We start from the raw sequence: 374,521 nt of genomic DNA on the forward strand, positions 1-374,521 counted from the left end.
AGCACCTTGTGGAGTTTCATGCTCATGATTTGCTGCCCAGCCAGTCATCCACCTTTTTCAACGTGGCCTCAAAGCCCGTCATCTCCTGCGGCTTGCCACTGTCACCACCGCCCTGGCCATCGCCACCGACCGCCTGCCCGGGGGCGGATTGCGACGTGGTGCCGTTGCTCTTGCGTCGGCCCTCCACCCGCTCGGGGTTCGACAGTTTCTCGGACAGGGTGAACTGGACGACCCATTGAGCCAGCGTATCGTCCTCCCGTGCGCTCACCCCTTCCGCGAACTGCACCTGCCTGATCCCGAAGGCTGCGGCGGTGTCATTCACGACGCGGTAGGTTTTCAACTGCCCGCCGCCGGCGGTGCCCTCGGCCAGGCGCATCAGGTCGCGCAAGTTGGCCGCGTCCTTGTACGGGATCATGAGCGAGACGGTCAGGGTCTTGGGCTTGAAGCCTTTGTGCGCCTTCTCTGTGCCGCTGGTCTGGCCTGACATGTCATCGGCCTCGATGCGCAGGTTCGCGGTGACCTTCAAGCGCTTGCCCACAACCTGCTGGCCATCAAGCATCAGTGTCATAGGCCCACCAGTTCGCGGACGAAACTCAGGCCCGGGAGCGAGCCCACCAGGACGACGCCGGCGGACAACACCCATTCATGCCCCGGGGCTTCGCCCTGGAGCAGATCGCGGCGCAGGTCCTGGGCCACACCAGGGCCGATCAGGCGCGCGCGCATGCTGACCTCAGCCTGACCACCGGCGAGACTCGCCTGCAGGTCGGCCAGCTTCTGGTCGCGGGCTTGCTGCAGGGCTGATTTACGCGCCGCCAGGCCGGCGAGATCGCCCAGCGGCGAGCTGTCGGCGTAGCTCTCCAGCATGGCGATCTGGCTGGCCATCGATTGCTTGGCAGCCTTCACCACCGTGCAACGCTCCAGGGGCAGGCCACCCCAGCGCGGTAGTGCCCCCGCGCCGGGGATCACCCACTTCTCCTGCTCGAGCACCGACAAGTGCCGCGAACGGCGTTCCGTGCGCACCAGGTCAGGGATCGGCAGCAGGGCGTTGAAGCGTCCCAAGGTCTCCGCGAACTGGTCGTACCGCGTGCCCAGGAACAGCACCACCAGGGCGTACTGCTCACCGGTGGGGCGCCCGGTATCGGTGACATCGGTCAGCTTGTTGGCCAGCTGCTGCAGGAGGTTCGGCGCCGACAGGTACTTCTGGTGGCCACGTCCCTGGCCGATGCCGCTCTGGAACGGCGTCACCGCCAAGCAAGCCGGGGCCTGCCCCATCTGGCTGGCCAATGCGGCGCGCCCGGCGGCAACGGCCTGCTCAGCGATGGCCCCGACCGGCCCCGGGGCTGTGGTGGCCAGTCCGTCGAGGCCTTGCAACCGCGTGGCGGTGCTGGTCAGCTCGGCACCGGCCACGTTTTTGGCCTCGGCCAGGTCTGCCATCCACTTGGTGGCTTCCCTCGGCCACTGCATTTTCACTGGCGACCAGGTCATGGCTGTGCGCTCTCCCAGGTCACCGCCTCCAATGCATTCCAATCGGTCGCGGCCAATGCTTGATCGAGTTGTTGTTTGAGCATGTTGGCGCGCTGCAGGTGCTGCAGTTTAAAGACCGTGAAATCATCACCGACCCGGAACAACTGTTCGGCCGAGTGCAGCCTGAACTCCTTGACACCTTGCTCATCGCGACAGGCATAGAGGCTCGGCTGAGCGCGAAGCACAACGCCAGTCAGGTTCACCTGATCCTCCAGTTGGCTGCTGTAGAAGTACGCGAGGCCGAGAGCAGCAGACCAGAACCCAGCCGTAATGGCAGCTTCACAGTGCTGATTGACTTCATTGACTTTGACCGCGTACCTCTCCTCCAGGCTCACGACAGCGAGGCCTACGAAGCTCTGACCATCGTAGGTCCAGCCGGACTGGACCTCTTCGCCACAGGCGAACCATTGCAGCGAAGGGTGATAACGACCCGCCGGATCAATATCGGTTGTCTCCTGGACTTTTCCGTTTATTACCAATGCCCACATGCGCTCGCCCTCTCAGTACTCAATCCGCACCATGCCCGGAGCTCCATTGGCCCCGTTGCCATTTTCGTTACCGCCACCGCCTCCACCGCCGGGAAGCAACGCGTTGCTACCTGCGTTGGCTATAACGCCCGAGCCGGAACCGGAGCCGCCGGGGCCTCCACCATGCCCGCCGCCATAGGCGGAACCCGGAGACGTGGCGTTATCGTGACGCGTGCCGTGCGCACCGGGACCAAGGGACGTGTTGAGATCACCACCAATACCGGTGCCACCTGGGCCGCCCCACCACTTGCTCGCGCCTATACCACCAGTCGCTGAGAAGATCGCTCCGAACGAGGTGGTGACACCGTTATTCCCCTCACCAGTTGACCCTGTGCGACCGAGACCGCCGGCGCCGACGGTAATCGTGACCTCAGATATCCCGGTCAAATCGATGATTTTTTCCGCCACGCCGCCACCGCCGCCGCCACCTCCACACTTTTCGTGCCGCCCACCACCACCGCCGCCACCGATGATCGTGACCTTCGCGTACTTCACACCCTTTTTCAGGATGTCAGGCACCTGCCAGACAGAAACGCCAGGAGCAGCAAACAGCACTTGATGAGACTTCGCTGCCTGGCCGACCGCCTTGGTCGTTGCCAGGATTTCGGAGCTGTAATCAGTAACAGGATCGTCTGACTTCGCGTTAGGTAGGTTGCCCAGGTCCACGTCATCTTTGGTCGTCGCACGGGCGCGCAAGTCGGGGTAGTCGCCAACACGGGCAGCAAAATGTTGCACCAACGGGCCGCCGATCGACTCGACCGGGCGGCGATCGACCAACGAGACAGAGCTGACCAGGTCAGCGATCGGCACCAGGTAGTGCCGCACACCGGCGCTGTCAGTGTGGTCGGCCAGGCCGGCGCCGAATACCACGCTCCAGCTGGCCACCACGTCGCTCAGTTCCCGCTGCAGGGCGACATCGAGCCAGGCGGTAGTCGGCAGTGCCGGCGGCGCGATCGGCAGCGGCGCATCACGTTGTACGCGGATCCCTTCGACGTAGGCAGTGCCTGGCTTGATCTGGTACTGGCTGCCGACCTTTTCCACCTGCAGCGCGCTGCCGAAGAAACACGCCCGTCCGTAGACATCGCGGTTGCTCAGGCGCTCGCGCTCGTCAATGCCAGCCAGGCGCACGGTGAAATCGTGCTGCCAGGTGCTGGCGTCGATCGTGATGCCGGTGAGCGCCTGGGCGCCGTCGTAGGCCACCAGGAAGTTGCGGGTGATGTTGTTGCCCAGCTGCAGCGGCGGGATGTTGCGGCGCTTTTGCTGCAGCGGCACATAGGCCACGGCGAACAGCACGCCTTCGGCAGTCTCCAGGCCGATCCAGTTGAAGTCCCAGTCGCCCACATCGGACCCGACCTGCAGGCTGTACACGACCTGGTTCGGGTTCACAAACCCGGCGTTGCTGTCGGGGATGTCGGCGGTGTAGACGATACGGTCAGGCGCAGGCTTGCCGGCGGCACGGTCCACCGGCCCGGAAGAATCCAGCCCGGGCACGTTGGCGAAAATGAAGCGCTGGACGTCCAATGCCTCCCGGTTGACTTGCTTTTGTGCGATCAGGCTTTCGCCTGCAAGGGTAATGGCGGCTCCCACGGGAACTCCTACAGGCTGGCGACCAGCGTCTGCTGGTCGTCGTTGAAATCGACCAGGGCAACGCCCAGGTCCACGGGGGTGAGGGTCACGAAGTCATAGCGGCGGCAGGTGCGTCCGTACTGCTGGATCAGCACACGCAGCAACTCGGGATTCTTGGCCAGTTGGGTGTTGCTGAGCTGCAGCAGCACCACGTCCCAGTCACGGTCGGGGTGGCGCTCCTCGATCTCGACGTAACCCACGCCCAGCCGCACCAGGATCCGCTTCATACCGGCAGTGCTGCCGGCGTCCTTGGCGTTGATGAATGCGTACTTCACGCGCAGTCGATACAGATCCTCGGGCTCGCCCTTGAAACGGGTGATGTCCCGCTGCCAGGCAAGCAGATCCAGGATCGTCAGGTGGCACGTCTCGGCGTCCAGCTGCAGCAAGGGCCAGCGCAGCCAGCCCTCCACCTTCTCCCACCACGCCTGGGCGGCCTCTTTGAGCTTGGTCAGCTCGGTACCGGCCAACCAGAACTTGAGGTCGAGCTTAATCATGCGGCACCACCTGCAGGCTCTGGATCCGGGGGATGCTCAGCTCCGACACGATGTCGGCGTTCTCGAAGTGCAGCGACTCGATGCCGGGGAACTGCTGGTGCAGCTCCTCACCCAGGCGGCTGAACGAGAACCGGGACTGGGGATAGGTCAGCGTGGCGGTGTAGTCGCTGTTCTCGCGGAACGCGGCACGGATGAACTGATCCATGTCCGCCTCGAGCTTCTGGCGCTGCTCGGCGGTGAGCGTCGATCGGGGCCACAGTTGCACAACCAGGTCGTGGAAGGTTTCAGGCATGACCATGACCAGGAGGTCGTCACCATGACCGTGGTTGCCCTGGTCACGAATGTAGGCGTTGATCTCTTCCAGGAAGGCCTCGGCCGGCACTCCGATGTCGAACAACACGAAGGCATTCGCGCTGCCTGGGCCACGCGGGGCGCCGTGTTCAAAGTAAATACCGTCCGGGCGCACACCCGGGAAGGCCGCGATCATGGCGCGGTACACCGCGTCGGTGTGGTACTGGTTCACGGCGCTGAACTGGTTGCGGGTGCGCAGGCGCAGCTCGTCGTCTGGCTCGGGATCCGCGCCCGGGGTGGACAACCAGTTTTCGGCGTTGACCACCTGGGCAATACCCGGGACAGGCACCGGCAGGATCGCGTAATAGCCCGGCGCCAAGTTGAACCCGGCACCTGCCTCGACGGCCTCCACTGGGATATCCAACTGCATCAGACCGTCGCTGAACTGGCCTTCCGCCCTGGTCACCAGTTGGTAGACGCGGCCATTGATCGCCGGCGACTGGACTACCGTGCCCGCCGGTACCACCAGCGCGCCGCCCGGGGCGGTGCGGGTGAACTGGATGACGCCGATCGCCTTGGTGGAGCCCTTACGGGTCACGTCCACGGCCCAGGCCAGCATGTCCAGCCAGCTGTCGGTCGCCGTCTTGACGAAGAAATTCGGCAGCACGGTGGTGACCAGGAACTGCAGGATCCACAGCACGGGCTTGGTCACCAGGGCGGTGACGACCCGCCAGAACGGCGAGTAGGCGCTGGTGTTGCTCAGTTTGCTGCCCTGGGCGGCCACCTCGACCTCCCAAGCCTGGCGCAGGCCCGCCTCGGTGGTCGGGATGCCGGCGTCGGCCAACGCCTGCTGGAAATCGACGTCGCTCATGCCGTCACCCCGCTGACTTCAATTTGGCCGAACGCCAGGGTGGTCGCCGTGACCAGGTACACGCCGGGCTTCTGCTCGATGATCTGCGCAGTGCCCGGTACCAGGCGCTCGTCGTCTTCAACCAGGAGCTCCAGCTGCTGGATGCAGTCGCGCTGCTTGAGGCGGTCACGCTCGGCGACCAGGGTCACCAGTAGGCCGCTGTCGCGGATCATGTGGGCGATGTCCTGGGCGATGCTGGCCCGGTCCTGGATTGGCAACGGCTGGCGGGAAAGGTCCAGCACCAGGTCGTTGTCCTGGATCAGCAGGTCGATGTACTGGCCGTCCATCAGCCCACCGCCATATCGAGCATGCCTTCCAGCTCCGTAGAGGTCATAGGCTTGCTGTTGTAGATGTTCACGTTCTCGACCCTTTTGGTTGAGGTGGACTGGTTACTGGTGTTCTGGATGCTGCTCAGCAACCCGCCCTTGGGCACGGCATCAGGGCGCGACGGCGCCAGGCTTGGCACCGATGGGCGGGCGGCCTGCTGAGCGTCTGGCAAGGCACTGGCGGCATCGGCCACCGCCACGGCCTGCTGGGCGCCGGGGATGTTCGGCATGTCGCCCAGGGTCGTCTCGATGTTCACGCCGGGGATCTTGTTGACCATCTCGATCAGGCTGCTGATCGCGCCCTGGAACACGGCGACAATGCCGTCCCAGGCTGCTTTGGCCATCCCCGACCAGCCGCCCATGGTGTTGAACCACTCGGACAGGGCCTGCAGCTGCTCGCTGACCCACTGGAACGCGGCGGTGTCCATCAGGGCGGCTTTCAGGTCGTCCCAGTACACGATCACCACCGCCACGATGGCGATAAAGGCGACGATGCCGGCGATCACGGCGCCGATCGGGTTGGCGTACATGGCCGCGTTGACAAGCCAGATCGCGCCTTGCCAGAGCAGCATGGCGCCCTTGGCCAGGGCCAGCACGGCGATCATTCCCAGGATGCGCGCGACCAGGAGCACGCACTGGATAGAGTGGGCGACGAACATGGCGATGCTGCGCCACCCGGTCCAGGTGAGGACGTTCCAGATCGTGACCAGGGACAACCAGGTCGAACGGGCCAGGCCTACCGAGAAGGTGAGCAGCCCCATGGCGGCGCCCATCCCGAGGATGGCCAGCACCGCGAAACCAATCACCCGGGTGATGTTCGGGAACAGCTGGGTCCAGCGGGTCAGCGTGCGGGCGATGCCCACCAGGCGCTCCATCAGCGGGGTGAGGGTCGGAATCAGCGCCTGGCCGAAGGCCACACGCAGCGCCTGGACGGCGGCGCCGAACTGTTGCCACGGATCGACCATGGCCTGGGCCATCTGCTCGGCCTGCTCGAGGCCATGGACTTTGCCCAGCTGCTCGATGCCGTTGCGCAGGCGTCCCGTGTCCTGGGCCAGGGCGCCAATCACCTGCGCGCCCTCGCCGCCGAAGGCCTCCACCAGCTTGCCGTTCGCCGCGGCGTTACGCAGATCGCCATACTTGCCCTCGAGCTTGCCCAGGATGTCGAGCATCGGCAGAGCCTTGCCGCTGGCGTCTGTGAAGTTGATCCCGAGTTTTTCCGAGGCGTTGCCCAGGTTCTCGAAGAACGCCTTGTAGCGCCCGCCGGCGTCGCCGCCTTCCATGGTCGACGACAGGGTGCCGATCACCGCCATCTGCTCGGCCAGGTCCACACCGGATGCCGTGGCGATCGCCCCGGCCTCCTTGAAGGCATCCTTCATTGCCGCGCCATTGGTGCGGAACAGCTGCACCGCCAACGCGGTCTGGCCGCCCAGCTTCTCGACCCACTCGCTCTTGCCCATGGCGTCGGCCTGCTGTTTCTGCAGGTTGTAGAGCGTGCCGACGTACTCGCTCATGACGTCCTTGTCGGACTTGGTGGCCTTGGCCAGCACGGCGCTGGTGTTGGTAAAGGTGGCCAGCTGCTCGCCGGCCAGCCCCTTGATGGCGCCCTCGATCTGGTACGCCGACGCGACGAACTCCTGGGCGTTCTCCCCATAGGCAACGGAAAAGTCCAGAGCCTTGGCATTCAGGGCGTCCAGGGCATCCTCGGCCACCCCCAGCGATCGAACGTCGCCCAGGGAGCGGTTCATCTCCAGCGCGGGCTCGAGCGAGGCGTTGATCGCCATGAAGCCACCCGTGACCCCGGCCAGGCCCAGGCCCATCGTCTTGATGTTCTCCTGGCTCTTTTCCGCCAGTTCGGCAAAGCCCATCTTCACCTTGCCCAGGGGCGCGGTGACTTTGTCGGTCAGGGCCAGGATGAAATCCAGGCGAGAGGCGCGGTCGGCAGCCATCGGATTACCCTTTCAGCGCATAGGCGATGCCGTTGGCCACGGCGATCTCCATGCGTCTCCAGTGTTCGTCATCCAGCCACTTGGCCAGGCCCATGTTCTCGATCGAGGGCTCTGCACCAGGTAGCCAGCGTTGCGTCATGGCCAGCAGCTGGCCAAGCCCGTCTTCCTTCAGGCGGTCAGCGTGCTCGAGGACTTTTTTACGATCACGTCAACGTCCGGGCCGTACTCCTCGAGGAGGGCACCGCACAGCTGCATGGTCATGATCGGGTTGGCCAGGCGCTCCTTAAGGGCAGCGCGCTGCTCCTGGTTCACGGTGTTGACCAACAGGTTGTGCGACGGGGCGACCTTGTTGTTCTGGGTCATACCGTTGAAGTACTTGGTCACGTCGGCAGGGGTCAGGGTGAAGGTGAATTCCTGTTGACCCAGCTCCAGGGTGATTTCGCGGCGTTCGGTGGTCATGGTCTTGCTCCAGTGGTAGTGGGTTGGGTGGTGCAAAAGCTGCGGACGTGGTCCTGCAGCCCGAGGATCATTTGCTTGCTGAGGGCGAGCTGGTCACGGAGGGTGAAATAATCCGGTCGAGCGTCTGCTGCGAGTTCGGCGGTGCCTGCATCAGCCAGGCCGGCGCCGGCGGAATCGGTGCGCACTGCGGGGCAATTGGCCCGGATGAGCAGCCGCTTATCGCGATCGGCAACAGCGCGGCGCAGATCCTGGTTGTCATTGAGGGCATGGCTCAGCTCCTGGGTGTGTTTCATGTCATTGCCCGCTGCCGTAGCCAGGTTCCTAGCGGTGGTGTTCGCAATCTGGATGACCGCGTCACGATCTTTCAGCGCCTGGTCGCGCTCTTCCTGAACGGTGTCCAGCCGCTGCAGCAGCAGATTGATGACCAGCGCCATCACGACGATCGGCAAAACGCTCAGCAGGAGAATGCGAAGTGGTGACGGGGTCATGAGGCGCACAACCTCGCTTCAGCCAGCCGGCGGCGGTGCAGCCCGGGCACGAACACCTTGTTGCCCTTGGCGTCGGTGGTGTATGCCCAGACCGGGCGGCCATCGCTGCCCCAGGCGAGCGCCTTGCAGCCTTCCGCGATCTTGCCGGCGTTGATGAGGGCCACCGCGCGGCTCGCGCAGGTGGACGGCACACCGACGTTGTGGCCGTGGCTGTACAACGCATCGAACGTGTTCTGGCGAATGTTCGGGTTGGTCAGGCAGTCGGCCAGGGCCAGCTGGCCTTTCTCCACCACCAGCTGTTCCACTTCGGCGCAGCGAGCCGGCGACCAGTAGTCACCGACAATCACGGGGTACGGGCTGGTGTGGCGAGTGATGCCGGCGCAGACGGTGGGCAGGCCCCGGGCCAGCTTGTCGGCATAGACCACGTTCTGGCCCTTGCCTTCCCAGTCGCCCAGGAACGCCATCAACGTGCCGCTGCCCAGCACCAGGACACCGGCGATAATCTTCGGGCGCAGGCTCATCCCTTGACCCTCCAGTCGCGCAGCATCTGACGGTACTTGGGGACCAGCAGCAGGATCTGCAGCACCATGTAGAGCGCGGTCAGCATGTAGGCGACCGCCGACCAATCGACGGTACCCGTCACACCCGTCGCCGCCACGCCGATCGCGGGCGCCGCCTTGGCCACAGCAATCGCGGTGTCCTGGGCGGCCTGATTCGCGCTCATCGCTGAACCCCTTTCTCGACAATGGACTGGCACGGGACGCAACGGGTGATGCCGCCAAAGGCGCGGCGCGCCTCGGGGATCTCGTCGTCGCAGTCTTCGCAGTGGGTCAGGCTTGGCGCGTTCGAGCGTGCCCGGGCACGGGCAAGCGCAGCGGTCAGGGCCTGGTCACGCTGGCGTTGCTCCAGGGCTTGGGCACGATCGAACGGGCAAACCATCAGCTCAGGCCCTCGATCTCGGCGTCCGCCAGGTACGGCACGCCGTTGATGCGGATGAAGTCCGGGCTGGTGACGTCGAACGGCACCTTGTGCTTGGTCTTCTCGCCGCCCTTGGGGTCGATGCTCAGCAGGCTGGATACCTTGAGCTTGCAGCCGAAGGCCTCCACCTTCAGCTCTTCGTCGCCGGCCTGGGCAAAGAACAAGGCGTCGAAAGGGGCCAACTGGCGGAAGCTGCCAGCACTGCGGGCAGCCTCGATCATCAGGTTGAAGTTGTTGGTATCGAACTCGAATTCGCCACTGGCCGCCACGTCGCCATCGACGTGGCCATCAGGTACACCCCGGGTTTGCGCCACCGCGCTGTTGTCGGTGATGTCCAAGGTGCAGGACTCCACATGTACCTGCAGGTCGCCCAGACTGATATCGAAGTTTTTGCCGCCAATGCGGGACATAGGGCCTCCTGATTACTCGTTGGAAAGGTCGAGGGCGATGTTGGCGGTCAGGTCTTTCGGGCAGTTCAGCGGCCTGATCTTGATGTACACCTCCACCCGCTTTTTGGTGATCCACACCACCTGGATGTCACCGTCCTTGGGCGATTCGATCTCGCCCGGGAACTGCTCGCGGGCGAAGGTGGTGGACTTGGCCATCACGCGCAGCGGCTTCATGAAGGCCGTGCGGGCGGCCTCCATGCTCTTGGGGCTGTTGTTCAGGCGGCGATCGCCCACCCGGCGGATCAGCAGCGGGCGGACCTGGCGGGCGGCCTTGTCTGCCAGGCGCAGGTACTCGACCACCTGGAAATCGCTGGCAGGCGCGTCGAGCATGTTGCCGTCGCCCCAGTACACGCCCGGGTAGTCGGGGTAGGTCTGCGACACGGAGAAGCGATCGGCGTCCAGGGCGGCGCGGATGGCCGAGGGCAGCGGGACGCCGTCCTTGTCCTTGGGCACCGGTCCCAGGCCCAGCACCGGGCCAGTGGCCACGCGCATGGGGGTATCCGCGACGGTGACGGCGGCGTTGGCCAGGCGACCGGCGAGCACGCCCAGGTCATTGCCGTGCAACTGGGGCACGACCAGGACGCGGGGCGCCAACAGATCCTTGGTGATCGCCTTCTGTTCGGCGGCATATTCCGACCATGTCTGTACTGCAGCGATGCCGGCGCTGGCGGCCATGACGAACAGGCGGCGGCCATAGGTGTTGATGACCTGGACAGCGGCTTCGTGCATGTCCTCGAGCTCGCCACCAGCGGTCACCGGCGTGGTGATAACAGCCGCTTCGACGGAGTAGCCCTGTTGCTGCGCCATCTCCAGAGCGTCCTGCCAGGTGCTTTCGCCGCTGATCGGGGCCGCCAGGCAGGCCCAGCGATCACCGCCGTTCAGGCGGGCAGCGGCAATCTGGGTTTTCAGGTCGCTCGCGGCCACGCCCAGCATGGTGTCCAGGTCACTGTCGGTGTTCAGGGGCAGAAGCTGGCCCACGTTCTTGCTCGCGGGGCCAATGAAAAGGAAGTAGCGCTCGATCTCGGTCACGTCGCCCTGACTGAGGTTGAGATTGTTCACGCTGACTTTGCCGAGTGCCATGCGGTGTGTGCCTCGTTATCGGGGTGAGTTGATGATTTGGTGGAACACCTGGTTGAGCAGCAGGCTGGTATCGCGCTCGGTGCTCGCACCCAGGAACTGCCGTTTCGGCAGGGTGATTTCCCAGCTCTGGGCACCGGTCGGCTCGCCGCGCTGTTCGTCCAGGACGCGGATCAGGAGGCCGGCCTGCATGTAGCTGACGTGCTCGAGGATCCAGGCAACCGAGGGACGGCCCAGGCGCTTCTTGCCTTCCTGGCGGACACGGAAACCCAGCCGGCGCAGGCGCTTGGCCTGCTTTTCGGTGGCCTTGGCGCCTTCTTCCACGCGATTCCAGCGGCGCATCTGCTGCGCCGTGCGGCGCTCCGAGGCGCCGTGGTGCTGCTGGGAGGCCACCCAACTGGTGAGGTTGTTCCGCCAGCCCAGCACGGCCTGGTCAGGGCTCACACGGGTCACCTGCAGGAGCTTGCCCAGGCCGGCCTCCATCTTTTTCTTGCCACCCTCGGGATCCTTGCGGGGGGCAAAGGGCGAGCCGTCCACGTTCTGCTGGGCGCGGATCCGCTGACGGCTCATGCTGCGCACGCGCTTGCCCATGTTGTTGAGCAGGCGACGGCGCAGGGCCGGCGGCAATGACAAAAGGGCCAGTTGCTCCTGGACACCCAGCATGCCGCGCACGTCGAGGTCGAAAGTGCTACGCGCCATGGGCGACCTCGCCTTCCTCAGCCACCCACAGCTCGCCCTGGCCCAGTCCATAGCGCTTGCCGCCGACCATGATCAGGCCGTCAGGATCCTCGACCAGGTGCTGCTCCTCGGTGAATTCCAGGGTCAGCTCGACATCGAACAGCCCATGGTCAGGATCAATCGCTTCCACCACGAAGTTGGGCTTAGGCAGATCGTCGTCCCGATCGGGGTCGTTCGACTCCAACCAGGAGCCGACCAACGCCATCAGCAACACCGGGTCGCCGTTGAAGTTTTCCAGGGTGATGAGGGCGCGATAGCGCATGTCGCCCATGTGCATGCCGCCGTTACCGGTCGGCTTCCACAGCAGTTCCAGGTTCACCTGGTCGGTGAAGCTCTCCAGCTTTTCGGGCTGGACCAGGTTCTGTTCCAGGAGGAACGCCGTCAGAGCGCGCAGCTTGTTCATGCCTGGAACTCTCCAAGCATGCAAAGACGAAAACACTCAGCGGACATAAACCGCCGGTTTTCACTGACGAAATCGTCCACGTCAAAAGGCCAGAAATGGCGCACATGCTGTTGACCGTTGGCCTCCAGCAACTGCATGAGGACGTCGCCCTCCGCCGGCGGCTCACCGGCCACACGCAAACGCGCAGCCGTGGTCGCGTAGTAGGCCCCTTCGCGGACAACCACGGACTTCAACCAGTCAAATTCGTCGTAGAACCAGACCGCTTGGTCTGGGTCGATCCAACGTGGCAGGGGCTGGCCATCAGCGATCACCAGCAGTTCCGGGTGTCGTTGTCCCCACTCCTTGGCAGCCCGAGGGCTGTGCACAACGAACACCACCTGCTTGCCTTGGGCAACCAGCTCGCAGGCCATTTTGGCCAGGCGAGTGGTTTTACCCGTCTGGCGCGGCGAGATTTCGAGGTAGGCAATCCTGGTCATACGAGCGCCACCGTGATGCGGCTGCGGCCCTGCAGGGCGCGCACGGCTTGTTGGCTGAACGCCAGGTAGGTGTCGGCGCGCTCGGGGGCTTCCAGGCCGGTGTTCTCGGCCACGTCGCGACGGGTCACTGTGGCGTAGTCGGTCAGGGCGGTGGCTTTGGCGCGGCAGTAGACGGCGCGCTTGTACAGCTTCACCTTGTAGGCCCGCTCCTCAAGGAGCAGCGGATCGGCGGTGGCCACCTCGGTGATGCCGATGCCCTGCCAACTGAGCATCAGCTTGCGCAGGTCCTGGTTCACCTCGCCCATGGCAAGTTCAAGTTGAGTGACCAGCACGTCGCCCAGGTACTCGCCTGGCAGGCGGTAAGCCTTCTGGTATTCAGCCAGCGAGAGGTCCGGCCAGAAGCCGTTGTTCTCGATGGTCTGCTCTACGACCGTGGTGGGTTTGCCTGAAAAGCTCATTGCTGGCCACTCGAAAAGGGCGGGAGACACCGTTGCCACGGGCCGGGCCATAAATGGCTGACTCGTTTCACGGGTTCCCGCTGGGGGGGTAGTCGGTTAGGGGTTTTCGGGCGGCGGCGCCAACGGTGCCGCCTGCTGTTTACGCAAGGCCTTGCGGGCGTTCTCGATGCGGGTGCCGACACCGACCTTCGGGTACAGCTCGGTCGCACGCTCCAGGTGCTCGATCGCCTTGGCCCACTCCTTGGCCTCCAGGGCACGAATGCCGATCAACTTGTGGTACTTGGCCGGGATCTGCTCCGGCAGGTTCCACTCACCCACACGCGGCAGCAGATAGGACAGGTACGGCTCGGGGCTGCGACCGGCCTGGTGCTCGTCATAAGCCCATTCGCACACGGCATCGGCGACAAAAGTCGGGATGTCGCGCTTGAAACGCTCGGGCATTTGCTGGCCCTGTTCGATGGCGATGTCCGCCAGCTCCAGGGCATCGTCCAACTGTGCGGTGTCGAACAGCCAGACCATGACCTGGACCAGGACGCGGTTCTGGAACACCAGGCCGGACGCCAGGTAGCGTTGGACGTAGTCCTGGTACTTGGGCAGCAGCTCGTTGCGCTTGAGGTCCTGGCGGGTAGCCAAGCCCTTGATGTCGCTGAGGCGGGCCAGATCCTCGTCCAGGCTGGCCTCCATCAGCGCCAAATGCTTGCGGGCGTTCGCTGGGCTGCTCAGGGCTTCCGCCGGCGAGTACGCCAGCGCGGCAGCTTCTGCAGCGGCGTTCACCGCTGCAGCGCCATTGGCCAAGATCCGGCGCTTGTGCTGCAGCGCGTAACTCACGGCAGCACCTCGACGTTCTCGGTCAGGCCGATCTTCTCCAACTGCTCGATCACGTAGCCTTCGTTGCGGCTGTTGTAGTCCTCGACGCGGGAACGCTTCGGGTTGTCCACGCTCTGCTTACGCCAGGAGCTGTCCTGGTAGTAGATCGACAGGTTGTCGAAGCTTGTGACCAGCACCGCATTCACCGGGAAGTAGGGCACGCTGTATGCCGGCAGGCCGCCATAGGTAGCGATCACCTGGGAAAGCTCGATGCGCTCTTTCTCGGTTGGGGTATCGCCTTGCTTGCTGTACAGCTTGGCCTTGTCGGAGGCCAGCAGGTCGGAACCGATGATCGCGACCAGGTCGCCACCTTCGCGTAGACGCTCGTCCACCAACTGCTTGGTGTCATGCACCAGGGCGTCGAGGTTGGCATAGTCGCCAGCAACGCCCAGGGTCACCTTGCCGGAGGCTGGGACGATTTCCTTGAGCACCTGCTGCGGAGCCTGCTCGCGCAGTTGCTGCAGCCAGCCCTTGTTCACGTCCTGGAGCAGCGGGTACTGGGTGATGTCGGTTTGCACGGCCACGTGGGTACCGTGGAAACCGATCATGATGCGGTCCAGAGCGATTTGCTTCTGAACGGCGGCAGTGTAGCGCTGATGGAAGTCTGGGAATTTGGCCCAGGCGTCGATCTTGGCGTACGGCAGACCCACATCGGACTGGGTGTCGTACAGCTCGTACATGTTGTGATCGAGGCCCGAAGCGTCCTTGGCTTCGCGATCGGTGGTCTTGGTGTTGGTGCGACCAGTGACCGGCCCGTTGGTGCCAATGAAGACCTTCTCGCCCTTGATCTCGGACACCGGAACGACGTTGATTCGCTCCAGGAAGTCGGCCTTGGCAGTGATCGCGTCGTTCAGCTCCTGGGCGATCGACGGTTCGACACTGAACTGCTTGGTGACCAGGTCAACGCCATAGCTTTCAGCCAGGGCAAGCTGAAGCTGGGCGAACATTTTCGCGCCGTAGGCGCTCAGGTTACGGGCCATGTCAGAGCACCCGATGTTTCGGCTGCTGCACCGGCGCGGAAGTGCGCGGCAGCTGGCGACCGGTCGGGGTGTTCTGCAGCGCGCTGAATTGCTGCTGAATGCCTTGCAGGGCTTTCAGCACAGCCTTATGGCTGGCACCGCCATTGCGGGCGAACTCGCGCTGCTCCTCGGCAGTAGAGACGATTTCGTCTACTGCCGCGCTGACGTCATCGATCGGGGCCTGTTCAGGTTCGGGTGCCTCCTCGGCGACAGGCTCGATAACAGCCTGGATGCCAGCGGCGACAACCAGCAGTTGAGCCAGCAGGGCCTTGAGGGCCGTTGCGGTAGCTTCATCCATTGGGGGTTTGCTCTCGGTGGTTGGGGTGGGGGTTTCGGCGGGCTTGTCGTCCGAGGAAAAGCGCTTGAACAACCCTGTGAGCACAGCAATGAGCTTGCCCACCTCGCTTTTGGGCTCGTCGTCGGAAAAGGAGCCAAGCTCCTGGGAGGCGGCGAAGTAGGAGTCCTTGCTGGACCTGGCGGAGAAGTACAGCTCCTGGGTACCGACGCTTGCCGGCTCGTCGGTGACGGCGATGCCGGTCATGTACGCTTTGCCGGTCCCTCGGAAGTTCGGCCTGATTTCAATGCTGGTGAACAGCTTTTCGCCCATATCGTTGAGGCGGAGCAGCTTGTCGTTCGGCTTCAACTGAGCCTCCAGCGCAACCTGGCCAGGCTCCAGATCGTCCGCATCTTCGATCAGTCGAACGGCATATACAGTGCCGAAGCTCCCCCAGCAGCGTTCGTGCTCACACCAGATGACAGCGGTGTACAGCGAAGGCTTGTAGGTCTCCGCGATGTCGCGCAGTTCCTGCGGCAGGATGTCCCGACCATCGACGGTTGGGCCGCTGGTGGCTACACGTTTCCAGAAGGAGACAAGGGAACGGGGCATGGTCGATGAAGCGCTCGGTGGGGGTCGTTGAGCGCCACGATAGGCAGCCGATCGGCGCCGGCCAAACGCTTTACTTGCGCACTTCTCCTATTTTCAAAATCTAGGAGAAACGCGGAATTTTTCCGGAAGTTCAGTCACTTATCGCCGCATAGACTGCGGCCCATGAACTACTCCATCGAAGTCAAAGAGGCCGCCAAACGCCTCTACCTGCGCCGCTGCTCGGTGAAGGAAATCCAGGCTCAGTTGAAGCTGCCCAACGTGCGGATCATCTACTACTGGATCCGCCAGGGGTCGTGGGACGAGATGCTGACCGATGAGGAACCGGTGACCGCTGTCAGCCGGCGGATCACGCTCATCCTGGAAAAGCAGGACACGTTGACCGAGGGAGAGCTGAAGGAGCTGGAGCGCCTGACCTCGATCCGTGAGCGGCTGATAAAGCAATCGAGCCGTCCGCCGGCAACACCAGCGAATGACGCAGCCGCGGATCTCGACCAGGACGAGCAACGTGGTCAGCGCCGGGAGCGTCGCGATCGAGGCGACAAGGGCGAGCGCGGCGGCAAGCGCAAGGAGAAAAAGGCCAAGAACGACATCAGCGGCCTGACCGAGGTGGACTTCCTAGATAAGTTCATCTCCAAAATGTACGGCTATCAGAAGGAACTGTTCGCCGCCAAGCAGAACCCCCTCACCTGCAGGATTCGCAACATCCTGAAGAGCCGGCAGGTCGGCCTGACCTACTACTTCGCCGGCGAGGCCTTCATGGACGCCGTGCTCACCGGTGACAACCAGGTGTTCCTGTCGGCCAGCCGCGCCCAGTCGGAGATCTTCCGCAGCTACATTGTGTCGTTCGCCCAGGAGTGGTTCGGCATCGAGCTGACCGGCAACCCTATCGTCCTGAGCAACGGCGCCGAACTGCGCTTCCTGTCCACCAACAGCAGCACCGCCCAGGGCTACCACGGCCATGTGTACGTGGACGAATACTTCTGGATCCGTGACTTCGAGAAGCTGAGCAAGGTGGCCAGCGCCATGGGCACGCACAAGAAGTGGCGCAAGACCTACTTCTCGACCCCCAGCGCCGTATCGCACCAGGCATACCCGTTCTGGACCGGCGAGGCCTTCCGCAACAGCAAGCGCGGCAAGCCCACGGCCAGCGAATGGCCGGGCGAGGCCGCGTATACCCAGGGCGCGCTCTGCCCGGACGGTCAGTGGCGCAAGACCATCACCCTGGACGACGCGATCGCCGGCGGATGCGATTTGTTCGACGTCGAGCAGCTGCAGCTGGAGTACGACGAAGACAGCTTCCAGCAACTGTTCTACTGCAAATTCATCGACAGCACGCAAAGCGCATTCGGCCTGAAAGACCTGGAGAAGTGCTACTCCGACCTCACCCTGTGGGCGAACTTCAATCCAGACGCGCCGCGCCCCTTCGGCAATGCCCCCGTCTGGCTGGGCTACGACCCGAGCCGTACCCGGGACGATGCAACGTGCGTGGTCGTCGCGCCACCTGCAGAACCCGGCGGCAACTTCAGGATCCTGGAAAAGCACAGCTGGCGGGGGCAGTCGTTCACCCACCAGGCCGCCCAGGTCAAGAAGATCACCGAACGCTACAACGTCCAGCACATCGGCATCGATACCACCGGTGTCGGCATCGGCGTATACGACCTGGTGCGCGACTTCTTCCCGAAGGCCAAGTCGATCCACTACAGCCTGGAGACAAAAACCACCCTGGTGCTCAAGGCCCAGGACGTCATCCAGGCGGGCCGCATCGAGTGGGACGCCGGCTGGACCGACATCGCCCAGGCCTTCCTGACCATCAAGCGCGGCACCACCAACGGCGGCCAGATCACCTACAGCGCATCGAGAACCGAGGCCACCGGCCACGCCGACATCGCTTGGGCGGTCATGCACGCCCTGCACAACGAACCCCTGAACACCAACAAGCGGCGCCGCAGCCGCTACCTCATGAGCGGAGCCCATGCCCAACCCACGCAGAAAGCAGCACACCCTGGCGCAACCACGACAGCCCGCGCGCATGTTCACGTTCGGGGAGCCCGAGCAGGTGTTGTCCAAGAACATCGGCGAGCACCTGGGCGTGTTTCCCAGCGACGACGGCGAGATCTTCAAGCCGCCAGTGTCCCGCGTTGGCCTGGCCAAGCTATTGCGCGCCAACGCGCATCATGGCGCCATCCCGAAGTTCAAGCGCAACCTGCTGTTGCGTGAGTTCATCCCCTCGGCGGGCTGCAGTGCCAAGACCATGGGCCAGGCCGGCCTGGACTACATGGTGTTCGGGGAGGCTTACTTCTATCGGCGCCCCAATGCATTCGGCCAGGTCCTGGAGCTGGACCACATGCCCGCGATCAATATGCGCGTGAAGGTAGACGGCGGATACCGGCAGTTGCTGCCAGACAATAAGTACATCGACTACGACCAGGAGGAGATCGAGCACGTCCTGGACTACGACGTAGAACAGGACATTTACGGTGTGCCGGACTACCTGGGCGGCCTGCAGGCGCTGCTGCTCAACGAGGCCGCCACTCTCTTCCGCCGGCGCTACTACAGCAACGGCGCCCATGCGGGCTACATCTTCTACACCAACGACCCGGACTTGACCCAGGAAGACGAGGATGAGCTGCGCGCCCAGATCAGCGCGAGCAAGGGCGTGGGCAACTTCCGCTCGATGTTCGTCAACATCCCGGGCGGCAACGAAAACGCCATCAAGATCATCCCCGTGGGCGACTTCCAGGCCAAGGACGAGCTGGAAAAGGTCAAGAACATCACCCGGAACGACATTATCGCGGCATGGCGCATGAACCCCGCGCTGGCGGGGATCATCCCGGAGAACACCGGCGGGTTCGGCGACATCGAGAAGATCGATCGCGTGTACACCAGCAACGAAATCCGCCCCATCTGCCAACTGTTCGATCAGGTCAACAACACCCTACGGGAGGACCGTCGCATAGGCTGGATTGACCCTAAACAGACAGGAATGAACACCGATTAACAGGCTATTTGCCGCGAACATCATTGAACATGACGGCATAATGATGGCGCATAAACCCTGGGGAGGGACACATGCGGATCTACTGCACAACCTGCGGCCACAAGGGGCGCATCAATTCAAGGGAAGAAGTCACTCGCACCTACGTCAAGCTGTACTGCCAGTGCCTGGACTCCACATGCGGGCATACCTGGGTATCGACCCTGGCGTTCTCTCACACTCTGCGACCGTCCGCACAGCACCTGGACACCTTGATCGTCGATCGTTTCAGGAGCATGCCGGCAGACCAACAGCAAGAGCTGGTGAAGTTCTTGAAAGCACAGGCCGTAGCCTGATTCGGAAAAATCGCCGGCCCTGTAGGTCGGCGATTTGTTTGACGGAATCAGCTACTGAGGCTGTCCGGGTGCTTGGCCAACTGCTCAATCAGTCGTCGCACCTGGTGTCGATCTTGATCCGTCATCTGGCGAAAACGCCGAATCAATCGACGTTCATTTTCACTCAGATTCAACCACTGAGATTCGACTTGATGGTGCCGCTCCTGCCCAGCTACTGCCAAATCCAACATGCGCTAACTCCTTGAAATGCAATGCGGAACAAGGGTTATCGGGTGGCCAGCAAGCTTTTCGCTAGGAACATGACGAATGGATAAGTGCTACGGGCTCACGTCATCGAGCATGGCTTTCAAGAAGCGGCGAAGGGCGCGCTGGTCTTCCTCTGGGATCCGGCGATATTGATCAAGGATTTGCGCTTCCTCACTGCTCAACCCGTCGCCCAGTGAGCGATCGCCGGTCACAACATAGGTGGAATCAATGCCCGCAGCTTCTAGGGCAGCTAGGTACTTGAGGTCGATCGAACCGGAGGCGGTCCCTAATTCGTAGTTTTTCTGGGTTCCTCGACTCACTCCTACCAGCGTGCCGAAGTCACCTTGCGAAAGGCCGAATCGCTCGCGCTCTTCCCTTAGCCGGTTGCCCACACCGTCGGCAACCAGCGCTTTATCTGGAAGCGTCATCGAACATGGCTTGCAGGAAGCGGCGCAAGGCGCGCTGGTCCTGTTCCGGGATATGCCGATACTGCTCGATTATTTGGGTTTCTTCAGGGTCGAGCCCACTGTCCAGAGAGCGCTTGCCAAAGAGAACAAAATCGACCTCAACACCAAGCTCCGCCACGGCGAGCAGGTAGGCGGTATCAGGGTTCCGCACCCCTCGTTCGTAGCTTCCCTGGGTGTTCCGATTTACGCCGCCCGCTTGGGCCAAATCCTCTTGGCTGAGGTTCAACCGGACTCTTTCTTCGCGCAGCCGATCCCCGACCGATCCCTCTGGCGCTGATCCAGACGCACAACTTTTCAAGCATTCATCCTTTACAAGACCAATTTCGCGTGCATAATCACCACCAACGAACACAAAAAAACTCGTTGCAACAGGAGGCAACACACTATGCCCGCGCCAGTTACGCCGGAGCAAGCCCGCGCAGCGCTTGATCGAAAGGGGATGAGCATTGCGGAATTTAGTCGGATTCATGACCTGAACAAAAATTTGGTCAGCGACCTTCTCAACGGGCGTCGAAAAGGCCGCCGGGGGGAGGCACACCGTGCAGCCGTACTGCTCGGCATCAAAGACGGCGTGATCGAAGAGTAAGGCCATTGGCCAGTAGGGAAGAATCAGAACATGAATCGCTCAGTTCTCAAGACAAGGAAGGACGTGGTCAGCGCAATCATTCGCGCATATGCAGGTGGTCGGGCCCAGGCGGCTTCAGACCTGGACCTCGAGCTCAAGAAGTTCGACAACCACGCCTATGAAAACAACAACGCCCGCCCGCTCAACGAGGTTCAGTTGCGTCAGCTCGAAGGCACCGCCGGCACGACCTTCCTGCCGGAGTACATCGCGTCGCTGTATGGCGGCATCTTCGTCAAGGTCGTGGACGCCGACGCCCTGGACAATGTGGAGCTCTACGCCATGTCGATGGTGACCTCTACCAAGCGTGGCGCTGTGGATCTGGAGATTGCCAAGGCCCTGGCGGACGGGTCGATCTCTCAGGCAGAGGCCGACGAGATCATGCGTGCTCACGAGGCCCATATGTCAGCACGTCACACCGAGGTTCTGTCAGCGATCGCGCTGCACCGCGCACGCTCGGGGGTCGCAGCATGAGCACCCAGCCGACCGACTACCAAGACGTGCTCAAATCGTCCGCACTCCATTACCTGCAGCGTCACCAGGCCGAACATCTGAGCGGCGACAGCCAGCTATTCACCCGCGCCGTTTGCCATCTGGTGGCAGACCACAACGTTTCCGATCCGACGGCTGAGAAAGCCGTGTATCTGGCCATGACTGATCTTGGCCTTGGCGTAGCTGATCGCTCGCCACCCCGCGCAGCGCGCACCTAACCCTACCCCATCGCCCTGTCCCGCTCTCAGTGGGTTTGGGTGAGTTGCGTCCTGAATCGAGGTTTTCATGGAGAACAAGGTGGTGATCAAGGCGGAAATGAGCTCCGAACAGGCCTCCGCCCTGCTGGCTTCCCTCAAGTCGGAATACAGCGCCGCGCTCAACGAGCACTGGTACGCGGACACGTATCGCTACGTTCCTGAACAGGACCGGCACACCGCAATCGTCCTGAAAAACCCCGCCATGGGCGCACAACGCCGGCTGATCGGCGCGCTGACCTACAGCCTCAAAACTGCGAAGTAATTCTGATGATGAACGAAGACATCCGCTCCCAAGTGCTGCAACGGCTCGAAAGCGATTTCGGCCTCAAGCTGCGTGCCGGCACGAACTACATGCGAGGCGGCACCTGCCCTGCGTGCAGCAAGAAAGAGCTGTACGCCCGCCACGACAACCCATGGCAGATCCGTTGCGGGCGCCCTGAGCGCTGCGGCCACATCGAGCACGTCAAGGACCTGTACGAAGACCTGTTCGAGGACTGGAGCAAGCGTGCCCCGGCCACCGAGAGCGACCCGAACGCCACCGTTCGCTCGTACCTGGAGTTCGCCCGTGGGCTCGATAGCTGGAAGATGACCGGCTGGTTCACCCAGGAAAGCTACGTCAACCAGGAAACCGGCGAGTCCAGCGCCACGATCCGCTTCCCCCTGCCCAACGACGGCTGGTGGGAACGCCTGATCGACCGCCCTGCGCGCTTCGGCAAGATGAAAGCGCGGTTCAAGTTCAAGTACAGCGCCCAAGGGCAGTGGTGGTGCCCTCCCAGCCTCGATCTCAGCAAGGTCAGCGAACTGTGGATCGTGGAAGGCATCTTCGACGCCGTGGCGCTGCTGCAGAACGGTATCGACGCGGTGTCGGCCATGTCCAGCGTGAACTTCCCCATCGAAGCCTTGAAGGATCTGGCCGAGCAGCGCCGGGGCGACCTTCCCACCCTGATCTGGGCCTTGGACAATGAGCCGATCGCCCGCGGCTACCTGCAGCGCTGGGCGAAGCAGGCCACCGAACTGGGCTTTGAGTGCAAGGCGGCGCTGATTCCCCAGCGGGACCGCAAGGTCGACTGGAATGACCTACACCAGCGCTGGCAGTTCGAAGACGAAGGCCACGCCCGCAACCACAAGCGCAAGCGTGACCTGGACGCCGCACGCCACGAGGGTGACTTGCTGCTGGCCAGCTCAGCCCGAGAGAAGGCCTTGCTGATGTACATGTGGGACGAGGGGTTCACCGAGTTCGCCTTTGAATACGGCAACCAGACCTATTGGGCCAAGTTCGACCTGTCCAAGCTCGAGGAGGAGCAGAAGAAGCTGGCAGTCAGCAAGGACAGCGACGACGACGAGGATCGCCAGGACGTCCTGAAAACCGTCTGCTCGTTGAAGCTGCTGGCCAACTGCAGTTTCCAGGCGCTTTACAAGCAGGTGAGCGACGTCACCAACGAGGCCTGGTTCTATTTCCAGGTGACCGGCACCCGCGACGACAACGGCGCGAACTACACCTTCACGCCCAAGCAGATCGCCTCGAGCAGCGAGTTCAAGACCCGCCTGATGTATTCGGGCGCCACCTGGTTGGGCACGCAGAAGCACCTGGACCAGATCATCCTGCGGCAGACCGAGGGCCTCAAGACCGTCGAAACCATCGACTTCCTGGGCTACAGCCGTGAGCACCAGGCGTACATCTTCAACGACATCGCCATTCACAACGGCTCCATCTACAAGGCCAACGACGAAGATTACTTCGAATTCGGCAAACACAAGGTCAAATGCCTCATGAAATCCGTGAAGATCAAGAACGCCCTGGACGCCAAGGGCTACAGCGAAGCCTGGCTGAAAAACCTGTGGATGTGCTTCGGTGAGAACGGGATCCTCGCCCTCACCTACTGGTTCGGCTCCCTGTACGCCGAGCAGATCCGCGCCGAACACGAGAGCTTCCCGTTCCTGGAAATGTCGGGGGAACCAGATTCGGGCAAGACCACGCTGATCAAATTCCTGTGGAAGCTGTTCGGTCGGCTGTACGAGGGCTTCGACCCTGCCAAGAGTTCGTTCTCCGGCCTGAGTCGCGCCATGGGCCAGGTGGCCAACCTTCCGCTGGTACTGCTCGAGGCCGATCGCAACACCAACGAAGACAACGCCAAGGCCTTCGAGTGGGACCAGTTCAAGGACTTCTACGGTGGCGGCACGCTGCGTACCCGGGGCGTCAAGTCGAACAGCAACGACACCTACGAACCGCCGTTCCGCTCCTCGATCGTGATCGCGCAGAACGCCATCGTCACCGGCCACGAGGCCATCATCAGCCGGATCTTCCGCCTGCCGTTCCTCAAGCCCACGATCACCGACGACAGCCGCCGGGCCGCTGACGCGATCGTCCAGACCGAGCTCGAGGACGTCAACCACTTCATGGTCAAGGCCATGCGCGCCGAACAGCAGGTGCTCAAGCGCTTTGCTGAGCTGTACCCCAAGTACCGCGCTGAGCTGTGGGCCAGCCGCAAGCTGACCTCCGATCGGGTTATCAAGAACCACGCCATGATGCTGGCCCTGGTGGACTGTCTGCAGCTGGTGATCGAAGTGCCCGACCACATGGTCCAGGCCTGCCGCAAGTACGTGGTCAAAGCCGCCAGCGAGCGCCAGGCGGCGATCACCACCGACCCGAAAGAGGTGAACGAATTCTGGCAGGTCTACGACTTCCTTGAATCGCTGCCCGAGGCGCCGCTGGTCAACCACAGCAAGAAGCCCGGCGAAATCGCCATCAACCTAAACCAGTTTCAACAGGTGGCCACCGAGTACCGCCAGCGCATTCCCGAACTGGGCACCCTGCGCCGCCTGCTCAAGGACTGCCGCGCCCACCCCTGCCTGGCTGATCAGAAGCGGGTGGAAAGCGCCATTCGGGCACGCGATCAGCTCGCCAGGCCCCTGGCCAACATCCCATCGACCGTTCGCTGCTTCATCTTCCGGGAGTAACTGCGATGGACGTGCAAGTTATCAACGGCCCACGACCGGGTTCGGCAGCAGATCGTCGGCTGCCGATCGTCCAGGCCGACGCCTACGCCGTGGAAGGCCTGTTGGACATCTTGGAAGTACGTGCTGGCCGTGGTGAGCGGGAGATTCTGGTGTTGGCCTGTTCGCCGGCGCAGGCCCAGGCGGTTCTGGAGTGGAGCTGTCTTCACGACGACGGCGAGCTGCAGGGCTTGGAGATTTACCTGGTACGGCGTGGAAGCGCCGACAGGTGAACCGGCGTAGGCCGGTAGAAGAACGGCGCCGAGGAGATTGCAGCTCCTCGACGCCAAACCACCACAGAGGAACGATCTATGAACCATAACCAACGCAGCGGCACCGCAGATCCTACCACAGCTGGGCCGTCCCACAGCCCGCGCCTGCTGGCCATCGGCGTTGTCGGCGCCGCCCTGATCGACCACCAGGTGCACCGCACCGCCGACAGCCGTGCCCGCCTCGAGGGCGCCGCCGACATGGCCCGCCGCCTGGGCGTGCTCGACGGCGCAGAAGCCCAGCTCGTTGCCAATTTGATTGCCCGCTACGACGTGGGCCAACCACACAACGCTTTCGCTCCAGGAGCACACGCATGACCACGCCAACCAACATCAAGCGCTACAAGGTGAAGGACACCTGGAAAGACTACGAGGTAACCCTGGAGGTTGATCTAGATCGGCTGACCACTGAGCGCGCCGAAATGATCAACAGCTTCTGGAGTGACGACCAGTACCGCTTGCGCCACGAAAACGGCGATGCGGTGAAAGCAGTCATCCGCCTGGCCGGCCAAACGTTGATCAACGCAATGCTCTCCCAAGGCGGTACCGAGTTCTATGAGAAAACGAAGGGGATATTCGGCGATGACCCAGGCGCCATTTGGTCGAAGGATGACCTGCACAACGAGGAAGGCTGGGGTGGTCCGGTTGAGGATGATGGCTTCGGATGGTGTGGCATTCGTGTGGTAGCTGCTGAAGTTTCGATGCCCGGTTATGACGATGTGGCCCTGTCGGAGATCGCATCGTGAGCGCACAGCGCATCAGTTGCGGGAACATCTCAACGGACGACAACGATGACGATTGATCAGCTCAGACGTAAGTTGAGGTTGCCCTTCAACCATAACCCTACGTTCAAGCAGATGCGTGAGCATGGCATCGAGCCTCCTCAGATGCCTGATTCGCCCCCAAGGGCTCCGCCTCCAGCACAACGCCAAGCTCCAGCGTCCAATGGAGCAGGCAAGCCCAGATAACGTCCGGCCATTCCGACGTAACCGCAGTAGAAAATCTGCTCATAACTTCTAATAACCACCCCGCCGACGTTGAACCACAATGTCGGCGGGTGCTTTTGCGAGACACAGCATGGGGCATGCAACCACCGACGTTCTCAGCTTCGAGGACCTACAACGGATCACCGGCTACCAGCGCCGATCGGACGTAGAGCGAACCCTGGTCGAACAGGGCATTCGCATGTTCCGAGGCAAAGCCGGCCCCTGGACTACCATTGACTTGATCAACCGTGCAGCCGGGGTAGGGCCTGGCCAACTGGAGCGATACGACGCCGACATCCTATGAAGAAGGCCCGCAAGCGGAAGCACAACCCGCACATCCCAAACCATATCGACCAAGCCGCGCTCCCCGCGGCTATTTACTTTGACCACCGGGGCTCCGGGGTCTGGTACACCTCCCACCGCGACGAACATGGCAAGCAGTGCCGGCGCAACGTAGCGCCGGCCGACGCCACACTGGTCGAGCTGCATCGCATCATGGGCGAGGTCAGTAACTCTGACCGCGAGACCCTGCGCTACCTGTGCGACCAGTTCCACTTGAGCCCACAGTACAAAGACGATCTAACGCCCCGTACCAAAGCCGACTATGTCTACTGCCGTGACGTCCTGGTGAACCAGCCGACCAGGATGGGCAAGCCTCTTGGCGATCTGGCAGTCCGGCGCTTCTCTCCCGCTCTGGTGCAGCGCCTGGTCGACAAAATCTCAGGCGAGGGCACCCCGTCAAAAGCTGCCCATGTGCTGCGATACCTGCGCCGCGTGATGATGTGGGGGCGCAATCGCGGCTACCTGGACAGCAACCCCGCTCAGGGCATTGAAGCGCCCAAGGAGCGCCGGCAGCGACGGCTGCCTTCTGTTGCAGTAATGGAAGAAATGATCGATCGGGCCAAGGCCCTTGGTCGCCTGCATCGCAACGAGCCCAGCAGCTGCCCGGTCTACCTGAGTATCGCGATGGAGCTGGCGTACCTGTGCCGGCTGCGCGGCATTGAAGTCGTCACGCTGACCGACGCCAACGAGCTCGAGGAGGGCGTTCAGACTAACCGCAGGAAGGGCAGCAGGGACAACATCGTCCGCTGGACCCCGCGCCTGCGTGCTGTATGGGACGAGGCTAAGGCCTACCGACTTAGGATCTGGACCGCTCGCAGCTTCCCCACTCCCCTACGCCCGGAGCGCCGGCCTTTGATCGTGAGCAGCCAAGGAACAGCCCTGAGCAAGTCAGGGTTGGACACCGCCTGGCAGCGCTTCATGACGAAGTCGGTCGAAGCGGGCGTGCTCCTCGAGGAGGAGCGCTACGGCCTGCACGACCTCAAGCGACGCGGCATCACCGACACACCAGGTAATCGAGCAGACAAGCAGGAGGCCAGCGGCCACCGTGACGAAGCGATGCTCGATATCTATGACATGAGCCTTCCCCTGGTAGACCCCTCCGATACAACAAAGCCCCCCCGCCCCCTTGCGTAACAAGCCCTTGCAACCCCCTGAAAACACTGAGTTTTCGGGCGTTGGCACGTAACAAGAAAGTGACGTAAGTCGTTGATTTCATTGTTGTGTGCAGGTGACTTGTAATCAGTAGGTCCCGGGTTCGATTCCTGGTGCCGGCACCATACGCAGTACCAAAAAAGGCTCACCGAAAGGTGGGCCTTTTTTGTTTCCGGTGAGAACTGGGTTCGCAAGCGCGCCGCGTCCTCTGTAGGAGCGGCCTTGTGCCGCGATGGGCCGCAAAGCGGCCCCGGCAATCGCGGATCATAACAGCGAAACCTCAAGCCCCGCCGGCAGGACGCCCTATCAGGCGGCTTTCTGCTCCAAGCTTTCCCACCCCAGGCAAGCCAACGCCAATGTACGCGGAACCGCTTCACGACCACTGCTGTAGCGGCTGACGCTACGGGCGCTGACGCCCAGCGCTTCGGCAGCCTGGTCGAGCGTCATCCGGTGCCGCAAACGCCAGCGAATGAAAATGCGGGTATTTTCATCAGGGGCATTCTGGGCAAGCGCGTCCAGCAGCAGGGTATCCGCACCAATCTGAATATCCAGCGCCGGCCACTCCACCGACCATCCCCCGTCGCCCAATACGACCCCTTCAAACGCTTTGCGCTTGGATAATGGCGCCAATCCAGGATACGTCTTGAGCGCATCGCTCATATCAAGGGTGAAATGCTGACCATTGGTAAAGGTAAGCTCAAGGCTGGTGCCCGATCGAGGCTGCACACTCTTCAGACGGGGACGTTTCATCGATGCCATTTCATCCACTCCTTCAACAAATCGGCCTGATTGGCCGCGACCCAGGCCAAGGCCTCCTGCACCACTTTGGCAGGTGCCCTACCTTGGGAAACAGTCACAGATTCCAGACTGATCACCACGTCCACCTGTAGTGGTCAGATACCCGCTACTTCGCAGCTTGATCTTGTAGCAATCTGGCAACCCATGCAGCCGCTTCGCCTCGACTCTCGGATTCAGCAAAACCGAAACGAGCTTTTTCTTGAGTTGCTGGCGGACCGTATCCCCCAGCTTTTGCCATTCTTTTAGCGCCCGCGCATCGAACTCAAGGCTCTAGGTCATCCAGAGAAACCTTCACTCGCTGAGGGTCGGCAAGGCGCTCGCGAACAGTCGCCAGCAGCGCTTCATCCTCATCGGTCATCAGTACAGGTTTAAAGGGTAGTTGCCCGCGCTCGGCGACATATTGCAGCGTTTGGCGCATAAGCTCGGAGGGCGTGACACCCAAACGCTCAAGCTCACGATAGGCCCGGTTTTTGAGGTCGTCGTCGATACGGACATTGATTGAGGCCATGATGGCGCGCTCACTGTAATGACATTTGTCTTTACAGTGACGTGATTCTGAGGATCAGACAAGCACCTGGGTGGCACAAGCCGACGAAGGCTCACCTTTACGGTGGGCCTTTTTTGTTTCCGCTGACGCCCATCAACCTCTCCCCCCGCATCTCCCTTAGCCTGAAATCCCAGGCCAAAACGGAGCATGCGTCATGGCCAAGAAATTCCCGCATAACCCCAGTCATCCCGAGCGTATCTGCTGGGGCTGCGACCTGTATTGCCCGGCAAAATCGCTGGCCTGCGGCAATGGCTCGGAACGGACACAGCATCCGGCAGAACTGTTCGGCGAGGACTGGGACGAGCAGCCCTAGGAGAACCAAGCGTCACTCTCGCGTGCCGATGACAAACCTTGAAATGCTTTCCCTCGATGCGTTATAGCTAAAAAGGCACCCATAAAGAAAAGAGGCACTACAAGCCCCCATGCACGAGATCACACGTATCCATCGGTCCCATGGCCCGCTTGCCGCTCTGCTTGGCAAGGCCACCGGGCCCTACCCTGCCGTTGTCCGCTCCACCCTCGGCTGCTCCCCTCTCTCGACGCTGTTCCATACCCTGTCGATCCCCCCTCGGGACATGCTGCTGGCGCACAAGCGCAAGCGCCCTGTGCCTCCACCTGCCTGCTGACACCTGAAGTCTTCACCCATCCACGACCCTAGGCCTGCCGCCGTTCGGGGTTGGGGAGGTTTTGCCTTTTTTCCGTGTTCACAGGACATCCTCATGACTATTCGCGTTGCCATCATCGGCGCCGGCCCGTCGGGTCTGGCGCAACTGCGTGCTTTCCAATCCGCCCATGCCAAGGGCGCGCCCATGCCGGAGGTGGTCTGTTTCGAGAAACAAGCCGACTGGGGCGGCATGTGGAACTACACCTGGCGCACCGGCCTGGACCAGCACGGCGAACCGGTCCACGGCAGCATGTATCGCTACCTTTGGTCGAACGGCCCGAAGGAATGCCTGGAGTTCGCCGACTACAGCTTCGATGAGCATTTCGGCCGGCCGATTTCTTCCTACCCACCTCGCGAGGTGCTGTGGGACTACATCCAGGGCCGTGTGAAGAAGGCCGATGTGCGCCAGTACATTCGCTTCAACACCGTGGTCAAGGCGGTGCGTTTCGATGACCAAAGCCGTACCTTCACCGTGACGGCCCATGACTATGCCCACGGCCAGGGCATCGAGCAGGTATTCGACTACGTGGTGGTGGCCAGCGGGCATTTCTCCACCCCCAACGTGCCGTCCTTCCCGGGGTTCGAGCGTTTTTCCGGGCGCATCCTGCATGCCCATGATTTTCGCGATGCGCTGGAGTTCGCCGGCAAGGACGTGCTGATCGTCGGCAGCAGCTATTCGGCCGAGGACATCGGCTCGCAGTGCTACAAGTACGGCGCGCGCTCGATCACCAGCGCCTATCGCACCCAACCGATGGGCTATCAGTGGCCGAAGGGCTGGGAGGAGCGGCCGCAACTGCAGCGGGTCGAGGGTGACGTGGCGCACTTTGCCGACGGCTCCAGCAAACGGGTCGATGCGATCATCCTGTGCACCGGTTATCAGCACCACTTCCCGTTCCTGCCCGATGAGCTGGCCCTGCGTACCGACAACCGCCTGTGGCCACTGGGCCTCTATCAAGGTGTGGTCTTCGAGGCCAACCCGCAGCTGCTGTACCTGGGCATGCAAGACCTCTGGTACAGCTTCAACTTGTTCGACGCGCAAGCCTGGTTCGCCCGCGACCTGATGCTCGGCCGCATCCAACTGCCAGACCAAGCGACTATGCAGGCCGACAGCGCGCGCTGGCGTGCCGATGAGGAAGCCTTGGAAACCACTGCCTCGATGTACGAATTCCAGGGTCGCTACATCCAGCACTTGATCGCCAAGACCGACTACCCCAGCTTCGACATCGATGCCGTCAACCGCATCTTCCTCAAATGGAAGCAAGACAAGAAGCACGACATCATGGGCTATCGAGACCGCTCCTACCGATCGGTCATGACCGGCACCGCCGCCGTGCCGCACCACACGCGCTGGCTGCAAGCGCTGGACGACTCGCTGGAGGAATACCTGCGCGAAACCGCCGAGCCCGGTGACGTCCAGATCCTGAGGCAAGACAAGCGCTGATGCGCATCTGACATTGGGTACAAGCCGCGCGCAGGTAATAGTCTTTTACCGAAACCCCTGGTTTTCCGCGCGCGGCCTTTGCCTATCCTAGTGCGGGTCATCCTGTCAGCGATGGACCCATGAAAGACGCGCTCCCCACCCGCTACGCCTGCCTGGCGACCTGCCTGTTGTTCACCTTCGCCAGCCTCCCGTTTCTTGCCCAACACGCGTGGCTCTGGCCGCTCACGCTGCTCACCGCCCTGCTCAGCCTGGTCGGCCTCAATGACCTACGCCAGAGCCATCATGCGGTGCGGCGCAACTACCCGATCCTGGGCAACATCCGTTACCTGATCGAGACCATTCGCCCGGAGATCCGCCAGTACCTGATCGAGGGCGACGACGACAAGCTGCCGTTCTCCCGCTCGCAACGCTCTTTGGTCTATGCCCGCGCCAAGAACGAGAGCGCCGAGAAGGCCTTCGGCACACTCAACGATGCCTACAAGCCTGGGTTCGAATTCATCAGCCATTCGATGGTGCCGGTGCCGGCGCCCGACCCGGCATCGTTTCGCATCAGCATCGGCGGCCCGCACTGCCAGCAGCCGTATTCCGCCTCTATTTTCAATATTTCGGCGATGAGCTTCGGTGCGCTCAGCGCCAACGCCATCGGCGCCCTGAACAAGGGCGCGCGTCTGGGGCGCTTCGCCCACGACACAGGAGAAGGCAGCATCAGCCCCTACCACCGCGAACACGGTGGGGACCTGATCTGGGAAATCGGCAGCGGCTACTTTGGCTGCCGTACCGAAGACGGCCGCTTCGACCCGGCGCGCTTTGCCGAACAGGCGCGCGATCCGCAGGTGAAGATGATCGAGCTCAAGCTCAGCCAAGGCGCCAAGCCTGGTCATGGCGGCATCCTGCCAGGGCACAAGGTCAGCGCCGAGATCGCCGCCACCCGTGGTGTGCGAGTCGGCGAAGACTGCATTTCGCCGGCAGCCCACAGCGCCTTCCACACGCCATTGGAGCTGCTGCACTTCATTGCCCGTCTGCGTGAGTTGTCTGGCGGCAAGCCGGTGGGCTTCAAGTTCTGCCTGGGCCATCCCTGGGAGTTCATGGCCATCGCCAAGGCCATGCTGGCCACCGGCATCACGCCCGACTTCATCGTCGTCGACGGCAAGGAAGGCGGCACCGGCGCCGCGCCTCGGGAATTCAGCGACAACATGGGCGTGCCCATGCGGGAAGGGCTGATGTTCGTGCACAACACACTGGTCGGCCTGAACCTGCGCGAGCGGGTGCGCATCGGCGCAGCGGGCAAGATCGTCAGTGCGTTCGATATCGCCAGTACGCTGGCCATCGGTGCTGACTGGGTCAACTCGGCACGTGGCTTCATGTTCGCCATTGGCTGCATTCAGTCGCAAAGCTGCCATACCAACAAATGCCCCACCGGTGTGGCCACCCAGGATCCGCTGCGCCAACGCGCCCTGGTGGTACCGGAAAAGGCCGAGCGGGTGGCGAGCTTTCATCGCAATACGCTGCATGCCCTGGCCGAGATGCTTGCAGCGGCGGGCCTGGAACATCCGTCGCAGCTCAAGCCCAAGCACCTGGCACGGCGCATCAGCCCGAGCGAGATCAGCCTGTTTTCACAGTTGCATCAGTTCCTCAAGCCCGGCGAATTGCTCGGCGGGTCGATCGAGAGCGAGTTCTATGGGCGGATGTGGCAAATGGCTCGCAGCGACAGCTTCGCGCCACAAACCGCAGACAGCGTCGCGCCAGTGACAGCGGTACGCCGAAAAGAAACAGCCCCGGCATAAGCCGGGGCTGTTCGGGACGCGAGTGCGGGATCAGAAGACGTTGATCGGGTACTCGACGAAGACGCGAACTTCGTTACCGCCGATGTTGTACTCGCTGGACTTCTGCGAGACACGCAGGACGGAGCTGCGCAGCTTGACGCTCAGGTCCTTGGCAGCGCCGCTCTGTACCACGTACTTGAGCTGGTTGAAGATTTCACGCTCGGTACCGCCAGTGCTGGTCGAGGTGGTGATGTTATCGCCACGAACGTACGCAACGTTGTAGGTCAGGCCTGGGACACCAAAGGCGGTGAAATCAAGGCCGTAGCCCAGCTGCCAGCTGCGCTCGTCTTCAGCGTTGAAGTCGGACCAGTAGGAGTTGGCCAGGAAGATGGTGCTGCCACCATCGCCAAATCGATCTTGGCCTTTCTGGTAGCCGCCGTAGGCGTAACCCAGGTTGCTGTCGCCGGTAGAACGCTGGTGGGCCAGGGTGAACGAGTGCGGACCGGTGGCGAAGGTAGCCGCCAAGCTCCAGATCTTGTTGTCGTCGCCAGTCACGTTGTGTTCGCGGACATAGGAGTTGTCCAGCTTGGTACGGTACCCGTTGAAGTCCAGGGTCAGGGACTGGTCCTTGCTGATCGGGAACACGTAGTTGGCGCCTACGTATTGCTTCTTCAGCACGTCTTCAACGTCGGAGGCATACAGCGCGGCGGTGAACTGGTCGGTGAACTTGTAGCTACCGCCCAACACGTTGATCGACTTCAGGCCACCGCTGTCACGGCCCTCGGCGCTCTTGCGCGATTCGGCGGTGAAGCGACCGGCGTTCAGCTCGAGGCCTTTGATCTCCTTGGAGGTGATCAAGGTACCGGTGTAGCTTTCCGGCAGCAGACGCGCGTTGTCGTAGTTCAGAACAGGCAGCGAAGGCATCTGGTCACCGTACTTCAGTACAGTGTTGGAGACGCGGAACTTGACCGCTGCGCCGCCTTTGGAGAGATCGTCCGCAGCGTTGCCGCTATCGCCTTGCTTGAAGAAGTCGATGCCTCCCGCGCCACTACGACCTTTACCACCATCCAGGCGCACGGCGTACAGGCCGAATGCGTCGACACCGACCCCAACGGTCCCTTGGGTGAAGCCGGACGAGAACGTACCGATGACCCCTTGGCCCCATTCGGCTTTGTCTTTGTTACCGTCTTTGTAGTCGCGGTTTATGTAGGCATTGCGCAGCAAGACATTCAGCTGGCTGTCTTCGACGAAGCCCTTGCTTTCGGCTTGGTCGTTGGCCTGGGCCTGGGTCGCGGCGATCATCGCCAAAGCGACCAGACTGATCCTGGTTTTCAACATCTTGTTTTCCTTATCTCTGAATTTTTAAACGCTCTGCAACCCGACGCCAGGAACCAACGCCCCTTCGTAGGTTCGACGCTATGCGGATCCAAAAACTGAAAAGCCCGTCATGTTCATGCAACGGGCCTTGTGCAACAGCATGGCCAAGTCATGGCCAGCAGGCGTTGGCCGAATCCTAGCCCTGCCTGCTTGGGGATGTCAAAAAATCGTGAAATGCAGGTGCTTATAACCAGAATCACGACCACAACACGGGTATTTCCGGACAATTCCCTGCGACATCAGGGTTTTCCCCTATTGCTGAAAGCGCGCCTGCCTTGCCAACCTGCGCACCCAGTGCAGCGGATAGCCCCAAAGGTGGGTTGAATATTTTTTACAAACTGACACACATGTAAAGACAAGAGTTTACAAATTATTTGAGCGACCACTAATAGCACTCGTTATCATCCGCACTAAATTTTCATTTATTGCTTTGCGGATTCTCAATGTCTGTACCCTCCCACCTCTCCCCCTTGTCCCTTGGGCTGTCGCTGCTGCTCGGAGCCAGCCTGGCCAATGCCGCTACCACCACACTGCCAGAACTCTCGGTCACCGCCGATCGCGAGCGTGAAGACGACAACCCCAGGGTCCATGAAGTCAGCACGGCAACCCGTACCTCGACCCCGGTGCGCTACGTGCCGCAGGCCATCGACACCGTGAAGACCCGCAACGTCCTCGACTACGGCAGCTTCAGCCTGGGCAAGGCCCTGGAGGGCATTCCCAATGTCAGCAGCGGTGCCGATACCCGGTTCGACAGCTTGCGCATCCGCGGCTTCGATGCCAGCAACGACTTCTATCTGGACGGTGTGCGCGATGACAGCCAATACGTGCGCGACCTGCACAACATCGAGCGGGTCGAAGTGCTCAAGGGGCCGGCGGCGGTGCTCTATGGCCGTGGCAGCCAGGGCGGTATCGTCAACCGGGTGAGCAAGGCCCCGGAGCATGGCCGCCGCTCGAGCATCGAGGCCCAGGGCGGCAGCGAAGACCTGCGAAGCCTATATGCCGACCTCAGCGCCGACCCCAGCGATACCCTCAGCCTGCGCCTGAACCTCGGCAACCAGGACAACAACAGTTTCCGCGACGGCATCGACGGCAGCCGACAGCTGTTCGCCCCCTCCATGAGCTGGCAGCTGACCCCCGAGCTGAACTGGCTGGTGCAATACGAATACAGCCGCTACAACCGCACGCCCGATCGCGGCATCCCAGGCGACCCACAGACCGGGCGACCCGTCGATGTCAGTCGTCACACCACCTACGGTGACACCCAGCGCGACTTCATCGATGACCGTGCCCAGTCGCTGCGCTCGCGCCTGAACTACGAGCTAGGCGAGCACTGGCAACTGCGCCACACGCTCAGCCTGTTCAACCTGGAGAGCGACTTCGACAACACCTATCTCACCGGCTACTCCCCTTCTACCGGCCAGGTGAGCCGACAGCGCTGGCAGCAAGACCTGAGCACTCGCAACCTGTTCAACACCCTGGAGGCCGAAGGCCATCTGCAAACCTTCGGCCTCGAGCACACCCTGCTGGTCGGCCTGGAGCTGGGCCAGCAGCGCCGCAATTCGTTGCTGCACCAAGGGGTCGGCGTGCCTTCCGTGCCCCTGGGGGGTTCCAGTCGACAACAGCAGCACACGGGGGCGCTGAAGGTGTCCAGCAACAACCACACCCGTGTGGAAAGCGCTGGCCTGTATGTGCAGGATCAGATCCGCCTGAACGACCAATGGCAATTGCTGGCAGGCGTGCGCTTCGATCGCTTCGAGGTGCAGACCACCAGCAAAGTGAAGAACCTCACCGAAACCCAGGAAAGCACCAGCACCAGCCCGCGCGTAGGCGTGGTCTATTCCCCGTGGCGCGAACACTCGTTCTATGCGTCCTGGAGCAAGACCTTTTCGCCGGTCGGCGGTGGCCTGATCGGCATCACGCCTGGCGCACCAGGCAATGGCAATGAGGCAGGCCCGGAACTCACCCGGCAGAAGGAGATCGGCGTCAAGAGCGATTGGCTCGATGAGCGCCTGAGCACCACGCTCGCCCTCTATGAGCTGGAGCTGTACAACCGCCGTACCCGCGACCCGAACAACCCCGAGCTTGTCCAGCTCAGCGGCGAGCAGCGCTCACGCGGCATCGAGCTGACGGTCATGGGCAATGTCACCGGCAATTGGTATGTGCGCGGGGGTGTGGGCTTGCAGGATGCAACCATCGTCAAGGACAACAACGGTCAGCAAGGCAACCGCATCAATGATGTGGCCAAGCGCAACGGCAGCCTGTTCGTCACCTGGAAACCAGAACTCGGCTGGTACGCCGAAACCGGCCTGACCCTGGTAGGCGACCGATATGCCGACAATCAGAACACCATCAAGCTGCCCGGCTATGGCCGCTGGGACGCCCTGGCGGGCTACCGCACCCACGACTGGGATGTGCGTGCGGCCTTGAGCAACCTCACCGACAAGACCTACTACAGCTCGGCCACCAGCGCCAACCAGATCCAGTTCGGTGATCCGCGCAGCCTGGTCGTGACCGGCACCTACAGCTTCTGATCCGCTCGGGCGCTCGTGCCTTGCCAGTCATGACCCAAACAAAAACGCCACCGCGATACTCACGGTGGCGTTTTTGTTTGACCCCGCCTGTGCCGGGTCAATGCCAGACGGCCATCAACGCTTCCAGCTCAGCCTCGCTGATCAGGCCTTGCGGGTATCGCCCATCGAGTAGACGCCGTGGATCGTCCGTCTCGAAGCGATAGCCACCATGGCTTTTCAACCACTGGGCCAGAATCTTGAGCGATTCGTGGTCCATCACCGAGGAAGGCATAGCCGACTCACTTGTTGCATTCATGTCCACACGTACTCCAGGTGCCGTGAGCGGCTAACTTACGTTGGTTTTATTACAGAAAGGCAAAGCGCTATCTGACTGAAACACCTGAAAAACAATACAAGACGTATGCCATCGTCCCCTCCGGTGATCGGCGGCCACAAAAAAGCCCGTCGAAAGACGGGCCTTTTTGCAATCAGTGGCTTAGCGCTTGACCGGCGCCGGCTGCTGCTGGGTCAGGCAGTGGATATTGCCACCGCCCAGCAGCAGTTCGCGGCCCGGGATCATGACCACTTCATGGTCCGGGAAGACCTTGGCCAGGATCGCTCTGGCTTGGGCATCAGCGGGGTCATCGAAGCTTGGGGCGATGATGCCGCCATTGACGATCAGGAAGTTGACATAGGAGCCGGCCAGGCGCACGGACGGATCGCGCTCTTGGCTGCCGGCCACATGGTCGACGCCTGCACACTCTTGTTCGGTGGCGTACAGAGGGCCCGGAATCGGCATCTTGTGCACGACGAATTCACGGCCTTTGGCATCGCGGCTGTTTTTCAGCACCTCATAGGCGGCGTGGCAGCGCGCATAGTTGGGGTCGTTGGAATCATCGGTCCAGGCCAGTAACACTTCGCCTGGGCTGACGTAACAGCAGAAGTTGTCGACGTGGCCGTCGGTCTCGTCGTTGTACAGACCATCCGGCAGCCAGATGATGGTCTCAACGGCCAGGTGCTCACGCAGAACGTCTTCGATCTGCTCACGATTGAGGTGCGGGTTGCGGTTGCGATTGAGCAGGCACTCTTCGGTGGTGATCAGCGTCCCTTCGCCGTCCACATGGATCGAACCGCCTTCGAGCACGAAGCCTTCGGTGTGGTAACGCTGGCAGCGCTCCATCTCCAGGACCTTGGCCGCCAGTTCCTCGTCGCGGTTCCAAGGCGCGTACAGGCCACCGTCGAAGCCGCCCCAGGCATTGAAGCCCCAGTCCACACCGCGCACTTCGCCGTGGTCGTTGATGACGAAGGTCGGGCCCGTGTCACGCACCCAGGCGTCGTCGTTGCTGATTTCCACCACGCGGATGTTAGGGACGTCCAGTTGGCGACGGGCGTTCTCGTACTGGCCAGCAGAAGCGGCGACGGTAACCGGCTCGAAGCGGGCGATGGCCTTGGCCAGGGTCACATGCGCAGCTTGCGCCGGCTTGCCGCCCAGACGCCAGTTGTCCGGGCGCTCCGGCCAGACCATCCAGACCTGGGTTTGCGGTGCCCACTCGGCGGGCATGTGGAAACCGTCGGCACGCGGGGTCGAGTTGAGGGTTTTCATCGGTAACCTCTGCGAGGGCCCGGCGCCGACTGCGCCAGGTCATTGATCAAAGAGGGCAGCTTGCTGTGAAGCGCCTGTGTTGTTACAACATTATATACTCGATAAAAATCGAACTTAAAAGCCGACTCACAAATTATTTGGTCATAAAAAAGCCACCTAAGCCGATAACAATCGACTCAGATGGCTCACACACGCGACTTAAAGCGCTTCGGACAGGATCCGGTCCACGCTGTCGACGAAGTAGTCCACGCTCGCCCGGGTGGTGCACATGGGCGGTTTGATCTTGAGGATGTTCAGGTAGTCCCCGGTCGGCTGCATGAAGATGCCCAGATCGCGCAGGCGATTGCACAAGGTCATCGTCTCTTCGGTGGCAGGCTCCAGCGTCTGGCGGTCGCGCACCAACTCGAGACCCAGATAGAACCCAGAGCCGTGGGCTGCCCCGGCAAGCGGATGTTTATCGACCAATGCTTCCAGGCGCGCCTTGAAGTAACGGCCTACATCGCGGGTGTTCTCCCAAAGACCTTCTTCCTGCATCACATCCAGCACCGCCATGCCAATGCGGCAACTGACCGGGCTGCCACCGGCCGAGGAGAAGAAGTAACCCTCAGCCTCCAGGGCCTCGGCAATCTCACGCCGGGTGATCACCGCGCCCAGTGGCTGGCCGTTGCCCATGCCCTTGGCCATGGTGATGATGTCCGGCACCACGCCCTGCTCCTCGAAACCCCAGAAGTACTCACCGAGGCGACCGTAGCCGACCTGCACTTCGTCGGCGATGCACACCCCGCCCCGGGCCCGAACCTTGGCGTAGGCCTCGCGCAGGTAGCCCGCCGGCAGCGAGATACCACCGGCATTGCCGTACACCGGCTCGCAGATGAATCCGGCCAGCTGTCGGCCTCGGGCATCGAGATCGGCCAGTTTCGCGTCAACGTCCTGCAGATAGCCAAGGGCACTGTCCGGCCCACGGAAGCGCCCCCGGAAGGTATTCGGCGCCTCCACCGGGTGCACCCAGTCCGGCCGCGTTTCCAAGGCTTGCGGGTTGTCGGCAATGGACGTGGAGATGGCGTCGGTAGCCACCGACCAGCCGTGGTAGGCCTCCAGCACGCTGAGTAAATCGCGCCCACCGCTGTAGGCCCAGGCCAAGCGGATGGCCAGGTCGTTGGCCTCGGTGCCGCTGTTGACCAGAAACACCCGGTCGAAGCCTTCCGGCGCCAACGCCAGCAACCGCTCGGAGAACTCGGCGATCGCCGCGTAGTGGAAGCGTGAGTTGGTATTGACCAGCGACCACTGGCGCGCCGACTCGGCAGCCATGCGTGGATGCCCATGGCCCAGCACGGCCACATTGTTGAGCATGTCCAGGTAGGAGCGGCCCTGCATGTCGATCAGGTAGTTGCGCCAGCCCCGTTCGATGTGCGGTGGCTGCGCGTAGTAGTGCTTCTGCGAGCGGGCGAAACTGGCGTCACGGCGCGCCAGCAGGGCCTGGGCGTCGACCAGGGGTTCGGCATCGCAATCAAAGCCCAGTAAGGCGCGGGGGGACGGGCATACAGCCAACCAGGCATGAGCATGGGATGGCTTGGCGAAGAATGGCGGCTGATGATGCTCATCCCGGCTCAACTGGACGCTCAGGAAGCCGCAGGTCAGGCCCAGGGCTCGCCCCTTGGCCAACGCCTGGCCATCCTGCGGCGCCTCTTCCAACCCTGCCAGCCACAGGCTCCAGTCGGCTGTGCGCAGCCGACCGCGGCCCTCGCCGGTGCGCTCCCAGACGCCTGCTTGCGGTGCCTGCAACGCGGTGCCAGCCGGCACGTTCAGTTCCACGCCCAGGGCACAGGTGGACGGTTCCTCGGGGCGATCGATGTGCGTCTGCGACAGGCGGTACTGCCCGTACAAGGTACAGGCTGGCCCTGCCTGTGCGGTCAGCAATCGCTGATCGAAGCCGGGCTGTTCCCAGTTACCGGCTTCGCATTGCGGGCTGAGCACGCCCAGGTCGACGCGCGTGACCGCCTCGCCGGCCAAGGCCGGAATCAACGGCGCGCAGCCCGACAGGGCCAGCGGCGTCAGGGTATGGCCTGCGGCTTGGAGAATCGCGGCCTCCATCAGAGCGGAAGGCACGGCGCTGGCGGTGTCGAAGATTTCCCACTCATGGGCGATGTTGTCGAGGATGTATTGGTTGCCGGGCTCTACCTGCAATTGTTGTTCGCTGCTGAGCACGAGCACGGCCGCACGCATCAACACCAGCGGCCACAAGGCACGCAGCTCGGCGTCCTGCAGCGGATTGATGGCCTGGTACGCCTGGATGGCCGGCAGGATGCGCAGGGGGTCGCCTTCGGCGTGGTGCAGCAGGGCCGCGCAGGTTACCGACAGATCGGCGATGCGCCAGGTACGCACCAGATCGCCGAAATCGATGACGCCCTGCAGTTGCCACTGGCGTTCGGCATCACGTGCCCAGACCGCATTGTCGTCGGTGATGTCCAAGTGCACGGCCTGGGTCGGCAGGTCCGCTGTCAATGGTTGCAAGCGTTCGACGGCAAGGCCGGTGAGTTGCTGTACATGGGCCCGACGGGACGGGTCCTGCAGGACCGGCAGCAAGTGCTCGATCAATGCCTGGGCGTGACGCGGGTCCCATTGCAGGGTGCGCTCGAGCCCAGGATGGTCGAAACCGGCCAACGCCTGGTCGACACGCGCGCACAGCGCGCCCAGTTCAGCGATCAGGCGCGGCTCCATGTGCTTGAGGCGCGTCAGTGGCTGACCCTCGATATAGTCGAGCAGGCGCACCCGCAATGCCTGGCCGTCAATGTCCACGGCCAGCAGGTCCTGGCCATCGCGAGCCTGGCGCACGGCCGGCACCGGCAGCCCTTGTTCCTTGAGGTAGGCGAGCGCCGCATGTTGCGCCTCGAGCTCCACCTGGGCGTAGCTGGCGTGGCAGGCCTTGAGCACGAAGCGGCCCTGGTCGCTGTCCAGCAGCAAATTCAGGTCCTGTTGACTGCCCAAAGGCTGCAGGGGCCCCTCCAGGTCGTAATGCGCGCGCAGCAGGGCATGGGCCTGGGCTTCGCTGAGCGAAGGGTTGGGCTGGCGGGAACGCTGGATCAGGGTGCTCAAGAGCATGGAAAGGAACCTCGGTTTTTTTTTGTCGCTTATATCGCCACTGCTGCTGCCGATATACAAGAGGCTGGCGATAAAAGCCTTGGCACGCAAAGGCTGTACCACACTGTCCGACTTTACCGGACAATGCCGCCGCACAAGCCGGATCTGACCGCAGCGACCCGGCCGACACGCTAAGCTCCACTGGAGCTTCCTTCAGACCCAGAGGTCCCTTCAGATGCGAATTCTCGTCACCGGTGGTGCCGGTTTCATCGGTTCCGCCCTGATCCGCCACCTGATCGACAATACCGAGCACGAGGTCCTGAACCTCGACAAACTGACCTACGCCGGCAACCTGGAGTCGCTGCAACGCATCGCCAGCAATACCCGCTACGAACTCGTCCAGGCCGATATCTGCGATGCGGCCACAGTCAGCACCGTGCTGGAGCGTTTCCAGCCCGACGCGATCATGCACCTGGCCGCCGAATCCCACGTGGACCGCTCCATCGATGGCCCGGCGGAGTTCATCCAGACCAACATCGTCGGCACCTACACCCTGCTCGAAGCCACCCGGGCCTGGTGGGGCCGCCTGCCATCACAGGCACGCGAGGCATTTCGCTTCCACCATATTTCCACGGACGAGGTCTACGGCGACCTGCACGGTGCCGATGAGCTGTTCACCGAGACCACGCCCTACGCGCCAAGCTCGCCCTATTCGGCGAGCAAGGCAGCGTCCGACCACCTGGTACGCGCCTGGCAGCGCACCTATGGCCTGCCGGTGCTGGTCACCAACTGCTCGAACAACTATGGCCCGTTCCACTTCCCCGAGAAGCTCATCCCGCTGATGATCCTCAACGCCCTGGCCGGCAATCCACTGCCGGTATACGGCGACGGCCAGCAGGTGCGCGACTGGCTGTTCGTCGACGACCACGCCCGTGCCCTGCTCAAAGTGGTGACCGAAGGTCAGGTCGGTGAGACCTACAACATCGGCGGGCACAACGAGCAGAAGAATATCGACGTCGTGCGCGCCATCTGCGCGCTGCTCGAAGAGCTGGCACCTGAGCACCCCACCGGCGTGGCCCGCTACACTGACCTCATCACCTTCGTCCACGACCGCCCCGGTCATGACCTGCGCTACGCCATCGACGCCAGCAAGATCGAGCGGAAGCTGGGTTGGGTGCCCGAGGAGACGTTCGAGAGCGGCCTGCGCAAGACCGTGCAGTGGTATCTGGACAACCTCCAGTGGTGCCGCCATGTCCAGGATGGCAGCTACCAGGGTGAACGCCTGGGACACTCCAACTTCAAGGATCTGATCGCATGAGCAAAGGTATTGTCCTGGCGGGGGGCTCCGGCACCCGCCTGCACCCCATCACGCTTGGCGTTTCCAAACAGCTGCTGCCTATCTATGACAAGCCGATGATCTACTACCCGGTCTCGGTACTGATGCTGGCCGGCATTCGAGACATCCTGTTGATCTCCACCCCCCGCGACCTGCCGCAGTATCGCCAGCTGTTCGGCGACGGCAGTCAGTTCGGCCTGCGGATCAGCTACGCCGAACAACCCTCCCCGGACGGACTGGCCCAGGCGTTCCTGATTGGCGAGCAATTCATCGGCAACGACCCGGTGTGCCTGATCCTGGGCGATAACATCTTCCACGGTCAAAGCTTCACCGAACAGCTGACCCGCGCGGCCAGCCACCCCTCGGGCGCGACGGTGTTCGGCTACTGGGTCAAAGACCCGGAGCGCTTTGGCGTGGTCGACTTCGACGATAAGGGCCAGGCATTGTCGATCGAGGAAAAACCTACCGCGCCCAAGTCCAGCTATGCCGTCACGGGCTTGTATTTCTACGACAACGACGTCATCGAGATCGCCAAGAGCCTGCGTCCGTCCCCCCGGGGCGAGCTGGAAATCACCGACGTCAACAATGCCTACCTCGATCGCGGCGACCTGCGCGTGGAGCGGTTCGGGCGTGGCTTCGCCTGGCTGGACACCGGCACCCACGAGAGCCTGCTGGAAGCCTCGCAGTACGTGCAGACCATCGAGAACCGCCAAGGCCTGAAAGTCGCCTGCCTGGAAGAAATCGCCTACCAAAAAGGCTGGATCACCCGTGACCAGTTGTTGGCCAAGGCGAACGAACTGAAGAAGACTGGTTACGGTCAGTACCTGAGCAAGATTGCCGAAGAGCCCACATGAACATCATCCCCACCGACATCCCCGACGTGCTGATCATCGAACCCAAGGTGTTCGGCGACAGTCGGGGGTTTTTCCTTGAAAGCTTCAACGCCCGGGATTTCGCCGCACACACCGGCCTGGACATCACCTTCGTCCAGGACAGCCACTCCTATTCGCGCAAAGGCGTGCTGCGGGGCCTGCACTACCAGGCCGAGAACACCCAGGGCAAACTCGTGCGCGTAGTGCGCGGCGAGGTGCTGGACGTGGCCGTCGACGTGCGTCGCAGTTCCCCGACCTGCGGCCGCTGGGTGAGCGCGCGCCTGTCGGCCGAGAACTTCCGCCAGCTGTGGGTACCACCAGGGTTCGCCCACGGTTTCGTGGTGCTGAGCGAGGAAACCGAGTTCCTCTACAAGACCACCGACTACTACAACCCCGCCGCCGAGCGCTGCATCCGCTGGGACGACCCGACCCTGACCATCGACTGGCAACTGCAGGCACCGCCGCAGCTGTCCGCCAAGGACCAGCTTGGCAAACTGTTCAGCGAGCTCGACCTGCTGCCATGAAACCACTGAAGATTCTCGTCTGCGGGCATAACGGCCAACTGGCCCAGGCCTTGGGGCCACAACTGGCCGAGCTGGGCGAAGTACTGCTGCTCGGACGCGATCGGCTCGACCTGGCCAACCCCGAGGGCCTGCGCGAGTCGGTGCGACAACTGGCCCCCGACCTGATCATCAACGCCGCCGCCCACACCGCAGTGGACCAAGCCGAGAGCGAGCCGGAGCTGGCCTTCGCCATCAACGCCGAAGGCCCGCGGGTATTGGCCGAGCAAGCGGCGCAACTGGGCGTGCCCTTGGTCCACTACTCCACCGATTATGTCTTCGACGGCGACAAAGCCAGCCCCTACACCGAAGCGGACACACCCAATCCGCTGGGCGTCTATGGGCGCAGCAAGCTGGCCGGCGAACAGGCCATCAGCGCGGTGGGCGGCGAGCACTTGATCCTGCGCACCAGCTGGATCTACTCGCGGTACGGGCGCAACTTCCTGCTCACCATGCAACGCCTGCTGCAGGAGCGCCCGCAGCTGCGCGTGGTCGACGACCAGATCGGCGCGCCGACCTGGGCCGGCACCCTCGCCGCCAGCACCCGTGCCCTCATCGAGCGTTGGCAGACCGGTCAGGCCGGCGCCTGGGGCATCTATCACCTGACAGCCCAAGGCGAGACGTCCTGGTTCGGCTTTGCCCAGGCCATTGCCGAGCAACTGCGCGCCCAAGGTCTGCCCTGCGCCGAGCTGCTGCCGATTCCGTCCAGCGAATACCCGACACCTGCGCGCCGACCGCTGAACTCACGCCTGGACTGTTCGCGCCTGGCCCGTGAGTGGCAGGTCCAACAGCCGCACTGGCACCAAGCGCTGATCGACTGCCTCAAGTAGCGCATAATTGCGCCAGATCCTTCTGGCGCATCCCTTGATGATTTCGACTTCCACGCCTCAACGCCGTCCACGCTGGCGCAGCCTTGCGCTGCTGGCTCTGTGCCTGGCTCCGTTGCTCTGGCCACTGCACCACCTGGCCGAGCGTTACTACCAGGAAGAACTGGCCTCCCAGAACCGCCAGACTCTCGACCTGTATGTCGCCAACCTCCTGGGTACCCTGCACCGCTACGAGACCTTGCCGCAGATCCTCGGCGACCTGCCGGCCCTGCGCGGTGCGCTCGACGACCCGTTCAAGACCGAAGCGGTGACCAATGCCAATCGCCTGCTCAAGGAAATCGTCGAGCAGACCGGAGCCGAAGTCATGTACCTGATGGACGTCAGCGGCAATACCCTGGCCGCCTCCAACTGGGACAAGCACGACAGCTTCGTGGGCCGCAACTTCGCCTTCCGACCGTACTTCCTCGAAGCCATGGAAGGGCGTTTAGGGCGGTTCTTCGGCCAAGGCACCACCTCGGCCAAGCGTGGCTACTTCTTCGCCGCAGCCGTGCATGACCGGGACAAGATCGTGGGCGTGCTGGTGGTCAAGGTCGACCTGGACCACACCGAAACCCTGTGGGGCCGTACCCCCGAGCAACTGCTGCTCACCGACCAGAATGGCGTGGTGGTGCTGACCTCACGGCCCGACTGGCGTTTTCGCGCCACCCGGACGCTGAGCGCCGCCGAGCGCGAGGCGATCGTCGCCATACAGCCCTACCCGACCCAGGCCCCGCAACCGCTCAACCTCAATCCGGCGGCCTGGCTGATCCAGACCCGCAGCATCAAGGAGACCGGCTGGCAAGTCAGCATCCTCGCCCCGCGCACGCTGGTCGACCGCTCCGTGCAGACGGTCATGGCCATCGGTGCCGGCGCCTTGCTGGTGCTGATGCTGCTGGCAGGCCTGGTGATGCAGCGCCGGCGCCACTACATCGATCGCATCGACTTCGAAGCACGCGGGCGCCAGGAACTGGAAAAGCGCGTGATGGAGCGAACCGCCGACCTCGAAGGCCTGAACACACGCCTGAAAAAAGAAGTGCTCGAACGCGAGCAGGCCCAGCAGGAGCTGGTCCGCGCGCAGGACGAGCTGGTCCAGGCCGGCAAACTGTCGGTGCTCGGCACCATGTCCGCCAGCATCAGCCATGAACTCAACCAGCCCTTGGCCGCCATCCGCAGCTATGCCGAAAATGCCGAGATCCTGCTCGACCACCAACGCACCGAGGATGCCCGTGGCAACCTCAAGCTGATCGGCGAGCTGACCGGGCGCATGGCCTCGATCATCACCCACCTGCGCGCCTTCGCCCGTCGCGATCGGCACGCCCCGGAAAGCGTCGCCCTGCAACCGGCGCTGGACGACGCCCTGGCGTTACTGGCCAAGCGCCGCCGGGCCATGGCCGTGGAGCTGATCCGTGACCTGCCCGATGCCACGCTGTGGGTCCAGGCCGGCGAGACCCGCCTGCGCCAGGTGCTCGGCAACCTGCTGGCCAATGCCCTCGACGCCCTGACCGAGAAAGCCAACCCCCGCAAGCTGTGGCTCAGTGCCGAAACCCGCGACGGCTACGTCTACCTGTACATCCGCGACAACGGGCCGGGCTTCAGCAGCCAGGCCTTGGCACACGCCAAGGAGCCCTTCTTCACCACCAAGACCCGCACCCAGGGCCTGGGACTGGGACTGGCGATCTGCGAAAGCCTGATGCGCGCCCTGGGTGGCGAACTGCTGCTGGGCAACCACCCAGAAGGAGGCGCCTTGCTCACCCTGCAGCTGCGCGTGGCCACACCCGGCGCCAACCTGCAACCTTCGGAGGACCCCTCGGCATGACGACCGAGACACTGATCGACAGCCGTACCCAGGTCATCCTGGTGGACGATGACCCGCACCTGCGCCAGGCCCTGAGCCAGACCCTGGACCTGGCTGGCCTGAAGGTCACGACGCTGGCCGATGCCCAGGGCCTGGCCGAGCGCATCGAACCGGATTGGCCTGGCGTGGTGGTCAGTGACATCCGCATGCCCGGCATCGACGGCCTGCAATTGCTGGAACAACTGCATGGACGCGACAACGACCTCCCTGTGCTGCTGATCACCGGCCACGGCGACGTGCCGCTGGCCGTGCAGGCCATGCGCGCCGGGGCCTATGATTTTCTCGAAAAGCCCTTTGCCAGCGATGCCCTGCTCGACAGTGTGCGCCGCGCCCTGGCCTTGCGCCGCCTGGTGCTGGACAACCGCAGCCTGCGCCTGGCCCTGAGCGATCGTCAGGAACTGGCCACACGCCTGGTCGGCCAGTCACCGGCCATGCAACGCCTGCGCGAGCAGATCGGCGCCCTGGCCGCGACCCGCGCCGATGTGCTGATCCTCGGCGAGACCGGTGCCGGTAAGGAGGTGGTAGCCCGCGCGCTGCACGATTTGTCGGGCCGTCGCGACGGGCCTTTCGTGGCGATCAATGCCGGTGCCCTGGCCGAGTCGGTGGTCGAGAGCGAGCTGTTCGGCCACGAGTCCGGCGCCTTTACCGGCGCGCAGAAGCGCCGCATCGGCAAGTTCGAGTTCGCCAATGGCGGGACGTTGTTCCTCGATGAAATCGAAAGCATGAGCCTGGATGTGCAGGTCAAGCTGCTGCGCCTGTTGCAGGAGCGGGTGGTGGAGCGCTTGGGTGGCAATCAGTTGATCCCGCTGGACATCCGCATCATCGCCGCCACCAAGGAAGACTTGCGCCAGGCCGCCGATCAGGGGCGTTTTCGCGCCGACCTGTATTACCGCCTGAACGTGGCACCGCTGCGCATACCGCCGCTACGCGAACGCGGCGACGATATCCTGGTGCTGTTCCAGCATTTCGCCGACGCCGCCAGCGAGCGCCACGGCCTGCCGGCCCATAGTCTGCAACCGGCCCAGCGCGCCCTGCTGCTGCGCCACGACTGGCCGGGGAACGTACGCGAGCTGCAGAACGCTGCCGAACGCTTCGCCCTGGGCCTCGAGCTGGCCCTAGATGGCCAACTGCCGAATACTCCTTCCACGATGGAGCCTGAGCGCATCGGCACGCTCAGCGAACAGGTCGAACAGTTCGAGCGGTCGTTGATCGCCACCGAGTTGGCCCAACCCCACAATTCCCTGCGCAGCCTTGCCGAAGCCCTCGGTATCCCGCGCAAGACGCTGCACGACAAACTGCGCAAGCACGGCCTGAACTTCGAAGGCGGCGCCAGCGGACACGACGATCAGGAGGAGAACCGCCCATGACCACCGACAGCCAGTACTTGCAGTCCGTGCTGCACAGCGACATCCCCCTGACACGGGAAATGGGCATGACAGTCATCGGCTGGGAGGAGCACCGCCTGCGCCTGCAACTGCCGCTGGCGCCCAACGTCAATCACAAGAGCACCATGTTCGGTGGCAGCCTGTACTGCGGCGCAGTGCTGGTGGGCTGGGGCTGGCTGCACTTGCGCTTGCGTGAGCTGGGTATCGATGACGGGCACATCGTCATCCAGGAAGGCCAGATCAGCTACCCGCTACCAGTCACCGGCACCGCCGTGGCGCATTGCGAAGCACCGGACGACAAGACCTGGGAACGTTTCGTGGCGATGTACCAGCGCCGCGGTCGGGCGCGCCTGACACTCGATACCGTGGTCTGCAACGCGGGCAGCGACGAACCCGCCGTGAGGTTCAGCGGGCAGTACGTGCTGCATCGATAAGCCCCGTTGCCAGGGGACTCAGCGGCCGATCGCCGCTGCCAACTGCAACAAAGCCGGTCGCCATGGGGCCGCGCCGGGCAGGGCCAGGAAGAAATCATTGAGCAAGGATTCGCGCGCCGGGTAGCGGAAGGGCTGGCCATCCAGCCCAATCACCTCGCCCCCGGCCCCTTCCAGCACGCCTTGGGCGGCAGCGGTATCCCATTGGGACGTCGGCGCCAGTCGCGGATAGCAATCTGCGGCACCTTCGGCCAAAAGACAGAACTTCAGCGAACTGCCGACATTGGCCAGCTCCAGCTCACCGACGGCGCTGCCCAGCCCGCCCAACAGGGCTTCCTGCTGGGGGCTGGAATGGCGTTTGCTCGCGACCACCGTGAAACGCCCACCCGCCGGGGGTTGCTGACGCACCCGGATCGGATCGGCGGCAGTATTTGCTTCGACGCGCCATGCGCCCAGCCCCCGGCCGCCGAAGTAGCAGCGGCCATTGGTCGGCATCGACACCACGCCAAACACCACTTCGCCCGCTTCGATCAAGGCGATGTTGACCGTGAATTCCTCGCTGCCGGCAATGAACTCCTTGGTACCATCGAGCGGATCGACCAACCACCAACGATGCCAAGCCTGGCGCTCGACCAGTGCAATGTCGCAATCCTCTTCCGAGAGCACCGGGATGTGCGGGGCCAGCGCCTGCAAGCCGTCCACGATGACCTGGTGAGCGGCGAGGTCGGCGGCAGTCACCGGCGAGTCGTCAGCCTTGGCGGTCACCGCCACATCGGCGCGCCAGAACGGCAGAATCGCCTCGCCCGCCAGGCGGGCCAGCTTCACCACGTCGTTCATCAGTTGTTGATCGTTCATACGCTGAGCAGCCCCCGCTGAATCATCAGGTCCCGGGCCAGGTACAGCGCCGCCAGCGCCCGGCCTTCGGAGAACTGCGGGTGCATGGCCAGCGCCGACAATTCACGCAAATTGACCTTGTCCACGCGCATCGGCTCGGGCTCATCGCCCTCCAATCGTTCTTCGTACAGGTCGGTAGCGAGTACCACCTGGATCTTCTGGCTCATGTAACCGGGCGACAGGGACAGTTCGGTGAGGTGTTCCAGTTGGTGCGCGCCGAAACCCGCCTCCTCCTTGAGCTCACGGTTGGCGGCTGCCAGCACGTCCTCGCCAGGTTCGATCAGGCCCTTGGGCAGGGACAATTCGTATTCGTCGGTGCCACCGCAGTATTCCTCCACCAGCACGGCATGCTCGGTGTCGAGCATGGCCACCACCATCACCGCGCCATAACCATTGCCGCGACCGACCAGGCGCTCGTAGGTCCGCTCGGTACCGTTGGAAAAACGCAACTGCACGGCTTCGACGCGGAACAGGCGACTGCTGGCGACGATCTCGCGGGCGAGGACGGTGGGTTTCTGGCGCATGGGGCGGCTCCTTGGCGTGAACGGGTTACTATACCGTGGCTTGCCAACCGAACGAGAGTTTCCCATGCCTGTTCTTCCCTGGTCCGCCATCGATACCGTCTTGCTGGACATGGATGGCACCCTGCTGGACCTGCACTACGACAACCAGTTCTGGCTGGAGCACCTGCCCCAGCGCTACGCCGAGCTCCACGGTGTCAGCCGGGCCATGGCCGAACTCGAGCTACAGCCGCTGTTCGAGCAACATGCGGGAACGCTCAACTGGTACTGCCTGGATTTCTGGAGCCGTGAGCTGAACCTGCCGATCCACGCGCTCAAACAGGAAATCGCCGACCTGATTGCCCTGCGCCCGGACGCCGACACCTTCCTCGCCGCGATCCGTCAGGCCGGCAAGCGCGTGATACTGATCACCAATGCCCATCGCGGCTCGCTGTCGCTGAAGTTGGAGCGGGTGGAACTTGCGCCCTATTTCGAGCGGCTGATCAGTTCCCACGACTACGGATTCCCCAAAGAGAGCCCACAGTTCTGGGACGCATTGCAAGCGGACATCGGCTTCGAGCCGGCGCGCAGCCTGTTCATCGACGACACCCTGGCGATCCTGCGCAGTGCGCGGCGCTTTGGCGTGGAGCATTTGCTGGCGGTGCGCCAACCCGACAGCAAGGGCGGGCCGCGCGATACCCAAGAGTTCGCGGCGGTGGAGGATTACCGCCAACTGCTGGAAGGTCTTTGAGAACGCATTCGCGGCTAAACCCGTTTCCACAGGGATCGCACGAAACCTGTGAAAACGGGTTTAGCCGCGAATAGGGCGAGAGGCAATCAGTCAGGAATGCGCAAAACCTGCCCCGGATAGATTTTGTCCGGATGCTTGAGCATTGGCTTGTTGGCTTCGAAGATCTTGTTGTACTTGTTGGCATCGCCATACTCGGCCTTGGCAATGGCGCTCAAGGTGTCGCCTTTCTTGACCGTGACGAAGCGCGCCGCTTGGGCCACGGGCCCTGTGACGGTGATCTGGTCGTCCACCGACGCCACGCCATCGATGTTGCCCGCCGCCAGGATGATCTTCTCCTTCTCTTCCTGGCTCGCCACCTCGCCCTTGAGCACGATCGTATCGCCTTGCACGGTGGCGGAAATGTTCGGGTTGCCCAGGCCGACGGATTCGACGTGCTTCTTGAGCTGCGCCTCGGCATTGGCGTTTCCGGGCGTCAGCAGGTCGATCAGTTTTTCACCGGCTTCCTTCACGAAACTGAACAGGCTCATGTCGCTCTCCTTGATGATCAAACATGGAAGCAGGAGTCTAGGACAGACTTGGCCAACCCGCCTCGCCAAGCCAATCGACGCGCTCTATCAGGGGATAGAACCTAGCGACTAGACGTCGTCCGCCCGCAAGCCTAGGCTTGTGCAGGTAACAAGCCGCCGGTAATCCGCTCCGATGAACAGCAAACCCCCAGTCTGCGCGGCGTCCATGCCCCTTATCTTGCCCGCCGCCAGTAATACCTACGATTACGTACAACTCACCGACGACGTGCGCGACACGACGCCGCTCGCCGAAGAAGTGGCCCTGGCCATCGTCTACAACGGCCTGAACCAGGCGGTGATGCTGGTCAGCCCTACCGATCTGGAAGACTTCGCCGTCGGGTTCAGCGTCGGCAGCGGCATCGTCGACAGCACTGACGACATCTATGATGTGAAGCTCTCTGGCAGCGGCTCGGCGCTATACGCCGACCTGGAAATCTCCAGCCGCGCCTTCTGGAACCTGAAGAACCAACGCCGGCAACTGGCCGGCACCAGCGGTTGCGGCCTGTGTGGCGTCGAGGCCCTGGAACAGGCGCTGCCGGAGCTGGCCACCCTTCCCGGCGCGCCCCTGCCCCCGGCGCAATGGCTGGCCGGACTGCGTCAACGCATCGATGCCTTCCAGCCCTTGGGCCAGCATTGCGGCGCGGTGCACGCGGCGCTGTTCATGGACCGTGAAGGCGAGCTGCTGCTGGGCCGTGAAGACATCGGGCGCCACAACGCCCTGGACAAGCTGATCGGTGCCCTGCTGCGCCAGCGCATCGATACCGACGGCGGCCTTGCCATCGTGACCAGCCGTTGCAGCCTGGAGCTGATCCAGAAGGTCCTGCGCGCCGGTATCCAGACCCTGGTCAGCCTCTCGGCACCGACCGGCCTGGCCCTGCAATGGGCCCGCAAGCACAACCTCAACCTGATCCACCTGCCCAAACACAGCGCACCGCGGGTGTACAGCCCGGTGGCGGAATAGCCGTAGCGGTGACTCGAACACGCCCACGACAACGGTCAAATCATCTGCTCGGCTGATGGCTAACAGCCATAAAAAAAGCCCTGTCCGCAGGGGCAGGGCTTGGTCTCAAGTAGCCTCAGACAAGCGAATTTCAATAAAGTTTCACCTAAAAAACAATAAGTTAGAGAATTGTGTACAAGTCGTGCAACTCGTCGGATTTCAATTGCCAGCCGCCTCGCCGAGCCTCACATTCGCCTCGTCATCCCTATGAGGCTCTCTTGATGAAGAAGTACTCCTCGATTCTGTTGTTGTCTTTCAGCTTGCTCAGCGGCGTTGCCATGGCCGGTGGCAATACCGAGGCCGGCATTGGCGGCGCATTGGGTGGGGTACTCGGCTCCGTAGTAGGCAACTCCATCGGTGGTAGCACCGGCGGCGCCATTGGTGCCGGCCTGGGCGGTGCGGCCGGTGGTGCCCTTGGTGCCGACAAGCGTCAGCGTGGTGAAGCGGCCATCGGTGGTGCTCTGGGCGCTGCCGGCGGCAACGTAGTCGGTCGCTCGATGGGCGGCACCACCGGTAGCTACATCGGTGCAGCCGCAGGCGGCGGTGCCGGTGGCGCCCTGGGTAACTACATGGGCAACAAGGCCGACGATGACGAGCGTCACGAGCGCCGCTACCGTCGTGATTATGACGACCGCCGTCATTGGGACCGAGGCCATCACTATGGCCACCGCAAGCACAAACGCCATTGGCGTTATGACGACTGATCCTTCAGTCAAGCAAAGGCCCTGCCCTGATCGGCAGGGCCTTTTCGTTTGTGTCGCTCTTGAGATTCAGTCGTTGAGCTGCAAGCCCATCAGGGACACCTGCAACGCATCAGGGAAGGTCACCGGGCTGCCGGAGGCACGTTCCACGAACACCTGCACCACTGTCCCCGCCGCGCAGGCTTGCGGCTCTCCGGGACGGAACAGCGCCAGGCGGTACTCCACCGTGCTGCCTGCCAGGCGCGTCACGCCCAGCCCCACCTCGAGCACATCGGGAAAGCCCGGCAAGGCATAGAACTGCGCCGCTGAACTGATCACCACACCCGCCAGCTCGCCGTCACGTAGGTCCAGCTCGGCCTGCTCGACGAGAAACGCCTGGATGGCCGTCTCGAAGTAGCCATGCACCGTCGCGCCGGCAATATGACCATTGACGTCGTTGTCCTGGGGGCGGGTGAGGATGGGATGGAAGTGGTTGAAGTGGCTGCGCTGAGGGGATTCGTTCATAAGTTACCCAGGCTTGGTTACACGAGTGGAGGTTGCGGCCGTCATTCAGGAGCATCTGGACTGCCCCGCAGCCCAATCGCCGGACAAGCCCACGATTGCTTCAGCGACCATACCATCGGCTCAGGACCTGAAACAAAAAAGCCGCCCCGAGGGGCGGCTTTTTCATCCGTGCTGGCGAGCTTACAGCTGCGGGCCAGCGGCCTTGATGGCCTCGGAGACTTCGAACTTCTTGAAGTTCTCGATGAACAGATTGGCCAGGCCTTTAGCGGCCTCGTCGTAGGCAGCCGAATCAGCCCAGGTATTGCGTGGGTTGAGCAGGACAGTCTCGACGCCCGGAACGGCCTTCGGCACGTCCAGGTTGATGATGTCCAAGTGCTCGGTCTCGGCACCGATCAAGGCACCGCTCTGGATCGCAGCGATCACGGCACGGGTGGTCGGAATGCTGAAGCGCTTGCCAACGCCGTAGCCACCGCCGGTCCAGCCGGTGTTGACCAGGTAGACCTTGGAGCCGAAGCCCTTGATGCGCTTGATCAGCAGTTCAGCGTACTCGCCAGCCGGACGCGGGAAGAACGGAGCGCCGAAGCAGGTGGAGAAGGTCGACTTGATGCCGCCGCCCGAACCCATTTCGGTGGAACCGACCAGCGCGGTGTAGCCGGACAGGAAGTGATAGGCCGCCTGCTCGTTGTTCAGGATCGAAACCGGAGGCAGAACGCCAGTCAGGTCGCAGGTCAGGAAGATGACCGCGTTCGGCTCGCCGCCCAGGTTCTTCTCGGAACGCTTCTCGACGTGCTCCAGCGGGTAGGCGGCGCGGCTGTTCTGGGTCAGGCTGCCATCGGCGTAGTCGGCGTGCTTGGCATCGTCGAGTACGACGTTTTCCAGCACAGCGCCATGCTTGATGGCTTTCCAGATGACCGGCTCGTTCTTCTCGGACAGGTCGATGCACTTGGCGTAGCAGCCGCCTTCGATGTTGAAGACAACGCCTTCGCCCCAGCCGTGCTCATCGTCACCGATCAGGTAACGGCTCTCGTCAGCCGACAGGGTGGTCTTGCCGGTGCCGGACAGGCCGAAGAACAGGGTCACATCGCCTGCTTCGCCGATGTTGGCAGCGCAGTGCATCGGCAGCACGTCGGCAGCCGGCAGCAGGAAGTTCTGCACAGAGAACATGGCTTTTTTCATTTCGCCGGCGTAACGCATGCCAGCGATCAGCACTTTCTTCTGGGCGAAATTGATGATGACGCAACCATCGGAGTTGGTGCCGTCGCGCTCTGGAACGCACTCGAAATTGGCGACGTTGAGCACTTGCCACTCTTCACGACCAGCCGGGTTGTACTGGGCCGGGTTGATGAACAGGCAACGACCGAACAGGTTCTGCCAGGCAGTCTGGGTGGTCATCTTGACCGCCAGGTAGTGCTCGGCGGCAGCGCCTACGTGGACGTGGGAAACGAAGTGCTCTTGGGCGTTGTTGAACGCCTCGACGCGAGCCCACAGAGCATCGAACTTGTCAGCCGGGAACTTGCGGTTGATCGGACCCCAGGCAATCGCACCGGAGGTGCTGGGCTCGTCGACGATGAAACGGTCAGCCGGCGAACGGCCGGTACGATGACCGGTTTTCACAACCAGTGCGCCAGTATCGGCCAGCTCGCCTTCACCGCGGGACAGCGCTTCTTTTACCAGCTCATCGACGGTCAGGTCGGTGTACACGGTGTTGTTGGCTTGCGTCATGAGATACCCCATCCGGCCCAAGGCCGAGTGCTCCAAACGTTTTGTAGTTGTCTATTTCAAACTACTACAGCGAAAAAAGTGGCCGGATTATGCCAGAAAAGCCCAAAAAAAGTAGGCCCCTCCTGTCAGAACTGCGCTTTTGCGCAATTCGACAGGAGTTTCTCCTGTAGTGAAGCGTTTCAGTGCTGAGTATCTGACGGCGCGTCGGTGCCACCACCTGCAAACAATTGCGCTACATCGCTCGCATCGAAGAAATAGCGCTCGTTGCAGAACTGGCAATCGATCTCAACCTTGCCACCACACTCCTCCACCAGCGCCTTGGCATCCTCCTCGCCGAGGCTGACCAACGCATTGCCGGAACGCTCGCGCGAGCAGCTGCAATGGAAGCGCAGAGGCTCGATGTCGAACAGGCGCACGGCGTCCTCATGGTAGAGGCGGTGCAGCAGGGTTTCGTTGTCCAGCGCCCACTCCTCGGGCTTGAGGGTGCCTGCCAGGGCCACGACATGCTGCCAGCTGCCTTCGCGCTCCTCTTCGTCGCGCTCACGATCGACCGGCAATTGCTGCAGCAGCAGGCCACGGGCCTTGCCACCGTTGGCGTCGAGCCAGAAACGTGTGTTGAGCTGCTGCGACTGGACAAAGTAGTTGGTGAAGCATTCCGACAGATTGGCACCATCGAGGTCCACGGTGCCCTGGTAGCGCTGGCCCTTGATCGGATCGATGGTCAAGGTCAGGTGTCCGTCGGGCATCAGCTGCGCCAGGGTGGCGTCAGCGGGAATCTGGTCCGCCTCATAACGCGCCATGCCGCGGATATCCCGGTCGCTGGAGCACTCGACCATCAACAGAGGGATCGGCCCCTGAGAGCGCGCCTGAAGCACCAGCAGGCCGTCGAACTTGAGTGCCCCCACCAGCAATGCGGTGGCTGCCATCAGCTCGCCGAGCAGCGCGGCGACAGGCTGAGGGTAAGGATGACGGGCCAGCACTTCGGCATAGCTCTGATCGAGCGCCACCCACTCGCCGCGGATATCGCGGTCGTCGAAGATGAAGCGTTGGGTGAAGTCGGTATCCGGCAAATCGCTCATAGGTTTTGGCTATCTGAAAATGATGACAAAATGGTTACAGGGAATTACGACTCCCGTGGCAGAGCGTCCACGAGACGCTCTTAACCCCGCTGGTAATAGAGGTATTTTATGGACAATCGACCACTGTTCCAAGCAAGGTGGTCCTGGGGACCCCTGGTAGCCTGTACCCTGCTGCCTGTTGCTCTACTGTGTTTCTGGTTATGGCCTTTTGGCCAGATCCTGTGCCTGACTTTAGACGAGTGGCTGTTCCACAGCCTCAATGCGCCTTTGGCCGACAATACCGCCTGGCGATACGTCTGGACTGTAGGCAGCCTGCGTCCCTTCGACATTGTCGTCGGTCTGATCCTGTTGGCCCTGTTGATCCGGGGCAATTGGGTATTCAAGGCAACTCAGGTGCGCGAAGCCTTCTTTGGTTTTCTGGTCACGCTTTTCCTCTTAGTGGTGGTTCGCGTGCTGTTTTCCAAGTGGGTGGCGCTCATGGGCTGGCAACACAACAGCCCATCGATGGTCCTCGACAACGTGGTCCATCTGAGCGACTACTATCCGAACCTGGAAGCCAAGTGGGAACTCAAGGACCGCTCCAGCCAGAGTTTTCCGGGCGATCACGCCTCGGTGCTGTTGATCTGGGCGCTGTTCATGAGCCTGTTCAGTCGAAGCGTGGTACAGCGGCTGGTGATCTGGGGCCTGGCCGTGCTGTTCATGCTGCCGCGCCTGGTGGCGGGCGCCCATTGGGGCCAAGACGACTATATCGGCGGATTGCTGATGGCCGTGCTGGCCCTGGGCTGGAGCTGCCACACGCCGCTGGCGGCCAAGGCCAGCGCGACGTTACTGCGCTGGACGGCCCCCCTGTTCGGGAGGCTGGCGCAACTGCCGCTGGTGGGCAGGATGAGCGTCGTTCGGATGGCCTGAATGGCCTTGGGGGCCGTTGCACGGCCCCTCATTCATAGCTGCCGTGCAACTGGTGAATCTGACGCCGCTGCTTCTTGGTCGGTCGCCCATCGGTGGTCACACCGATCGCGCCGGCCTTGCGCATCTCGGCCACCTGCTCACGGCGCCGAACGCTTTCTTCGGTCTCTTCGTACAGGGTCTGCGCCTGCGGGGCGCCGCGGCGCACATCCGACAATGCCTTGACCACAACGGTGCGTTCATCGAATCCCGTACGCAGCACGAATTCATCACCCACCCGAGGCTCCTTCCCCGGCTTGCAGCGCTCACCCCGGCAATGCACTTTGCCACTTTCGATGGCCGCCTTGGCCAAGGCGCGCGTCTTGTAGAACCGCGCCGCCCAAAGCCATTTGTCCAGGCGCACCTTGTCGTCTTCTTCCGCTTTATGGGTCATCCCGCTACCTCGAATTCTGTCTTTCACGGAACTGTACTACCGTAACTTGCGGATGCAAAAAGTCCGTGCCGTGCTTACAGTTCACCACCTCATTCGCAGGGTGTGTTTCGTGAAGACATTTGACCATCTGACTGTAATCGGTTTGCGCGAGTGGGTCGCTCTGCCCGACCTCGGTCTGGCGGGCCTGCGCGCCAAGATCGATACCGGCGCCAGCACCTCAAGCCTGCATGCCACGGACGTCGAGCCTTTCGAGCGCGACGGCCAGCCGTGGGTGCGTTTCACCGCTCATCTGGGCTCGGTGGTGCAATTGCGCCACCGCCGCTGCGAGGCACCCCTGGTCACGATGAAAACCATCAAGAGCTCCAACGGCCAGGCCCAGGTCCGCTATGTGATCCGCACGCCACTGGCGCTGGGCGACCGCGTCTGGGAAGTGGAATTCACCCTGGCCTGTCGCAAGAACATGCGCTATCGCCTGTTGCTCGGCTCCAAGGCACTGATCCACGGCCAGCTGGTGGTCAACCCTGGCCTGAAATATGTTCAGGACAAACCGGCTTTTCCAGTCACCCTTTCCCCTGTCACAGGTGCTGCATGAAGATCGCTGTGCTGTCGCGCAATCCGCGTCTGTATTCCACCCGCCGCCTGGTCGAAGCCGGTACCCAGCGTGGCCACGAGATGGTGGTGATCGATACCCTGCGCGCATACATGAACATCGCCAGCCACAAGCCACAGATCCATTATCGCGGCAAGCCGCTGGAAGGTTTCGATGCGGTCATCCCGCGCATCGGAGCGTCCGTCACCTTCTATGGCTGCGCGGTACTGCGCCAGTTCGAGATGATGGGCGTCTATCCACTCAACGAATCGGTAGCCATCGCCCGTTCGCGCGACAAACTGCGCTCCCTGCAGCTGCTGTCGCGTCGTGGCATCGGCCTGCCCATCACAGGTTTCGCCCACTCGCCGGACGACATCCCCGACCTGATCCAGATGGTCAATGGTGCCCCCTTGGTGATCAAGGTGCTTGAAGGTACCCAGGGCATCGGCGTGGTGCTGTGCGAAACCACCAAAGCTGCCGAATCGGTGATCGAGGCGTTCATGGGCCTGAAGCAGAACATCATGGTCCAGGAGTACATCAAGGAGGCAGGCGGTGCCGACATCCGCTGCTTCGTCGTCGGCGACAAGGTCATCGCATCGATGAAGCGCCAGGCCAAGCCTGGCGAGTTTCGCTCCAATCTGCATCGCGGCGGCGTGGCCAGCCTGATCAAGATCACCCCCGAAGAACGCATGACCGCCATTCGCGCGGCCAAGGTCATGGGCTTGAGCGTGGCGGGGGTGGATATCCTGCGCTCCAATCACGGGCCGTTGGTGATGGAGGTGAACTCCTCGCCGGGGCTGGAGGGAATCGAAGTCACGACCGGCAAAGACGTGGCCGGGATGATCATCGAACATCTGGAGAAGAACGGCGGGCCGAACCAGACCCGGACCAAAGGCAAGGGCTGAACGGCTTCGCAGGTAGATCGGGCCGGCGGTCAGGCGCCCCGATCTACCGCCGAACAGGCCAATCCAGCCCGTAAACTCAGACGGCGTTACGTGGCAACAGCAGCCCCAACGGCAGCCTTACCCGCGCTTCGATGCCGCCCCCGGAGCGATTGCGCAACTCGACATTGCCTCCGTGCTGGGCCGCAATCCGCTTGACGATCGCGAGCCCCAGCCCGGTGCCTTTGCCCCCTCGGGCACGATCTCCACGAATGAACGGGTTGAAGATGGTCTCCAGCTCCGACTCGTCGATACCTGCCCCTCGGTCCAGCACGCTAAGCACTACATAGGGCGCACTCTGGTCACCCGAAACGTAGGCCGCCACTTCGACCCCCTTGCCAGCATGATGCAAGGCATTGCCGATCAGGTTGCCCAGCATGCGCTTGAGCGACACCCGACGCAGCGGGAACGGCGGAATCGGCTCCAGGCACAGGCGCACCCGCTCCTCTGGCTGGTTGTAGGGCGCCACCACTTCACGCACCAGCGCGCCCAGGTCCACCTCTTCCACCGGCTCGTCCCGACCATCGCGGATGAACGCCAGGAACTGGTCGAGAATCGCGTCCATGTCCTCGATGTCACGGACCATGTCATCGGTCAGCTCGCTGTCGTTGGCCATCAACGACAGCGACAGGCGCAGACGAGTCAGCGGGGTGCGCAAGTCATGGGAAACCCCCGCCAGCATCAATTCACGCTCACGCCCGGCCTGCTCGACGTCCTCGGCCATCTGGTTGAAGGCTCTGTACACCTCGGTCATCTCGCTCGGCGTGTCGCTGATCGGCAGACGCACACTGCGCCCCTGACCCAGTTGCCGGGCGGCGAACACCAGTCGCTTGAGCGGCTGGTTGAGCTGACGCACGAAGATCCACGCCGAAGCAGTGGACAACAAGCCGATAGCCAGGAACCAACCCAGCACGTTCCAGATCTTTTGCCCCCGCAGCGGGTGGGGGTACAACGGTACCTTCAGCCAACCCGGGCCCAGGCTCGGTGCGTTGACCCACAAGGCGGGCGGCGCATGAATGCGCAGCCGCACCTCGGTGTCATCGCCCAGTTCGGCCTGCATCTGGCGCTGGTAGATCTCGCTGTACGGCCAATGTTGCTCTCCCTCTGGGACACCGGAGCCGGTGACCCGGATCAACCCCGCCGCCTGCGCGATCTTGTCGCGGTTTTCTTCGTCGGCGGCCCAATAGGCGCGTAGCGTGAGCGCAACACCATGGCTGTACTGGCGATCGACCAGCACGTCCTCGTTCATCAGCAGGTACACCAGCGTCAGGGCCTTGGAGAACAGGACGACGATCAACACCAGCCACAAGGTGCGGGCGAAGAAGCTTTGCGGGAACCAAAGAGGCGTTTTCATCTGGACAACTACTGCGCTGCGTTCACGGGCGGGGCTCGACAGGGTGCAGGCCTGATCCAGACGCAAACAGGGCGACCCCATCGGGTCGCCCTGGTGCGTGATGGCAAGCCTGCAGGCTCATGTTCATTTACTGGCGTTTCCGTCCGGCACGAAGACGTAGCCGACACCCCATACGGTCTGGATATAGCGCGGCTTGGAAGGGTCCGGCTCGATCATACGACGCAGGCGCGAAATCTGGACGTCGATGGAGCGCTCCAGGGCATCCCACTCACGGCCACGGGCCAGGTTCATCAGTTTGTCGCGGGTCAGTGGCTCGCGGGCATGCATCACCAAGGCCTTGAGCACGGCGAACTCACCGGTGGTCAGCATGTGCACTTCATCGCCACGCTTGAGCTCGCGCGTGGCCAGCGACAGTTCGTAGTCGCCGAAGGTGACGGTCTCGTCCTCGCTGCCAGGAGCGCCGGGTACGCTCGGGGTCTGGCGACGCAGCACGGCCTTGACCCGCGCCATCAGCTCGTCCGGGTTGAACGGTTTGCCCAGGTAGTCGTCGGCGCCCAGTTCCAGGCCCTTGATACGGCTGAGCTCGTCACCCTTGGCCGTCAGCATGATGATCGGGATCTGGTTGTTGGCCTTGCGCAGGCGGTTGCAGGCGGAGAGGCCATCCTCACCGGGCAGCATCAGGTCGAGCACCACGAGGTTGAAGACCTCACGGGCCAGCAGGCGGTCCATCTGTTCGGTATTGGGCACCGCGCGGGCGCGATAGCCCTTGCTGGTGAAGAAACGCTCCAGCAGGCTGCTCAGCCCCGGATCGTCATCGACGATGAGAATCTTCTCGCCTTCAGCGGTATTTGCGGTGCTGGTCATGAATAACTCCTTTGATATCGCCGCGCATTATGGCGTAGCCATGACAACGCGTGCCGTGTGCATTGTTAGCAGATTTTTCCCCTGACGCCAGTTCCTGCCGGGACATGGCTGGCCCGGCGCCATCACCCCAAGCCCGGCACGATGGGTATAATGCGCCGCTTTCACCCAGCGCCGCCGGGCCTGAATGCCCCCTCGCGGCCTCCAGCATTCACTATTTGTCAGGTGGTTCTCATGGACAGCATCAACAGCCGTATCGCCGAGGAACTGGGCGTTCGCCCGCAGCAGGTCGAGGCGGCCGTGGCCCTGTTGGACGAAGGCTCGACGGTGCCCTTCATCGCCCGTTACCGAAAGGAAGTGACCGGTAGCCTGGATGACACCCAACTGCGCCACCTGGAGGAGCGCCTGCGCTACCTGCGAGAGCTCGACGAGCGGCGCGCCAGCATCCTGGCCAGCATCGAGGAACAGGGCAAACTGACCCCAGAGCTGGCCCGCGAGATCAAGCTGGCCGACACCAAGACCCGCCTGGAAGACCTCTACCTGCCCTACAAGCAAAAGCGCCGAACCAAGGGGCAGATCGCCCTGGAAGCCGGTCTGGGCGAACTGGCCGACGGCCTGCTCAATGACCCGCAACTGACCCCGGAAACCGAAGCGGCGCGCTTCATCGATGCCGACAAAGGCGTGGCCGACGTCAAGGCAGCCCTGGAAGGCGCCAAGTACATCCTCATGGAGCGCTTCGCCGAAGACGCCGCCCTGCTCGACAAGCTGCGGGGGTTCCTCAAGCAGGAATCGGTGCTCAGCGCCCGCGTGGTGGCCGGCAAGGAAGAGGAAGGCGCCAAGTTCCGCGACTACTTCGCCCATGACGAACTGCTGCGCAGCGTGCCGTCGCACCGCGCCCTGGCGATCTTCCGGGGCCGCAACGAAGGTGTGCTGAGCGCATCGCTTAAGGTCGGCGAGGAGCTGCCAGGCACCCTGCACCCGTGCGAGCTTATGATCGGCAGCCATTTCGGCCTGGAAAACCGCAATCGCCCAGCCGACAAATGGCTGGCTGAAGTGGTGCGCTGGACCTGGAAGGTCAAGCTCTACACCCACCTTGAAACCGACCTGTTCGGCGAGCTGCGCGATAACGCCGAGAGCGAGGCGATCAACGTCTTCGCCCATAACCTGCACGACCTGCTGCTCGCCGCGCCCGCTGGCCCTCGCGCCACCCTGGGCTTCGATCCGGGCCTGCGTACCGGCTGCAAGGTCGCGGTGGTCGATGCCACCGGCAAGTTGCTGGACCACACCACGGTGTACCCGCATGCACCGAAGAACGACTGGGACCGCACCATTTCCATTCTCGCCGCCCTGTGCGCCAAACACTCGGTGGAGCTGATCGCCATCGGCAACGGCACCGCCAGCCGCGAGAGCGACAAGCTGATCATCGAACTGGTGAAGAAATACCCAGCCTTGAAGATCACCAAGATCATGGTTTCCGAAGCCGGCGCATCGGTATATTCAGCCTCGGAACTGGCTGCCCGCGAATTCCCGGACCTGGACGTCTCGATCCGCGGCGCGGTCTCCATCGCCCGTCGCCTGCAGGATCCGCTGGCCGAACTGGTGAAGATCGACCCCAAATCCATCGGTGTCGGCCAGTACCAGCATGACGTGTCGCAGGTGAAGCTGGCGCGTGGCCTGGACGCGGTGGTCGAGGACTGCGTGAACGCCGTGGGCGTCGACGTCAACACCGCTTCCGTGGCGCTGCTGACCCGCATTTCCGGCCTGAACGCCACCCTGGCCCAGAACATCGTCGCCCACCGCGACGCCAACGGCCCGTTCGCCACCCGTGCGGCGCTGAAAAAGGTCAGCCGGCTGGGCGAAAAGACCTTCGAGCAGGCCGCAGGCTTCCTGCGCGTGATGAACGGTGACAACCCGCTGGACGCCTCGGCGGTGCACCCTGAGGCCTACCCGCTGGTACAACGCATCGCCGCCGACACCGACCGCGACATCCGTTCGCTGATTGGCGACAGCGGCTTCCTCAAGCGCCTGGACCCGAAGAAATTCACCGATGAGACATTCGGCCTGCCGACCGTCACCGACATCCTCCAGGAGCTGGACAAGCCAGGTCGCGACCCGCGTCCTGAGTTCAAGACCGCCACCTTCCAGGAAGGTGTCGAAGACCTCAAGGACCTGGAGCCGGGCATGATCCTCGAAGGCGTGGTGACCAACGTCACCAACTTCGGCGCTTTCGTCGACATCGGCGTGCATCAGGATGGCCTGGTCCACATCTCGGCGCTGTCGGAGAAATTCGTCAAAGACCCACGTGAGGCAGTCAAGGCCGGCGACGTGGTCAAGGTCAAGGTCATGGAAGTGGACATCCCGCGCAAGCGGGTCGGCCTGTCCATGCGCATGAGCGACACACCGGGCGAGAAGGTCGAAGGCAACCGGGGTGGTAACCGCGGCAATGGCGGCAACCGCCAGCAGCAGGCGCCGCGCCCGCGTGAAACCGCAGCCGCACCGGCCAACAATGCCATGGCCGCGCTGTTCGCCAACGCCAAGCAGTTGAAGAAGAAGTGATGGACATCCCGGCCGAATACGTCGAAAGCGCCTTCAGCCAGCTCCTGGGCTGCCGCCTGCAACGCCTGGAAACAGGCCTTGCAGAGGTGGCCCTGGCCCTAGAGCCGCACTTGCGCAACCGCGGCCAGAAGCTGCACGGCGGGGCGATCTTCAGCCTGGTGGACATCGCCATGGGCCTGGCCTGCTCGGCCAGCCATGGCTTCGATCAGCAGAGCGTGACGATCGAATGCAAGATCAACTACATGCGCGCAGTCAGTGACGGCGAAGTCGTGTGCACCGCCCGCGTGCTGCACGCTGGGCGCCGCACGTTGGTGGTCGACGCCGACGTATTCCAGGGGGACAAGCTCGTGGCCAAGGCGCAGGGAACCTTCGCCGTTCTCTAGCTCACCAAGGCTTATCTGCGGTATTTTCGGCGTTATCGAATATCGGCGCCGCTACGCGCCCCTTGTAGGTTTGTCAGCCCCATAGGCCGGACATCACGTCCGCCGGGCGCTGGCAAACCTGCGAGAAGCTGCGAAGCGGCCCCAGCCGGCACTGGCACTGCTGAAAACCCAGACAAACCAGGCGACAACGCCAGTTCCTTTTCCAACTACCCTTGTAGACCGTCATCCCTACCCCCATATTGGGGCGACTGACGCGTGAAGGAATACATCTTGAGCGAACTCCTCAACCGCCGCCTGAGCCTGCTCGGCGCCAATCTCCCCCTGCTCAAGCAGTGCCTGCACGGTATTGAGCGCGAATGCCTGCGCGTGACCGACCAAGGTCGCCTGGCCCAGACGCCACACCCCGAGGCCCTGGGTTCAGCGCTGACCAACGAGCAGATCACCACCGACTATTCCGAATCACTGCTGGAGTTCATCACGCCAGCCCTGGCGGATCCGGCCAAGGTGCTCGAGAGCCTTGATGAGATCCACCGCTTCGTCTACACCAAGCTCGGCGACGAATACCTGTGGAGCCCGTCGATGCCGTGCACGCTCCCGGCCGAGCAAGACATTCCGATCGCCGAGTACGGCACCTCCAACATCGGCAAGCTCAAGCACGTCTACCGCAAGGGCCTGGCCCTGCGCTACGGCCGCACCATGCAGTGCATCGCCGGCATTCATTACAACTTCTCCCTGCCCGAGGCGCTGTGGCCGCTGCTGCGCGAGGCCGAAGGCAGCGAGGAAAACGACCGCGACTACCAGTCGGCGGCGTACATCGCCCTGATCCGCAACTTCCGCCGCTACAGCTGGCTGCTGATGTACCTGTTCGGCGCATCGCCCGCCCTGGACAAGGGCTTCCTGCGCGGCCACCCGCATCAGCTCGAAGAGCTGGACGCCGAAACCCTGTACCTGCCCTACGCCACCAGCCTGCGCATGAGCGACCTGGGCTACCAGAGCAATGCCCAGGCCGGCCTGACGCCCTGCTACAACAACCTGGCCAGCTATACCGACAGCCTGCGCAAGGCGGTGGGCACGCCCTACCCGCCCTATGTCGAGATCGGCACGCACAAGGATGGCGAGTGGGTCCAGCTGAACACCAACATCCTGCAGATCGAGAACGAGTACTACTCGAACATTCGCCCCAAGCGCGTTACGTACACCGGCGAACGCCCGATTCAGGCCCTGACATCGCGCGGCGTGCAGTACGTGGAAGTACGCTGCCTGGACATCAACCCGTTCCTGCCGGTGGGCATCGACCTGCCGCAGGCGCGTTTCCTCGATGCCTTCCTGCTGTTCTGCGCCCTGGACGACAGCCCACTGCTGGAAAGCGGCGAGTGCGGGCAGTGCACCAACAACTTCCTCACCGTGGTCAAGGAAGGCCGTCGTCCAGGTCTTGAGCTTCGCCGTAACGGCCAGCCCATCGGGCTGAAAGACTGGGCCAGCGAACTGATCGCCCGCATCGCGCCCCTGGCCGAACTGCTCGACCGCGCCCAAGGTGGCGAAGCGCATGCCAAGGCATTGGCGGCGCAGCAGGCCAAGGTCGATGATGCCTCGCTGACCCCGTCGGCCCAGGTGTTGGCGCGCATGGCCGAGCACGACGAAACCTTTGTCCAGTTCTCGCTGCGCCAGAGCCGCCTCCACGCCGAAACCTTCCGCGAACAGCCACTGAGCGTCGAGCGTCAGCAGGCCTTCGAGACCCTGGCCAGGGACTCGCTGGCCGAGCAGTCGCGCCTGGAGCAGCAGGAGGTCGGTGATTTCGACCTGTTCGTCGGCGCCTACCAGGCCAGCATTCTGGCCATCAGCAACTGATGAGCCGCGCCAGCACCCCGCGTAAGCCGCGCGCCAGCAGCCAGGCGAGGATCGACACGATCCTGGCTGCGGCGCGCGAGCTGCTGGCCGACCAGGGCGTGGCGGGCCTGTCGATCTACAGCGTGGCCGAACGGGCGCAGATCCCACCGTCGTCGGTATACCACTTCTTCGCCAGCGTCCCGGCGCTGCTCGAGGCCTTGACCGCTGACGTGCACCTGGCGTTTCGCGAAGCCCTGTGCGCACCGATCGACAGCAGCGCATTCGCCACCTGGCACGATCTCTCGCGCCTGATCGAGCAGCGCATGCTAGACATCTACAACGAGGACGCGGCAGCGCGCCAATTGATCCTCGCCCAGCATGGCCTGAGCGAAGTGGTCCAGGCCGACCGCCAGCACGACATGGAACTGGGCGAGCTGATGCACAAGCTGTTCGACCAGCACTTCCAACTGCCGGCGATGCCCAGGGACGTGGATGTGTTCGCCCTGGCCATGGAGCTGAGCGACCGGGTCTATGCGCGATCGATGCAGTTGCACGAGCAGATCACCCCACGCATGGCCGAGGAAGGCAAGCGGGTGTTCGAGGCGTACCTGGGGCTGTATTTACCGCCGTTCCTGCCCAAGCGCTGATCGGTGCATATGTAACACCTGTCGATCCCTGCACTCGCTGAAATAGTGGCTCCACCTGCCACGATTTCGGAGAGATGCACGCATGTCCCAAACCACCCCGCCCGACAACTTGTCGTCTGACTCCACCGCTACGCTCACCCCACCGGTACCGGCAATCAGCGCGGGTCGAGGCGAAGCGCTACGCGTCGCCAGGCAACGTCGCCAGGACGCAGCCAAGGCGCTGCATTCCCTGGAGGCGCAAGCCCCTCGGCTCAAGGACACCTTGCAGGACCAACTCAAGCGTCAGTTTCAAGTCGATCCCTACGCCTGCGGCCTGAAACATGACACCGGCCAAGTCACCTTGTTGACCCTCGCCGCCCGCGTACTTGCCAGCCCCACATTCGCCACGCCCTTCGCCAGTTGGCAACCCTGGGGTTTTCCTGAGCACTCTCCTTATGCCACCTGGACAGCCGATGACTGGCAATCCGGGCTTGTGCCCATCTGGGCCGGCACCGGCATTTCCGCCTGGACCGGCTATTGGTCCGGCCGCATGCCAGGCAAGGCTGTCTCCCGCAAAACCCACGCGGCTCAGTTACTGCGCGAGCATTTCGCCGCGAGCCTGGATCTAGCGCTCGGGCTCGATCATATCGAACCTGCGGCCTGGCTCCAGGGCCAGCCAGACCCAACCCCTCAATACGCTCTAATTCGTTGGGTCCAACCCAACGGCAAGGCCGAGACCTGCACCAGCGCCTTGCTCATCAAGCCTCGGTCTGAAAAAGACCACTGGCTGCTATACAGGCCCGATGCGGACACCACGATCCACACATTCGCCGACCAGGCCAAACTGCGCGCGGGACTCCACGCCGATCGCTACATGCTCTGGCCAGACCCCGCCGCCCCCCTGGTCCCAGGCGGCAACGACAGCGCCATCGACTGGGTCGACACCACGGGCGATGGGTTCGGCGCATGGGTCGATGAAGTCCTGGCCCACAAGCAACGCATCACCTCGAACCATCTGACCGAGGCCGCCCAGGAGAGCAAGACCGATCCGCTGGATTGGACGACGCTTGAGGCCTGGGAAGAGAAACGAGCACTCGATCCACGTCCGGCCCTGCCTCGAACACTTGAACAGAAGATCGACTCGCTCATCACCTATGACCTGCAGTTGGTCGCGGATGAGCTGCACTTCGACGCCCTGCCTCACCAACTGCCCCTGGGCTGGCGCAAGCAGCGTGTCGCCCGGCAGGAGCAGTTTCTTGCAGCCTACCTGGGTGACGACACCGCCCCGACCTCGAACAAGATGGCCACGCTCAGAGAACACCAGGCTGAACTTGAGGCCGTTGCGACTCAGCACGAGCAGTTGTTTTCCCAGTTGCCGGCGAACATTGCCTCGACAACGTGGAGCGAGCAGCACGCAGAGGCCAGCCGATTCGATCACCTGAGCCAGCTTCTGGCGCGCGCACTCAAAGGCGAGGCCCGTTTCCAGCACCTGCTGGGCGAGTTGCAAGACGAGCACCTCGCCTGGGTGGAGCAGCTCGTGGAGCGTCCTGAACCCAGCCTTCAGCGCAAGGTGCAACCCTATGCCGTACATATCAAGATAGGTTCGAGCTCATGGCAGTTGACCGGCCTGCTCGCATTGCAGGGCGTGCCAGAGGCCGACACGCTGGAGCCAGATCGTTCGTGGCTGCTGTTCCTGGCCGGGCGTGATGGCGGGCTGATGCACCTTGCCAGCCAGGCGCAATTGGCCGAGCGCGTGCAGGCCACACTATGTGGCGCCTGGCCCGAATCCCTAATGCGGGGTGCCTGGCCGCAAGGTACCGAGGCGTTGCTCGATGCCCTGTACGATCATCCCCAATCTCTGGAGCTCGTCTGCCAGCCGATCACCACCCATGCATTCGACTATTGCATCCAAACCATCCAGGCCAGCCTGCCGCAGGATCCCTCGCTGGAAACGGTCGAGACACGCCTGGGGCTGGGCATCAATCGGGCGCGTAACCAGGCCTTTGCCCGTCAGGCCGAGCGAAACCGGACTGACTTGATAGGCAGCAAGCTGACGTCGCTGCGCGGCCTGGACTCAGCCTCACACGCCAAACTGGCCGCCGAAGTGCAGGCGCTGCGCGGCGCCATGCTGGCATCCAGCCAATTGCTCGAACGTGATCTCCCTGAACGCGGACAGTTCGCCCGTAACGCACTGGAACAGCGACTGCGCACCGACTTCGAAGCCAAGACGGTTCCGGTCATCAAGCTGGATATCGCCGACAGCATCAGCCATCAACGCATCCCTGCGGGAGAGTCCGGCATTGGCCACGCCATCAAGCAAGTCGTCAAGTTCAGCACGTCGCGCAGCACCATCGAGCTGCCGAATTTTCTGCTGTGGGCGCTCGACGATGACCTGAAACTGCGCCTGACCAATGCCAACGTTCTGTTCTCCGACGGCCCGGTCGAGCCGAAAGTTCGCGCGGGCGTCAACCTGACCTACATCGCCAACCTGGTGAAAACGCTTGATCTGCCCGACGCCTACGAGAAGCGCATCACCGACACCTTCAAAGGGTTGTCAGGCGAGACCATGTTCGAAAGCGAGCAGCGCCAGGAAGCCTTGCGCGCGCCCTTCGTGCACCAACTCAGGATCATCGCCCTGAGCCGGCCGGATGCCCTGGACGAAGCGGGTCAGCGCATGCTCGAACTGTTTTGCCAAGAGCAGGAGCATCCCGATCAGCCCCGCACCATCGACTTCCACTCGGTGATCCTGCGTCCTGGCACAGCAGTCGATGGCACCAGCACAGCGGTGACCCTCTCGGGTGTTTTCCTGCTGCAAGCGGCGACGGGCCCGACCTTGCTGCTGCTGCCCGATGCGCCCGACGGCAAGACGATCAGCCAACATGCGACCCCAGCGCTGGCCTGCCATGCGCTCGAGCGCATGGCGCTGGCCGAGAGCATGCGTAACTACCTGGCCAAGCTACCGCTCGATGACGCCCAGACCAAACACCTGGCCTACATCAACACGGCCCTTAGCAACGGCTTTTCAGGGTTCATCGCACCTGGCATCGCGCTGCCCGGCCTGCTCGCCACCTACCAGGCGAATTTGCTCATGGGCCGCCTGATCCATGAGAACCGGGCCACATCCCGTAGCCAAGTCGACCTGTACCTGGAGTCCGAAGCGATCCGCCATGGTCGGGTATACGACTACATCAAGATGGCCTTGGGCTTCGTGCCCCTGGTGGGCTCAGCCATCGCCTTGTATGACGGCTGGCATGCGGCCAACGACAGCGTCGAGGCGTTTCTTCGTGGCGACTCGGCAAACGGTATCGAGCATTTGAACAGTGTATTTCTGTCGCTGTTCGACGCCTTGATGGATCTGACGCCAGGCACGGCACTTTCCGCCAAGACAGGCCAGCCGGCACGCGTGCGAACCCAACAAAGGCAACTGGCAAGTACCACCCTCAGGGCTGCCCACGCCACACGCTCGACGTCCTTCAGCGGCTATGAGACCGACGTGCCGACAGGACGCTGGGCCGCCCACCCGAACGCCAACGGCGTGGGTGTTCACCGCCATGTGAAGTCCAAGACTGACTATATCGTTCGCAACGGTCGCTACTACCAGGTCGAATGGGACGAAACCGACCTCACCTGGCGCCTGACAGCCACGTCCACTCGCACCTACAAGCAGCCGGTACGTCTCGGCGACACAGGCATCTGGGAAACCCACGGCAGCTTGAGCGGTCATCTGGTCGACAGCGGCCTGGCGGGCGGAGGTGCGTACATCAGCGCCCTGTACGATCGCGGCCTGACAACTTTGCGTGGCGTCCTCGGCCTGCGACCAAGACCATTGACACCCATGGATATCCTGATCGAGATCCACGCTACCAGACAGACCCACAGGGCCCAGCTCTTGGCCAAGACCCATGCCCTTAACCACGCGCAGGGCATGGGCCCCCACGGCCCCGTGGGGCAGCCAGCCTCAATCGCGGTGATCAACAACGCCCGAGACGAGCTGGTGGTCCAGTTGCGTAACTACATCCACTTTAATGAACAGGCTCTGGAGCGCCTAAGGTCCGTGCGTGCCGATATAGGCCGAGCCAATGCCGGAAATATCATCCACGAAATCGCGTTCGACATGGGACGACAGCATCCCAAGCTGATCGAACAGCTGCACCTGAGGCTGTCCGCCAGGTTCAGGGAGGTCACGCCCTTCAACGACGTCACCCTTGACGCCCTCACTCCTCCCGCTCAAGTACGTGCCCACGTAATCGGCATGCAGCGCGCGTACAACGAACTGTCCACAACACTGGGTGAGATCGAACGGGAAATGCGGCGCTGCGCAACGCTACGCAACCAATTGCAAGGCGAGAACCTGACGCGTTACGACCTTGACCTTGACAAACTAGGCATCCCGCTGCATCCGAACGGTTATCGGGCGGTACGCCTCTCCGTCCAGGCCGCGACATTGATGACCCCGGATGCAGTCTTCGACATCGTGTTCTTACGTCAATTTAACGACGAACTCACAGCCCTGCGTAGCGCCCTGTACAGCCATGGTGACCTGTGGTTGATCAACCTCAGCCGTCGAGAGGAACACCGCCTCCTGAACCAGTTGAACGAGCGCTATCGACGCTTCGATACACGCATGCGCATCTGGGAAGACAACTACCCGGAGCATGTCCAGGCCGATGCGATCGGCAGGATGCGCACAGAGCTGTCGCTGCTGAACACCGAAACGGAACAGGCGCTCGCCGCGACCGCTCCCCGCCCGTCCCCCAAAACCCACAAAGGCGCTAGCAAGCCGCGCCTGTTCGAAACCGAGGACCAGCAACTGTACATTGGCCACCAGGCCACGGTGGACGGCGAGCGACGGATGCAGATCGCCAACGCTGCCACGAACGAAGCCCATGCGACATTCAGCAGAACGCCACAAGGCACATGGCGGAGCAACCAACCCGCCCGCCCGGACTACAACGCCACGTTGCAGCAGTTGGAAACTGCGGCAAAGGCCCGCTTGGACAAGGTCCCGGAAACAGAAGCCTCCCTGCAGCGCTACAAAACGCTGAACATGCTTCCCCAAGACCTGGAAGACTACGCACAGGGTTGCGCCAATCCCCTGCGTGAACTCGCCACGTCGATCACGAACCAAGCGGGTGGAGACATCACCGATGTCCTGCGCGATGTGGCGAGGCGATTGGAACAGGCAGCCAGTCAGTTGGATGCGCTGGGACGACGCTTGAGGATCGAGCAGACCAAAGCCACGCAAAATCCCAAAGCCGCTCACCTGGAATACCTCAAAACCGAAGGGGAAGTGACCCTCCAGTGGTCGCGAGTGCTTGAGCCGACCAAGAACAGACAGGGCAACCCCATCGAATACCTGGAGGAATACCAAGTCACTGACAGCACCACGGGCAATGCCCTCTGGTATGCGCACTTTCACTTCAAGAAGCGGCCACGCCAGCAGTTCGGCGGGCTGGAGGCCGGCCACCTGAAGCTGGCCCGTGAGCGAAACCAGAAAGCAGGCGCCTGGCGCGGCCCGCTGACCGAAGCCCAGGCCAATACCCTGTTCGGCGGTCTGCGCCCGAACCAGGCCTGAGCCGACTGACGCCCGGACCGGCAATCGGCCCGGGCGTCACGCCTCACAGCTTGGCAATCGACACCTCGGTGGATTTGACGAAGGCGATCACCTCGCTGCCCACCTGCAGTTCCAGCTCCCGCACAGAGCGGGTGGTGATCACCGAGGTGACGATGCCAGAGGCCGTCTGCACGTCGATTTCCGACAGCACCGGACCTTCGAGGATTTCCTTCACAGTGCCTTTGAACTGGTTGCGTACGTTGATGGCTTTGATGGTCATGGTGTGATTCCTTCTCTCAGGGCTTGTGGGGTTCAGTGCGCCCAACGCAGTTGCGTGGGCAAATGGGCTACAGGTTCCGGCTCGGGCGGCGTGCCCGGGACGGCAAGAACACGGTGGAGGACTTCGCTTTCCAGCGCCGCCAGACGGTGCGAGCCCCGTACCCGCGGACGCGGCAGGTCGACGACCAGATCCAGGCCCACGGCGCCGTCTTCGATCAGGATCACCCGGTCGGCCACGGCGACGGCTTCGTTGACGTCATGGGTGACCAGCAACACGGTGAAACCATGCTGGTGCCACAGGCGTTCGATCAGTTGCTGCATCTCGATCCGGGTCAGGGCATCCAGCGCACCCAGCGGCTCGTCCAGCAGCAGCAGGCGCGGCTTGTGGATCAGCGCCCGGGCCAAGGCCACCCGCTGTTTCTGGCCACCCGACAACGCGGCCGGCCAGTCGTTGGCGCGTTCGGCCAGGCCGACCGCCTCCAAGGCTTGCAACGCATCGGCGCGCCAATGGCCGGACAGCCCCAGGCCCACGTTGTCGATCACCTTCTTCCAAGGCAGCAGGCGTGCATCCTGAAACATCAGTCGGGTCTCTTCGCGGGCATGGGCCAACGGCGCGGCACCGGCCAGCAACTGGCCGCCGCTGGGCTGATCGAGACCCGCCAGCAGACGCAGCAAGGTGCTCTTGCCGCAGCCACTGCGCCCCACGATGGCGACGAACTGACCGGCCGGGATGTGCAGGTCGATGCCTCGCAGCACCTCGCGCTGACCGAAGGTCTTGCGCACACCCTGGACCGCCAGGGGGATGCCACGCAGCAGGCGCGGCGGTTGTTCCTTGAGCACGGTCATGCGCCCTCCTTCTTCGCCGGTTGATAGGCCGGGTGCCAACGCAGCCAGACACGCTCCAGGCCACGGGCGGCGAGGTCGGCAAGCTTGCCGAGCACCGCGTACAGGACGATGGCCAGGACCACCACATCGGTTTGCAGGAACTCACGGGCATTCATCGCCAGGTAGCCGATACCGGCATTGGCCGAGATGGTCTCGGCGACGATCAGCGTCAGCCACATGAAGCCCAGGGCGAAGCGCACGCCCACCAGGATCGAGGGCAGGGCACCCGGCAGGATCACCTGGCGGAACAGGCCGAAGCCCGACAGGCCATAGCTGCGTGCCATCTCCACCAGCGCCGGGTCGACGTTGCGGATGCCGTGGTAGGTGTTGAGGTAGAGGGGGAATAGCGTCCCCAGCGCCACCAGGAAGATCTTGGCCGACTCATCGATGCCGAACCACAGGATCACCAGTGGGATCAGTGCCAGGTGCGGCACGTTGCGGATCATCTGCACCGAGCTGTCGAGCAGGCGCTCGCCCCAGTTCGACAGGCCCGTGATGAAGCCCAGCACCAGGCCGATGCTGCCGCCGATCAAAAAGCCCAGGGCCGCGCGCCAACCGCTGATGGCCAGGTGCGTCCAGATCTCGCCGCTGCGCACCAGCTCGACGCCGGCGCTGACCACCGCGCTCGGCGCCGGCAGGATGCGGGTCGACAGCCAGCCGCTGGCGACCGCCAGTTGCCACACCGCCAACAACAGCAGTGGCAGGACCCAGGGTGCCAGGCGCTTCGACCAGGAAGTAGTTGCACGACTCATGACCAAGCCCTCAGCTCTGCGCCACGGACTTGGGCAGGATGTCATTGGCGACCATCTCCCCGAACGGGCTCACGTAACCGCCGCTCCTGGGTTGCTCTGGGCGCTGCACATCCAGGTGCGGGAACAGCAGTTCGGCGACCCGATACGACTCTTCCAGGTGTGGGTAACCAGAGAAGATGAAGGTGTCGATGCCCAGCGCCGCATACTCCTTGACCCGCGCCGCCACGGTCGGGCCATCGCCCACCAGCGCAGTGCCGGCGCCGCCGCGTACCAGACCGACGCCTGCCCACAGGTTGGGGCTGACCTCCAGCCTGTCGCGCTTGCCGCCGTGCAGGGCGGCCATGCGCTGCTGGCCCACCGAGTCGAAGCGCGCCAGAGACGCCTGGGCACGGGCGATGGTGTCATCGTCCAGGTGCGAGATGAGTTTGTCGGCGGCCGCCCACGCCTCTTCGTTGGTCTCACGAACGATCACGTGCAGGCGGATACCAAAGCGCACTTCGCGACCTTGCGCAGCCGCTTTTTCACGCACCTGGGCAATCTTTTCCGCCACCGCAGCCGGCGGCTCGCCCCAGGTCAGATACAGCTCGACCTGCTCGGCAGCCAGGTCCTGGGCAGCGTCGGACGACCCCCCGAAGTACAGCGGCGGACGCGGTTGCTGGATCGGCGGGTAGAGCAGCTTGGCGCCTTTGACCTGGATGTGCTTGCCGTCGTAATCGACCACCTCGCCTTCGAGCACCTTGCGCCAGATGCGGGTGAACTCCACGGACGCTTCGTAGCGCTCCTGGTGGTTCAGGTGCAGGCCATCACCGGCCAGCTCCTCCGGGTCGCCACCGGTCACCAGGTTGAACAGCGCGCGACCGTTGGACAGGCGATCGAGCGTCGCAGCCTGGCGCGCGGCCACCGTCGGGGAAATGATCCCTGGGCGCAGCGCCACGAGGAACTTCAGATGTTGGGTCACCGGAATCAGCGAGGCGGCCACCAGCCAGGAGTCCTCGCAGGAGCGCCCGGTGGGGATCAGCACGCCGCCAAAGCCCAGGCGATCGGCGGCCTGGGCGATCTGCTGCAGGTAGCCATGGTCGACCGCGCGGGCGCCGTCGTTGGTGCCCAGGTACTTGCCGTCACCATGGGTCGGGAGGAACCAGAAAATGTTAAGGCTCATTGGAGTTGTCTCCTCAGGTGTGGCTCAAGCCGGGGCCCAGCCCCGACCGCAGCGAATCGATCAAGGCGCGGTGGCGACCTTGGCGGGGGGTGTCCAGATCACGTCCTTGATGCTCAAGGGCTTGGGAATCAGCTTCAGGGCCTGGAAGGTATCGGCGATCTTCTGCTGTGCGGCGACCACCTCTGGCGTGAGCGGCGTGGCACCGAAGCCCTGGCGCTTGACCGAGGTAAGGGTGATATCGGCAGGCAGCCCCAGCAGCGGGGCGACCTGATCGGTGACCTCCTGTGGGTTGGCCTGAGACCACTGGCCAATGGCACGCACTTCATCGACCAAGGTCTGGATCACCGCCGGATGCGACGTGGCGTACTTGCGGGAGGCCAGGTAAAACTGGTGGTTGTCGACCAGCCCTTTGCCGTCGCGCAGGGTGCGGGCTTGTAGTTGCTGCTCGGCAGCGGCCTGGTACGGATCCCAGATGACCCAGGCATCGACGCTGCCACGCTCGAAGGCCGCGCGGGCGTCGGCGGGTGGCAGGTACACCGGCTGGATGTCGCTGTACTTCAGGCCTGCGTCTTCCAGAGCGCGGACCAGCAGGTAATGGACGTTGGAGCCTTTGTTGAAGGCGACCTTCTTGCCTTTGAGGTCCTTCACCGACTGCACGGGCGAACCCTTGGGCACCAGGATCGCCTCGCTGTGCGGCGCAGGCGGCTCATAGGCCACATAGAGCAGGTCGGCACCGGCAGCCTGGGCGAACACTGGTGGGGTTTCGCCAGTGACGCCGAAATCGATGGAGCCGACGTTCAGCCCTTCGAGCAGTTGAGGACCGCCGGGGAATTCGGTCCATTGCACCTGGATGCCCTGCTCGGCCAGGCGCTTTTCCAGCGAGCCCTTGGCCTTGAGCAGCACCAGGGTGCCGTATTTCTGATAACCAATACGCAGGCTTTCTGCCTGGGCCTGGGTGATGGCGCCGAAGGACACAGCCGCCGCAAACAGGGCGACCAGACCACGACGCAAGAAGACTGTGCGCATGGCGCTCTCCTGTGCGAGTTGGGTTCGGGTTGCACCTGCTTGCCCGTTGACGGGCGAGTAAGGTGGGAAAAACGGTGAAGCGATGAGGCCGGCTCAGATGCTCCAGCGGGCAGTGAGCAGGCGTTCGTTGAGCACGCCCGGGGCCACGGGTTTGGGGCGTCGGGCCAGGGCGCTGTGGAACAACTCCAATGAGTCCTCGAGCCGGGCCTCGAGGGCGGCGGCCAGTTGCGCGGGCTTGCCGTGCTCGCCGTAGGCGATCTGGCTGTCGTCGGCGAAGATCCCTTGCAGGGTCTCCTGCGCCTTGAGTGCCGAGAGCACCGGTTTGAGTGCGTAGTCCACCGCCAGCATGTGAGCGATGCTGCCACCGGTGGCGATCGGCAAGACCACCTTATGCTCCAGGGCACGCTCAGGCAGCAGGTCGAGCAGGGTTTTCAGCGCACCGGCGAATGACGCCTTGTACACCGGGGTGGCGACCACCAGGCCATCGGCCTGGGCCACCAGCTGCTGGAAGTGCTGAACCTGCGGGCTGTCGAAGCGGGCGTGGAGCAAGTCCTCGGCCGGGAATTCGCGCACCTGGAAGGTCACCACCTCCACCCCCCGATCCTGCAGCCACTGGCGCGAGCGCTCAAGCAGCACGCCGGAGCGTGAACGGGTACTGGGGCTACCACCGAGAGAAACAACCAGCATGAAAACGCTTCCTTCGATTCGATTGCAGGGCCGCGAGGAGTTGGCCCCGCTGGAATGGAATCGACATTAACAGGCGGTCACATATATCTAGAAATCATATTTTTTCATTTATTTATTCCATTTTTGCGAAACCGTGATTTCGGCGGATGCTCCTGTGGATGCGGTAGCGAATGTACTGGCGCATTCGCGGATGAACCCGCTCCCACAGGGCGGGCGGTGATCCTTGTGGGAGCGGGTTTACCCGCGGAAAAGGCGCCTCGGAGCCACTAATCACAGCCCCGATTCATCCCAACTTCCATATCGTCGATCAATGCCTTGGCCATGGCACTGAGGATCCGGGCGGCGCTGCCTGACATCTGGTCGCCTTCCATCTCCGCCTCGCAGGTCAGATGGCGGATGCACCCGAGCAACACGGAGAGTTCGTCGAAGGCTTGTTGGAAGGGGATGTCGGGTTGGATGCGGTACAGGTCCAGGCAGGTCTGGACGCCTGCGGTTTTCCATGTACTTGAGTTGTCGGTCATCGCTCAAAAATTCCTCATGTGGTGTTGGAACCACCACCCAGGTTCTTTCTCACGAGATCAAGGTGGCAGCCGTGCACAGGGTGAGAAACCGGGACACAAGGAAAACCCGGCCAGACCGAGGTCTGCCCGTACACGGCTGCCATAACGGAAATGCCGAAACCTTAGCTGTCTTCGGGTTCTCACACCCGGTCGCCAAACAGGACGACCCGGCGACGTTATCCCTGGGGTGTGACCCCAACAATGCAGCAGCTTCCGGCAGGTGCGTAGGATAGGTCGTTACTTGCAAAAGGCTGAAGCGCTTGGCTTGAGGTTCGGAAATATCCGACACATTGGAGGTCGGCACGCTCCTACAGGAGACACCGCCAATCTCCGCGCATAAAAAAGGGCCGTCGAAACGGCCCAAAGATCCCTGCTATGGCTAAGAGCAATGCAACGAGGATTCCTTAACGATTCGGTTGCGGGGTCAGGCGCAGATAGGGTTTGACCGCCCGATACCCTTTGGGGAAGCGCTGCTTGATTTCATCTTCGTCTTTCAATGAAGGCACGATCACCACCTCGTCGCCATCCTGCCAGTTCGCCGGCGTGGCCACCTTGTGGTTGTCGGTCAGTTGCAGCGAGTCGATCACCCGCAGAATTTCGTTGAAGTTGCGCCCAGTGCTGGCCGGGTAGGTGATGGTCAGGCGCACCTTCTTGTTGGGGTCGATGACGAACAGCGAGCGCACCGTCAGGGTGTCGCTGGCGTTGGGGTGGATTAGGTCGTACAGGTCGGAGACCTTGCGATCGGCATCGGCGAGGATCGGGAAGTTGACCACGGTGTTCTGGGTCTCGTTGATGTCATCGATCCAGCGGGTGTGGGAGTCGACCGGGTCCACCGACAAGGCGATGGCCTTGACGCCGCGCTTGGCGAATTCGTCCTTGAGCTTGGCGGTCAACCCCAGCTCGGTGGTGCACACTGGGGTGAAGTCGGCCGGGTGGGAGAACAGCACACCCCAGCTATTGCCCAACCATTCGTGGAAACGGATCTTGCCGGCGCTGGATTCCTGTTCGAAATCGGGGGCGATGTCACCGAGTTTGAGGCTCATGGGAGGGGGCTCCTGTGCTGTGTCTGGTCTGTGGGTTCAATGTGCCTGCATTCGATTAAAAACAAAAAGAATAAATATTGATTTATTTATAACCTGCAAACATAACGAATCGCAGACATAAAAAAGCCTCGCGCTAGGCGAGGCTTTTTGTGCAGCTACGACTTACATGAAGGCGTAAGTGTAGTTGACGATGAAGCGAGTCTGGTCCTGATCGTTCGCGGAGCTTGCACCCGTACCGCGATATACACCCTGGCGCAGGCTGAAGCCCAGGCCTTTGAGAGTACCTTCCTGCAGCACGTAGTCGATACGCGCATCACGTTCCCATTCGCTGAAGGTGCCATGGCCGTCGGCGTTGCGGCCATCGCGACCACGCAGGTATGCGACCGAAGCCTTCAGGCCAGGCACGCCCAGGCCTGCGAAGTCATAGGAATACTGGCCGAAAGTGGTGTTTTCACCGGCCTTGGCGAACTGGTTGATCATGCTGTCGGAGAACAGGTAGAAGCTGGAGCCACCAGCACCTTCGCTATCCCCATTACTGTCGACCACACTGCCTTGGTTCAACCATACGAAACCACCGTCATCGCTGATTTGTTGGTGACCGAGCATGAGCGCGTGGCTGCCCAAGGTGTAGGTGAACATGGCAGACCAGGTCTTGTTGTCCACTTCGCCCTTGTTCTTGGCATAACCTTTGTTGTTGTCGAAGGCGTAGCCAGCCTCACCGTTCTTGCCGTCCTTGCTGCTATCGAAGTAGCGCAGGTCAGTCTTGAAGGACTGGTCGGGAGCGATCTGGTAGAGGTGAGTCAGACCCAGGAAGTGCTGTTTGTAGAAATCTTCCAGGTTCGAGTAGTAGTACTGCAGGGTGAGGTCTTTGGTCAGCTTGTAGTCCAAGCCGCCGTAACGGAACTTGTTGCTGTCCTGCGAAGCGCCAGCGACCGACAGACCGGTACGGTTGCTCGAGGCACGACCCATGGCGTGGGTCAGCTGACCGGCGTTGATGGTCAGGTTGTCGATTTCCTTCGAGGTGATGGTGCCCCCTTCGAAGGTTTGCGGCAGCAGACGACCGTCGTTGGAAACCAGGATCGGCAAGTTTGGCGCCAGGGCGCTACCGAAGTGCGCTTCGGTCTTCGAGAAGCGGGCCTTGGCGTTGGCACCAAAACGCGCCCACTGATTGGCGGACTTATCGCCATCGTTCGGGAAGAAGCCACTGCCGTGGTAGCCCCCACCGCCATCGAGGTGGATACCCCACAGCGCTTGGGCATCGACACCGAAACCGACGGTGCCTTCAGTAAAGCCCGAGATGTAATCAACTTTGAAACCCTGGCCAGACTCGCGCTGGTCGGCGCGTGGCTTATCCTTGTGAGCTTCACGGTTGTCGTTATTGAAATACATGGTGCGCGAGCTGACGGACAGCTTGCTGTCCTCAACGAAACCGGCAGCACCTGCTTGCTGGGCGAGAACCCCCAATGCCACGGCCAGGGCCAGGCTGGACTTGTACATGTTTTGCTCCTCTACGTTCTAATTTTTGTACATCTCAAGCGGCAGGATCTGTTGCCCCGCTCGCCTTGGATTGGGCGATTTAGCACCAAACAGTGTCTGCGAAGTCAATCGTTACCAATCGTTTCGCGACTTTGGTCTAAGACGCCGCTTGCGCCACAGGATAATGACAATCCTATAAATCCAAAATGACCGTTTTATGACTTTTTAAGATTTTTAAGGAATATATTTGGAACCTTTGCTCCCATTAGCTGTATAGAACATATTTTCTTATTCCTATTGGTTATGTGCAAACGTTTGCCAATAACCGACTTCACATCCCCGCAAAACCGAAAAAGCGTAGCTGCCATTCCAGGCTTCGCCAGCGAAGCTGACTCCTCGCTCAAAAACCCTGACGATTGACACCTAAGCTAATGCCAATAAGTTATTTATTTTTGATTTCTTAGATCAATTAGTCTCTTCGTCAACCCACCCTGATTTGCCTGACGAGGAGCTTATCCATGATCCCGCACACTCCGTTGCGCCTGTTCGCCGCCCTGACCCTCGCCAGCGCCAGCTGGCTCGCTCAAGCGGCCGACCTGACCGTCGCGTACCAGACCACCGTCGACCCAGCCAAGGTCGCCCAGGTCGATGGCACCTATGAAAAAGCCAGCAAGGCCAGCATCGACTGGCGCAAGTTCGACAACGGCGCCGACGTGATTACCGCCGTGGCCTCCGGCGACGTACAGATCGGCTACCTGGGCTCCAGCCCTCTGGCCGCCGCGGCCACCCGCAAGCTGCCGGTGGAAACCTTCCTGATCGCCACACAGATTGGCGCAGGCGAAGCGCTGGTGGCCCGCGACAGCATCAAGACCCCGCAGGATCTGGTCGGCAAGAAAGTCGCCGTGCCGTTCGTTTCCACCGGTCACTACAGCCTGTTGGCCGCGCTCAAGGCCTGGAATATCGACCCAGCCAAGGTGCAGATCCTCAACCTCGCGCCGCCGGCGATCATCGCCGCCTGGAAACGGGGTGACATCGATGCCACCTACGTCTGGGACCCGGCCCTGGGCGTGGCCAAGGAAAACGGCAAAGTACTGATCACCTCCGGCGAGCTGGCCAGCAAAGGCGCCCCGACCTTCGATGCGTGGATCGTGCGCAAGGACTTCGCCGCCAAGCACCCGGACATCGTCAAGTCGTTCGCCAAGGTCACCCTCGACGCCTACGCCGACTACCGCAAGGACCCGAAAGCCTGGCTGGCCAACCCCGACAACGTCGGCAAACTGGCCAAACTGTCCGGTGCCAAGCCCGCCGACATCCCGGTACTGCTGCAAGGCAACGTCTACCCGCTGGCCACCGACCAGGCCAACGCTTTGGGCGCACCGACCACCCAGGCATTGACCGACACGGCCACCTTCCTCAAGCAACAAGGCAAGGTCGAAGCGGTACTGCCGGACTATTCCCCCTACGTCAGCGCCCAGTACCTGCCCAACTGACCCAGCTCTCCCACAGGTACAGCGGTGTTATCGAGAGCAGCGCAGAACATGTGGGAACGGGTTTACCCGCGAATGCGTCGGTGAATTCAAAACAGCATTCGCGGGTAAACCCGCTCCCACAGAACCGCACAGCCTCCCACCCTCGCACGACACGACGGAGCCCACCATGGCCTTGCTCGAACTGGAGCGCATCAGCGCACAGTACCCCGGCACCGATGCCCCGGTGCTGACCGACATCAACCTGAGTCTGGGACCCCGCCAGTTGCTGGTGGCCCTGGGCCCTTCCGGCAGCGGCAAGACCTCGCTGCTCAACCTCATCGCCGGCTTCGTCGCCCCCAGCGCCGGGCGCATCACCCTCGACGGCAAGCCGGTCGAAGGCCCGGGGGCCGAGCGCGGCGTGGTGTTCCAGGATGACGCGCTGCTGCCCTGGCAGGATGTTCTGGCCAATGTGGCCTTTGGCCTGGAGCTGGCCGGTATCCCCCGCGCCGAGCGCGAAGCCAAGGCCCGTGAGCTGCTGGCGCTGGTCGATCTGGCTGGGCTTGGCGAACGCCGCATCTGGCAACTCTCTGGTGGCCAGAAACAACGTGTGGGCCTGGCCCGGGCGCTGGCCGCCAACCCGCGCGTGCTGCTGATGGACGAGCCCTTCGGCGCCCTCGACGCCTTCACCCGCGAGCAGATGCAGGAATTGCTGCTGCAGGTCTGGCAGCGCACCGCCAAGCCGGTGTTCCTGATCACCCACGACATCGAGGAGGCTGTGTTCCTGGCCAGCGAGCTGGTGCTGCTGGCGCCCAACCCGGGGCGCGTGGTCGAACGCCTGCACCTGGATTTCGGCCTGCGCTACGCCGCCGGCGAGTCGGCCCGGGCGATCAAGTCCGATCCTCGTTTCATCAAGACCCGCGAGCACGTGCTGGCGCGAGTGTTCTCCCAACGCGAAGCCGACCACCGGCAGGAGTCCGCATGAGCAGCCTGGACCTGACGGCCGCCGACAAACCAGTCGCCCGGCCAACCCGCACCGCTAAGGTACGCCGCCCGTTGGCCACCCGCTGGATCAGTGCCCTGACCCTGGCCAGCCTGCTGCTGGCCTGGTGGCTGGTGACCGCCGCCGGCTGGATCGAGCCGCTGTTCCTGCCCTCGCCCGCCGACATCCTGGCCAAGGCCTGGACCCTGCTCACCCAAGGCTACATGGACGCCAGCCTCTGGCAGCACCTGGGCGCAAGCCTGGGGCGAATCGGCCTGGCCCTGCTCGCCGCGACCCTGACCGCCATCCCGATCGGCTTGGCCATCGGCCACAACCGCGTCGCCCGCGGCATCCTCGACCCACTGATCGAGTTCTACCGGCCGATCCCGCCGCTGGCCTACCTGCCGCTGATCGTGATCTGGTGCGGCATCGGCGAATTGTCGAAGGTGCTGTTGATCTATCTGGCCATCTTCGCCCCGATCGCCATCGCCACCGCCACCGGCGTGCGTACCGTCGACCCGGCCAAGCTGCGCGCCGCCCAGTCCCTGGGCGCGACCAAGGCGCAGTTGATCCGCCATGTGATCCTGCCCAGCGCTCTACCCGACATCCTCACCGGCATTCGCATCGGCCTTGGGGTCGGCTGGTCGACCCTGGTGGCCGCCGAACTGATCGCCGCCACCAGCGGCCTGGGCTTCATGGTGCAGTCGGCGGCGCAGTTCTTGGTCACCGACGTGGTGGTGCTGGGGATCTTGCTGATCGCCCTGATCGCCTTCGCCCTGGAGATGGGCCTGCGCGTCCTCCAGCGCAAGCTGGTGCCCTGGCACGGGCAAAGCCACTGACCCTACAACGCCTTTCGCGGGTAAACCCGCCCTCACAGATTGGGTGAACGCCTTGTGGGAGATTCTATGGTTGAGGGCAAAGCTTTTTTGCCCCTTTGCTGACGTATTCGCCTTGGGTCTTCATCAAGGCGAATGCAACTCTGGCGAGCTTGCGTGACAAGATAACCAGGGCCTGAGTCGTTGCCTTACCTGCCCGGCGATAGTGCTCGTAGACGTCTTTCCAGGCCGCAGACCTACTGGCCGCCATGGCGGCGTTATGCAGTAATCGACGGATCTCTGAACAACCCCGCTTGGTCAACCGTCGACGTCCGGCCTTTTGGCCGGAATCTGCAACTTTCAGGTCCATGCCTAGAAAAGCGATGTATGAATCACTGTTCTTGAATTCGCCCCGAATAAATGCGGTGACGAGGGCAACAGCGGTCAGGAAGCCAATCCCTTCAACTTTCTGACAGCGGGCGACTTGTTCGGCTAGGCCAGCCTCTTTTACCAAGACCTTCAGGCGTTTCTGGATCAGAAGATCAAGCGACTCGAAGTGCTTGGCAAAGCTGTTGAACGCCTCTTTGAGCGACATTTCATTGCCCCAGCTCTGAGTCAGACTTGTCCGCGCCGAAACCAGCGCTGCTCTGCGCCGGAGCAGGCTCTGGAGCTTGCCGTAGACAGCTGGAGGGGGCGACCAAGGACGAAGAGCACTGCCCTCGCGATCCAGGAAGCGAGCCAGCAGGCAGGCATCGGACGCATCGGTTTTAACGCGTCCGCCAACGCCCTTGCGGTAGTTGCTGAGTTGAAACCCGTCGACGACATAGACGGCGAAGCCCTTTTCGTATGCCATCTCAACCAGGTCCAGATGGTAAACATTGGTAGCTTCAACGCAGATAGCGGTATTGGCCGGCTGAAGTGCCAGCCACTTTTGGATTTCAGGCTTGGTGTTTCTAACGGTCTGCTGTTGGGCGGAGTCTTCGTAATAACAGACCAGCTCAGCCTTGGCGACATCGATGCCGATGATGAAATTGTCTACTCGCATTGCCATCGCCTGAACTCCCACGGTATGGTTTTTGAACTCGGAGGGGTTTCACCAAGAGGCGCTGGCTTGCTTCTATCGTCGTTTGCAAACGATGCATTCTTTATCGGCGCTTTGGTGAAGGGGTGGGGCGATGTCTCCCACGGTCTGTACTGCGCCTAACAGTCAGAATCGGTTTGTTCGTCCCACCACCCCTTCGAGTATCACCATACAAGCGGGTTTACCCGCGAAGACGCCACCGCCCTAGCTTACCGACTGGTACACCGTTCAAGCGAGACCGACATGAGCCTGACCATTACCCCCCTGAGCCCAGCGCTCGGCGCCCAGATCAGTGGCGTGGACCTCTCCCGCGACATCAGCGTCGAGCAATGCGATGCCATCGAGCAGGCGCTGCTCAAGCACCAGGTGCTGTTCTTCCGAGACCAGCCCATCACCCCTGAGCAACAGGCCCGCTTCGCCGCACGCTTCGGCGACCTGCACATCCACCCGATCTACCCCAATGTGCCGGATACCCCGCAAGTGCTGGTCCTCGACACGGCGGTCACCGACGTGCGCGACAATGCGGTCTGGCACACCGACGTGACCTTCCTGCCCACGCCCGCCCTGGGTGCGGTGCTCAGTGCCAAGCAGTTGCCGGCCTTTGGCGGCGACACCCTGTGGGCCAGCGGCATTGCCGCCTTCGAGGCCCTGTCGGCACCGCTGCGGGAGATGCTCGATGGCTTGAGCGCCACCCACGATTTCACCAAGTCCTTTCCGCTTGAGCGCTTCGGCACCACACCCGAAGACCTGGCCCGCTGGGAGGCCACCCGACGCAACAACCCGCCACTGTCGCACCCGGTGGTACGTACCCACCCGGTGAGCGGGCGCAAGGCGCTGTTCGTCAACGAAGGGTTCACCACGCGGATCAACGAGCTGAATGAGCAAGAAAGCGAGGCCCTGCTCAAGCTGCTGTTCGCCCATGCGACCCGCCCCGAATTCACGATTCGCTGGCGGTGGCAGGAGAACGACGTGGCGTTCTGGGACAACCGGGTGACCCAGCACTATGCAGTGGATGACTACCGGCCGAGCCGGCGGGTGATGCATCGGGCGACCATCCTGGGAGATGCGCCGTTCTGATGGACCTCGGGAAGGCCTTTGGCCTCCCTTCGCGGCACAAGGTTGCTCCTCCTTGTGCCGCGAAAGAGCCCCAATGGGCTACCGGACCAGATGCAGGAACTGCATGTGCCGCTGATACTGGTCGAGGATGTCGTTGATGATCTGCTCCTTGTTGTAGCCCACCAGGTCGTAGTTCTGGCTACCTTCGGACAGATGCACCTCGGCGCGGTAGTAACGGCGGTTCTTCAACTCCTGGGTGCCCAACCCGGCCAAGGCGAACGACGGGGTGAAGTACCCGCGCATCTGCACTTGGTAGATGAACGGCTGCTCTTCGCCCAGGCCGATCTTCAGGCTGACGTTGTCGTGGCTCGGGTCGTCCTGGGTGATCACGTTCAAACCCTTCTGCACGAACACCTCGGTGACCTCGCCAATGGCCGGGCGCACCACGTCGTCCATGAAGCGGTACACCTCGTCGCGTGACGGGAAATGCACCGCCTGGCTCAGGCGCTGGCGCCAGCCACCTCGGCCACGGCGCGACACGGCGAACGGCGCCAGCGAGTGCATCTGCGCGATCTGGCGCTGGGACTCCAGGTAGAACGCCTTGTGCAGCCCCCACATCATGCACAGCAGGATCAGCGAGAACGGCAATGACGTCAGCACCACCGCTGACTTGAGCGAGTCGATGCTCCCGGCGAACAGCAGGCTGCTGGTGATCAGCGCGGTCATGGCGCCCCAGAAGATGCGCAGCCAGTTCGGGCCATCTTCATCCGCGTCGCCGCCCTTGGCCGACAGCGTGGAGAGCACCACGGTGCCCGAGTCCGCCGACGTGACGAAGAACACGAAGCTGATGAACACCGTCACCGCGATCACGGTCTTGCTCCACGGGTAGGTTTCCAGCAGCAGGTACAGGCTCATGGACGGGTTTTCCAGGGCCGACTGGCCCAGGGCGGTCATGCCATGGTCGAGCACCTGGGTCATGGCGCTGTTGCCGAAAATCGACATCCACGCCAGGGTGAAGCCCAGCGGGATCAACAGCACGCCGAAGACGAACTCGCGGATGGTCCGACCACGGGAGATACGCGCGATGAACAGCCCCACGAACGGCGCCCAGGCAATCCACCAGGCCCAATAGAACACGGTCCAGCCGCCCAGCCAGTCGCGGTTCTCGCCGTAGGCATAGACATCGAAGCTCTTGCGCGGCAAGGCGCCGAGGTAGTCGCCCAGGTTCTGGATCAAGGTGTTGAACAGGTGCTGGGTGGGCCCGGCGAACAGCACGAACAGCAGCAGCGCGCAGGCCAGGAACAGGTTGATGTCGCTCATCACCCGCACGCCTTTTTCCACCCCGGCGACCGCCACGGCCACCGCCGCGCCCATCATCAGGACAATGAGCAGCACCTGTATCCACTGGCTGTGGCTGATACCGAACAGGTAATCCAGGCCGGCATTCAGGTGCAGCACGCCAAAGCCCATGTCGGCCCCCAGGCCAAACACCGTGGCGATGATGCCGAAGCCATCGACCGCGTAGCCGATCGGCCCGTTGATGCGCTTGCCGATCAAGGGATACAGCGCCGAGCGCAGCGCCAATGGCAAGTTGTGGCGGTAGGCAAAGTACGCCAGCGCCATGCCGACGAAGGCGAACACACCCCAGCCATGCAGGCCCCAGTGCAGGAACAGCAGTTCCATCGCCTGACGCCCGGCCTCCACCGTGCCACCCTCGCCCTGGGGCGGTTGCAGCATGTGGGTGAGCGGTTCGGAAACGCAGAAGAAGAACAAGGTGATGCTGATGCCGGCGGCGAACAGCATGCCGGCCCAGGACAGGTAACTGAATTCGGGTTCGTCGTGGTCGGCACCGAGCTTGATCTTGCCGTAGCCCGACAAGGCGGTGACCACCACGAAGACCAGGTACAGGGTCATGGCCAGCATGTAGTACCAGCCGACCGTGTTGGCCGCCCAGTTCTGCGCCGCCAGCAACCAATCGCCCGCCGCTTTGGGATTGGCGATGACCATCAGGCCGAAGATGAGGATAAAGCTTGCCGCGAAGTAGAACACCGGAGGGTTCATGCGGATCTTGCCATTGGCAAGGGAGGGGGTCGGTGCACTCATTGGGCGCGCACCTCATGCAGCGGTGAAAGACTCGGATTGAACGGGTTCAGCAAAGGGGATCCTCCTGTTGAACACCGGCAATGGACCAGCGTTTTTACTTTGAACAAGCGTTCAAGTTAAACACGGATCGGCTTTCAACGCGACCTTGCCCGACCGCTGAACCCATTATTTGCAGTGAATTCCGACACGTTCGCGGGTAAACCGCGCCTACAAGTCCAGCACGATCTTGGCATCAGCGCCGAACCTGTAGGCGCGGTTTACCCGCGAACCGGGCGAGATAGAAGGCGTCTGATCCTGACTATTTCTGCCCTTCACACTCCAACTGCAGATTCGCCTGGGTGATGTTGCTCTCGGCCGGCACGCTGCGGGTCAGCCAGACATTGCCGCCGATGGTCGAGCCCTTACCGATGGTGATCCGCCCGAGGATGGTGGCCCCGGCATAGATGACCACATCGTCCTCGACGATCGGGTGGCGCGGCTCGCCCTTGTGCAGCATGCCGGTTTCGTCCGCCGGGAAGCGCTTGGCGCCCAGGGTCACGGCCTGATAGATGCGCACTCGCTCGCCGATGATCGCGGTCTCGCCGATCACCACGCCCGTGCCATGGTCGATGAAGAAGCTCGGGCCGATCTGGGCGCCGGGGTGGATGTCGATGCCGGTGGCCGAATGCGCCAGCTCCGAGCTGATCCGCGCCAGCAACGGCAGGCCGGCGCGGTACAGGTGGTGGGCCAGGCGGTGGTGGATGATCGCCAGGATCCCCGGGTAGCACAGCAGCACCTCATCGACGCTGCGCGCCGCCGGGTCGCCGTGATAGGCGGCCAGCACGTCGGTATCGAGCAGCACGCGCAGGTTCGGCAGCGCGGCGGCAAAGCCCTGGATCAACTGCAAGGCGTGGGCGTCGACGTCCTTCACCTCGGCCTTGCCGTGGCGCGAGGCGTAACGCAGCTCCAGGCGCGCCTGGGCCAGTAGCGCGGTAAGCGCGGCATCCAGGGTATGCCCGACATAGAAGTCTTCGCTCTCTTCGCGCAGGTCCACCGGCCCCAGGCGCATGGGGAACAACGCCCCACACAGTTGCTCGAGAATCTGGCGCATCGCTTCGCGCGAAGGCAGTTCGCGCCCGCCCTGCTCGCCGCTGCTGCGGCCATTGCGGGTTCGCCATTGCTCACGGGCGCTGCGCAGGTCGCTAACGATGCTCTGCAATTGCCAGTGTCCGGTGGATGGATGTTCGCTCACGGTGGTCTCCTGGATCGAGGCTGTGCGGGCCTTCATGAACGCGGCCGCGCTATGGAATTCACTGTACGGCAAATCCAGTGCTTGGAAAAAACAACGCTTTATTCCATCCTGCGCTAAGTCGGGTATAAGCAGCACTGACAGAGTGTGTATTCCTCGCCTACCCTCAATGCTGCTAAATCTGACAAACATCAGAAAAAGAAATAACAAAAGAAGTTTTTATTATTTCCAGGCCTATAAAGGCCACCTCTATAGTCGCCACCCACTACTTCCACAACAAGCGCGGGGCCCTACATGACCATCTTCGCCAAACCTCTTCTCAACGCCAGCCTGGCCCTCCTGCTGGGTACCGGCCTGTTCAGCCAAGCCTTTGCTGGCGAGCAGCTCAAGACCATCCAGGAAAAAGGCAGCATCAGCGTCGGCCTGGAAGGCACCTACCCCCCGTTCAGCTTCGTTGACGAGAACGGCAAGCTCGCCGGCTTCGAGGTGGAACTGTCCGAACTGCTGGCCAAGGAGCTGGGCGTCAAGGTCAAGCTCCAGCCGACCAAGTGGGATGGCATCCTCGCCGCGCTGGAGTCCAAGCGCCTGGACGTGGTCATCAACCAGGTGACCATCTCCGACGAGCGCAAGAAGAAGTATGACTTCTCCGAGCCCTACACCATCTCTGGCATCCAGGCCCTGATCCTGAAGAAAAAAGCCGAGCAGCTGAACATTCACAAGGCCGCAGACCTGGCTGGCAAGAAAGTCGGCGTAGGCCTGGGCACCAACTACGAGCAGTGGGTGAAGAAGGACGTCCCGCAAGCCGACGTGCGCACCTATGAAGACGACCCGAGCAAGTTCGCCGACCTGCGCAACGGGCGCATCGACGCGATCCTGATCGACCGCCTGGCCGCCCTGGAATACGCCCAGAAAGCCAAGGACACCGAACTTGCCGGCGAAGCCTTCTCGCGCCTGGAGTCGGGCGTTGCCCTGCGCAAGGGCGAGCCTGAGCTGCTCGCGGCGATCAACAAGGCGCTGGACAAGCTCAAGGCCGATGGCAGCCTGGCCAAGCTGTCCGAGAAATACTTCGGTGCCGACGTCACTAAATGATTTCCGAAAGCCTGCAACTTGTCATCGACTCCGCGCCCTTCTTGCTCAAGGGCGCGGGTTACACGGTGCTGCTCAGTGTCGGCGGCATGTTCTTCGGCCTGGTCCTGGGCTTCGCCCTGGCCCTGATGCGCCGCTCCAAGATCCTGCCGCTTGACTGGCTGGCCCGGGTGTATGTCTCGTTCTTCCGGGGCACGCCGCTGCTGGTGCAGTTGTTCGTGATCTACTTCGGCATGCCGCAGATCGGTATCGAGCTCGACCCGATCCCGGCCTCGCTGATCGGCCTTTCGCTGAACATGGCCGCGTACATCTGCGAAATCCTGCGCGCGGCGATCTCCTCGATCGACCGTGGCCAGTGGGAAGCGGCCGCCAGCATCGGCATGACCCGCACCCAGGCCATGCGCCGGGCGATCCTGCCACAGGCCATGCGCACCGCCTTGCCGCCGCTGGGCAACAGCTTCATTTCCCTGGTCAAGGACACCGCCCTGGCGGCGACCATCCAGGTGCCTGAGCTGTTCCGCCAGGCGCAGCTGATCACCGCCCGGACCTTCGAAGTCTTCACCATGTACCTGGCTGTGGCAGTGATCTACTGGATCCTGTGCACCATCCTTGCGCACTTCCAGAACCGCATGGAAGCGCGGGTCAACCAGCACGACCAGGAGCACTGAAGATGATCGTAGTAGAAGGCCTGACCAAGCAGTTCAAGGGCCAGACCGTGCTCAACGGCATCGACCTGACCGTCCAGCCCGGCGAAGTGGTGGCCATCATCGGCCCCAGCGGCTCGGGCAAGACCACCTTCCTGCGCTGCCTCAACCTGCTGGAAACGCCCGACGCCGGACGCATCCAGATCGGCGACATCAGCATCGACGCCAACCGCTCGCTGGGCAGCCAGCAAGGCGCGATCCGCCGCCTGCGCCAGCAGGCCGGTTTCGTGTTCCAGAACTTCAACCTGTTCCCTCACCGCACCGCCCTGGAGAACGTCATCGAAGGGCCGGTGATCGTCAAGAAGACGCCCCGGGACAAAGCCGTCGAACTGGGCCGGCGCCTGCTGGCCAAGGTCGGCCTGGCCGGCAAGGAAGACGCCTACCCACGGCGCCTGTCCGGCGGCCAGCAGCAACGGGTGGCCATCGCCCGGGCCCTGGCCATGGAGCCTGAGGTGATCCTCTTCGACGAACCGACCTCCGCGCTCGACCCCGAGCTGGTCGGCGAGGTACTGGCGACCATCCGCGGCCTGGCCGAGGAGAAGCGCACCATGATCATCGTCACCCACGAGATGAGTTTTGCCCGGGACGTGGCCAACCGGGTGATCTTCTTCGACAAGGGTGTGATCGTGGAGCAGGGCGAGGCCAAGGCGCTGTTCGCCAATCCCAAGGAAGAACGGACGCGGCAGTTCCTGCGTAAGTTTCTGGGCACTGCGGCGGGCTGATTTTCTCGCTGTCACCACTGACGCATTCACGGGTAAACCCGCTCCCACAGAGTTCGACGCAAGCTCTGTTGGAGCGGGTTTACCCGCGAATGCGTGCGCGTGGGCGATACCAAAACCTGACCTTCTATAGATAGTCCAAAAAGTTAGTTCATAAAGTTTTTATAAACCAATAGGGTATATAGACCGGACCACCGGACCAGCAAATGTCTGTCGCTGCCAGCGACGCTTTCAACTATTGTGAGGTAAGGAATGGTCTGGTCCACAAGCGATCTCGACAGCTCACCCCCGCTACTGCCGGCCAAGGTATTGCGCAACGACGCCGAGGCCCTCCAGGCCGCCCGGGAATTGGCCGACGCGGCCCGCCAACAGGCTTCGCGCCGTGACCAGCAGCGCAAGCTGCCCTGGGCCGAGATCGAACAGTTCACCCGCAGCGGCCTGGGCAGCATCAGCATCCCCAAGGCCCATGGCGGCCCCGAGGTCTCGTTCCAGACCATCGCCGAAGTCTTCCGCGTGATCAGCGCCGCCGACCCGGCCCTGGGGCAGATTCCGCAGAACCAGTTCGGCATGATCCAGCTGCTGCGCCTGACCGCCACCGAGGATCAGCAGGCCGCGCTGTTCCGCTCCGTGCTGGACGGCTGGCGTATCGGCAATGCCGGGCCTGAGCGCGGCACCAAGGACACCCTCACCCTCAAGGCGCGGATCACCCGCGACGGCGAGCGCTATCGCATCAGCGGCGAGAAGTTCTACTCCACCGGCGCCCTGTTCGCCCATTGGGTAGCGGTCAAGGCCCTGGATGAAGAGGGTCGCCAGCGCCTGGCCTTCGTGCGCCGGGGTAGCCCGGGCCTGCGCATCGTCGATGACTGGTCCGGCTTCGGCCAACGCACCACCGCCAGTGGCACCGTGCTGCTGGACCAGGTCCCGGTTGACGCCGAGCTCGTGGTGGACAACTGGCGCCAGCGCGACGTGCCCAATACCCAGGGCGCGGCCTCACAGTTGATCCAGGCCGCCATCGATGCCGGTATCGCCGAAGCGGCCATCGAAGATGCCATCACCTTCGTGCGCGAGAAGTCCCGCCCATGGATCGAGGCCAAGGTCGACCGGGCCAGCGACGACCCCTATGTGATCGCCGACATCGGCCGCCTCAAGCTGGAGCTGCACGCTGCCGAGGCGCTGCTGCGCAAGGCCGCCCAGGTGCTCGACGAGGTCAATGCCGGCCCGGTGGACGAGGTGTCGGCAGCCCGCGCCTCGATCGCCGTGGCCGAGGCCAAGGTGCTGACCACCGAAGTGGCCTTGCAGGCCAGCGAGAAGCTCTTCGAGCTGGCCGGCAGCCGCGCCACCCTCGCCGAGTTCAACCTCGACCGCCACTGGCGCAATGCCCGCGTGCACACCCTGCACGACCCGGTGCGCTGGAAGTACCACGCCGTCGGCGCCTGGCACCTCAACGGCACCCGCCCTGCCCGTCATTCCTGGATTTGAGCGAGCCTGCGCCTGCACCTGCGCTGAACCCTGTGGGCGCCACGAGGGAACCAGCGGGCGCTGGCGACAGCCTGCGATGGGGCGCAAAGCGGCCCCCTGCGATCCGCACTGGAGAAACACATGAACGCACTGACCCACCCCACCCCCAAGGCGGCGGTCATCACCAGCGATGCCCAAGCCCTGGCCGTCGCCGAAGACCTCGCCCAGCAATTACAGCGTGACAGCGCCCTGCGCGACCGCGAACGCCTCCTGCCTCACGCCGAACTCGAACTGTTCACCCGCTCCGGCCTGTGGGGTATCAGCGTGCCCAAGGCCTTTGGCGGCGCCGGCGTGTCCAACGTCACCCTGGCCAAGGTCATCGCCCGCATCGCCCAGGCCGATGCCGCCCTGGGACAGATCCCGCAAAACCACTTCTATGCCCTGGAAGTGCTTCGGGTGAACGGCTCGCCCGAGCAGCAGCGGCGCCTCTACGCCGAGGTCCTGGCAGGCCGGCGCTTGGGCAATGCCCTGGCCGAACTGGGCACCAAGACCGCCCATGACCGCACCACCCGCCTGAGCCGTGACCGCGATGGCCTGCGCATCAATGGCCGCAAGTTCTACGCCACTGGCGCCCTATACGCCCAGCGCATCCCCACGTCGGTAGTCGATGATGCCGGCGTTCAGCAGTTGGTGTTCGTGCCTGCGGACAGCCCCGGCCTGCAGGTGATCGATGACTGGAGCGGCTTCGGCCAGCGCACCACCGGCAGTGGTTCCGTGGTGTTCGACAACGTGCAGGTTCACGACGAGGACGTGGTGCCCTTCCAGAGCGCCTTCGACCGCCCAACGCCCGTCGGCCCCTTGGCGCAGATCCTCCATGCCGCGATCGACACCGGCATCGCACGCGCCGCCCTTGAGGACGCCCTGCACTTTGTGCGCACCCGCAGCCGACCGTGGGTCGACTCGGGTATCGACAAGGCCAGTGATGACCCACTCACGCTCAGAAGCTTCGGTCATCTGACCATCCGCCTGCACGCTGCCGAGGCCTTGCTGGAGCGGGCCGGGGCGTTCCTTGACCGGGCTCGCGACGACAGCAGCGCCGACAACGTCGCCGCCGCGTCCATCGCCGTCGCCGAAGCCCGGGCGATCAGCACCGAGGTGTCCCTCGCCGCCGGCACCACCCTGTTCGAACTGGCCGGCAGCCAGGCCACCCTGGCCGAGCACAACCTCGACCGGCACTGGCGCAACGCCCGCGTGCACACCTTGCACGACCCGGTGCGCTGGAAGTACCACGCCATCGGCAACTACTACCTCAACGGGGAAAACCCGCCCCGCCGGGGGACCATCTGATGGCCAGAGAGATCCTGCTCAACGCTTTCAACATGAATTGCATCGGGCATATCAACCATGGCCTGTGGACCCATCCACGGGACACCTCGACCCAGTACAAGACCCTGGCCTACTGGACCGACCTGGCACGTCTGCTGGAACGCGGACTGTTCGATGGGCTGTTCATCGCCGACATCGTCGGCACCTACGACGTGTATGGGCAGTCACTGGATGTGACGCTCAAGGAGTCGATCCAACTGCCGGTCAACGACCCGCTGCTGCTGGTCTCGGCCATGGCTGCAGTCACCCGCCACCTGGGCTTCGGCCTGACCGCCAACCTCACCTACGAGGCGCCCTACCTGTTCGCCCGGCGCCTCTCCACCCTTGACCACCTGAGCAACGGTCGGGTCGGCTGGAACATCGTCACCGGCTACCTGGACAGCGCCGCCCGGGCCATGGGCCTGGCCCAGCAACCCGAGCACGACCGGCGCTACGACCAGGCCGACGAATACCTGCAGGTGCTGTACAAGCTGCTCGAAGGCAGCTGGGATGACGACGCCGTGATCGCCGACCGTGAGCGGCGGGTCTACGCCGAGCCGGGCAAAGTGCGCAAAGTCCAGCATCACGGCGAGTTCTACAAGGTCGAGGGCTACCACCTGTGCGAGCCTTCGCCGCAACGCACACCGGTCTTGTTCCAGGCAGGCAGTTCGCCCCGGGGCCTGGCATTCGCAGGCCAACACGCCGAGTGCGTGTTCATCAGCGGCCAGGACCAAGCCGCCACCCGCGCACAGGTCGACAAGGTCCGTGCTGCCGCCCGCGCCGCTGGCCGCGACCCACGAGCGATCAAGGTGTTCATGGGCATCACCGTGATCGTCGCGCCGACCGAGGCCCAGGCCCGCGCCAAGCATGCCGAATACCTACGCCATGCCAGCCCCGAAGCGGGCGTGGCGCATTTTGCCAGTTCCACGGGTATCGATTTTGCCGCCTATGGGCTGGACGAACCGATTGGCTTTGCCAAAAGCAACGCGATCCAATCGGCCACCCGCCAGTTGCAGGACAACGCCTGGACCCGCCGCCGCCTGCTTCAGCAGCACGCTCTGGGAGGCCGCTACGTAACGCTGGTCGGCGCCCCCGAGCAGGTTGCCGAACAACTGATCGAGTGGATCGATCAGACCGGCCTGGATGGCTTCAACCTGACCCGCACCGTGACCCCGGAAAGCTTCGAAGACTTCATCGACCTGGTCGTCCCCGAGCTGCAACGGCGTGACCGCTACAAGATCGCCTACGCCGAAGGCGCCCTGCGCGAAAAACTGTTTGGCGCACCTCATCCCTACCTGCCTGCTGGCCACCCCGGCGCCGCCTACCGCAACCCAACCCCTGCCCCGACTGGAGCCCTGCACCATGCTTGAGAAACTGTTCCGGCCCGTCGCGGCCGCTGTCTTGTCCCTGAGCCTGGCCGGCGCCGCGACCGCCGCCGAGCCGCTGAAGATCGGCACCACCGCCGCCTTCGCCATCCCGCTGGAAGCCGCGGTGGAAGAAGCCCACAAACAAGGCCTGGAGGTGAAGCTGATCGAGTTCAGCGACTGGATCGCACCCAACGTTAGCCTCAACAGCGGCGACATCGACGTGAACTACTTCCAGCACATCCCCTTCCTGGAAAACGCCAAGGCCGCTGCCGGCTTCAACCTGGTGCCCTACGCCCCCGGCATCATCAACAACGTCGGGCTCTACTCCAAACGCTACAAAAGTTTCGCCGAGCTGCCCGAGGGCGCCAGCGTGGCCATCGCCAACGACCCGATCAACAGCGGGCGCGGCCTGCAACTGCTGGCCAAGGCCGGGCTGATCACCCTCAAGCCGGGCGTAGGCTACAAGGCCACCGAGGACGACATCGTCACCAACCCCAAGAAACTGAAGATCCTGCAAGTCGAGGCCGTGCAATTGGTGCGCGCCTATGATGACGCCGACCTGGTCCAGGGCTACCCGGCCTACATCCGCCTGGCCAACAGCTTCGATGCCACCTCGGCGCTGCTGTTCGACGGCCTGGAGAACAAGGAGTACGTGATCCAGTTCGTGATTCGCCCACAAAGCAAGGCAGACCCACGCCTGGCGAAATTCGTCGATATCTACCAGCACTCACCGGCCGTGCGCGCTGCCCTGAACAAAGCCCATGGCAGCCTGTACCAGGCCGGCTGGGAGGGCTGAGATGAGCAGCGCCAGCGCCCTCAAGGCGCCCATCCCGCAAGGCTCCCCGACGCCCGCCAGCGAGCAGGTCCTGCGCCCGGAGGTCAACGAAGCCCATGTGCGCTTCATCGGCCTGGGCAAGACCTAGTCCGGCCAGGCGCAACCCGCCCTGCACGGCATCGACCTGAACATCCGTCGGGGCGAAATCTTCGGCATCATTGGCCGTAGCGGTGCCGGCAAGTCATCCCTGCTGCGCACCATCAATCGCCTGGAGCAGCCCAGCCAGGGTCGGGTGCTGATCGACCAGACCGACATCGCGCCCTTCGATGAAGACCGGCTCGTTACCCTGCGCCGACGCATCGGCATGATTTTCCAGCACTTCAACCTGATGTCGGCCAAGACCGTATGGCAGAACGTCGAGCTGCCCTTGAAGGTCGCCGGCGTACCCAAGGCCGAGCGCCAGCGCAAGGTCAGCGAGCTGCTGGAACTGGTGGGCCTGGCACACAAGCACCCGGTGTACCCGGCGCAACTCTCCGGGGGGCAGAAACAGCGCGTCGGCATCGCCCGGGCGCTGGTACATGACCCTGAGATCTTGCTATGCGACGAGGCCACCTCAGCGCTGGACCCCGAAACCACCGCCTCGATTCTCGAGCTGCTGCGCGACATCAACCAGCGCCTTGGACTGACCGTGGTGCTGATCACCCACGAGATGTCGGTGATACGCGATATCTGCCACCGGGTGGTGGTGCTCGAACGCGGCGAGATCGTCGAGCAGGGCGAGGTCTGGCGGGTGTTCGGCTCACCGCGCCACGAGGTGACCCGCACGCTGCTCGCGCCCTTGCAGGCCAGGTTGCCCGCCGCCCTGCAGGCCAACCTGCGCGCCAACCCGACGGGCCCCGGTGATGCCATGGTGCTGCGCCTGAACCTGCTGGGCGAGCCGCAGTTGTCGGACCTGTTCAACGACCTGGGCGGGCGGATACGTCTGCTTCAAGGCGGCATCGAGACCATCGGCACCCATGCCCTGGGGCAACTGGTGCTGTCCGTGCAGGGCTCGCCCCATGCATCGCACCAGTTGCTCGAACGCGCCAGGCGCTGGGCCGAGGATGTGGAGGTACTGGGTTATGTGGCTTGATCGTCTGCTCGAAGGCTTGCTCGATACGCTGTTGATGGTGGGCGTGTCGTCGCTCATCGCGTTGGTGGTCGGCGTGCCGATGGCGGTACTGCTGGTCACCAGCGACAAGGGTGGGATCTTCGAAGCACCGGTGCTGAATCGGGCGCTGGGCGCGATCGTCAACCTGTTCCGCTCGATCCCGTTCCTGATCCTGATGGTCGCGCTGATCCCCTTTACCCGCCTGGTAGTGGGCACCACCTACGGGGTATGGGCCGCCGTGGTTCCCCTGACCATCGCCGCCACGCCGTTCTTCGCACGGATCGCCGAGGTCAGCCTGCGCGAGGTCGACCATGGCCTGGTCGAAGCCGCCCAGGCCATGGGGTGCCGGCGCTGGCACATCGTTTGGCATGTGTTGCTGCCCGAGGCACTGCCTGGGATCGTCGGCGGCTTCACCATCACCCTGGTGACCTTGATCAATTCCTCGGCCATGGCGGGCGCCATCGGCGCGGGAGGATTGGGCGATATCGCCTATCGCTATGGCTACCAGCGCTTCGACAGCCAGATCATGCTGACCGTGATCGCCATGCTGGTGGCCTTGGTGGCGGTGATCCAGCTGGGTGGGGATCGCTTGGCCAAGGGGCTGAACAAGCGTTAGCCTTTGGGGCCGCTGCGCGGCCCTTTCGCGGCACAAGGCCGCTCCTACACGGGTACAGCGCAATCTGCGATGGGCTGCAAAGCAGCCCTAAGCATCTCAGCGCCAGCGTAAATCCGCCGCCGGCATCGGCCGCCCGTACCAGTATCCCTGCCCCAGGTCGCACTGCTGCTCCAGCAGGAAGCGCGCCTGTTCGGCCTGTTCGATCCCTTCGGCATGCACCTGCATGCCCATGCTGCGGGCCAGGGCGATGATCACCCGCACGATGGCAATGTCGTCTTCATCGCTGGGCAGGCCTGCCACGAAGCCCTGGTCGATCTTGAGCTTCTGGACCGGCAGGCGCTTGAGTCGCAGCAACGACGAGTACCCCGTGCCGAAATCATCGATGGCCAGGCTCAGCCCCAGCTCGCGCAGCCGGTGCAATTGCTCCAGCGCCACTTCCGGGTCCTCCATCACCGCGCTCTCGGTGACCTCCAGCTCCAGCAACGCAGGGTCCAGGCCGGTATCATGCAGCACCTCGGCCACCTGGCGGTACAGCTCGCGCTGGCCGAACAGGCGGCTTGAGATGTTCACGGCGACGAACTGCAGCTCACGCCCTTCGACCTGCCATTGCATCATCTGCCGGCACGACTGACGCAGCACCCAGGCGTCGATCTCGGCAATCAACCCGGTGCGCTCGGCAATGGGGATGAACTCGCCCGGCGAAACCATCCCACGGGTGGGGTGCTCCCAGCGCACCAGTGCCTCGACGCCGACCAACTTGTTGTTCAACAGGTCATGCACAGGCTGGTAGAACACCCGCAACTCCTGATGCTCCAGCGCCCGACGCAACTCGCCGGCGGTCTCCACGCGCTGCTGGGCATGGGCGGTCAACTCCTCGGTGTACAGGGCATAGCAGGCACGGCCGTTGTTCTTGGCCTTGAACAGCGCCGCATCGGCGTTGCGCAGCAGCTGCGCGGCACTTTGCGCATCACTTGGGAACAGACTGATACCGACACTCACACTGATGAACAGGCGATGCCCTTCGAAGACGAACGGCTCGCGCATGCGTTCGATGATGGCCTGGGCCAGGGTGGCAGCCTGGCCGACCTGCGGGCAGTTCTCGGCCAGCACGCCGAATTCATCCCCGCCCAGGCGCGCCAGGGTCACGCCACTGCCCAGCAGGTCACGCAAGCGCTCGCCCACCAGCTTGAGCAACTGGTCGCCCAAGGTATGCCCCAGGCCATCGTTGATGCTCTGGAAATGGTCGAGGTCCAGCAGCAACAGCGCGCATCCGCGCTTGTTGGTCTGGGCCATCGCCAACGCCTGCTCGGCACGGTCGTTGAACAACAGGCGGTTGGGCAGGCCGGTCAGCGGGTCGTGGTGCGCCAGGTAGGCCAGCTCCTGCTCGGTGTGCTTGATCGCACTGATATCGCTGAACACCGCCACATAATGGGTGAGCGCGCCTGCATCGTCGCGAATCGCGCAGATCGTCTGCCACTGCGGGTAGATTTCGCCGCTCTTGCGGCGGTTCCAGATCTCTCCGCTCCACTCGCCTCCCTCGGCCAACGAAGCATAGATCTGCTGATAGAACGGCGGGCCATGGCGACCGGATTTGAACTTGCTCGGGCGCTGGCCGAGCACTTCATCCTGGGCATAGCCGGTGATGCGCATGAAGGCACGGTTGACATGCACGATCAGGCCACTGCTGTCGGTCACCAGTACCCCTTCGAGGGTGCTGTCGAACACCGCCGCAGCCATGCGCAGACGTTCGCGATCCTCACTGCGCAGCCGCGCACCGATACCGATGAAATTGAGCAGACGGGCACGGGAGACGAAGATCAATCCGGCAGTGAGCAGCATCCAGACGAATGCATTGAGCTGCCGCCCGACCGCCAGCACCTCGGGATCCTCGAAAAGACCCTCCAAAACCTGCTCTGACATCACCAGCCAAAGCAACGAGAACACCAGGTACAGCGCAGCCATGCGCAAGGCGTCGCGAACGGAAACAGACATGTCGGGTGGATAAGCCCATGAAAAATAATGGGGCATTATAAAGGCTGAAACATGCCGTGACTTCCTATCGGAAAGGGCGACTGGTTTTATTTCCTCACCCGGTGATAATGCCCGCGCTGTTCCCCTGTTTTTTCGAGGGTCTCTACACCTATGTGGTACTACGGTTTTCTCGATCTGTCGGCCTGGCAACTGGTCGGCGTCACCCTGCTGATGACCCATGTGACCATCATCAGCGTCACTATCTATCTACACCGCTACTCCGCCCACCGTGCCTTGGAGCTCAACGCCGGGCTCAAGCATTTCTTCCGTTTCTGGTTGTGGCTGACCACCGCCCAGAACACCCGCGAATGGACCGCTGTGCATCGCAAGCACCACGCCAAGTGCGAAACCGCCGACGATCCCCACAGCCCGCTCTACAAGGGCCTGGGTACCGTGCTGCGCAAGGGCGCCGAGCTCTACCGCGAAGAAGCACGCAACCCCGAGACCCTGCGCATCTATGGCAAGAACTGCCCGGACGACTGGATCGAGCGCAACCTCTATTCGCGCTACAAGCTCGGCGGCATTGCCCTGATGGCAGTGATCGACCTGCTGCTGTTCGGCACCATCGGCATCACCATCTGGGCGGTGCAGATGATGTGGATCCCCTTCTGGGCCGCGGGCGTGGTCAATGGCCTGGGTCATGCGTTGGGCTATCGCAACTTCGAATGCCGGGATGCGGCCACCAACCTGGTGCCCTGGGGCATCGTGATCGGCGGCGAGGAGCTGCACAACAACCACCACACCTACCCCAACTCGGCCAAGCTTTCGGTCAAGCGCTGGGAGTTCGACATGGGCTGGATGTGGATTCGCCTGCTGTGCCTGCTGCGCCTGGCCAAAGTCCAGCGCGTGGCGCCCATCGCCCATCGGGTCGAGGGCAAGGCGCACCTGGACATGGACACCGCCATGGCCATCCTCAACAACCGCTTCCAGATCATGGCCCAGTACCGCAAGCTGGTCATCGCGCCGCTGGTCAAGCAGGAGCTGGCCCGAGTCGATACCTCGGTGCGCCACCACTTCCGTCGTGCCAAACGCCTGCTGTCGCGTGAAACGAGCCTGCTAGAGGACCGCCATCACGTGCGCATCGAGTCCATGCTCGCCCACAGCCAGTCGCTCAAGACCATCTACGAAAAGCGCCTGGCCCTGCAGCAGATCTGGGCTCGCACCAGCGCCAACGGCCATGACATGCTGGCCGCCATGAAAGACTGGATCCACGAAGCGGAAGCCAGCGGCATCCAGGCCCTACGCGACTTTGCCGACCAGCTGAAAACCTACTCCCTGCGCCCTTCCGGGGCCTGAGCACCGTTGATCGGCGCGCCTCGTCATGGGGCGTGCCGACCGGAACTTCACCCCCCTCCTCGACTCAAATCCGGCATATCGCCCGCGTGGCGGGCCGGATCGTGGCCGCACGCTTTCACGCCGAGAACCGCTCCGTGCTCATGGCCAAAGACCTCACCTCGACCCTCTTCGGCAATCCACCGCCGGAACTTGCACAGACCCTGCTCGCCCTGCTCCATGCCCAGGGCGAAGTCGCCCGACTGAGCGAACGCGAGCAGCTCTACAGTTCACTGCTCGACAGCGTCAACGCCGTGCTGTGGGCATTCGACTGGGAAACCCGCCGGGTGCTCTATGCCAGCCCCGCCTATGAGCGCATCTTCGGTCGCCCGGCCAGCCTGGTACTGGCCGACTACAACGCCTGGCGCGACAGCATCTACCCGGACGACCTGGAATACGCCGAGCGCAGCCTGGCGCAAGTGCTGGACACCGGCTCAGTGGAAGACCGCGAGTACCGCATCATCAATGCCGCAGGCCAGGTGCGCTGGCTGAGCGACAAGTGCTACGTCAACCAGCAGCGCGACACCGACCAACGCGTAATCATCGTCGGCATCGCCGAGGACATCACCGAGAAGAAACAGCTCGAAGGCGAGCTGCAGCGCCTGGCCACCACCGATGTGCTGACCCAGAGCAGCAATCGCCGCCACTTCTTCGAGTGCGCCCGCCAGGCCCTGGAAACCGCCCGGGAAGAAGGCAAGCCTCTGGCCTTCCTGCTGCTGGACATCGATGACTTCAAGCAGATCAACGACACCTATGGCCACCAGGAAGGTGACCAGGTACTGCAACGCATCGCCGACAGCGGACGCGCCGTGCTACGCCGGGGCGATCTGTTCGGGCGAATCGGCGGCGAGGAGTTCGCCGCCGTGTTCCCCGGCTGCACCGCCCAGATCGCCGAACAGATCGCCGGACGGCTGCAACGGGAGATCCAGCACTTGAGCTTCAGCCATGGGCAGCAGGTGTATGGCGTCACGGTCAGCCAAGGCGTAACCGAACTCACCGACCAGGACGACCTCATCGATGCCCTCTTCGCCCGTGCCGACGCCGCCATGTACCAGGCCAAGCGTCAGGGCAAGAACCAGATCGTGCGGGGCTGACACGCTCGGTAGCACCCCTCCCTTGAAGAGTTGGGGCCGCTGCGTGCCCCATCACAGCCTACGCGCAGTTTTTCTCCGCTAGCGTTAGACCTGCCTGCGTAACCGGCTCAGCTCCGCCATCCCCAGCTTGAGCAGGCGGGCTGTCTTGCTGCTAGCGACTTTCTCGAGGCCCTGCTCCACCGGCAGACGCGACAGTTGCCCGGCCAGGTTCATGGCCAGGATCTCCCGGGAATAGACACCACCGCCGAGCTGGTAGATCGCGGCGATCAGCTCGCGCAGGCTCAGCGGCAGGCGCCAGCGGGTGCGCAGCGCCGAGCCAAAGGCGGCGCCAAACTCATTGAGCGCCAGCTGTACCTGGTCCTCGTCCAGCTCACCGCCGGCCAGGCACCACTCCTGCAAGCAACGCAGCACGGCCAGATCGCCCAGGCAATGCAGCAAGCCCGCGCAGTAACAGCGTTCTTCATCGAGTTCGAGCAGGCGCGCCAGGCTGCGGGCATACTCAGCGGTGTGCAGCGAAAGGTCCCAGAAATGCGCCGCGTGCCGCGCCAGCAATGGGTCACTCAGGCGCGCACTGCGCTTGAGGGCCAGCCCCAGGATAAGGTTCATGCTCTGGGTACTGCCGAGCTTGTTCAAGGCCTGCAACAGCGTCTGCACTGGTACTTCGCTATGCAGCGCGGCACTGTTGGCAGCGGCAATCAGCACCGCCGTGATCTGTGGATCGTTGCGCACCTCTTCTTCCAGCGCCTTCAGGTTCAGCCCCTGGGGATTGAGCGCGCGCTTGATCGCCGCCTGCACATCGGCCAGCAGCGGCCCGCCATCGGCGCTGGCGCGGCGCTGCTCCAGATAGGCCGGCAGCTTGATGCCCGGCTGCAAGGCCGGCACCGGGCAGGCGACCTGCTCGCCCACCTCCAGCAAGAGTTTTTCCAGGCGTTTGCGCAGGTTCTCCAGGTCCAGGGGTTTGCTCAAGTAGGCCGTCGGGTGCAGCGGCAATACCTCATGCACGCTGGCGCTGTCGTTGCGCTCGCTCATGAGGATGAATGGCAAGCTAGAGGTTTGTTGCTTAGCACGCACGTTGCGCAGCAAGTCCAGGCCGTCGCCGCCGACCAGCTCACGGGCAGCGATGATCAGATCAGGCTTGCTCGCCAGCGCGGCCAATGCTTCCGGCCCATTGGCACAGACCTGCAAACGGGCATCGCAGCGGACGCTGAGCAACATTTCGCGGAGCATATCGCGCACCCACGGATCGCCTTCGGCAATCAGTACGCAAGGCGGGATGGGGTTGGCAGCGCTCATTGGCGGGCTCCTGGTAATCCTTGACACGCAATCCGTTGCAGCATCCTGGGCAAATCCTCGGACAACGATAGCGTTCCACGCTTGGCTTGGGCATAAAAAAAACCCGCCGAAGCGGGTTTTTTTCTGAAGCGTGTCACATTCAGGCCAGCTCAGCGAAGCACTCTTCGATGATTGCCAGGCCCTTGTCCAGCAGTGCGTCTTCGGCGGTCAGCGGAACCAGAATACGCAGGACGTTGCCGTAGGTGCCGCAAGACAGCAGGATCAGGCCCTTGTCACGCGCCTTGGCCACAACCTGGGCGACGGCGGCAGCGTTCGGGGTGTGGGTGCCTTTTTCGAAGACTTCCACAGCGATCATGGAGCCCAGACCACGCACGTCACCGATGATCGGGTGCTTTTCCTGGATCTTGCGCAGGCCAGCGGTCAGGCGCTCGCCGACAGCCTTGCTGCGATCCAGCAGTTTCTCTTCCTCGAACACCTGGATGACGGCCAGGGCCGCGGCGCAGGCGATCGGGGAGCCGGCGTAGGTACCGCCCAGGCCACCTGGGGCGATGGCGTCCATGTATTCGGCTTTGCCGCACACACCGGCCAGCGGGAAGCCGCCAGCGATGGACTTGGCGAAGGTAGTCAGGTCAGGCGCGACGCCCATCTGCTCCATGGCGAAGAAGGTACCGGTACGGCCAGCACCGGTCTGTACTTCGTCGGCGATCAGCAGGATGCCGTGCTGGTCGCACAGGGCGCGCAGACGCTTCATCAGCTCTTTCGGCGCTGGCAGGAAGCCGCCTTCACCTTGTACCGGCTCGAGGATGATGGCAGCGATGTCGCGTGGCTCGGCGTCGTTCTTGAAGATGCGCTCGACCGAGGCGATGGCGTCGTCAACGCTGATGCCGTGCAGTTCGCTCGGGAACAGGGCGCGGAAGATGCCGCCTGGCATCAGGCCCATGCCAGCGGAGTAAGGTACGACTTTACCGGTCAGACCCAGGGTCATCATGGTGCGGCCGTGGTAGCCGCCGGTGAAGGCGATCACGCCAGCACGGCCGGTGGCGGCACGGGCGATCTTGACGGCGTTCTCGACGGCTTCGGAACCGGTGGAGACCAGCAGGGTCTTCTTGGCGAAGTCGCCTGGGACCATGGCGTTGATCTTTTCGCACAGCTCTACATAGGGCTCGTACGCCAGAACCTGGAAGCAGGTGTGGCTGACTTTGGTCAGCTGCTCTTGAACGGCGGCAACCACTTTCGGGTGCAGGTGGCCGGTGTTCAGTACGGCGATGCCGCCAGCGAAGTCGATCAGTTCGCGGCCTTCAACGTCGATCACGGTCGAGTTCTTCGCGGTGTCGACGAAGATCGGGTGGATCTGGCCAACGCCACGTGGGACGGCGTTGACACGGCGTTGCATCAAGGATTCGTTGGTCTTGCTCATAATGCCCTCATTCGCGCCGACGAAATGGCGCTGTTATTCGGGGGTGGCTGGGGTCGTTCACGATCAGCATGCGTTGATCGACTGTCGCGAACACCCTGGTCACCAGGTACTACGGTGTCAAAAAGGCCAGCGAGACGTCGCTCTCGCGCCCCGCTGGCAGAGGGAAATTCAGTACGTGATCAGATGCTGATGCACAGGTACTTGATCTCGAGGTAGTCCTCGATGCCGTACTTGGAACCTTCGCGGCCCAGGCCCGAGGCCTTGATGCCACCGAACGGCGCCACTTCGTTGGAGATCAGGCCGGTGTTGATACCCACCATGCCGTATTCCAGGGCCTCGGCGACACGGAACACACGGCTCATGTCACGGGCATAGAAGTACGACGCCAGGCCGAACTCGGTGTCGTTGGACATGGCGATGACTTCGGCTTCGTCTTTGAAGCGGAACAGCGGAGCCAGCGGGCCGAAGGTTTCTTCCTTGGCCACGGCAGCGCTCTTCGGTACGTCGACCAGGATGGTCGGCTCGAAGAAGTTGCCTTCGATCAGCTTGCCGCCGGACAGCACCTTGGCGCCCTTGGAGACTGCGTCTTCGATGTGCTCCTGGACCTTGGCGACAGCCTTGCCGTCGATCAGCGGGCCAGTGGTGGTGCCTTCTTCCAGGCCGTTACCGATCTTGAGCTTGGCGACAGCGGCCTTGAGCTTCTCAGCGAACGCGTCGTAGACACCGTCCTGCACGTAGATACGGTTGGCGCAGACGCAGGTCTGGCCGTTGTTGCGGTACTTGGAGATGATCGCGCCCTCGACCGCCTTGTCCAGGTCGGCGTCGTCGAACACGATGAACGGTGCGTTACCGCCCAGCTCCAGGGAAACCTTCTTGATGTCCTTGGCGCATTCTTCCATCAGCTGGCGACCGATTTCGGTCGAGCCAGTGAAGGACAGCTTGCGAACCAGGGAGTTGCCGGTCAGCTCGCCACCGACTTCGCCAGCGCTGCCGGTGACCACGCTCAGCACACCAGCCGGGATGCCAGCACGGTTGGCCAGCTCGATCAGGGCCAGGGCGGAGTACGGGGTCTGGGAAGCAGGCTTGAGGACCATGGTGCAGCCAGCGGCCAGGGCCGGGCCGGCTTTACGGGTGATCATCGCGGCCGGGAAGTTCCACGGGGTGATCGCGGCGGTGACACCGATCGGCTGCTTGATGACGATCAGGCGCTTGTCAGGCTGATGACCTGGGATGACGTCGCCGTAGACGCGCTTGCCTTCTTCGGCGAACCACTCGATGAACGAGGCGGCGTAGGCGATCTCGCCCTTGGCTTCGGCCAGCGGCTTGCCTTGCTCGGTGGTCATCAGGCGGGCCAGGTCGTCCTGGTTCTCGATCATCAGTTCGAACCAGCGACGCAGCTTGCCAGCACGCTCTTTGGCGGTCAGTGCGCGCCAGGCCGGCAGGGCCTTGTCGGCGGCCTCGATGGCGCGACGGGTTTCGGCGGCGCCCATCTTCGGCACGGTACCGATGACTTCACCGGTAGCCGGGTTGGTCACCTTGATGGTCTGACCGTTGTCCGCGTCCAGCCACTCACCGTTGATGAAGGCTTGCTGGCGGAACAACTGAGCGTCTTTGAGCTGCATGTCGGATTCCCTTGAGAGCACCGTGCACGGACGGAGCGAATTATTGATTGTTGAACGGCGCCTGAGGGGCGCCATCAGGAATTCTTGCACCAGGGGTGTTCAACACCTGGGCATCGAGCGTTTGAAATCTCAAACGGAATGCTAAGCGGCTGCTGGGGTGTTGGACAATAGGCTGTTCGAAAAAAAGAACGAATGGTTGAACACCGAGCCGGATTTCCGGATCGGTGGTGGGCTCTGCAGCCCTTCGCGGGTGGCCCATCGCAGGCTTCGCCAGCCCCCAGAGGCTCGATCAGGTTAGCCCATAGGTCCGCTGGCGAGCGGATGGGAGGACCGACGGCCCTTCCCGGCAGGATTCACAACACGTTCTGAAGAACCATCAGCGAACGCCAACGCTGCCCGGCTGGCGGCTTTCTCCGTTGAAGGTGCAAGGGCTCGATCATCCCAATGCGCGCAAATAGGCCCACGGGTAGATGCCCCGCTCATGCCCATCGCTGAACACCAACTGCACCCCATAGCCCTGCACCTCGATCCGCTCCAACCGCACATCCTCGCGCACCACGGCGATGCCACCGCGCAGCTGCGCCGCGCGGCATTGCGAGCAGGGGCAGGCGCCGCGCAGGCGGGCATGGCTGATTGCCTGCAATCCATCGGGCCACTGCACGGCCAGTTCTCCTTGCCCATGCAGGTTGCGCAGTGCCTGGGGCGCGCTCATCAGGCCACTCCCTGCAGTTGTGCCAGGGCAATGCGCACGGCCTTGCGCACCTCAGGGTCGCCATCGGCCTCGGCGGCCCGTAGCGCTGGCAACGCCCGGGCCTGACCCAGCTCACCCAGGGCCAGCGCCGCCTCCTTGCGCAGGTTGGCGATGGCATGGCCGAGCAAGTGGGCCAGGGCCTCCAACGCCTCGCCATGGCGCAGGCGACCCAACGCCCGCGCCGCGCGCAAGCGCACCTGCCAGTAGCTGTCATCCAGGGCGGCAATCAATGCAGGCCCGGCATCGTCCAGCCCTACCTTGCCCAACGTGGTAGCGGCCTCCTCGCGTACTTGCCAGGCCTCGTCAGCCAGAGCGGCGACCAATGCGGGCAGCACACTGGCATCGCGGGCCAGGCCCAGGGCACCGATAGCGGCTCGGCGAACCTCAGTGTCCGTTTCCTCCCCAGCCAAGCGCGCCAGGGCCGCCAAGGCAGGGGCATGCTTGAGCCAGCCCAGAATGCCCACGGCCTCTCGGCGTACCGAGGCGTCGCGGTCATCGAGGGCCAGCAGCGCAGGCCCGGCGGCTTCATCCAGACGCAGTTCACGCAATGCCCGCAAGGCACTGGCGCGAACGAACGCGTCGGCATGGCTGGCCCACGGCAGGATGAGCGCGCCCGCCTCAAGGGACTTGAGCTCGCTCAGGCTCTGAGCCGCGGCCAGGCGCACCGGCTCGGCGGCATCGGCCAGAGCCGCGCACAATGCCTGTACGACTTCAGGCTCTTCCCAGGCCTCCAAGAGGCGCGCGGCTTCGGCACGGACGTCAGCATGGGGATCGACCAACACGGCATCGGTCAGCCAGGGCAGGCCGTCTGGATCTTCCAGGTCGGCCAGTTCGATCAGTGCGATGCGCCGCACGCCAGCATCGGCATCAGCCAGGCGTGGCAGCAACGCAAGGATGTCGGGGTTATCGGTGATTCGGTCGTTCATAGGGCAATCCGCAGCGGTGGAAGATCGGAGTCAGGCAGGCCCAGCGGGGTCAGCGCAGCAGATAGGGGATGTCCACCTTCACCGCGCCGGTCGGGCAGTCTTTCTCGCACGGCATGCAGTACCAGCATTCGTCGAAGGCCATGTAGGCCTTCTGGGTGGCCGGGTTGATGGCCAGCAAGTCCATGGGGCAGACCTCGACGCAGACGGTGCAGCCTTTCTCGGCGATGCATTTGTCTTCATCGATGGTGACCGGGGCGTTGCTGCGAAAGAAGATCTCTTGAGGTTGATAGGCCATTTCACGGCGTCCTTGGGGTTCGTTGAGCCTCTGCATGGTCCTGTGGGAGCAATTGTTTTGCTCTGCGGTGCCTTTTTCGCGGGTAAACCCGCTCCCTCGAACACCGCGGACCAGATGGGAACGGGTTCGGCGGTGCCTAGGCAGCGTCGGCTTTCACCCGCAGCCGGTCATAGGCGGTCTGCTCCTGGGCGTCCAGGGCAATCAGGTAGGGCTCGATCGGTTTCTTGAAACTGGTCATCTGGCCGTCCTCGCCTTTTTTCAGATGGCAATGGCAGAACCACTCGCCATCGTTGCGCTCAGGAAAGTCCACCCGGTGGTGATACAGCCCCCAACGGCTCTCCTCGCGAAACAGCGACGCCCGTGCAGCCATTTCGGCGCAGTCACGGATCACGCTCACTTCCATGGCGCGCATCAGCTCATGAGGGTTGCTGGCCTTCATCTGCGCCAGGTCCCGCTCGATCTCGGCAAAGCGCGCCAGGCCGATCTCCATCTTCTTGGTCACCTTCGGCGGCTGCAGGTAGTCGTTGACCATGCGCCGCAGTTTGTACTCGACCTGGGCCGGTGGCAGGCCGTGCTCCCGGTGCAGGGGGGCGAACACCCGTTCGCGCTCGCGCTCGACCTGGGCCAGATCCACCTCGGCGAAGGGGCGCCCCACCACGTAGCGGGCAGCGTTGACCCCGGCGAACCAGCCATAGGTGAAGGCGCCGAGCATGTAGTTGTGCGGCACCGCGGCCATGTCACCGGCGGCATACAGGCCGCGCACGCTGGTCTCGGCCTTCTCGTTGACCCACACACCGGAGGCCGAATGCCCGGAGCAGAAGCCGATCTCGGAGATGTGCATCTCGACCATGTGCTGGCGGTAGTCGGTGCCGCGATTGGCGTGGAACTGCCCACGGCTGGGGCGCTCGTTGCTGTGCAGGATCTCTTCGATGTTCTGGATGGTTTCCTCGGCCAGGTGATCGAGCTTGAGGAACACCGGGCCGTTGCCGCCTTCGAGTTCCTGGTGGAACTCCCACATCATCTGCCCGCTCCAGTAGTCGCACTCGATGAAGCGCTCGCCCTTGCTGTTGGCGGTATAGCCGCCCAGGGGGCCGGTGACGTAGGCGCAGGCCGGGCCGTTGTAATCCTTGATCAGCGGATTGATCTGGAAGCACTCCAGATTCGCCAGCTCCGCCCCGGCGTGGTAGGCCATGGCGTAGCCATCGCCGGCATTGGTCGGGTTTTCGTAAGTGCCCATCAGGTAGCCCGACGAAGGCAGACCGAGCCGCCCGGCCGCACCACAGGCGAGGATCACCGCCTTGGCGCGGATCACCAGGAACTCTCCGCTGCGGCAATCGAAGCCCATGACCCCGGCAGCGGCCCCTTCGCCATCGAGCAGCACGCGGGTGCAGACCATGCGATTGGTGATCTCGACCCGCGCACGTTTGAGCTGGCGGTAAAGCACCTTCTTGATGTCGTGGCCCTCGGGCATGGGCAACACGTAGGCGCCCATGTGGTGGACCTTCTTCACCGCGTAGTCGCCGGTCTCGTCCTTTTCGAACTTCACGCCCCAGCGGTCCAACTGTTCAAGGGTCTCGAAGCTGTGGGTGGCGTAGGCATACACCGCGGCCTGGTTGACGATGCCGTCGTTGGCGACGGTGATTTCCTTGGTGTACTGCTCGGGCGTGGCGTGGCCCGGAATGATCGCGTTGTTCAGGCCGTCCATGCCCATGCTGATGGCACCGCTGCGTTTGACGTGGGCCTTGTCCAGCAGCAGCACGCGCAAGGACTTGTCCTGCTCCTTGGCCTTGATCGCGGCCATGGGCCCTGCGGTGCCGCCGCCGATGACGATGATGTCGTAGTCGCGGGTGTCGATGCTCATGCCTTGGCTCCCTTCTGGCGGTCGATACGCAGGCGGTACTGGAAGGCATCGCCACGGTAATAAAGATGCTCGAAGTCCAGCGGCGTGCCGTCGGCGGCGTGGGTCAGACGTTCGATGCGCATGATCGGCGAGCCCTCCTCCACCTCCAGCGCCTGGGTCAGGTCGGCATCGGCCAGCATTGCGTCGATGGCCAGGTCCGCGTGCCCCAGCGCGATGCCACAGTCGTTCTCCAGCAGCAGGAAGATGTCGCGGGTGACCAGGTCGGCCTTCTCGAGCTTTTCGCCAATGGCCTTGGGTAGCCAGGTCAACTCCAGCGACACCGGCTCGCGGTTGATCAACCGCACCCGACGGATCTCGGTGACCAGGCTGCCCTCCTCCACCTGCAGACGCTCGGCCACCAGCGCACTGGCCGGCACATGACGGAAGCTGCGCAGGCGGTTGAGCACCTCGTAACCCATCTGGCTCATGGATTCGCCCAGGCCTTGCAGGGTGGTGACGTTCTGGAACGCCTTGGGCTTGGCGACGAAGGTGCCCTTGCCGTGGATCTTGAAGATCAGCCCTTCTTTCTGCAGGTCGCCCAGGGCCTGGCGCACGGTGATGCGGCTGACATCGAAGGCCTTGCCCAGTTCGGCTTCGGAGGGCATGCGGCTGTGGGGCGGATAGGTACCATCGAGGATGCGCTCGCGCAGCAGCTCCTTGAGCTGGCTGTACAGCGGCACCGGGGATAGGGGGAGCAGTTCGGCCATGGTTCTCTTCACTCTGACGTGACTTGTTATAACAAGTTGTGACCAGAGAATAGCGCATAAGCCTCACATGACAAATATCGATATCGAATATGGATATTTCGCCGCCCGGCGACTGGACTTGTGGCAAAAACGGCTACAGATCAAGGCGATGGACGTCACCCTGCGAGATGGGTATCATGCGCCCCGTTGCACTCGTAGCTCAGCTGGATAGAGTACTGCCCTCCGAAGGCAGGGGTCGTGGGTTCGAATCCCGCCGAGTGCGCCATATTGAACAAGGGCTCAGGTGCAAACCTGGGCCCTTTTTGCTTGGCGGCTGGGCAGCCCCCTGACAGAAATCGAGGCACGTGGCTGACAATGGCAAGTAGCGATCTAATTCTCTACAGCACGGACGACGGCCTGGCACAGTTCACCCTGCGTGAAATGGGTGGCCAGGTGTGGCTGACGCAACTGGAAATAGCTGAGCTGTATCAAACCAGCAAGCAGAATATTGGCAAACATATTCAGGGCATCATCGCTGATGGTGAGCTGGCCACAGAGGCAGTTGTAAACCAAAAATTTACTACTGCCGCTGACGGCAAAGACTACCTGACCCATCTTTACGCCCTGCCGATGATCATCGCCATTGGCTACCGCGTACGCTCGACCCGTGGCACACAATTTCGCCAATGGGCCACCCGCACCTTGAGCGAATACATGATCAAGGGTTTCGTCCTGGACGATATCCGCCTGAAGGAGCCCCGCTGGGACTACTTCGATGAACTGCTCAAGCGCATCCGTGATATTCGCTCCTCGGAAAAGCGCTTTTACCAGAAGGTGCGGGACCTGTTCACCTTGGCGGAGGACTACCGCGCCAATGAGCAGGACACCACCCGGCTATTTGCCGAAGTCCAGAATAAGCTGTTCTTTGCTGTCACAGGCCATACGGCTGCCGAGCTGATCGTGCTGCGTGCCGATGCCAACGCGCCAAACATGAATCTGCTCAGTTTCAAAGGCGACCGCGTGCGCAAAGCTGACGTCGTCGTAGCCAAGAATTACCTAAATGCAGAGGAGCTAGACCAACTCAATCGTTTGGTCAGCATGTTCCTGGATTTTGCCGAGCTCCGCGCCGAGCAGCGCCAGCATCTGCAACTCGCTGACTGGCGCCTGTACATCGACAGTTTCATGGCCTTCAACGAACAACCCCTGCTGCACACCACCGGCACTGTCAGCCACGACCAGATGAAGCAGGTAGCGCATGAGCGCTATGAACAGTTCAACCATCAGCGCCGCAGCGCCGAAGCCTCAGCGACCGACGCACAGGAGTTAGCAGAGCTGGAGCAACTGGAAAAACGCCTGAGCACCAAGAAACGCGCCGAGTAATCGCTAAAGAAAGGCCCCACCAGATCACTGGCGGGGCCTTTTCGTTACGGCCTTACCACGCATCCTGCTCAGCACTTTCCCCGACGTCTTCAGCGCCGTTCTGGGCAAACCACTCCACCGACTGGGCTCGCTGAGCCGTCATGCTCAGCTCGCACCCCATCCCTTCCAGAATGTCCATCGTGCCGCCGGTGAGCGAGTAATACATGCCGCAATCGGCCTCGCGGAATTTCACCCAGAGGGCTTGCGAGGCTTGCAGGCTCTGCTTCTTCTCGGCTGGCAAAACGCTCATTGCCATCCTGTATGCCTGATCGAGTCGGGCATTCTGCCTGGCCAGTTCCTCATGACCACAGTCACTGAGGTTCGAAGTAATACCGCCAGAGCGCGACGTGCACGCGGCGTACTCAGGCGAATAGGGCTCTTGCGCCAGCGCGCAGGATGACAACGTCACAAGGAGCGCGACGCCAGCGTAACGATGCATTGATGGAACTCCATTTTCTTTCGACATGAAATCAGGCCCGAAACCTCGCAGGCGTCATACCGCTTGCGGTTCTGCGCTGAACGCCAGGCACTCGGACAGCGAGGTGAATTCAGCCCGGCGGCACAGCCAGGCGGTGAAGAACGTATAGCCCGCCGAAGTGGTGGCGATCTGAGCCCTGGTTTGCCTGGCCTCTCGACGTTGTCGTGCTTCTGCTTGCGCGCGGGATTCACCCTTGCGCCTGGCGCCACCGAACAACGAAAGAATCAACAAGCCCATGACCAGGTAAAAGACGGACACGAAGGTCAACTTGGCGATCAAGGTCAGCGTGATGTTCAACGCCCCGTCATTGGTCATGGCCGCCGCGTAGACGGCAAACGCCACAGCGGACAGTATCCCGGTGATCACAGCCACTTGATAAACCTGATGGGGCAGGCCCAGCCAACCACACAGCAGGCCTATGATCAGCCCCGTGACCGGCAACAGGTTGGTGATCGCGGCATCGGTGTAGTCGTTGTAGATCGTGGCTTGCCCTTTATGGTGCAGCCAGAGCGCCCAGCAGGAGGCGATAACGGCCACGATCAGCGCAAGCTTCCACAGCACGCTGAAGACGTCCTGCCAGACGCTGTTTGCCTGCACCGCCGGGCTCACAGGGCTCTGCTGCCCCAGGGTCGGCTGGACGGTGGCGGCCGGATAGCTCGGCGCCACCTGCGTGGAAACGGCCGGGCGCTGGGCCAGTGCCGCCTGCTGCGCGGCCTGCGCCCTCAGTTGACGCTCCTGCTCCTGACGGGCGAACGCCGCCTCTTGCTGGCGAGTGCGCTCTGCCTCTTGCGCGCGCAGTTCAGCGATCCGTTGCTCGTGCGCCCGCTCGTAGGCCTTTTTCTTTTCCGCCGAAATGAATGCTTCGAGTGACTGGATACGACCACCGAGCGCCTTGTCCAGGCACTTCTGCGTGGTGCATTGATTGCGAGTCGTCAACCACTCGCGCTGGGATTGGCGCAACGCCTCCGGCTGATCCGTCGCCGCCATGGCCTCCTTGTAGGTTCTGGCCAGCACGCCATCGACTGTCGAAAGATAGCCGTCGCGGCATATTTCCTTTTCGGCAAAGTTGCTGGCCTTGGTGCAATCGAAACTTGCCGCCATCGAATGACTCGACAACGCAACCAACAGCAACCCCGCAGCAAAACGAACGAACATCCCAAAGATCTCCTATCAAGCCCTATACGCCGTGCATCCTTTCTCGAACGGGGAATGCTCAACCGCGCCGCATATCAAAATGCTATCACCAGCGATTAAAGCACAGCCTCATCGCGCAGGGGCTGTCCAAGGTGTGCTTTTCTTTCTGGGATTGAGCGTGCACGCTAGTGCCATTGTGCCTCTCCCTACAGCCCGGCCATTGGTGTTAGCGTGAGTGTCATCCCGCTCTTACAAGGCGGGGCCATTCATCAACGATCCGCGAAGGACTGCGCTGACTCATGACTCTGAAAAAACTCACGACCGCCACTTTGCTGCTGGCCAGCCTAGGGCTGTTCGCCAACCAGGCCCAGGCCAACCTCACACCGCAGCAATCGGCCGCGATCCTCAAGACCTACAACGGCAGCGATCCGGCTGATTTCCGTCACTTTCTCCGCAAGCTGGCCGGCAGCGACCTGGCCAAGGCCGATGACCTTAGGGCCACGCTAAAGGCTTTTCTGGCCGACAAGCCCCTGAGCGCCGAACAGCAGAATGAAATCAACCGCCTACTCGGCCTGTACACTCGCATCAAGTACGGCAAGGCAGCCACCGAAACCCTGCGCGAGCTGGTGGCCATTCCGACCTTCCAGGTCGAGGGCGTTCCGCAGCACGAGAATCCACAGTTCCTGAAGATCGCCGACAAGATCAAAGCCCTGGCCGAGGGTTTCGGCCTGAGCTTCCGAAACATCGACAATCGGGTCTATGAAATCTCCCTGGGTGACAACGACAAGGAAGTCGTCGGTATCCACGCCCACGCCGATGTCGTGCCGGTGAACCCGGACAACTGGAAACTCGACGACGGCACGCGCCTGGATCCGTTCAAGGTCACCCTGGTGGGAGACCGCATGTACGGGCGCGGCACCGAGGACGACAAGAATGGCATCGTCGTGGCGCTGTACGCGCTCAAAGTCGCCAAGGATGAAAAACTGCCGCTGGCCCGCCAGTTCAAGCTGCTGGTGGACACCACCGAAGAAACAACCGGTGACGCCATCCCCTACTACTTCGCCCGCAACCCCGTGCCCAACTACAACCTGGCGCTCGATGGCGGCTACCCGGTGGTGATCGCCGAAAAAGGCTACGGCACCGTGATGGCCAGCTTCCACCGTCGCCCGGCCACCGGCACAGGTGCGGAAGTCACCACGCTCACCGGCGGCCTGGCCACCAACCAGATCCCCACCACCTCGGTGGCGACCCTGCTGGGCGACAACCCCGCCGCCCTGGCCGATGCCCTGAACAAAGCTGGCGCCGAGTACGTCAAGCGCAACGGTGGCGACTTCACCATCGACGCCAAGGTGGCCGGCAAGGAAGTGATCCTCACAGTGACCGGTGTCTCAGCCCACTCTTCGGAGCCTGAATCGGGCGTCAACCCGGTTTCGCGGATGCTCGTCTTCCTCAATGGCCTGGGCAACCAGGTGCCTCTCAAGCAAAACCACATCACCGATGCGGCGCGCTATGCGGCGGACAACTGGGGGCTGGACTATCTGGGCAAACAGCTGGGCGTGAACTTCGAAGACAAGTTCATGGGCCCGCTGACCGCCTCGCTGACCTACGTCGGGCTCGACCAGAAAGCCCTCAAGCTTGCAGTGAACCTTCGCATCCCCAAAGGCAAGCCGCTGGCCACCCTCAAGGATGAGCTGGCCGACAAGCTGGGCACCTGGGCACGCGGCAGCCACACCTCGGTGGCCTTCGAGTACAGCCTCGACGAGCCGATGTACCGCAACCCCGAGGGTGAGTGGGTCAAGGCCCTGCTCGATGTCGCCAGCCAGAACCTGGGCCTACCGCACGAGTTCGGCACCTCCGCCGGCGCCACCTCGGTCCACGACCTGCCCAACGGCGTGCAGTTCGGCCTGGCGATGCCCAAGGTGAAATACACCGGGCACAACGACAACGAGTTCAAGACCGTGGAGCAGTTCATGCTGGACCTGCAGATCGTCAGCGAGATGATCGCGCGGATCGGGCAGATGCCGAAGTTGTAAGCATTTCGGGGTCGCATTGCGGCCCCTTCGCCCCCTCTGAACACGACCCGAACCGGAAAGTGCCTACCGGCTGTGGCGCTTAAATATCAAAAAGCCATCCCACTGAATTGACGACGAAATCATTTTGCCATTAGTGTTGCCGGGATTTTCGGTATCAAGACAGGGATACCGCATGGATTCGGAACAGAGACTAGGTAGGGTCGTCAGGGATGCGCGGAGTATTGCTACGCAGCGGTAAAAGTGAAGATTTCACCGCTTTGGGAGAGACCGGCCAACCGGTCTACCGTGCCGCGTTGCAGATCCGCGAAGCGATCCGCCGCAAGCACCCTTCCCACCCCGACCTGGTCGAACACCTGGCCATCCCGCAAACCGATGAGCTGGGCAGCACCATCGACTGGTACAGCGATCGCCCTGGGGATGTCATCCCATGGAGCAGCGCTACCGAGGAAGAACGCGCCCCGGCCCGCGCGCAATTGGAAATCCTCCAGGCCAGAATCAACGATCTGAGCAATGAGTTACTGGGTGTGGACGCCCAGGGTCAACCGTTGTCCGGCGCCAAAGCCGGTGCCCAGGGCGATCGCACAGTGTTCGGCAAACTGCTGACGTGCGTGGTCCCCTTCCCTGACGAGAACTTCGTGTACCTGGTCGATGGCCGCCCGGTCCTGACCTTCTGGGGCTTCATCCACGCTGGCGCCGAACGTGGCCGCCAGCCTCTGCACTGCCTCTACCCCCGCACACCCAAGGCTGCCGAACCGCTGGTGCCACCCCCGGCGATCGAGCCGCCCCCTTTGGCCCCGGCTGCGCCCGTACCGCCGCTGGCCGTACCACCGGCACGGCCATCCTGGTGGCGCCGCTGGTGGTGGCTGCCGTTGCTGTTGCTGTTGTTGCTCCTGCTGCTGTTCGGCCTGCGTAGCTGCGGCGTTCCAGCGCTGGGCATCCCACCCCTGAACGTCCCTGGGTTGCCACACCTGAACGCTGGCCAACCTCTCGACCCGGTGTACACGACCGCAGGCGCGAACGGGGGCATCGTGCCGTCGAGCGGCGTTGGTGCCGGCGGCGTACCGGGGGTGCCAGTCGCGCCGGGCAGCGCTGACGCAGGCCAAGCGCCAACGATCATGCCACCCGCCAGCAATGCCGGAACGCCTGCCACAGAAGCCCCTGCGCCCGCCGCCGAGGCTGGCCACGCGGCGCCCAGCGAGCCAGCTGCGAGCAACATCATGGCGCCCGCACCGCCTGGGCTGCCCGAAGAAACACCGCCAGCCACTGCCCAACCGAACCTGCTGAGCATTCCGCCGGACGCTGGCAACGGCACCGCGGACTTCCTCAATGGCGACTGGGCCGGTGCCGGTATCCAGGAGGTGGGCACCGGCAAGCCGCTGCGCCTGAAGTACGACTTCCAGAACGGCAAGGGCCAGGCCACGGTCAGCCGCTCCGACGGCGTGCGCTGCGAGGCGCCTGTCGACGCCGCCATGAACGGCGGCCTGCTGTCGATCAACAGTTCAGGCCAGGCCACCTGTGCCGACGGCAGCAGCTATGACCTTCCCCAGGTGAACTGCAAGCCAGGCGCCCAGGGCGTCGCTGATTGCAGCGGCAACTATGGCTCGCAAGCCTTCCCGATGCTGATGAAACAAGCCGGCCAATAACACGGAAAACGCAGAAGATGTTGCCCGAAATCACCCAGTTCGAAGAAACGGTCACGCTGGTCAGCGATACCGGCATTCAATTCATGGATTTCGCCCTGCGTCTCGGCCCCGATGGCGAGCAAGCCGGCAAGTTCGTGCAACTGAACAACGGCATGGTTCCCACCCGGCTGCTGTGGTCCAAGGAGTACAAGGACTTCTACGAGCCCGAGCCGGACAAAGTGGTGCAGGTGGAGTTCGACACCACCGAGGACAACCACTTCCGCGTGCCCATGGAAGAAAGCCTGAAGCTGTTCAATGGCACCTGGCTGCCGATCCCGTTCCTGCGTTTCATGCCGCCCTATCGCTTCGACGAAGGCCCCAACAACTGGGCGCGCATGCGCCTGGTCAAACTGGCCGAGCCCGACGTCGACGGCAACACCCATCGCCTGACCCTGGCCTTCGACAGCCGCATCATGCCGACCATCAACGGCGCGGCCTACCTGGCACCCAACGAAGAAGACGTGCGCGCCGGCGTTGCCTTCAAATTGGCCTGCAGTGCCCGTGAATACGGCTGGTTCCTGACGCATGGCTGGATCCGCGAATGGCTCGCCGAACTCTATGGCGAGGCCCGCGCCGACTGGACTCGCGAGCGCCTGGACCGTGACCTGCAGGGCAACCGCCACCTGGCCCACTACCTGAACGTGCTGAGCCTGCTGCGCCGACCGACGCCTGCCGAACAGAGCACCGAAAAGCCCAAGGTCGAGATCCCGGAAATCAAGGTGATCGCCAACGAGACCCAAGGCGTGGTCAAGCCGATTCCGGTGGACCTGGTGTTGGATGTGGGCAATTCGCGCACCTGCGGCATCATCATCGAAGATCACGGCCAGTCCGGCTCTGGCATGAAGCACAACTACGTGCTCGAACTGCGCGACCTGAGCGAGCCGGAGAAGGTCTACAACCAGGCCTTCGAGAGCCGTGTCGAGTTCACCCAGGCCTATTTCGGCAAGGACCACTACTCGGTCAAGAGCGGCCGCCACAACGCCTTCCAGTGGGCCACCATCGCCCGGGTCGGTGGTGAAGCCGGCCGTCTGGCCAGCCGCCGTCGCGGCACGGAGGGCTCCACCGGCCTGTCCAGCCCCAAACGCTACCTGTGGGATGAGAAGGCCTACGGCCACGGCTGGCGCTTCAACACCTCCTACGTCAAGACCGACAAGGAGCCGCTGGCCACCGCCGCGCCCTTCGCCCACCTGATCAACGACCTGGGCCAGGCCCTGTACCTGCCGCCCAAGAACGACATGCCGGTGTTCACGCCGCGTTATTCGCGCAGCAACCTGATGACCTTCATGCTCGCCGAAGTGGTCACCCAGGCCCTGTCGCAGATCAACAGCCCGGCCCAGCGCTCGCGCCAGGGTCACGCCCGCGTGCCGCGCCAGCTCAACAGCATCACGCTCACCGTGCCGCCAGGCATGCCGCAGGCCGAACGCAGCATCCTCAGCAACCGCCTGTACGAGGCCGTGGGCCTGGTGTGGAAGAGCCTGGGATGGCATGCCGGCGAGAGCAACCCGTTCAAGGACAAGAGCGTGGTGCCGCGCACGCCATTGCCAAGCATTCGCGTGGAGTGGGATGAAGCCAGCTGCGGTCAGCTGGTGTACCTGTACAACGAGGTCAGCGAGAACTTCGCCGGTCACCCGGAGGAGTTCTTCGCCACCCTGGCCCGCCCGGACCGCCAGGAGACCGAGCAGATTACCCTGGCCACGATCGACATCGGCGGCGGCACCACGGACCTTGTGATCACCGACTATCGCCTGGACCGTGGCAACAACGGTGGCACCGGCGCCAACGTGCACATCATCCCTAGCCAGCGCTTTCGTGACGGTTTCAAGGTCGCCGGCGACGATATCCTGCTGGACGTCATCCAGGAATTCATCCTGCCGTCGTTCCGCAAGGCCTTGCACAACGCCGGGGTACAAGCCCCTGACGAGCTGATGTCGCGCCTGTGCGGCAACGGCGATGCCACTGCCCAGGAGCGCATCCTGCGCCAGCAGCTGAACCTGCAGGTGTTCGTGCCCCTGGGCCTGGCACTGCTCAAGGCCTACGAACACTACGACCCGGCGCAGCCGCAGGAGACGATCGAGCAGACCTGGCAACAGGTGCTGGGAACCGACGCGGTCAACGACAGCGTGGTGGAATTCGTCAATGCCGCGGTGCGCCGCGAAGTGGGTCGCGAAGGCACCCTCGACCTGCTGGGCACGCCCATCACCTTCGACCTGGAGCAGGTGCACGCGGCCTTCATCGGCGGCCAGATCAACATCACCCGGGTCCTGGTCGAGCTGTGTGAAGTGGTTGCCCACTACCCGTGCGACATGCTGCTGCTCACTGGCCGACCGTCGCGCTTGCCAGGCATCCAGGCGTTCATCCGTCGGTGCCTGCCACTGCCACCGGGGCGCATCCTGCCGCTGCAGAACTACCGCACCGGCGGCTGGTACCCGTTCCACCGCAACGGCCTGATCGACGACCCGAAGAGCACCGCCTCGGTGGGCGCGATGATCTGCCTGCTGTGCTCCAAGCACAGCGTGCCGAACTTCTACTTCCGCACCGCCGAGCTCAAGCCTTACTCGATCATCAAGCACTTCGGCCAGATCGATAACGCCAACACCATCAAGCACGGCGATGTGCTGTATCACGACCTCAAGTCGGCCAAGGGCCGCATCGAGCTGCCCATCGTCGGCGAAGGCGAACAGCGCGGCACGCCCTGGCTGGAAATGCGCGGCGACATGCACTTGGGCTATCGCCAGCTGGCCGCCGAGCGCTGGTCCGCCTCGCCGCTCTACACCCTTCGCTTCACCCCGCGCGGCAGCGCTGCTTTCTCGCGCGCGCTGGGCAAGGGCGGCGAAGCCCCGGTGCTGCGCATCCGCCTGGCAGTCGAAGAGCCTTCGGACCTGCTGCTCGAACAGGGGCTGGTCAGCGACAAGCTGGTGATCTGCGACTTGCAATCGAACATCCAGGATGCCGACTTCGATTACGACCGGGATCTGGAGCTCTCACTCAACACCATGCCAACCACGAGCTTGAGTGACAGCGACTATTGGCTCGACAGCGGGAATGTCAAAGGAAAATGAGCGACCTTACGCCAAAGCAACAGCAGTTGATGAATGCCTGGGGCGCCATTCACAAGGGCGCCGGCGAGGCACTGGAATGGATCGAGCAGGTGCGCGGCAACGCCGCCAGCGTCGAGGCCGAGGCCGATGGCCTGAGCCTGCGCCTGCGCCGTGCGCGCAACCGAGCCAAGAGCCTGCAATACGCCGCGTCCACGCCCATGGGTGTCGGCTTCTTCGGTGGCTCCCAGGCGGGCAAGTCCTACCTGATCTCGTCCCTGGCCGCCGCCACCGATGGCAAACTGCTGAGCGATTTCGGCCCGCACACCCTCGACTTCATCCGCCATGTGAACCCGCCAGGCCTGGGCAAGGAAGCCACGGGGGTGATCACCCGCTTCAGCCGCCGCGCCAAACCCAGCCCAGACCCTAACTATCCGGTGGAGCTGAAGCTGTTCTGCGAAGTCGAGCTGGCGATGATGCTGAGCAACAGCTGGTTCGAGGACTTCGACCAGGAGCGGCTCAACAACGAGATCACCGACAAGACCATCGAGGCGGTGCTGCGTGAGTTCGAAGGCCAGACCGCCGATAACCGCCACGCTGGCGTCGATGGCGACGATGTGGTCCGGCTCTGGGATTACCTGGCAAAGAACTACGAAAAATCCGTGCGCTGCCTGGAAGGCACCTACTGGCCACGCGCGATCGAGCTGGCACCGCACCTGTCGATCCCACAGCGCGCTCGCCTGTTCTCGATCCTCTGGGGCGGGCAGAAGCCGCTCACCGACCTGTACATCCTGCTCGCCGGCGCCCTGCAGAAACTCGGTTTCCCGGAAAAAGTCTTCGCCCCGCTGAGCGTCCTGGCGGAGGAAAAGGACGGTGACTACGTGCGCACCGTCAACCTCATGTCGGTGGACATGCTCAAGCGCCTGGACACCCGCCTCGACCAGCCTGTGAGTGTGCTGCCGGAATGTGCCGGGACACTGCGCGGCGCGGTTGGCGTGACCATCGCCCAACTCACCGCCCTGACCGTCGAAATGACCTTCCGCCTGGTCCATCAGCCCAGCAACGCGGTGCTTGAGCAGGTGGACTTGATCGACTTCCCCGGCTACCGGACCCGCTATCAACTGCTCGACATCAACGAGCTGGCGGGCGTGGAGCCTGCCGACGAGGTCAACCCGATCTGGAGCATGCTGCTGCGCGGCAAGGTCGCCTACCTGTTCGAGCGCTACAGCGAGGCTCAGGAAATGCACGGGCTGGTCCTGTGCACCAACGCCAACAAACAGGTCGATGTGGTCACCATCGCTCCGGTACTGACCCGCTGGATCCACAACACCCAGGGCGCGACCCCCGCAGCGCGGAAGAACCGCGCGCCAGGCCTGATCTGGGCCTTGACCATGATGGACATGTGGATCGACAGCACCCTCAGCCAGGATGACGGCGGCCTGGCCACCGTCTGCGAGAACATGTTCTTCCAGGCGATGCTGGAGCGCTTCGGCAACCTGGAATGGATGAAGGAGTGGTCCGGCAAGCCGTTCAACAACACCTATCTGGTACGCAAGCCACGCCTGGAGTCGTCCTTCCTCGTGCGTAACGACAGCAGCGAGGAACTGGAGCTGGCGCCCCGGCATGCCGATCACATGCGGCGTCTGCAGGGCAAGTTCGAACTCTGCCATACCGCCATCCGCCACCTGAGCGAACCCAAGGCGGCCTGGGAAGCGATGCTGGCATTCAACGACGGCGGCATCACCCGCTTCTGCGCCAGCCTGAAAGCCTTCGAGAACGTTGACTTCAAGCTCTCGCGCATCGAGGAACAGCTTCAGGAATGCCGCACCGACCTGCTCGAACATGGCCTCTACACCTGGCGCGAGGAAGACTTCGAGTCGCTGTTGGAGCGCAAGCGGGAAAAGGTCAAATACCTGCTCAGAACCCTGGGCGCCGACCCTGACGTCATCAGCGAGCTGATCCACACCCTGCAACTGCCGACCGAGCAATTGCGCGAGCTGTACCTGGGCGGCGTCTATGAGATCGACGGCGACGACGATGCGACTGGCGACACCGAGTCGGCGTTCAAGGCGCCAGCCAACAAGGCCCCGGCGATCGACTTCGGCAACCTGTTCGACAACACCCCGACGCCGTCCGCGGCGTCTGCCGCCAAGCCCGTGGCCAAGCGCCTGACTTCCGAGCAGCGCTTCGCTCGGGCCGCGCTGAAAGCGTGGATCAAGCACATGCGCGACCTCGGCACCCAGCCGCAGCGCCTGCTCAGCCTGCGTATGAGCCGTGAACTGATGGACGCCCTGACCGAGGAACTGGTCAGCGCGGTACGCCGCCCGGCCCTGCTCGAACAGCTGGACGAAGCAGTGACCCGGCGCATCCTCGGCGGCGCCCGTCGCGACCAGTTGGTGCAGCGCCAGGTCATGGCGGTGCAACTGGTGATGCGTGACTTCCTGTCCTGGTTCGGCCTGCTGACCAAGCCGGTCGACGAGCGCCCGCCTCGCCTGGCGGGCAACAAGGGTCCACTGTTCGACTTCTATCAAAAGGTCGCTGTCGGCGAGCTGCCGATCCTGCCGGAAAAGCCGTCGCACCAGGAGCAGCACTTCCAGGTGGACTGGCTATCGGGCCTGGCCTGGCTCACCCAGGAAAACGCCAAGAGCGGCGCCGATCCGGAAATTACCACCGAGCAACGGCGCCAGTTGGCCGTGCTGCTCAACACCTTCGAAGCGAGTTGATTGCAATGGGTATCAGAGTTGATGTGCTGCCGCTGGACGTGAACACGCCGGGCCATGGCATGCTGCGGATCGCCGGCTGGGAGGGCTCCAGCGAGGGCCTGCAATGCTCCCTGCAAAGCAACCAGACCCAGGACTTCCTGCATGAGGGCGGGCGTTGGAGCAATGTCGCCCACTGGTTCCGTCTGGAGGGCATGACAGCCGTCGAAGGCGGCAGCGCGATCGAGACCCGTATCGGCCCCAACCTGGTCAACCCGCTGCTGCAGGCCAGCGGCACGTCGGCGTTCCGCATCGAGGTGAGCAACCCCGCCACCGGTGAAAGCGCCATGCACATGGTCCGCCTGAGCCCGACGCTGGTCGCCTCGGCGGACCTCGGCCCAGCCATGCCCGCAGCGCCGGAGCCAGAGGCATCCATGCCCGTCGCGCCGCCCGCCCCTGAACCGGCCGTGGCGCCGGAACCCGAGCCCGTCGTCTCAGCCGACATTGAACCGCAGGCCCAGCCTGAGCCCGTCGCACCCGCGCCATCGGCTCCACCCGCGCCGGCCAGATCGGGAAACCGCTGGCTGCTGCCGCTGATCCTGTTGGTCCTGATCGCCGCGGCGGCTGCCGCAGCCTGGTGGTGGTTCACCCAGCGCCCGCAGCCGACCGCCGTCGAGCCGCCTGCGGCCGAGCAACCGGCGGCACCGGTTGCCGAACCGGCCATCGCCGCTGCCGCCCCGTGCACCCTGGAAAGCATGCAGGGCCAGGCCGAGCTGGCCTTCGTGCAGAGCTGCATCCAGCAAGCGCCGGACAGCGCCAAGCTGCTTGACGTGATCAACACCGCCAAGGCCAACAACCACTGCGGCGTGGCCCAGCGACTGTATGCCAATCGCGCCCAGGGCGGCGATGTGCAGATCGCCATGGCCTATGCCCATGAGTACGACCCCAAGTACCACCAGGCCAGCGAGTGCTTCAAGGCACCGGACAACGCCACCGCCGCCTACTGGTACGAAACCATCCTCGGCTTCGATGAGAACAACGCCGAAGCCAAGGCGCGCTTCGAGGAGCTCAAGCCATGAGCCTGCGCGGCCTCGGCGCCGCACTGCTGGCCCTGAGCCTGAGCCCGGCCCTTCAGGCGGCGGACAAACCGCTGCTGCAGGAGGGCAAGAAGACCCTGTTCCAGCGCGTGCTGACCACGCCGGGCTGCAAGCTCAGCGACGCCGCCGGGGCGGCGCCTGGGGCTGCGCAGCCGGCCTTCAGCCGCTTCTACGTCTACGAGCGCGCCCAAGCCGATGGCCATGATTGGCTGCGGGTCGGCCCCGACACTCAAGGCAAGAGCATCGGCTGGCTGCCAGGCGACTGCACCGTCGCCTGGAAGATGCAGCTGACCCTGGCCTTCACCAACCCGGCCAACCGCGACCGTCTGCTGTTCTTCAAGGAGCGCAACCAGCTCGAAGGCATCCTCGATGCCCCGGACCCGGTCAGCCAGGTCGCCCCGATACGCGCCAAGCTCAAGCACAACACCGAAGCCCCCGGTGTGCTGGCCCAGGAGCCAGAGTTCTTCGTCGACATGCAGAAGAACTTCTACCTGCTGCCCGTGCTCAGTGGCGAAGAGGTGATGACCGAGGAAGGCTTCCGTACCCGCATCCTCAACGTGGCCTCGGTGAGCAAGGCTCAGGGCCAGGGCACGCAGGCCCCGGGGGCTGCGGCCAGCCCGGCGACCAAGACCCAGCTCAAGGCCTTCAGCGCTGCTGTGGTCTTCGTCATCGACTCAACCATCTCCATGGACCCGTACATCGACCGCACCCGCGAGGCGATCAAACGTGTCTACGCGCAGATCGAAAAGGAAAACCTCGGTCAGCAGGTCAAGTTCGGCCTGGTCGCCTACCGCTCCAGTACCAAGGCGGTGCCAGGCCTTGAGTACGTCAGCAAGATGTACGCCGACCCCAACACCGTGAAGGATGGCGCCGACTTCCTGTCCAAGGTCGCTGACCTCAAGCAGGCGAAGGTCTCCAGCAGCGCCTTCGACGAAGACGCCTATGCCGGTGTCATGCATGCCGTGGACAAAGTCGACTGGAGCCAGTTCGGTGCCCGCTACGTGGTACTGATCACCGACGCAGGCGCCATCGATGGCGGCGACAAGCTGTCGAGCACCGGCCTGGGGGCCGAGCAGGTGAAGATCGAGGCGAGCAACCCTGGCGTCGCCCTCTACACCCTGCACCTGAAGACCCCGAGCGGCGCCAAGAACCACAGTGCCGCCGAAGCCCAGTACCGCACCCTGTCGAACTACCCCGGCACCAACACCTCGTTGTACTACCCGGTCAATGCCGGCGACGTGGAGCCCTTCGGCCGCAAGGTCGACAGCCTGGCCGCGGCCATCACCCAGCAGGTCAAGTCGGCCTACCTGGGCGAGGACGCCATCGGCAGCGCGACCAACGCCAAGGCCGATCCGGCCGACAAGAAGATGCTCGAAGACGCCGCGCTGATCGGCCATGCCATGCAACTGGCCTACCTGGGCAAGACCACCGGGACCCAGGCCCCGCCCGTGTTCCAGGCCTGGATCAGCGACCGCGACCTGATCAAGCAGAACGTGCCGACCACCGATGTGCGGGTGCTGCTGACCAAGGCCCAGCTCAGCGACCTGAGCGATGTGCTCAAGCAGATCCTGGACGCCGCCAACGAAGGCATGATTTCGCCCAGCGACATGTTCGCCCGGCTGCGCTCGGTGGCCGCGACCATGGGTGCCGACCCGAACCAGCTCAAGCAAGGCTCGACCACCCGCGTGGCCGATCTGGGCGTACTCGGCGAGTACCTGCAGGACCTGCCCTACCAGAGCGAAGTGCTCAACCTGGATGAAGAAACCTGGAAAGGCTGGGACGGCCTGGCCCAGGAAAAATTCATCCGTAACCTGAGCACCAAGCTGCGCCACTACCAGCGCTACAACGCCGACGTGGACCGCTGGGTGGCCCTGGCGCCAGGCGCCGACAGCCGCGACAACGTCTACCCGGTACCACTGGAAATGATGCCCTGACCGCCCATGCTCGACATCAAGGGACTGAGCGTGGTCCGTGGCGACGGACCACAAGCGCACCGGGTGCGCCTGGACGAACTGCATCTGCGCCCCGGCGAAGTGCGCGCGATCACCGGCGAGAGCGGCTGCGGCAAGAGCACCCTGCTCGAAGCCATCGGCCTGCTGCTCAAGCCTGAGCGACTGGCGCACTACCAGCTGGGGCCACAACGCCAGGACGTCGCCCGCCTGCTGGCCGAAGGCCGGGAGCCGGCGCTGGCCGCGCTGCGCTCACGGGCGCTGGGTTTCGTCCTACAGAACGGCGGCCTGCTGCCGTTTCTGAGCGTGCGCGAGAACATCCTCCTGCCCCGCCGCCTGCTGGGTCTTACCGCCCACAGCGCTGCAGTGGATAAAGCCATCGCCGCCCTGCGCCTTGAACCCTTGCTGGGCAAACTGCCCCAGGCCTTGTCCATCGGCGAGCGCCAGCGGGTGGCCTGTGTCCGGGCGATTGCCCATGAGCCACGTGTACTGCTGGCCGACGAGCCCACCGCGGCGCTCGACCCACACAACGCCCAGCGCCTGTTCGAGCTGTTGCTGAACCTGGTGGCCGAGCTGGGCATCGCCGCCTTGGTGGTGTCCCACGACTGGGCACTGGTCGAGCGCTTTGGCCTGCAACGCCTGGGCGCGATCAATGGCGAAGGGGAGACGCGCTTTGAACCCATGGCATAAGCGCCTTGGTCTGCTGCTGCGCTTGACCCTGGCCGACCTCTGGCACGACCGCAACGTCTCACTGTGCATGGCCGCCTCGCTGGTGGCGGTGATCGCCCCGCTGTTGCTGCTGTTCGGCCTCAAGCACGGGGTGGTCAGCCAGTTGCAGGACGAATTGCTGCGCGACCCGCGCAACCTCGAAGTGAAGATGCTCAGCAGCGGCCACTACGACCAGGCCTGGCTCGCGCGCCTGCAGCAGCGCCCCGACGTGGGCTTCGCCATCGGCCAGACCCGCTCGCTCAACACCCAAGCCGACCTGCTCGGCGAACATGGCCGCTTCGCCGACAACGTCGAGGTCATCCCTACCGCAGCCGGCGACCCGCTGCTGGCCACCGCCCTGAGCGCCTTGCAGGGCGATCAGGTGATCCTCAGCGAGCGTGCCGCGCAACGCCTGGACGCCAAGGTCGGCGGCACGGTCCGTCTGCGGGTGGCCCGGCGCCTGGACGAGGTCAACGAACGCGGCGAGCGCACCCTGCAGGTGCAGGCCATCGTCGACAACGTGCGCTTCGCCCGCCCGGCGGCATTCGTCAGCCCACAGATCCTGCTGGAGCTGGAGCACTACCGCGATGGCTACCAGGTAGCGACGCTGGGCGCCTTGACCGGGCAAGCGCTGGACGGCGTCAAGGTTGGATACGCCCGCGCCCGGGTCTATGCCAGGGACATCGACAGTGTCGCCCCGCTGGAGCGCTGGTTGAACGAGCAACGCATCGAAACCGCCAGCCGTCTGGCGGAGATCGAAAGCGTGCGGGCCATCAACCATGTGCTGGGGCTGATTTTCGGCGTCATCGCTGGCGCGGCGCTGGTCGGCTGCATCGCCTCGCTGGTCGGCGCCTTCCTGGCCAACATCGACCGCAAGCGCCGCCACCTGGCGGTGCTGCGGCTGCTGGGCTTCGGCAGCACCGCCGTGGCCGGTTATGTCGTGCTGCAAGCGCTGGTGTTGAGCCTGGTCGGCTACCTGGGCGGGCTGGGCTGCTACTACCTGGGCAGCCTGCTGTTCGACCAGTTGCTGCGCACCAGCCAGGCGACTGGCGCCTTCATTTGTCACATCACTGTCTGGCACGGCCTGGTGGCCTTGCTGCTCGCCTTCCTGGTCGCCGGCCTGGTCGCCTTGATCGGCGCTTTGCGGGCGATACGGATTCAACCTGCGGAGAGTCTGCGTGAACTCTAAAGCCTGCCGCCTGCTCCTGGCGCCACTGGGTCTCGGCTTCCTGCTGCAAGCGTCTGCGGCAAGCTGGGACGAGAAGTTCTACAACCCCATGGCCGAGGCCGACGACGTGGTCCTGCCCATGCCCTGCGATGGCGCCATGGTGTTTCGCAAGGTGCTGATCCCGGTGGCCGGGCCGCTGGACGACTACCCGATCAACATCGGCCAGGACAGCGCCGAATGGGGTTACGTGGAACAGACCCGCCCTGCGTTCATCGCCGGCAGCTTTACCAGCGCCAAGGGCGAGAAGTCGCGCTACTACCTGCTGGCCAAGTACGAGATGACCCAGCTGCAGTACCGCGCCCTGATGGACGAGACCTGCCCGACGCCTTCGAACAAGCAGCGCCTGCCGATCGTTTCGGTCAGTTGGCTCGATGCCCTGCAAGCCGCCGACAAGTACAACCGCTGGCTGCGAGCCAATGCCGCCGACAAGCTGCCTCGCGAAGACGGCGCGCTGGGCTTCCTGCGCCTGCCCACCGAGGTCGAATGGGAGTTCGCCGCCCGGGGTGGACTGCAGGTCAGCACTGCCGAGTTTCGCGACAGCCGCTACCCCATGGCCGAAGGCCTGAACGCCTACGAATGGTTCGCCGGGGCACAATCGGCCAACGGCCAGCTGCAACTGAGCGGCCTGCTCAAGCCCAACCCTCTGGGCCTGCACGACATGCTCGGCAATGCCAGCGAGATGATGTTCGAGCCCTTCCGCCTGAACAAGCTCGACCGCCAGCATGGCCAGGCCGGTGGTTTCGTGGTCCGCGGTGGCAATTACCTGACCAGCGAGGGTGAACTGCGCACCGCCCTGCGCCAGGAAGAGCCCTACTACAACGCCGAAGGCCCGGTGGCCAAGAAGACCAACGGCCTGCGTCTGGCCCTGGTCTCTCCCACCCTGACCTCGCGTGACCGGGTCAAGAACATCGAAAAAAGCTGGGCGTCCCTGGGCAACGATCAACCAGCGCCCCAGAGCAAAGACAAAGGCACAGTCAAGGCCCTCGAGGAGCTGGCCTCCGGCGTCGAGGACCAGGCGCTCAAGAACCAGCTCAAAAGCGTCGAGAACCAGCTGCGGGCCAGCAACCAGCAGCAACAGGAAGCCCGCGACCAGGCGATCCGCGCCAGCCTCAACCTGGGCGCCTTCCTCTGCACCAAGATGCTCGACGATGGCCAATACCTGGACTTCCTGCAGAAGAACTACGCCAGCAACTGCAAGACCGGCGAGGAAGACCCCACCTGCGGCATGCGCAAGACCAAGCTCGACGAACAGAGCGCGCGCCTGCACAAGCTCAGCCGCTACTACGCCAGCTCGCTGGTCGAGTCCGGCTCGCTGTATGGCCAGGACTTGCTGCAGGCGCAGGTCCCGGTGCTCGAAGGGGTGTTGACGGCCAACAAGAACCTCAAGGAACTGACCCCCTACCTGCGTACCCATTGGGCCAACCAGCAGTCGTTCCTCAAGACCCAGAAAATCGACACCACGGCATGGCTCGACAGCTGCAAAGCCGTGGCGCACTGACAACAACACCGCAAGGAATCGAAACCGTGAAGCACAGCAAACCTGGAAGAATCAGCCAGTGGATCAGCCTGGTGATGGCCGCCACCCTTGTCCTGACCGGTTGCGCCAGCACCGGCAGCTCCATGCTCGGCGGTAATGGCGGCACCACAGACCCACGCCTGACCGCAGGCAACGACGCCAAGTTCTTCAGCACCTCCGGCTACCAGGCCTGCGCCGTGGCTGCCGGTGCCGGTGTGCTGGCCTGCGCCCTGTCCAACTCCGGCAACAAGGCCGCTTGCGCCGTGGTCGCGGGCCTTGCCGCGTGCGGCGTGGCCATGGGCGCCAACTACTACCTGGACCAACGCCGCAGCCAGTACGCCGACACCACCCAGCGCCTGAACGTCATGACCACCGACGTACAGAACAAGACCGCCCAGGTCGCCGAGCGCACCAACACGCTGCAACGGGTTATCGCCGATGACAAAGAACAGATCGCGGCCATCCAGAAGGACATCCAGAGCAAGACCGTCAACAAGGCCAAGGCCCAGCAGGACATCGCCAACATCGACCAGAACATCACCCGGATGCGCAAGGACGTGACCAACATGAAGGCGACCGTCAGCGAGTTCGAAAAAGTGGCCCAACTCGAACGCCAGAGCGGCGCCAACCCCGAGGAAGTGCAGAAGGTCGAGGCAGAGATCGCCAAGATGAACGCCAAGGTCGCCTCGCTGCAGCAGGAGGTCGATGGCCTCTACAACCAGCGTTCGGCCATCACCCTGGGTTGAGGATCGGCACATGTTCGTACGTCACTGTCTGTGCCTGCTGTTGCTCGCCGGCCTGACCGGCTGCGCCACCACCGCGTCCCAATGCAAAGCCTCCGACAGCAGCGCCAGCCTGATCGGCAAGCTCAACTGCGACTACGGTGGCGGCTACGCCGACGAGGTGCGCAGCAGCGAGCAGGACCTGCGCGCGGCCCAGGAGCAGAACCGTCAGTTCAACCAGGTGTATGACGAGCTCAGCGCCCTCCAGGCCTCCACTCGCCAGGACCTGCAAACCCAGCGCCGCCAACAGGCGAGCCTCGAGCAGTCGCTCAACGGTCTGCTCGCCACGCTCAAGAAGCGCCACGCCAACAAGGCCGACGTGCAACAACAGATCGCCGGGCTCGAGCAACGCCTCAAGGCCAGCCAAGTGGCACCTGCGAGCAATGCCAGCAGTGCCCAGGTCGAAGCCCGCAAGCAGGAACTCAAGGCGCTACAGCAGCAGGTCAGCCGCCTGCAACTGAGCCTGGGTTACGAGTGAGTCCCTCTCCGGCAGCTTCGGCTGCCGGCTCTTTTTTTCAGGATACCGACATGCAACGGGTCACCCGTGACACCAGCCCGGCCCAGGATGACCCGAAGCCGTTGGAACAGGCCATGGCGATCATCGTCAGGCATTTCCCCCCGAGCATCGCGCACCTGTTCGCGACACCGCGCACCGGTCAGGACGGCGTGCGTGAATGGTGGTCGGAGCTCGAAGGTCAGCCGCGCCGCTTCCATGAGCTCGGTGCCGAGCAGCAAAGCGCCTTGCTGGCGCTGTACGAACAGCGCCAGGTCGCCGTGCGCCAGTTGATCGGCGAACTGCAGGGGCGCGGCCAGCAGGAAGAGGCCAAGGTCCTGCAGCGTCTGATCGGCCCCCCGAACCTGGACAACCTCTACAGCATCAATGGCTACCCGCTGGTGGTCCGTTGGGGCCAACCGGTACCCCCTCCCGCCGCTGCGCCCGTCCCCCCGCCGCCGCCACCGACGCCAGTGCCGGTGCGCCGCCGCTGGATCTGGCTGCCGTGGTTCCTGCTGCCGCTGCTCGGCTTGCTGCTCCTGGCCTTGGCCCTGTGGTTCGGCTGGCCCTACCTGCAACGCTGGCTGGACACCCGCCCCACGCAACCCTATGCCTGTGTCAAGGACGCCCAGGTGCAGCCGCCGGAATTCGCCGTGGTACTCGATACCTCAGGCTCGATGCGCCTGAGCGTCGAGGCCACGGCCGAAGACGAACAGTGGTTCTTCCAGTACATCAATGATCAGGCCACCGACCCGCAGCGATTGGCGCAAATCACTCGCGCGCCGGTGCGCATGGACGTCGCCAAGGCCAGCCTGACACACCTGATCGAAGACCTGCATCCGGCCATCGACATGCGCGTGGTGACCTTCGATGGCTGTCGCGCGCCCCTGGACCATGGTGTGTTCACCCCTGCCCAGCGTCCGGCGCTGATCCAGGGCATCCAGGCCCTGGAGCCCAACGATGGCACTGCGCTCAGCGCCAGCCTCGATGTGGCGGCCCGGGCCATGGATGGACGCAACCGCGACGGCATGATCGTGATGTTCGTCGATGGCCCGGACGGCTGCGGGCAGAACGCCTGCGCGGTGGCCGAACGGATCGCCCGCGAGCAACCCCGGCTGCGGGTCAACCTGATCAACATCAGTAACAACAGCCAAGCCAACTGCATCGCCGAGAGCACCGGCGGCCGGGTCTATTCGGCCGACAACGCCTCGCAGATGGCGGCCGCGCTCAAGCAGGCCAGCCAGGAGGTCTCCAGCTCGGCCAATTGTGATTAGGACGCGCCATGCAACGGGTACTACGCGACACCCGCATGGACCTGGCGAAAACCTCGCTGACCTCGGTGATCGATAACCTGGACGATGGGGTGGCCATGCGTCTGGTGACCTTCGAGGGTTGTGGCCACTGCGCGGCCAGCAACACCGGCGGGCGCGTCTACACCGCCAATGACGCCGCTGCAGTGGCCGAGGCGCTCAAGCAGGCCAGCCAGGAGGTGAGCGCGGGAGGCTGTTCCTGACACCCATGACGTTTTTCAATCGGCTCGATGCCGCTTCCTGCATTGTCGTGCAGGCTGGCGTGCCGGATGCTTTATTTACACCGACACATCGGTTTGTCCACCCAGCAGAGGCCTGTATGAAAAACGTCGAACAACTGCTCAAGACCAAGTCCCAACCTCAGACCGTCTACACCATCGGCCCTGACGACTCGGTGCTCGACGCCCTGAAGCTGCTGGCGGAAAAAAACATCGGCGCCCTGCCAGTGGTCGAGGACAACCAGGTGGTGGGCATCGTCAGCGAACGCGACTACGCCCGCAAGCTGGTGCTCAAGGGGCGCTCTTCGGCGGCAACGCCGGTGCGCGAGATCATGAGTGCGCCGGTCGTCACGGTCGAGCCCAAGCAGAACCTGGAGTACTGCATGAACCTGATGACCAACCGCCATCTTCGCCACCTGCCGGTGGTCAGCAACGGCGAACTGCTCGGCCTGCTGTCGATCGGTGACCTGGTAAAAGAAACCATTGCCGAACAGGCCAACCTGATCGCGCAGCTGGAGCAGTACATCCGCGGAGATTGATACCCGGTCCATCGCAGGCTTCGCCAACGCCCACCAGGATTGCGCCGCGCTCAAGACCTGCGCAATCCCTGTGGGAGATTCTATGGTTGAGGGCAAAGCTTTTTTGCCCCTTTGCTGACGTATTCGCCTTGGGTCTTCATCAAGGCGAATGCAACTCTGGCGAGCTTGCGTGACAAGATAACCAGGGCCTGAGTCGTTGCCTTACCTGCCCGGCGATAGTGCTCGTAGACGTCTTTCCAGGCCGCAGACCTACTGGCCGCCATGGCGGCGTTATGCAGTAATCGACGGATCTCTGAACAACCCCGCTTGGTCAACCGTCGACGTCCGGCCTTTTGGCCGGAATCTGCAACTTTCAGGTCCATGCCTAGAAAAGCGATGTATGAATCACTGTTCTTGAATTCGCCCCGAATAAATGCGGTGACGAGGGCAACAGCGGTCAGGAAGCCAATCCCTTCAACTTTCTGACAGCGGGCGACTTGTTCGGCTAGGCCAGCCTCTTTTACCAAGACCTTCAGGCGTTTCTGGATCAGAAGATCAAGCGACTCGAAGTGCTTGGCAAAGCTGTTGAACGCCTCTTTGAGCGACATTTCGTTGCCCCAGCTCTGGGTCAGGCTTGTCCGCGCCGAAACCAGCGCTGCTCTGCGCCGGAGCAGGCTCTGGAGCTTGCCGTAGACAGCTGGAGGGGGCGACCAAGGACGAAGAGCACTGCCCTCGCGATCCAGGAAGCGAGCCAGCAGGCAGGCATCGGACGCATCGGTTTTAACGCGTCCGCCAACGCCCTTGCGGTAGTTGCTGAGTTGAAACCCGTCGACGACATAGACGGCGAAGCCCTTTTCGTATGCCATCTCAACCAGGTCCAGATGGTAAACATTGGTAGCTTCAACGCAGATAGCGGTATTGGCCGGCTGAAGTGCCAGCCACTTTTGGATTTCAGGCTTGGTGTTTCTAACGGTCTGCTGTTGGGCGGAGTCTTCGTAATAACAGACCAGCTCAGCCTTGGCGACATCGATGCCGATGATGAAATTGTCTACTCGCATTGCCATCGCCTGAACTCCCACGGTATGGTTTTTGAACTCGGAGGGGTTTCACCAAGAGGCGCTGGCTTGCTTCTATCGTCGTTTGCAAACGATGCATTCTTTATCGGCGCTTTGGTGAAGGGGTGGGGCGATGTCTCCCACGGTCTGTACTGCGCCTAACAGTCAGAATCGGTTTGTTCGTCCCACCACCCCTTCGAGTATCACCATACAAGCGGCTTCACCCGCGAATTGGCCGCGCAGCGGCCCCATGCACCTAGTGGTAAGCGCGCTCCAGCTCATCCAACTGGTGGTCGAAGCTGCGCAGGCGCGCTGACCAGGTGTACACCAGCACCTCAAGGTCGCGATTGAGCACCGCAGTGTTGCCGCCATCGCGGCCCTGGGGGTCGCACAGGTCCAGCTGATAGCGCTCGCGAGCCATGGCCGTGGCCACGCTGGAAAGGTCACGGGCGTTGGCCAGCCAGCGGTGTTGATGGTCACGGATCTCGCGGTCCAGCTCCCGGCACTGACGCTTTAGCGCGTCCAGGCTCTGCTCCAGTGGCGTGCCCTTGAGCTCACCCATGACCTCCTCGAAGGTCCGCCCGGAATGCCAGTAGCTTCCCCAGAAATAGCGATCAAATACCGTCTCTACCCGACGCAAGGCGACCTTGGTGTTCCAGATGGTCACCAGCGTATGACCCTGGATCACCTCGCGCTTGTTCAGGCGCAACTGCTGCCAGGCGATCCAGGCCAGCGCGCAGAGCGCCACCGCCGCCGTGATGGCGGCTGCGGCATACATGAACTGCAGCGCATGGTCCATGGAGTGGACATGACGGATGCCGTAGAAATAACCGGCCGTCAGCGTGCCCAGGATCGTCACGGAGCACCAGAAACCTGATGCGTAGGGATCTTTCATCGCGCTATCCCCTGTTGTTTTACCTGAGCATAGCAACGGCCAATTCACCCATCAGGTGCCACTCGGCGCTTTATTTGCGGGGGCGGCGCAAGGCCTCGTTGAGTTGATCGAACGGCACGGCCCAATCGGCGTCCTCTATCACGCTCTCTTTGAGAAAGGCCCGCTGGGCCTCGCTCCAGAACGGCGCATCCACCAGCTTGATCTCGTTCTTGAGCGGTGAATGGGTGGTGATGAACTTGTCGATGCTCTCGGCATCGTCCGCCAGCCCCAACTGCTTGAACAGTTCGGCGAACGGATGGTTCGGTGCTTCCATGGTGCCTCCTCGAGCCGGGCGGCCGTCCACGACGCCAGCCCGGCAGTGGGTTGATGGTCATCAGCACAGTTCGCGCACTTCGGCACGCGGAACCAGCTTCAGGTATTGCTCCATGCTCATGTGGATCAGGTGATCGTGATCCCCCGCCTCCAGGTAGACATCGCCCTGGCGGGTTAGGCTCGGGTCGAGCAGCATTTTTATGTCATAGGCATCGCCCAGTGCCGGCACGGCGCCGCGCTCGCAGTCGCCGAACAGGCTCGGCAGGCCGCTTTCACGGGTCAGTTGCCAGGCGCCGGACATGCGCACTTTGCTCATGTCCAGATGGCGGTTGGCCGGTAGCACGGCCATGATGTAGTTGCCATGCCGGTCATCGAGCATCACCGACTTGGCGACCCGCTCGGCGGGTACGCCGGCCGTGCGCGCCGACTCCAGGCTCGTGGCCGAGTGAGGATGGGGAATGATGTCGTAGTCGCAGTTCGCCTTGTCCAGGCGCTGCTGCAGGGTTTTAGCCATACGCATGATGCACCTCCGGTTTACCCCCATCTGGAAGTTTAGGCCGAGGTCCGGCTAGCACGACTAAACTTCAGTGACAGGCCCGGACAAGGTGACGACAGGTGATCGCTCGTGGCTGGTGCTGGCTGCTGCTGACGCTCGTGCTCGGCATGGTTCCGAGCGGCTTGGCGGTGCCCGGTAGCAGCGTCTGGCTGCTGGACATCGATGACGCCATCGGCCCAGCCAGCGCCGATTACCTGATACGCGGCCTGGAACAGGCGCAGGCGCAGAACGCGCAACTGGTGGTGATCCGCCTGGACACGCCCGGCGGGCTGGACAGCGCCATGCGCCAGATCATCAAGGCGATTCTCGCAAGCCCCGTGCCCGTGGCCAGCTTCGTCGCCCCCAGCGGCGCCCGGGCGGCCAGCGCCGGCACCTATATCCTCTATGCAAGCCACGTGGCGGCCATGGCGCCAGGAACCAACCTGGGTGCCGCGACGCCAGTGCAGATCGGTGCGACCCCACCGGGCAAGCCCGACGCCGACAAACCCTCACCGGACGACCCTCTGGCGCGCAAGCAGGTGAACGATGCCGCGGCCTACATCCGCGGCCTGGCTCAACTGCGCGGGCGCAACGCCGACTGGGCGCAGAAGGCCGTGCGCGAAGCCGTGAGCCTGTCGGCCAGCGAGGCGCTGCACCTTAACGTCATCGACCAGATGGCCAATGACCTGCCACAACTGCTGAACCAGCTCGACGGCAAGACCCTCGTCGCCGCCGGCCAGCCGCGCCAGTTGCAAACGGCCGACGCCGTGATCATTGAGCACCTGCCCGATTGGCGCACCCGCCTGCTGGCGGTGATCACCAACCCCAGCGTGGCGCTGATCTTGATCATGATCGGTATCTACGGCCTGTTATTCGAATTCATGAGCCCTGGCTCAGGGGTTGGCGGGGTGATCGGCGGCATCTGCCTGCTGCTGGCCTTGTACGCCATGCAGTTGCTGCCGGTGAGCTATGCAGGCATGGCGCTGATCCTGCTGGGCGTGGCGTTCATGATCGCCGAGGCATTCCTGCCGAGCTTCGGTGTGGTCGGTTTTGGCGGCATCGTCGCGTTCGTGGTCGGTGCGGTCATCCTCATAGACACCGACGCGCCCGGTTTCGGCATCCCCCTGGCGCTGATCGTCGCCTTGGCGGCGGTCTCGGCGCTGCTGCTCGGCGGGGTGCTGGGCATGGCCCTGAAGGCCCGACGACGGGCCTTGGTCAGCGGCGACGCGGGGCTGGTAGGCAGTCTGGTCACGGTGACCCAGGTGATGGCAGGCAACCCGTTCTGCGGCTCGGTACAGGCCCAGGGCGAACAATGGCAAGTCCAGTGCGCGACCCCGTTGCAGCCTGGGCAACAGGTGCGCGTGACGGCCCGCCATGGCGTGATGCTGGAGGTCAGTGCCACCGCGCCCGCCGCGCAAGGAGAGTGATGATGTTCGTTCAATTCGGTTTTGGCGCCTTGCTGGCGGTGGTCGGCCTGTTATTGCTGTCGGCCCTGCGTATCCTGCGCGAGTACGAGCGGGGCGTGGTGTTCCAGCTGGGCCGCTTCTGGCAGGTCAAAGGGCCGGGCTTGATCATTCTGATCCCGGGAATCCAGCAGATGGTGCGGGTGGACCTGCGCACCGTGGTACTCGACGTACCGCCCCAGGACGTGATCACCCGCGACAACGTCTCGGTCAAGGTCAACGCCGTGCTGTACTTTCGTGTGCTCGATCCGCAGAAGGCGATCATCCAGGTCGAGGATTTTCTCGGTGCCACCAGCCAACTGGCCCAGACGACGCTGCGTGCGGTGCTCGGCAAACATGAGCTGGACGAACTGCTGGCCGAGCGCGAACAGCTCAACTCGGACATCCGCCAAGTGCTCGACGCCCAGACCGATGCCTGGGGCATCAAGGTCGCCAACGTCGAGATCAAGCATGTCGACCTCAACGAGTCGATGGTGCGTGCCATCGCCCGCCAGGCCGAGGCCGAGCGCGAACGGCGGGCCAAGGTGATCCATGCCGAGGGTGAGCTGCAGGCTTCGGAAAAACTGATGCAGGCGGCGCAGATGCTGGGCAAGGAGCCGGGGGCGATGCAACTGCGCTACATGCAGACTCTGGGGACGATTGCCGGGGACAGGAGCTCGACCATCGTGTTCCCGCTGCCGGTGGACTTGCTCAAGGGGTTGGTCGATAAACCGCGTTGACCTCTGCCGCAGGCGCCCACACGCTCAGCGACGAGCCTGTGGGGCCGGCGAAAGGTTCAGACCGGCGCACGGCGCAGGGTGGCCAGAAACGCCGCCGCGCCGATGAACAAGCCGGCAAACGTGCGGTTCATGCGCTTTTGCTGCTTGGGCGTGCGCAGCAGCCGCAGCACGCGGGCCGCAAGGCCCGTGTAGCCTGCCATGACCAGCATGTCCACGGTGATCATGGTGGCGGTGATAGCCAGGTACTGAGGCACCAGCGGGGCATGAGGGTTGATGAACTGCGGCAGCACCGCAAGCATGAACACCAGCGCCTTGGGGTTGCTGACGTTGACCAGGAAGCCGCGGAACACCAGGCTCATCGGCTTGCCGATCGGCCGCACGCCCGAGGGGTCGCTCATGTCCATGGGCAAGGCGCGCCACTGTTTGTACGCCAGGTACACCAGGTAGGCGACACCGAACCATTTGATGAGCTGGAAGGCGGTGGCCGAGGCGGCGAGAATGGCGCCCACGCCAGCGGCGATGACGGCGATCTGAACGATCAGCCCCAGTTGCAGGCCCAGGGCGTTCCAGTACCCACGCCAGAACCCGTACTGCAGCCCGCTGGACATCGAGGCGATGGCCCCGGCACCCGGCGACAGGCTGATCACCCAGCACGCGGCAAAGAAGGCCAACCAGGTTTCCATCGACATCGCACACCTCGCTCGAACATTTGTTGCAAAACGTTAAGCTAAGGGGTTGGTGAAAAAATCACCAGCGATTTTTTGTGGTTTATTTCAGGGCTGGCGCTGGCTGCTTCGCGGGTAAACCCGCTCCTACCGAGCTCATCCTGGGGCCTAATCGCAGGTACATCGGCATTGTTGGAGCACCGGTAAACCTTGTGGGAGCGGGTTTACCCGCGAAGAAATCAACACCGTCAGCGGCTCAATCCGCCTCGACCGACTCGCCTTTGGACACGGCCACCACCTCGGTCCCCCGCCAACGGCGCACCGCTTTCTGGAAGAACTGACTGTTCGGCACCTGCACCAGCGCCCCGCCCGCCTCGGGCGTTTCCATCAGGGTCGTGTAGAGCAGGTTGATGGCGATCACCCGGCCTTTGACCCCCGGCTTGTCGAGGGTGTCCACCAGCTCCACCACATCACCGATGCGAAACGGCCCAACGGTGAAAATCAGCACCGCACACAGCAGGTTGGAGAGCACGCTCCAGATAGCGAAAAACGCGACTGCTGCCACCGCGACGAAGCCTGACAGCGCCGTCCACAGCACCGTGGCCGAAACGCCCATGCGCTCCAGCACGAACAACAGTGCACTGCCCATGATCAGCCAGCGCAGACCACCGCGCACCGGTACCAGCAGCTCTGCCGGCAGCGGGTAGCGGTTGCCCAGCCGACTCAGCCCCCGCGCGATTACACGCTGCAGGATGAACGCAGCGATCAGGATCAGCAGGATCTGCAGCCCGAGCCAGAACGCGTCCATCCATTGCCCTGGCAGCAGCGAACGCAGCTGCTCCATCAGGACAACGCCTCCAGCTCGGCCTGCATGGCCTCGAGGGTTTCCAGCGCTTCCATCCAGGCTTCTTCAAGCTCGCCCTCGCGCTGCTTGAGCTTGGTCTGGCGGGCCAACAGGTCACGCAGTTCGTCCTTGCGGGACGCTTCGTACAGGCCGCCGTCGCCCAATGCCGTCTCGATCTCGGCCAGTTGCCCATGCACCTGGTTCAGCTCGGTTTCGAGCTTTTCGGCGGCGCGCTTGTGAGGCGCCAATTGCTGGCGCAAGGCCGCGGCGGCCTGGCGTTGGGCCTTCTTGTCAGTCTTGTCCGGGTTGGCCGGGGCGTTGCTGACCGGAGCACTGCGTTGGCGATAATCGATCAGCCAGCGGCTGTAGTCGTCCAGATCACCGTCGAAGGCCTCGACCTTGCCATCGGCCACCAGCAGGAAGTCGTTGGTGGTGCTCTTGAGCAAGTGACGGTCGTGGGAAACCACCACCACCGCGCCACTGAACTCTTGCAGGGCCATGGTCAGTGCCAGGCGCATCTCCAGGTCCAAGTGGTTGGTCGGCTCGTCGAGCAGCAGCAGATTCGGGCGTTCCCAGGCAATCAACGCCAGGGCCAGGCGCGCCTTTTCACCGCCGGAGAAGTTCACCACCGGCTCGTCGACACGGTTGCCATGGAAATCGAACCCACCGAGGAAATCGCGCAGGGTTTGTTCGCGCTCAGCCGGTGCGATGCGCTGCAGGTGCAGCAAGGGGCTGGCCTTGTCGTCCAGGGAGTCGAGCTGGTGCTGGGCGAAGTAGCCCACCGCCAGGTTCTCACCCCGCACCAGGCGCCCGCCAATGGGTTCGAGCTCACCGGCGAGGTTCTTGATCAGGGTCGACTTACCGGCGCCGTTGGGGCCCAGCAGACCGATGCGCGCACCGGGCGCCAGTTGCAGCTTGACCTTCTCCAGGATCGCTTTGTCGCCATAGCCCAGACGGCCTTCGGCAAGGTCCAGCAGCGGGCTGGAAATTTTCTCCGACTCGCGGAAGACGAAGTCGAACGGCGAGTCCACATGGGCGGCGGACAGCTCCTCCATGCGCTCCAGGGCCTTGATCCGGCTCTGCGCCTGACGGGCCTTGGTGGCCTGGGCGCGGAAACGGGCGATGTACTTCTCCATGTGCGCACGGCGGGCCTGCTGCTTCTCATAGGCCTGTTGCTGCTGCGCCAGACGCTCGGCACGGGTGCGTTCGAAGGCGCTGTAGCCGCCTTTGTAGAGGTTGAGCTTGCGCTGCTCGACATGCAGCACGTGGTCGACTACGGCATCGAGGAAGTCGCGGTCGTGGGAAATCAGCAGCAGCGTGCCCGGATAGCCCTTGAGCCAATCTTCCAGCCAGAGGATCGCGTCCAGGTCCAAGTGGTTGGTGGGCTCGTCGAGCAGCAAGAGGTCGGACGGGCACATCAGGGCCTGGGCCAGGTTCAGGCGCATCCGCCAACCGCCGGAGAAGTCGCCAACGCGCCGGTCCATCTGCTCGGTGGTGAAGCCCAGACCTGCCAGCAGCTTGCGCGCGCGGGCATCGGCGGTATAGCCGTCGGCGCTGTCGAGCTCACTGTGCAGGCGCGCCACGGCAGTGCCGTCGTGGGCCGCCTCGGCAATGGCCAGGTCAGCCTGGATCTTGCGCAGGCGCACATCGCCGTCGAGCACATAGTCCACCGCCAGGCGATCGAGGGTATCGACCTCCTGACGCATGTGGGCGATGCGCCAGTCGCCAGGCAGTTGGCAATCGCCAGCATCGGGCGACAGCTCACCACGCAGCAAGGCGAACAGGCTGGATTTTCCGGCGCCGTTGGCGCCGATCAGGCCGGCTTTGTGACCGGCGTGCAGGGTCATCTCGGCGCCTTCTAGCAAGCGCTGCGGACCACGCTGTAAAGTGAGATTCGATAGTCTGATCATGATGGTCGCGGAGTCTATCAGCTTCCCTTCAGGGCACACAGGCCACCTTGACCACTGGCGAGTCCGAACATGCAAAACGAATTGTGGAACCACGCCCTGGCCCTGTATCGACGGCCCGGGGTCGAAGCGGCCTGCCTCGCGCTGCAAGGGCTGGGGGCTGATGTCTGTCTGCTGCTTTGCGGGACCTGGCTGCAAGCCCGCCATGTCGCACCCGATGCCACGCGCGCGGCCGCGCTACGGGCCATTGCCGGCCCATGGCAGCAGCAGGTCGTGGTTCCGCTGAGGGTGTTGCGTCAACAATGGCGCGAAGCGGCGCAAGGCGATGCGCGACTGGCGTCGCTACGTGAGCAGGTCAAGGGATTGGAGCTGGAAGCCGAGCGCACCGTGCTGGCGCGCCTGCAGGCGTGTGCGGGGAGCTGGCCGGCGGACTCGAACGGCCCGCCAGGTGACTGGCTGCAGTGGCTGGTTCCCGAGCAAGCCCGCGACCACGACGCGCTGCGAGAGCTGCGCGTCGCGGCCGATGGGCTTCAGGAGGCCGAAGGAGCCGACTGAGCCGGCGTGCTGGCCGGGGCCGGCGATGCGGCGGCGGGCGCTGCCGAGTTGGTCGCTGGCGCTGGGCTGCTGGTCACCGGTGCGGCGGGCTTGGTTTGCGCAGGCTTGCTGACGGCAGGCTTGGCAGCCGTTGGTTTGGCCGGGGCCTTGCGAGCAGCTGGCTTGGCAGCAGTGGCCTTGGTTGCCGCTGGCTTGGCGGTAGTGGCCTTGGCTGCGGCCTGTTTGGCTGCGGGCTTGGTGGCTGCAGGCTTGGCGGCTGCAGGCTTGGCCGCTGCGCCTTTGGCAGCAGGCTTGGCGGCGGCCGTCTTGGTCGCAGCCGGCTTGGCAGCGGCCTTGGCAGCAGCAGGTTTTGCGGCCGGTTTGGCTGCGGCAGTACGGGCAGCAGTCGGTTTGGCTGCGGCCTTGGCCGGGGCCTTGGCTGCAGGCTTGGCAGCGACTTTGACCGGCGCTTTGGCCGCAGGCTTGGCAGCCGCTTTCACGGGTGCCTTAGCAGCGGATCTGGCAGCGCCAGCCTTGGCAGCAGCGGGTTTAGCGGCGGGTTTTGCAGTCGCCTTGGCAGCCGGACGGGCAGCGGCCTTGGTCGCAGCCGGCTTGGCCGGGGTCTTGGCAGCGGTCGTGCGCTGAGCGAGCGCCTTGCTGGCGGCCTCGCGCACTTTGCCCACGCCCTGGGCCAGTTTCAGGCTTTCCTGGGCATCGCGTTTTAGTTGCTGAATATAAGTGCGGGTCTGCGTTTGACGGTCTTTGAGCGAATCAAGCAGCTCTTCAAGTTCGCCAGAGACTTTTTGCGCTTTGCTCTGAGCCTTGGCTTTACCGGCCTTGGCGGCGTCCTGCAACTTCAGACGTGCGTTGTGCAGTTTTTCCTGGGCTTTGCCACGCTGTTTTTCCAACTTGGCCAGCAGTTTCTCGGCATCCGCCAGCGCTTGCGAGCAGGCATCTTCCAAATGTTCGAGCAGACTACCCGAAAGTTGCTGGAGCAGGTGCAACGGCGTACTGACTGGCTTCTTCTTGGCCGACATGGTTTACCTCCTGGCTGACGAGATTGCGGCTCATACTATGCTTCTGCTGCTACCGCCGCTAGGGCATGTGGACAGTATTGTTGGCGCCGCGTTTCATGCCTGGGCAAAGTTGTAGTCTTGCAGCTCGGTGCAAGTGTAGTTGCCCAATAAAGTGTTGCTGATATTTACACATCTTCGACCCACAAGGCTGGCATACTTTGCGCTCACCGCAGCGGGAGTTGACCGTGCCTCGTTACCTTATTCTCGCCCTGTGTCTGGCAACGCCTATGGCCTGGGCCAATCCTGAAGCGACCCCCTCCAAGCACGACCTGGCCTACAGCCTCGGCGCCAGCCTGGGTGAGCGCCTGCGTGACGAAGTGCCCGGCCTAGAGCTCGATGCCTTGGTCGAAGGCCTGCGCCAGGCCTATCAAGGCCAGCCCCTCAAGCTCGACAAGCCGCGCATGCAAGCCATCCTCCAGCAGCACGAGGAACAGGCCAGTGCGGCCGCGGAACAAGCCCAGGTCGACAAGAGCCTGGCCGCGGAAAAACGCTTCCTGGCCAACGAGCGCGCACGTACCGGCGTCCATGAGCTGCCCGAAGGCATTCTCTACACCGAGCTGGCAAACGGCACGGGTAGCTCACCCAAAGCCGGTGGCAAGGTACAGGTGCGCTACACAGGAAAGCTGCCAGACGGCTCGGTGTTCGATCAAAACCAGCAGCCCCAATGGTTCAACCTGGACTCGGTGATCGAAGGCTGGCGAGTGGCATTGCCGCACATGAAGGCCGGGGCGAAGTGGCGGCTGGTGATCCCATCGGCACAAGCCTATGGAGCCGAAGGTGCGGGCGACCTGATTGCGCCCTACACCCCCCTGGTCTTCGAAATCGAACTGCTGGCGGTGGCCGACTGACGCCTGCCCTCAGGCTTGCACCGCGCCCTCTTCCTTGTGCGCGTTGTGCAGCACCTCGATCAGGCAGTCCTCAAGCTCGAAGCGCTCATGCAGTAGGCTGCCGAGCTCGCCCAGTTTCTTGGAGAACCGCTCGGGGTCCTTGCACTCGCCCTTTTCGCAATGGTCATTGAAGGCCAATGCAATCTGGGTGATGTCGTTGATCCGTGGATTGATCTGTTCGGCGAGCTGCAGGGCACCTTCGTCACCGAACGCCTTGGCTTCCGTGACCAGTTGCTCGCTCACTTCGAAATGCCACGCCGAAACATAGTCGACCAGCACCGCGCAGAAATCGCGGTTCTTGTCCTTGTCGGCGAAGGCCGGTTTGGCGTCACGCAAGGCGCGGAAGGCCTGGACCAGCTCCGCCCGCTCCTGGAGCCAACGGTCGATCAGCTTGTGAACCCCACCCCAGCGTTCCTGAGCGTTCTGACAACTATCGAGCATGGCGATCTCTTCCCTTCTGGGTAGATGCCGCTGCACCTCGTGCGCTAATACCGCGGCACAAAGGTGACATCAGCAGGACGGCATCGAGCAGTTGTGTTTTCGGTATGCGTGCTGCGAGATTATTCCCGCACGTGCTGGGCTTCAAGGTACGCAGTGGACAAAGTTCATACAAGTGTTTAATACCCGGGTAGGGCACCGCTGGTCGTGCGATCCCGAGACGATTTGCCGTGGATCAAGCTTTGCCGAGTTGGCGCATGCGGTAGCCCAGCAACCAGCTCAGTGGGAGGGCCGATAGCGACAGGAACGCCAGCAGGCTCCACTCGGGCAAGGTCAGGTCGATGAAGCTCCAGGTCAGCGAGGTGCAGTCGGGGCCGCCCAGCACCAGCATCCTCAACGCTTGGTCCCACGACTGCTCCAGCATCCACCTGAACGGCATCTGGCAGGCGTCGGCTGTAAGACCCGCACCTTGTAGCCAGACATGCCTGGATGCCAGCAGCGCTCCACTCACCGAGCAACCCAATGCCAGCGCCGCGTAGTTGCGCTTGCCGACCATGCCCGGCGAGTGCAGCACAGCGCATACGCTCACCCCTGCGTACAGCCCGAGCAGCAAGCGCTGACTGAAGCACAGGGAGCAAGGCACCAGGCCAAGGGTGTTTTCAAGACAGAACGAGGCAAGCAGGACCGCCGCCGAGGCGAAACCGCCAATGAGAAAAAAGGTGCGCAAGCGGGCCGGCAGCATGAGCGAGTAGGTCCCGGGTCAAATGAAGTAGCCCGGAACGGTAGTGGAAAGAGGCGCTTTGTTTCAAGGCGCTACAGGAGAGACAACTCCCTGATTGAAAAAGGAAAGTCTGCAACTTTGAGTAGGAGATTTCCGAAGAGCGCTAGCGTAAATCCCGTCAACCTAACAAGAGAAGTTACAGCGCCAGGTACCCACGGCTCGGCGTGGGTACCTGGTTCGGTCAGGCTCGCACGCCCTCGGGCAACGGCAAGGCCAACAGGCGCTCATCCAGCAGGCCCAGGCCCTCCTGGAACAACTGGTTGCTGCGCTCGGTCTCACCCAGCCCAGCCAGCAGGCGGGCAAGCTCCGCACAGGCCTCCGGATTGCGCTCCATGCGCAGGCTGCTTTCGAGGTAATCCCGCGCTTTGCCCCACAAGCGGTTCTGCAGGCTCAGGCGACCCAGGGTGAGCAGCAGGCTCGGATCCTGCGGATGATCCTTGAGCCAGCCTTCGGCGGTTTGCAACTGACGGGCCGGATCATCGCCGCGCACCAGACCATACAGACGAGCCAGATGGCTTTCGTATTGACGCTTGAGCGCCGTGCGCAGCACCTGTTCGGCTTCCCCCTGGGCTCCGAGCTGGCGCAGCTGTTCGGCGTAGGCCGAGACCAATTGCGCTTCTTGGCGTTGGGCGGCGGTGAGCTGTTGCCAGGCCCGCTCCAAGGCTTGGCGGGCAGCCTGGGCATCTTCCCCGCGGGTCGCCGCCAGGCCAAGGTTCTGACCCCAGGCGCGTTGTTCCAGATCGGCGAGCTCCTTGGCTGGCAGCACCTTGCCCTTGCGCAGCTCCGGCAGCAGGCGGATCAGGGCCGACCAGTCGCCTTGCTCCACATGCAGGCGATACAGCAAGCGCAGCACCTGGTTGTTGTGAGGGTGACGCTCCTGCATCGCCAGCAGGGTTTCATGGGCACCGCCGATGTCGCCGCGGTCCATCTGCAATTGCGCATGGGTCAGGGCGATGGCCAGCTCGGCCTGAGGCTGTCGCTCCAGGGCGCGCTCGAGCAGATTGTCGCTGTCTTCGGCACGACCCAATTCATTGGCGGCGCGGGCAGCGCCAAGGTAGTAGAGCAACGGCTGGCGCTCAGCCTCGGCGGCGCGATGCAGATGACGCTGGGCACTGGCCCAGCGGCCCTCCGCCAGGTCCAACTGCCCTTGCTCGATGGCGATGCGGGTACGACGGCTACGATTGCGCCGCGACCACGGGTTGACCACGCCGCTCGACGTCAGCACCAGGCCGATCAGGTAACGCACCAACCAGAGCACCACGACAATGGCGACCAGCGCCGCCAATGCCGCCCACAGCCCGGACTGATAACGGAAGCCACCATAGGCGACCAGCACATAGCCGCTGTGCTTGGCGACCGCGATGCCCAGTGCCGCGGCTACCACGATGGCCAGCACCGCCAGCAGGTAGACACGCTTCATGGCTTGCCCCCTTCGGCTTCGGCCGGCAGGTGGCGACGCTGGATGTACGCCTGCACGGCGGCCAGGCTCTCGGACAGGTCAGGCGTGACCACCGAGACCGGTTGCTCGGCCAGTTCGTTGAGGCTGGCGAGCATGGCCTTGCTCTGCGGGTTGTCGGCATTGAAATTGGCCAGCAGCACGCTACGGGCATCGTCCAGGGCCTGGGTATAGACCTTGGCTTCGCCATTGAGTGCTGCCCACTGTGCCTGCTCGATGGTCAGGCTCAGCGCAAGGCGCAACTGGTTGAGCGATTGCCCGGATAGCAGCGGCCGTACGTTGTCGTCGGCGTTGAACTCGATCTGGAAGTACTTGGAGATCTCCGCCCACCACTGGGACAGCCGGCTGGCACCATCGCCATCGGCGGTCAGGGCGCCCAGGGCATCGGCCTTGGTTTCGAATTCAGGCGATTGAGCGCTGAGCTGCTGGACCAACTCGCGCTGGGCAGCAAGCTTGAGGAACAGGCCAGTGCGGTCCGGCTGCTCGGTGCTGTTGAGGGTCGCGAGGCTACGCGCCAGCTGTTCGCGGGCAGCGAAGGCCCCTGGATCGCTTTGTTCGCGAAGAATCTCGTCCGCCCCCTCGACCAAGGCCTTGGCGCTGGCGATGTCCTGTAGCGCAGAAAGGCGCAGGGTCGCCAGGCGCAGCAGGTGCTCAGCCTCGGCCAGGCGCCACTCCTTGCGGCTCTCGCCCAGTATGGTTTCCAGGCGCTGGCTGAGGCGTTGCTGGTCGCCCTGCAGTTGCGCCACCAGGCGACGGCGATCTTCGAGCTCGCTGGCCGCCGGCAGGGTGGCCAGTTGCGCGCTGATCTGCTGCTCGCGTTGCTGCAACGTCTCGGTGCGCTCGTTCAGGGCCTGCAGGTGCTGGCCCTGGCCTTGCTCGCTGCCTTGCAGCTGACGGACCTGCCAGACTCCCCACCCGCCGACAGCGACCCCAGCCGCACCGAGCAGCAGGGCCAACAATGCCAGGCCGTTGCCAGAGCGCTTGGCAGGCGTGACGGAGGTGGATTCCGGCGCCTCGGACGCCGTGGGTTGTTCGTTATTGGACAAGACAGTTTCGCTCACGTATCCATCCTTTGCATGGGGGCGCGTCGCATTGAGCTTAGCGCCTTAGTCGGCAGGTGCAGCACTTCGCTGCACAGCTGCCATCAAGGCCGCGGCACTGGCGCCACGGCAATCCACAATCTGTTGGGCGCCCAACGCCCTGGCCTGCTCCGCCACCCGAGGGCTTGGCACGAACAACGGCAGGTGCGCCAGGCGTGGCCAGTCGGCACCCGCCAGCCGCAACAGGTGCTCCAGCCCCTGCCCACTGCTGACCACCAGGCCGTTCAGGCGTTCCGATTCGACGCGGCGCAGTAGGGTGCCGGCCGGATACACCGGCAGGTTGCGTCGATACAGTTCCAGATAATCGACACTAGCACCTTGCTCTCCAAGACGCCCGGCCAGCAGTTCGCGACCTCCAACGCCTCGCACGATCAAAACGCGGGGGGTGGCGACACGGGCCATAGCCTCGCGCAGGACCGGCAGCGCGAGCAAGGCCTCGCTGTCATCGCCGTGCGCCGAAAAGTCTACTTTCAAGCCCTGCGCCTGGAGCACCTGCGCGGTTGCCGCCCCCACGGTGAACCAGCCTTGTCGCGGCGGCTGCAGGCCAGCCTGGCCCAGACGATCGAGCAGCAGACGCGCGGCGGGCTTGCTGACCACAATGATCACTTGGTAACGGTGCAACTCCGCCAGGAGCTGGTGCTGCCCTGCTGGCAGCGCCACCGGCTCGATGGCCAGCAACGGCAGGCTGCTGCTGGCGATCCCGGCCTGCGCGAGGCTTTGCGCCAGCGCCTGGCACTCCTCTTCAGGACGGGTCAGCAGCAGGCGCCAAGGGCTCACGGGTGGCCAGCCTCGCCATAGACTTCCTTGAGGATGGCCTCGGCGCCCTGCCCGAGCAGGTCTTCGGCGACCTGCACGCCCAGTGCCTCGGCCTGGGTGCGCGGGGCGCGGGCCTCGGCCACCAGCAAGGTACCGCCGCTGGGCTGGCCCACCAGGCCGCGCAGCCACAGCTGCTCGCCTTCGAGCACCGCGTAGCAGGCGATTGGCACTTGGCAGCCGCCGTTCAGGCGCTTGTTCAGCGCCCGCTCAGCCAACACCCGGTCGGCGGTGTCGGCGTGGTGCAGCGGCGCCAGCAAGGCATGAATCGCTTGGTCGGCGCTGCGGCATTCGATGCCCACCGCGCCCTGGCCACCGGCGGGCAGGCTCTCGTCAACACTGATGGTGGAACTGATACGGTCCTCGAAACCAAGGCGGATCAGGCCAGCCGCGGCGAGGATGATGGCGTCGTACTCACCGGCATCGAGCTTGGCCAGGCGAGTGTTGACGTTGCCGCGCAGGAAGCGGATCTGCAGGTCCGGGCGGCGTGCCAGCAACTGGGCTTGGCGACGCAGGCTGGAGGTGCCGACGATACTGCCAGCCGGCAGTGCATCGAGGCTGGCAAAATTATTGGAAACGAACGCATCGCGCGGGTCTTCGCGCTCGCAGATGCAGTACAGGCCCAGGCCTTCAGGGAAGTCCATGGGCACGTCCTTCATCGAATGCACGGCGATGTCGGCTTCGTGCTCGAGCAGGGCGGTTTCCAGCTCCTTGACGAACAGACCCTTGCCGCCAATCTTCGACAACGGCGAGTCGAGCAGCTTGTCGCCACGGCTGACCATGGGCACCAGGGTCACGACCAGGCCGGGATGGGCCTCTTCCAGTCGGGCTTTGACATATTCGGCCTGCCACAGGGCCAGGGCACTTTTACGGGTGGCAATGCGGATTTCACGAGTGGACATGGAACGCCCCGATCCAGGAGAAATGCCGCCGATGATAACAGCTCCGCCAGCGCACCTAGCAGATTCAGGTCATCACCCGGCCTTCCCTGGCCGACATCCGCCGGTTCAGAGCGTCTGCATCATCTTGCGCACGCCCGCCACATGCCGGCGGCTGACCGTCAGCGCATCGCCATCGAGCCCCTTGAGGAACAGCTGGAAGTGCCCAAGCGGCGTGCGCTGCAGGCGCTCGATACGCTCCCGGGCGACCAGGGCATTGCGGTGAATACGCACGAAGCGCTCGCCGAACTCGTCCTCGAGGGCTTTCAAGGGCTCGTCCAGCAATACCTCCCCTGACTCATGGCGCAAGGTCACGTACTTGTGGTCGGCAATGAAGTAGATCACCTGAGGCAAGGGGATCAGCTCGATGCCCTTGCGGGTTCGCGCACTGATATGGCTGCGTGGGCCGCCGCCTTCATTGGCCGGGCGGGTGAGCGCGGCGAGCTGGGCGCGGTTGGGCTTGTCGGCCTTGCGCAAGGCTTCGCGCAGGGCCTGGAGCTGGATGGGCTTGGTCACATGGCTCAGGGTGCTTTCCCGGAAGGCCTGGCTCCCGTACTCATCGTCACCGGTGCAGAACACCACCGCCGGCGGCGCTTCGCGTTCGCAGAGCCGGGCGGCGACCTGAAGGCCATCCAGGCCAGGCATGCCGATATCCAACAGCACCACGTCGGGCTTGAGGCTGTCGATCAGGGCCAGGGCCTCCTCGCCGTTGGTGGCGCTGGGCTCCAGCACGGTGTAGCCCTCCAGCTCGCCAAGCATCCGGGTCAGGCGTTCACGGGCCAGGGGTTCGTCATCAACGATCAGGACATTCATAATTACGCTGGATTCCTGAGTGAGTCTCGCATGGGTAGAGCGTAGACAAAGTGTAGGGCGACCGACACGCGGTCACGCTCTAGACCGATGCGACGGCCAAAGATTCACTGGCCCGGCAGATTCGCCGCCAGTCCTCTGTCCAACTGTAGACGGTCCATGGAACACTGCCGTTCAATCGTTGAATATCCCCACATACCGTTTCACCCTGCGTTTTGCGAGATTTCTCTCGACCAGCGCCCTGCGGCGCGCACTCCAACCCTGCTATGATCGGCGCCACTTTTTCGTTCACGCCTTCAACGAGTGAATCCATGAGCACCGACAAGACCAATCAGTCCTGGGGCGGCCGCTTCAGTGAGCCCGTCGACGCCTTCGTCGCCCGTTTCACCGCCTCGGTCGATTTCGACAAGCGCCTCTACCGCCACGACATCATGGGTTCGATCGCCCACGCCACCATGCTGGCGCAGGTCGGCGTACTCACCGACGCCGAGCGCGATGCCATCATCGACGGTCTGAAGACCATCCAGGGCGAGATCGAGGCGGGCAGCTTCGACTGGCGTGTCGACCTGGAAGACGTGCACATGAACATCGAGGCACGCCTGACCGACCGCATCGGCATCACCGGCAAGAAGCTGCACACCGGCCGTAGCCGCAACGACCAGGTGGCCACCGACATCCGTCTGTGGCTGCGCGACGAAATCGACCTGATCCTGGCCGAGATCACTCGCCTGCAACAGGGCCTGCTGGAGCAGGCCGAGCGTGAAGCCGAGACCATCATGCCCGGCTTCACCCACCTGCAGACCGCCCAGCCGGTGACCTTCGGTCATCACCTGCTGGCCTGGTTCGAGATGCTCAGCCGCGACTACGAGCGCCTGGTCGACTGCCGCAAGCGCACCAACCGCATGCCGCTGGGCAGCGCCGCGCTGGCCGGCACCACCTACCCGATCGACCGTGAGCTGACCTGCAAGCTGCTGGGCTTCGAGGCCGTGGCCGGCAACTCGCTGGATGGCGTCTCGGACCGCGACTTCGCCATCGAATTCTGCGCCGCGGCGAGCTTGGCGATGATGCACCTGTCGCGCTTCTCCGAAGAGCTGGTGCTCTGGACCAGCGCACAGTTCCAGTTCATCGACCTGCCCGACCGCTTCTGCACCGGCAGCTCGATCATGCCGCAAAAGAAGAACCCGGACGTCCCGGAGCTGGTACGTGGCAAGAGCGGCCGCGTGTTCGGCGCGCTGACCGGCCTGCTGACCCTGATGAAAGGCCAGCCGCTGGCCTACAACAAGGACAACCAGGAAGACAAAGAGCCGCTGTTCGATGCCGCCGACACCCTGCGCGACTCCCTGCGCGCGTTCGCCGACATGATTCCGGCAATCAAGCCCAAGCACGCCATCATGCGTGAGGCGGCCCTGCGTGGTTTCTCCACCGCCACGGACCTGGCCGACTACCTGGTCCGTCGCGGCCTGCCGTTCCGTGACTGCCACGAGATCGTCGGCCACGCAGTGAAGTACGGCGTCGATAGCGGCAAGGACCTGGCCGAAATGAGCCTGGACGAACTGCGCCAGTTCAGCGACCAGATCGAGCAGGACGTGTTCGCCGTGCTGACCCTGGAAGGCTCGGTCAACGCGCGCAACCACATCGGCGGCACCGCTCCTGCCCAGGTGCGCGCTGCGGTGGCGCGCGGCAAGGCGCTGCTGGCTTCGCGCTAACCCACCTCGCGAGGGCTTTGCCGGGGACACCGGCAAAGCCGGCGCCAGACACCGCGCCGTCTGTTTCGCGGCTAAAGCCGCTCCTACAGGTCCAGCGGCGGCAGTCAGAGCAGCGCAAAACCTGTGAGAGCGGGTTCATCGAGGCGTCGAACCGCCGCGAACACCGGCGCAGCCGGCGCCAGGCAAGGCGAAGCCGCTCCTCATGGCCGCATATGGCCGCTTCTTCTCTTAGCGTTTGCTGCGAATCATCTCCTGGAACGCTGGCATCGCCGCGTCCTTGTCCGCCACGATCCGCGCCATGTGCGGGTTCGCCCCCAGTTTCTCCAGCAAGGCCTTGGCCTGCGGGAACTCCGCCAGGAAATCGACGTTAAGCACCTTCTTGCCCACCGCACAGGCCAGGTCCACCGAGAAGCAGAACATCAAGTCGGCCAGCGTCAGCATCTCGCCCGCCACGTACGGGGCAAACTTGCCGTTGCGCTTGAGCGTTGCAAAGCCGGCCAGCAGCTCTGTGCGAGCGCGCTCCTTGAGCAGTGGCTCGACCGCCATGCCGAAGAAAGCCTCGGAATAACAGGTCCGCGCGGGCAACTCGATGTACAGCTCGATTTCCTTGAGCAGCTCGCGCACTTTGGCTTGGGCGAAGGCATCTGCCGGCAGCAGCGGCTTGCCACCCTGGGTCTGCTCGATGTAGTCGAGGATCACGGTGGTTTCGCTGAGAAAGCCGTGCTCGGTCTCGAGCACCGGCACCTTGCCACGTGGGCTTATGGCCAACGCTTGAGGGGTCTGGTTGGGAACGAACAGCACCTCTTCGAATGGCAGGCCTTTTTCCAGCAAGGCCAGTTTGACCATGTTGTAGTAGTTGCTGACCGCAAATCCATGAAGCTTGAGCATTGTTACAGCCTCCAGGCCGTGTGGGGATGGCCCGGCTTTTATAGACCCATCCCCAGGCGCTGACCAGCATCATCGGCCCGGTCGATGACCAGGCATCGCCTGCCCAGGCATGGCACACTGTGCATCCCACCCCAGGAGCACTGCCATGAGCGAGCCCAGCGACATCGACAACAACGAAGAGGAAGCCTTCGTCGAGGCAACCTTGACCCAGGCCATCGAAAACCAGATCGAAAGCGGCGAGCCGCCGGCGGCCAAGGCCACGTTCAACAAGCTGACGCTGGTCGGCTACGAGCGAGAGGACATTCTCAACCTCATGGCCCATGTCCTGGCCATCGAAATCGATGCCATGCTCGACGAAGACCGCCCCTTCAACGGTGAGTGGTACGAGAACGCCCTGCGCGCCCTGCCCGAGCTGCCACCTGAAGCAGATCAAGGCGACGACGACGAAGCCTGACTACACTCCAGGATCAGGCACCGACCACGGTGCCTCCGTCCTTGTCTGGAAGTCAGGAGTCGCCATGTCCTTTACCCCCGAACTGATCGCCGAACTGGAAGTCCTCGCCCTGTTCAACCTGGATTCCCACCAGGAAGGCATCAAGGTCCACAGCAACGCTGCCCCTGCCCTGGTGGCCGCCGCCCGCCGCCTGTACGACAAACAACTCACCGACCAGCCCGATGGTGGCTACCTGACCAGCCTGGGGCTGGATGCCGCCCAGAGCGTCCAGCAAGTGCTGACCATCCTCAAGGCCGCACAGCCAGCCTGAGCCTTTCTGCGCCCCTTTACAGCCAAGCCCGTCCCGGTACACAGCTGTGCCGGGACGGGCTTGGCTGTGAACAGACCATGTAATGACGGGTAAATGACGTCAAAAAACCAGTTTTTTCTTATCCGACTCCATCGCTCAGGCTAAACTCGCCGATGCTTCCCTGGCCCTGTCCTGAGTGCGCAATGAACAGCCCCCACGAAATCCGTCCCGACCTCGAGCAAGGCATCGACCGCAAGGAACTGGCGAAGCTGCGTGCGCGCTTTCTGCACCTGAACCAGGGCCGCCTGGCGCGCGCACTGGAGGGGCTGTCCACCCGTCAACAGCAAGTGCTCACCGCATTGCCACTGCTGTTTCACGTCAACCATCCCGTGCTCCCAGGCTATGTCTCGGGTACGACGCCGGCGGGGGTCTCGGGCTTCGAGCCAGGCCCTGATCTACTGGCCGAAGCCCAGCGCCTGGCCCGCTCCTTCACCTACAAACCCCGCCATGGCACTTCGCCCCAGTCGATTCATGGGTTGTTCCTGATGGGCAGCCTGGGCACGCTGGCTCAGGCTGAGCAAAGCGACATGGACCTGTGGGTGTGTCACGCCCCAGGGCTCGAGGAGGACGAACTGGCCGAACTGCGGCGAAAATGTCAGCTTCTGGAAGCCTGGGCCGCCAGCCAGGGCGCCGAGGCGCACTTCTTCCTCATCGAACCCCAGGGCTTCGTCCAGGGCGAACGCGAGGGCGAACTCAGCTCCGACGACTGCGGAACCACCCAGCACTACCTGCTGCTGGATGAGTTCTACCGCACCGCGATCTGGCTGGCAGGGCGCACGCCCTTGTGGTGGCTGGTGCCCGTATACGAGGAGCACAACTACCAGACCTACACCCAGACCCTGCTGTCCAAGCGTTTCATCCGCGCCGAGGATGACCTGGACCTCGGTCACCTGGCGCACATTCCGCCCGGAGAGTTCGTCGGTGCCGGCTTGTGGCAGTTGTTCAAAGGTATCGACTCACCCTACAAGTCACTGCTCAAGTTGCTGCTCACCGAGGTCTACGCCAGCGAACACCCCGATGTGCGTTGCCTGAGCCTGGAGTACAAGCAGGCGGTGTTCGCCAACCAGCTGGACCTCGACGCACTCGACCCCTACGTGATGGTCTACCGGCGCATCGAGCAGTACCTGCAACAACGGGGTGAGACCACCCGCCTGGAGCTGGTGCGGCGCAGCCTGTACCTGAAAGTGAACAAGAAGCTCAGCGAGTTCGGCCGCTCCCGCGCCGACGGCTGGCAGCGCCAGTTACTCGCACGCCTGGCCGATGAATGGGGCTGGGACGATCGCCAACTGGCCATGCTCGACACCCGCGCCCAATGGAAAGTCCGCCAGGTGGCCGCCGAACGCCGTGAGCTGGTGGCCGAGCTCAACCACAGCTATCGCTTCCTCACCCAGTTCGCCCGCGACCAGAGCGCCAGCAGTCGTGCCGACCAACGCGACCTCAATGTACTGGGCCGTCGCTTGTACGCAGCCTTCGAGCGCCGGGCGGGCAAGATAGAAGTGATAAACCCCGGGATCGCGCCAGACCTGGCCGAAGACACCCTGACCCTGGTCCAGTCACCCAACCGCAAGGAACCGGGCACAACCCACTGGGGCCTATACAACGGCAATCTGGGTGTCCACGAATGGGAGCATTTCAGCCCCATCAAACGTTGCCGAGAACTGCTCGAACTGCTCACCTGGGCCCATCGCAATGGCGTGATCGACAACACCACCCGCCTGGCCCTGCACCCCGGCGACAGCGACCTGACCGACTTCGAGCTGTTCAACTTGCTGGGTAGCCTGCAACAGAGCATCCCGCTGCCATTGGAGACGGTCAGCGAGGTCCGCCTGCTGCAACCGAGCGTGGCCGACGAGATTCTGCTGCTGGTCAATGTCGGCGTCGACCCGCTGCGCCATCACCGTGACCTGAACATCCTGATGACCACCGAACGCACGGACTCGCTGAGCTACGCCGGCGTACGCGAGAACCTGGTGCTGACGCTCGATCAGATCACCCTCAACAGCTGGAACGAGGTGCTGGTCCAGCGCTATGACGGCGAGCACGCGCTGGTGCGCTGCCTGCGAGACCTCCTCAACGGCCTCGGCCAGCGCAATCAACGCCCTCGGCTACGGGTGCGCTGTTTCTGCCGCAATCGCGCCCAGGCCATCGCCCAGCGGGTCGAGGAAATTTTCGACACAGCGCAATTGCTGCTGGAGCAGAACCTCAACCACCGCTACCTGCTGCAAGTAGCGCAACACACCCATGTATTTGAGCTGCAACCAGGGCAAGTGACCCTGACCACCCTGTCCGATCATGACGCAGTCATGGGCTGTCTGGGCGAGGAGCGCGGTCAGTACAGCCCTCTGCACCTGGACGCCAATGCCTTGCAGGACCATGACCTGCCGCTGGTACTGGAACAGGGCCGCCGCGATTGCCTGCAGGTGTTCTATCGCTTGCTGGAGGGGTGGGCCGACCTGTACGTGCTGGATGAATACAATGCACTGTGGCACCAGCGCCTGCCGTTGCAGGACGAGGCACACCTGTTGCTGCCACTGCAACGCTTCCTGCGCTCGGTGCTGGTACGACACGATGCACAACTACCACTGGACAGCCTGCAGCAGACATCGCTGGAGATCCTGTATTACCAGTTGCTCCCATCGAGTCCTGGCAAGGCACGCAGCCTGGAGCAACGTCCGGCACCGCGCGAAGGCGCCGACCAGCCGTACTATGAAGTCCAGGCAATCCTGCAGGCCAGCGCGTCGGACGAGGTACACATCACCCTCTACTGCAACCAGCAGGAGTTCTCCGAGCTGGAGCATGGCGACCAGCTGTACGCCATGGTCGCTCGGCAAATCCTGGGGCAACGCCGTAGCGCGGGCAGCTATCGCTGCTACATCACCGATCTGGACCTGTCCGAACTGCTAGGCGAAGACCAGGGCTCCACCGTACTTTACCTGCGTTACAAAACCCTGCTGGAGCGGGCGCTCAACGGTGGTCTGGAGCAGTTACAGGCGACCCTCGCCCCCTGACTATGAGCACCGTTTCCCTCTAAACAGCCAATCCAGCCAACCAGAAGCTTTGCACTCATTCAATGACTGGAGTGCGTTATGAACAAGCAGAACTGGATGGGCAACCTGCCTGAGCTGGGCCGCCTACGAATCGATCAACTGGTGCTTCCGGGCAGCCATGACTCAGGCATGGACAAGAATGCCGACAATGTCGTCCCCCCACAGGAGGTGACCCAGGACGCTTCCTGCATCGACCAGATCCGCGGCGGCATCCGTGTCCTTGATCTACGAGTACGTGCCAGCCGTGAATACACCCCCGACTCCCCCTACCGCTACAAGCTCTATCACTTGAGCACTTCCGGGCGCACGGTACTTGGCGATGTGGTGCACGAGTTGAACCGCTTCTATGAGGATCCCGCCAACCAACGGGAGATCATCATTCTCGACTTCCATCAATTCGATAACTTCAGTACCCAGGAACATGAGTGGATGCTGGCGATGCTGGAAAAGCACCTCGGCCCGCGAATCATTCCTTACGATTTGCACTCACTGACCTTGGATCAACTCTGGAATGACCATCCAGGCCAAACGGTGGTGATCGCCTATAACCATAGTGCTGGCGGGGACCATTGGGATGGTGTGGAACAGGTCTGGATCGGTGAGAACACACCGTCTACCAAGGAACTGAAAGCCTTCATGGATGACAAGGCACAACGCTACAAGCCTGACGGCACACTGCGCTCGATCCAGTGCGCCAAATACAACAAAGTGGTATTCACGCCCGATGACTTCAGCGACAAGATCGATGAGTGGTTCGACTCGCAAGATCTGGACAGTTATATCCAGGGCTTCTACATCATCAACACCGATTGGTCGCTGCGTAGCCGCATCGTCGACAACTGCATCCACGCCTGCCAACTCAGGGCGCAGTACGCGCCCTGAAATCCACGTAGGGATCAGAGATCGAAGTCGCCCGCCGCTTCCGGCTGGTATTCGACCGCCAGCAGCTTGAGCTTGAGGGTCTTGCCACCCGGGGCCGGCCAGTCGATCTGGTCGCCCACCGACAACCCCAGCAGCGCACAGCCGATCGGTGCCAGGATCGAGACACTGCCTTCGAGGCCGGCATCCTTCGGATAGACCAGGGTCAGGTGATAGTCCTTGCCACTGGCCTCTTCGCGGCAGTGCACGCGCGAGTTCATGGTCACCACACCGGCCGGGACGTCCTCGTGACCGACCACCTGATCGGCGCGGTCCAGCTCGTCCTGCAGGGCGAGCACACCCGGCGTACTTTCGTCGAGGCTGTCGATCAGGCGCTCGAGACGCTGTACGTCCAATCGGGTGAGGATGAGGGAAGGCTTGGTGCTCATGATCCAGTCAGACTCCTTTTTAACAGGCAGATAAAGCAAAACCCCGCCCAAGGGCGGGGTTTGTGAATGCTTTTGGCGTCATCGACGCAAGCCCGACACTACCACAGTCGGACAAATACTCAAGCCCGGTCCGTCAATGGCCGATGTGCTGCTCGCGCAGGGTCTGGGCTTCGTGACAGATCTGCCGACGCCGTTCGTCGTCGGCCGAACGCCATTCGCGGATGTGCTCGACATGCCGAAAACATCCCGTACAGACTCGGCGTTCGTCGAGCCGACACACACTGATGCAGGGCGACGGCACCGCCGGGCTGACATTGCTGTAGAGCGGTTTGGGCGGCCGGGACTGGTCACTCATTTCAGATCTCGTCGAAGTCCAGCTTCTCGCCGGCCCGCTCCCAGACGATACGCTCGAGCATCTCGCCCAGCAGCTCCTCGCTCTTCTCACAGACCCACTTGCCGCTCTCTTCGTCGTAGTCGAAGTGGAACCCCCCGGAACGGTCGGCCAACCACAGCTGGCGCAGCGGCTCCTGACGGCTGAAAATCAGCTGGCTGCCGCTGTCGAACTTGATGGTGAGCACCCCGGCGGAGTTCTCCATGTCCACGTCCAGCCCGCTCTCATCGAACAGGTCTTCCAGGGCCTGTTGGGTCGCGTCGACCAGATCGTGGAAACGCGCTTCGCTCAAACTCATTGCAGGAACCTCGAAATTGGCTGCTTACGGCAAGCCGGGCAAGATACGGGCGGCGTGCCGGGAATGCAAAGGTTAGCGCCAGTCCATACTGCCCCAATCGCGGGGCAAGCCTGCGCCTACAGGGCCGGCGTCGCATCTTGCAGGAGCGGGCTTGCCCCCGCGATTGGGCGTTGCTGACCGGACAAGAATAGCCAAATCAAGTCGGGGGTTGGCCCTCCGCCAGGCGGACCGGTCCTTGCATAGGCAATCCAGCAGGCGCTCGGTATACTCGGGCGCAATACTGCATATTTCAAAGGATTCGCCAATGAAGCGCCTGATTTCCTCCCTCGCGGCGCTGGTCGCGGTTGCCTGCCTCGTTTCGGCCTGCGGTCAGAAGGGCCCCCTGTACCTGCCGGAAGACGGCAAGGACGGCAAGGACGCCCGCAAATCGCACCAGCATCAAGCGACCCAGCCAGCTCAGCCGGCCGAGACGCTCGAGCCTGTCGAACCCGCCCATTCAGAGTCGCAGCCCGCGCAGTACTAAGGAAATCCAATGGACGCTTTCAACTACCGCGACGGCGAGCTGTTCGCGGAAGGCGTGGCCCTGTCGGCCATCGCCGAACGTTTCGGTACCCCGACCTACGTGTACTCGCGCGCCCACATCGAGGCCCAATACCGCAGCTACACCGATGCCCTGCAAGGCACTGAGCACCTGGTCTGCTTCGCGGTCAAGGCCAACTCCAACCTGGGCGTGCTGAACGTCCTGGCCCGCCTGGGCGCAGGTTTCGACATCGTCTCCGGCGGTGAACTGGAGCGTGTGCTGGCCGCTGGCGGGCGCGCCGATCGCGTGGTGTTCTCCGGTGTCGGCAAGACCCGTGACGACATGCGCCGCGCACTGGAAGTCGGTGTGCACTGCTTCAACGTCGAATCCACCGAAGAGCTCGAACGCCTGCAAGTGGTGGCCGCCGAAATGGGCAAGGTCGCCCCGGTCTCGCTGCGCGTGAACCCGGATGTCGATGCCGGTACCCACCCGTACATCTCCACCGGCCTCAAGGAAAACAAGTTCGGCATCGCCATCGCCGACGCCGAGGCCATCTACGTGCGCGCCGCGCAGCTGCCCAACCTGGAAGTGGTGGGCGTGGACTGCCACATCGGCTCGCAGCTGACCACCGTCGAGCCTTTCCTCGATGCCCTGGACCGCCTGCTGGTGCTGGTCGACCGCCTGGCCGAGTGCGGCATCCACCTGCGTCACCTGGACTTGGGCGGCGGTGTCGGCGTTCGCTACCGCGACGAAGAACCACCGCTGGTTTCGGACTACATCCAGGCCATCCGCAAGCGCGTCGGCGAGCGGGATCTGGCCCTGGTGTTCGAGCCGGGCCGTTACATCGTCGCCAATGCCGGCGTGCTGCTGACCCGCGTCGAATACCTCAAGCACACTGAACACAAAGACTTCGCCATCATCGACGGGGCAATGAACGACCTGATCCGCCCAGCCCTGTACCAGGCCTGGATGGACGTCAGCGCGGTCAAGCCACGCGCCGGCGAAGGGCGCAGCTATGACCTGGTCGGCCCGATCTGCGAGACCGGCGACTTCCTGGCCAAGGACCGTGTGCTGAACCTGGCCGAAGGCGACCTGGTGGCCGTTCAGTCCGCTGGCGCCTATGGTTTTGTCATGAGCTCGAACTACAACACCCGTGGCCGCTGCGCCGAAGTGCTGGTCGATGGCGACGAGGCTTTCGAAGTCCGTCGCCGGGAAACCATTGCCGAACTGTTCGCCGGCGAAAGCCTGCTGCCGGAGTGAGCCCATGCTGCTGCGTTTCACCAAGATGCACGGGCTGGGCAACGACTTCATGGTCCTGGACCTGGTCAGCCAGCACGCGCACATCCAGCCCAAGCACGCCAAGCAGTGGGGAGACCGCAATACCGGCGTCGGCTTCGACCAACTGCTGATCGTCGAGGCGCCGAGCAATCCAGACGTGGACTTCCGCTACCGGATCTTCAATGCCGACGGCTCCGAGGTCGAACAGTGTGGCAACGGCGCGCGCTGCTTCGCCCGCTTCGTGCTGGACAAGCGCCTGACCGCGAAGAAGCGCATCCGCGTGGAAACCAAGGGCGGCATCATCGAGCTGGACGTGCGCAACGACGGCCAGGTGTGTGTCGACATGGGCCCGCCGCGCTTCGTCCCGGCCGAGATCCCCTTCATCGCCGATGAACAGGCCCTGAACTACCCACTGGACGTCGACGGCCAGGTGCATTCGATCGCTGCCGTGTCCATGGGCAACCCCCACTCGGTGCTGCGTGTCGATGACGTGCGCACGGCCCCGGTGCATGAGCTGGGCCCGAAAATCGAACACCATCCGCGCTTCCCGCAGCGGGTCAATGCCGGTTTCATCCAGGTCGTCGACCGCCATCACGCCAACCTGCGGGTCTGGGAACGTGGCGCTGGCGAAACCCAGGCTTGTGGCACCGGGGCCTGCGCGGCCGCGGTAGCAGCTATCAGCCAGGGCTGGATGGACTCCCCCGTGAGCATCGACCTGCCGGGCGGCCGTCTGAACATCGAGTGGGCCGGCCCCGGCAAGCCCGTACTGATGACCGGCCCAGCCGTACGCGTGTACGAAGGACAGGTTCGTCTCTAAACGAGTAACCGCCATGACCGATCAGCCCCAGGTTGTACCCGAACAGGACCTCGACGCCGAAGCGGTGGTCGCCTACCTGCGCGCCCATCCGACGTTCTTCGCCGAGCACGACGAGCTGCTGGTCGAGCAGCGCATCCCGCACCAGCGTGGCGACAGCGTGTCGCTGGTGGAACGTCAGCTCAAGTTGCTGCGCGACCGCAACATCGAGATGCGTCATCGCCTCTCACAACTGATGGACGTGGCCCGGGACAACGACCGGCTGTTCGAAAAGACCCGCCGCCTGATCCTCGACCTGCTCGACGCGGGCAGCCTCGAGGAAGTGGTCATGGCCGTCGAGGACAGCCTGCGCCAGGAGTTCCAGGTGCCGTTCGTCAGCCTCATCCTCTTTGGTGAGAGCGCAACCCCAGTCGGGCGCTGGGCCAGCAACGGAGAGGCACAACAGGCCATCGGCGCGCTGCTGGGCACCGGCAAGACCGTCAGCGGCAACTTGCGCGAGCATGAGCTGGCGTTCCTGTTCGGCGAAGAGCAGCGCAAGGAAGTCGGCTCCAGCGCGGTCGCCACGCTCGAATACCAAGGGTTGCATGGCGTGCTGGCGATCGGCAGCCACGACCCGCAGCACTACAAGAGCAGCGTCGGCACACTGTTCCTGGGCTACATTGCCGAAGTGCTCGGCCGGGTCGTCCCGCGCTTCACCCAGACCCTGCGACCGGTGCGTTGATGGAGCGCCAGTTGGAGGCTTATTGCGCGTACCTGCGCAATGAGCGCCAGGCGTCCGAGCACACCCAACTGGCTTACCGTCGCGACCTGCAGAACGTCATCGCGTTCTGCAACACCCAGGGCATTGACGACTGGAATGCCCTGCAAGTCCCGCAGTTGCGCCAGCTGGTGGTGCGTCAACATCAGCATGGCCAGTCCGCCCGCAGCCTGGCACGCCTGCTCTCGGCGGTGCGCGGCCTGTACCGTTACCTGAACCGCGAAGACCTGTGTCAGCACAACCCGGCTATTGGCGTGACCGCGCCCAAGGGCGAGCGCCGCCTGCCCAAGGTCCTGGACACCGACCGCGCCCTGCAACTACTGGATGGGGGTGTGGACGATGACTTCATTGCCCGTCGCGACCAGGCCATTCTTGAGCTCTTCTACTCGTCCGGGCTGCGCCTCTCGGAGCTGACCAATCTTGACCTGGACCAACTGGACCTCACCGCCGGGCTGGTCCAGGTACACGGCAAGGGCGGCAAGTCGCGTGTACTGCCGGTCGGGCGCAAGGCCCGCGAGGCCCTGCAGCAGTGGCTCAAACTACGCGGCATCAGCGCACCTCGGGACAACGCGGTGTTCCTGACCCGCCAAGGCACCCGCCTCGGCCAACGGGCGATCCAGATGCGGGTCAAGACCGCCGGCGAGCGCGAGTTGGGCCAGCACTTACACCCCCACATGCTTCGCCATTCCTTCGCCAGCCACCTGCTGGAATCATCCCAGGACCTGCGCGCGGTGCAGGAGATGCTTGGCCACGCCGACATCGGCACCACGCAGATCTACACCCACCTGGACTTCCAGCACCTGGCCGCGGTGTACGACAGCGCCCACCCTCGGGCCAAACGCAGCAAAGGCACAGACTCATGAGCATCAAGCTGATCACCTTCGACCTGGACGACACCCTGTGGGACACCGCACCGGTGATCGCCAGCGCCGAAATTGTCCTGCGCGACTGGCTCGCGGCCAATGCCCCGATCCTGGGCGGCGTGCCGGTCGAGCATCTGTTCGCCATCCGCGAGCGCCTGGTGCAGGCCGAACCGGGCCTCAAGCACCGCATCAGCGCCTTGCGCCGCCGCGTGCTGTTCCATGCGCTGGAAGACGTCGGCTACAGCGAGAAGCAGGCCCTTGAGCTTGCCAATGAAGGTTTCGAGGTGTTCCTGCACGCTCGGCATCAAGTGCAGGTGTTTCCTGAAGTACAGCCGGTGCTGGAGATCCTGCGCCATCAGTACATGCTCGGCGTGGTCACCAACGGCAACGCCGACGTGCGTCGTCTGGGGCTGGCGGACTACTTCAAGTTCGCCTTGTGCGCCGAGGACCTGGGCATCGGTAAACCGGATCCCGCGCCGTTCATGGAGGCCCTGCGCCGAGGCGAGGTCGAGGCCGATGCCGCGGTACATATCGGCGACCATCCCGCTGATGACGTCGCAGGCGCCCAACGCGCCGGGTTGCGAGCAGTGTGGTTCAACCCCCAGGGCAGGGACTGGGCGGGTGAGCAGGCACCGGATGCACAGATCCAGCGGCTGTCGCAATTGCCGGACGTTCTGTCGCGCTGGCGCTGAAAGGGCCTGTTTACCGAACAACCCGACATAACCTGCTCCCACAAAAAAGCCCGCAGCGACGGCGGGCTTTCTTGCGTTCAGCCACTCAGATAGGGCGGCTGCCGTACTTGTTGTCCGGCTTCTTGGGCGGATCGGCGACCACGTTGGCTTCGACCTCCTGAACCTTGCCACCACGCGCAAGGAACTCCTCCATGGCCTTGGCCAGCGCATCGCGCTCCTTCTGCTTGGCTTCCATGCTTGGCATCTCGTCCACCGAGACCGCCGCCTTGGATTTACCCTTGGCTACAGGTGCGGGGCTGTCGTCTTCGCCGGCGTCTTCCGCGCCGTCGTCAGCCGCAGCTTCGAGGCCCTCATCGGCCTCGTCTTCATCGCCTACTTCGAGGTCGTCATTTTCCAGATCGTCGTCGCTCATGTTCTACCTCATGACTTGCGAAAAGCAGGTTAGTTATAGACCAGTGGAGCCGTAGACCGGCAGCCACCAGTGAAAATTCAACTGGCCGTGGGTTGGCCACTGCCCGGGCATCTTTCTCCTGATGTGGAGACTATCGCCCAACAGGCCCTGCTCCTGGCAGAGCCTGAAAAATCATCGAGCCATCAGCCGGAAAAAAGCGCCGGCAGCACCTGCTGGCCATGCGCTACTGGCAAGCCTAGCAAAGGGTGGAGAAGTGTGTGGACAGCTCATCGAACACCCTTCGGCGCGCATTCTAGCGCGCTCGTTGAAAAAGCAAAGCTCCCTGAACGCCCAGCGCGTTGTAAGTTTTACGCCTCTGTCACGAACGTGCCGGGTAAACCGTTTGCTCTTCGCCAAACAGCGAATTCCAGGCAAAAAAATGCCCGGCGAACCGGGCAAGTTTTCCTGCGTGTCGCGGTTACAGGTTGTAGCCACGCTCGTTGTGTTGAGCCAGGTCGAGGCCGACCGACTCTTCTTCTTCGTTGACCCGCAGCCCCATCAACACGTCCAGCACCTTGAGGATCACGTAGGTGACGATGGCGGTGTAGACCACAGTGAACAGCACGCCCTTGGTCTGTACCCAGACCTGTGCGGCGATATCGGTGACTGCGCCGAAGCCGCCCAGGGCAGGTGCAGCGAACACTCCAGTGAGAATGGCGCCGACGATACCGCCAACACCATGCACGCCGAAGGCGTCGAGGGAATCGTCATAGCCCAGCTTGCGCTTGAGGCTGGTGGCGCAGACGTAGCAGATCACGCCCGAAGCCAGGCCGATGATCAAGGCGCCCATCGGGCCCACGGTGCCTGCCGCCGGGGTGATGGCCACCAGGCCCGCGACCACGCCGGAGGCGATGCCCAGGGCGCTAGGTTTGCCGTGGCCGATCCACTCGGCGAACATCCAGCCCAGCGCCGCCGCCGCCGTGGCGATCTGGGTGACCAGCATGGCCATGCCGGCAGTACCGTTGGCCGCGGCGGCAGAGCCTGCGTTGAAACCGAACCAGCCGATCCACAGCATGGCCGCGCCCATCAGCGTATAGCCCAGGTTGTGCGGGGCCATCGGGGTGGTTGGGTAGCCCTTGCGCTTACCCAGCACCAGGCAGCAGACCAGACCGGCGATACCGGCATTGATGTGCACCACGGTGCCACCGGCGAAGTCGAGCACGCCCCAGTCCCACATCAGCGCGCCGTCACCGCTCCAGACCATGTGCGCGATCGGCGCATAGACCAAAGTGAACCAGACGCCCATGAACACCAGCATGGCGGAGAATTTCATGCGCTCGGCGAAGGCACCGACGATCAGCGCCGGGGTGATGATGGCGAAGGTCATCTGGAAGGTGATGAACACCGCCTCGGGGAACAATGCGGTGGCCGAGGTCAGGCTTTGGGGCGTGACGCCACTCAGAAACGCCTTGGAGAAACCGCCGACGAAGGAATAGAGATTGACCACGCCCTTTTCCATACCCGTGGTATCGAATGCCAGGCTGTAGCCGTAGACGACCCAGAGGATGCTCATCAGACCGGTGATGGCGAAGCATTGCATCATCACCGACAGCACGTTCTTGGAGCGGACCATGCCGCCATAGAACAGCGCCAGGCCCGGAATGGTCATGAACAGCACCAGCGCCGTGGCAGTGAGCATCCAGGCGGTATCGCCGGAGTTCAACGCCGGGGCAGCTTCCTCTGCCAAGGCCAGGCCGGGCATTACGAGGGACAATAGGGCTCCTAGCCCTGCGATCTTACGCAGAGTCATGTTGTTTTCTCCTGGGGCGTTGGGTTTGTGAGGCGGTGTTACTTAGATCGCGTCGGTATCGGTTTCGCCGGTACGGATGCGGATGGCCTGCTCCAGATTGACCACGAAGATCTTGCCGTCACCGATCTTGCCGGTGTTGGCGGCCTTGGTGATGGCTTCGATTACACGGTCAAGGTCCTTGTCGTCGATGGCGACGTCGATCTTCACCTTGGGCAGGAAATCGACCACGTACTCAGCACCGCGATACAGCTCGGTATGGCCTTTCTGCCGACCGAAGCCTTTGACTTCGGTCACGGTGATGCCCTGCACGCCGATTTCCGACAGCGACTCGCGCACGTCGTCCAGCTTGAACGGCTTGATGATGGCAGTGACTAGCTTCATGAAACTTCTCCCGATTTGGTGGACTTGCCCCAGGAAAACAAACCCGTCTCAAGTCTAAGCGCAGCGCCTGGCTTTGTAACCCGTCGTCGGAGCCCTCTCGCCGAAGTCGAAAGGGCCGTTGGTTCCAGCCTCGCACTGCCTGGTCACAAGAACTGCATCAGTGCATGGCTCGCGATGGTCTTTGCAGAAACCTTGCCACTTCGGATAACTGCAGCAAAAACAGCCAGTTACGCTTAAGCGCGGGATTTGGCCAATCGCCAGCAAGGGAAAGACGCACAACTTCGGTGCAGCATGACGTGCCGGATTGCGCAAAAAATGTGCAGGGCAAATGCCATCGGGGTGCGTGCTACACTGCGCACCTCTCAACGATTCAAGCGGACAGCCCAACATGCTCGCGCCCAAAGCCTTTCTCGACGCCCTGAGCGACCAGGCCTCGCGCCTGTTCAGCGGCGATACCGCACAACCTCGCGCCGAACTGGAAAGCCAGTTCAAGGTCCTCATGCAAGGCGCTTTCAGCAAGCTGGACCTGGTCAGCCGCGACGAATTCGACAGCCAGATGGTCGTCCTGGCGCGCACACGCGCACGCCTGGAAGCCCTGGAAAAGCAGTTGGCCGAGCTGGAAGCACGGATCGCGCCATCCGCTCAGGAATGACAGCCGAAATCTTTGCGGGATAAATCGGAGCACCGAATCGCTTTTTCCCACAGCGTGCGCGGTGTCCGGCAAGGGTTCAGCGGTGTCCTCGCGAACACCGCTGTCCCTGTCCCGCGAACAGGCCGGTGCGAACAACACGAGCTGGCCGTCGGCCCGTCCATTGCAAAACCCCGACGCACTCTTTCGCAATAGCCCTTCCCCAAGGCGCTCTATGCTTGCCCAACCGCAGGAAGCGGTTTTCCACAAGCGATCACGGAGTGTCCATGTCCCTCGCCCTCGTCCACAGCCGCGCCCAGGTCGGCGTGCTGGCGCCTGCTGTCAGTGTCGAAACCCATCTGGCCAACGGCCTGCCCACCCTGACCCTGGTCGGTCTGCCCGAAGCCACGGTCAAGGAAAGCAAGGACCGGGTGCGCAGCGCCATCGTCAACGCCGGCCTGGACTACCCCGCCCGGCGCATCACCCAGAACCTCGCCCCGGCCGACCTGCCCAAGGACGGCGGGCGCTATGACCTGGCCATCGCCCTGGGCATCCTCGCCGCCAACGGCCAGGTGCCGGTCGCGACCCTGAGCGATATCGAGTGCATCGGCGAGCTGGCGCTGTCGGGCGGGTTACGGCCAGTGCAAGGCGTGCTGCCTGCCGCGCTGGCCGCCCGAGAGGCTGGGCGGGCGCTGGTGGTGCCCCGGGAAAACGCCGAGGAAGCGAGCCTGGCGAGCGGCCTGGTGGTGTATGCCGTGGATCATCTGCTCGAACTGGTCGCCCACCTCAATGGCCAGGCGCCCCTGTCACCCTATGCGGCCAATGGCCTGCTGCTACGGGAACGACCCTATCCGGACCTCAGCGAAGTGCAGGGCCAGGCCGCAGCCAAACGCGCCCTGCTGGTCGCAGCGGCCGGCGCGCACAACCTCCTGTTCACCGGGCCGCCCGGCACGGGCAAGACCTTGCTCGCCAGCCGCCTGCCCGGGTTGCTCCCGCCGCTGGATGAGCACGAGGCCCTGGAAGTGGCGGCGATCCAGTCGGTCAGCGGCCATAAGCCGCTGGACTGCTGGCCGCAACGGCCGTTTCGCCACCCTCATCACTCGGCCTCCGGCCCTGCCCTGGTCGGCGGCGGCTGTAGGTTCTCGAAATAGCTGCGAAAAAATCGAAATAAATGCGACTCGCTCGCGAGCTGCTGAAATCTAGCCGGGATGGCCCAACCAGGACCTGGTACCTATACTTAAGTGGTCAGAGGTGCAGAACAGACGAATGAAGCGGACTATCGAGGGCTTGGCCCTAGCGGGATGGCCTCTTTTAAGACAGGCTCTCGAAGCGGTCAGGGCTGTAAACCAAGCGGAGAGTACGGGCGCTTCTCCCGAGGAAGTTCGGCGTCTAAAGCTCTTGGCCGACTCCCTTTACGAGGCAGCTACCGATTACCAATTGCTGCTATCGGGTGATTTCAAGCCACCCATTCACTGAGAGACCAAAATGCCCAAGCAGCCAGCGGTGCTCTTTCCCGATCATCCAGCCTACACCGAGGCTGTTGACGCTATGCGCCGCTATCACGAAGCACAGAGTGCAGGGGCTTCGACTGAGGAAGTCGAGCGATTGCGATTACTGGCTGAGGACTTGTTTCAGGCCGTGACGGATTATCAGCTTCGAGCTCTCGGTAGGCCAAGCGCAACCCTTCATTAAGCATGTAGTACCCGAGCATGCTCACTGAACAGTCAGCGAGTAGTGATACCAATCCAACAGACGTCGGAGGTTGGTGATGACCGAGCCCAAATTGTGCTTTCCGAAGCGAATGTTTGTGAAATGCTTGGATGCTGGGGATGGGTCCGGAGACATCATAGTTGAGCTCCCTGACAACGTAATGGAAGCAATCGGCCTCAAGTCAGGTGACATGCTGAGTATTGAAAAGGCGGACGACGTTATCGTCCTTAAGCCGACTCGAAACGCCCCATCAACTGAGTGAAATCGAACGAGTTTTGCCACCCGCCTACGGAAGGAGATGGCCCTAAGGGAAATTGCCTAGAAGAACCAGAGTCACTTGGATCCATAGGTGTTCTTGATGAGGCTGGCAGCCTATCGATGCGTCGCTCAGCACATGTAATCCACAGCGCCGCCCCTATAGAACTTACCAAGCAATAGGTGCTGCCACTGACTACACGGCAGCAGCACTTTGCAACAGTTATTTTTTAACGTATTCGTAGTCAAAGTTCTTTTTGATAAATGCACGCTCAATAGGCGTGTTGTTGCCAATCTGCGCAACATAATCAAGGCGAGTCGGTTTAAACTCCGTAACAGAGTCTTTCATCATCGCCGTGATTTCGCGCTCAACCTTGTCAGTATCCAAAGTGGTATAGCCGAAGGTCTTGACCCAAACAGTGTCTACATCACCCAGCTTGACCCACCCCTTGTACTCCAACTGGGCATAGAAATCATCCCGATTGGATTTTGCATCAGAGTAGTCCAAAGAAAGCATAACATGCAGCGTCATAGCAATTTCCTAAATGAGGTTGTGAGGTAGCAGGCAAAGACAATGGTGCGTCGGGCACCCCTGCTGCTTTTTATTACTGACAGAACCCTACAAAAGCGTCAAGCAGTTGGTGTAAGTCCATCAAAAGCTATAATCATCGGTAATGATATATACCCACCCAAGCATAAGACTAAAGTCCAATATTGCAGGTTTTGAATTTACCGCAAGGCCACACAATTGTTACATTTCGTTAAAGATAACATGAAGCCTTTACTGCTGATTTGGAGGCGAATGCCAACTAACCCTGCATAAGAATCAGCACCGCTTTAGCGGCTAAAATTACAGCCCCAACCGCAGGAAATCTTGTCCTTCCAGGACATTTTTTAGGACGGGCAAAGAGATGCAATCAGGAGCCATCCATGCAGCGCGAAGCAATCGAGCAGGCATTAGCACTGAAGAGCTCAATGCAAGCAGCAATTGACACAGGAGAGATCGAAAACCGCCAGCAATTGATGGAATTAGCCGCTAGCCACAACTTAGCCGTGACCAGAAACGGTATTGACTATGCTGGATTCATGTGCGCAAGCGGGAAGCGATTTAGGGTTCACTTCAACTTCAACGATCGCCCAGTGAAGGAGAAAAGAGTTAAGGGTGAACGTAAACGAAAAATCACTACTGGCTTCTGGATCTATGCCCTAATCGCGCAAAGCAAAAGTGGCCAGCGCAAGGCTTGCTACGTAGGCCAAGCGGCCGATCTACGCAAACGTTTTAGAGAACATCTCCATCGACAGCGAGAAGGACATGGGTCCTACGCCTTATTCAGGTGGGCAGCTCAGGAGCAAGTCGATATTCAGGCAGTAGTACTTACCTGGGCACCAGGAACACAGAGTAACGCAACCCACTTTGAGGGCTACTGGCTGCAGCGGGCAGAGAATGCCGGTTTCGAAACTCCCGACGCACACAAGTGGGGTAAGTTGCCGCGACCTGATAGCTTGCCAGACCAGCCCCTCCTCTGGCCAACCACAGAGGTACAAAAAAGCGCGATATCTCTGATCGAGGTCGTGATGCAAAAGCTCACTCCTCAGGTTCTCTGCTTTAAAGATGAGCTAAATACAACGTCCTTTGCAAGTCAGTAACCTGAAGCTTAGGCTTCACCCAACCACTTCATCTGGTCAATGCGCTTATAGGCCTCGTAAAGCGAGATGAGATCTCCCTGAGCCATGATATCCAGCGGAGAACGACCATCAAAAAACGGGTTGTCGTTCTTCAACACAGGGAAACTACTGACATTGGCCGGATTAGTGAAGACCGTGCGCAAAGAGGCATGAATGTTCAGCACCAAGCTGACCCGCTGCTGTTGATCAAGATCGAGCCGTCGACCTGAGACCTGGTCCCGGGACGCGCTGTAGTAAGTAGCCGGGGATACCCTAAGGATTCGGCAAGCCTGCTGAACTGTAGCCTGCCATCCACGGAGAATGCGCACCGCAACCCTCAAAGCCACAGCGGCTTGCTGCCTGGACATCACAGCATGATTTGACGTTTCCATGGCGAACCTCGGCATCTATCTGAGCGCTAGGATACACCTCTTTGACGAGTACAGGCTGCACCTGCCTTTAGGCTCAGGCTCCCATTGGTTTGGGGCGAATGCCTTGCTAAACGGCTTTTTGGGGCACAAACGTCGTCTTACGAGATAGCTGAAGCTGAGCCCAATGCCGGATGCTCTGCTCAGCTTTCGGAAGGGCTTCCAGCCTCCCAAAGTACTTTGTGCCAACAATATCCGCGTGAGCGATCATTCGATCCGCATCTACCGACGTGTCGTAAAGGCGAAAAGCTGGCGTGTTGCACTTACGGAAGAGAATGCCTCTGACATCCTGAGCGCTCATCGTTACGGCACCCAGAGAATAAATCTCAGGATTCTTAGTACTTTTGCGTACATCGATGGTGTTACAAAAATTCAGCACACCACCTATGCCTTCTTTCGCGAGTTCGAGGCGAGTCACCGATAGGCCTTGAGTAAAGGCCCTATCAAACACCTTGTGAGTCACCGAACCGTTTATCGCTGAGTGGTAAGGATGACTCGCGCATGCAGCCACCTGCTCAGAATTCTGAACAGGACGGGGCGAGAAAGCACTCACCGATAGTGTTGGGCAGGAGCAGTTATGGCTGCACACCAATAGCGCACTGACACGTTCCGCGAACTTATCAACGCTACCTGCGCCGCGCTCAAATGTTTTTCGGCAGTCGCCACAAATTTTTGTACTAGTCATCCGTGAAGTACATACCAAGATACTTAGCCAAAGAATCATCCAGCCGCTCAGAAGGGCTGACACCATCACAAATAAATTCATCACCCCTGGAGATGAAGAAAGAGTAACCAGCGTTGCCGTCAAAATCTGCCGAGATATAGAAAACATCATCGGTCCAGACGATAGCAACCGAGCCATCTCCGCCCATCGTCACACTTGGTACTTGAATTAATCTACGCTGAACCACTTTGAGGAAGGTCGCGACCTCTCTAGCAGCCTGGGGAGAGGCAGGCAAGCCTCCATAGCCATCCCAGTTAACTTGTTCTTCAACGAACACTTTAAGCCTATCTACTGCATAGCTGTAGTCTGGCAGAAATTGAGTTAAGGGTTTAGCTGCAAAGATTTGTGCATCGCCATGCTCGCTAAAAGCGGCAGTGAGTGACCGAGACTCAACCCGCTCAGAAGTCAACTGCTTGATATACAAGTTCATGTGATATGCCTGCCGGAGAAGTTCGACAGGTACCTGGCGCGAATGAAGCATGCGCCTCAAAGCTTCTTGCAGCATCAACATTTCAGAGCCAGATGCGCGTAATCTTTCAAGTTCAGAAAGCGCAAACAGGCTAGCAGCAGCTAAAGCAGAAACATAGCTAGTAGCATCTTCGCGAGCGCGGGATGGCTGAGAATGAAACGCACGAGGGTTTGGGTAAGAATCCACACCAAACTTCATAACAGTTGAAACAGCTGCGCTCATTTAGTCACCTCCCTTTCAGGAAAAAGCTCTAACGAACGAACAATATTTTCATTGAGCACCGAAGCCAACAGATCCTTATTCACTTCATGAAGATGGTCAAAATGCCCAAACAAATCAACAAGGGATGTGGTGCCGGCAGGTTGTTCGCCGAGATCAAACTGATGCATCGTGCGAACAAAGAGATTAGTTTCATCTCCTTCTCGCGCCTTGGATACATGCAAGTTGACTAACAACTGACTGACTTCAGACGCTGAATGCTCATCAAAATAACCTTCATCAAGGTGCCAGAGACCTTCTGAATTGAAGACTCGGCGTGGCAATGAGGTACACTCAACATTCAACAGATCAGTAAGATTTCCATCAAATTGCTTTAAGCCGAATACATTCGAAACCCTGAAGTCTATTGAGGAAATTGAGACTTGCTTTGAAACAGCCTCATAAAAGACGTTAAACACATCAAAGGCTAACGCTCGTGTTTTTTCCCAACCGGGATATCGTGAGTTGATAGCGAAACCAAGGCCCGAATCGTTTACAACCATTTCGACTAACTTTTCGTCGATAGCGCCTTCATGGTCATCGTTGTCATCGAAAAGGATGGCAAAAAGCTCTGCACTCTCATCTTCAGATGCATCTTTCACAACACCCGCGACTGTAGCTCGGACTCCCGAAGTACTTATCTCAATCTTTCGGGGGAGCACCTCAGCGATACGATCGCCCAAGGTCGATAGCTGCGCCATGGTTGCGGCGTCGAGTGGCTTATCCCAATCCAACCCGAGACTCAAACGCTCAACTGCATGGATCAGCCCATGCGGGAGATGGCGGATTTCGGCGTTCGGCTTATTTTGGAACATTAGGTTGTTTGATCCATGGTTAGTGAGTCCATTCACATAGCCCCTTGTAGTGAGGGGAGCACATGACCGACTCGTTCGAGGTTTCCCTATGACGACGAGCATGCGGTTTTGGTTCGCATGCTTTAGGAGGAGTAACCCCCTCCAGGTCACCTCCTAGCGCGACTGAAATCGAGCTGGGAGTAGGAGCCTCACATTTACGTGCACTAATTGTGTGCTCGTAGTGGCAAATGGCCATATGCACAATCAAATTGCCGCTAGCTTACGATTTCGATGAGCCTACTGTCCATAGATGACCTCGCCCCCCATGTGCTTGAGGTGAGGTATAGCAGCGATGTGAACCTCGTGCTCAAGGACGGGCTACTGAGGCATCTCCATTCTCTAGAGCTGTCTCCAGAGCATCTACGACGCTTCGAATCAGCTGCTCACTCTGCGGCCAGGCATTGATGAGGTCTTGTACCTTCTGCGGCAAGTCACCGCTTGATGAGGCACCGCTTGCAAGCGGCACAGGCACTTGCAATATTTCGCAAACTTTTCGCAAATTTTTGCTAAGCAAAACGCCTTCACCACGCTCCATCCGAGAGATCTGCGCGTAATGAACACCTGCCTTTTCTCCCAGCATTTTCAGTGACATACCCCTTCGTTTTCGTGCCACCTTGATCTGGGAGCCGAGTAGCTTAATGTTCATCTGAGCCTGGTGAATTTGCAAAAAATATGCTATATATTTGCACATATTTTCACGATAGGCGAGACGCAAAATGGCTGTGTACGTGGACTCAGAAGGAATTCGTTGGAGGGGGCGCGAGTGGTGCCATCTGGTTGCAGATTCGCTCGATGAATTGCATACCTTTGCCGATCGCTTGGGGTTGAAGCGCAGCTGGTTTCAATCCAAAACCCTCTACCCCCACTACGACGTCACAAAAACCGTTCGCACTCGAGCGCTAGCTTTGGGAGCTCAAGGGGCAGATCGTGAAACAATCGTAAGTTGCGCGAGACGAATGCGATCCGAGATGATCCAGCTCTACAGAGCCACCGCCGCTAGCGCATAGACTCATTGATTGAAAAGGATTTCAAATGCCCAGGCCCAAGCCTCAACCCATGCCCCTTTCTATCCCTGAGTATCGCCTCAAGGCCTGCAAGACAAACCAGTTCGAACAGACCGCTGAGGGATTTCAGCAGCTCAAATTTGGATACTTCGGTGAGGTTGGCGGCCTGCTGTCTGCCGTAAAAAAATCCGGCCGCGACAACCTCGCAGCGACAGTGACAGAGCTCGCGGCAGAGGAGCTAGGGGACGCGCTTTGGTACCTAATCAACGTTGCAGCGCTTGTTGATGTCGACCACAACCAGATAGGTGACAGCTGCCTGATCGCCCTGCGTAAGCAGTATGGGGAAACGGAACAAGAGCCGGTTGAGCCAGTGACCTTTCGCCACATCGACAGCTTGATGGAGGTTCGGAGAAAGCCGGACTCCATCGATCGCTCCACGCAGCTAGGTCGACTCGCAAATCATGCCGGCCAAATGGCAACGACGACGTACCAAGCCTACAAATCGATGGCACCTCACGTTCGCGCTTCGAACCTCGGGATGCACCTGGCTGAGCTCGCCGTGGCCTGTGCCAGCTTCGACTTGAGGTTAGAAGATGTTGCACGCGCGAATCTGGACAAGATTCACAGCAGATGGCCAGGCGATGAAAAGTCTTTCCCTGCCCCTTTCGATGAAGGCTTTCCGGAGCACGAACGCTTTCCACCGATCATCGCCATGAAATTCATTGAGCGCGGCAAAGGGACCAATGCCTATGTTGTTCAAAGCCTGCACGGGGTGTTCATCGGCGACCGTCTGACGGACAACAGCAATGAACCTGATGACTATCGCTTCCACGACGTGTTCCACTTGGCGTATCTGGCTTACCTGGGCTGGTCTCCTGTCCTCAGAGGGCTGCTCAAGCGCAAACGCAAGTCAGACCCCAAGAAAGATGAGAATGAGGATGGCGCTCGCGCCATGATCATTGAGGAAGGCATTGCCACCTGGATCTTCAACCACGCTAAAACTCACCGCTTCGACGGCGAGGACAAGCAACGCGGCCTGGACTACAACGTCCTCAAGCAGATCCGAAGCATGGTTGAAGGTTACGAGGTGGACAAATGCCAGCTTTGGCAATGGGAAACAGCGATTCTCAAGGGCTTCGAGGTATTCCGGCAATTGCAAAAGCACCGAAGCGGCACGGTTACCGTCGATGTGCTCAACCACACCATGCATTTTGATCTACCAACGAAGAACCCGCAGCCATGACCCCTACAGCTTTCGTGAACGCCTTGTCCGAGTTGAAACTGGACAACGTGTTTAACCCCTATGCCGATACCTGCCCGGTTCATGATCGCGCCGACGCTGTCGCGTCGCGTCGACGCAACCTGCGAGGCTATCTGAAGGCCGCTGCTGAGATCGGGGTGGATACGATCTGGATGGGGCGTGACCTGGGCTACCGCGGAGGACGACGCACAGGGCTGGCACTTACCGACGAGTTCCATCTGCCGGAAATGACTCAGCGGTACCCAGGCTCGAATTTCAAGCAAGCAACACTGGGCCCAGCTATCGCGGAGCGCACTGCGTCTGAGATTTGGTCGGTACTTCGAGCCGTTGAGTTGCCGCCATTGCTGTGGAATGTGTTCCCGTTCCATCCTCACGAGCCAGGCAATCCATTCAGCAATCGAAAATTCACTGCGCGAGAACTTCAGCAAGTCGACGATCTGAATGGAACGCTGATCAAATGGCTCAAAGTGAAGCGAGTTGTCGCAATTGGCCAAGACGCCCTCAGCTATGCCAGCCGATTCGGAGTCGAGGTTGTGGGTATACGACATCCAAGCTATGGCGGGATCAAGGACTTCCGAAACGGAATGAGTGCACTCTATGGCATCCCCGTTGAAACCCTTGACCCCAAGCGCCAGGCGTCGCTCTTCTAGACCATCAATCGAAGCTATTCAGTAAAGCCCTGGTAGCCTTTGCTCCACCGAGGCTCTGCATGTCGAGAAGGGCATGCGTGGAAATTACCGTTAGAGGGCCGCGCTCAAACCCAGACTCGACGGCAACGAAATTGTGCAAGTTGTTCAGCCCAATCAGGTTGCCAAGTACCCTCTGGCCATACCAGTGCGACCTGTACATGGCCGTGAGATCTAGCTTGCCCTGCGTCACTTTGAAACTGAGATGGCTCAGGCAAGGCATGTTCCTGGGCATGTTCCGATCAGCACCAGGGTCGTACAGGGGAAGCTCAAAGCCAAATCCGTCATCCTCAAGATCGAACTCGACATCTATGACACCCAGCTCGTAAACGGCCTGGTAGCACCGTCCGTCTTTAGATTTCTGGAGCTTGCGAACCAGTGCTTCCAGCGGGTTGTAGGTGGTTTTCCCATTACGAGCCACCCGCCGTATCATCCGTAGCGCATATGTGCCCCAGGTGCCCACTTTCTGCCCCCTGGTCATCGCATTTACGTACGATTCGTAGAACGCAGGCCGCTTATCCAACTTGTACAGATTGTTGGGGAAGATAGTGCTGGCGACCGTTTGGACACTCAAGCCAGGCGAATGCTGCTGAAGCGCCGCATCCACTGCGCCGATGACATCGCGATCCTGAGCATTCAGCTCGCCAGGAGATGCAATTTCCAGCACCAGGTTTCTTTCAGTGTTTCCTTTGCAGCCGGCCAAATGGCGAGCGGCAGCCAGCCAAGCTGGAACAATACGTTCACCGTGAATCAGAACTGCCATGTTCTACTCCAAATGCGCACGCAGCGTGCGACTCGATGTAAGCGGCGGATATCCAGGCATGGCCATTGAGCCCCCATGCCTCTCCCCAGGTATTTCTAATCAGAAACCAAGGCTGTGAGCCTTCGTCATAGCCCAGGCCGACGGCAACGACCGCGTGCATCATCGCACCCGGCAATACTGTCGGACTGAAAGGGATAACTCCATCCACAGGCTGGTAGAAGTCGAGCGTCAGTTTCAACGCCAAGCCCATAGGTACCATGGCCTGCATACTGCCAATGAGATGCCCAACATCTGCAGCGAAGAATTTGATTGGGCGCCCATGCAGCGCAAGATCCTCTGGAAGCGCTTCAAGCGGAACCTGAGGCTCATCAGCCTGGTAGGGGTACTCGCGCTCTTTAGGATGGCCGAGCTGCGAGGCTTCAATTGCTGCAGGAATCTGCAATCCGTCTCCAGGTTTCCAGCCAGGAATTCTCGAGAGCGTTGCGCGGTAAAAATACTCTGGGCCGAGATCTTCATCCACGAATGACCTGTTGAGATCGGTCACTGCAAACGCCAAACACGTTGGACGGTTACCTTGGTTCTTGGCTACGACTGGCTGCTTGTCGACGAGGCACTCCACCGTGATCACGAATTCCGAACCTCTTCGATCAGAGCCAACTTGGATTCTCGCGAAAGCCCTTCCCCCATGGGCTCGAAGTGAGCCTTGGAAGAGTAGGAAGCGTCACCAGGCTGCTTGCCTTCCCACGGCCGAATCTCGGAAAGAGCCACGGCCTGAGGAGCGGTATAGCTTTCAGATGCGCCTGTCAGCAGGTAATCCATCGAGGTCTCAGCCCCAAAGGTCAGCCTACTCGGATCAACTGGCGCAGATGGCGCCGGCTGCAATGTGAAGCCTTCAGACACGATCTGATCAAGAGAATCAGCGAGCCACAAGAAGCCCGCACTGGCATGGCTTTTCAGGCGGATGATCAGATGATCATCGGGACGGGGCTCTAGAACCGAGGACTGGTCGCGCTCATCGAAGACCCAGACGTCTTTTGTAGCGTCAGGTAGCGGGCCATTAAACAGAACCTGTTTGATCGCAGATGGCTGAGTCTTGAGCAAGCGTTGGACGGTATCGTAATCAACCAGCTGGTGGCGCAGCAGTGACCACGCAGCAGCGGAATAGCTCACGCCTAGCCGGAGGGCGAGCTGATAGAGATTGAAGGGTTCGTGCAGGGATCTGATGTTCCAGCCTTTCCGCTTGCAAACAATGGTCAGTAGCGCGCGTGGTACTAGAAGGTGATAGCCAAACGCCTCCGCTTCCTGCTCCATTTCAGCAGCCTTGGAGCCGTACTCGATAATCTCATCGAGGGCAGTGTTATGGCCCATAAAGTAGTGACCCAATTCATGCGCGCAGGTCATGTGGATCAGGCCTGCGGATCGGGCCGAGTTCAACAAGATCCCTGATCGCTCATCACGGATGAATGCGCCAAGCAGCTTGTCCATTGGACGGAGTGCCACAGACAGCCCCTCGGTGGCGGCAACCTTGAAAGGGTCCACCCGGGTGTATCCGTCCTGTTCAATACGCTCCATAGCGCGGGACTTTTCGAAAACCTCAGCAGCCATCCTCGCTGTCGTCAGCGCTATGTTGCGACGGGCCATGCGTTACTCCATATCTCTTCGCGCCGACTGCTTCAGAAATTCAGCAAAGCGAGCGACTTCTTCCAGATCTTTATCTGACAGGCCCTTAACGGCCCTCGCCAGGAACGCCAGCTGCTGTGGACCTTCTGGCTCCGGCTCCACCCCAGTCGTTAGATAATCCAGCGTGCGACGATAGAGCTTTGCCAGCTTGCTGAGCTCAAGAGCCTCGACTTTTCGAACACCCAACTCAATATTGGTGATAGAGGGGCGCGGGAGCCCTAACACAGATGCGACGTCATCCTGCGAAAGCCCCACGTACTCGCGAGCCCTACGCAGCCGGTCACCTATCTGGTTGCGTTCGCCTTGCCGATCCTCAGCCACCGGCGCCCCCTTCGAGATGCTTCAGCACCCCATTCGTGATTTCTGTAACGAACTGCTGCCTGGAGGTGTATCCACCGTGACGGACGATCAGCTCAACAGGCAGCTTACAGTTCACTATTTTATCGATCCCAACGAACGCATCGCACGCAGCAATCGAATCAAGCGGCGCACCGAGATCATCGGTAGCCAATGGATCTTCAAGTATCTCCAGCGCGCGCTTGTCCCAGAAGTCGCCAAGCAGCTTTTCGATTTCGACCTTGACCTTTACGCTCACAGTGTTCACCCCGTAAGAAAATCGAACAGTCTTCGTAACGAAAAGCTACATCAAGGTGTGGCGGGTTTCAAGCCAGCACACAGCAGCGCTCATCACAGCATACTAAGCCATCTGCAATATTAAAATGGCATCACGCCAGACAGATGAGCACACGCTAACCCAGGAAAAGCAGAGCTAAATCACGCTGCGACCTAGGCGCCTCGGGTCGATTGGGCCACTCGTGCATCGCCACCCCACATCCATCGCGCAACGGTAGATACAGATCCCGACAAGGGTGAAATGGAGTAACTCAAGGTGCGTAAAAATTAGTAACAATATGTCTGCAGAAGATCTCAAGGGGCTGAAATTTTCGCTGGCAAGATCAAAATTCCGCACAGAGCTCTAACAAAGCCACCTCAACTAGACCGGCAACCATATTTCATGGTAAAGCCATACTAAAGCCTTCGATAACCACTATTACCACTATCGATTTCGCACAGAGGAAATACGAACTAAAATTAACACCGATGAGAAGCGGGATTAGGTTCCCCTCCCTACACCTAGTCCTGCGACGTTTCATCGTCCTTTGGTTTGCCGCCTGTTATCAGGCGGCTTTTTACCAACTCCGAATTTGCTATGGCGTCAACCAACATGACGACACCAGCAACACGTAGGCTCCTTGGGGTTATCATTAAAAATGACCCTCCCTTCGCTATGGCCGAAAGGCCATAGCATTTTTATTGTCTATCGTAATTTCTCTACGACAATAGCACTAGCCAATTCATGGCTGCCTTAGATCCAGGTCATTCTCTTTCTGTGCTTCTTCAAGAGCGCTAATTGCATCTTGCAAGCTGTTGAACACCGGAGCCAATGCGGCAGCAATCTGATCTGCTCGCTCAGTCGGAGTCCAGGCTCTTTTCCCGACAAACAACTCATCCCCAAATCGCGCTCTCAGCTTTGCCAACTGATTGCTCACGGCCGGCTGCTTCACCCCCAGGCATTCTGCCGCCCGGCTGACGCCGCCCTCGCGATGTACAACTAGGAATGCAATCAGGCAATGAAGATCTGCGTCTAAAAGGGCACTTTCATCATATATCATTTTAAATACTCAACTCTTCTCGAGTAAAAAACGACCTGAAGCATATGCTTTTGCAATTATTACTCAAACAATCGAGCAATGCAGAAAACGTTGGGGTTGAATAGTGTTCAATCATGCTTTCCTCATCACTCCAAAACCCACTAATGATGAGCGAACTAAACTGTTTGTTTAACGCAACCATCACGTAGTTCAAACATTCAGAATCGCACTTGATGACATTCACAAGCTCATCAATAGTCAACAGCACGTCATCACTCGGACGACCGACAAAGCTCACTTCCAGAGCACTAACTGACACCAGACTCATGATTTCTACTCCCGACGTAAAATTGGCAAGCGCTCGCCATCCTAATTTTTAATAAGATGCGACGAATCAATTTCAAGCTGAAAGTTAGGGCGACGCTTAGCAAAGCGCCGCCCAACTTATCACATAGACTTCGTGCTCCAGCCGCCTCCAAGAGCCTTATAGAGTTGTACTTCACTGTTGATCTGATTGAGCTGGTCATTCAGCAGTTGCTGCTGAGACGCGAACAACTCTCGCTGAGCATCCAAGACCGTCAGGTAGCTATCGATACCTTGGTCATATCTCTGCTGCGCCAGATCGAAGTAGGATTTGTAGTTCTCCACCAGCTGGCTTTGGGCAGTGAGCTGCTTGCCATAGGTGCCTCTAGCGGCCAATCCGTCAGCAACTTCCCGAAAAGCCGTTTGGATGCTTTTCTCATAGGTCGCTACGCTGACGTCCTTCTGAATCTCGGCGTAGTCGAGATTGGCCCGCAGTCTGCCAGCGTTGAAAATGGGTACACTGATCTGCGGGGCAAAGCTCCAGCTGTCAGATCCACCATTGAACAAGCCATCCAAATCACGGCTGGCCGATCCAACCGAAGCGGTCAGGCTGATGCGCGGGAAGAACGCTGCCCGAGCAGCGCCGATGTTGGCATTGGCGGCCAACAGTTGGTGTTCGGCCGCACGGATATCGGGTCTGTTTAGCAATAGGTCCGCTGGAAGTCCAGCTGGTACGTCCCCAATCGCGCTCATTGCCAGAGGCGAGCCTTTGGGCAAGTCCTCAGGGATTTTCCCGCCCACCAGCAGCTGAAGAGCATTGGCATCTTCAGCAATTCGCCGGGTGTACAACGCTTTTTGCGCCTCCGCCTGATTCACCAGGGTGCGAGCTTGCCGGACATCGAGCTCTGAAGAGGTGCCAGCCCCAGCGCTAGCCTCGATCATCGAAAGACTTTCGACGTAGCTGTTCAGTGTCGCATCGGTCAGTTCCAAGAGTGCCTGATCAGTGCGCCATAAGAAGTAAGTGGTAGCCACGTCACCAACCAAGGCAATTTGTACGCTGTGCTGCGCTTCTTCCGTCGCCAAGTACTGCTGCAGTGCCTGACTGGTCAGGCTTTTAATGCGGCCGAACAGATCCAGCTCGTAAGCGGTAACCAAGCCCACTTCGTACTGGCTGTCGATGCGGGATTGCCCTGTTGGCGACAGGTCATCCGGCAGACGTCGACGGCTACCAGATGCAGCGCCATCGAGCGTCGGGAATCGCTCTGCTCGCTGAATTTGATAGAGCGCCCTGTACGCCTCGACATTCTTGGCTGCAACTCGCAAGTCGCGGTTGTTCTGCAGGGCAACATCCAGAAGACGGATGAGCGCTGGGTCTTTGAAGAACTGCTTCACCTCGGGCAGAGCCGTCGATGCACCTGCTTCAGCAACCTGCCCAGTGTAAGCCTGGCCTTTTGGCCAGCTCACCTCAACTGGCGCGTCCGGTTGACGGTAATCGGGGATCAAGCTGCACCCACTCAGCATGAGCACCGCAAAAACGGGGAGAGACTTAAACTTCATGAGTCTCTACCTCGCTGGCGTTAGGTTTACGCTTCATGAATCCCTCAAACAACTTAACAACCACGACATAGAACAAAGGCACGAAGAAAACAGCCAGCACGGTAGCGGTGATCATGCCTCCCACAACGCCGGTAGCGATGGAATGCTGACTACCAGCCCCGGCCCCAGACGCGATAGCCATCGGCAGCACGCCGAATGTGAAGGCAAGCGAAGTCATGAGGATTGGGCGCAGCCGCAATTTCGCAGCCTCTACAGCGGCTTTACCGATTGGGTAGCCCTGTTTCTCGTACAGCTCCTTGGCGAATTCAACGATCAAAATGGCGTTCTTCGCAGAGAGGCCGACAGTCGTCATCAAGCCGACCTGGAAGTACACGTCAGCAGTAAGATCGCGCCACAGCGTGGCTAGAACCGCGCCGAGAATGCCCAATGGAACCACCATGATCACTGACACAGGCACTGACCAGCTCTCATAAAGAGCAGCCAGGCAGAGGAACACGATGAGAACAGTCAGCGCATACAACAGGGGTGCTTGGTCGCCCGTTTGAATCTCTTCGTACGACAGACCCGTGTAGCTCAAACCGATGCCAGGTGGCAGCTGTTTCATGATCTCGGCGATTTCAATCATCGCGTCACCGGTGCTGTAACCGGGTGCAGGCTCGCCCAAAATGTTCAGGGCAGAGATGCCACCATAGCGTTCCAGTTTTGGAGAGCCATTGACCCACTCTCCCGTGGCGAAGGCCGAGAAAGGAACCATTTGCCCAAGGCTATTGCGTACGTACCACTTGTCGAAGTCTTCAGGAGCAATGCGCGAAGTATCTTCGCCCTGGATGTACACCCGCTTTACACGACCACGATCGATGAAGTCGTTGACGTACATCGATCCCCAGGCCGCCGACATCGTTTCGTTGATGGCTGCAATGCTCACCTGCAGTGCACGAGCCTTCTCGTCATCGATGTTCACCTGGAACTGTGGTTCGTCATCCTTGCCGTTCGGACGGACAGCTTGGAGCTTTGGATTCTCACTCGCCAGTTGCAGGAACTGGTTCCGAGCCGCCATCAACGCCTCATGCCCAAGACCAAGGTTGTCCTGGAGATAGAGGTTGAAGCCCATGGCATTACCCATCTCCAAGATGGCTGGTGGAACGAATGCCATGACACTTGCATCTTTGATTTTGGCGAAATGCTGATTCGCTCTCTGAGCAATGTCGAATACACCCTGCCCCTTGCCGTGACGCTCCTTCCAATCCTTGAACGTGATCAACACAAGGCCAGAGTTTTGGCCGCGGCCAGCGAAGTTGAAGCCGTTTACCGTCATGAAGTGCTCAACAAGCACCCCCTCGTCGTTGGCCAGGTACTCACGCACTTCTTGCAGCACACCCTCGGTCCGCTCAGCCGAGGCGTTAGCCGGCATGCGCACCTCAATCATCATCAAGCCCTGGTCTTCATTGGGCAGGAATGCCTTTGGGATCTCTGTAAACAGATAACCCGTACCACCGGTAATCAGCACGAATGCAAGCAGGTACCGACCGCGATGCTTGAGCATTGCGCCAACACCCCGCTCAAAGCGCAGCGTGCCTCTGTCAAAGACTCGGTTAAACCAACCGAAGAAGCCTTTCTTCTCGTGATGACCATGACCTTCAGGAGCTTTGAGAATGGTCACGCACAGTGCCGGAGTGAACACGAGAGCGACAAAGATCGACAGCCCCATACACACGACGATCGTGATTGCGAACTGCTGGTAAATGATGCCGGCAGAGCCACCAAAGAAGGCCATAGGTACAAACACGGCCGACAGCACCATACCGATACCCACCAAGGCCCCGGAGATTTGGTCCATCGACTTGCGAGTGGCCTCGAGAGGCGATAAGCCTTCCTCGTGCATAAGCCGCTCGACGTTCTCCACCACAACGATCGCATCGTCCACCAACAACCCGATGGCCAGCACCATGGCGTACATGGTGAGCACGTTGATGTTGATGCCGAAGTAAGGCAGCAAGGCGAATGTGGCAAGCAGCACCACTGGTACTGCCAGCGTTGGAATCAACGTGGCCCGGAAGCTCTGCAGGAACAGGTACATCACCAGGAAGACCAGTACAACGGCCTCAAAGATGGTGTGAACCACCGACTCAATAGAAGCGTCGACGACAGGCGTTGTGTCGTAGGGGTAAATGACCTCAACCCCTTCAGGCAGGTATGCCTTTTGCTGATCCATCAGCTTCTTGACCGCGGCTACGGTTTCCAAGAGGTTGCCGCCAGTGGACAGTCGCAACGCCAAACTGGCAGTAGGCGAGTCCTTGTATTGGGCAGAGATCGCGAAGCTGTCCGCCCCAAGTTCCGCGCGGCCTACATCCTTCACTCGGACCTGGGAGCCATCCGCATTTACCTTGACCAGGATCTCTTCAAACTGACTTGGCGTGGTCATGCGCGTCTTACCCAGAACGGTCGCATTGAGTTGCACGCCGGAGCGAGTTGGCAATCCGCCCAATTGGCCCGACGATACCTGGACGTTTTGCTCACGAATCGCAGTCGCGACGTCGGTCGGAGTCAATTGGTAGCTGTTGAGCTTGCCTGGATCCAGCCAGATGCGCATAGCGTAGGGCGAACCAAACAGCTGGAAGTCGCCGACACCGGGTATACGAGAGATTGGATCTTGCAGCTGTGAAGCAATCAGGTTGCCCAGATCGAAGTTGTCCAACTTGCCGGACCGATCAACCAGGCTCATCACCAGGAAGAAGTTCATCTGGTACTTAACAACCCGAAGACCCTGCCGCTGCACCTCTTCCGGCAAGCGCGGAGTCGCGAGCTGCAGCTTGTTCTGCACCTGTACCTGCGCGATATCAGGATCAGTTCCCTGCTCGAAGGTCACGATGATGGTCATGCTACCGTCGGACGCGCTCTCTGCCGACATGTAGCGGAAACCATCCAGGCCACTGAGCTGTTGCTCAATAACCTGAACCACTGTGTCTTGGACAGTTTGTGCGGAAGCACCCGGATAGCTGACCTGGATCGATACCGCAGGTGCCGCAATGTTCGGATATTGGCTAATCGGCATTTTTACCAGCGACAATGTGCCAGCAAGCATCGCGACAATCGCGAGAACCCAAGCAAAAATGGGCCTGTCGATGAAAAAGCGAGACATGACTGTGGCCCCCTCAGTTAGCCGAGGCTTCAGTTTTGGCAGCGAACTCGGCTACCAAATCGACGTTTTTCGCTTCTACAGCGTTGACTGCAATACCGCTGCGGACACGCTGGACACCTTCGGTGATGATTCGCTCACCAGCATTAACGCCTTTGCCGATCAGCCAGGCGTTCCCCACCGTGCGGAGAGTCTCAACTTCACGTGATTCGACCGTATTGTCCGATTTCACAACCCAGACAGTCGGAACACCTCGCGTATCGCGGCTAATAGCCTGCTGCGGCACCAGGATTGCCGCCTGCTGAACACCTTCCTTGAGCAGCGCGTGGACAAACATGCCAGGCAGCAGCTTGCGGTCAGGATTAGGGAATTCGGCACGCAAGGTGACCGACCCGGTTGTCGGATCGACACTCACTTCCGAGAACTTGAGCACACCTGGCAACGGGTAAGCACTGCCGTCATCCAGGCTCAGGCTGACATGCGCTTGGTTCTCTCCCGAGTTCTGCAGTCGACCGGATTCCAATGCCTTCTGCAGGCCCAGCAGCTTAGTGATCGGTTGGGTCACGTCTACATAGATGGGATCCAGCTGGGTCACGGTGGCCAACGATTGGGCTTGTCCATTGGTGACGAGCGCCCCCTCCGTTACTGCCGAACGCCCAATGCGTCCCGAAATGGGAGACAGCACACGGGTGTACTGGACATCAATACGAGCGACTTGATAGTCGGCTTCAGCCTGTTTCCAGGCCGCCAACGCATCGTCGTATTGCTGCTTGCTAACTGCCTTGGTCTGCAACAGCGTTTCATAACGCCGAGCCAAGTTTTCTGCGGTAGTGCGGTTGGCTTCAGCACGGCGCAGTCGGGCCTCGTAGGTACGAGGGTCAATCTGGTACAGCTGCTGCCCCAGTTTGACTTCAGCACCCTCGACAAACGAACGCTTCTCGAGAATTCCTGAAACCTGAGGACGCACTTCTGCAACTCGGTAAGCCGAGGTGCGTCCAGGCAGGTCAGTGGTCAAAGTCAGCGCTTGCGAACGCACCGTATAGACACCCACCTCAGGGGGCGTAACGGCCACGCTTGACTGCTTCTGTTCTCCGCACCCCGTTATCAGCATCAGCGCAACGAAGGGCATCACGTGTGTTGCACGCAAAGGTCGTAAGTGTTTCACCAGATGGCTCCATGTCTCCGCCCCTATACCGAGGCATGTGGTCTCAGAATCGCATTGTGGTTAAGTGTACCATTATGCGGTACGATGGATGCAAGCGAACCAGAACGACCGTCGGTCGCAGTGATATGGCGTCAGCGATCAGGACAGGTGACTGGCTTGAGTGGACAGGGAGCTCTAAAGTGACGGCCAAATAGAGAAAATGCGGCAGCGACGGTCCGCGCAGAGGAAGTGATATGAATCAATCAGACGAAAATGGTGGGAAGGCTGGAGGCATTCAGGTTATTGCCCGAGCGGCCTCCATCATGCGTGCGCTAGGCAGTCATCCACATGGCCTAAGCCTGGCCGCCATCGCACAGGTTGTTGGATTACCCCGCTCGACGGTGCAGCGAATCATCTACGCGCTTGAGGAAGAGTTTCTCGTGGAAGCACTTGGCCCGAGCGGTGGCTTCCGGCTTGGGCCTGCGCTAGGCCAACTCATCAACCAGGCACAAACCGACATTCTTTCATTGGTGAAACCATACCTCCGCTCGCTCGCTGAAGACCTTGGCGAATCGGTCTGCTTGGCCTCACTTGCAGGAGACAAGATTTATGTCTTGGACCGCATTGTGTCCGAGCGTGAACTGCGGGTTGTATTTCCTATTGGGATCCACGTCCCGGCTGCTGCAACCGCTGCTGGTAAAGTGCTCCTCGCGGCTCTCCCCGAAGAGTCGCTTCAAACAGCACTCGCCAAGCAGCTTCCTGTCTATACCCCCAACACACTGGGACGTCAGGATCTGATTAAGCAGCTGAAAGAAGTCAGAGTGAGCGGTTTGGCAAGTGATATCGATGAGCACATCGACGGCGCATGCTCGTTCGCAACCTTGTTGGATACCTACCTCGGCTACTACTCGCTCGCTGTAGTAACACCCACTGCCAGGGCCAGATTGCAATCTGACGCGATTAAAGAGTCGCTTCTGCTAAGCAAGCAGAACATTGAACGCGCGATTGGTCGTGCCTCGAAGAAAACGAGCTGAAGTCGATGGCCAGGAAGACCGCAGCCGAGGCTGAACGAACACGCCAGCGGATTATTGAGGCCGCGGCTGAAGTGTTTGCAAGCCAAGGTGTACCAGATACCACCCTTGAGCAAATCGCTCGCAGGGCGGGGGTAACCCGCGGTGCGGTCTACTGGCACTTCAAAGACAAGCAGGATCTGCTCCGCAACGTCTTGTCGTCTATTGAGCATCCGCTGGAGCTAGCTTTTTCAGTCGAAACAGACCTTGATCACGCATGGGAGTTGATGATCGCTGCGATGGTGGATGCGGTGAGCCTACGGAGTTCAAGGCAGCTTTCTGAGATTTTGATTTTTCATGGGCTGGACGACACCGGAGAAATTCATCATCGCCTGATGAAAGCGAGGGAGCATTTCACGCGTTACCTCGACTTGGTGCTGGACTGCGCGATCAAGCGAGGTGAGTTACCGGCGTGCCTGGATAAGCACACCGTCGTAGAAATGTTCAAAGGTTTGACCACGGGCCTTCTCTACGAAGGACTCAAAAACAATGAACACGAATGCCATGTGATCCGGGCCACGCTGCAGTCTTTCTTGGTTCTGCTCAGAGCGCCACCGCTCCCACTACAGAGCAAACTAGAATTCTAGCTTTCCAACCTCACCGTCACACTGTGCCCAGGCACCCCTTGGATAAGATGGTGCCTGAAGCCAATGCTGTGTCAGCGATAGCAATCAGATTGCCAACGCGCGCTCACGCAACTCGCTGTTGAGGATGCGGTCGTTCTCGCTGTAGTCGACCGGGCAGTCGATTACGTGGACGCCGGGGTTGGAAATACAGTGATCGAGCAGCGGCTGTAGTGCATCTGCGCTCTCCACTCGGTAACCGTGGGCGCCGTAGGCTTCGGCGTACTTGACGAAGTCCGGGTTGCCGTAGTTCAGGCCAAAATCGGTGAAGCCCATGTTGGCCTGCTTCCAGCGGATCATGCCGTAGCCGTCGTCACGCAGAATCACCACAGTGATGTGCATGCCCAGGCGCACGGCCGTCTCCAGCTCCTGGCTGTTCATCATGAAGCCGCCGTCGCCGCACACGGAGATCACCGGACGATCCGGGTGCACCAGGTGTGCCGCCATGGCCGATGGCAGGCCGGCGCCCATGGTCGCCAGGGCGTTGTCCAGCAGCACGGTGTTCGGCTTGTGCGCCTTGTAGTTGCGAGCGAACCAGATCTTGTAGATGCCGTTATCCAAGGCAACGATGCCTTCGGACGGCAGCACGCGACGGATGTCGGCAACCAGGCGCTGTGGATAGACTGGGAAGCGGTCATCGTCACCTCCTTCAGCGATCTGCGCTTCGTTCGCATCACGGATCGCCATCAGGCGGTTGAAGTCCCAGTGCGCGGTGTCGTTGAGTGCTTCGCTGATCTGCCACACGGCGTTGGCGATGTCGCCGATCACTTCGACCTGCGGGAAATACACGGCATCCACTTCGGCGGAGCGGAAGCTGATGTGGATGACTTCGGTGCCGCCACGGAGCATGAAGAATGGTGGCTTCTCGATCACGTCGTGACCAATGTTGATGATCAGGTCGGCTGCTTCGATGGCGCGGTGGACGAAGTCACCGGACGACAGCGCAGCGTTACCCAAGAAGCGCGGGTGACGCTCGTCAACCACACCTTTACCCATCTGGGTGGTGATGAACGGGATGCCGGTCTTGTCGATCAGCTGCTTGAGGACCTTGGCGGTCATCTTGCGGTTGGCGCCGGCGCCAATCACCAAGATTGGACTGCGGGCGTTCTGCAGCTTCTCAACAGCAGCCTCAATGGCCTTGTGCTCAGCCAGTGGACGGCGGTGTAGGCTCGGTGGAATCGGTAGAGCGTCGGTCTGCTCGGCCGCGATGTCTTCCGGCAGTTCCAGGTGCACGGCGCCCGGCTTCTCTTCTTCCGCCAGGCGGAAGGCTTCACGCATGCGCGCCGGGATGTTGTCGGCCGAGGCGAACTGGTGGGTGTACTTGGTGATGGGGTCCATCATGCCGCACACGTCGATGATCTGGAAACGGCCCTGCTTGGACTTCTTGATCGGCTTCTGGCCGGTGATCATCATCATCGGCATGCCGCCGAGATAGGCGTAGGCACTGGCGGTCACCAGGTTGGTCGCGCCAGGGCCCAGGGTCGATAGGCTGACGCCGGTCTTGCCGGTCAGGCGGCCATAGGTGGCGGCCATGAAGCCCGCGGATTGCTCGTGGCGGGTCAGTACCAGCTTGATCTTCGACTTGCGCAGGGATTCCAGCAGGTCGAGGTTTTCCTCACCAGGAATGCCGAACACATACTCGACACCTTCGTTTTCCAGGCATTGCACAACGACATCAGCGGCCTTGGCCATCATTCACCTCATCGCACTCAAGGCAGTTCATCGCCCACAGAGCGACGCTCATCAGCAAAGCGTCACTGACTCTGGATGTGAACCTTCAGTTTTAGTAGCCGCACCTAGGGGCGTGATATCACACGGGGGGTCGGCTTTCTTTAGGCCTGAGGAGTCATTCCTCAGATGAAAAAAGGCCCGGCAGATTACCGGGCCTTTGAGCAATTACTTTCCGAGGACTTTTCGAAGTGCTTGCTGCAACTGAGCTTCGGCTTCTTCAACAGACCAAACGGCATCGCTCTGGCGCCAGGCTACATAACCATCAGGTCGCACAAGAATCGCGCCTGCCTCATGCACTTCACGTACAGCTTGCCAATCACAGTACAGATCTGCGGTACCTTTGGCGCCGGTGACAACGATGTTGAGGAATGGCAAGTCCAGACGCTTAGCAACATCCACCCATGCCTGCCCCGCAAGACCGGTGATCAGCGTCATTTTCCCTTTACCCACTACGTCGAGCGTAGAGACTCGATGACCAGTCTCATTCACCAGCCAAGCATGCGGGACCTTGGCGCCAGGACGAGTCGTCGCCTGTAGGTAGAGCTCTTTGTCGCGAGCCCATACTTCTTCGCCATCACTTGGGTCTGCCATCACGGCTGAGGATTGGTAGCGCTGATTCAACTCAACACCCTGGGCGTTGAATTCGCGGCTCTTGATCTCGAGCGCGCTCTGCAGATTCATCCGGACCTCGACCCCAGCTGGACTTGGATCACGCATGCGCTCCAAAAGCTTGGCGACAGTGTCGACACCCTTTCCGAAGTTGAAGCATTCCTTCAACAACGCATAATCCTTACGCGACTGGTTCGCACGCGCCACAATCTGCTTGCCTACTGGCGCACGCTCAGCCGTATAGCTTCCAAGCAGTTCTGGGCCTGCGAAGCCTTGAAGTACATAGGCCAATTTCCACGCGAGGTTGAAACCGTCCTGCATGCAGGTGTTCGATCCCAGACCACTGGATGGCGGATGACGGTGAACCGCGTCGCCGGCACAGAACACACGGCCTCGCGAGTACTCGGTGGCATGTGCCTGATTGACGTACCAGGTCGACATACGCTCGATCTGTACTTCCAGATTTGGATCACCAACCAATAAGCGAATCTTCTTCAGAACCGCTTCTGGCGAGAGGTCCGGGGAGCCTTTGGTCATGTCGAAGCCCCAGCCGGCAATCCACTGATCCCACGGACGGATAGCACGCAGCAGACCCATGCCGATTTCCCCAAAGCCAGCTTCGGGCGTGGCGATCCACTGCAAAATGCTGGGTCGATGCTGAACATACTTGCTCAGATCGGCATTGAAGATCACATAAGCAGTACCTGCACGAGCCATCTCGCCTTCGATCGGCAGGCCAATTTCTTTGGCAACTTTGGAGTTAGCTCCGTCGGCACCGACCAAGTACTTTGCTCGCACCTGATATTCAGCACCAGTGAGCACGTCTTTCATCCGAGCGGTGACACCTTCAGCGTCCTGCTCGTGGCCCAGATATTCGGTGTTGAAGCTGACTTGTGCACCACGAGCTGCAGCGTTCTTGAGCAGGATCGCTTCCATCTCCGGCTGGATCAGATCCAGCATGGTGCAGGGGCTACCTTGGACGTAATCGCCTTTGCGTTTGTCGCCGGTACCCCAGGTACGCATGCGAGCGATTTCTTCACCCGCCAGGCTTGTAGTGAACAACGTGTCACCCATCTGATCCCATGGGGTAGCAGCTCTCACCACCTCGTCTTCCAGGCCCAAATCGCGCACAACTTCCATGGCACGTTGGTTCGTGATGTGCGCTCGTGGGGAGTTCGCCAACCAGTTGAACATGGTGACCATTTTGACTCGAATGCCGTAGGTGGCGAGTGCCAAGGCAGTAGTTGCACCTGCGGGGCCGGTACCAATGACCAGAACATCGGTATCGAAGCTGTTGGAGGTAGTCATTTCTTATTCTCCAGGCATTACAAAGTGACGCTCAGAACTTGCACGCAAGCCCGGAACACGTCCGACAGATCCCGAAGTTCGCCCGGCAAGCGGTTGCCGCCGAGTGGCCATTCGAGAGGTAGATTTATAGGGAGAGTCGCGTCCTACTTCAGCCGCGCGCGGGGCCGAGTGGACCGGATGGGGGATGGGTGATTCATGGTACCTCCTGATCTTGTATTTTTTTTCAGGCCATCAGAGTGTCTGTTGAGCTTGGTCTAGGCAGAACACTCAGTTCATGCTTGCATGCTAGCATGCAAGAAATCCCGTCGCAATCATCCCTCACTGCCTTTCGTCCCTGAGATTGCTCAAAAAAAAGCCACGGCGTGAGCACGTGGCTAAAGGGTGTCGCACGTAGGAGGGGTCTACGCAAGCTTCACCAAAGGGCAAAGGTATAATCGATGTTTACGCGCAGTTCGTTGTCATCTCGGTGGGTGGCCCCCGGCCCGAAGTCATTGCGGTACCAGGCGTGCCTTACCCTGAACGCGACGTCCTTGAAGGTACCGCTCTGGATCACGTATGAGAGCTCAACGTCTTTCTCTGTCTCTTTCAGGTTGCTGCCCCCTAGCTTTGGCAGATCAATGTTGTCACCACTGACATAGCGGAGCATTCCCTTCAGCCCAGGGAGGCCGGCGCCCACGAAATCGTAGTCATATTTGACCTGCCAGCTTCTCTCCTTGGGATTGAGAAACTCCGAGCTCAACGTGCCTTCGGTGATAACAAGAGGCTCGGTGCCAAAAAGATAAGGCATAGCCGTGTCACCGGTTAACTGCATGTATCCAGCGCCCAAGCGGTGCCCACCCAGCTGGTAGGTGAGCATCAACGCGGTGTTCCGGTTGTCTACCTTCCCAGCTTTCGAAGCACCGTCTTCGCGCGAATCATAAAAGCGGAAATCAGAGGTCAATCGACCAGGTCCGATTTCGCGGTTGTCCACGAAGCCGACGTAGTTCTTGTCGTAGATATCTTCAAGCTGCGCGTAGTAGTACTTGAGGGTAAGGTTCTTCGACCACGCGTAATCGCCTCCCAAGAAATAGAATGCATCAGATTCAGCTGCCCCATTGAAGCGGCCATTAGGTGCCGCTACCCGCATCTTCTGGTAGTCAGTCGAGTCACGCAGGTTGATTCGGTCAAGCCACCCAGCATGCAGCGACAGGCCATCAATGTCCTGCGAACGTAGGTAGGTGCCACGGAAGGTCTGCGGCAGCAGACGGGTTGGACTCGCGAAGGCAATTGGCAGAAATGTACTGACGGTACCGTACTGAAGCTCGGTCTTGGAGATCTTCATTTTGGCTGTCAAACCCAGCTCGGAATAATCCCTGGCTGGTTCTCTGGTGCTAGCCGAAAAAGGCAACAGACCCGTTCCGACCCGATCACTCGACGAGTCCAGTCGTAACCCCATCATGGCTTGAGCATCCATACCAAAGCCCACCGGCCCGTCAGTAAAGCCGGAAGAGAAATTGACGATGAATCCTTGGGCCCATTCCCGGGCAGCAGCTTGCGGGGTCTCGTTGATGTAGTTGCGGTCAAAGTAGTAGTTGCGCAGGGTGGCCTTGGCTTTCGAGTCTTCGATGAATCCCGCCGCCTGGATGGAAGTCGCCTGTGCTACAAGCAAGCCTGCTAGGGCTGCAGTTCTAGATCTGCTCATGTCGTGTCTTCTTTTTTGTTCTTGTTGGTGAAGCTGGAGAGGTTCAAACCACGGAAGCTTTCAGCTCAGGGCTTTTTTTTAGTGACGACAGATAGAACAACGAGATGGCGGCGAGCACGATTCCAGGTGCAGAAGCCAGCATGACACCGCTCGCTCCTGCACCGAGAACCATCATTTTCCCTACCACGAGAGGCCCGGCCATCGCACCTACCCGGCCAACGGCCACTGCTGCACCGGTTCCGGTTGCGCGGCCGTTGGCGGGATAGAATTGAGGTGCGAGCGCGTAAAGCACGCATTGCCCGCCAGTTGTGAAGATCCCCGCGAGGAAGCCTGCGCCAATCATGGCTGGCAGGGAGATAGCAGCAGTCAGGCACGCCAGGGAAACAAGAATGCCGCCATAAACCAACCCTGACATGGCCCAGATCGGAAGCCGATCCATGGCGACACCCAACATCAGGGTCCCCACCGCAGCACCTAACTGCATGGACAATACGACAATGCTTGCCTCGCTCGGCTTGAAGCCCTGCCCGATCAAAATGCTCGGCAGCCAGTTGATCAGGATGTAGGTGACCATGAGGGTGAAGAAGAAGCTAACCCATAACAGCAAAGTGATTTTGAGCGTTCCACCGTCAACCAAAATGCTCTTGGTAGTAGGGATTTCGGTCGAAGCGACTTGAGCATTTGCCTGCTTGTACAAATCAGGGAGATAGAGAAGCAGCAGCGGGACGATAACCAGAGGCACAACTCCGCCGACGTAAAAAACAAGTTTCCAGCCTACGCCAAAATCGAGGAGGCCAATGGCTGCAGCCAAGGCCGCACCCAGCGGAACACCGCAGTACATCAAGCTAACAGCAGTGCCACGCATGCGCTCGCCAGCTGCCTCAGAAGCCAGGGCAATCAGGTTTGGCAGCGATGCGCCCAATCCCACCCCGGTCATTAGCCGAGCAAACAGCAGCGCGCTGAAGCTCCAGGCGATTGTCGTGACGAGCGAGAACACACCGAATAGTGCCACCGACACGATGAGCACTTTTTTTCGACCGTATCGGTCGGCAAGTCGGCCGCCAATGAAGGCCCCCGGCAGCATGCCGAGAACGCCGACACTGAAAACCCAACCCATCTGCAGTTTGTCCAGACCGAAATCGGCAGACATACCATGCGCTGCGATTCCCGGTGCTTGCAGGTCTAAGCCCTCCATCAAGGCAACCAGAAAGCACAGTGCGATAGTGATGAAGAGTTTGGTCTTATCCGTTTTGTCAGTCATAGCAACCCCTTCCAAAGCTCTCAGAAAACTTCGGAACACAAAGTGATTGGTGTGAAACGCTGGAAAGTCAGGTAAGCGAAAAGACGCTCATCAGACACTCACAATGTGAGAGGTGCACTCAAATACGCGCAGCGTATTCTGGGGTGCTGACGACGATACTTTGGCAAGGCATTCATATTGTTAAGCTCTCTTATTGTTGTGCTTAAAACCCCCTCCCTGAAGGAAGGGGGCATCGCTGCGGACAGCTTGCGTGGAGCTGTCTGCGAACCTCAGCGCTTCAGCAGATCCAGGGCGACGTCAACGATCATGTCTTCCTGACCGCCGACCATCCGGCGCTTGCCAAGCTCAACGAGAATGTCGACAGCCTTAATGCCGTAGCGAGCCGAAGCTACCTCCGCATGACGAAGGAAGCTGGAGTACACGCCGGCGTAACCCAGAGCCAGGGTTTCACGGTCGACGCGCACTGGGCGATCTTGCAGTGGACGCACCAGATCATCTGCAGCATCCATAAGGGCGTAGAGATCAGTGCCGTGGTTCCAACCCAGCTTGTCCGCGGCCGCAATAAATACTTCCAGCGGGGCGTTACCTGCACCGGCGCCCATACCGGAAAGGCTGGCATCAATCCGATCACACCCTTCTTCGACGGCAACGATCGAGTTGGCAACACCGAGACTCAAGTTGTGGTGGGCATGGATGCCGGTGTGGGTAGCTGGATCGAGAACAGCTTTGACGGCACGGAAGCGCGCGCGGATGTCCTCCATGTTCATCGCACCGCCTGAGTCCACGACGTAGATGCAGGTGGCACCGTAGCTTTCCATCAGCTTCGCCTGCTGGGCGAGACCTTCAGGGGTCTGCATATGGCTCATCATGAGGAAGCCGACCGTGTCCATCCCAAGCTCACGGGCATATTCGATGTGCTGCTTCGACACATCAGCTTCGGTGCAATGGGTGGCTACACGAACCACCCGAGCACCCGCCGCATAAGCTGCTTTGAGATCGTGCAGAGTACCGATACCAGGAAGCAGCAGGGTCGCGATCTTGGCGTGTTTGACGACATCAGCAGCGGCTTCAATCCACTCGATGTCGGTATGCGCACCAAAACCGTAGTTGAAGCTGGAACCCTGCAGGCCATCGCCGTGAGCCACTTCGATAGAATCCACTTTGGCAGCATCAAGCGCGCGAGCAATTGCTTGCACCTGGTCCAGCGAATACTGATGGCGAATGGCGTGCATGCCATCGCGCAGGGTCACATCGGAGATGTAGAGCTTTTTACCGTTCATAACTGCGCTCCTCAGGCCTGGCTCATCGACTGTGCCATGCGTTCAGCAGTCGCCAACGCAGCAGAAGTCATGATGTCGAGATTGCCCGCATACGCCGGCAGATAATGGGCAGCCCCTTCAACCTCGATAAACACAGAGGTCTTCAGACCGCTGAATTCGCCGTGGCCTGGGATGTTCAGCGGCGCCGTGTCCGGGATCACTTCGAACTGCACTTTCTGCTTCAACCGATAGCCCGGTACATAAGCATTCACCGCAGCAACCATCTCTTCGATGGAGGCCTCAACATGGTCTTGGTCTGCTGCTTCAGAAAGGACATACACAGTGTCACGCATCATCAACGGCGGCTCCGCTGGGTTCATGATGATGATGGCTTTACCCTTTGCCGCACCGCCGATCGCCTCGATGGCCTTCGAGGTGGTTTCAGTGAACTCGTCGATGTTCGCTCGAGTACCTGGACCAGCGGATTTAGAGGCAATCGATGCAACAATTTCCGCGTAATGCACTTTGGCGACGCGCGATACAGCAGCCACCATGGGAATGGTCGCTTGGCCGCCGCAGGTGACCATGTTGAGGTTCTCAGCGTTGACGTGCTGCTCAAGGTTTACGACGGGAACGCAGTATGGACCAATAGCCGCGGGAGTCAGGTCGATCACCCGGATGCCAGGCTTGGTTGCTCGCAGCAGCGCGTCGTTTTTGACGTGAGCACCGGCGCTAGTGGCATCGAACACGAAATCGACATCAGCGAATTCCGGCATTTTCACAAGACCCGCAACACCCTCGTGGGTTGTCGCAACGCCCATACGACCGGCACGGGCCAGGCCATCTGAGGCGGGATCAATACCGACCATCACTGCCATTTCCAAGTGCTCGGCATTACGCAAGATCTTGATCATCAGATCGGTGCCGATGTTTCCGGAGCCAACGATGGCAACTTTACGTTTGGTAGTCATTTCAAAACCTCCGTCACACGACACTGAACGACACGCCGACTCGGCCAAGGCCTTCGATTTCGGCTTCAAAATGATCACCCGCGCTGACACCTACCATCGGTCCCAGGGCTCCGGTGAGAATGATGTCACCGGCCTTGAGAGGCTCACCGAACTCGGCCATGGTGCGGGCTAGCCATACAGCAGCATTCAGCGGATTACCCAGGCATTCACCGCCACTGCCAGAGCTCACGACTTCACCGTTCTTGGACATGCGCATGGTCGCGCCTCGCAGGTCGAGCCCGTCGATACGCCGAGCTGGACCGCCCAAGACGAAGCAGCCACTAGAAGCGTTGTCAGCCACGGTGTCAGCGAATTTGATGTTCCAACCTTCGATGCGGCTGCCGACAACTTCCAGTGCTGGGACAACCCAGCCGGTTGCAGCAATGACATCTGCAAACGTGGTAGATGCACTCGGCAGGTCACGCTCCAGGATTAATGCGATCTCAGCCTCGATCTTCGGCTGAAGGACGCGCTCAAATGGAATGACCTCGTTATCGCCATAGGCCATGTCAGCAAACAAGCAACCAAAGTCCGGTTGATCCACACCGAGCTGGGCCTGAACCTTTGGATTGGTCAACCCGATTTTGCGGCCCACCAGACGCCGGCCATTGGCAATGGCATAAGCCTGGTTCAAACGTTGAATCGCATAGGCATGCTCCACATTTGTGGCGCCGATGACGTCACGCAGTGGCCCAACAGGTTCGCCCTTTCCTTCAGCTTTGCGCAGCTCAGCCGCTAAGCGCTCAAGGGTCTCTTGTGAAGTGTTCATGCGTGACCTCGGTCAGTGGGTAAGGAAATCAAGAACCATGCGGTTAAAGGTGTCCGCGTGCTCCCACTGCGCCCAATGTCCGCACTTGTTGAACACATGCAGCTGGGAGTTAGGGATGCCAGCAACCAGGCGCAGGCCGGTGTCGAGTGGAACGAAACGGTCGTTACGCCCCCAGATAACCAAGGTCTCTGCGTTGATTTCACCCAAGCGATGGCCGAAATCCGGGAATTGCTTCAGGTTGGCGGCAAGGCTTGCAGTGAAATTCTCAAGATGGTCTTTGCGGGCCAGCATGTTGTCCAACCGCGTCTGGAACAGCTCCTCAGTCAGATCGCTGGTGTCGTAGACAAAGATGCTCATCATCTTCTTGAGGTTTTCGATCGTAGGCTCGCGATACAAGCCATTGAGCAGTTTGATGCCTTCGCTTGGCATCGGCACAAACGGGCTCACACCGCCCGTACCGCCTCCCATCAGAACCAGTTTGCCAACGCGCTCTGGCCAGGTCAGAGAGAAGGCAACTGCGGTGTGCCCCCCCATGGAATTACCGAGGATGTGAATCTTGTCCAGGTCGAGCTTGTCGACCAGACCTTTGAGCACGCGGGCGTTCAGATCAGAGCGAGAGCCGGTGCTCACGATCGAATCGCTTTTGCTCCAACCTGGGCAGTCCATCAGGATGACGCGAAAGCCGGCGTTTACCAGTGGCTCGATGTTCCGATTGAAGTTGGCCCAGCCACTCGCACCAGGACCTGAGCCGTGGAGCATCACAACGGTTTCTTTGCCTTCACCGCAGTCGTTGTAGTGGATGTTCAAATCCAGATCGCCATCCTGGATGCGAACGAATTTGCTGGTTTCTTTTTCAGTGATTGCAGTCACGATTAAGTCTCCGTGAAGGTGTATTAGCGCTGGGTGTGCGCACTGATAGAGCCGAAGCCTGCGATCCACTCAGGAATCGGTCGGTAGTAGCGGTCGGTAGCGGTGTAGGCGCCGTGAGCCGCCAAGGCCGAAAACGCAGCGACCCAGGCCTTGACCTCATGCGTCGATTTGCCGGCCAGCTCCGAGAGATGGGAGTTACTGAGGTCATCAAGCTGGCTCACCAGATCCTGCTCAACGACATCCAGGAAGTACTGATCCCACTTGGGATTCAGTGGATGAAGGGTGTTCTGATCTTCAACAAATCGTTCAGCAGCCACGACGACTCGTTGAGTACGGGCATCGCGCTCTTCAGGCGGTAGATCCCGACCACTGCCCATCAGCCGGTCGGCCATGCGTGCATCGACCTTTGCCAACTCTGGCACTGGGGGCTGATGAGACAGCCCGCCCGAGCCCAAGAACAGCACCCGCTTGTTGAGCCCGCGGGTGAAGCGGCCAATCGCTTCACCGAGCAACCGGACACGCTCAAACGTCGGCAGAGGTGGTGCCACACAGTTCACGAAAACAGGAAGAACGGGATATTTGTCCAGGCCGCCGAGCAGAAACTCAAGTGGCTGAGCGAAGCCATGATCGACCTGCATCCTGTAGGACACGGCCAGATCGATTCCCGACGTCAGAACAGATTCAGCACAGGCTTCGGCAAGTTCTTTGGGTACAGATAGCGTGCCGGCAAGTGAACCAAAATCGCCGATAGCTTCCGCGGCCATACCTAAGCAGAAAGGCGGCATCACGTCGTAGAAAAAGCCGTTGTAGTGATCAGGCGCAAAGAGCACCACGAGCTCTGGGTTGAAGGCCTCGATCCGCGCTCGAGCGGCCCGAACCACTTCGGCCACTTCATCCAGCACGTCTTGGGTTGGGTCGAAATGCCCAATAAGGGGGGTGTGCGACAGGCAATGTAGGTAAGCGTTCATCGGTACGGAACCTTTACGTCGATGCCCCAGTGCAGGCCGCCTCGCACTGGGACGGCATGAGCGGAACCCTGATACGCCCATGAGGCGGCGGGATAACGCCATGCAGGTAGATTTGTTGTTGTCTGCCCAATCATCATGCACGCTAGAATGCTAGCATGCAAGTACAACAAGGCCCGCTCATCGCTCTGTGATCGACCGCCCAGCACCAGAACGAGAGCAGCCCGCCGACGAGCGACAACAGCGAAAATGACTGAAATCTGGTTTACTATCAGAAATGCTAGAATGTAAGCCTGATCCTGACATCAATTCGCAACAACCGACCTGGGAATTCGACTCGAATGCAAGTGGCAAATAAAAAGACCGCTATCTACCAACATATCTTGGAGCGCCTACTCACTTGCCGATATGAGTTCGGGCAAAAGATTCTGGTCAAGGAAATTGGTGAAGAGACCGGAGTCAGCCGCCAGCCGATCATGACTGCACTGAACAGCCTGCAAGAAAGGGGCTTCGTGGTGATCACGGCCCAGGTCGGATGCGAAGTGGTACACCCTACTCAGTTGGAGGTTGACGATTTCTACGAGATGTTCGCAAACAACGAGGCACTCATTGCCGGGCTTGCAGCCGAGCGCGGATCGCCCGAAGAAGTCTTGAGAATGACCGAAATCAACGACAAAATCAGGAGTATCAATCCGCAGCACAGTGACGCATCCGAAAGCTATCGCGCGCTCAATGTCGACTTCCATCGACTGCTGCACTCCATGGCTAAGTCTCCCATCCTTTCGGCCCGTCAAATTGCGAACTTTGAATTGTCCGACTTCTTCATCGTCCAGACTTGCGGCTTTCAAGTACACCTGGGCGCAGCGACAGATGAGCACGATGGAATTATTGCAGCGCTGAAAACTAGAAACAAAAAGGCCGCAGCCGAAGCGGCTGCGAGCCATATTCATAGCGTTGCGCGGGATGTGGCTTCTAAAATGTCTGCCGACGCGAAGCTTGCCTCATAGAGGAAAAGCGAACTCCAGCCAGAGAGAATCACCCTTGGGACCGTTCCTAACGGAGGTCTCGCGCATCCACTTCAAGACAACCCCAGAGGTTTGGTCAAAGGCGTAAAAAATCTGCGGCCCGATAGCAAATTTGCGCAGGCGATTTCCATCATCCAGCTCACCGTGATCCCACTGATCATCGGTGACCTGCTTGGTGTAGTAGCCCACCAGACCAAGCTGGACCTTCGGGTTCGACTGCAGTCTGTATCCCAGTAAATAGTCGATGTTCAGCACGTTCCCTGACCGGTAGTCAGTGTCATCGTTTTTTGCGTTGATGGTGAAGGTGGGGGCTACTGAGACCTCCCAGTCTGGGTGCGGGAACCAGGTCAGATCGAACTCCTGAGTGTAGCTCGCATTACCGGTTGGGCTGTTTGCCAGTTTGCTTCCATCGTAGTTCCCAAGTGGGACAAAAGCACTGAAGCCCGTAAGCAGGTGCAGATTTTCAGACGGTGAGTAACCGATGTACAGCGGCGTAAGATACAGTTGTCTAAACCCAGAATCGGTATCGCTATTCCCAAAAGCCTCTACTTTTATCTTATTCGCAGAAGCAATTACACCACTACTCAGCGTAATGCCACTGTCGAATTTGGCATCCCAAGTGTGCACTACCCGCACAGCTTGAATGAAATTTTCCAGACTAAATCCCGGAATCGCCGAATCACCATGCTTATCCTTGAAGCTATCAGCCTTGTAATAGGCGGTGTAGCTGTAGAGGGATGTATCGCCTGGAGCCGGCAGAATCGCGGGCAGCACTGTTTGCACCCCGAGCGGCCATACTGTGTCACCATTCTCGGTGGCATTAACGTCCCAAGACACAAGCAAAGAACATCCGATCGCACCGACTAAGCCGGCACGAGCTACATAACTTTTCATTTTTATTATCCTATGTAATGTCTACCGTTTACTGCTTGGTATTGGCACCGATCAATATAAATGTAATAAGCGCAGGCTCACTACCCGGATTTCGCCAGGCGTGGACATTTCCTTGCTGGACTACAACATCTCCACTGGAAAGCTCTCGGACTTCACCGTCATCAAGCTCCAAGATGAGCGGACCTTTGACAACGACTCCGTAATCGATCGTCGGCGATGCATGCATGCCAGGGCGCTCCGGATCGAAGCACTCGTATAGACCCAGGAGCTTGCGCTGCTGCTCCGCGTTTGCGTCATTGGGGTCAAAGTCAGAAGACCCAAACACCGAGTCAGGCGGGAAGCTGACTGCCAGACATTTTGTCTCTCCCGGCTTGGGCAGTAACGTGGACGACTCTCGCACTGGGTCTACTAAGCCTTCTGGGATTACAGGAAGTGAAGCGGTCTCCCAAATGAGCGAGGTCGCAAAACCCGGCACATGCTCATACTCATAGGTATGAGGAGCTAAGCCGTCACTCAGGAAAACAGATTTTCCACCCTGGGTACCCGCTACAACGCGTCTTACTTTCATGATCAGGCTCCACTGAAAGCAGCGCCGCTCGCAAACGAGCGGCGCTTCGGCTCAGCTCAGGCTAGGGTCGATAACAAAGTTGGTGAAGCCACCTTTTCGAGATGCAATGGCATCCATGGCCTCGTTAACGCGCTCAAGTGGGAACACCTCCTGATCAAAGACTGACAGGTCAAGAGTGCCTGCCGCGGCCATCTCGGCCATGTCTTGACCTTCAGCTACCGTGAACCACAAGGAGCCAATAACGCTGATCTGGAAGCACATGAGTTTGAACATCGGTACTGGCAGATCCTCAGACATGCCACCGATGTCGACCATACGCCCGCCACGGCGCAGCGCATTGATGCCATCAATGCTCAATTCGTGAGGAGCACCTGGCCCCACTGCATCAACGAATACATCAGCACCAAGACCGTTGGTGTTCTCTCGTACCCAGTCGCCAATATCATGTTCACCGACTGAGAGGGTGAGGATACGATCCGGAGCAATTTGGCGAACTCGCTCAAGCAGTTCATGGTTACGAGCCATCGCGAAAATCTTGGTTGCCCCCATTGCGAGCGCCAAAAGCACAGCACCCAGTCCGAGCGTTCCAGAAGCGCCACTGATCAAGACAGACTGACCAGAGCAAACGCCCGCTTTGCGCAATGCCGAATATGCAGTCCCGAGGTAACCAAACCGGCAGCCTTGCTCAAAGGAAATTGCCTCGGGCAGCTTCACCAGGCCGGACGCAGGAGCCGTCATGTACTGACACAGGCCACCATACGGATAGTCTTCGAAAATCTCTTGTGAGCCTGGCCCAAAGCCGAAGTAGCCCTGGAAGGTATAGGCTGTGCAGTTAATGTGCTGCCCGCGCAGGCACGCATGGCATGAACCGCAACTGCGGCCAGGATTCACATAAACCCGATCGCCCACCTTGATGCCATGAACCCCTGGCCCGACCTCTTTGACGATGCCGGCGGCATCCAAGCCATAGACCGCTGGAAGCTTAGGCAGTGGGAGGTACGGGAACCAGGTCGGATAACTTTCGATCACGTTACGCAGGTTAGGAACTAGGTTGCACGCTTTCACCTCCACCAGCACATCGTGCGCACGCAGCTGAGGGATGTCGATCGAATCAACCTGGAAGGTCGGACCAACCTGGTGCAGTCGGGCAGCTTTCATCATGCTCATTTCTTATTTTCCTGTTTCAAGTAGGCCGGGGGCCAAAACGCAGACACACAGATCTAGAGACCTGATTTATTCGCTTACGCGATGCAGAGCTCTTTTTCAGTGATGGGTGGAGATAGAGGCGGATGGAAACGCGAAGAATAGCCAGCGAGCACTCGGCAGAGAGCAGTCGTGGCTAGCCTGGGGATAGGGGGTTTTACGCACGCAATGCTGACCATGATGGGCACCGCTTGTTTGTATTTATAGTCCGATGATGCATGTTAGGATGCTAGCATGCAAGTACCCATGCGACAGTCGGCAACGCCAAGAGAGGCGTCGTATGGGTTCGACCCTTACCGGAGCAGCGCCGCAAGACCAATGCAGCGCGCCATTAATCAGGCGCCTATTTTCCGTCGCAAGCAAGGTCGTTAATGAGTAGACTCCGAAAGATGGCGATCTAACATGATTGGAGTTTCGGTTTGGTTGAGCTGGTTGAACGTGTAGACGTCTCATACATCCGCGCTGACCTCAGGCACCCTGATAGCCAGGTCAAGATGCTTCAAGGCGACCAGCTCGTTTGGTGGTACGGCCCAATACGACAAAACACAAGACCACGCTCCATTCCTCTGGCCAAGGTGCATTTCAGGCAGTTGTTCAACGACAAGCCTGGGCCTCGTACCTCAGCCATCGTCCCGTTGAGCAGCTTGCCGCACTATCGGAAAGGCACCATCTGGCGCAGCGGCAAGTGCATATCCGACACGAACCTTGCCTCAACCACTCGCGTCTTCGACGTCGACTTCGGAAAAACCGGCTGGTCGGTCACCTCAAGGGCGGAGCTCATCAAACAGGGCAATGCCCACATCTTCAGTCATCATGAGTACCCCCTGCAGTACCAGCATGATCTGACACGACTGCTTCGGTTCAAGCTGGACGACGGCAAGAGCTTACTCATCCCTTGCACTGAGTACTTCATTCGCGCCTATGCCAGAAACATGGAGGTTTGCCGCGCTCTAGCTACCTTGCGCTGGTCGGATGTGAAGTCAGTGCTCTTTGATGACACTCGACGCGACGCGCACCGTTGGCTTGTAAAACCTTCTGCGAAAATGCGCGGCTATGACGCAGTGTTCCTCGCACACCTGCTGTACGACGACTACGCAGATGAACAAATCAGGCGCGTGAATGCCCAGTTCATCTCTAGAGACCCCAGCGCCCAAATTTTCATGGAGGCAACGCCTTGGTTTACAGGTAAAGGGCAGCTTGAGTGTCGCGGCAGGTGGCTGAACGATGGCAACACATTCCTGTGCCTAAACCTGAGCCGCTCAAGCCAACCGGATGGGGAGGAAATCGAATGGCAGACCAAAAAGTTTGATAGCAGCGAAGGTAAAGAAGGAGGACGGCTGGTGCTACCGAGGCCTGTCCGAACCGCTGAAGCCGATGAGTTCCTCAATGAAAATTCCCACACTGTCCCGGACAGCCATTCGGAAATCATTGTCGTCAAACCGCCACCCTTTGGAGTCATTGGGTCGAAACGTTCCATTAAGAAAACGAAGGACGTCATTAGAACTGACCGTGGTCGGCTCGGGCCCCACCCATCAGAAGCTGGCAGTCATTCTTCCGGAGATGGAAGCGGAGCAGGCAAGAATGTTGGGAAGCTCGAGCATGCGCCCGAGGCCGAACTGGAGACGCAAGGTTTCCTTTATGACATCTGGAACGCTTTCCGTTCGATCATGGAGGACAACCCAGATCGGGTCACCAAGGTGAACTGGTATACGCCCCCGAAGTTTCAAAACCAAGGGCCACCCCGGGCAATTCGGCTGCAGCCAACAGTGGACTGGGAACCTGACGACAAATCAGCTCCCAGCTGGGTCTACCTGGACAAAAAAACCGGCGAGTGCCGCGGCCTGATGGTGCTGCGCATCGAAGTGGATGGACAGAACTATTTCTGTTTCGAGATACAGCCGATCAAGCCTGAAAAGCCTGAGTACCGAGGTGTGCTCATGAAGTCACACGTCACGTCGATGGCAGAATTCGAGGATTTCGTTCAAAAGGTGTGCTCACAAATCCGCTACGAAGTCGGACGGTTCAAGAGGATGGAGTCGTTCTTCCCTTCTGATACGAAGATCTTCAAGCACCACCAGAAGGACGCAAAAGTGTTCTATCGGAGCCGGCTGATCAACGTCTTCAAGGATATCGGTGTGGTACTGCAATGACTCAATTGGAATGAACGCTGCGTTGGTAGCTGCTCGCAGAAGGCACCCAAAGCGTTTCACCTTTATGGGTGACGTTGTACCCGGCAACCCCGCGGTAGTCGTGCGGTTGATAGATCAAGGCTTTGCGGCTTACCCTCGCCACATCGTGAAAATACGCAAGACCCTTCACGATCCAGCGTCCTTCGAAGTCCTCGTCGGTGGATTCATACAACATCGCTACCAACTCGCGCTCGGCCTTTTGCCGCTTGGCGTGGGACAACCAGCGAGCATCAGGTTTCGCTTGTAGCTCCAGCCCGTGACGTCTATTCAGGTGACCAACGAATCCTGTAACTGCCGCCACCTGTCCGGGCGATCGCTTCCAGAATGACTCGAGCGTTTTTTGCGTTGGCAAAGCGCCTAGATCTAGCTGAGCACTCTCCAACAGATTTGCTGCGGCGCGAGCTGCCAGCCTAACTGAACGTAGGTCAGTATTGCCTTGCTCCACCCGCACCTTCAGGGGATCCAAATACTCAACCAGTAGCTGGTTCGACCAGCTATCGCGTGGCTCGGTTAGAATCGCAGCCAATCGGCCCTGTTCAATAGACTGCTCACGCAGCATCGGATTAACAGTGACCAAGCATTTCTCAGCAAGAAAGCGCATCGGATTTTCTGCCTTGCGCAGCCTTGCCGCACCGAAATGCTGTAGGAGTTTCTCGTAATTCGGTACCACTCCCCAGCTTTCATCCATTGCCCGGAAGAAGGGGTAATGACCGTTGATGCTCAGTGCCGCTCTCTGGGCACCAACCCTTTCAAATAGCCAAGCCCCGAATTGAGCGAAGAGCTCGCCGAATTCACCGCTACTGAAACCCTGGACGTTAATCGCTAACCGCTTCTGGAATGTGCTCTGCCACGCACACTCTTCGCACTTGCGGCCACGCCCGGCCGGTGTGGGGGCGCCGCAGGACTCACAAGGACGGTCGGGATTGGAAGCGCAAGTCTCGCAGCGTGCGACACCATCAGCAGCAGTGACGAGTACCCTGTAGTGCCGGCAGGTCGGGCAGGTTGCCATCTCGGGACCACTGCAGCCTGGGCACCGCCGCAACCCAGTCACCTTACTTCGAGCAAGCCGCTGAGAGAGCTTTCCGCAGACTTCACAGGACTCGGCGGTTCGGAAATAGTATCTGCAAGGCTTACATACGGGACCGTATTCAGTGCGTAGTGCCGTTTCAAACTCGGTTTTACCGCATCTTACGCAAGGCCCAGCCCGCTCACAGGCAGCGCAACGGGCAGCCAGGTCAAATACCGGCAGGCGAGCAAAATTGCCGCAGGCGGCACACATACGTCGCTTAAATAGCCGTGGGTAACACGTATCGCAATACCGTTTGCCCGCATGCACCTTCTTGGCTTTAGCCATCTCCCGATCGCATCCAGCGCATCCTGCATGGGTGGATGTATCTTCAGATGCCATTTCTATGCGTCCTTCTCTGCAAACGGTGCCACCTACGCCACACCTCTTGAGGCGAGTGCGTGCGTTTGAGGCCCATATGACCTGGCTTGTGCGGCGTATTGGTGAGCACCGAAAGCATCTGGTGAAGGATGTCGGGCACACTTACTGCGGGCAACGGAAATGAAGTAACAGGCAGCTTAGCCTCGGCTGCACTCTCCACGAATCGTTCCGGCCCAGCCTGCATTATCACCCAAGCTTGCCCCAACAGCCCAGCGCGCTCGGAAGGCGTCCCGTACTCAAACGGTAACCCAAGCGATGAAGCCTGCAGCTGCGACAAATCCACGCCCATTGCCTCGCAAAAAAGATGCGATCCGGCTGAAGGATGTCGCGTTACCTGTTCAAGGAAACTGACCATGACGCGAGCGATACACATCCATTCCGAAAAACCCAACGGAACCCGCCCATAAAACGGCATCGACTGGCTCGCTGAATCGGCGAAGGTTTGAAACGTAAGCGCGGCCTCAACCGGTGGAGTCAATGCAGCTTTTCCTAAGGGCTGGCCGCATTGGTGACACTCGGAAAGTGGGCGATCGACACACAGCCGCGCAGGCTGAAGCGCCGAACTGCATACGACGCAACGATCAATCAGAAGCATGTTGTGCCATGGGCAGGCCGTATGCCAGGCCAAGCGGTGTTGTAGCAGAAAGTGGGGAACACCACTCTTGATGCAGTCAGGGCAACACATGAGCCCCCCTGCATGTGATCGGCTCCGGCAACCCAGCGGCAATATCCAAGGCAAGTACATTGAGCGTTGGAGAACAGGCCTGGGATGCAATCGTTGCATAACCGGCCATAGCGTACTGGCTAAAAGCTGATGTGAGCTTAGGCCGGACATACCGGACAACCTATCCAAGTTAGCCCAAGGATGCGCTCGATCAGGGTCGACGCTCCATGCATGGCTACCTGGCCAAACTGCACCAGTCAGCGAACTGGGCAAGCAGCCATGAGCATGTGCTGTTCTCACTAACCAGGAGGAAAACAGCTCATCGGGCAAAATGGGCGGGGTAAGCGGCCACCGCGGGTTTACACAACGCGCTCCCGGATGCCACGTGTAGGACGTTTCCACGACTTACTCTCAATGAGCTGTCGATCGATGCATTCCTTCCCAGAGTTAATAGCTTCCGTGGCACATTCGAGCAGCAAGCCGTGTAAATCCCCCGTATTGCCACCCGAAATGGAATGGATCAGCTGGGCAAGCTCCGGCTTGTAGAGTTCAGAGGCCTTCTTCAACGGCAACACGGCCTCGAATGCCTTAAGCAAGCGTTGGAAATCCGCATTCAGCTTCCAGGTTTCCAACTTGATGACGTCAAAACGACTGGCATGCTGCGGATCTAGGTGCAGGATCTGCACTGCATTTGGAGTGCCCACGCCAACGATCGGGATCATCAGTGTGTTACACAACATCTTGAGGGCGTTCATGACTTCCCGCTGTTTTGTGGCGGAGCCTGTGAGCATCGAGTGAACCTCATCGATGATCAACATACGCACTTTTAGCTCTCGCAGCGCGTGAATGACCTGGAACCTCAGCGTGACCTTGGAATCGGTGGTCTTGTAAGGCATCCACATGCGATCAAGAATCGCAATGTAGAGATCTTTCTCTTCAGCAGATGGCGGCGCCTCGGCCAAGATTATCGGCCGCACAGGCTCGGAGTTCTCGTCAACGTAGCCCTCACCATGCGTCTTCTCAAAATGCCGAACGATGGTGGTCTTACCGTTGTTTGGGTCACCGACAATGAGCATGTTAGGCATTCGAGGTCGCTTGGGAGCATCAAGTAGGCACTCAAGGCTATCTAGAATGTGATGAGCAGCCTTGTAGCCAATCCAACGAGGCTCGCCCATGAAGCGAATACGCTCTCGGGCGGAAAGCTGCAGCACAGGCCTGAAGTCGGCGTGGAGGTGTGCGTACTCAGTCATTGGATATCACCAATCAGGTCAACATCATCAAGCAGCAACCCTTCGTCAGAAGGAATTGGATGTAGTGGTTCTACAAGGGTTTTGACAGGCTGCGCTGGGGTGACGTTTTTGCTGTGCACCTTGTGCTTCTGAGCATCACGACGCGCCTTTTTGGTACTTGCCGAGGCCTCACTAACGATCTGACGGCGTTCCTGGATCAGCCTGCCAATCAATGCCTCATCAATATGCTGCCGGCCTTCATCAACCGCCTGCTTCTTCGCTGCACGGAACTCCCATAGAGTCGCTGCTGGGAAGGCCTGGTTGGCCACAGGTACCCTGAAGTATTGCTTGAGTACTGGGTCATAGAACCAGATCACGCTGATATCACGCGGGTCTCTTCTGAAGACAAACTTGCGGGCTTGGCCGGTTGCAGGATCTGTAGTCCCGATCCAATGTCGTAAGGCTTCCGAGTAGTAGTAGACATCAAGCTGCACACCATAATGCTGGACGGTGCGGCGATAAGAAGGCATGAAGTCCAATTGGACAGTCAGCGGATCTGCAGGCCGCGGAGGAATACTCACCAAGGCATCGGCTTCACGGCTGCCGAAGAAACCGATGTGCCATTTGCGCGCGGGGCTCATGTAGATCGCTGAGTGGTTGCGGTTGTGATAGAGGATGATCGATTTCACCAACCATTCCTCGAACTCACCCATCGTGAGCGCGGCGTGCTTGTCCGAGTTGTAACCGTCTCGATCAGGCACACTGCTGTACGTAGTACCTGGTAGCTCATGCAGCTCGCTCATGAAGGTACCGAGAAGACGCTCGATATGACCGCCGTATTTGGGACGCTTCACCGGCCGGAACTGGTTCTCAATGTTGTAGTTCGCACACGATCGACGGAAATTCTCAGCCTGGAAGTCAGGACCGTTATCGGTGTGCACCACACGAGGGAAGCCCCACACAGGCCACTCACCTCGAACATTGTGTAGGTTCAGCCAGGCTTCCTTCGGCAAAATTGAGTGCGCCAAGCACATGCCTACGGAGATTTCTGAAGGGTCTTCCAATGCCAAGTAATAGCCAGTAATCATCCGAGAGTGCACGTCGATCGCCAGGCTCAGCCACAACCGACCAATTGGCTTGCGATGTCGGTCATCCACGATGATCAAGTCGATGGGCGTATGGTCGATCTGGATTACAGCCAACGGGTAGTCAGCACCTGGGAATTTCCCTACTGAAGGTGTATGCCGATTCCGAGCCTTGTCCGCGTAACCACGCCTGCGCAGAACGATCTTTTCAGGAATGCGCTTGATACGGGCTCTGATCGCAGAAGCACTGGGAGGTTTGATTCCAAGAGCTTTTGCCTGCGACTCGATTTCTGCAATGGTCGACTGGACCGTTCTACGCTGAATGGTCAGGTAGTGCTGATCAATCACGTCATCGATGAGCTTATCCGCCTGGGCGCTTAACCGACTATTACCCGATTGCCATCCACGCTTGCGAGGCACCAGCGCCAGGACCTCGTGCCAGCTTTGGTAGCGTTCAAGCCAGCGATAAAGCGTGGCGGTATCCACACCAACTTCCTTGGCACGCTCTTCTACGCTGCTTCTTGGCAGGACTGAGTCACGTAACAATGGTTTGATCGCTGAAAAGCGCTGCTGAGCCACTGCCCACTCATCCGAGCTGATCGTCGAAACGTCATAGTTAACGTACAACCCATCAACCCGCTCTTGCTCAACTGGTAGCAGCTCTGCGATCCGAAGCGACACGCTTCGGCCGGTCTCCACTTCGACGCCGACGACATTCTGAAAGTCGAGCAACTGGACGATCCGGAAGATCTGCTTGTCGCATCGGACCATCTCGCCCACTTCAACACGCACACGCTCCCTGGACGGTTCGTAAGGAACAAAGTGCTCGTCCGTGTCGATCTCATAAATGTTCATCGCGTGGCCACCCAAAGCTCAAGGTATTCATTCAAAGGCTCGGTGATATCGCATTCCACCCGCCCAGTTGCGATCAGGTGCCACAACAGAGCTACCCCGCGATCACGATATAGGCCCTTGAAATGGCGTGCCAGTAAGTAGTGGACAGGAGCAAACTCCATCTCCTGAAGCGTTTTCAAGACCATCTCGATGTCTACCTGATCGAAATCCAACCGCTCGAATCGCTCTAGGAAGGTGATGTTCTCGAGCGGTAATCCACGGATGCGCGATTCGTCGTAAATACTGAAGGTCCATCCTTCCTGCCTCGCGTAACGACGCGCTGCCTTCCATTTTCCGAGCCAAGCGCGCCAATTCTTACGCCACTCGTAGGCGGGCTTTACCTCGACCAGCATCGGCTTGATGTAGTCCATGTATTCAACGTCGGCGGGCTGGCGATAGTGCACCAGAAAGTCTGGGGTATAGGTCTGGGCTCGCCCAAGGGAGTCAACGAAGTCAACGCGAACAGGCTGAGCAATCACAGACTCAACTCGATGGGAGAACCTCATCCGCTTCAGAAAATCGCGCTCGAGCAATGACTCGAATGGGACACCTCCTACGCCGCGGAAGGGCAAAAACCCTGAAACGCTGCGACGTGTCGGTTTGATGGGACGGACCTGCTGAGGTTTGTCGCAGCTATTTCGAGTCATTTTCAATCCTGTCGCATCCAATTCGAAAATTATTCGCAGCTATTTGTGCAAGCAGAAACGGTACCTCGCGCCCTCTAGAGTAATGGTTTCGCAGCTATTTCGAAAGCCGACAGCGGCAGCCGACCTCAACCGGGCGAGATCACCCTGGCGCATCATGGCGTGCTGTTTCTGGACGAACTGCCGGAGTTCGAACGACGTGTACTGGAGGTGCTTCGCGAGCCGCTGGAATCGGGGGAAATCGTGGTAGCCCGTGCCAAGGATCGCATACGCTTCCCCGCACGTTTCCAGCTGGTGGCAGCCATGAACCCCTGCCCTTGCGGCTACCTGGGTGATCCCACCGGTCGCTGTCGCTGCAGCACCGAGCAGATCCAGCGCTATCGCAACAAACTGTCCGGCCCACTGCTCGATCGCATAGACTTGCACCTGACCGTGGCCAGGGAAAGCACCGTGCTGACCCACCAGCCCAGCGGTGAGTCCAGCGCCAGCGTCGCCCGCCGAGTGGCCGAGGCGCGTGACCTTCAGCAGCGGCGCCAGGGGTGTGCCAATGCCCTTCTCGACCTCAAGGGCCTGCGCCGCCACTGTGTGCTGCAAGCCGACGACCAGGCCTGGCTGGAAAGTGCCTGCGAGCGCCTGACCTTGTCCCTGCGAGCCGCCCACCGCCTGCTCAAGGTGGCCCGTACATTGGCAGACCTTGAACAGGTGGACTGCATCGGGCGTGCGCACCTGGCCGAAGCACTCCAGTATCGACCGAGCGCCTGATGACTGGGCAGTACCCTGTTCGCGGGTAAATCCGGGCTTACAAAGGTGGCGATTTCGGAACGATACTTCCCGGCACGACAGGATTGTCCTGTTTACCGCACAAGACGAAAATGCCCGCCTCTGCTATCCATTGCCTAACCCTCTCGTCGCTCAAGGAGTCCGAGCCATGCCCCACGAAGGCAGCCTGTTGCAAACTGCGGTGATCTTCTTGCTTGCCGCCGTCGTTGCCGTGCCCCTGGCCAAGCGCCTGCAACTGGGCGCGGTCATCGGCTACCTACTGGCCGGCGTGGCCATCGGCCCCCAGGCATTGGGGCTGATTCGCGACACCGAGAGCGTCGCGCACATTTCCGAACTGGGCGTGGTCCTGTTGCTGTTCATCATTGGTCTGGAGCTTTCGCCCCGGCGCTTGTGGCTGATGCGCAAGGCGGTATTCGGCGTGGGCCTGGCCCAGGTACTGCTGACCGGCGCGGTCATCGGCGCCATCGCCCTGTTCGGCTTCGGTCAGCCGTTGCCCAGCGCCGCGGTGTTGGGCTTGGGTCTGGCGCTGTCGTCGACTGCCTTCGGCCTGCAGAGCCTGGCCGAAAGCAAACAACTCAATGCCCCTCACGGGCGCTTGGCCTTCGCCATTCTGCTGTTCCAGGACATCGCCGCCATCCCCTTGATCGCCCTGGTGCCGCTGCTGACGGCCAGCGGCCCGGACACCAGCCACGGCGACAGCCTGCAGCATGGCCTGCAAGTGTTCGCCAGCATCGCCATCGTCATCGTCGGTGGCCGCTACCTGCTGCGCCCGTTATTTCGCACCGTGGCCCGCACCGGCCTGCCGGAAGTCTCCACCGCCACTGCGCTGCTGGTGGTGATCGGCACCGCCTGGCTCATGGAGCAGACCGGCATTTCCATGGCCTTGGGTGCCTTCCTCGCCGGCCTGCTGCTGGCGGATTCGGAGTATCGCCACGAACTGGAGTCGCAGATCGAACCGTTCAAAGGTCTGCTGCTGGGGTTGTTCTTCATCAGTGTCGGCATGGGCGCCAACCTCGGGTTGCTGCTGGAGATGCCGCTGGCACTGCTCGGCCTGACGCTGCTGCTGGTGGCGGTGAAGCTGCCGCTGCTGATGCTGGTCGGGGGCCTGGCCGGTGGCCTGACCACCGCCAGTGCCCTACGCCTGGGCGTGGTGCTGGCCGCTGGCGGCGAATTCGCCTTCGTGGTGTTCAAGCTGGGCAAGGATCAGGGCCTGTTCGACGCCCGCACCCATGACCTGCTGCTGATGACCATCACCCTGTCGATGGCCATCACCCCGCTGTTGCTGCTGGCCTGCGCGCGCCTGCTCAAGCGCCTGCAACCGGCCCGCGAAGTGCCGGAGCACTACAAGAGCATCCAGGCCGATACCCCGCGGGTGGTGATCGTCGGCATGGGCCGCATGGGCCAGATCGTCTCGCGCATCCTACGGGCGCAGAAGATCCCCTTCATCGCCCTGGACACCTCGGTGGACACCATCGAGATGACCCGCACCTTAGAACAGGCTCCGGTGTTCTACGGCGACCCACAACGACCGGAGGTGCTGCATGCGGCCAAGGTCGGCGAGGCCGAGTACGTCATCATCACCACAGACGATCCGCAGGTCACCACCCGCATCGCCGAACGGGCCAAGCGTCTGTATCCGCACCTGAAGGTGATTGCCAGGGCACGCAACCGCCAGCATGTGCACAAGCTGATGGACGTGGGCGCCGAGCCGATCCGAGAGACGTTCCATTCCAGCCTCGAAATGAGCCGCCGGACCCTGCTCGGCCTAGGTTTGTCGGACGAGCAGGCCGCAGACCGCATCCAGCGCTTCATCGAGCACGACGAACAAGTGCTCGAGGCCCAAGGCCGCGTGCGCGATGACCGGGCCAAGGTCATGCAGACTGCCCAGGAAGCGCGCAAGGAACTGGAGCGGTTGTTCGAGTCGGATGAGCCGTAGGGCATGGCTTGCGGGCACCCCGACTGACGCCACACAGCGCTCACCTGCGATACGGATGGAAAACGGCGTTGCTGGGGTAGACTGCCCCATGCGCCCATCCTGAGAACCTCTGCATGGAAGACCTCAACTCCCTCTACTACTTCACCCAGGTAGTCGAACATGGCGGCTTCGCGCCAGCCGGCCGGGCCCTGGACATGCCCAAGTCCAAACTCAGCCGACGCATCGCCGAGCTGGAAGAACGCCTGGGTGTGCGGCTGCTGCATCGCACCAGCCGCCACTGCTCGCTGACCGAGGTCGGCCAGGCCTATTACCAGCGCTGCCTGGCCATGCGGGTGGAGGCCGAGGGGGCCGCCGAGATCATCGAGCGCAACCGCAGCGAGCCTCGGGGCCTGGTACGTATCAGTTGCCCCACCACCTTGCTCAATGCCTGGGTGGGGCCGATGCTGACCCGCTACATGGCCAAGTACCCGCAGGTGGAGTTGTTCATCGAGAGCACCAACCGCCGGGTCGACCTGCTTCACGAAGGCTTCGACATCGCCCTGCGGGTGCGCTTTCCGCCGCTGGAGAACACCGACATGGTGATGAAGGTACTGAGCAACAGCACTCAGTGCCTGGTGGGGCAGCCTTCGTTTCTCGAGCGACTGCCGAAAGACTTCGAGCCGCAGATGCTGGGCCAATTGCCCAGCCTGCACTGGGGTGGTTCGCAGCGTGAGTATCAGTGGGAGTTGTTCCAGGACGAGCGCATGGCGCAGAAGCTGGTGATTGCACACACGCCCAAGGTGGTCACCGATGACCTGTTCGCCTTGCGCCACTTCGTGGTGGCGGGCGTGGGGATTGCGCATCTGCCACGGGTGGCGGTGCGCGAAGATCTGGCAGCGGGCAGGCTGGTTGAAATGTTGCCGGGCTGGCACCCGCGCTGCGGGATCGTCCATGCGATCTTCCCCTCGCGGCGGGGGTTGCTACCGTCGGTGCGGGCGTTGATCGATCATCTGGCCGAAGAGTTCGCGGTCAGCGACATGGCGTGAGACCAATGGGGCCGCAAAGCGGCCCCCGCTGGTTCAGAAGGCAAAGCACGAGCAGCCTAAAGCCCCCCAGAAACCTTGGTAGTCATTCACCGGCACACTGGAATGGCGCGCCTTTTCATGGCTATGGGCATGCACGCCACAAGGCCCGACGCACTGGTGCACCGCCGCCGCCAAAGGCGCCCCGGCCCGCCAGTGCCCTGGCACCTTCACTACCGGCGACCACTCCGGCAACACCGGCAGCACAGGCGGGCCGAGCTTCTCGAAGTCGCCCGCGGCATACACCACCTTGCCATCGACTACCGTCAGCACCGACTCGATACCCTTGATCGCTTCCTCTTCGACGCTGAAGAAGTCCTGCGACAGCGCTGCCAGGTCCGCTAACTGGCCCACCTTGATCTGCCCTTTCTTGCCCTGCTCGCTGGAGAACCAGGCGCTGCCATGGGTGAACAGCTGCAAGGCCGTCTCACGGCTCAGACCCTCCGGGTAAAGCGCCAGCCCGCCAACGGTCTTGCCGCTGACCAGCCAGTACAACGAAGTCCACGGGTTGTAACTGGACACCCGGGTGGCATCGGTACCCGCGCCCACCGGCACACCCTCGGCCAGCATGCGCTGAACCGGCGGGGTCTTTTCCGCAGCCTTGGCGCCGTAGCGGTCGACGAAGTATTCGCCCTGGAAAGCCATCCGATCCTGGATGGCGATGCCGCCGCCGAGCGCACGTACCCGCTCGATGTTCTTCGGGGTAATGGTCTCGCAGTGGTCGAAGAACCACGGCAGCCCATTGAACGGAATGTCGCGGTTCACCTTTTCGAACACATCGAGCATGCGCGAGATGGACTCGTTGTACGTGGCATGCAGTCGGAACGGCCAGCGTTGTTCCACCAGGTGACGGACCACCGGTTCGAGCTCCTGCTCCATGGTTTGCGGCAAGTCGGGTCTCGGCTCGAGGAAGTCCTCGAAGTCGGCGGCGGAAAACACCAACATTTCGCCCGCACCGTTGTGGCGGAAAAAGTCGTTGCCGTCACCGGGTTTGACGATCTTGCTCCAGTTCTGGAAGTCGGCCAGCTCTTCCTTGGGTTTCTGGGTGAACAAGTTGTAGGCGATGCGCACGGTCAGTTGGTCTTGCTTGGCCAGCTCCTGGATCACCTGGTAGTCGTCCGGGTAGTTCTGGTAGCCGCCGCCGGCATCGATGGCGCTGGTCAGGCCCAGGCGATTGAGCTCGCGCATGAACTGGCGGGTGGAGTTGACCTGGTATTCCAGCGGCAACTTCGGCCCCTTGGCCAGGGTGGCATACAGGATGGTGGCGTTGGGCCGGGCAATGAGCATGCCGGTGGGGTTGCCGAACTTGTCGCGCTGGATTTCGCCCCCAGGCGGGTTGGGCGTGTCCTTGGTGTAGCCCACGGCCTTGAGCGCCGCGCGATTGAGCAGGGCGCGGTCGTAAAGGTGCAGCAGGAACACCGGGGTGTCCGGCGCGGCCTGGTTGATCTCCTCCAGCGTCGGCATGCGCTTTTCGGCGAACTGGAACTCGTTCCAGCCGCCGACCACCCTCACCCACTGCGGGCTCGGCGTGCGGTCGGCCTGGTCCTTTAGCATGCGCAGGGCGTCGGCGAGTGAGGGCACGCCTTCCCAGCGCAGCTCCAGGTTGTAGTTCAGGCCGCCACGGATCAGATGCAGGTGCGAGTCGTTGAGCCCCGGGATGACCGTGCGTTGCTTGAGGTCGATCAACTGGGTGCTGGCACCTTTGTGCACCATGGCGTCGGCATCGGTGCCCACGGCGAGAAAGCGGCCATCCTTGATAGCGACGGCGCTGGCCTTGGGCTTTTCACGATCGACGGTGTGCAGTCGGCCATTGAACAGGATGAGGTCGGCAGTCATGGGATCTCCTGAAATTGCGGCGTGAGCGGTATCGGTGAACGGCAGTGCGGACCAGAGTGCACCTGCGGCGCCCAGCACGGTGCTGGTGGCGAGGAACTGGCGGCGGCTCTTGTCGGTAGGGTCCTGGTTCATGGTGATCTCCGGCGGGTGCGTGATCGACAGGCGTGTGAAGGCTAGCAACGGATGCGTCGACCCGCGCGGCAGTTGGTCAGCGACGCAGCCAGCCCGCGCAGCGGCGCGTCACCCAAGGCATGATGTAGAACACCACAGGCACGATGACGAACAGGTTGATGATCAGGTTGCTGGTGACTGCACCGCCCAATGACGGAACGCGTGCGAAAAGCGGCGACAGCAGTTGCGGGATGACCAAGGTCATGGGGCAGATCACCAGGTAAGTCAGCAGCGCCTGCTTCCAGCGCGGCGGTTGGGATACCCCGCTGGTAGGCGGCGTGAACCAGAACTCCGGATCGTCATGGACCTGGGTCTGGTCGCCCTCCTCCAGCAGCGGCAGCACCTGGTCGATCAGCGCCTGGCGCTCGGCGGAATCGACCCAGGCCTGCAACTGGCTGGCCTCGGCGAAACGCACCACGGTGGTGAACTGACGGCCACCGTCGTCGGGACGGATCACATTCACATCAAGATGCCCCGGCTGCCGGCGGGCCACGCCGACGGTGTGCCGCAGCCAGGCTTCATAACGCGCCAGCGCATCGGTACGCACTTTGTGCTGGATGACCAGCGTTACCACGGTACGGTTGTTCATCGTCCTTCCCCTGGGCAAGGTGAAGCCAGGCGCTGGAATCCGGCGCCTGGCGAGGCGGCTTACTTGCCAGCCGTCAGCGTGCTGTAGCTGGTCATCAGGTTGCGGTAGTCCGGGATGTGGTTGGAGAACAAGGTACCCAGGCCCTCGATGTCGTTGCGCCAGTCGCGATGCAGCTCACAGGCTACGCCGAACCAGGTCATCAGTTGCGCACCGGCCGCTTCCATTCGGCGCCAGGCGGCGTCGCGGGTCATCTCGTTGAAGGTGCCGGAAGCATCGGTGACCACGAACACTTCGAACTCTTCTTCCAGGGCCGACAGCGCAGGGAAGGCCACGCACACTTCGGTCACCACACCGGCGATGATCAGTTGCTTCTTGCCGGTGGCTTTCACCGCCTTGACGAAGTCTTCGTTGTCCCAGGCGTTGATCTGGCCTGGGCGAGCGATGTACGGGGCATCTGGGAACTGCGCCTTGAGCTCAGGCACCAGCGGGCCGTTGGGGCCTTGCTCGAAGCTGGTGGTGAGGATGGTCGGCAGGTTGAAGTACTTGGCCAGGTCCGCCAGCGCCAGCACGTTGTTCTTGAAACGGTCCGGTTCGATGTCACGTACCAGCGAGAGCAGGCCCGCCTGGTGGTCGACCAGCAGTACGGCGGCGTTGTTCTTATCCAGGCGGTTGTAGGTGAATTTGCTCATGATCTGTGTTCCTTCAGGTAGTGAGTGAGGGTGTTGCCTTGACTGCATGGGCACAGATTAAAAACATCGCCTTTGAAGCACTAGATAGCGAAAATTGGCTCTAGCGTTCTATTTTTAGGACGACTTTCGCGGCAACTCGCTCTACGAGCCTTTCGATGTTTGGGGCTGCTCAGCAGCCATTGCTTGCCCGCCCAACCTGCTCTTTACTACCCCACAGCCCTCCTCTGCTCGAGACTTCCATGCTGGCGTTCATTCAGTCCTCCCCACTGTTGATCGGCGCCGTCCTGCTCCTGCTCGATCTGTTGTTGTGGCAGGTGATCCCGGTCGAGCGCCGAGCCTGTCGCATCGGCGCTCGGCTGGTGATCTTCCTGTTGTTCAGCTGGGTTCTGCTGGCGGCGGGCATGAGCCCGTTGCAACCGCCACCTTGGGTGGACGACGTGCCTCGCAACCTGATGGCCACCGCGCTGGAGATTGCCTGGTGGTTGTTCTTCGCACGCACAGTGACAGTGGTGTTCGGTCTCGTGCTGATCGCCCGTGGGGGTCATGGCGGGCGGTTGCTGCAGGACGTGCTCGGGGCGTTGATCTTCGTGGCCGCAGTGATCGCGGCGGCAGCCTATGTGCTGCAATTGCCGGTCAAAGGCCTGCTGGCAACGTCAGGCGTCATGGCCATCGTCATTGGCCTTGCGTTGCAGAGCACTTTGGCGGACGTGTTCTCCGGCATCGTGCTCAACACCACGCGGCCCTATCAGATCGGTGACGCGATCTCCATCGACGGCACCGAGGGCAAGGTGCTGGACATCGACTGGCGCGCCACGCGACTGCTCACCGCCAATGGCAGTCTGGCGGTGGTGCCCAACTCAGTGGTGGCCAAGGCCAAGCTGCTCAACTTCAGCCGACCGGCGGACGTGCATGGGGTTTCGATCAGCGTGGTGGTGCCGGCCAAGGTACGTCCCAAGCGGGTGTTCGATGCGCTGGAAAAGGCCCTGCAAGGCACCAGCGCGCTGCTCACGACACCAGCGCCCAAGGTCACCGTGAAGGCCGCCACGCTGGAGTCGGTGGAGTACGAAGCCAGCGCATTCGTCGCGTCCATGGACCGCAAAGTCGACGTGCGCAACCAGCTGTTCGACCTGGCCCATCGCCACCTGGAGGCCAACGGTGTGATGTGGAACGTCGACCTCGCCTTGCCCCCTCGCAGCCGCCAGCGCGAGCTGCTGGATGACGTGCGGGTGTTCCGCGCATTGACCAGCGATGAGCGCGACGCCCTGAGCCAGCGCATGACCGCGGTGGAGTACCTGGCCGACCAGGTGGTCCTGGGTGTGGGTGAGCACTCCGACTATGTGCTGGTGATCGGCAGCGGCGTGGTCTCGGCGTCGATTCGTGATGGCGAACGGCTGATCGAGGCCGGACGCATGGGGCCTGGCGAGGTACTGGGGGTCGAAGGGCTGATCGATGAAGAGGAGTCCCTGGCGGAATTCCGCACCCTCACCGGTTGCCTGCTCTATCGCATCGACAAAGAACAGGTGCGCAGTTGCCTGGCCCAGCGCGGCGAGGTACAGACGGCCCTGACCAAGCTGCAGCGCCTGCGTCGTCAGAACCGGGAGTCATTGCTGATGCAGAAACCGCCGGTGGTGAAGAAAGGCGGCTTCCTCAGCTGGCTGCACAAGTGAGCAGTCAGTCTTGTGCAGGCTCTTTTCGCGGGTAAACCCGCTCCTACAAGGCTGGTGCTGCCCCTATAGGAGCGGGTTCATCCGCGAACAAGCCTAGGCGGTTACAGCACTACCCGCAGGCATTGCCCCGCGTGATACAGCGAGAAGCCCGATTCATAGAAGGCCGTACGCAGCGACGGCGCGCTGACCGGCTTCATCGGCGAGAACGGGATCGGCAGGCTGTTCGGGTCGTCCTCGAGCAAGAACTCGGCGAAGGCACGGCCAATCACCGTGCCGGTGGTGTTGCCCCGGCCGTTGTACCCGGTCACCGCCACCAGCCCTGGAGCTGGCTCGAACAGGCGCATCAGGTGATCGGGGGTGAAATCGATGCAACCGGTCCAGTGCATCTCCCACTCCACCTTGCCCAGCTCGGGGTAGTAATGGCTCTGAATGCGGTCGGCCCAACTGCGCACGAACCACGCCGGCTTGTTGTCGACCCGACCAAGGCTGCCGAGCAGCAAACGGCCCTGATCGTCGCGACGAATGCTGCTGAGCACGGTGCGGGTGTCCCAGGAGCCCTGGCCGTGGGGCAGGACCTTGTCGGCCGCAGCGCCTTGCAGTGGCTTGGAGGCCACTTGGTAGTAATAACCCCGGAAGAAGTGCTTCTGCAGGTTGCTCCACTCGCCTTCGGTGTAGGCGCCGGTGGAGATCACCACCTTGTCGGCGCGCACCGAACCACGCGCGGTATTCACTCGCCAGCCATCGCCGTCGCGCTCCAGACCTTCGACCGAAGACTGCTGGAACACCCGGCCGCCCAGGCGCGCCACGGCAGCGGCCAGGCCCTGTGTGTAAGCCATGGGGTTGATGGTGCCGGCGCGGCGGTCAAGCAGCGCGGCGGAAATCTTGTCGGTACCGCAGTACTCCTGGCAGCGGGCCCCGGTCAGCAGCTCGACATCCGCACCGCGACGGCTCCACTGGTCGTGGCGCGCCTCAAGGTCGGCGATACCGGTGGCGTTGTGCGCCATGTGCAGCGTGCCCTTGTGATGGGCCTGGCAGTCGATACCGAGGCGCTCGATCATCGCGAACACTTCGGCAGGCGCGCCGCCGAGCGCTTTGTTCAGGCGACTGCCCTGCTCAAGGCCGAGGGTCGCCTCGACATCGTCGGGGCGGATCCAGGTGCCGGCATTGACCAGACCGACGTTGCGTCCAGAGCCGCCATGGCCAATCTTCCAGGCCTCCAGCAGGATCACCGACTTGCCCTGTTCGAGCAGGTGGATGGCCGCGGACAGCCCCGTGATGCCACCGCCGATCACGCAGACATCGGCCTTGTGCTCACCCGCCAACGCCTGGGCGGCGACGGTCGGCTTGGTGACGAACTCCCACAGACATTCTTGACGCAATTCGGACATGGCCCGGCTCCAGCAATTTTGTTCTTGTTGGGGCCGCCGTGCGGCCCATTCGCGGCACAAGGCCGCTCCCACAGCAACAGGTAGGAGCGGCCTAGTGCCGCGATACGGGGGCAAAGCCCCCGCCTGCGATCATCAGTCGAACACGATGCCCTGCGCCAGCGGCAGCTCACGCGAGTAGTTCACGGTGTTGGTCTGACGACGCATGTAGCCTTTCCAGGCATCGGAGCCGGACTCACGGCCACCGCCGGTTTCCTTCTCGCCACCGAACGCACCGCCGATTTCCGCACCGCTGGTGCCGATGTTGACGTTGGCGATGCCGCAGTCGCTGCCCGAGGCGCTCTGGAAGCGCTCGGCCTCACGCAGGTCGGTGGTGAAGATGCACGAGGACAAGCCTTGTGGCACTTCGTTGTTCAGGCGCAGGGCCTCTTCGAAGTCGTCGTAGGCCAGCACGTAGAGGATCGGAACGAAGGTCTCGTGGCGTACCACTTCGCTCTGGCCCGGCATCTCGGCGATGGCCGGCGAGACGTAGTAGGCGTTGGGGTATTCGCTGGCCAGCTGGCGCTCGCCGCCGAACACCTGGCCACCTTCGTCGCGGGCCTTGGCCAGCGCGCCTTGCATGGCATCGAAGGACAGCTTGTCGATCAGTGGGCCGACCAGGTTGTCCTTGCGTGGATCACCGATGCGAACCTTGCCGTAGGCCGCTTTGACGCGGGCAACCACTTCGTCCTTGATGGAGCGGTGCACGATCAGGCGACGCAGCGTGGTGCAGCGCTGGCCAGCGGTGCCGACGGCGGAGAACAGGATGCCGCGCACGGCCAGGTCCAGGTCGGCGCTCGGGGCCAGGATCATGGCGTTGTTGCCACCCAGCTCCAGGATGCTGCGGCCGAATCGGGCGGCCACACGTGGGCCCACTTCGCGGCCCATGCGGGTGCTGCCGGTGGCACTGACCAGCGGCACGCGCGGGTCGTCCACCAGGGCTTCGCCGGCTTCGCGACCGCCAATCACCAGTTGGCTCAGGCCTTGCGGCGCATCGCCAAAGGCTTTCAGGGCTTTTTCGAACAAGGCCTGACAGGCCAGGGCGGTCAGCGGGGTCTTTTCGGACGGCTTCCACACCACAGCGTTGCCGCAGACCAGCGCCAGCGCGGTGTTCCACGCCCAGACCGCGACCGGGAAGTTGAAGGCGCTGATGACGCCGACCACGCCCAGCGGGTGCCAGGTCTCACGCATGTGGTGGCCAGGGCGCTCGGAAGCGATGGTCAGGCCGTACAGCTGACGCGACAGGCCAACGGCGAAGTCGCAGATGTCGATCATTTCCTGCACTTCGCCCAGACCTTCCTGGGTGATCTTGCCAGCTTCGATGGATACCAGCTCGCCCAGCTCGGCCTTGTGTGCACGCAGCACTTCGCCAAACAGACGCACCAGCTCGCCACGGCGCGGCGCCGGTACGCTGCGCCAGGCTTCGAAGGCTTTGTGGGCCTGGTCGATGCGGGCAGTGGTCTCGGCCTTGCCGAGCAGTTTCACCGAGGCGATCTGGCTACCGTCGATCGGGGTGTGAACAGGGTAGTCACCCTGGGTGTAAGCCTCGGCGGCAACGCCAAGGCGCTCGAGCAATCCAGCGACCATGTGCTTCTCCTACAGGGGGTGGAGGGTTGAAAACCTGACGTGGATCAGTATTAATCCGATCACACTAGCGCAACAAACGACCTTTATTCCGCATATCATTCCGTCAGGTAATGATCATCCTGCCGTAGAGACCGCTATGTCCAAACGCCTGGTACCCTCGATGACCGCCCTGCAGTGCTTCGAGGCCGCTGCCCGCCACTTGAGTTTCACCCGTGCGGCCGAAGAGCTGCACCTGACCCAGAGTGCGGTCAGCAAGCAAGTCGCGCAGCTCGAAGAGATGCTGCGCCACCATCTGTTCCTGCGTATCCGTCGACGGCTGCAGCTCACGCCAGCCGGCTCGCTGTACCTGGCCGAGGTCAACAAGATCCTCACCCAGGTGGACATGTCCAGCCGCTACGTCCTGACCTACGGCGAGCAGACCGAAGTATTGAAGGTAGCCACCCAACCGAGTTTTGGCGTGCGCTGGTTGATTCCGCACCTCAAAGGCTTTGGCAAGCGCTACCCGAACATCCACCTGGACATCCGCAACGAGATGGAACCCTTCGCCCTGCTCCAGGGGTCGGCGGACGCGGTGTTCTTCTACGGCCAGGGCACCTGGCCGGGCGCCACCTGCGTGGAGCTGTTCAGCGAAGAGGTGGTGCCGGTGTGCGCGCCGGAGCTTCTGCAAGGCCGCGAGCTCAAGGACGCCAGTGCGGTGGCGCAACTGGTGCTGCTGCAAAGCACCTCCCGCCCGGAAGCCTGGCACGAGTGGTTCCTGGAGCAAGGATTGCACACCGACAACAGCTACCACGGGCCGCGCTTCGATACCTTCTATATGGCGCTGAGCGCGGCACAGGCCGGCTGCGGTGTGGCGTTGGTGCCGCGCTACCTGGTGGCCAAGGAACTGGCCGAGGGGAGTCTGGTGATGGCCTGGAACCATGCGATGAAAAGCAACGGCGCGCACTACCTGGCGTTCGCCGAACATGCGGCGGAGGTGCCGAAGGTGCGGGCGTTGGTGGAGTGGGTCAGAGAACAGTTGCAAGGCTGATAGGTGGGGCTCGACTGCGCGGGTGAACCCGCTCCCAGAGGTATAGCGGTGATAGTGAGACCCCTGGAGAACTTGTCGGAGCGGGTTTACCCGCGAAGAAGCCACCTCGGTGAATGGCAAGGGATTCGCAGCCCAAAAGGTCGATCCAAAAAGGAATGACACCTGCACTTTTTTTCGCTTGTGGGGAAAGTGCATTCCCAGCTTTCATGTAAGGGTACTCACTCACCCTCAGGAAGCTAGCGATGCCCGCCCACGATTTCGTCAGCCCCGACAGCATCCGCGCGCAGTTCTCTGCCGCCATGTCCCTCATGTACAAACAGGAAGTGCCCCTGTACGGCACGCTGCTGGAGCTGGTGAGCGAAATCAACCAGCAGGTCATGACCCAGCAACCCAAGGTCGCCGAGGCCCTGCGCTGGACCGGTGAAATCGAGCGCCTCGACCAGGAGCGCCACGGTGCCATCCGCGTCGGCACCGCCGAGGAACTGGCCACCATCGCCCGTCTGTTCGCGGTCATGGGCATGGAGCCGGTCGGTTACTACGACCTGAGCAGCGCCGGGGTGCCTGTGCATTCCACTGCGTTTCGTGCCGTGCACGAGCAGTCCCTGCACATCAGCCCGTTCCGTGTGTTCACCTCGCTGCTGCGCCTGGAGCTGATCGACAATCCGCAACTGCGCGAGCTGGCCCAAGGCATCCTGGCCAAGCGCAAGATCTTCACCCCGCGTGTGCTGGAGCTGATCGCCCAGTGCGAGCGCGACGGCGGCCTGAGCGCCAGCGACGCCGAGACCTTCGTGCAGGAGGCGCTGCATACCTTCCGCTGGCACCAGGACGCCACCGTCACGGCCGAGCAGTACCAGCAGTTGCACGACCAGCACCGCCTGATCGCTGACGTGGTGGCCTTCAAGGGCCCGCACATCAACCACCTGACCCCTCGTACCCTGGACATCGACGCCATCCAGGTGGGCATGCCAGCCAAAGGGATTCCGCCCAAGGCCGTGGTCGAAGGCCCGCCCACCCGCCGCCACCCGATTCTGCTGCGCCAGACCAGCTTCAAGGCGCTGCAGGAAAAGGTCGCCTTCAGCGATGCGCAAGGCAGCCATACCGCGCGTTTCGGCGAGATCGAACAACGCGGCGCGGCCCTGACCCCCAAAGGCCGCCAGCTCTATGACCGCCTGCTCGACGCCACCCGCGAGGCCCTGGGCGGCGCGCCAGCCGAAGCCAACGCCGAGCGATACAGGGCGCTGCTCAAAGCGCAGTTCGCCGAGTTCCCGGATGACCTGGCGCAGATGCGCGAGCAAGGGCTGGCGTACTTCCGCTATTTCGCTACCGAAAAGGGCCTGGCCGCCCGCGATCAGCAAGACCGCCCGGCCACCCTGCAAGGTCTGATCGATGCCGGCCACGTGCACTTCGAGGCGCTGGTGTACGAAGACTTCCTGCCAGTCAGCGCCGCCGGGATCTTCCAGTCCAACCTGGGTGACGATGCCCAGGCCGAGTACGGCAGCAACGCCAACCGCGACGCCTTCGAAGCGGCACTGCAGATGAAGGTGCAGGATGAACTGGCGTTGTATGCCCAGAGCGAACAGCGTTCGCTGCAGGCCTGCGCCCAGGCGCTGAACCTGGACTTCAAGTGATCTGAGGCTGTCTTTCGCGGCACAAGGCCGCTCCTGCAGATACGCACAGCGCTTCTGTAGGAGTGGCCTTGTGCCGCGAAAGGGCTGCGCAGCGGCCCCAGGCGCTATCAGGCACTACGGCGAAAATGGAGCCGCCGCGGGTGCTTCGAGAATGCGCACATCCGGCAGGTTCATCGCAGCCGCCTCCTCCTGCAAGAACTGGCTCAAGCGCCGCAATCGCTCCCCACCCGGCCGTGTCCGGGGCCATACCAGGTAGTAATCCATGCCACTGGGCACCGCCGTCGGCCACGGCAGGCTCAGGCGCCCCTGGGCGACATCCTCGGCCACCATCAATAGATCTCCCATTGAGATGCCATAGCCACGAGCAGCGGCGATCATGCCCAGCTCCAGGGTGTCGAACACCTGCCCGCCCTTGAGCGAGACCTTGTCGGACAGCCCCATGCGTTCCAGCCAGGCGCGCCAATCGCGCTTGTCGGGCGTCGGGTGCAGCAACTCGATGCCCGCCAGACGCCGCTCGTCCCATGGGCCTTCCTCGAGCAGGCCCGGCGCGCCTACCGGGATCAGCAGCTCGGCGAACAGCCGCCGCACTTCCCAGTCCGCTGGGAACACCCCATCGCTGAGCAACACCGCGCAGTCGAATGGCTCCTGGTTGAAGTCCACATGGTCCACATCCATCCAGGCGCTGGTCAGTTGCACTTCGTTGCCCGGCTGCAGGTGGCGGAACTGGCTCAGGCGCGACAGCAGCCAGCGCATGGTCAATGTCGATGGCGCCTTCATGCGCAGGATGTCGTCTTCGCCGCGCAACGTGTCGCAGGCCCGCTCCAGGGCGCTGAAACCTTCATGCACGCCGGGCAACAGCACCCGCGCCGCCTCGGTCAGTTGCAGGCTGCGACCGTTGCGCACGAACAAGCGACAGGCGAAGTGATCCTCAAGGGTACGGATGTGCCGGCTGACCGCGCTCTGGGTGATGGACAGCTCTTCACCGGCGCGGGTGAACGAGCTCAGCCGGGCGGCGGCTTCGAATGCGCGTAGCGCATAGAGCGGCGGAAGCTGACGAGACATCTGGCACCTGCCCTGCGGGGCGAAAATGAAATCGTGGACACATATATACATGAGTTCAACTCATGCCAACGATCGCATTTATCCTTTTGTGCAAACTTGACCGAAGCCTCAGAATCGTCGGCTCGCTCAATAGAATCAGGAAAAAGGACATCCCAATGCACGTCGCGCCCACCACCGAACTCAAGGCTCTGCTGCGCCTGGCCGGCCCGCTGATCGCCTCGCAGTTGGCGCACATGCTGATGGTGCTGACCGACACCCTGATGATGGCGCGCATCAGCCCTCAGGCCCTGGCCGGGGGCGGGTTGGGGGCGGCCAGCTATTCGTTCGTGTCGATCTTCTGCCTGGGCGTCATCGCCGCGGTCGGTACGCTGGTCGCCATCCGCCAGGGCGCAGGCGATGTTCCCGGGGCGACCCGTCTGGCGCAGAACGGTCTGTGGCTGGCCTGGGGCCTGGCGCTGGTGGCGGCGCTGGTGCTGTGGAACCTGGAACCTGCCCTGCTGCTGTTTGGCCAGCAACCGGAGAACGTCGCCTCGGCGATGGCGTTCCTCACCCTGCTGCCGCTGGCCCTGCCCGGCTACCTGACTTTCATGGCCCTGCGTGGCTTCACCAGCGCCCTGGGCCGTTCGACGCCGGTGATGGTCATCAGCCTGGTGGGCACGGTGCTCAACTATGTGTTCAACCACGCGCTGATCGAAGGCATGTTCGGCCTGCCCAAGCTCGGCCTGATGGGCATCGGCCTGGTCACGGCGGTGGTGTCGATGGGCATGGCCATCGCGCTGGCCCTGTACATCCGCTGGCACAAGGCCTATGCCGACTACCCGCTGCGCAAGGGCCTGTCGCGCCCATCCCTGCCCGCGCTGCGCGAGCTGTGGCGCCTGGGCCTGCCGATCGGCGGCACCTACATGGTGGAGGTCGGCCTGTTCGCCTTCGCGGCCTTGTGCATGGGGGTGCTGGGCAGCACCGAACTGGCGGCGCACCAAATCGCCCTGCAGATCGTCTCCACCGCGTTCATGGTGCCGACGGGCCTTTCCTATGCAGTGACCATGCGTGTGGGGCTGTATTACGGCGGCGGCAACCTGCTGGCCGCGCGCAGCGCCGGGCGGGTGGGCATCGGCTTCGGGGCGATGATCATGTTCGCCTTTGCGGCGTTGTTCTGGCTGCTGCCCGACACACTGGTGGCCTTGTTCATCGACCGCGACGACCCGGCCTTCGCGGCGATCTTCCAGCTGGCGGTGAGCCTGTTGATGGTGGCGGCTTGGTTCGAGCTGTTCGATGGCATGCAGACCATCGCCATGGGCTCGATCCGCGGGCTGAAGGATGCCAAGACCACCTTCCTCATCGGCCTGTGCTGCTATTGGCTGGTGGGGGCGCCCAGCGCCTGGCTGTTCACCTTCACTCTCGGCGGTGGCGCGGTGGGTGTGTGGTGGGGGCTGGCCTTGGGCCTGGCGTGTGCGGCGGTTGCACTGACCATTGGTTTTGAATGGCGGACCAAGCGGATGCTGGGCAAGGCGCGCAAGGCCGATGGGGTAGTGGTGTCGGTCTGATTGCCGAGGCCGCGGCGCGGCCTTTCGCGGGTGAACCCGATCCCACAGGGTAACGGTGTTCCTTGTGGGGGCCGGCTCACCCGCGAAGATGACGACTCGGTGGCAACTACAGGCTCACTAACTGCGGCTTGGCCGCCTGCTGCAGGTAGTCCATCAACTCATCGACCGGCAACGGCTTACTCACCAGGTAGCCCTGCACCTGGTCACAGCCAAAGCCGCGCAGCAGCGCCATTTGCTCCTCGGTCTCCACCCCTTCGGCCACCACCTCCAGATTGAGGTTGTGCGCCAGGTTGATCATGGCGTGCACCAGCTTGCGGTTCTCTTCGCGCAGCTCCATGCCGCCGACGAAGCTGCGATCCACCTTGAGCAAGGTGATCGGCAGGCTATTCAGGTGCACGAACGACGAAAAGCCTGTGCCGAAGTCATCCAGGGAAAAGCGCACACCCAGGCGTCCCAAGGCGTCCATCGTCTGGCGAACCAGCTCGTTGCGCCGCATCACCGCCGTCTCGGTGAGTTCGAACTCCAGCCAACGGGCATCGACACCGTGCTCGATGATCAAACGGCTGAGCGTGACCAGCAACTGGCTGTCCTGGAACTGGCGGAAGCTCAGGTTGACCGCCATGTGCAAAGGCTCGAGCCCCCGCTCACGCAATGCCTGCATGTCGCGCAGGGCACGGGAGATCACCCAATAGCCCAAAGGCACGATCAAGCCACTCTGCTCGGCCAGGGGCACGAACTCGCTGGGCGGCAACAGGCCACGTTCGGCGTGACGCCAACGCACCAGCGCCTCAAGGCCGACGATGCGGCCATCGCCCAGGCTCAGCCGGGGCTGGTAGTGCAACTCCAGCTCGTCGCGGCGCAGGGCCCGGCGCAGCTCGCTTTCCAGGTCGGCGAGGCTGCGGGCGTTGCGGTTGATCCGCTCGTTGAACACATGGAAGGTGCAGCCCTGGCTGCCTTTGGCCTGGCGCATGGCGATGTGGGCATGCCACATCAACGGATCGGCGCCAGCCTGCGCACGGGCATGGGCGACCCCCAGGCTGGCGCCGAGCAACAAGCTCTCGCCGTCGACCCAATAGGGCTCGGCCAGGGCCTCGACGATGCGTTCGGCCATCCACTCGGCGCGGTTGCCATCGCGGCGGGTGTCGATCAGCAGGGCGAATTCATCGCTGCCCAACCGGGCCAACTGGTCCCCGGCCTCCAGTTGCTGCTTCAGCCGCGCCACCACCTGCAGGATGAGGCGATCGCCGCCCTGGTGGCCGAGGGCATCGTTGACGTGGCGGAAGTTGTCCAGGTCCAGATGACCCAGCGCGACGCCGCGGCCTTCGTTTTCCGCCAGGCGTGCGGTCAGCAATGCCTGGAAGCCCTGGCGGTTGGCGATGCCGGTCAAGGGGTCCTGCTCGGCCAGACGCTGCAAAGTGGCCACCAGCACACCCCGCTCGCGCACATGACGCAGGGAGCGGCGCAGCGCGTCACCACTCAACTGCTCGCGCACCAGCCAGTCGCTGACCGCGGTGGGTGGCGTGTCGGGCTCTTCATCGAGCAGCAGGATAGTCGGCAGGTCGCAACGACCCGGCGCCGGTTGCAACGCCGGCCTTGCCAGGACGACGGCTTGGCGGTCATTGACGAACAGGCTGTCTACCGACTCCCAGTTCGGTGCGGTCAGCAATACCGCGCTCCCGGCCATTGGCTGCAGGCATTCGCGCAGCAGGGTGGCCCATTCCGGCTCATCGGCCAACAGCAGCAAACGCAACGGTTCGACAGGCGTGGACAAGCGAGCTCCTTAGGCTTGAACAGTAGAACGACGGGCGCGGAGCATCCAACCCTCGCGAATGAAAATAATTTTCACTTAAAGTGCCACTCCATAGCCAGTATCCCGACGCATTTTGTCGTGCATCCTGCGCGAAAGTAACAAAAGCGGCAAATCCGATTCGCGCCTTGCGTCACACTGTCAGACGGTAACGCCACAACCGCCCCATGCCTGCTAGAATGCGCGGCTATTTTCTGGTGACCCCCGGTTTCTAGCATGTCCCGACTCAATCCCCGGCAACAGGAAGCCTGTGACTACGTCGGCGGCCCTCTATTGGTGCTCGCCGGTGCAGGCTCCGGCAAGACCAGCGTGATCACGCGCAAGATCGCCCACCTCATTCAGAACTGCGGCATCCGTGCGCAGTACATCGTGGCCATGACCTTCACCAACAAGGCCGCGCGCGAGATGAAAGAGCGGGTCGGCACCCTGCTGCGTGCAGGTGAAGGCCGCGGCCTGACCGTGTGCACCTTCCACAACCTGGGCCTGAACATCATCCGCAAAGAGCATGAGCGCCTGGGCTACAAGCCTGGCTTCTCGATCTTCGACGAGACCGACATCAAGGCGTTGCTGTCGGACATCATGCAAAAGGAATACTCCGGCGACGACGGCATCGACGAGATCAAGAACATGATCGGTGCCTGGAAGAACGACCTGATCCTGCCCGCCGAGGCCCTGGAAAAGGCACGCAATCCCCGCGAGCAGACCGCCGCCATCGTCTACACCCACTACCAGCGCACGCTCAAGGCGTTCAACGCGGTGGACTTCGACGACCTGATCCTGCTGCCGGTGAAGCTGTTCGAAGAACACAAAGATGTGCTCGAACGCTGGCAGAACCGCGTGCGCTACCTGCTGGTGGACGAATACCAGGACACCAACGCCAGCCAGTACCTGCTGGTGAAGATGCTGATCGGCATGCGCAACCAGTTCACCGTGGTGGGCGACGACGACCAGTCGATCTATGCCTGGCGCGGCGCGCGCCCGGAAAACCTCATGCTGCTCAAGGAGGACTACCCCTCCCTGAAGGTAGTGATGCTGGAGCAGAATTACCGCTCCACCAGCCGCATCCTGCGCTGCGCCAACGTGCTGATCGCCAACAATCCACATGCCTTCGAAAAGCAGTTGTGGAGCGAAATGGGCCACGGTGACGAGATCCGTGTGATCCGCTGCAAGAACGAGGAAGCCGAGGCCGAGCGCGTGGCCATGGAGATCCTCACCCTGCACCTGCGCACCAACCGGCCCTACAGCGACTTCGCCATCCTCTACCGGGGCAACTACCAGGCCAAACTGATCGAGCTCAAGCTCCAGCACCACCAGGTGCCGTACCGCCTCTCCGGCGGCAACAGCTTCTTCGGGCGCCAGGAGGTCAAGGATCTCATGGCCTACCTGCGCCTGTTGGTGAACCCTGACGACGACAACGCCTACCTGCGCGTGATCAACGTGCCGCGCCGGGAAATCGGCTCGACCACCCTGGAAAAACTCGGCAACTACGCCACCGAGCGCGGCGTGTCGATGTACGCCGCCAGCGAGGAGCTAGGCCTGGGTGAGCACTTGGATGCCCGCTACACCGAGCGCCTGCAGCGCTTCAAGCACTGGCTCGACGGCGTGCGCCAGCGTGTGGCCCTGGAAGACCCGATCGCGGCCCTGCATGACATGGTCCGCGACATCGACTACGAGAACTGGATCCGCCAGAACACCGCCAGCGACAAGGCAGCGGAGTTCCGCATCAGCAACGTCTGGTTCCTGATCGATGCCTTGAAGAACACCCTCGAGAAGGACGAAGAGGGCGACATGACCATCGAGGACGCCATCGGCAAGCTGGTGCTGCGCGACATGCTCGAGCGCCAGCAGGAAGAGGAAGAAAACGCCGAGGGCGTGCAGATGATGACCCTGCACGCCTCCAAGGGCCTGGAATTCCCTTACGTGTTCATCATGGGCATGGAGGAGGAAATCCTCCCGCACCGCTCCAGCATCGAGGCCGACACCATCGAGGAAGAGCGGCGCCTGGCCTACGTGGGCATCACCCGCGCCCGCCAGACCCTGGCCTTCACCTTCGCCGCCAAGCGCAAGCAGTATGGCGAAATCATCGACTGCACCCCCAGCCGGTTCCTGGACGAACTGCCGCCGGACGACCTGGCCTGGGAGGGCCTGGACGATGCGCCGGTCGAAGTGAAGGCTGCGCGCGGCAACAACGCACTGACCGACATCCGGGCCATGCTCAGACGCTGATCAACCCTTATTATTCAACCTTTGCCGCGGCCTGGTCCGTGGCCACCTTTGCTACATCGAGGAATACCACAGTGGAAGCACTGCAGCAGAAGATTCGCGAAGAAGGCATCGTGCTTTCCGATCAGGTTCTCAAAGTCGACGCGTTTCTCAACCACCAGATCGACCCGGCGCTGATGCAGCTGATCGGTGACGAGTTCGCCCGTCTGTTCGCCGATTCCGGCGTGACCAAGATCGTCACCATCGAAGCCTCTGGGATTGCCCCGGCGGTGATGACCGGCCTGAAGCTGGGCGTGCCGGTGATCTTCGCCCGCAAGCACCAGTCGCTGACCTTGACCGAGAACCTGCTGACCGCCTCGGTGTACTCCTTCACCAAGCAGACCGAGAACACCGTGGCCATCTCGCCGCGTCATCTGAACAGCAGCGACCGCGTGCTGGTGATCGATGACTTCCTGGCCAACGGCAAGGCTTCCCAGGCGCTGATCTCGATCATCAAGCAGGCCGGCGCTACCGTCGCAGGCCTGGGCATCGTGATCGAGAAGTCGTTCCAGGGCGGTCGCGCCGAGCTGGACAGCCAAGGCTATCGCGTCGAGTCGCTGGCCCGGGTCAAGTCGCTCGAAGGCGGTGTGGTCACGTTCATCGACTGATGCACCCTGGGGCCGCCTTGCGGCCCCTGCTACCTACGGGTGGCTGCCAATCCCGCCAGCAGCAGCCGCTGATACAGCTCCTCCTTCAGCCCCTGCGGCTGCGCCAGCCCCATTCTCGCCAGTTGCGCCGGATAGACCTCGGGCGCGGGCGCATCCAGCGCCGCCTTGCCCAGCTCCAGCACCTCGCTCAGCTTGAACTTGCTCTTGAGCCAGTTGAGCGCCCGCAGCAAGTCCCTTTCCTCGGTCGTGAAGTCGCAGCCCAGCGGATACTCAGGAAATAGCCGCGAGTGCCGCTCGCGTATCGCCTCCAGACGTTCGGGCGTGTTGTCGGTGAAACGCGTATCGAGCACGAACCCCTTGGGCAGCTTGCCCGCCGCCTTGGCCTGCTCCATCAGCTGCGGCTGAAAGCGTGAATCGCTGATCGCCAACAGCCTGGCGATCACCTCACTGTCGGTCTGTCCGCGTAAGTCGGCGATACCATATTCGGTTATCACGATATCGCGCAGGTGCCGGGGAATGGTGCAGTGGCCGTAGTTCCAGAACAGATTGGAGGTGACGTCCCCCCCTGCCTCTCGCCAACTGCGCAGGAGCAGGATCGAACGCCCGCCCTCCAGGGCATGGGCCTGGGCGACAAAGTTGTATTGCCCGCCCACACCACTGAGCACTCGACCATCTTCAAGCTGATCGGCCACGCCTGCGCCGAGCAGGGTCATGCCGAAGGCCGTGTTGATGAAGCGGGCATCACGGCGTTGGCGGCGCTTGAGCGACTCCTGACCGTACAGTTCGTTGATGTAGCTAATGGCAGTCATGACAAAACGACCGCGCTGCTCGAGCGTCATCTCCCGCAGGCGCCGGTAGAACGCCTGGGGCCCCAGGAAGAAACCGCCATGCACCAAGGCGCCCTGCTCATCGGCCGGGCGCCGCACCACCCCCGCCTCGGCCAGGACCAGCAAACCGTTGACGAACATCTCACTGCAGCCATACAGACCCTGGGCGAAGGCATCGCACCCGCCCTCGCGCTCGATCAGCGCCTGCCAAGGCGTGACGTCCAGGGCGTCGAGCAGCGCCCGATAGCCGGCGTTGTCGCCTTGGCGCGCCAGCAAGGCCGCGGTCAGCGCATCGCCCATCGCGCCGATGCCGATCTGCAAGGTACCGCCATCGCGCACCAGGGCACTGGCGTACAGCCCGATGCAGTGATCCTGGGTGGTGACCGGCATGTTCGGGGTACAGAACAACCGACGCCGCTCCGGCTCGTCGATCAACAGGTCGAAGGCCTCTCGGCCAAGCTCAGCCCCCGCCGGCATGTAGGGCAGCTCGGTGTGCACCTGGCCGAGCAGCAGAATGGTCTCTCCGGCGGCCCGACGACGGGCGATCATCGGTAACAGATCGAGGGTGATGTCTGGGTTGCAGGCCAGGCTCAGGTGATCGGGGCGCTCGGGCGTAGCGGCCACCAGCTGGGCGATCAGGTTCAGGCCTTTGGCATTGATATCCCGGGCGGCGTGGCTGTAGTTGCTGCTGACATAGTCCTGCTGGGCGCTCTCGCTGTGCAGCAGGCTGCCTGGCTGCAAGAAGAACTGCTCGACGCGGATGTTCGCAGGCAAGCTGTCGTTACGCAGGTCGGTGAGGTAGTCGAGTTCTTCGTAGTCGCCGAAGACGCGCTCGACGAAGGGCTCCAGAAAACGGCGTTGCAAACCATCACCCAGTGGTGGGCGACCGAGGCTCAGGGCGGTGTAGATCGTCAGCTGGCGCTCGGGGAGCTGGCGCACCCTGGCATACAACGCGTTGACGAACGCATTGGGTTTGCCCAGGCCCAGGGGCAAGCCCATGTGAATATGGCGGGGTAGATGAGCCAGAACCTGCTCTACCGCCTGATCGATGGAACAGCGTTGGGTCATGGGGCCTCCTGTAAACGTCCGTGCGCAGGGGTTGGACCGTTATTACTCAGAGACTTCTTCGCGGGTGAACCCCACAGGTACAGCGGTGTTTTCACTGGCACCGCTGTACCCGCGAAACGGCCACCACCCACCTTGGCCATCAAACACAAAGCCCGCCATGGGAGGCGGGCTTGGGGAGTCAGGCTAGGGTTACAGCCCCGACATCTTCTTGATGGCGCCCTTGAGCTCTTCGTCCGAGCAATCGGCGCAGGTGCCTTTCGGTGGCATGGCGTTCAGGCCAGTGATGGCCTTGGCCAGGATGCCGTCCAGACCACCCTGGTGGTCCGCACGTTCTTTCCAGGCGGCGGTGTCGCCGATCTTCGGCGCGCCGAGCAGGCCGCTGCCATGGCAGGCGTTGCAATGCTTGGCGATGATTTCATCTGGGGTCTTGGCTCCACCGCCACCTGCGGTGGCCGCTACTTCCATGCCCTTGCACTCCTGGCCCTGGACACATACCTGGCCAACCGGCTCGAGGCGCTTGGCGAGTTCATCGTTGGTCGCAGCGGTTGCGCTCATTGCCCAAAGGGCGAATACGGCTGCTGGTACGGCCAGCATCTTCTTGATTTGGTTCACGCGAACACCCTCATGGTGGCTAATCACGCCCGCGGCCACGGATCTGCGAGCGTTTGAAAGTATAGCGGGAACCCCGAAACCGTGGAACGACCCCACAAGGGAAAGGGGTATTGCCGAAACAATGCACTGCGCTGGATCAAAAGTTCGAGGGTGTCGCCGCGCTGATCAGCCGGGCAGGCTCTTCGAAAGGATTGCGAAAGCGATGCGGACGGGTGCTTTCGAAGTAGTAGCTGTCGCCGGCCTCGAGAATGAACGTCTCGGTGCCGACCACCAGCTCCAGCCGGCCTTCGAGCAGAATACCGGTCTCTTCGCCATCGTGGGTGAGCATTTCTTCGCCCGTATCGGCCCCTGGCGGGTACACCTCGTTGAGGAAGGCGATGGCTCGGTTGGGGTGCGACTTGCCCACCAGCTTCATGGTCACTGCGCCGTCGGAGATGTCGATCAGTTCGTGGGCCTTGTAGACGACCTGGGTGGGGCTTTCAGGCGCCAGTTCCACTGAGAAGAACTCGACCATGGACATGGGGATGCCGCTGAGCACCTTGCGCAGGGAGCTGATCGAAGGGCTCACGCTGTTCTTCTCGATCATCGAGATGGTGCTGTTGGTGACGCCCGCGCGTTTGGCGAGTTCACGCTGGGACAGGCCCTTGAGCTTGCGGATGGCTTGCAGTCGTTCACCGACGTCCAAAGCTGGAGCCTCCTGAAACGGTCGAGGTGGGAGCGAAGTGTGAACGATATGATGGCAACGCCGTTCAGTATTTACAACACTTCGCCCCGCAGCCTGTCCGCTTCAGCGCCTCATTCGCCGATATAGTCCAGCGGTACGCGCTTGAGGTTGCAGAAGATCTGGTACGGGATCATCCCGGCCTGGGCAGCCACGTCGCTGGCCAGCACCTGCTTGCCCCACAGCTCCACCGGGCTGCCGATGGTGGCTTCAGGCACGTCGGTCAAATCGATGCAGAGCATGTCCATCGATACCCGGCCGATCAGTTGGGTGCGCTTGCCGGCGACCATCACCGGCGTACCGGTCGGTGCCTGACGGGGGTAGCCGTCGGCGTAGCCCATGGCGACCACACCGACGCGGGTCGGACGCGGGGTGATGAACTTGGCGCCGTAGCCCACCGGCTCACCGGCCGGCAGTTCACGCACGCTGATCACCCGCGATTGCAGGGTCATCACCGGCTGCAGGCGCTCGGCCTGAGGCTGGGACACTTCGAACGGGGTGGCGCCGTACAGCATGATGCCAGGGCGCACCCAGTCGCTCGGCACCTGCGGCCAGCCCAGTACCGCAGGCGAGTTGCGCAGGCTGCATTCGGCGCTCAGACCCTGGCGGGCGGCCTCGAACACCGCGACCTGTTGCGCGGTGGCGTCCACATCCAGCTCATCGGCACGGGCGAAGTGGCTCATCAGTACGATGCGTGCCACCTTGCCGCTGGCCAGCAGACGCTGATAGCTCTCCTGGTAATCCTTCGGGTGCAGGCCGACGCGGTGCATGCCGGTGTCCATCTTCAGCCAGACCGTCAGCGGCTTGTGCACCGGCGTCTTCTCGATCGCTTCGAGCTGCCACAGCGACTGCACCACGCACCACAGGTCATGCTCGGCAATCAGCGCCAGCTCGCTGGCCTCGAAGAAGCCTTCGAGCAACAGCACCGGGGCCTTGATGCCGGCGGCGCGCAGCTCCAGCGCTTCCTCGATGCAGGCCACGGCAAAACCATCGGCTTCGGTTTCCAGGGCCAGGGCACACCGCACCGCGCCATGGCCGTAGGCATCGGCCTTGATCACGGCCAGGGCTTTGGCGCCGGACAGTTCACGGGCCAGGCGGTAGTTGTGGCGAAGGGCTTGAAGGTCGATCAGGGCACGGGCGGGACGCATTGCGGCAGCCTTCTGGCAGTCTGGTTATCAATAAGTCCCTGGCGCGACGGGCGTGGGGTAGTGCCCGCCGTACCAGGGTGAGGGAACGGTTTACGGCAGTGCGGCGACCACCGACATCTCGACGAGAATCTCCGGTTCGCACAGCTTGGCCTCGACCGTGGCACGGGCCGGGGCGACGCCCTGGGGCAGCCACTGGTCCCACACCGCGTTCATGCCCAGGAAGTGCGCGTCGATGTCCTTCAGGTAGATGGTCACCGAGAGCAGGCGGGTCTTGTCACTGCCGGCCTGTTCCAGCAAGCGCTCGATGTTCGCCAGCACTTCACGGGTCTGCTGCTCGATCCCGGCGTCCAGGTCGTCCCCCACTTGGCCCGCCAGGTAGACGGTGCCGTTATGGGTGACGATCTGGCTCATGCGCTCATTGGTGAGCTGGCGCTGGATTGCCATGCTTGGAAATCTCCTGATTGTTGCCATAACGCGAAATGTCGAGTCCTTCGGCACTGATCTGCGGTTTCTTACGTGCGATCAGGTCGGCCAGCAGGCGGCCGGAACCACAGGCCATGGTCCAACCCAGAGTACCGTGACCGGTGTTCAGGAACAGGTTGCGGTACGGGGTGGCGCCCACGATCGGGGTGCCGTCCGGGGTGGCCGGGCGCAGGCCGGTCCAGAAGCTGGCCTGGCTCAGGTCGCCGCCGCGAGGATAAAGATCGTTGACGATCATCTCCAGGGTTTCACGCCGACGCGGGTTCAGCGAAAGGTCGAAGCCTGCGATTTCGGCCATGCCGCCCACACGAATGCGGTTGTCGAAACGGGTGATGGCGACCTTGTAGGTTTCGTCGAGAATGGTCGAGGTCGGGGCCATGTCCGCATTGGTGATCGGCACGGTCAGCGAATAGCCCTTGAGCGGGTATACCGGCGCCTTGATGCCCAGCGGCTTGAGCATCTGCGGCGAGTAGCTGCCCAATGCGAGGACGTAACGGTCGGCAGTTTCCAGCTTGCCGTCGATCCATACACCATTGATGCGGTCACCCGCGAAGTCCAGGCGCTGGATGTTCTGGTCGAAGCGGAACTCGACGCCCAGCTTGACCGCCATCTCGGCGAGCTTGGTGGTGAACAGTTGGCAGTCGCCGGTCTGGTCGTTCGGCAGACGCAGGGCGCCGGCCAGGATGTTCTTCACGCCAGCCAGGGCGGGCTCGACGCGGGCGATGCCGTCGCGGTCGAGCAGTTCGTAAGGCACGCCGGATTGCTCGAGGACAGCGATGTCCTTGGCTGCAGCGTCCACCTGGGCCTGGGTGCGGAACAACTGAGTGGTACCCAGGGAGCGGTTCTCGTAGGCGATGCCGGTTTCGGCGCGCAGTTCGTCGAGGCAGTCGCGGCTGTACTCGGACAGACGCACCATACGCTCTTTGTTCACCGCATAGCGGTTGGCGGTGCAGTTGCGCAGCATCTGCGCCATCCACAGGTACTGGTCGACGTCACCGGTGAGTTTGATGGCCAGCGGGGCGTGGCGTTCGAGCAGCCACTTGATGGCCTTGACCGGCACACCTGGGGCAGCCCATGGCGAGGCATAGCCGGGCGAGATCTGGCCGGCGTTGGCAAAGCTGGTTTCCATGGCCACTGCCGGCTGGCGATCGACCACCGTCACTTCGAAACCTTGCCGGGCCAGATAGTAGGCACTGGCGGTTCCGATCACACCGCTACCAAGCACCAGAACTCGCATTGTTTATCCCTCGCACGCGGCAAGCCGCAGACTTTTGTTGAAATGGCTGGATTGGGCGCAGTATAGGGAGGAATAGGCAGTGCATTTCACTATATAAAAGCCTATATTTGGCGAGAATTCTCGGCAAAATCGCCTTTCACGGAGGGGCATCCCCTATGAGAACCCAGCACCAAACCAAGCGTGAACTGGACAAGATCGACCGCAATATTCTGCGCATCCTGCAGAATGACGGCCGCATCTCGTTCACCGAACTGGGCGAAAAGGTCGGCCTTTCCACCACCCCTTGCACCGAACGGGTTCGCCGCCTGGAGCGCGAGGGGATCATCATGGGCTACAACGCCCGCCTCAATCCGCAGCACTTGAAGGGCAGTCTGCTGGTGTTCGTCGAGATCAGCCTGGACTACAAGTCCGGCGATACCTTCGAGGAGTTCCGCCGCGCCGTGCTCAAGTTGCCCCATGTGCTGGAGTGCCACTTGGTGTCCGGTGACTTCGACTACCTGGTAAAAGCGCGCATCTCGGAGATGGCCTCCTACCGCAAATTGCTAGGCGACATCCTGCTCAAGCTGCCCCACGTGCGCGAATCCAAAAGCTATATCGTGATGGAAGAGGTCAAAGAGAGCCTGTGCCTGCCGATCCCGGAGTAAGGCTCAGACGAGCACCTGGCGGGTGGTGGCAATGAACTGGTGCACCAGTTGCTCTGCCTGTGGCTCGATCATCTGCTCCGGCCCGCGTCCACGCGGGCAGGCCAGGCGCGGCGTGGTGCCAAACAGTCGGCAAATCATCGGACGCTCCTGGTAGACCGTGCAGCCGTTGGGGCCCAGGTGCACGCAGTCAAGACGCTCCAAGGCGGCATCCTGCTCAGCGCGGGACTTGCGCGGCAGGCGCGCCATCTCCTCGGCTGAGGTGGTCACCGGGCCGCAGCAGTCGTGACAGCCCGGCTCGCATTCGAAGGACGGGATCAGTTCGCGCAGAAAATGAATCTTGTGGCTGTTGCAGGACATGGCGAGATAGAGCGCAAGGGAATAGAGAAGGGATTATAGGCCTGTTCAGGGGCGAACCCGCTCCCGCACGTCAATCGCCGCCGGCTCAGCCGCGAACGAGGGCCCAGCCCTCGCTGGTTGCTCCACCGCGATTGCACAGCTTATCCTCGCCGCCTCCCCCATTTTCCAGGGCCGACTCGATGATCCACAGCGCGCAGCATGCCGCTTCCTATTACGCCGCCAGCAGTCTGCCGCACACCGTCTACCCGGCCCTCGAAGGCGAACACAGCGCGGACGTCTGCATCGTCGGCGGCGGGTATTCGGGCCTGAACACCGCCATCGAACTGGCCGAGCGCGGCCTGTCGGTCATCCTGCTGGAGGCGCGCAGGATTGGCTGGGGCGCCAGCGGACGCAACGGTGGGCAGTTGATTCGCGGCGTCGGCCACGGGCTGGAGCAGTTCCTGCCCATTATCGGCGAGCAAGGCGTGCACAGCCTCAAACTCATGGGCCTGGAAGCCGTGGATATTGTCCGCGAGCGCGTCGAACGTCATGCCATCGCCTGCGACCTGACGTGGGGCTATTGCGACCTGGCCAACAAACCGGGCGAACTGGAAGGCTTCGCCGAGGATGCCGAGGAACTGCGCAACCTCGGCTATCGCCACGAACTGCGTCTGGTACCGGCCTCAGACATGCACAGCGTGGTGGGCTCGGATCGCTACGTGGGCGGGCTGATCGACATGGGCTCGGGCCACCTGCACCCGCTCAACCTGGCCCTGGGCGAAGCACGGGTCGCTGCCAGCCTGGGCGTGAAGCTGCATGAACTGTCGGAAGTGACGCGCATCGACTATGGCCCGCAGGTGCAGGTCCATACCGCCAAAGGACGCGTGCGCGCCAACACCCTGGTGCTGTGCTGCAACGCCTACCACAACGACCTGAACCGTGAGCTGGGCGGCAAGGTGCTGCCCGCCGGCAGCTACATCATCGCCACCGAACCGCTGGGCGAGGATCGTGCACGCCAGTTGCTGCCGCAGAACATGGCAGTCTGCGATCAGCGGGTGGCGCTGGACTACTATCGTCTGTCGGCCGACCACCGCCTGCTGTTCGGCGGGGCCTGCCATTACTCCGGGCGCGACCCGAAGGATATCGCCGCCTATATGCGCCCCAAGATGCTCAAGGTGTTTCCGCAGTTGGCCGACGTGCGCATCGATTACCAGTGGGGCGGCATGATTGGCATCGGTGCCAACCGCCTGCCGCAGATCGGGCGCCTGACCAGCCAGCCCAATGTCTATTACGCCCAGGCCTACTCCGGCCATGGCGTGAACGCCACCCACCTGGCCGGGCGCCTGCTCGGCGAAGCCATCAGCGGCCAGCAGAGCGGGCGCTTCGACCTGTTCGCCCAGGTCCCGCACATCACCTTCCCCGGCGGCAAGCTGCTGCGCTCGCCGCTGCTGGCACTGGGCATGCTCTGGCATCGGCTCAAAGAGCTGGCCTGAATCCCGGCACCGCTCCTAGGGAAAGACATATTACCTCTGCTTTTGCAGAGACCTGTGTGGAGCGGGTTTACCCGCGAAGCATGCAATGCGGTGGATGGCACCGGCTTTGCCGGTGTTCGCGGGTGAATCGGAGCGCCGAACCGCCGCTCCCACAAGGTCTGCACTCGCCGCACGCTCCAACAGCGATCGCATTTAGTCTTTCCAGAAGGGTTTGCACCCTTCTTCGCGCGCCTGCTCCCAGCTCAGCCCGACATCCCGCAGTTGACCATCATCCAACTGCAACAAGGCCCGGCGAGTGCGCCAGCGGTGCAACATCAACCCCCAACGTCCCAGCCCAGCCGGGGCGTTGTAGACCTTCGGCCGCAGGCCCTCTTCCAGTTCCTCGGCCAACAATTGCAAACGTACGTCGCTCACGCCGCTCATCACTGCGCTCTCCTGCTCTGATCGAACCGTGGAGAAAGCATGCGGGTTTGCGCCCCCGACAATACAGATCCAATACCGGCTTATTATTCCCATACAGAATTGGCCGAAACACGACTGAATGACGTATTTTCAGCCCATCTGTACCGGTCGAAGTCACACACAGTGCCCAGGAGTATGCCGTGACCCTCTATCTGAACCTCGCCGAACTGCTCGGCGCCCGCATCGAGCAGGGCCTGTACCGCCCCGGCCAGCGCCTGCCGTCGGTGCGCGCCTTGAGCCTGGAGCATGGGGTCAGCCTGAGCACCGTGCAGCAGGCCTATCGCCTGCTCGAAGACAACGGCCTGGTCTCGCCACGGCCCAAGTCAGGCTATTTCGTCGCCGAGGACAGAAGCCTGCCTGCCTTGCCCGCCATGAGCCGCACCGCCCAGCGCCCGGTGGACATCTCGCAGTGGGAGCAAGTCCTGGAGTTGGTGCGCAGCACGCCGCAAAAAGGGGTGATACAGCTGGGTCGCGGCATGCCCGACATTGACAGCCCGACCCTCAAGCCCCTGCTGCGAAGCCTGGCCCAGCTCAGCCGGCGCCAGGACATGCCAGGGCTGTACTACGACAACATTCACGGCAACCTGGCCCTGCGCGAGCAGATCGCTCGGCTGATGCTCGACTCCGGTTGCCGCCTGGGCCCGGCCGACCTGGTGGTGACCACCGGCTGCCACGAGGCGCTGTCCACCAGCATCCGCGCCGTGTGCGAGCCGGGGGATATCGTTGCCGTCGAGGCCCCCAGCTTCCACGGCGCGATGCAGACCCTCAAGGGCCTGGGCATGAAGGCCCTGGAGATTCCCACCGACCCGCTCACCGGCATCAGCCTGGAAGCCTTGGAGCTGGCCCTGGAGCAGTGGCCGATCAAACTCATCCAGCTCACCCCCAGTTGCAACAACCCGCTGGGCTACATCATGCCCGAGGGGCGCAAGAAGGCCTTGCTGACCCTCGCCCAGCGCTACGACGTGGCCATTCTCGAGGACGATGTGTACGGCGACCTGGCTTACACCTACCCGCGGCCGCGGACCATCAAGTCGTTCGACGAAGACGGCCGCGTGCTGCTGTGCAGCTCCTTCTCCAAGACCCTGGCGCCGGGCCTGCGGGTCGGCTGGGTAGCGCCCGGGCGCTACCTGGAGCGCGTGCTGCACATGAAATACATCAGCACCGGCAGCACCGCCAGCCAGCCGCAACTGGCCATCGCCGACTTCATCCAGGCCGGCCACTATCAGCCCCACGTGCGCCGCATGCGCACCCAATATCAGCGTGGCCGCGACCAGATGAGCGACTGGGTGACGCGATACTTTCCGCCTGGCACCCGCGCCAGCCGGCCCCAGGGCGGGTTCATGCTGTGGGTTGAATTACCGGAAAGTTTCGATACGCTGCGCCTGAACCGGGCTTTACTGGAGCAGGGGGTGCAGATTGCCGTCGGCAGTATCTTCTCGGCGTCGGGCAAGTACCGGCATTGCCTGCGCATGAACTTTGCCGCGCGGCCCACGCCACAGATCGAGGCTGCCGTACGCAAAGTGGGTGAAACCGCCCTTCGTCTACTGGAAGCGGACGAAGACCCGGCGTAACTTTGCGCCGCCCCCCACGGTCCAAACCATAAGCCCTTGCTGTACAGGACGATCCTCCCTTGAGACTCCAGCGAGCTCTGCCCCTCTTGCTGGCGCTGCTGCTTGGCCTGTCGGGCTGTGCCAGTGTCAGCATGCCCCGCCAAGTCAGCCAGACGCTGCCCGCCAGCGAGTCGGCGTTCGGCCGCTCCGTCCAGCGTCAGGCCGCGCCCTATGACGGACGCTCGGGCTTTCGCCTGCTGCCCAACAGCAACGAGGCGTTTCGCGCCCGCGCCGAGCTGATCCGCAACGCCCAGGCGAGCATCGACCTGCAGTACTACATCGTCCACGATGGCTTGAGCACCCGCGCCCTGGTCCATGAACTGCTGCGCGCCGCCGACCGCGGTGTGCGCGTGCGCGTACTGCTCGACGACACCACCAGCGACGGCCTCGACACCATGATGGGTACCCTCGCCGCCCATCCCAATATCCAGATCCGCGTCTTCAACCCCCTGCACCTGGGGCGCAGCACCGGTGCCACCCGCGCCGTAGGCCGCCTGTTCAACCTCTCGCGCCAGCACCGGCGCATGCACAACAAGTTGTTCCTGGTGGACAACAGCATGGCGATCGTCGGCGGTCGCAACCTGGGCGATGAATACTTCGACGCCGAGCCGAACCTCAACTTCACCGACATCGACCTGCTCGGCGTAGGCCCGGTGGCCGACCAGCTCGGCCATAGCTTCGACCAGTACTGGAACAGCGCCCTGAGCCTGCCGATCGGCGACTTCCTCTGGCGCCAGCCGGATGCCAACGACCTGCGCGCCAGCCGCAAGCGCCTGGAGATTTCACTGGCGCAAGCGCGGGTCAAGCATAAAGCGTTGTACGACCGCTTGATGGCCTACCAGTCCAATCCACGGCTGGACGCGTGGCGCAACGAGCTGATCTGGGCCCACAGCAAGGCCCTGTGGGATTCACCCAGTAAGGTGCTGGCCCAGGATGAGCCGGACCCGCACCTGCTGATGACCCAGCAGTTGGCACCGGAGCTTGCCAATGTGCATCGCGAGCTGATCCTGGTGTCGGCCTACTTCGTACCGGGCGAATCGGGCTTGCTTTACCTGACCGGTCGCGCCGATGCCGGCACCTCGGTCAAGCTGCTGACCAACTCCCTGGAAGCCACCGACGTCCCAGCGGTGCATGGCGGATATGCCCCCTATCGCCGCGCCCTGCTCGAGCACGGCGTGCAACTGTACGAGCTGCGCCGCCAACCCGGTGACCCGAGCGCCTACCGCAGCCTGCGCCTGTACGGCAGCTCGGATTCCAGCCTGCACAGCAAGGCTATCGTCTTCGACCGACGCAAGACCTTCATCGGCTCGTTCAACTTCGACCCACGTTCGGTGCTGTGGAACACCGAAGTCGGCGTGCTGGTCGACAGCCCCGAACTGGCCGAATACACCCGCGACCTCGCGGTGCAAGGCATGGCGCCGGCACTCAGCTATCAGGCAAAACTGGTGGGAAACAAACTGGTGTGGGTAACCGAAGACAACGGCAGACGCCGCATGCTCACCTCCGAACCCGGCGGGCTGTGGCGTCGCTTCAATGCCTGGATCAGCAAGGCTGTGGGGCTGGAGAAGATGCTTTAGTACAGATTTACTGCCCTTCGCAGCCCAAGACCGCGCCCACAGGTGCGACGCAATCTCCTGTAGAAGCGGCCTTGTGCCGCGAAGGGCGGCAAAGCAGCACCGACCTCGGCATCAGGCCGAAGCAGGCTCGAAAGCGTCGCGCCGCCGGGTCAACACCACCAACCCCGCAGCTCCTGCCGCCATCAGCCAAGGCAATGCGTGTCCACTGATCCACTGGCTGCCAGCGCCGGCAATCAACGGCCCAAGCAGGCAGCCAATGCCCCACAGCTGCGCCACATGCGCGTTGGCGCGCACCAGCTCATCGTCCCGGTAACGCTCGCCGATCAGCACCAGCGACAGGGTGAACAGCCCACCAGCACTGGCCCCGAACAAGACCCAGACCGGCCAGATGGCCGGCGTGTGCAAGGTAAGGGGTATGGCCAAGCTCGACACGAGCAAGGTCAGGGCGCAGCCACTGAACAGCGTTCGCCGCGACATGTAGTCGGCCAGAGCACCAATCGGCAACTGCAGCACGGCATCCCCCACCACCACGGTGCTGACCATGAACAGCGCAATCTCGGCGGTGAACCCTTGTTGCAGGCAGTACACCGGCAGCAAGGTCAGGATCATCGCCTCGAAGGCGGCAAACAGCGCAATGGCCCAGGCGATCACCGGCAGGCGCCGGCAGAATCCGAACAGGTCGCCGAAGGTGACGTTGCAAGCCTCGGTGCTGGGCGCGCCGCCGCGGCCCATCAGCAGCAAGGGCGCGAACAGCAGCAGCGCTGTGGCGGCCCAGAAGCCGAAGTCATCGTCCGAGCCAAGGAACCCCAGCACCAGCGGACCGGCAAGCTGGCTCAAGGCATAGCTGCTGCCATACAGCGCCACCAGCCGGCCACGCCATTGCTCGACCACCAGTTGGTTGATCCAGCTCTCACCCAGGATGAACACCACGGTCAGGGCCATGCCGATCACCAGGCGCAACGCCAACCACAGTGCATAGCTGGGCAACACCGCCACCAGCCCGATCGACAGCGCACCGCCCCACAGGCACAGGCGCATCGCCGCCGGGACGCCCACCCAACCGGCCAGGCGACTGGCCAGGCTGGCCCCGAGCAGCACACCGAGCGCGGGCATCGCCGCCATCACGCCAATGGCGAACCCACCGTAGCCCCAGGCCTCCAGGCGCAAGGACACCAGCGGCATGCTCACGCCCAGTGCGAGCCCGACACTGAGCACCGACGCCAGCACGGCAAAATAGGTTCCCCAACGCATGACAGCCTCCCAGGCAGATCTTGAACAGCAGAGACGACAAAGCCGGGACGGCATGGGCCGACCCGGCTAGTTTCTTTCACGGCTGCAGTGCAGCCCATCGCGGGTGAACCCGCTCCTAAATGTCCCGTGGGAGCGGGTTCATCCACGAAAAGGGCCGCTAAACGGCCCCGCTGGATTTACAGCTTGATCCAGGTCGCTTTCAGCTCGGTGTACTTCTCCAGTGCGTGCAGCGACTTGTCACGGCCGTTGCCCGACTGCTTGAAGCCGCCGAACGGCGCGGTCATGTCGCCACCGTCATACTGGTTGACCCACACGCTGCCAGCGCGCACGGCACGGGCGGTGTTGTGGGCCTTGGAGATGTCCGCGGTCCAGATGCCCGCTGCCAGGCCGTACGGCGTGTCGTTGGCGATGGCCACGGCTTCTTCGGCAGTGTCGAAGGTGATGACCGACAGCACAGGGCCGAAGATCTCTTCCTTGGCGATCTTCATGGCGTTGGTCACGCCGTCGAAGATGGTCGGCTCGACATAGGTGCCGCCGGTCTCTTCCAGAATACGCTTGCCGCCAGCCAGCAGCTTGGCGCCGTCCTGATGGCCGGCATCGATGTACGACAGCACGGTGTTCATCTGCTGGGTGTCCACCAGCGCGCCGACGGTGGTCGACGGATCCAGCGGGTTGCCCGGCTTCCAGGCCTTCAAGGCCTCGACCACCATCGGCAGGAATTTGTCCTTGATCGAGCGCTCGACCAGCAGGCGCGAACCTGCGGTGCAGACTTCGCCCTGGTTGAAGGCAATGGCGCTGGCAGCGGCTTCGGCAGCGGCCTTCAGGTCAGGAGCGTCGGCGAAGACGATGTTCGGGCTCTTGCCACCGGCTTCCAGCCAAACGCGCTTCATGTTCGATTCGCCCGCGTAGACCATCAGTTGCTTGGCGATCTTGGTCGAGCCAGTGAACACCAGGGTATCGACGTCCATGTGCAGGGCCAGGGCCTTGCCAACGGTGTGGCCGTAGCCTGGCAGCACGTTCAGCACGCCGGCCGGGATACCAGCTTCGATCGCCAGCTGGGCGATGCGGATGGCGGTCAGTGGCGACTTTTCCGAGGGCTTGAGGACGATGGAGTTACCGGTGGCCAGGGCCGGGCCGAGTTTCCAGCAGGCCATCAGCAGCGGGAAGTTCCACGGCACGATCGCGCCGACCACACCCACAGGCTCGCGGGTCACCAGGCCCAGCTGATCGTGCGGGGTCGGGGCAACTTCGTCATAGACTTTGTCGATGGCTTCGGCCGTCCAGTGGATGGCATTGGCAGCACCGGGGACGTCGATGGTGGAGGAGTCACCGATCGGCTTGCCCATGTCCAGGGTTTCCAGCAGGGCCAGCTCTTCGACGTTCTTGCGCAGCAGGTCGGCGAAGCGGATCAGGGTGGCTTTGCGCTTGGCCGGGGCCTGGCGCGACCAGACGCCGGATTCGAATACGGCGCGGGCATTTTCGACAGCGCGGTTGGCATCGGCCAGATCGCAGCTGGCAACCTTGGCCAGGAAGCGTCCGTCCACCGGGCTCAGGCAGTCGAAGGTTTCACCGGATGCGGCATCGGTGTATTCGCCGTTGATGAAGGCGCGACCTTCGATCTTCAATTGCTGGGCACGCTGTTCCCAATCCGCACGAGTCAGGGTGGTCATACGAAACTCCTCCTCTTGTTAAGGTGCAACGCCGTACTGAGGACATCACGACGTGTCAATAATTCTGGCCGGGCGACAAGCGCACACTGGCACCCGACACCCTAAACCAGCCGGTAGAAACTATCAATATATTTGACACGAATGGCCTAAACGCCTACTGATGTGCATTTTATTAAACAACAAAAGGGAATCACCATGAGCATCGGCACCATCATCGACTTCGCCCAGGCACTCACCGAGGCCGAACGCTACCGCCCAGCTGCGGAAAAAATCCTCAAGGGCGAGCCGGACCAGGCGGTCTACAACCACTATTCCAGCCCATGCGGCCAATTTGCGGCAGGTGTGTGGGAAGGCGAGGTCGGCCTGTGGACGGTGAACTACACCGAGCACGAATACTGCGAGATCACCCAGGGTGTTTCGGTGCTGCGCGACCAGGAAGGCAATGCCAAGACCCTGCGTACCGGCGATCGGTTCGTGATCCCGGCCGGCTTCAAAGGCACCTGGGAGGTGCTGGAGCCCTGCCGCAAGATCTATGTCATGTTCGAACAGAAGTAATAGTTAACACAGGCGCAGGACTGCTCGGCGGGAGGATGGCCTGGCCCATGTCGGGCCATCGACCGTTAAGGAGCGACACCATGACCAACGAAGAAGTCTTGCAAGCCTTGTCTCATCTGATCGGCATCCGTTACGCACCCTCGATCAAGGACGAGATCAGCGCCATCACCCTGCGCTCTCGCGTCGTAGGACCGAGCGAGATGTCCACCCGAGAATTCGACCCGATGCGAATTCACATTCAGGCGGACGCGAAAGGCATCATCGAAGGTTTCGCCTTCAACTGACCTGAACGCCGGGCATAAAAAAACCCGCTTCCGAGGAAGCGGGTTTTTTCAGGTTGCCGATCAATTACTTGATCTTGGCTTCCTTGTAGACCACGTGCTGGCGGACGACCGGATCGTATTTCTTGATCTCGATCTTGTCCGGAGTGGTGCGCTTGTTCTTGTCGGTGGTGTAGAAGTGGCCGGTACCGGCACTCGAAACCAGACGGATCAATTCACGCATGATGTTCTCCCTTAAACCTTGGCGCCAGCACGACGGATGTCGGCCAGAACGGCATCGATACCGCGCTTGTCGATGATACGCATGCCCTTGGCGGAAACGCGCAGACGCACGAAGCGCTTCTCGGACTCAACCCAGAAACGGTGGTGCTGCAAGTTTGGCAGGAAACGACGACGGGTTTTGTTGTTTGCGTGGGAAATGTTGTTCCCGGTTACCGGACCCTTACCGGTAACTTGACAGACTCTCGACATGCCTCAGCCCTCTAAAACCACATGCCCAACCCGGCATGGGTTGGCCGCTTAATCTCTCAGTCTATGGCGCCAGGCGCCGTGTTTCCGGGGGGCTTATCGACCGAATCGGCTTGCGCGACAGACCGTGCCCCTAGAAAAGAGCGCTGCTTTATACCAGAAAGACTCAGCCACAACAACAGAAGATACGCATCCTGATAGGGCCGAGCGCGCCCGGCCAGCATAGCGACAAGGCTGGCGTGCTGTCGACCGCTCGTCGCCAGGCGAGCGAAAAAGAAGGTGGTCATTTATCAATGCGCACACTAGGGTAGGACGTTTCATTCAACTGCACAGCCAGATGGGCCACGGATCAGCCAAGGAGCCACCATGCGTGTCGCCGCCCTTTCATTGATGTTCACCTCCCTGTTCGCCGCAGGCCTCGCCCAGGCGGCGCCCCTCGCCGTCTGCACCGAGGCCAGCCCCGAAGGCTTCGACGTGGTCCAGTACAATTCGCTGACCACCACCAACGCCTCGGCCGACGTGCTGATGAATCGCCTGGTGGAATTCGATGCCAGCCAAGGCAGAGTGGTGCCCAGTCTGGCGGAAAGCTGGACAGTGTCCGATGACGGCCTGATCTACGACTTCAAACTGCGCAATGGCGTGAAATTCCACACTACGCCCTGGTTCAAACCCAGTCGTGAACTGGACGCCGACGACGTGCTGTTCAGCTTCCAGCGCATGCTCTACCCCGCCCACGCCTGGCACAAGACTGCGCCGGGCGGCTACCCGCATGCCCAATCGCTGCAGTTGGCCAGCCTGATCAAGCTGATCGAGGCGCCGGAACCGCACACCGTACGCTTCACCCTGACCCACCCGGATGCCACGTTCCTGGCCACTCTGAGCATGGGCTTCGCTTCGATCTATTCCGCCGAGTATGCCGACAAGCTGCTCAAGGCCGGCACCCCGGAAAAACTCAACAGCCAGCCGGTCGGCACCGGGCCGTTCGTGTTCCAGCGTTTCCAGAAGGACGCAGTGGTGCGCTACCGCGCCAACCCCGACTATTTCGCCGGCAAACCTGCGGTCGACCCGCTGATCTACGCCATCACGCCGGACGCCAACGTACGCCTGCAGAAGCTCAAGCGCGGCGAATGCCAGGTGGCCCTTTCGCCCAAGCCGCTGGATATCACCGAAGCGGGCAAGGACGGCAACCTCAAAACCGCCAGCACCCCGGCCTTCATGACGGCGTTCGTCGCCCTCAACAGCCAGCACCCACCGCTGGACAAGCCCGAAGTACGTCAGGCCATCAACCTTGCCTTCGACAAGCCGGCCTATCTCAAGGCCGTGTTCGAAGGCACCGCCACAGCGGCCAACGGCCCCTACCCGCCCAATACCTGGAGCTACGCCAAGGACTTGCCCGGCTACACCTTGGACCTGAAAAAGGCCAAGGCGCTGCTGGCCAAGGCCGGGTTTGCGGACGGTTTTGCCACGACGATCTGGACCCGTCCTTCAGGCAGTCTGCTCAATCCCAACCCGAGCCTCGGCGCGCAGATGCTCCAGGCGGACCTGGCGAAGATCGGCATCAAGGCCGAGATCCGTGTCATCGAATGGGGCGAGCTGATCCGCCGCGCCAAAGCCGGCGAGCATGACCTGCTGTTCATGGGCTGGGCGGGCGACAACGGTGACCCGGACAACTTCCTCAGCCCGCAGTTTTCCTGCGCAGCGGTCAAATCCGGCACCAACTTCGCGCGGTTCTGCGACAACCGCCTGGATCAGCTGATCAGCGCCGGTCGCACCACCAACGACCAGAGCGTACGCAGCCGCCTGTACCAGCAGGCGCAGACGCTGATCCAGCAGCAGGCGTTGTGGTTACCGCTGGCCCACCCGACTGCGGCCACACTGCTGCGCCAAGGCGTGGAGGGCTACCAGGTGAGCCCGTTCGGACGATTGGATTTCAGCAAGGTTTCCGTCACGCGCTAAGCATGGGCCGGGGGCGCTTTGCGCCCCATCGCAGGCTGCGCCAGCCTCCACAGCTCGGCGCGGTCCTCAAGAACGCTGCTGTACCTGTGAGAGCCCTAGGCGACAATCCACCCCTGCTCGACCATCGACAGCGGCTCGCCATCCCCGACAATGACATGATCGAGCACCCGCACATCGATCAAGGCCAACGCGCGCTTGAGCACCAGGGTCATGTGCACGTCATCCTCACTGGGCTCGCAATGGCCTGAAGGATGGTTGTGACAGATGATCATCGCGGCGGCGTTATGCAACAGCGAGCGCCGAACCACTTCGCGGGGGTAGATGCTGGCCCGGTCGATCGTGCCGCGGAACAGGATCTCGAAAGCCAGCGGCCGGTGCTTGGTATCCAGGAACAGGCAGCCGAATACCTCACTGGCCTCATGGCGCAACATGGACTTCAGGTAACGTCGCACAGCCGAGGGGTTTTCCATGACAGAGTCACGCTCAAGCGACTTGGCCAGATTCCTCCGTCCAATTTCCAGCAGCGCCTGCAATTGGCTATACCTGACCGGGCCAAGCCCTAGCTCACCCAGAAATGCCGCCCTGTCGGCCTCAAGCAACTGACGCAAGCCACCAAACTTCACCAACAGCCCACGCGACAACTCGAGGACATTGCACCCACGGACACCAGACCCAAGGAATACCGCCAGCAATTCAGCGTCCGACAGACTACCCACCCCTTGTTGCAACAACTTCTCCCGTGGTCTCTCCGCCACAGGCCACTCCCTGATGTTCATACCCCTCCTTGCGTGTTACTGCGGCACGTTTCGGCCCTGTGTTAATCTATTTCGCTCCGTAGATGCGACGATCTGCCGCAGGCAGTTGTCGTCGCCGCCCGCTTTCACTGGATAAAGGCAAGCCTATGCAGCGGTTGTATCGCAAGCGCATCGTTCTCGGCGTGGGTGGCGGCATCGCCGCCTACAAGAGCGCCGAGCTGATTCGCCGACTCCTGGAACACGGCGCGCAAGTGCGCGTCGTCATGACCCGAGGTGGCGCCGAATTCATCACGCCACTGACCCTGCAGGCGCTCTCCGGCCATCCGGTGCACATGGATCTGCTCGACCCCGCCGCAGAAGCTGCGATGGGGCACATCGAACTGGCCAAGTGGGCCGACCTGGTACTGATCGCCCCGGCCACCGCCGACCTCATGGCGCGCCTGGCGCAGGGCATGGCAGATGACCTGCTGACGACCCTGGTGCTGGCCACCGATGCCACCGTTGCCGTGGCCCCGGCCATGAACCAGGCCATGTGGCGCGACCCGGCCACCCAGGCCAACCTCGAACTGCTCAAGAGCCGTGGCATCCAGGTGTTCGGCCCGGCCTCCGGCAGCCAGGCCTGTGGCGACGTAGGCCTTGGCCGTATGCTCGAAGCCACGGACCTCGCCTGGTGCGCCGCCGAAAGCTTCAAGCGCCAGTCACTGACCGGCAAGCACGTGCTGATCACCGCCGGCCCGACCCAGGAAAACATCGACCCGGTGCGCTACATCACCAATCATAGCTCCGGGAAGATGGGCTTCGCCCTGGCTGAGGCGGCCGCCGAGGCCGGGGCTCGGGTAACCCTGGTCACAGGCCCCGTGCACCTGCCGACACCCGATCGCGTCAACCGGATCGACGTGGTGAGCGCGCGGGACATGCTCGCGGCCTGCGAAGCGGCCATGCCCTGCGACCTGTTCATCGCCTCGGCAGCGGTCGCGGACTACCGCCCAGAAGTCGTTGCCCCGCAAAAACTCAAGAAAGACCCTACGACCGGCGACGGCATGCTGCTGCAGATGGTGCGCAATCCGGATATCCTTGCGACCATCGCTGGGCGCACCGACCGTCCGTTCAGCGTCGGCTTCGCCGCCGAGACCGAACACCTGCTCGATTACGCCACGCGCAAGCTCAAGGACAAGAACCTCGACCTGATCGTCGCCAATGATGTGGCCAACCCCAGCATCGGCTTCAACAGCGAGGAAAACGCCCTGACCGTCATCGACCGCCAGCAACACCAGACCCTCTTCGCGCAGACCAGCAAGGGCAAGATCGCCCGGCAGCTGGTCGCCTTCATCGCCGAACGGCTCAACCAGGTTCAATAAGTTACATGCACGCTCTTCAAGCCAAGATTCTCGACGCCCGCCTGGGCAACGAATTCCCTCTCCCGCAGTACGCCACCCCCGGTTCCGCTGGTCTGGACCTGCGCGCCATGCTCAAGGAAGACACCGTCCTGGAACCTGGCCAGACCCTGCTGATTCCAACCGGCCTGTCGGTGTATATCGGCGACCCTGGCCTGGCCGCCATGATCCTTCCGCGCTCGGGCCTGGGCCACAAGCACGGCATCGTGCTGGGCAACCTGGTCGGCCTGATCGACTCGGACTACCAGGGCGAGCTGATGGTCTCCTGCTGGAACCGCGGCCAGACGCCATTCACCATCGCCATCGGCGAGCGCATCGCACAGCTGGTGCTGGTGCCGGTAGTGCAGGCGCATTTCGACATCGTCGAGTCCTTCGACGAGAGCCAACGCGGGGCTGGCGGCTTCGGTCACTCCGGCAGCCACTGAGCCCGCTTGACGACCGTTGGGCCATGGATGGCGAACTCTCTGGCCAAAGCACCGTCCAAGCGTTCAGTTTGCGCCTGCCCAGAAGCCTTTGATTATTGGAGCACCCAGAGATGAACGACATGGCCCACCTGGTACCCGCACTGCCCGAGACCATCTTCCGCGCCTACGACATCCGTGGCGTTGTCGGCAAAACCCTGACCGGCGAGACTGCCTATTGGATCGGCCGTGCCATCGGCGCCCAGACCCTCGCCCAAGGCGAGCCGCAGATCTCGGTCGGACGCGATGGCCGCCTGTCCGGTCCAATGCTGGTCGAGCAACTGATCAAGGGCCTGGTTGACGCCGGCTGCCAAGTCAGCGACGTCGGCCTGGTTCCGACCCCGGCGCTCTACTACGCCGCCAATGTGCTGGCTGGCAAGTCCGGCGTGATGCTCACCGGCAGCCACAACCCGCCTGACTACAACGGCTTCAAGATCGTGATTGCTGGCGACACCTTGGCCAACGAACAGATCCAGGCCCTGCTGACTCGCCTGAAAACCAACGACCTGAGCCGTGGCGAGGGCCGCGTCGAACGTGTCGAGATCCTCGAGCGTTACTTCCAGCAGATCATCGGCGATGTGAAGCTGGCCAAGAAACTCAAGGTAGTGGTGGACTGCGGCAACGGCGCCGCCGGCGTCATCGCCCCGCGCCTGATCGAGGCCCTGGGCTGCGACGTCATCCCGCTGTTCTGCGAGGTCGACGGCAACTTCCCCAACCACCACCCGGATCCGGGCAAGCCAGAAAACCTCGAAGACCTGATCGCCAAGGTCAAGGAAACCGGCGCCGATATCGGCCTGGCCTTCGACGGGGACGGCGACCGCGTGGGCGTGGTGACCAACACCGGCACCATCGTCTATCCCGATCGCCTGCTGATGCTCTTCGCCCAGGACGTGCTGTCACGCAACCCCGGTGCCGAGATCATCTTCGACGTCAAATGCACCCGTCGCCTGACGCCGCTGATCGAGCAGCATGGCGGCCGCGCCCTGATGTGGAAGACCGGCCACTCGCTGATCAAGAAAAAAATGAAACAGACCGGCTCTCTGCTGGCCGGCGAGATGAGCGGACACATCTTCATCAAGGAACGTTGGTACGGCTTCGACGACGGCATCTACAGTGCCGCACGCCTGCTGGAGATTCTCAGCAAGGCCGGCCAGGACGCCGAAAGCCTGTTCGCGGCGTTCCCGAACGATATTTCGACGCCGGAAATCAACATTGATGTGACCGACGAGAGTAAATTCAGCATCATTGATGCACTGCAACGCGACGCCGACTGGGGCGATGCCAACCTCACCACCATCGACGGTGTGCGGGTCGACTACGCCCAGGGCTGGGGCCTGGTTCGCGCCTCCAACACCACGCCGGTGCTGGTGCTGCGCTTCGAGGCCGAAAGCGACGCCGAGCTGCAACGTATCCAGGCTGTCTTGCGCACGCAGTTGCTGCGTGTCGACCCAGCCCTGCAACTGCCGTTCTGACCGACTATCCGTTCCTTAACCTGGAGCCCTGCATGACCCTCGATCGCGATGCCGCTTCCCATGTAGCCGAGGTTTTGTCCGAAGCACTGCCTTACATTCGCCGCTTTGTCGGCAAGACCCTGGTGATCAAGTACGGCGGCAACGCGATGGAGAGCGAAGAGCTCAAGACCGGCTTTGCCCGGGACATCGTGCTGATGAAGGCCGTGGGCATCAACCCAGTGGTCGTCCACGGTGGCGGCCCACAGATCGGTGACCTGCTCAAGCGCCTGTCGATCGAAAGCCACTTCATCGATGGCATGCGCGTCACCGACTCGGCCACCATGGACGTGGTGGAAATGGTCCTGGGCGGCCAGGTCAACAAGGACATCGTCAACCTGATCAACCGTCACGGCGGCAGCGCCATCGGCCTGACCGGCAAGGATGCTGAACTGATCCGCGCCAAGAAACTCACCGTCACCCGCCAGACACCGGAGATGACCCAGCCGGAAATCATCGACATCGGTCATGTGGGTGAAGTGGTGAGCGTCAACACCGACCTGCTGAACATGCTGGTCAAAGGCGATTTCATCCCGGTGATCGCACCGATTGGCGTGGGAGAGAACGGCGAATCCTACAACATCAACGCCGATCTGGTGGCAGGCAAGGTGGCCGAGGCACTGAAGGCTGAGAAGCTGATGCTGCTGACCAACATCGCTGGCCTGATGGACAAGCAAGGCACCGTTCTGACGGGTCTGACCACCGAGCAGGTCAACGAACTGATCGCCGACGGCACCATCTACGGCGGTATGCTGCCCAAGATCAAATGCGCACTGGAGGCGGTACAAGGCGGCGTGAACAGCTCGCACATCATCGATGGTCGCGTACCGAACGCCGTGCTGCTGGAGATCTTCACCGACAGCGGTGTGGGTACCTTGATCACCAATACCAAGCGCAGCTAAGCGTTCGATTAGCCTGTTTTGGCCTCTTCGCGGGCAAACTCGCGAAACGGTTGGTACAGGCGACAAAAAAAGGCGACCTCATGGGTCGCCTTTTTTCATTTCCACGCCAAGATCAGATCCCGTACTGGGCCCGATAGGCTTCGACAGCTGGCAGGTGCTGCTTGAGCTGTGGATCGTCGGCCAGGAATTCCAGCACCTGGGTCAGCGAAACGATGCTGACGACCGGGATGCCGAAATCACGCTCGACCTCCTGGATCGCCGACAGCTCGCCGTTGCCACGCTCTTCGCGGTTCAGGGCGATCAGAACGCCAGCGGCCTTGGCCTGCTGGGCGTTGATGATCTGCATCACTTCGCGAATGGCGGTGCCAGCGGTGATCACGTCGTCGATGATCAGCACGTCACCGGCCAGCGGTGCACCGACCAGGCTGCCGCCTTCGCCGTGATCCTTGGCTTCCTTGCGGTTGAAGCACCATGGCACATCGAGCTGGTGTTGCTCGGCCAGAGCCACGGCAGTGGCTGCCGCCAGGGGAATACCCTTGTAAGCTGGGCCGAACAGCACGTCGAACGAGATCTTGCTATCGACGATGGCCGCCGCGTAGCAACGCCCCAGTTGCACCAGTGCAGAACCGGTATTGAACAGGCCGGCATTGAAGAAGTACGGGCTGGTACGCCCCGATTTCAGGGTGAACTCACCGAAGCGCAGAACCCCGCGATCGATGGCAAAACGAATGAAGTCGCGCTGATACGGCTGCATGAAGAGTCCCAGACACCACGGATTTAGCTAAATGAGTTGAGCTCGGGTATCATACACGCACGAGATTTTTGGGGCCATTTATGCGGATCATCAGTGTGAACGTAAATGGCATTCAGGCTGCAGCCGAGCGTGGATTGCTCAGCTGGCTGCAAGCCCAGAATGCCGACGTCATCTGCCTTCAGGATACCCGCGCCTCGGCCTTTGAACTCGACGACCCAGCTTTCCAGCTCGATGGCTATTTCCTTTACGCCTGCGACGCGGAGGTGCCAGCCCAAGGTGGCGTGGCACTGTACTCGCGGATGCAGCCCAAGGCAGTCATCACCGGCCTGGGCTTCGAGACAGCCGACCGTTACGGGCGTTACCTGCAAGCGGATTTCGACAAGGTAAGTATTGCTACCTTGCTGCTGCCTTCGGGCATGAACGGCGATGAGGACTTGAACCAGAAGTTCAAGTTGATGGACGACTTCGCCCGCTACCTGGACAAGCAGCGTCGCAAGCGTCGCGAGTACATCTACTGCGGCTCGCTGTACGTGGCGCAGCAGAAGCTCGACATCAAGAACTGGCGCGACAGCCAGCAGTCGCCAGGCTTCCTGCCGCCGGAGCGTGCGTGGATGGACGCAATCGTTGGCGACATGGGCTACGTCGACGCCCTGCGCGAAGTCAGCCGCGAAGGCGACCAGTACAGCTGGTGGCCAGACAACGAGCAGGCCGAGATGCTCAACCTGGGTTACCGGTTCGATTACCAGATCCTCACCCCAGGCTTGCGCCGCTTCGTGCGTAATGCCCGCCTGCCGCGCCAACCTCGGTTCTCCCAGCATGCGCCACTGATCGTGGACTACGACTGGACGCTGACCATCTAAAGCATGGGCTGCCTTGCAGCAGCCCATTCGCGGGTAAACCCGCTCCCACAGGATCTGCGCCGCTCTTGCGTGTGGCGCCTGCCTCTGGGAGCGGGTTTACCTGTGAATGAGCCTCAGAAAAACCTACTTGATCGGTCGCCAGATCAGCGGATAGCGATAAGGCTTGCCCTCGTTGGCCTTGACCCCTGCAAGGATGGCCAGGACCAGCACCGCCACCGTCAGGAGGGCGAACAGCACGATCCCCACCAGCACGAACATCAGCAGGAAGCAGATGAACCCTGCGATGGTCACGCTGATCTGGAAGTTAAGCGCCTCCTTGCCTTGCGCGTCGATGAAAGGATCCAGCTCACGCTTCCAGATCCACATCACCAGCGGACCCAGCAGGTGCCCAAGGGGCACCACCAGGCCCAGCAGCGCCGAGAGATGACAGAACATCGCCCACTGCCGGATCTCGGCGTTGGGTGGAGCGACCGGCAGGTCGTCAGGCTCGTTCATGTTCCATACCTCCTTGGCATACAGGTCAGTCGGCCAGCGACGCGTTCTGCAATTCGAAGATCTCGGTCATGCCCTTTTGGGCCAGGGCCAGCATGGCGTTGAAGTCTTCAGGCTGGAACGGGGCGCCTTCGGCGGTGCCCTGCACCTCGATGAAGCCACCGGCGCTGGTCATGACCACGTTCAGGTCGGTCTCGGCGGCCGAGTCTTCCAGGTAGTCCAGGTCGAGCACGGCCTCGCCCTGGTACATGCCCACCGAGACAGCAGCGATCATGTGCTTGAGCGGGTTGCCACCCTTGAGACCACCACGTTTCTTGATCACTGCCAAGGCGTCGCACAGCGCGACCATGGCACCGCTGATCGATGCGGTGCGGGTGCCGCCATCGGCCTGGATCACGTCGCAGTCGACGTAAAGGGTGACATCGCCCAACTTGCTCATGTCCAGCGCGGCGCGCAGGGAGCGGCCGATCAGGCGCTGGATCTCCAGGGTGCGACCGCCCTGCTTGCCACGGCTCGCCTCACGCTGGTTACGCTCGCCAGTGGAGCGCGGCAGCATGCCGTACTCGGCGGTCAGCCAACCCTGGCCCTGACCCTTGAGGAAGCGGGGAACACCATTTTCGACGCTGACCGTGCAGACGACCTTGGTGTCGCCGAACTCGACCAGTACCGACCCCTCGGCGTGCTTGGTGTAGTTGCGGGTGATGCGGATCGAGCGGAGCTGATCGGCGGCGCGACCACTTGGACGTTTCATCTGGGATACCTGTACCGGGACTTGAATCTGGCGAGCATTATAAGGCCCGCCGCCCTGGGAGGACATGCCTATTGTCGCGCTCCCGGCAGCCTGTCGTCTTTTCCCTCCGGCCCTGCGGGCTGTCTGTAACATGGGTGGATTGGGCGCCCGCACCGCACTGCGTTACAATCCCGCGCCTTGGCCGAAAGGCTTCCCCGTTCATTTCGACTTCGCGAGGTACTTTCCATGGTGCACAGCATGACCGCATTTGCTCGCGTCGAGCGCGCTGGCAGCCAAGGCACCCTGGCCTGGGAACTGCGCTCGGTCAACCACCGCTATCTGGAACCTCACCTGCGCCTGCCCGAAGCCCTGCGCGATCTGGAAGGTGCGGTACGCGAGGGCCTGCGCCAAGGGTTGTCGCGCGGCAAGGTCGAATGCACCTTGCGCCTGAGCGAAGACAACACCGGCAAGCCCCTGCAAGTCGATCGCGAGCGCGCCACACAACTGGTCGCCGCCGCCGAGACCGTCGCCGGCCTGATCAAACAGCCCGCACCGCTGAACCCGCTCGAAGTCCTGGCCTGGCCCGGCGTGCTGGTGGCAGATGCCAGCGATCCACAAGCCCTCAATGCCGAGGCCATGGCGCTGTTCGACGAGGCACTGGCCGAGCTCAAGGCTGGACGTCAGCGCGAAGGTCTGGAACTGGCCCGACTGATCAACGAACGGCTGGACGGCATGACCACTGAAGTCACCACCTTGCGCGCCTTGGTGCCACAGATGCTGGCCGCCCAGCGCCAGCGCATCCTCGACCGCTTCAATGATCTGCAGGCCGAACTCGACCCGCAGCGCCTGGAACAGGAGATGGTGCTGCTGGCCCAGAAGAGCGACGTGGCCGAAGAGCTGGATCGCCTGAGCACCCACATCACCGAAGTCCGTCGCGTGCTCAAGTCCGGCGGTGCAGCCGGTCGGCGCCTGGACTTCCTGATGCAGGAGCTCAATCGCGAGGCCAATACCCTGGGCTCCAAGGCGTTCGACCCACGCAGCACTCAGGCGGCGGTCAACCTCAAGGTGCTGATCGAACAGATGCGTGAACAAGTACAGAACATTGAGTAAGGCCACCCCTACCATGAACCACAGCAGCGGCACTCTCTACATCGTCTCGGCCCCTTCCGGCGCCGGCAAGACCAGCCTGGTCACAGCGCTGATCCAGGACGATCCACGCATCAGCGTTTCGGTTTCGCACACCACGCGCAACAAGCGCCCGGGCGAAGAGCACGGCGTGAACTACCACTTCGTCAGCCATGACGAGTTCAAAGCCCTGATCGAGCGCAACGACTTCCTTGAGCATGCCGAGGTGTTCGGTAATTTCTACGGCACTTCGCGCAGCGCGCTGCAACAGGCCCTCGACCAGGGACAGGACCTGATCCTGGAGATCGACTGGCAAGGTGCCCAGCAGGTACGCAAGCTGATGCCAGAAGCGCTGTCGGTGTTCATCCTGCCGCCGAGCCAGCAGGCCCTGCGCCAGCGTCTGGACAACCGCGGCCAGGACAGCGAAGAAATCATCGAAGGCCGCATGAAGGAAGCGGTCAGCGAGATGGTGCACTACGACGAGTACGACTACGTCATCATCAATGATGACTTCGCCGATGCACTGGAAGACCTCAAGGCAGTGTTCCGCGCGAACCGCAATGAGGATTCGCAGGCTGCGCAGCGCGCCGAGGCGCTCAAGCTACAGCAGCAACAACAGCGCCACGGGGCGCTGCTCAAGCAATTGATCGGCTGAAAAAAAGGGGCTGCGTTCGCAGCCCCTTTTCATTAATCCTGCAGTTGCAGGTTGGCCTGCTGGCGCAAAGTCGCGCCCAGGAAGTAGGCCGGTGCACGCCTGCGTGACAGCACCATCAACACGATCCCCAGCGCCGAGATGATCGCCGCGATCACGAATACCAGACCAAGTCCGGCGACGTGCGAGCCGCTGCCGAAGTCCGGCGAAGCACTGTCGATCGCAGTGCGCACGAAGATGACCGACAGGATCACCCCTCCCACCAGCGGGCACAGGCCGCGCATGAAGAAGTGACGCAGGCTGCTGAACAGGCTGTGGCGGAAGTACCAGACACAGGCATAGGCCGTCAGCGAATAGTAGAAGCAGATCATCATGCCCAGCGCAGTGATGGTGTCAGCCAGCACGTTCTCGCTCAGGGTGCGCATGGTCACGTAGAACAGACCAGCAGCGACACCGGCGCAGATCGTGGCATAGCGTGGGGTCTGCGAACGCGGGCAGACGCTGGCAAAGCGCTGCGGCACAGCACCGTAGTAACCCATCGCGAGCAGGGTCCGCGCCGGCGACACGAAGGTCGACTGCAAGGACGCGGCGGTGCTCGCCAGCACGGCGATGGACATCAGGATCGCCAAAGGCCCCATGACCGGACCGGCCAGGTGTGCAAAGACGTTCTCCTGGATACGCGGGTTGCCCAGGCCCAGGCCAACATCGCTGATCCCAGCGAACTGCAGGGTGGCGATGGCGGTGACCAAGTACAGACCCAGGATCAGCAACACCGTCCAGGTGGCCGCCTTGCCCGGAACTTCGTCACTGCCGATCGACTCTTCGCTCACGGTCAGACACACGTCCCAACCCCAGAAGATGAAGATAGACAACGACAAACCTGCGGCGAACGCCGAGAAAGACTCCACGCCAAACGGGTTGAACCAGGCCAGGTCGAATGCCAGCGGTGGCGGTGCGGTGGTTTCGCTGAAAGCGGCGAACGCAAAGCCGATCAGCACCAGCAACTGCAAAGCCACCAGGCCATACTGCACGGTCATTGTGGTGCCCATGCCGCGGCAGCAGATCCACACCGCCAGGGCGATGAACACACAACATGTGGAGATGTTCACCAACAAGTTGTCCGCCAACGCCGCCAGCTCATGCTGGCCGGTGATCTGCGCAATGAACAGGTAGAAGAAATCGACGGCCACACCCGCCAGGTTGGACAACACGATGGTGGTGGCCACAACCAGCCCCCAGCCACCGATCCAGCCGATCATCGGCCCGAAGGCCCGTGCCGACCAAGTAAACGAGGTGCCACTGTCCGGCTCCGCGGCATTGAGCTCGCGATAGCCCAGCGCGACCAGCAGCATGGGCAGGAAGCCAACGATGAAAACGGCGGGAAGGTGGGCACCCACCTCACGCACGGTGGGGCCAAGGGCACCGGTCAGGGTATAGACAGGGGCAATCGTGGAGATGCCCAGTACAACGCTGGCCAGCAGGCCCAAACGGCCTTTTGCCAGGCCTTTGCTGGCGCGCTGGGTGTTGCCTGCGTCGGTCGCCGCATCGGGTGGGCGGCCGGCTTCAGTGTATTCGCTCATGAGTCTTTGCCGTAACTATTGGTATTGTTTTCACGGGCCTTGCGAACAAGGCCCGCTTTCACTCATTGAAAGCTGTTGCAGGGAGCGGGTCATCCAAGACCTTCGGGTAACGTCAGAGTGTTTTCTGGCCTGAACCCTCCCGTGCAGCGTGGGCAATGCAGGCCTCACGGAATGCCTGGAACAGACTCCGGGAAACCGGGTTTTCGGCGAAACGCCATTCCGGGTGCCACTGCACACCGAGCACGAAACCCGGTGCATCAGGCATGGACACCGCTTCGATCAGGCCATCCGGGGCCCTTGCTTCGACACGCAGGCCAGGGGCCAGACGATCGATGCCCTGGCTGTGCAGCGAGTTGACCTCGAACTGCGCAGCCAGGCCCAAGCGCTCGAACAACCCTCCCGGCGTAACGCCGACGGGGTGTCGAGGGCTGTATTGCACCTCAAGCGGTGCGTCCTCAGGTTCTCGGTGATCCAGGTAGCCAGGCAACTCCTGCACGCGCTGGTGCAGGGTGCCGCCAAGGGCGACGTTCAGTTCCTGGAAACCACGGCAGATGCAGAACACCGGTATACCGGCGGCAATGGCTGCCTGCAGCAACGGCAAGGTCAGGCGGTCACGCGCGGTGTCGTGCCGGGTCCCTTCCGCGCTGGGGGCGCCATTGTAATGATGCGGCTCGACATTAGAAGGCGAGCCGGTAAAAAGAATGCCATCGAGCCGAGCCAGCAGCGCCTGTGTGTCGCTGCCGCCGTCACGGGCCGGCAAGATCAGCGGCAGCCCCGCGAAGCCGGCCGCCTCCACGTACTTGTCGCCCACTGTGTGCGACGAGTTCTTCCCCACCTGCTGGCGGCAGGCGCTGACACCGATCAGAGGGACCGCATTTGCGCTCATGGGCTTATACCGTGTGCAGGTACCAGTTGTACTCGAGGTCGGAGATCGACACTTCGAACTCGGCCAGCTCGCTTTCCTTGCAGGCCACGAAGATATCGATGTAGTCCGGGCTGATGTATTGGTTGAGGACTTCGCTGTCGTCCAGCGCACGCAAGGCATCGCGCAGGTTGTTCGGCAGGCTCTGCTCCAGCTGCTCGTACGAGTTGCCTTCGATCGGCTCACCCGGCTCGACCTGGTTGGTCAGACCGTGGTGGATACCTGCCAGGATGGCGGCGAGCATCAGGTACGGGTTGGCGTCGGCACCGGCCACACGGTGCTCGATGCGTACGTTCTCGCTGCTGTCGGTCGGCACGCGCAGGGCGACAGTGCGATTGTCCAGACCCCAGCTCGGTGCATTCGGCACGTAGAATTGCGCGCCGAAGCGGCGGTAGGAGTTGATGTTCGGGCAGAGAAACGCCATCGATGCCGGCATGGTTTCCAGCACACCGCCGATGGCGTGGCGCAGCGCATCGCTCTGGAGCGGGTCTTCGTTGGCGAAGATGTTCTTTCCGGTCTTCTTGTCCAGCAGCGAGATGTGCACATGCAGGCCATTGCCCGCCTGGCCCGGGTAAGGCTTGGCCATGAAGGTGGTGTCCATTTCATGGTCGTAGGCGATGTTCTTGATCAGGCGCTTGAGCAGGATCGCGTAGTCACAGGCCTTGAGTGGGTCGGCCACGTGATGCAGGTTGACCTCGAACTGGGCCGGGGCGCTTTCCTTGACGATGGCGTCGGCCGGAATGCCTTGCTCCTTGGCCGCTTCCAGCATGTCCTGCAGGCAGTCGGCGTACTCGTCCAGGTCGTCGATCAGGTACACCTGGGTCGACTGCGGGCGCTTACCGGAGATCGGTGAGCGCGGCGGCTGCGGGCGACCGTTGAGGTTGTCCTGGTCGATCAGGTAGAACTCAAGCTCGAAGGCTGCGCAGATATCCAGGCCCAGTTCGTCGAATTTGGCGACTACCTGGCGCAGCACTTCGCGCGGGTCGGCGAAGAACGGGGCGCCGTCCAGCTCGTGCATGGTCATCAGCAGTTGTGCAGTAGGACGCTTCTGCCAAGGCTCGTCGGACAAAGTGCCAGGAATCGGGTAGCAGATGCGATCGGCATCGCCGATATCCAGGCCAAGGCCGGTGCTCTCCACGGTCGAACCGTTGATATCCAGGGCAAACAACGACGCCGGCAGATTGATGCCTTTCTCGTATACCTTGTGCAGACTGGCGCGCTCGATGCGCTTGCCGCGTACCACACCATTCATGTCGGAAATCAGCAGATCGACGAACTGCGTGTCCGGATGAGCCTCTAGGAATTCATTCATCTCGCTGGAAGAACTGGCGCACGGGATTACCGACGTCATGGCTGTACATCCTTTGATTCGGGGCGGCGATGTGGAGGGAGACTGCTGGCGCCTCGCGGGCGGCGATGGTTGCTACTGTTGTTCTTTTCACTGTCCCATCGTGGGGATAGGGTGCGACCCGGTGTGCATTGATTCCCGGGGGCCGTTCCACTATAAAATGGCCTCAACGCAACAGACATTGGCATTTCGGCAAGCAGAGCGTGCATCGATGCAATATCAGATTACCCATGCCGACCTTTCCCTGGTCCTGGCCCTGGAACGCGGTCGATCACTGGCCAAGGCCGCCGAACTGCTCAAGGTAGACGTCTCGACGGTGTTCCGCTCGATTCGCCGACTGGAGTCGGCGCTGGGCACAGCGTTGTTCGTCAAGAGCCGCAAAGGCTACCTGCCCACCGATACCGCCCAGGCCCTGGCAGAGCAGGCCGAGCGCGCCGAGCAGGCGCTCGATGCCGCGCGCATCGCACTGACCAGCGGGGAACAGGTGGTCAGCGGTACCGTTCGTCTGACCTGCACCGAAGCCGTGATGCACAGCCTGCTACTGCCAGCGCTGGCCGATTTCATGTCGAACTACCCTGCCCTGTCGCTGGAATTGGGCACCTCCAACACGTTCGCCAACCTCAGTCGACGCGATGCCGACATCGCCCTGCGCCTGACCAACACACCGCCCGAGCACCTTGTCGGCCGCTGCCTGGGCTCCACGTCCTACGTGGTTTGCGGCCAGCCCCAGTGGCGCGAGCGCCTGGGCGAGTCGCACAGCAGCGTACCGTGGATCGCCCCGGACGATTCGATGCAGGACCACCCCACGGTGGTCTGGCGCAACCAGCAGTACCCGGGCCTCAATCCACGCTATCAGTGCAGCAGCATGTCGACCATCGCCCAACTCGTGAGCACCGGCCTCGGCGTAGCCGCATTACCAGACTACATGGTCGATGCGCTGCCCGAGGTCGAGGCCCTGAGCGGCCCTCTGCCTGGCTGCGACACCCAGCTGTGGCTGCTGACCCGCCCGGATTGCCGGGCCCTGCGCTCGGTCCAGACCTTGTTCGAAGAGTTGACCCCACGTCTGCGCGACGCCATGTTGTGAGAACGCGCCATGCAGGCTTGTGCGCAGTCCCTGCCTCCCGTTATCGTCAGAGTCAAGCGTGCCGGTGTCTGCACCGGCGCTTTCGCGGGCAAGCCCGCGCCCTCAAGGGACAACGTCGCGTCTCTGCGGGGTTCCGCGAAGCAGCCAACATAGTCCGGACAGACCACCACCTGACAAAACAGCGCTTCCCTATTGGCTGGTGATTTTTTAAACTATCGAGTCCGCCTGCCCACTCTGGGCTGCACGCCTAACGCATTTGCTACTGAGGAAGACCATGGCCCGCGTAACTGTTGAAGACTGCCTGGAACACGTGGATAACCGCTTCGAGCTGGTCATGCTCTCGACCAAGCGCGCCCGTCAGCTGGCCACCGGCGGCAAAGAGCCGCGCGTTGCATGGGAAAACGACAAACCGACCGTCGTTGCCCTGCGCGAAATCGCTGAAGGTATCGTCACGCCTGAGTTCATCGCCGCCGAAGAGATCGTCACCGAAGATCCGGTCTTCGCAGCGTTCGAGGACGAGAACAACGAGGCTGTCTGATCCATGCCTGGTCGACATCGTGCGGCACAAGGCCTTCTCTCTCGGCCGGAGGTGAACCCATGCCGGGTATAGAAGCCCTCGCCGAACGGCTGTCGACCTACCTCGGCCCCGACCAGGTCAACCTGGTCCGCCGGGCCTATTTTTACGCCGAACAGGCGCACGATGGCCAACGCCGCCGCAGCGGCGAGCCCTACGTGACCCATCCGCTGGCCGTGGCCAGCATCCTGGCCGACATGCACATGGACCATCAGAGCCTGATGGCCGCCATGCTGCACGATGTGATCGAAGACACCGGCATCGCCAAGGAAGCCCTCTGCCAGCAATTCGGCGAGACCGTCGCCGAACTGGTCGACGGGGTCAGCAAGCTGACCCAGATGAACTTCGAGACCAAGGCCGAAGCCCAGGCCGAAAACTTCCAGAAGATGGCCATGGCCATGGCCCGCGACATCCGCGTGATCCTGGTCAAACTGGCCGACCGCCTGCACAACATGCGCACCCTGGAAGTGCTCTCTGGCGAAAAACGCCGGCGCATCGCCAAGGAAACCCTCGAGATCTACGCCCCCATCGCCAACCGGCTGGGCATGCACAACGTGCGCGTGGAGTTCGAAGACCTCGGTTTCAAGGCGATGCACCCGATGCGCTCCTCGCTGATCCACCGCGCCGTCAAGAGCGCCCGTGGCAACCGCAAGGAAATCGTCGCCAAGATCGAACAGTCGCTGGCCAACTGCCTGGCCGCGGACGGCATCGAGGGCGAGGTCAGCGGCCGGCAGAAACACCTCTATGGCATCTACAAGAAGATGCGCGGCAAGCGCCGCGCCTTCAACGAGATCATGGACGTGTATGCCTTCCGCATCATCGTCGACAAGGTCGACACCTGCTACCGCGTGCTCGGCGCCGTACACAACCTGTACAAGCCGCTGCCTGGCCGCTTCAAGGACTACATCGCGATCCCCAAGGCCAACGGCTACCAGTCGCTGCATACGACGCTGTTCGGCATGCATGGCGTACCCATCGAGATCCAGATCCGCACCCGCGAAATGGAAGAGATGGCCAACAACGGGATCGCTGCGCACTGGCTGTACAAGTCCAACGAGGACGAACAGCCCAAGGGCAACCATGCCCGCGCCCGCCAGTGGGTCAAGGGCATCCTCGAGTTGCAGCAACGCGCCGGCAACTCCCTGGAGTTCATCGAAAGCGTCAAGATCGATCTGTTCCCGGACGAAGTATACGTCTTCACGCCCAAGGGCCGGATCATGGAGCTGCCCAAAGGCTCCACCGCCGTCGACTTCGCCTACGCGGTGCACACCGACGTCGGCAACAGCTGCATCGCCTGCCGTATCAATCGCCGCCTGGCACCGCTGTCCGAGCCACTGCAAAGTGGCTCGACGGTAGAGATCGTCAGCGCGCCGGGTGCTCGCCCGAATCCCGCGTGGCTCAATTTCGTGGTCACCGGCAAGGCGCGCACCCATATTCGCCATGCACTCAAACAGCAGCGCCGGTCCGAGTCGATCAGCCTGGGCGAACGCCTGCTGAACAAGGTCCTTACCGGCTTCGACAGCAGCCTGGAGAAGATTGCGCCGGAGCGCATCCAGTCCATCCTCAGCGAGTACCGCCTAGAGCTGCTCGAGGATCTGCTCGAAGACATCGGCCTGGGAAACCGCATGGCCTACGTCGTGGCCCGTCGCCTGTTGTCCGCCGAAGGCGAGCAACTGCCCGCGCCAGAAGGCCCGCTGGCCATCCGTGGCACCGAAGGCCTGGTGCTCAGCTACGCCAAGTGCTGCACCCCGATCCCTGGCGACCCGATCGTCGGCCACCTGTCGGCGGGCAAAGGCATGGTCGTGCACCTGGAAAACTGCCGCAACATTAGTGAAATCCGCCACAACCCAGAAAAATGCGTACAGCTTTCCTGGGCCAAGGACATCACCGGCGAATTCAATGTCGAATTGCGTGTCGAGCTGGAGCACCAGCGTGGCCTGATCGCCCTGCTGGCCAGCAGCGTCAACGCCGCCGATGGCAATATCGAAAAAATCAGCATGGACGAACGCGACGGCCGTATCAGCGTGGTCCAACTGGTGGTCAGCGTGCGCGATCGCGTGCACCTGGCCCGCGTGATCAAGAAGTTGCGTACCCTGACCGGCGTGGTCCGCATCACCCGCATGCGTACGTAGTCCGTCAACCAAGGAGTCATCATGACCAAGACCGTCATCAACAGCGACAAGGCCCCAGCCGCCATCGGCACCTACTCCCAGGCGATCAAGGCCGGCAACACCGTGTACATGTCCGGCCAGATCCCGCTGGACCCGAAAACCATGGAACTGGTCGAGGGCTTCGAAGCCCAGACCGTCCAGGTCTTCGAGAACCTCAAGGCCGTCGCCGAAGCCGCTGGCGGTTCGTTCAAGGACATCGTCAAGCTGAACATCTTCCTCACCGACCTGAGCCACTTCGCCAAGGTCAACGAGATCATGGGCCGTTACTTCGAGCAGCCTTACCCAGCGCGCGCCGCTATCGGCGTTGCCGCTCTGCCGAAAGGCTCCCAGGTCGAGATGGACGCGATCCTGGTCATCGAGTGATGCCTCCGGTGGCGGGCGCCCTGCCCGTCACCTTCCCTGCCCCAAGGTTCTACACCATGCGCCATGCCCTGCCCCTTGCACTGGCAGCCCTGCTCCTGGGCGGCTGTGCCAGTCACAAGCCCGAAGACTACAACGGCACCTGGATCAACCAGGACGCCATCGATGCCGCCGACGGTGGCAGCCTGCACCAAGCCCTGAGCCAAAAGGGCCCGGTACTTGAATGGAAAATCGACACCGCCAACCAGCAAGCCAGCTACAGCAACGGCTTCGAGGCAGTCGATGGTTACCTGAGCGCCAAGGAAGACCAGTGGCAGGCCAGCTTCACAGGTGGTCAGACCGAGCAACTGAGCCTCAGTGGCGACAAACTGCGCGTCACCTCGCAAACCGGCGACAAACAGACCTTCGTGAAGGCGCCGGCAGCTCCCGCCAACGCACCGCTTGGCAGCAGCTTTGAAAAGGCGCTGTACACCGCCTATCTGGGCGGCGAATGGAAGATCGTCGAGGGCCCGGGCAAAGGTGCAACGGTGCGCTTCGCCGACAACGGCAGCGTGACCGGCCTGCCCAATCTCGATCGCTATGCCCTGTGCCTGGCGGGCGATTGCGCCGACATGGGCGGCGGCAACGACAGCCTGTGGCTGGAGCGCAACCAACGCGGCGCGCCGTGGGTATTCAAGCGCGATGGCGACACGCTGGAGATCTTCCAGGCCGTAAACCATGCGCAGCCGGATGAAAAGCCACAGTTGGCAGCCGGGAAGCGCCAGTGGGTGCTGGAGCTCAACTGAACACCGTCCCTGTGGGAGCGGGCGTGCCCGCGAACACCGGCGAAGCCGGTGCCATACCCCGCGTTGCATTCTTCGCGGGCAAGCCTGCTCCCACAGAGATTCGCATCAACTCCGAGTATCAGCTTTTCCCTTCCAGGATGGCCGCATAGCCTTCCCTGTAACTCGGATACGCCGGCGCCCAGCCCAATGACCGCGCCCGGGCATTACTGCAGCGCTTGCTACCGGTACGCCGCACGCGTTGCTCGTCCGACCATTCACTCACACCCATGTACTCGCGCAACCAGCCGACGACCTCGGCCAAGGGCGCAGGGTCGTCGTCGACGCCGATATAACAGTCGTCCAGCGCCTCTCCCCGGGCATCGGCTTGCAACAGGAACGCGATCAGCCCCGCGGCATCCTCGGCGTGAATGCGGTTACCGTACAGCGGAGGCGTCTCGGCCACGCGGTAGCCCTGGCGCACCTGGCTTAGCAGCCATTCGCGCCCAGGCCCATAGATGCCGGTCAGACGAACGATGGTGGCTGGCAGCCCACTGTGCAGCGCCAGCTGCTCGGCCTCCAGCATTACCCGCCCCGAATAGCCTAGGGGCTCGGTGACCGCGCGCTCGTCGATCCATTCGCCATCGACCTGCCCATACACGCTGCTGCTGGACACGAACACTACCCGCCGTGGCCGCTGCCCACGCTCCGCCAGCCAGCCCAACACATGGCGTAACCCTTCGACATATGCGGCTCGGTAGCCAGCCTCATCGTGCTGGCTGGCGGCCACGCAATACACCAGGTAATCAGGCGACCCTGCAGGCCAGGCTGCGGGAATGGTCGCTTCGGACAGGTCGGCGGCAACCGGCAGTACCCCCGCAGGCAACTGCCCAACCGAACGTCGCAGCCCACTGACCCGCCAGCCTTGGTCAAGTAGCTGGCGAGCCAAGCGACCGCCGACATCACCACAACCTACGATCACTACGGACGGTTCTGACATCTCTCAACTCCCTGCGCCAATGGTTCACGCTAGCCGGACTAATCGATAGGCGGCTAGACGATGGTTAAAAAAGGCAACATTATTACTTCTGCTAACAAGAATTACTTGCAATAATGGCGCCCTATTTGTTCTCGGCCTGCCTCGAGGCCTTGGAGAACGTCACCTCATTTTCTTCATCAGGTCCGGCCAGCATGACACGTACTCAACCCTCCGCTTCGCCAACCACATCGCGCGCATGGCGCGCCATCGCCGCGCTGACTCTCAGCCTGGTGCTGGCCCCAGCCGCCATGGCCGATGAGCCTGCCACCCCGTCCACCAATACCCCGGCTGCGGCGACCGCACCGGCAGCACCTGCCGCCCCGGCCGCGGCCGGTGAAGCCCAGACCCCTGCCGATGCTGCCAATGCTCAGGCACCTGCGGACGAAAACGTTCAGGCCCTGGTCGAAGACACCTCCCTGGGCATGGCCCACGACCTGTCTCCTTGGGGCATGTACAAGAACGCCGACGTAGTCGTCAAAGCCGTGATGATCGGCCTGGCCATCGCCTCGCTGATCACCTGGACCATCTGGATCGCCAAGGGCTTCGAGCTGATGGGCGCCAAGCGTCGCCTGCGTGGCGAGGTCGCCCTGCTGAAGAAAGCCGCCAGTCTCAAGGATGCCAGCGACGTCGCCAACAAGGCAGGCACCCTGGCCCACACCTTGGTCCATGATGCGCTGGACGAAATGCGCCTCTCGGCCAATGCCCGCGAGAAGGAAGGCATCAAGGAGCGTGTCAGCTTCCGCCTGGAGCGTCTGGTCGCCGCCAGCGGTCGCAGCATGAGCACCGGCACCGGCGTCCTCGCCACTATCGGCTCCACCGCCCCATTCGTGGGTCTGTTCGGTACCGTCTGGGGCATCATGAACAGCTTCATCGGTATCGCCAAGACCCAAACCACCAACCTGGCCGTGGTCGCCCCCGGCATCGCCGAAGCCCTGCTGGCCACCGCCCTGGGCCTGGTCGCGGCCATTCCGGCCGTGGTCATCTACAACGTCTTCGCCCGCTCCATCGCTGGCTACAAGGCCCAGGTCTCCGATGCCTCGGCCCAGGTACTGCTGCTGGTCAGCCGCGACCTGGACCACCAGGGTGGCGAGCGCGCCGCCCCGCACATGGTGAAAGTGGGGTAAGCCATGGGCCTGCATCTCAACGAAGGTGGCGACGATCTCGCCGAGAACCACGAAATCAACGTCACGCCCTTCATCGACGTCATGCTGGTGCTGCTGATCATCTTCATGGTCGCCGCTCCCCTGGCCACCGTCGACATCAAGGTCGACTTGCCCGCCTCCACCGCCAAACCGGCACCGAGGCCTGAGAAGCCGGTGTTCGTCAGCGTCAAGACCGACAAGAAGCTCTATGTCGGTGATGACGAGGTGGCTCAGCGTGATCAGCTCGGCACGATGCTCGATGCCAAGACCAAGGGCGACAAGGAAACCACGATCTTCTTCCAGGCCGACAAGGGAGTTGATTACGGCGACCTGATGGAAGTCATGAACACCATGCGCGCCGCCGGCTACCTCAAGGTCGGCCTGGTCGGTCTAGAAACGGCAGCCAAGCAATGACAACGACACGGTCCAACCTGGCGCGCTACGGCGTCAGCCTGGCGATCGTGCTGAGCGTGCACGTGCTGGCAGTGCTGCTGACCCTGAACTGGTCGGTGCCCCAGGCCGTGGAACTGCCGCCAGCGGCCATGATGGTCGAGCTGGCGCCGCTGCCCGCACCGGCGCCACCACCACCGCCCAAGGCCGCACCACAGCCGCCAGCACCGGTTGAAGAAGCGCCGCTGCCCAAGCTGGTGGAAGCGCCCAAGCCGAAGATCGCCATCCCAAAGCCGCCCAAGCCCAAGGCCAAGCCTCAACCGCCCAAGCCTGAGAAGAAGCCCGAGCCGCCAAAGGATCTGCCACCGGCCAAGGAAGAAGTCGCGGACACACCGCCAAGCAACACGCCACCGCAAAAATCGGCGGCACCGGCACCGAGCATCGCGTCCAACAGCAATGCCCTGCCGACCTGGCAGAGCGACTTGCTGCGTCACCTGGCCAAATACAAGCGGTACCCGGAGGACGCTCGCCGCCGCGGCCTGCAAGGTATCAACCGGCTGCGTTTCGTGGTCGACGCCGAGGGCAAGGTGCTGTCGTTCGCGCTGGCCGGTGGTTCGGGCAGCGCAGCGCTGGACCGGGCGACCCTGGAGATGATCCGCCGGGCACAACCAGTGCCCAAGCCGCCGAAGGAATTGCTGAACAATGGTCAGATCGAAGTTGTAGCGCCGTTCGTCTACTCGCTGGACCGTCGCTGATACTTTTGTTTCTGTCACAAAACAGCAAGTCTGATAACGTGCGTCTATCGATTGCAGCCGCTATGCTGGGGCCGCAACTTCATGGACGCACGTTATGACCCTTACAGAATTACGCTACATCGTCACACTCGCCCAGGAGCAGCATTTCGGCCACGCCGCCGAGCGTTGCCATGTCAGCCAGCCGACCCTGTCGGTTGGTGTGAAGAAACTCGAGGACGAGCTTGGCGTGCTGATCTTCGAGCGCAGCAAGAGCGCGGTGCGCCTGACCCCGGTCGGCGAAAGCATCGTTGCCCAAGCGCAGAAGGTCCTGGAGCAGGCCCAGGGTATTCGCGAACTCGCCCAGGCCGGCAAGAACCAGCTCACCGCACCGCTCAAGGTCGGTGCCATCTATACCGTCGGTCCCTACCTCTTCCCGCACCTCATTCCGCAGCTGCACCGGGTCGCCCCGCAGATGCCGCTGTACATCGAAGAGAACTTCACTCACGTGCTGCGCGAGAAGCTGCGCAATGGTGAGCTGGACGCCGTGATCATCGCCCTGCCGTTCAACGAAGCCGACGTGCTGACGCTGCCGCTGTACGACGAGCCGTTCTACGCGCTGATGCCCGCCGATCACCCCTGGACCGCCAAGAAGACCATCGACACGGCCATGCTCAATGACAAGAGCCTGCTGCTGCTCGGCGAAGGTCACTGCTTCCGCGACCAGGTACTGGAGGCCTGCCCGACCATCAACAAGGGTGGCGAAGGCTCCAAGCACACCACGGTCGAATCCAGCTCGCTGGAAACCATCCGCCACATGGTCGCCTCCGGCCTTGGCGTGTCGATCCTGCCGCTGTCGGCCGTACACAGCCACCATTACGCCCCGGGCGTGATCGAAGTACGCCCGCTCACGGCGCCTTCGCCATTCCGCACCGTGGCCATCGCCTGGCGCGCCAGCTTCCCGCGGCCCAAGGCCATCGAGATCCTCGCCGACTCGATCCGCCTCTGCTCGGTAGCCAAGCCGCCTGCGGAAAAATCGGCCTGACCCATGACCGAGCTGTCGACTCTCCCGGTCACCACCCTCAAGGGTGTCGGCGAGGCCATGGCCGAGAAGCTGGCCAAAGTGGGTCTGGAGAACCTCCAAGACCTGCTGTTCCACCTGCCGCTGCGCTACCAGGACCGAACCCGCGTGGTGCCTATCGGGGCTTTGCGCCCAGGCCAGGATGCGGTGATCGAAGGGGTGGTCAGCGGTGCCGACGTGACCATGGGCAAGCGTCGCAGCCTGGTGGTGCGCCTGGGGGACGGCACCGGCGTGCTGAGCCTGCGCTTCTACCATTTCAGCAATGCCCAGAAGGAAGGCCTCAAGCGTGGCACCCATTTGCGCTGCTACGGCGAGGCCCGCCCCGGTGCCTCAGGGCTGGAGATCTATCACCCGGAGTACCGCGCGCTCAATGGCAGTGAACCCGCGCCGCCCGTCGAACAGACCCTGACGCCGATCTATCCGAGCACCGAAGGTCTGACCCAACAACGGCTGCGCCTGCTGTGCCAGCAGAGCCTGGCCATGCTCGGCCCGCGCAGCCTGCCAGATTGGCTGCCCGACGAATTGGCCCGGGATTACCATCTGGCGCCGCTGGACGATGCGATCCGCTACCTGCACAACCCACCTGCCGACGCTGACCTCGACGAACTCGCCGAAGGCCAGCATTGGGCCCAGCATCGCCTGGCCTTCGAAGAGCTGCTGACCCATCAACTTTCCCAGCAACGCCTGCGTGAAAGCCTGCGCGCCCTGCGTGCCCCGGTACTGCCCAAGGCTAGCCGTCTGCCGGCCCAGTATCTGGCCAACCTGGGCTTCAGCCCCACCGGCGCGCAGCAACGCGTCGGCAACGAGATCGCCTACGACCTTAGCCAGCCAGAGCCAATGATGCGTCTGGTTCAGGGCGACGTGGGCGCTGGCAAGACCGTGGTCGCCGCCCTCGCCGCCTTGCAGGCCCTGGAAGCCGGCTATCAGGTGGCCCTGATGGCGCCCACCGAGATTCTCGCCGAGCAGCACTACCTGACCTTCAAACGCTGGCTCGAGCCCTTGGGCATCGAGGTGGCCTGGCTGGCTGGCAAGCTCAAGGGCAAGGCCCGCGCCAGCGCCCTGGAACAGATCGCCAGCGGCGTGCCGATGGTGGTCGGCACCCATGCGCTGTTCCAGGAGGAAGTGAAATTCCGCCGCCTGGCCCTGGCGATCATCGACGAGCAACACCGGTTTGGCGTCCAGCAGCGCCTGGCCTTGCGCCAAAAAGGCGTAGACGGCGCGCTCTGCCCGCACCAGTTGATCATGACCGCCACCCCGATTCCTCGTACGCTGGCCATGAGCGCATATGCCGACCTGGACACCTCGATCCTCGACGAACTACCCCCTGGCCGTACCCCGGTCAACACCGTGCTGGTGGCTGACAGCCGGCGCTTCGAAGTGGTCGAGCGGGTCCGCGCGGCCTGCGCCGAAGGACGCCAGGCGTATTGGGTCTGCACCCTGATCGAAGAGTCGGAGGAACTGACCTGCCAGGCGGCCGAAAGCACCTTTGAGGAACTGGGCAGCGCCCTGGGCGAGCTACGGGTCGGCCTGATCCACGGGCGCATGAAACCGGCGGAAAAAGCCGCGGTGATGGCCGAGTTCAAGGCCGGCAACCTTCAGTTGCTGGTGGCGACCACCGTGATCGAAGTTGGCGTGGACGTCCCCAATGCCAGCCTGATGATCATCGAGAACCCCGAGCGCCTGGGCCTTGCCCAGTTGCACCAGCTACGTGGCCGGGTGGGCCGGGGCAGCGCGGTCAGCCATTGCGTGCTGCTCTATCACCCGCCTCTGTCGCAGATCGGCCGCGAACGCCTGGGCATCATGCGCGAAACCAACGACGGCTTCGTCATCGCCGAGAAAGACCTGGAACTGCGCGGCCCCGGCGAAATGCTCGGTACCCGCCAGACCGGCCTGCTGCAGTTCAAGGTGGCCGACCTGATGCGCGACGCGGACCTGCTCCCTGCCGTGCGTGATGCAGCCCAGGCCTTGCTGGCCCGTTGGCCCGGCCATGTCAGCCCACTGCTGGATCGCTGGCTGCGCCATGGCCAGCAGTACGGACAGGTGTGATACCGATCACGAAATGCACCCAAACCCGCGAGGCTGTTTTGCAGCCTCACGCTGCCTGGGCCACCATCGACGCATAATGGATCCAGTTGTCGCGCTGGATGGTTATACTCCGCGTTTAAAAGAAAACCTTGGACTCAGACCATGACTGAAGTTGCCCTGGATACTTCGACCCCACACGCACCCTCTGTCATTCGGCTGTTGCTCGACAAGCTCGGCGTGCCGTACCGCGAAGTGCCCGAGCATGCAAGGTTGCCGGCCGACGCACGAGTCCAGGCCATTCTTCTCGACGACGAAGTCGGCGCCTTGATGGTGCTGTTCCCGCAGAGCCAGTTGCTGGACCTGAACCGCCTGGCCGAACTCACCGGCCGCAAGCTGGTGGCCGTACCCGTCGCACGCCTCGCGCACATGCTCGACAAGCATGCCCTCAAGACCCTGCCGGGGATCCCGGCACTGACCAGCTACCCGTGCCTCTATGAAGCCAGCCTGCTGAAAGTCGACAACCTGCTGATCCAGTCTGGGGAGCCCGGCTTGCTGCTGGAGATTCCACGCGATGCGTTCAAAGGCATGTTGAACAAAGCCAGCGCAGGCAACTTCGGCGAACAGACCCACGACATCCGCCCCAACCTTGACCGACCGGATGATGACCCCAAGGAAATCACCCAGGCCGTTCAAGCCTTTACCGCACGCCGCATCCAGCAACGCCTGGAACAGACCATCGAGATCCCACCACTGGCGGACACCGCGCAGAAGATCATCAAACTGCGCGTCGACCCCAATGCCAGCATCGATGACATTACCGGCGTAGTGGAAACCGACCCCGCTCTGGCCGCCCAAGTGGTCAGTTGGGCGGCATCGCCTTATTACGCCTCACCCGGCAAGATCCGTTCAGTGGAAGACGCCATCGTTCGCGTGCTGGGCTTCGACCTGGTGATCAACCTCGCCCTGGGCCTGGCGCTGGGCAAGACCTTGAGCCTGCCCAAGGATCACCCACAACAAGCCACGCCCTACTGGCAACAGTCGATCTACACCGCCGCGGTGATCGAAGGCCTGACCCGCGCCATGCCTCGGGCCGAACGTCCGGAGGCAGGGCTGACCTACCTTGCGGGCCTTCTGCACAACTTCGGCTATCTGTTGCTGGCACATGTGTTTCCGCCGCACTTCTCGCTGATCTGCCGCCACCTGGAGGTCAACCCGCACCTGTGCCACACCTATGTGGAGCAACACCTGCTGGGTATCAGCCGCGAACAGATCGGCGCCTGGCTGATGAAGCTGTGGGACATGCCCGAGGAGCTGTGCACGGCGCTGCGCTTCCAGCACGACCCGAGCTACGAGGGTGAGAACTCGGCGTTCCCCAACCTGGTGTGCCTGGCGATTCGCCTGTTGCGTGCACGCGGCATCGGTTCGGGCCCTCAGGAGGAGATCCCCGAGGCCCTGCTGGAACGGCTGAACCTGACCCGGGAAAAGGCCGACGATGTGGTGAACAAGGTGCTGGAGGCGGAGGCCTTGCTGCGCGAACTGGCCTCGCAGTTCCACGCCCCGCAGTAAACGCACCGGCCTATTCGCGGGTCCCCCCCCACCTGGCCCACGGCAGCCCTGTGGAAGCGGGTTTACCCGCGAAGAAGACACCACCGGGCAAGACCGTTGCTCCCACTCAGGTATAGGCCGAATCAGCCCTTCTTCTTGGGCTTGAGGTATTTCATCAGGCCTTGGAACCAGATGACCAAGGCCGGATTACCCTTGATCTGAATGCTCTTGTCCTGAATCCCCTGCATGAAGGCCAGTTGCTTGTTGCTGGCCTGGAGCGTCGCGAAACCGTACGCGGCGTCCTTGAAGGCGATGGCGAAGGCCGGCTGCGGGTGCAGGCCCCCTTTGCTGCTGACACGCTCACCGCTGACGATGAAATGCCGGCCGATCCGACCATCGAGCGTCTGCATCTGGAACACCAGCTCCTTGTCGCGCAATTGTTGCTGGAACGCCGGATTGTTGCGGCTGGCCCTGGCCATCAGCAGGCCCATGGCCCAGAGCAGGAAGCGAAACTTCATCAACACGCCTCGACTAAAAAGTGACTGAGCGGCGCAGTTTATCCTTTTATCGGTCGCGAAATACAAATCTGCTGTTTCGACGATTTTCCAGGCGTCTGAATGTACAACGGGCGCCCAAGGCGCCCGTTTGGATAACTGCTGTTATCGGTAATGGATCATTTGCCTTTCTTGGCAGGCTTGGCGGGCTGATTGATGCTGTCGCGCAGGTTCTTGCCAGGCTTGAAGGCAACGGTGTTGCTGGCTTTGATCTTGACGGGTTGACCGGTCTGCGGGTTCTTGCCGGTGCGGGCGCCACGATGACGTTTTTCAAAAGTACCGAAACCGACCAGGGTGACAGTGTCCTTGTCCAGCGCACCGGTGATGCTGTCGAGGATCGCATTCAAGACCTGGTTGGCCTTTTCCTTGGTCAGGTCGGCCTTTTCGGCGATAACAGCGGCGAGTTCTGGTTTACGCATAGTGAAGCCTCTTGTACGGGATTTCTTGTTGTTATTGCCGTGCTGCTTCGCGAAGCAGCGTTCAAGGCACCGCAGGCTCTAATCTGCGGCAGACGGGAGTGAGAATGGCACGCTCACCGAAGCCGCGCCAGTACTTGGGTGGCCATTGTCGCGCCAAGAACAGGGCATACCCGACAGAGCGCCAGCCATTTACGCCATCAGGGGCGGTAACTGCCGATTCAGTGCCAGCTTCTCCATCACCGCCGCCCCGGTCAGCGCATAGCCCAGCAATTGGCCAGCAGCATCGCGGCAGAGCACCTTGAGGTCAGCGCCCTGCCCCTCGACCTGCCAAACGCCTTCACGCCCTGGTGGAGGCGGCGAAACCACCAGCGGGCAGGCTGGCGTCTTGACGGTCACAGGCATCGGCCCATAGGCAACAGCGGTAGGGTTGCCAGCGAGGGTCTGGGCCAAGGCCCGGGCGCAGGTCATCAACGGCATGACATAGAGCAGGTTGATACCGTCGACCTCGGCGCAATCACCCAGGGCGAAGATGTTGTCGTGGGACGTACGCAACTGCCGGTCCACCACCACACCCCGGTTCGTCTGCAGGCCCGCGGCAGCGGCAAGGTCTGTGCGCGGACGCAGCCCGATGGCCGATACCACCAGGTCGCAGGCGATCGCCCGGCCATCGGACAGGTGCGCCTGCAGACCTTGCTCGTCACGCTGCAGACGGGTCAGCACTGGCCCCAGGTGAAAGCGCACGCCCAGCCCTTCCAGGCCTGCCTGCACCGCACCGGCCGCAGCCGGGTGCAGCAAGGTTGGCATCACCTGCTCACAAGGTGCGACCACATCGACCTCGAAGCCGCCAAGGCTCATGTCATTGGCGAACTCGCAACCGATCAGACCTGCACCGAGTATCAGCACCCGGCGCTTGCCTGCTGCGGCGGCGCGAAAGCGCGCATAGTCCTCGAGGTCATTGATCGGGAAGACCAGCTCGGGCGCATCGCCCTCGATCGGCACCTGCACGGTCTGAGCACCCCACGCCAGGACGAGGTCGCGGTACTCGACGGCCTCTTCCCCGATCCACAGACGCTTGTGGCCTGGGTCGATACCACTGATGGTGGTATGGGTGCGGATCTCGGCCTTGAGCTGCTCGGCCATGGCGCCAGGCTCGGCCATGCACAGGCCATCGGCATCCTTCTGCTTGGCAAAGCCGGTGGAAAGCATGGGCTTGGAGTAGGAGCGACCGTCGTCGGCGGTGATCAGCAACAACGGCGTGTCGCCGTCGAGTTTGCGAAACTCGCGGGCCAGGTTGTAGCCGGCAAGGCCGGTACCGATGATCACCACAGGGGACGTCATGTCGTGCTCCTCTCGCTGAACAGGGGGGTGATCAGCCAATGGCGATCATTTCAAAGTCACTCTTGCCAACGCCACAGTCGGGGCACAGCCAGTCTTCCGGCACGTCTTCCCAGCGAGTGCCCGGGGCGATGCCGTCGTCTGGCCAGCCTTCGGCCTCGTCGTAGATCAGGCCACAGACAATGCACTGCCACTTCTTCATGGGGTCTTTCCTCGGTACAGGCTCAGGCGTTCGTCACAGCGGGCAGCCCCGGGATACCTCGAACAACCGCGAAGGGGCTACCGCGCAATTCGTGGGGGCTTTGTACTGGCCCTGCGACCAGTATGCAAGCAGTCGGGGCAATCATGCTAAGCTCGCCGCCTCTCTGGCTGTAACAAGCATACCGACGTGCCGTACGAAACCCCGCAAGCAGCCGCTGTCGCGTGGCTGCCGTATTCACAGCTGGCTGCCGGCATCGACCCGTCGATTCTCGACTGGCTCTTCGACGAAGGCTCCCTGACTCGCCGCCTGACCCACCTCTCCCGCGATCACTTCGCCGTCACCCCGCTGTTCGAGGGCTGGCAGCCCCTGCGTGACGACGAGTGCCAAGCCCTGGGCCTGGCGCCTGGGGAAGAAGGCTGGGTGCGCGAAGTCTACCTGCGCGGCCATGGCCAGCCCTGGGTGTTCGCCCGCAGCGTGGCAGGTCGCAGCGCCCTGGAGCGCGGCGGCCTGGACCTCGAGACGTTGGGCAGCCGCTCGCTGGGCGAGCTACTGTTCTGCGATCAGGCTTTCACGCGCCACCCCATCGAAGTCTGTGGTTATCCACAGACCTGGCTGCCGCCCGAAGCGCGCCATGCCGACTTGTGGGGACGGCGTTCGCGCTTTGCCCGTGATGGCCTGGACCTGCTGGTGGCCGAGGTGTTCCTGCCGGCCCTGTGGCAAGCGGCCAAGGAGGAAACCCGCTGATGTACCTGCAACTGCTCAAGTCATTCAACCGCCTGCACCCCCGGGCCTGGGACTTCATCCAGCTCAGCCGCATGGACCGACCGATCGGCATCTACCTGTTGCTGTGGCCCACCCTGTCGGCGGTGTGGATCGCCGGCAACGGCTCACCAACGCTGGCCAACGTGTTGATCTTCGGCCTTGGCGTGGTGCTGATGCGCGCCGCCGGCTGCTGCATCAACGACTTCGCCGACCGCAAGGTCGATGGTCATGTCAAACGCACCGCCGACCGACCGTTGGCCAGCGGCCGGGTGAGGCCTCGCGAAGCCGTGATGCTGTTCGCCATCTTGGTCGGGGTCAGTTTCCTGTTGGTGTTGTGCACCAATGCCCGCACGGTGTGGTTCTCGTTCGGCGCGGTGGCCTTGGCATTCTGTTACCCGTTCATGAAGCGCTACACCTACTACCCCCAGGTCGTGCTGGGCGCGGCCTATTCCTGGGGTATCCCCATGGCGTTCACTGCCGCGGGGGGTGAACTGCCGGCCAGTGCCTGGCTGCTCTACATCGCCAACTTGCTGTGGACCGTGGGCTATGACACCTACTATGCGATGGTGGACCGCGACGACGATCTGAAGATCGGTGTGAAGTCCACGGCGATCCTCTTCGGCGAGGCCGACCGGATCATCATCCTGACCTTGCAGATGCTGTCGCTGGGCTGCCTGTTGCTGGCGGGCAGTCGTTTCGACATGGGCGGGTGGTTCCACTTGGGCCTGCTGGCCGCCGCCGTGTGCTTCGTCTGGGAGTACTGGTCGACGCGCAAGCTGGACCGGGAATCGTGCTTCAAGGCGTTCCTGCACAATCACTGGGCGGGGATGCTGATCTTCATCGGCGTGGTGCTGGACTACGCGTTGCGCTGAGCCCTGCCCCCTGTGGGGGCGGGTTTACCCGCTCCCACAGGTTATCCGGCATCCTTCAATCAGCGGTACGTTTCAGGGCTTGGCGATATGCCAGACGTCCTTCACGCCGTCACCGGTCTTGTCCCCGGCTTTCTTGTCCTTGATAAACGTATACAGCGGCTTGCCGTCATAGGCCCACTGCTTGGTCCCGTCATCACGGGTGACCTGGGTCCACTTGTCCTTGGCGGCCTCGTCCTCGGCCTTGACCATCAGCGGCGGCCAGTTCTTGGCGCATTCGCCGTTGCACATGGACTTGCCGTCGGCGTCCTTGTCGAAGGTGTAGAGGGTCATGCCAGCATGATCGACCCACATGCCGTCCTTTTCCATCGCGTGGTGGGCCGATGCCACCCCCGGTAGCGCCAGCGCAGCGAAAAGGGCCATCCAGCTCAGCGTATGTCGTGTCATTGGAATCACCATGGTTCGGGGGGTGTAGTGGGGTTTACCTACCGCCTTGGCGGCCCGTTAAAGCCTAGTCCAGTCATGGAATGTCGCCAGAATCGCCAATGTCCTGTCACACAGCTGCAATAATTCCGTTATCTAATGCGGGCCAAGACACAGTTCCTGGGAGAGGTTTTAAGCAATGGTTGGCAGAAACATTCTGATCGTCGACGACGAAGCGCCCATTCGCGAGATGATCGCCGTTGCATTGGAAATGGCCGGCTATGACTGTCTGGAGGCCGAAAATTCCCAGCAAGCCCACGCCATCATCGTCGACCGCAAGCCGGACCTGATCCTGCTCGACTGGATGCTGCCTGGCACATCGGGCATCGAGCTGGCCCGTCGCCTGAAGCGCGACGAACTGACCGGCGACATCCCGATCATCATGCTCACCGCCAAGGGTGAAGAAGACAACAAGATCCAAGGCCTGGAAGTCGGCGCCGACGACTACATCACCAAGCCATTCTCGCCTCGCGAGCTGGTGGCGCGCCTGAAGGCCGTGCTGCGCCGCACCGGCCCCAGCGACAGCGAAGCCCCCATCGAGGTGGGCGGCCTGCTGCTCGACCCGATCAGCCACCGCGTGACCATCGACGGCAAGCCTGCCGAGATGGGCCCCACCGAATACCGCCTGCTGCAGTTCTTCATGACTCACCAGGAGCGCGCCTACACCCGAGGCCAATTGCTTGACCAGGTCTGGGGCGGCAATGTCTACGTCGAGGAGCGCACCGTCGACGTGCATATCCGTCGCCTGCGCAAGGCGTTGGGTGAAGCCTACGAAAATCTGGTACAAACCGTCCGAGGCACCGGCTACCGCTTTTCGACCAAAAGCTAGGAGCAGCCGAAAGCCTCCAGCCTCAAGCTGCAAGATGAAGCAGGCAGCGCCAGGCAGAAAAATGGACTTAAAGCACCACAGATCCGCCTCTTCTTGCAGCCTGTAGCTCGCAACTTGCAGCCGGATCCGAAGGATCCCCTCAATTGAACCAGAACTGGCACGCGACCCTGATTCGCCACATGCTGCTGCTGATCACCGTCTGCCTGATCGGCGGCTTGGTCAGCGGCTACTACGGCTGGAGCCTGGCCATCGGCCTTGCGCTCTACCTGGGTTGGACCCTCAAGCAACTGCTGCGCCTACACGACTGGCTGCGCAACCATCAGCCCGACGAAGCCCCGCCCGATGGTTATGGCCTGTGGGGCGAGGTGTTCGACAGCATCTATCACCTGCAACGTCGCGACCAGCGCGTGCGCGGGCGCCTGCAGGCGGTCATCGACCGGGTCCAGGAATCCACTGCGGCCCTGCGCGATGCGGTGATCATGCTCGACAGCGAAGGCAACCTCGAGTGGTGGAACCGCGCCGCCGAAACCCTGCTGGGCTTCAAGACCCCACAGGATGGCGGCCAGCCGGTGACCAACCTGGTACGCCACCCGCGCTTCAAGGAGTACTTCGAGTCGGAGAACTACGTCGAGCCGCTGGAGATCCCCTCCCCGATCAACGACCGGATGCGTGTCCAACTGCACATCACCCGCTATGGCAACAACGAGCACTTGATGTTGGTACGCGACGTCACCCGCATCCATCAGCTCGAGCAGATGCGCAAGGACTTCGTCGCCAACGTCTCCCATGAGCTGCGCACACCCCTGACGGTCATTACCGGATACCTGGAAACCCTGCTGGACAACGTCGAGGACGTGAACCCGCGCTGGGGCCGGGCGCTCCAGCAGATGAGCCAGCAAGGCGCGCGCATGCAGACACTGCTCAACGACCTGCTGCTGCTGGCCAAGCTCGAAGCCACCGACTACCCCTCCGACAACCAGCCCGTGGTCGTCGAGGCCCTGCTGCAATCGATCAAGGGCGACGCCCAGGCGCTGTCCGGCCCACGCAACCAGCGCATCACCCTGGAGGCAGCGCCTGGCGTGCGCCTCAAGGGCAGCGAGTCGGAACTGCGCAGCGCTTTCTCCAACCTGGTGTTCAACGCCGTGAAGTACACCCAGGACGAAGGCAACATCCGCATTCGCTGGTGGGCGGACGAACAAGGCGCCCACCTGTCGGTGCAGGACTCCGGTATCGGCATCGACGCCAAGCACTTGCCACGCCTGACCGAGCGCTTCTACCGGGTCGACTCCAGCCGTGCCTCCAATACCGGCGGTACGGGCCTTGGCCTGGCGATCGTCAAGCATGTGCTGCTGCGCCATCGCGCACGCCTGGAGATCAGCAGCGTGCCGGGCCATGGCAGTACCTTCACCTGCCATTTCGCACCCGCTCAGGTGGTGACGAACAAAGCCTGACAGTGGGTTTGCCTGTGAACACCGGTGCAGCCGGCGCCAAACACCGCGGGGCCTGGTTCGCGGGCAACCCCGCTCCCACAAGGTGCGTGCCAGCGTACACGCGGGGTCGCCCGCGACGGGGTGATACCGCGCCCTTTGCTTTTGCAGCTTCAGCCGCTACATTGGATCCCCTGTGCCAGCCAACGCTGGCACTTTTTTTCTCCCTAATTCAAAGACGGACCCTGTAAAAACTCCATCATGGACCCTTCCCCTGGTTTCAGCTTCATCTCCCTCTTTGCCGACTTCGGCATGATTCTCTTTGCCTTCCTTCTGGTGCTGCTCAACGGCTTCTTCGTCGCCGCCGAGTTCGCCATGGTCAAGTTGCGTGCAACCCGCGTCGAATCGATCGCCGAACTGCACGGCTGGCGCGGCAGCATCCTGCGTAAGGTTCACAACCAGCTGGACGCCTACCTGTCGGCCTGCCAGCTGGGCATCACCCTGGCCTCCCTGGGCTTGGGCTGGGTCGGTGAGCCGGCCTTCGCCCACCTGCTTGAACCGCTGCTGGCTGCTGTGGGGGTCGATTCGCCTGAGCTGGTCAAGGCGATCTCGTTCTTCGTCGCCTTCTTCGTGATCTCCTACCTGCACATCGTGGTCGGCGAGCTGGCGCCCAAGTCCTGGGCGATCCGAAAACCCGAGCTGCTGTCGCTGTGGACGGCGGTGCCGCTGTACCTGTTCTACTGGATGATGTACCCCGCGATCTACCTGCTCAACGCCAGCGCCAACACCATCCTGCGCATCGCCGGCCAGGGCGAGCCCGGGCCGCATCATGAGCATCACTACAGCCGCGAAGAACTCAAGCTGATCCTGCACTCCAGCCGTGGTCAGGACCCGAGCGACCAAGGCATGCGCGTACTGGCCTCGGCCGTGGAGATGGGCGAACTGGAAGTGGTCGACTGGGCCAACTCCCGCGAAGACATGGTCAGCCTCGATGCCAAGGCGCCGCTCAAGGAAATCCTGGCGATGTTCCGTCGCCACAAGTTCAGCCGCTACCCGGTCTACGATGCCGAGCGCGAAGAGTTCATCGGCCTGCTGCACATCAAGGATCTGCTGCTGGAACTGGCCGAGATGGACCACTTCCCTGAGACCCTGGATCTGGACGACCTGGCTCGCCCGCTGGAGCGCGTCTCGCGGCACATGCCACTGTCCCAGTTGCTGGAGCAGTTCCGCAAGGGCGGCGCGCATTTCGTGCTGGTCGAAGAGGCCGACGGCAAGGTGATCGGCTACCTGACCATGGAAGACGTGCTGGAAGTGCTGGTCGGCGACATCCAGGACGAGCACCGCAAGACCGAGCGCGGCATCCTCGCCTACCAGCCGGGCAAGCTGCTGGTACGGGGTGACACGCCGCTGTTCAAGGTCGAGCGGCTGCTGGGGGTGGACCTGGACCACATCGAGGCCGAGACCCTGGCGGGATTGGTCTATGAAACGCTCAAGCGCGTACCTGAGGAAGAGGAAGTGCTGGAAGTCGAAGGCCTGCGCATCATCATCAAGAAGATGAAAGGGCCGAAGATCGTGCTGGCCAAGGTGCTCAAGCTCGTCTGACCAGCCTGGGGGCGCTTTGCGTCCCATTGCAGGTTCCCACCGGGATTGCGTCGTACCCAAGGCTTGCGCGGTCCTGTGGCAGCGGGTTTACCCGCGAAGAATCCAACACGGTCAATGGCACCGGCTTTGCCGGTGTTCGCGGGTGACTCGGAGCGCCGAACCGCCGCACCCACAACGCCCGCGTCGATCCGCAAGGTATCGCTGAACCTTGCGCTTGCTTCGTGAGAGCTGACGAAGCCTGCGACAGCAATATCAAGGGTTCCCCGCCGTGAAGTCAGGCATCCCGCCAATCGGCCGGTCGAACTGGTAGGGAATGGACTCCAACGCCAACCCCACGTTGCGCTGCACCACGAAATGCAAATGCGGCCCGCTGCTGTTGCCGGTATTGCCCGACTTCGCCAACGGCGCCCCCTGCAGCACCCGCTGCCCTTCGCTGACCACCACCGAGCCGCGCATCAGATGCAGGTAGACGCCCATGGTGCCGTCCGGGTGCAGGATCCTGACGAAGTTGCCCGCCGGGTTGTTGCCTCGGCCCGTCTGGTTGTTCTCGATCTTCACCACCACCCCGCCCCGCGCCGCGACAATCGGCGTGCCCTCAGGCATGGCGATGTCCATGGCGTAGCGCCCTTTGGGGCCGAAATGGCTGAAGCGTCCGTTCGGGCCCTGGCTCAGGCGGAACGGCCCTCCTCGCCAGGGGAATGGATATTGGAACGCCTGTGGCCGACGGCCGGGGTCACCCAGGGCATAGCGCAGTTTCGACTCGTACTTCACCTGCTCGCCGGGCAGTGCCGCCAGCACGGTCAGCACCTGGGTCGAACGCGGCGGCACCACACGCCGGACAATCCGTGGCGCGCTACCGCCCTGGACGTTGGCCAAACGCTGCAAGCGCAATTCGACCTCCACCGGCGCGAACAGATCGTTACGTGCGAAGAAACGCGTTCCGCCCGCAAAGTCCACGGTACGCAAGCGCACCTGACGCTCCAGGCGTTCGAACATCGGCTCGCGCAGCACGAACACTTTGGCGCCAGGGCTTGGCTGTTCGGAGTAGGAGACCACACCATAGGCATCGGTGGTCTTGTAGAGGGTCATGCCCACGCTCGACGCCGAGACCGTGAGCAAGGCACAGAACAGCAGCAGACGAGTTGGCATGGCGGTGGCTTTTTGACAGTTATTATGTCTGGAAGCCTAGCAGTCGGATTTCCAAGGGGTATTGCAACTGGTCGGGAAGTGAGCAATTGGCCATCTCTGGCGCCTTGCTTCACCCGCGAACATGGGCAAGGCCCGCATCCTCCATCGAGGTGGCTGCTTCGCGGGTAAACCCGCTCCCAAAGGGATTGCGCAAGTCTTGAGAGCAGTGCAATCCCGGTGGGCTGGCGTAGCCCGCGATGAGCTGCGGATATTCGCGAGGACGCCACGGAGCAAGTCAGTGCCGTCCAGATCGGCGATCTAGGCGCCGGGGGTGAAGTGCTTCTGCGCGGTGCCGCGGGCAATCAGGCGCGACAGGTAGTCGAGTTTCTGTGCGTCTTGGTCGACGAACTTGAACGTCAATTGCAGCCAGTCGCTTTCAGGCTTGGGCTCCAGCGCGGCGATGGCGTGCAGATAGCCATTGAGCCGCGCGACTTCGGCATTCTCGCCCTGCTCAAGGTCCAGCACCGCGCCCTCGAGCACCTGCGGCAGGGTCGCACTGCGACGAACCACCAGCAACGCTTCCTTGAGGCTCAGGGCCTTGATCACGCAGGGTTGGGTACCACTGGACAAGCGCAGTTGCCCCTGGCCACGCCCGCTCTGGGATGCGGCGGCGGCAGTCTTGGGCGTCGGGGCATTGATCAGCGGTTTGCCAGGTGCCGGCGCAGCGGCAGCCACTGGCGCCTTGACTGTCTCGGGTCGACCGCCGGTCAGGGCACTGAGCGAGTCATTGGCGAATGCCGAATTGACCCGCGCGGGCGCGCTGGCCATCAGGCTGTCGAGCTTGCCAAGCTTGGTCAGGGACTTCTTCACCTTGGTCAACAGCTGCTCGTTGGTGAACGGCTTGCCGACGAAGTCCGAGACGCCGGCCTGGATGGCCTGAATCACGTTTTCCTTGTCACCACGGCTGGTCACCATGATGAACTGCAGGTCCTTGTACTCCGGCTGCTGCCGGCACCAGGTGAGCAGTTCCAGGCCGGACATCTCTGGCATTTCCCAATCGCACAGGACCAGGTCGAACCGCTCCTTGCCCAGCATGGCCATGGCCTTACGGCCGTTGACCGCGTCTTCGATGACCATGCCTGGGAAGGCATTGCGCAGACACTTCCTCACCAGGTCACGAATGAATGGCGCATCATCCACGACCAGCACATTGACCTTACTCATCGATACTCCTCTTGAACCCCGACTAGCATACCGCCGACTGATGGCCATTTGCCAAACCACTGGTCACGCCGGGACTTCTCTGATCATTCGCGGGTGCCTGCTGGCTGCTCGACCGCAAACGAAAACGCCCGGCCGGAGCCGGGCGTCGATGCTCGGAGCAATCTTATTTATCGTCCGATTCGGCCGGAACATTAGCGATTTCGGCATCGTCACCCGTTTCGCCGAGCACTTCGGCCTTCATGCGCTTGAGGCCCATGTGGCGTACGTCGGTACCGCGCACCAGGTAGATCACCAGTTCCGAGATGTTGCGCGCATGATCACCGATACGCTCCAGCGAACGCAGGGCCCAGATCACACTCAGCACCCGGGAGATCGAACGCGGATCTTCCATCATGTAGGTGACCAGCTCGCGCAGGGCCGTCTTGTACTCGCGGTCGATGGTCTTGTCGTACTGGGCCACCGATAGCGCCAGATCGGCATCGAAGCGGGCAAAGGCATCCAGGGCGTCGCGCACCATGTTGCGGACCTGATCGCCAATGTGGCGCACCTCGACGTAGCCGCGTGGCGACTCGCCTTCCTCGCACAGTTGGATGGCGCGGCGGGCGATCTTGGTCGATTCGTCACCGATACGCTCCAGGTCGATCACCGACTTGGAGATGCTGATGATCAGACGCAGGTCGGAGGCCGCCGGCTGACGACGGGCGAGGATGCGCACGCACTCCTCGTCGATGTTGCGCTCCATCTGGTTGATCTGCTCGTCGACTTCACGCACTTGCTGGGCCAGACCCGAGTCGGCCTCGATCAGCGCAGTGACGGCGTCGTTGACCTGCTTCTCGACCAGGCCGCCCATCGCCAGGAGGTGGCTGCGGACCTCCTCGAGCTCGGCGTTGAACTGCTGGGAGATGTGATGGGTAAGACTTTCTTTGTTGATCATCGTTTCGCTCCGCGAAGAAGCTGCAAGCTTCAAGTAGTTCGTGTCGTTCCCTGGCTTTCCGGCCTCGCCTGTACCTGTGGGAGCGGGTTTACCCGCGAAACAGGCACTACGCTGCATGGCGCCGGCTTCGCCGGTATTCGCGGGTAAACCCGCTCCCACAGCGGCCCCAATGCTCCTCAAGAGCAAGGATTAGCCGTAACGACCGGTGATGTAGTCTTCGGTCTGCTTCTTCGCCGGGTTGGTGAACAAGGTGTCGGTATCACCGAATTCGATCAGTTTGCCCATGTACATGAAGGCGGTGTAGTCCGAGACGCGCGCCGCCTGTTGCATGTTGTGGGTCACGATGACGATGGTGTACTTGGATTTCAATTCGTAGATCAGCTCTTCGACCTTCAACGTCGAAATCGGGTCCAGAGCCGAGCAGGGTTCATCGAGCAACAGTACTTCCGGCTCCACGGCGATGGTACGGGCGATGACCAGACGCTGCTGCTGACCACCGGACAGGCCCAGGGCCGAGTCGTGCAGGCGGTCCTTGACTTCATCCCACAGGGCCGCGCCCTTGAGGGCCCATTCGACGGCTTCGTCGAGCACGCGCTTTTTGTTGATGCCCTGGATGCGCAGGCCATAGACCACGTTTTCATAGATGGTCTTGGGGAACGGGTTGGGCTTCTGGAACACCATGCCGACGCGGCGGCGCAGCTCGGCCACGTCCTCACCCTTGCGGTAGATATTGTTGCCATACAGGTTGATCGCACCCTCGACACGGCAACCGTCGACCAAGTCGTTCATGCGGTTGAAGGTGCGCAGCAGGGTTGACTTGCCGCAGCCGGACGGGCCGATGAAAGCGGTCACGCGCTGCTTGGGGATGTTCATCTTCACGTCGTACAGCGCTTGCTTGTCACCGTAGAACAGGGACAGCCCGGGGACTTCGATGGCCACGGTTTCTTCGGCCAGGCGCAGGCTCTGCTTGTCGCGGCCAAGGGCAGACATGTCGATGCCGTGGGCATGAGTTTCGTGTTGCATGTTCTCACTCCATTTGAAGCTGCGAGCTTCAAGCTGCTAGCTGCAATTTTGGGCAAAGCGGCAATCTGCTTGGAGCTTGCCGCTTATGGCTTAATGCTTAATTAGCTGTCGAGGGCCTTGTACTTCTCGCGCAGGTGGTTACGGATCCACACCGCCGAGAGGTTGAGGGTCGCGATCACCAGCACCAGCAGCAGCGCGGTGGCGTACACCAGCGGCCGCGCGGCCTCCACGTTAGGGCTCTGGAAGCCGACGTCGTAGATGTGGAAGCCCAGATGCATGATCTTCTGGTCCAGGTGCAGATACGGGTAGTTACCGTCCACCGGCAGCGACGGCGCCAGCTTCACCACACCGACCAGCATCAGCGGCGCCACTTCGCCCGCGGCGCGGGCCACGGCGAGGATCATGCCAGTCATCATGGCCGGGCTGGCCATTGGCAGAACGATCTTCCACAAGGTCTCGGCCTTGGTCGCGCCAAGGGCCAAGGAGCCCTCGCGCACAGTGCGCGGGATACGCGCCAGGCCCTCTTCGGTGGCCACGATCACCACCGGCACCGCCAACAGCGCCAGGGTCAGCGAAGCCCACAACAGACCCGGGGTACCGAGGGTCGGCGCCGGCAGGGCCTCAGGGAAGAACAAGCGGTCGATCGAGCCACCCAGCACATAGACGAAGAAGCCCAGGCCGAACACGCCGTAGACGATCGCCGGAACGCCCGCCAGGTTGTTCACCGCGATGCGGATCAGGCGAGTCACCGGGCCCTGCTTGGCGTATTCACGCAGGTAGACCGCCGCCAGTACGCCGAACGGGGTGACGATCACGGCCATGATCAGGGTCATCATCACGGTACCGAAGATGGCCGGGAAGATACCGCCTTCGGTGTTGGCTTCACGCGGGTCGTCGCTCAGGAACTCCCACACTTTGCTGAAGTACACACCCAGCTTGGTCACAATCGACATGCCGTTGGGCTGGTAGGCGTGGACCACCTTGCTCAGGTTGATCTCCACTTCGCGGCCATTACCATCGCGGGCCACCAGGCTGTCGCGGGCGAATGCCTGATGCAGGCCAGTCAGGCGCTCTTCGATGGCCTTGTAGCGAGCGTTGAGCTCGGCGCGCTCGGCGTCCATGTCCGCCTGGGCGGCGGCATCGAGCTTGCCGTCGAGCTCCAGCTTGCGAGCGTGCAGGCGCAGACGCTCCAGGCCATGGTTGATGGCACCGATGTCTTTCTTTTCCAGTGATTGCAGCTCACGGGCCAACTGGTCGGCGCGCTTGAGGCGGGCCTGCAGTTCGGCCCAGGCGGCTGGACCTTCGGCGACCACACGGCCCTCTTCCTTGACGCTCGCCAGATAGCCGTAGAAGTTGCCCCATTCGCGGCGCTCCAAGGCAATGAGGTCGGCCGGTTTCTGCTGGTCGACCAGCCATTCGCCGACCACCCAGGTGAAATCGCTGCCATTGAGGTCGCGGTTACCCACCTTGACCAGCTCGCGGGTCATGAACTCCGGGCCTTCGTCGGGCACTGGCAGGCCGGCGCCCTTGAGGCGGGCGCGTGGCACTTCTTCCTTCTGCACCACCTCACCGATGATCACATGATCACCCTGGCCAGGCACCTTGTAGGTGGCCTGGATCAGGTCGGCCGGCCAGAAGTGGCCCAAGCCGCGGACGGCGATCACGGCGAGCAGGCCGACGGTCATGATCACCGCCATGGCGACCGCGCCACCGCTGATCCAGACGCCAGGGGCGCCGCTCTTGAACCAGCCTTTGAGGGAATCCTTTTTCACGGATCTCTACCTTTCTATCAAAGCGACGAGTATTTCTTGCGCAGACGCTGGCGAATCAGCTCGGCCAAGGTGTTCATGATGAAGGTGAACATCAGCAGCACGAGGGCGGCGAGGAACAGCACACGGTAATGGCTGCCACCGACTTCGGATTCGGGCATTTCCACCGCCACGTTGGCGGCCAGGGTGCGCATGCCTTCGAACAGGTTCAGCTCCATGACCGGGGTGTTGCCGGTGGCCATGAGCACGATCATGGTCTCGCCCACCGCACGGCCCATGCCGATCATCAGCGCCGAGAAGATGCCGGGGCTTGCGGTGAGGATGACCACGCGGGTCAGGGTCTGCCAGGGCGTCGCACCCAGGGCCAGCGAGCCCAGGGTCAGGCTGCGCGGCACGCTGAACACGGCGTCTTCGGCGATGGAGTAGATGTTCGGGATGACGGCGAAGCCCATGGCGATGCCGACCACCAGGGCGTTGCGCTGGTCGTAGGTGATCCCCAGGTCGTTGGTGATCCACAGGCGCATGTCGCCGCCGAAGAACCAGTTCTCCATGAACGGGCTCATGAACAAGGCGAACCAACCGATCACCAGAATTACCGGAATCAGGATCGCCGCTTCCCAGCCATCTGGAATACGCAGGCGGATCGACTCCGGCAGGCGGCTCCAGGCAAAGCCTGCGGCGAGAATGCCGATCGGCAGGATCAGCAGCAGGCTGAACACACCTGGCAGGTGACCTTCCAGGTAAGGCGCCAGGAACAGGCCAGCGAAGAAGCCGAGGATCACCGTCGGCATCGCCTCCATCAGTTCGATGACCGGCTTGACCTTGCGGCGCATGCCCGGGGCCATGAAGTAGGCCGTGTAGATCGCGGCGGCGATGGCCAGGGGGGCAGCGAGGATCATCGCGTAGAAGGCGGCCTTCAGGGTGCCGAAGGTCAGCGGCGACAGACTCAGCTTGGGCTCGAAGTCAGTGTTGGAGGCCGTGGACTGCCAGACGTACTTCGGCTCATCGTAGTTTTCATACCAGACCTTGCCCCACAGCGCGCTGAAGGATACCTCCGGGTGCGGGTTCTTCAGGCTCAGAGGCAACAGCTTGCCGCCTTGCTCGATGATGATGCGGTTGGCACGTGGCGACAGGGCCAGCACACCGGCGCCTTCTGCGACCGGCTCGACCAGCAGGGTGCGGTGGGCAGTGCTGTGGAACACGCCCAGCTTGCCTTCGCTGTCCAGGGCGATGAAGCCCTTGCGGCGCTCCTCGGCATCGATCTGCACGACCGGCGCCTTGCCCAGCTGGAAGCTGCGGATCAGCTTGAAACGCGATTCGCCGTCCGGATCACGGGCCATGAACCACTGGCTCAGGCCACCTTTGGAGTCACCGAAGATCAGCGAGATACCGCCGACCAGCTGGGCGCTGGCGGTGATTTCGGTGTCGCCATCTTCAGACAGCTTGTAACGCCCGTTCAGGCTCTTGTCACGCAGGCTGAACACGTCGGCGATGGCACGACCGTTGACCACGTACAACCACTGCTGGCGCGGGTCGACGAAGATGGCCTTCACCGGCTCGGTCATCTGCGGCAGCTCGATGCGGTTCTGCTCGGTGGTGACTTCGCCGGTCATCATGTTTTCCTGGCGGGTCAGCTCGGTCACGTGCAGTTGCGAACCGGTGGAGCCGGCCAGCAGCAAGGTGTCGCCGTTGACGTTGACACTCACGTGCTCCAGCGCACGGCCTTGTGGGTCCAAGGCGAAGGGTGCCTGGCCATAGGGGTAGTCGATACCCGCATCGATGGTCTTCTTGTTGTCCGGATAGGTGATCTTGTAGGTGTGATGGAACACCAGCGCCTGGCCGTTGGACAGGCCCAGCACCACCAGCGGGCTGCCCGGCTGGTCGGTGCTGATCGAGGTCACTTGGGTGCCTGCTGGCAGCGGCAGGTCGACGTGCTCGACTTCGTTGCCGGTCTTGGCATCGAAGAACAGCACCTGGCCTTTGTCGGAAACACGCATACCCACAAGGTTCTGCTCCTCGAGGGCGATCAGCAGCGGCTTGCCGGCATCCTGTTGCAGCCAGGTTGGCTCCAGCGCCTTCTTGCTGGTCAGCTCCGCGCCCTGGAACAGCGGCAGGACCACATAGGCCAGGTAGAAGAAGATGAGGGTGATGGCTGCCAGCACGGCAAGCCCGCCCACCAGGACATACCAGCGGGTCAGGCGATCCTTCAGCGCACGCAGACGACGCTTGCGTTGCAGCTCGGGCGTATTGAAGTCAATCCGCACGGGGGGAGAATTTTGGGTCATTGTGGAGTTGGCCAGATCATTCATGCGCACACCCTAGCGGTCCCGTATGACAAAAACATGACAATGCAGTGACGCAAAAAAGCCCGCCGCTCAGGAGCCCTGGCTTCGGACGAGGAATTCGTGGAGGAGGCCGGGCACTTGGCACCGGCCTCTTCCTCAGTTACTTACTTCTTTGCAACGTTACCGGCGTGGGACAGACCCAGGTCAGCCAAGGTCTTGTCGACCACTTTGGCCGGCAGCGGGATGTAGCCGTCCTTCACCACGACCTGCTGGCCAGCCTGGGACAGGACCAGCTTCACGAACTCGGCTTCCAGCGGGGCCAGAGGCTTGTTCGGAGCCTTGTTGACATAGACGTACAGGAAGCGCGACAGCGGGTAGGTGCCGTTCAGTGCGTTGGCTTCGTTGTCCTCGACGAAGGCGCCGCCTTCCTTCTTGGCCAGCGGCACGGTCTTGACGCTGGCGGTCTTGTAGCCGATGCCCGAGTAACCGATGCCGTTCAGCGAGCTGCTGATCGACTGCACGACCGAAGCCGAGCCAGGTTGTTCGTTGACGTTAGGCTTGAAGTCGCCCTTGCACAGGGCCTCTTCCTTGAAGTAGCCGTAAGTGCCGGATACCGAGTTGCGACCGAACAGCTGAATTGGCTTGTTGGCCAGATCGCCGGTCACGCCCACGTCGGCCCAGGTCTTGACGTCGGCTTTGCCGCCGCACAGACGGGTGGAGGAGAAGATGGCGTCGACCTGAGCCATGGTCAGGCCCTTGATCGGGTTGTCCTTGTGGACGAAGACAGCCAGGGCGTCCACGGCGACCGGGATGGCGGTCGGCTTGTAGCCGTACTTCTGCTCGAAGGCCTGCAGCTCGACGTCCTTCATCTTGCGGCTCATCGGGCCGAGGTTGGCGGTGCCTTCGGTCAGCGCGGGTGGCGCGGTGGAGGAGCCGGCAGCCTGGATCTGGATGTTTACGTTCGGGTATTCCTTCTTGTAGGCCTCGGCCCACAGAGTCATCAGGTTCGCCAGGGTATCGGAACCGACGCTGGAGAGGTTGCCCGATACGCCAGTGGTCTTGGTGTAGGTCGGGATTGCAGGATCGACGGCGGCAACCGCATTGGCGGTAGCTACGCCAGCGGCGGCGAACGTGAGGGCCGCCATCAAACGCTTCAGTTTCATGCCTAACTCCTAGCAGGAATATTTGGGGTGTGAGATGGATCGGGCCCAAGTATCTGCAGGCCGCATGAACACTCTATGACTTGAATATGACAATTGGATGAAAGGCCATCACGGTCGCCCGGGATGGCCTTTACAGGATGTTGCGGCATGAGAAGAAGGGGCCAGGGGCAAACCCGCTCGCGCTTTCCGCGCCCCCCCGTGGGAGTGGGTTCACCCGCGAACAGAACCGCCGCCAATCAGCGCTTGTTCGCCAGCAGGTACACACCCACCATCAGACCAACGGCACACAGGCAGGCCACGTAATAGGCCGGCGCCATGGGGCTGAACTTGAGCAGCGCGGTAACCACCATCGGCGTCAGCCCGCCGAAGATGGCATACGCCAGGTTGTAGGAGAACGACAAGCCACTGAAGCGGACCACCGGCGGGAACGCCTTGACCATCACATAGGGCACCGCGCCGACGATGCCGACGAACAGACCCGTCAGCGCATACAGCGGGAACAGCAGGTCCGGCCGTGTCGGCAGGCTGTGGTAGAAAGCCCAGGACGATGCCAGCAGCGCCAGGCTGCCGACGATGAACACACGCCCGGCGCCGAAGCGATCGGCCAGGCTGCCAGCCCCCACGCAGCCAAAGCTGAGCAGGACGATGGCCAGGCTGTTGGCCTTCAGCGAGTCGGTGGGGCTGACGTGATAGAGGCTTTGCAGCAGCGCAGGGGTCATGAGGATCACCACCACGATGCCCGCCGACAACAGCCAGGTCAGCAGCATCGAGAGAATGATCGCACCACGATGATCCCGCAGTACCGCACGCAGCGGCAGTTCTTCGGCCAGGGCCTTGCGCTGCTGCATCTCGGCGAACACCGGCGTCTCGTGTAGCCAGCGGCGAAGGTACACCGCGAACAGGCCGAACACGCCCCCGAGCAGGAATGGGATACGCCAGGCATAGTCCGCCACTTCGTCGGCGCTGTAGAGGGTATTGATCAAGGTCGCCACCAGCGAGCCGAGCAGGATGCCCGACGTCAGGCCAGCGGTGAGGGTGCCGCAGGCATAGCCGGTGTTGCGCGCCGGCACGTGCTCGGAGACGAATACCCAGGCCCCTGGCACTTCTCCACCGATGGCCGCACCTTGCACGACTCGCATCAGGAGCAAAAGCACCGGCGCCCACAGGCCGATCTGCGCATAGGTCGGCAGCAGGCCCATGACCAGGGTCGGCAGGGCCATCATGAAGATGCTCAGGGTGAACATCTTCTTGCGCCCGAGCAGGTCGCCGAAGTGGGCCATGATGATGCCGCCCAGCGGCCGAGCCAGATAGCCGGCGGCGAAGATGCCGAAGGTCTGCATCAGGCGCAGCCATTCGGGCATGTCGGCGGGGAAGAACAACTTGCCGACTACCGTGGCAAAGAACACGAAGATGATGAAGTCGTAGAATTCCAGTGCTCCGCCGAGGGCGGACAGTGAAAGGGTCTTGTAGTCACTGCGGGTCAGCGGCCGCGGTGGCTGCTCGATACTGCTCTGCACGGAAGTCATGGGATGTTCTCTTATTGGACTTGCAGGCCGTTGGTCATGCGGCTTCTGGCTCAGTAGCCAGCGAAGATAACAAATTGGCGCGTGCGCCTCATAGCGGTACAAAATCCATACAGATATTCACGAATGCGCGGTCGTCGCTGGCTGTGCAGGTCTATATACTGGCCGTTCGTAAGAAAAGGTTGAGCAACACGTGGGATGCTGTGCGAAAACGTCGGTCAATGTTGCAGGCGGTTTCGCAGAGTCTCCCTTGGCCGCCTACCAAAGCGAAATCAGCGTAATATGTTTCAAGCTGAATCGTTTTCCCGGCGTCCGTCATCTGCGCCAACCAACGAAGCGTCACGGGTCCGAGGCCCCACCGCATGATTGAGCTCGAACAAGAAGATCCTATCCCACAGGGCGACCTTGCCCTTCAGATCACAGCCCTGCCCCGTGAAACCAACGGTTTCGGCGATATTTTCGGCGGTTGGCTGGTCGCCCAGATGGACCTGGCCGGCACCGCCATGGCCAGCCGCGTCGCCGGCGGTCGGGTTGCCACCGTCGCGATCGACCGTATGGCCTTCCTGGTGCCGGTGGCCGTGGGCGCACAGCTTTCTTTCTATACCCAGACCCTCGAGATCGGCCGCAGCTCCATCCAGATGATGGTGGAAGTGTGGAGCGACGACCCGTTGTCCAGCGAATGGCGCAAAGTCACCGAAGCCGTGTTCGTCTTCGTCGCCATCGACGGCAGTGGCCGTACCCGCTCCGTCCCTCGTCGCTGAGCCAGGGGCGCGGTAAACTCGTTGCAAGGCATGAGGTCCAAGGCCTGATATGCACCACGACGAGACAAGCGCATGGCTACCTTCCAGGTCGAAACGGAACAACACGGCGAACTCAACTGCTGGCGTATCACCAGCAATCACGCCGAACTGCTGATCGCCCAACAGGGCGCACAGGTCCTGAGCTACCAGCGGCTGGGTGAACCACCCCTGCTGTGGCTGAGCGACCAGGCCATCTTCCGCCAGGGCAAGTCCGTGCGCGCCGGAGTACCGGTGTGCTGGCCCTGGTTCGGTAACTTGCAGCGCAACCCTCAGGCCGTGCAGGCCATGTACCACGACGAACAGGCACCGGCCCATGGCTTGGCGCGCACCCGTGATTGGCAACTGCTGGGTATCGAAGAGGCCGCAGAAGGCCTGCGCATCGAGTTCAGCCTGCCGCAGGCCCTGGGCGATCTGCCCGGCTGGCCCCATGAGGTCGAGCTCAAGCTGCTGATCGAAATGGGCACACAACTGAAGATGACCTTGAGCAGCCTCAACCAAGGCAATGACAGCGTCACCATCAGCCAGGCCCTGCACAGTTACTTCGCGGTCAGCGATGTGCGACAGGCACGGGTCGAGGGTGTGGATAACCTTGGCTACATCGAGACCCTCGCCGACTGGGAACTGCGCCAGCAGCATGGCGCCCTCGGCTTTGCCGGTGAGACCGACCGGATCTACCTACAGACGCCCGATCTGCTCAAGATCGTCGACCCGCAATGGAACCGGCGCATCACGCTGCACAGCACAGGCTCACGATCGGCGGTGATCTGGAACCCCTGGACCGAACGTGCCCGGGAGCTGACAGACATGGCGGACGACGGCTGGCAGCGAATGCTGTGCATCGAGACGGCGAATGTGTGGGACGACGTGGTGACCCTGGCGCCGGGGGCGAGTCATTCGCTGAGCGTTACCATCGCCAGTGAAGCACTCTGATCCTTTCGCGGATAAACCCGCCACAGGGATTGCGCAAGTCTTGAGAGCGGCGCAATCCCGGTGGGAACGAGCCGAAAAGGCCCCCATCAGAGGTCAGCGTCCTCCACCACCCTCACCTTCCCTGCCTCCAGCGCATAGGCCGCATCGGCCAGGTCATTGCTGACCTTCTCCACCTTCAACGTGCCACTGACCCACAGCGGCGTGTAGATGTCGTCGATCTTCATCCCCTTGGGATAACGCACCAGCACCAGTTGGTTGGGAGGCGGCGGCGGCACGTGGATGCAGGCGCCGGGGTACGGCACGAGGAAGAACAAGGTGCTGTTGCCCTTGGCATCGCTCTCCAGCGGCACCGGATAGCCGCCCAGGCGGATCTGTTTGCCGTTCATGGCGGCCTCTGTCTTGGTGGAATACATCACCGCGGGCAAACCCTTGGCCTGCTTGAGCCCACCCTTGTCGGTAAAGGTGCCCATGGCTTCGGGAGAGTTGTGATCGATCTCGGGCATCTGCTCGAGCGCCTTCTGGTCCGACTTGGGCATCAGCTCCAGCCAGTCGGTTTCGGGCAGTTCGGCATGGGCCAGCGCGCTGGCCAACAGCAAGGGAGCAAGAAAAAACGCACGCATGAAAATGCTCGGCAACTCAGGTGAATTGCCGAGCATTCTAAACCAGTCATCCGCGTTTCTTGATGAATCCGTAGATCACCAGAAGGATGATGGCACCGACCAGGGCACCAAAGAAACCTGCGGCCTGCCCCGCCTGGTAGATACCCAGCGCCTGCCCGCCATAGGTCGCGGCCAGTGATCCGGCGATACCTAGAAGAATGGTCATGATCCAGCCCATGCTGTCGTCCCCTGGCTTGAGGAAACGGGCCAGCAGGCCGACGATCAGGCCGATGAAGATGGTTCCAATGATACCCATGGCAATCCCTCTGCTGTGAAGATGGAACAAGCCAAAGCCTAGACAGCACTTTGGCTTGTTGCCATTTCAGAGGGTCTGCGCAGGGCAGAGGTTCAATCAGCCGGCGATCAACGCTTCGACGTCGGCGATCTTGGCCTTGAGGGTGGCCATGTCGGCGCAACGCAAGGTGGCGTGGCCCACCTTGCGGCCGGCCTTGAAGGCCTTGCCGTAGTGGTGCAGGTGGCAGTCATCGATGGCCACGACCTTATCCACCGCTGGCACTTCGCCGATGAAGTTGAGCATGGCGCTCTCGCCGACCTTGGCAGTCGAGCCCAATGGCAGGCCGGCAACGGCGCGCAGATGGTTCTCGAACTGGCTGCACTCGGACCCTTCGATGGTCCAGTGCCCGGAGTTGTGAACCCGCGGAGCGATTTCGTTGGCTTTCAGGCCACCGTCGACTTCGAAGAACTCGAACGCCATCACGCCCACGTAGTCGAGCTTCTGCAACACACGACCCACGTAGTCTTCGGCCAGCGCCTGCAGCGGGTGCGCATTGCTCGCGACCGACAGGCGCAGGATGCCGCTCTCGTGGGTGTTGTGCACCAGCGGGTAGAAGCGGGTTTCGCCATCACGGCCACGCACGGCCACCAGCGAGACCTCTCCGGTGAACGGCACGAAGCCTTCGAGCAGGCAAGGCACGCTGCCCAGCTCGGCGAAGGTGCCGGCGACATCCTCGGCACTGCGCAGGACCTTCTGGCCCTTGCCGTCATAGCCCAGGGTACGGGTCTTGAGCACCGCCGGCAGGCCGATGCTGGCCACGGCAGCGTCCAGGTCTTCCTGGGACAGGATGTCGGCGAACGCCGGCGTCGGGATGCCCAGGTCGCGGAACATGCTCTTTTCGAACAGGCGGTCACGGGCGATGCGCAGGGCCTCGGCACTGGGGTAGACCGGAACGAACTGCGACAGGAAGGCCACGGTTTCGGCCGGAACGCTTTCGAACTCGAACGTCACCAGGTCGACTTCGTCGGCCAACTGACGCAGGTGGTCCTGATCGCCGTAGTCGGCGCGCAGGTGCTCGCCCAGGGCTGCCGCGCAGGCATCCGGGGCCGGGTCGAGGAAAGCGAAGTTCATGCCCAGCGGGGTCCCCGCCAAGGCCAGCATGCGGCCGAGCTGGCCACCACCGATTACACCGATCTTCATGTTGATAGCCTCAGGCCTGGCGCGGGTCCGGATTGTCCAGGACGGTTTCGGTCTGCTCCGTGCGGAACTGCTTGAGCGCCGCGTGGTATTGCGGGTACTTGGCACCCAGGATACTGGCCGAGAGCAGCGCCGCGTTGATGGCGCCCGCCTTGCCGATGGCCAGGGTGGCGACTGGCACGCCCGCGGGCATCTGCACGATCGACAGCAACGAATCGACACCCGAGAGCATCGAGGACTGCACCGGCACGCCCAGGACCGGCAGGTGGGTCTTGGCGGCGCACATGCCTGGCAGGTGGGCAGCACCGCCGGCACCGGCGATGATCACCTCGATGCCGCGGCCTTCGGCCTCTTCGGCATACTGGAACAGCAGATCCGGCGTACGGTGGGCGGAAACCACCTTCACCTCGTAGGGAATGCCGAGTTTTTCCAGCATATCGGCGGTGTGGCTAAGGGTGGACCAATCGGACTTGGAGCCCATGATCACGCCAACCAGTGCACTCATCGTCGAGCCTCTTCGCTTGTGCGCCCTTGGGCGCGTCAAAAAACAACAAGCCACGCGGGACGACCGGCGTGGCTTGTTTGCTGATCATGGCCGGATCGATCCGGCCTGGGGGCCGCGAAGTATAACGTAACGCGAGGCCATCCAGGCACCCCCGGCGACCAACTGTCGGCCTTATTTTTCGGGGCTTTGGCTGACTTTCGAGTCAACAGGTACGGTCGTCGTGCCGCCCTCCAGCTTGCGCCACAGTAGACGCACGTTGGCCTTGCGGACCAAGGCACAGCGATAGAGGCGAATTTCCAGCGGCACATGCCACTGGCTGCCCCCGCAGATCACCAGTTCGCCACGCTCCAGCTCACCGCGCATCGACAACCGCGGCACCCAGGCGATTCCCATGCCTTCAAGGGCCATGCTCTTGAGACTGTCGGCCATGGCCGTTTCATAGACAGTGGTATAGCGCAGGTTGCGCTGGCGCAGCAGCAGGTTGACCGAACGACCGAGGAAGGCCCCGGCGCTATAGGCCAACAACGGCACGCTGCTCTCGCCCTCAAGGTCGAACAACGGCTTGCCGTCGCTGCCCACGGCGCACACCGGCAGCATCTCGGTAGTGCCCATGTGCAGCGAGGGGAATATTTCGGCATCCATCTGCAAGGCCGCATCCGGGTCATAGAATGCCAGCATCAGGTCACAGCCCCCTTCACGCAGGGCATGCACGGCATCGCCCACGTTGGTGGCCACCAGCCGGGTGGCGATGTTCAGACCATCGTTGCGCAACTGAGCCACCCACCGAGGGAAGAACCCCGACGCCAGGGAGTGCGCAGCAGCTACCTGGACCACCTCACCCTGCCCGCCTTCGAGATGATGCAAATGGCGGAGAACTTCGCTCAACTGGTCGACAACGGTACGCGCGGTAACCAGAAACAGCTGCCCGGCCTCGGTCAGTTCGATCGGTGTGCGGGAACGATTCACCAACGTCAGCCCCAGCGCCGCTTCCAGGCTGCGGATGCGCCGGCTGAACGCCGGCTGGGTGACGAAACGGCGCTCCGCTGCCTGGGAAAAACTACGGGTGGCGGCCAGGGCGCTGAAGTCTTCCAGCCACTTGCTTTCGAGGTTCATGAAGCGGGTCTCCCAGCGCGCACCAAAATGGAACACGCTCGTTTGTCAATTGGCGTCACATGAATCGGTATGCCGTTTGTGCATAGGTTAGCGTGCAACAGCATTGGCCGCAAAATCCGGGCAGGCCTAGGATTAGCGGCATTCCGGCAGGTGCCGGGTTTAAATCGAGATGATATCCGTCATGTCCTCCGCTGCATCGTTCCGCGTCGAAAAAGACCTGCTTGGTACCCTTGAAGTCCCTGCCGATGCCTACTACGGCATCCAGACCCTGCGCGCTGCCAACAACTTCCACCTCTCCGGTGTTCCGCTGTCGCACTACCCGAAGCTGGTCGTGGCCCTGGCCATGGTCAAGCAGGCCGCTGCCGACGCCAACCGTGAGCTGGGCCACCTGAGCGATGCCAAGCACGCCGCCATCAGCGAGGCCTGCGCCCGTCTGATCCGTGGCGAATTCCACGACCAGTTCGTTGTGGACATGATCCAAGGTGGTGCGGGTACCTCCACCAACATGAACGCCAACGAAGTCATCGCCAACGTCGCGCTGGAGGTCATGGGCCACCAGAAGGGTGAGTACCAGTACCTGCACCCGAACAACGACGTGAACATGGCGCAGTCGACCAACGATGCCTACCCGACCGCGATCCGCCTGGGTCTGCTGCTGGGTCACGACGCCCTGCTGGCCAGCCTCGACAGCCTGATTCAGGCCTTCGCGGCCAAAGGCAAGGAATTCGACCACGTACTGAAGATGGGTCGTACCCAGCTGCAGGACGCTGTGCCGATGACCCTGGGCCAAGAATTCCGTGCCTTCGCCACCACCATGACCGAAGACCTGCAGCGCCTGCGCTCGCTGGCTCCGGAACTGCTGACCGAAATCAACCTGGGCGGTACCGCCATCGGCACCGGCATCAACGCCGACCCTGGCTACCAGGCCCTGGCCGTGCAGCGCCTGGCGACCATCAGCGGCCAGCCGCTGGTCCCGGCTGCCGACCTGATCGAAGCCACCTCCGACATGGGCGCCTTCGTGCTGTTCTCCGGCATGCTCAAGCGCACCGCAGTCAAGCTGTCCAAGATCTGCAACGACCTGCGCCTGCTGTCCAGCGGCCCGCGCACCGGCATCAACGAGATCAACCTGCCGGCGCGCCAGCCAGGCAGCTCGATCATGCCAGGCAAGGTCAACCCGGTTATTCCGGAAGCCGTCAACCAGGTGGCCTTCGCCATCATGGGCAACGACCTGGCCCTGACCGTCGCCGCCGAAGGTGGCCAGCTGCAGCTGAACGTCATGGAACCGCTGATCGCTTACAAGATCTTCGACTCCATCCGCCTGCTTCAGCGCGCCATGGACATGCTGCGCGAGCACTGCATCGTCGGCATCACTGCCAACGAACAGCGCTGCCGTGAACTGGTCGAGCACTCGATCGGCCTGGTCACCGCACTGAACCCGTACATCGGCTACGAGAACGCCACCCGTATCGCCCGCGTTGCCCTGGAAACCGGCCGCGGCGTACTGGAACTGGTGCGCGAAGAGAAGCTGCTGGACGACGCGATGCTCGATGACATCCTGCGTCCGGAAAACATGATCGCTCCACGTCTGGTTCCGCTGAAGGCGTAACCAGGCTGCTGTAAAACGTCTCACCAGGTCGAGGGACTAGACACCTCTCAACCTTTCAAGGGCCCGAGCGCATGCGACGGGCCCTTTTTTTATGCGCAAAAACCGCAAGGGGCCGCTTCACGGCCTTGTGCCACGAAAGGGCTGCTCAGCAGCCCCAAAGACCAACCGGGCACACAACTTGCTCCATAATGCTCCCCAGCCCCACGGGATACCGAGCATGCTGCACAGCCACCTGACCACCCTCAATGCGGTTTCGCTGATTCTCAAAGTCTTCCAGGAAGAAGGCTGCGACGCCGAGCGGCTACTTTGCGGCAGCGGCATTGGTGCAGCAGACCTGGGCCATGCCGATGCCCGCATCACGACCCAGCAAGAACTGCAGGTGTGCGCCAATGCCGTGGCCCTTCGCGAAGAGATCGGCCTGGAGCTGGGCCGGCGCATGCATGTGTCGTGCTACGGGATGCTCGGTTACGCCCTGCTCTCCAGTGCCACTTTGGGTGACGCCCTGCGCTTGGCACTGCGCTATCCCGCATTGCTGGGCACAGCCTTTCAGTTGCGCCTGGAGGATGACGGCCAGCGAATCTGGTTCAGCGCCAGCGACTACCAGGACAGCCCGGCGCTGGCGGCCTTCAATGCCGAATTCTGCCTGGTGTCGCTGAAGGTCATCTGCGACGACCTGCTGGGCCGCCCCCTGCCGCTGCTCGCGGCGCGCTTCGAGCATCCTCGGCCCGACTACCACGCGCTCTATGTCGATGCGTTCCAGTGCCCCCTGGGTTTCGAGGCCAACGACAATGCCTTTGCCTTCGAGCGCCGCTGGCTCGACATGCCCCTGCCCTTGGCCGACCCCATCACCCACAAGGCCATGGCCGAGCGCTGCCGCCAGCTGAACCTGGAGTTCACGGGACGTCAGGCATGGCTGGGGCGTATTCGCCAGTTGCTGATCAAACAGCTGGACGCCGCCCCCGGGCTCGAAGGCCTGGCCCGCCAGATGAACTGCTCCTCGCGCACCTTGCGCCGGCACCTTCAGGCCCTGGGCTGCAGCTACCAGCAGTTACTCGACGAGCTGCGCTTCGAGCGGGCCAAGCAGTTGCTGGCCGAGGACCAAATGCCGATCTACCGCATTGCCGAGACGCTCGGCTTCAGCGAGACCGCCAGCTTTCGCCATGCCTTCCAGCGCTGGAGCGGCGTGGCGCCCAGCCATTTTCGCGGCTGATCGGTGCCGGCCGTTTCGCGGGTGAACCCGCTCCCACAGGTACTGCGCTGAGTTCAAAATCAGCGGGGTACCTGTGGATTTACCCGCGAACAAGCCCCCACGCCGGACGCTGTCTTTGGCCACATCGATCCCCTTTTGGCCGTTTGCGTCGTTCTCCACCGGCACGCCCCCTCACACAATGAGGCACGCCAGTAAACCCGGAGAATAAAAATGCTGACGATCTATTCCGATGATCATCGCCTGCACCACGGCCGCTGCGAGCTCATCGACGGCAAGTTGATGCCTTGCTTCGAGATGCCTTCGCGCGCCGACCATGTCCTGGAGCGCGTCAAGAAGCGCAACCTCGGCCCTGTCGAAGGGCCGCGTGATTTTGGCCGCGCACCCTTGCTGCGTGTCCACGGCGCCGATTATCTGGATTTCTTCGAAGGGGCCTGGGCGCGCTGGGCGCAGATGGGCCAGGAAGGTGACCTGCTGCCCTTTACCTGGCCAGCCCGGACGTTGCGCAAGGTCAAGCCGACCGGCCTGCATGGCGAGCTTGGCTACTACAGCTTCGATGCCGGCGCGCCGATCACCGCCGGTACCTGGCAGGCTGCCTACAGCGCCGCCCAGGTCGCCCTCACCGCCCAGGCCGCGATCCAGCAAGGCGCCCATTCGGCATTCGCCCTGTGCCGCCCACCAGGACACCACGCGGCGGCCGAAGTGATGGGCGGCTACTGCTACCTCAACAACGCCGCCATCGCTGCCCAGGCGTTCCTTGACCAAGGCCACCGCAAAGTCGCCATCCTCGACGTCGATTACCACCACGGCAACGGCACCCAGGACATCTTCTATCAGCGCGGCGATGTGTTCTTCGCCTCGATCCACGGCGACCCGCAGGATGAGTTCCCGTTCTTCCTGGGTTATGCCGACGAAACCGGCGAAGGCGCAGGCGAAGGCTGCAACATCAACTATCCATTGCCCGCCGGCAGCGACTGGGCCGCCTGGAGCGCCGCCTTGGAAGATGCCTGCCAGCGCATCGCAGCCTACGCACCGGACGTAGTGGTGGTGTCCCTGGGCGTGGATACCTTCAAGGATGACCCGATCTCCCAGTTCAAACTGGACAGCCCGGACTACCTGGAAATGGGCAAGCGTATCGGCCAACTCGGCAAGCCGACCTTGTTCGTGATGGAAGGTGGCTACGCTGTTGAAGAAATCGGTATCAACGCAGTCAACGTGCTGGAAGGCTTCCAGCATGCCCAGCCAGGAGCCCGGTAATGATCCGACTCAAGCGTCTGCTCGTCCCGTTCATCGCTGCCACTCTGTCCACCGGTGCCCTCCAGGCCCAGGCCGAACAGCGCACCCTGCGTGTGTACAACTGGTTCGACTACATCACGCCGCAGACCTTGACGGACTTCCAGAAGGACAGCGGCGTCAAGCTGATCTACGACATCTTCGACACCAACGAAGCCCTGGAAGCCAAGCTGCTCACCGGCAACTCAGGCTATGACGTGGTCGTGCCCTCCAACGTGTTCCTTGCCAAACAGATCGAAGCCGGTGTGTTCCAACCCCTGGACCGCACCAAGCTGCCCAACTGGCAGCACCTGGATCCGGCGCTGATGAAGCTGATCGAAGCGAACGACCCAGGCAACAAGTTCGCCGTGCCGTACATGTACGGCACCGTGCTGATCGGCTTCAACCCAGACAAGGTCAAGGCGGTGCTTGGCGACAAGGCGCCTGTGGACAGCTGGGACCTGATCTTCAAGGAAGAGAACATCGCCAAGCTCAAGCAGTGCGGTGTCGCACTGCTCGACTCGCCCTCGGAGATCCTGCCCCTGGCCTTGCAGTACCTGGGGCTGCCACCGAACAGCGAGAAGCCGGCTGACTATAAGAAAGCCGAGGAGCTGATGCTCAAGATCCGCCCGCACATCACCTACTTCCATTCCTCGAAGTACATGGCCGACATCGCCAACGGCGATATCTGCGTGGCGGTGGGGTATTCGGGTAGCTTCTCCCAGGCCGCCAACCGCGCACGTGATGCCAAGAATGGCGTAGTGGTAGACATGCGCCTGCCCAAGGAAGGTGCACCGATCTGGTTCGACATGCTGGCGATCCCCAAGAACGCCGCCAATCCTGAGGATGCACACACGTTCATCAACTACCTGCTGCGCCCTGAAGTGATCGCGCCGATCAGCGATTTCGTCGGCTACCCCAACCCGAACAAGGACGCCACCGACAAAGTCAGCCCGGCGATCCGCAACAACCCGAACCTGTACCCGACTGCCGAAGCGATGGCCAAGCTGTATACCCTCAAGCCACTGCCACGCGAAGCCGAACGGGCGCGCACCCGGGCCTGGACACGCATCAAGTCCGGGACTTGAGTTGGATGCTTCGCGGATAAACCCGCTCCCACAGATACGGAGCTGCCTGTAAGTACAGCGCTGTGTCTGTGGGAACGGGTTCACCGGCGAAGCGGTCGCCAGGCCCTGCGCAAACGCATCAGTGCATCCGCAATCTGCACCTCAGGCACCGCCGCGAACCCCAGCACCAGTCCGGCGCGCTTATCCACAGGCACATTGCCATCCTCGAGCCAGTAGCTGCTCAATGGGTTGACCTCAACGCCCACCACCTCCGCCCGAGCGACCAGCTCCTGCTCACGCGCAAGGTTATCCACAGCCACCTTCACATGCAGTCCTGCCGCCACTTCCGGCATGGCACCCAGTCCTGGCACATCCTGGGGCCACCCGGCCTTCAGCACATTTCGCCGCGCCAGTGCCGCCTTGCGCATCCGCCGGATATGCCGCTGGAAATGGCCCTGGGCCATGAACTGCGCCATGACGCATTGGGTGCCGACCTCTGAATGGCGCACTGCCAGTGCCCGCCCCTGGCTGAACGCCTCCACCAACTGCCGAGGCAGCACCAGGTAACCCAGGCGCAGGGCCGGGAAGGCGATCTTGCCGAATGTGCCCACGTAGAGCACCCGCCCCTGCCGGTCCAAGGAGGCCAAGGGGGCCAGCGGCGCGCCGCTGTAGCGGTACTCGCCGTCGTAGTCGTCTTCGATGATCCAGCCATCCTGGCGCTGCGCCCAGTCCAGCAAGGATAGGCGCCGGGCCAGGCTCATGGTGACGCCGGTGGGATACTGGTGCGCCGGCGTGACATAGGCCATCCGACAATCGGGAAGCTGCGCCAGCTGCTCGCAATCCATACCTTCGTCATCCACCGGCACACCCCTGACCTTCGCCCCTGCCAGGGCGAAGGTGTGGCCGGCCGCTCGGTACCCTGGGTTTTCCACAGCCACCCCATCGCCTGGCTGCAATAACAACTGTGCACAAAGGCTGATGGCCTGCTGGGCACCACTGGTGATCACAATTTGTTCAGCGCCACAAGAAAGCCCTCGTGAGCGACGCAAATACGCCGCGATGAGTTCCCGCAGTTGCGGCTCCCCCGCCGGGTCCCCGTAACCCAATGAGGCAGGGTCGGGGTTTCGCCAGAAACCCGCTTGCAACCTGGCCCAGACCTCGAACGGGAACAAATCGAAAGCCGGCACGCCGACGCGAAAAGCTCGCGGCGCGCCAGCCTTGGGCGGGGGAAGGTGGTTGTTTTTCAAGCGCTGCAAAGGCTCGCTCGAGCGCTCTAAACTGGATAAATCCTCAGTACCAGATGCCGAAAATGTGGATAACCCTGTTGATAACCCCCGGGATAACCCTGTGGATACCTGTGTGGATAGTTTAGGCAGCTGGCTGACGTAGGTACCGTCACCAACCCGGCTTTCGATATAGCCCTCGGCATACAGCTGATCGTATGCCCGTACCACGCTATTGCGCGACAGCAACAGCATGGCCGCCAAATCTCGAGTGGCAGGCAAACGCGTGCCGCTGCCCAGGCGCCCATCCAGCACCCGCGCCCGCAACGCTTGGTAAAGCTGTTGGCTCAGCCCGCGTCGACGATCGAGCACGATACCGGTGGGGTCGAAGGGCAACGCGAGGGCACATTCGTTCATGGCATTGGACCTATAAAAAGAGTCTGAATTGGCTCTTACCGAGTACCAATAGCCTGCCTAGGATGGAGCCATTGGACAAGGAACCTCGCATGTACAACGCCAAACCCCACCAGGAACATGACCTCGGGCGTCTGCATCAGCAAATGCGCGATACTCGCCTTGCCGTCCTGGTCAGCCATGGCGTACACGGCTTGCTAGCCACCCATCTACCCGTGCTGCTCGATCCCACTGAAGGCGAGTACGGCACCGTCTATGCCCACCTGGCCCGGGCCAACCCCCAGTGGCAGGTCTTGGAGCAGGGCGGCGAAGCCTTGCTGATATTCCCTGGCGCAGATGCCTATGTCAGCCCGAGCTATTACCCCAGCAAGGCCGAGAACCCCAAGGTCGTGCCCACCTGGAACTACCTGGCCGTGCATGCCTATGGCGCGGTGCAGGTAATCCACGACGCCCCTCGCCTGCTCGAGATCGTCAGCCGCCTGAGCGATCGACACGAGCAAGGCCGCATCGAGCCCTGGAAAGTGAGCGACGCCCCCAGCGACTACATCGACGGCATGCTGCGCGCCATCGTCGGCATTCGCATGCCCATCGCCCGCCTGCAAGGCGCGCGCAAGCTCAGCCAGAACCGCTTGGCGCAAGACATCGCCGGCGTACGTGACGGCCTGGGCAGCAGCACCGATTACCTGGACAACCAACTCGCGGCGCATATGCGCCCACTCTGAAGGAAAAGACCATGCCCAGCGTTACCCTGCGCCCCGTGAGCGCCAACGACCATGCCGCCTGGCTCGCCCTCTGGCAGGCCTACCTGCGCTTCTACGAAACCGAATTGGCCGATGAGGTCAGCGCCAGCACCTGGCAGCGCCTGCTGGATGCGAACGAACCCACTCATTCGGCCCTGGCCTGGGTCGATGGCAAGGCGGTGGGGATGGTCAACTGGATCTATCATCGCTCCAACTGGAGCATCGAGAACGCCTGCTACCTGCAGGATTTGTACGTCAACACAGACCAGCGTGGTTTGGGCATTGGTCGCCAACTGATCGAGCACGTCTACGCGACCGCCAAGGCAGCCAACTGCATCAAGGTGCACTGGCTGACCCATGAAACCAATGCCACCGCCATCCGCCTGTACGAACAGGTCGCCGAACGGCCGGGCTTCATTCAATTTCGCAAAGGGTTGTAGGCCCATGTCCGACGCACTGAACTGGAAACCTGCGGCAACACCCAAGGCCGAGCCCATCGAAGGGCGTTTCATCCGCCTGGAAAAGCTCGACCCAGCCCGCCACGGCGATGACCTCTGGGAGGTGCTGCAAGGCCCCGGCTCGGACCCGGTGCTGTGGGACTACCTCCCCTATGGGCCCTTCACCGAGCGCTCAAGCTTCGACCGCTGGCTCGAAGGCAACGCCGCTGGCCGCGACCCACTGTTCTACAGCGTGATCGACCGCGCCAACGGCCAGGTCCAGGGGATCCTGAGCTACATGTCGATCGTCCCCGAACAGGGCCGCTTCGAGATCGGCCACATCGCTTTCGGCGCCGCCATGCAACGCACACCTCGGGGCACCGAGGCCGTCTACTTGCTAAGCCAACTCGGTTTTGCCCTGGGCAATCGTCGTCTGGAGTGGAAGTGCAACAACGCCAACGCCCGCTCCAAACGCGCCGCCGAACGCTTCGGCTTCGTCTTCGAGGGGGTTTTCCGCAAACACATGGTGGTCAAGGATCACAACCGGGATACGGCCTGGTACTCGATCACCGATGATGAGTGGCCAAGCGTTGCGGCAGGCTTCGAGCGCTGGTTGAGCGCAGAGAACCAGCAGCCCGAGGGGCAAGTGAAGACCTTGGAGGCCTGCCGTAAAGGCTGAGAATGTAGGCAGCCTTTTCGCGGGTAAACCCGCCCCCACAGGGACTGTATTGTCCTTCCGGGAGCGGGTTTACCCGCGAACATCCCGCACAGATTCAGCACAAAAAAAGGGGAGCCTATCGCTCCCCATGAGGTAAACCGCTTGTAGTCGAAGGCTTCGATCAGCCTTCGATCTCGATCAGGATCTCGCCCGGCGTGACGCGATCGCCTTTGGCCACGTGGATGGCAGTGACCTTGCCGGCGATCGGGGCCTGGACTTCGGTCTCCATCTTCATGGCTTCGGTGATCAGCACCGGCTGGCCAGCCTTGACGGTGTCGCCTTCCTTGACCAGCACATCGACGATGTTGCCCGGCATGGTGGTGCTCACATGGCCTGGGCCGCTGGCCTGCTTGCGCTTGCTGCCGCCGCCGCTGACGAACTCGTTGAGCGGTTCGAACACCACTTCTTCCGGCATGCCGTCGATGGACAGGTAGAAGTGACGCTTGCCTTCAGCCTTGACGCCCACGCCGGTGATATCGACGCGGTAGGTCTCGCCGTGCACGTCGATGACGAACTCGGTCGGCACACCTTCGCCGCCCGGGCCTGCCACGGCGCCGGCTTCCGGGATCGGCAGCAGGGCTTCAGGAGTCAGGGTGCCGGCTTCACGCTCCTCAAGGAACTTGCGACCGATGTCCGGGAACATCGCGAAGGTCAGCACGTCTTCCTCGCAGCGGGCCAGGTTGCCGATATCGGCGCGCAGCTTGGCCATTTCCGGCTTGAGCAGGTCGGCCGGGCGCACGTCGATCACTTCTTCGCTACCGATCGCCTGGCGACGCAGTTGTTCGTTGACCACGCCTGGCGCCTTGCCGTAACCGCCCTGAAGGTACAGCTTCACCTCGTTGGTGATGGTCTTGTAGCGCTCGCCAGCCAGCACGTTGAAGAACGCCTGGGTGCCGACGATCTGCGAGGTCGGGGTCACCAGCGGCGGGAAGCCGAGGTCTTCACGTACGCGCGGGATCTCCGCCAGCACTTCGTTCATGCGGCTGAGCGCGCCCTGCTCCTTGAGCTGGTTGGCCAGGTTGGAAATCATGCCGCCTGGCACCTGGTTGACCTGCACGCGGGTGTCCACCGCGGTGAACTCGCTTTCGAACTGGTGGTACTTCTTGCGTACGGCATAGAAGTACAGGCCGATCTCCTGCAGCAGCTCCAGGTCCAGGCCCGTGTCGAACTCGGTGCCCTTGAGCGCGGCGACCATCGACTCGGTACCTGGGTGGCTGGTGCCCCAGGCGAAGCTGGAGATCGCGGTGTCGATGTGGTCGGCACCATTTTCCACAGCCTTGAGCTGGCACATAGCGGCCAGGCCGGCAGTGTCGTGGGAATGGATGAACACCGGCAACGACTGCTCGGCCTTCAGCGCCTTGACCAGTTCGCCAGTGGCGAACGGGGTCAACAGGCCGGCCATGTCCTTGATCGCCACCGAGTCGCAGCCCATGGCTTCCATCTGCTTGGCCTGGGCAACGAAGGCGTCGATGGTATGCACCGGGCTGGTGGTGTAGGCGATGGTGCCCTGGGCGTGCTTGCCAGCAGCCTTGACCGCTTCGATGGCCACACGCAGGTTACGCACGTCGTTCATGGCATCGAAGATGCGGAACACGTCGATGCCGTTGACCGCGGCCTTGGCGACGAAGGCCTTGACCACGTCGTCGCTGTAGTGGCGGTAGCCCAGCAGGTTCTGGCCACGCAGCAGCATTTGCAGGCGGGTGTTGGGCAGTGCGGCGCGCAGCTTGCGCAGACGCTCCCATGGGTCTTCCTTGAGGAAGCGCACACAGGCATCGAAGGTCGCGCCACCCCAGACTTCCAGGGACCAGTAGCCCACCTTGTCGAGCTTGTCGCAGATCGGCAGCATGTCTTCGGTGCGCATGCGGGTGGCCAGCAGGGACTGGTGGGCGTCGCGCAGGATTGTGTCGGTTACGTGAATTTTCTTGGACATTATGGGGTTCCTCACAGGCCTGCGTGGGCGGCGATGGCGGCGGCGATGGCCAGGGCCAGCTCTTCGGGTTTGCGCTTGATCGAGTAGTTGGTCAGTTCCGGGTGGCTTTCCACGAAGCTGGTGTTGAACTGGCCGCTACGGAATTCCGGATTGCGCAGGATCTCCTGGTAATACGCGGCGGTGGTCTTCACACCTTGCACGCGCATGTCGTCCAGGGCCCGCAGGCCGCGGTCCATGGCTTCTTCCCAGGTCAACGCCCAGACCACCAGCTTCAGGCACATGGAGTCGTAGAACGGCGGAATGGTGTAGCCGGTGTAGATCGCGGTGTCGGTACGCACGCCTGGGCCGCCGGGCGCGTAGTAACGGGTGATCTTGCCGAAGCTGGGCAGGAAGTTGTTCTTCGGGTCTTCGGCGTTGATACGGAACTGCAACGCGTAGCCACGGTGCTGGATGTCTTCCTGCTTGACCGACAGCGGCAGGCCCGAAGCGATGCGGATCTGCTCGCGCACGATGTCGATGCCGGTGATTTCTTCGGTGATGGTGTGTTCTACCTGCACGCGGGTGTTCATCTCCATGAAGTACACCTCGCCATCGGCGAGCAGGAACTCCACGGTACCGGCGTTCTCGTAGTTCACGGCCTTGGCCGCGCGGACCGCCAGGTCGCCGATGTAGGCGCGCTGTTCCGGGGTCAGTTGCGGACTTGGGGCGATCTCGATGAGCTTTTGGTTACGGCGCTGGATCGAGCAGTCGCGCTCGAACAGGTGCACCACATTGCCGAAGCTGTCACCCAGGATCTGCGCCTCGATGTGCTTGGGGTTGACGATGCATTTTTCCAGGAACACTTCCGCCGAGCCGAAGGCCTTGGTGGCCTCGGAAATCACACGGGGGAAGGCTTGCTCCAGCTCCTCACGGCTGTTGCAGCGACGGATACCGCGTCCGCCACCACCGGAAGTGGCCTTGAGCATCACCGGATAACCGATGCGGTCACCCTCGGCCAGCGCTTCGTGGATGTCGGCGACGTTGCCTTCCGTACCGGGGGTTACCGGTACACCGGCCTGGATCATGGTGCGGCGCGCTTCGGTCTTGTCGCCCATGCGGCGAATGACGTCCGCGGCAGGGCCGATGAACTTGATGCCACGCTCGGCACAGATTTCCGCCAGCTCGGCGTTTTCCGACAGGAAGCCGTAACCTGGATGCAGCGCATCACAGCCGGTTTCCACGGCCAGGTTGACCAGCTTGCGCGGGTTCAGATAACCGGCCAGAGGCTCGGCACCGATGCTGTAGGCCTCGTCGGCGCGCTTGACGTGCAAGGCATGACGGTCGGCGTCGGAATAGATCGCCACAGAGCGAATGCCCATCTCGGCGCAAGCACGCACGATCCGAACTGCGATTTCACCCCGGTTGGCGATCAGGATTTTTTTTATCACTGGAGTCTTCCCAAAGCCGATGGAACACACGAGCCGGGTTTACCGGTCGGCGCGTGGCCAGAGGTTGCTGGCCAGTCGCAAACCAACCCTATCGCTGTAGGTTGATAAACAAAAATCAATATTTGTTAGGGTCGGCATAAGCAAAAGCTTATAGTGCCGTAACAAGGTTTTGCGAAGGCTTAGGAAAAAATGCGTAAGTCATTGATGCGTATGACATTGCGTCAGTTACAGATCTTCAACGAGGTGTGTGATCTGCGCTCCTACAGCCGGGCGGCAGAGGAAATGGCGTTGACGCAACCCGCCGTAAGTCTACAGATCCGCCAACTTGAAGAATTGGTCGGCCAGCCGTTGTTCGAGTACGTAGGCAAGAAGCTCTACCTGACCGAAGCGGCCGAAGCCTTGCAGCGTGCCAGCCGGGACATCTTCGGGCGCCTGGAAAACCTCGACATGCAGCTATCGGACATGCAGGGCTCACTACAGGGCCAGCTCAAACTTGCAATCGAGTCCAGCGCCAAATACTTCGTGCCCCACCTGTTCGCCGCCTTCAAGCAACGTCACCCTGAGGTCAACCTGACCCTGACGGTGGTCAACCGGGCCCAGGCGATCCGCCGGCTCTCGGATAACCGCGACGACCTGATCATCATGTCCATGGTGCCCCAGGACATGGGCCTTGAGTTCATGCCGTTCCTGAACAACCCGATCGTAGCCGTGGCGCCCCCCGACCATCCGCTGTGCAAGCTGGAGACACTGCGCCTGCAGGATCTTGAACCTCATACGCTGCTGATCCGAGAGCAGGGTTCGGGCACTCGCAAGGCCTGCGAGGAGTACTTCAAGGACAAGCGCGTGCACTTCACCCAGACCTTGGAGGTCGCCTCGGCCGATGCCCAGCGCGAATGTGTGATCGCAGGCCTGGGCATCGCCCTGCTCACGCGCCATGCGCTGAACCTGGAGCTGGCCACCGGCGTGCTCAAGGAGCTACCGGTGGAAGAACTGCCGCTGTACCGCAGCTGGTGCGTGGTGCAGTCCAAGGCCAAACGGCAATCACCGGTAGCCTTGGCGTTCCTTGCGTTCATTCGCAACGAACGGGCAAAGATCAGCGGGCTTGTGGAGCGATTTTCGGGGAAGATGCCGCCGATACCTGCCAAACCGTGATGTCCCGCAGGTCGGGGTAGTCGGTGATTTCGCGCAGTAACTGACGCTGGTCGCAGTAGCTTTCGATCGCGCGGCGAAACTCCATGCGGCGCTGGTCCTTTTCCTGCTGCTTGCGAGCTTTGGCGGTGGGTTGGAACGAACCGTCATGATCACGTGCCATTGCCTGTCTCCCAGTTAGGATGCGGGGAGCTTCAGGTTGGGCGCAAAGGTTTACGGTTTGGCTGTGGATTGGTGACAAAACCGTGAAACCTGCTTTGCCTGCTCTGGGCCTTTCGCGGGTAAACCCACACAGGGTTCGCGCTGATGCCTTTAGGCGCGGGTCTACCCCGAATAAGCCAGCGCAGGCAGCGGTGTCAGTCGTCGGTCGCCTTGATCGACTTGGGCGACAGGCGCAGGCTGCGCAAGCTGCGTTTCACGCTCTTGAGGTGGTTCACCAGGCTCGGCCCCCGGGCCATGGCCACGCCCATGGCCAGTACGTCGATCACGACCAGGTGAGCGATGCGAGAGGTCAGAGGGGTGTAGATTTCGGTGTCTTCGTGCACGTCGATGGCCAGGTTGACGGTGGACAACTCGGCCAAGGGCGTCTGGCTCGGGCACAGGGTAATCAGGTTGGCGCCGCTTTCGCGCACCAGGTTGGCGGTGATCAACAGGTCCTTGGAACGGCCCGACTGGGAAATGCACACCGCTACGTCGCCAGGCTTGAGGGTCACCGCCGACATGGCCTGCATGTGCGGGTCGGAATACGCCGCGGCGCTGAGCAACAGACGGAAGAACTTGTGCTGGGCATCGGCAGCCACTGCGCCCGAGGCACCGAAACCATAGAACTCCACACGCTGGGCCTGGGCCATGGCCGTCACCGCCTGTTGCAGGGCCTGAGGGTTGAGGTGCTCGCGCACTTCCATCAGGGTGTGCAGGGTGGTATCGAAAATCTTCAGGCTGTAATCGGCGACCGAGTCGTCTTCATGGATGGCGAACTGGCCAAAACTGGCGCCTGCGGCCAGGCTCTGGGCCAGCTTGAGCTTGAGATCCTGGAAGCCCGAGCAACCGATCGCGCGGCAGAAACGCACGATGGTCGGCTCGCTGATCCCCACGCTGTGGGCGAGGTCGGCCATTGAGCTGTGCATGACGGCAGCCGGATCGAGCAGCACATGGTCGGCCACTTTCAGTTCCGATTTGCGCAGCAAATGGCGCGATTGGGCGATATGTTGCAACAGATTCACAGGCTGGACTCGGTTATGATCGGCTGGCCGGGATGTAGCTTTCTTGTAGTTATACTACATGACCAGCGACCCGCCCAGCTAAACCAATGTGGAGAGTGGTGGTTTTGACTATTCCTTGCGACATCCTGGTCTTCGGCGGTTCGGGCGATCTGGCCCTGCACAAGCTACTGCCGGCGCTCTACCACCTCTATCGCGAGGCTCGCCTGCACAATGCCGTGAGGATCATCGCCCTGGCGCGGCGCAACCTTCCCCGGGACGAATACCTCAAGCTCGCCGAACGCAACTGCCGAGCGCAGATCGCCCGCCAGGATTTCGACGAGGAGGTCTGGCGACGCTTCTGCGCGCGCCTGGACTACTTCGCCATGGATGCCTCGCAAAGCGCCGACTTCGTTCGCCTGGCACGCTATCTGGGCGAGCCTGGAGGCTTGGCGCGCATCTACTACCTGGCGACTGCGCCCAACCTGTTCGTGCCGATCGCCAACCATCTGCGCATCGCAGGCCTGGCCGACAGCGAGGCGCGGATCGTGCTGGAAAAACCCATCGGCCATTCACTCGAATCGGCCACGGCCATCAACGAGGCGATCGGCGCGGTGTTCGACGAGTCCCAGGTGTTTCGCATCGACCATTACCTGGGCAAGGAAACCGTGCAGAACCTCATGGCGCTGCGCTTTGCCAATGCCCTGCTGGAACCGGTATGGCGCAATGGCCAGGTCGACCACGTGCAAATCAGCGTCTGCGAGACATTGGGCGTAGAAAACCGCGGCGCCTACTACGACCGTGCGGGCGCGACCCGGGACATGCTGCAGAACCATCTGCTGCAGCTGCTGTGCCTGGTGGCCATGGAGCCGCCGGCACAATTCGAGGCCGAGGCGGTGCGTGACGAAAAGGTGAAGATTCTGCGTGCTCTCAAGCCGATTAGCGGTCAAGACGTGCAGGACAAGACCGTGCGCGGGCAGTATGGCACCGGTCGGATCGGCGGCCAGGAAGTGCCGGCGTACTACTTCGAAAAGGACGTGGACAACGACAGCGACACCGAGACCTTCGTCGCGGTGCAGGCACAGATCGACAACTGGCGATGGGCTGGCGTGCCCTTCTACCTGCGTACCGGCAAGCGCATGGCGCGGCGCTCCTCGCAGATCGTCATCCAGTTCAAGCCCGTACCTCACGAGCTGTTCAGTGGCGGGCAGGTCAACCAGTTGCTGATCCAGCTGCAACCCGATGAACGCATCAGCCTGCGCATGATGACCAAGAGTCCGGGCAAAGGCATGCGCCTGGAGCCGGTGGAGCTGGACCTGAACCTAGCCCAGGTGTTCGGCCAGACCCGTCGCTGGGAAGCCTACGAACGGCTGCTGCTGGATGTGCTCGCGGGCGACTCGACGTTGTTCATGCGTCGCGACGAGGTCGAGGCTGCCTGGGCCTGGATCGACCCGATCCTGCAAGGCTGGGAGGAACACTTCCAGGCACCACGCCCCTACCCCGCCGGCAGCAACGGCCCGGAGCAGGCCAACAGCCTGCTGGCCCACCAGGGCAGGCATTGGCATAGCTGAAAACGCTCAGGGCATCAGGATGCTGGGAGACTTCTCCAGCAAGGCCTCGAACGCCTGGGCATCCAACGGCCTGCTGATCAGGTAACCCTGCGCTTCATCGCATCCATGGTCGTGCAGGAACGCCAGTTGCTCCTGGGTTTCCACCCCTTCGGCCACGACCTTCAGGCCCAGGCTCTTGGCCATGGCGATGATCGCGCGGATGATCGCCGCATCCTGACTGCCCTCCTGCAAGCCGCGAATGAACGCCTGGTCGATCTTCACATAGTCCACCGGGAAGCGCTTGAGGTAGCTCAGCGAAGAGTAGCCGGTGCCGAAGTCATCGATCGCCAGCTTGACCCCCAGCTCATGCAGTTGCTGGAACGTCGAGATGATGTGTTCGACGCTGTCGAGCAGCTGGCTTTCAGTCAGTTCCAGCTCCAGCAACTGCGGCGCAAGTCCCGTTTCTGCCAGCACCTGGCGCACCAGGCTGACGATCTTGCCCTGGCGCAGCTGATAGCCAGAGAGATTCACCGACACGCGCACGCTCATGCCCTGGCGACGCCATTCACAGGCCTGCCAGCACGCTTGACGCAAGACGAACTCGCCCATCGGCCCGATCAACCCAGTCTCTTCGGCAAGGCCGATGAAGTCGCCTGGCGGCACCATCCCCCACTGCGGGTGCTGCCAACGCACCAGCGCTTCGGCGGCAAGCAAGCGGCCGCTGTGCAGGCACAACTTGGGTTGGTAGTAGACCAGCAACTGGCCTTCATCGATGGCCTTGCGCAAGTGATTTTCCAGCTGCAGTCGCTCCAGCGTGCTGGCGCGCAGGCTTTCGGTGTAGAACTGGAAGTTGTCGCCGCCTAGATGCTTGGCATGCTGCTTGGCCATGTCAGCCTGGCTGAGCAACGCGTTGACGTCGAAACTGGGGTCTGACAGCAAACTGATGCCGACCGAGGCGCTGATCACCAGCTCATGCCCGCCCAGACGCTGCGGGACGCGAAGTTTGTCGAGCAGTCGGGTGGTTACTCGCACCAGGCTGGAAAGGTTGCTGTAGCCATCGAAAAGCACGACGAATTCATCGCCGGACAGACGCGCCACGGTGTCCGCCTCGGGTACCGCGTTGGCGATACGCAAGGCCATCTTCTTCAATAGCTGATCGGCCAATTCGTGGCCAAGACTTTCGTTGAGCAACTTGAAGCGGTCCAGATCGATGTGCAGCAACGCCAGGCTGCGTCCATTCACCCGAACCCGCTGTCCGGCCTCGTGCAGACGCAGGCGGAACAAGGCCCGGTTGGCCAGGCCGGTGAGATCGTCGTAGTGGGCCAAGTAGCGCAGCCGCTCCTCCGACTCCCGCCGTGCCGACAGGTCAGTGAAGAAGCCCACGATGTTGCTGATGTTACCCCGCGCGTCACGCACGCCATTGAGCTGCAACCACTGGGGGTAGAGCTCGCCGTTGCGGCGCGCCTCGACCAGCTCGCCCTGCCAGCGCCCCTGGTGCTCCAGGGCCTGGCTGATCGCCTGGCTGTGACGCCGGGCGTCGCGACTGCAGGGCAGCTCCAGGGCATTGCGCTGCAAAAGCTCTTCCCGGCCGAAGCCTGTGATCTGGCAAAACGCCTGGTTGACGGCCAGCAACCGGAAGCCCGCATCGAGGATCGCGATACCCTCACTGGCCGCTTCGAACACCGTCGCCGCCAGCCGCTGCTGTTCTTCCTGCTCTTTTTGCCCGGTGATGTCGCGCCGCGTGCCCAGCATGCGCAGGACACGGCCGTCGGCGGCGTGCTCCACGGCCCGGCCACGGTCTTCGATCCAGCGCCAGCCCCCTTGGGTGTGCCGAATGCGGTATTCGACCCGGTAGTCCTCGGTGCGGCCCTTGAGGTGTTCGACCAGTGTTCTGCGCAGCAACGGCAGATCGTCCGGGTGCAGGCGCGGCTTGAGGTCAGCGCGTACCGAACGGACCTGCTCGGGGTCCAGGCCGAACAACGCGTGCAACTGCGTGTGATGGACCTCATCGGTGAGCAGGTTCCAATCCCACAGCCCCAGCTCACTGGCTTCCAACGCCAGGGCCAAGCGCTGTTCGCTCTTGCCCAGGGCCTGGTTGGCCAGATCCAGCTCGTGACTGCGCTGGAGCACGCGTTGCTCCAACCCAGCCTGGGCCTGGCGTAGTTGCTCTTCGGCATGACGACGCTGACGTACTTCGGCGAGCAACGCTTGGTTCAGTTGCTCCCCGCGCTGCTGGGCGCTCTGCAGGTGTTCGATCAGTGCCTGGTTCTGGAAACGACGCAACAAGCTGCGCTCGATCAGACGGTTCACCTGCCAGGCCACCACCATCAAGGCCCCCAGCAGAATCAAGCCGAGCCAGCCCCAGCCGCGCTGAGCGCCGGCGTCGAAGTAGAACAGGAACACAATCGGCGGCAGCAGACAGGGCAAGGCAAAACTGAGAAACGCCGACAGGCTCACGGCATAGGCGACACTGGCCGACAACGTCGCCGCCCCCAGCAGCCCGAACACCCAAGCCTGCTGCACGAAATCATCCACCGGCACCAGGGCGATCGCCGCGCAGGCCAAGGTCAGGCCGCTGAAGGCAGAGCCGGACAGGAACATGTGCTGCCAGGACGCCTTGGCCTGGCGTGCCGGCGTCGCCGCATCGAAGGCCGCGACCTGGATCACCCGCAGGGCCACCAGCGCCAACAGCCAGGCCAGCCACACACTGACCAGCAGATAGCGCTCAGGGCTCCACAGCAGCCAGGCGCACAGCAGGCCATTGATCAGCATCAGCAGGGTGGGCAGCAATGAGCCCTGATAGAGGAGACGGGTGCGCTCAATGGAGAGCTGGGTCGCAAATTGCCTGCGCACACTCCTTACCGTCTCCGGCGATGCTCCGATCGCCGCGAAATCCTGGGTCATAGGGTCGTGTTCTTGTTGTGTTTTTGTATTGGCAGACCGCAAAAGTGCAGGGAGCATACACAAGCCAAGGCCTGGGCCAAACTGCTCTGCATCATGTTTTCAAAAATACCTGCGCTCATTTACCCAGACCGCTCAAGAACAGGCCTCTCCCCAAGAGAGCCGATGAACGGTCTGACACGGCCCGCAAGATTTCTCCTGGGGTCGTTTGCCCCTGCCCCCTGCGCGGCCCTAGAATGGCCGGATGCGCAATGATGACCTCTCCCTCCTGCTGAACTCCCTCAACGATGCCCAACGCCAGGCCGTAGCGGCCCCGCTGGGGCGTCAATTGGTGCTTGCCGGCGCTGGCTCGGGCAAGACCCGCGTGCTGGTGCATCGTATCGCCTGGCTGATCCAGGTCGAACAGGCCTCCCCACACTCGATCCTGTCGGTGACCTTCACCAACAAGGCCGCGGCGGAAATGCGCCAGCGGATCGAGCAATTGCTGGGCATCAACCCGGCCGGCATGTGGGTAGGCACCTTCCACGGCCTGGCTCACCGCCTGCTACGCGCCCATTGGCAGGAAGCCCGCTTGGTGCAGAACTTCCAGATCCTGGACAGCGACGACCAGCAGCGGCTGATCAAACGGGTAATCCGCGAGCTCGGCCTCGACGAGCAGCGCTGGCCGGCCCGCCAGGCCCAATGGTTCATCAATGGCCAGAAAGACGAAGGCCTGCGCCCACAACATATCCAGGCCGGCGGCGACCTGTTCCTGGGCACCATGCGCAGCATCTACGAAGCCTACGAACAGGCCTGCGAGCGCGCCGGTGTCATCGACTTTTCCGAACTGCTGCTACGCGCCCTGGACCTGTGGCGCGACCACCCTGGCCTGCTCGAACACTACCAGCGGCGCTTCCGCCACCTGCTGGTGGACGAGTTCCAAGACACCAACGCCGTGCAGTACGCCTGGCTGCGTCTACTCGCCGCGGGTGGCAGCAGCCTGATGGCGGTAGGTGATGATGACCAGTCGATCTACGGCTGGCGCGGCGCCAAGATCGAGAACATTCACCAGTACACCGCCGACTTCCCCGACGCCGAGCTGATTCGCCTGGAGCAAAACTACCGTTCTACCGGTGGCATCCTCAAGGCGGCCAATGCCCTGATCGCCAACAACAGCGGGCGCCTGGGCAAAGAGCTGTGGACCGACATGGGCGAAGGCGAACCGCTGACCCTCTATGCCGCCTACAACGAGCATGACGAAGCGCGCTACGTGGTGGAAACCATCGAGAGCTTCATCAAGCAGGGCAACGCCCGCAGCGACGTGGCCATTTTGTATCGCTCCAACGCCCAGTCGCGGGTGCTCGAAGAAGCCCTGCTGCGTGAACGCATTCCCTATCGGATCTACGGCGGCCAACGCTTCTTCGAGCGCGCCGAGATCAAAAACGCCATGGCCTACCTGCGTCTGCTCGAAGGCCGCGGCAATGATGCTGCTCTGGAGCGGGTGATCAACGTGCCACCGCGCGGCATCGGCGAAAAGACCGTCGAGGCGATCCGCGAACATGCCCGACACAGCCAACTGTCGATGTGGGAAGCCATGTGCCAGCTGTTAGCGGGCAAAGCACTCAAAGGCCGTGCCGCCAGCGCCCTGGGCGCCTTCATCGAGTTGATGGAAAACCTGGCGGCCAAGGTCCTGGAAATGCCGCTGCACCTGATGACCCAGACCGTCATCGAGCAGTCCGGCCTGATCCTCTATCACCAGGAAGAAAAAGGCGAAAAAGGCCAGGCACGGGTAGAAAACCTCGAGGAACTGGTCAGCGCGGCGCGCAACTTCGAGACCAGCGAGGACGACGCCGACCTGTCACCGCTCTCCGCCTTCCTGGGTCACGCCTCGCTGGAGGCTGGCGACGCCCAAGCCGACGAGCACGAGGACAGCATCCAGCTGATGACACTGCACAGTGCCAAGGGTTTGGAGTTCCCCTACGTGTTCCTGGTGGGCATGGAAGAAGGCCTGTTCCCCCACAAGATGAGCCTGGAAGAACCCGGCCGTCTGGAGGAAGAGCGTCGCTTGGCCTACGTGGGCATCACCCGGGCCATGCGCCAACTGATCATGACCTACGCCGAGACCCGCCGCCTGTATGGCAGCGAGACCTACAACAAGGTGTCGCGTTTCGTACGGGAGATTCCGGCAGGACTGGTTCAGGAAGTGCGCTTGTCCAATTCGGTCAGCCGTCCTTTCGGTGGCAGTCAGAACCAGGCGAGCAGCCTGTTCGCCAATGCCAGCATCCCTCAGACCGCGTTCGCCCTAGGCCAGCGCGTACAGCACTCGGTGTTCGGCGAAGGTGTGATCCTCAATTTCGAAGGTTCCGGCGCCCAGGCTCGGGTGCAGGTCAACTTCGCCGAAGGCAGCAAGTGGCTGATGCTGGGGTATGCCAAGCTGGAAGCGATCTGAGGCCCACAGGCGCTGGATCCCTCCGAGAGCAACAGGTTGCGTACAACCTGTTCGGGAATGGGGCCGCTGAGCGGCCTCTCGCGGGCTTCCACAGGTTACGTGCCGCCCTTCCAGCCGACTCTTACAGATGTTGACGAATGGTCCCACACCCCAATCAGGCGTGTCTCAGACCGCTCAGGCAAAAGCTGGAAACATTATGGCGCTGGTCATGTCTCCTACAACATGTGCAACATGACGCGCGTGCAATCCACCCACAGGGGATATCCCATCTATGCAACGTTTTCTTAGCATCGTACTGGCGCTGTGCGTCGGCCTGACGCTGAGCCTGGATGCCAACGCCAAGCGTTTCGGCGGCGGCAAGAGTTCGGGCTCCGCGCCTATCCACCAGACCCGCCAGGCTGCGCCAACCACCCCAGCCGCCGCGCCGACCGCTCCTGGCCGCGCACCGGCCGCCGCCAGCGGTGCTTCGCGCTGGCTGGGCCCTCTGGCCGGTATCGCCGCTGGCGGTCTGCTGGCCTCCATGTTCATGGGCGACGGCTTCCAGGGCATGCAGATCTTCGACTTCCTGATCATGGGCCTGATCGCCTTCCTGGTGTTCCGCTTCATCGCAGCTCGCCGCCGCCAGCAGCAGCCGCAGATGGCCGGCGCCGGTCATGCGCCGTACCAGCGTGAAACCCATGCCCAACCGGCCCAGCCATCGGTCTTCGGTGGCGCTTCGGCAACTGCCGCCGCTCCGGTCATCAATGCCCCGGCCTGGTTCAACGAGCAAAGCTTCCTGTCCGCTGCCCGCACCCACTTCATGTCGCTGCAGCAGCACTGGGATGCCAACGAAATGGACAAGATCGCCGAGTTCGTCACCCCGCAGATGCTCGAGTTCCTCAAGCGCGAGCGTGCCGACCTGGGGGATGGCTTCCAGTCCACCTATATCGACAACCTCGATGTGCAGCTCGAAGGTGTCGACGACCGTGCCGACAAGACTGTCGCCACCCTGACCTTCCACGGTGTATCGAAGACCTCGCGCTTCGATCAGGGCGAAGCCTTCAGCGAAAGCTGGCACATGGAGCGTGCCCAGGGCGAAAACCAGCCTTGGCTGCTCGCCGGTATCCGCCAGAACGGCTGATCCACCCGCTGCACACAAAACCCCGGGCTTGCCCGGGGTTTTTGCTTTTGGCAGAGCGGGCTACTAGGGTATAAACCGCAGCGTTGTCATCAAGGCCAGAGGATGTAAGCCGTGGAAGAAGTGATCGATCAGCTCCGTGAAGCCAATGAACCCGTACCGGTACCGCTGGAATTGCCGGACGAGGACCTGTTGGTAGAGATCGAGGAAGAATTGCTGATCAACATGCCGTTCGGCCTGCGCGAATTCCTGCTGACGGTCAGCGATGTGGTCTATGGCAGCCTGGAGCCGGTAACCGTCACCGATCCTCAATCCCACACCTACCTGCCCGACGTTGCCGCCAACGCCTGGGACGCCGGCGTGCCACGCGACCTGGTCCCGCTCTGCCAGGACGGCGACAACTACTATTGTGTCGAAGAGGACGGCACCGTGGTGCTGTGGGACGCCGAGGAAGAAGCGATCGGCGAAGACAACTGGGAAACCGTCTGGCACTGGGTCCGGGACGTGTGGCTGGAAAGCTGAGTCACTCGGCTCACAAAAGTCCCTGCCTGGTGCAATAGGATTTTCTGCGCCCCAAAGGTGGCTCATGGCCACTACTCAACGTAGAATCCCCAGGTGTTCTGCGCCTGGCGGCGGCGTTACCGTTCTATCCCCTCGGACTGCGGCGTCGCCTTGCGCAGAGTGCGCAAGCCCTCAGTGGGACTGATCCCGGTTGTTTTCCAACGTCTCCAGCAAGGCGATCTGCATGCGGGTATGCACCCGAATGAACCATCGCCACAGCAAGGCCACCACCACCGCTGCAACGACTGCGATGACCAGCAGCAACTCGTTGGTCGGCAGGATGCTCGCCGAAAGCGCCGACAGCAGCAGGAAGATCACCAGCAGCGACAGCAACGGAATCACCTCGGCAATCACCCGGCGGACACGTTGAGTGTGCCGTCCGGCCATCTCCGGCTTCACGCCCATCTCTGCCAACAACATCGATAGCGCCTTGAGCTTGCGGTAGGCCGCAATCAGGAAGGGCAGCGACAGCAACAGTGCAGCGCCCCATATCAGCGCCTTCTGCTGGCTGACATCGCTGACCCATTCGCTCAACCAAGTGGCGATGCGCCCGGCAAAGTAACCACCGCTGAAGAAAATCGCGATGACCAGCGCCAGGTTCACTCCCACCTGAAGCAGGATGCGCCGGATCATCGCTGCGACCATCGCACCCTCACCCTGAGGCTGGATGCTGCGCAGCCATTCCCCGTACAACGACAGCACCCGCGCCAGGCGCCCGGGGACCACTTTGCCGAGCTTGAGCGAGAGCGGATCGGCGGCGCGAATCAGATAGGGCGTAAGCAAGGTGGTAATGGCCGACACCGCCACCGCCACCGGATAGAGAAAGTCGCTGGTGACCTGCAAGGTCATCCCCAAGGCGGCGATGATGAAAGAAAACTCGCCAATCTGTGAAAGCCCCATGCCAACCCGCAGTGAGGTGCGTCCATCATTGCCGGCGATGAAGGCCCCCATGCCGCAGGACAGCATCTTGCCCAGCACCACCGCCAGGGTGATCACCGTGATCGGCCAGGCATAGTCGATCAGCACACGCGGGTCGATCATCAGGCCGATGGCGACGAAGAAGATGGCGCTGAACAGGTCGCGTACAGGCTCGATCAGGCTTTCGATCTTCAGCAGTTGCCGGGACTCGGCCATGATCGCGCCAATCAGGAACGCGCCCAGGACCATGCTGTATTCGAGCTTGACCACCAACAGGCAGAAGCCGAAGCACAGCCCCAATACCGTAATGAGCAACATCTCGTTGCTTTCGAATTTCGCCACGTAGGCCAACAGCCGCGGGACCAGCAGGATGCCGATGACCAGGGCGACAATCATGAACAGTGACAGCTTGCCCACCGTGGAAAACACTTCGCCGGAGCTGACAGTTCCGCTGACAGCGATGCCCGACAGCAGGGCGATGATGCCGATGCCCAGGATGTCTTCGACGATCAGCACGCCGAAGATCAGTTGGGCGAAGCGCTCGTTCTTCATCTTCAGGTCATTGAGCGCCTTGACGATGATGGTGGTCGAGGAGATGGCCAGGATCGCTCCCAGGAACAGCGAGTCCATGGTGTTCCAGCCAAACCAGCGACCAATCTCGAAGCCGATCCAGATCATCAGGACGATTTCCAGGAAAGCCGCGATGAACGCCGTGGCGCCAACCTTGAACAACTTGCCCAGACTGAACTCCAGGCCCAGGCAGAACATCAGGAAGATCACCCCAAGCTCAGCCAGGGTCTTGATGGTGTCTTCGTCATGGATCAGGCCAAAGGGCGGTGTATGCGGTCCAATGATGAAGCCCGCAACGATGTAGCCCAGCACCACCGGCTGCTTGAATCGGTGGAAAAGAATGGTGACTACCCCGGCGACCAGCATGATCACGGCCAGATCCTGGATGAAGCTGATGGCATGCATGGCGAGGTACTCCTTTTCTCGTTGCCTTGGCAGACCGCTCCTCTGCCAAGGCAAACCCGAGCGAGCAGCACGTACATACTGTGTTCAAAGCAGGAAAGCCCATGTTGCATGGGCTTGCTCAGGTTAACATCGCGCCTTTGCCGGAATAGCCGATGCAATATGCAGAAACAGATCGGCGATTTTGCTGCCATTGATGGCACGATCCGCGTGACGGCAGCGCGTCAGGCGACGTCCCGTACCAGGATGGGAAACCATATGAGGGGGAAACAGAAGTGTCCGCAGATACCCGCCCCGTTTCAGCGCAACCAAACCGTGAGCACACTATGGAACCTGGAAACGCCCAGCTGACGATGACCGTCCTGATGACCCCGGACATGGCCAATTTCTCCGGCAACGTCCACGGCGGCACCCTGCTCAAGTACCTCGACGAGGTCGCCTATGCCTGCGCCAGCCGCTATGCCGGTAGCTACGTGGTCACCCTGTCAGTGGACCAGGTGATTTTCCGCGAGCCTGTGCATGTCGGAGAATTGGTAACCTTCCTCGCCTCGGTCAACTACACCGGCAATACGTCCATGGAAGTGGGCATCAAGGTCGTGACCGAAAACATCCGCGAGCGCTCTGTGCGGCACTCCAACAGCTGCTTCTTCACCATGGTCGCGGTCGACGACAACCGTCGCCCGGTGCAGGTCCCGCCACGCCAGCCCCAGAGTAGCGAAGAGAAGCGCCGTTTCCTGCAGGGCCAGCAGCGTCGGCAGATCCGTCAGGAATTGGAACAGCGCTACCAGAACCTCAAGACCGATTCTATTTAAACCGCGTTACCGGCAGGGCTGCGCAACAGCCCTTTCAAGGCGCTAGCCCGCCAACCGCTGTGCCTCGAAGCGCACGCGCGGGTGGGCGATGCGGTCCTGTGCCCTGATCGGTTGCAGTTCGTAGCTGGCGCAGGCCTGGGTCTCCAGCAATACCTCGTGCACTGCTGCGGCGGTGAACTCGAATGCCTGGACCCAGCTGTCACCCAGCAGCACCCGGGCCAAGAACAAGCCGGAGGTCAGGTCACCTACCCCTACCGGCTGGCGCGGGAAGGCCAGCAACGGGCGGCGCAGATGCCAGCTCTGCTCCCGGGTCACCAGCAACATCTCGAAAGCATCCTCGGCGCGCCCTGGATAGGACAGGTGCTTGACCAATACCACCTGTGGACCGCGCTCGAGCAGGTCACGCGCCATGGCCACGCAATCATCCAGTGACTCGGCCCGACGACCACAGAAGCTGTCCAGTTCGAGCTGGTTGGGGCACAGGATATCCGCCACCGACGCCGCTTCTTCCAAGAGGAATTCACTGACTTCGACCGGCACGATGCAGCCCTTTTCCGCATGCCCCATGACCGGGTCGCACAGGTACAGCGCCTTGGGGTTGACCGCCTTGATCCGCTGGACACCTGCCAGGATCGCCCGGCCCTGTTCAGCGCTGCCCAGGTAACCGGAAAGCACGGCGTCACAATGGCCCAGCTCACCGATGTTGGAAATGGCTTCCACCAACGCAGGAATTTGCGCCGGAGCAAGCACTTCCCCGGCCCACTGTCCATACTGGGTATGGTTGGAGAACTGCACAGTGTTCAGCGGCCAGACATTGACGCCGACCCGCTGCATGGGAAACACCGCAGCGCTGTTTCCGGCGTGGCCAAAGACCACGTGGGACTGGATAGCAAGCAGATGCGGCGTACGTTTCATGCGGAAAATCCCAAAGCTGTTTCAATAAGTGTGCGCCGCGCAGTATGAACCCGTTTGCCACCTGTACGACAGGCCAGGGACACAGTTAAGCTGGATCTACCGTTTTGGAGCATATGCACATGTTGACCCTGGAGAACCTCTTCGTCCTGATGGTGGTGGCAACCGCCGGTGCCTGGTTGTGGCACAACCATGGGCTGCGCGAAAAGGCCCTTGAACGGGTCAAGCAGCATTGCACCAAGCTTGACCTCGAACTGCTCGACGACAATGTCGCGCTCAAGCGCATTGCCTTCGTGCGCGACGCCAATGGCCGCAAGCGCCTGGCACGTGTCTATGGGTTCGAGTTCACCGTGACTGGCGAGCAACGCCACCCGGGGACGGTGACGCAGTTTGGCGCCCACACCATGCAGATCGAACTGGCGCCCTACCCGTTCGAAATCAAGGTTCCGCCAAAGGCGGACAACGTCATCGAGATGCAGCAGTGGCGCCAGGAGCACAACCGCTGGCGCAATTGATCAATCCTCCAGGCGGCAGGCGACCAAGGCTGTCTGCAGGGTATCCACAGACTGAGGCTGATCGAAGATCAATTCAACACGTGAATCCTTGCGCCATTCGCTCGGCTGCCAAACCAACGCCTCGCCTTCCAGGCCATTGAAGGCCTGCCAGCCACCATTGCTGTGGATAACCCCTTTTGCACGGCGCCACGGCCAACCTTGAAGCCTTTCCAGCAAACGCATTGCGTCGAAACGCTGCGAGGGGTGCCAGCGCCAGCCAACGCTCCAGCCACCTTCGCCTTGCTGAGCGAGGCAGATCGGCTGTCGAGGATCTGTCCACAGGGCGCCAGCGGGATTCGTTGGCGTCTCTCGGGGCAGGTTGCCCACAGCCTCGAGAAGACGCGTTGTGCCGGTTGTGACGGGCAACTGGTCGACTGGCACACGACCCTGATCGGTCCATAAGTGCGCCAAGGCAGGGAACTGTGCAGTTATCAACAGGCGCTGTGCCTCATCCACCGTTCCAGATTTGTTGAAAACAACCAGCGCCGCCGCAGGTAATGCCTGCCGTTGCGCGTCGGGCAAAGCCTCGCCACGGGCCAGGGCCTGCGCGTCCAGCACCATCACCAACGGTTGCACCGCCAGCACGCCCAACCAGGGCGCCTGGCCAAGCTGGGTCAGCAATGACTGAGGATGGCCGAGTCCGGACGGCTCGATGAACACCCGATCAGGCCGGGCTTTGCGCAACAAGCGGCCCAGACCGACCTGGAACGGCATTCCGTTGACGCAGCACAGGCAACCGCCCGCCACTTCCCCAATGGCGATGCCATCCTCGTCGCTGCTGAGCAGCGCCGCATCCAGGCCAATCTGGCCGAACTCGTTGATCAGTACCGCCCAGCGCTCACCAGGCGGGCGCTGGGCCAACAACTGACGAATCAGGCTGGTCTTGCCGGCGCCCAGTGGGCCTGCGATTACGTGAGTCGGGATGTTCTGGAGCATGGGCCACACCTTGAAAATGGCCTCCAACTATGCGCCCTCGTATCCACCCGTCAAGCTGCGGATGTTATCCACATCCTCATGCCACCTCTTCATACCAAGGCCCGAATGGATCAGGAAGACGCAACCAGGCCATCTCGCCTTGCGCCCATTCTTCATCGCTCAGCAGACATGCATCCAGCTCTGTGGATAACTGAGTGAAATCGATGTTCTGCCCAATGAACACGAGTTCCTGCCTGCAATCACCGCTCTCCTGCGTCCAATGCCTGAGAATCGCCTGGGTGCTCTCTGGGTCTTGCGGCCACTGCTCTTGTGGTACGAAGCGCCACCAGCGGCCGGCGAAGCCATAACGCATCATGCCGCCCGCTTGGGACCAGCTTCCGGCTTCCTGGAACTTGCTGGCCAGCCAGAAGAACCCCTTCGAACGCAGCAACCTGCCATTGCTCCAAGGCTTGTGGATAAAGTCATGGAAGCGCTGCGGATGCAAGGGGCGACGGGCCTGCCATGTCGTTGCTGCGATCCCGTATTCCTCCGTTTCCGACACGTGCTCGCCGCGCATTTCCTGCAACCAGCCCGGCGCCTGGACAGCTTGCTCAAAGTCGAAAAGGCCGGTGTTGAGAATGCGCGCCAGCGGTACCTGGCCCATGACCATCGGCACGATTTGCGCCCGTGGGTTGAGGCTGCGCAGGATGGCCGTCAGTTCATCTCGCTCATGTTGGCTGACCAGATCGATCTTGCTCAACAGCAATACGTCGGCGAACTCCACTTGCTCGATCAACAGATCAGTGATGGACCGATCGTCCTCTTCGCCCGTGGATTCACCCCTGCTGGCCAGGCTGTCGGCGCCCTGGTAGTCACGGAGAAAATTGAGCGCATCGACCACCGTCACCATGGTGTCAAGACGTGCCATGTCCGACAGGCTGCTGCCCTGCTCGTCACGGAAAGTGAACGTCTCGGCCACCGGCAAGGGTTCGGAAATACCGGTGGATTCGATCAGCAGGTAATCGAAGCGCCCATCGCGTGCCAGCCGCGCGACCTCCTCAAGCAGGTCCTCTCGGAGCGTGCAACAGATACAGCCATTGCTCATCTCCACCAGCTTTTCTTCTGCTCGATTGAGGGTGACGTTGCGCTGCACCTCGCTCGCATCGATGTTGATGTCGCTCATGTCGTTGACGATCACGGCGACGCGCAGGTCTTCGCGATTGCGCAGGACGTAATTGAGCAACGTGCTCTTTCCGGCTCCCAGGAAGCCGGAAAGCACTGTGACAGGTAAACGGTTGGGCATGGTCGGTCCTCGGCAGGCAAGCGCATTCGAAACGGTGCATTGCGCACCGTTATAATATAACAATACAATTTCGCCAAGCCGCGTTTGTCGCCCCCTCTCAGAGAACTCATCATGACCAGCCTGACGCTTCCTGACATTGCCACCCAACCCCATCGGCAAACCATTCCCTTGGACTGGGTTGGCATGCGTGGCATCGCAATGCCATTGCGATTGGATGGCCGCACCGTCGTTGCCCAAGCCGATGCTGGCGTCAATCTCGAGGAGGTCTCCGCACGCGGAATCCACATGTCGAGGCTGTACCTGGCATTGGAAACGATAGAGACCACCGAGCTCAGCCCGGTGCTGCTGCAAGGGCTGCTGATGCGTTTCCTGGATACTCACAGCGGGCTCTCTTCAGCGGCGCAGGTGAGTTTTCGCTTCGAGCATCTGCTAAAAAGGCCTGCGCTAGTCAGCCCTTTGACCGGCTGGAAAAGCTATCCCATCACCTTGGATGCAAAGCTCGAACATGAAATGTTCCACGTGGAACTCTCCGTGGTGATCCCCTATTCCTCGACCTGCCCGTGCTCCGCCGCGCTCGCTCGACAATTGATTCAGCAGCAGTTCCTCGCGGATTTTCCAGAGCAGGTACCCGATCAATCAACCTTGTTGGAATGGCTGGGCAGTAGCCAGGGCATCGTCGCCACGCCGCATAGTCAGCGCAGCCAAGCCCATGTCCAAGTGCGACTACAAAACAATCTGCAGCACTTACCGATCACCGAACTTATCGACACCCTGGAGAGTGCCCTGGGGACTGCGGTACAAACTGCGGTAAAGCGCGCTGACGAACAGGCGTTCGCCCTGGCCAATGGGCAGAATCTGATGTTCTGTGAGGATGCCGCCAGACGCCTTCATCAGGCGCTGCGGGAAGTGGACTGTGTAGAAGGATTCAGCCTGCGCGTGGAGCATGCAGAGAGTCTGCATGCCCACGACGCAGTGGCAATCAGTCGCTATCGGTTGTGACACCTCAACTGCGAGGTTTTACCGAGCCGCAGTCATTGCCCAACCAAACCGCTTTGGTATTCATGCTGCCCTGCTGCTGAACACCTGAGGCGTTGAACGTGCCACTGACCTGGGTATGAAACTCACGGTCACTGAGGAAGGTCGCCTGGCCAGCGCCCTGGGCACGAGGGCAGCTGAACTGGAACTTCCATACATTGCCGGTGCGCTCGGTGATCTTCTGCGTGCAACCGGACTGAGGATCCTGCAGCGGAATGTCATTGGCCTGAACCTGCTCCGGTGTCAGGCAGGAGCGCACCCCCTTGCCTCCCACGGTGACGCCCTGCTTGGCCAACATGCCTTCCATCATGGCCCGCTGCTCTGGGGGCAGGTTTTTCAATTGCCCGAGCATGAACTCCATGTCCGGTAATGGCTTGCCATCGACCTGCATGTTGCTGGTGGTCAACTCCCACAAGCCTGGTTGCAGCATCTGCGCATGTACCAGTGGTGCGCTCAGGCCCAATGCCAGCGCCAGCAGTGGCAGACGAATCTTCATGGATAATGCTCCTCGATATACCGGCTACCGGCCGGATGAGCCTTAGACGCTATTTCCGCTTCCGGGTTGCAAGGCGGGTAGGGAACATGCTCTGTTATCGCCAGACTCTCAGCAAGCAGGATGCATATGGATTACCACAGCCCCTACTTCTTCGGCTATGTGCTCGGTCTGATTCATCTATTGGGCATCATTGCCGCATTGCATGCAGTGTTCACCGTACGCACTGCACAGGGAGCCATCGCCTGGGCAATGTCCTTGATCTTCATCCCCTACTTCACACTTATCCCCTACCTGATCTTCGGTGCTCGCTCCTTCTATGCCTATATCCAGGCCAGGCGCCAGGCCAACCAGGAAATGCACGTGGCCATGGCCAACCTCAACTGGCGCCCCTGGGTCGAAGAGGCACTGACAGCGAGGGAATCAGAGAGCTATGCAGCCCTGCGGGCCATGCCGAAACTGGGGCGCATGCCTTGCTTGGCCAACAACGAAGTGAAGCTGTTGGTTAATGGCCAAGCCACTTTCGACGCCATCTTCGCGGCCATCGCCGATGCCCGCCAGGCAGTGCTGGTCCAGTTCTTCATCATCCACGACGACGACATCGGCAAGAAGCTGCAGCAACTGCTGCTGCGCAAGGCGGCAGAGGGGGTGCGGGTCTTCGTGCTGTATGACCGGGTAGGCAGCCATGCGCTGCCCGCCAGTTACAGCCAGACCCTGCGCGAAGGCGGCGTGCAGATCCATGCCTTTGCCACACGCCGAGGATGGTTCAACCGCTTCCAGGTGAACTTCCGCAACCACCGCAAGATCGTCGTGGTCGATGGACTGCTGGGCTTCCTTGGCGGGCACAACGTAGGGGACGAGTACCTCGGCGGCCACCCTCGTCTCTCGCCTTGGCGTGACACCCACGTCCAGGTCAGCGGCCCGGTGCTTGCCTGCTTGCAGGAATCGTTCGCTGAAGACTGGTACTGGGCCACCCGCCAACTGCCGCCGTTGATACTGCCCGACACTTATCCGGATAACGGTGTGCTCTGCCAGGCATTGGCCAGCGGCCCGGCAGATCCCCAGGAGACCTGCGCGCTGTTCTTCTTGGAAGCCATCCATTCAGCCACTCAGCGCGTGTGGATCACCAGCCCGTATTTCATTCCCGATGAGGCCATCTTCGCCGCCCTGCGCCTGGCAGTGCTGCGCGGCGTCGATGTGCGAATTCTCATTCCTTCGCGGCCGGATCACCGCATCGTCTATGCCGCATCCAGTCTGTTCGCCTTCGAAGCGGTACGGGCCGGGGTGAGGATGTTCCGCTATCAGCCAGGGTTCCTGCACCAGAAGGTGGTGCTGGTGGATGACGAGGTGAGTGCAATCGGCAGTGCCAACCTGGACAACCGTTCGTTCCGCCTGAACTTCGAGATCACCTTGCTGACTGTCGACCGGACCTTCGCAGACCACGTCGAGTCGATGCTGCTCGACGACTTTGCCCAAGCCCGGGAGATCACTGCCGAAGACAGCCGCGACACGCATCGCCTGCAACAACTTGGGATGCGTATCGCCCGGCTGATATCCCCGATCCTTTGAGTCAGCGGTAGAGGTCTTCGCGGGTCCAGGGCAGGTCATGGTGCCCATCGGCGTAGGGCTTCACCGCCAGGATCTGGTGCAGATTGATCCATCCCTTGGAGAAGGCATAGGCGCACCCGGCCAGATACAGGCGCCAGATGCGCAGGGTTTTCTCCGGCACCAGCGTGGCGGCCTTGTGCAGCTGGTTCTCCAGGTTTTCGCTCCAGTGATTGAGCGTCTTGGCGTAGTGCAAGCGTAGGCTTTCCACGTCCACCACTTCCAACCCTGCTTCACAGATGCTCGCCGTGATCATCGACAGGTGGGGCAGTTCGCCGTGGGGGAAGACATAGCGGTCGATGAAGTCGCCCGCGCCTCGCCCGACCGGACGGCCATCGACATGCCTGGCCGTGATGCCATGGTTCATCACCAAGCCACCTTCACGCACTGCACCGAACAGCTTCTGGCAATACAGCGCGAGATTGGCATGGCCGACGTGCTCGAACATACCGACACTCACCACCTTGTCGAAGCGGCCATCCTGAGGCAGGTCGCGGTAATCCAGAATCCGCAGCTCGACCTGATCGGTCAGCCCCTCCTCCTTGACCCGCTCACGGCCAAGCTTGAGCTGCTCCTTGCTCAGGGTGATACCAAACACCTTGGCGCCGTACTCACGCGCGGCGAAACGCGCCAGACCACCCCAGCCGCAGCCCACATCCAGCAAGTAATCCCCGGCCTGCAGTCGCAACTTGCGACACAGGTGATCGAACTTGTTCTGCTGGGCTTCGTCGAGGGTGTTGTCCGGTTCACGGAAGTAACCGCAGGAATAGGCCATGTCCTGGTCGAGCCACAGCTGATAGAACTCGTTGGACAGGTCGTAGTGGTAGGAAATGGCTTCGGCGTCCGTGGCTTTGTCATGCGAGATTCGCTCTGGCGATACCTCATCGTCGTCCTTGACCAAGGCTTCGCTGAGCTCGTCGCAGACGCGGATGACTTCCCCAATATCGCCTTCCAGGTCCAGCTTGCCTTCGACAAAGGCGACACCCAGTTCATCCAGGCTCGGATGGGTCAGCTGACTGATCAGCTGTGGTTCCTTGACCAGGATGGTGACCTGCGGGCTCGGCCCCAGATCGAACTGATTGCCGTCCCACAGCTTCAGACGCAAAGGCAAGTGCAGGCTCTGCAACGCAGGTGGAAGTTGCGCAAGCATGAATGTCCCTCCCTTCAGGTGTTCCGGACGCCTCATCTCATATTTGGGACGTCACCGGGGCAAGGGTAGTTCATTCACCAGAAGTTTCCGTTTATCAAGACCATGGTCTAGAGCCATTCAGTACGAATTGCACTCAAGATTGTATACAACCTTGATTTCGCAGACTAATCTTGTGGCCCTCTTGCGCTTCTTCACTCCTGGAGTAAAACCCATGAAATCCTATGATGTGGTGATCATCGGCGGTGGCCCCGGCGGCTACAACGCAGCGATCCGGGCCGGTCAGCTGGGCATGAGCGTCGCCTGCGTCGAAGGCCGCTCGACCCTCGGCGGTACCTGCCTGAACGTTGGATGCATGCCATCCAAAGCCTTGCTGCACGCCTCGGAGCTCTACGAGGCCGCCAGCGGCGAGGAATTCGCCCATCTGGGTATCGAGGTCAAGCCAACGCTGAACCTGGCCCAAATGATGAAGCAGAAGGACGAAAGCGTGACCGGCCTGACCAAGGGCATCGAGTACCTGTTCCGCAAGAACAAGGTCGACTGGGTCAAGGGCTGGGGTCGTCTCGACGGCGTGGGCAAGGTGATCGTCAAGGCCGAGGACGGCAGCGAGACCACCCTGCAAGCCAAAGACATCGTCATCGCCACCGGTTCCGAGCCGACGCCGCTGCCAGGCGTGACCATCGACAACAAGCGCATCATCGATTCCACTGGCGCCCTGTCCCTGCCCCAGGTGCCCAAGCACCTGGTGGTGATCGGTGCTGGCGTGATCGGCCTGGAACTGGGTTCGGTCTGGCGTCGTCTGGGCGCCGAGGTCACTGTCATCGAATACCTCGACCGCATCTGCCCTGGCACCGATGAAGAAACCGCCAAGACCCTGCAGAAGGCCCTGGCCAAGCAAGGCATGACCTTCAAGCTCGGCAGCAAGGTGACCCAAGCCACGCCGTCCGCCGACAGCGTCAGCCTGACCCTCGAGCCTGCCGCCGGTGGTGCTGCACAGACCCTGCAAGCCGACTACGTGCTGGTAGCGATCGGCCGTCGCCCCTATACCCAGGGCCTGAACCTGGAAAGCGCAGGCCTTGCCACCGACAAGCGTGGCATGTTGGCCAACGATCACCATCGCGCCTCGGTACCCGGCATCTGGGTGATCGGCGACGTCACCTCCGGCCCGATGCTGGCACACAAGGCCGAAGACGAAGCGGTATCGTGCATCGAGCGCATCGCTGGCAAGGCCCACGAGGTCAACTACAACCTGATCCCAGGCGTCATCTATACACGCCCGGAGCTGGCCAGCGTCGGCAAGACCGAGGAGCAGCTCAAGGCCGAAGGCCGCGCCTACAAGGTCGGCAAATTCCCCTTCACCGCCAACAGCCGTGCCAAGATCAACCACGAGACCGAAGGCTTCGCCAAGGTCATCGCCGACGCCAATACCGATGAAGTGCTCGGCGTGCACCTGGTCGGGCCAAGTGTGAGCGAGATGATCGGCGAGTTCTGCGTGGCCATGGAGTTCTCGGCCTCGGCCGAAGACATCGCCCTCACCTGCCACCCGCACCCGACCCGCTCCGAGGCCTTGCGCCAGGCGGCGATGAACGTCGACGGGATGGCGATGCAGATCTGACGACAAACAGATCGCGTCAACCGGTAGACGAGAAAAGGGCGAACATCACTGTTCGCCCTTTTCTTTTTCTAGCTGCGCTTTGCCTACGAATGATCAGAACGGCTTGGTCGGCAGGTACTTGCCGTCCAGGGTAATCACCGCGCGGGAGCCACCTTCTGGATCTTCGACCTTCTTCACGTCCAGTTTGAAGTTGATGGCGCTGATGATGCCGTCGCCGAACTTCTCATGGACCAGTGCCTTCAGGGTAGTGCCGTAGACCTGCAGCATCTCGTAGAAGCGGTAGATGGTCGGGTCGGTGGGTACGCGATTTTCGATGCTGCCGCGCAGCGGAATGGTCTGCAGCAGCGCCACGGCGTCGCTGTCGAGACCCAGCTTTTCACCTACAACCTGGGCAGCTTCCGCAGGCAGTGGATGCTGCCCCAGCAGCGCGGCGGTGACGAACGCTTCGGACAGGCCGGTGCCTTCGGTGATCTGGGCGAAGGACAGATCCTTGCGAGCCTTGGACAGAAGGATGACTTCGGTCAGGGCAACGCGGGCATTCTGGCTGACTTGAGACTGGATCATGGTGATATCTCCGTGGTGGATGTAAGGAATTCACACAGCGCGCTGCAACTGAGGGGCCACAGCGCGGACATTGGGATTGCTGGCGAGTGAGACGAACCGACCGGTATGGCCATCGAAGGCGTCGATGCAGCCGCTTTCGATGTCGTAGATCCAGCCATGCAGCGCCACACGCCCCTCTTCCAGGGCCAGGCGCACGGATGGGTGGGTCTGGATGTTGGCCAACTGGGCAATCACGTTCTCGCGCACCATGGCCTCGACCTTCGCCTGGGGATCCTTGTGGCTGCGCGCCTCGTTCACTACCCGGGCGGAGTCGGCGTAGCGCAGCCAGCCGGCCACGGCAGGCATGTGGTCCAGGCACTTGCAGGTGGCGATGGCTGTCATGGCGCCGCAATCGGAGTGGCCACAAATCACGATGTCCGAGACCTGCAGCGCGGCGACGGCGTACTCCACCGAAGCCGACACACCACCGGGCTCGGGACCATAAGAAGGCACGATGTTGCCGGCGTTGCGGATGACGAACAGATCACCCGGCTCGCGCTGAGTGACCAGCTCCGGTACCAGCCGGCTGTCCGAGCAAGAGATGAACAGCGCCCGCGGGTTCTGCTGGGTGGCCAGGTTCTTGAACAGGCCCACGCGCTCGGGGAAGGCGTCTCGCTGGAATTTCAGAAAACCGTCGATGATGTCTTTCATGGCTGATTCCTCAGGTCGCGATGCGATGAGGCAGAGGTTACGCAGCCCATTTGATAAGGTAAAAGTCTCATTTATGATGCACAGCATCAGATAATCTTATGAGATCAACACATGCTGGCTCGGCACATTCAGTACTTTCTAGCCGTGGCACAACACCAGAGCTTCACCCGCGCTGCCGCAGCCCTGCATGTTTCACAGCCGGCCCTGTCGCAGCAGGTCAGGCAGCTGGAAGAAAGCCTCGGTGCGCAGTTGTTCGACCGCTCTGGCCGCACGACCCGGCTGACCGATGCCGGAGAGGTCTATCTGCGTTATGCACAAAAGGCGTCCGAGCAATTGCAAGAAGGCAAGCGCGCCATTCATGACGTGGCTGATCTGAGCCGAGGTTCGCTGCGGGTGGCCGTCACGCCGACCTTCACCACCTACCTGGTGGGCCCATTGGTCGAAGCCTTCCACAGCCGCTATCCGAACATCACTTTGAACGTGCGCGAAATCGCCCAGGAGCACATGGAAGAACGCCTGCTGGCCGACGAGTTGGATGTGGGAATCGCCTTCGAAGAAGTGCATGCCCAGGACATCGAAGCCTACCCGCTGCTGGTCGAAACCCTCGCCCTGGTGGTGGGTGAAAAGCATCCCCTGGCCGGGCAACGCGCCATCGGGCCTGAGGCCTTGAATGCTGAATCGCTGATCTTGCTCAGCAGCGAGTTCGCCACCCGCGAACAGATCGACCGCTACTGCCACCAGCACAGCATTCACCCTCGCGTGTTGATGGAGGCCAACGCCATCAGCGCGGTCATCGAAGTGGTCCGTCGGACCACGCTGTCCACCCTGCTGCCCGCCACCATCGCCCTCGCCCACGACGATTTGATCGCCCTAGAGCTGGACCCGCTGCGACTCCAGCGCACCGCCGTGCTCATGCAGCGCAAGGGCGCCTACCAGAGCGCGGCGGCACGGGCGTTCATCGAACTGGCCAGGGCGGTGGCCGGAGGCTTGGAAAAGCACTCGAGTTAGGAGGACGTAAAGGCGGCTGATTGCTTCATGAAGCCCTCTGCTGGTTTTCTACTGACAGGGTTCCTTTCCATGTTTCTTCGACGTAGCCTCAGAAACTGTATGACTGCGCTCAGTCGTTCCCAGCGAGACAGGAGATCATTCGAGTGTCAGTAGAAAAATCATCATGAACAGACATTCGTCCTTGCCGCCCCTTAACGCGCTAAGGGTCTTTGAAGTGGTGACCCGCCATTTGAATTTCCGGCTGGCCGCCGAGGAACTGGGAGTGACGCAGGCTGCTGTGGCGCAGCAGATTCGAGGGCTTGAGGCGATGCTCGAATTGAAGCTGTTCGAGCGACTGCCCCGGGGGTTGCGTATGACGGATCCGGGCAGGACCTACAGCATTGCCATTCGTGAGGCCTTCGCCTTGATCAGCACGGCCACTGAGGCCCTCAAACCAGATGATCTGGATCTTACTGTCAGTGTCACGCCTACGTTTGCGGCGAAGTGGCTGATACCTAGGCTGTCTTCGTTCTCAGTTGTGCACCCTCAGATCAATCTGCAGGTATTGGCCACAGACCGAGTTTCTCAATTCCGACCTGATGGAGCGGACCTCGCTGTTCGTTACGGACGGGCGCCTTTCGAGAACATGCTCAATGCCAAACTGCTCTTGCCTGAACGTATCGTTGCGGTAGGTAGTCCGGCATTGATTGAAAAACTCGGTAGACCCGAGAGCGTAGAGAAGCTCCAGGAATACACACTGCTGCATGACGCACACAATTTTTGGCCAGCGTTCATTGAACAGGCCTTCGAAAGTGCCTTGCCCCTGCCCTTCAGAAATACACGGTTCAATCAGACGGTATTAGCTATTGAGGCAGCAGCAGCAGGACAAGGGTTGGCCTTGGCTAGCTACTACTTTGTCAAAGCCGATATAGAAGCGGGCAGATTAGCGCTGGCGACGACTCATCAGATGAGTTTGGAGAAAGCCTACTACTTGGTCTGGCCACGAAACGCTCATCAGCCGGCGGCCCTTGAAACGGTGCGGGAATGGCTCATGGAGCAAGCCAGCCTATAAAAAATCTACTGAATTGAAGAAGTGTTGATGTCTCTCTGCTGAGTGCTGGGCGGTGCTAGTCTCAATTCACCAACAACCCATCCACGCCTCACTCAGGAGGATGTATGTCAGTAGAAAAAGTAGCAATCGTCACTGCCGGCGGCAGCGGCATGGGGGCAGCAGCAGCACGTCGACTGGCTGCTGATGGCTTCAAGGTCGGTATCCTTTCGTCCTCAGGCAAAGGGGAAGCACTGGCGCAAGAACTGGGAGGTATTGGGGTAACCGGTAGTAACCAGTCCAACGAAGACCTGCAACGCCTGGTCGACGCAGTCATTCAAAAATGGGGTCGTATCGACGTTCTGGTAAACAGCGCCGGTCACGGCCCTCGTGCGCCGATTCTCGAGATCAGCGATGAGGATTGGCATAAGGGTATGGAAACATACCTGCTCAATGTGATCCGCCCTACGCGACTGGTGACGCCATACATGCAGCGTCAGAACGGCGGTGCGATCATCAATATTTCTACTGCCTGGGTGTTCGAGCCAAGCGAACTCTTCCCAACCTCTGCAGTGTTCCGTGCCGGCCTGGCGTCGTTTAGCAAAATCTTTGCTGACAAGTATGCTGCCGACAACATTCGCATCAACAACGTGCTGCCTGGTTGGATCGACAGCCTCCCAGCGACAGAAGAGCGCCGTGACGGTGTGCCGCTCAAGCGCTATGGCACCAGTGAAGAGATTGCCGCCACTATCGCCTTCCTGGCGAGCGAAGGGGCCGCCTACATTACCGGCCAGAACATCAAGGTCGATGGCGGGGTTACACGCAGCGTCTGAGTGCCTCCGGGCCGCACGCAGTACGCGGCCCTTTTTCATTTTGGGCGATTGCCATGCTTGATCTGATATTGGCTAAGGTATGGTCAAATTTATCTATACCTGTTGGCGATATTCCAAATCCATTTCGCTTGATGCAACTGGCAACCGTCAATACTGAAGGGCAACCTAAGGTAAGCACTGTTGTCTTGCGACAGGCGGATGAGTCTACGAAGTCGATCATCTTTTATGTGGACAAACGGTCGGCGAAGCTTGCAGAGATACTGGCCGAACCTAGAGTCGGTATTACCTCCGTCGACCCGTCTGGCACGCGTCAACTTCGGATTGAAGGCCTAGGTAAACCGTTGTCGGATGTGTCGCTTCTTGCCAAGCACTGGGAGCAGGCACGAGGAAGAACTCAAGCGCTCTTTCGCCATGGGCGCATACCAGGTGAAGCGATTTCTTTACCTTCAACAGCCTATGAAACGCACATGGATGGCTTCAAAAATTTCGCGTTACTGGCTGTCCAACTAAGACAAATAGAGTGGCTCGATCTTACCCAGGATATCCACCAGCGGGCACGCTTCATTTTGCAAGGCGAGCATTGGCAGGCCGGCTGGATCGCCCCCTAAGACAGGATCAATTTAAATGAGCAGAATCGCTATCCACAGTGATCAGGCGCCGAAAGCTATCGGCCCGTATTCGCAAGCAGTCCACATGGGTGAATTGGTTTTCCTGACAGGGCAAATCGCGCTTCATCCTGAAAAGATGGAGTTAGCTCAGGGGATTGAAGCCCAAACCATCCAGGTGCTCGAGAACCTCCAAGCCGTAGCAAAAGCCGCAGGCGGTAGTTTCTCGGACGTTGGAAAACTCACCATTTACCTGACGGACCTCTCGCACTTCGGTGTCGTGAACGAAATCATGAGCCGTTATTTCGAGGCCCCTTTCCCCGCACGCGCTACCGTGGGGGTTTCCGCCCTCGCGTTGAATGCATTGGTAGCAATTGACGCCATTCTGGTACTTCCTCAAAAAACTGGGTAATCCACCCGCTCTCTTACCGACAAATTTCAGTTCAGCACTGGGCAGCGATCGCGTCTTCTGCCCACGTGAATCACTCTCGATTGTGGCAGGGCAAATAGATGGCCAAGGCAGCCGATCTCGTTGTGCAATGTTTGGAAAGTGAAGGCGTCGAGTATGTGTTCGGCATTCCCGGCGAGGAAAACCTCGACCTGCTGGAATCCCTGCGCAAGTCGAAGATCAAGCTGGTCCTGACCCGTCATGAGCAATCCGCGGGCTTCATGGCCGCCACCTACGGCCGCCTGACCGGCAAGACCGGCGTCAGCCTGTCGACCCTCGGCCCTGGTGCCACCAACCTGGTGACCGCCAGCGCCTACGCCTACCTGGGCGGTATGCCGATGATGATGATCACCGGCCAAAAGCCGATCAAGAAGTCCAAGCAGGGCCGGTTCCAGATCATCGATGTGTGCGGCATGATGGACCCCATCACCAAGTACACCCACCAGTTCGCCTCGGCCGACAACATCCCGGCCCGCATGCGCGAAGCCTTCCGCCTGGCTGAAGAAGAAAAGCCAGGCGCTGTGCACCTGGAACTGCCGGAAGACATCGCCGCCGAGCAGACCGATGCCATGCCGATCCAGCCCAGCCTGCACCGTCGCCCGCTGGCCGAGCACGTGGCCATCGAAGCGGCCGTCGAGAAACTGCGCACCGCCCGCAGCCCGATCCTGGTGATCGGCGCCGGTGCCAACCGCAAGATGACCGCCAAGGTTCTCAAGCAACTGATCGACAAGACGGGCATTCCATTCGTCACCACCCAGCTGGGCAAAGGTGTGGTGGACGAGCGCCATCCAAGCTTCCTGGGCAACGCCGCGCTGTCGTCCGGCGACTTCGTGCACCGCGCCATCGAAGCGGCCGACCTGATCATCAACATCGGCCACGACGTCATCGAGAAACCGCCATTCTTCATGGTGCGTGGCGGTACCGAGGTCATCCACGTCAACTTCCGCTCCGCTGAAGTCGACGCCGTGTACTTCCCGCAGATCGAAGTGATCGGCGACATCGCCAACGCCGTCTGGCAGATTGCCGAAGGCCTGGGCGACACCTCGCATTGGGACTTCACCCGCCTGCTGGCGATCCGCGAAGCCAACGAAGCGCAGATCGCCGAAGGCAAGGACGACGACCGCTTCCCGGTGTACCCGCAGCGTCTGGTCGCCGACATCCGCCGCGTCCTGCCGTCCGAAGGCATCGTGGCCCTGGACAACGGCATCTACAAGATCTGGTTCGCCCGCAACTACAAGGCCCACAAGCCCAACACCGTGCTGCTGGACAATGCCCTGGCGACCATGGGCGCCGGCCTGCCGTCGGCCATGGCGGCGCACCTGGTGTACCCGGACCGTCCGGTCATCTCGGTGTGCGGTGATGGCGGCTTCATGATGAACAGCCAGGAGCTGGAAACCGCAGTCCGCCTGGGCATGCACATCACCGTGGTGATCCTGCGTGACGACGGCTACGGCATGATCCGCTGGAAGCAGGCCAACATGGGCTTCACCGACTTCGGCCTGGATTACGGCAACCCAGACTTCGTCAAGTACGCCGAAGCCTACGGTGCCAACGGTCACCGCGTCGAAAGCGCCGAAGGCCTGCTGCCGCTGCTCGAGCACTGCATCAAGACCCCGGGCGTACACGTGATCGACTGCCCGGTGGACTACAGCGAGAACGACCGCATCTTGAACATGGATCTTCGCGAGCGCAGCGCGGCGGTGTAAAGGCCAGACCTAGGGTCTGTATGAAAAGTCTTGAGACGAAGGTCAGGCAAGGCGAAAACAGCCGAGGAACGGTCGGAGTCGCGCTCGACTTTACGGGTTGTAAATGAGCATTCCGAGGCTGTTTTCAACGCAGCATCACCGAGTATCAAGGCTTTTCGTACAGAGCCTAGAGACGGTAAGCCCCCGTAGATACGGGGGCTTACGCGTTGTGTAAAACATCCTTCCATACAGCCATGCTGGATCTTGAGAATTAAAACTGTCGCGGGAAGCCCATGAAATCCGAGGCCTGCTACCTTGCGCGGGTGAAGCGATCAAGGTTTTTCGCACAGACTTATAGGTTGCTTGTATCGGCAGTAGTTGAGGGCGCGTTGAAGACAGATACCGATTGCCTATGGCTTGAGGTTTCCGACCCAGCTTGCAACGCCAGGCGACCGAAAAAGCCTAGAGCAGTCGCCCATGTGGTCAGCCAGACAAAAATACCCGCCCAAAAGGTATGCGACATGTAGTGCCAGCCCTGAAGCACACGGGTCGTCCCATAGACAAAGCCGATCATTAAGATAGCTAGCAGTAACTTGCGCGCGTGCGGCCAGCGATGGCGTAGGGCGACAAAATACAGTGCCAGTAGTGTGAAACCGCTTGAGGCATGCCCACCAGGCCAGCAACGGCCATCTCCCGCTTTTTCCAGCCAGTTGAAGTTACTGAACCATTCGAAGTGTGGATGCTGACCGCCGTACAGTGTGGTTTCTACAGGACAATAAACGCCCGTATGGCTTTTTAGGTAGTGAATCACGCCCGTGGACAAGGCAAATGCGACAACGATGAAGAGAAAATCACGACGATAGCGTGTGGTGAAACGCAATAAAGGGGCAATTCGAGTCGTGACCAGGAGGCGTGTCAAGGGCGCCTGAGGAGCATTCGAGAAACGAGGCCATACGAACGACAGTATTGCTCCGATAACTGCTAACTCACCGGTCCAGTCAGGCAATATCCTGGGCCATTTATGGGTGATCTTTTCAAACCAATCATTATGCAGTAATGGAAATTGCCCAGTTGCCGGGTCAAGTAACATATTGCTGATCATCCGGTCAGCTTCGGTAAGATCGAAAAAAATAAACACGGCCAGGGCCAACAACAGTGGCACGCCCAAATTGGCCCAGTAAAAGGAGGTGCGAGGGGGGAGTTGCATGCTTAGTTCCCTGCGTGAGTGGTCAGGTTGCGCCATTTGTTGGCATTTATCTGGCCCAAGATTCGGGCCTTACCGCTCATGTCCACCGTGACAAACAACGCGCTGGCATAAGCGCTGGCACGCTCATAGGCAGGAACGTGCAAGGAGCGCTCCAATTGATCGATGCAACCACTATGGGTAATCAGCACCATGTTGTGACCAGGGTGCTTATTGTTGAGGGCATTGCTGGAAAAATGGTTATCGCATTGGTTGAGCCAGTACTGAGTGGGAATGGCCTCGTTAAAAATAAAACGTGCGGTTTGTTGTGTACGTATCTCAGGGCTACTGAGCATCTGAACATTTTGTAAACCTAGGGAGCGAATACCTTTGCCCACCTCGGCTGCCACTTGGCTACCGGCAACCGTAATACCTGTGTGGTCATTCAAGCAGGCATTGTGAGAGCGATCGCAGCGCTCGGCGTGGCGAATCAGAACGAGAACGTTACCTTTGGCCCATTCAGCATAGAGCCCGCTACTCAAGGCCTGCTGCTCATTGACCACGTCTCGGACATGTGTCCGCGTTGAGCACCACGCGCAGATCAGTACGACCGCAGCCAGGAAACCGAATGCGACAGCCAGAACTTTGCTGAATGACCCTATGGACTGGGTTAAGCGGTGGCCAGTTGGGAGAGCTACGAGCTCTTGCCGCATAGGATCACTCCGAATTCAGGATGGGGATTCGCAGCATTCATGTAGGCTGCGAATATCCGGTCATCGTAAAGACCAACCTGTCGGAGGCGAGTGAAGCGGATGTGAAAAAAACCTTGGCTATGCTTGAGCACTATTAAGCACATGCACGAGCAAAACAACGAGAGCTTATTAGGCTCAGTCCAACTCAGCCAAGCGATAGCCCATCCCTGGAACAGTGTGAATTAACGGCCTCGAAAAAGGCCGATCCACAGCCTGCCTAAGCAAATGAATGTGGGTGCGCAGGTTATCCCCGCCCGTAATCGAGTCGCCCCACATTTCTTTTTCGATTTTCTCCCGCCTGACGATCTTCGGACTGTTCTCCATTAATATTCTAAGGAGCTTCCGACACATCGGGTTAATTTTTATGAATTTCCCCTGACGTACTACCTCAAATGTATCGAGGTCAAAATGGAGATCGCCAACCTGTATGGAGTTTCGCCGGGCACCGCGACTGCGACCAACCACGGCCTGGATACGGACCAGCAATTCAGCCAAAGCAAATGGCTTCACCAAGTAATCATCTGCACCACTGTTGAACCCTTGAAGTTTATCCTCGAGTGTATCTCGAGCAGTGAGCATGATGATTGGCGTTTCAATGCGACCTTCCTGCCGCAGGGTGTGACAGATTTTATTTCCATCCATTCCCGGCAGCATGATATCCAGCACTATCAAATCATAATTCTTCGTGGTGGCTAGGTGCAAACCTGTCAGGCCATCCTTGGCGCTCTCGACAGAAAGCCCGTGATTACTCAGGTATTCGACAATGTTTGCAAGAATATCTAAATTATCCTCGACAACCAATACACGCATAGTCGCTCACAATTTTTTCATAGCTTAAAGCAAGCCGGTTCGACCAGGTCGGAACGGCTGCCTAGGCTGTGCCGCGCCGACCATACATTGTGACACTTCAATCTCTCAGTTTATCTCTCGCGAGTTAATTGTCAGCCGAAGTTTCCACTCCTGCTATATGGTTAGCCTCACAAGGTTGGAATATATCCAACTTTTCGCGATAAATAGCGGTCTGCACACTCATGATACCTAATACCGAATGGAACAAGTTGTCGTGGGACAACGTCGCTCCGGCTTGCTGATCCATGCAGGAAAGCGAAATACCTCTTCTTGCTGCCAGTTGCTGGGACATCCAGAGTATCATCGGTACATGTGTCTGCTCTTCAGGAGCCAGGGCGTAGGGTAGACCATGCAAATACACACCCTTTTCCCCGAGTGACTCACCATGATCCGAGACATAAAGCATTGCACTATCAAATCTTGAAGCATTTTCTTTGAGCAAGTCGATAATTTGAGCCAGCACATGATCGGAATATAAGAGCGTATTGTCGTACGCATTGCGAATGCTTTGGTTCCCACACTGATCAAGCTGACTATCTGTGCAGACGGGCTTAAACTTTTCAAACGCTGGAGGGTAACGCTTGTAATAGGCTGGACCGTGGCTGCCTTTCATATGAAGCACTACGACAGTATCACCGTTACGCGTATCAAGATAATTTTGCAGGCCTGAAAGTAGAACTTCGTCGAAGCAGCCGTCCGCGTTACAAATTTGCGCGACACTTGCATGGGAAAGGTCGTCAGTTGGTACGCGATCGCATGCACCTTTGCATCCTGAATTGTTGTCTCGCCAGAGGACGGAAATGCCCGCATGTTGCAGCACATCCAGTAACCCCTCACGTTTATCGGCGTACTGGTTCTTCCATGCTTTACGCCCTAGATCTTGGAACATGCAAGGAACCGAGATCGCAGTCGCCGTTCCGCAAGAACTGACCTTTTTGAAACTCAGCACTTGACGAAGCGCCAGTTCAGGGTTTGTTTCACGATCATAACCGTTGAGAGAAAAATTCATTGCCCGCGCTGTTTCGCCCACGACTACAACCATCAGTTTGTGTCGATCCGTGGCGCCTACTTCGACTCGCTGATGCGCATCAGTACCGACTTGTACAAAAGGCTCAGATGTGTGGAAGGCGCGTTTGGCATAACTATGAACAGCCCCCAATACATTCGACGGTACCAAGATCAGGCGCACCTCCCGATTGTTACGCAGTAGTGATGCATAGGACTGATATTGTGTTGCCAGGATCACGCCGACCATGGCCACGACGAGCGCCAAACTGCCCAAACGCCAAATGGCCTGTCGCTGCCGGAGGGGGGAGGTCAGCGGCAGGCGATAAATAACCAGACCTGGCAGTACGCTTGTTGCGAGCAGCCAGAAGGCCAAACCAGGTGTCAGGAGGTCGCGAGCCTCGGCGGGGTCCGTCTGGAGAACATTCATTAACATCGAAGCGTCGATGACAATGCCATAGCGAGAAATAAAGTAACTCGCCACAGAAGCCATAACGATCAACAGGACCAACATAGGGCGTAGCAGGCGCCCCCAGCACAGTGCCCAGAGAAGGATGAAGTGCCAGGCGAACACAAAAACAGGAAGGCTCAGCAGGAACAACGGGTTTCCATTATTGAACCCATCAATAGCTCGCCAGACGGTGGACCAGAACACCGAGTTGACTGCCACTGTCATCCACAAGGCGACCAGCGCTATCATGCCAATAGGATTGAGACACTTTCTCACCAAAACGCCATTATGGTGAGTTACCGCTTCCTTGTTCATACACCTACTGCTCCAAACAGATTGGCATGATCGATCTAGTTATTAGTGCGCGTCTTTCGGCCAGGACTGACCACGCTGTACTTGATGATCAAAATCAGTCCCCATGGGATCACCAAGCCAACGAAAATCAGTGCGACCAGCAAGATGTTGCGCTCTGCAAGTCGGAAAAATTCCATCACTGCACAGGCCAAAATCAGCGTAAGTCCCGCGGGCGCAACAAGTCTGCGCTTACCGAAATGAATCCGAGTTGAGCGCTGACGGCTGTAGTCCACTAGCCAAAGGAAAAACCACGTCATGCTCGATGCCATGAACAACATGAGAAAGAGCAATCGATAAGCAAACACAGATTCAGGCATGACCCGAGTCCTTTCAGCTCGAACGCACACGCCCACCTTTTAAGGTTTGCACCATAAAAAAATTGTTAAAAAAGTATGTCCGAGAGATCCATGCCCGGTGCACAGGCCAGATTAATAGAAAAATCGCCATGCACTGCACCGAATCGATCGCCCAAGAGCAAGCGGGGAGCTTACCTGAGCACTGAGCGACAATGCGGTAATGTCAGCAATGAATGCCCAACAGTTTATCGCTGAGCCAGGACAGCCGCCTCACGGACTTATGGATCTGCTTTGACTGTCGGATGGGGCCAGCGCAAACGTACACACCACCCCTGAAGATTCACGGTGTCGATGAAGCCCATGTCTATCATTCCCCCCGTACGTTGAACGATGGTGCGCACGATAGACAGTCCGAGCCCGGAGCCTTCCTCCTGAATTCCCTGGCCTCGATAGAACGGATCGAACACGCGCTCCCATTCCTCTGGCGCGATGCCAGGACCAGTATCCAGAACACTGAGTTCTGCGACTCCTGCAGTCTTGTTCATCTGCACATCGACATGTCCACCTACTGGCGTATGACGAATGGCATTTTCGACCAGATTCTTGATGACTGCGCGAAGCTCGACTTCACGAATGATCAAACGGACATCTTCTCCCTCGACGCCAATGTCGAGTTGCTTTCGCTCTGCCAGCGGCATGAGGTCTTCCAGCACCAATCGGCAGACATCATGGAGCGATACGCTCTCTGCGGGTTGTGACCCGAGTTGTGCCCCTGCCAATGCCAGTAGCTGCTCAACGAGCTTGCGGCTCCTGGAGATACCACGGCGCAGTTGCTTAACTTGAGCCTGAGCCCCTGCGGACATTAACTCGGTTTCCAACCCCTCGGTCTGCAGCGACAGCGCCGTCAGCGGAGTGCGCAGTTCATGAGCAGCATCAGCGACAAATCGCCTCTGCCCCTCTAGGGTCCGTGCAACACGTCCGAGCAGCCGGTTAATCGCATGCACGAAAGGGCGAATTTCGCTGGCAAGTGCTTGGTCATCGATCGGGTCGAGATCCTGTTCCTCTCTGCTATCTAGCAAAGCGGCTACGGCGGCAATAGGTTTGAACAGTTTTCGAATCAGATTGGCGACTACCAGCAATAAAATGGGAATCAGGATGGCGAAAGGCAGCAGTGCACGCCACGCGCTATCGCGCGCATCACGATTACGGCTATCGATTTCCTGGGCCACAACGAAGCGCGCACCTGCGGCATCCTGGCCAACCAGAACGCGAAATGGTTCATCCCCTACCTTAACAGTGGATATCCCATCGACAATGGAAGTTGGGATAGGCAGTGGTAGCTGGCTGTCATCGCCATGGCTAACCTTTGAACCGTCTTCTACATACTGAATGACAATCCTGGTTTCCTCGTCATCGCCCGTCGTGGCGACCCGTTTAGTTGGATAGCGAAAGGTCATGCCTTGCCGCGTGTACAGCGCTGCAACTTGTCGCAAGCTGTTATCTTGGAACTCCAGCGCTTCATCGAAGGCTGAAACGTAGCTGAAGGCCCCCGTAATGATGGCGACCAGTAGGATCGCGATGGACAGGGCCAACGATAAACGCAGTTGCAATGAATGGTTCAAACGCCTTTTGAGACCATCCATCCCAACCCCCTGACGTTGCGAATGACCTCCTTGCCCAACTTACGACGCAGAGCATGGATGAGAAACTCTACGGCGTTGCTCTCAACTTCGTTGCCCCAACCGTAAAGTCTGTCCTCAAGTTCTGCGCGCGATAGGATTGCGCCGGGTCGCACGAGCAAGGCCTGTAGTAACGCAAATTCGCGGTTGGACAGTTGCACAATGTCCTGACCCAAAACGTGCGCGCATTTAGAGGCAGGGTCCAGGGTAACCATGCCATTAGTCAGTTCGGGTGCAGCGCGCCCGCCCTTACGGCGCATGACGGCGCGCATCCTGGCAAGCAGTTCGGCCATTTCGAAAGGCTTTTGCAAGAAATCATCCGCACCGCCATCCAGTCCTCGTAAGCGATCATCTAGCCCTGGACGAGCAGTGATGATGAGTAACGGCACAGGGTTATCCGCCGCACGAAGGTGCTGCAGCAATTGCAGGCCATCCTGCCCAGGCAACCCGAGATCAAGCAGTACCTGGTCATAGTCGTGCGCAAGCAGCGCTGTCTCGGCAGTCAAGCCGTTATCGACACAATCCACGGCATACCCCGCAGCTTCCAGTGCAGCCTGGAGCGCTTGGGCGATCATCGAGTCATCCTCGACCAGCAGTATTCGCATTGAGTTCCCAGAGGTTGAAAGATGAAAGAACGATAGCCTTCATGGCGCTTTACTGAAAGCCAATCGCCCTGCTCCATCTCAGCCCTGTCGTGGGCCTTGTAACGTATCGAACGTCTTGAGCAGTGTCTCCATCGCGGCCTTGCAATCAGCCTGTTGAGGCGGACTCGCGCGAAGCGCGTCGAGTGAGCGGTCTATGGCCTTATCCAGCAAGTGCCAGTCACTGGCCGCACGAGGTTTGATGCCCGCTTCAGCATCGTCCCAGGCCTTTTCCAGATCTTTTATCCGGATCTTGGCGCCCGCTAGGTCCTGAGCGTCCACCTTGGCCGCGACATCTTGAGCGATTACACGAAATGCACTGAGATCGCCCAGCTTGGTCGAGGTATGGATACCGGAGCTGGTCGGCTGAGGATCATCCGCCTTGGTGCACCCTTGGGTTGCTCCAAGAGCTGAGACAACGAAGGTAACTGCCAGAGCGGTCAGTAGCGCACGGTTCGAAATCATTGGATATACCTCTTTTTCAGGGAGCAAGTCGCTTGGACTGGACGGCACCGATCTGGGCAACGCCAACCAACATGAAAATGACGCTAAGGAAGACTGCGCTGGTCCACGTGGCTCCCATGCCAAGGCCACCGTATTCGCGAGATTGAGTAAGCAAGTCACCCAGCGAGGCACCGAGCGGGCGGGTGAGGATGTAAGCGACCCAGAAGACCAAGACTGTGTTGGTGCCCAACCGCCACGCGATCAGGCAGCCTGCGATCAGGGCGCCAAAGATCAGCGTCCCAATACCAAAACCTAGGCCCAACGCCTCGGTGGCCAAGTCCCCGCCCGCGGTACCCAGAGCGAAGGTACAAAGTACGGTGGCCCAGTAGAACAGCTCGCGTCGTGGGGTAACGATCTGGCGGATGGACAAGTTGCGCTCCAGCGCATACCAGACCGTAAAATTGATCACCAGCAGTAACGAGAAGACTGCCGTGCTGGTGTACAGACTGACGTCAAGTACGTCAGTCAAGATGTCTGTGATCTGAGTACCCAAGATGCTCACCAGGACCACGCTTAACCAATAGATCCAGGGTTCGTACGAAGGCTTGCGCATTTGCAAGATGAGTGCCCCGAACAGCAGTAACGCCATCACCGCACTGGTGATACCAAGTCCCCAACCGACGTCGACAGCGAGAAAGTCGGCGAACGTCTCACCGACGGTGGTGGACATGATCTTGATAATCCAGAAGGCGAGTGTCACCTCCGGTACTTTGTTGAGCCAGCGTGTGCTGAGTGCATTCATCGCGGTTGCCTCCTGTTGTTGCGGTGACAGGAGGGGAGGTTAAGGACGAAAACTTAGGTGGACCTGAGTAGTGACGTTGAAATGCTCCCAGGGCGGGATCATTCGATAGCTGCGTCAAGACACTCGTTGCGGGATCGTGAATAGACCCCTGGGGATCTTGCCTCTGCTCAAGGAACTGCCAAAAGCTGCCTTTCCGATCGTCCGCTTTGGGTCCAGGCAGTGTGAAGACTGCCAGATCGATTCGGCTGGTTGAAAAACAACCTAAATTTCGCGTTTTTTACGCGGACTCTGGGTTGGCTGGAACAAACAAGCCTTCTCAGATTTCACGCAGAAACGCGCTCTTCGAAGAGTCGCGTGGGTTTTCACACGATAGGGAGCCGCCGAGGGCTCCCATGCCTGCTACGACAATTTTTATTGTTCAACAACAGACTTTATTGTCGAAAACCACGCCGGGAAACGCGTGAACAGCCTTACTCCACCGTCACCGACTTGGCCAGGTTACGCGGCTGGTCGACGTCAGTGCCTTTGAGCACCGCCACGTAGTACGACAGCAACTGCAGCGGGATGGTATAGACGATCGGCGCCAGCGCATCGATGACGTGCGGCACTTTGATCACATGGGTGCCTTCGCCGTTGCTCATGCCGGCGTTCTCATCAGCGAACACTACCAGCTGGCCGCCGCGGGCGCGGACTTCCTGCAGGTTGGACTTGAGCTTTTCCAGCAGCTCGTTGTTCGGCGCCACGGTCACCACAGGCATGTCGTTGTCGACCAAGGCCAACGGGCCGTGCTTGAGTTCACCGGCTGGGTAGGACTCGGCGTGGATGTAGGAAATCTCCTTGAGCTTGAGCGCCCCTTCCATGGCCACCGGGTACTGGGCGCCACGGCCCAGGAACAGGGTGTGGTGCTTGTCGGCGAACAGCTCGGCGGTCTTTTCGACGATGCTGTCCATCGCCAGTGCTTCACCCAGGCGCGTGGGCAGACGGCGCAGTTCTTCCACCAGCTCGGCCTCGACGCCAGCCGGCAAGGTGCCACGCACTTGGCCCAGGGCCAGGGTCAGCAGCATCAACGAAACCAGCTGGGTGGTGAAGGCCTTGGTCGAGGCCACGCCGATTTCCGGGCCAGCCAGGGTCAGCAGGGTCAGGTCCGACTCGCGCACCAGCGAGCTGATGCCCACGTTGCAGATCGCCAGGCTCCCCAGGAAGCCCAGCTCCTTGGCGTTGCGCAGGGCGGCCAAGGTATCGGCGGTCTCACCGGACTGGGAGATAGAGACGAACAAGGTGTCCGGCTGTACCACTACCTTGCGGTAGCGGAACTCGCTGGCGACTTCGACCTGGCACGGGATCCCGGCCAGCTCTTCGAGCCAGTAACGGGCGACCATGCCAGCGTGGTAGCTGGTACCGCAGGCGACGATCTGGACATTGCGCACCTTGGCGAACAGGTCGGCGGCTTGCGGGCCGAAGGCCTGGACCATGACGTGGTCCTTGCCCAGGCGACCTTCCAGCGTGCGCTGGACGACGCTCGGCTGCTCGTGGATCTCCTTGAGCATGAAGTGGCGGTAGGCGCCTTTGTCCGCGGCCTCGGCCCCTTCGTGATACTGCACGGTCTCACGCTGAACCTTGTGGCCGGCTTGGTCCCAGATGCTCACCTGGTCACGGCGGATCTCGGCAATGTCGCCCTCCTCCAGGTACATGAAGCGGTCGGTGACCTGGCGCAGTGCCAGTTGGTCGGAGGCCAGGAAGTTCTCACCCAGGCCCAGGCCGATCACCAGCGGGCTGCCACTGCGAGCGGCGACCAAACGATCCGGCTGGTGCTTGCTGATCAATGCCAGGCCGTAGGCACCGTGCAGGCGCTGGACGGCTGCCTTGAGGGCGTCGGTAATGTCGGGGACGGATTTCAGGATGTGATGGATCAGGTGCACGATGACTTCGGTATCGGTTTCCGATGCGAAGACATAGCCCAGGCCCTTGAGTTCTTCACGCAGGGCTTCGTGGTTCTCGATGATGCCGTTGTGAACAACCGCCACGTCGTCGCCGGAGAAGTGCGGGTGGGCGTTGTGTTCGGTTGGGGCACCATGGGTCGCCCAGCGGGTGTGAGCGATCCCGAGCTGACCCGCCAAGGGGTCGGCGGCAACAGCGGCTTCAAGCTCGCTGACCTTGCCAATGCGACGCCGGCGCTCGAGAACGCCCTGGGCAGTCAGAACCGCCAGGCCAGCGCTGTCGTACCCGCGGTACTCCAGGCGCTTGAGCCCTTCGATGAGGATGGCAGTGATATTACGCTCGGCTACGGCACCGACGATTCCACACATGATTATTGCTCCTGGCTGATCGCGGCGCAGATCAGGTTGATGCCGCGGGCTTGAATCTGTTCGCGTGCCTCCAGCGGCAGGCGATCATCTGTAATAAGGGTGTTGACGCTGCCCCAGGGCAGCTCGAGATTGGGGATCTTGCGCCCGACTTTGTCCGACTCGACCATCACGATCACTTCCCGGGCGACTTCCGCCATGACCCGGCTCAGGCCTAGCAGTTCATTGAAAGTCGTCGTGCCACGGATGAGGTCGATGCCATCGGCGCCGATGAACAACTGGTCGAAATCGTAGGAGCGCAGCACCTGCTCGGCAACTTGGCCCTGGAAGGATTCGGAATGAGGATCCCAGGTACCCCCAGTCATCAGCAGCACCGGCTCGTGCTCCAGTTCGCTGATGGCGCGGGCGACGTTCAGGGAGTTGGTCATCACCACCAGGCCGGGTTGACGCCCCAACTGCGGGATCATGGCAGCGGTGGTGCTGCCGCTGTCAATGATGATGCGCGCGTGTTCACGGATCCGCCCTACCGCCGCTTTGGCAATCGCCTGCTTGTAGCTCGACACAGGCTGCACGGTCTCGACGAGCATTTCCTGTGGCACAGGGATGGCGCCGCCATAGCGACGCAGCAGCAGCCCGTTGGATTCGAGCGCTGCCAGGTCCTTACGGATAGTGACTTCAGAGGTTTCGAAACGCTTGGCCAGGGCGTCCACGCTCACCTCGCCTTGCTCGTTGAGCAAAGCCAGGATGTTGTGACGACGCTGCGGGGTGTTTCGTTTCGACATTGGCGTGATAAGTTTCGATTCGAAAGATAATGATTGCAATCAAAACCTAAGCCCAACGATTCGTCAAGCGCCGCCCACGGCATTTTGTCGGCCAGCTGAATGACCCATTGTTTTCCACAGATAGAAAAAACCGGCTTATTCACATAAGCCGGCTTGTGCATAACTGACTGTGGATAAATCAGCTCTTCTTGATTTTCTCGGGACGTTTCCAGCCATCGATATTGCGTTGGCGTGCGCGGGCCACCGCCAACTGCTTAGCTTCAACGGTTTGGGTGATGGTCGAACCCGCTGCGGTGGTAGCGCCCGCCTGGATTTCCACAGGAGCGACCAAGGAGTTGTTGGACCCGATGAACACGTCTTCGCCCATCACGGTCTTGAACTTGTTGGCGCCATCGTAGTTGCAGGTAATGGTGCCTGCGCCAATGTTGGTACGTGCACCGATCTCGGCATCACCCAGATAGCTCAGGTGACCGGCCTTGGCGCCTTCGCCCAGGTGGGCGTTCTTGAGTTCGACAAAGTTACCCACATGGGCCTTGGCATCCAGCACACTGCCCGGGCGCAGGCGAGCGAACGGGCCGGCATCACTGCCCTCGCCCATCACGGCACCCTCGATATGACTGTTGGCCTTGATGATCGCGCCCTTGCGCAGGGTGCTGTCCTTGATCACGCAGTTGGGGCCGATCTGCACGTCGTCCTCAATGACCACCTTGCCTTCGAGGATCACGTTGATGTCGATCAGCACATCGCGGCCAACCGTCACTTCACCACGGACATCGAAGCGCGACGGGTCACGCAGGGTCACGCCCTGGGCCATCAAACGGCGACCTTCGCGCAGCTGATAATGACGCTCGAGCTCCGACAGCTGGCGCCGGTCGTTGGCGCCCTGCACTTCCATCGGGTCGTGAGGCTGCTCGGTGGCCACCACCAAGCCATCGGCCACGGCCATGGCGATCACGTCGGTGAGGTAGTACTCGCCCTGGGCGTTGTTGTTGGACAAACGGCTCATCCAGTCGGCCAAGCGTGACGCCGGCATGGCCAGGATGCCGGTGTTGCCTTCCTTGATCGCTTTCTGCGCATCGCTGGCATCTTTGTGCTCCACGATGGCCGTCACCTGGCCCTGGGCATCGCGAACGATACGGCCGTAACCGGTTGGGTCCACGAGATCGACAGTCAGAAGGCCCAGCTGGTTGGCGCTGACCTTGGCCAAGAGGCGCTGCAAAGTCTCGACCTCGATCAACGGTACATCGCCATAGAGCACCAGTACGTTATCGGCAGTGATTGCTGGCAGCGCCTGGGCAACGGCATGGCCGGTGCCCAGCTGTTTGTCCTGCATCACGAAGTTCAGGTCACTGGCGGCCAGACGCTCGCGAACCAACTCCGCACCGTGGCCGATGACCACATGAATGCCCGTCGGATTCAGCTGTCGGGCACTGTGGATAACATGGCCCAGCATGGAGTTGCCAGCAACCGGATGCAGTACCTTGGGCAGCGCCGAACGCATGCGGGTGCCTTGGCCTGCGGCGAGAATAACGATATCGAGAGACATTGACTGGCTACCAATCCTGGGCGGTCAGTGACATGACCGGTATATGAGGGACAAAAAGAAAAAGGGTAGCCGATGGCTACCCTTTTTCTCAATCTGCATGAAGCCTGCGGTATCAGCCGCCGAACTTCTTGCGGATCTGCTGGACGGTACGCAGCTGGGCTGCGGCCTCGGCCAGACGTGCGGATGCAGCACTGTAGTCGAAATCCGCGCCTTTCTCATGCAGGGCCTTCTCAGCAGCCTTGACGGCATCCTGAGCGGAGGCTTCGTCCAGGTCGGCGGCACGTTGCACGGTATCGGCGAGTACCTTGACCATGTTCGGCTGCACTTCCAGGAAACCACCGGAGATGTAGAACACCTCGCGATCGCCACCCTGCTTGGTCAGCGTGATCGGACCTGGTTTCAGATTGGTGATCAGCGGCGCGTGGCCTGGAGCGATACCCAGATCGCCCAGGTTGCCGTGCGCAACCACCATCTCAACCAGACCGGAGAAGATTTCTCCTTCCGCGCTGACGATATCGCAATGGACTGTCATAGCCATCTGCTTGCCTCAACCTGATTAGCGCCCCTTTCGGGGCGCCGGGATTACAGTTTCTTGGCTTTCTCGATCGCTTCGTCGATGCTGCCGACCATGTAGAACGCTTGTTCTGGCAGGTGGTCGTAGTCACCTTTGAGGATGCCGCTGAAGCCAGCGATGGTGTCTTTCAGGGAAACGTACTTGCCTGGCGAACCGGTGAAGACTTCGGCCACGAAGAACGGCTGCGACAGGAAGCGCTGGATCTTACGAGCGCGGGCAACCAGTTGCTTGTCGGCTTCGGACAGTTCGTCCATACCCAGGATCGCGATGATGTCCTTCAGCTCTTTGTAGCGCTGCAGAACATACTGAACCTGGCGGGCAGTTTCGTAGTGCTCGTTGCCGATCACGTTCGGGTCCAGCTGGCGCGAAGTCGAGTCCAGTGGGTCGACCGCTGGGTAGATACCCAGGGAGGCGATGTCACGGGACAGAACGACGGTGGCGTCCAAGTGGGCGAAGGTAGTGGCTGGCGACGGGTCGGTCAGGTCGTCCGCAGGTACGTATACGGCCTGGATCGAGGTGATCGAACCTTCTTTGGTCGAAGTAATACGCTCTTGCAGAACGCCCATCTCTTCGGCCAGGGTCGGCTGGTAACCTACTGCCGAAGGCATACGGCCCAGCAGTGCGGATACTTCGGTACCGGCCAGGGTGTAACGATAGATGTTGTCGACGAACAGCAGAACGTCGTTACCTTCATCACGGAACTTCTCAGCCATGGTCAGGCCAGTCAGCGCTACGCGCAGACGGTTTCCTGGTGGCTCGTTCATCTGACCGTAGACCAGTGCTACTTTGTCGAGAACGTTGGAGTCCTTCATCTCGTGGTAGAAGTCGTTACCCTCACGAGTACGCTCACCCACACCGGCGAACACGGAATAACCGCTGTGCTCGATGGCGATGTTACGGATCAGTTCCATCATGTTAACGGTCTTGCCGACGCCGGCACCACCGAACAGACCAACCTTACCACCCTTGGCGAACGGGCAGACCAGGTCGATTACCTTGATGCCGGTTTCCAGCAGGTCGTTACCGCCTGCCTGGTCAGCGAACGAAGGCGCCTTCTGGTGGATACCACGACGCTCTTCCTCGCCGATCGGACCCGCTTCGTCGATCGGGTTGCCCAGAACGTCCATGATACGGCCCAGGGTGGCCTTACCCACTGGAACGGAGATGGCAGCGCCGGTGTCGACGACATCCAGACCGCGCTTCAGGCCTTCGGTGGAGCCCATCGCAATGGTACGAACCACGCCGTCGCCCAGCTGCTGCTGAACTTCCAGGGTGGTTTCCGCGCCTTGTACTTTCAGCGCGTTGTAAACACTCGGCACGACGTCACGTGGGAATTCCACGTCGATGACGGCGCCGATGATTTGAACGATACGTCCGCTACTCATAGCTGGATCCTCTGAATATTTGAACCGTTAAACCGCGGCAGCGCCGCCGACGATTTCCGAGATCTCCTGGGTGATCGCAGCCTGACGCGCCTTGTTGTAGATCAGCTGGAGTTCGCTGATCAAATCACCGGCGTTGTCTGTGGCATTTTTCATGGCGATCATCCGGGCCGCTTGTTCAGCAGCGTTGTTCTCGACCACCGCCTGGTACACCTGCGACTCCACGTAACGCACCATCAAGCCGTCCAGCAGCTCTTTTGCGTCGGGTTCGTACAGGTAATCCCAGTGATGCTTGAGATCTTGATCCGGGGTTGCCACCAACGGTACCAATTGCTCGACCGTCGGTTTTTGGGTCATGGTGTTGATGAACTTGTTCGAAACCACCGAGAGGCGATCGATACGGCCGTCCAGGTAGGCGTCCAGCATCACTTTGACGGAGCCGATCAGATCGTTGATCGATGGCTCTTCGCCCAGGTGGCTGATCGCGGCTACGACGTTGCCGCCAAAGATGCGGAAGAAAGTCGCACCCTTGCTGCCGATCACGCACAGGTCGATTTCAACGCCCTGTTCGCGGTTTTCGTTCATGTCCTTGACCAGGGCCTTGAACAGGTTGGTGTTCAAGCCACCGCACAGACCACGGTCACTGCTCACCACGATATAACCGGCGCGCTTTACAGGGCGCTCGATCATGAACGGGTGGCGGTATTCCGGGTTGGCGTTGGCCAGATGACCGATCACCTGGCGGATACGCTCCGCGTAAGGACGGCTAGCAGCCATGCGCAGTTGTGCCTTGCGCATCTTGCTGACCGCCACTTTCTCCATGGCGCTGGTAATTTTTTGCGTGCTTTTGATGCTCGCAATCTTACTGCGAATCTCTTTTGCGCCTGCCATGTATCACCTATCAGGTTAGCAAGCGGGGGCCGGAGCCCCCGCTGCGGCTTACCAGGTCTGGGTGGCCTTGAACTTCTCGATACCGGCTTTCATGCCAGCGTCGATTTCGTCGTTGAAGTCACCCTTCACGTTGATCTTGGCCATCAGTTCGGCGTGATCACGGTTGAAGTAGGCGATCAGTGCTTGCTCGAAGCTACCGACCTTGGAGACTTCTACGTCGGTCAGGAAGCCACGCTCAGCGGCGTACAGCGACAGCGCCATGTCCGCGATGGACATTGGAGCGTACTGCTTCTGCTTCATCAGCTCGGTAACGCGCTGACCATGCTCCAGCTGCTTGCGGGTAGCCTCGTCCAGGTCAGAAGCGAACTGGGCGAATGCCGCCAGTTCACGGTACTGAGCCAGAGCGGTACGGATACCACCGGACAGCTTCTTGATGATCTTGGTCTGGGCGGCACCACCAACACGGGATACCGAAACACCGGCGTTAACTGCAGGGCGGATGCCCGAGTTGAACATGGCCGATTCCAGGAAGATCTGACCGTCGGTGATCGAGATCACGTTGGTCGGAACGAACGCGGAAACGTCGCCAGCCTGGGTTTCGATGATCGGCAGAGCGGTCAGGGAACCGGTCTTGCCAGTCACGGCACCGTTGGTGAACTTCTCGACGTACTCTTCGGAAACGCGAGAAGCACGCTCCAGCAGACGGGAGTGGAGATAGAACACGTCGCCTGGGTACGCTTCACGTCCTGGTGGACGGCGCAGCAGCAGGGAGATCTGACGGTAGGCAACGGCCTGCTTGGACAGGTCATCGTAAACGATCAGAGCGTCTTCACCGCGGTCACGGAAGTATTCGCCCATGGTGCAGCCGGCGTACGGGGCCAGGAACTGCAGTGCGGCGGATTCCGAGGCGCTGGCGGCAACAACGATGGTGTTGGCCAGGGCGCCGGCTTCTTCCAGCTTGCGAACGACGTTGGCGATGGTCGACTGCTTCTGGCCAACGGCCACATAGACGCAGAAGATGCCGCTGTCTTTCTGGTTGATGATCGCGTCGACCGCCATGGCGGTCTTACCGATCTGACGGTCACCGATGATCAGCTCGCGCTGGCCACGGCCAACCGGGATCATGGCGTCGACCGACTTGTAGCCAGTCTGTACAGGCTGGTCTACCGACTTACGCCAGATAACGCCCGGAGCGACCTTTTCAACCGCGTCGGTTTCGGTGGTGGTCAGAGGACCTTTACCATCGATCGGGTTGCCCAGCGCGTCAACGACGCGGCCCAGCAGGCCCTTACCGACCGGCACTTCGAGGATGCGACCGGTGCACTTGGCGCTCATGCCCTCAGCGAGGGAGGTGTACGCACCCAGTACCACTGCACCTACGGAGTCTTGCTCCAGGTTCAGTGCCATACCGTATACGCCGCCCGGGAACTCGATCATTTCGCCGTACATCGCGTCGGCCAGACCGTGGATCCGCACGATACCGTCGGAAACGCTTACGACGGTACCTTCGTTACGGGCTTGGGAGCCGACATCGAGCTTCTCGATGCGACCCTTGATGATTTCACTAATTTCGGAAGGATTGAGTTGCTGCATTGCTCTGCTGCCCCTTCAAACTCAAGATTTCAATGCTTCGGCCAGTTTCGCGATCTTGCCGCGAACCGAGCCATCGATTACCAGGTCGCCGGCGCGGATGACGACGCCGCCGATCAGGCTGGCATCCTCCGACGCGTGCAGGCGCACTTCCCGGCTGAGCCGTGCACTGAGAACCTTGGCGAGTTTGTCTTGCTGTTCTTGGTTCAACGCAAAAGCACTGGTGACTTCCACGTCCACGGATTTCTCTTGTTCGGCCTTGTACAGGTCGAACAGAGTGGCAATCTCCGGCAGGAGCAGGAGACGGTCGTTTTCCGCGGCAACATGAATGAAATTCTGTGCCTGTGCATCGAACTTGTCACCGCACACTTCAATGAATGCGGCGGCCTTTTCTGCGCTTGTCAGTCGCGGGGCCTTGAGCAGGCGCTGCATGGTGTCGTCTTCCGACACCGCAGCAGCCAGGCCGAGCATGGCTGACCAATTGGCCAGTTGCTGATGGGCCTGGGCGTGCTCAAAGGCAGCCTTAGCGTAAGGTCGGGCCAACGTGGTCAGTTCTGCCATGATCGCCCTCGCTTAAATTTCAGCGGCCAGTTTGTTAACCAGCTCCGCATGCGCGTTTTGATCGATTGTGGCGCCAAGGATCTTTTCAGCACCGCCAACGGCCAGGGCACCCACTTGGGCACGCAGGGCGTCTTTGACGCTGTTGAGTTCCTGTTCGATCTCGGCTTGAGCCTGAGCCTTCACACGGTCAGCTTCGACGCGAGCCTGTTCACGGGCTTCCTCGACAAGCTGAGCAGCGCGTTTCTTGCTTTGCTCAATGATTTCGGCTGCCTGTGCCTTTGCTTCACGCAGTTGCTGACCCGCTTTCTCTTGGGCCAGCTCCAGGTCGCGAGCTGCGCGGTTGGCAGCGTCCAAGCCATCGGCAATCTTCTTCTGGCGCTCTTGCAGAGCAGTGATGACCGGAGGCCACACGTACTTCATGCAGAAGAGCACAAAAATCAGGAAAGCAACGGATTGGCCAATCAGGGTTGCATTAATGTTCACGCCAACACCTCGCTCGGTCTTTGTCCATCACACCAATCAACTCGTAGAAACGAGTGATTAGCCAGCGATCTGACCAACGAAGGGGTTCGCGAAGGTGAAGAACAGAGCGATACCAACACCGATCATGGTTACGGCGTCGAGCAGACCGGCAACGATGAACATTTTGACCTGCAGCATCGGAACCATCTCAGGCTGACGAGCAGCGCCTTCCAGGAACTTGCCGCCCAGCAGGCCGAAACCAATGGCGGTACCCAGAGCACCCAGGCCGATCAGCAGAGCAACAGCGATAGCGGTCAGACCAACTACAGTTTCCATCTTTCCTCCCGACTTTTACGTCGTATTGGTTAGGTTTTTAGTTTGAAGCGGTAAAACAAATCGTTTGGTACAGCGGTGCCCTTGCGGACGTTTTCAGCCTTCCCCCCAAACAGGCAGGGAAGGCTATCAGACACGCCAGGCGGTCTTAATGGTTATCTTCGTGAGCCATCGACAGGTAGACGATGGTGAGCATCATGAAGATGAAGGCTTGCAGGGTGATGATCAGGATGTGGAACACAGCCCACGCCCACTGCAGCACCACACCCAGGCCGCTGAGCCACAGGATGCCAGCGCCGAACATCACGGCGATCAGGATGAACACCAGTTCGCCGGCGTACATGTTGCCGAACAGACGCAGTGCCAGCGAGATCGGCTTGGCGATCAGGGTGACGAATTCCAGCAGGAAGTTCACAGGGATCAGCAGGATCTGGACGAAGATGTTCTTGCTGCCGAACGGGTGCAGAGTCAGCTCACCGATGAAGCCACCCAGGCCCTTGACCTTGATGCTGTAGAAGATGATGAGCGCGAACACGCAGAAGGCCATGGCCAGGGTCGCGTTCGGGTCGGTGGTCGACACGGCACGGAACGGAATGTGCGGGTCGCCGGAGATCAGGATGGCCAGCTGCGGGATCCAGTCGACCGGAACCAGGTCGATGGCGTTCATCAGGAACACCCAGACGAAGATGGTCAGCGCCAGTGGGGCGATCACCGGGCTACGGCCGTGGAAGGAATCCTTCACGCTGCCGTTGACGAAGTCCACCAGCACTTCGACGAAGTTCTGCAGACCGCCAGGCTGGCCGGAAGTCGCCTTCTTGGCTGCCATGCGGAAGATGAACAGGAAGATCAGACCCAGCGCGACGGACCAACCCAGGGTGTCCAGGTGGAACGCCCAGAAGCCCATTGCCTTGGCTTCTGCAGCCGAATGGGCGAAGCCCCAGCTGCCGTCTGGTAGTTGACCGTAGGTCAGGTTCTGCAAGTGGTGCTGGATATAGCCCGAAGCGGTTTCTGCTGCCATGGTTGCCTCAAACGCCCTAAGGTCTCGAAAGTCTTTTATTCATCAGCAGGGGCGCGAACCAGCTGACCAGTAGGGTCAGCAGGAAGACGCCGAATACTGCTAACGGCGCCAGTGGCTTCACTCCTGCGAAGGTCAGTGCAAAAAGCACTGCCGTCAAAATCAATTTGCCTGCCTCGCCTGCGTAAAACGACTTGACGATGGCCTGCGCTGCCCTGGCCCCGCTATAGCGAAAAGCCTTCCAGGCGAAATACACATTGGGCAACCAGCCAATCAGACCTCCGCAGAGACCTGAATAACCGCTGACCGCCCCTTGCCACTGCCACAACACCAGAGTTGCCAGCAGAAACACGATACATTGAGCCAGCAGTACCGGAAAAACCGCCCAGCGATGGAAAGGCAAGCGGTTTGGCGTGCGGATTTCCATCACAACTGCTCCTCGAAAGTCGACCTTCAAGTCAGCAATGACTTGGCATAATTTGTGCCGACAAAATGCGCGCAGAGTATAGGGGTGGTTTAACCCCTATTCAACTCTTCGGTAGTGATTTCCGACTGCGCGCTACAACAGGAAGTGTTTCAACGAATGTGAGCGAGTACACCTTGCAACTCATCAAGAGAGTTGTAACGAATTACAAGTTGGCCTTTGCCCTTGTTGCCATGGCGTATCTGAACCGCTGAGCCCAGGCGCTCTGCCAGACGCTGTTCAAGGCGTGCGATATCTGGATCAGGTTTGCTCGGCTCGACCGGATCAGATTTGCCATTGAGCCATTGACGCACCAATGCCTCCGTCTGGCGCACAGTCAGCCCACGTGCGACAACATGCCGCGCCCCTTCTTCCTGGCGATCTTCTTCCAACCCGAGCAACGCACGGGCATGACCCATCTCCAGATCACCATGGGCCAGCATGGTCTTGATCGCTTCAGGCAGCGAGATCAGGCGCAGCAGGTTGGCCACGGTGACCCGCGACTTGCCCACGGCATCGGCGACCTGTTGCTGGGTCAGCTCGAACTCCTGCTGCAGGCGCTGTAGCGCCAGGGCCTCTTCCAGCGGGTTGAGGTCCTCGCGCTGGATGTTCTCGATCAGCGCCATGGCAATGGCGGCTTCGTCCGGTACTTCGCGGACCATCGCAGGAATGGTGTCGAGACCAGCCTGCTGGGTGGCGCGCCAGCGGCGCTCACCCGCGATGATTTCGTAGCGGTTTTCGCCGATCGGGCGGACCACGATCGGTTGCATCACGCCCTGGTTGCGAATCGAGTGCGCCAGTTCTTCGAGCGCTTCGGGGTCCATGTCACGGCGTGGCTGATACTTGCCACGCTGGATCAGTTCGACCGGCAGGTGTTGCAGTTCTTTCTGGTCCACCTTCACAGCCTGCTCTTCGAGCGCGCCGACGGAAGGACCACTGAGCAGTGCATCCAACCCACGTCCGAGACCCCGTTTCTTAACGGCCATGCGGATTCCTTAAGTTGTCTGTGCAGTGCGTGATTGACGGCGTTGACGGCGTACCAGTTCCCCGGCTAGTGCCAGGTAGGCCAGTGCGCCACGCGATTGCTTGTCGTAGGCCAGGGCCGGCATGCCGAAACTCGGTGCCTCGGCCAGGCGGATGTTGCGCGGGATGACCGTATCGTACAACTGGTCGCCGAAGTGCTCCTTGAGCTGGGCCGACACATCGTTGTTCAGGCTCAGGCGCGGGTCGTACATGGTCCGCAGCAGGCCTTCGATCTTCAGCTCCGGGTTCAGCCGCGCGGCGATGCGCTTGATGTTATCCACAAGGTCGCTGAGACCTTCGAGCGCGTAGTACTCGCACTGCATCGGGATGATCACGCCATCGGAGGCGACCAGAGCATTGAGGGTCAGCATCGACAGCGAGGGTGGGCAGTCGATGAGGATGAAATCGTAGTTCTCGCGGATCGGCGCCAACGCGTTGCGCAGGCGGCTCTCCTTCATCTGCATCTCCAGCAGCACCACTTCCGCGGCAGTGAGGTCGCGGTTGGCCGGTAGCAGCTGGAAGCCGCCGTGCTCGGAGTAGTGCATGGCCTGGGCCAGGTCGCATTCCCCGATCAGCAGGTCATAGACCGAATGCTCCAGGACGTGTTTGTCCACACCACTGCCCATGGTGGCGTTGCCCTGTGGATCGAGGTCGATCAGCAGCACGCGACGCTTGGTTGCGGCCAGCGATGCGGCGAGATTGATACAGGTGGTGGTCTTGCCCACACCACCTTTCTGGTTCGCGATTGCGAATACCTTAGCCATTGTTGCGTGTGTTCCCAGTCATGCCTTGCGGCGCAGTATCAGCAGATGGCGCTGGCCCTGGCAACCCGGAACGGTCAGGGCCTGCTCGCTTTCCACTGTGAAGTCTGCGGGCAATGCTACCAGTTCATCGGCCGGATGCAGCCCCTTCATTGCGAGCCATTGCGTCCGGGCGTCGCCCAAGTGGCGCGTCCAATTGGTGAAGTTCTCCATGCTGCTGAACGCACGGGAGATGATGCCGGAGAATGGCTGGGCCGGCTGGAACGCTTCGACCCGGCTGTGGATAACCTGCAGGTTGTCCAGTTTGAGCTCCATCTTCACCTGGGTGAGGAAGCGAGTTTTCTTACCGTTGCTGTCGAGCAACGTCACTTGTTTGTGCGGATGCAGAATAGCCAACGGGATACCCGGCATGCCGCCGCCGCTGCCAACATCCAGCCAGCTCTGGGTGTCATTGTGGATAAACGACATGACACTGAGGCTGTCGAGCAGGTGACGCGACACCATTTCGTCCGGGTCGCGCACTGCGGTCAGGTTGTACGCCTTGTTCCACTTGATCAACAGGGCCAGGTAGCCCAGCAGTTTTTCATGCTGCTGCGGGCTCAGCTCGACACCGAGCTGGCGCGCGCCTGTGGACAACTCTTCTGCGTGTTGCGGGGTGACCAGGGAACTCAAGCGCTTTGCTCCAATTCGCGGCCTGCGCCGCGTTTTTTCAGATGAATCAGCAACAGGGAAATCGCCGCTGGTGTCACGCCCGGAATACGCGAAGCCTGTCCTAAGGTCTCAGGGCGAGTCTGGCCAAGCTTGCTCTGAATCTCCTTGGACAGCCCGGAGATCGTTGTGTAGTCGATATCCACAGGCAGGCGGGTATCTTCACTGGCACGCAGGCGAGCGATCTCTTCCTGCTGGCGGTCGATGTAACCGGCGTACTTGGTCTTGATCTCGACCTGTTCGGCCACCTGTGGATCGATTTGTTCCCCACCGGTCGCCTCGATCAACCCGGCGTAGTCGATTTCCGGACGCGCCAGCAGGTTGAGCAAGTTGTACTCGTGGCTCAGCGGCGTGCCGAACTTGTCCACAACCGCCTGGCCTTCGGGTGTACCCGGACGGATCCAAGTGGATTTCAAGCGCTGCTCCTCACGCTCGATGCCTTCACGCTTGGCGCAGAAAGCGGCCCAACGGGCGTCGTCGATCAACCCCAGCTCGCGGCCTTTTTCGGTCAGCCGCAGGTCGGCGTTGTCTTCGCGCAGGATCAGCCGGTACTCGGCGCGCGAGGTGAACATGCGGTACGGTTCCTGGGTGCCGAGGGTGATCAGGTCGTCGACCAGCACGCCGATGTAGGCCTCGTCGCGACGCGGGCACCAGCTGTCACGGCCCTGAGCACGCAGTGCGGCGTTGGTACCGGCCAGCAGGCCTTGGGCGCCAGCCTCCTCGTAGCCGGTGGTGCCGTTGATCTGCCCGGCGAAGAACAGCCCGCCGATAACTTTGGTCTCCAGGCTGTATTTGAGATCGCGAGGATCGAAATAGTCGTACTCGATGGCATAGCCCGGGCGAACGATGTGGGCGTTCTCCATGCCGCGGATCGACCGGACGATGTCCAACTGCACGTCGAACGGCAGCGAAGTAGAGATACCGTTGGGATACAGCTCATGCGTGGTCAGGCCTTCCGGCTCGATGAACACCTGATGGCTTTCCTTGTCGGCAAAGCGATGGATCTTGTCTTCGATCGAGGGGCAGTAGCGCGGACCTACGCCTTCGATGACACCTGAGTACATCGGCGAACGGTCGAGGTTCGAGGCAATGATCTCGTGGGTACGGGCATTGGTGTGGGTGATCCAGCAGCTTACCTGGCGCGGGTGCATGTCGGCATTGCCCATGAACGACATCACGGGAATCGGGGTATCGCCCGGCTGTTCGGTCATGACCGAGAAGTCCACGGAACGTCCGTCGATACGTGGCGGAGTGCCAGTCTTCAGGCGGCCAACGCGTAGCGGCAGTTCACGCAAGCGGTGAGCCAAGGCAATCGCGGGTGGATCGCCGGCGCGACCGCCGGAATAGTTCTGCAGACCGATGTGGATAAGTCCACCGAGGAAAGTACCTGTCGTCAGGACCACAGAGTCGGCGAAAAAGCGCAGGCCCATTTGTGTGATCACGCCTTTGACCTGGTCCTGCTCGACGATCAGGTCGTCACAGGACTGCTGGAATATCCACAGGTTCGGCTGGTTCTCCAGGATCTCGCGGACCACGGCCTTGTAGATGGCACGGTCGGCCTGGGCCCGCGTTGCGCGAACGGCCGGGCCTTTGCGGTTATTCAGGATACGGAACTGGATGCCGCTCTTGTCGGTGGCCAACGCCATGGCGCCGCCGAGCGCATCGATTTCCTTGACCAGGTGACTTTTGCCAATGCCACCGATAGCTGGGTTGCAGCTCATGTGACCGAGGGTTTCCACGTTATGGGTCAGCAGCAGGGTTTTCACACCCATGCGTGCGGACGCAAGCGCAGCCTCGGTACCGGCATGGCCGCCGCCGATGACGATCACTTCAAAACGGGAAGGGAAATCCACCACGCACCTCGTGCCTGTTTTGCGAATAGAGAAGGTAAGCCGACAAGTATAGGGACTTCACCCCCGTCAAAGAAACCGTCTGAGCAAAATTTGACCAGGCTGTGGATGAATGGCAGGTAAAAGAAAACAAAGAGGAAAAATTTAAAAAAGCTTTGTTTTTATGTTTATTCTTAGGACACCATGACTCTGTGGATAAACCAACGCAGCCCAGTATTCATAATGCTTTGGTGAATTCAAAACCCTGTGCTTGAAGGGGCATGAGGGTTCTGGATAACGGCGTTTAACCTGTGGATTAAAGTGATGCTTACCCACAGGGCGGTTTGTCCTCAACAAAAAAGGCGGGTTATCAACGGTGCTGAGCCCGACTTTTCCACAGAGCTCATTCGCTCAGATTTCCGTCTGTTGATGATTTTTTCTTGAGCCGCTGTTTCCACAGGCCAAAAAAAACCGCTCCCTGGGGAGCGGCTCTGTGTGAAAACACCGATGCAGCGTTATTTACCGATACAGAAGCTTGAGAAGATGCGTCCCAGCAGGTCGTCGGAACTGAATGCCCCGGTGATCTCCCCTAGCGCCTGCTGCGCTTGACGCAGGTCTTCGGCCAGCAGTTCACCCGCGCCAGCCATGGTCAGTTGCGCCCGACCGTGCTCCAGGTGCGTCTCGGCTTGGCGCAAGGCCTCCAGATGACGCCGGCGAGCGCTGAAGCTGCTTTCGGCAGTCTGCTCATAGCCCATGCAGGCCTTGAGATGGTCACGCAACAAGTCCAGCCCACTGTCTTCGCCCTGCGCACTGAGGGTGATGGTCACGTGGCCATCTTCGCACTGCTCCATGGCGACCGATTCACCACTGAGGTCGGCCTTGTTGCGAATCAGTGTGACCTTGGCCGGGTCTGGCCGCTGGTCTAAGAACTCTGGCCATAGGGCGAACGGATCGCTCGCTTCCGGCGCGGTAGAGTCCACCACCAGCAGCACCCGATCAGCTTCATTGATGGCCTTCAGTGCACGTTCCACACCGATCTTTTCCACATGATCGTCGGTGTCGCGCAGACCAGCGGTGTCCACAACGTGCAGTGGCATGCCATCGATGTGGATATGTTCACGCAGGATATCCCGCGTGGTGCCGGCGATATCCGTGACAATGGCCGCTTCTCGGCCGGCCAGGCGGTTGAGCAGGCTGGATTTACCAGCGTTCGGACGTCCGGCGATGACGACCGTCATGCCATCGCGCAGCAAAGCACCCTGCCCGGCTTCGCGCTGCACTGTGGACAACTCGCTGCGTACGATATCGAGCATCGCTAGCACATGCCCGTCGGCCAGAAAATCGATCTCCTCTTCAGGAAAGTCGATGGCCGCCTCGACGTAGATGCGCAGGGCAATCAACGCTTCGGTGAGGGCATGTACACGCTTGGAGAAAGCTCCCTGCAGCGAGCGCAGGGCATTGCGCGCGGCCTGGGTGGAGCTTGCCTCGATCAAGTCGGCGATCGCCTCGGCCTGGGCAAGGTCCAGCTTATCGTTGAGAAAGGCCCGTTCGCTGAACTCACCTGGGCGTGCCAGGCGACAGCCCAACTGCAAACAGCGCTGCAGGAGCATGTCCATGACCACAGGCCCACCATGGCCCTGCAGCTCCAGGACATCCTCCCCTGTGAACGAATTTGGCCCGGGAAAGAACAAGGCGATGCCTTCGTCCAGCACCAGGCCATCGTTGTCACGGAACGGGCCATAGTGGGCGTGGCGCGGCGTCAGCGTGCGGCCGGTGATGGCCTGCCCTGCCTGGCTGGCCAGGGGACCGGACAAGCGGACGATGCCAACGCCTCCACGCCCTTGGGCGGTGGCAATGGCGGCGATGGTTTCACGCACAGTGTTCATGCTCGAAAACCTCTACGGAAAATACACAAATAGCAAAAACGCCCCACGAGGGGGCGTTTTTATTCACAGACCGTCAGCCGTTCGTCAAGCAGCGGCTTTTTTGGTCGCAGCTTCGATGCTACGGGTGATGTACCACTGCTGTGCGATCGACAAGCAGTTGTTCACAACCCAGTACAGCACGAGGCCGGCCGGGAACCACAGGAAGAAGAAGGTGAAGATGATCGGCATCAGCTTCATGACCTTGGCCTGCATCGGATCCGGCGGCGTCGGGTTCAGGCGCTGCTGGATGAACATGGTGGCGCCCATGATGATCGGCAGGATGAAGAACGGATCCTTGATCGACAGGTCGGTGATCCACAGCATCCACGGGGCCTGGCGCATCTCGACGCTTTCCAGCAGTACCCAGTACAGGGCCAGGAACACTGGCATCTGAACCAGGATCGGCAAGCAGCCACCCAGCGGGTTGATCTTCTCTTTCTTGTACAGCTCCATCATCGCCTGGGACATCTTCTGGCGATCGTCACCGAAGCGTTCCTTGAGCTGGGCCAGTTTCGGCGCAACGGCACGCATACGCGCCATCGAACGGTAGCTGGCAGCGGAAAGCGGGAAGAACAGACCCTTGATGAGCATGGTCAGGACAATGATCGACCAGCCCCAGTTACCCAACAGGCTGTGGATATGTTGCAGCAGCCAGAAGATAGGTTGGGCAATGAACCACAGGAAGCCGTAGTCGACGGTCAGTTCCAGGCCTGGGGACAGTTCCTTGAGCTTGGACTGGATCTTGGGGCCGGCATACAGCATGGCGCTGGTTTCAGCCTTGGCGCCAGCAGGGACGTTCAGGGCGGGACCGGTATAACCGATGATGTAGTTGCCTTGGCTGTCCTTGCGGGTCTGGACGACATTGTTGTCCGACTTGCTCGGGATCCAGGCGGTCACGAAGTAGTGCTGCAGCCAGGCGACCCAGCCACCGGACACATTTTCTTTCAAACTGCCTTTGTCGATGTCTTTCATCGACACTTTCTTGTACGGCTCCGAAGCTGTCCACAGGGCTGCACCCAGGTAGGTAGCGGTGCCGGTGGCTGTGCTCGACGACGGATCGGAGCTTGCGTCACGCTTGAGCTGGGCAAACAGGTTGCCATTCCAGGCTTGGCCGCTCTGGTTGTCGATCAGGTAGCTGACGGTCAGGTCGTACTCACCGCGCTTGAAGCTGAAGCGCTTGATGTAGTTGACGCCGTTCTCGCTGAACTTCAGGTCGACGACCAGTTGGTCTTGGCCATCAGCCAGTTGGTAGCTCTTGCTGTCGGAAGCGTACAGCGGGCGGCCGGTGGAACGGGCATCCGGGCCATTGCTGCCAGTCAGACCGCTCTGGGCCAGGTAGACACGCTCGCCGCCGTTGTCGAACAGCTGGAACGGAATGTCTGGATGGTCCTGGCGACGCGGGTACTTCGGCAGGGTCAACTGGACGATGTCGCCGCCCACCGGGTCGATAGCCAGGTTCAGGACATCAGTCTTGATCCGGATCAGGTCCTTGCTGACAGCGACCGGTGCCAGCTCGGCTGGGCTGGCTTCAGCATTGGTGCTCGGCACATCGGCGCTGGCGCCGTTGTTGCCGGCCGGCACGGTGTCCGGCAACGCCGGGGCCACATTGCTGGCAGCAGTATTCTGAGTCGGCAAGGCAGCCTGACCGTAGTCCTGGTTCCATTTCAGAACCATGACGTAGGACACGATTGCCAGGGCGACGATCAGGATCGTGCGTTTAATATCCATGATTACTCGGCTATCGAAGAAGTTCGGGAGGAAGGAGCGGGTGGAACGGGATCGAAACCACCGTCGTTCCACGGATGACAACGCCCCAGGCGACGAACGGCCAGCCACCCACCACGCAATAGGCCATGGTTTTCAATGGCTTCATAAGCGTAACAGGAGCAACTGGGGTAGAAACGACAGTGACTGGCCATCAGTGGACTAATGGCATAACGGTAAAACTGGATCGGAACGAGTGCCAGTTTACGCATCGTGACTGTCTACCCCTGCGGAATCGGCATTAGCCGCTGGAGAGGGCCGACTGCGAATCAGTCGCTTCCAGAGCTTGCCAAAGTGTTGGTGCAATTCTGGGTTTTCAATCTCGCCCAATCCCTTGCGCGCGACGATCACGATGTCCAACCCAGCGAGCAACTGCTGGTTAAGACGGAACGAATCGCGCATCAAGCGCTTGAGACGATTGCGTTGAACGGCGAGCTTGACGCTCTTCTTGCCGATCACCAAACCGAGGCGTGGATGATCGAGTCCGTTCTCGCGAGCAAGGATAAGCAGGTTTTTCCCTGGAACCTTGCCGGTTGGGGAGTCGAAGACCGCTTTGAAATGCCGGGGTGTAAGCAGTCGCTTATCCCGACTGAAGTCCTGACTCACCACCTGTGCCGAAAAATCAAATTGCCAGACGCTTACGGCCTTTGGCACGACGACGCGACAGAACAGCGCGGCCGTTCTTGGTAGCCATACGGGCACGGAAGCCGTGGGTGCGCGCGCGCTTGATGGTGCTTGGTTGGAAAGTACGTTTCATGGCGTGTTACCTGGGTTTGTCGACAACGGGCCGGAATGGCCCCCTTTTTAAGAGACCGGCGATTCTAGAGAAAGCAAGCCCATAGGTCAATTTCCAACCAGCTTTTGCCTTATA

At 61.6% G+C, this 374,521-nt stretch carries 363 protein-coding genes, 1 tRNA gene and 4 pseudogenes (1 of these 368 running past the window's edge); 157 read left to right on the forward strand and 211 right to left on the reverse strand.

What is annotated here, in order from left to right; translation table 11 throughout:
• The 24 genes from IEC33019_RS25380 to IEC33019_RS25490 all read right to left on the reverse strand — a co-directional run.
• A protein-coding gene (locus IEC33019_RS25380; RefSeq protein WP_099594007.1) for a hypothetical protein crosses the window boundary here: on the reverse strand, positions 1–26 show its 5' end (the start). It extends 685 nt beyond the left edge of the window; 26 of the gene's 711 nt are visible here — the first part of the coding sequence; it begins with the start codon at positions 24–26; its stop codon lies off the left edge, out of view.
• On the reverse strand, positions 23–568 hold the full coding sequence (locus IEC33019_RS25385) for a DNA-binding protein (protein WP_099594009.1): 546 nt from the start codon (positions 566–568) through the stop codon (positions 23–25). Before IEC33019_RS25385 ends, IEC33019_RS25380 begins: the two co-directional genes overlap by 4 nt.
• Positions 565–1,485 (reverse strand): hypothetical protein, encoded by a 921-nt coding sequence (locus tag IEC33019_RS25390; protein WP_099594011.1) that lies wholly within the window; start codon positions 1,483–1,485, stop codon positions 565–567. The genes IEC33019_RS25385 and IEC33019_RS25390 overlap by 4 nt, the downstream gene beginning before the upstream one ends.
• Positions 1,482–2,012 (reverse strand): DUF4376 domain-containing protein, encoded by a 531-nt coding sequence (locus tag IEC33019_RS25395; RefSeq protein ID WP_099594014.1) that lies wholly within the window; start codon positions 2,010–2,012, stop codon positions 1,482–1,484. The genes IEC33019_RS25390 and IEC33019_RS25395 overlap by 4 nt, the downstream gene beginning before the upstream one ends.
• A 12-nt stretch (positions 2,013–2,024) precedes the next feature.
• On the reverse strand, positions 2,025–3,638 hold the full coding sequence (locus tag IEC33019_RS27580) for a phage tail protein (protein WP_172959811.1): 1,614 nt from the start codon (positions 3,636–3,638) through the stop codon (positions 2,025–2,027).
• 8 nt (positions 3,639–3,646) lie between these two features.
• On the reverse strand, positions 3,647–4,171 hold the full coding sequence (locus IEC33019_RS25405) for a phage tail protein (RefSeq protein WP_099594016.1): 525 nt from the start codon (positions 4,169–4,171) through the stop codon (positions 3,647–3,649).
• On the reverse strand, positions 4,164–5,333 hold the full coding sequence (locus tag IEC33019_RS25410; RefSeq protein ID WP_099594018.1) for a baseplate J/gp47 family protein: 1,170 nt from the start codon (positions 5,331–5,333) through the stop codon (positions 4,164–4,166). The genes IEC33019_RS25405 and IEC33019_RS25410 overlap by 8 nt, the downstream gene beginning before the upstream one ends.
• A complete protein-coding gene (locus IEC33019_RS25415) occupies positions 5,330–5,659 on the reverse strand; it encodes a DUF2590 family protein (RefSeq protein WP_099594020.1) in 330 nt (109 codons plus the stop codon). The genes IEC33019_RS25410 and IEC33019_RS25415 overlap by 4 nt, the downstream gene beginning before the upstream one ends.
• Positions 5,659–7,644, reverse strand: a complete 1,986-nt coding sequence (locus IEC33019_RS25420) for a phage tail tape measure protein (protein WP_099594022.1) — start codon at positions 7,642–7,644, stop codon at positions 5,659–5,661. The genes IEC33019_RS25415 and IEC33019_RS25420 overlap by 1 nt, the downstream gene beginning before the upstream one ends.
• A 4-nt stretch (positions 7,645–7,648) precedes the next feature.
• Positions 7,649–7,792 carry a DUF6890 family protein gene (locus tag IEC33019_RS28020; protein ID WP_377734771.1) on the reverse strand — a complete coding sequence of 48 codons (144 nt, stop codon included), beginning with the start codon at positions 7,790–7,792 and terminating at the stop codon, positions 7,649–7,651.
• Positions 7,793–7,812: 20 nt separating this feature from the next.
• A complete protein-coding gene (locus IEC33019_RS25425) occupies positions 7,813–8,103 on the reverse strand; it encodes a putative phage tail assembly chaperone (protein WP_099594024.1) in 291 nt (96 codons plus the stop codon).
• Entirely contained in the window at positions 8,100–8,591 is a 492-nt protein-coding gene (locus tag IEC33019_RS25430) for a lysis system i-spanin subunit Rz (RefSeq protein WP_099594027.1), read from the reverse strand. The genes IEC33019_RS25425 and IEC33019_RS25430 overlap by 4 nt, the downstream gene beginning before the upstream one ends.
• Positions 8,588–9,112, reverse strand: coding sequence for a lysozyme (locus IEC33019_RS25435; RefSeq protein ID WP_099594029.1), 525 nt, complete (start codon positions 9,110–9,112; stop codon positions 8,588–8,590). The genes IEC33019_RS25430 and IEC33019_RS25435 overlap by 4 nt, the downstream gene beginning before the upstream one ends.
• Positions 9,109–9,315: a hypothetical protein gene (locus IEC33019_RS25440; protein WP_099594031.1), complete on the reverse strand. Its 207-nt coding sequence runs from the start codon at positions 9,313–9,315 to the stop codon at positions 9,109–9,111. Before IEC33019_RS25440 ends, IEC33019_RS25435 begins: the two co-directional genes overlap by 4 nt.
• Positions 9,312–9,530, reverse strand: coding sequence for a TraR/DksA C4-type zinc finger protein (locus IEC33019_RS25445; protein ID WP_099594032.1), 219 nt, complete (start codon positions 9,528–9,530; stop codon positions 9,312–9,314). Before IEC33019_RS25445 ends, IEC33019_RS25440 begins: the two co-directional genes overlap by 4 nt.
• Positions 9,530–9,979, reverse strand: coding sequence for a phage protein (locus IEC33019_RS25450; RefSeq protein ID WP_099594034.1), 450 nt, complete (start codon positions 9,977–9,979; stop codon positions 9,530–9,532). Before IEC33019_RS25450 ends, IEC33019_RS25445 begins: the two co-directional genes overlap by 1 nt.
• A 12-nt stretch (positions 9,980–9,991) precedes the next feature.
• Complete coding sequence (locus IEC33019_RS25455; RefSeq protein ID WP_099594036.1) at positions 9,992–11,098, reverse strand: DUF2586 domain-containing protein; 1,107 nt, start codon at positions 11,096–11,098, stop codon at positions 9,992–9,994.
• 15 nt (positions 11,099–11,113) lie between these two features.
• Positions 11,114–11,794 (reverse strand): phage virion morphogenesis protein, encoded by a 681-nt coding sequence (locus IEC33019_RS25460; RefSeq protein WP_099594038.1) that lies wholly within the window; start codon positions 11,792–11,794, stop codon positions 11,114–11,116.
• Positions 11,784–12,236, reverse strand: coding sequence for a phage tail protein (locus IEC33019_RS25465; protein ID WP_099594040.1), 453 nt, complete (start codon positions 12,234–12,236; stop codon positions 11,784–11,786). Before IEC33019_RS25465 ends, IEC33019_RS25460 begins: the two co-directional genes overlap by 11 nt.
• Positions 12,233–12,712, reverse strand: coding sequence for a hypothetical protein (locus tag IEC33019_RS25470; protein ID WP_099594042.1), 480 nt, complete (start codon positions 12,710–12,712; stop codon positions 12,233–12,235). The genes IEC33019_RS25465 and IEC33019_RS25470 overlap by 4 nt, the downstream gene beginning before the upstream one ends.
• On the reverse strand, positions 12,709–13,170 hold the full coding sequence (locus tag IEC33019_RS25475; protein ID WP_099594044.1) for a head completion/stabilization protein: 462 nt from the start codon (positions 13,168–13,170) through the stop codon (positions 12,709–12,711). Before IEC33019_RS25475 ends, IEC33019_RS25470 begins: the two co-directional genes overlap by 4 nt.
• A gap of 96 nt (positions 13,171–13,266) precedes the next feature.
• Positions 13,267–13,998, reverse strand: a complete 732-nt coding sequence (gpM, locus tag IEC33019_RS25480; protein ID WP_099594046.1) for a phage terminase small subunit — start codon at positions 13,996–13,998, stop codon at positions 13,267–13,269.
• Positions 13,995–15,017, reverse strand: coding sequence for a phage major capsid protein, P2 family (locus tag IEC33019_RS25485; RefSeq protein ID WP_099594048.1), 1,023 nt, complete (start codon positions 15,015–15,017; stop codon positions 13,995–13,997). The genes gpM and IEC33019_RS25485 overlap by 4 nt, the downstream gene beginning before the upstream one ends.
• 1 nt (position 15,018) lies before the next feature.
• Positions 15,019–15,942 (reverse strand): GPO family capsid scaffolding protein, encoded by a 924-nt coding sequence (locus tag IEC33019_RS25490; protein ID WP_099594051.1) that lies wholly within the window; start codon positions 15,940–15,942, stop codon positions 15,019–15,021.
• A gap of 162 nt (positions 15,943–16,104) precedes the next feature.
• On the opposite strand from IEC33019_RS25490, the gene IEC33019_RS25495 reads away from it, so the two are divergent.
• The 3 genes from IEC33019_RS25495 (at position 16,105) to IEC33019_RS25505 (ending at position 19,272) form a co-directional block, all read left to right on the forward strand.
• Positions 16,105–18,159: a terminase large subunit domain-containing protein gene (locus IEC33019_RS25495; protein WP_253776078.1), complete on the forward strand. Its 2,055-nt coding sequence runs from the start codon at positions 16,105–16,107 to the stop codon at positions 18,157–18,159.
• On the forward strand, positions 18,071–18,940 hold the full coding sequence (locus IEC33019_RS25500; RefSeq protein WP_253776164.1) for a phage portal protein: 870 nt from the start codon (positions 18,071–18,073) through the stop codon (positions 18,938–18,940). Before IEC33019_RS25495 ends, IEC33019_RS25500 begins: the two co-directional genes overlap by 89 nt.
• A 71-nt stretch (positions 18,941–19,011) precedes the next feature.
• Positions 19,012–19,272, forward strand: a complete 261-nt coding sequence (locus IEC33019_RS25505; RefSeq protein WP_099594055.1) for an ogr/Delta-like zinc finger family protein — start codon at positions 19,012–19,014, stop codon at positions 19,270–19,272.
• 47 nt (positions 19,273–19,319) lie between these two features.
• On the opposite strand, the gene IEC33019_RS25510 is transcribed toward IEC33019_RS25505, so the two are convergent.
• The 3 genes from IEC33019_RS25510 to IEC33019_RS25520 all read right to left on the reverse strand — a co-directional run bounded on the left by IEC33019_RS25510 (position 19,320) and on the right by IEC33019_RS25520 (position 20,454).
• Positions 19,320–19,502 carry a hypothetical protein gene (locus IEC33019_RS25510; RefSeq protein ID WP_099594057.1) on the reverse strand — a complete coding sequence of 61 codons (183 nt, stop codon included), beginning with the start codon at positions 19,500–19,502 and terminating at the stop codon, positions 19,320–19,322.
• 87 nt (positions 19,503–19,589) lie between these two features.
• Entirely contained in the window at positions 19,590–19,946 is a 357-nt protein-coding gene (locus tag IEC33019_RS25515) for a helix-turn-helix transcriptional regulator (RefSeq protein WP_099594059.1), read from the reverse strand.
• Positions 19,930–20,454, reverse strand: coding sequence for a helix-turn-helix domain-containing protein (locus IEC33019_RS25520; RefSeq protein WP_099594217.1), 525 nt, complete (start codon positions 20,452–20,454; stop codon positions 19,930–19,932). The genes IEC33019_RS25515 and IEC33019_RS25520 overlap by 17 nt, the downstream gene beginning before the upstream one ends.
• On the opposite strand from IEC33019_RS25520, the gene IEC33019_RS25525 reads away from it, so the two are divergent.
• The 10 genes from IEC33019_RS25525 to IEC33019_RS25570 all read left to right on the forward strand — a co-directional run bounded on the left by IEC33019_RS25525 (position 20,371) and on the right by IEC33019_RS25570 (position 27,081).
• Positions 20,371–20,571, forward strand: a complete 201-nt coding sequence (locus IEC33019_RS25525; RefSeq protein WP_004576333.1) for a DNA-binding protein — start codon at positions 20,371–20,373, stop codon at positions 20,569–20,571. The genes IEC33019_RS25520 and IEC33019_RS25525 overlap by 84 nt on opposite strands.
• Positions 20,572–20,601: 30 nt before the next feature.
• Positions 20,602–21,081: a YmfL family putative regulatory protein gene (locus IEC33019_RS25530; protein ID WP_099594062.1), complete on the forward strand. Its 480-nt coding sequence runs from the start codon at positions 20,602–20,604 to the stop codon at positions 21,079–21,081.
• Entirely contained in the window at positions 21,078–21,317 is a 240-nt protein-coding gene (locus IEC33019_RS25535; protein ID WP_099594064.1) for a hypothetical protein, read from the forward strand. Before IEC33019_RS25530 ends, IEC33019_RS25535 begins: the two co-directional genes overlap by 4 nt.
• Before the next feature lie 67 nt (positions 21,318–21,384).
• The gene (locus IEC33019_RS25540) at positions 21,385–21,618 is read left to right on the forward strand and encodes a hypothetical protein (protein WP_099594066.1); all 234 of its coding nucleotides are present in this window, start codon (positions 21,385–21,387) and stop codon (positions 21,616–21,618) included.
• 8 nt (positions 21,619–21,626) lie between these two features.
• Positions 21,627–24,314: a toprim domain-containing protein gene (locus IEC33019_RS25545; protein ID WP_099594220.1), complete on the forward strand. Its 2,688-nt coding sequence runs from the start codon at positions 21,627–21,629 to the stop codon at positions 24,312–24,314.
• A gap of 5 nt (positions 24,315–24,319) precedes the next feature.
• Positions 24,320–24,583, forward strand: a complete 264-nt coding sequence (locus tag IEC33019_RS25550; RefSeq protein WP_099594068.1) for a hypothetical protein — start codon at positions 24,320–24,322, stop codon at positions 24,581–24,583.
• 78 nt (positions 24,584–24,661) lie between these two features.
• Complete coding sequence (locus IEC33019_RS25555) at positions 24,662–24,937, forward strand: hypothetical protein (RefSeq protein ID WP_099594071.1); 276 nt, start codon at positions 24,662–24,664, stop codon at positions 24,935–24,937.
• A complete protein-coding gene (locus IEC33019_RS25560) occupies positions 24,934–25,365 on the forward strand; it encodes a DUF2528 family protein (RefSeq protein ID WP_253776081.1) in 432 nt (143 codons plus the stop codon). Before IEC33019_RS25555 ends, IEC33019_RS25560 begins: the two co-directional genes overlap by 4 nt.
• Before the next feature lie 331 nt (positions 25,366–25,696).
• Positions 25,697–25,909, forward strand: a complete 213-nt coding sequence (locus tag IEC33019_RS25565; protein WP_099594225.1) for a DUF4224 domain-containing protein — start codon at positions 25,697–25,699, stop codon at positions 25,907–25,909.
• Positions 25,906–27,081, forward strand: a complete 1,176-nt coding sequence (locus tag IEC33019_RS25570; protein ID WP_099594073.1) for a site-specific integrase — start codon at positions 25,906–25,908, stop codon at positions 27,079–27,081. The genes IEC33019_RS25565 and IEC33019_RS25570 overlap by 4 nt, the downstream gene beginning before the upstream one ends.
• 324 nt (positions 27,082–27,405) lie before the next feature.
• Here the strand turns inward: IEC33019_RS25570 and IEC33019_RS25575 are convergent, their stop codons facing one another.
• The 4 genes and pseudogenes from IEC33019_RS25575 to IEC33019_RS25585 form a co-directional block, all read right to left on the reverse strand.
• Entirely contained in the window at positions 27,406–27,858 is a 453-nt protein-coding gene (locus IEC33019_RS25575; RefSeq protein ID WP_070090777.1) for a DUF2442 domain-containing protein, read from the reverse strand.
• Positions 27,846–27,983 (reverse strand): DUF4160 domain-containing protein, encoded by a 138-nt coding sequence (locus tag IEC33019_RS28080; protein ID WP_081337380.1) that lies wholly within the window; start codon positions 27,981–27,983, stop codon positions 27,846–27,848. The genes IEC33019_RS25575 and IEC33019_RS28080 overlap by 13 nt, the downstream gene beginning before the upstream one ends.
• 13 nt (positions 27,984–27,996) lie before the next feature.
• Positions 27,997–28,125: pseudogene (locus IEC33019_RS27920) on the reverse strand (type II toxin-antitoxin system RelE family toxin); the annotation flags it as partial.
• Positions 28,126–28,159: 34 nt separating this feature from the next.
• The gene (locus tag IEC33019_RS25585) at positions 28,160–28,405 is read right to left on the reverse strand and encodes a type II toxin-antitoxin system RelB/DinJ family antitoxin (RefSeq protein WP_070090778.1); all 246 of its coding nucleotides are present in this window, start codon (positions 28,403–28,405) and stop codon (positions 28,160–28,162) included.
• A 193-nt stretch (positions 28,406–28,598) separates the two neighbouring features.
• Here IEC33019_RS25585 and IEC33019_RS25590 point away from each other — a divergent pair, with 193 nt between their 5' ends.
• The 3 genes from IEC33019_RS25590 to IEC33019_RS25600 all read left to right on the forward strand — a co-directional run bounded on the left by IEC33019_RS25590 (position 28,599) and on the right by IEC33019_RS25600 (position 32,333).
• Positions 28,599–28,757: a DUF3079 domain-containing protein gene (locus IEC33019_RS25590; RefSeq protein ID WP_081337381.1), complete on the forward strand. Its 159-nt coding sequence runs from the start codon at positions 28,599–28,601 to the stop codon at positions 28,755–28,757.
• A 406-nt stretch (positions 28,758–29,163) separates the two neighbouring features.
• Positions 29,164–30,549, forward strand: coding sequence for a flavin-containing monooxygenase (locus IEC33019_RS25595; RefSeq protein ID WP_070090779.1), 1,386 nt, complete (start codon positions 29,164–29,166; stop codon positions 30,547–30,549).
• Between the two features lie 119 nt (positions 30,550–30,668).
• Entirely contained in the window at positions 30,669–32,333 is a 1,665-nt protein-coding gene (locus IEC33019_RS25600) for an FMN-binding glutamate synthase family protein (protein WP_070090780.1), read from the forward strand.
• 30 nt (positions 32,334–32,363) lie between these two features.
• On the opposite strand, the gene IEC33019_RS25605 is transcribed toward IEC33019_RS25600, so the two are convergent.
• Entirely contained in the window at positions 32,364–33,650 is a 1,287-nt protein-coding gene (locus IEC33019_RS25605; protein ID WP_070090781.1) for an OprD family porin, read from the reverse strand.
• Between the two features lie 482 nt (positions 33,651–34,132).
• On the opposite strand from IEC33019_RS25605, the gene IEC33019_RS25610 reads away from it, so the two are divergent.
• Positions 34,133–36,220 carry a TonB-dependent receptor gene (locus IEC33019_RS25610; protein ID WP_070090782.1) on the forward strand — a complete coding sequence of 696 codons (2,088 nt, stop codon included), beginning with the start codon at positions 34,133–34,135 and terminating at the stop codon, positions 36,218–36,220.
• 97 nt (positions 36,221–36,317) lie between these two features.
• On the opposite strand, the gene IEC33019_RS25615 is transcribed toward IEC33019_RS25610, so the two are convergent.
• The 3 genes from IEC33019_RS25615 to IEC33019_RS25625 form a co-directional block, all read right to left on the reverse strand.
• Complete coding sequence (locus IEC33019_RS25615) at positions 36,318–36,515, reverse strand: hypothetical protein (RefSeq protein WP_070090783.1); 198 nt, start codon at positions 36,513–36,515, stop codon at positions 36,318–36,320.
• A 180-nt stretch (positions 36,516–36,695) separates the two neighbouring features.
• Entirely contained in the window at positions 36,696–37,802 is a 1,107-nt protein-coding gene (gene aguA, locus IEC33019_RS25620; protein WP_070090784.1) for an agmatine deiminase, read from the reverse strand.
• A 198-nt stretch (positions 37,803–38,000) separates the two neighbouring features.
• Positions 38,001–40,901 carry an aminotransferase gene (locus IEC33019_RS25625; protein WP_070090785.1) on the reverse strand — a complete coding sequence of 967 codons (2,901 nt, stop codon included), beginning with the start codon at positions 40,899–40,901 and terminating at the stop codon, positions 38,001–38,003.
• A 214-nt stretch (positions 40,902–41,115) separates the two neighbouring features.
• Here IEC33019_RS25625 and rfbB point away from each other — a divergent pair, with 214 nt between their 5' ends.
• Genes rfbB through IEC33019_RS25660 form a run of 7 tightly spaced genes read left to right on the forward strand, consistent with a single transcriptional unit; the run spans position 41,116 to position 48,188 of the window.
• Positions 41,116–42,198, forward strand: coding sequence for a dTDP-glucose 4,6-dehydratase (rfbB, locus tag IEC33019_RS25630; protein ID WP_070090786.1), 1,083 nt, complete (start codon positions 41,116–41,118; stop codon positions 42,196–42,198).
• Positions 42,195–43,070, forward strand: coding sequence for a glucose-1-phosphate thymidylyltransferase RfbA (gene rfbA, locus IEC33019_RS25635; protein WP_070090787.1), 876 nt, complete (start codon positions 42,195–42,197; stop codon positions 43,068–43,070). The genes rfbB and rfbA overlap by 4 nt, the downstream gene beginning before the upstream one ends.
• Positions 43,067–43,612: a dTDP-4-dehydrorhamnose 3,5-epimerase gene (gene rfbC / locus IEC33019_RS25640; RefSeq protein ID WP_070090788.1), complete on the forward strand. Its 546-nt coding sequence runs from the start codon at positions 43,067–43,069 to the stop codon at positions 43,610–43,612. The genes rfbA and rfbC overlap by 4 nt, the downstream gene beginning before the upstream one ends.
• 5 nt (positions 43,613–43,617) lie before the next feature.
• Positions 43,618–44,478, forward strand: coding sequence for a dTDP-4-dehydrorhamnose reductase (rfbD, locus tag IEC33019_RS25645; protein ID WP_099594227.1), 861 nt, complete (start codon positions 43,618–43,620; stop codon positions 44,476–44,478).
• A gap of 37 nt (positions 44,479–44,515) precedes the next feature.
• A complete protein-coding gene (locus IEC33019_RS25650; protein WP_099594075.1) occupies positions 44,516–46,330 on the forward strand; it encodes a sensor histidine kinase in 1,815 nt (604 codons plus the stop codon).
• Entirely contained in the window at positions 46,327–47,736 is a 1,410-nt protein-coding gene (locus tag IEC33019_RS25655; RefSeq protein WP_070090790.1) for a sigma-54-dependent transcriptional regulator, read from the forward strand. Before IEC33019_RS25650 ends, IEC33019_RS25655 begins: the two co-directional genes overlap by 4 nt.
• Positions 47,733–48,188: a YiiD C-terminal domain-containing protein gene (locus IEC33019_RS25660; protein ID WP_070090791.1), complete on the forward strand. Its 456-nt coding sequence runs from the start codon at positions 47,733–47,735 to the stop codon at positions 48,186–48,188. The genes IEC33019_RS25655 and IEC33019_RS25660 overlap by 4 nt, the downstream gene beginning before the upstream one ends.
• Before the next feature lie 18 nt (positions 48,189–48,206).
• On the opposite strand, the gene cysQ is transcribed toward IEC33019_RS25660, so the two are convergent.
• Both cysQ and nudE read right to left on the reverse strand, forming a co-directional pair.
• Positions 48,207–49,040, reverse strand: a complete 834-nt coding sequence (gene cysQ, locus IEC33019_RS25665) for a 3'(2'),5'-bisphosphate nucleotidase CysQ (protein WP_070090792.1) — start codon at positions 49,038–49,040, stop codon at positions 48,207–48,209.
• Positions 49,037–49,603, reverse strand: coding sequence for an ADP compounds hydrolase NudE (gene nudE / locus IEC33019_RS25670; RefSeq protein WP_070090793.1), 567 nt, complete (start codon positions 49,601–49,603; stop codon positions 49,037–49,039). The genes cysQ and nudE overlap by 4 nt, the downstream gene beginning before the upstream one ends.
• A 64-nt stretch (positions 49,604–49,667) precedes the next feature.
• Between nudE and yrfG the strand changes: the two genes are divergently transcribed.
• Entirely contained in the window at positions 49,668–50,330 is a 663-nt protein-coding gene (yrfG, locus tag IEC33019_RS25675; protein ID WP_070090794.1) for a GMP/IMP nucleotidase, read from the forward strand.
• An 86-nt stretch (positions 50,331–50,416) separates the two neighbouring features.
• On the opposite strand, the gene lysM is transcribed toward yrfG, so the two are convergent.
• Positions 50,417–50,857 carry a peptidoglycan-binding protein LysM gene (lysM, locus tag IEC33019_RS25680; protein WP_043208319.1) on the reverse strand — a complete coding sequence of 147 codons (441 nt, stop codon included), beginning with the start codon at positions 50,855–50,857 and terminating at the stop codon, positions 50,417–50,419.
• 172 nt (positions 50,858–51,029) lie between these two features.
• On the opposite strand from lysM, the gene fdhD reads away from it, so the two are divergent.
• Together fdhD and IEC33019_RS25690 are read left to right on the forward strand one after the other, a co-directional pair.
• Positions 51,030–51,857 carry a formate dehydrogenase accessory sulfurtransferase FdhD gene (fdhD, locus tag IEC33019_RS25685; protein ID WP_070090795.1) on the forward strand — a complete coding sequence of 276 codons (828 nt, stop codon included), beginning with the start codon at positions 51,030–51,032 and terminating at the stop codon, positions 51,855–51,857.
• Between the two features lie 260 nt (positions 51,858–52,117).
• Entirely contained in the window at positions 52,118–52,600 is a 483-nt protein-coding gene (locus tag IEC33019_RS25690) for a glycine zipper domain-containing protein (protein ID WP_070090796.1), read from the forward strand.
• 66 nt (positions 52,601–52,666) lie between these two features.
• Here IEC33019_RS25690 and IEC33019_RS25695 read toward each other — a convergent pair whose 3' ends face one another.
• The 3 genes from IEC33019_RS25695 to hslO all read right to left on the reverse strand — a co-directional run bounded on the left by IEC33019_RS25695 (position 52,667) and on the right by hslO (position 55,902).
• Positions 52,667–53,101, reverse strand: a complete 435-nt coding sequence (locus IEC33019_RS25695) for an acyl-CoA thioesterase (RefSeq protein ID WP_070090797.1) — start codon at positions 53,099–53,101, stop codon at positions 52,667–52,669.
• Positions 53,102–53,281: 180 nt separating this feature from the next.
• Positions 53,282–54,823, reverse strand: a complete 1,542-nt coding sequence (locus tag IEC33019_RS25700) for a phosphoenolpyruvate carboxykinase (RefSeq protein ID WP_070090798.1) — start codon at positions 54,821–54,823, stop codon at positions 53,282–53,284.
• A 179-nt stretch (positions 54,824–55,002) separates the two neighbouring features.
• Positions 55,003–55,902: an Hsp33 family molecular chaperone HslO gene (gene hslO / locus IEC33019_RS25710; RefSeq protein ID WP_070090799.1), complete on the reverse strand. Its 900-nt coding sequence runs from the start codon at positions 55,900–55,902 to the stop codon at positions 55,003–55,005.
• Positions 55,903–56,010: 108 nt separating this feature from the next.
• On the opposite strand from hslO, the gene IEC33019_RS25715 reads away from it, so the two are divergent.
• The gene (locus tag IEC33019_RS25715) at positions 56,011–56,811 is read left to right on the forward strand and encodes a phosphatase PAP2 family protein (RefSeq protein ID WP_070090800.1); all 801 of its coding nucleotides are present in this window, start codon (positions 56,011–56,013) and stop codon (positions 56,809–56,811) included.
• A 28-nt stretch (positions 56,812–56,839) separates the two neighbouring features.
• Here IEC33019_RS25715 and IEC33019_RS25720 read toward each other — a convergent pair whose 3' ends face one another.
• Positions 56,840–57,241 (reverse strand): RNA-binding S4 domain-containing protein, encoded by a 402-nt coding sequence (locus tag IEC33019_RS25720; RefSeq protein ID WP_070090801.1) that lies wholly within the window; start codon positions 57,239–57,241, stop codon positions 56,840–56,842.
• 109 nt (positions 57,242–57,350) lie between these two features.
• Between IEC33019_RS25720 and IEC33019_RS25725 the strand changes: the two genes are divergently transcribed.
• Together IEC33019_RS25725 and rimK are read left to right on the forward strand one after the other, a co-directional pair.
• Positions 57,351–57,833, forward strand: a complete 483-nt coding sequence (locus tag IEC33019_RS25725; protein ID WP_070090802.1) for an ATP-dependent zinc protease family protein — start codon at positions 57,351–57,353, stop codon at positions 57,831–57,833.
• Positions 57,830–58,735, forward strand: coding sequence for a 30S ribosomal protein S6--L-glutamate ligase (gene rimK / locus IEC33019_RS25730; protein WP_043208300.1), 906 nt, complete (start codon positions 57,830–57,832; stop codon positions 58,733–58,735). The genes IEC33019_RS25725 and rimK overlap by 4 nt, the downstream gene beginning before the upstream one ends.
• Before the next feature lie 76 nt (positions 58,736–58,811).
• Here the strand turns inward: rimK and IEC33019_RS25735 are convergent, their stop codons facing one another.
• Both IEC33019_RS25735 and ompR read right to left on the reverse strand, forming a co-directional pair.
• Positions 58,812–60,125, reverse strand: coding sequence for an ATP-binding protein (locus IEC33019_RS25735; RefSeq protein ID WP_070090803.1), 1,314 nt, complete (start codon positions 60,123–60,125; stop codon positions 58,812–58,814).
• 123 nt (positions 60,126–60,248) lie between these two features.
• The gene (ompR, locus tag IEC33019_RS25740; RefSeq protein WP_070090804.1) at positions 60,249–60,989 is read right to left on the reverse strand and encodes an osmolarity response regulator transcription factor OmpR; all 741 of its coding nucleotides are present in this window, start codon (positions 60,987–60,989) and stop codon (positions 60,249–60,251) included.
• A 231-nt stretch (positions 60,990–61,220) separates the two neighbouring features.
• Here ompR and IEC33019_RS25745 point away from each other — a divergent pair, with 231 nt between their 5' ends.
• The 5 genes from IEC33019_RS25745 to IEC33019_RS25765 all read left to right on the forward strand — a co-directional run bounded on the left by IEC33019_RS25745 (position 61,221) and on the right by IEC33019_RS25765 (position 71,953).
• Complete coding sequence (locus IEC33019_RS25745) at positions 61,221–63,542, forward strand: Tex family protein (protein ID WP_070090805.1); 2,322 nt, start codon at positions 61,221–61,223, stop codon at positions 63,540–63,542.
• On the forward strand, positions 63,542–63,925 hold the full coding sequence (locus IEC33019_RS25750) for a PaaI family thioesterase (RefSeq protein WP_070090806.1): 384 nt from the start codon (positions 63,542–63,544) through the stop codon (positions 63,923–63,925). Before IEC33019_RS25745 ends, IEC33019_RS25750 begins: the two co-directional genes overlap by 1 nt.
• 270 nt (positions 63,926–64,195) lie before the next feature.
• Positions 64,196–65,773 carry a glutamate--cysteine ligase gene (gene gshA / locus IEC33019_RS25755; protein ID WP_170831705.1) on the forward strand — a complete coding sequence of 526 codons (1,578 nt, stop codon included), beginning with the start codon at positions 64,196–64,198 and terminating at the stop codon, positions 65,771–65,773.
• Positions 65,773–66,399: a TetR/AcrR family transcriptional regulator gene (locus IEC33019_RS25760; RefSeq protein ID WP_070090808.1), complete on the forward strand. Its 627-nt coding sequence runs from the start codon at positions 65,773–65,775 to the stop codon at positions 66,397–66,399. The genes gshA and IEC33019_RS25760 overlap by 1 nt, the downstream gene beginning before the upstream one ends.
• A gap of 82 nt (positions 66,400–66,481) precedes the next feature.
• Positions 66,482–71,953 carry a hypothetical protein gene (locus IEC33019_RS25765; protein ID WP_099594077.1) on the forward strand — a complete coding sequence of 1,824 codons (5,472 nt, stop codon included), beginning with the start codon at positions 66,482–66,484 and terminating at the stop codon, positions 71,951–71,953.
• Between the two features lie 43 nt (positions 71,954–71,996).
• Here IEC33019_RS25765 and IEC33019_RS25770 read toward each other — a convergent pair whose 3' ends face one another.
• The 9 genes from IEC33019_RS25770 to IEC33019_RS25810 form a co-directional block, all read right to left on the reverse strand.
• Positions 71,997–72,212 (reverse strand): TOBE domain-containing protein, encoded by a 216-nt coding sequence (locus IEC33019_RS25770; protein ID WP_003255829.1) that lies wholly within the window; start codon positions 72,210–72,212, stop codon positions 71,997–71,999.
• Positions 72,213–72,244: 32 nt separating this feature from the next.
• The gene (ssuB, locus tag IEC33019_RS25775) at positions 72,245–73,057 is read right to left on the reverse strand and encodes an aliphatic sulfonates ABC transporter ATP-binding protein (RefSeq protein WP_070090810.1); all 813 of its coding nucleotides are present in this window, start codon (positions 73,055–73,057) and stop codon (positions 72,245–72,247) included.
• On the reverse strand, positions 73,054–73,848 hold the full coding sequence (gene ssuC / locus IEC33019_RS25780; RefSeq protein ID WP_070090811.1) for an aliphatic sulfonate ABC transporter permease SsuC: 795 nt from the start codon (positions 73,846–73,848) through the stop codon (positions 73,054–73,056). The genes ssuB and ssuC overlap by 4 nt, the downstream gene beginning before the upstream one ends.
• Positions 73,849–73,858: 10 nt before the next feature.
• Positions 73,859–75,007, reverse strand: a complete 1,149-nt coding sequence (ssuD, locus tag IEC33019_RS25785) for an FMNH2-dependent alkanesulfonate monooxygenase (protein ID WP_070090812.1) — start codon at positions 75,005–75,007, stop codon at positions 73,859–73,861.
• A 60-nt stretch (positions 75,008–75,067) separates the two neighbouring features.
• Positions 75,068–76,033 (reverse strand): sulfonate ABC transporter substrate-binding protein, encoded by a 966-nt coding sequence (locus tag IEC33019_RS25790; protein ID WP_070090813.1) that lies wholly within the window; start codon positions 76,031–76,033, stop codon positions 75,068–75,070.
• Between the two features lie 93 nt (positions 76,034–76,126).
• On the reverse strand, positions 76,127–76,720 hold the full coding sequence (ssuE, locus tag IEC33019_RS25795) for an NADPH-dependent FMN reductase (protein ID WP_070090814.1): 594 nt from the start codon (positions 76,718–76,720) through the stop codon (positions 76,127–76,129).
• A 266-nt stretch (positions 76,721–76,986) separates the two neighbouring features.
• Entirely contained in the window at positions 76,987–77,241 is a 255-nt protein-coding gene (locus tag IEC33019_RS25800) for a DUF3077 domain-containing protein (protein ID WP_070090815.1), read from the reverse strand.
• Positions 77,242–77,684: 443 nt separating this feature from the next.
• Positions 77,685–78,323, reverse strand: a complete 639-nt coding sequence (locus tag IEC33019_RS25805) for a peroxiredoxin (protein WP_043208283.1) — start codon at positions 78,321–78,323, stop codon at positions 77,685–77,687.
• A 162-nt stretch (positions 78,324–78,485) separates the two neighbouring features.
• The gene (locus IEC33019_RS25810) at positions 78,486–79,820 is read right to left on the reverse strand and encodes an OprD family outer membrane porin (protein ID WP_070090816.1); all 1,335 of its coding nucleotides are present in this window, start codon (positions 79,818–79,820) and stop codon (positions 78,486–78,488) included.
• Between the two features lie 497 nt (positions 79,821–80,317).
• Here IEC33019_RS25810 and tauA point away from each other — a divergent pair, with 497 nt between their 5' ends.
• The 3 genes from tauA to tauC all read left to right on the forward strand — a co-directional run bounded on the left by tauA (position 80,318) and on the right by tauC (position 83,086).
• On the forward strand, positions 80,318–81,289 hold the full coding sequence (gene tauA, locus IEC33019_RS25815) for a taurine ABC transporter substrate-binding protein (protein ID WP_070090817.1): 972 nt from the start codon (positions 80,318–80,320) through the stop codon (positions 81,287–81,289).
• A gap of 166 nt (positions 81,290–81,455) precedes the next feature.
• Complete coding sequence (gene tauB / locus IEC33019_RS25820; protein ID WP_070090818.1) at positions 81,456–82,250, forward strand: taurine ABC transporter ATP-binding subunit; 795 nt, start codon at positions 81,456–81,458, stop codon at positions 82,248–82,250.
• Complete coding sequence (gene tauC, locus IEC33019_RS25825; protein WP_070090819.1) at positions 82,247–83,086, forward strand: taurine ABC transporter permease TauC; 840 nt, start codon at positions 82,247–82,249, stop codon at positions 83,084–83,086. Before tauB ends, tauC begins: the two co-directional genes overlap by 4 nt.
• 64 nt (positions 83,087–83,150) lie before the next feature.
• On the opposite strand, the gene IEC33019_RS25830 is transcribed toward tauC, so the two are convergent.
• Entirely contained in the window at positions 83,151–84,113 is a 963-nt protein-coding gene (locus IEC33019_RS25830) for an IS110 family transposase (protein ID WP_099593050.1), read from the reverse strand.
• Between the two features lie 273 nt (positions 84,114–84,386).
• On the opposite strand from IEC33019_RS25830, the gene tauD reads away from it, so the two are divergent.
• On the forward strand, positions 84,387–85,220 hold the full coding sequence (gene tauD, locus IEC33019_RS25835; RefSeq protein ID WP_070090820.1) for a taurine dioxygenase: 834 nt from the start codon (positions 84,387–84,389) through the stop codon (positions 85,218–85,220).
• A 78-nt stretch (positions 85,221–85,298) separates the two neighbouring features.
• Here tauD and betT read toward each other — a convergent pair whose 3' ends face one another.
• A complete protein-coding gene (gene betT / locus IEC33019_RS25840; protein WP_170831710.1) occupies positions 85,299–87,260 on the reverse strand; it encodes a choline transporter BetT in 1,962 nt (653 codons plus the stop codon).
• A 340-nt stretch (positions 87,261–87,600) separates the two neighbouring features.
• On the reverse strand, positions 87,601–88,533 hold the full coding sequence (gene epsC / locus IEC33019_RS25845) for a serine O-acetyltransferase EpsC (RefSeq protein WP_070090856.1): 933 nt from the start codon (positions 88,531–88,533) through the stop codon (positions 87,601–87,603).
• Positions 88,534–88,824: 291 nt separating this feature from the next.
• Between epsC and tcyJ the strand changes: the two genes are divergently transcribed.
• The 10 genes from tcyJ to IEC33019_RS25890 all read left to right on the forward strand — a co-directional run bounded on the left by tcyJ (position 88,825) and on the right by IEC33019_RS25890 (position 97,770).
• Complete coding sequence (tcyJ, locus tag IEC33019_RS25850; RefSeq protein WP_070090822.1) at positions 88,825–89,619, forward strand: cystine ABC transporter substrate-binding protein; 795 nt, start codon at positions 88,825–88,827, stop codon at positions 89,617–89,619.
• Entirely contained in the window at positions 89,616–90,284 is a 669-nt protein-coding gene (gene tcyL / locus IEC33019_RS25855; RefSeq protein WP_070090823.1) for a cystine ABC transporter permease, read from the forward strand. The genes tcyJ and tcyL overlap by 4 nt, the downstream gene beginning before the upstream one ends.
• Before the next feature lie 2 nt (positions 90,285–90,286).
• Entirely contained in the window at positions 90,287–91,042 is a 756-nt protein-coding gene (gene tcyN, locus IEC33019_RS25860) for an L-cystine ABC transporter ATP-binding protein TcyN (protein WP_043208268.1), read from the forward strand.
• A 249-nt stretch (positions 91,043–91,291) separates the two neighbouring features.
• Positions 91,292–92,518, forward strand: coding sequence for an SfnB family sulfur acquisition oxidoreductase (locus tag IEC33019_RS25865; RefSeq protein ID WP_070090824.1), 1,227 nt, complete (start codon positions 91,292–91,294; stop codon positions 92,516–92,518).
• Positions 92,519–92,638: 120 nt separating this feature from the next.
• Complete coding sequence (locus tag IEC33019_RS25870; protein ID WP_070090825.1) at positions 92,639–93,844, forward strand: SfnB family sulfur acquisition oxidoreductase; 1,206 nt, start codon at positions 92,639–92,641, stop codon at positions 93,842–93,844.
• The gene (locus IEC33019_RS25875; RefSeq protein ID WP_070090826.1) at positions 93,844–95,232 is read left to right on the forward strand and encodes an LLM class flavin-dependent oxidoreductase; all 1,389 of its coding nucleotides are present in this window, start codon (positions 93,844–93,846) and stop codon (positions 95,230–95,232) included. The genes IEC33019_RS25870 and IEC33019_RS25875 overlap by 1 nt, the downstream gene beginning before the upstream one ends.
• Positions 95,225–96,025, forward strand: coding sequence for a MetQ/NlpA family ABC transporter substrate-binding protein (locus tag IEC33019_RS25880; protein ID WP_070090827.1), 801 nt, complete (start codon positions 95,225–95,227; stop codon positions 96,023–96,025). Before IEC33019_RS25875 ends, IEC33019_RS25880 begins: the two co-directional genes overlap by 8 nt.
• A gap of 1 nt (position 96,026) precedes the next feature.
• Positions 96,027–96,152, forward strand: coding sequence for a hypothetical protein (locus IEC33019_RS28340; RefSeq protein WP_437436773.1), 126 nt, complete (start codon positions 96,027–96,029; stop codon positions 96,150–96,152).
• Positions 96,153–96,173: 21 nt separating this feature from the next.
• Entirely contained in the window at positions 96,174–97,136 is a 963-nt protein-coding gene (locus IEC33019_RS25885; protein WP_437436782.1) for a methionine ABC transporter ATP-binding protein, read from the forward strand.
• Complete coding sequence (locus tag IEC33019_RS25890; RefSeq protein WP_070090829.1) at positions 97,126–97,770, forward strand: methionine ABC transporter permease; 645 nt, start codon at positions 97,126–97,128, stop codon at positions 97,768–97,770. The genes IEC33019_RS25885 and IEC33019_RS25890 overlap by 11 nt, the downstream gene beginning before the upstream one ends.
• 96 nt (positions 97,771–97,866) lie before the next feature.
• Here IEC33019_RS25890 and dibA read toward each other — a convergent pair whose 3' ends face one another.
• Complete coding sequence (gene dibA, locus IEC33019_RS25895; RefSeq protein WP_070090830.1) at positions 97,867–99,762, reverse strand: phosphodiesterase DibA; 1,896 nt, start codon at positions 99,760–99,762, stop codon at positions 97,867–97,869.
• Between the two features lie 150 nt (positions 99,763–99,912).
• Here dibA and desA point away from each other — a divergent pair, with 150 nt between their 5' ends.
• A complete protein-coding gene (gene desA, locus IEC33019_RS25900; RefSeq protein ID WP_070090831.1) occupies positions 99,913–101,097 on the forward strand; it encodes a delta-9 fatty acid desaturase DesA in 1,185 nt (394 codons plus the stop codon).
• A gap of 140 nt (positions 101,098–101,237) precedes the next feature.
• On the forward strand, positions 101,238–102,227 hold the full coding sequence (locus IEC33019_RS25905; RefSeq protein ID WP_170831711.1) for a GGDEF domain-containing protein: 990 nt from the start codon (positions 101,238–101,240) through the stop codon (positions 102,225–102,227).
• Positions 102,228–102,311: 84 nt separating this feature from the next.
• On the opposite strand, the gene IEC33019_RS25910 is transcribed toward IEC33019_RS25905, so the two are convergent.
• The 8 genes from IEC33019_RS25910 to IEC33019_RS25945 all read right to left on the reverse strand — a co-directional run bounded on the left by IEC33019_RS25910 (position 102,312) and on the right by IEC33019_RS25945 (position 111,138).
• Positions 102,312–103,520, reverse strand: coding sequence for a response regulator (locus tag IEC33019_RS25910; RefSeq protein WP_070090832.1), 1,209 nt, complete (start codon positions 103,518–103,520; stop codon positions 102,312–102,314).
• Between the two features lie 139 nt (positions 103,521–103,659).
• Entirely contained in the window at positions 103,660–104,937 is a 1,278-nt protein-coding gene (gene gabT / locus IEC33019_RS25915; protein WP_070090833.1) for a 4-aminobutyrate--2-oxoglutarate transaminase, read from the reverse strand.
• A gap of 179 nt (positions 104,938–105,116) precedes the next feature.
• On the reverse strand, positions 105,117–106,559 hold the full coding sequence (gene gabD / locus IEC33019_RS25920; RefSeq protein WP_070090834.1) for an NADP-dependent succinate-semialdehyde dehydrogenase: 1,443 nt from the start codon (positions 106,557–106,559) through the stop codon (positions 105,117–105,119).
• Between the two features lie 436 nt (positions 106,560–106,995).
• Positions 106,996–107,271 (reverse strand): DUF971 domain-containing protein, encoded by a 276-nt coding sequence (locus tag IEC33019_RS25925; RefSeq protein WP_070090835.1) that lies wholly within the window; start codon positions 107,269–107,271, stop codon positions 106,996–106,998.
• Complete coding sequence (locus IEC33019_RS25930; protein WP_070090836.1) at positions 107,271–108,236, reverse strand: HEAT repeat domain-containing protein; 966 nt, start codon at positions 108,234–108,236, stop codon at positions 107,271–107,273. Before IEC33019_RS25930 ends, IEC33019_RS25925 begins: the two co-directional genes overlap by 1 nt.
• A gap of 49 nt (positions 108,237–108,285) precedes the next feature.
• A complete protein-coding gene (locus tag IEC33019_RS25935; RefSeq protein WP_043208219.1) occupies positions 108,286–108,531 on the reverse strand; it encodes a 4Fe-4S dicluster domain-containing protein in 246 nt (81 codons plus the stop codon).
• 136 nt (positions 108,532–108,667) lie between these two features.
• Positions 108,668–110,392 carry a fumarate reductase/succinate dehydrogenase flavoprotein subunit gene (locus IEC33019_RS25940; protein WP_070090837.1) on the reverse strand — a complete coding sequence of 575 codons (1,725 nt, stop codon included), beginning with the start codon at positions 110,390–110,392 and terminating at the stop codon, positions 108,668–108,670.
• Complete coding sequence (locus IEC33019_RS25945; protein WP_070090838.1) at positions 110,389–111,138, reverse strand: GntR family transcriptional regulator; 750 nt, start codon at positions 111,136–111,138, stop codon at positions 110,389–110,391. The genes IEC33019_RS25940 and IEC33019_RS25945 overlap by 4 nt, the downstream gene beginning before the upstream one ends.
• Positions 111,139–111,326: 188 nt before the next feature.
• On the opposite strand from IEC33019_RS25945, the gene IEC33019_RS25950 reads away from it, so the two are divergent.
• Together IEC33019_RS25950 and IEC33019_RS25955 are read left to right on the forward strand one after the other, a co-directional pair.
• Positions 111,327–111,403: transfer RNA gene (locus IEC33019_RS25950), tRNA-Arg, on the forward strand.
• Positions 111,376–112,497 carry a virulence RhuM family protein gene (locus IEC33019_RS25955; RefSeq protein WP_437436774.1) on the forward strand — a complete coding sequence of 374 codons (1,122 nt, stop codon included), beginning with the start codon at positions 111,376–111,378 and terminating at the stop codon, positions 112,495–112,497. Before IEC33019_RS25950 ends, IEC33019_RS25955 begins: the two co-directional genes overlap by 28 nt.
• Before the next feature lie 52 nt (positions 112,498–112,549).
• Here the strand turns inward: IEC33019_RS25955 and IEC33019_RS25960 are convergent, their stop codons facing one another.
• On the reverse strand, positions 112,550–112,975 hold the full coding sequence (locus tag IEC33019_RS25960) for a lysozyme inhibitor LprI family protein (RefSeq protein ID WP_070090840.1): 426 nt from the start codon (positions 112,973–112,975) through the stop codon (positions 112,550–112,552).
• A gap of 54 nt (positions 112,976–113,029) precedes the next feature.
• The gene (locus tag IEC33019_RS25965) at positions 113,030–114,145 is read right to left on the reverse strand and encodes a lysozyme inhibitor LprI family protein (RefSeq protein ID WP_172959812.1); all 1,116 of its coding nucleotides are present in this window, start codon (positions 114,143–114,145) and stop codon (positions 113,030–113,032) included.
• A 302-nt stretch (positions 114,146–114,447) separates the two neighbouring features.
• Here IEC33019_RS25965 and IEC33019_RS25970 point away from each other — a divergent pair, with 302 nt between their 5' ends.
• From IEC33019_RS25970 to IEC33019_RS26035, 14 genes are all read left to right on the forward strand, one after another.
• A complete protein-coding gene (locus IEC33019_RS25970) occupies positions 114,448–116,181 on the forward strand; it encodes a dipeptidase (RefSeq protein ID WP_070090842.1) in 1,734 nt (577 codons plus the stop codon).
• A gap of 209 nt (positions 116,182–116,390) precedes the next feature.
• Positions 116,391–117,824, forward strand: a complete 1,434-nt coding sequence (locus IEC33019_RS25975) for an SrfA family protein (protein WP_070090843.1) — start codon at positions 116,391–116,393, stop codon at positions 117,822–117,824.
• 17 nt (positions 117,825–117,841) lie between these two features.
• Positions 117,842–120,922, forward strand: a complete 3,081-nt coding sequence (locus IEC33019_RS25980; RefSeq protein ID WP_070090844.1) for a virulence factor SrfB — start codon at positions 117,842–117,844, stop codon at positions 120,920–120,922.
• Entirely contained in the window at positions 120,919–123,621 is a 2,703-nt protein-coding gene (locus IEC33019_RS25985; protein WP_099594082.1) for a virulence factor SrfC family protein, read from the forward strand. The genes IEC33019_RS25980 and IEC33019_RS25985 overlap by 4 nt, the downstream gene beginning before the upstream one ends.
• A 5-nt stretch (positions 123,622–123,626) precedes the next feature.
• On the forward strand, positions 123,627–124,676 hold the full coding sequence (locus IEC33019_RS25990; protein ID WP_070090846.1) for a hypothetical protein: 1,050 nt from the start codon (positions 123,627–123,629) through the stop codon (positions 124,674–124,676).
• Positions 124,673–126,628, forward strand: a complete 1,956-nt coding sequence (locus tag IEC33019_RS25995; protein ID WP_070090847.1) for a vWA domain-containing protein — start codon at positions 124,673–124,675, stop codon at positions 126,626–126,628. Before IEC33019_RS25990 ends, IEC33019_RS25995 begins: the two co-directional genes overlap by 4 nt.
• Positions 126,629–126,634: 6 nt before the next feature.
• Entirely contained in the window at positions 126,635–127,333 is a 699-nt protein-coding gene (locus IEC33019_RS26000) for an ABC transporter ATP-binding protein (protein ID WP_070090848.1), read from the forward strand.
• Positions 127,317–128,540: an ABC transporter permease gene (locus IEC33019_RS26005; RefSeq protein WP_070090849.1), complete on the forward strand. Its 1,224-nt coding sequence runs from the start codon at positions 127,317–127,319 to the stop codon at positions 128,538–128,540. Before IEC33019_RS26000 ends, IEC33019_RS26005 begins: the two co-directional genes overlap by 17 nt.
• A complete protein-coding gene (locus IEC33019_RS26010; protein WP_070090850.1) occupies positions 128,530–130,077 on the forward strand; it encodes a formylglycine-generating enzyme family protein in 1,548 nt (515 codons plus the stop codon). The genes IEC33019_RS26005 and IEC33019_RS26010 overlap by 11 nt, the downstream gene beginning before the upstream one ends.
• 26 nt (positions 130,078–130,103) lie before the next feature.
• Positions 130,104–130,841, forward strand: coding sequence for a hypothetical protein (locus IEC33019_RS26015; RefSeq protein ID WP_372340657.1), 738 nt, complete (start codon positions 130,104–130,106; stop codon positions 130,839–130,841).
• A gap of 10 nt (positions 130,842–130,851) precedes the next feature.
• Complete coding sequence (locus IEC33019_RS26020; RefSeq protein ID WP_070090851.1) at positions 130,852–131,355, forward strand: hypothetical protein; 504 nt, start codon at positions 130,852–130,854, stop codon at positions 131,353–131,355.
• Positions 131,356–131,405: 50 nt separating this feature from the next.
• Positions 131,406–132,644: a VWA domain-containing protein gene (locus tag IEC33019_RS26025; protein ID WP_070090852.1), complete on the forward strand. Its 1,239-nt coding sequence runs from the start codon at positions 131,406–131,408 to the stop codon at positions 132,642–132,644.
• Between the two features lie 8 nt (positions 132,645–132,652).
• Entirely contained in the window at positions 132,653–132,883 is a 231-nt protein-coding gene (locus IEC33019_RS26030) for a hypothetical protein (RefSeq protein ID WP_070090853.1), read from the forward strand.
• 116 nt (positions 132,884–132,999) lie between these two features.
• Entirely contained in the window at positions 133,000–133,437 is a 438-nt protein-coding gene (locus IEC33019_RS26035; RefSeq protein ID WP_070090854.1) for a CBS domain-containing protein, read from the forward strand.
• 80 nt (positions 133,438–133,517) lie between these two features.
• On the opposite strand, the gene IEC33019_RS26040 is transcribed toward IEC33019_RS26035, so the two are convergent.
• The 4 genes from IEC33019_RS26040 to IEC33019_RS26055 form a co-directional block, all read right to left on the reverse strand.
• On the reverse strand, positions 133,518–134,480 hold the full coding sequence (locus IEC33019_RS26040) for an IS110 family transposase (protein WP_099593050.1): 963 nt from the start codon (positions 134,478–134,480) through the stop codon (positions 133,518–133,520).
• A 247-nt stretch (positions 134,481–134,727) separates the two neighbouring features.
• On the reverse strand, positions 134,728–135,366 hold the full coding sequence (locus IEC33019_RS26045; RefSeq protein WP_070094711.1) for an NADH:ubiquinone oxidoreductase subunit N: 639 nt from the start codon (positions 135,364–135,366) through the stop codon (positions 134,728–134,730).
• 70 nt (positions 135,367–135,436) lie between these two features.
• Positions 135,437–135,679 carry a DUF2789 domain-containing protein gene (locus IEC33019_RS26050; protein WP_070094712.1) on the reverse strand — a complete coding sequence of 81 codons (243 nt, stop codon included), beginning with the start codon at positions 135,677–135,679 and terminating at the stop codon, positions 135,437–135,439.
• Positions 135,680–135,739: 60 nt separating this feature from the next.
• Entirely contained in the window at positions 135,740–136,198 is a 459-nt protein-coding gene (locus IEC33019_RS26055) for an aminoacyl-tRNA deacylase (RefSeq protein WP_043208200.1), read from the reverse strand.
• 95 nt (positions 136,199–136,293) lie between these two features.
• Between IEC33019_RS26055 and IEC33019_RS26060 the strand changes: the two genes are divergently transcribed.
• Both IEC33019_RS26060 and IEC33019_RS26065 read left to right on the forward strand, forming a co-directional pair.
• Complete coding sequence (locus IEC33019_RS26060; RefSeq protein WP_070094713.1) at positions 136,294–137,640, forward strand: NfeD family protein; 1,347 nt, start codon at positions 136,294–136,296, stop codon at positions 137,638–137,640.
• Between the two features lie 2 nt (positions 137,641–137,642).
• Positions 137,643–138,395 (forward strand): slipin family protein, encoded by a 753-nt coding sequence (locus IEC33019_RS26065; RefSeq protein ID WP_070094714.1) that lies wholly within the window; start codon positions 137,643–137,645, stop codon positions 138,393–138,395.
• 56 nt (positions 138,396–138,451) lie between these two features.
• Here the strand turns inward: IEC33019_RS26065 and IEC33019_RS26070 are convergent, their stop codons facing one another.
• From IEC33019_RS26070 to abc-f, 3 genes are all read right to left on the reverse strand, one after another.
• Positions 138,452–139,084, reverse strand: coding sequence for a LysE family transporter (locus IEC33019_RS26070; protein ID WP_070094715.1), 633 nt, complete (start codon positions 139,082–139,084; stop codon positions 138,452–138,454).
• Between the two features lie 232 nt (positions 139,085–139,316).
• The gene (locus IEC33019_RS26075) at positions 139,317–139,904 is read right to left on the reverse strand and encodes a mechanosensitive ion channel family protein (RefSeq protein WP_070093897.1); all 588 of its coding nucleotides are present in this window, start codon (positions 139,902–139,904) and stop codon (positions 139,317–139,319) included.
• Positions 139,904–141,814, reverse strand: a complete 1,911-nt coding sequence (abc-f, locus tag IEC33019_RS26080) for a ribosomal protection-like ABC-F family protein (protein WP_070093896.1) — start codon at positions 141,812–141,814, stop codon at positions 139,904–139,906. Before abc-f ends, IEC33019_RS26075 begins: the two co-directional genes overlap by 1 nt.
• A 69-nt stretch (positions 141,815–141,883) precedes the next feature.
• On the opposite strand from abc-f, the gene IEC33019_RS26085 reads away from it, so the two are divergent.
• A complete protein-coding gene (locus tag IEC33019_RS26085) occupies positions 141,884–142,366 on the forward strand; it encodes a TIGR02444 family protein (RefSeq protein WP_070093895.1) in 483 nt (160 codons plus the stop codon).
• Here the strand turns inward: IEC33019_RS26085 and IEC33019_RS26090 are convergent.
• Complete coding sequence (locus tag IEC33019_RS26090; protein ID WP_070093894.1) at positions 142,342–143,382, reverse strand: AlgP family protein; 1,041 nt, start codon at positions 143,380–143,382, stop codon at positions 142,342–142,344. The genes IEC33019_RS26085 and IEC33019_RS26090 overlap by 25 nt on opposite strands.
• Positions 143,383–143,606: 224 nt before the next feature.
• Here IEC33019_RS26090 and IEC33019_RS26095 point away from each other — a divergent pair, with 224 nt between their 5' ends.
• Positions 143,607–144,269 (forward strand): FKBP-type peptidyl-prolyl cis-trans isomerase, encoded by a 663-nt coding sequence (locus IEC33019_RS26095; RefSeq protein WP_070093893.1) that lies wholly within the window; start codon positions 143,607–143,609, stop codon positions 144,267–144,269.
• 9 nt (positions 144,270–144,278) lie between these two features.
• Here the strand turns inward: IEC33019_RS26095 and IEC33019_RS26100 are convergent, their stop codons facing one another.
• The 7 genes from IEC33019_RS26100 to IEC33019_RS26125 all read right to left on the reverse strand — a co-directional run bounded on the left by IEC33019_RS26100 (position 144,279) and on the right by IEC33019_RS26125 (position 150,647).
• The gene (locus tag IEC33019_RS26100; protein WP_043213381.1) at positions 144,279–144,749 is read right to left on the reverse strand and encodes an Rsd/AlgQ family anti-sigma factor; all 471 of its coding nucleotides are present in this window, start codon (positions 144,747–144,749) and stop codon (positions 144,279–144,281) included.
• A gap of 232 nt (positions 144,750–144,981) precedes the next feature.
• The gene (locus IEC33019_RS26105; protein ID WP_070093892.1) at positions 144,982–145,488 is read right to left on the reverse strand and encodes a disulfide bond formation protein B; all 507 of its coding nucleotides are present in this window, start codon (positions 145,486–145,488) and stop codon (positions 144,982–144,984) included.
• 220 nt (positions 145,489–145,708) lie between these two features.
• Positions 145,709–146,947 (reverse strand): heme biosynthesis HemY N-terminal domain-containing protein, encoded by a 1,239-nt coding sequence (locus IEC33019_RS26110; RefSeq protein ID WP_070093891.1) that lies wholly within the window; start codon positions 146,945–146,947, stop codon positions 145,709–145,711.
• On the reverse strand, positions 146,944–148,044 hold the full coding sequence (locus tag IEC33019_RS27925; RefSeq protein WP_070093890.1) for a uroporphyrinogen-III C-methyltransferase: 1,101 nt from the start codon (positions 148,042–148,044) through the stop codon (positions 146,944–146,946). The genes IEC33019_RS26110 and IEC33019_RS27925 overlap by 4 nt, the downstream gene beginning before the upstream one ends.
• Before the next feature lie 45 nt (positions 148,045–148,089).
• Positions 148,090–148,860 carry a uroporphyrinogen-III synthase gene (locus IEC33019_RS27930; RefSeq protein WP_070093889.1) on the reverse strand — a complete coding sequence of 257 codons (771 nt, stop codon included), beginning with the start codon at positions 148,858–148,860 and terminating at the stop codon, positions 148,090–148,092.
• Complete coding sequence (gene hemC, locus IEC33019_RS26120; protein ID WP_070093888.1) at positions 148,857–149,798, reverse strand: hydroxymethylbilane synthase; 942 nt, start codon at positions 149,796–149,798, stop codon at positions 148,857–148,859. Before hemC ends, IEC33019_RS27930 begins: the two co-directional genes overlap by 4 nt.
• 105 nt (positions 149,799–149,903) lie before the next feature.
• Complete coding sequence (locus tag IEC33019_RS26125; RefSeq protein WP_070093887.1) at positions 149,904–150,647, reverse strand: LytR/AlgR family response regulator transcription factor; 744 nt, start codon at positions 150,645–150,647, stop codon at positions 149,904–149,906.
• A 308-nt stretch (positions 150,648–150,955) separates the two neighbouring features.
• Here IEC33019_RS26125 and argH point away from each other — a divergent pair, with 308 nt between their 5' ends.
• Positions 150,956–152,350, forward strand: coding sequence for an argininosuccinate lyase (gene argH, locus IEC33019_RS26130; protein WP_070093886.1), 1,395 nt, complete (start codon positions 150,956–150,958; stop codon positions 152,348–152,350).
• 228 nt (positions 152,351–152,578) lie between these two features.
• Here argH and IEC33019_RS26135 read toward each other — a convergent pair whose 3' ends face one another.
• Positions 152,579–153,238, reverse strand: a complete 660-nt coding sequence (locus IEC33019_RS26135; protein WP_070093885.1) for a glutathione S-transferase — start codon at positions 153,236–153,238, stop codon at positions 152,579–152,581.
• 145 nt (positions 153,239–153,383) lie between these two features.
• Between IEC33019_RS26135 and IEC33019_RS26140 the strand changes: the two genes are divergently transcribed.
• The 4 genes from IEC33019_RS26140 to IEC33019_RS26155 all read left to right on the forward strand — a co-directional run bounded on the left by IEC33019_RS26140 (position 153,384) and on the right by IEC33019_RS26155 (position 157,970).
• Entirely contained in the window at positions 153,384–153,692 is a 309-nt protein-coding gene (locus IEC33019_RS26140; protein ID WP_043213398.1) for a hypothetical protein, read from the forward strand.
• A 64-nt stretch (positions 153,693–153,756) separates the two neighbouring features.
• Positions 153,757–154,002 (forward strand): TIGR02647 family protein, encoded by a 246-nt coding sequence (locus IEC33019_RS26145; protein ID WP_043213401.1) that lies wholly within the window; start codon positions 153,757–153,759, stop codon positions 154,000–154,002.
• 182 nt (positions 154,003–154,184) lie between these two features.
• Positions 154,185–157,049, forward strand: coding sequence for a class I adenylate cyclase (locus IEC33019_RS26150; RefSeq protein ID WP_070093884.1), 2,865 nt, complete (start codon positions 154,185–154,187; stop codon positions 157,047–157,049).
• 78 nt (positions 157,050–157,127) lie between these two features.
• On the forward strand, positions 157,128–157,970 hold the full coding sequence (locus IEC33019_RS26155; RefSeq protein ID WP_070093883.1) for a hypothetical protein: 843 nt from the start codon (positions 157,128–157,130) through the stop codon (positions 157,968–157,970).
• A 14-nt stretch (positions 157,971–157,984) separates the two neighbouring features.
• Here the strand turns inward: IEC33019_RS26155 and rnk are convergent, their stop codons facing one another.
• The 3 genes from rnk to cyaY all read right to left on the reverse strand — a co-directional run bounded on the left by rnk (position 157,985) and on the right by cyaY (position 159,084).
• On the reverse strand, positions 157,985–158,395 hold the full coding sequence (gene rnk, locus IEC33019_RS26160; RefSeq protein WP_070093882.1) for a nucleoside diphosphate kinase regulator: 411 nt from the start codon (positions 158,393–158,395) through the stop codon (positions 157,985–157,987).
• 133 nt (positions 158,396–158,528) lie between these two features.
• On the reverse strand, positions 158,529–158,750 hold the full coding sequence (locus IEC33019_RS26165) for a DUF1289 domain-containing protein (protein WP_070093881.1): 222 nt from the start codon (positions 158,748–158,750) through the stop codon (positions 158,529–158,531).
• Between the two features lies 1 nt (position 158,751).
• A complete protein-coding gene (gene cyaY, locus IEC33019_RS26170; protein WP_043213409.1) occupies positions 158,752–159,084 on the reverse strand; it encodes an iron donor protein CyaY in 333 nt (110 codons plus the stop codon).
• A 304-nt stretch (positions 159,085–159,388) separates the two neighbouring features.
• Here cyaY and lptM point away from each other — a divergent pair, with 304 nt between their 5' ends.
• The 6 genes from lptM to IEC33019_RS26200 are packed head-to-tail and all read left to right on the forward strand — an operon-like array spanning position 159,389 to position 164,008.
• Positions 159,389–159,607, forward strand: a complete 219-nt coding sequence (gene lptM, locus IEC33019_RS26175) for an LPS translocon maturation chaperone LptM (RefSeq protein ID WP_070093880.1) — start codon at positions 159,389–159,391, stop codon at positions 159,605–159,607.
• A gap of 9 nt (positions 159,608–159,616) precedes the next feature.
• Positions 159,617–160,864 carry a diaminopimelate decarboxylase gene (gene lysA, locus IEC33019_RS26180; protein ID WP_070093879.1) on the forward strand — a complete coding sequence of 416 codons (1,248 nt, stop codon included), beginning with the start codon at positions 159,617–159,619 and terminating at the stop codon, positions 160,862–160,864.
• A 4-nt stretch (positions 160,865–160,868) separates the two neighbouring features.
• Positions 160,869–161,699, forward strand: coding sequence for a diaminopimelate epimerase (gene dapF, locus IEC33019_RS26185; RefSeq protein WP_070093878.1), 831 nt, complete (start codon positions 160,869–160,871; stop codon positions 161,697–161,699).
• A 13-nt stretch (positions 161,700–161,712) separates the two neighbouring features.
• Positions 161,713–162,417, forward strand: coding sequence for a DUF484 family protein (locus IEC33019_RS26190; RefSeq protein ID WP_070093877.1), 705 nt, complete (start codon positions 161,713–161,715; stop codon positions 162,415–162,417).
• Positions 162,417–163,316 carry a tyrosine recombinase XerC gene (gene xerC / locus IEC33019_RS26195; protein WP_070093876.1) on the forward strand — a complete coding sequence of 300 codons (900 nt, stop codon included), beginning with the start codon at positions 162,417–162,419 and terminating at the stop codon, positions 163,314–163,316. Before IEC33019_RS26190 ends, xerC begins: the two co-directional genes overlap by 1 nt.
• On the forward strand, positions 163,313–164,008 hold the full coding sequence (locus tag IEC33019_RS26200; protein ID WP_070093875.1) for an HAD family hydrolase: 696 nt from the start codon (positions 163,313–163,315) through the stop codon (positions 164,006–164,008). Before xerC ends, IEC33019_RS26200 begins: the two co-directional genes overlap by 4 nt.
• Before the next feature lie 85 nt (positions 164,009–164,093).
• Here the strand turns inward: IEC33019_RS26200 and sutA are convergent, their stop codons facing one another.
• The 3 genes from sutA to glnK form a co-directional block, all read right to left on the reverse strand.
• Complete coding sequence (gene sutA / locus IEC33019_RS26205) at positions 164,094–164,420, reverse strand: transcriptional regulator SutA (protein WP_043213429.1); 327 nt, start codon at positions 164,418–164,420, stop codon at positions 164,094–164,096.
• Between the two features lie 457 nt (positions 164,421–164,877).
• A complete protein-coding gene (locus tag IEC33019_RS26210) occupies positions 164,878–166,209 on the reverse strand; it encodes an ammonium transporter (protein WP_070093874.1) in 1,332 nt (443 codons plus the stop codon).
• 42 nt (positions 166,210–166,251) lie between these two features.
• Positions 166,252–166,590, reverse strand: a complete 339-nt coding sequence (glnK, locus tag IEC33019_RS26215; protein ID WP_002555808.1) for a P-II family nitrogen regulator — start codon at positions 166,588–166,590, stop codon at positions 166,252–166,254.
• A 388-nt stretch (positions 166,591–166,978) separates the two neighbouring features.
• Here glnK and IEC33019_RS26220 point away from each other — a divergent pair, with 388 nt between their 5' ends.
• The 3 genes and pseudogenes from IEC33019_RS26220 to IEC33019_RS27940 all read left to right on the forward strand — a co-directional run bounded on the left by IEC33019_RS26220 (position 166,979) and on the right by IEC33019_RS27940 (position 168,910).
• Positions 166,979–167,242 (forward strand): accessory factor UbiK family protein, encoded by a 264-nt coding sequence (locus IEC33019_RS26220; RefSeq protein WP_070093873.1) that lies wholly within the window; start codon positions 166,979–166,981, stop codon positions 167,240–167,242.
• A gap of 263 nt (positions 167,243–167,505) precedes the next feature.
• Positions 167,506–168,357, forward strand: a pseudogene (locus IEC33019_RS26225) (YifB family Mg chelatase-like AAA ATPase); the annotation flags it as partial.
• 346 nt (positions 168,358–168,703) lie between these two features.
• Positions 168,704–168,910, forward strand: a complete 207-nt coding sequence (locus IEC33019_RS27940) for a hypothetical protein (RefSeq protein ID WP_028699230.1) — start codon at positions 168,704–168,706, stop codon at positions 168,908–168,910.
• Between the two features lie 496 nt (positions 168,911–169,406).
• Here IEC33019_RS27940 and IEC33019_RS26245 read toward each other — a convergent pair whose 3' ends face one another.
• A complete protein-coding gene (locus IEC33019_RS26245; protein ID WP_015272260.1) occupies positions 169,407–169,715 on the reverse strand; it encodes a hypothetical protein in 309 nt (102 codons plus the stop codon).
• A gap of 398 nt (positions 169,716–170,113) precedes the next feature.
• On the opposite strand from IEC33019_RS26245, the gene IEC33019_RS26250 reads away from it, so the two are divergent.
• Positions 170,114–170,830 (forward strand): GIY-YIG nuclease family protein, encoded by a 717-nt coding sequence (locus tag IEC33019_RS26250; RefSeq protein WP_015272261.1) that lies wholly within the window; start codon positions 170,114–170,116, stop codon positions 170,828–170,830.
• Positions 170,831–170,838: 8 nt separating this feature from the next.
• Here the strand turns inward: IEC33019_RS26250 and IEC33019_RS26255 are convergent, their stop codons facing one another.
• The 5 genes from IEC33019_RS26255 to IEC33019_RS26275 form a co-directional block, all read right to left on the reverse strand.
• Positions 170,839–171,240, reverse strand: a complete 402-nt coding sequence (locus tag IEC33019_RS26255) for an antitoxin Xre-like helix-turn-helix domain-containing protein (protein ID WP_042132119.1) — start codon at positions 171,238–171,240, stop codon at positions 170,839–170,841.
• Between the two features lie 106 nt (positions 171,241–171,346).
• Positions 171,347–171,961, reverse strand: a complete 615-nt coding sequence (locus IEC33019_RS27585) for a hypothetical protein (protein ID WP_156327351.1) — start codon at positions 171,959–171,961, stop codon at positions 171,347–171,349.
• Positions 171,954–172,691: a hypothetical protein gene (locus IEC33019_RS26265; RefSeq protein WP_137138303.1), complete on the reverse strand. Its 738-nt coding sequence runs from the start codon at positions 172,689–172,691 to the stop codon at positions 171,954–171,956. The genes IEC33019_RS27585 and IEC33019_RS26265 overlap by 8 nt, the downstream gene beginning before the upstream one ends.
• A complete protein-coding gene (locus IEC33019_RS26270; protein WP_015272265.1) occupies positions 172,688–173,542 on the reverse strand; it encodes a hypothetical protein in 855 nt (284 codons plus the stop codon). Before IEC33019_RS26270 ends, IEC33019_RS26265 begins: the two co-directional genes overlap by 4 nt.
• 346 nt (positions 173,543–173,888) lie before the next feature.
• Entirely contained in the window at positions 173,889–174,227 is a 339-nt protein-coding gene (locus IEC33019_RS26275; RefSeq protein WP_157765904.1) for a helix-turn-helix domain-containing protein, read from the reverse strand.
• A gap of 70 nt (positions 174,228–174,297) precedes the next feature.
• On the opposite strand from IEC33019_RS26275, the gene IEC33019_RS26280 reads away from it, so the two are divergent.
• The 3 genes from IEC33019_RS26280 to IEC33019_RS26290 are packed head-to-tail and all read left to right on the forward strand — an operon-like array spanning position 174,298 to position 176,496.
• Entirely contained in the window at positions 174,298–174,588 is a 291-nt protein-coding gene (locus IEC33019_RS26280) for a DUF4031 domain-containing protein (protein ID WP_015272266.1), read from the forward strand.
• 25 nt (positions 174,589–174,613) lie between these two features.
• Positions 174,614–175,828: a nucleoside triphosphate pyrophosphohydrolase family protein gene (locus IEC33019_RS27590; RefSeq protein WP_015272267.1), complete on the forward strand. Its 1,215-nt coding sequence runs from the start codon at positions 174,614–174,616 to the stop codon at positions 175,826–175,828.
• A complete protein-coding gene (locus IEC33019_RS26290) occupies positions 175,825–176,496 on the forward strand; it encodes a uracil-DNA glycosylase (protein ID WP_015272268.1) in 672 nt (223 codons plus the stop codon). Before IEC33019_RS27590 ends, IEC33019_RS26290 begins: the two co-directional genes overlap by 4 nt.
• 4 nt (positions 176,497–176,500) lie before the next feature.
• On the opposite strand, the gene IEC33019_RS26295 is transcribed toward IEC33019_RS26290, so the two are convergent.
• The 10 genes from IEC33019_RS26295 to srpA form a co-directional block, all read right to left on the reverse strand.
• Positions 176,501–177,295 carry a hypothetical protein gene (locus IEC33019_RS26295; protein ID WP_028699234.1) on the reverse strand — a complete coding sequence of 265 codons (795 nt, stop codon included), beginning with the start codon at positions 177,293–177,295 and terminating at the stop codon, positions 176,501–176,503.
• On the reverse strand, positions 177,273–177,839 hold the full coding sequence (locus IEC33019_RS26300; RefSeq protein WP_157765905.1) for a C1 family peptidase: 567 nt from the start codon (positions 177,837–177,839) through the stop codon (positions 177,273–177,275). Before IEC33019_RS26300 ends, IEC33019_RS26295 begins: the two co-directional genes overlap by 23 nt.
• A gap of 80 nt (positions 177,840–177,919) precedes the next feature.
• Positions 177,920–178,936 carry an ImmA/IrrE family metallo-endopeptidase gene (locus IEC33019_RS26305; protein WP_015272271.1) on the reverse strand — a complete coding sequence of 339 codons (1,017 nt, stop codon included), beginning with the start codon at positions 178,934–178,936 and terminating at the stop codon, positions 177,920–177,922.
• Positions 178,937–178,939: 3 nt separating this feature from the next.
• Positions 178,940–179,296, reverse strand: a complete 357-nt coding sequence (locus tag IEC33019_RS26310) for a helix-turn-helix domain-containing protein (protein ID WP_015272272.1) — start codon at positions 179,294–179,296, stop codon at positions 178,940–178,942.
• Entirely contained in the window at positions 179,289–179,570 is a 282-nt protein-coding gene (locus IEC33019_RS26315; protein WP_099594231.1) for a hypothetical protein, read from the reverse strand. The genes IEC33019_RS26310 and IEC33019_RS26315 overlap by 8 nt, the downstream gene beginning before the upstream one ends.
• Before the next feature lie 760 nt (positions 179,571–180,330).
• Positions 180,331–180,648: a helix-turn-helix domain-containing protein gene (locus IEC33019_RS26320; protein WP_015272274.1), complete on the reverse strand. Its 318-nt coding sequence runs from the start codon at positions 180,646–180,648 to the stop codon at positions 180,331–180,333.
• 1 nt (position 180,649) lies between these two features.
• Entirely contained in the window at positions 180,650–180,955 is a 306-nt protein-coding gene (locus tag IEC33019_RS26325; protein ID WP_028699235.1) for a hypothetical protein, read from the reverse strand.
• A 119-nt stretch (positions 180,956–181,074) separates the two neighbouring features.
• Positions 181,075–182,487: a solvent efflux RND transporter outer membrane subunit SrpC gene (srpC, locus tag IEC33019_RS26330; protein ID WP_015272275.1), complete on the reverse strand. Its 1,413-nt coding sequence runs from the start codon at positions 182,485–182,487 to the stop codon at positions 181,075–181,077.
• Complete coding sequence (gene srpB, locus IEC33019_RS26335) at positions 182,477–185,626, reverse strand: solvent efflux RND transporter permease subunit SrpB (RefSeq protein WP_015272276.1); 3,150 nt, start codon at positions 185,624–185,626, stop codon at positions 182,477–182,479. The genes srpC and srpB overlap by 11 nt, the downstream gene beginning before the upstream one ends.
• A gap of 13 nt (positions 185,627–185,639) precedes the next feature.
• Entirely contained in the window at positions 185,640–186,752 is a 1,113-nt protein-coding gene (gene srpA, locus IEC33019_RS26340; protein WP_033740380.1) for a solvent efflux RND transporter periplasmic adaptor subunit SrpA, read from the reverse strand.
• Between the two features lie 269 nt (positions 186,753–187,021).
• On the opposite strand from srpA, the gene srpS reads away from it, so the two are divergent.
• Together srpS and IEC33019_RS26350 are read left to right on the forward strand one after the other, a co-directional pair.
• Positions 187,022–187,801, forward strand: a complete 780-nt coding sequence (srpS, locus tag IEC33019_RS26345; protein WP_015272278.1) for a solvent efflux transporter transcriptional repressor SrpS — start codon at positions 187,022–187,024, stop codon at positions 187,799–187,801.
• A 5-nt stretch (positions 187,802–187,806) separates the two neighbouring features.
• The gene (locus IEC33019_RS26350) at positions 187,807–188,424 is read left to right on the forward strand and encodes a TetR family transcriptional regulator (RefSeq protein ID WP_015272279.1); all 618 of its coding nucleotides are present in this window, start codon (positions 187,807–187,809) and stop codon (positions 188,422–188,424) included.
• An 84-nt stretch (positions 188,425–188,508) separates the two neighbouring features.
• Here IEC33019_RS26350 and IEC33019_RS26355 read toward each other — a convergent pair whose 3' ends face one another.
• The 9 genes from IEC33019_RS26355 to mhpB all read right to left on the reverse strand — a co-directional run bounded on the left by IEC33019_RS26355 (position 188,509) and on the right by mhpB (position 199,926).
• Positions 188,509–190,152: an acetolactate synthase large subunit gene (locus IEC33019_RS26355; protein ID WP_015272280.1), complete on the reverse strand. Its 1,644-nt coding sequence runs from the start codon at positions 190,150–190,152 to the stop codon at positions 188,509–188,511.
• 204 nt (positions 190,153–190,356) lie between these two features.
• On the reverse strand, positions 190,357–192,108 hold the full coding sequence (locus IEC33019_RS26360; RefSeq protein WP_015272281.1) for an FAD-dependent oxidoreductase: 1,752 nt from the start codon (positions 192,106–192,108) through the stop codon (positions 190,357–190,359).
• A 412-nt stretch (positions 192,109–192,520) separates the two neighbouring features.
• On the reverse strand, positions 192,521–193,789 hold the full coding sequence (locus IEC33019_RS26365) for an OprD family porin (protein WP_015272282.1): 1,269 nt from the start codon (positions 193,787–193,789) through the stop codon (positions 192,521–192,523).
• 43 nt (positions 193,790–193,832) lie between these two features.
• A complete protein-coding gene (gene mhpT / locus IEC33019_RS26370; RefSeq protein ID WP_015272283.1) occupies positions 193,833–195,050 on the reverse strand; it encodes a 3-(3-hydroxy-phenyl)propionate transporter MhpT in 1,218 nt (405 codons plus the stop codon).
• Between the two features lie 269 nt (positions 195,051–195,319).
• The gene (mhpE, locus tag IEC33019_RS26375; RefSeq protein ID WP_015272284.1) at positions 195,320–196,330 is read right to left on the reverse strand and encodes a 4-hydroxy-2-oxovalerate aldolase; all 1,011 of its coding nucleotides are present in this window, start codon (positions 196,328–196,330) and stop codon (positions 195,320–195,322) included.
• An 11-nt stretch (positions 196,331–196,341) separates the two neighbouring features.
• Entirely contained in the window at positions 196,342–197,280 is a 939-nt protein-coding gene (locus IEC33019_RS26380; protein WP_015272285.1) for an acetaldehyde dehydrogenase (acetylating), read from the reverse strand.
• A 13-nt stretch (positions 197,281–197,293) separates the two neighbouring features.
• The gene (mhpD, locus tag IEC33019_RS26385) at positions 197,294–198,088 is read right to left on the reverse strand and encodes a 2-keto-4-pentenoate hydratase (protein WP_015272286.1); all 795 of its coding nucleotides are present in this window, start codon (positions 198,086–198,088) and stop codon (positions 197,294–197,296) included.
• A gap of 12 nt (positions 198,089–198,100) precedes the next feature.
• Positions 198,101–198,958 carry an alpha/beta fold hydrolase gene (locus IEC33019_RS26390; protein WP_015272287.1) on the reverse strand — a complete coding sequence of 286 codons (858 nt, stop codon included), beginning with the start codon at positions 198,956–198,958 and terminating at the stop codon, positions 198,101–198,103.
• A 23-nt stretch (positions 198,959–198,981) separates the two neighbouring features.
• Positions 198,982–199,926 carry a 3-carboxyethylcatechol 2,3-dioxygenase gene (gene mhpB / locus IEC33019_RS26395; protein ID WP_015272288.1) on the reverse strand — a complete coding sequence of 315 codons (945 nt, stop codon included), beginning with the start codon at positions 199,924–199,926 and terminating at the stop codon, positions 198,982–198,984.
• 338 nt (positions 199,927–200,264) lie between these two features.
• Here mhpB and IEC33019_RS26400 point away from each other — a divergent pair, with 338 nt between their 5' ends.
• Positions 200,265–200,930: a GntR family transcriptional regulator gene (locus IEC33019_RS26400; protein WP_015272289.1), complete on the forward strand. Its 666-nt coding sequence runs from the start codon at positions 200,265–200,267 to the stop codon at positions 200,928–200,930.
• On the opposite strand, the gene IEC33019_RS26405 is transcribed toward IEC33019_RS26400, so the two are convergent.
• The 3 genes from IEC33019_RS26405 to IEC33019_RS26415 are packed head-to-tail and all read right to left on the reverse strand — an operon-like array spanning position 200,925 to position 203,577.
• Positions 200,925–201,842, reverse strand: coding sequence for a SphA family protein (locus IEC33019_RS26405; RefSeq protein ID WP_015272290.1), 918 nt, complete (start codon positions 201,840–201,842; stop codon positions 200,925–200,927). The genes IEC33019_RS26400 and IEC33019_RS26405 overlap by 6 nt on opposite strands.
• A 28-nt stretch (positions 201,843–201,870) precedes the next feature.
• Entirely contained in the window at positions 201,871–202,410 is a 540-nt protein-coding gene (locus tag IEC33019_RS27945) for a cupin domain-containing protein (protein ID WP_015272291.1), read from the reverse strand.
• 51 nt (positions 202,411–202,461) lie between these two features.
• Complete coding sequence (locus IEC33019_RS26415) at positions 202,462–203,577, reverse strand: alcohol dehydrogenase catalytic domain-containing protein (RefSeq protein ID WP_015272292.1); 1,116 nt, start codon at positions 203,575–203,577, stop codon at positions 202,462–202,464.
• Between the two features lie 455 nt (positions 203,578–204,032).
• Between IEC33019_RS26415 and IEC33019_RS26420 the strand changes: the two genes are divergently transcribed.
• Entirely contained in the window at positions 204,033–205,763 is a 1,731-nt protein-coding gene (locus IEC33019_RS26420) for a hypothetical protein (RefSeq protein WP_015272293.1), read from the forward strand.
• 1 nt (position 205,764) lies between these two features.
• On the opposite strand, the gene IEC33019_RS26425 is transcribed toward IEC33019_RS26420, so the two are convergent.
• The 5 genes from IEC33019_RS26425 to IEC33019_RS26445 form a co-directional block, all read right to left on the reverse strand.
• The gene (locus IEC33019_RS26425) at positions 205,765–206,811 is read right to left on the reverse strand and encodes a hypothetical protein (RefSeq protein ID WP_174442281.1); all 1,047 of its coding nucleotides are present in this window, start codon (positions 206,809–206,811) and stop codon (positions 205,765–205,767) included.
• A 388-nt stretch (positions 206,812–207,199) separates the two neighbouring features.
• Positions 207,200–208,315: a TniQ family protein gene (locus IEC33019_RS28085; protein WP_015272295.1), complete on the reverse strand. Its 1,116-nt coding sequence runs from the start codon at positions 208,313–208,315 to the stop codon at positions 207,200–207,202.
• Complete coding sequence (locus IEC33019_RS26435; RefSeq protein ID WP_015272296.1) at positions 208,273–209,163, reverse strand: TniB family NTP-binding protein; 891 nt, start codon at positions 209,161–209,163, stop codon at positions 208,273–208,275. The genes IEC33019_RS28085 and IEC33019_RS26435 overlap by 43 nt, the downstream gene beginning before the upstream one ends.
• Positions 209,160–211,082: a Mu transposase C-terminal domain-containing protein gene (locus IEC33019_RS26440; RefSeq protein WP_015272297.1), complete on the reverse strand. Its 1,923-nt coding sequence runs from the start codon at positions 211,080–211,082 to the stop codon at positions 209,160–209,162. Before IEC33019_RS26440 ends, IEC33019_RS26435 begins: the two co-directional genes overlap by 4 nt.
• The gene (locus IEC33019_RS26445; RefSeq protein ID WP_028699239.1) at positions 211,079–211,627 is read right to left on the reverse strand and encodes a heteromeric transposase endonuclease subunit TnsA; all 549 of its coding nucleotides are present in this window, start codon (positions 211,625–211,627) and stop codon (positions 211,079–211,081) included. Before IEC33019_RS26445 ends, IEC33019_RS26440 begins: the two co-directional genes overlap by 4 nt.
• 255 nt (positions 211,628–211,882) lie before the next feature.
• On the opposite strand from IEC33019_RS26445, the pseudogene IEC33019_RS26450 reads away from it, so the two are divergent.
• From IEC33019_RS26450 to IEC33019_RS26460, 3 genes and pseudogenes are all read left to right on the forward strand, one after another.
• Positions 211,883–212,527, forward strand: a pseudogene (locus IEC33019_RS26450) (ATP-binding protein); the annotation flags it as partial.
• Positions 212,528–212,693: 166 nt separating this feature from the next.
• Positions 212,694–214,481, forward strand: coding sequence for a monovalent cation:proton antiporter-2 (CPA2) family protein (locus tag IEC33019_RS26455; RefSeq protein ID WP_070093871.1), 1,788 nt, complete (start codon positions 212,694–212,696; stop codon positions 214,479–214,481).
• 113 nt (positions 214,482–214,594) lie between these two features.
• Positions 214,595–215,506 carry a LysR substrate-binding domain-containing protein gene (locus tag IEC33019_RS26460; protein WP_099594086.1) on the forward strand — a complete coding sequence of 304 codons (912 nt, stop codon included), beginning with the start codon at positions 214,595–214,597 and terminating at the stop codon, positions 215,504–215,506.
• A gap of 33 nt (positions 215,507–215,539) precedes the next feature.
• Here IEC33019_RS26460 and IEC33019_RS26465 read toward each other — a convergent pair whose 3' ends face one another.
• The 3 genes from IEC33019_RS26465 to ycaC all read right to left on the reverse strand — a co-directional run bounded on the left by IEC33019_RS26465 (position 215,540) and on the right by ycaC (position 218,827).
• Positions 215,540–217,510 carry an amidohydrolase gene (locus IEC33019_RS26465; protein WP_070093869.1) on the reverse strand — a complete coding sequence of 657 codons (1,971 nt, stop codon included), beginning with the start codon at positions 217,508–217,510 and terminating at the stop codon, positions 215,540–215,542.
• Positions 217,511–217,586: 76 nt separating this feature from the next.
• The gene (locus IEC33019_RS26470) at positions 217,587–218,138 is read right to left on the reverse strand and encodes an antibiotic biosynthesis monooxygenase (RefSeq protein ID WP_070093868.1); all 552 of its coding nucleotides are present in this window, start codon (positions 218,136–218,138) and stop codon (positions 217,587–217,589) included.
• A 59-nt stretch (positions 218,139–218,197) separates the two neighbouring features.
• Entirely contained in the window at positions 218,198–218,827 is a 630-nt protein-coding gene (gene ycaC, locus IEC33019_RS26475; RefSeq protein WP_043213448.1) for an isochorismate family cysteine hydrolase YcaC, read from the reverse strand.
• A gap of 239 nt (positions 218,828–219,066) precedes the next feature.
• Here ycaC and IEC33019_RS26480 point away from each other — a divergent pair, with 239 nt between their 5' ends.
• Positions 219,067–220,494 carry a mechanosensitive ion channel family protein gene (locus tag IEC33019_RS26480; protein ID WP_070093867.1) on the forward strand — a complete coding sequence of 476 codons (1,428 nt, stop codon included), beginning with the start codon at positions 219,067–219,069 and terminating at the stop codon, positions 220,492–220,494.
• Positions 220,495–220,595: 101 nt separating this feature from the next.
• On the opposite strand, the gene amaA is transcribed toward IEC33019_RS26480, so the two are convergent.
• Together amaA and amaB are read right to left on the reverse strand one after the other, a co-directional pair.
• Entirely contained in the window at positions 220,596–221,882 is a 1,287-nt protein-coding gene (gene amaA / locus IEC33019_RS26485; RefSeq protein ID WP_070093866.1) for an L-pipecolate oxidase, read from the reverse strand.
• Between the two features lie 132 nt (positions 221,883–222,014).
• Positions 222,015–223,505 (reverse strand): L-piperidine-6-carboxylate dehydrogenase, encoded by a 1,491-nt coding sequence (amaB, locus tag IEC33019_RS26490; protein ID WP_099594088.1) that lies wholly within the window; start codon positions 223,503–223,505, stop codon positions 222,015–222,017.
• A gap of 136 nt (positions 223,506–223,641) precedes the next feature.
• Between amaB and IEC33019_RS26495 the strand changes: the two genes are divergently transcribed.
• The gene (locus IEC33019_RS26495) at positions 223,642–224,532 is read left to right on the forward strand and encodes a LysR family transcriptional regulator (protein WP_070093864.1); all 891 of its coding nucleotides are present in this window, start codon (positions 223,642–223,644) and stop codon (positions 224,530–224,532) included.
• Positions 224,533–224,774: 242 nt separating this feature from the next.
• Positions 224,775–226,160 (forward strand): 2-oxoadipate dioxygenase/decarboxylase HglS, encoded by a 1,386-nt coding sequence (gene hglS / locus IEC33019_RS26500; protein WP_070093863.1) that lies wholly within the window; start codon positions 224,775–224,777, stop codon positions 226,158–226,160.
• 114 nt (positions 226,161–226,274) lie between these two features.
• Here the strand turns inward: hglS and IEC33019_RS26505 are convergent, their stop codons facing one another.
• Positions 226,275–227,222 (reverse strand): LysR substrate-binding domain-containing protein, encoded by a 948-nt coding sequence (locus IEC33019_RS26505; protein ID WP_070093862.1) that lies wholly within the window; start codon positions 227,220–227,222, stop codon positions 226,275–226,277.
• Positions 227,223–227,377: 155 nt separating this feature from the next.
• Here IEC33019_RS26505 and IEC33019_RS26510 point away from each other — a divergent pair, with 155 nt between their 5' ends.
• Positions 227,378–228,766 carry a NorM family multidrug efflux MATE transporter gene (locus IEC33019_RS26510; RefSeq protein WP_070093861.1) on the forward strand — a complete coding sequence of 463 codons (1,389 nt, stop codon included), beginning with the start codon at positions 227,378–227,380 and terminating at the stop codon, positions 228,764–228,766.
• Positions 228,767–228,872: 106 nt separating this feature from the next.
• On the opposite strand, the gene IEC33019_RS26515 is transcribed toward IEC33019_RS26510, so the two are convergent.
• Entirely contained in the window at positions 228,873–230,537 is a 1,665-nt protein-coding gene (locus IEC33019_RS26515) for a putative bifunctional diguanylate cyclase/phosphodiesterase (RefSeq protein ID WP_070093860.1), read from the reverse strand.
• A gap of 252 nt (positions 230,538–230,789) precedes the next feature.
• On the opposite strand from IEC33019_RS26515, the gene rep reads away from it, so the two are divergent.
• Together rep and xpt are read left to right on the forward strand one after the other, a co-directional pair.
• Positions 230,790–232,799, forward strand: coding sequence for a DNA helicase Rep (gene rep / locus IEC33019_RS26520; protein WP_099594090.1), 2,010 nt, complete (start codon positions 230,790–230,792; stop codon positions 232,797–232,799).
• 71 nt (positions 232,800–232,870) lie between these two features.
• Complete coding sequence (xpt, locus tag IEC33019_RS26525) at positions 232,871–233,443, forward strand: xanthine phosphoribosyltransferase (protein ID WP_070093858.1); 573 nt, start codon at positions 232,871–232,873, stop codon at positions 233,441–233,443.
• A gap of 29 nt (positions 233,444–233,472) precedes the next feature.
• On the opposite strand, the gene IEC33019_RS26530 is transcribed toward xpt, so the two are convergent.
• The 6 genes from IEC33019_RS26530 to dadA all read right to left on the reverse strand — a co-directional run bounded on the left by IEC33019_RS26530 (position 233,473) and on the right by dadA (position 239,536).
• The gene (locus IEC33019_RS26530; protein WP_070093857.1) at positions 233,473–235,338 is read right to left on the reverse strand and encodes an acetyl-CoA hydrolase/transferase C-terminal domain-containing protein; all 1,866 of its coding nucleotides are present in this window, start codon (positions 235,336–235,338) and stop codon (positions 233,473–233,475) included.
• A 189-nt stretch (positions 235,339–235,527) separates the two neighbouring features.
• Positions 235,528–235,932: a c-type cytochrome gene (locus IEC33019_RS26535; RefSeq protein WP_070093898.1), complete on the reverse strand. Its 405-nt coding sequence runs from the start codon at positions 235,930–235,932 to the stop codon at positions 235,528–235,530.
• A 154-nt stretch (positions 235,933–236,086) separates the two neighbouring features.
• On the reverse strand, positions 236,087–236,635 hold the full coding sequence (locus tag IEC33019_RS26540) for a cupin domain-containing protein (protein ID WP_043213014.1): 549 nt from the start codon (positions 236,633–236,635) through the stop codon (positions 236,087–236,089).
• 110 nt (positions 236,636–236,745) lie between these two features.
• Entirely contained in the window at positions 236,746–237,819 is a 1,074-nt protein-coding gene (alr, locus tag IEC33019_RS26545) for an alanine racemase (protein ID WP_070093856.1), read from the reverse strand.
• A 90-nt stretch (positions 237,820–237,909) separates the two neighbouring features.
• Positions 237,910–238,263 (reverse strand): RidA family protein, encoded by a 354-nt coding sequence (locus tag IEC33019_RS26550; RefSeq protein WP_070093855.1) that lies wholly within the window; start codon positions 238,261–238,263, stop codon positions 237,910–237,912.
• Positions 238,235–239,536 carry a D-amino acid dehydrogenase gene (gene dadA, locus IEC33019_RS26555; RefSeq protein WP_070093854.1) on the reverse strand — a complete coding sequence of 434 codons (1,302 nt, stop codon included), beginning with the start codon at positions 239,534–239,536 and terminating at the stop codon, positions 238,235–238,237. Before dadA ends, IEC33019_RS26550 begins: the two co-directional genes overlap by 29 nt.
• 155 nt (positions 239,537–239,691) lie before the next feature.
• Here dadA and IEC33019_RS26560 point away from each other — a divergent pair, with 155 nt between their 5' ends.
• Positions 239,692–240,180, forward strand: a complete 489-nt coding sequence (locus IEC33019_RS26560) for an Lrp/AsnC ligand binding domain-containing protein (RefSeq protein ID WP_043213006.1) — start codon at positions 239,692–239,694, stop codon at positions 240,178–240,180.
• A 3-nt stretch (positions 240,181–240,183) separates the two neighbouring features.
• Here the strand turns inward: IEC33019_RS26560 and IEC33019_RS26565 are convergent, their stop codons facing one another.
• Complete coding sequence (locus IEC33019_RS26565; protein ID WP_070093853.1) at positions 240,184–240,537, reverse strand: YkgJ family cysteine cluster protein; 354 nt, start codon at positions 240,535–240,537, stop codon at positions 240,184–240,186.
• Between the two features lie 179 nt (positions 240,538–240,716).
• Here IEC33019_RS26565 and IEC33019_RS26570 point away from each other — a divergent pair, with 179 nt between their 5' ends.
• Complete coding sequence (locus IEC33019_RS26570; RefSeq protein WP_070093852.1) at positions 240,717–242,009, forward strand: NAD(P)/FAD-dependent oxidoreductase; 1,293 nt, start codon at positions 240,717–240,719, stop codon at positions 242,007–242,009.
• 192 nt (positions 242,010–242,201) lie between these two features.
• Here IEC33019_RS26570 and IEC33019_RS26575 read toward each other — a convergent pair whose 3' ends face one another.
• A complete protein-coding gene (locus tag IEC33019_RS26575) occupies positions 242,202–242,432 on the reverse strand; it encodes a DUF1127 domain-containing protein (protein WP_070093851.1) in 231 nt (76 codons plus the stop codon).
• A 179-nt stretch (positions 242,433–242,611) separates the two neighbouring features.
• Between IEC33019_RS26575 and IEC33019_RS26580 the strand changes: the two genes are divergently transcribed.
• Complete coding sequence (locus tag IEC33019_RS26580; RefSeq protein WP_070093850.1) at positions 242,612–244,042, forward strand: PLP-dependent aminotransferase family protein; 1,431 nt, start codon at positions 242,612–242,614, stop codon at positions 244,040–244,042.
• Positions 244,043–244,101: 59 nt separating this feature from the next.
• Positions 244,102–245,658 (forward strand): phospholipase D family protein, encoded by a 1,557-nt coding sequence (locus IEC33019_RS26585; RefSeq protein WP_070093849.1) that lies wholly within the window; start codon positions 244,102–244,104, stop codon positions 245,656–245,658.
• Positions 245,659–245,769: 111 nt separating this feature from the next.
• Here IEC33019_RS26585 and IEC33019_RS26590 read toward each other — a convergent pair whose 3' ends face one another.
• Both IEC33019_RS26590 and IEC33019_RS26595 read right to left on the reverse strand, forming a co-directional pair.
• Entirely contained in the window at positions 245,770–246,909 is a 1,140-nt protein-coding gene (locus tag IEC33019_RS26590) for an MFS transporter (RefSeq protein ID WP_070093848.1), read from the reverse strand.
• 176 nt (positions 246,910–247,085) lie between these two features.
• Positions 247,086–248,579: an aldehyde dehydrogenase gene (locus tag IEC33019_RS26595; RefSeq protein ID WP_043212993.1), complete on the reverse strand. Its 1,494-nt coding sequence runs from the start codon at positions 248,577–248,579 to the stop codon at positions 247,086–247,088.
• A 195-nt stretch (positions 248,580–248,774) separates the two neighbouring features.
• Between IEC33019_RS26595 and IEC33019_RS26600 the strand changes: the two genes are divergently transcribed.
• Entirely contained in the window at positions 248,775–249,134 is a 360-nt protein-coding gene (locus tag IEC33019_RS26600) for a cupin domain-containing protein (protein ID WP_070093847.1), read from the forward strand.
• Positions 249,135–249,214: 80 nt separating this feature from the next.
• The gene (locus IEC33019_RS26605; RefSeq protein ID WP_070093846.1) at positions 249,215–249,418 is read left to right on the forward strand and encodes a hypothetical protein; all 204 of its coding nucleotides are present in this window, start codon (positions 249,215–249,217) and stop codon (positions 249,416–249,418) included.
• 64 nt (positions 249,419–249,482) lie between these two features.
• Here the strand turns inward: IEC33019_RS26605 and rpmG are convergent, their stop codons facing one another.
• Both rpmG and rpmB read right to left on the reverse strand, forming a co-directional pair.
• Positions 249,483–249,638: a 50S ribosomal protein L33 gene (gene rpmG / locus IEC33019_RS26610; RefSeq protein ID WP_070093845.1), complete on the reverse strand. Its 156-nt coding sequence runs from the start codon at positions 249,636–249,638 to the stop codon at positions 249,483–249,485.
• An 11-nt stretch (positions 249,639–249,649) separates the two neighbouring features.
• Complete coding sequence (gene rpmB, locus IEC33019_RS26615; RefSeq protein WP_043212989.1) at positions 249,650–249,886, reverse strand: 50S ribosomal protein L28; 237 nt, start codon at positions 249,884–249,886, stop codon at positions 249,650–249,652.
• 363 nt (positions 249,887–250,249) lie between these two features.
• Between rpmB and IEC33019_RS26625 the strand changes: the two genes are divergently transcribed.
• On the forward strand, positions 250,250–251,839 hold the full coding sequence (locus IEC33019_RS26625) for an ABC transporter substrate-binding protein (RefSeq protein WP_070093843.1): 1,590 nt from the start codon (positions 250,250–250,252) through the stop codon (positions 251,837–251,839).
• Between the two features lie 95 nt (positions 251,840–251,934).
• Here the strand turns inward: IEC33019_RS26625 and radC are convergent, their stop codons facing one another.
• Positions 251,935–252,615, reverse strand: coding sequence for a RadC family protein (radC, locus tag IEC33019_RS26630; RefSeq protein ID WP_070093842.1), 681 nt, complete (start codon positions 252,613–252,615; stop codon positions 251,935–251,937).
• A gap of 125 nt (positions 252,616–252,740) precedes the next feature.
• Between radC and coaBC the strand changes: the two genes are divergently transcribed.
• The 4 genes and pseudogenes from coaBC to argB all read left to right on the forward strand — a co-directional run bounded on the left by coaBC (position 252,741) and on the right by argB (position 256,859).
• Positions 252,741–253,952: a bifunctional phosphopantothenoylcysteine decarboxylase/phosphopantothenate--cysteine ligase CoaBC gene (coaBC, locus tag IEC33019_RS26635; protein ID WP_070093841.1), complete on the forward strand. Its 1,212-nt coding sequence runs from the start codon at positions 252,741–252,743 to the stop codon at positions 253,950–253,952.
• Between the two features lie 5 nt (positions 253,953–253,957).
• Positions 253,958–254,413 carry a dUTP diphosphatase gene (gene dut / locus IEC33019_RS26640; protein ID WP_070093840.1) on the forward strand — a complete coding sequence of 152 codons (456 nt, stop codon included), beginning with the start codon at positions 253,958–253,960 and terminating at the stop codon, positions 254,411–254,413.
• Positions 254,414–254,547: 134 nt separating this feature from the next.
• Positions 254,548–255,921, forward strand: a pseudogene (locus tag IEC33019_RS26645) (phosphomannomutase/phosphoglucomutase); the annotation flags it as partial.
• A 32-nt stretch (positions 255,922–255,953) separates the two neighbouring features.
• Complete coding sequence (gene argB / locus IEC33019_RS26650; RefSeq protein WP_070093838.1) at positions 255,954–256,859, forward strand: acetylglutamate kinase; 906 nt, start codon at positions 255,954–255,956, stop codon at positions 256,857–256,859.
• Between the two features lie 112 nt (positions 256,860–256,971).
• On the opposite strand, the gene pyrE is transcribed toward argB, so the two are convergent.
• Positions 256,972–257,613 (reverse strand): orotate phosphoribosyltransferase, encoded by a 642-nt coding sequence (gene pyrE / locus IEC33019_RS26655; RefSeq protein ID WP_070094706.1) that lies wholly within the window; start codon positions 257,611–257,613, stop codon positions 256,972–256,974.
• Between the two features lie 80 nt (positions 257,614–257,693).
• On the opposite strand from pyrE, the gene IEC33019_RS26660 reads away from it, so the two are divergent.
• A complete protein-coding gene (locus IEC33019_RS26660; protein WP_043212963.1) occupies positions 257,694–258,473 on the forward strand; it encodes an exodeoxyribonuclease III in 780 nt (259 codons plus the stop codon).
• A 123-nt stretch (positions 258,474–258,596) separates the two neighbouring features.
• Here IEC33019_RS26660 and IEC33019_RS26665 read toward each other — a convergent pair whose 3' ends face one another.
• Both IEC33019_RS26665 and rph read right to left on the reverse strand, forming a co-directional pair.
• The gene (locus tag IEC33019_RS26665; protein WP_070094707.1) at positions 258,597–258,968 is read right to left on the reverse strand and encodes a DUF4870 domain-containing protein; all 372 of its coding nucleotides are present in this window, start codon (positions 258,966–258,968) and stop codon (positions 258,597–258,599) included.
• A gap of 25 nt (positions 258,969–258,993) precedes the next feature.
• Positions 258,994–259,716, reverse strand: a complete 723-nt coding sequence (rph, locus tag IEC33019_RS26670; RefSeq protein WP_070094708.1) for a ribonuclease PH — start codon at positions 259,714–259,716, stop codon at positions 258,994–258,996.
• 225 nt (positions 259,717–259,941) lie between these two features.
• On the opposite strand from rph, the gene IEC33019_RS26675 reads away from it, so the two are divergent.
• Complete coding sequence (locus tag IEC33019_RS26675; RefSeq protein ID WP_070094709.1) at positions 259,942–260,805, forward strand: YicC/YloC family endoribonuclease; 864 nt, start codon at positions 259,942–259,944, stop codon at positions 260,803–260,805.
• 13 nt (positions 260,806–260,818) lie between these two features.
• Complete coding sequence (gene gmk / locus IEC33019_RS26680; RefSeq protein ID WP_070094710.1) at positions 260,819–261,475, forward strand: guanylate kinase; 657 nt, start codon at positions 260,819–260,821, stop codon at positions 261,473–261,475.
• Between the two features lie 32 nt (positions 261,476–261,507).
• Here gmk and IEC33019_RS26685 read toward each other — a convergent pair whose 3' ends face one another.
• The 3 genes from IEC33019_RS26685 to IEC33019_RS26695 form a co-directional block, all read right to left on the reverse strand.
• Positions 261,508–263,052 carry an APC family permease gene (locus IEC33019_RS26685; RefSeq protein WP_070093382.1) on the reverse strand — a complete coding sequence of 515 codons (1,545 nt, stop codon included), beginning with the start codon at positions 263,050–263,052 and terminating at the stop codon, positions 261,508–261,510.
• A gap of 112 nt (positions 263,053–263,164) precedes the next feature.
• On the reverse strand, positions 263,165–263,938 hold the full coding sequence (locus IEC33019_RS26690; RefSeq protein ID WP_099594092.1) for a gamma-glutamyl-gamma-aminobutyrate hydrolase family protein: 774 nt from the start codon (positions 263,936–263,938) through the stop codon (positions 263,165–263,167).
• Between the two features lie 4 nt (positions 263,939–263,942).
• Positions 263,943–265,325, reverse strand: a complete 1,383-nt coding sequence (locus IEC33019_RS26695) for a glutamine synthetase family protein (RefSeq protein ID WP_070093384.1) — start codon at positions 265,323–265,325, stop codon at positions 263,943–263,945.
• A 208-nt stretch (positions 265,326–265,533) separates the two neighbouring features.
• Between IEC33019_RS26695 and IEC33019_RS26700 the strand changes: the two genes are divergently transcribed.
• The 5 genes from IEC33019_RS26700 to IEC33019_RS26720 all read left to right on the forward strand — a co-directional run bounded on the left by IEC33019_RS26700 (position 265,534) and on the right by IEC33019_RS26720 (position 270,296).
• Positions 265,534–266,406: a LysR family transcriptional regulator gene (locus tag IEC33019_RS26700; RefSeq protein ID WP_070093385.1), complete on the forward strand. Its 873-nt coding sequence runs from the start codon at positions 265,534–265,536 to the stop codon at positions 266,404–266,406.
• Positions 266,407–266,680: 274 nt separating this feature from the next.
• Complete coding sequence (rpoZ, locus tag IEC33019_RS26705; protein ID WP_008091595.1) at positions 266,681–266,944, forward strand: DNA-directed RNA polymerase subunit omega; 264 nt, start codon at positions 266,681–266,683, stop codon at positions 266,942–266,944.
• Between the two features lie 59 nt (positions 266,945–267,003).
• Positions 267,004–269,112 carry a bifunctional GTP diphosphokinase/guanosine-3',5'-bis pyrophosphate 3'-pyrophosphohydrolase gene (gene spoT / locus IEC33019_RS26710; RefSeq protein ID WP_070093386.1) on the forward strand — a complete coding sequence of 703 codons (2,109 nt, stop codon included), beginning with the start codon at positions 267,004–267,006 and terminating at the stop codon, positions 269,110–269,112.
• 21 nt (positions 269,113–269,133) lie between these two features.
• Positions 269,134–269,514, forward strand: coding sequence for a RidA family protein (locus tag IEC33019_RS26715; RefSeq protein ID WP_043209898.1), 381 nt, complete (start codon positions 269,134–269,136; stop codon positions 269,512–269,514).
• A gap of 56 nt (positions 269,515–269,570) precedes the next feature.
• Positions 269,571–270,296, forward strand: coding sequence for a hypothetical protein (locus IEC33019_RS26720; protein ID WP_070093443.1), 726 nt, complete (start codon positions 269,571–269,573; stop codon positions 270,294–270,296).
• A gap of 118 nt (positions 270,297–270,414) precedes the next feature.
• Here IEC33019_RS26720 and IEC33019_RS26730 read toward each other — a convergent pair whose 3' ends face one another.
• Positions 270,415–271,272 (reverse strand): NAD-dependent epimerase/dehydratase family protein, encoded by an 858-nt coding sequence (locus IEC33019_RS26730; RefSeq protein WP_070093387.1) that lies wholly within the window; start codon positions 271,270–271,272, stop codon positions 270,415–270,417.
• Positions 271,273–271,463: 191 nt separating this feature from the next.
• Here IEC33019_RS26730 and exbB point away from each other — a divergent pair, with 191 nt between their 5' ends.
• The 6 genes from exbB (at position 271,464) to IEC33019_RS26760 (ending at position 278,246) form a co-directional block, all read left to right on the forward strand.
• The gene (exbB, locus tag IEC33019_RS26735; protein ID WP_070093444.1) at positions 271,464–272,435 is read left to right on the forward strand and encodes a tonB-system energizer ExbB; all 972 of its coding nucleotides are present in this window, start codon (positions 271,464–271,466) and stop codon (positions 272,433–272,435) included.
• Positions 272,436–272,438: 3 nt separating this feature from the next.
• Complete coding sequence (gene exbD, locus IEC33019_RS26740) at positions 272,439–272,867, forward strand: TonB system transport protein ExbD (RefSeq protein WP_070093388.1); 429 nt, start codon at positions 272,439–272,441, stop codon at positions 272,865–272,867.
• Positions 272,864–273,598 (forward strand): energy transducer TonB, encoded by a 735-nt coding sequence (locus IEC33019_RS26745; RefSeq protein ID WP_070093389.1) that lies wholly within the window; start codon positions 272,864–272,866, stop codon positions 273,596–273,598. The genes exbD and IEC33019_RS26745 overlap by 4 nt, the downstream gene beginning before the upstream one ends.
• Positions 273,599–273,692: 94 nt before the next feature.
• Entirely contained in the window at positions 273,693–274,619 is a 927-nt protein-coding gene (locus IEC33019_RS26750) for a hydrogen peroxide-inducible genes activator (protein WP_043209907.1), read from the forward strand.
• Between the two features lie 3 nt (positions 274,620–274,622).
• On the forward strand, positions 274,623–276,701 hold the full coding sequence (gene recG / locus IEC33019_RS26755; protein WP_070093390.1) for an ATP-dependent DNA helicase RecG: 2,079 nt from the start codon (positions 274,623–274,625) through the stop codon (positions 276,699–276,701).
• A 141-nt stretch (positions 276,702–276,842) separates the two neighbouring features.
• Positions 276,843–278,246 (forward strand): aminoacyl-tRNA deacylase and HDOD domain-containing protein, encoded by a 1,404-nt coding sequence (locus IEC33019_RS26760; RefSeq protein WP_070093391.1) that lies wholly within the window; start codon positions 276,843–276,845, stop codon positions 278,244–278,246.
• Between the two features lie 122 nt (positions 278,247–278,368).
• Here the strand turns inward: IEC33019_RS26760 and IEC33019_RS26765 are convergent, their stop codons facing one another.
• The 4 genes from IEC33019_RS26765 to IEC33019_RS26780 all read right to left on the reverse strand — a co-directional run bounded on the left by IEC33019_RS26765 (position 278,369) and on the right by IEC33019_RS26780 (position 280,735).
• On the reverse strand, positions 278,369–278,743 hold the full coding sequence (locus IEC33019_RS26765; RefSeq protein ID WP_070093392.1) for a helicase: 375 nt from the start codon (positions 278,741–278,743) through the stop codon (positions 278,369–278,371).
• A 155-nt stretch (positions 278,744–278,898) separates the two neighbouring features.
• The gene (locus tag IEC33019_RS26770) at positions 278,899–279,198 is read right to left on the reverse strand and encodes an HU family DNA-binding protein (protein ID WP_070093393.1); all 300 of its coding nucleotides are present in this window, start codon (positions 279,196–279,198) and stop codon (positions 278,899–278,901) included.
• Between the two features lie 189 nt (positions 279,199–279,387).
• Complete coding sequence (locus IEC33019_RS26775) at positions 279,388–280,536, reverse strand: NAD(P)/FAD-dependent oxidoreductase (protein ID WP_070093394.1); 1,149 nt, start codon at positions 280,534–280,536, stop codon at positions 279,388–279,390.
• A 31-nt stretch (positions 280,537–280,567) separates the two neighbouring features.
• Positions 280,568–280,735 (reverse strand): rubredoxin, encoded by a 168-nt coding sequence (locus IEC33019_RS26780; RefSeq protein WP_011536423.1) that lies wholly within the window; start codon positions 280,733–280,735, stop codon positions 280,568–280,570.
• A gap of 186 nt (positions 280,736–280,921) precedes the next feature.
• On the opposite strand from IEC33019_RS26780, the gene IEC33019_RS26785 reads away from it, so the two are divergent.
• Together IEC33019_RS26785 and ubiA are read left to right on the forward strand one after the other, a co-directional pair.
• Positions 280,922–281,479 (forward strand): chorismate--pyruvate lyase family protein, encoded by a 558-nt coding sequence (locus IEC33019_RS26785; protein WP_070093395.1) that lies wholly within the window; start codon positions 280,922–280,924, stop codon positions 281,477–281,479.
• Entirely contained in the window at positions 281,479–282,369 is an 891-nt protein-coding gene (ubiA, locus tag IEC33019_RS26790) for a 4-hydroxybenzoate octaprenyltransferase (RefSeq protein ID WP_070093396.1), read from the forward strand. The genes IEC33019_RS26785 and ubiA overlap by 1 nt, the downstream gene beginning before the upstream one ends.
• Before the next feature lie 72 nt (positions 282,370–282,441).
• Here the strand turns inward: ubiA and IEC33019_RS26795 are convergent, their stop codons facing one another.
• Positions 282,442–282,813, reverse strand: a complete 372-nt coding sequence (locus IEC33019_RS26795) for a COG4315 family predicted lipoprotein (protein ID WP_070093397.1) — start codon at positions 282,811–282,813, stop codon at positions 282,442–282,444.
• Between the two features lie 175 nt (positions 282,814–282,988).
• On the opposite strand from IEC33019_RS26795, the gene phoB reads away from it, so the two are divergent.
• The 3 genes from phoB (at position 282,989) to IEC33019_RS26810 (ending at position 286,707) form a co-directional block, all read left to right on the forward strand.
• Complete coding sequence (phoB, locus tag IEC33019_RS26800; protein WP_003253341.1) at positions 282,989–283,678, forward strand: phosphate regulon transcriptional regulator PhoB; 690 nt, start codon at positions 282,989–282,991, stop codon at positions 283,676–283,678.
• A 179-nt stretch (positions 283,679–283,857) separates the two neighbouring features.
• Positions 283,858–285,129, forward strand: a complete 1,272-nt coding sequence (phoR, locus tag IEC33019_RS26805) for a phosphate regulon sensor histidine kinase PhoR (protein WP_244509783.1) — start codon at positions 283,858–283,860, stop codon at positions 285,127–285,129.
• Positions 285,130–285,366: 237 nt separating this feature from the next.
• The gene (locus IEC33019_RS26810) at positions 285,367–286,707 is read left to right on the forward strand and encodes a hemolysin family protein (RefSeq protein ID WP_070093399.1); all 1,341 of its coding nucleotides are present in this window, start codon (positions 285,367–285,369) and stop codon (positions 286,705–286,707) included.
• A 252-nt stretch (positions 286,708–286,959) separates the two neighbouring features.
• On the opposite strand, the gene IEC33019_RS26815 is transcribed toward IEC33019_RS26810, so the two are convergent.
• The 8 genes from IEC33019_RS26815 to IEC33019_RS26855 form a co-directional block, all read right to left on the reverse strand.
• The gene (locus IEC33019_RS26815; RefSeq protein WP_070093400.1) at positions 286,960–287,856 is read right to left on the reverse strand and encodes a peptidoglycan DD-metalloendopeptidase family protein; all 897 of its coding nucleotides are present in this window, start codon (positions 287,854–287,856) and stop codon (positions 286,960–286,962) included.
• A gap of 297 nt (positions 287,857–288,153) precedes the next feature.
• Positions 288,154–289,059, reverse strand: coding sequence for a response regulator (locus IEC33019_RS26825; RefSeq protein WP_070093401.1), 906 nt, complete (start codon positions 289,057–289,059; stop codon positions 288,154–288,156).
• Positions 289,060–289,222: 163 nt separating this feature from the next.
• On the reverse strand, positions 289,223–289,993 hold the full coding sequence (gene phoU, locus IEC33019_RS26830) for a phosphate signaling complex protein PhoU (protein WP_070093402.1): 771 nt from the start codon (positions 289,991–289,993) through the stop codon (positions 289,223–289,225).
• A 189-nt stretch (positions 289,994–290,182) separates the two neighbouring features.
• A complete protein-coding gene (pstB, locus tag IEC33019_RS26835; protein WP_070093403.1) occupies positions 290,183–291,016 on the reverse strand; it encodes a phosphate ABC transporter ATP-binding protein PstB in 834 nt (277 codons plus the stop codon).
• Between the two features lie 101 nt (positions 291,017–291,117).
• Positions 291,118–292,788 (reverse strand): phosphate ABC transporter permease PstA, encoded by a 1,671-nt coding sequence (gene pstA / locus IEC33019_RS26840; protein ID WP_070093404.1) that lies wholly within the window; start codon positions 292,786–292,788, stop codon positions 291,118–291,120.
• 17 nt (positions 292,789–292,805) lie between these two features.
• On the reverse strand, positions 292,806–295,094 hold the full coding sequence (locus tag IEC33019_RS26845) for an ABC transporter permease subunit (RefSeq protein WP_070093405.1): 2,289 nt from the start codon (positions 295,092–295,094) through the stop codon (positions 292,806–292,808).
• Positions 295,095–295,234: 140 nt separating this feature from the next.
• Positions 295,235–296,233, reverse strand: coding sequence for a phosphate ABC transporter substrate-binding protein PstS (locus IEC33019_RS26850; RefSeq protein WP_070093406.1), 999 nt, complete (start codon positions 296,231–296,233; stop codon positions 295,235–295,237).
• Positions 296,234–296,469: 236 nt separating this feature from the next.
• A complete protein-coding gene (locus IEC33019_RS26855) occupies positions 296,470–297,759 on the reverse strand; it encodes an MFS transporter (RefSeq protein WP_070093407.1) in 1,290 nt (429 codons plus the stop codon).
• Between the two features lie 359 nt (positions 297,760–298,118).
• On the opposite strand from IEC33019_RS26855, the gene IEC33019_RS26860 reads away from it, so the two are divergent.
• Together IEC33019_RS26860 and IEC33019_RS26865 are read left to right on the forward strand one after the other, a co-directional pair.
• Entirely contained in the window at positions 298,119–298,517 is a 399-nt protein-coding gene (locus tag IEC33019_RS26860; RefSeq protein WP_003253317.1) for an acyl-CoA thioesterase, read from the forward strand.
• A 72-nt stretch (positions 298,518–298,589) separates the two neighbouring features.
• The gene (locus IEC33019_RS26865; RefSeq protein WP_070093408.1) at positions 298,590–299,486 is read left to right on the forward strand and encodes a D-hexose-6-phosphate mutarotase; all 897 of its coding nucleotides are present in this window, start codon (positions 298,590–298,592) and stop codon (positions 299,484–299,486) included.
• Between the two features lie 86 nt (positions 299,487–299,572).
• Here the strand turns inward: IEC33019_RS26865 and IEC33019_RS26870 are convergent, their stop codons facing one another.
• The 5 genes from IEC33019_RS26870 to IEC33019_RS26890 all read right to left on the reverse strand — a co-directional run bounded on the left by IEC33019_RS26870 (position 299,573) and on the right by IEC33019_RS26890 (position 303,195).
• On the reverse strand, positions 299,573–300,106 hold the full coding sequence (locus tag IEC33019_RS26870; RefSeq protein WP_434091133.1) for a DUF3299 domain-containing protein: 534 nt from the start codon (positions 300,104–300,106) through the stop codon (positions 299,573–299,575).
• Positions 300,107–300,152: 46 nt separating this feature from the next.
• Positions 300,153–300,401 carry a GlsB/YeaQ/YmgE family stress response membrane protein gene (locus IEC33019_RS26875; RefSeq protein WP_043209941.1) on the reverse strand — a complete coding sequence of 83 codons (249 nt, stop codon included), beginning with the start codon at positions 300,399–300,401 and terminating at the stop codon, positions 300,153–300,155.
• 96 nt (positions 300,402–300,497) lie between these two features.
• Positions 300,498–301,580 (reverse strand): 5-(carboxyamino)imidazole ribonucleotide synthase, encoded by a 1,083-nt coding sequence (locus IEC33019_RS26880; RefSeq protein WP_070093410.1) that lies wholly within the window; start codon positions 301,578–301,580, stop codon positions 300,498–300,500.
• Between the two features lie 10 nt (positions 301,581–301,590).
• The gene (purE, locus tag IEC33019_RS26885) at positions 301,591–302,082 is read right to left on the reverse strand and encodes a 5-(carboxyamino)imidazole ribonucleotide mutase (protein ID WP_043209945.1); all 492 of its coding nucleotides are present in this window, start codon (positions 302,080–302,082) and stop codon (positions 301,591–301,593) included.
• Positions 302,083–302,253: 171 nt separating this feature from the next.
• Positions 302,254–303,195 (reverse strand): LysR substrate-binding domain-containing protein, encoded by a 942-nt coding sequence (locus tag IEC33019_RS26890; RefSeq protein ID WP_070093445.1) that lies wholly within the window; start codon positions 303,193–303,195, stop codon positions 302,254–302,256.
• Positions 303,196–303,376: 181 nt separating this feature from the next.
• Between IEC33019_RS26890 and aspA the strand changes: the two genes are divergently transcribed.
• The 4 genes from aspA (at position 303,377) to IEC33019_RS26910 (ending at position 308,368) form a co-directional block, all read left to right on the forward strand.
• Positions 303,377–304,801 carry an aspartate ammonia-lyase gene (aspA, locus tag IEC33019_RS26895; RefSeq protein WP_043209948.1) on the forward strand — a complete coding sequence of 475 codons (1,425 nt, stop codon included), beginning with the start codon at positions 303,377–303,379 and terminating at the stop codon, positions 304,799–304,801.
• Between the two features lie 217 nt (positions 304,802–305,018).
• On the forward strand, positions 305,019–306,011 hold the full coding sequence (locus tag IEC33019_RS26900) for an AraC family transcriptional regulator (protein WP_070093411.1): 993 nt from the start codon (positions 305,019–305,021) through the stop codon (positions 306,009–306,011).
• Between the two features lie 210 nt (positions 306,012–306,221).
• Complete coding sequence (locus IEC33019_RS26905) at positions 306,222–307,265, forward strand: histone deacetylase family protein (RefSeq protein WP_070093412.1); 1,044 nt, start codon at positions 306,222–306,224, stop codon at positions 307,263–307,265.
• A complete protein-coding gene (locus IEC33019_RS26910; RefSeq protein ID WP_070093413.1) occupies positions 307,265–308,368 on the forward strand; it encodes a polyamine ABC transporter substrate-binding protein in 1,104 nt (367 codons plus the stop codon). The genes IEC33019_RS26905 and IEC33019_RS26910 overlap by 1 nt, the downstream gene beginning before the upstream one ends.
• Positions 308,369–308,448: 80 nt before the next feature.
• Here the strand turns inward: IEC33019_RS26910 and IEC33019_RS26915 are convergent, their stop codons facing one another.
• Positions 308,449–309,987: a PLP-dependent aminotransferase family protein gene (locus IEC33019_RS26915; protein ID WP_070093414.1), complete on the reverse strand. Its 1,539-nt coding sequence runs from the start codon at positions 309,985–309,987 to the stop codon at positions 308,449–308,451.
• Positions 309,988–310,076: 89 nt separating this feature from the next.
• Here IEC33019_RS26915 and IEC33019_RS26920 point away from each other — a divergent pair, with 89 nt between their 5' ends.
• From IEC33019_RS26920 to IEC33019_RS26930, 3 genes are read left to right on the forward strand one after another with little or no spacing between them, the layout of a single operon-like run.
• A complete protein-coding gene (locus tag IEC33019_RS26920) occupies positions 310,077–310,706 on the forward strand; it encodes an FMN-binding negative transcriptional regulator (protein WP_070093415.1) in 630 nt (209 codons plus the stop codon).
• 11 nt (positions 310,707–310,717) lie between these two features.
• Positions 310,718–311,164, forward strand: a complete 447-nt coding sequence (locus tag IEC33019_RS26925) for a GNAT family N-acetyltransferase (protein ID WP_070093416.1) — start codon at positions 310,718–310,720, stop codon at positions 311,162–311,164.
• A 4-nt stretch (positions 311,165–311,168) separates the two neighbouring features.
• Positions 311,169–311,840, forward strand: a complete 672-nt coding sequence (locus tag IEC33019_RS26930; RefSeq protein WP_070093417.1) for a GNAT family N-acetyltransferase — start codon at positions 311,169–311,171, stop codon at positions 311,838–311,840.
• Between the two features lie 160 nt (positions 311,841–312,000).
• On the opposite strand, the gene oadA is transcribed toward IEC33019_RS26930, so the two are convergent.
• Both oadA and IEC33019_RS26940 read right to left on the reverse strand, forming a co-directional pair.
• Positions 312,001–313,809: a sodium-extruding oxaloacetate decarboxylase subunit alpha gene (gene oadA, locus IEC33019_RS26935; protein ID WP_070093418.1), complete on the reverse strand. Its 1,809-nt coding sequence runs from the start codon at positions 313,807–313,809 to the stop codon at positions 312,001–312,003.
• Between the two features lie 11 nt (positions 313,810–313,820).
• Positions 313,821–315,236 carry an acetyl-CoA carboxylase biotin carboxylase subunit gene (locus IEC33019_RS26940; RefSeq protein WP_070093419.1) on the reverse strand — a complete coding sequence of 472 codons (1,416 nt, stop codon included), beginning with the start codon at positions 315,234–315,236 and terminating at the stop codon, positions 313,821–313,823.
• Between the two features lie 189 nt (positions 315,237–315,425).
• Here IEC33019_RS26940 and IEC33019_RS26945 point away from each other — a divergent pair, with 189 nt between their 5' ends.
• Positions 315,426–316,388 (forward strand): LysR family transcriptional regulator, encoded by a 963-nt coding sequence (locus tag IEC33019_RS26945; protein WP_070093420.1) that lies wholly within the window; start codon positions 315,426–315,428, stop codon positions 316,386–316,388.
• On the opposite strand, the gene IEC33019_RS26950 is transcribed toward IEC33019_RS26945, so the two are convergent.
• Both IEC33019_RS26950 and hexR read right to left on the reverse strand, forming a co-directional pair.
• On the reverse strand, positions 316,330–316,548 hold the full coding sequence (locus IEC33019_RS26950) for a PA3496 family putative envelope integrity protein (protein ID WP_081337485.1): 219 nt from the start codon (positions 316,546–316,548) through the stop codon (positions 316,330–316,332). The two genes, IEC33019_RS26945 and IEC33019_RS26950, sit on opposite strands and share 59 nt — an antisense overlap.
• Before the next feature lie 193 nt (positions 316,549–316,741).
• On the reverse strand, positions 316,742–317,608 hold the full coding sequence (hexR, locus tag IEC33019_RS26955) for a transcriptional regulator HexR (protein ID WP_043209971.1): 867 nt from the start codon (positions 317,606–317,608) through the stop codon (positions 316,742–316,744).
• A gap of 104 nt (positions 317,609–317,712) precedes the next feature.
• Between hexR and zwf the strand changes: the two genes are divergently transcribed.
• The gene (gene zwf / locus IEC33019_RS26960; protein WP_070093421.1) at positions 317,713–319,155 is read left to right on the forward strand and encodes a glucose-6-phosphate dehydrogenase; all 1,443 of its coding nucleotides are present in this window, start codon (positions 317,713–317,715) and stop codon (positions 319,153–319,155) included.
• A 6-nt stretch (positions 319,156–319,161) separates the two neighbouring features.
• Here the strand turns inward: zwf and IEC33019_RS26965 are convergent, their stop codons facing one another.
• A complete protein-coding gene (locus IEC33019_RS26965) occupies positions 319,162–322,038 on the reverse strand; it encodes a putative bifunctional diguanylate cyclase/phosphodiesterase (protein ID WP_070093422.1) in 2,877 nt (958 codons plus the stop codon).
• Positions 322,039–322,279: 241 nt separating this feature from the next.
• Here IEC33019_RS26965 and uvrD point away from each other — a divergent pair, with 241 nt between their 5' ends.
• From uvrD to IEC33019_RS26980, 3 genes are all read left to right on the forward strand, one after another.
• Positions 322,280–324,463: a DNA helicase II gene (gene uvrD, locus IEC33019_RS26970; RefSeq protein WP_070093423.1), complete on the forward strand. Its 2,184-nt coding sequence runs from the start codon at positions 322,280–322,282 to the stop codon at positions 324,461–324,463.
• A 271-nt stretch (positions 324,464–324,734) separates the two neighbouring features.
• Positions 324,735–325,583: a Tim44 domain-containing protein gene (locus IEC33019_RS26975; RefSeq protein WP_070093424.1), complete on the forward strand. Its 849-nt coding sequence runs from the start codon at positions 324,735–324,737 to the stop codon at positions 325,581–325,583.
• A 111-nt stretch (positions 325,584–325,694) separates the two neighbouring features.
• Positions 325,695–326,102 (forward strand): SMI1/KNR4 family protein, encoded by a 408-nt coding sequence (locus tag IEC33019_RS26980; RefSeq protein ID WP_070093425.1) that lies wholly within the window; start codon positions 325,695–325,697, stop codon positions 326,100–326,102.
• Positions 326,103–326,273: 171 nt separating this feature from the next.
• Here IEC33019_RS26980 and IEC33019_RS26985 read toward each other — a convergent pair whose 3' ends face one another.
• Complete coding sequence (locus IEC33019_RS26985) at positions 326,274–328,034, reverse strand: cation:proton antiporter (protein ID WP_070093426.1); 1,761 nt, start codon at positions 328,032–328,034, stop codon at positions 326,274–326,276.
• A gap of 323 nt (positions 328,035–328,357) precedes the next feature.
• Here IEC33019_RS26985 and IEC33019_RS26990 point away from each other — a divergent pair, with 323 nt between their 5' ends.
• Complete coding sequence (locus IEC33019_RS26990; RefSeq protein WP_070093427.1) at positions 328,358–328,843, forward strand: acyl-CoA thioesterase; 486 nt, start codon at positions 328,358–328,360, stop codon at positions 328,841–328,843.
• Positions 328,844–328,885: 42 nt separating this feature from the next.
• Here the strand turns inward: IEC33019_RS26990 and pdxY are convergent, their stop codons facing one another.
• The gene (gene pdxY / locus IEC33019_RS26995; protein ID WP_070093428.1) at positions 328,886–329,758 is read right to left on the reverse strand and encodes a pyridoxal kinase PdxY; all 873 of its coding nucleotides are present in this window, start codon (positions 329,756–329,758) and stop codon (positions 328,886–328,888) included.
• A 119-nt stretch (positions 329,759–329,877) separates the two neighbouring features.
• On the opposite strand from pdxY, the gene IEC33019_RS27000 reads away from it, so the two are divergent.
• Positions 329,878–330,270 (forward strand): DUF3301 domain-containing protein, encoded by a 393-nt coding sequence (locus IEC33019_RS27000; protein ID WP_070093429.1) that lies wholly within the window; start codon positions 329,878–329,880, stop codon positions 330,268–330,270.
• Here IEC33019_RS27000 and IEC33019_RS27005 read toward each other — a convergent pair whose 3' ends face one another.
• Both IEC33019_RS27005 and zigA read right to left on the reverse strand, forming a co-directional pair.
• Complete coding sequence (locus tag IEC33019_RS27005; RefSeq protein ID WP_070093446.1) at positions 330,271–331,245, reverse strand: CobW family GTP-binding protein; 975 nt, start codon at positions 331,243–331,245, stop codon at positions 330,271–330,273.
• Positions 331,246–331,321: 76 nt separating this feature from the next.
• The gene (gene zigA, locus IEC33019_RS27010) at positions 331,322–332,527 is read right to left on the reverse strand and encodes a zinc metallochaperone GTPase ZigA (protein WP_099594100.1); all 1,206 of its coding nucleotides are present in this window, start codon (positions 332,525–332,527) and stop codon (positions 331,322–331,324) included.
• 111 nt (positions 332,528–332,638) lie between these two features.
• On the opposite strand from zigA, the gene folE2 reads away from it, so the two are divergent.
• Positions 332,639–333,526 carry a GTP cyclohydrolase FolE2 gene (gene folE2 / locus IEC33019_RS27015; protein ID WP_070093431.1) on the forward strand — a complete coding sequence of 296 codons (888 nt, stop codon included), beginning with the start codon at positions 332,639–332,641 and terminating at the stop codon, positions 333,524–333,526.
• 4 nt (positions 333,527–333,530) lie between these two features.
• Here folE2 and IEC33019_RS27020 read toward each other — a convergent pair whose 3' ends face one another.
• The gene (locus tag IEC33019_RS27020; protein WP_070093432.1) at positions 333,531–334,058 is read right to left on the reverse strand and encodes a DUF3617 domain-containing protein; all 528 of its coding nucleotides are present in this window, start codon (positions 334,056–334,058) and stop codon (positions 333,531–333,533) included.
• 126 nt (positions 334,059–334,184) lie between these two features.
• Between IEC33019_RS27020 and cls the strand changes: the two genes are divergently transcribed.
• Positions 334,185–335,624, forward strand: a complete 1,440-nt coding sequence (gene cls, locus IEC33019_RS27025; protein WP_070093433.1) for a cardiolipin synthase — start codon at positions 334,185–334,187, stop codon at positions 335,622–335,624.
• A 1-nt stretch (position 335,625) separates the two neighbouring features.
• Here the strand turns inward: cls and cfaB are convergent, their stop codons facing one another.
• Entirely contained in the window at positions 335,626–336,810 is a 1,185-nt protein-coding gene (cfaB, locus tag IEC33019_RS27030; protein WP_070093434.1) for a C17 cyclopropane fatty acid synthase CfaB, read from the reverse strand.
• Positions 336,811–337,021: 211 nt separating this feature from the next.
• Between cfaB and lpdA the strand changes: the two genes are divergently transcribed.
• Positions 337,022–338,422 carry a dihydrolipoyl dehydrogenase gene (gene lpdA, locus IEC33019_RS27035; RefSeq protein WP_070093435.1) on the forward strand — a complete coding sequence of 467 codons (1,401 nt, stop codon included), beginning with the start codon at positions 337,022–337,024 and terminating at the stop codon, positions 338,420–338,422.
• Between the two features lie 93 nt (positions 338,423–338,515).
• On the opposite strand, the gene cynS is transcribed toward lpdA, so the two are convergent.
• Entirely contained in the window at positions 338,516–338,986 is a 471-nt protein-coding gene (cynS, locus tag IEC33019_RS27040) for a cyanase (RefSeq protein WP_070093436.1), read from the reverse strand.
• A 30-nt stretch (positions 338,987–339,016) separates the two neighbouring features.
• The gene (locus tag IEC33019_RS27045; protein WP_070093437.1) at positions 339,017–339,676 is read right to left on the reverse strand and encodes a carbonic anhydrase; all 660 of its coding nucleotides are present in this window, start codon (positions 339,674–339,676) and stop codon (positions 339,017–339,019) included.
• A gap of 111 nt (positions 339,677–339,787) precedes the next feature.
• On the opposite strand from IEC33019_RS27045, the gene cynR reads away from it, so the two are divergent.
• The 6 genes from cynR (at position 339,788) to IEC33019_RS27075 (ending at position 345,303) form a co-directional block, all read left to right on the forward strand.
• Positions 339,788–340,684: a transcriptional regulator CynR gene (gene cynR / locus IEC33019_RS27050; protein ID WP_070093438.1), complete on the forward strand. Its 897-nt coding sequence runs from the start codon at positions 339,788–339,790 to the stop codon at positions 340,682–340,684.
• A 163-nt stretch (positions 340,685–340,847) separates the two neighbouring features.
• Positions 340,848–341,735, forward strand: a complete 888-nt coding sequence (locus tag IEC33019_RS27055; protein WP_070093439.1) for a LysR substrate-binding domain-containing protein — start codon at positions 340,848–340,850, stop codon at positions 341,733–341,735.
• A gap of 104 nt (positions 341,736–341,839) precedes the next feature.
• Complete coding sequence (locus IEC33019_RS27060) at positions 341,840–342,544, forward strand: SDR family oxidoreductase (RefSeq protein ID WP_070093440.1); 705 nt, start codon at positions 341,840–341,842, stop codon at positions 342,542–342,544.
• A gap of 53 nt (positions 342,545–342,597) precedes the next feature.
• A complete protein-coding gene (locus IEC33019_RS27065; protein WP_070093441.1) occupies positions 342,598–343,152 on the forward strand; it encodes a pyridoxamine 5'-phosphate oxidase family protein in 555 nt (184 codons plus the stop codon).
• Between the two features lie 16 nt (positions 343,153–343,168).
• Positions 343,169–343,561, forward strand: a complete 393-nt coding sequence (locus IEC33019_RS27070; RefSeq protein ID WP_070093442.1) for a Rid family detoxifying hydrolase — start codon at positions 343,169–343,171, stop codon at positions 343,559–343,561.
• A gap of 98 nt (positions 343,562–343,659) precedes the next feature.
• Positions 343,660–345,303 (forward strand): acetolactate synthase large subunit, encoded by a 1,644-nt coding sequence (locus IEC33019_RS27075; protein ID WP_099594102.1) that lies wholly within the window; start codon positions 343,660–343,662, stop codon positions 345,301–345,303.
• Between the two features lie 331 nt (positions 345,304–345,634).
• On the opposite strand, the gene IEC33019_RS27080 is transcribed toward IEC33019_RS27075, so the two are convergent.
• From IEC33019_RS27080 to rpmH, 30 genes are all read right to left on the reverse strand, one after another.
• Positions 345,635–346,489 (reverse strand): phosphatase PAP2 family protein, encoded by an 855-nt coding sequence (locus IEC33019_RS27080; RefSeq protein WP_070091281.1) that lies wholly within the window; start codon positions 346,487–346,489, stop codon positions 345,635–345,637.
• A gap of 2 nt (positions 346,490–346,491) precedes the next feature.
• On the reverse strand, positions 346,492–347,178 hold the full coding sequence (locus IEC33019_RS27085) for a histidine phosphatase family protein (protein ID WP_139139860.1): 687 nt from the start codon (positions 347,176–347,178) through the stop codon (positions 346,492–346,494).
• A gap of 174 nt (positions 347,179–347,352) precedes the next feature.
• Entirely contained in the window at positions 347,353–348,027 is a 675-nt protein-coding gene (locus tag IEC33019_RS27090; RefSeq protein WP_070091282.1) for a response regulator transcription factor, read from the reverse strand.
• Between the two features lie 124 nt (positions 348,028–348,151).
• Positions 348,152–349,837: a phosphoethanolamine transferase gene (locus IEC33019_RS27095; protein WP_070091283.1), complete on the reverse strand. Its 1,686-nt coding sequence runs from the start codon at positions 349,835–349,837 to the stop codon at positions 348,152–348,154.
• A gap of 35 nt (positions 349,838–349,872) precedes the next feature.
• On the reverse strand, positions 349,873–350,193 hold the full coding sequence (locus IEC33019_RS27100) for a hypothetical protein (RefSeq protein WP_070091284.1): 321 nt from the start codon (positions 350,191–350,193) through the stop codon (positions 349,873–349,875).
• A 257-nt stretch (positions 350,194–350,450) separates the two neighbouring features.
• Positions 350,451–351,815, reverse strand: coding sequence for an ATP-binding protein (locus tag IEC33019_RS27105; RefSeq protein ID WP_070091285.1), 1,365 nt, complete (start codon positions 351,813–351,815; stop codon positions 350,451–350,453).
• A complete protein-coding gene (locus IEC33019_RS27110) occupies positions 351,791–352,456 on the reverse strand; it encodes a response regulator (RefSeq protein WP_070091286.1) in 666 nt (221 codons plus the stop codon). The genes IEC33019_RS27105 and IEC33019_RS27110 overlap by 25 nt, the downstream gene beginning before the upstream one ends.
• Positions 352,457–352,534: 78 nt before the next feature.
• The gene (locus IEC33019_RS27115; RefSeq protein ID WP_070091287.1) at positions 352,535–352,957 is read right to left on the reverse strand and encodes a hypothetical protein; all 423 of its coding nucleotides are present in this window, start codon (positions 352,955–352,957) and stop codon (positions 352,535–352,537) included.
• Positions 352,958–352,973: 16 nt separating this feature from the next.
• A complete protein-coding gene (locus tag IEC33019_RS27120) occupies positions 352,974–353,738 on the reverse strand; it encodes a COG4705 family protein (protein ID WP_099594105.1) in 765 nt (254 codons plus the stop codon).
• A 470-nt stretch (positions 353,739–354,208) separates the two neighbouring features.
• Positions 354,209–356,044 (reverse strand): glutamine--fructose-6-phosphate transaminase (isomerizing), encoded by a 1,836-nt coding sequence (gene glmS, locus IEC33019_RS27125; RefSeq protein ID WP_070091289.1) that lies wholly within the window; start codon positions 356,042–356,044, stop codon positions 354,209–354,211.
• Positions 356,045–356,046: 2 nt separating this feature from the next.
• On the reverse strand, positions 356,047–356,823 hold the full coding sequence (locus tag IEC33019_RS27130; RefSeq protein WP_070091290.1) for a DeoR/GlpR family DNA-binding transcription regulator: 777 nt from the start codon (positions 356,821–356,823) through the stop codon (positions 356,047–356,049).
• Positions 356,824–357,001: 178 nt separating this feature from the next.
• Positions 357,002–358,369, reverse strand: coding sequence for a bifunctional UDP-N-acetylglucosamine diphosphorylase/glucosamine-1-phosphate N-acetyltransferase GlmU (glmU, locus tag IEC33019_RS27135; RefSeq protein ID WP_070091291.1), 1,368 nt, complete (start codon positions 358,367–358,369; stop codon positions 357,002–357,004).
• Positions 358,370–358,481: 112 nt separating this feature from the next.
• A complete protein-coding gene (locus IEC33019_RS27140) occupies positions 358,482–358,907 on the reverse strand; it encodes a F0F1 ATP synthase subunit epsilon (protein WP_043214185.1) in 426 nt (141 codons plus the stop codon).
• 44 nt (positions 358,908–358,951) lie between these two features.
• Complete coding sequence (gene atpD / locus IEC33019_RS27145; RefSeq protein WP_023383132.1) at positions 358,952–360,328, reverse strand: F0F1 ATP synthase subunit beta; 1,377 nt, start codon at positions 360,326–360,328, stop codon at positions 358,952–358,954.
• 27 nt (positions 360,329–360,355) lie between these two features.
• Positions 360,356–361,216 carry a F0F1 ATP synthase subunit gamma gene (gene atpG / locus IEC33019_RS27150; RefSeq protein ID WP_023383133.1) on the reverse strand — a complete coding sequence of 287 codons (861 nt, stop codon included), beginning with the start codon at positions 361,214–361,216 and terminating at the stop codon, positions 360,356–360,358.
• 48 nt (positions 361,217–361,264) lie between these two features.
• A complete protein-coding gene (atpA, locus tag IEC33019_RS27155) occupies positions 361,265–362,809 on the reverse strand; it encodes a F0F1 ATP synthase subunit alpha (RefSeq protein ID WP_070091292.1) in 1,545 nt (514 codons plus the stop codon).
• A gap of 21 nt (positions 362,810–362,830) precedes the next feature.
• Positions 362,831–363,367 carry a F0F1 ATP synthase subunit delta gene (locus IEC33019_RS27160; protein WP_099594107.1) on the reverse strand — a complete coding sequence of 179 codons (537 nt, stop codon included), beginning with the start codon at positions 363,365–363,367 and terminating at the stop codon, positions 362,831–362,833.
• 12 nt (positions 363,368–363,379) lie between these two features.
• Positions 363,380–363,850: a F0F1 ATP synthase subunit B gene (locus tag IEC33019_RS27165; RefSeq protein WP_023383136.1), complete on the reverse strand. Its 471-nt coding sequence runs from the start codon at positions 363,848–363,850 to the stop codon at positions 363,380–363,382.
• A gap of 57 nt (positions 363,851–363,907) precedes the next feature.
• Positions 363,908–364,165 (reverse strand): F0F1 ATP synthase subunit C, encoded by a 258-nt coding sequence (atpE, locus tag IEC33019_RS27170; RefSeq protein ID WP_003097235.1) that lies wholly within the window; start codon positions 364,163–364,165, stop codon positions 363,908–363,910.
• Positions 364,166–364,310: 145 nt separating this feature from the next.
• The gene (atpB, locus tag IEC33019_RS27175) at positions 364,311–365,180 is read right to left on the reverse strand and encodes a F0F1 ATP synthase subunit A (protein ID WP_023383137.1); all 870 of its coding nucleotides are present in this window, start codon (positions 365,178–365,180) and stop codon (positions 364,311–364,313) included.
• A 16-nt stretch (positions 365,181–365,196) separates the two neighbouring features.
• Positions 365,197–365,604, reverse strand: a complete 408-nt coding sequence (locus tag IEC33019_RS27180; protein ID WP_043214193.1) for a F0F1 ATP synthase subunit I — start codon at positions 365,602–365,604, stop codon at positions 365,197–365,199.
• A gap of 149 nt (positions 365,605–365,753) precedes the next feature.
• A complete protein-coding gene (locus IEC33019_RS27185) occupies positions 365,754–366,626 on the reverse strand; it encodes a ParB/RepB/Spo0J family partition protein (protein ID WP_070091293.1) in 873 nt (290 codons plus the stop codon).
• A gap of 9 nt (positions 366,627–366,635) precedes the next feature.
• Positions 366,636–367,427 carry a ParA family protein gene (locus tag IEC33019_RS27190; RefSeq protein WP_043214197.1) on the reverse strand — a complete coding sequence of 264 codons (792 nt, stop codon included), beginning with the start codon at positions 367,425–367,427 and terminating at the stop codon, positions 366,636–366,638.
• Positions 367,428–367,445: 18 nt separating this feature from the next.
• Entirely contained in the window at positions 367,446–368,096 is a 651-nt protein-coding gene (gene rsmG / locus IEC33019_RS27195) for a 16S rRNA (guanine(527)-N(7))-methyltransferase RsmG (RefSeq protein WP_070091294.1), read from the reverse strand.
• Positions 368,093–369,985 (reverse strand): tRNA uridine-5-carboxymethylaminomethyl(34) synthesis enzyme MnmG, encoded by a 1,893-nt coding sequence (gene mnmG, locus IEC33019_RS27200; protein WP_043214202.1) that lies wholly within the window; start codon positions 369,983–369,985, stop codon positions 368,093–368,095. The genes rsmG and mnmG overlap by 4 nt, the downstream gene beginning before the upstream one ends.
• A 491-nt stretch (positions 369,986–370,476) precedes the next feature.
• Positions 370,477–371,847 (reverse strand): tRNA uridine-5-carboxymethylaminomethyl(34) synthesis GTPase MnmE, encoded by a 1,371-nt coding sequence (gene mnmE, locus IEC33019_RS27205; RefSeq protein ID WP_070091295.1) that lies wholly within the window; start codon positions 371,845–371,847, stop codon positions 370,477–370,479.
• An 84-nt stretch (positions 371,848–371,931) separates the two neighbouring features.
• Positions 371,932–373,614: a membrane protein insertase YidC gene (gene yidC, locus IEC33019_RS27210; RefSeq protein ID WP_070091296.1), complete on the reverse strand. Its 1,683-nt coding sequence runs from the start codon at positions 373,612–373,614 to the stop codon at positions 371,932–371,934.
• Between the two features lie 2 nt (positions 373,615–373,616).
• Positions 373,617–373,862 carry a membrane protein insertion efficiency factor YidD gene (yidD, locus tag IEC33019_RS27215; RefSeq protein ID WP_011536514.1) on the reverse strand — a complete coding sequence of 82 codons (246 nt, stop codon included), beginning with the start codon at positions 373,860–373,862 and terminating at the stop codon, positions 373,617–373,619.
• Positions 373,855–374,259 (reverse strand): ribonuclease P protein component, encoded by a 405-nt coding sequence (rnpA, locus tag IEC33019_RS27220; protein WP_081337396.1) that lies wholly within the window; start codon positions 374,257–374,259, stop codon positions 373,855–373,857. Before rnpA ends, yidD begins: the two co-directional genes overlap by 8 nt.
• Positions 374,260–374,272: 13 nt before the next feature.
• On the reverse strand, positions 374,273–374,407 hold the full coding sequence (gene rpmH / locus IEC33019_RS27225; RefSeq protein WP_003253163.1) for a 50S ribosomal protein L34: 135 nt from the start codon (positions 374,405–374,407) through the stop codon (positions 374,273–374,275).
• Positions 374,408–374,521 lie beyond the last annotated feature (114 nt).

Source organism: Pseudomonas putida, assembly GCF_002741075.1.
Classification (GTDB): Bacteria; Pseudomonadota; Gammaproteobacteria; order Pseudomonadales; family Pseudomonadaceae; genus Aquipseudomonas; species Aquipseudomonas putida_T.

Bases quoted from the DNA above. Each gene is read 5' to 3' on its own strand.
- IEC33019_RS25515 (WP_099594059.1), bottom strand. From the start codon at position 19,946: ATGACGCTTCCAGATAAAGCGCTGGTTGCCGACGGTGTGGGCAACCGG.
- IEC33019_RS25545 (WP_099594220.1), top strand. From the start codon at position 21,627: ATGAACGAAGACATCCGCTCCCAAGTGCTGCAACGGCTCGAAAGCGAT.
- IEC33019_RS26265 (WP_137138303.1), bottom strand. From the start codon at position 172,691: ATGAGCGCAGCTGTTTCAACTGTTATGAAGTTTGGTGTGGATTCTTAC.
- srpB (WP_015272276.1), bottom strand. From the start codon at position 185,626: ATGTCTCGCTTTTTCATCGACAGGCCCATTTTTGCTTGGGTTCTCGCG.
- IEC33019_RS25550 (WP_099594068.1), top strand. From the start codon at position 24,320: ATGGACGTGCAAGTTATCAACGGCCCACGACCGGGTTCGGCAGCAGAT.
- IEC33019_RS27115 (WP_070091287.1), bottom strand. From the start codon at position 352,957: ATGATTTCGAACCGTGCGCTACTGACCGCTCTGGCAGTTACCTTCGTT.
- IEC33019_RS25495 (WP_253776078.1), top strand. From the start codon at position 16,105: ATGAACTACTCCATCGAAGTCAAAGAGGCCGCCAAACGCCTCTACCTG.
- IEC33019_RS25485 (WP_099594048.1), bottom strand. From the start codon at position 15,017: ATGGCCCGTAACCTGAGCGCCTACGGCGCGAAAATGTTCGCCCAGCTT.
- IEC33019_RS26110 (WP_070093891.1), bottom strand. From the start codon at position 146,947: ATGAAGCGTGTCTACCTGCTGGCGGTGCTGGCCATCGTGGTAGCCGCG.
- IEC33019_RS26575 (WP_070093851.1), bottom strand. From the start codon at position 242,432: ATGAGCGGCGTGAGCGACGTACGTTTGCAATTGTTGGCCGAGGAACTG.
- IEC33019_RS27060 (WP_070093440.1), top strand. From the start codon at position 341,840: ATGTCAGTAGAAAAAGTAGCAATCGTCACTGCCGGCGGCAGCGGCATG.
- folE2 (WP_070093431.1), top strand. From the start codon at position 332,639: ATGACCAGCCTGACGCTTCCTGACATTGCCACCCAACCCCATCGGCAA.
- lptM (WP_070093880.1), top strand. From the start codon at position 159,389: ATGAAGCGCCTGATTTCCTCCCTCGCGGCGCTGGTCGCGGTTGCCTGC.
- IEC33019_RS26685 (WP_070093382.1), bottom strand. From the start codon at position 263,052: ATGAGCGAATACACTGAAGCCGGCCGCCCACCCGATGCGGCGACCGAC.
- IEC33019_RS26780 (WP_011536423.1), bottom strand. From the start codon at position 280,735: ATGAAGAAGTGGCAGTGCATTGTCTGTGGCCTGATCTACGACGAGGCC.
- IEC33019_RS26165 (WP_070093881.1), bottom strand. From the start codon at position 158,750: ATGAGTGACCAGTCCCGGCCGCCCAAACCGCTCTACAGCAATGTCAGC.
- atpE (WP_003097235.1), bottom strand. From the start codon at position 364,165: ATGGAAACTGTAGTTGGTCTGACCGCTATCGCTGTTGCTCTGCTGATC.
- IEC33019_RS25760 (WP_070090808.1), top strand. From the start codon at position 65,773: ATGAGCCGCGCCAGCACCCCGCGTAAGCCGCGCGCCAGCAGCCAGGCG.
- IEC33019_RS26415 (WP_015272292.1), bottom strand. From the start codon at position 203,577: ATGAGCATGATGAAAGCTGCCCGACTGCACCAGGTTGGTCCGACCTTC.
- IEC33019_RS25945 (WP_070090838.1), bottom strand. From the start codon at position 111,138: ATGGCCGAACTGCTCCCCCTATCCCCGGTGCCGCTGTACAGCCAGCTC.
- abc-f (WP_070093896.1), bottom strand. From the start codon at position 141,814: ATGATCAGACTATCGAATCTCACTTTACAGCGTGGTCCGCAGCGCTTG.
- IEC33019_RS26435 (WP_015272296.1), bottom strand. From the start codon at position 209,163: ATGACTGAGTACGCACACCTCCACGCCGACTTCAGGCCTGTGCTGCAG.
- IEC33019_RS26040 (WP_099593050.1), bottom strand. From the start codon at position 134,480: ATGGCAATGCGAGTAGACAATTTCATCATCGGCATCGATGTCGCCAAG.
- IEC33019_RS26860 (WP_003253317.1), top strand. From the start codon at position 298,119: ATGATTGAGCTCGAACAAGAAGATCCTATCCCACAGGGCGACCTTGCC.
- IEC33019_RS26055 (WP_043208200.1), bottom strand. From the start codon at position 136,198: ATGCGTATGGCTAAAACCCTGCAGCAGCGCCTGGACAAGGCGAACTGC.
- yidD (WP_011536514.1), bottom strand. From the start codon at position 373,862: ATGCGTAAACTGGCACTCGTTCCGATCCAGTTTTACCGTTATGCCATT.
- IEC33019_RS26890 (WP_070093445.1), bottom strand. From the start codon at position 303,195: ATGAACCTCGAAAGCAAGTGGCTGGAAGACTTCAGCGCCCTGGCCGCC.
- IEC33019_RS27080 (WP_070091281.1), bottom strand. From the start codon at position 346,489: ATGCAACTCCCCCCTCGCACCTCCTTTTACTGGGCCAATTTGGGCGTG.
- IEC33019_RS25800 (WP_070090815.1), bottom strand. From the start codon at position 77,241: ATGACCGACAACTCAAGTACATGGAAAACCGCAGGCGTCCAGACCTGC.
- rpmH (WP_003253163.1), bottom strand. From the start codon at position 374,407: ATGAAACGTACTTTCCAACCAAGCACCATCAAGCGCGCGCGCACCCAC.
- IEC33019_RS25995 (WP_070090847.1), top strand. From the start codon at position 124,673: ATGAGCCTGCGCGGCCTCGGCGCCGCACTGCTGGCCCTGAGCCTGAGC.
- radC (WP_070093842.1), bottom strand. From the start codon at position 252,615: ATGAACATCAGGGAGTGGCCTGTGGCGGAGAGACCACGGGAGAAGTTG.
- rpoZ (WP_008091595.1), top strand. From the start codon at position 266,681: ATGGCCCGCGTAACTGTTGAAGACTGCCTGGAACACGTGGATAACCGC.
- atpG (WP_023383133.1), bottom strand. From the start codon at position 361,216: ATGGCAGGCGCAAAAGAGATTCGCAGTAAGATTGCGAGCATCAAAAGC.
- dut (WP_070093840.1), top strand. From the start codon at position 253,958: ATGCACGCTCTTCAAGCCAAGATTCTCGACGCCCGCCTGGGCAACGAA.
- IEC33019_RS25470 (WP_099594042.1), bottom strand. From the start codon at position 12,712: ATGACCAGGATTGCCTACCTCGAAATCTCGCCGCGCCAGACGGGTAAA.
- rph (WP_070094708.1), bottom strand. From the start codon at position 259,716: ATGAAACGTCCAAGTGGTCGCGCCGCCGATCAGCTCCGCTCGATCCGC.
- IEC33019_RS26990 (WP_070093427.1), top strand. From the start codon at position 328,358: ATGGAACCTGGAAACGCCCAGCTGACGATGACCGTCCTGATGACCCCG.
- atpD (WP_023383132.1), bottom strand. From the start codon at position 360,328: ATGAGTAGCGGACGTATCGTTCAAATCATCGGCGCCGTCATCGACGTG.
- IEC33019_RS25655 (WP_070090790.1), top strand. From the start codon at position 46,327: ATGACGACCGAGACACTGATCGACAGCCGTACCCAGGTCATCCTGGTG.
- IEC33019_RS26750 (WP_043209907.1), top strand. From the start codon at position 273,693: ATGACCCTTACAGAATTACGCTACATCGTCACACTCGCCCAGGAGCAG.
- IEC33019_RS25865 (WP_070090824.1), top strand. From the start codon at position 91,292: ATGGTCTGGTCCACAAGCGATCTCGACAGCTCACCCCCGCTACTGCCG.
- cynR (WP_070093438.1), top strand. From the start codon at position 339,788: ATGCTGGCTCGGCACATTCAGTACTTTCTAGCCGTGGCACAACACCAG.
- aguA (WP_070090784.1), bottom strand. From the start codon at position 37,802: ATGAAAACCCTCAACTCGACCCCGCGTGCCGACGGTTTCCACATGCCC.
- rpmB (WP_043212989.1), bottom strand. From the start codon at position 249,886: ATGTCGAGAGTCTGTCAAGTTACCGGTAAGGGTCCGGTAACCGGGAAC.
- IEC33019_RS25930 (WP_070090836.1), bottom strand. From the start codon at position 108,236: ATGAACGACCGAATCACCGATAACCCCGACATCCTTGCGTTGCTGCCA.
- IEC33019_RS25555 (WP_099594071.1), top strand. From the start codon at position 24,662: ATGAACCATAACCAACGCAGCGGCACCGCAGATCCTACCACAGCTGGG.
- IEC33019_RS26250 (WP_015272261.1), top strand. From the start codon at position 170,114: ATGCAGCGCGAAGCAATCGAGCAGGCATTAGCACTGAAGAGCTCAATG.
- rfbB (WP_070090786.1), top strand. From the start codon at position 41,116: ATGCGAATTCTCGTCACCGGTGGTGCCGGTTTCATCGGTTCCGCCCTG.
- purE (WP_043209945.1), bottom strand. From the start codon at position 302,082: ATGAGTGCACTGGTTGGCGTGATCATGGGCTCCAAGTCCGATTGGTCC.
- IEC33019_RS25560 (WP_253776081.1), top strand. From the start codon at position 24,934: ATGACCACGCCAACCAACATCAAGCGCTACAAGGTGAAGGACACCTGG.
- lysA (WP_070093879.1), top strand. From the start codon at position 159,617: ATGGACGCTTTCAACTACCGCGACGGCGAGCTGTTCGCGGAAGGCGTG.
- rimK (WP_043208300.1), top strand. From the start codon at position 57,830: ATGAAGATCGCTGTGCTGTCGCGCAATCCGCGTCTGTATTCCACCCGC.
- IEC33019_RS28340 (WP_437436773.1), top strand. From the start codon at position 96,027: ATGAGCAGCGCCAGCGCCCTCAAGGCGCCCATCCCGCAAGGCTCCCCG.
- IEC33019_RS25720 (WP_070090801.1), bottom strand. From the start codon at position 57,241: ATGACCCATAAAGCGGAAGAAGACGACAAGGTGCGCCTGGACAAATGG.
- IEC33019_RS26950 (WP_081337485.1), bottom strand. From the start codon at position 316,548: ATGGCACGTGATCATGACGGTTCGTTCCAACCCACCGCCAAAGCTCGC.
- IEC33019_RS25505 (WP_099594055.1), top strand. From the start codon at position 19,012: ATGCGGATCTACTGCACAACCTGCGGCCACAAGGGGCGCATCAATTCA.
- uvrD (WP_070093423.1), top strand. From the start codon at position 322,280: ATGCGCAATGATGACCTCTCCCTCCTGCTGAACTCCCTCAACGATGCC.
- ssuC (WP_070090811.1), bottom strand. From the start codon at position 73,848: ATGAGTCGTGCAACTACTTCCTGGTCGAAGCGCCTGGCACCCTGGGTC.
- IEC33019_RS26550 (WP_070093855.1), bottom strand. From the start codon at position 238,263: ATGGCAATCCAGCGCCAGCTCACCAATGAGCGCATGAGCCAGATCGTC.
- IEC33019_RS26900 (WP_070093411.1), top strand. From the start codon at position 305,019: ATGCTGCACAGCCACCTGACCACCCTCAATGCGGTTTCGCTGATTCTC.
- IEC33019_RS25615 (WP_070090783.1), bottom strand. From the start codon at position 36,515: ATGAATGCAACAAGTGAGTCGGCTATGCCTTCCTCGGTGATGGACCAC.
- IEC33019_RS25390 (WP_099594011.1), bottom strand. From the start codon at position 1,485: ATGACCTGGTCGCCAGTGAAAATGCAGTGGCCGAGGGAAGCCACCAAG.
- IEC33019_RS26305 (WP_015272271.1), bottom strand. From the start codon at position 178,936: ATGGCCCGTCGCAACATAGCGCTGACGACAGCGAGGATGGCTGCTGAG.
- IEC33019_RS26065 (WP_070094714.1), top strand. From the start codon at position 137,643: ATGTTCGTTCAATTCGGTTTTGGCGCCTTGCTGGCGGTGGTCGGCCTG.
- IEC33019_RS27075 (WP_099594102.1), top strand. From the start codon at position 343,660: ATGGCCAAGGCAGCCGATCTCGTTGTGCAATGTTTGGAAAGTGAAGGC.
- pstB (WP_070093403.1), bottom strand. From the start codon at position 291,016: ATGCAACACGAAACTCATGCCCACGGCATCGACATGTCTGCCCTTGGC.
- fdhD (WP_070090795.1), top strand. From the start codon at position 51,030: ATGAACAGCAAACCCCCAGTCTGCGCGGCGTCCATGCCCCTTATCTTG.
- IEC33019_RS26365 (WP_015272282.1), bottom strand. From the start codon at position 193,789: ATGAGCAGATCTAGAACTGCAGCCCTAGCAGGCTTGCTTGTAGCACAG.
- IEC33019_RS26075 (WP_070093897.1), bottom strand. From the start codon at position 139,904: ATGGAGCAGCTGCGTTCGCTGCTGCCAGGGCAATGGATGGACGCGTTC.
- IEC33019_RS25460 (WP_099594038.1), bottom strand. From the start codon at position 11,794: ATGGCGCGTAGCACTTTCGACCTCGACGTGCGCGGCATGCTGGGTGTC.
- pdxY (WP_070093428.1), bottom strand. From the start codon at position 329,758: ATGAAACGTACGCCGCATCTGCTTGCTATCCAGTCCCACGTGGTCTTT.
- IEC33019_RS26855 (WP_070093407.1), bottom strand. From the start codon at position 297,759: ATGACTTCCGTGCAGAGCAGTATCGAGCAGCCACCGCGGCCGCTGACC.
- IEC33019_RS25810 (WP_070090816.1), bottom strand. From the start codon at position 79,820: ATGTACAAGTCCAGCCTGGCCCTGGCCGTGGCATTGGGGGTTCTCGCC.
- nudE (WP_070090793.1), bottom strand. From the start codon at position 49,603: ATGCGCCAGAAACCCACCGTCCTCGCCCGCGAGATCGTCGCCAGCAGT.
- alr (WP_070093856.1), bottom strand. From the start codon at position 237,819: ATGCGTCCCGCCCGTGCCCTGATCGACCTTCAAGCCCTTCGCCACAAC.
- IEC33019_RS26865 (WP_070093408.1), top strand. From the start codon at position 298,590: ATGGCTACCTTCCAGGTCGAAACGGAACAACACGGCGAACTCAACTGC.
- IEC33019_RS26035 (WP_070090854.1), top strand. From the start codon at position 133,000: ATGAAAAACGTCGAACAACTGCTCAAGACCAAGTCCCAACCTCAGACC.
- IEC33019_RS27140 (WP_043214185.1), bottom strand. From the start codon at position 358,907: ATGGCTATGACAGTCCATTGCGATATCGTCAGCGCGGAAGGAGAAATC.
- glmU (WP_070091291.1), bottom strand. From the start codon at position 358,369: ATGTCTCTCGATATCGTTATTCTCGCCGCAGGCCAAGGCACCCGCATG.
- IEC33019_RS26255 (WP_042132119.1), bottom strand. From the start codon at position 171,240: ATGGAAACGTCAAATCATGCTGTGATGTCCAGGCAGCAAGCCGCTGTG.
- IEC33019_RS25715 (WP_070090800.1), top strand. From the start codon at position 56,011: ATGGACAATCGACCACTGTTCCAAGCAAGGTGGTCCTGGGGACCCCTG.
- IEC33019_RS27055 (WP_070093439.1), top strand. From the start codon at position 340,848: ATGAACAGACATTCGTCCTTGCCGCCCCTTAACGCGCTAAGGGTCTTT.
- IEC33019_RS27945 (WP_015272291.1), bottom strand. From the start codon at position 202,410: ATGAAAGTAAGACGCGTTGTAGCGGGTACCCAGGGTGGAAAATCTGTT.
- IEC33019_RS26530 (WP_070093857.1), bottom strand. From the start codon at position 235,338: ATGACCCAACGCTGTTCCATCGATCAGGCGGTAGAGCAGGTTCTGGCT.
- IEC33019_RS25980 (WP_070090844.1), top strand. From the start codon at position 117,842: ATGTTGCCCGAAATCACCCAGTTCGAAGAAACGGTCACGCTGGTCAGC.
- IEC33019_RS25425 (WP_099594024.1), bottom strand. From the start codon at position 8,103: ATGACCACCGAACGCCGCGAAATCACCCTGGAGCTGGGTCAACAGGAA.
- IEC33019_RS26150 (WP_070093884.1), top strand. From the start codon at position 154,185: ATGAACAGCCCCCACGAAATCCGTCCCGACCTCGAGCAAGGCATCGAC.
- IEC33019_RS26590 (WP_070093848.1), bottom strand. From the start codon at position 246,909: ATGCGTTGGGGAACCTATTTTGCCGTGCTGGCGTCGGTGCTCAGTGTC.
- dapF (WP_070093878.1), top strand. From the start codon at position 160,869: ATGCTGCTGCGTTTCACCAAGATGCACGGGCTGGGCAACGACTTCATG.
- IEC33019_RS26455 (WP_070093871.1), top strand. From the start codon at position 212,694: ATGCCCCACGAAGGCAGCCTGTTGCAAACTGCGGTGATCTTCTTGCTT.
- IEC33019_RS26825 (WP_070093401.1), bottom strand. From the start codon at position 289,059: ATGAGTAAGGTCAATGTGCTGGTCGTGGATGATGCGCCATTCATTCGT.
- IEC33019_RS26465 (WP_070093869.1), bottom strand. From the start codon at position 217,510: ATGAACCAGGACCCTACCGACAAGAGCCGCCGCCAGTTCCTCGCCACC.
- IEC33019_RS26050 (WP_070094712.1), bottom strand. From the start codon at position 135,679: ATGGAAGCACCGAACCATCCGTTCGCCGAACTGTTCAAGCAGTTGGGG.
- IEC33019_RS26350 (WP_015272279.1), top strand. From the start codon at position 187,807: ATGGCCAGGAAGACCGCAGCCGAGGCTGAACGAACACGCCAGCGGATT.
- aspA (WP_043209948.1), top strand. From the start codon at position 303,377: ATGTCCTCCGCTGCATCGTTCCGCGTCGAAAAAGACCTGCTTGGTACC.
- glnK (WP_002555808.1), bottom strand. From the start codon at position 166,590: ATGAAGCTAGTCACTGCCATCATCAAGCCGTTCAAGCTGGACGACGTG.
- hslO (WP_070090799.1), bottom strand. From the start codon at position 55,902: ATGAGCGATTTGCCGGATACCGACTTCACCCAACGCTTCATCTTCGAC.
- IEC33019_RS26945 (WP_070093420.1), top strand. From the start codon at position 315,426: ATGCGTAAGTCATTGATGCGTATGACATTGCGTCAGTTACAGATCTTC.
- ompR (WP_070090804.1), bottom strand. From the start codon at position 60,989: ATGACCAGCACCGCAAATACCGCTGAAGGCGAGAAGATTCTCATCGTC.
- cysQ (WP_070090792.1), bottom strand. From the start codon at position 49,040: ATGAACGATCAACAACTGATGAACGACGTGGTGAAGCTGGCCCGCCTG.
- ubiA (WP_070093396.1), top strand. From the start codon at position 281,479: ATGTACCTGCAACTGCTCAAGTCATTCAACCGCCTGCACCCCCGGGCC.
- IEC33019_RS27110 (WP_070091286.1), bottom strand. From the start codon at position 352,456: ATGCGAATACTGCTGGTCGAGGATGACTCGATGATCGCCCAAGCGCTC.
- IEC33019_RS25420 (WP_099594022.1), bottom strand. From the start codon at position 7,644: ATGGCTGCCGACCGCGCCTCTCGCCTGGATTTCATCCTGGCCCTGACC.
- tcyJ (WP_070090822.1), top strand. From the start codon at position 88,825: ATGACCATCTTCGCCAAACCTCTTCTCAACGCCAGCCTGGCCCTCCTG.
- IEC33019_RS26845 (WP_070093405.1), bottom strand. From the start codon at position 295,094: ATGAATGATCTGGCCAACTCCACAATGACCCAAAATTCTCCCCCCGTG.
- IEC33019_RS26090 (WP_070093894.1), bottom strand. From the start codon at position 143,382: ATGTCGGCCAAGAAGAAGCCAGTCAGTACGCCGTTGCACCTGCTCCAG.
- rep (WP_099594090.1), top strand. From the start codon at position 230,790: ATGTCCCGACTCAATCCCCGGCAACAGGAAGCCTGTGACTACGTCGGC.
- IEC33019_RS26295 (WP_028699234.1), bottom strand. From the start codon at position 177,295: ATGGCAGTTCTGATTCACGGTGAACGTATTGTTCCAGCTTGGCTGGCT.
- IEC33019_RS25585 (WP_070090778.1), bottom strand. From the start codon at position 28,405: ATGGCCTCAATCAATGTCCGTATCGACGACGACCTCAAAAACCGGGCC.
- amaA (WP_070093866.1), bottom strand. From the start codon at position 221,882: ATGTCCGAATTGCGTCAAGAATGTCTGTGGGAGTTCGTCACCAAGCCG.
- IEC33019_RS25625 (WP_070090785.1), bottom strand. From the start codon at position 40,901: ATGCTCTTGAGCACCCTGATCCAGCGTTCCCGCCAGCCCAACCCTTCG.
- IEC33019_RS25605 (WP_070090781.1), bottom strand. From the start codon at position 33,650: ATGTTGAAAACCAGGATCAGTCTGGTCGCTTTGGCGATGATCGCCGCG.
- IEC33019_RS26880 (WP_070093410.1), bottom strand. From the start codon at position 301,580: ATGAAGATCGGTGTAATCGGTGGTGGCCAGCTCGGCCGCATGCTGGCC.
- IEC33019_RS26765 (WP_070093392.1), bottom strand. From the start codon at position 278,743: ATGAAGTTTCGCTTCCTGCTCTGGGCCATGGGCCTGCTGATGGCCAGG.
- IEC33019_RS26920 (WP_070093415.1), top strand. From the start codon at position 310,077: ATGTACAACGCCAAACCCCACCAGGAACATGACCTCGGGCGTCTGCAT.
- gabT (WP_070090833.1), bottom strand. From the start codon at position 104,937: ATGAGCAAGACCAACGAATCCTTGATGCAACGCCGTGTCAACGCCGTC.
- IEC33019_RS25475 (WP_099594044.1), bottom strand. From the start codon at position 13,170: ATGAGCTTTTCAGGCAAACCCACCACGGTCGTAGAGCAGACCATCGAG.
- IEC33019_RS26495 (WP_070093864.1), top strand. From the start codon at position 223,642: ATGTCCAAACGCCTGGTACCCTCGATGACCGCCCTGCAGTGCTTCGAG.
- IEC33019_RS25410 (WP_099594018.1), bottom strand. From the start codon at position 5,333: ATGAGCGACGTCGATTTCCAGCAGGCGTTGGCCGACGCCGGCATCCCG.
- IEC33019_RS26965 (WP_070093422.1), bottom strand. From the start codon at position 322,038: ATGACCCAGGATTTCGCGGCGATCGGAGCATCGCCGGAGACGGTAAGG.
- IEC33019_RS26380 (WP_015272285.1), bottom strand. From the start codon at position 197,280: ATGACTACCAAACGTAAAGTTGCCATCGTTGGCTCCGGAAACATCGGC.
- IEC33019_RS26510 (WP_070093861.1), top strand. From the start codon at position 227,378: ATGCACGTCGCGCCCACCACCGAACTCAAGGCTCTGCTGCGCCTGGCC.
- IEC33019_RS27090 (WP_070091282.1), bottom strand. From the start codon at position 348,027: ATGCGTGTATTGGTTGTCGAGGATAATTTAGATATTCTTGCAAACATT.
- dadA (WP_070093854.1), bottom strand. From the start codon at position 239,536: ATGCGAGTTCTGGTGCTTGGTAGCGGTGTGATCGGAACCGCCAGTGCC.
- yidC (WP_070091296.1), bottom strand. From the start codon at position 373,614: ATGGATATTAAACGCACGATCCTGATCGTCGCCCTGGCAATCGTGTCC.
- IEC33019_RS27160 (WP_099594107.1), bottom strand. From the start codon at position 363,367: ATGGCAGAACTGACCACGTTGGCCCGACCTTACGCTAAGGCTGCCTTT.
- IEC33019_RS25735 (WP_070090803.1), bottom strand. From the start codon at position 60,125: ATGAAAACGCCTCTTTGGTTCCCGCAAAGCTTCTTCGCCCGCACCTTG.
- tcyL (WP_070090823.1), top strand. From the start codon at position 89,616: ATGATTTCCGAAAGCCTGCAACTTGTCATCGACTCCGCGCCCTTCTTG.
- IEC33019_RS25465 (WP_099594040.1), bottom strand. From the start codon at position 12,236: ATGAACAAGCTGCGCGCTCTGACGGCGTTCCTCCTGGAACAGAACCTG.
- IEC33019_RS26280 (WP_015272266.1), top strand. From the start codon at position 174,298: ATGGCTGTGTACGTGGACTCAGAAGGAATTCGTTGGAGGGGGCGCGAG.
- IEC33019_RS27065 (WP_070093441.1), top strand. From the start codon at position 342,598: ATGCTTGATCTGATATTGGCTAAGGTATGGTCAAATTTATCTATACCT.
- IEC33019_RS27095 (WP_070091283.1), bottom strand. From the start codon at position 349,837: ATGAACAAGGAAGCGGTAACTCACCATAATGGCGTTTTGGTGAGAAAG.
- IEC33019_RS26605 (WP_070093846.1), top strand. From the start codon at position 249,215: ATGACCAACGAAGAAGTCTTGCAAGCCTTGTCTCATCTGATCGGCATC.
- IEC33019_RS26400 (WP_015272289.1), top strand. From the start codon at position 200,265: ATGCAAGTGGCAAATAAAAAGACCGCTATCTACCAACATATCTTGGAG.
- IEC33019_RS25910 (WP_070090832.1), bottom strand. From the start codon at position 103,520: ATGAGCGCTGCCAACCCCATCCCGCCTTGCGTACTGATTGCCGAAGGC.
- gabD (WP_070090834.1), bottom strand. From the start codon at position 106,559: ATGCAGCTCAAAGACGCTCAGTTGTTCCGCCAGCAAGCCTTCATCAAC.
- sutA (WP_043213429.1), bottom strand. From the start codon at position 164,420: ATGAGCGACGACGATCTGGAAAATGACGACCTCGAAGTAGGCGATGAA.
- IEC33019_RS25750 (WP_070090806.1), top strand. From the start codon at position 63,542: ATGGACATCCCGGCCGAATACGTCGAAAGCGCCTTCAGCCAGCTCCTG.
- IEC33019_RS27120 (WP_099594105.1), bottom strand. From the start codon at position 353,738: ATGAATGCACTCAGCACACGCTGGCTCAACAAAGTACCGGAGGTGACA.
- rfbC (WP_070090788.1), top strand. From the start codon at position 43,067: ATGAACATCATCCCCACCGACATCCCCGACGTGCTGATCATCGAACCC.
- spoT (WP_070093386.1), top strand. From the start codon at position 267,004: ATGCCGGGTATAGAAGCCCTCGCCGAACGGCTGTCGACCTACCTCGGC.
- IEC33019_RS26850 (WP_070093406.1), bottom strand. From the start codon at position 296,233: ATGAAACTGAAGCGTTTGATGGCGGCCCTCACGTTCGCCGCCGCTGGC.
- IEC33019_RS25510 (WP_099594057.1), bottom strand. From the start codon at position 19,502: ATGTTGGATTTGGCAGTAGCTGGGCAGGAGCGGCACCATCAAGTCGAA.
- IEC33019_RS25905 (WP_170831711.1), top strand. From the start codon at position 101,238: ATGGCCAAAGACCTCACCTCGACCCTCTTCGGCAATCCACCGCCGGAA.
- IEC33019_RS26745 (WP_070093389.1), top strand. From the start codon at position 272,864: ATGACAACGACACGGTCCAACCTGGCGCGCTACGGCGTCAGCCTGGCG.
- IEC33019_RS26125 (WP_070093887.1), bottom strand. From the start codon at position 150,647: ATGAATGTCCTGATCGTTGATGACGAACCCCTGGCCCGTGAACGCCTG.
- IEC33019_RS25385 (WP_099594009.1), bottom strand. From the start codon at position 568: ATGACACTGATGCTTGATGGCCAGCAGGTTGTGGGCAAGCGCTTGAAG.
- IEC33019_RS27085 (WP_139139860.1), bottom strand. From the start codon at position 347,178: ATGCGGCAAGAGCTCGTAGCTCTCCCAACTGGCCACCGCTTAACCCAG.
- IEC33019_RS27070 (WP_070093442.1), top strand. From the start codon at position 343,169: ATGAGCAGAATCGCTATCCACAGTGATCAGGCGCCGAAAGCTATCGGC.
- exbD (WP_070093388.1), top strand. From the start codon at position 272,439: ATGGGCCTGCATCTCAACGAAGGTGGCGACGATCTCGCCGAGAACCAC.
- IEC33019_RS25975 (WP_070090843.1), top strand. From the start codon at position 116,391: ATGCGCGGAGTATTGCTACGCAGCGGTAAAAGTGAAGATTTCACCGCT.
- srpS (WP_015272278.1), top strand. From the start codon at position 187,022: ATGAATCAATCAGACGAAAATGGTGGGAAGGCTGGAGGCATTCAGGTT.
- atpB (WP_023383137.1), bottom strand. From the start codon at position 365,180: ATGGCAGCAGAAACCGCTTCGGGCTATATCCAGCACCACTTGCAGAAC.
- IEC33019_RS25570 (WP_099594073.1), top strand. From the start codon at position 25,906: ATGAAGAAGGCCCGCAAGCGGAAGCACAACCCGCACATCCCAAACCAT.
- IEC33019_RS26220 (WP_070093873.1), top strand. From the start codon at position 166,979: ATGCTCGCGCCCAAAGCCTTTCTCGACGCCCTGAGCGACCAGGCCTCG.
- rnk (WP_070093882.1), bottom strand. From the start codon at position 158,395: ATGAGCACCAAGCCTTCCCTCATCCTCACCCGATTGGACGTACAGCGT.
- IEC33019_RS26505 (WP_070093862.1), bottom strand. From the start codon at position 227,222: ATGTCTCGTCAGCTTCCGCCGCTCTATGCGCTACGCGCATTCGAAGCC.
- xerC (WP_070093876.1), top strand. From the start codon at position 162,417: ATGGAGCGCCAGTTGGAGGCTTATTGCGCGTACCTGCGCAATGAGCGC.
- IEC33019_RS25790 (WP_070090813.1), bottom strand. From the start codon at position 76,033: ATGCGCACAGTCTTCTTGCGTCGTGGTCTGGTCGCCCTGTTTGCGGCG.
- IEC33019_RS26810 (WP_070093399.1), top strand. From the start codon at position 285,367: ATGGACCCTTCCCCTGGTTTCAGCTTCATCTCCCTCTTTGCCGACTTC.
- IEC33019_RS27105 (WP_070091285.1), bottom strand. From the start codon at position 351,815: ATGGATGGTCTCAAAAGGCGTTTGAACCATTCATTGCAACTGCGTTTA.
- pyrE (WP_070094706.1), bottom strand. From the start codon at position 257,613: ATGCAGCCGTATCAGCGCGACTTCATTCGTTTTGCCATCGATCGCGGG.
- IEC33019_RS25875 (WP_070090826.1), top strand. From the start codon at position 93,844: ATGGCCAGAGAGATCCTGCTCAACGCTTTCAACATGAATTGCATCGGG.
- IEC33019_RS25595 (WP_070090779.1), top strand. From the start codon at position 29,164: ATGACTATTCGCGTTGCCATCATCGGCGCCGGCCCGTCGGGTCTGGCG.
- IEC33019_RS25450 (WP_099594034.1), bottom strand. From the start codon at position 9,979: ATGTCCCGCATTGGCGGCAAAAACTTCGATATCAGTCTGGGCGACCTG.
- phoU (WP_070093402.1), bottom strand. From the start codon at position 289,993: ATGATCAACAAAGAAAGTCTTACCCATCACATCTCCCAGCAGTTCAAC.
- mnmE (WP_070091295.1), bottom strand. From the start codon at position 371,847: ATGAACACTGTGCGTGAAACCATCGCCGCCATTGCCACCGCCCAAGGG.
- IEC33019_RS26770 (WP_070093393.1), bottom strand. From the start codon at position 279,198: ATGCGTAAACCAGAACTCGCCGCTGTTATCGCCGAAAAGGCCGACCTG.
- IEC33019_RS26085 (WP_070093895.1), top strand. From the start codon at position 141,884: ATGCAAAACGAATTGTGGAACCACGCCCTGGCCCTGTATCGACGGCCC.
- mhpE (WP_015272284.1), bottom strand. From the start codon at position 196,330: ATGAACGGTAAAAAGCTCTACATCTCCGATGTGACCCTGCGCGATGGC.
- IEC33019_RS25535 (WP_099594064.1), top strand. From the start codon at position 21,078: ATGAGCACCCAGCCGACCGACTACCAAGACGTGCTCAAATCGTCCGCA.
- IEC33019_RS26270 (WP_015272265.1), bottom strand. From the start codon at position 173,542: ATGTTCCAAAATAAGCCGAACGCCGAAATCCGCCATCTCCCGCATGGG.
- IEC33019_RS25650 (WP_099594075.1), top strand. From the start codon at position 44,516: ATGATTTCGACTTCCACGCCTCAACGCCGTCCACGCTGGCGCAGCCTT.
- argH (WP_070093886.1), top strand. From the start codon at position 150,956: ATGAGCACCGACAAGACCAATCAGTCCTGGGGCGGCCGCTTCAGTGAG.
- yrfG (WP_070090794.1), top strand. From the start codon at position 49,668: ATGCCTGTTCTTCCCTGGTCCGCCATCGATACCGTCTTGCTGGACATG.
- IEC33019_RS26695 (WP_070093384.1), bottom strand. From the start codon at position 265,325: ATGACGTCGGTAATCCCGTGCGCCAGTTCTTCCAGCGAGATGAATGAA.
- IEC33019_RS26690 (WP_099594092.1), bottom strand. From the start codon at position 263,938: ATGAGCGCAAATGCGGTCCCTCTGATCGGTGTCAGCGCCTGCCGCCAG.
- IEC33019_RS25880 (WP_070090827.1), top strand. From the start codon at position 95,225: ATGCTTGAGAAACTGTTCCGGCCCGTCGCGGCCGCTGTCTTGTCCCTG.
- IEC33019_RS27130 (WP_070091290.1), bottom strand. From the start codon at position 356,823: ATGTCGAAACGAAACACCCCGCAGCGTCGTCACAACATCCTGGCTTTG.
- IEC33019_RS26760 (WP_070093391.1), top strand. From the start codon at position 276,843: ATGACTGAAGTTGCCCTGGATACTTCGACCCCACACGCACCCTCTGTC.
- IEC33019_RS26915 (WP_070093414.1), bottom strand. From the start codon at position 309,987: ATGAACGAATGTGCCCTCGCGTTGCCCTTCGACCCCACCGGTATCGTG.
- IEC33019_RS27590 (WP_015272267.1), top strand. From the start codon at position 174,614: ATGCCCAGGCCCAAGCCTCAACCCATGCCCCTTTCTATCCCTGAGTAT.
- IEC33019_RS26440 (WP_015272297.1), bottom strand. From the start codon at position 211,082: ATGAACATTTATGAGATCGACACGGACGAGCACTTTGTTCCTTACGAA.
- IEC33019_RS26100 (WP_043213381.1), bottom strand. From the start codon at position 144,749: ATGCTCGATAGTTGTCAGAACGCTCAGGAACGCTGGGGTGGGGTTCAC.
- IEC33019_RS26105 (WP_070093892.1), bottom strand. From the start codon at position 145,488: ATGCTGCCGGCCCGCTTGCGCACCTTTTTTCTCATTGGCGGTTTCGCC.
- IEC33019_RS26020 (WP_070090851.1), top strand. From the start codon at position 130,852: ATGTTCGTACGTCACTGTCTGTGCCTGCTGTTGCTCGCCGGCCTGACC.
- IEC33019_RS25890 (WP_070090829.1), top strand. From the start codon at position 97,126: ATGTGGCTTGATCGTCTGCTCGAAGGCTTGCTCGATACGCTGTTGATG.
- IEC33019_RS26275 (WP_157765904.1), bottom strand. From the start codon at position 174,227: ATGAACATTAAGCTACTCGGCTCCCAGATCAAGGTGGCACGAAAACGA.
- IEC33019_RS26145 (WP_043213401.1), top strand. From the start codon at position 153,757: ATGTCCTTTACCCCCGAACTGATCGCCGAACTGGAAGTCCTCGCCCTG.
- IEC33019_RS25440 (WP_099594031.1), bottom strand. From the start codon at position 9,315: ATGAGCGCGAATCAGGCCGCCCAGGACACCGCGATTGCTGTGGCCAAG.
- IEC33019_RS26700 (WP_070093385.1), top strand. From the start codon at position 265,534: ATGCAATATCAGATTACCCATGCCGACCTTTCCCTGGTCCTGGCCCTG.
- IEC33019_RS25415 (WP_099594020.1), bottom strand. From the start codon at position 5,659: ATGGACGGCCAGTACATCGACCTGCTGATCCAGGACAACGACCTGGTG.
- IEC33019_RS26320 (WP_015272274.1), bottom strand. From the start codon at position 180,648: ATGATATATGATGAAAGTGCCCTTTTAGACGCAGATCTTCATTGCCTG.
- IEC33019_RS27185 (WP_070091293.1), bottom strand. From the start codon at position 366,626: ATGGCCGTTAAGAAACGGGGTCTCGGACGTGGGTTGGATGCACTGCTC.
- rpmG (WP_070093845.1), bottom strand. From the start codon at position 249,638: ATGCGTGAATTGATCCGTCTGGTTTCGAGTGCCGGTACCGGCCACTTC.
- cyaY (WP_043213409.1), bottom strand. From the start codon at position 159,084: ATGAGTTTGAGCGAAGCGCGTTTCCACGATCTGGTCGACGCGACCCAA.
- hemC (WP_070093888.1), bottom strand. From the start codon at position 149,798: ATGTCCACTCGTGAAATCCGCATTGCCACCCGTAAAAGTGCCCTGGCC.
- IEC33019_RS25970 (WP_070090842.1), top strand. From the start codon at position 114,448: ATGACTCTGAAAAAACTCACGACCGCCACTTTGCTGCTGGCCAGCCTA.
- IEC33019_RS27180 (WP_043214193.1), bottom strand. From the start codon at position 365,604: ATGGAAATCCGCACGCCAAACCGCTTGCCTTTCCATCGCTGGGCGGTT.
- IEC33019_RS25925 (WP_070090835.1), bottom strand. From the start codon at position 107,271: ATGAGCGCGCCCCAGGCACTGCGCAACCTGCATGGGCAAGGAGAACTG.
- hglS (WP_070093863.1), top strand. From the start codon at position 224,775: ATGCCCGCCCACGATTTCGTCAGCCCCGACAGCATCCGCGCGCAGTTC.
- srpA (WP_033740380.1), bottom strand. From the start codon at position 186,752: ATGCCCTTCGTTGCGCTGATGCTGATAACGGGGTGCGGAGAACAGAAG.
- mhpT (WP_015272283.1), bottom strand. From the start codon at position 195,050: ATGACTGACAAAACGGATAAGACCAAACTCTTCATCACTATCGCACTG.
- IEC33019_RS25805 (WP_043208283.1), bottom strand. From the start codon at position 78,323: ATGAGCCTCAAACTCGGTGACATCGCCCCCGATTTCGAACAGGAATCC.
- IEC33019_RS27940 (WP_028699230.1), top strand. From the start codon at position 168,704: ATGCCCAAGCAGCCAGCGGTGCTCTTTCCCGATCATCCAGCCTACACC.
- IEC33019_RS25745 (WP_070090805.1), top strand. From the start codon at position 61,221: ATGGACAGCATCAACAGCCGTATCGCCGAGGAACTGGGCGTTCGCCCG.
- IEC33019_RS25455 (WP_099594036.1), bottom strand. From the start codon at position 11,098: ATGGCACTCGGCAAAGTCAGCGTGAACAATCTCAACCTCAGTCAGGGC.
- IEC33019_RS27045 (WP_070093437.1), bottom strand. From the start codon at position 339,676: ATGAAAGACATCATCGACGGTTTTCTGAAATTCCAGCGAGACGCCTTC.
- ssuB (WP_070090810.1), bottom strand. From the start codon at position 73,057: ATGACCGTGCTCAAGGAACAACCGCCGCGCCTGCTGCGTGGCATCCCC.
- IEC33019_RS27585 (WP_156327351.1), bottom strand. From the start codon at position 171,961: ATGACTAGTACAAAAATTTGTGGCGACTGCCGAAAAACATTTGAGCGC.
- phoB (WP_003253341.1), top strand. From the start codon at position 282,989: ATGGTTGGCAGAAACATTCTGATCGTCGACGACGAAGCGCCCATTCGC.
- tauC (WP_070090819.1), top strand. From the start codon at position 82,247: ATGAGCAGCCTGGACCTGACGGCCGCCGACAAACCAGTCGCCCGGCCA.
- IEC33019_RS26660 (WP_043212963.1), top strand. From the start codon at position 257,694: ATGCGGATCATCAGTGTGAACGTAAATGGCATTCAGGCTGCAGCCGAG.
- IEC33019_RS26135 (WP_070093885.1), bottom strand. From the start codon at position 153,238: ATGCTCAAGCTTCATGGATTTGCGGTCAGCAACTACTACAACATGGTC.
- IEC33019_RS26910 (WP_070093413.1), top strand. From the start codon at position 307,265: ATGATCCGACTCAAGCGTCTGCTCGTCCCGTTCATCGCTGCCACTCTG.
- IEC33019_RS26775 (WP_070093394.1), bottom strand. From the start codon at position 280,536: ATGACGTCCCCTGTGGTGATCATCGGTACCGGCCTTGCCGGCTACAAC.
- tauA (WP_070090817.1), top strand. From the start codon at position 80,318: ATGATCCCGCACACTCCGTTGCGCCTGTTCGCCGCCCTGACCCTCGCC.
- IEC33019_RS27190 (WP_043214197.1), bottom strand. From the start codon at position 367,427: ATGGCTAAGGTATTCGCAATCGCGAACCAGAAAGGTGGTGTGGGCAAG.
- coaBC (WP_070093841.1), top strand. From the start codon at position 252,741: ATGCAGCGGTTGTATCGCAAGCGCATCGTTCTCGGCGTGGGTGGCGGC.
- glmS (WP_070091289.1), bottom strand. From the start codon at position 356,044: ATGTGTGGAATCGTCGGTGCCGTAGCCGAGCGTAATATCACTGCCATC.
- oadA (WP_070093418.1), bottom strand. From the start codon at position 313,809: ATGTCCAAGAAAATTCACGTAACCGACACAATCCTGCGCGACGCCCAC.
- IEC33019_RS26445 (WP_028699239.1), bottom strand. From the start codon at position 211,627: ATGAGGTTCTCCCATCGAGTTGAGTCTGTGATTGCTCAGCCTGTTCGC.
- IEC33019_RS25525 (WP_004576333.1), top strand. From the start codon at position 20,371: ATGCCCGCGCCAGTTACGCCGGAGCAAGCCCGCGCAGCGCTTGATCGA.
- IEC33019_RS26480 (WP_070093867.1), top strand. From the start codon at position 219,067: ATGCTGGCGTTCATTCAGTCCTCCCCACTGTTGATCGGCGCCGTCCTG.
- IEC33019_RS26925 (WP_070093416.1), top strand. From the start codon at position 310,718: ATGCCCAGCGTTACCCTGCGCCCCGTGAGCGCCAACGACCATGCCGCC.
- recG (WP_070093390.1), top strand. From the start codon at position 274,623: ATGACCGAGCTGTCGACTCTCCCGGTCACCACCCTCAAGGGTGTCGGC.
- IEC33019_RS25940 (WP_070090837.1), bottom strand. From the start codon at position 110,392: ATGAGCATCGACACCCGCGACTACGACATCATCGTCATCGGCGGCGGC.
- IEC33019_RS26565 (WP_070093853.1), bottom strand. From the start codon at position 240,537: ATGTCCTGCAACAGCCACAAGATTCATTTTCTGCGCGAACTGATCCCG.
- IEC33019_RS25575 (WP_070090777.1), bottom strand. From the start codon at position 27,858: ATGGCATCGATGAAACGTCCCCGTCTGAAGAGTGTGCAGCCTCGATCG.
- IEC33019_RS25490 (WP_099594051.1), bottom strand. From the start codon at position 15,942: ATGCCCCGTTCCCTTGTCTCCTTCTGGAAACGTGTAGCCACCAGCGGC.
- ycaC (WP_043213448.1), bottom strand. From the start codon at position 218,827: ATGAGCAAATTCACCTACAACCGCCTGGATAAGAACAACGCCGCCGTA.
- IEC33019_RS26570 (WP_070093852.1), top strand. From the start codon at position 240,717: ATGATCCACAGCGCGCAGCATGCCGCTTCCTATTACGCCGCCAGCAGT.
- IEC33019_RS25695 (WP_070090797.1), bottom strand. From the start codon at position 53,101: ATGAACGAATCCCCTCAGCGCAGCCACTTCAACCACTTCCATCCCATC.
- IEC33019_RS26730 (WP_070093387.1), bottom strand. From the start codon at position 271,272: ATGTCAGAACCGTCCGTAGTGATCGTAGGTTGTGGTGATGTCGGCGGT.
- IEC33019_RS26200 (WP_070093875.1), top strand. From the start codon at position 163,313: ATGAGCATCAAGCTGATCACCTTCGACCTGGACGACACCCTGTGGGAC.
- IEC33019_RS26720 (WP_070093443.1), top strand. From the start codon at position 269,571: ATGCGCCATGCCCTGCCCCTTGCACTGGCAGCCCTGCTCCTGGGCGGC.
- ssuD (WP_070090812.1), bottom strand. From the start codon at position 75,007: ATGAGCCTTAACATTTTCTGGTTCCTCCCGACCCATGGTGACGGCAAG.
- cfaB (WP_070093434.1), bottom strand. From the start codon at position 336,810: ATGCTTGCGCAACTTCCACCTGCGTTGCAGAGCCTGCACTTGCCTTTG.
- IEC33019_RS26975 (WP_070093424.1), top strand. From the start codon at position 324,735: ATGCAACGTTTTCTTAGCATCGTACTGGCGCTGTGCGTCGGCCTGACG.
- IEC33019_RS25830 (WP_099593050.1), bottom strand. From the start codon at position 84,113: ATGGCAATGCGAGTAGACAATTTCATCATCGGCATCGATGTCGCCAAG.
- IEC33019_RS26290 (WP_015272268.1), top strand. From the start codon at position 175,825: ATGACCCCTACAGCTTTCGTGAACGCCTTGTCCGAGTTGAAACTGGAC.
- IEC33019_RS26600 (WP_070093847.1), top strand. From the start codon at position 248,775: ATGAGCATCGGCACCATCATCGACTTCGCCCAGGCACTCACCGAGGCC.
- IEC33019_RS25985 (WP_099594082.1), top strand. From the start codon at position 120,919: ATGAGCGACCTTACGCCAAAGCAACAGCAGTTGATGAATGCCTGGGGC.
- IEC33019_RS26360 (WP_015272281.1), bottom strand. From the start codon at position 192,108: ATGACTACCTCCAACAGCTTCGATACCGATGTTCTGGTCATTGGTACC.
- IEC33019_RS26030 (WP_070090853.1), top strand. From the start codon at position 132,653: ATGCAACGGGTACTACGCGACACCCGCATGGACCTGGCGAAAACCTCG.
- mhpD (WP_015272286.1), bottom strand. From the start codon at position 198,088: ATGAACACTTCACAAGAGACCCTTGAGCGCTTAGCGGCTGAGCTGCGC.
- IEC33019_RS26045 (WP_070094711.1), bottom strand. From the start codon at position 135,366: ATGAAAGATCCCTACGCATCAGGTTTCTGGTGCTCCGTGACGATCCTG.
- dibA (WP_070090830.1), bottom strand. From the start codon at position 99,762: ATGTCTGTTTCCGTTCGCGACGCCTTGCGCATGGCTGCGCTGTACCTG.
- IEC33019_RS25935 (WP_043208219.1), bottom strand. From the start codon at position 108,531: ATGGCCTATCAACCTCAAGAGATCTTCTTTCGCAGCAACGCCCCGGTC.
- IEC33019_RS26675 (WP_070094709.1), top strand. From the start codon at position 259,942: ATGGTGCACAGCATGACCGCATTTGCTCGCGTCGAGCGCGCTGGCAGC.
- IEC33019_RS25770 (WP_003255829.1), bottom strand. From the start codon at position 72,212: ATGACCATCAAAGCCATCAACGTACGCAACCAGTTCAAAGGCACTGTG.
- cls (WP_070093433.1), top strand. From the start codon at position 334,185: ATGGATTACCACAGCCCCTACTTCTTCGGCTATGTGCTCGGTCTGATT.
- IEC33019_RS25435 (WP_099594029.1), bottom strand. From the start codon at position 9,112: ATGAGCCTGCGCCCGAAGATTATCGCCGGTGTCCTGGTGCTGGGCAGC.
- ssuE (WP_070090814.1), bottom strand. From the start codon at position 76,720: ATGCTGGTTGTTTCTCTCGGTGGTAGCCCCAGTACCCGTTCACGCTCC.
- IEC33019_RS26560 (WP_043213006.1), top strand. From the start codon at position 239,692: ATGAGAACCCAGCACCAAACCAAGCGTGAACTGGACAAGATCGACCGC.
- phoR (WP_244509783.1), top strand. From the start codon at position 283,858: ATGCTGCTGCTGATCACCGTCTGCCTGATCGGCGGCTTGGTCAGCGGC.
- IEC33019_RS25765 (WP_099594077.1), top strand. From the start codon at position 66,482: ATGTCCCAAACCACCCCGCCCGACAACTTGTCGTCTGACTCCACCGCT.
- IEC33019_RS26190 (WP_070093877.1), top strand. From the start codon at position 161,713: ATGACCGATCAGCCCCAGGTTGTACCCGAACAGGACCTCGACGCCGAA.
- IEC33019_RS25990 (WP_070090846.1), top strand. From the start codon at position 123,627: ATGGGTATCAGAGTTGATGTGCTGCCGCTGGACGTGAACACGCCGGGC.
- desA (WP_070090831.1), top strand. From the start codon at position 99,913: ATGTGGTACTACGGTTTTCTCGATCTGTCGGCCTGGCAACTGGTCGGC.
- IEC33019_RS25395 (WP_099594014.1), bottom strand. From the start codon at position 2,012: ATGTGGGCATTGGTAATAAACGGAAAAGTCCAGGAGACAACCGATATT.
- IEC33019_RS25600 (WP_070090780.1), top strand. From the start codon at position 30,669: ATGAAAGACGCGCTCCCCACCCGCTACGCCTGCCTGGCGACCTGCCTG.
- IEC33019_RS25530 (WP_099594062.1), top strand. From the start codon at position 20,602: ATGAATCGCTCAGTTCTCAAGACAAGGAAGGACGTGGTCAGCGCAATC.
- IEC33019_RS25445 (WP_099594032.1), bottom strand. From the start codon at position 9,530: ATGGTTTGCCCGTTCGATCGTGCCCAAGCCCTGGAGCAACGCCAGCGT.
- IEC33019_RS26535 (WP_070093898.1), bottom strand. From the start codon at position 235,932: ATGCTGGCCGTACCAGCAGCCGTATTCGCCCTTTGGGCAATGAGCGCA.
- IEC33019_RS26595 (WP_043212993.1), bottom strand. From the start codon at position 248,579: ATGACCACCCTGACTCGTGCGGATTGGGAACAGCGTGCCCAGCAATTG.
- IEC33019_RS26000 (WP_070090848.1), top strand. From the start codon at position 126,635: ATGCTCGACATCAAGGGACTGAGCGTGGTCCGTGGCGACGGACCACAA.
- IEC33019_RS26985 (WP_070093426.1), bottom strand. From the start codon at position 328,034: ATGCATGCCATCAGCTTCATCCAGGATCTGGCCGTGATCATGCTGGTC.
- cynS (WP_070093436.1), bottom strand. From the start codon at position 338,986: ATGATCCAGTCTCAAGTCAGCCAGAATGCCCGCGTTGCCCTGACCGAA.
- IEC33019_RS26875 (WP_043209941.1), bottom strand. From the start codon at position 300,401: ATGGGTATCATTGGAACCATCTTCATCGGCCTGATCGTCGGCCTGCTG.
- IEC33019_RS25870 (WP_070090825.1), top strand. From the start codon at position 92,639: ATGAACGCACTGACCCACCCCACCCCCAAGGCGGCGGTCATCACCAGC.
- IEC33019_RS25610 (WP_070090782.1), top strand. From the start codon at position 34,133: ATGTCTGTACCCTCCCACCTCTCCCCCTTGTCCCTTGGGCTGTCGCTG.
- IEC33019_RS26070 (WP_070094715.1), bottom strand. From the start codon at position 139,084: ATGTCGATGGAAACCTGGTTGGCCTTCTTTGCCGCGTGCTGGGTGATC.
- IEC33019_RS26930 (WP_070093417.1), top strand. From the start codon at position 311,169: ATGTCCGACGCACTGAACTGGAAACCTGCGGCAACACCCAAGGCCGAG.
- IEC33019_RS25960 (WP_070090840.1), bottom strand. From the start codon at position 112,975: ATGCATCGTTACGCTGGCGTCGCGCTCCTTGTGACGTTGTCATCCTGC.
- amaB (WP_099594088.1), bottom strand. From the start codon at position 223,505: ATGGTCGCTGGATTGCTCGAGCGCCTTGGCGTTGCCGCCGAGGCTTAC.
- IEC33019_RS26140 (WP_043213398.1), top strand. From the start codon at position 153,384: ATGAGCGAGCCCAGCGACATCGACAACAACGAAGAGGAAGCCTTCGTC.
- atpA (WP_070091292.1), bottom strand. From the start codon at position 362,809: ATGCAGCAACTCAATCCTTCCGAAATTAGTGAAATCATCAAGGGTCGC.
- zigA (WP_099594100.1), bottom strand. From the start codon at position 332,527: ATGCCCAACCGTTTACCTGTCACAGTGCTTTCCGGCTTCCTGGGAGCC.
- IEC33019_RS26795 (WP_070093397.1), bottom strand. From the start codon at position 282,813: ATGACACGACATACGCTGAGCTGGATGGCCCTTTTCGCTGCGCTGGCG.
- IEC33019_RS25520 (WP_099594217.1), bottom strand. From the start codon at position 20,454: ATGAATCCGACTAAATTCCGCAATGCTCATCCCCTTTCGATCAAGCGC.
- IEC33019_RS26715 (WP_043209898.1), top strand. From the start codon at position 269,134: ATGACCAAGACCGTCATCAACAGCGACAAGGCCCCAGCCGCCATCGGC.
- IEC33019_RS26625 (WP_070093843.1), top strand. From the start codon at position 250,250: ATGCGTGTCGCCGCCCTTTCATTGATGTTCACCTCCCTGTTCGCCGCA.
- IEC33019_RS25590 (WP_081337381.1), top strand. From the start codon at position 28,599: ATGGCCAAGAAATTCCCGCATAACCCCAGTCATCCCGAGCGTATCTGC.
- IEC33019_RS26460 (WP_099594086.1), top strand. From the start codon at position 214,595: ATGGAAGACCTCAACTCCCTCTACTACTTCACCCAGGTAGTCGAACAT.
- rfbA (WP_070090787.1), top strand. From the start codon at position 42,195: ATGAGCAAAGGTATTGTCCTGGCGGGGGGCTCCGGCACCCGCCTGCAC.
- IEC33019_RS27000 (WP_070093429.1), top strand. From the start codon at position 329,878: ATGTTGACCCTGGAGAACCTCTTCGTCCTGATGGTGGTGGCAACCGCC.
- IEC33019_RS26025 (WP_070090852.1), top strand. From the start codon at position 131,406: ATGCAACGGGTCACCCGTGACACCAGCCCGGCCCAGGATGACCCGAAG.
- mhpB (WP_015272288.1), bottom strand. From the start codon at position 199,926: ATGAACGCTTACCTACATTGCCTGTCGCACACCCCCCTTATTGGGCAT.
- IEC33019_RS25430 (WP_099594027.1), bottom strand. From the start codon at position 8,591: ATGACCCCGTCACCACTTCGCATTCTCCTGCTGAGCGTTTTGCCGATC.
- IEC33019_RS26210 (WP_070093874.1), bottom strand. From the start codon at position 166,209: ATGACTCTGCGTAAGATCGCAGGGCTAGGAGCCCTATTGTCCCTCGTA.
- IEC33019_RS26155 (WP_070093883.1), top strand. From the start codon at position 157,128: ATGAACAAGCAGAACTGGATGGGCAACCTGCCTGAGCTGGGCCGCCTA.
- IEC33019_RS27100 (WP_070091284.1), bottom strand. From the start codon at position 350,193: ATGCCTGAATCTGTGTTTGCTTATCGATTGCTCTTTCTCATGTTGTTC.
- IEC33019_RS26870 (WP_434091133.1), bottom strand. From the start codon at position 300,106: ATGCGTGCGTTTTTTCTTGCTCCCTTGCTGTTGGCCAGCGCGCTGGCC.
- tcyN (WP_043208268.1), top strand. From the start codon at position 90,287: ATGATCGTAGTAGAAGGCCTGACCAAGCAGTTCAAGGGCCAGACCGTG.
- argB (WP_070093838.1), top strand. From the start codon at position 255,954: ATGACCCTCGATCGCGATGCCGCTTCCCATGTAGCCGAGGTTTTGTCC.
- IEC33019_RS26665 (WP_070094707.1), bottom strand. From the start codon at position 258,968: ATGAACGAGCCTGACGACCTGCCGGTCGCTCCACCCAACGCCGAGATC.
- IEC33019_RS26470 (WP_070093868.1), bottom strand. From the start codon at position 218,138: ATGAACAACCGTACCGTGGTAACGCTGGTCATCCAGCACAAAGTGCGT.
- IEC33019_RS26245 (WP_015272260.1), bottom strand. From the start codon at position 169,715: ATGACGCTGCATGTTATGCTTTCTTTGGACTACTCTGATGCAAAATCC.
- srpC (WP_015272275.1), bottom strand. From the start codon at position 182,487: ATGAAGTTTAAGTCTCTCCCCGTTTTTGCGGTGCTCATGCTGAGTGGG.
- betT (WP_170831710.1), bottom strand. From the start codon at position 87,260: ATGAACCCTCCGGTGTTCTACTTCGCGGCAAGCTTTATCCTCATCTTC.
- IEC33019_RS27005 (WP_070093446.1), bottom strand. From the start codon at position 331,245: ATGCTCCAGAACATCCCGACTCACGTAATCGCAGGCCCACTGGGCGCC.
- tauB (WP_070090818.1), top strand. From the start codon at position 81,456: ATGGCCTTGCTCGAACTGGAGCGCATCAGCGCACAGTACCCCGGCACC.
- IEC33019_RS25660 (WP_070090791.1), top strand. From the start codon at position 47,733: ATGACCACCGACAGCCAGTACTTGCAGTCCGTGCTGCACAGCGACATC.
- IEC33019_RS25700 (WP_070090798.1), bottom strand. From the start codon at position 54,823: ATGACGCAAGCCAACAACACCGTGTACACCGACCTGACCGTCGATGAG.
- IEC33019_RS26425 (WP_174442281.1), bottom strand. From the start codon at position 206,811: ATGGCAACCTGCCCGACCTGCCGGCACTACAGGGTACTCGTCACTGCT.
- tauD (WP_070090820.1), top strand. From the start codon at position 84,387: ATGAGCCTGACCATTACCCCCCTGAGCCCAGCGCTCGGCGCCCAGATC.
- IEC33019_RS25690 (WP_070090796.1), top strand. From the start codon at position 52,118: ATGAAGAAGTACTCCTCGATTCTGTTGTTGTCTTTCAGCTTGCTCAGC.
- IEC33019_RS25405 (WP_099594016.1), bottom strand. From the start codon at position 4,171: ATGATTAAGCTCGACCTCAAGTTCTGGTTGGCCGGTACCGAGCTGACC.
- lysM (WP_043208319.1), bottom strand. From the start codon at position 50,857: ATGAGCCTGTTCAGTTTCGTGAAGGAAGCCGGTGAAAAACTGATCGAC.
- IEC33019_RS26815 (WP_070093400.1), bottom strand. From the start codon at position 287,856: ATGCCAACTCGTCTGCTGCTGTTCTGTGCCTTGCTCACGGTCTCGGCG.
- IEC33019_RS25565 (WP_099594225.1), top strand. From the start codon at position 25,697: ATGGGGCATGCAACCACCGACGTTCTCAGCTTCGAGGACCTACAACGG.
- exbB (WP_070093444.1), top strand. From the start codon at position 271,464: ATGACACGTACTCAACCCTCCGCTTCGCCAACCACATCGCGCGCATGG.
- gmk (WP_070094710.1), top strand. From the start codon at position 260,819: ATGAACCACAGCAGCGGCACTCTCTACATCGTCTCGGCCCCTTCCGGC.
- IEC33019_RS26355 (WP_015272280.1), bottom strand. From the start codon at position 190,152: ATGGCCAAGGCCGCTGATGTCGTTGTGCAATGCCTGGAAAACGAAGGT.
- IEC33019_RS26905 (WP_070093412.1), top strand. From the start codon at position 306,222: ATGCTGACGATCTATTCCGATGATCATCGCCTGCACCACGGCCGCTGC.
- IEC33019_RS25540 (WP_099594066.1), top strand. From the start codon at position 21,385: ATGGAGAACAAGGTGGTGATCAAGGCGGAAATGAGCTCCGAACAGGCC.
- IEC33019_RS27020 (WP_070093432.1), bottom strand. From the start codon at position 334,058: ATGAAGATTCGTCTGCCACTGCTGGCGCTGGCATTGGGCCTGAGCGCA.
- IEC33019_RS26325 (WP_028699235.1), bottom strand. From the start codon at position 180,955: ATGAGTCTGGTGTCAGTTAGTGCTCTGGAAGTGAGCTTTGTCGGTCGT.
- lpdA (WP_070093435.1), top strand. From the start codon at position 337,022: ATGAAATCCTATGATGTGGTGATCATCGGCGGTGGCCCCGGCGGCTAC.
- IEC33019_RS26405 (WP_015272290.1), bottom strand. From the start codon at position 201,842: ATGAAAAGTTATGTAGCTCGTGCCGGCTTAGTCGGTGCGATCGGATGT.